Origin of the sequence: Rhodococcus sp. ACS1, from assembly GCF_002300155.1 — a bacterium.
Taxonomy (GTDB): Bacteria; Actinomycetota; Actinomycetes; order Mycobacteriales; family Mycobacteriaceae; genus Rhodococcus_F; species Rhodococcus_F koreensis.
In genome coordinates this window covers 1,089,097-1,550,469 of the sequence record NZ_NSDZ01000001.1, presented here as the reverse complement: position 1 = coordinate 1,550,469, position 461,373 = coordinate 1,089,097, and the positions used below count along the sequence as shown (strand labels likewise).

General features: G+C 68.4%; 413 protein-coding genes, 7 pseudogenes and 2 riboswitches (2 of these 422 cut by a window edge). Of the genes and pseudogenes, 271 read left to right on the top strand and 149 right to left on the bottom strand.

Annotated features, from left to right (window positions below; translation table 11 throughout):
- The 11 genes from CJ179_RS07310 to CJ179_RS07260 form a co-directional block, all read left to right on the top strand.
- Nucleotides 1-553: the 3' portion of an SMP-30/gluconolactonase/LRE family protein gene (locus tag CJ179_RS07310; RefSeq protein WP_095861085.1), read on the top strand. Its footprint begins 431 nt before the window's first position; the window shows 553 of its 984 coding nt (coding positions 432-984); the start codon falls outside the window, past its left edge; it ends in the stop codon at nucleotides 551-553.
- A gap of 41 nt (nucleotides 554-594) precedes the next feature.
- Nucleotides 595-1,668 carry a succinyl-diaminopimelate desuccinylase gene (gene dapE, locus CJ179_RS07305; protein ID WP_095860997.1) on the top strand — a complete coding sequence of 358 codons (1,074 nt, stop codon included), beginning with the start codon at nucleotides 595-597 and terminating at the stop codon, nucleotides 1,666-1,668.
- Nucleotides 1,669-1,710: 42 nt separating this feature from the next.
- On the top strand, nucleotides 1,711-2,508 hold the full coding sequence (locus CJ179_RS07300) for a TIGR00730 family Rossman fold protein (protein WP_072949640.1): 798 nt from the start codon (nucleotides 1,711-1,713) through the stop codon (nucleotides 2,506-2,508).
- Nucleotides 2,502-3,065: a TIGR00730 family Rossman fold protein gene (locus CJ179_RS07295; protein WP_072949638.1), complete on the top strand. Its 564-nt coding sequence runs from the start codon at nucleotides 2,502-2,504 to the stop codon at nucleotides 3,063-3,065. The genes CJ179_RS07300 and CJ179_RS07295 overlap by 7 nt, the downstream gene beginning before the upstream one ends.
- An 84-nt stretch (nucleotides 3,066-3,149) precedes the next feature.
- A complete protein-coding gene (locus CJ179_RS07290; protein ID WP_095860996.1) occupies nucleotides 3,150-4,925 on the top strand; it encodes a long-chain-acyl-CoA synthetase in 1,776 nt (591 codons plus the stop codon).
- A 94-nt stretch (nucleotides 4,926-5,019) separates the two neighbouring features.
- Nucleotides 5,020-5,919: a dihydropteroate synthase gene (gene folP, locus CJ179_RS07285; protein ID WP_072949633.1), complete on the top strand. Its 900-nt coding sequence runs from the start codon at nucleotides 5,020-5,022 to the stop codon at nucleotides 5,917-5,919.
- Nucleotides 5,916-6,875, top strand: coding sequence for a glucosyl-3-phosphoglycerate synthase (locus CJ179_RS07280; RefSeq protein ID WP_083395574.1), 960 nt, complete (start codon nucleotides 5,916-5,918; stop codon nucleotides 6,873-6,875). Before folP ends, CJ179_RS07280 begins: the two co-directional genes overlap by 4 nt.
- 52 nt (nucleotides 6,876-6,927) lie before the next feature.
- Nucleotides 6,928-7,239: a DivIVA domain-containing protein gene (locus tag CJ179_RS07275; RefSeq protein WP_072949631.1), complete on the top strand. Its 312-nt coding sequence runs from the start codon at nucleotides 6,928-6,930 to the stop codon at nucleotides 7,237-7,239.
- Complete coding sequence (locus CJ179_RS07270; RefSeq protein WP_072949628.1) at nucleotides 7,236-7,808, top strand: DNA-3-methyladenine glycosylase I; 573 nt, start codon at nucleotides 7,236-7,238, stop codon at nucleotides 7,806-7,808. Before CJ179_RS07275 ends, CJ179_RS07270 begins: the two co-directional genes overlap by 4 nt.
- A gap of 150 nt (nucleotides 7,809-7,958) precedes the next feature.
- Nucleotides 7,959-8,126 (top strand): DUF3117 domain-containing protein, encoded by a 168-nt coding sequence (locus tag CJ179_RS07265; protein WP_003936084.1) that lies wholly within the window; start codon nucleotides 7,959-7,961, stop codon nucleotides 8,124-8,126.
- Nucleotides 8,127-8,216: 90 nt separating this feature from the next.
- Nucleotides 8,217-9,059, top strand: a complete 843-nt coding sequence (locus CJ179_RS07260) for a putative RNA methyltransferase (RefSeq protein ID WP_095860995.1) — start codon at nucleotides 8,217-8,219, stop codon at nucleotides 9,057-9,059.
- Between the two features lie 3 nt (nucleotides 9,060-9,062).
- On the opposite strand, the gene glgA is transcribed toward CJ179_RS07260, so the two are convergent.
- A complete protein-coding gene (gene glgA, locus CJ179_RS07255) occupies nucleotides 9,063-10,232 on the bottom strand; it encodes a glycogen synthase (RefSeq protein WP_095860994.1) in 1,170 nt (389 codons plus the stop codon).
- A 121-nt stretch (nucleotides 10,233-10,353) separates the two neighbouring features.
- On the opposite strand from glgA, the gene glgC reads away from it, so the two are divergent.
- Nucleotides 10,354-11,568, top strand: a complete 1,215-nt coding sequence (glgC, locus tag CJ179_RS07250; protein WP_015889769.1) for a glucose-1-phosphate adenylyltransferase — start codon at nucleotides 10,354-10,356, stop codon at nucleotides 11,566-11,568.
- Nucleotides 11,569-11,629: 61 nt separating this feature from the next.
- Here the strand turns inward: glgC and CJ179_RS07245 are convergent, their stop codons facing one another.
- Entirely contained in the window at nucleotides 11,630-12,268 is a 639-nt protein-coding gene (locus CJ179_RS07245; RefSeq protein ID WP_072949622.1) for an O-methyltransferase, read from the bottom strand.
- A 284-nt stretch (nucleotides 12,269-12,552) separates the two neighbouring features.
- Here CJ179_RS07245 and sigE point away from each other — a divergent pair, with 284 nt between their 5' ends.
- The 4 genes from sigE (at nucleotide 12,553) to tatB (ending at nucleotide 15,680) form a co-directional block, all read left to right on the top strand.
- Nucleotides 12,553-13,185 carry an RNA polymerase sigma factor SigE gene (sigE, locus tag CJ179_RS07240; protein ID WP_005239257.1) on the top strand — a complete coding sequence of 211 codons (633 nt, stop codon included), beginning with the start codon at nucleotides 12,553-12,555 and terminating at the stop codon, nucleotides 13,183-13,185.
- Nucleotides 13,186-13,201: 16 nt separating this feature from the next.
- A complete protein-coding gene (locus CJ179_RS07235) occupies nucleotides 13,202-13,564 on the top strand; it encodes an RNA polymerase subunit sigma-70 (protein WP_072949620.1) in 363 nt (120 codons plus the stop codon).
- Nucleotides 13,565-13,658: 94 nt separating this feature from the next.
- The gene (locus CJ179_RS07230; protein WP_095860993.1) at nucleotides 13,659-15,179 is read left to right on the top strand and encodes a S1C family serine protease; all 1,521 of its coding nucleotides are present in this window, start codon (nucleotides 13,659-13,661) and stop codon (nucleotides 15,177-15,179) included.
- 69 nt (nucleotides 15,180-15,248) lie between these two features.
- Entirely contained in the window at nucleotides 15,249-15,680 is a 432-nt protein-coding gene (gene tatB / locus CJ179_RS07225; RefSeq protein ID WP_072949615.1) for a Sec-independent protein translocase protein TatB, read from the top strand.
- A 66-nt stretch (nucleotides 15,681-15,746) separates the two neighbouring features.
- Here tatB and CJ179_RS07220 read toward each other — a convergent pair whose 3' ends face one another.
- From CJ179_RS07220 to CJ179_RS07200, 5 genes are all read right to left on the bottom strand, one after another.
- Nucleotides 15,747-16,883: an Mrp/NBP35 family ATP-binding protein gene (locus CJ179_RS07220; RefSeq protein WP_095860992.1), complete on the bottom strand. Its 1,137-nt coding sequence runs from the start codon at nucleotides 16,881-16,883 to the stop codon at nucleotides 15,747-15,749.
- Nucleotides 16,884-16,906: 23 nt separating this feature from the next.
- Nucleotides 16,907-17,785 carry a lytic transglycosylase domain-containing protein gene (locus CJ179_RS07215; RefSeq protein ID WP_095860991.1) on the bottom strand — a complete coding sequence of 293 codons (879 nt, stop codon included), beginning with the start codon at nucleotides 17,783-17,785 and terminating at the stop codon, nucleotides 16,907-16,909.
- Between the two features lie 293 nt (nucleotides 17,786-18,078).
- Nucleotides 18,079-19,269 (bottom strand): lytic transglycosylase domain-containing protein, encoded by a 1,191-nt coding sequence (locus tag CJ179_RS07210; RefSeq protein WP_095860990.1) that lies wholly within the window; start codon nucleotides 19,267-19,269, stop codon nucleotides 18,079-18,081.
- A gap of 115 nt (nucleotides 19,270-19,384) precedes the next feature.
- Entirely contained in the window at nucleotides 19,385-19,906 is a 522-nt protein-coding gene (locus CJ179_RS07205; RefSeq protein WP_072949607.1) for a DUF1003 domain-containing protein, read from the bottom strand.
- A complete protein-coding gene (locus CJ179_RS07200) occupies nucleotides 19,903-21,174 on the bottom strand; it encodes a magnesium transporter MgtE N-terminal domain-containing protein (RefSeq protein WP_072949604.1) in 1,272 nt (423 codons plus the stop codon). Before CJ179_RS07200 ends, CJ179_RS07205 begins: the two co-directional genes overlap by 4 nt.
- Before the next feature lie 71 nt (nucleotides 21,175-21,245).
- On the opposite strand from CJ179_RS07200, the gene CJ179_RS07195 reads away from it, so the two are divergent.
- The 6 genes from CJ179_RS07195 to CJ179_RS07170 all read left to right on the top strand — a co-directional run bounded on the left by CJ179_RS07195 (nucleotide 21,246) and on the right by CJ179_RS07170 (nucleotide 27,338).
- Entirely contained in the window at nucleotides 21,246-22,208 is a 963-nt protein-coding gene (locus tag CJ179_RS07195; RefSeq protein WP_072949602.1) for a CoA ester lyase, read from the top strand.
- Between the two features lie 67 nt (nucleotides 22,209-22,275).
- Nucleotides 22,276-22,767, top strand: coding sequence for a general stress protein (locus tag CJ179_RS07190; protein WP_015889781.1), 492 nt, complete (start codon nucleotides 22,276-22,278; stop codon nucleotides 22,765-22,767).
- A 249-nt stretch (nucleotides 22,768-23,016) separates the two neighbouring features.
- Nucleotides 23,017-24,381 (top strand): ABC transporter substrate-binding protein, encoded by a 1,365-nt coding sequence (locus CJ179_RS07185; protein ID WP_179377530.1) that lies wholly within the window; start codon nucleotides 23,017-23,019, stop codon nucleotides 24,379-24,381.
- Nucleotides 24,378-25,325, top strand: coding sequence for a carbohydrate ABC transporter permease (locus CJ179_RS07180; RefSeq protein WP_072949600.1), 948 nt, complete (start codon nucleotides 24,378-24,380; stop codon nucleotides 25,323-25,325). The genes CJ179_RS07185 and CJ179_RS07180 overlap by 4 nt, the downstream gene beginning before the upstream one ends.
- Before the next feature lie 2 nt (nucleotides 25,326-25,327).
- Nucleotides 25,328-26,164: a carbohydrate ABC transporter permease gene (locus CJ179_RS07175; protein ID WP_072949597.1), complete on the top strand. Its 837-nt coding sequence runs from the start codon at nucleotides 25,328-25,330 to the stop codon at nucleotides 26,162-26,164.
- Nucleotides 26,165-26,168: 4 nt separating this feature from the next.
- The gene (locus tag CJ179_RS07170) at nucleotides 26,169-27,338 is read left to right on the top strand and encodes an ABC transporter ATP-binding protein (protein WP_072949595.1); all 1,170 of its coding nucleotides are present in this window, start codon (nucleotides 26,169-26,171) and stop codon (nucleotides 27,336-27,338) included.
- Here CJ179_RS07170 and CJ179_RS07165 read toward each other — a convergent pair.
- On the bottom strand, nucleotides 27,328-28,848 hold the full coding sequence (locus CJ179_RS07165; RefSeq protein WP_095860989.1) for an MFS transporter: 1,521 nt from the start codon (nucleotides 28,846-28,848) through the stop codon (nucleotides 27,328-27,330). The genes CJ179_RS07170 and CJ179_RS07165 overlap by 11 nt on opposite strands.
- A gap of 91 nt (nucleotides 28,849-28,939) precedes the next feature.
- Here CJ179_RS07165 and CJ179_RS07160 point away from each other — a divergent pair, with 91 nt between their 5' ends.
- Complete coding sequence (locus CJ179_RS07160; protein ID WP_257015358.1) at nucleotides 28,940-30,097, top strand: winged helix DNA-binding domain-containing protein; 1,158 nt, start codon at nucleotides 28,940-28,942, stop codon at nucleotides 30,095-30,097.
- On the opposite strand, the pseudogene tnpA reads toward CJ179_RS07160, so the two are convergent.
- Nucleotides 30,033-30,421 (bottom strand): annotated as a pseudogene (gene tnpA / locus CJ179_RS07155) (IS200/IS605 family transposase); the annotation flags it as partial. The gene CJ179_RS07160 and the pseudogene tnpA overlap by 65 nt on opposite strands.
- Nucleotides 30,422-30,444: 23 nt before the next feature.
- Between tnpA and CJ179_RS07150 the strand changes: the two are divergent.
- The gene (locus CJ179_RS07150; RefSeq protein ID WP_095861083.1) at nucleotides 30,445-31,683 is read left to right on the top strand and encodes an RNA-guided endonuclease TnpB family protein; all 1,239 of its coding nucleotides are present in this window, start codon (nucleotides 30,445-30,447) and stop codon (nucleotides 31,681-31,683) included.
- Here CJ179_RS07150 and CJ179_RS07145 read toward each other — a convergent pair.
- On the bottom strand, nucleotides 31,670-32,551 hold the full coding sequence (locus CJ179_RS07145) for a chromosome partitioning protein ParB (RefSeq protein ID WP_072948291.1): 882 nt from the start codon (nucleotides 32,549-32,551) through the stop codon (nucleotides 31,670-31,672). The genes CJ179_RS07150 and CJ179_RS07145 overlap by 14 nt on opposite strands.
- A complete protein-coding gene (locus CJ179_RS07140) occupies nucleotides 32,541-33,236 on the bottom strand; it encodes a metallophosphoesterase (protein ID WP_015889788.1) in 696 nt (231 codons plus the stop codon). The genes CJ179_RS07145 and CJ179_RS07140 overlap by 11 nt, the downstream gene beginning before the upstream one ends.
- Before the next feature lie 65 nt (nucleotides 33,237-33,301).
- On the opposite strand from CJ179_RS07140, the gene CJ179_RS07135 reads away from it, so the two are divergent.
- Nucleotides 33,302-33,889 (top strand): suppressor of fused domain protein, encoded by a 588-nt coding sequence (locus CJ179_RS07135; protein WP_174705563.1) that lies wholly within the window; start codon nucleotides 33,302-33,304, stop codon nucleotides 33,887-33,889.
- On the opposite strand, the gene corA is transcribed toward CJ179_RS07135, so the two are convergent.
- Nucleotides 33,886-34,977, bottom strand: a complete 1,092-nt coding sequence (corA, locus tag CJ179_RS07130) for a magnesium/cobalt transporter CorA (RefSeq protein WP_072948399.1) — start codon at nucleotides 34,975-34,977, stop codon at nucleotides 33,886-33,888. The genes CJ179_RS07135 and corA overlap by 4 nt on opposite strands.
- Before the next feature lie 146 nt (nucleotides 34,978-35,123).
- Here corA and CJ179_RS07125 point away from each other — a divergent pair, with 146 nt between their 5' ends.
- The 3 genes from CJ179_RS07125 to CJ179_RS07115 all read left to right on the top strand — a co-directional run bounded on the left by CJ179_RS07125 (nucleotide 35,124) and on the right by CJ179_RS07115 (nucleotide 37,907).
- Complete coding sequence (locus CJ179_RS07125) at nucleotides 35,124-35,978, top strand: PHP domain-containing protein (protein ID WP_072948295.1); 855 nt, start codon at nucleotides 35,124-35,126, stop codon at nucleotides 35,976-35,978.
- Nucleotides 35,975-36,334 carry a hypothetical protein gene (locus tag CJ179_RS07120; RefSeq protein ID WP_095860988.1) on the top strand — a complete coding sequence of 120 codons (360 nt, stop codon included), beginning with the start codon at nucleotides 35,975-35,977 and terminating at the stop codon, nucleotides 36,332-36,334. Before CJ179_RS07125 ends, CJ179_RS07120 begins: the two co-directional genes overlap by 4 nt.
- A gap of 379 nt (nucleotides 36,335-36,713) precedes the next feature.
- Nucleotides 36,714-37,907 carry an NADP-dependent malic enzyme gene (locus tag CJ179_RS07115; protein WP_095860987.1) on the top strand — a complete coding sequence of 398 codons (1,194 nt, stop codon included), beginning with the start codon at nucleotides 36,714-36,716 and terminating at the stop codon, nucleotides 37,905-37,907.
- A gap of 81 nt (nucleotides 37,908-37,988) precedes the next feature.
- Here the strand turns inward: CJ179_RS07115 and CJ179_RS07110 are convergent, their stop codons facing one another.
- Genes CJ179_RS07110 through CJ179_RS07095 form a run of 4 tightly spaced genes read right to left on the bottom strand, consistent with a single transcriptional unit; the run spans nucleotide 37,989 to nucleotide 41,535 of the window.
- The gene (locus CJ179_RS07110; protein WP_072948302.1) at nucleotides 37,989-38,693 is read right to left on the bottom strand and encodes an ABC transporter permease; all 705 of its coding nucleotides are present in this window, start codon (nucleotides 38,691-38,693) and stop codon (nucleotides 37,989-37,991) included.
- A complete protein-coding gene (locus CJ179_RS07105) occupies nucleotides 38,690-39,388 on the bottom strand; it encodes an ABC transporter permease (RefSeq protein WP_072948304.1) in 699 nt (232 codons plus the stop codon). Before CJ179_RS07105 ends, CJ179_RS07110 begins: the two co-directional genes overlap by 4 nt.
- Before the next feature lie 4 nt (nucleotides 39,389-39,392).
- Nucleotides 39,393-40,550: an ABC transporter ATP-binding protein gene (locus CJ179_RS07100; protein ID WP_072948307.1), complete on the bottom strand. Its 1,158-nt coding sequence runs from the start codon at nucleotides 40,548-40,550 to the stop codon at nucleotides 39,393-39,395.
- A 10-nt stretch (nucleotides 40,551-40,560) separates the two neighbouring features.
- Nucleotides 40,561-41,535 (bottom strand): ABC transporter substrate-binding protein, encoded by a 975-nt coding sequence (locus tag CJ179_RS07095; protein ID WP_095860986.1) that lies wholly within the window; start codon nucleotides 41,533-41,535, stop codon nucleotides 40,561-40,563.
- Nucleotides 41,536-41,679: 144 nt separating this feature from the next.
- Between CJ179_RS07095 and CJ179_RS07090 the strand changes: the two genes are divergently transcribed.
- Complete coding sequence (locus tag CJ179_RS07090; RefSeq protein WP_095860985.1) at nucleotides 41,680-42,618, top strand: ABC transporter substrate-binding protein; 939 nt, start codon at nucleotides 41,680-41,682, stop codon at nucleotides 42,616-42,618.
- On the opposite strand, the gene CJ179_RS07085 is transcribed toward CJ179_RS07090, so the two are convergent.
- From CJ179_RS07085 to CJ179_RS07075, 3 genes are read right to left on the bottom strand one after another with little or no spacing between them, the layout of a single operon-like run.
- Entirely contained in the window at nucleotides 42,577-43,497 is a 921-nt protein-coding gene (locus tag CJ179_RS07085; RefSeq protein ID WP_095860984.1) for an alpha/beta hydrolase, read from the bottom strand. The two genes, CJ179_RS07090 and CJ179_RS07085, sit on opposite strands and share 42 nt — an antisense overlap.
- Before the next feature lie 7 nt (nucleotides 43,498-43,504).
- Entirely contained in the window at nucleotides 43,505-44,335 is an 831-nt protein-coding gene (locus CJ179_RS07080; protein WP_072948315.1) for an SDR family oxidoreductase, read from the bottom strand.
- On the bottom strand, nucleotides 44,332-45,933 hold the full coding sequence (locus CJ179_RS07075; RefSeq protein ID WP_095860983.1) for an NAD(P)/FAD-dependent oxidoreductase: 1,602 nt from the start codon (nucleotides 45,931-45,933) through the stop codon (nucleotides 44,332-44,334). Before CJ179_RS07075 ends, CJ179_RS07080 begins: the two co-directional genes overlap by 4 nt.
- Before the next feature lie 70 nt (nucleotides 45,934-46,003).
- On the opposite strand from CJ179_RS07075, the gene CJ179_RS07070 reads away from it, so the two are divergent.
- Entirely contained in the window at nucleotides 46,004-46,642 is a 639-nt protein-coding gene (locus CJ179_RS07070; RefSeq protein WP_095860982.1) for a TetR/AcrR family transcriptional regulator, read from the top strand.
- A gap of 125 nt (nucleotides 46,643-46,767) precedes the next feature.
- Here CJ179_RS07070 and CJ179_RS07065 read toward each other — a convergent pair whose 3' ends face one another.
- The 5 genes from CJ179_RS07065 to CJ179_RS07045 form a co-directional block, all read right to left on the bottom strand.
- Nucleotides 46,768-47,217 (bottom strand): AAA family ATPase, encoded by a 450-nt coding sequence (locus CJ179_RS07065; protein WP_143548871.1) that lies wholly within the window; start codon nucleotides 47,215-47,217, stop codon nucleotides 46,768-46,770.
- A 52-nt stretch (nucleotides 47,218-47,269) separates the two neighbouring features.
- Nucleotides 47,270-51,049 carry a multifunctional oxoglutarate decarboxylase/oxoglutarate dehydrogenase thiamine pyrophosphate-binding subunit/dihydrolipoyllysine-residue succinyltransferase subunit gene (locus CJ179_RS07060; RefSeq protein ID WP_072948322.1) on the bottom strand — a complete coding sequence of 1,260 codons (3,780 nt, stop codon included), beginning with the start codon at nucleotides 51,047-51,049 and terminating at the stop codon, nucleotides 47,270-47,272.
- A gap of 111 nt (nucleotides 51,050-51,160) precedes the next feature.
- Complete coding sequence (locus CJ179_RS07055; RefSeq protein ID WP_095860981.1) at nucleotides 51,161-55,039, bottom strand: ABC transporter ATP-binding protein; 3,879 nt, start codon at nucleotides 55,037-55,039, stop codon at nucleotides 51,161-51,163.
- A gap of 50 nt (nucleotides 55,040-55,089) precedes the next feature.
- Nucleotides 55,090-55,869 (bottom strand): ABC transporter permease, encoded by a 780-nt coding sequence (locus tag CJ179_RS07050; protein ID WP_072948324.1) that lies wholly within the window; start codon nucleotides 55,867-55,869, stop codon nucleotides 55,090-55,092.
- Complete coding sequence (locus CJ179_RS07045; RefSeq protein ID WP_095861082.1) at nucleotides 55,866-57,014, bottom strand: ABC transporter ATP-binding protein; 1,149 nt, start codon at nucleotides 57,012-57,014, stop codon at nucleotides 55,866-55,868. The genes CJ179_RS07050 and CJ179_RS07045 overlap by 4 nt, the downstream gene beginning before the upstream one ends.
- A 125-nt stretch (nucleotides 57,015-57,139) precedes the next feature.
- Between CJ179_RS07045 and CJ179_RS07040 the strand changes: the two genes are divergently transcribed.
- Nucleotides 57,140-58,525: a glutamate decarboxylase gene (locus CJ179_RS07040; RefSeq protein WP_072948326.1), complete on the top strand. Its 1,386-nt coding sequence runs from the start codon at nucleotides 57,140-57,142 to the stop codon at nucleotides 58,523-58,525.
- 1 nt (nucleotide 58,526) lies between these two features.
- Here CJ179_RS07040 and CJ179_RS07035 read toward each other — a convergent pair whose 3' ends face one another.
- Nucleotides 58,527-59,213 (bottom strand): hypothetical protein, encoded by a 687-nt coding sequence (locus CJ179_RS07035; protein ID WP_072948328.1) that lies wholly within the window; start codon nucleotides 59,211-59,213, stop codon nucleotides 58,527-58,529.
- A 99-nt stretch (nucleotides 59,214-59,312) separates the two neighbouring features.
- Here CJ179_RS07035 and CJ179_RS07030 point away from each other — a divergent pair, with 99 nt between their 5' ends.
- Both CJ179_RS07030 and CJ179_RS07025 read left to right on the top strand, forming a co-directional pair.
- Nucleotides 59,313-60,167 carry a helix-turn-helix domain-containing protein gene (locus tag CJ179_RS07030; RefSeq protein WP_095860980.1) on the top strand — a complete coding sequence of 285 codons (855 nt, stop codon included), beginning with the start codon at nucleotides 59,313-59,315 and terminating at the stop codon, nucleotides 60,165-60,167.
- A 4-nt stretch (nucleotides 60,168-60,171) separates the two neighbouring features.
- Entirely contained in the window at nucleotides 60,172-60,567 is a 396-nt protein-coding gene (locus CJ179_RS07025; RefSeq protein WP_072948330.1) for a VOC family protein, read from the top strand.
- A gap of 10 nt (nucleotides 60,568-60,577) precedes the next feature.
- Here CJ179_RS07025 and CJ179_RS07020 read toward each other — a convergent pair whose 3' ends face one another.
- Complete coding sequence (locus CJ179_RS07020; RefSeq protein WP_095860979.1) at nucleotides 60,578-61,615, bottom strand: glutathione S-transferase family protein; 1,038 nt, start codon at nucleotides 61,613-61,615, stop codon at nucleotides 60,578-60,580.
- Between the two features lie 32 nt (nucleotides 61,616-61,647).
- The gene (locus CJ179_RS07015; RefSeq protein WP_072948332.1) at nucleotides 61,648-62,370 is read right to left on the bottom strand and encodes a GNAT family N-acetyltransferase; all 723 of its coding nucleotides are present in this window, start codon (nucleotides 62,368-62,370) and stop codon (nucleotides 61,648-61,650) included.
- Nucleotides 62,371-62,442: 72 nt separating this feature from the next.
- On the opposite strand from CJ179_RS07015, the gene CJ179_RS07010 reads away from it, so the two are divergent.
- Nucleotides 62,443-63,066, top strand: coding sequence for a PadR family transcriptional regulator (locus CJ179_RS07010; RefSeq protein ID WP_257015356.1), 624 nt, complete (start codon nucleotides 62,443-62,445; stop codon nucleotides 63,064-63,066).
- Between the two features lie 2 nt (nucleotides 63,067-63,068).
- Entirely contained in the window at nucleotides 63,069-64,568 is a 1,500-nt protein-coding gene (locus tag CJ179_RS07005) for an MFS transporter (protein ID WP_095860978.1), read from the top strand.
- Here CJ179_RS07005 and CJ179_RS07000 read toward each other — a convergent pair.
- On the bottom strand, nucleotides 64,522-65,886 hold the full coding sequence (locus CJ179_RS07000) for an FAD-binding oxidoreductase (RefSeq protein ID WP_095860977.1): 1,365 nt from the start codon (nucleotides 65,884-65,886) through the stop codon (nucleotides 64,522-64,524). The genes CJ179_RS07005 and CJ179_RS07000 overlap by 47 nt on opposite strands.
- A 40-nt stretch (nucleotides 65,887-65,926) precedes the next feature.
- Here CJ179_RS07000 and CJ179_RS06995 point away from each other — a divergent pair, with 40 nt between their 5' ends.
- The 3 genes from CJ179_RS06995 (at nucleotide 65,927) to CJ179_RS06985 (ending at nucleotide 69,000) form a co-directional block, all read left to right on the top strand.
- Nucleotides 65,927-66,730, top strand: coding sequence for an enoyl-CoA hydratase/isomerase family protein (locus tag CJ179_RS06995; RefSeq protein ID WP_072948336.1), 804 nt, complete (start codon nucleotides 65,927-65,929; stop codon nucleotides 66,728-66,730).
- An 81-nt stretch (nucleotides 66,731-66,811) separates the two neighbouring features.
- Complete coding sequence (locus tag CJ179_RS06990; protein ID WP_072948337.1) at nucleotides 66,812-68,008, top strand: class I adenylate-forming enzyme family protein; 1,197 nt, start codon at nucleotides 66,812-66,814, stop codon at nucleotides 68,006-68,008.
- Nucleotides 68,009-68,034: 26 nt separating this feature from the next.
- Entirely contained in the window at nucleotides 68,035-69,000 is a 966-nt protein-coding gene (locus tag CJ179_RS06985; protein ID WP_072948338.1) for an adenosine deaminase, read from the top strand.
- 11 nt (nucleotides 69,001-69,011) lie between these two features.
- Here CJ179_RS06985 and CJ179_RS06980 read toward each other — a convergent pair whose 3' ends face one another.
- Nucleotides 69,012-70,376 (bottom strand): amidase family protein, encoded by a 1,365-nt coding sequence (locus CJ179_RS06980; RefSeq protein WP_095860976.1) that lies wholly within the window; start codon nucleotides 70,374-70,376, stop codon nucleotides 69,012-69,014.
- A 10-nt stretch (nucleotides 70,377-70,386) separates the two neighbouring features.
- The gene (locus CJ179_RS06975; RefSeq protein WP_095860975.1) at nucleotides 70,387-71,703 is read right to left on the bottom strand and encodes a D-arabinono-1,4-lactone oxidase; all 1,317 of its coding nucleotides are present in this window, start codon (nucleotides 71,701-71,703) and stop codon (nucleotides 70,387-70,389) included.
- A gap of 101 nt (nucleotides 71,704-71,804) precedes the next feature.
- Here CJ179_RS06975 and CJ179_RS06970 point away from each other — a divergent pair, with 101 nt between their 5' ends.
- Nucleotides 71,805-72,449, top strand: a complete 645-nt coding sequence (locus CJ179_RS06970) for a TetR/AcrR family transcriptional regulator (protein WP_072948343.1) — start codon at nucleotides 71,805-71,807, stop codon at nucleotides 72,447-72,449.
- Nucleotides 72,450-72,530: 81 nt separating this feature from the next.
- Nucleotides 72,531-73,709 carry an amino acid deaminase/aldolase gene (locus tag CJ179_RS06965; protein WP_095860974.1) on the top strand — a complete coding sequence of 393 codons (1,179 nt, stop codon included), beginning with the start codon at nucleotides 72,531-72,533 and terminating at the stop codon, nucleotides 73,707-73,709.
- Here the strand turns inward: CJ179_RS06965 and CJ179_RS06960 are convergent.
- Nucleotides 73,694-77,161: a bifunctional RecB family nuclease/DEAD/DEAH box helicase gene (locus tag CJ179_RS06960; RefSeq protein WP_095860973.1), complete on the bottom strand. Its 3,468-nt coding sequence runs from the start codon at nucleotides 77,159-77,161 to the stop codon at nucleotides 73,694-73,696. The genes CJ179_RS06965 and CJ179_RS06960 overlap by 16 nt on opposite strands.
- A gap of 78 nt (nucleotides 77,162-77,239) precedes the next feature.
- Between CJ179_RS06960 and CJ179_RS06955 the strand changes: the two genes are divergently transcribed.
- Nucleotides 77,240-77,863, top strand: coding sequence for an alpha/beta hydrolase (locus tag CJ179_RS06955; protein WP_095861080.1), 624 nt, complete (start codon nucleotides 77,240-77,242; stop codon nucleotides 77,861-77,863).
- Between the two features lie 51 nt (nucleotides 77,864-77,914).
- On the opposite strand, the gene CJ179_RS06950 is transcribed toward CJ179_RS06955, so the two are convergent.
- The 4 genes from CJ179_RS06950 to CJ179_RS06935 form a co-directional block, all read right to left on the bottom strand.
- A complete protein-coding gene (locus CJ179_RS06950; RefSeq protein ID WP_095860972.1) occupies nucleotides 77,915-79,705 on the bottom strand; it encodes a long-chain fatty acid--CoA ligase in 1,791 nt (596 codons plus the stop codon).
- Between the two features lie 139 nt (nucleotides 79,706-79,844).
- Nucleotides 79,845-80,549, bottom strand: coding sequence for a heme peroxidase (locus CJ179_RS06945; protein WP_095861079.1), 705 nt, complete (start codon nucleotides 80,547-80,549; stop codon nucleotides 79,845-79,847).
- A 99-nt stretch (nucleotides 80,550-80,648) separates the two neighbouring features.
- Nucleotides 80,649-81,278 (bottom strand): phosphoribosyltransferase, encoded by a 630-nt coding sequence (locus CJ179_RS06940; protein WP_095860971.1) that lies wholly within the window; start codon nucleotides 81,276-81,278, stop codon nucleotides 80,649-80,651.
- Between the two features lie 59 nt (nucleotides 81,279-81,337).
- Nucleotides 81,338-82,135 carry a carbon-nitrogen hydrolase family protein gene (locus CJ179_RS06935; protein WP_095860970.1) on the bottom strand — a complete coding sequence of 266 codons (798 nt, stop codon included), beginning with the start codon at nucleotides 82,133-82,135 and terminating at the stop codon, nucleotides 81,338-81,340.
- Between the two features lie 109 nt (nucleotides 82,136-82,244).
- Between CJ179_RS06935 and CJ179_RS06930 the strand changes: the two genes are divergently transcribed.
- A complete protein-coding gene (locus CJ179_RS06930; RefSeq protein WP_095860969.1) occupies nucleotides 82,245-84,017 on the top strand; it encodes a DEAD/DEAH box helicase in 1,773 nt (590 codons plus the stop codon).
- 33 nt (nucleotides 84,018-84,050) lie between these two features.
- Here the strand turns inward: CJ179_RS06930 and CJ179_RS06925 are convergent, their stop codons facing one another.
- Both CJ179_RS06925 and CJ179_RS06920 read right to left on the bottom strand, forming a co-directional pair.
- The gene (locus CJ179_RS06925; RefSeq protein WP_072948357.1) at nucleotides 84,051-84,680 is read right to left on the bottom strand and encodes a hypothetical protein; all 630 of its coding nucleotides are present in this window, start codon (nucleotides 84,678-84,680) and stop codon (nucleotides 84,051-84,053) included.
- Between the two features lie 87 nt (nucleotides 84,681-84,767).
- Entirely contained in the window at nucleotides 84,768-85,319 is a 552-nt protein-coding gene (locus CJ179_RS06920; protein ID WP_072948359.1) for a DinB family protein, read from the bottom strand.
- A gap of 152 nt (nucleotides 85,320-85,471) precedes the next feature.
- Here CJ179_RS06920 and treS point away from each other — a divergent pair, with 152 nt between their 5' ends.
- Nucleotides 85,472-87,328, top strand: a complete 1,857-nt coding sequence (treS, locus tag CJ179_RS06915) for a maltose alpha-D-glucosyltransferase (protein ID WP_095861078.1) — start codon at nucleotides 85,472-85,474, stop codon at nucleotides 87,326-87,328.
- Complete coding sequence (locus CJ179_RS06910) at nucleotides 87,325-88,728, top strand: phosphotransferase (protein ID WP_072948361.1); 1,404 nt, start codon at nucleotides 87,325-87,327, stop codon at nucleotides 88,726-88,728. The genes treS and CJ179_RS06910 overlap by 4 nt, the downstream gene beginning before the upstream one ends.
- Here the strand turns inward: CJ179_RS06910 and CJ179_RS06905 are convergent.
- The 5 genes and pseudogenes from CJ179_RS06905 to CJ179_RS06885 form a co-directional block, all read right to left on the bottom strand.
- Nucleotides 88,709-90,607 carry an ABC transporter ATP-binding protein gene (locus CJ179_RS06905; RefSeq protein ID WP_095860968.1) on the bottom strand — a complete coding sequence of 633 codons (1,899 nt, stop codon included), beginning with the start codon at nucleotides 90,605-90,607 and terminating at the stop codon, nucleotides 88,709-88,711. The genes CJ179_RS06910 and CJ179_RS06905 overlap by 20 nt on opposite strands.
- A 102-nt stretch (nucleotides 90,608-90,709) precedes the next feature.
- On the bottom strand, nucleotides 90,710-91,312 hold the full coding sequence (locus CJ179_RS06900) for a lipase chaperone (RefSeq protein ID WP_095860967.1): 603 nt from the start codon (nucleotides 91,310-91,312) through the stop codon (nucleotides 90,710-90,712).
- A 24-nt stretch (nucleotides 91,313-91,336) separates the two neighbouring features.
- Entirely contained in the window at nucleotides 91,337-91,765 is a 429-nt protein-coding gene (locus CJ179_RS06895; protein ID WP_072948367.1) for a YchJ family protein, read from the bottom strand.
- A complete protein-coding gene (locus CJ179_RS06890; RefSeq protein WP_095860966.1) occupies nucleotides 91,762-93,324 on the bottom strand; it encodes a long-chain-fatty-acid--CoA ligase in 1,563 nt (520 codons plus the stop codon). The genes CJ179_RS06895 and CJ179_RS06890 overlap by 4 nt, the downstream gene beginning before the upstream one ends.
- Nucleotides 93,325-93,396: 72 nt before the next feature.
- A pseudogene (locus CJ179_RS06885) lies at nucleotides 93,397-94,315 on the bottom strand (hypothetical protein).
- A 143-nt stretch (nucleotides 94,316-94,458) separates the two neighbouring features.
- Between CJ179_RS06885 and CJ179_RS06880 the strand changes: the two are divergent.
- Genes CJ179_RS06880 through CJ179_RS06865 form a run of 4 tightly spaced genes read left to right on the top strand, consistent with a single transcriptional unit; the run spans nucleotide 94,459 to nucleotide 99,789 of the window.
- On the top strand, nucleotides 94,459-95,232 hold the full coding sequence (locus CJ179_RS06880; RefSeq protein WP_072948371.1) for an ABC transporter ATP-binding protein: 774 nt from the start codon (nucleotides 94,459-94,461) through the stop codon (nucleotides 95,230-95,232).
- 4 nt (nucleotides 95,233-95,236) lie between these two features.
- On the top strand, nucleotides 95,237-97,768 hold the full coding sequence (locus tag CJ179_RS06875) for an ABC transporter permease (protein WP_095860965.1): 2,532 nt from the start codon (nucleotides 95,237-95,239) through the stop codon (nucleotides 97,766-97,768).
- 33 nt (nucleotides 97,769-97,801) lie between these two features.
- On the top strand, nucleotides 97,802-98,983 hold the full coding sequence (locus CJ179_RS06870) for an NAD(P)/FAD-dependent oxidoreductase (RefSeq protein WP_257015353.1): 1,182 nt from the start codon (nucleotides 97,802-97,804) through the stop codon (nucleotides 98,981-98,983).
- Between the two features lie 32 nt (nucleotides 98,984-99,015).
- The gene (locus CJ179_RS06865) at nucleotides 99,016-99,789 is read left to right on the top strand and encodes a glutamate racemase (RefSeq protein ID WP_072948375.1); all 774 of its coding nucleotides are present in this window, start codon (nucleotides 99,016-99,018) and stop codon (nucleotides 99,787-99,789) included.
- Here CJ179_RS06865 and CJ179_RS06860 read toward each other — a convergent pair.
- Together CJ179_RS06860 and CJ179_RS06855 are read right to left on the bottom strand one after the other, a co-directional pair.
- Nucleotides 99,777-100,430, bottom strand: coding sequence for a TetR/AcrR family transcriptional regulator (locus tag CJ179_RS06860; protein ID WP_095860963.1), 654 nt, complete (start codon nucleotides 100,428-100,430; stop codon nucleotides 99,777-99,779). The genes CJ179_RS06865 and CJ179_RS06860 overlap by 13 nt on opposite strands.
- Nucleotides 100,431-100,516: 86 nt before the next feature.
- Nucleotides 100,517-100,882: an SPW repeat protein gene (locus CJ179_RS06855; protein ID WP_179377529.1), complete on the bottom strand. Its 366-nt coding sequence runs from the start codon at nucleotides 100,880-100,882 to the stop codon at nucleotides 100,517-100,519.
- Nucleotides 100,883-101,043: 161 nt separating this feature from the next.
- On the opposite strand from CJ179_RS06855, the gene CJ179_RS06850 reads away from it, so the two are divergent.
- Nucleotides 101,044-101,772 carry a DNA alkylation repair protein gene (locus CJ179_RS06850; protein ID WP_373560127.1) on the top strand — a complete coding sequence of 243 codons (729 nt, stop codon included), beginning with the start codon at nucleotides 101,044-101,046 and terminating at the stop codon, nucleotides 101,770-101,772.
- Nucleotides 101,773-101,797: 25 nt separating this feature from the next.
- The gene (locus CJ179_RS06845; RefSeq protein ID WP_072948382.1) at nucleotides 101,798-102,394 is read left to right on the top strand and encodes a CHAP domain-containing protein; all 597 of its coding nucleotides are present in this window, start codon (nucleotides 101,798-101,800) and stop codon (nucleotides 102,392-102,394) included.
- 7 nt (nucleotides 102,395-102,401) lie between these two features.
- On the opposite strand, the gene CJ179_RS06840 is transcribed toward CJ179_RS06845, so the two are convergent.
- Nucleotides 102,402-103,457, bottom strand: coding sequence for a ferredoxin--NADP reductase (locus CJ179_RS06840; protein WP_095860960.1), 1,056 nt, complete (start codon nucleotides 103,455-103,457; stop codon nucleotides 102,402-102,404).
- 321 nt (nucleotides 103,458-103,778) lie between these two features.
- Here CJ179_RS06840 and mdo point away from each other — a divergent pair, with 321 nt between their 5' ends.
- The 8 genes from mdo to CJ179_RS06800 all read left to right on the top strand — a co-directional run bounded on the left by mdo (nucleotide 103,779) and on the right by CJ179_RS06800 (nucleotide 113,817).
- Nucleotides 103,779-105,050 carry an NDMA-dependent methanol dehydrogenase gene (gene mdo, locus CJ179_RS06835; RefSeq protein WP_095860959.1) on the top strand — a complete coding sequence of 424 codons (1,272 nt, stop codon included), beginning with the start codon at nucleotides 103,779-103,781 and terminating at the stop codon, nucleotides 105,048-105,050.
- Between the two features lie 104 nt (nucleotides 105,051-105,154).
- The gene (locus CJ179_RS06830) at nucleotides 105,155-106,261 is read left to right on the top strand and encodes a MoxR family ATPase (RefSeq protein ID WP_072948388.1); all 1,107 of its coding nucleotides are present in this window, start codon (nucleotides 105,155-105,157) and stop codon (nucleotides 106,259-106,261) included.
- Between the two features lie 2 nt (nucleotides 106,262-106,263).
- On the top strand, nucleotides 106,264-107,802 hold the full coding sequence (locus CJ179_RS06825; protein WP_095860958.1) for a VWA domain-containing protein: 1,539 nt from the start codon (nucleotides 106,264-106,266) through the stop codon (nucleotides 107,800-107,802).
- A gap of 131 nt (nucleotides 107,803-107,933) precedes the next feature.
- The gene (locus CJ179_RS06820) at nucleotides 107,934-109,121 is read left to right on the top strand and encodes an iron-containing alcohol dehydrogenase (protein ID WP_072948410.1); all 1,188 of its coding nucleotides are present in this window, start codon (nucleotides 107,934-107,936) and stop codon (nucleotides 109,119-109,121) included.
- Nucleotides 109,122-109,125: 4 nt separating this feature from the next.
- A complete protein-coding gene (locus CJ179_RS06815; protein WP_072948392.1) occupies nucleotides 109,126-110,466 on the top strand; it encodes a GAF domain-containing sensor histidine kinase in 1,341 nt (446 codons plus the stop codon).
- Nucleotides 110,463-111,149 carry a response regulator transcription factor gene (locus CJ179_RS06810; protein ID WP_072948394.1) on the top strand — a complete coding sequence of 229 codons (687 nt, stop codon included), beginning with the start codon at nucleotides 110,463-110,465 and terminating at the stop codon, nucleotides 111,147-111,149. The genes CJ179_RS06815 and CJ179_RS06810 overlap by 4 nt, the downstream gene beginning before the upstream one ends.
- Before the next feature lie 71 nt (nucleotides 111,150-111,220).
- A complete protein-coding gene (locus tag CJ179_RS06805; protein WP_072948396.1) occupies nucleotides 111,221-112,156 on the top strand; it encodes an ABC transporter ATP-binding protein in 936 nt (311 codons plus the stop codon).
- Nucleotides 112,153-113,817 carry an ABC transporter permease gene (locus CJ179_RS06800; RefSeq protein ID WP_095860956.1) on the top strand — a complete coding sequence of 555 codons (1,665 nt, stop codon included), beginning with the start codon at nucleotides 112,153-112,155 and terminating at the stop codon, nucleotides 113,815-113,817. The genes CJ179_RS06805 and CJ179_RS06800 overlap by 4 nt, the downstream gene beginning before the upstream one ends.
- A 57-nt stretch (nucleotides 113,818-113,874) precedes the next feature.
- On the opposite strand, the gene CJ179_RS06795 is transcribed toward CJ179_RS06800, so the two are convergent.
- Nucleotides 113,875-114,192, bottom strand: a complete 318-nt coding sequence (locus CJ179_RS06795; protein ID WP_257015352.1) for a putative immunity protein — start codon at nucleotides 114,190-114,192, stop codon at nucleotides 113,875-113,877.
- A gap of 41 nt (nucleotides 114,193-114,233) precedes the next feature.
- Nucleotides 114,234-114,392 (bottom strand): annotated as a pseudogene (locus CJ179_RS52630) (antibiotic biosynthesis monooxygenase); the annotation flags it as partial.
- 50 nt (nucleotides 114,393-114,442) lie between these two features.
- Here CJ179_RS52630 and CJ179_RS53965 point away from each other — a divergent pair.
- Entirely contained in the window at nucleotides 114,443-115,237 is a 795-nt protein-coding gene (locus CJ179_RS53965; RefSeq protein WP_373560126.1) for a DUF6226 family protein, read from the top strand.
- Nucleotides 115,129-116,402 (top strand): annotated as a pseudogene (locus tag CJ179_RS06785) (HNH endonuclease). The gene CJ179_RS53965 and the pseudogene CJ179_RS06785 overlap by 109 nt, the downstream one beginning before the upstream one ends.
- A 5-nt stretch (nucleotides 116,403-116,407) precedes the next feature.
- On the opposite strand, the gene mftM reads toward CJ179_RS06785, so the two are convergent.
- Both mftM and mftR read right to left on the bottom strand, forming a co-directional pair.
- A complete protein-coding gene (gene mftM / locus CJ179_RS06780; protein ID WP_095860955.1) occupies nucleotides 116,408-117,232 on the bottom strand; it encodes a mycofactocin oligosaccharide methyltransferase MftM in 825 nt (274 codons plus the stop codon).
- A 38-nt stretch (nucleotides 117,233-117,270) separates the two neighbouring features.
- Nucleotides 117,271-117,894, bottom strand: a complete 624-nt coding sequence (mftR, locus tag CJ179_RS06775) for a mycofactocin system transcriptional regulator (protein ID WP_072945581.1) — start codon at nucleotides 117,892-117,894, stop codon at nucleotides 117,271-117,273.
- A 133-nt stretch (nucleotides 117,895-118,027) separates the two neighbouring features.
- On the opposite strand from mftR, the gene mftA reads away from it, so the two are divergent.
- The 19 genes from mftA (at nucleotide 118,028) to CJ179_RS06680 (ending at nucleotide 140,612) form a co-directional block, all read left to right on the top strand.
- Nucleotides 118,028-118,123, top strand: a complete 96-nt coding sequence (gene mftA, locus CJ179_RS06770; protein ID WP_005573048.1) for a mycofactocin precursor MftA — start codon at nucleotides 118,028-118,030, stop codon at nucleotides 118,121-118,123.
- A gap of 2 nt (nucleotides 118,124-118,125) precedes the next feature.
- The gene (gene mftB / locus CJ179_RS06765) at nucleotides 118,126-118,428 is read left to right on the top strand and encodes a mycofactocin biosynthesis chaperone MftB (protein WP_167372162.1); all 303 of its coding nucleotides are present in this window, start codon (nucleotides 118,126-118,128) and stop codon (nucleotides 118,426-118,428) included.
- Between the two features lie 36 nt (nucleotides 118,429-118,464).
- On the top strand, nucleotides 118,465-119,700 hold the full coding sequence (mftC, locus tag CJ179_RS06760; protein ID WP_072945585.1) for a mycofactocin radical SAM maturase: 1,236 nt from the start codon (nucleotides 118,465-118,467) through the stop codon (nucleotides 119,698-119,700).
- Between the two features lie 29 nt (nucleotides 119,701-119,729).
- Nucleotides 119,730-120,911 carry a pre-mycofactocin synthase MftD gene (gene mftD, locus CJ179_RS06755; RefSeq protein ID WP_072945587.1) on the top strand — a complete coding sequence of 394 codons (1,182 nt, stop codon included), beginning with the start codon at nucleotides 119,730-119,732 and terminating at the stop codon, nucleotides 120,909-120,911.
- A gap of 16 nt (nucleotides 120,912-120,927) precedes the next feature.
- The gene (locus tag CJ179_RS06750) at nucleotides 120,928-122,889 is read left to right on the top strand and encodes a mycofactocin system FadH/OYE family oxidoreductase 1 (RefSeq protein ID WP_072945589.1); all 1,962 of its coding nucleotides are present in this window, start codon (nucleotides 120,928-120,930) and stop codon (nucleotides 122,887-122,889) included.
- 8 nt (nucleotides 122,890-122,897) lie between these two features.
- Nucleotides 122,898-123,710, top strand: a complete 813-nt coding sequence (locus CJ179_RS06745; protein WP_095860954.1) for a mycofactocin-coupled SDR family oxidoreductase — start codon at nucleotides 122,898-122,900, stop codon at nucleotides 123,708-123,710.
- On the top strand, nucleotides 123,707-125,668 hold the full coding sequence (locus CJ179_RS06740; protein ID WP_095860953.1) for a mycofactocin system FadH/OYE family oxidoreductase 2: 1,962 nt from the start codon (nucleotides 123,707-123,709) through the stop codon (nucleotides 125,666-125,668). The genes CJ179_RS06745 and CJ179_RS06740 overlap by 4 nt, the downstream gene beginning before the upstream one ends.
- Nucleotides 125,669-125,718: 50 nt before the next feature.
- A complete protein-coding gene (gene mftE / locus CJ179_RS06735; RefSeq protein ID WP_095860952.1) occupies nucleotides 125,719-126,441 on the top strand; it encodes a mycofactocin biosynthesis peptidyl-dipeptidase MftE in 723 nt (240 codons plus the stop codon).
- A 106-nt stretch (nucleotides 126,442-126,547) separates the two neighbouring features.
- Entirely contained in the window at nucleotides 126,548-127,948 is a 1,401-nt protein-coding gene (gene mftF / locus CJ179_RS06730) for a mycofactocin biosynthesis glycosyltransferase MftF (RefSeq protein ID WP_072945600.1), read from the top strand.
- Nucleotides 127,948-129,420 (top strand): mycofactocin system GMC family oxidoreductase MftG, encoded by a 1,473-nt coding sequence (gene mftG / locus CJ179_RS06725; RefSeq protein ID WP_095860951.1) that lies wholly within the window; start codon nucleotides 127,948-127,950, stop codon nucleotides 129,418-129,420. The genes mftF and mftG overlap by 1 nt, the downstream gene beginning before the upstream one ends.
- 66 nt (nucleotides 129,421-129,486) lie before the next feature.
- Complete coding sequence (locus CJ179_RS06720) at nucleotides 129,487-130,803, top strand: helix-turn-helix domain-containing protein (protein WP_072945604.1); 1,317 nt, start codon at nucleotides 129,487-129,489, stop codon at nucleotides 130,801-130,803.
- Nucleotides 130,804-130,881: 78 nt separating this feature from the next.
- Nucleotides 130,882-132,405: an aldehyde dehydrogenase gene (adh, locus tag CJ179_RS06715; RefSeq protein WP_095860950.1), complete on the top strand. Its 1,524-nt coding sequence runs from the start codon at nucleotides 130,882-130,884 to the stop codon at nucleotides 132,403-132,405.
- Nucleotides 132,405-132,947 (top strand): DUF779 domain-containing protein, encoded by a 543-nt coding sequence (locus CJ179_RS06710; protein WP_072945608.1) that lies wholly within the window; start codon nucleotides 132,405-132,407, stop codon nucleotides 132,945-132,947. The genes adh and CJ179_RS06710 overlap by 1 nt, the downstream gene beginning before the upstream one ends.
- Nucleotides 132,948-133,100: 153 nt before the next feature.
- Nucleotides 133,101-134,555 (top strand): ethanolamine permease, encoded by a 1,455-nt coding sequence (eat, locus tag CJ179_RS06705; protein WP_072945610.1) that lies wholly within the window; start codon nucleotides 133,101-133,103, stop codon nucleotides 134,553-134,555.
- Entirely contained in the window at nucleotides 134,552-135,964 is a 1,413-nt protein-coding gene (locus tag CJ179_RS06700) for an ethanolamine ammonia-lyase subunit EutB (protein WP_095860949.1), read from the top strand. Before eat ends, CJ179_RS06700 begins: the two co-directional genes overlap by 4 nt.
- Nucleotides 135,961-136,728 (top strand): ethanolamine ammonia-lyase subunit EutC, encoded by a 768-nt coding sequence (gene eutC, locus CJ179_RS06695; RefSeq protein ID WP_095860948.1) that lies wholly within the window; start codon nucleotides 135,961-135,963, stop codon nucleotides 136,726-136,728. Before CJ179_RS06700 ends, eutC begins: the two co-directional genes overlap by 4 nt.
- A gap of 78 nt (nucleotides 136,729-136,806) precedes the next feature.
- Nucleotides 136,807-137,352: a hypothetical protein gene (locus CJ179_RS06690; RefSeq protein ID WP_072945617.1), complete on the top strand. Its 546-nt coding sequence runs from the start codon at nucleotides 136,807-136,809 to the stop codon at nucleotides 137,350-137,352.
- A gap of 120 nt (nucleotides 137,353-137,472) precedes the next feature.
- Nucleotides 137,473-138,813 carry an MFS transporter gene (locus CJ179_RS06685; RefSeq protein WP_373560125.1) on the top strand — a complete coding sequence of 447 codons (1,341 nt, stop codon included), beginning with the start codon at nucleotides 137,473-137,475 and terminating at the stop codon, nucleotides 138,811-138,813.
- A gap of 161 nt (nucleotides 138,814-138,974) precedes the next feature.
- The gene (locus CJ179_RS06680) at nucleotides 138,975-140,612 is read left to right on the top strand and encodes an AMP-binding protein (protein ID WP_072945619.1); all 1,638 of its coding nucleotides are present in this window, start codon (nucleotides 138,975-138,977) and stop codon (nucleotides 140,610-140,612) included.
- 11 nt (nucleotides 140,613-140,623) lie between these two features.
- On the opposite strand, the gene CJ179_RS06675 is transcribed toward CJ179_RS06680, so the two are convergent.
- Complete coding sequence (locus CJ179_RS06675) at nucleotides 140,624-141,121, bottom strand: ankyrin repeat domain-containing protein (RefSeq protein WP_095860947.1); 498 nt, start codon at nucleotides 141,119-141,121, stop codon at nucleotides 140,624-140,626.
- 12 nt (nucleotides 141,122-141,133) lie between these two features.
- Nucleotides 141,134-141,718: a heme-binding protein gene (locus CJ179_RS06670; protein WP_095860946.1), complete on the bottom strand. Its 585-nt coding sequence runs from the start codon at nucleotides 141,716-141,718 to the stop codon at nucleotides 141,134-141,136.
- Nucleotides 141,719-141,882: 164 nt separating this feature from the next.
- Between CJ179_RS06670 and CJ179_RS06665 the strand changes: the two genes are divergently transcribed.
- The 3 genes from CJ179_RS06665 to CJ179_RS06655 all read left to right on the top strand — a co-directional run bounded on the left by CJ179_RS06665 (nucleotide 141,883) and on the right by CJ179_RS06655 (nucleotide 144,125).
- Complete coding sequence (locus CJ179_RS06665; RefSeq protein WP_095860945.1) at nucleotides 141,883-143,085, top strand: sensor histidine kinase; 1,203 nt, start codon at nucleotides 141,883-141,885, stop codon at nucleotides 143,083-143,085.
- Complete coding sequence (locus CJ179_RS06660; protein WP_095860944.1) at nucleotides 143,082-143,708, top strand: response regulator transcription factor; 627 nt, start codon at nucleotides 143,082-143,084, stop codon at nucleotides 143,706-143,708. The genes CJ179_RS06665 and CJ179_RS06660 overlap by 4 nt, the downstream gene beginning before the upstream one ends.
- Before the next feature lie 147 nt (nucleotides 143,709-143,855).
- The gene (locus tag CJ179_RS06655) at nucleotides 143,856-144,125 is read left to right on the top strand and encodes a GlsB/YeaQ/YmgE family stress response membrane protein (RefSeq protein ID WP_072945630.1); all 270 of its coding nucleotides are present in this window, start codon (nucleotides 143,856-143,858) and stop codon (nucleotides 144,123-144,125) included.
- 49 nt (nucleotides 144,126-144,174) lie between these two features.
- Here the strand turns inward: CJ179_RS06655 and CJ179_RS06650 are convergent, their stop codons facing one another.
- Nucleotides 144,175-144,816 carry a TetR/AcrR family transcriptional regulator gene (locus CJ179_RS06650; protein ID WP_095860943.1) on the bottom strand — a complete coding sequence of 214 codons (642 nt, stop codon included), beginning with the start codon at nucleotides 144,814-144,816 and terminating at the stop codon, nucleotides 144,175-144,177.
- A gap of 115 nt (nucleotides 144,817-144,931) precedes the next feature.
- On the opposite strand from CJ179_RS06650, the gene CJ179_RS06645 reads away from it, so the two are divergent.
- The 7 genes from CJ179_RS06645 to CJ179_RS06610 all read left to right on the top strand — a co-directional run bounded on the left by CJ179_RS06645 (nucleotide 144,932) and on the right by CJ179_RS06610 (nucleotide 188,121).
- Nucleotides 144,932-146,521 (top strand): carboxyl transferase domain-containing protein, encoded by a 1,590-nt coding sequence (locus CJ179_RS06645; RefSeq protein WP_095860942.1) that lies wholly within the window; start codon nucleotides 144,932-144,934, stop codon nucleotides 146,519-146,521.
- A gap of 14 nt (nucleotides 146,522-146,535) precedes the next feature.
- A complete protein-coding gene (locus CJ179_RS06640) occupies nucleotides 146,536-148,545 on the top strand; it encodes an acetyl/propionyl/methylcrotonyl-CoA carboxylase subunit alpha (RefSeq protein ID WP_095860941.1) in 2,010 nt (669 codons plus the stop codon).
- Nucleotides 148,542-149,702, top strand: coding sequence for an acyl-CoA dehydrogenase family protein (locus CJ179_RS06635; RefSeq protein WP_072945639.1), 1,161 nt, complete (start codon nucleotides 148,542-148,544; stop codon nucleotides 149,700-149,702). Before CJ179_RS06640 ends, CJ179_RS06635 begins: the two co-directional genes overlap by 4 nt.
- The gene (locus CJ179_RS06630; RefSeq protein ID WP_072945641.1) at nucleotides 149,699-150,199 is read left to right on the top strand and encodes a MaoC family dehydratase; all 501 of its coding nucleotides are present in this window, start codon (nucleotides 149,699-149,701) and stop codon (nucleotides 150,197-150,199) included. Before CJ179_RS06635 ends, CJ179_RS06630 begins: the two co-directional genes overlap by 4 nt.
- On the top strand, nucleotides 150,196-151,029 hold the full coding sequence (locus CJ179_RS06625) for a CoA ester lyase (protein ID WP_072945643.1): 834 nt from the start codon (nucleotides 150,196-150,198) through the stop codon (nucleotides 151,027-151,029). Before CJ179_RS06630 ends, CJ179_RS06625 begins: the two co-directional genes overlap by 4 nt.
- 60 nt (nucleotides 151,030-151,089) lie before the next feature.
- Nucleotides 151,090-153,030, top strand: a complete 1,941-nt coding sequence (locus CJ179_RS06620) for an acetoacetate--CoA ligase (RefSeq protein ID WP_095861076.1) — start codon at nucleotides 151,090-151,092, stop codon at nucleotides 153,028-153,030.
- Between the two features lie 1,239 nt (nucleotides 153,031-154,269).
- A complete protein-coding gene (locus CJ179_RS06610) occupies nucleotides 154,270-188,121 on the top strand; it encodes a non-ribosomal peptide synthase/polyketide synthase (RefSeq protein WP_257015350.1) in 33,852 nt (11,283 codons plus the stop codon).
- Nucleotides 188,122-188,191: 70 nt separating this feature from the next.
- On the opposite strand, the gene CJ179_RS06605 is transcribed toward CJ179_RS06610, so the two are convergent.
- The 5 genes from CJ179_RS06605 to CJ179_RS06585 all read right to left on the bottom strand — a co-directional run bounded on the left by CJ179_RS06605 (nucleotide 188,192) and on the right by CJ179_RS06585 (nucleotide 193,635).
- Entirely contained in the window at nucleotides 188,192-189,127 is a 936-nt protein-coding gene (locus tag CJ179_RS06605; protein ID WP_072945650.1) for an RNA polymerase sigma-70 factor, read from the bottom strand.
- 113 nt (nucleotides 189,128-189,240) lie between these two features.
- The gene (locus tag CJ179_RS06600) at nucleotides 189,241-190,200 is read right to left on the bottom strand and encodes a diiron oxygenase (RefSeq protein WP_072945652.1); all 960 of its coding nucleotides are present in this window, start codon (nucleotides 190,198-190,200) and stop codon (nucleotides 189,241-189,243) included.
- Complete coding sequence (locus CJ179_RS06595; protein WP_095860939.1) at nucleotides 190,197-191,117, bottom strand: prephenate dehydrogenase/arogenate dehydrogenase family protein; 921 nt, start codon at nucleotides 191,115-191,117, stop codon at nucleotides 190,197-190,199. The genes CJ179_RS06600 and CJ179_RS06595 overlap by 4 nt, the downstream gene beginning before the upstream one ends.
- Complete coding sequence (gene pabB, locus CJ179_RS06590) at nucleotides 191,114-193,186, bottom strand: aminodeoxychorismate synthase component I (protein WP_072945658.1); 2,073 nt, start codon at nucleotides 193,184-193,186, stop codon at nucleotides 191,114-191,116. The genes CJ179_RS06595 and pabB overlap by 4 nt, the downstream gene beginning before the upstream one ends.
- The gene (locus CJ179_RS06585; RefSeq protein WP_095860938.1) at nucleotides 193,186-193,635 is read right to left on the bottom strand and encodes a chorismate mutase family protein; all 450 of its coding nucleotides are present in this window, start codon (nucleotides 193,633-193,635) and stop codon (nucleotides 193,186-193,188) included. The genes pabB and CJ179_RS06585 overlap by 1 nt, the downstream gene beginning before the upstream one ends.
- A gap of 231 nt (nucleotides 193,636-193,866) precedes the next feature.
- Between CJ179_RS06585 and CJ179_RS06580 the strand changes: the two genes are divergently transcribed.
- Nucleotides 193,867-194,802, top strand: a complete 936-nt coding sequence (locus tag CJ179_RS06580) for a triacylglycerol lipase (RefSeq protein ID WP_072945663.1) — start codon at nucleotides 193,867-193,869, stop codon at nucleotides 194,800-194,802.
- 27 nt (nucleotides 194,803-194,829) lie between these two features.
- Here CJ179_RS06580 and CJ179_RS06575 read toward each other — a convergent pair whose 3' ends face one another.
- Both CJ179_RS06575 and CJ179_RS06570 read right to left on the bottom strand, forming a co-directional pair.
- Nucleotides 194,830-195,525, bottom strand: coding sequence for a GntR family transcriptional regulator (locus CJ179_RS06575; RefSeq protein ID WP_072945665.1), 696 nt, complete (start codon nucleotides 195,523-195,525; stop codon nucleotides 194,830-194,832).
- A 47-nt stretch (nucleotides 195,526-195,572) separates the two neighbouring features.
- Nucleotides 195,573-196,715: an acyl-CoA dehydrogenase family protein gene (locus CJ179_RS06570; RefSeq protein ID WP_095860937.1), complete on the bottom strand. Its 1,143-nt coding sequence runs from the start codon at nucleotides 196,713-196,715 to the stop codon at nucleotides 195,573-195,575.
- A gap of 158 nt (nucleotides 196,716-196,873) precedes the next feature.
- On the opposite strand from CJ179_RS06570, the gene CJ179_RS06565 reads away from it, so the two are divergent.
- Nucleotides 196,874-198,415, top strand: a complete 1,542-nt coding sequence (locus tag CJ179_RS06565) for an aldehyde dehydrogenase family protein (RefSeq protein ID WP_095860936.1) — start codon at nucleotides 196,874-196,876, stop codon at nucleotides 198,413-198,415.
- Between the two features lie 18 nt (nucleotides 198,416-198,433).
- Complete coding sequence (locus CJ179_RS06560) at nucleotides 198,434-199,366, top strand: oxygenase MpaB family protein (RefSeq protein WP_095860935.1); 933 nt, start codon at nucleotides 198,434-198,436, stop codon at nucleotides 199,364-199,366.
- 38 nt (nucleotides 199,367-199,404) lie between these two features.
- Here the strand turns inward: CJ179_RS06560 and CJ179_RS06555 are convergent, their stop codons facing one another.
- Nucleotides 199,405-200,685 carry a TetR/AcrR family transcriptional regulator gene (locus CJ179_RS06555; RefSeq protein ID WP_257015349.1) on the bottom strand — a complete coding sequence of 427 codons (1,281 nt, stop codon included), beginning with the start codon at nucleotides 200,683-200,685 and terminating at the stop codon, nucleotides 199,405-199,407.
- A 233-nt stretch (nucleotides 200,686-200,918) separates the two neighbouring features.
- Between CJ179_RS06555 and CJ179_RS06550 the strand changes: the two are divergent.
- The 10 genes and pseudogenes from CJ179_RS06550 to CJ179_RS06505 all read left to right on the top strand — a co-directional run bounded on the left by CJ179_RS06550 (nucleotide 200,919) and on the right by CJ179_RS06505 (nucleotide 211,270).
- A pseudogene (locus CJ179_RS06550) lies at nucleotides 200,919-201,402 on the top strand (enoyl-CoA hydratase-related protein).
- A 116-nt stretch (nucleotides 201,403-201,518) separates the two neighbouring features.
- Nucleotides 201,519-203,111: a fatty-acid--CoA ligase FadD5 gene (fadD5, locus tag CJ179_RS06545; protein WP_095860934.1), complete on the top strand. Its 1,593-nt coding sequence runs from the start codon at nucleotides 201,519-201,521 to the stop codon at nucleotides 203,109-203,111.
- A gap of 66 nt (nucleotides 203,112-203,177) precedes the next feature.
- Entirely contained in the window at nucleotides 203,178-203,987 is an 810-nt protein-coding gene (locus CJ179_RS06540) for an ABC transporter permease (RefSeq protein WP_072945674.1), read from the top strand.
- Nucleotides 203,987-204,847 carry an ABC transporter permease gene (locus tag CJ179_RS06535; RefSeq protein WP_095860933.1) on the top strand — a complete coding sequence of 287 codons (861 nt, stop codon included), beginning with the start codon at nucleotides 203,987-203,989 and terminating at the stop codon, nucleotides 204,845-204,847. Before CJ179_RS06540 ends, CJ179_RS06535 begins: the two co-directional genes overlap by 1 nt.
- Complete coding sequence (locus tag CJ179_RS06530) at nucleotides 204,847-205,899, top strand: MCE family protein (protein ID WP_095860932.1); 1,053 nt, start codon at nucleotides 204,847-204,849, stop codon at nucleotides 205,897-205,899. The genes CJ179_RS06535 and CJ179_RS06530 overlap by 1 nt, the downstream gene beginning before the upstream one ends.
- Nucleotides 205,896-206,915, top strand: coding sequence for an MCE family protein (locus tag CJ179_RS06525; protein WP_095860931.1), 1,020 nt, complete (start codon nucleotides 205,896-205,898; stop codon nucleotides 206,913-206,915). Before CJ179_RS06530 ends, CJ179_RS06525 begins: the two co-directional genes overlap by 4 nt.
- A complete protein-coding gene (locus CJ179_RS06520) occupies nucleotides 206,912-207,952 on the top strand; it encodes an MCE family protein (protein WP_072945679.1) in 1,041 nt (346 codons plus the stop codon). The genes CJ179_RS06525 and CJ179_RS06520 overlap by 4 nt, the downstream gene beginning before the upstream one ends.
- The gene (locus CJ179_RS06515; RefSeq protein WP_095860930.1) at nucleotides 207,943-209,040 is read left to right on the top strand and encodes an MCE family protein; all 1,098 of its coding nucleotides are present in this window, start codon (nucleotides 207,943-207,945) and stop codon (nucleotides 209,038-209,040) included. Before CJ179_RS06520 ends, CJ179_RS06515 begins: the two co-directional genes overlap by 10 nt.
- Nucleotides 209,037-210,086 (top strand): MCE family protein, encoded by a 1,050-nt coding sequence (locus CJ179_RS06510; protein ID WP_095860929.1) that lies wholly within the window; start codon nucleotides 209,037-209,039, stop codon nucleotides 210,084-210,086. The genes CJ179_RS06515 and CJ179_RS06510 overlap by 4 nt, the downstream gene beginning before the upstream one ends.
- On the top strand, nucleotides 210,083-211,270 hold the full coding sequence (locus CJ179_RS06505; RefSeq protein ID WP_095860928.1) for an MlaD family protein: 1,188 nt from the start codon (nucleotides 210,083-210,085) through the stop codon (nucleotides 211,268-211,270). The genes CJ179_RS06510 and CJ179_RS06505 overlap by 4 nt, the downstream gene beginning before the upstream one ends.
- A gap of 9 nt (nucleotides 211,271-211,279) precedes the next feature.
- Here the strand turns inward: CJ179_RS06505 and CJ179_RS06500 are convergent, their stop codons facing one another.
- The 4 genes from CJ179_RS06500 to CJ179_RS06480 all read right to left on the bottom strand — a co-directional run bounded on the left by CJ179_RS06500 (nucleotide 211,280) and on the right by CJ179_RS06480 (nucleotide 214,740).
- Nucleotides 211,280-212,128, bottom strand: coding sequence for an ABC transporter permease (locus tag CJ179_RS06500; RefSeq protein ID WP_095860927.1), 849 nt, complete (start codon nucleotides 212,126-212,128; stop codon nucleotides 211,280-211,282).
- Nucleotides 212,125-212,940, bottom strand: coding sequence for an ABC transporter permease (locus CJ179_RS06495; RefSeq protein ID WP_095860926.1), 816 nt, complete (start codon nucleotides 212,938-212,940; stop codon nucleotides 212,125-212,127). The genes CJ179_RS06500 and CJ179_RS06495 overlap by 4 nt, the downstream gene beginning before the upstream one ends.
- Complete coding sequence (locus CJ179_RS06490; protein ID WP_095860925.1) at nucleotides 212,937-213,905, bottom strand: ATP-binding cassette domain-containing protein; 969 nt, start codon at nucleotides 213,903-213,905, stop codon at nucleotides 212,937-212,939. Before CJ179_RS06490 ends, CJ179_RS06495 begins: the two co-directional genes overlap by 4 nt.
- A gap of 358 nt (nucleotides 213,906-214,263) precedes the next feature.
- Entirely contained in the window at nucleotides 214,264-214,740 is a 477-nt protein-coding gene (locus tag CJ179_RS06480; RefSeq protein WP_072945697.1) for a hotdog fold domain-containing protein, read from the bottom strand.
- 465 nt (nucleotides 214,741-215,205) lie between these two features.
- On the opposite strand from CJ179_RS06480, the gene rpsJ reads away from it, so the two are divergent.
- From rpsJ to map, 24 genes are all read left to right on the top strand, one after another.
- Entirely contained in the window at nucleotides 215,206-215,511 is a 306-nt protein-coding gene (gene rpsJ / locus CJ179_RS06475) for a 30S ribosomal protein S10 (RefSeq protein ID WP_003938093.1), read from the top strand.
- Nucleotides 215,512-215,531: 20 nt separating this feature from the next.
- Nucleotides 215,532-216,188 carry a 50S ribosomal protein L3 gene (gene rplC / locus CJ179_RS06470; protein WP_009479366.1) on the top strand — a complete coding sequence of 219 codons (657 nt, stop codon included), beginning with the start codon at nucleotides 215,532-215,534 and terminating at the stop codon, nucleotides 216,186-216,188.
- A complete protein-coding gene (gene rplD, locus CJ179_RS06465) occupies nucleotides 216,185-216,874 on the top strand; it encodes a 50S ribosomal protein L4 (protein WP_095860923.1) in 690 nt (229 codons plus the stop codon). Before rplC ends, rplD begins: the two co-directional genes overlap by 4 nt.
- Nucleotides 216,871-217,176, top strand: coding sequence for a 50S ribosomal protein L23 (gene rplW, locus CJ179_RS06460; RefSeq protein WP_005239632.1), 306 nt, complete (start codon nucleotides 216,871-216,873; stop codon nucleotides 217,174-217,176). The genes rplD and rplW overlap by 4 nt, the downstream gene beginning before the upstream one ends.
- Before the next feature lie 39 nt (nucleotides 217,177-217,215).
- On the top strand, nucleotides 217,216-218,052 hold the full coding sequence (rplB, locus tag CJ179_RS06455) for a 50S ribosomal protein L2 (protein ID WP_015889918.1): 837 nt from the start codon (nucleotides 217,216-217,218) through the stop codon (nucleotides 218,050-218,052).
- A gap of 13 nt (nucleotides 218,053-218,065) precedes the next feature.
- Nucleotides 218,066-218,347, top strand: a complete 282-nt coding sequence (rpsS, locus tag CJ179_RS06450; protein WP_003940820.1) for a 30S ribosomal protein S19 — start codon at nucleotides 218,066-218,068, stop codon at nucleotides 218,345-218,347.
- Nucleotides 218,344-218,748: a 50S ribosomal protein L22 gene (gene rplV / locus CJ179_RS06445; protein ID WP_005239634.1), complete on the top strand. Its 405-nt coding sequence runs from the start codon at nucleotides 218,344-218,346 to the stop codon at nucleotides 218,746-218,748. Before rpsS ends, rplV begins: the two co-directional genes overlap by 4 nt.
- Nucleotides 218,748-219,554, top strand: coding sequence for a 30S ribosomal protein S3 (rpsC, locus tag CJ179_RS06440; protein WP_095860922.1), 807 nt, complete (start codon nucleotides 218,748-218,750; stop codon nucleotides 219,552-219,554). Before rplV ends, rpsC begins: the two co-directional genes overlap by 1 nt.
- Nucleotides 219,555-219,557: 3 nt before the next feature.
- Nucleotides 219,558-219,974 carry a 50S ribosomal protein L16 gene (rplP, locus tag CJ179_RS06435; RefSeq protein WP_005239636.1) on the top strand — a complete coding sequence of 139 codons (417 nt, stop codon included), beginning with the start codon at nucleotides 219,558-219,560 and terminating at the stop codon, nucleotides 219,972-219,974.
- A complete protein-coding gene (gene rpmC, locus CJ179_RS06430) occupies nucleotides 219,974-220,210 on the top strand; it encodes a 50S ribosomal protein L29 (protein ID WP_005239637.1) in 237 nt (78 codons plus the stop codon). The genes rplP and rpmC overlap by 1 nt, the downstream gene beginning before the upstream one ends.
- Nucleotides 220,207-220,488, top strand: a complete 282-nt coding sequence (rpsQ, locus tag CJ179_RS06425; protein WP_005239638.1) for a 30S ribosomal protein S17 — start codon at nucleotides 220,207-220,209, stop codon at nucleotides 220,486-220,488. The genes rpmC and rpsQ overlap by 4 nt, the downstream gene beginning before the upstream one ends.
- Before the next feature lie 170 nt (nucleotides 220,489-220,658).
- A complete protein-coding gene (rplN, locus tag CJ179_RS06420; protein WP_005239639.1) occupies nucleotides 220,659-221,027 on the top strand; it encodes a 50S ribosomal protein L14 in 369 nt (122 codons plus the stop codon).
- A complete protein-coding gene (gene rplX, locus CJ179_RS06415; protein WP_005239640.1) occupies nucleotides 221,027-221,344 on the top strand; it encodes a 50S ribosomal protein L24 in 318 nt (105 codons plus the stop codon). The genes rplN and rplX overlap by 1 nt, the downstream gene beginning before the upstream one ends.
- A 1-nt stretch (nucleotide 221,345) precedes the next feature.
- On the top strand, nucleotides 221,346-221,912 hold the full coding sequence (gene rplE, locus CJ179_RS06410) for a 50S ribosomal protein L5 (protein ID WP_005239642.1): 567 nt from the start codon (nucleotides 221,346-221,348) through the stop codon (nucleotides 221,910-221,912).
- Nucleotides 221,913-221,916: 4 nt separating this feature from the next.
- Nucleotides 221,917-222,102, top strand: a complete 186-nt coding sequence (locus tag CJ179_RS06405; RefSeq protein WP_005239644.1) for a type Z 30S ribosomal protein S14 — start codon at nucleotides 221,917-221,919, stop codon at nucleotides 222,100-222,102.
- A gap of 152 nt (nucleotides 222,103-222,254) precedes the next feature.
- Nucleotides 222,255-222,653 (top strand): 30S ribosomal protein S8, encoded by a 399-nt coding sequence (gene rpsH / locus CJ179_RS06400; protein WP_005239657.1) that lies wholly within the window; start codon nucleotides 222,255-222,257, stop codon nucleotides 222,651-222,653.
- A gap of 14 nt (nucleotides 222,654-222,667) precedes the next feature.
- Nucleotides 222,668-223,207, top strand: coding sequence for a 50S ribosomal protein L6 (gene rplF, locus CJ179_RS06395; protein ID WP_009479371.1), 540 nt, complete (start codon nucleotides 222,668-222,670; stop codon nucleotides 223,205-223,207).
- Between the two features lies 1 nt (nucleotide 223,208).
- Nucleotides 223,209-223,616: a 50S ribosomal protein L18 gene (gene rplR, locus CJ179_RS06390; RefSeq protein ID WP_095860921.1), complete on the top strand. Its 408-nt coding sequence runs from the start codon at nucleotides 223,209-223,211 to the stop codon at nucleotides 223,614-223,616.
- Between the two features lie 37 nt (nucleotides 223,617-223,653).
- Nucleotides 223,654-224,310: a 30S ribosomal protein S5 gene (gene rpsE / locus CJ179_RS06385; RefSeq protein WP_072945703.1), complete on the top strand. Its 657-nt coding sequence runs from the start codon at nucleotides 223,654-223,656 to the stop codon at nucleotides 224,308-224,310.
- Nucleotides 224,310-224,489, top strand: coding sequence for a 50S ribosomal protein L30 (gene rpmD / locus CJ179_RS06380; RefSeq protein ID WP_005253859.1), 180 nt, complete (start codon nucleotides 224,310-224,312; stop codon nucleotides 224,487-224,489). The genes rpsE and rpmD overlap by 1 nt, the downstream gene beginning before the upstream one ends.
- 2 nt (nucleotides 224,490-224,491) lie before the next feature.
- On the top strand, nucleotides 224,492-224,935 hold the full coding sequence (gene rplO, locus CJ179_RS06375) for a 50S ribosomal protein L15 (RefSeq protein WP_005239667.1): 444 nt from the start codon (nucleotides 224,492-224,494) through the stop codon (nucleotides 224,933-224,935).
- Nucleotides 224,936-225,125: 190 nt separating this feature from the next.
- Nucleotides 225,126-226,439, top strand: coding sequence for a preprotein translocase subunit SecY (gene secY / locus CJ179_RS06370; protein ID WP_072945705.1), 1,314 nt, complete (start codon nucleotides 225,126-225,128; stop codon nucleotides 226,437-226,439).
- Nucleotides 226,436-226,981, top strand: a complete 546-nt coding sequence (locus tag CJ179_RS06365; protein ID WP_072945707.1) for an adenylate kinase — start codon at nucleotides 226,436-226,438, stop codon at nucleotides 226,979-226,981. The genes secY and CJ179_RS06365 overlap by 4 nt, the downstream gene beginning before the upstream one ends.
- Entirely contained in the window at nucleotides 226,981-227,778 is a 798-nt protein-coding gene (map, locus tag CJ179_RS06360) for a type I methionyl aminopeptidase (protein WP_072945709.1), read from the top strand. The genes CJ179_RS06365 and map overlap by 1 nt, the downstream gene beginning before the upstream one ends.
- Before the next feature lie 21 nt (nucleotides 227,779-227,799).
- Here map and dtd read toward each other — a convergent pair whose 3' ends face one another.
- Nucleotides 227,800-228,237 (bottom strand): D-aminoacyl-tRNA deacylase, encoded by a 438-nt coding sequence (gene dtd / locus CJ179_RS06355; protein WP_095861073.1) that lies wholly within the window; start codon nucleotides 228,235-228,237, stop codon nucleotides 227,800-227,802.
- A 265-nt stretch (nucleotides 228,238-228,502) separates the two neighbouring features.
- Between dtd and infA the strand changes: the two genes are divergently transcribed.
- The 9 genes from infA to CJ179_RS06310 all read left to right on the top strand — a co-directional run bounded on the left by infA (nucleotide 228,503) and on the right by CJ179_RS06310 (nucleotide 233,851).
- Nucleotides 228,503-228,724 carry a translation initiation factor IF-1 gene (gene infA / locus CJ179_RS06350; protein WP_003418601.1) on the top strand — a complete coding sequence of 74 codons (222 nt, stop codon included), beginning with the start codon at nucleotides 228,503-228,505 and terminating at the stop codon, nucleotides 228,722-228,724.
- Nucleotides 228,725-228,811: 87 nt separating this feature from the next.
- Nucleotides 228,812-228,925, top strand: coding sequence for a 50S ribosomal protein L36 (gene rpmJ, locus CJ179_RS06345; RefSeq protein WP_003938068.1), 114 nt, complete (start codon nucleotides 228,812-228,814; stop codon nucleotides 228,923-228,925).
- Nucleotides 228,926-229,145: 220 nt separating this feature from the next.
- On the top strand, nucleotides 229,146-229,520 hold the full coding sequence (gene rpsM / locus CJ179_RS06340) for a 30S ribosomal protein S13 (RefSeq protein ID WP_005239677.1): 375 nt from the start codon (nucleotides 229,146-229,148) through the stop codon (nucleotides 229,518-229,520).
- Complete coding sequence (rpsK, locus tag CJ179_RS06335; protein ID WP_009479376.1) at nucleotides 229,520-229,933, top strand: 30S ribosomal protein S11; 414 nt, start codon at nucleotides 229,520-229,522, stop codon at nucleotides 229,931-229,933. The genes rpsM and rpsK overlap by 1 nt, the downstream gene beginning before the upstream one ends.
- Before the next feature lie 22 nt (nucleotides 229,934-229,955).
- Nucleotides 229,956-230,561: a 30S ribosomal protein S4 gene (gene rpsD, locus CJ179_RS06330; protein ID WP_005239683.1), complete on the top strand. Its 606-nt coding sequence runs from the start codon at nucleotides 229,956-229,958 to the stop codon at nucleotides 230,559-230,561.
- Between the two features lie 116 nt (nucleotides 230,562-230,677).
- Nucleotides 230,678-231,739, top strand: a complete 1,062-nt coding sequence (locus CJ179_RS06325; RefSeq protein ID WP_005239684.1) for a DNA-directed RNA polymerase subunit alpha — start codon at nucleotides 230,678-230,680, stop codon at nucleotides 231,737-231,739.
- Nucleotides 231,740-231,766: 27 nt separating this feature from the next.
- Complete coding sequence (gene rplQ, locus CJ179_RS06320; RefSeq protein ID WP_011598158.1) at nucleotides 231,767-232,336, top strand: 50S ribosomal protein L17; 570 nt, start codon at nucleotides 231,767-231,769, stop codon at nucleotides 232,334-232,336.
- A 5-nt stretch (nucleotides 232,337-232,341) separates the two neighbouring features.
- On the top strand, nucleotides 232,342-233,235 hold the full coding sequence (truA, locus tag CJ179_RS06315; protein ID WP_179377528.1) for a tRNA pseudouridine(38-40) synthase TruA: 894 nt from the start codon (nucleotides 232,342-232,344) through the stop codon (nucleotides 233,233-233,235).
- Nucleotides 233,236-233,284: 49 nt separating this feature from the next.
- On the top strand, nucleotides 233,285-233,851 hold the full coding sequence (locus CJ179_RS06310) for an NADPH-dependent FMN reductase (RefSeq protein WP_072945714.1): 567 nt from the start codon (nucleotides 233,285-233,287) through the stop codon (nucleotides 233,849-233,851).
- On the opposite strand, the gene eccE is transcribed toward CJ179_RS06310, so the two are convergent.
- Nucleotides 233,848-235,497, bottom strand: coding sequence for a type VII secretion protein EccE (eccE, locus tag CJ179_RS06305; protein ID WP_095860919.1), 1,650 nt, complete (start codon nucleotides 235,495-235,497; stop codon nucleotides 233,848-233,850). The two genes, CJ179_RS06310 and eccE, sit on opposite strands and share 4 nt — an antisense overlap.
- 112 nt (nucleotides 235,498-235,609) lie before the next feature.
- Here eccE and eccB point away from each other — a divergent pair, with 112 nt between their 5' ends.
- Nucleotides 235,610-237,100 (top strand): type VII secretion protein EccB, encoded by a 1,491-nt coding sequence (eccB, locus tag CJ179_RS06300; protein WP_095860918.1) that lies wholly within the window; start codon nucleotides 235,610-235,612, stop codon nucleotides 237,098-237,100.
- A gap of 62 nt (nucleotides 237,101-237,162) precedes the next feature.
- Here eccB and mycP read toward each other — a convergent pair whose 3' ends face one another.
- Nucleotides 237,163-238,554 (bottom strand): type VII secretion-associated serine protease mycosin, encoded by a 1,392-nt coding sequence (gene mycP / locus CJ179_RS06295; protein WP_095860917.1) that lies wholly within the window; start codon nucleotides 238,552-238,554, stop codon nucleotides 237,163-237,165.
- Nucleotides 238,551-240,023 (bottom strand): type VII secretion integral membrane protein EccD, encoded by a 1,473-nt coding sequence (gene eccD / locus CJ179_RS06290; RefSeq protein ID WP_095860916.1) that lies wholly within the window; start codon nucleotides 240,021-240,023, stop codon nucleotides 238,551-238,553. The genes mycP and eccD overlap by 4 nt, the downstream gene beginning before the upstream one ends.
- 282 nt (nucleotides 240,024-240,305) lie before the next feature.
- Between eccD and eccCa the strand changes: the two genes are divergently transcribed.
- From eccCa to CJ179_RS06270, 4 genes are all read left to right on the top strand, one after another.
- Nucleotides 240,306-244,307, top strand: a complete 4,002-nt coding sequence (gene eccCa / locus CJ179_RS06285; protein ID WP_095860915.1) for a type VII secretion protein EccCa — start codon at nucleotides 240,306-240,308, stop codon at nucleotides 244,305-244,307.
- Nucleotides 244,289-245,692, top strand: a complete 1,404-nt coding sequence (locus CJ179_RS06280; protein WP_257015345.1) for a type VII secretion-associated protein — start codon at nucleotides 244,289-244,291, stop codon at nucleotides 245,690-245,692. The genes eccCa and CJ179_RS06280 overlap by 19 nt, the downstream gene beginning before the upstream one ends.
- A 132-nt stretch (nucleotides 245,693-245,824) precedes the next feature.
- Nucleotides 245,825-246,142 (top strand): WXG100 family type VII secretion target, encoded by a 318-nt coding sequence (locus CJ179_RS06275; RefSeq protein WP_015889935.1) that lies wholly within the window; start codon nucleotides 245,825-245,827, stop codon nucleotides 246,140-246,142.
- A 43-nt stretch (nucleotides 246,143-246,185) separates the two neighbouring features.
- Nucleotides 246,186-246,467 (top strand): WXG100 family type VII secretion target, encoded by a 282-nt coding sequence (locus CJ179_RS06270; protein ID WP_072945730.1) that lies wholly within the window; start codon nucleotides 246,186-246,188, stop codon nucleotides 246,465-246,467.
- Between the two features lie 77 nt (nucleotides 246,468-246,544).
- Here the strand turns inward: CJ179_RS06270 and CJ179_RS06265 are convergent, their stop codons facing one another.
- Complete coding sequence (locus CJ179_RS06265; RefSeq protein ID WP_072945733.1) at nucleotides 246,545-246,997, bottom strand: Lrp/AsnC family transcriptional regulator; 453 nt, start codon at nucleotides 246,995-246,997, stop codon at nucleotides 246,545-246,547.
- 81 nt (nucleotides 246,998-247,078) lie between these two features.
- Here CJ179_RS06265 and ddaH point away from each other — a divergent pair, with 81 nt between their 5' ends.
- The 8 genes from ddaH (at nucleotide 247,079) to CJ179_RS06225 (ending at nucleotide 254,615) form a co-directional block, all read left to right on the top strand.
- The gene (gene ddaH, locus CJ179_RS52625; protein WP_095861072.1) at nucleotides 247,079-247,984 is read left to right on the top strand and encodes a dimethylargininase; all 906 of its coding nucleotides are present in this window, start codon (nucleotides 247,079-247,081) and stop codon (nucleotides 247,982-247,984) included.
- Nucleotides 247,985-247,990: 6 nt separating this feature from the next.
- Nucleotides 247,991-249,217 (top strand): ornithine--oxo-acid transaminase, encoded by a 1,227-nt coding sequence (rocD, locus tag CJ179_RS52620; RefSeq protein ID WP_072945735.1) that lies wholly within the window; start codon nucleotides 247,991-247,993, stop codon nucleotides 249,215-249,217.
- A gap of 168 nt (nucleotides 249,218-249,385) precedes the next feature.
- Complete coding sequence (rplM, locus tag CJ179_RS06250) at nucleotides 249,386-249,829, top strand: 50S ribosomal protein L13 (protein ID WP_005239728.1); 444 nt, start codon at nucleotides 249,386-249,388, stop codon at nucleotides 249,827-249,829.
- On the top strand, nucleotides 249,826-250,362 hold the full coding sequence (rpsI, locus tag CJ179_RS06245; protein WP_043825651.1) for a 30S ribosomal protein S9: 537 nt from the start codon (nucleotides 249,826-249,828) through the stop codon (nucleotides 250,360-250,362). Before rplM ends, rpsI begins: the two co-directional genes overlap by 4 nt.
- A 137-nt stretch (nucleotides 250,363-250,499) precedes the next feature.
- Nucleotides 250,500-251,837 carry a phosphoglucosamine mutase gene (gene glmM, locus CJ179_RS06240; RefSeq protein WP_072945738.1) on the top strand — a complete coding sequence of 446 codons (1,338 nt, stop codon included), beginning with the start codon at nucleotides 250,500-250,502 and terminating at the stop codon, nucleotides 251,835-251,837.
- Between the two features lie 89 nt (nucleotides 251,838-251,926).
- Nucleotides 251,927-252,235, top strand: coding sequence for a type VII secretion target (locus tag CJ179_RS06235; protein WP_072945740.1), 309 nt, complete (start codon nucleotides 251,927-251,929; stop codon nucleotides 252,233-252,235).
- Entirely contained in the window at nucleotides 252,232-254,397 is a 2,166-nt protein-coding gene (locus CJ179_RS06230) for a hypothetical protein (RefSeq protein WP_257015344.1), read from the top strand. The genes CJ179_RS06235 and CJ179_RS06230 overlap by 4 nt, the downstream gene beginning before the upstream one ends.
- A complete protein-coding gene (locus CJ179_RS06225) occupies nucleotides 254,394-254,615 on the top strand; it encodes a hypothetical protein (RefSeq protein WP_257015343.1) in 222 nt (73 codons plus the stop codon). Before CJ179_RS06230 ends, CJ179_RS06225 begins: the two co-directional genes overlap by 4 nt.
- A 7-nt stretch (nucleotides 254,616-254,622) precedes the next feature.
- On the opposite strand, the gene CJ179_RS06220 is transcribed toward CJ179_RS06225, so the two are convergent.
- The gene (locus tag CJ179_RS06220; RefSeq protein ID WP_072945747.1) at nucleotides 254,623-255,459 is read right to left on the bottom strand and encodes a dienelactone hydrolase family protein; all 837 of its coding nucleotides are present in this window, start codon (nucleotides 255,457-255,459) and stop codon (nucleotides 254,623-254,625) included.
- Between the two features lie 97 nt (nucleotides 255,460-255,556).
- Here CJ179_RS06220 and glmS point away from each other — a divergent pair, with 97 nt between their 5' ends.
- Entirely contained in the window at nucleotides 255,557-257,419 is a 1,863-nt protein-coding gene (gene glmS / locus CJ179_RS06215; RefSeq protein WP_072945749.1) for a glutamine--fructose-6-phosphate transaminase (isomerizing), read from the top strand.
- A 33-nt stretch (nucleotides 257,420-257,452) separates the two neighbouring features.
- Here the strand turns inward: glmS and CJ179_RS06210 are convergent, their stop codons facing one another.
- Nucleotides 257,453-257,827 carry a cupredoxin domain-containing protein gene (locus CJ179_RS06210; RefSeq protein WP_095860911.1) on the bottom strand — a complete coding sequence of 125 codons (375 nt, stop codon included), beginning with the start codon at nucleotides 257,825-257,827 and terminating at the stop codon, nucleotides 257,453-257,455.
- Between the two features lie 81 nt (nucleotides 257,828-257,908).
- Between CJ179_RS06210 and CJ179_RS06205 the strand changes: the two genes are divergently transcribed.
- From CJ179_RS06205 to tsaD, 7 genes are read left to right on the top strand one after another with little or no spacing between them, the layout of a single operon-like run.
- Nucleotides 257,909-259,390 carry an NAD(P)H-hydrate dehydratase gene (locus CJ179_RS06205; protein ID WP_095860910.1) on the top strand — a complete coding sequence of 494 codons (1,482 nt, stop codon included), beginning with the start codon at nucleotides 257,909-257,911 and terminating at the stop codon, nucleotides 259,388-259,390.
- Between the two features lie 17 nt (nucleotides 259,391-259,407).
- A complete protein-coding gene (gene alr / locus CJ179_RS06200; RefSeq protein ID WP_072945756.1) occupies nucleotides 259,408-260,613 on the top strand; it encodes an alanine racemase in 1,206 nt (401 codons plus the stop codon).
- A 2-nt stretch (nucleotides 260,614-260,615) separates the two neighbouring features.
- On the top strand, nucleotides 260,616-261,680 hold the full coding sequence (locus tag CJ179_RS06195) for an alpha/beta fold hydrolase (RefSeq protein WP_095860909.1): 1,065 nt from the start codon (nucleotides 260,616-260,618) through the stop codon (nucleotides 261,678-261,680).
- Nucleotides 261,670-262,158 carry a tRNA (adenosine(37)-N6)-threonylcarbamoyltransferase complex ATPase subunit type 1 TsaE gene (tsaE, locus tag CJ179_RS06190; protein ID WP_072945759.1) on the top strand — a complete coding sequence of 163 codons (489 nt, stop codon included), beginning with the start codon at nucleotides 261,670-261,672 and terminating at the stop codon, nucleotides 262,156-262,158. The genes CJ179_RS06195 and tsaE overlap by 11 nt, the downstream gene beginning before the upstream one ends.
- A gap of 49 nt (nucleotides 262,159-262,207) precedes the next feature.
- Nucleotides 262,208-262,867, top strand: a complete 660-nt coding sequence (gene tsaB / locus CJ179_RS06185) for a tRNA (adenosine(37)-N6)-threonylcarbamoyltransferase complex dimerization subunit type 1 TsaB (RefSeq protein ID WP_095860908.1) — start codon at nucleotides 262,208-262,210, stop codon at nucleotides 262,865-262,867.
- On the top strand, nucleotides 262,864-263,343 hold the full coding sequence (gene rimI, locus CJ179_RS06180) for a ribosomal protein S18-alanine N-acetyltransferase (protein WP_072945762.1): 480 nt from the start codon (nucleotides 262,864-262,866) through the stop codon (nucleotides 263,341-263,343). Before tsaB ends, rimI begins: the two co-directional genes overlap by 4 nt.
- A complete protein-coding gene (tsaD, locus tag CJ179_RS06175; protein ID WP_072945764.1) occupies nucleotides 263,340-264,377 on the top strand; it encodes a tRNA (adenosine(37)-N6)-threonylcarbamoyltransferase complex transferase subunit TsaD in 1,038 nt (345 codons plus the stop codon). Before rimI ends, tsaD begins: the two co-directional genes overlap by 4 nt.
- Here the strand turns inward: tsaD and CJ179_RS06170 are convergent.
- Entirely contained in the window at nucleotides 264,370-266,019 is a 1,650-nt protein-coding gene (locus CJ179_RS06170; RefSeq protein WP_095860907.1) for an Hsp70 family protein, read from the bottom strand. The two genes, tsaD and CJ179_RS06170, sit on opposite strands and share 8 nt — an antisense overlap.
- 205 nt (nucleotides 266,020-266,224) lie before the next feature.
- Here CJ179_RS06170 and CJ179_RS06165 point away from each other — a divergent pair, with 205 nt between their 5' ends.
- Nucleotides 266,225-266,761, top strand: a complete 537-nt coding sequence (locus CJ179_RS06165) for a potassium channel family protein (protein ID WP_072945769.1) — start codon at nucleotides 266,225-266,227, stop codon at nucleotides 266,759-266,761.
- Here the strand turns inward: CJ179_RS06165 and CJ179_RS06160 are convergent.
- Nucleotides 266,758-268,476: a TIGR03767 family metallophosphoesterase gene (locus CJ179_RS06160; RefSeq protein ID WP_095860906.1), complete on the bottom strand. Its 1,719-nt coding sequence runs from the start codon at nucleotides 268,474-268,476 to the stop codon at nucleotides 266,758-266,760. The genes CJ179_RS06165 and CJ179_RS06160 overlap by 4 nt on opposite strands.
- A gap of 230 nt (nucleotides 268,477-268,706) precedes the next feature.
- Between CJ179_RS06160 and groES the strand changes: the two genes are divergently transcribed.
- Together groES and groL are read left to right on the top strand one after the other, a co-directional pair.
- Nucleotides 268,707-269,006, top strand: coding sequence for a co-chaperone GroES (gene groES, locus CJ179_RS06155; protein ID WP_003940763.1), 300 nt, complete (start codon nucleotides 268,707-268,709; stop codon nucleotides 269,004-269,006).
- Nucleotides 269,007-269,098: 92 nt separating this feature from the next.
- Nucleotides 269,099-270,712, top strand: a complete 1,614-nt coding sequence (gene groL, locus CJ179_RS06150) for a chaperonin GroEL (protein ID WP_095860905.1) — start codon at nucleotides 269,099-269,101, stop codon at nucleotides 270,710-270,712.
- A 98-nt stretch (nucleotides 270,713-270,810) separates the two neighbouring features.
- Here the strand turns inward: groL and CJ179_RS06145 are convergent, their stop codons facing one another.
- The 3 genes from CJ179_RS06145 to CJ179_RS06135 form a co-directional block, all read right to left on the bottom strand.
- Nucleotides 270,811-271,530: an anti-sigma factor domain-containing protein gene (locus CJ179_RS06145; protein ID WP_095860904.1), complete on the bottom strand. Its 720-nt coding sequence runs from the start codon at nucleotides 271,528-271,530 to the stop codon at nucleotides 270,811-270,813.
- Between the two features lies 1 nt (nucleotide 271,531).
- Nucleotides 271,532-272,200 carry a sigma-70 family RNA polymerase sigma factor gene (locus CJ179_RS06140; RefSeq protein ID WP_095860903.1) on the bottom strand — a complete coding sequence of 223 codons (669 nt, stop codon included), beginning with the start codon at nucleotides 272,198-272,200 and terminating at the stop codon, nucleotides 271,532-271,534.
- A gap of 130 nt (nucleotides 272,201-272,330) precedes the next feature.
- A complete protein-coding gene (locus CJ179_RS06135; RefSeq protein WP_005239766.1) occupies nucleotides 272,331-272,624 on the bottom strand; it encodes a WhiB family transcriptional regulator in 294 nt (97 codons plus the stop codon).
- Between the two features lie 306 nt (nucleotides 272,625-272,930).
- Between CJ179_RS06135 and CJ179_RS06130 the strand changes: the two genes are divergently transcribed.
- The 4 genes from CJ179_RS06130 to CJ179_RS06115 all read left to right on the top strand — a co-directional run bounded on the left by CJ179_RS06130 (nucleotide 272,931) and on the right by CJ179_RS06115 (nucleotide 276,518).
- Nucleotides 272,931-273,884 (top strand): MerR family transcriptional regulator, encoded by a 954-nt coding sequence (locus CJ179_RS06130; protein WP_244163587.1) that lies wholly within the window; start codon nucleotides 272,931-272,933, stop codon nucleotides 273,882-273,884.
- A 34-nt stretch (nucleotides 273,885-273,918) separates the two neighbouring features.
- The gene (locus tag CJ179_RS06125; RefSeq protein WP_072945827.1) at nucleotides 273,919-274,752 is read left to right on the top strand and encodes a hypothetical protein; all 834 of its coding nucleotides are present in this window, start codon (nucleotides 273,919-273,921) and stop codon (nucleotides 274,750-274,752) included.
- Between the two features lie 160 nt (nucleotides 274,753-274,912).
- Nucleotides 274,913-275,491, top strand: a complete 579-nt coding sequence (locus tag CJ179_RS06120; protein WP_072945778.1) for a sigma-70 family RNA polymerase sigma factor — start codon at nucleotides 274,913-274,915, stop codon at nucleotides 275,489-275,491.
- Nucleotides 275,475-276,518 carry an anti-sigma-D factor RsdA gene (locus tag CJ179_RS06115; RefSeq protein ID WP_095860902.1) on the top strand — a complete coding sequence of 348 codons (1,044 nt, stop codon included), beginning with the start codon at nucleotides 275,475-275,477 and terminating at the stop codon, nucleotides 276,516-276,518. Before CJ179_RS06120 ends, CJ179_RS06115 begins: the two co-directional genes overlap by 17 nt.
- Nucleotides 276,519-276,618: 100 nt before the next feature.
- Here the strand turns inward: CJ179_RS06115 and CJ179_RS06110 are convergent, their stop codons facing one another.
- Complete coding sequence (locus CJ179_RS06110; RefSeq protein ID WP_005239778.1) at nucleotides 276,619-277,023, bottom strand: DUF5319 domain-containing protein; 405 nt, start codon at nucleotides 277,021-277,023, stop codon at nucleotides 276,619-276,621.
- Between the two features lie 242 nt (nucleotides 277,024-277,265).
- Here CJ179_RS06110 and guaB point away from each other — a divergent pair, with 242 nt between their 5' ends.
- From guaB to guaA, 4 genes are all read left to right on the top strand, one after another.
- Entirely contained in the window at nucleotides 277,266-278,789 is a 1,524-nt protein-coding gene (gene guaB, locus CJ179_RS06105; protein WP_005239781.1) for an IMP dehydrogenase, read from the top strand.
- Between the two features lie 33 nt (nucleotides 278,790-278,822).
- Entirely contained in the window at nucleotides 278,823-279,962 is a 1,140-nt protein-coding gene (locus CJ179_RS06100; protein ID WP_072945780.1) for a GuaB3 family IMP dehydrogenase-related protein, read from the top strand.
- Between the two features lie 210 nt (nucleotides 279,963-280,172).
- Nucleotides 280,173-281,915: a GMC family oxidoreductase N-terminal domain-containing protein gene (locus CJ179_RS06095; protein WP_072945781.1), complete on the top strand. Its 1,743-nt coding sequence runs from the start codon at nucleotides 280,173-280,175 to the stop codon at nucleotides 281,913-281,915.
- A gap of 64 nt (nucleotides 281,916-281,979) precedes the next feature.
- Nucleotides 281,980-283,551 carry a glutamine-hydrolyzing GMP synthase gene (gene guaA, locus CJ179_RS06090; RefSeq protein WP_015889967.1) on the top strand — a complete coding sequence of 524 codons (1,572 nt, stop codon included), beginning with the start codon at nucleotides 281,980-281,982 and terminating at the stop codon, nucleotides 283,549-283,551.
- 61 nt (nucleotides 283,552-283,612) lie between these two features.
- Here guaA and CJ179_RS06085 read toward each other — a convergent pair whose 3' ends face one another.
- The gene (locus tag CJ179_RS06085; protein ID WP_072945785.1) at nucleotides 283,613-283,840 is read right to left on the bottom strand and encodes a hypothetical protein; all 228 of its coding nucleotides are present in this window, start codon (nucleotides 283,838-283,840) and stop codon (nucleotides 283,613-283,615) included.
- Nucleotides 283,833-285,299, bottom strand: a complete 1,467-nt coding sequence (locus CJ179_RS06080; protein ID WP_095860901.1) for a PspC domain-containing protein — start codon at nucleotides 285,297-285,299, stop codon at nucleotides 283,833-283,835. Before CJ179_RS06080 ends, CJ179_RS06085 begins: the two co-directional genes overlap by 8 nt.
- Before the next feature lie 68 nt (nucleotides 285,300-285,367).
- Between CJ179_RS06080 and CJ179_RS06075 the strand changes: the two genes are divergently transcribed.
- The 6 genes and pseudogenes from CJ179_RS06075 to CJ179_RS06050 all read left to right on the top strand — a co-directional run bounded on the left by CJ179_RS06075 (nucleotide 285,368) and on the right by CJ179_RS06050 (nucleotide 290,390).
- Nucleotides 285,368-286,744 (top strand): ATP-binding protein, encoded by a 1,377-nt coding sequence (locus CJ179_RS06075; protein ID WP_095860900.1) that lies wholly within the window; start codon nucleotides 285,368-285,370, stop codon nucleotides 286,742-286,744.
- A 373-nt stretch (nucleotides 286,745-287,117) separates the two neighbouring features.
- On the top strand, nucleotides 287,118-288,197 hold the full coding sequence (locus CJ179_RS06070; RefSeq protein ID WP_257015341.1) for an IS110 family transposase: 1,080 nt from the start codon (nucleotides 287,118-287,120) through the stop codon (nucleotides 288,195-288,197).
- Nucleotides 288,198-288,649: 452 nt separating this feature from the next.
- Nucleotides 288,650-288,742: pseudogene (locus CJ179_RS53755) on the top strand (hypothetical protein); the annotation flags it as partial.
- 208 nt (nucleotides 288,743-288,950) lie between these two features.
- Nucleotides 288,951-289,265, top strand: coding sequence for a WXG100 family type VII secretion target (locus tag CJ179_RS06060; protein ID WP_095860898.1), 315 nt, complete (start codon nucleotides 288,951-288,953; stop codon nucleotides 289,263-289,265).
- A 39-nt stretch (nucleotides 289,266-289,304) separates the two neighbouring features.
- A complete protein-coding gene (locus CJ179_RS52120; RefSeq protein ID WP_206015204.1) occupies nucleotides 289,305-289,445 on the top strand; it encodes a hypothetical protein in 141 nt (46 codons plus the stop codon).
- Nucleotides 289,446-289,730: 285 nt separating this feature from the next.
- Entirely contained in the window at nucleotides 289,731-290,390 is a 660-nt protein-coding gene (locus CJ179_RS06050) for a response regulator transcription factor (protein ID WP_015889975.1), read from the top strand.
- Between the two features lie 12 nt (nucleotides 290,391-290,402).
- Here the strand turns inward: CJ179_RS06050 and CJ179_RS06045 are convergent, their stop codons facing one another.
- Nucleotides 290,403-291,614, bottom strand: coding sequence for a serine/threonine-protein kinase (locus CJ179_RS06045; RefSeq protein WP_072945797.1), 1,212 nt, complete (start codon nucleotides 291,612-291,614; stop codon nucleotides 290,403-290,405).
- A 211-nt stretch (nucleotides 291,615-291,825) separates the two neighbouring features.
- On the opposite strand from CJ179_RS06045, the gene CJ179_RS06040 reads away from it, so the two are divergent.
- From CJ179_RS06040 to CJ179_RS06005, 8 genes are all read left to right on the top strand, one after another.
- On the top strand, nucleotides 291,826-292,665 hold the full coding sequence (locus CJ179_RS06040) for a hypothetical protein (RefSeq protein ID WP_095860897.1): 840 nt from the start codon (nucleotides 291,826-291,828) through the stop codon (nucleotides 292,663-292,665).
- Nucleotides 292,662-294,215, top strand: a complete 1,554-nt coding sequence (locus CJ179_RS06035; RefSeq protein ID WP_095860896.1) for a DNA polymerase Y family protein — start codon at nucleotides 292,662-292,664, stop codon at nucleotides 294,213-294,215. Before CJ179_RS06040 ends, CJ179_RS06035 begins: the two co-directional genes overlap by 4 nt.
- Nucleotides 294,216-294,379: 164 nt before the next feature.
- A complete protein-coding gene (locus tag CJ179_RS06030; protein WP_015889979.1) occupies nucleotides 294,380-294,763 on the top strand; it encodes a VOC family protein in 384 nt (127 codons plus the stop codon).
- A gap of 40 nt (nucleotides 294,764-294,803) precedes the next feature.
- Nucleotides 294,804-295,589: an alpha/beta fold hydrolase gene (locus CJ179_RS06025; RefSeq protein WP_095860895.1), complete on the top strand. Its 786-nt coding sequence runs from the start codon at nucleotides 294,804-294,806 to the stop codon at nucleotides 295,587-295,589.
- A gap of 92 nt (nucleotides 295,590-295,681) precedes the next feature.
- Entirely contained in the window at nucleotides 295,682-296,656 is a 975-nt protein-coding gene (locus tag CJ179_RS06020; RefSeq protein WP_072945806.1) for a R2-like ligand-binding oxidase, read from the top strand.
- Nucleotides 296,657-296,691: 35 nt separating this feature from the next.
- A complete protein-coding gene (locus CJ179_RS06015; protein WP_095860894.1) occupies nucleotides 296,692-297,204 on the top strand; it encodes a hypothetical protein in 513 nt (170 codons plus the stop codon).
- 10 nt (nucleotides 297,205-297,214) lie between these two features.
- A complete protein-coding gene (locus CJ179_RS06010; RefSeq protein ID WP_095860893.1) occupies nucleotides 297,215-297,793 on the top strand; it encodes a YdeI family protein in 579 nt (192 codons plus the stop codon).
- Nucleotides 297,794-297,822: 29 nt separating this feature from the next.
- Nucleotides 297,823-298,701, top strand: coding sequence for a sucrase ferredoxin (locus tag CJ179_RS06005; protein ID WP_095860892.1), 879 nt, complete (start codon nucleotides 297,823-297,825; stop codon nucleotides 298,699-298,701).
- 5 nt (nucleotides 298,702-298,706) lie between these two features.
- On the opposite strand, the gene CJ179_RS06000 is transcribed toward CJ179_RS06005, so the two are convergent.
- Nucleotides 298,707-300,701, bottom strand: a complete 1,995-nt coding sequence (locus tag CJ179_RS06000) for an SDR family oxidoreductase (protein WP_095860891.1) — start codon at nucleotides 300,699-300,701, stop codon at nucleotides 298,707-298,709.
- Nucleotides 300,702-300,733: 32 nt separating this feature from the next.
- A complete protein-coding gene (locus CJ179_RS05995; RefSeq protein ID WP_095860890.1) occupies nucleotides 300,734-302,854 on the bottom strand; it encodes an MMPL family transporter in 2,121 nt (706 codons plus the stop codon).
- Nucleotides 302,855-302,946: 92 nt separating this feature from the next.
- A riboswitch (cobalamin riboswitch) is annotated at nucleotides 302,947-303,089 on the top strand.
- 98 nt (nucleotides 303,090-303,187) lie between these two features.
- Here CJ179_RS05995 and CJ179_RS05990 point away from each other — a divergent pair.
- From CJ179_RS05990 to CJ179_RS05960, 7 genes are all read left to right on the top strand, one after another.
- Complete coding sequence (locus CJ179_RS05990) at nucleotides 303,188-304,183, top strand: ABC transporter substrate-binding protein (RefSeq protein WP_095861071.1); 996 nt, start codon at nucleotides 303,188-303,190, stop codon at nucleotides 304,181-304,183.
- Complete coding sequence (locus CJ179_RS05985; protein WP_095860889.1) at nucleotides 304,180-305,265, top strand: iron ABC transporter permease; 1,086 nt, start codon at nucleotides 304,180-304,182, stop codon at nucleotides 305,263-305,265. The genes CJ179_RS05990 and CJ179_RS05985 overlap by 4 nt, the downstream gene beginning before the upstream one ends.
- Entirely contained in the window at nucleotides 305,262-306,038 is a 777-nt protein-coding gene (locus tag CJ179_RS05980; RefSeq protein WP_095860888.1) for an ABC transporter ATP-binding protein, read from the top strand. The genes CJ179_RS05985 and CJ179_RS05980 overlap by 4 nt, the downstream gene beginning before the upstream one ends.
- Nucleotides 306,031-306,774, top strand: coding sequence for a (2Fe-2S)-binding protein (locus CJ179_RS05975; protein WP_095860887.1), 744 nt, complete (start codon nucleotides 306,031-306,033; stop codon nucleotides 306,772-306,774). Before CJ179_RS05980 ends, CJ179_RS05975 begins: the two co-directional genes overlap by 8 nt.
- A gap of 133 nt (nucleotides 306,775-306,907) precedes the next feature.
- Nucleotides 306,908-310,162, top strand: a complete 3,255-nt coding sequence (locus tag CJ179_RS05970; protein WP_095860886.1) for an error-prone DNA polymerase — start codon at nucleotides 306,908-306,910, stop codon at nucleotides 310,160-310,162.
- Between the two features lie 24 nt (nucleotides 310,163-310,186).
- Nucleotides 310,187-311,080, top strand: a complete 894-nt coding sequence (locus tag CJ179_RS05965; RefSeq protein ID WP_095860885.1) for a DUF4349 domain-containing protein — start codon at nucleotides 310,187-310,189, stop codon at nucleotides 311,078-311,080.
- Nucleotides 311,077-311,385, top strand: coding sequence for a rhodanese-like domain-containing protein (locus CJ179_RS05960; RefSeq protein ID WP_072948971.1), 309 nt, complete (start codon nucleotides 311,077-311,079; stop codon nucleotides 311,383-311,385). Before CJ179_RS05965 ends, CJ179_RS05960 begins: the two co-directional genes overlap by 4 nt.
- 21 nt (nucleotides 311,386-311,406) lie before the next feature.
- Here the strand turns inward: CJ179_RS05960 and CJ179_RS05955 are convergent, their stop codons facing one another.
- Nucleotides 311,407-312,456: a TDT family transporter gene (locus tag CJ179_RS05955; protein WP_095860884.1), complete on the bottom strand. Its 1,050-nt coding sequence runs from the start codon at nucleotides 312,454-312,456 to the stop codon at nucleotides 311,407-311,409.
- Nucleotides 312,457-312,545: 89 nt separating this feature from the next.
- Between CJ179_RS05955 and CJ179_RS05950 the strand changes: the two genes are divergently transcribed.
- Nucleotides 312,546-313,490 (top strand): LysR family transcriptional regulator, encoded by a 945-nt coding sequence (locus tag CJ179_RS05950; RefSeq protein ID WP_072948974.1) that lies wholly within the window; start codon nucleotides 312,546-312,548, stop codon nucleotides 313,488-313,490.
- Here the strand turns inward: CJ179_RS05950 and CJ179_RS05945 are convergent.
- Nucleotides 313,471-313,938 carry a tRNA (cytidine(34)-2'-O)-methyltransferase gene (locus CJ179_RS05945; protein WP_095861070.1) on the bottom strand — a complete coding sequence of 156 codons (468 nt, stop codon included), beginning with the start codon at nucleotides 313,936-313,938 and terminating at the stop codon, nucleotides 313,471-313,473. The two genes, CJ179_RS05950 and CJ179_RS05945, sit on opposite strands and share 20 nt — an antisense overlap.
- 43 nt (nucleotides 313,939-313,981) lie before the next feature.
- Here CJ179_RS05945 and CJ179_RS05940 point away from each other — a divergent pair, with 43 nt between their 5' ends.
- From CJ179_RS05940 to CJ179_RS05930, 3 genes are read left to right on the top strand one after another with little or no spacing between them, the layout of a single operon-like run.
- Nucleotides 313,982-314,587, top strand: a complete 606-nt coding sequence (locus CJ179_RS05940) for a pentapeptide repeat-containing protein (RefSeq protein WP_095860883.1) — start codon at nucleotides 313,982-313,984, stop codon at nucleotides 314,585-314,587.
- Nucleotides 314,588-314,644: 57 nt separating this feature from the next.
- A complete protein-coding gene (locus CJ179_RS05935) occupies nucleotides 314,645-315,505 on the top strand; it encodes a bifunctional methylenetetrahydrofolate dehydrogenase/methenyltetrahydrofolate cyclohydrolase (protein WP_174705571.1) in 861 nt (286 codons plus the stop codon).
- A gap of 1 nt (nucleotide 315,506) precedes the next feature.
- Nucleotides 315,507-315,791 (top strand): DUF3017 domain-containing protein, encoded by a 285-nt coding sequence (locus CJ179_RS05930; protein ID WP_072948979.1) that lies wholly within the window; start codon nucleotides 315,507-315,509, stop codon nucleotides 315,789-315,791.
- A 30-nt stretch (nucleotides 315,792-315,821) separates the two neighbouring features.
- Here CJ179_RS05930 and CJ179_RS05925 read toward each other — a convergent pair whose 3' ends face one another.
- Both CJ179_RS05925 and CJ179_RS05920 read right to left on the bottom strand, forming a co-directional pair.
- Nucleotides 315,822-316,946 (bottom strand): homoserine O-acetyltransferase, encoded by a 1,125-nt coding sequence (locus CJ179_RS05925; protein ID WP_072948981.1) that lies wholly within the window; start codon nucleotides 316,944-316,946, stop codon nucleotides 315,822-315,824.
- Complete coding sequence (locus CJ179_RS05920; protein WP_072948983.1) at nucleotides 316,943-318,226, bottom strand: bifunctional o-acetylhomoserine/o-acetylserine sulfhydrylase; 1,284 nt, start codon at nucleotides 318,224-318,226, stop codon at nucleotides 316,943-316,945. Before CJ179_RS05920 ends, CJ179_RS05925 begins: the two co-directional genes overlap by 4 nt.
- Before the next feature lie 116 nt (nucleotides 318,227-318,342).
- Nucleotides 318,343-318,463: riboswitch (SAM riboswitch) on the bottom strand.
- Between the two features lie 275 nt (nucleotides 318,464-318,738).
- Between CJ179_RS05920 and CJ179_RS05915 the strand changes: the two genes are divergently transcribed.
- The 5 genes from CJ179_RS05915 to yhjD all read left to right on the top strand — a co-directional run bounded on the left by CJ179_RS05915 (nucleotide 318,739) and on the right by yhjD (nucleotide 324,344).
- Nucleotides 318,739-319,962 carry an NADP-dependent isocitrate dehydrogenase gene (locus CJ179_RS05915; RefSeq protein ID WP_072948985.1) on the top strand — a complete coding sequence of 408 codons (1,224 nt, stop codon included), beginning with the start codon at nucleotides 318,739-318,741 and terminating at the stop codon, nucleotides 319,960-319,962.
- A 202-nt stretch (nucleotides 319,963-320,164) separates the two neighbouring features.
- Nucleotides 320,165-321,388, top strand: coding sequence for an MFS transporter (locus tag CJ179_RS05910; RefSeq protein ID WP_083395565.1), 1,224 nt, complete (start codon nucleotides 320,165-320,167; stop codon nucleotides 321,386-321,388).
- A gap of 35 nt (nucleotides 321,389-321,423) precedes the next feature.
- Nucleotides 321,424-322,230, top strand: coding sequence for an exodeoxyribonuclease III (locus tag CJ179_RS05905; RefSeq protein WP_095861069.1), 807 nt, complete (start codon nucleotides 321,424-321,426; stop codon nucleotides 322,228-322,230).
- Between the two features lie 52 nt (nucleotides 322,231-322,282).
- Nucleotides 322,283-323,317 (top strand): tryptophan--tRNA ligase, encoded by a 1,035-nt coding sequence (gene trpS, locus CJ179_RS05900; RefSeq protein WP_095860882.1) that lies wholly within the window; start codon nucleotides 322,283-322,285, stop codon nucleotides 323,315-323,317.
- 4 nt (nucleotides 323,318-323,321) lie between these two features.
- Nucleotides 323,322-324,344, top strand: coding sequence for an inner membrane protein YhjD (yhjD, locus tag CJ179_RS05895; protein ID WP_095860881.1), 1,023 nt, complete (start codon nucleotides 323,322-323,324; stop codon nucleotides 324,342-324,344).
- Between the two features lie 10 nt (nucleotides 324,345-324,354).
- Here the strand turns inward: yhjD and CJ179_RS05890 are convergent, their stop codons facing one another.
- From CJ179_RS05890 to sdhC, 6 genes are all read right to left on the bottom strand, one after another.
- On the bottom strand, nucleotides 324,355-325,635 hold the full coding sequence (locus CJ179_RS05890) for a D-alanyl-D-alanine carboxypeptidase family protein (RefSeq protein ID WP_072948996.1): 1,281 nt from the start codon (nucleotides 325,633-325,635) through the stop codon (nucleotides 324,355-324,357).
- 118 nt (nucleotides 325,636-325,753) lie between these two features.
- Complete coding sequence (locus CJ179_RS05885; protein WP_095860880.1) at nucleotides 325,754-326,749, bottom strand: malate dehydrogenase; 996 nt, start codon at nucleotides 326,747-326,749, stop codon at nucleotides 325,754-325,756.
- Between the two features lie 155 nt (nucleotides 326,750-326,904).
- Nucleotides 326,905-327,684, bottom strand: coding sequence for a succinate dehydrogenase iron-sulfur subunit (locus tag CJ179_RS05880; RefSeq protein ID WP_005256985.1), 780 nt, complete (start codon nucleotides 327,682-327,684; stop codon nucleotides 326,905-326,907).
- Nucleotides 327,684-329,435, bottom strand: coding sequence for a succinate dehydrogenase flavoprotein subunit (gene sdhA / locus CJ179_RS05875; RefSeq protein ID WP_095860879.1), 1,752 nt, complete (start codon nucleotides 329,433-329,435; stop codon nucleotides 327,684-327,686). Before sdhA ends, CJ179_RS05880 begins: the two co-directional genes overlap by 1 nt.
- A 15-nt stretch (nucleotides 329,436-329,450) precedes the next feature.
- Entirely contained in the window at nucleotides 329,451-329,894 is a 444-nt protein-coding gene (locus CJ179_RS05870; RefSeq protein WP_005239887.1) for a succinate dehydrogenase hydrophobic membrane anchor subunit, read from the bottom strand.
- A 1-nt stretch (nucleotide 329,895) separates the two neighbouring features.
- Complete coding sequence (sdhC, locus tag CJ179_RS05865; RefSeq protein ID WP_005239889.1) at nucleotides 329,896-330,300, bottom strand: succinate dehydrogenase, cytochrome b556 subunit; 405 nt, start codon at nucleotides 330,298-330,300, stop codon at nucleotides 329,896-329,898.
- A gap of 255 nt (nucleotides 330,301-330,555) precedes the next feature.
- Between sdhC and CJ179_RS05860 the strand changes: the two genes are divergently transcribed.
- Genes CJ179_RS05860 through CJ179_RS05850 form a run of 3 tightly spaced genes read left to right on the top strand, consistent with a single transcriptional unit; the run spans nucleotide 330,556 to nucleotide 333,343 of the window.
- Nucleotides 330,556-330,960 (top strand): cytidine deaminase, encoded by a 405-nt coding sequence (locus tag CJ179_RS05860; protein ID WP_095860878.1) that lies wholly within the window; start codon nucleotides 330,556-330,558, stop codon nucleotides 330,958-330,960.
- On the top strand, nucleotides 330,953-332,248 hold the full coding sequence (locus tag CJ179_RS05855; RefSeq protein ID WP_072949004.1) for a thymidine phosphorylase: 1,296 nt from the start codon (nucleotides 330,953-330,955) through the stop codon (nucleotides 332,246-332,248). The genes CJ179_RS05860 and CJ179_RS05855 overlap by 8 nt, the downstream gene beginning before the upstream one ends.
- A 9-nt stretch (nucleotides 332,249-332,257) precedes the next feature.
- Nucleotides 332,258-333,343: an adenosine deaminase gene (locus CJ179_RS05850; protein ID WP_095860877.1), complete on the top strand. Its 1,086-nt coding sequence runs from the start codon at nucleotides 332,258-332,260 to the stop codon at nucleotides 333,341-333,343.
- Between the two features lie 19 nt (nucleotides 333,344-333,362).
- On the opposite strand, the gene CJ179_RS05845 is transcribed toward CJ179_RS05850, so the two are convergent.
- From CJ179_RS05845 to CJ179_RS53955, 5 genes are all read right to left on the bottom strand, one after another.
- Nucleotides 333,363-334,610, bottom strand: a complete 1,248-nt coding sequence (locus CJ179_RS05845; RefSeq protein ID WP_095860876.1) for a primosomal protein — start codon at nucleotides 334,608-334,610, stop codon at nucleotides 333,363-333,365.
- Nucleotides 334,611-334,777: 167 nt separating this feature from the next.
- Complete coding sequence (locus tag CJ179_RS05840; RefSeq protein ID WP_095860875.1) at nucleotides 334,778-335,083, bottom strand: YbaB/EbfC family nucleoid-associated protein; 306 nt, start codon at nucleotides 335,081-335,083, stop codon at nucleotides 334,778-334,780.
- Nucleotides 335,080-335,424, bottom strand: coding sequence for a hypothetical protein (locus CJ179_RS05835; protein WP_095861068.1), 345 nt, complete (start codon nucleotides 335,422-335,424; stop codon nucleotides 335,080-335,082). The genes CJ179_RS05840 and CJ179_RS05835 overlap by 4 nt, the downstream gene beginning before the upstream one ends.
- An 8-nt stretch (nucleotides 335,425-335,432) precedes the next feature.
- Nucleotides 335,433-335,990 (bottom strand): C40 family peptidase, encoded by a 558-nt coding sequence (locus CJ179_RS53960; protein ID WP_373560124.1) that lies wholly within the window; start codon nucleotides 335,988-335,990, stop codon nucleotides 335,433-335,435.
- Nucleotides 335,987-336,616: a hypothetical protein gene (locus CJ179_RS53955; protein ID WP_241031544.1), complete on the bottom strand. Its 630-nt coding sequence runs from the start codon at nucleotides 336,614-336,616 to the stop codon at nucleotides 335,987-335,989. Before CJ179_RS53955 ends, CJ179_RS53960 begins: the two co-directional genes overlap by 4 nt.
- Before the next feature lie 438 nt (nucleotides 336,617-337,054).
- Here CJ179_RS53955 and CJ179_RS53750 point away from each other — a divergent pair.
- Nucleotides 337,055-338,192: pseudogene (locus CJ179_RS53750) on the top strand (RNA-guided endonuclease InsQ/TnpB family protein).
- A 199-nt stretch (nucleotides 338,193-338,391) separates the two neighbouring features.
- Nucleotides 338,392-339,015, top strand: a complete 624-nt coding sequence (upp, locus tag CJ179_RS05810) for a uracil phosphoribosyltransferase (RefSeq protein WP_072949014.1) — start codon at nucleotides 338,392-338,394, stop codon at nucleotides 339,013-339,015.
- 8 nt (nucleotides 339,016-339,023) lie between these two features.
- On the opposite strand, the gene CJ179_RS05805 is transcribed toward upp, so the two are convergent.
- Both CJ179_RS05805 and CJ179_RS05800 read right to left on the bottom strand, forming a co-directional pair.
- Nucleotides 339,024-340,613, bottom strand: coding sequence for a phospho-sugar mutase (locus CJ179_RS05805; protein WP_095860874.1), 1,590 nt, complete (start codon nucleotides 340,611-340,613; stop codon nucleotides 339,024-339,026).
- Complete coding sequence (locus tag CJ179_RS05800; RefSeq protein WP_072949057.1) at nucleotides 340,610-341,392, bottom strand: purine-nucleoside phosphorylase; 783 nt, start codon at nucleotides 341,390-341,392, stop codon at nucleotides 340,610-340,612. The genes CJ179_RS05805 and CJ179_RS05800 overlap by 4 nt, the downstream gene beginning before the upstream one ends.
- Nucleotides 341,393-341,412: 20 nt before the next feature.
- Between CJ179_RS05800 and CJ179_RS05795 the strand changes: the two genes are divergently transcribed.
- The 3 genes from CJ179_RS05795 to CJ179_RS05785 are packed head-to-tail and all read left to right on the top strand — an operon-like array spanning nucleotide 341,413 to nucleotide 344,432.
- The gene (locus tag CJ179_RS05795) at nucleotides 341,413-342,111 is read left to right on the top strand and encodes an enoyl-CoA hydratase/isomerase family protein (RefSeq protein WP_095860873.1); all 699 of its coding nucleotides are present in this window, start codon (nucleotides 341,413-341,415) and stop codon (nucleotides 342,109-342,111) included.
- A gap of 12 nt (nucleotides 342,112-342,123) precedes the next feature.
- Nucleotides 342,124-343,284, top strand: coding sequence for a M20 family metallopeptidase (locus tag CJ179_RS05790; RefSeq protein ID WP_072949019.1), 1,161 nt, complete (start codon nucleotides 342,124-342,126; stop codon nucleotides 343,282-343,284).
- Entirely contained in the window at nucleotides 343,281-344,432 is a 1,152-nt protein-coding gene (locus tag CJ179_RS05785) for a M20 family metallopeptidase (protein WP_072949020.1), read from the top strand. Before CJ179_RS05790 ends, CJ179_RS05785 begins: the two co-directional genes overlap by 4 nt.
- A 32-nt stretch (nucleotides 344,433-344,464) precedes the next feature.
- On the opposite strand, the gene CJ179_RS05780 is transcribed toward CJ179_RS05785, so the two are convergent.
- Nucleotides 344,465-344,926 carry a gamma-glutamylcyclotransferase gene (locus tag CJ179_RS05780; RefSeq protein WP_015890025.1) on the bottom strand — a complete coding sequence of 154 codons (462 nt, stop codon included), beginning with the start codon at nucleotides 344,924-344,926 and terminating at the stop codon, nucleotides 344,465-344,467.
- A 116-nt stretch (nucleotides 344,927-345,042) separates the two neighbouring features.
- Between CJ179_RS05780 and CJ179_RS05775 the strand changes: the two genes are divergently transcribed.
- Both CJ179_RS05775 and CJ179_RS05770 read left to right on the top strand, forming a co-directional pair.
- Complete coding sequence (locus CJ179_RS05775) at nucleotides 345,043-346,446, top strand: NAD(P)H-quinone dehydrogenase (protein ID WP_072949022.1); 1,404 nt, start codon at nucleotides 345,043-345,045, stop codon at nucleotides 346,444-346,446.
- Between the two features lie 168 nt (nucleotides 346,447-346,614).
- Nucleotides 346,615-347,799: a PLP-dependent aminotransferase family protein gene (locus tag CJ179_RS05770; RefSeq protein WP_072949024.1), complete on the top strand. Its 1,185-nt coding sequence runs from the start codon at nucleotides 346,615-346,617 to the stop codon at nucleotides 347,797-347,799.
- Here the strand turns inward: CJ179_RS05770 and glpK are convergent.
- Nucleotides 347,784-349,277, bottom strand: coding sequence for a glycerol kinase GlpK (gene glpK, locus CJ179_RS05765; protein WP_072949026.1), 1,494 nt, complete (start codon nucleotides 349,275-349,277; stop codon nucleotides 347,784-347,786). The two genes, CJ179_RS05770 and glpK, sit on opposite strands and share 16 nt — an antisense overlap.
- 50 nt (nucleotides 349,278-349,327) lie before the next feature.
- On the opposite strand from glpK, the gene glpD reads away from it, so the two are divergent.
- Nucleotides 349,328-351,070, top strand: coding sequence for a glycerol-3-phosphate dehydrogenase (gene glpD, locus CJ179_RS05760; RefSeq protein ID WP_072949028.1), 1,743 nt, complete (start codon nucleotides 349,328-349,330; stop codon nucleotides 351,068-351,070).
- Here glpD and CJ179_RS05755 read toward each other — a convergent pair.
- Nucleotides 351,048-351,584, bottom strand: a complete 537-nt coding sequence (locus CJ179_RS05755; RefSeq protein WP_095860872.1) for a hypothetical protein — start codon at nucleotides 351,582-351,584, stop codon at nucleotides 351,048-351,050. The two genes, glpD and CJ179_RS05755, sit on opposite strands and share 23 nt — an antisense overlap.
- Before the next feature lie 184 nt (nucleotides 351,585-351,768).
- Nucleotides 351,769-352,728, bottom strand: coding sequence for an oxygenase MpaB family protein (locus tag CJ179_RS05750; RefSeq protein WP_072949032.1), 960 nt, complete (start codon nucleotides 352,726-352,728; stop codon nucleotides 351,769-351,771).
- Nucleotides 352,729-352,781: 53 nt separating this feature from the next.
- Between CJ179_RS05750 and CJ179_RS05745 the strand changes: the two genes are divergently transcribed.
- The gene (locus CJ179_RS05745; RefSeq protein WP_072949034.1) at nucleotides 352,782-353,360 is read left to right on the top strand and encodes a TetR/AcrR family transcriptional regulator; all 579 of its coding nucleotides are present in this window, start codon (nucleotides 352,782-352,784) and stop codon (nucleotides 353,358-353,360) included.
- A 7-nt stretch (nucleotides 353,361-353,367) separates the two neighbouring features.
- The gene (locus CJ179_RS05740; RefSeq protein WP_072949036.1) at nucleotides 353,368-354,099 is read left to right on the top strand and encodes a DUF1353 domain-containing protein; all 732 of its coding nucleotides are present in this window, start codon (nucleotides 353,368-353,370) and stop codon (nucleotides 354,097-354,099) included.
- Here the strand turns inward: CJ179_RS05740 and CJ179_RS05735 are convergent.
- Entirely contained in the window at nucleotides 354,096-354,845 is a 750-nt protein-coding gene (locus CJ179_RS05735; protein WP_095860871.1) for a DNA-formamidopyrimidine glycosylase family protein, read from the bottom strand. The two genes, CJ179_RS05740 and CJ179_RS05735, sit on opposite strands and share 4 nt — an antisense overlap.
- 1 nt (nucleotide 354,846) lies before the next feature.
- Entirely contained in the window at nucleotides 354,847-359,355 is a 4,509-nt protein-coding gene (locus CJ179_RS05730; protein WP_206015215.1) for an ATP-dependent helicase, read from the bottom strand.
- A gap of 130 nt (nucleotides 359,356-359,485) precedes the next feature.
- On the opposite strand from CJ179_RS05730, the gene CJ179_RS05725 reads away from it, so the two are divergent.
- Nucleotides 359,486-360,751: a DUF222 domain-containing protein gene (locus tag CJ179_RS05725; RefSeq protein WP_206015216.1), complete on the top strand. Its 1,266-nt coding sequence runs from the start codon at nucleotides 359,486-359,488 to the stop codon at nucleotides 360,749-360,751.
- A gap of 13 nt (nucleotides 360,752-360,764) precedes the next feature.
- Here CJ179_RS05725 and CJ179_RS51290 read toward each other — a convergent pair whose 3' ends face one another.
- The 5 genes from CJ179_RS51290 to CJ179_RS05705 all read right to left on the bottom strand — a co-directional run bounded on the left by CJ179_RS51290 (nucleotide 360,765) and on the right by CJ179_RS05705 (nucleotide 365,158).
- Entirely contained in the window at nucleotides 360,765-360,905 is a 141-nt protein-coding gene (locus CJ179_RS51290; RefSeq protein WP_167372161.1) for a hypothetical protein, read from the bottom strand.
- Nucleotides 360,906-361,055: 150 nt separating this feature from the next.
- Nucleotides 361,056-361,436 (bottom strand): VOC family protein, encoded by a 381-nt coding sequence (locus tag CJ179_RS05720; RefSeq protein WP_072949041.1) that lies wholly within the window; start codon nucleotides 361,434-361,436, stop codon nucleotides 361,056-361,058.
- 51 nt (nucleotides 361,437-361,487) lie between these two features.
- Nucleotides 361,488-362,492, bottom strand: coding sequence for an acyl-CoA dehydrogenase family protein (locus CJ179_RS05715; RefSeq protein WP_083395564.1), 1,005 nt, complete (start codon nucleotides 362,490-362,492; stop codon nucleotides 361,488-361,490).
- Nucleotides 362,493-362,522: 30 nt separating this feature from the next.
- Nucleotides 362,523-364,040: an aldehyde dehydrogenase family protein gene (locus tag CJ179_RS05710; RefSeq protein ID WP_072949043.1), complete on the bottom strand. Its 1,518-nt coding sequence runs from the start codon at nucleotides 364,038-364,040 to the stop codon at nucleotides 362,523-362,525.
- Nucleotides 364,037-365,158 (bottom strand): 2-oxoadipate dioxygenase/decarboxylase family protein, encoded by a 1,122-nt coding sequence (locus CJ179_RS05705; protein WP_095860869.1) that lies wholly within the window; start codon nucleotides 365,156-365,158, stop codon nucleotides 364,037-364,039. Before CJ179_RS05705 ends, CJ179_RS05710 begins: the two co-directional genes overlap by 4 nt.
- Nucleotides 365,159-365,188: 30 nt before the next feature.
- On the opposite strand from CJ179_RS05705, the gene CJ179_RS05700 reads away from it, so the two are divergent.
- The 3 genes from CJ179_RS05700 (at nucleotide 365,189) to CJ179_RS05690 (ending at nucleotide 367,847) form a co-directional block, all read left to right on the top strand.
- The gene (locus CJ179_RS05700; RefSeq protein ID WP_072949047.1) at nucleotides 365,189-365,653 is read left to right on the top strand and encodes an Lrp/AsnC family transcriptional regulator; all 465 of its coding nucleotides are present in this window, start codon (nucleotides 365,189-365,191) and stop codon (nucleotides 365,651-365,653) included.
- A 65-nt stretch (nucleotides 365,654-365,718) separates the two neighbouring features.
- Entirely contained in the window at nucleotides 365,719-367,062 is a 1,344-nt protein-coding gene (gene lat, locus CJ179_RS05695) for an L-lysine 6-transaminase (protein ID WP_072949049.1), read from the top strand.
- Complete coding sequence (locus CJ179_RS05690; RefSeq protein ID WP_072949051.1) at nucleotides 367,059-367,847, top strand: tyrosine-protein phosphatase; 789 nt, start codon at nucleotides 367,059-367,061, stop codon at nucleotides 367,845-367,847. Before lat ends, CJ179_RS05690 begins: the two co-directional genes overlap by 4 nt.
- Here the strand turns inward: CJ179_RS05690 and CJ179_RS05685 are convergent.
- The 7 genes from CJ179_RS05685 to CJ179_RS05655 form a co-directional block, all read right to left on the bottom strand.
- The gene (locus CJ179_RS05685) at nucleotides 367,811-368,143 is read right to left on the bottom strand and encodes a VanZ family protein (protein ID WP_072949060.1); all 333 of its coding nucleotides are present in this window, start codon (nucleotides 368,141-368,143) and stop codon (nucleotides 367,811-367,813) included. The two genes, CJ179_RS05690 and CJ179_RS05685, sit on opposite strands and share 37 nt — an antisense overlap.
- A gap of 2 nt (nucleotides 368,144-368,145) precedes the next feature.
- Nucleotides 368,146-368,484 carry a hypothetical protein gene (locus tag CJ179_RS05680; protein ID WP_072949053.1) on the bottom strand — a complete coding sequence of 113 codons (339 nt, stop codon included), beginning with the start codon at nucleotides 368,482-368,484 and terminating at the stop codon, nucleotides 368,146-368,148.
- Between the two features lies 1 nt (nucleotide 368,485).
- Complete coding sequence (locus CJ179_RS05675) at nucleotides 368,486-368,905, bottom strand: DUF1707 domain-containing protein (RefSeq protein WP_072949054.1); 420 nt, start codon at nucleotides 368,903-368,905, stop codon at nucleotides 368,486-368,488.
- A 67-nt stretch (nucleotides 368,906-368,972) separates the two neighbouring features.
- Nucleotides 368,973-370,766, bottom strand: a complete 1,794-nt coding sequence (locus tag CJ179_RS05670; RefSeq protein WP_095860868.1) for an acetyl/propionyl/methylcrotonyl-CoA carboxylase subunit alpha — start codon at nucleotides 370,764-370,766, stop codon at nucleotides 368,973-368,975.
- A 132-nt stretch (nucleotides 370,767-370,898) separates the two neighbouring features.
- Nucleotides 370,899-372,275 carry a condensation domain-containing protein gene (locus CJ179_RS05665; protein WP_095860867.1) on the bottom strand — a complete coding sequence of 459 codons (1,377 nt, stop codon included), beginning with the start codon at nucleotides 372,273-372,275 and terminating at the stop codon, nucleotides 370,899-370,901.
- A 21-nt stretch (nucleotides 372,276-372,296) separates the two neighbouring features.
- Nucleotides 372,297-372,713, bottom strand: a complete 417-nt coding sequence (locus tag CJ179_RS05660; RefSeq protein WP_095860866.1) for a SufE family protein — start codon at nucleotides 372,711-372,713, stop codon at nucleotides 372,297-372,299.
- On the bottom strand, nucleotides 372,710-373,609 hold the full coding sequence (locus tag CJ179_RS05655) for a sulfurtransferase (RefSeq protein ID WP_072951493.1): 900 nt from the start codon (nucleotides 373,607-373,609) through the stop codon (nucleotides 372,710-372,712). The genes CJ179_RS05660 and CJ179_RS05655 overlap by 4 nt, the downstream gene beginning before the upstream one ends.
- A gap of 146 nt (nucleotides 373,610-373,755) precedes the next feature.
- On the opposite strand from CJ179_RS05655, the gene CJ179_RS05650 reads away from it, so the two are divergent.
- Nucleotides 373,756-374,166 carry a group III truncated hemoglobin gene (locus tag CJ179_RS05650; protein ID WP_095860865.1) on the top strand — a complete coding sequence of 137 codons (411 nt, stop codon included), beginning with the start codon at nucleotides 373,756-373,758 and terminating at the stop codon, nucleotides 374,164-374,166.
- Here CJ179_RS05650 and CJ179_RS05645 read toward each other — a convergent pair.
- Together CJ179_RS05645 and CJ179_RS05640 are read right to left on the bottom strand one after the other, a co-directional pair.
- Nucleotides 374,133-375,575, bottom strand: coding sequence for a condensation domain-containing protein (locus tag CJ179_RS05645; protein ID WP_095860864.1), 1,443 nt, complete (start codon nucleotides 375,573-375,575; stop codon nucleotides 374,133-374,135). The two genes, CJ179_RS05650 and CJ179_RS05645, sit on opposite strands and share 34 nt — an antisense overlap.
- Nucleotides 375,575-377,092: a condensation domain-containing protein gene (locus tag CJ179_RS05640; RefSeq protein ID WP_095860863.1), complete on the bottom strand. Its 1,518-nt coding sequence runs from the start codon at nucleotides 377,090-377,092 to the stop codon at nucleotides 375,575-375,577. Before CJ179_RS05640 ends, CJ179_RS05645 begins: the two co-directional genes overlap by 1 nt.
- 249 nt (nucleotides 377,093-377,341) lie before the next feature.
- On the opposite strand from CJ179_RS05640, the gene CJ179_RS05635 reads away from it, so the two are divergent.
- Nucleotides 377,342-379,060, top strand: a complete 1,719-nt coding sequence (locus CJ179_RS05635; protein WP_095860862.1) for an MFS transporter — start codon at nucleotides 377,342-377,344, stop codon at nucleotides 379,058-379,060.
- Here CJ179_RS05635 and CJ179_RS05630 read toward each other — a convergent pair.
- The 3 genes from CJ179_RS05630 to CJ179_RS05620 are packed head-to-tail and all read right to left on the bottom strand — an operon-like array spanning nucleotide 379,043 to nucleotide 381,718.
- Nucleotides 379,043-379,687, bottom strand: a complete 645-nt coding sequence (locus tag CJ179_RS05630; RefSeq protein ID WP_072951507.1) for a nucleoside triphosphate pyrophosphatase — start codon at nucleotides 379,685-379,687, stop codon at nucleotides 379,043-379,045. The two genes, CJ179_RS05635 and CJ179_RS05630, sit on opposite strands and share 18 nt — an antisense overlap.
- A gap of 10 nt (nucleotides 379,688-379,697) precedes the next feature.
- Nucleotides 379,698-380,054, bottom strand: coding sequence for an acyl-CoA carboxylase subunit epsilon (locus CJ179_RS05625; protein ID WP_095861067.1), 357 nt, complete (start codon nucleotides 380,052-380,054; stop codon nucleotides 379,698-379,700).
- A 23-nt stretch (nucleotides 380,055-380,077) separates the two neighbouring features.
- Complete coding sequence (locus CJ179_RS05620; protein WP_074933736.1) at nucleotides 380,078-381,718, bottom strand: acyl-CoA carboxylase subunit beta; 1,641 nt, start codon at nucleotides 381,716-381,718, stop codon at nucleotides 380,078-380,080.
- Between the two features lie 116 nt (nucleotides 381,719-381,834).
- Here CJ179_RS05620 and CJ179_RS05615 point away from each other — a divergent pair, with 116 nt between their 5' ends.
- From CJ179_RS05615 to CJ179_RS05595, 5 genes are read left to right on the top strand one after another with little or no spacing between them, the layout of a single operon-like run.
- A complete protein-coding gene (locus CJ179_RS05615) occupies nucleotides 381,835-382,683 on the top strand; it encodes a biotin--[acetyl-CoA-carboxylase] ligase (RefSeq protein ID WP_095861066.1) in 849 nt (282 codons plus the stop codon).
- 16 nt (nucleotides 382,684-382,699) lie between these two features.
- Nucleotides 382,700-383,257 (top strand): HdeD family acid-resistance protein, encoded by a 558-nt coding sequence (locus tag CJ179_RS05610; protein ID WP_072951218.1) that lies wholly within the window; start codon nucleotides 382,700-382,702, stop codon nucleotides 383,255-383,257.
- A gap of 15 nt (nucleotides 383,258-383,272) precedes the next feature.
- Nucleotides 383,273-383,830 carry a PH domain-containing protein gene (locus CJ179_RS05605; RefSeq protein WP_072951216.1) on the top strand — a complete coding sequence of 186 codons (558 nt, stop codon included), beginning with the start codon at nucleotides 383,273-383,275 and terminating at the stop codon, nucleotides 383,828-383,830.
- Between the two features lie 39 nt (nucleotides 383,831-383,869).
- Complete coding sequence (locus CJ179_RS05600) at nucleotides 383,870-384,550, top strand: response regulator transcription factor (protein ID WP_025432276.1); 681 nt, start codon at nucleotides 383,870-383,872, stop codon at nucleotides 384,548-384,550.
- A gap of 8 nt (nucleotides 384,551-384,558) precedes the next feature.
- On the top strand, nucleotides 384,559-385,893 hold the full coding sequence (locus CJ179_RS05595; protein WP_072951214.1) for a HAMP domain-containing sensor histidine kinase: 1,335 nt from the start codon (nucleotides 384,559-384,561) through the stop codon (nucleotides 385,891-385,893).
- 3 nt (nucleotides 385,894-385,896) lie between these two features.
- Here the strand turns inward: CJ179_RS05595 and CJ179_RS05590 are convergent, their stop codons facing one another.
- Complete coding sequence (locus CJ179_RS05590; protein WP_072951212.1) at nucleotides 385,897-386,442, bottom strand: GtrA family protein; 546 nt, start codon at nucleotides 386,440-386,442, stop codon at nucleotides 385,897-385,899.
- 131 nt (nucleotides 386,443-386,573) lie between these two features.
- Between CJ179_RS05590 and CJ179_RS05585 the strand changes: the two genes are divergently transcribed.
- On the top strand, nucleotides 386,574-387,833 hold the full coding sequence (locus tag CJ179_RS05585; RefSeq protein ID WP_072951210.1) for a 5-(carboxyamino)imidazole ribonucleotide synthase: 1,260 nt from the start codon (nucleotides 386,574-386,576) through the stop codon (nucleotides 387,831-387,833).
- On the top strand, nucleotides 387,817-388,344 hold the full coding sequence (gene purE, locus CJ179_RS05580; RefSeq protein WP_072951207.1) for a 5-(carboxyamino)imidazole ribonucleotide mutase: 528 nt from the start codon (nucleotides 387,817-387,819) through the stop codon (nucleotides 388,342-388,344). Before CJ179_RS05585 ends, purE begins: the two co-directional genes overlap by 17 nt.
- A 75-nt stretch (nucleotides 388,345-388,419) precedes the next feature.
- Here the strand turns inward: purE and CJ179_RS52605 are convergent, their stop codons facing one another.
- Nucleotides 388,420-388,665 (bottom strand): endonuclease domain-containing protein, encoded by a 246-nt coding sequence (locus CJ179_RS52605; RefSeq protein WP_257015375.1) that lies wholly within the window; start codon nucleotides 388,663-388,665, stop codon nucleotides 388,420-388,422.
- 532 nt (nucleotides 388,666-389,197) lie between these two features.
- Here CJ179_RS52605 and CJ179_RS05570 point away from each other — a divergent pair.
- Nucleotides 389,198-389,578, top strand: coding sequence for a hypothetical protein (locus CJ179_RS05570; protein WP_179377527.1), 381 nt, complete (start codon nucleotides 389,198-389,200; stop codon nucleotides 389,576-389,578).
- Here the strand turns inward: CJ179_RS05570 and CJ179_RS05565 are convergent.
- Both CJ179_RS05565 and CJ179_RS05560 read right to left on the bottom strand, forming a co-directional pair.
- On the bottom strand, nucleotides 389,563-390,282 hold the full coding sequence (locus CJ179_RS05565) for a TIGR03089 family protein (protein WP_095860860.1): 720 nt from the start codon (nucleotides 390,280-390,282) through the stop codon (nucleotides 389,563-389,565). The genes CJ179_RS05570 and CJ179_RS05565 overlap by 16 nt on opposite strands.
- A 23-nt stretch (nucleotides 390,283-390,305) precedes the next feature.
- A complete protein-coding gene (locus CJ179_RS05560; protein WP_095861065.1) occupies nucleotides 390,306-391,784 on the bottom strand; it encodes an LCP family protein in 1,479 nt (492 codons plus the stop codon).
- 122 nt (nucleotides 391,785-391,906) lie between these two features.
- Between CJ179_RS05560 and rfbD the strand changes: the two genes are divergently transcribed.
- The 3 genes from rfbD to CJ179_RS05545 are packed head-to-tail and all read left to right on the top strand — an operon-like array spanning nucleotide 391,907 to nucleotide 394,758.
- Nucleotides 391,907-392,755 carry a dTDP-4-dehydrorhamnose reductase gene (gene rfbD / locus CJ179_RS05555; protein ID WP_095861064.1) on the top strand — a complete coding sequence of 283 codons (849 nt, stop codon included), beginning with the start codon at nucleotides 391,907-391,909 and terminating at the stop codon, nucleotides 392,753-392,755.
- A 34-nt stretch (nucleotides 392,756-392,789) separates the two neighbouring features.
- Nucleotides 392,790-393,689, top strand: a complete 900-nt coding sequence (locus CJ179_RS05550; protein WP_095860859.1) for a glycosyltransferase family 2 protein — start codon at nucleotides 392,790-392,792, stop codon at nucleotides 393,687-393,689.
- Nucleotides 393,679-394,758 (top strand): sugar phosphate nucleotidyltransferase, encoded by a 1,080-nt coding sequence (locus tag CJ179_RS05545; RefSeq protein WP_072951197.1) that lies wholly within the window; start codon nucleotides 393,679-393,681, stop codon nucleotides 394,756-394,758. Before CJ179_RS05550 ends, CJ179_RS05545 begins: the two co-directional genes overlap by 11 nt.
- Before the next feature lie 14 nt (nucleotides 394,759-394,772).
- Here CJ179_RS05545 and CJ179_RS05540 read toward each other — a convergent pair whose 3' ends face one another.
- The 3 genes from CJ179_RS05540 to cofD are packed head-to-tail and all read right to left on the bottom strand — an operon-like array spanning nucleotide 394,773 to nucleotide 397,676.
- Complete coding sequence (locus tag CJ179_RS05540) at nucleotides 394,773-395,321, bottom strand: NUDIX hydrolase (RefSeq protein WP_072951194.1); 549 nt, start codon at nucleotides 395,319-395,321, stop codon at nucleotides 394,773-394,775.
- A gap of 10 nt (nucleotides 395,322-395,331) precedes the next feature.
- A complete protein-coding gene (locus CJ179_RS05535; RefSeq protein WP_095860858.1) occupies nucleotides 395,332-396,696 on the bottom strand; it encodes a coenzyme F420-0:L-glutamate ligase in 1,365 nt (454 codons plus the stop codon).
- The gene (cofD, locus tag CJ179_RS05530) at nucleotides 396,693-397,676 is read right to left on the bottom strand and encodes a 2-phospho-L-lactate transferase (RefSeq protein ID WP_095860857.1); all 984 of its coding nucleotides are present in this window, start codon (nucleotides 397,674-397,676) and stop codon (nucleotides 396,693-396,695) included. The genes CJ179_RS05535 and cofD overlap by 4 nt, the downstream gene beginning before the upstream one ends.
- 498 nt (nucleotides 397,677-398,174) lie before the next feature.
- Between cofD and CJ179_RS05525 the strand changes: the two genes are divergently transcribed.
- Complete coding sequence (locus CJ179_RS05525) at nucleotides 398,175-398,435, top strand: WhiB family transcriptional regulator (protein ID WP_167372239.1); 261 nt, start codon at nucleotides 398,175-398,177, stop codon at nucleotides 398,433-398,435.
- Here the strand turns inward: CJ179_RS05525 and CJ179_RS05520 are convergent, their stop codons facing one another.
- Nucleotides 398,436-398,927, bottom strand: coding sequence for a metallopeptidase family protein (locus CJ179_RS05520; protein WP_072937618.1), 492 nt, complete (start codon nucleotides 398,925-398,927; stop codon nucleotides 398,436-398,438). It abuts the gene before it with no gap.
- 80 nt (nucleotides 398,928-399,007) lie between these two features.
- Between CJ179_RS05520 and CJ179_RS05515 the strand changes: the two genes are divergently transcribed.
- From CJ179_RS05515 to secA, 15 genes are all read left to right on the top strand, one after another.
- Nucleotides 399,008-399,403 (top strand): DUF3499 domain-containing protein, encoded by a 396-nt coding sequence (locus CJ179_RS05515; protein WP_072937619.1) that lies wholly within the window; start codon nucleotides 399,008-399,010, stop codon nucleotides 399,401-399,403.
- Between the two features lie 104 nt (nucleotides 399,404-399,507).
- Nucleotides 399,508-400,875: a phosphomannomutase/phosphoglucomutase gene (locus CJ179_RS05510; RefSeq protein ID WP_095860856.1), complete on the top strand. Its 1,368-nt coding sequence runs from the start codon at nucleotides 399,508-399,510 to the stop codon at nucleotides 400,873-400,875.
- Nucleotides 400,876-400,968: 93 nt separating this feature from the next.
- Nucleotides 400,969-402,048, top strand: coding sequence for a tobH protein (locus CJ179_RS05505; RefSeq protein WP_072937621.1), 1,080 nt, complete (start codon nucleotides 400,969-400,971; stop codon nucleotides 402,046-402,048).
- Nucleotides 402,048-403,289 carry a mannose-6-phosphate isomerase, class I gene (gene manA, locus CJ179_RS05500; protein WP_095860855.1) on the top strand — a complete coding sequence of 414 codons (1,242 nt, stop codon included), beginning with the start codon at nucleotides 402,048-402,050 and terminating at the stop codon, nucleotides 403,287-403,289. The genes CJ179_RS05505 and manA overlap by 1 nt, the downstream gene beginning before the upstream one ends.
- Nucleotides 403,290-403,363: 74 nt before the next feature.
- The gene (locus tag CJ179_RS05495; protein ID WP_095860854.1) at nucleotides 403,364-404,290 is read left to right on the top strand and encodes a cation diffusion facilitator family transporter; all 927 of its coding nucleotides are present in this window, start codon (nucleotides 403,364-403,366) and stop codon (nucleotides 404,288-404,290) included.
- 28 nt (nucleotides 404,291-404,318) lie between these two features.
- Entirely contained in the window at nucleotides 404,319-405,827 is a 1,509-nt protein-coding gene (locus tag CJ179_RS05490) for an amino acid permease (protein ID WP_072937624.1), read from the top strand.
- A 144-nt stretch (nucleotides 405,828-405,971) separates the two neighbouring features.
- The gene (locus CJ179_RS05485; RefSeq protein WP_072937625.1) at nucleotides 405,972-406,592 is read left to right on the top strand and encodes a TetR/AcrR family transcriptional regulator; all 621 of its coding nucleotides are present in this window, start codon (nucleotides 405,972-405,974) and stop codon (nucleotides 406,590-406,592) included.
- A 90-nt stretch (nucleotides 406,593-406,682) separates the two neighbouring features.
- Complete coding sequence (ahcY, locus tag CJ179_RS05480) at nucleotides 406,683-408,167, top strand: adenosylhomocysteinase (protein WP_095860853.1); 1,485 nt, start codon at nucleotides 406,683-406,685, stop codon at nucleotides 408,165-408,167.
- 56 nt (nucleotides 408,168-408,223) lie between these two features.
- A complete protein-coding gene (locus CJ179_RS05475) occupies nucleotides 408,224-408,907 on the top strand; it encodes a dTMP kinase (protein WP_095860852.1) in 684 nt (227 codons plus the stop codon).
- A gap of 45 nt (nucleotides 408,908-408,952) precedes the next feature.
- Entirely contained in the window at nucleotides 408,953-409,630 is a 678-nt protein-coding gene (gene mtrA, locus CJ179_RS05470; protein WP_005240059.1) for an MtrAB system response regulator MtrA, read from the top strand.
- Complete coding sequence (gene mtrB / locus CJ179_RS05465; RefSeq protein ID WP_095860851.1) at nucleotides 409,627-411,399, top strand: MtrAB system histidine kinase MtrB; 1,773 nt, start codon at nucleotides 409,627-409,629, stop codon at nucleotides 411,397-411,399. Before mtrA ends, mtrB begins: the two co-directional genes overlap by 4 nt.
- Complete coding sequence (gene lpqB / locus CJ179_RS05460) at nucleotides 411,396-413,189, top strand: MtrAB system accessory lipoprotein LpqB (RefSeq protein WP_072937629.1); 1,794 nt, start codon at nucleotides 411,396-411,398, stop codon at nucleotides 413,187-413,189. Before mtrB ends, lpqB begins: the two co-directional genes overlap by 4 nt.
- Nucleotides 413,190-413,237: 48 nt before the next feature.
- Nucleotides 413,238-413,936: a ComF family protein gene (locus CJ179_RS05455; protein WP_095860850.1), complete on the top strand. Its 699-nt coding sequence runs from the start codon at nucleotides 413,238-413,240 to the stop codon at nucleotides 413,934-413,936.
- Between the two features lie 171 nt (nucleotides 413,937-414,107).
- A complete protein-coding gene (hpf, locus tag CJ179_RS05450) occupies nucleotides 414,108-414,785 on the top strand; it encodes a ribosome hibernation-promoting factor, HPF/YfiA family (protein WP_072937631.1) in 678 nt (225 codons plus the stop codon).
- Nucleotides 414,786-414,936: 151 nt separating this feature from the next.
- Nucleotides 414,937-417,804, top strand: a complete 2,868-nt coding sequence (gene secA, locus CJ179_RS05445; RefSeq protein ID WP_072937632.1) for a preprotein translocase subunit SecA — start codon at nucleotides 414,937-414,939, stop codon at nucleotides 417,802-417,804.
- Between the two features lie 15 nt (nucleotides 417,805-417,819).
- On the opposite strand, the gene CJ179_RS05440 is transcribed toward secA, so the two are convergent.
- Nucleotides 417,820-418,344: an Rv3235 family protein gene (locus CJ179_RS05440; protein WP_072937633.1), complete on the bottom strand. Its 525-nt coding sequence runs from the start codon at nucleotides 418,342-418,344 to the stop codon at nucleotides 417,820-417,822.
- 105 nt (nucleotides 418,345-418,449) lie between these two features.
- On the opposite strand from CJ179_RS05440, the gene CJ179_RS05435 reads away from it, so the two are divergent.
- The 6 genes from CJ179_RS05435 (at nucleotide 418,450) to CJ179_RS05410 (ending at nucleotide 424,725) form a co-directional block, all read left to right on the top strand.
- Nucleotides 418,450-418,887, top strand: a complete 438-nt coding sequence (locus CJ179_RS05435; RefSeq protein ID WP_095860849.1) for an HAD-IA family hydrolase — start codon at nucleotides 418,450-418,452, stop codon at nucleotides 418,885-418,887.
- The gene (locus tag CJ179_RS05430; protein WP_095860848.1) at nucleotides 418,881-420,305 is read left to right on the top strand and encodes a wax ester/triacylglycerol synthase family O-acyltransferase; all 1,425 of its coding nucleotides are present in this window, start codon (nucleotides 418,881-418,883) and stop codon (nucleotides 420,303-420,305) included. The genes CJ179_RS05435 and CJ179_RS05430 overlap by 7 nt, the downstream gene beginning before the upstream one ends.
- A 30-nt stretch (nucleotides 420,306-420,335) precedes the next feature.
- On the top strand, nucleotides 420,336-420,848 hold the full coding sequence (locus tag CJ179_RS05425) for a hypothetical protein (RefSeq protein ID WP_072937636.1): 513 nt from the start codon (nucleotides 420,336-420,338) through the stop codon (nucleotides 420,846-420,848).
- A gap of 91 nt (nucleotides 420,849-420,939) precedes the next feature.
- Nucleotides 420,940-422,055, top strand: a complete 1,116-nt coding sequence (locus CJ179_RS05420) for a ferredoxin reductase (RefSeq protein WP_072937637.1) — start codon at nucleotides 420,940-420,942, stop codon at nucleotides 422,053-422,055.
- A gap of 62 nt (nucleotides 422,056-422,117) precedes the next feature.
- Complete coding sequence (locus CJ179_RS05415) at nucleotides 422,118-423,374, top strand: acyl-CoA desaturase (RefSeq protein WP_072937638.1); 1,257 nt, start codon at nucleotides 422,118-422,120, stop codon at nucleotides 423,372-423,374.
- A gap of 112 nt (nucleotides 423,375-423,486) precedes the next feature.
- Complete coding sequence (locus tag CJ179_RS05410; protein ID WP_095860847.1) at nucleotides 423,487-424,725, top strand: acyl-CoA desaturase; 1,239 nt, start codon at nucleotides 423,487-423,489, stop codon at nucleotides 424,723-424,725.
- Nucleotides 424,726-424,753: 28 nt separating this feature from the next.
- Here CJ179_RS05410 and rsgA read toward each other — a convergent pair whose 3' ends face one another.
- On the bottom strand, nucleotides 424,754-425,794 hold the full coding sequence (gene rsgA, locus CJ179_RS05405) for a ribosome small subunit-dependent GTPase A (RefSeq protein ID WP_083395563.1): 1,041 nt from the start codon (nucleotides 425,792-425,794) through the stop codon (nucleotides 424,754-424,756).
- Nucleotides 425,740-427,056, bottom strand: a complete 1,317-nt coding sequence (aroA, locus tag CJ179_RS05400) for a 3-phosphoshikimate 1-carboxyvinyltransferase (protein WP_095860846.1) — start codon at nucleotides 427,054-427,056, stop codon at nucleotides 425,740-425,742. The genes rsgA and aroA overlap by 55 nt, the downstream gene beginning before the upstream one ends.
- 78 nt (nucleotides 427,057-427,134) lie before the next feature.
- Between aroA and CJ179_RS05395 the strand changes: the two genes are divergently transcribed.
- Nucleotides 427,135-427,893 (top strand): SOS response-associated peptidase, encoded by a 759-nt coding sequence (locus tag CJ179_RS05395; protein WP_072937641.1) that lies wholly within the window; start codon nucleotides 427,135-427,137, stop codon nucleotides 427,891-427,893.
- Here the strand turns inward: CJ179_RS05395 and ybaK are convergent.
- Complete coding sequence (gene ybaK, locus CJ179_RS05390; RefSeq protein WP_072937787.1) at nucleotides 427,880-428,374, bottom strand: Cys-tRNA(Pro) deacylase; 495 nt, start codon at nucleotides 428,372-428,374, stop codon at nucleotides 427,880-427,882. The genes CJ179_RS05395 and ybaK overlap by 14 nt on opposite strands.
- A gap of 99 nt (nucleotides 428,375-428,473) precedes the next feature.
- On the opposite strand from ybaK, the gene CJ179_RS05385 reads away from it, so the two are divergent.
- Both CJ179_RS05385 and rsrA read left to right on the top strand, forming a co-directional pair.
- Nucleotides 428,474-429,211: a sigma-70 family RNA polymerase sigma factor gene (locus tag CJ179_RS05385; protein WP_072937788.1), complete on the top strand. Its 738-nt coding sequence runs from the start codon at nucleotides 428,474-428,476 to the stop codon at nucleotides 429,209-429,211.
- Nucleotides 429,208-429,489, top strand: coding sequence for a mycothiol system anti-sigma-R factor (rsrA, locus tag CJ179_RS05380; protein ID WP_072937642.1), 282 nt, complete (start codon nucleotides 429,208-429,210; stop codon nucleotides 429,487-429,489). Before CJ179_RS05385 ends, rsrA begins: the two co-directional genes overlap by 4 nt.
- A 70-nt stretch (nucleotides 429,490-429,559) precedes the next feature.
- Here rsrA and CJ179_RS53950 read toward each other — a convergent pair whose 3' ends face one another.
- A complete protein-coding gene (locus CJ179_RS53950) occupies nucleotides 429,560-429,634 on the bottom strand; it encodes a 50S ribosomal protein bL37 (protein ID WP_022597109.1) in 75 nt (24 codons plus the stop codon).
- A 94-nt stretch (nucleotides 429,635-429,728) separates the two neighbouring features.
- On the opposite strand from CJ179_RS53950, the gene CJ179_RS05375 reads away from it, so the two are divergent.
- Together CJ179_RS05375 and CJ179_RS05370 are read left to right on the top strand one after the other, a co-directional pair.
- Entirely contained in the window at nucleotides 429,729-429,944 is a 216-nt protein-coding gene (locus CJ179_RS05375; protein ID WP_005240095.1) for a biotin/lipoyl-binding carrier protein, read from the top strand.
- A gap of 20 nt (nucleotides 429,945-429,964) precedes the next feature.
- On the top strand, nucleotides 429,965-431,467 hold the full coding sequence (locus tag CJ179_RS05370; RefSeq protein ID WP_072937643.1) for a sensor histidine kinase: 1,503 nt from the start codon (nucleotides 429,965-429,967) through the stop codon (nucleotides 431,465-431,467).
- Between the two features lie 60 nt (nucleotides 431,468-431,527).
- Here the strand turns inward: CJ179_RS05370 and CJ179_RS05365 are convergent, their stop codons facing one another.
- Entirely contained in the window at nucleotides 431,528-431,782 is a 255-nt protein-coding gene (locus CJ179_RS05365; RefSeq protein WP_005240099.1) for a WhiB family transcriptional regulator, read from the bottom strand.
- 239 nt (nucleotides 431,783-432,021) lie between these two features.
- On the bottom strand, nucleotides 432,022-432,978 hold the full coding sequence (locus CJ179_RS05360; RefSeq protein WP_095860845.1) for a diacylglycerol kinase family protein: 957 nt from the start codon (nucleotides 432,976-432,978) through the stop codon (nucleotides 432,022-432,024).
- A gap of 76 nt (nucleotides 432,979-433,054) precedes the next feature.
- On the opposite strand from CJ179_RS05360, the gene CJ179_RS05355 reads away from it, so the two are divergent.
- On the top strand, nucleotides 433,055-433,492 hold the full coding sequence (locus CJ179_RS05355; RefSeq protein WP_095860844.1) for a hypothetical protein: 438 nt from the start codon (nucleotides 433,055-433,057) through the stop codon (nucleotides 433,490-433,492).
- Here the strand turns inward: CJ179_RS05355 and CJ179_RS05350 are convergent.
- Nucleotides 433,489-433,968, bottom strand: coding sequence for a GNAT family N-acetyltransferase (locus CJ179_RS05350; RefSeq protein ID WP_072937646.1), 480 nt, complete (start codon nucleotides 433,966-433,968; stop codon nucleotides 433,489-433,491). The two genes, CJ179_RS05355 and CJ179_RS05350, sit on opposite strands and share 4 nt — an antisense overlap.
- Nucleotides 433,965-434,576 (bottom strand): acid phosphatase, encoded by a 612-nt coding sequence (locus CJ179_RS05345; RefSeq protein WP_072937647.1) that lies wholly within the window; start codon nucleotides 434,574-434,576, stop codon nucleotides 433,965-433,967. The genes CJ179_RS05350 and CJ179_RS05345 overlap by 4 nt, the downstream gene beginning before the upstream one ends.
- A gap of 69 nt (nucleotides 434,577-434,645) precedes the next feature.
- Between CJ179_RS05345 and CJ179_RS05340 the strand changes: the two genes are divergently transcribed.
- Complete coding sequence (locus CJ179_RS05340; RefSeq protein WP_072937648.1) at nucleotides 434,646-435,443, top strand: ParA family protein; 798 nt, start codon at nucleotides 434,646-434,648, stop codon at nucleotides 435,441-435,443.
- Here CJ179_RS05340 and CJ179_RS05335 read toward each other — a convergent pair.
- Together CJ179_RS05335 and CJ179_RS05330 are read right to left on the bottom strand one after the other, a co-directional pair.
- On the bottom strand, nucleotides 435,415-436,245 hold the full coding sequence (locus tag CJ179_RS05335) for an SDR family oxidoreductase (RefSeq protein ID WP_095860843.1): 831 nt from the start codon (nucleotides 436,243-436,245) through the stop codon (nucleotides 435,415-435,417). The genes CJ179_RS05340 and CJ179_RS05335 overlap by 29 nt on opposite strands.
- 18 nt (nucleotides 436,246-436,263) lie before the next feature.
- Nucleotides 436,264-437,085, bottom strand: coding sequence for an NAD(P)H-dependent oxidoreductase (locus CJ179_RS05330; protein ID WP_143548870.1), 822 nt, complete (start codon nucleotides 437,083-437,085; stop codon nucleotides 436,264-436,266).
- 100 nt (nucleotides 437,086-437,185) lie between these two features.
- Here CJ179_RS05330 and CJ179_RS05325 point away from each other — a divergent pair, with 100 nt between their 5' ends.
- Together CJ179_RS05325 and CJ179_RS05320 are read left to right on the top strand one after the other, a co-directional pair.
- Complete coding sequence (locus CJ179_RS05325) at nucleotides 437,186-438,172, top strand: GlxA family transcriptional regulator (RefSeq protein WP_072937651.1); 987 nt, start codon at nucleotides 437,186-437,188, stop codon at nucleotides 438,170-438,172.
- A gap of 62 nt (nucleotides 438,173-438,234) precedes the next feature.
- Nucleotides 438,235-438,648 carry a VOC family protein gene (locus CJ179_RS05320; RefSeq protein ID WP_072937652.1) on the top strand — a complete coding sequence of 138 codons (414 nt, stop codon included), beginning with the start codon at nucleotides 438,235-438,237 and terminating at the stop codon, nucleotides 438,646-438,648.
- A 9-nt stretch (nucleotides 438,649-438,657) separates the two neighbouring features.
- Here CJ179_RS05320 and CJ179_RS05315 read toward each other — a convergent pair whose 3' ends face one another.
- The gene (locus CJ179_RS05315; protein WP_095860842.1) at nucleotides 438,658-439,869 is read right to left on the bottom strand and encodes a hypothetical protein; all 1,212 of its coding nucleotides are present in this window, start codon (nucleotides 439,867-439,869) and stop codon (nucleotides 438,658-438,660) included.
- 9 nt (nucleotides 439,870-439,878) lie between these two features.
- A complete protein-coding gene (locus tag CJ179_RS05310) occupies nucleotides 439,879-441,507 on the bottom strand; it encodes a DEAD/DEAH box helicase (protein WP_095860841.1) in 1,629 nt (542 codons plus the stop codon).
- Between the two features lie 322 nt (nucleotides 441,508-441,829).
- Between CJ179_RS05310 and CJ179_RS05305 the strand changes: the two genes are divergently transcribed.
- Complete coding sequence (locus CJ179_RS05305; protein WP_015890118.1) at nucleotides 441,830-442,510, top strand: ferritin-like fold-containing protein; 681 nt, start codon at nucleotides 441,830-441,832, stop codon at nucleotides 442,508-442,510.
- 132 nt (nucleotides 442,511-442,642) lie between these two features.
- Complete coding sequence (locus CJ179_RS05300) at nucleotides 442,643-442,873, top strand: DUF3107 domain-containing protein (RefSeq protein ID WP_015890119.1); 231 nt, start codon at nucleotides 442,643-442,645, stop codon at nucleotides 442,871-442,873.
- An 84-nt stretch (nucleotides 442,874-442,957) separates the two neighbouring features.
- On the opposite strand, the gene CJ179_RS05295 is transcribed toward CJ179_RS05300, so the two are convergent.
- The gene (locus CJ179_RS05295; protein ID WP_015890120.1) at nucleotides 442,958-443,629 is read right to left on the bottom strand and encodes a TetR/AcrR family transcriptional regulator; all 672 of its coding nucleotides are present in this window, start codon (nucleotides 443,627-443,629) and stop codon (nucleotides 442,958-442,960) included.
- A 224-nt stretch (nucleotides 443,630-443,853) separates the two neighbouring features.
- Here CJ179_RS05295 and CJ179_RS05290 point away from each other — a divergent pair, with 224 nt between their 5' ends.
- From CJ179_RS05290 to CJ179_RS05280, 3 genes are all read left to right on the top strand, one after another.
- Nucleotides 443,854-444,990: a DUF3152 domain-containing protein gene (locus CJ179_RS05290; protein ID WP_095860840.1), complete on the top strand. Its 1,137-nt coding sequence runs from the start codon at nucleotides 443,854-443,856 to the stop codon at nucleotides 444,988-444,990.
- 135 nt (nucleotides 444,991-445,125) lie between these two features.
- A complete protein-coding gene (gene moeZ, locus CJ179_RS05285) occupies nucleotides 445,126-446,310 on the top strand; it encodes an adenylyltransferase/sulfurtransferase MoeZ (protein ID WP_072937655.1) in 1,185 nt (394 codons plus the stop codon).
- 98 nt (nucleotides 446,311-446,408) lie between these two features.
- Complete coding sequence (locus tag CJ179_RS05280; protein WP_072937656.1) at nucleotides 446,409-447,263, top strand: TIGR02569 family protein; 855 nt, start codon at nucleotides 446,409-446,411, stop codon at nucleotides 447,261-447,263.
- On the opposite strand, the gene CJ179_RS05275 is transcribed toward CJ179_RS05280, so the two are convergent.
- The gene (locus CJ179_RS05275; protein ID WP_095860839.1) at nucleotides 447,260-447,928 is read right to left on the bottom strand and encodes a FadR/GntR family transcriptional regulator; all 669 of its coding nucleotides are present in this window, start codon (nucleotides 447,926-447,928) and stop codon (nucleotides 447,260-447,262) included. The genes CJ179_RS05280 and CJ179_RS05275 overlap by 4 nt on opposite strands.
- An 11-nt stretch (nucleotides 447,929-447,939) precedes the next feature.
- Here CJ179_RS05275 and CJ179_RS05270 point away from each other — a divergent pair, with 11 nt between their 5' ends.
- The 6 genes from CJ179_RS05270 to CJ179_RS05245 all read left to right on the top strand — a co-directional run bounded on the left by CJ179_RS05270 (nucleotide 447,940) and on the right by CJ179_RS05245 (nucleotide 455,635).
- A complete protein-coding gene (locus tag CJ179_RS05270) occupies nucleotides 447,940-449,190 on the top strand; it encodes an MFS transporter (RefSeq protein ID WP_095860838.1) in 1,251 nt (416 codons plus the stop codon).
- Between the two features lie 131 nt (nucleotides 449,191-449,321).
- Entirely contained in the window at nucleotides 449,322-450,734 is a 1,413-nt protein-coding gene (locus CJ179_RS05265; protein WP_095860837.1) for an MFS transporter, read from the top strand.
- A gap of 52 nt (nucleotides 450,735-450,786) precedes the next feature.
- Nucleotides 450,787-453,297 carry a nitrite reductase large subunit NirB gene (nirB, locus tag CJ179_RS05260; RefSeq protein ID WP_095860836.1) on the top strand — a complete coding sequence of 837 codons (2,511 nt, stop codon included), beginning with the start codon at nucleotides 450,787-450,789 and terminating at the stop codon, nucleotides 453,295-453,297.
- Nucleotides 453,298-453,378: 81 nt separating this feature from the next.
- Nucleotides 453,379-453,780 (top strand): nitrite reductase small subunit NirD, encoded by a 402-nt coding sequence (gene nirD / locus CJ179_RS05255; protein WP_043825757.1) that lies wholly within the window; start codon nucleotides 453,379-453,381, stop codon nucleotides 453,778-453,780.
- Nucleotides 453,777-454,934 carry a uroporphyrinogen-III synthase gene (locus tag CJ179_RS05250; protein ID WP_072937661.1) on the top strand — a complete coding sequence of 386 codons (1,158 nt, stop codon included), beginning with the start codon at nucleotides 453,777-453,779 and terminating at the stop codon, nucleotides 454,932-454,934. Before nirD ends, CJ179_RS05250 begins: the two co-directional genes overlap by 4 nt.
- Entirely contained in the window at nucleotides 454,931-455,635 is a 705-nt protein-coding gene (locus CJ179_RS05245; RefSeq protein WP_072937662.1) for a sirohydrochlorin chelatase, read from the top strand. Before CJ179_RS05250 ends, CJ179_RS05245 begins: the two co-directional genes overlap by 4 nt.
- 9 nt (nucleotides 455,636-455,644) lie before the next feature.
- Here the strand turns inward: CJ179_RS05245 and CJ179_RS05240 are convergent, their stop codons facing one another.
- Together CJ179_RS05240 and CJ179_RS52600 are read right to left on the bottom strand one after the other, a co-directional pair.
- On the bottom strand, nucleotides 455,645-457,393 hold the full coding sequence (locus CJ179_RS05240; RefSeq protein WP_095860835.1) for an NTP transferase domain-containing protein: 1,749 nt from the start codon (nucleotides 457,391-457,393) through the stop codon (nucleotides 455,645-455,647).
- 22 nt (nucleotides 457,394-457,415) lie between these two features.
- Nucleotides 457,416-457,541: a hypothetical protein gene (locus CJ179_RS52600; RefSeq protein WP_255314956.1), complete on the bottom strand. Its 126-nt coding sequence runs from the start codon at nucleotides 457,539-457,541 to the stop codon at nucleotides 457,416-457,418.
- Between the two features lie 61 nt (nucleotides 457,542-457,602).
- Between CJ179_RS52600 and CJ179_RS05235 the strand changes: the two genes are divergently transcribed.
- The gene (locus CJ179_RS05235) at nucleotides 457,603-459,048 is read left to right on the top strand and encodes a PLP-dependent aminotransferase family protein (protein ID WP_095860834.1); all 1,446 of its coding nucleotides are present in this window, start codon (nucleotides 457,603-457,605) and stop codon (nucleotides 459,046-459,048) included.
- A 140-nt stretch (nucleotides 459,049-459,188) separates the two neighbouring features.
- A complete protein-coding gene (locus CJ179_RS05230; protein ID WP_095860833.1) occupies nucleotides 459,189-460,454 on the top strand; it encodes a lipase family protein in 1,266 nt (421 codons plus the stop codon).
- A 13-nt stretch (nucleotides 460,455-460,467) separates the two neighbouring features.
- On the opposite strand, the gene CJ179_RS05225 is transcribed toward CJ179_RS05230, so the two are convergent.
- Both CJ179_RS05225 and CJ179_RS05220 read right to left on the bottom strand, forming a co-directional pair.
- A complete protein-coding gene (locus CJ179_RS05225; protein WP_095860832.1) occupies nucleotides 460,468-460,776 on the bottom strand; it encodes an MGMT family protein in 309 nt (102 codons plus the stop codon).
- Nucleotides 460,776-461,373: the 3' portion of an alpha/beta fold hydrolase gene (locus tag CJ179_RS05220; protein WP_072937667.1), read on the bottom strand. 188 nt of this gene lie beyond the right edge of the window; 598 of the gene's 786 nt are visible here — the last part of the coding sequence; its start codon lies beyond the right edge, outside the window; the stop codon is at nucleotides 460,776-460,778. The genes CJ179_RS05225 and CJ179_RS05220 overlap by 1 nt, the downstream gene beginning before the upstream one ends.

The window sequence follows — 461,373 nt, the reverse complement described above, 5'->3', positions numbered from 1 at the left end:
GAAGCTGAACACCGCCACCGGCACACTCACCCCCTTCGTGTCGGGCCTGAGCGCGGCGGACGGACTCGACGTCGACGCCGCCGGGACCGCATACGCCACCAACGACTTCGGAACGCAGATCGGGCGGGTGTTCCCCGACGGCCGGGTCGAACCGAACTGGGCGACGCTGCCCAGCGCGAACGGTGCGGTGCTCGGTGTGGACGACCGGTACCTCTACGTGTCGCGGACGTTCGTGAATCCGGGCGTGAGCCGGATCCCGATCGCGAACCCGGGCGCCCTCGAAAGCATCCTCGACCTGTCCGGCCTCGACACATTCGCGGCACCGGACGGCCTGACCCTGGATTCGCGGGGCCGCCCGGTGGTCCCGGCCAACGTGCGCGGCGAGATCTGGCGCGTCGACGCGCCGGGGCAGTACTGCGTGCTGGCGTCGGGACTGCCGACGTCGAGCATGGTCGTCTACGGGCAGGGGTCCGGCGGCTTCTCCGCAGGACGGTTGTTCCGCATCGGATTCGACGGCGCGATCTACGAGATCCCGGGTGGCTTCGACGGGTAGCAACGCCGCAGCAGGAAGACGGGTCGGCCTAGGGTGGACGGGTGAGCACACTCGACCTCCACGCCGATCCCATCGACCTCACCGCCGCGCTGGTGGACATCCCCAGCGTCTCGCACGACGAGTCGGTTATCGCCGCCGTCGTCGAGTCGGCGCTGCGGGAGCAGACCACCGGTTTCGAGATCATCCGTAACGGCAACGCGGTGCTCGCCCGCACCGATCGGGGACTCCCGAGCCGGGTGATGCTCGCCGGGCACCTCGACACCGTGCCGATCGCGGACAACGTGCCCTCCCGGCGTGAGGGCGACCTGCTGCACGGGTGTGGAACGGTCGACATGAAGTCGGGCGACGCGGTGTTCCTGCATCTGGCCGCCACCGTGGAGAACCTCGCGCACGACCTGACGCTGGTGTTCTACGACTGCGAGGAGATCGCGGCCGTCCACAACGGGCTCGGACGGATCGAACGTGAGATCCCGGAGTGGTTGCGCGCGGACGTCGCGATCCTGGGCGAGCCGACGGGTGGGCTCATCGAGGCGGGCTGCCAGGGCACGCTGCGGGTGACGCTGACCACCCGCGGCACCCGCGCGCACTCCGCGAGATCGTGGCTCGGCGACAACGCGATCCACCGGTTCGCCCCGGTCCTGCAGCGTCTGTCGGACTACACCGCGCGGTCGGTGGACATCGACGGCTGCGTGTACCGGGAGGGCCTGTCCGCCGTGCGGATCGCAGGCGGTGTCGCGGGCAACGTGGTTCCGGACGCCGCGGAGATGGACGTGAACTTCCGCTTCGCGCCCGACCGCAGCGCCGAGCAGGCGATCGACCACGTGCGGGATGTCTTCGACGGCCTCGGGCTGGGTTTCGAGGTCACGGACCTGTCGCCGGGCGCGCTCCCCGGGCTGACGGATCCGGCGGCCGCGGCCCTCATCGAGGCGGCAGGCGGCGAGTTCCGCGCCAAGTACGGGTGGACGGACGTGTCCCGGTTCTCCGCGCTCGGCATCCCGGCCGTCAACTACGGTCCGGGCGATCCGAACCTCGCGCACAAGCGGGACGAGCACGTCCCCGTCCAGCAGATCACCGACGTGGCGACCGTGATCCGCGCCTATCTGAGCACCCCGTGACTGCCCGGTGCCCCGAACGGGCGACCCGTTAGCCTGGGGCGCATGGCACCCGAGAAGAACAATTACGGGCGGAAGTCCTCGTCCGTGAAGCACCGGGGTCCGGTGCAGTTGAGGCGCGCCCGCAAGGACGAGACCACCACCGACGAGCAATTGCTCGACGAGCGGGGTCAGACCGACTGGGTGCACACCGACCCGTGGCGGGTCCTGCGGATCCAGAGCGAGTTCGTCGAAGGGTTCGGAGCCCTGGCCGAGGTGCCGCGTGCGGTCACCGTGTTCGGGTCGGCCCGCACCGAGCCCGGTCACCCCGAGTACGAGGCGGGCAGGGCGCTGGGTGCGCGCCTGGCCGAGTCCGGATACGCCGTCATCACCGGCGGCGGCCCCGGTGTCATGGAGGCCGCCAACCGCGGCGCCAGCGAATCGGGTGGGTACTCCATCGGCCTCGGCATCGAGTTGCCGTTCGAGCAGGGCCTGAACGAGTGGGTCGACCTGGGTATCAACTTCCGGTACTTCTTCGCCCGCAAGACGATGTTCGTGAAGTACTCGCAGGCGTTCATCTGCCTGCCTGGCGGCTTCGGGACGCTCGACGAACTGTTCGAGGCGCTGACGCTGGTGCAGACGCGCAAGGTCACCCGGTTCCCGATCATCCTGTTCGGCACCGAGTACTGGTCCGGGCTCGTGGACTGGATCCGCGGAACCCTCGAACGCAGCGGCAAGATCTCGGAAGGCGATGTCAACCTGCTGCACGTCACGGACAGTGTCGAGGAGGCGGTGCGGATCGTCGTCAAGTCGCAGCAGGGAGTCGACGAGGCCGAACTGCTCGGAACGGAGGAGCAATGGTGAACCGGGAAACTGTTCCACCGCAGCCGTTCTCGGTGTGCGTCTACTGCGCTTCGGGGCCGGTGGACGATCACTTCCTGGAACTGGCGGCCCAGGTGGGCACCGAAATCGGAAAGCGTGGTTGGCAACTGGTGTCCGGCGGTGGCAACGTCTCGATGATGGGTGCGGTGGCCGAGGCTGCCCGCGCCGCCGGGGCGATCACCGTCGGGGTCATCCCGAAAGCCCTGGTGCACAGGGAAGTCGCCGACGTCGACGCGGACGAACTCGTCGTCACCGACACCATGCGCCAGCGCAAGCAGGTCATGGAGGACCGCGCCGACGCCTTCATCACGCTGCCCGGCGGTATCGGCACGCTCGAGGAGCTGTTCGAAACCTGGACCGCGGGCTACCTCGGCATGCACGAGAAGCCGGTCGTCCTGCTCGATCCGCACGGCCACTACACGGGCCTGCTGGACTGGATCGACGGTCTGCGGGGCGGCGGCTTCGTGGCGCAGCGCGCCCTCGACAGGCTGCTCGTCCGGACCGACGTCGGGGAGGCGCTGGACGCCTGCCTCTCCTGAGGCGGCGTCCGATCGCCGTCGTGGCGCACGTTGTTACCGTGCAGTAAGGTGACCTGATTCATACTGCAGGCCTGAGGGGATGTCATGCGTTCTGAAGCACGTTCGACGATCGGTGTGGTCGATCTGGCCAGGCGGTTGCCTGCCCTGATCCCGGAGCTGCCGACCATGGCGAAGGGAGTCCTCGGCCTCATCCGGACCCCCGACGCGAAGGAGTCGATCGGCCTGGTCTTCCAGCGCGCCGCCGCGGCGCACCCGCGCCGCACGTTCCTGCGGTTCGAGGGCGACTCGCTGAGCTACCGGAACGCCAACATCCGCGTGAACCGCTACGCCCACGTGCTCACCGACCTCGGAGTGTCGCGCGGGGACGTCGTCGGGATCCTGGGAAAGAACGCCCCCGAGACGCTGCTCATCGCACTCGCCGCCGTCAAGCTCGGCGCCACTGCGGGGATGCTCAACCACAATCAGCGCGGAGACGTGCTCGCGCACAGCATCTCGCTGCTCGACAGCCGCGTCCTCGTGGTGTCCGAGGCGTGCGGCGAGGCGATGGACTCGCTCGACGAACCGCCCGCCGTGGCCTCGGTGGTGTACGTCGGCGACCTCGACCGGCTCGCCGAGAACGCCGGCGACGGCAACCCCGAGGTGTGTGAGCAGATCCAGGCCCGGGAGAAGGCCTTCTACATCTTCACCTCCGGCACCACCGGACTGCCGAAGGCCAGCCTGATGAGTCACTTCCGCTGGCTCAAGAGCATGTCCGGACTCGGCAACATGGGAGTCCGGCTGCGCGGCAGCGACGTCCTCTACTGCTGCCTTCCGCTCTACCACAACAACGCGCTGACGGTGTCGCTGTCTTCGGTGCTGGGGTCGGGGGCGACACTCGCGCTGGGCAAGCAGTTCTCGGCGTCCAAGTTCTGGGACGACGTCGCACTGAACCGGGCCACCGCGTTCACCTACATCGGTGAACTGTGCCGGTACCTGCTGAACCAGCCCGAGAAGCCGGGCGACCGCGACAACGCCGTCCGGCTGATGGTCGGCAACGGGCTCCGTCCGGAGATCTGGTCCGAGTTCACCACCCGGTTCGGCATTTCCCGGGTGGCCGAGTTCTACGGCGCCAGCGAGTGCAACATCGCGTTCGTCAACGCCCTCAACGTAGACCGGACCGCAGGCATCTGCCCGCTCCCGCACGCCGTGGTCGAGTACGACGAGGACAACGGTGCGCCGCGGCGGCACTCCGACGGCACACTGCGGAAGGTGGCCACCGGCGAGGTCGGCCTACTCCTGTCGAAGGTGACGGACCGGGCGCCGTTCGACGGCTACACCGACGAGGAAGCCACGAACAAGAAACTCGTCCGCGACGCCTTCGACGACGGCGACTGCTGGTTCGACACCGGCGACCTGGTGCGCCGTCAGGGCTGGTCGCACGTCGCGTTCGTCGACCGGCTCGGCGACACGTTCCGCTGGAAGGGGGAGAACGTCGCGACCACCGAGGTCGAGGGCGCGCTTCTCGCGCATCCCGCGGTCGAGCATGCCGTCGTCTACGGCGTCGAGATCCCCGGGACCGACGGTCGCGCCGGAATGGCCGCGGTGACGCTGCACGAGAACGAGGACTTCGACGGCTCCGACGTGGCGGAGTTGCTGTTCCAGCGGCTGCCGTCGTACGCGGTGCCGCTGTTCGTCCGCGTCGTCGACTCCCTCGAACAGACGTCGACGTTCAAGAGTCGCAAGGTGGAACTCCGCAAGGAGGGCTACGACGTCGAGGACACCGACACGCTGCACGTGCTGTCCGGCCGCAGCGGCGGCTACAAGCGCGCATACGACGGGTACGTCGAGGAAGTGGCGAAGGGGTCGCTGCCCAAGGGGTGATGCGGCTCCGCCGCCCGTGAGTACTTGTCAACCGCCCGCCGTTAACAAGTACTCACGGGTGGTTTCGATTTCGCTGCGTGCCAATATTGGTGACATGGCCGAGAGAGACGTACCGCCCGCGCCCGACCGTCCGTCGCCCACGCTGTGCGGGCGGCCCGTGGCGGTCGACCGTGCGCTGGTGATGGCCATCGTGAACCGGACACCCGATTCGTTCTACGACCGCGGCGCCACGTTCACCGACTCCGCGGCGATGTCGGCGGTCGAGCGGGCCGTCGACGAGGGCGCCGACCTCGTCGACATCGGCGGCGTGAAGGCCGGGCCCGGCGACGTCGTCGACTCGGTGGAGGAGATCCGGCGGGTGGTGCCGTTCGTCGCCGCGATCCGCGGACGCTATCCGGAGTTGCTCATCAGCATCGACACCTGGCGCAGCGACGTGGCCCGGCTGGCCGTCGCCGAGGGCGCCGACCTGATCAACGACACGTGGGCGGGCGCCGACCCGGCGCTCGTCGAGGTGGCCGCGGAGACGGGTGCCGGCATCGTGTGTTCGCACACCGGGGGAGCGGTCCCACGGACCCGGCCGTTCCGCGTCCGCTACGCCGACGTCGTGGCGGACGTCCTCGACGAAGTGGTGTCGGCCGCCGAGAACGCGGCCCGGCTGGGTGTGCCCGCCGACTCGATCCTCATCGATCCGACCCACGATTTCGGGAAAAACACCTATCACGGGCTCGAGTTGTTGCGGCGAGTGGAAGATCTTGTAAATACGGGATGGCCAGTGCTCATGGCGCTGAGCAACAAGGACTTCGTCGGGGAGACTCTAGGGGTAGATCTCGTCGAGCGGTTGGAGGGAACATTGGCAGCGACAGCTATGGCCGCCGCAGGAGGCGCCCGAGTCTTCCGTGTCCACGAAGTTGCCCCCACGCGCCGAGTGGTGGACATGGTGGCCGCGATTCAGGGCCGACGCGCCCCGTCCCGCACCGTGCGGGGGCTGGCATGAGTGCCGTGGGGGCCCGGGCGGCCCACACGATGTTGGCGGAGGACCGCGCCCCGCGTTCCTGGGCCGAGGCGAACAGCTGGGACCAGCCGTCGTGGAGCATCGCCGAACTCGAACGGGCCAAGGCGGGGCGCACCGTGTCGGTGGTCCTGCCCGCGCTCAACGAGGAGGAGACGGTCGCCGCGGTGGTGGACACGATCCACCCGCTGCTCGGCGGGCTGGTGGACGAGTTGATCGTGCTCGATTCCGGGTCGACGGATCTGACGGCGGAACGCGCACGCGCGGCGGGCGCCACGGTGATCAGCCGGGAGGAGGCGGTGCCCGCCTTCCCACCCGTCGCGGGCAAGGGGGAGGTGCTGTGGCGTTCCGTCGCCGCGAGCACCGGCGACCTCATCGCGTTCGTCGACTCGGATCTCATCAACCCGGATCCGGCGTTCGTCCCGAAGCTGCTCGGACCGTTGCTGACGGCCGACGGCATCCACCTCGTGAAGGGTTACTACCGGCGTCCGCTCCGGCTGAGCGGGACGGAGGACGCCAACGGCGGCGGCCGGGTGACCGAACTCGTGGCGCGCCCGATGCTGGCGTCGCTCCGGCCGGAGCTGACGTGCGTGCTGCAGCCGCTGGGCGGCGAGTACGCCGGTACCCGGGAGTTGTTGTCGGCAGTTCCGTTCGCCCCCGGCTACGGCGTCGAGATCGGGCTGCTGCTCGACACGTACGACCGTCTCGGCCTCGGTGCGATCGGCCAGGTCAATCTGGGGGTGCGCAAGCACCGGAACCGTCCGCTGTCCGAACTCGGGGTGATGAGCAGGCAGATCATCGGCACGATGATGCGGCGCTGCGGGGTGCCCGACTCCGGGGCGGGCCTGACCCAGTTCCTGGTGGACGGCGACTCCTTCGTGCCGACGACGACGAACGTCGCGCTGGCCGATCGTCCGCCGATGAACACGGTGTGCCCCTGACCGGGCGCCCCTGACGCGGGAGGCTGTCGGACGTCCGTGACAGGATCGGGGCATGGTGACAGCCCTGCTCTATCTGCTCGTCATGGCGTTCGTCGGCGCGATGCTGTTCCTCGCCGCCAGTGCGGTGTTCGGCCGCTCCGAGGAACTCGCGCCCCTGCCGCCCGGCACCACACTCACGGCCCTGCCCGCCGACGGTGTGACGGGCGCCGACGTGGAGGCGTTGCGATTCCAGCAGACGCTGCGGGGGTACAAGGCGAGCGAGGTCGACTGGGCGCTGGCCCGGCTGGGTCGCGAAATCGATTCGCTGCGTGAACAGTTGGCAACGGTCGAAGCCACGGCCGACGATCCGGGTGACGCCCGGTGAGCGCCGAGGACAGGGTGCGGTGCGCGTGGGCCGTCGACTCGGACGGGTCCAGCCTGTACCGCGACTACCACGACCTCGAGTGGGGTCGTCCACTCCACGGCCGCGACGAATTGTACGAACGGCTGTGCCTCGAAGCGTTCCAGTCCGGACTGTCGTGGATCACGATTCTCCGCAAGCGCGAGGCCTTCCGGGCCGCGTTCGCCGGCTTCGATCCGGAGGCGGTCGCACGGTACACGGAACGGGACGTGGAGCGGCTGCTCGGGGACGCGTCGATCGTCCGGAACCGGGCCAAGATCGAGGCGTCGGTGAGCAACGCGCGGGCCCTGCTGGAGTTGTCGGACACCGACCTGGACGCGCTGCTGTGGTCGTTCGCCCCGCCGCCGCGCCCGAGTCGGCCGGCCACCGTGAACGACGTCCCTGCCGTCACGCCCGAGTCCACCGCGATGGCGAAGGAATTGAAGCGCCGGGGGTTCAAGTTTGTGGGTCCTACCACCGCTTATGCACTCATGCAGGCCACCGGGATGGTGGACGACCACGTCGTCGGCTGCTGGGTCCCGATCACTGCCTGAATTGCCGGTGAACCTGCGTATTCGTGACTCAGGTTCCCGGTACTCGTGTCCATAGGGAAGAATGGATGTCACAAGCCTCGCCGAGTGTTGGCGGGGTGCCAAAATTTGTCGAGGCGCAAGCAGGCAGCGCAGATCTGGAGGGAGCAGAGGATGGCGGCCATGAAGCCCCGGACCGGGGACGGTCCCCTCGAAGCAACCAAAGAGGGACGAGGAATCGTCATGCGGGTTCCGCTCGAGGGTGGTGGACGTCTGGTTGTCGAGCTCACCCCGGAGGAAGCTGCCGCACTCGGTGAAGAGCTCAAGGGCGTCACCAGTTAGTCGAGTGCGGAGAGAACCTCACAGGGCAGGCCCCGTCGCCGTTCTCGGTGCGGGGCCTGTTCCGTGTCCGGAACAGGGAGGCGAACGTTCGTGCTGGCCGATGTGACCGACCTGCTGGCCTGCCCGCAGTGCCGATCGCCGGTGGAACTCGACGATGGCGCGATCCTGTGTGATGCAGGGCACGCCTTCGACGTGGCGCGTCAGGGCTACGTCACCCTGATGACGGGGGCCGGCGGCAAGTTCGACGGCGACAGCCCCGAAATGATCGCCGCACGTGCGGACTTCCTCGGCGGAGGCAGCTTCGACCCGCTGATGGATGCCGTCGCCGACGCGGTGGTGGCGGGCGCCGGGGCCGGCGACGATCCCCGGATCCTCGAGATCGGCGCGGGCACAGGCCACTACCTGGCGCGCGTCCTCGACGCCACCCCGACCGGCCGGGGGATCGGGCTGGACGTGTCCAAGTACGCGGCGCGTCGCATCGCCAGGGCACACCCGCGTGCGGGGGCGGTGGTTGCGGACGTGTGGCAACACCTTCCGGTGCGTGACCACGTCCTCAGCCACGTCCTGTGCGTGTTCGCGCCCCGCAACGCCGACGAGGCGCACCGGGTGCTGGCCGAGCACGGCTCCCTGGTGGTCCTCACGCCCACGGAGCGGCACCTGGGGGAACTCGTGGACCTGCTCGGCATGGTCCGGGTGGACGACCGCAAGGTCGAGCGGCTCGGGGCCGCGATGTCCGGGCGGTTCGAGCGCACCGGCCACGTGGCGGTGGAGTACCCGATGTCGTTGTCGCACCTCGACGTGACCCGCCTGGTGGGGATGGGGCCGTCGGCGCGGCACCTGACATCCGAGCGGCTCGCGTCCTCGATCGCGGCGCTGCCGCAGGAATATCCGGTGACGGCGTCGGTGACGGTGTCCACCTACACCCGGCTCTGAGCGTCAGCGGCGCGACAGCGCGTCCTGGTAGACGTCGAGGGTCTGCTGCGCGATGGCTGCCCAGGAGAACTCGGCTATGGCCCGCGCCCGCCCGGCCTTGCCCATGGCCTCGGCGGTGCCGACGTCGGAGACGATCGCGTTGACCGACTCGGCCAGCGCCTGCTCGAACGCCTCCGGCTCGTACGAGTTGTAGTGCACCAGACGGCCGGTGACCCCGTCCTCGACCACCTCCGGGATGCCGCCGACGTCGGACGCCACGACTGCGGTCTCGCAGGCCATGGCCTCGAGGTTCACGATCCCCAGCGGCTCGTACACGGACGGGCACACGAAGACGGTTGCGGCCGACAGGATTTCCCGCACCTGTTCGGTGGGGAGCATTTCGCGCACCCAGAACACGTTGCCACGGTGCGCCGCGAGCGCGGCGACGGCCTGCTCGGTCTCGGCGGCGATCTCCGGGGTGTCGGGGGCGCCCGCGCACAGCACCAGCTGGATCTCGGGCGCGAAGTGGTGTGCTGCGGCGATCAGATGACCGACGCCCTTCTGCCGCGTGATGCGGCCGACGAACGCCACCATCGGCTGGTCCGGGTCGACGCCGATCTTCGCGAGGGCGGAGTCTCTCGGACCTGCGGGTCCCGCGTGCCAGACCGACGTGTCGATCCCGTTGCGCACCACGTGGACCCGGTGCGGGTCGACGAACGGGTACGCGTCGAGGACGTCGAGTCGCATCCCGGCGCTCACGGCGATCACCGCATCGGCGTGCTCGACGGCGTTGCGCTCGGACCACGAGGAGATGCGGTAGCCGCCGCCCAGTTGCTCCGCCTTCCACGGCCTCCGCGGCTCGAGGGAGTGGGCGGTGAGGATGTGGGGCACGTCGTACAGCGCGGACGCCAGATGGCCGGCGAGGCCGGTGTACCAGGTGTGCGAGTGCACGACGTCGGCGCCCGTCGCGGCGTCCGCCATCCGCAATTCGGCGGACAGCGTCGCGAGCGCCGGATTGGCCCCGGCCAGCGCGGGATCGGGGGTGTGCACGATCGCCCCGACGCGCGGAGCACCCATACAATGCACGTCCACCTCGCACAGCTGCTTCAACTGAGCAACCAGTTCGGTGACGTGTACACCCGCACCGCCATAGATCTCCGGTGGGTATTCCTTCGTCATCATCGCCACCCGCACCGGCCTAACGTAACCGTCCGGGCGGCTTCGGGCCACCGCTCTCGGACACATTCGGGTATCGGAGAAATTGTGAGTCGGCGCTTCGCTGGCGGGGGGAGTGGCCGCCCGATAGGTTGACAGGGTGAGGAGCCAGCCACATGTGCTTGGAATCGTGCTCGCCGGCGGCGAGGGCAAACGTCTCTATCCGCTCACCGCGGATCGGGCGAAGCCTGCTGTGCCTTTCGGAGGCGCCTACCGGTTGATCGATTTCGTGCTCAGCAATTTGGTCAATGCGGGATACCTCCGCCTGTGTGTTCTGACGCAGTACAAGTCGCACTCGTTGGACCGCCACATCTCTCAGACGTGGCGACTGTCCGGGTTCGCGGGTGAATACATCACTCCCGTTCCCGCGCAGCAGCGTCTGGGTCCGCGCTGGTATACCGGCAGTGCGGACGCGATCCTGCAGTCGCTGAACCTCGTCTACGACGAGGATCCCGAGTACATCGTCGTGTTCGGCGCCGACCACGTGTACCGGATGGACCCGGAGCAGATGGTGCAGCACCACATCGAGTCGGGCGCCGGAGTGACGGTGGCCGGGATCCGGGTGCCGCGCAGCGAGGCGTTCGCGTTCGGCTGTATCGACAGCGACGAGTCGGGCCGCATCGTGCAGTTCCTCGAAAAGCCGGCACATCCGCCGGGGACCCCGGACGACCCCAACATGACGTTCGCGTCGATGGGTAACTACGTGTTCACCACCAAGGTGCTCGTCGACGCCATCCGGGCCGACTCCGAGAACTCCGACTCCGATCACGACATGGGCGGCGACATCATCCCCGCGCTCGTCGAGGCGGGCGAGGCGTCCGTGTACGACTTCAAGGACAACGTCGTCCCCGGCGCCACCGACCGCGACCGGGGCTACTGGCGGGACGTGGGAACGCTCGACGCGTTCTACGACGCCCATATGGATCTCGTGTCGGTCCACCCGATCTTCAACCTCTACAACCGGCGCTGGCCGATCCGCGGCGAGACGGAGAACCTGGCGCCCGCCAAGTTCGTGCAGGGCGGCCTCGCGCAGGAGTCCGTGGTCGGGGCCGGGTGCATCCTGTCGGCGGCGACGGTGCGCAACTCCGTGCTCAGCTCCAATGTGATGGTCGACAGTGGTGCGACCGTGGAGGGCAGCGTCCTGATGCCGGGTGTGCGCATCGGCAAGGGCGCCGTCGTGCGCCGCGCGATCCTCGACAAGAACGTGGTCGTCGGCGACGGGGAGATCATCGGCGTCGACCTCGAGCGCGACAAGCAGCGCTTCGCCGTCAGCAACGGCGGAGTCGTGGCCATCGGCAAGGGCGTCTGGATCTAGCGGGAGGGCCCCGGAAACGGGGCTCTCGGAGTGGGGACGGTTTCTGAGCCGGGGACGCCGCTCAGAGCTTGGACGCGCAGAGCAGGCCGTCGCCGATCGGCAGCAACACCCGGATCAGCTTGTCGTCCTCGGCGAGTGCCTTGGCGGCCTCGCGGACGGCGACGGTCGCGGCGTCCCGCTGGCTCGGGTCGACGACCCGGCCCCCGTGCAGCGCGTTGTGCAGCACGATCGCGCCGCCCGGGCGCAGCAGCCGAACTCCTTCGCGGACGTAGTGCGGGTGGTCGACCGGTGCACTGTCGACGAACACCAGGTCGTACGCCCCGTCGGCGAGTCGCGGCAGGACGTCGAGTGCCCGGCCGTTGATCAGCCTCGTCCGGGCGGGTGCGATGTCGTTGGTCCGGAACGACAGCTTGGCGGCCCGCTGGTGCTCGGGTTCACTGTCGATGGTGGTGAGGACGCCGTCCTCGCGCATGCCCCGGAGCAGCCACAGGCTGCTCACACCCGCGCCGGTGCCGACCTCGACGACAGTCTTGGCGTCCAGCATGCGGGCAAACAGGGCGAGCGCAGCACCGACCGCGGGAGGTACCGGTTCGGCACCGAGGTCGTCCGCCCGCTCCCTGGCCGCACCGAGGGCCTCGTCTTCACGGACAGCCCCTTCTGCGTGGGTGAGTATCCGTTCGGCGTTTGTCTGCACGCACATGAGGTTATCGGGGTCTCGTCATCGCCGCTGCGAGGCGCGCTCGACAACAATGCCGTGACCCGGCGCGGCGCGATTCTCAGGAATACCTCAGCTTGCTCACACCGCACACATATCGGGGTGGGAAAGAGTAAGCCCAACGCCAGATCCGAAGACCGCCCGGCGGGGAGATCACGACGACGGAGGAAAAGTCCGAGAGCCCGGGAACAAATCCCGGCTCCCGGGAGTTGACGCCTATACCACGTCCAGTGATCTGCGGTCCTGAGTAGGAGGATCCACTTAACTCGATGAGCAACCACACGATGGCTCCAGACGAGAGAAACACCGACGAGCAGCTGTCGGACGCCGAGCTGACGGGCACCGCTGTGTTCGATGCCACAGGCGAGAAATCCGCCATGCCGTCGTGGGACGAACTCGTCCGCGAGCACGGCGACCGAGTCTACCGGCTGGCCTACCGGCTGTCGGGCGACGCGCAGGACGCCGAGGATCTCACCCAGGACACATTCATCCGGGTGTTCCGATCCCTGTCCGACTACCAGCCCGGCACGTTCGAGGGCTGGTTGCACCGCATCACCACCAACCTCTTCCTCGACATGGTCCGCCGCCGGAACCGCATCCGCATGGAAGCGCTCCCCGAGGACTACGATCGGGTCCCGGCCGACGGGCCGAACCCCGAGGAGATTTACCACGACGCCCGCCTGGACGCCGATCTGCAGGCAGCGCTCGATTCGCTGGCCCCGGAGTTCCGCGCCGCGGTCGTGCTGTGTGACATCGAAGGACTGTCCTACGAGGAGATCGGTGCCACACTGGGTGTGAAGCTCGGAACCGTGCGTAGCCGCATCCACCGCGGCAGGCAGGCTCTGCGTGAGCATCTGGCTGTGAACGGAAAGGTTGACTCCGATCAGATCGGCGTCGGGTAGTTACCAGGAGGGACGAATGACGCAGGGGCGTGTACCTCGTCAGTTTGGCTCCACCGAACACTTGGCGAGTGAGGCGATCGCCGCCTTCGTCGACGGTGAACTCCGCATGTCCGCTTATCTGCGCGCCGCCCACCACCTGTCGATCTGCGCCGAGTGTGCGTTCGAGGTCGACTCCCAGCAGCAGGCGCGGCGTGCTCTGCGTCGCAGCGGTGACGTCGCGATGCCCTCGGGTCTGCTGGGTCTGCTGAGTCAGATCCCCAGCTGCAACCAGGGCGAGCCCTCCGACAAGTCCCCGTTCGACTCCCACACCCCGGATTCGCCGGTCACGAGCGAGTACTCGATCACCAGCCGGATCTGGTCCCGGCGTTGGCGCCGTTGAGCGCAGCCGGACCGACGACGGCGGTGTCCGCGCCCGGCGGGGCATCGGTGATACTGGGGCGCGTGACTGACGCACACGAGGGGGACACGACAGCGTGACGGCGGATTACAAGACTCCGGGTTCCGACGCGACGGTGCCCGACGGTCCCGTGGCGGACGAGTCGGGCACGCTGCGTCCGGCGGACGCCCCACGGCTCGATCCGAGGCCCGTCTACCGGCCGCGGATCGATGCGGCGTCCAGCCGCGCATTCGGCCGACCGGGTGGCGTCACCGGTTCCTTTGCTCCGTCGGATACCCGGCGTGAGAGCGAACCCTCGATGAAGGTCGGTGCACCCGACCCCGTGCTGGCGGAGGCGTTCGGCCGTCCGGACGGCGAGGTCGACACCATTCAGCGCGATCCCCACCGCAAGACCGCCGCCCCGGCAATCGAGGCCCCGCCCGCGGACCCGTGGCGCGACCCCGCAGCGGGTGTCGAACTCGGCTCCCCGGCGTTGCACGCCACGGAACACTCGCGACCGCCCGCCCCCGCCCTCAGCGCCCGAGAGGTCCTGTTCGGCGGCAAGGTGGCGCCGAAAGCGCTCGCCGCGCTGGGCGGAATCGCGCTCGCGATCGGTCTGGTCGGTGGCCTGCTCGCCGCAGTGATCACCGCCGATCGCAGCTCGCTGACCAGTGACAGCGTCACCCTCGTCCAGGGCGGCGACGAGGACCTCGGCCAGTCGCCCGTCGCGCAGGTCGCGGACGCCGTCCTGCCCTCCGTCGTGTCCATCCAGGTGGCGGTCGGTGACCAGGGCAGTACCGGTTCGGGTGTCGTCATCGACGGCGCCGGTTACATCGTCACCAACAATCACGTCATCTCCGCCGCCGCCACCGCCCCCGACGGCGGCAAGATCCAGGTGATCTTCTCCGACGGAACCAAGGCCGACGCCCAGATCGTCGGTCGCGACATCAAGACCGACCTGGCCGTGCTCAAGGTCTCCGCCGACAATCTGACGGTCGCAGAACTCGGCAGGTCCGGGGACGTGCAGGTCGGTGAGGACGTCGTCGCCGTCGGTTCGCCCCTCGGACTCAGCAAGACCGTCACCCGAGGCATCGTCAGTGCCCTGCACCGCCCGATGCGGCTGTCCGGCGAGGGCTCCGACACGAATGCCGTCATCGACGCCGTCCAGACGGACGCCGCCATCAACCACGGCAACTCGGGCGGCGCGCTCGTCGACGACACCGGCCGGGTGATCGGCATCAACACCGCCATGCTCAGCGAATCCGGTGGCTCGGTGGGTCTCGGCTTCGCGATTCCCATCGACGACGTCACCACGGTCGCTCAGACCCTCATCCGGGACGGGCAGATGCATCACCCGGACATCGGCGTCAACGCCCGCACCGTCGTCAACGACAACACCAGCGGAGCTCAGGTGGCCAACGTCCGCTCGGACAGCCCGGCCGCGCGGGCGGGCATCGTCGAGAACGACGTCATCGTCAAGGTCGGCGACCGCACGGTCACGAGCGCCGACGAGTTGGTCGTCGCCGTCAACCTGCAGAAAATCGGCGAGCCCGTCCGGGTTCAGCTGATTCGCGAGGGCCGGCTCGTCGATGTCGACGTGACCCCGGCCTCCGACTGACTCGAGAGGTTGCTGTGAAATCGCTCCGCCACCTGGGCATGCACCCACACCGCACAGTAGGCTGACCACGTGTTCGGCAACATTGGTTGGGGCGAGTTCATGGTCCTCCTCGTCGCGGCTCTGGTCATCTTGGGACCCGAGCGGCTTCCGGGTGCGATCAGCTGGGTTACGAAGTCATTGAGGCAGGTCCGTGAGTATGCGAGCGGCGCCAGCCAGCAACTCAAGGACGAACTCGGCCCGGAGTTCGAGGATCTCCGCAAACCGCTGGCGGATCTCAATCAGCTCCGCGGAATGACGCCGCGTGCGGTCATCACCAAACACCTTCTCGACGGTGACGATTCGATTCTCACCGGAAACTTCGACAAGCCGAGTTCGGTGTCGTTCGACAAGTCGAATCCGGGAACGAAGGCCGTCAGCGCCGATCCGTCGACGCCCACTGCTCCGCAGAACAAGCCGCTCGTGGCGGGCGAGCGCCCCCCGATCGACCTCGACGCCACGTAGGCCCCTCGGGCTCGTGCGCCTTTGTGGTCGCTGGAGCAACCGGAAAGGCGCACGAGCACGGAGTGCCTAGAGGTGCCGGGTGGTGTCGATCCCCAGCGACATTCCGGCGAGCCCGCGCTTGCGGACGGCCAACTTGTCCGCGATGTCGCGGAGTGCCGTCGCGGCCGGCGAATCCGGCTGGCCGAGGACGATGGGGACGCCGCCGTCGCCGCCCTCCCGGACAGCCTGCTCGAGCGGGATCTGTCCGAGCAGCGGCACCTTCGCGCCCACCGCCTTCGTGAGGCGGTCGGCGACGGCTTGACCGCCGCCGGAACCGAAGATGTCCATCCGGCTGCCGTCGGGCATATCCATCCACGACATGTTCTCGACGACGCCGACGATGCGCTGACGGGTCTGCAGGGCGATGGCACCGGCGCGCTCGGCCACCTCGGCAGCGGCCTGCTGCGGGGTGGTGACGACGAGGATCTCCGCGCCGGGGATCAGTTGCGCGACGGAGATGGCGACGTCGCCGGTTCCCGGCGGCAGATCGAGCAGCAGAACGTCGAGATCGCCCCAGAAGACGTCGGCGAGGAATTGCTGCAGCGCGCGGTGCAGCATCGGTCCACGCCACACGACCGGGGTGTTGCCCTGAGTGAACTGGGCGATGGAGATCATCTTCACGTCGTGCGCGACGGGCGGCATGATCATGCGTTCGACCTGCGTGGGCTTGGCGTCGGTGCCGAGCATGCGGGGAACGGAATGTCCGTAGATGTCGGCGTCGAGCACACCCACCGACAGTCCGCGGGCGGCCAGTGCGGCGGCCAGGTTGACGGTGACACTGGACTTGCCGACGCCGCCCTTGCCGGACGCGACCGCGTAGACGCGGGTGAGGGAACCGGGCTGGGCGAACGGGATGACGGGCTCGGCCGAGTCTCCGCGCAACGACTTGCGGAGTTCGGTGCGCTGCTCGTCGCTCATCACGTCGAGTTCGACGCGGATCGCACCGACGCCGGGGACGTCCGCCACGGCCTTGGTGACACGGTCGCTGATCTCGGTCCGCATCGGGCAGCCCGCGGTGGTCAGGTAGATCGCGATGTCGACGCTGTCGTCGGGCGCGATGTCGATGCTCTTGACCATCCCGAGTTCGGTGATCGGTTTCCGGATCTCGGGATCCTGGACGCGCGCCAGGGCGCTACGTACAGCGGACTCGCTCAGGACTGGCATGACTCAATGGTAAGGATGTGCGCTCAGTGGATGCGCGGCAGGTCCGCAGCCGCCGGGATGATCCCGCTGGAGTAGCCGGCGGACCATGCGAGCACGTTGGCCACGTAGGCGGCGGAGTTGTTGTACCGGTGCACGGCCTTCGCCGCCTGAATCGGATCCTTGACGTTCAATCCGCCGTCGCACAGGTACTTTCCGGTGGTCAGCGCGGAGTCGAAGACGTTCTGCGGGTCGGCGACGCCGTCGCCGTTGCCGTCGCCCGCGTATCGGTTCCAGGTCTCGGGCAGGAACTGGGTGGGGCCGACGGCGCGGTCGTAGTTGCTGTCGCCGTCCAGCTTGCCGCCGTCGGTGTCGCGGATGATGGCGTTGCCGCCGAGGCTGCCGTCGAGGACCGGGCCGAGGACGGGGTTGAGCATGTTGCCCTTGTCGTCGGTCTTGCCGTCGTAGGCGTGGGTGGACTCGACGCGGCCGATCCCGGCGATGAGCGTCCAGTACATGCCGCAACCCGGCTGCTCGACCGCGAGAATGCGTTCGGCGTTCTGGTAGGCCGCGACGTTGACGGCGGGGATGCCGAGTGCGCCCTGCGCGATGCTCGTCGGGAGCGGCGGCGTGGCCTGGACGGGTGCGAGTGCCGGCGGCGCGGGCGCTGCCTCGACCGCGGGTGCGGACTCGGCGGCGGTCTCCGCGACGGGGGTGACGGCTTCTGCGGCCTCGGGTGCGGTGTCGGTCGCCTCCTGGGCGACGTCGGCGACCTCCGACGAGGAACTCGTGGACAGGAACGGGACCTTGGGTGCGGCGCCGGCCGTGTTGGCTGCGGTGATCAGTCCGATGGGGACGAGTCCGGTAAGCGCGATGACCGAATTGCGGCGGATATGGGAATCCGTCTTCTTGTTGTGCCGACCCACTCGATTGCCTCCTGCGACCCCCGTCTTGGGGTGTTCCGTTCAACTGACCGGATCGAGGCTACCTGATTCGATATCTTTCCGTTATTCAAACGTGATCAAACGGACTTGTATCGGAGGGTTCCGTTACTCGGAGCGCACGTGAGCGAGGGTAACGAACACGGCAAGGTCACGCCAGGACGCAGCGTGGTCGGCCGATGAAGAGTGAGCGGGTCGACGGCACACGAACCCGGTGACCCACACGCGTCGCCGCGCGCCCTGCGAGATGGCAGGGCGCGCGGCGGACGCGGGGGTGATTACCGGGGAGCGGTGACAGCCGGAGCGGTGGCCGGGGGCGCGACCGGAGCGGGGGCGCCCGGGTCGGGCACGGCGGCCGCGGGAGCCGACGGATCGGCGGGCGGGCAGAAGAACAGACAGGGCAGTTGTGGCAGCGGCGGGAGCCCGGGAATCGGCGGTGCCGGAGCGGGCGTCGTGGGGGCAGCGGCACCGCCCGTCGACGGCTGCGGGGTGGTCGCGAGATCGCGGGGGAGGTCCGATGCCGCAGCGGCAGCGGCAGCGTCGGCGACCCGTCCAGGCGACGGCGAGGCCGACTCCGCCAGCTGGCCCGGCGTCGGAGTTCCCCCGTTCCTGTACGCGTTCGACCAGGTGATGACGTTGGCGGCGTATGCGGCCGAGTTGTTGTAGCGCAGGACCGCGCGGGTCTCCTGGAGCGGATCGCGGAGGTCGAGACCGCCCGAGCAGAGGTACCGGGCCGCCGCCAGCGTCGCGTCGAACACGTTGTTGGGATCGGCCACGCCGTCCGCGTTGCCGTCCGACGCGTACTTGGCCCACGTGGACGGAATGAACTGCATCGGTCCGACGGCGCGATCGTGCGCGGGGTCGCCGTCCGTGGCGCCGCGGTCGGTGTCACGGATGATCTCGTTGCCCGCCAGCCTGCCGTCGAGAACCGGACCCAGGATCGGGGTGATCGTGGTGCCCACCGAGTCGGTCCGGCCGCCGCCGGCGTGCCCCGATTCGATGCGGCCGATGCCGGCCAGCAGATGCCACGGCAGACCGCACTTGGGGGACTCCGCCATCATCTCGAGTTCCGCGGACCGGTACGCGTTGAGCACGATCTCGGGGATGCCCAGAGCGCTCAAAATCACCGGTGCGGCGATGAGACCGGTGCCGGACGGCGACGTAGAAGATAGGGGAGATGTGGGATTTGTCACGGCGGGTGCCGGGGCGGGCGGCGGGGGCGCGGCCCGCTGCGATCGCGCGACCCGCGCTGTGGGAGCCACGATTCCCGCGGGCGGGAGGTACGAGGCGGGGGGAGTGCTTCCCGGCGTGACCGACGACGCTGCGAGGGCGGTCGCCGCACCGGTGGACGAGTAGGCGGTGGCGCTCACGGATGCGCCGCTGATCGCGGAACCGCCGGTCGAGGACCCGAGGGTGGCAACTGCGCCCACGGTCAGGGCAGTCACCGTCAACAGTCCACGTATCCGCACTCGATCACCCCCTGCGGTGCTCTTCGTCTGTGCACACCGCATACATCCGAGAAGATGTGACTGACGTTACATATCCGTGATTGGCCGTGCCGGAGTTTGGGGGGATTCGCCGGCGTCACTTCCGCCGGGTGCGCGTGTCTTCCTCGTCGGCCAGCAGCGTCCTGATCTCGTCGAGTTCGCGCCGCAGGTAATCGCGGGTGGCCACCTCGCCGATCGCGATGCGCAGCGCGGCCAGTTCCCGGGCGAGGAATTCGGTGTCCGCTTTCGTCTGCTCGGCGCGGGAGCGGTCCTCCTCGAGGGAGACGCGGTCGCGGTTCTCCTGGCGGTTCTGTGCCAGCAGGATGAGCGGCGCCGCGTAGGCGGCCTGGGTGGAGAATGCCAGGTTGAGGAGGATGAACGGGTAGGGATCCCACTGCAGGCGGACGGCGAAGACATTGATGATGATCCAGACGATCACGATCACCGTCTGGATCATCAGGTAGCGGCCCGTGCCGAGGAACCGGGCGAAGTTCTCGCTGGCCCGGCCGACGGCCTCCACGTCATACGTGACCCGGAAGCGGCGGGTGCCGCGCGGGGTGTCGAGTCGCTGCCGGTCGGACAGGCTCCGGGCGGCTGCGCTGGGCGACTTCTCGCTCATCCGTCGATCTCCTCTTCACGCCAGTCCTCGGGGAGGAGGTGGTCCAGGACGTCGTCGACGGTGACCGCGCCGATCAGATGGTCCTCGTCGTCGACGACGGGCCCGCACACCAGGTTGTACGTCGCGAAGTAGCGCGTCACCGACGTCAGGGAGTCCTCGGGTGCCAGCCGCGGCATGTCGGTGTCGAGTAGTCCGCCGACCAGGCTCGCGGGCGGCTCGCGCAGCAGTTTCTGCAGGTGGACGCATCCCAGGTAGCGGCCGGTCGGTGTCGCAGTCGGTGGGCGGACGACGAACACCATGCTCGCGAGGGCGGGGGTGACGTCCGAGATCCGGGCCCGGGCCAGTGCCTCGGCGACCGTCGTCGACGCGGTGAGGACCACCGGCTCGGGAGTCATCAGTCCGCCCGCGGTGTCGGGCGAGTGCTCGAGCAGGCGGCGGACCGGCTCGGAGTCCTGCGGATCCATCAGCTGCAGCAGCGATTCGGCCTCGGTTTCGGGAAGCTCACCGAGGAGGTCGGCGGCGTCGTCGGGGTCCATGGCCTCGAGGACGTCGGCGGCCCGCTCCACCTCGAGGTGCATGAGCAGATCCGTCTGGTCATCGGCGGGCAGTTCCTGGACGACGTCGGCGAGGCGCTCGTCGTCGAGTGCGAGGGCGAGTTCGTGGCGGCGTTTCTCCGGCAGGAGACGCATCGCGTTCGCGACGTCGGCGGCGCGCATCCCCTCGAACTGCGTGAGCAGGGCCGAGACGCCCTGGCCGGGCATCGCCAGGTCGGTCTGCGTGAGGCCCTGGACGTGCTGCCACCCGACGACGTGCATGGCGGCCCGACGGCCGAGCCTGCCGCGGTGCCCGCGCACCGCCACCTTCGACACCACCCAGTCCCGGGTGCGGGTCTGCTCGATACCCAGGTCGACGACGATGATGTCGGCGTCCCGCAGTTCCTCGAGTTCCGGGTCGTCCACGCGCACGTGGGAATCCGCAACCTGAGCGAGGGCCAGGACCTCGCCGGGCCGTTGCTGGAATCGGCGGAGACTGACGTTGCCCGTCGTGAGGGTCACCGAGCTGGGTTCGATCGCGGTGACGCGGAGCATCGGGACGAAGATGCGTTTGCGCGTGAACAATTCGATGACCAGCCCGAGCACGCGCGGCTGCTGCCTGCCGACGCGGGCGGTGATCACCACGTCCCGGACGCGGCCGATCGACTCCCCGTCGGGGCCGAGTACCACCAGGCCGGCCAGCCTGGCTGCAAAAACCTTGTTCGCAGCTGCCATGATTGCCAGGCTAGATCGTTGTACAGAGATACAGGGAATCGAACACCTGCGAAAGTGGAGGATCGTCCGTCATGAGTTCCGTCTACAGGCCACGGCGATCTGTTCTCGCCGTTCCGGGCAGCAGCCGCAAGATGATCGACAAGGCGAAGGGGCTGCCCGCCGACGAGATCTTCCTCGATCTCGAGGACGCGGTGGCACCGCTCGCCAAGCAGGAAGCCCGCGGCACCATCGGCGACGCGCTCGCCGAGGACGGGTGGGGTGAGCAGATCAAGGTGGTCCGGGTCAACGACTGGACCACCGAGTGGACGTACGCCGACGTCGTCGAGGTCGTGGGGCGGGCGGGTGCCCACCTCGACGCGATCCTGCTGCCGAAAGTGCCGGACGCCAGCCATGTTCAGGCCCTGGACCTGCTGCTGACCCAGGTGGAGAAGGCCAACGGGCTCGAGGTGGGCCGGATCGGCATCGAACCGCAGATCGAGAACGCGATCGGGCTCACCAACATCAACGCGATCGCGACGGCGAGCCCGCGCGTGCAGACACTGGTGTTCGGTCCCGCCGACTTCATGGCGAGCATCAACATGCGCACGCTGGTCGTCGGGGAGCAGCCGGACGGCTACGACCGCGGCGACGCCTACCACCACATTCTGATGACCATCCTGATGGCGGCCCGCGCGCACGGGGTCCAGGCCATCGACGGCCCCTACCTCCAGATCCGCGACGTGGAGGCGTTCCGGCGGTCGGCGCAGCGCACGGCCGCGCTCGGCTTCGACGGCAAGTGGGTGCTGCATCCCACCCAGATCGAGGCGGCGAACGACGTGTTCAGTCCCCGCCAGGACGATTACGACCGGGCCGAACTGATCCTGGACGCCTACGAGTTCCACACGTCCGCGGCGGGCGGCGGTCGCGGTGCCGTGATGCTCGGCGACGAAATGATCGACGAGGCGAGTCGCAAGATGGCGCTCGTGATCTCCGCCAAGGGGCGCGCCGCGGGTATGAAACGGACCACCGAGTTCGTGCGACCCGACGCGAACTAGTCTCGGCAGGCAGAATGGTTCTCACAGGACAGATCCTGCGGTAACCACACGAGGAGACCAGCTGACGATGACGAATCCACTCGGACAGTCCAACGGGGCGCGGCGTGGGGCTCTGCCGGAACCCCCCACGGGCTGGCCCATCGGTTCGTATCCCACCTACGCGGAGGCGCAGCGCGCCGTCGACTACCTCTCCGATCAGGAGTTCTCGGTGGAGGACGTCACCATCGTGGGGGTCAACCTCATGCAGGTGGAGCGGGTGCTGGGCCGCCTCACCTGGGCGAAAGTGATTGGCGGGGGCATCGTTTCGGGCGCGTGGCTCGGTGTGTTCTTCGGTCTGCTGCTGGGCATCGTCACGGGCGGTTTCCTGGCGCCGCTCGTCGTCGGCATCGTCGGCGGCATCATCTTCGGGCTGATCTCCACGACGATCCCGTACGCGGCGACGCGGGGCACCCGGGATTTCGCGTCGACCATGCAGCTGGTCGCCGGGCGGTACGACGTGCTGTGCGAGCCGAAGTCGGCGGAGACGGCCAGGGACATGCTGGCCAAGCTGGCGCTCTGATCGGCGAGACCACGTCGATCGGCGGGTTGCGGTCGGGTCACGGATTGCGTCCTATTCGCGACGTTCGCCGTGATTTCACCCGGTTCGCCGGTGATGTCGGATAGGTTTACGGCGCAATGCGTGGGCCCCGGCCCTCGCCGAAACCGTGACCTGTCGGTGGAGCGCGTGTTCCGGCAGGAACCAATGTGCGGGCCCGCGTGCCCAGCCGTACCGCGACTGGATCCGTGAGGGCCGCTCGAGGAGGCGGCTGTGCTGCATCGCACCAAGCCCGGACGCTCGCTGAAGTGGGGACTGATCGGTGCGGCCACCGTCCTCACCGTTCCCCTGCTGGCCGCGTGCGGGTCGTCCGAAGACGGCATCGTCCTCAGTTTCTACACCGCCGCCGACGGTGCCGAACAGTACGCGGAGGCCGCGGCCAACTGCACGGCCGCAGCGGGCGGCCGGTACACCATCGAGCAACGCACGCTGCCGAAGGGCGCGGACGATCAACGCCTCCAGCTGGCCCGCCGGCTCACCGGCAACGACACGTCACTCGACATCATGACGCTCGACGTGGTGTGGACTGCCGAGTTCGCCGAGGCGGGCTGGGCGCTGCCGCTCCCACCCGGCATCGCGGCCGAGGTCACCGAGGGCACGCTCGAAGGCCCGCTCGAATCGGCCAAGTGGCAGGACCAGCTGTACGCCGCACCGCTGAACACCAACACCCAGTTGCTCTGGTACCGCAAGGACCTCATGCCGGACGGGCAGCCGCCGCAGACGTGGAATCAGATGATCGACATCGCGGAGGGGCTCGCCGCGGAGGGCCGCCCCAGCTGGATCGGGGTGCAGGGCAAGCAGTACGAGGGCCTGATGGTGTGGTTCAACACCCTGCTCGCGAGTGCGGGCGGGTCCGTCGTCGCCGACGACGGGACCACCGTGACGGTCGCGGACGGTGACGCCGCCCTGCAGGCGCTCGAGGTCATGAAGCGGGTCGCCACCGCGAAGGGTGCCGACCCGTCGGTTTCCCAGGGCGACGAGGCGTCGTCCCGGCTCGGGATGGAGAGCGGAAAGGCCGCGTTCGAGGTCAATTGGCCGTTCGTGTTGCCGGGCATGATCGAAAACGCCGAGAAGGGCGACCTCCCGTTCATCGACGACAAGGGCAACCCGACGTCCGTGGACACCGGCAACACGGTGCTCACGGTCGACGGTCAGCAGAACTTCCTGCCTGCGCCGTACCCGTCGGTGATCCCCGGCCGGCCCGCCGAGGTGACGATCGGCGGATTCAACGTCGCGGTCGCGAAGACGAGCCAGCACCCGGACCTGGCGTTCGAGGCGGTGTCCTGCCTGCGGAACGAGGAGAACCAGCGCAACAACGCCGTCAACGGCGGTGTGCCGCCGACGCTGGCGAGCCTGTACGACGACCCGGCGTTCCAGGAGGCGTACCCCGCGTGGCGTGAGGTGCGGGAGAGCCTCGACACCGCGTCCGTCCGCCCGGTGTCTCCGGCGTACCAGAGCATTTCGACCCTGATCACCGCCACGTTGAATCCGGTCGGTGACATCGACCCGCCGCGGACCGTCGACGAACTCGCCGAACAGGTCCGCAAGGCGGTCAACTCGGAAGGGCTGATCCCGTGACGACCGAAACCGTGCAGGCGGACCGGGGCGAGGAGCCGAAAGTCGCCTCCAAGGGCCAGATCTCGGAGGGGAAGCGGGCCGAACGCCGGCTGGGGTTGTGGTTGGTGGCCCCCGCCGCGATCCTCATGATCGCGGTGACGGCCTATCCCGTCGTGTACGCGGTGTGGCTGAGCCTGCAGCGCTACGACCTCCGTTTCCCCGACGAACGCAAGTTCGTCGGACTCGCCAACTACGTGTCGGTGCTGACGGACGGGTACTGGTGGCAGGCGTTCTGGGTGACGGTGGGCATCACCGTCGTGTCGGTGGTGATCGAGTTCGTCCTGGGCCTGATCCTGGCGCTCGTGATGCACCGGACGCTGGTGGGGAAGGGCCTCGTCCGGACGGTGGTGCTGATTCCGTACGGCATCGTCACCGTCGCCGCCGCGTACAGCTGGTACTACGCGTGGACGCCGGGAACCGGGTATCTCGCGAACCTGCTGCCCGACGGCAGCGCCCCGTTGACCGAGCAGATCCCGTCGCTCGCGATCATCGTGCTCGCCGAGGTGTGGAAGACGACGCCGTTCATGGCGCTGCTGCTGCTCGCCGGGCTCGCCCTCGTTCCCGACGACCTCCTCAAGGCCGCGCAGGTCGACGGCGCCGGGGCGTGGACGCGGCTGGTGCGGATCATCCTGCCTCTGATGAAACCCGCGATCCTCGTGGCGCTGCTGTTCCGCACGCTCGACGCGTTCCGGATCTTCGACAACATCTACGTTCTCACCAAGGGCGCCAACGACACCGGGTCGCTGTCGATCCTCGGTTACGACAACCTGTTCAAGGCGTTCAACCTCGGTATCGGCTCGGCGATCAGCGTCCTCATCTTCCTGTGCGTCGCGCTGCTCGCGTTCGTGTTCATCAAGCTCTTCGGCGCGTCGGCTCCCGGGGCCGACACGGAAGGAAACCGATAACCATGGCCGTCGTCGACACTCCTCGCCGCAAGATCAGCTGGTCCGTGGTCAACCTGCTGGTCCTGCTGTACGCGCTGGTCCCGGTGCTGTGGATCGCCAGCCTGTCGTTCAAACCCGCGGGAACGATCAAGGACGGCAAGTTCATTCCGCAGAAGTGGACCCTCGACAACTACCGCGGCATCTTCGAGACCAACGCGTTCACCAGCGCGCTGATCAACTCCATCGGCATCGGTCTCATCTCCACGGTGATCGCCGTCGTCATCGGCACCATGGCCGCCTACGCCATTGCCCGCCTCGACTTCCCGGGAAAGAAACTGCTGGTCGGGGTGGCGCTGCTGATCGCGATGTTCCCGCAGATCTCCCTCGTGAGCCCGCTGTTCGACATCGAGCGCAGGCTCGGGCTGTTCGACACCTGGGCGGGGCTGATCCTGCCGTACATCACGTTCGCGCTTCCGCTGGCCATCTACACGCTGTCCGCCTTCTTCAAGGAGATCCCGTGGGAGCTGGAGAAGGCGGCCAAGATGGACGGCGCCACCCCGGCGCAGGCATTCCGGAAGGTGGTGGCACCACTGGCGGCGCCGGGCATCGTGACCGCCGCGATCCTGGTCTTCATCTTCTGCTGGAACGATCTGCTGTTCGCGATCTCGCTGACCTCGACGGAACGGTCCATCACCGCGCCTGCCGCGATCGCGAACTTCACCGGCGCCTCCCAGTTCGAGGAGCCGACGGGCTCGATCGCCGCGGCCGCGATGGTGATCACGATCCCGATCATCATCTTCGTGCTGTTCTTCCAACGACGCATCGTGGCCGGCCTGACCTCCGGCGCAGTGAAGGGATAATTTTGTGGCCGAAATCGTGCTCGACAAGGTGACGAAGCTGTACCCGGACGGCGCCAAGGCGGTGAGCGACGTCGACATCACGATCGCCGACGGCGAATTCATCATCCTGGTCGGGCCGTCCGGTTGCGGAAAGTCGACCACTCTCAACATGATCGCCGGGTTGGAGGACATCTCGTCCGGTGAGCTGCGGATCGCGGGGGAGCGGGTCAACGAGAAGGCGCCGAAGGACCGCGACATCGCCATGGTGTTCCAGTCGTACGCGCTGTACCCGCACATGACGGTGCGGCAGAACATCGCGTTCCCGCTCACCCTGGCGAAGATGTCGAAGTCGGACATCGCGGCGAAGGTGGACGACGCCGCCAAGATCCTCGACCTCACCCAGCACCTCGACCGCAAACCCGCCAATCTGTCGGGCGGTCAGCGGCAGCGGGTCGCGATGGGCCGGGCCATCGTCCGCAGCCCCAAGGCGTTCCTGATGGACGAGCCGCTGTCGAACCTCGACGCCAAACTCCGCGTCCAGATGCGCACCGAGATCGCCCGGCTGCAACAGCGACTCGGCACCACCACGGTCTACGTCACGCACGATCAGACCGAGGCGATGACGCTCGGCGACCGGGTGGTGGTGCTGCGCGGCGGCGTGGTTCAGCAGATCGGGGCGCCGCAGGATCTGTACGACCACCCGAACAACCTGTTCGTCGCGGGTTTCATCGGCTCGCCGTCGATGAACTTCTTCCCGGGACAGCTCACCGCCGACGGGGTGTCGACGCCGCTCGGCGAGTTCGGGCTGCCCCCGGAGACGCGCGACAAGATCGGGTCGTCGAACACGGCGAAGGACGTCGTCGTCGGGATCCGTCCCGAGCACTTCGAGGACGTGGCGCTCGTCGACGAGGGACAGCGGGCGGCCGGTGCCACGTTCACGGCCAACGTCGAGGTGCTCGAGTCGATGGGTTCGGACAAGTACGCCTATTTCACGGCCGAGGGTCCGCAGGTGACGTCCCGGGAACTCGAGGAACTCGCCGCCGACTCGGGTACCGCGGTCGCGGGCGGCGGGCAGCTGGTCGCCCGGTTGTCGACCGAATCGTCCGCGGCGCACGGCAGGCCGGTGGAACTGTGGTTCGACCGGGCGAAGATCGCCCTGTTCGATCAGGACTCGGGGGCGAACCTCACCCTCTGACCGGGGCGTGGCGCTCACCCGAACCGCGGGTGTTCGCCCCGCCGAGGCCGCCGACCGTGCCCCACTCGGCCGCGAGGGCGGTCGCGTGGACCTCGTCCTCCTCCTCATCGGACGGGGTGCGGGTGGTGCGGGTGATCCCGAAGAACGGCAGCAGTCCGGCGAGGGCGGCGGCGGTCGCACCGACGACGAACGCGATCACGTACGCCGATTCGGTCGGGACGTCGGTCCCGGGGAGGGTGATCCCGGCGAGCAGGGTCGCGAGCAGCGCGCTGGCGACCGAGCTGCCCACGGACCGGGCGATCGAGTTGATGCTGTTCGCGACGCCGGTCTCGTCCTGCCGGACCTCGGCCACGAGCAGCGACGGCAGCGACGCGTAGGCGAGGCTGATGTACGTGTTGATCAGCACGATCGCCGCAATGACTTCCCACGTGCGGTCGTGGGCGAAGACGAACACGACGAAACCGCTCACCCCGACGACGCTCGCGGCGATCAGGACGGCGCGGGAACCGAAGCGGTGGATCAGTCTTCCGCTCAGGATCGACGCGAGGACGCCGCTGATCGCGCCCGGCAGCAGATATACGGTGCTGGCCTCGAGGACGGTGGCCCCGAAGCCGTACCCGGCGACCGCGCGCGGCGTCTGGACGAAGTACGAGCTGCCCAGGAACATCACGAACATCGACATGCCCACCACCAGGGCGGACAGATGGGTGACCAGAACGGGTGGGTTGGTCAGCAGCCGAGGCGCGACGAGTGGATCGGTGATCCGGCGTTCGAAGAGGAACCAGCCGATCAGAACCAGGATCCCGGCGACTCCGCTGGCGATTGTGACGGGCGACGTCCAGCCCCAGGTGCCGCCCTCGGCGAGCGGGAGCAGGACGAGGACCAGGCCGGCGGCGAGACCGACAGCGCCGACCCAGTCGATGGAACCCGTGCCTGCGCGGGGGCGGCGGGGGATGGCGATCCAGGCGAGGACGAGTCCCGCCGCGGTGATGGCCGAGGACAGCCAGAAGACGCGGTGGAAGTCGGCGCCGTCGGAGACCAGCACACCGGTGAGGACGATGCCGAAACATCCGCCGAAACCGAGAGTGCCGGAGAAGATCCCCATCGCCCCGGTCAGCCTCTCGGCCGGAAGTTCGTCGCGCAGCACCGCGATGCCGATGGGGAACAGCGCGAACGACACACCCTGGAGCACACGGGCGAAGATCAGCACCCCCACGGACGTCGACACCGCACCGATCAGGGAGCCGAGCAGCACGACCATGAGCACCCCGAGCAGGACGGGTCGTTTGCCGCGGAGGTCGGCGAGGCGGCCGAGGACGGGTGTCGCGGTGGCGGCTGCGAGGAGGTTCGCGGTGAGGAGCCAGCCGACGGCGGTGGGGCCGACGTCGAGTTGCGCGCCGATGGTCCCGACGATCGGTACCACCAGTGTCTGCAGAACGGCGACAATCATCACGACGAAGCACATGACGGGCAGGAGAGCCCTGGCGGCGGTTGTCGGTCCGGCGGCCATGGGGGTCCTCCTGCAGGGGTCGGTGAACGGGCGTACACCAATACGGTACTGGGGCTAACTAACGAAGGGGTGCACGGTGGGGTCTGAACGCATGTCGAATCGAGCGCTGGGCCGGGCGACGCTGGCCAGGCAATCGCTGCTGAGCCGTTCGGAACTGTCCCCGCTCGACATGATCGAGCACCTCTGCGGACTGCAGGCGCAGGCGCCGGCCTCGCCGTACTTCGCGCTGTGGGCGCGGCTCAGGCGGTTTCGCGCCGAGTCGCTGTCGGATCTCGTCGAGAACCGCGCGGTGGTGCGGATCGTCGCGATGCGCGGGACGGTGTTCGCGTTGTCCGCGCCCGACGCCCTCTCGTTCCGTCCGCTGGCGCAACCGCTGCTCGACCGGGACCTCCACACGAACACGCAGCACCGGTCGAGTCTCGACGGAATCGACCTCGACGCGCTCGCGGCCGCGGGACGCGAACTGGTGCGCGAGAAACCCCGCACCCAGTCGCAGATGCGGTCGCTGCTCGAGCAGCGGTTCCCCGGGCGTGACGGTGCCGCGCTCGCCCACGGGGTGCGGGGACTGGTCCCGATGGTCCAGGTGCCGCCGCGCGGGCTGTGGGGCAGGTCGGGGCAGCCGGCGCTGGCGACGCTGGAGTCGTGGGTGGGCCGCCCGCTCTCCGCCGCGCCGTCCATCGACACGATGCTCCTTCGCTACCTCGCCGCGTTCGGCCCGGCGAGCGCGCGGGACGCCCAGGCCTGGTCGGGGCTGACCCGGCTCGGCGAGGTCCTGGACCGGCTGCGGCCCGGGCTCCGGGTGTTCGCGGGGGAGTCGGGGCCGGAACTGTTCGACCTTCCCGACGCGCCCCGGCCGGACCCGAACACCCCTGCGTCTGTCCGCATCCTCGCGCCGTTCGACAACGTGCTGCTCTCGCACGCGGACCGCGGGCGCCTCGTCGACGACGACGTGCGGAAGAAGATCTTCACGCAGAACGGCATCGTCAAACCGGCCGTGCTCGTGAACGGCAGGGTCGCGGCGTTCACCACGACGGTGGTCGAGAAGTCCCGTGCGGTACTCGACGTGGAGCCGCTGGCGACGATCGCGAAGACGCACCGCACCGCGATCGAGGCGGAGGGCAGGCGACTGCTGAAGTTCGCTCACCCCGAGGCGACCGAACGCGCCGTGCGGTTCACCGGATTAATCAGAGGAAGCGTGGCCCTTCAGGGCCGGGAGGAAGCTGATTCTGTACTGCGCGATCGCGCGTAGCGGGGTCGCTTTCTTTCGTGGGTTCGGGTCGTTGTTGGTTGGTGATGTACTCGGCGACGATGGCGAGTGGGGCTCCGCCTGCGGAGGCGGCGAAATAGGACGGTGACCAGAAGTGATTGCCCCACAGGTATTTCCGGATGTGGTCGGGGAACTCTTGGCGCAGGTATCGAGCGGAGACGCCCTTGAGGCTGTTGACCAGGGTGGAGAGTTGCACGGTAGGTGGGTAGTGGATCAATAGGTGGACGTGGTCGGTGTCTCCGGTGAACTCGGTCAACGTGCGCCGAACTTGTCACACACCTCTGCCATGATCTGCTCGCATCGGGTCGGTGAACGGAAAGGCGCAGGGTGTGAAGCGGATCGTTGTCGTGAAGCTGGCTCCCACCCCGGAGCAGTATGTGGCGCTGAAATCGACACTGGAGTTGTGCAATGCGGGGGCGAACATGGTTGCGCAGCTCGCGCACACCGCCGCTGATCGGCGCCCGTTCGCGCTGCAAAAGCGGGTCTATGCCCAGCTCAAGGCGTGCGGGTTGTCGGCGCAACCGGCGATCCGGGTCATCAAGAAGGTGGCGGATGCGTACGCGACCCGGACAGCGAACCTGCTTAACGGGAATTACGGCACGCCGGGATCGACACGGTATGCGAAGGTGGCGGGTAAGGCGGTCGTGTTCCGTCAGGACGCGGGCCAACCGTTCGACGATCGGTGCTTGTCGTGGCAGATCGATCGATCGACGGTGTCGATCTGGACGAGCGCGGGCCGGATGCGCAACGTCGGATTCGTGTGCGCGCCGTGGCAGCTGACAATGCTCGCCGACCGCACAGGCGAGTCGGATCTGATTTTCCGGGACGGATGTTTCTACCTGCATGCAATCGTCGACACCGGCGCACCGCAGCAGCTGGTCCCCGCCGACGACCCCGCCGGGTGGCTGGGTGTGGACTTGGGGATCGTGAACCTGGCTGTGACCACCGCAGACGACCCGGCCGAACTCGACGTCCGGTGGTCCGGTGGTGCGGTCACCGCCCGCCGGAAAAAGAACGGAACCATCCGGTCCGCGCTGCAGAAGGTGGGGACCAGGTCCGCGAAGCGGAAACTGAAGAAACGGCGGAGGAAGGAGACTCGGTACGCCACCGACATCAATCATCAACTCTCGAAAAGGATTGTTGCCCAGGCGCAACGCACCGGTCAAGGAATCGCGGTAGAAGACCTGTCGGGAATCCGGGACCGGGTACGGCTCGCACGCAGACAACGGCAACAATTGCACTCCTGGGCATACGCGCAACTGCGCGACCAGATCACCGATGAGGCGCACGCGGCAGGGGTGCCGGTGCAGGTGATCAACCCTCGCAATACCAGTAAGACGTGCCACCTCTGCGGGCACTGCGACACCGCGAACAGGCACAGTCAAGCACTGTTCCGGTGCCGCGGCTGCGGATGGACCGGTCACGCGGACCATAACGCCGCCGCCAACATTGCCGCACTCGGGCACGACAACTACCGGGCCGCCCAATCAACCGTGCCTAAAGCAGCCACCCCTCTCACAGCCAGTGAGAACGTGAGCAGCAAACCCGCGTCCTTCAGGACCGGGTAGTTGATGAGCTAGCCGGTTTGTGCCTCCGCGGTGCGAGGTGGCTGAGCTCGGCGATGATCTCGTCGTTCCAGACATGCCGGCGCACGAGGCGGTACCGCTCGCGTGCCACCCACAGGTAGGCCTCGGCGTCGGTGTGGTCGGGCAGCATCCCGGCCGCCCGCAGCATCCGCACCACCGGCAGGTACTCCTCACCGAACCAGCGCCGGGCCACGGTCTCACGGCTGAGGAATTCACCCATCTCCTGCATGAGCCGGAACCCCCAGGCCTCGACGCTCTGGCTGATCTCGGCGTACTCCCACGGATCGGTGACGACCACGGCCGCCCGCTGTGGCCCGCTCAACGGCACCCGCGTGAGGAACAGCCGGCGGTGGTCCTTGATGACCAGGTCGCCGCGCTGCGCGATTCCGTCCGGGGAGATCTTCGTCTGGATCTCGGTGACGTAGGCGTCGATCGTGCTCCAATGCATCGCGTACGCGATGGAGACGCGGTGGTGGCCGTCGCTGACGAAGTGCATCGACCCGATCCGGTACACCTGGATCGGTGGCACCGATTCGCCCCGGCGCTGCGCGGCCGCCAGCCGCTGCCAGCGCTCGCGCACCCGGGTGGACGTGGGCCGGAAGAACCGGTCGAAGTCGCGCGTGCGGTCGACGCTGCCGACGATGGAGTTGACGGGGATCACCTGCAGGCCGAGCGACCGTTCCCCGACCCGGCCGACGGCCGCGACCACCTCGTCGAACGGCAGGATCTCGTTGACGTCGTCCGGTTCGCGGCGCAGCCAGCTGACCAGGCGCGACAATTCGGCGCGACGACGCTGGCGGGTGAAGTCGTTCTCGGCGTCGGCGGCGGGGAACCCGGTGTCACGTGCCATGCCGGCGCCTGACGATGCTCGGTTCGGCGCCCGGCGACAACTCCATCAGGGTGAATCCCACCGTGTTGATGACCGTCGTCGCACCGAGCGTGCGGTCCTCGGCCGCCCGGCCATACGGGTGGACGTGCCCGTGGATCATGACGCGGGCCTGCAACCTGCCCGCCAGGTTCTCGAAGCATTCGAAACCCCGGTGCGGCGGATCCTCCTGGTCGCCGACTCCCCGCGGTGGGCTGTGCGTGAGCAGCACGTCGACGCCGGACACCCCGGAGCGGCGCGCGTGCCACGCGCTCGTCAGCGCCAGGTTGCGCGCCCGCCGCCGCTGCTGCCGCTCGGTCCACTGATTGGGGCCGTCGTTGTAGCGGATGGATCCGCCGAGGCCGGCGATGCGCAGGCCCGCGATCCGCACGATCCGGCCGTCCGCGTTGACCGCACCGCACGGGCCCGGCCACGCCGAGGGCAGTCCCGCCCGCATCCACCCGACCCGTCCCGCGGAATAGCCGGACAGGTCGGCGTCGTGGTTGCCCGGCACGAAGACACACGGCGCGTCGAGGGCGTCGATCAGGTATTCCAGATAGTCGAACGGGAGGTCGCCCGCACCGAGGATCAGGTCGACGTCCATGGCGCGCACCTGCGAACTCCACAGCGACTCGATCGTCTCGTCGGACACTGCGAGTACCGAGACCATGCTCCGACGCTACCGGCTCGAGAGGCCGGAGGACGGGTGAGCGGGTTCGGTGGTTTGATGGCGGGGTGACTGACAGCGTTGTGGCCTCCGTTCGCGCGCACCTGCTGGGGCAGATCGGGGGACCGGAGCCGACTGCGGCATCGGTGACGTTCCTGGGCGTCGAACCGCTGGACGTGCTGCGGTTCGCACCCGACGACGAGGATCTGGTCCGTTACGTGACCCTGGGATGCTCCCGGCACCCGATGAGTGACCCCGGCGAACTGGTGGCCGACGCTCTCCGCGGCCCCCGCGCCGAACTGATCCTCACCCTGCGCGGCGGCGCCGGGGTGGCGTCGGGAGTCGCGCGCACCCTGGCGGTGCTGGCGGCGGCGCCGTCGGTGGAAGGTGTCGTTCTCGTGGAGGACGCGCTGCTCGACCTGGGAGAGCCGCTGTGGAAGGACGCGCCGTTCACCGCCGTGCTGCTCGGTGAGTCGACGATCCCCGACCTGCCGCTGCCCGAACCCGCGGAGGCCGTGCGGTTCCTCGCGGTCGTTCCGCTCACCGGCACCGAGGCGGCGTGGGTCCGGTTGCGCGGCGCCGGCGCCCTGCGTGAGGCGTGGGCGGAGGCGGGCATCGACGTGCGCGATCCGCACCGCGGCGCCGCGTCGCTCTAGAGCCAGTTGTTCCGGCGGAACGTGACGAACAGGCCCACCGCCACCGACGCGATCACGAACACCACGCCGTGATAGCCGTACTGCCAGTGGAGTTCGGGCATGTTGTCGAAGTTCATGCCGTAGATGCCCGCGATCATCGTCGGCACGGCCGCGATCGCCACCCACGCCGAGATCTTGCGCATGTCGGTGTTCTGCTGCACGGCGACCTTCGCCAGGGCGGCATCGACGAGTGAGCTGAGCACCTCGTCGTATTCGGCGATCCGCTCGGCGACGGTGGTGTGGTGGTCGAGGACGTCGCGGAAGTAGCGGCGGATCTCCTTCGGCACCGGATTGCCCGGTGACCGCGTCAGCCGGAGCAACGGATTCGACAGCGGGTTCACCGACTTGCGGAGTTCGACGATCTCACGCTTGAGCAGGTAGATGTGTTCGACCGCAACGCTGCTGCGCGGACTGAACACCGCCTCCTCCATGCTGTCGACGTCTTCCTCGATGGCCTGGGTGACCTCGAGGTACGTGTCCACCACGTGGTCCGCGACCGCGTGCAGCACCGCGTACGGGCCGAGAGCGAGCCGCTCCCCGTTCGCCTCCAGCGCGTGCCGGACGTTCGACAGCGGGGAATGGTCACCGTGCCGCACGGTGATGACGAAGTCGGCTCCTACGAAGACCATGATCTCGCCGGTCTCGACGATCTCACTGGCAGTGGCCACCGACTCGTGCGGCACATAGTTGACCGTCCGCAGCACCAGGAACAGCACGTCGTCGTAGCGTTCGAGCTTCGGCCGCTGGTGGGCGTGGACGGCGTCCTCGACCATCAGCTCGTGCAGCCCGAACGTCTCGGACACGCTCTCCATCTGGCCCTCGTCGGGAGCGAGCAGCCCGAGCCACACGAACCCCTGACCCCGCTTGCGGACCTCGGCCATCGCAGCCTGATGCGTGTACTTACCGGGAAGCCTCGTGCCGTCGACGTACACCCCGCAGTCCACGATGGCCCGCGCGGTCGGGATGCGGATCCTGGAACCCGGGTCCTTCTCGCCGTCGCGCTGATCCTTGTCGCTGCCGCGCCGGGGGAGCGAGGGCACAGACGGCACGGGGCCCTCCTTCACCGTCGAGTCGGAAACGCTGCCGGTGAATCGTACGTCAGCACCGGGTCCGGGCCGGGCGGCGTCGCACGACACGCCAGGCTTCCGGGCCGCACGCTCGGACCCCGTGCGGCGACACCTGACAGACTGGTCTGGTGCTCATCGATCTCCACACCCATTCGACGGCCTCCGACGGAACCGACAGCCCGGCGGACCTGGTGCGCGCCGCGGGGGCGGCGGGACTCGACATCGTGGCGATCACCGATCACGACACGACCGCGGGGTGGGCCGAAGCGGTCGCGGCGCTGCCTGCGGGGCTCGGGCTGGTGCGGGGCATGGAGATGTCCTGCGAGGGGCGGGGTGAGGACGGACGCCCGGTCGCCGTGCACCTCCTCGCCTACCTGTTCGATCCCGCGCACGCGGCGTTCGCGCGGGAACGAGAACGCCTGCGGAACGAGCGGATCGTCCGGATCCGCGCCATGGCCGAGCTGATGATGGAGGACGGTCTCCCCATCGACGCCGACGAGGTGCTCGCGGAAGCGGGACCGGCGGCCGGGCGCCCGCACCTGGCGAGGGCTCTGATGCGTGCCGGCGTGGTCGGCAGCGTCGGTGAGGCGTTCGTGGACCTGCTGGCCCCGCGCGGCCGGTACTTCGTCGACAAATCGGACACCCCGCTCGACGAGGCCGTGCAACTGGTGGCGGAGGCCGGGGGAGTGAGCGTCCTCGCCCACGGAAGGGCCCGCACGAGGGGGCGGCTGCTGTCGCTCGATCACGTCCGTGACCTGGCGGGAGCCGGTCTGCACGGGCTCGAGGTGCATCACCCCGACCATTCGCCGGAAGACGCGCGGGTGCTGCAGGCCCTCGCCGACGAGCTCGGTCTGGTCGTCACCGGCTCCTCCGACTACCACGGGACGAACAAAGCCATTCGGCTCGGCGAGTTCACAACGGACGCCGACGAGTTCGACACCCTCGTGTCGAAAGCATCCGGGGTGCAGGTGGTCTCGGCATGAACACGCACGAGTCCGAGCGATACGACCCGTACGCTCCCGCCGTCCCGAGGACGGTGGCGGCCACCGAACCGCGACGCAACCCGCTTCCGGTCCGCGCGCTGCGCGCCCTCAGCGGCGCCGTCGCCGCCGGTGTGGTGATCCTCTGTCTCGTCGTGATCGGCTCCGCCTACGTCGGCGGGGGCCGGGGCTTCCCGGGCCCCGGGGCGGTCTCGATCACCGCGCACGTGGTCGCGTCCGTGTTCGTGATCGTCGCGCAGCGGATTGCGGACCGCCGCGACGGGTTCGCCGCCGTGGTCGCGTCCGTGGCCGTCCTCGCCGCGGCGGCACTTCTGCTGGCCACCCAGTGGTGGGGTTGAGGAACGCTCGGCCCGATATCTGAAACCGGCCCTCACAGTGACCCGCCGGTAACTTATTCTCACAGGTAGAGGCCCGAAAACGTGAGACATCTGACTGTCGTGGCAATTTGATTGTGCATCGATATTCGTGCCAGACTTAGCACCACTCCGACGTCGGCGCCACCGCCCTTCGGCGGGGGTTTTTATGGCAGCGTTGCCAGGGGCTCACCCGCCCAGTGCCATGACGCTTCGGACGTTCTGCGGCCATCGTGATCGCGCACCCCGGAAGCTTCACCCCAGTTGTCGTTCGTGGAGTAACTGTGAGGATCAGCGCCGATCCCTACGGTTACTTCTCAGTAACCCGGCCCCGAGTGAGCCTGGACTTATCAGGAGTGTCATCGTGTCCATCGTGTCCGAACCCACCACACCGCAGAAGGTCGAACTGACCGACGAGGAGATCTTCGCCGGCCATCTCGGCGGCAAGCTCTCGGTCGAGACCACCGCTCCCCTCGACTCCCAGCGCGCCCTGTCCATCGCTTACACGCCCGGTGTCGCGCAGGTCTCCCGCGCCATCCACGCCGACGAGACCCTCGCCGACCGCTACACCTGGACCAACCGCCTCGTGGTCGTCGTCTCCGACGGCTCCGCGGTCCTCGGCCTCGGGGACATCGGCCCGCGCGCCTCCCTTCCCGTGATGGAAGGCAAGTCCGCGCTGTTCAAGAACTTCGCGGGCCTGAACTCGATCCCGCTGGTCCTCGACACCAAGGACCCCGACGAGATCGTCGAGACCCTGATCCGGCTGCGCCCGAGCTTCGGTGCCGTCAACCTCGAGGACATCTCCGCGCCCCGCTGCTTCGAAATCGAACAGCGCGTCATCGAGGCCCTGGACTGCCCGGTCATGCACGACGACCAGCACGGCACCGCCATCGTCGTCCTCGCCGCCCTCAAGGGCGCGGTCAAGGTCCAGGACCGCGACCTCCACGACCTCCGGGTCGTCATCTCCGGTGCCGGCGCCGCCGGCGTCGCCTGCGCGAACATCCTGCTCGCCGCCGGCATCGCGGACGTGACGGTCCTGGACTCGAAGGGCATCGTCTCGGCCGACCGCACCGACCTCAACGAGATCAAGGTCGACCTGGCCGCCCGCACCAACCCGGCCGCCCGCCGCGGCGGCGTCGTCGAAGCCCTCGACGGCGCGGACGTGTTCCTCGGTGTCTCCGCGGGCACCGTCCCGGAAGAGCTCATCGCGACCATGGCGGAGAACTCCATCGTCTTCGCACTGTCGAACCCGGACCCGGAGATCCACCCCGACGTCGCCCGCAAGCACGCGGCGATCGTCGCCACCGGACGCTCGGATTTCCCGAACCAGATCAACAATGTGCTCGCCTTCCCCGGTGTGTTCAAGGGTGCGCTCGACGCCGGCGCCCGGCGCATCACCGAAGGCATGAAACTCGCCGCCGCCGAGGCAATCCTCTCGGTCGTCGGTGACGAGCTGGCTGTAGACAAGATCGTTCCCAGCCCGCTCGATCCTCGCGTCGCCCCCGCTGTCGCGGAGGCAGTCGCCGCCGCTGCTCGCGCAGAAGGCGTCACCGGCTAGCGAGAATCCGTCGAGCACCCCGATCCGGAACCCGCACCCACGGTTCCGGTGTCGGGGTGTTTGCCGTTGTGGGAGAACTCGTTACGACGCGCGCTCGGCGATCTGTTCGGCGCTCGGATTCCGTCGCAGGCGGCCGGTTCCCGGAACGGACGCCCACACCGCCAGCGCGAGCAACCCGTCCACGACGAGAGCCAGAATCGTCACCAGCAGCGCGCCGACGAGCACCCGGTCGTACTGGCGCAGGGCCAGTCCGTCGAAGATGTAGCGGCCCAGGCCGCCGAGGTTGACGTACGCGGCCACCGTTGCGGTCGCGATGATCTGCAGGGTGGCGTTGCGCAGCCCGCCGAGCATGAGCGGCAGCGCATTCGGGGCCTCGACCCTCGTGAGGACCTGCCATTCGGTCATCCCCATCGCGCGGGCGGCGTCCACGACCGTCCGGTCGACATTCGCGACACCCGCATACGTGCCCGCGAGGACCGGCGGGATCCCGAGGATCACCAGGGCCAGGATCGGTGGGATCAGACCCAGCCCGAGCAGGAGCACCAGGAACGTCAGCAGGCCCAGCGTCGGCAGCGACCGAAGTGCGTTGACGAGACCGACCACGACCACGTCACCCTTGCGCAGATGTCCGATGATCAGACCGATCGGCACCGCCACCACCGCGGACAGTGTGACCGCCAGAAAGCTGTACCAGAGGTGTTCGAGGATGCGGGCGCCGATTCCGGTGCTGCCCGACCAGTTACCCGGGTCGACGATGTACTCCCACGCGCCGCCGAAGATGTTCACGAAGCCTCCTCCGGCGCGGGGGCCGTCGACTGTCCCGCGACCAGCGGTGCGCGCCGGACCCTCTGCTGCCGGGTCCACGGTGTCAGTGCCCGGCCGACGAGGAACAGCAGCAGGTCGAACGCGAGGGCCAGCACGACGATCGAGATGATCCCCGCCAGGATCTGATCGGGGTAGTCCCGCTGGTAGCCCTGCGTGAACAGGGTGCCGAGGCCGCCGATCCCGATCAGCGAACCCACCGACACCAGCGAGATGTTGGTCACCGCCACCACTCGGACGTTCGCAATGAGAACGGGCAGTGCGAGCGGCAATTCGACGGTCAGCGCCCGGCGGAGGCGCGTGAAACCCATCGCGGTGGCGGAGTCGACGACGTCCGCGGGAACGGAGTCGAGAGCCTCGGGAACGGCGCGGATGAGCAGTGCCGTGGAGTAGATCGTCAGCGCGATCACCACATTGAGCGGGTCCAGGATCTGCAGTCCGAAGACGGAGGGGATCGTCACGAACAGTGCCAGCGACGGGATCGTGAACGCGATGCCCGCCACGATCAGCGTGATCTTTCGCAGCCAGGAAGCACCCCGGATCGCCGTGCCCACCGGAACCGCGATGAGCAACCCGATCAGCAGCGGAACCAGTGCGAGATAGAGATGGGTCTTCGTCAGGTCGACGACGACCGAGAAGTTGTCGATGAGCCAGCGCACGCGATCACGGCCCGTCCGGGGTCGCCTGCTGGGCGGTGAAATAGTGCTCACCCCGCGCGCGGTCCTCCGCCGCCCGCTGCTCGGCCAGCTTCGCGATCACTTCGGAGCCGAGGATGCCGCCCGAGACCGCACCGTCCGCGTCGATGGCCACCCCGATGCCCGACGGCGAGGAGATCGCCGCGTCCAGTGCCTGCCGCAGGTCGGCACCGGGGGTGAAGAGCGATCCGCCCGCCGCAGTGCATTCGGAGACGGGCCGACCGGCCCGCGCCCCCTCGACGCCGGTGACGTCGATCCACCCCCGCGGCACGCCCGCGTCGGTGACGACGAGGACCCATTCACCCTGTTCGAGGCGCAGCCCGGGCAATTCGTTCTCGGTCGCCGTCCGCAGGGTGTGCAGCGGAACCTGATCTGCCGTCCGGAACGACAGCCCCCGGTACCCGCGGTCACGACCCACGAACGAGGCGACGAAATCGGTGGCGGGCGCCGACAGCACCGTGTCGGGTGCGTCGTACTGCTGCAACCGGCCGCCCGGCCCGAAGACCGCCACCCGGTCACCGAGTTTGACGGCCTCGTCGATGTCGTGGGTGACGAACACGATCGTCTTGCGCATGTCGGCCTGCAGCCGCTGCATCTCGGCCTGCAGATCTTCGCGGACAACGGGATCGACGGCGCTGAACGGTTCGTCCATCAGCAGGATCGGCGGATCGGCGGCCAGCGCCCGGGCGACCCCGACGCGTTGTTGCTGGCCGCCGGAGAGCTGGCCGGGATAGCGGGAGGCCAGCGCCGGGTCGAGTCCGACGCGTTCGAGCACCGCCAACGCGGCCTTGCGGGCGTTGCGCCTCGAGTCGCCGCGCAGCACCGGCACGGTCGCGACGTTGTCGACCACCGTGCGGTGCGGCAACAGTCCCGCGCTCTGGATCACGTAGCCGATGCCGAGGCGAAGCTTCACCGCGTCGGTCCGGGCTATGTCGCGGCCGTCGACCGTGATGGTCCCAGTGGTTGGGGTGATCATCCGGTTGATCATCCGCATCGACGTGGTCTTGCCGCAGCCGGACGGCCCCACGAAGACCGTGAACGATTCGGCCTCGATCTGCAGGTCGAGGCCGTCGACCGCCGTCGTGCCGTCCGGGTACTGCTTGGTGACTCCCGAGAATGTGATCACGGCAGCCTCCTCACGAGACCGGCTTGTCGAGCCCCTGGTCCGTCACCCACTGCTTCGCGGCCGCCGCCGGCTCGGTCTTCGCATCACCCGAGACGGAATTGTTGAGCGCGACAAGCTCTTCGGTGGTCAGCTTCGCGGACAGAGCGTCGAGGGCGCGGGTCAGCTTGTCGGAGGACTTGGTGGTGCGCAACACCGGGACGACGTTCTGCGCCGCGAAGTTGTTCAGTGGGTCCGCGAGCACCACGAAACCGTTCTCTGCGATCGCCGGAGACGTGGTGAAGATGTCGGCGGCCGTGATCTGTCCCGACGCGAGAGCGTCCACCGTGGCCGGACCGCCGCCGTCGGCGATCGGGACGAAGTTGTCGGGCGTGATGTCGAGGCCGTACTTGGCCTTCAGGCCGGGCAGGCCACCGGGACGTTCCTGGAATTCGGCCGGTGCGCCGAACTTCACCTCGTTCGAGTGTGCCGCCAGATCCGCGATGGAGGTGAGGTTCCAGCGCTGCGCCGTCTCCTTCGTGACGACGACGGCGTCCTTGTCCTCCGCGGGGGCCGGGGTGGTGATCGTCAGTTCCGAGCCCAGCGCGGCAGGCAGCGCCGCGTCGACGTCGGCGGCGCTCGTGGCGGTGGAATCCGGGTCGAGATACTGCAGGAGGTTGCCCGTGTAATCGGGGATGACGTCGATCGACCCGTCCTTCAGTGCGGGAATGTAGGCCTCACGGGAGCCGATGTTGAACTTCGTCGTCACGTCGAACCCGTTGGCGCGGAGCACCTCGGTGTAGATGTTCGCCACCGTCTCGGATTCGGGGAAGTTCGCCGATCCCACGATGATCGCGTTCGGGTCGTCACCGGAGCCTTCGCCGCCGCCGGACAGGGGGTCCGATCCGCCGCCACCGCACGCCGCGAGCGACACGACGGCGACCGTCGCGAGAGCGATACTGCCCACGGAGCGGCGGGTGAAGCCCGACAGAATTCGTGAGGTGCGCATGAGCGTCCTTCCCGTTGTCACCGGCGCCGGACCTGCCGACGGAAAGCCGGTGGACGCGTGTCCGCGCCATCGGTTGGCCAGTGTAACGATAGGGGCGGACAGAGCACGGTTTTCGGCCGGCTCGAGGTAAACGAAAGGCGCGACGTGGCACACACACGCACAGACGAATCGGCCGGGCGCCCGGCGGCGTGGTCCCGGGCACTGATCGCCGCGTCCGCGCTGCTACTGGTCGCGGGGGCAGCGTCCGGGTGCGCCGGTGGCGACAGAACCCTCGACGAGTCCGCGGGACAGGGGCAGGGCCAGATCGTGGTGGGTGCGGGTGACGGTGCGGAGAGCCGCATCCTTGCCGAAATCTATGCGGGTGCCCTGCGTTCGACGGGCGCGCCGGTCACCACCGACGACGGCCTCGGTGACCGGACCGCCTATCTCGGGCAACTCGATGCCGGAAGCGTCACGCTGGTGCCGGAGTTCACGGGCCGGCTGCTGCGCTATTACGACCCCGAGTCGACGGAAACCGAACAGAACGACGTGTTCGAGGCGTTGAGTAAGGCTCTGCCGCAGGGGCTTTCGATCTCCGACTTCGCCGCCGCCGAGGACAGGTCGGCGCTGGCGGTGACTCCGCAGATATCCGAACAGCTCGGTCTCACCACGCTGGACGACCTCGTTCCCTCGTGCGGAAAGAGCACCGCCGTCCTCGCCCCGGCGTTCGAGGCCGATGCTCTCGCCGGCCTCACCGGGTGCACGTTCGCGCAGACGACGAGGGTGGCCGACGACGCCGCCGCGCTCGGTGAACTCGCCGTCCCCGCACCGGCGGGCGGAGCCGTGGTGGCCGGTGTGACCACGTCGTCGCCCGACGTCGCGGACACGGATCTGGTGCTGCTGTCCGACGACGAACACGTGTTCACCGCGCAGAACGTGGTGCCGCTGTTCCGGATCGGGACCCTGAGCGAAGCCCAGCTGAAGGCGCTGAACGTCGTGGCGGGTGAACTGACGACCGCGGACCTGGCCGACATGATCGGCCAGGTCCGCGGTGGTGCCGATTCAGCCGACGTGGCGCGGGTGTGGCTGGACTCCCATCTGTGAACCCAGGAACGCCCCGAGTTCCGCGACCGCGTCCGCGGCCTCGCGGACCAGGGACGCCTGCAGATGGGCGACGTGCCACAGCCGGGCGTACTCGGTGAGCGTGACGTCCACCTTCGACTCGTTCAGCTTGTCGACGAACTCCATTATCTGCGGGTAAAGCACCTCGTCCACCCCGACGTGTATCAACGTCGGCGGCAGTCCCGCCAGATTTCCCTGCAACGGTGCGTAACCCGGATCCCGCGCGTCTCCGTTGCCCAGGTACTTCTCGGCGGCGTCGAACGACCACGCGGTGTTGACGACGAGATCACGGTCCCGGGACGTGTCGCGCCTGCCGGGATCGACCCACGGGGAGATCAACGCCAACGCCGCGGGAGTCACGCCGTGCCGATCGATCAGGCGTCGTGCGGTGGCGACGGTCAGGCCACCACCCGCCGAATCGCCCGCGATGGCGAGTTGCTCTGTCTCGTAACCGTGTTCGGTGTTCAGCTCCATGTACGCGGCGACGGCGTCCTCGAGCCCGGCCGGAAACGGATGCTCCGGAGCCAGCCGGTAGTCGAGGGTGTAGACGACGCAACCGGATTCCCGGGCGATGTGGGCGGCCAGCGATCGGTGGGTGGCGAGCGAACCGATCGTGTACGCACCGCCGTGCAGGTAGAGGACAGCGGTCCGGCGTTCGGTGGCTCCCACCGTGATCCGCTCCGCGGGCCTCCCGGCCAGGACGGTCGGGCGGACGACGGCACCGGCGGGCACCTGCTGCAGTGGAGCACCCACGTCGAGAAGGGTCCGCTGCACCGAGTACGGAAGCCGTGCGTTGAGGCTGAGGCGGTAGAACGGCCGGAGGGCCGTCGCGACGACCGGCAGCGGCAGGTGGAAGCTCATCGGTACCTCAGTTCGACTTGGGGAGGACGCGTCCGGCGACGAGGGCAACCACCCGCTGGTAGCTCGGTCCGACGAGCCGCACCCAGGCGTCGAGGAACTTGGCGTCGGCGCCGATCAGCACGCGCGCCTTGCCCTTACGGACGCCGGTCACGATGGTCTCCGCCGCCGCTTCCGGAGTGGTGCGTGCCAGCTTCTGGTCGAAGAACTTTGCGAACGTGTCGAGATCCTCGCCCGGTCCCGCGGTGGCGTTGCGGGCGATGGCCGTCTTGATGCCGCCGGGATGCACACACGTCACCTTCACGGGATGCTTGGCGATCAGCATCTCCTGGCGCAGCGACTCGGTGAAACCGCGCACGGCGAACTTCGCCGAGTTGTACGCGCTCTGGCCGGGCATGGACAGCAGTCCGAACAGGCTCGAGACGTTCACGACGTGACCGTCGCCCGACGCGATGAGATGCGGCAGGAACGCCTTGGTGCCGTTGACGACTCCCCAGAAGTCCACGTCCATGATCTTCTCGATGTCCTTGAACTCGGACTTCTCGAACTCACCGTGGTAGGCGATGCCGGCGTTGTTGTACACCTGGTTGATCTTGCCGAAGTGGGCCCGCACCTCGTCGGCGTACGCGAGCACCGCCTCGCGCTGGGTGACGTCCAGGTGATCGGACTTGACCTCGGCGCCCAGCGCCTCCGCCTGGCGTGCGGTCTCGGCGAGTCCGACCGTGTCCATGTCCGAGATCGCCAGCCGGGCGCCCCGGCGCGCCAGATCGAGGGCGAGCGCCCTGCCGATGCCGGAGCCGGCCCCGGTGATCACGACTACCTTGCCTGCGAACTCGCTCACTGTGCTGTCACCTTGTCGTCGTCGAGGTCGATCTGCGCCGGGATGGCGGCGGATCCGGGGGTCTTTCCGTTCACGTGCACGGGCGCAGGCAGATCGGCGGTGGCCACGCTGTCGTACGCGGTGAGATCGAAGCGCCTGGTCTCGTTCCGGAACTGGAACGTGAAGCCCGGCCACAGGGTGGTGTTGTTGCCGTGCTTGTCGAGGTACCAGCTCGCGCACCCGCCGTTGTTCCAGACGCTGTGTGACAGCTTCTCCTGGAGGTCGGCGTTGTACCGGTCCTGGGCGTCCTGACGGACCTCGATCTTGCCGATACCGTACTTGTCGATCGTCTGCAGGGCGTCGACGAGGTAGTTGAGCTGCGACTCGATCATGAAGACCATCGAGGTGTGGCCCAGGCCCGTGTTCGGGCCGACCAGGAAGAACATGTTGGGGAAGTTCGCGATCGCGGCGCCCTTGTAACCCTGCTGCCCGCCCTCGTCGAAGACCGCGGCGAGCGAGCGGCCGTCCTTGCCGAAGATGCCCTCGAACGTGGGGGAGTCGGTGACGTGGAAGCCGGTGGCGACGACGATGGCGTCGACCTCGCGGACGGTGCCGTCCTTCGAGATCACCGAGTTCGCCGTGACCTCGGCGATGCCGTCGGTCACCAGGTCGACGTTGTCCTGCGCGAGGGTGGGGTAGTAGTTGTTCGAGATGAGCATGCGTTTGCAGCCGATCTGGAAGTTCGGCGTCACCTTCTTGCGCAGAGCCTTGTCCTTGATCTGACGGCGCAGGTGGCGCTCGGCCGCGAGCTGCAGCGGCTTCATGAAGACGGGGGCCTTCGCGAGTCCGACGACCTGGCTCTCGCGCATCCAGTAGATGCCGGTGCGGCACAGCTTCTGGAAGCCGGGGAGGTATTTGAACGCGGTGTGCTCGAGCGTCGTGTACTCGCGGTCCGCCCGGGGGAGGATCCACGGCGCCGTGCGCTGGTACACGTCGAGGTGCGACACCTTCTTGCCGATGGCGGGCACGATCTGGATGGCCGAGGCGCCGGTGCCGATGACGGCGACGCGCTTGCCCGTCAGATCGGCGTCGTGGTTCCAGCGGGCGGAGTGGAAGATCTCGCCCTCGAAGCCTTCGATGCCCTTGATGTCGGGGAGGGACGGCTCGCACAGTGCGCCGACCGCGGAGACGACCACCTTCGCGACGAAGTTCCCCTTGGTGGTGCTGACCTCCCAGCGAGTGGTCGACTCGTTCCAGTGGGCGGACTGCACGTCACAGCCGAAGAGGTGCTTGTCGCGCACCTTGTACTTGTCCGCCACCGACTGGATGTACTTCTGGATCTCGGGCTGCGTCGAGAACGACCGGGTCCACTCCGGGTTCAGCGCGAACGAGTAGGAGTACAGATGTGAGGGAACATCGCACGCCGCACCCGGATACGTGTTGTCTCGCCAGGTACCACCGACCTCGTTGCCGCGTTCGAGCACGAGGAAGTCGGTCTTGCCTGCCTGGGTCAGCTTGATCGCCGCGCCGAGGCCGGCGAACCCGCTGCCGATGATCAGTGTGTCGACGTGGCGGACACCTGCGGTGGGGGCGTAAGTATCTGTGACGGGGAGACTCATGTAAGAAACCATAGGGCGCTATTGAGGGGCAGTCAATAGCCTATTGACCTTCATTCAGTAGTCTTGTCCCATGGACGTTGTGAAGCGGACCCGTCTCAGCCCCGAACAACGGCGCGCCCAACTGATCGACCTCGGCGCCAAGATGCTGGCGGAGCGCCCGCTCGAGCAGATCTCCGTCGAGGACATCGCAGATCAGGCCGGTGTTTCCCGCGGCCTGCTGTTCCACTACTTCGCGTCGAAGCACGACTTCCACCTCGAGATCGTGCGGCACACCAGTAGCGAGATGCTCGCCCGCACCGCCCCCGACCCGTACGTCGAGGAGGCGCGCGATCCGATGCAGATCCTGCGCTCGGTGCTCGCGTCGTACGTCGATTACGTCACCGAGAACCGTGGCACGTACGTCTCGCTCCTGCGGGGAACGGCGAGCGGGGACCCGGACATGCGGTCCGTCTTCGAGCAGACCCGCGCCGTGATGTCCGAGCGGACCCTCGAACAACTGCCCGCGATCGGCATCGAGCCCACCCGGGCGGTCGAACTCGCCGTCCGGGGCTGGATCGCCTACGTCGAGGAAGTCACGATTTCCTGGTTGCGCGACCCGCACCTGACCCGCGAAGAACTGATCGAACTCAATGTTCAGGCCCTTCCCGCGCTGGCCATTGCCGCCGCGCCCGAGATCGCCGCCGCGCTCGTGTCGGCCACGACGACCTGACACCCCTACTACCCCGACGCCGAAGCGGACGCACTCGTTGTGGGTAGCCGCTCCCGTTTTCGGGCGCGAAAAGTTGCGCGTGTGCAGAGAAGTGGTGCGTGCGGCCGGGCCCCGGCGTGACCGGGCTACAGATGCCGCAGGAAGGAGAGTTCCCAGATCTCCGCGCCCGGCGCCGCGGCGAGCAGGGGAGAGTGCGTCGCCATGATCACTTGCGAACCCTCCTCGGCCAGATCCGCGAGGACGCCGAGCAACGCCACGCACGACTGCAACGACAGCGCGGCCTCGGGCTCGTCCAGGATCCACAATCCCACGCCGATCGGAGGGTCGGCGACGTACCGCAGGAACGACTGGTTGTGCGAGAGCGCGTTGAACGATTGATCGCCTTCGCGGGGACGTGACTCGTCGGCCGCCCCGAACAGCGCATGCATCGACTCGGCCCGCAGGAAACACCCGCCGTACGGCCGCGGCCGGGCGCCGATACATGTGAGGTGGCGACCGAGGTCCAGGCACCACGAAGCCGGGTCGAGTCCACTCCGTGGAGTGAACTCGACCCGGCTCAATGGCAGATCAGTCAATCAGACGGTCAGCTGAACGCTTCAGCCGAAGGCTTCAGCCGTTTCACGCTCTTCAGCCGAAGGCTTCATCGATGATCTCTTGCTGTTCCACAGCGTGCACCTTGCTCGAACCCGAGGACGGTGCCGACATCGAACGACGCGAGATGCGCTTGATTCCGGACAGCTTGTCGGGCAGCAACTCGGGCAGAGCCAGACCGAAGAACGGCCACGCACCCTGGTTCGCCGGCTCCTCCTGAACCCACCGGAATTCGGTGGCGTTCGGGTAGCGGTCCAGCGTCTCGCGGAGACGACGGCTCGGAACCGGGTACAGCTGCTCGATGCGGACGATCGCGATGTCCTCGCGGTTGTCCTTCTGCTTCTTCGCCAGCAGCTCCCAGTACAGCTTGCCGCTGACGAGGAGGACCCGGCGAACCTTGTCGCGTTCGGCGTTGCCCGTCTCGTACGTGGGCTCCTCGAACACCGAGCGGAACTTGCCGGTGGTGAAGTCCTCGACGTCGGAGACCGCGGCCTTGTTGCGCAGCATCGACTTCGGTGTGAAGACGACCAGCGGGCGGCGGATTCCGTCGAGCGAGTGGCGACGCAGCAGGTGGAAGTAGCTGGCCGGGGTGGACGGCACGGCCACGGTCATCGAACCCTCGGCGCACAACTGCAGGAAGCGCTCGATACGACCGGACGTGTGGTCGGGACCCTGACCCTCGTGACCGTGCGGCAGCAGCAGCACGACGTCGGACAGCTGGCCCCACTTGGCCTCACCGGACGAGATGAACTCGTCGATGATCGGCTGTGCACCGTTGACGAAGTCACCGAACTGCGCCTCCCACAGCACGAGCGCGTCCGGGTTGCCCACGGAGTAGCCGTACTCGAAGCCGACGGCCGCGAACTCGCTGAGCGCGGAGTCGTAGACCAGGAACTTGCCGGGGTTCTCGCTGCCCAGGTTCTGCAGCGGGATGTACTCGGCGCCCGTCTTGCGGTCGATGAGGACCGAGTGACGCTGCGTGAACGTGCCGCGCTTGGAATCCTGGCCGGACAGGCGAACCATCTTGCCCTGGTCGACCAGCGAACCGAACGCCAGCAGCTCGGCGAAGGCCCAGTCGATCTTGCCCTCGCGCGACATTTCGCGGCGCTTCTCGATGACCGGCTTGACGCGCGGGTGGACGGTGAAGCCCTCGGGCAGGTTGACGAACGCGTCGCCGATCCGCTCGAGCACCGACTCGTCGACCGACGTCTTCAGCTTCGTGGGCAGCACCTGGTCGAGCTCGACCGACTCACTGGGCTCCGGCGTGTACTTCTCGAGTTCGCGAACCTCGTTGAACACCCGCTCCAGCTGACCCTGGTAGTCGCGCAGGGCGTCTTCGGCTTCCTTCAGCGAGATGTCGCCACGGCCGATCAGGGATTCGGTGTAGCTCTTGCGGACGCTGCGCTTGGTGTCGATCACGTCGTACATCGCCGGCTGCGTCATCGAGGGGTCGTCGCCCTCGTTGTGACCGCGACGGCGGTAGCAGATCATGTCGATGACGACGTCCTTCTGGAACTTCTCCCGGAAGTCGACAGCGAGCTGGGCGACCCAGACACACGCCTCGGGGTCGTCGCCGTTCACGTGGAAGATCGGCGCGCCGATCATCTTCGCGACGTCGGTGCAGTATTCCGACGAACGGGAGTGCTCCGGGGCAGTGGTGAAACCGACCTGGTTGTTGACCACGATGTGCACGGTGCCGCCGGTGCGGTACCCGCGCAGCAGCGCCAGGTTCAACGTCTCGGCCACGACACCCTGACCGGCGAACGCGGCGTCGCCGTGCAGCATCAGCGGCAGGACGGTGAAGCCGTCCTCACCCTTGTCGAGGATGTCCTGCTTCGCGCGGACCAGGCCCTCGAGGACCGGGTCGACAGCCTCGAGGTGCGACGGGTTGGCCGTCAGCGACACGGTGATGTCGTTGTCACCGAACATCTGGATGTACGTGCCCTCGGCACCGAGGTGGTACTTCACGTCGCCGGAGCCGTGAGCGGCCGCCGGGTTCATGTTGCCCTCGAACTCCGTGAAGATCTTCGAGTACGGCTTACCGACGATGTTCGCGAGAACGTTGAGGCGACCGCGGTGCGGCATGCCGATGACGACCTCGTCGAGCTGGTGCTCGGCGGCCTGGTCGATGACGGCGTCCATCATCGGGATGACGGACTCGGCGCCCTCGAGCGAGAAGCGCTTCTGGCCGACGTACTTGGTCTGCAGGAACGTCTCGAACGCCTCGGCGGCGTTGAGCTTGCTCAGGATGTACTTCTGCTGAGCGACCGTGGGCTTGACGTGGTGCGCCTCGACCCGGTCCTGCAGCCACTGCTGCTGCTCCGGCTCCAGGATGTGCGTGTACTCGACACCGACGTGGCGGCAGTACGCGTCGCGCAGCACGCTGAGCACGTCGCGCAGCTTCATCTTCTCCTGGGCGTGGAATCCGCCGACCTTGAACTCGCGGTCGAGGTCCCACAGCGTCAGGTCGTGCGTCGTGACGTCCAGGTCGGGGTGGCTCTTGAACTTGTCCTTGACGAACTGCAACGGGTCCGTGTCGGCCATCAGGTGGCCGCGGTTGCGGTACGCCGCGATCAGTTCGAGGACGCGGGTGTTCTTGTCGACCGCGCCTTCGGAGACGTCCTGGCGCCAGCGGACCGGCTCGTACGGAATGTGCAGCGAGTGGAAGATCTCGTCGTAGAACTCGTCGCTGATCAGCAGCTTGTGGATGGTCCGAAGGAAGTCGCCGGACTCCGCGCCCTGGATGATGCGGTGGTCGTACGTCGAGGTCAGCGTCATGAGCTTGCCGACGCCCATCTCGGCGATCTTCTCGTCGCTCGAACCCTGGAACTCCGCCGGGTACTCCATGGCGCCGGCACCGATGATGGCGCCCTGGCCGTTCATCAGGCGCGGCACGGAGTGCACGGTGCCGATGCCGCCGGGGTTGGTGAGCGAGATCGTGACACCCGAGAAGTCCTCGGCGGTGAGCTTGCCGTCACGCGCGCGCCGGACGATGTCCTCGTACGCGCTGTAGAACTGCGTGAAGTTGTGGGTATCGGTGTTCTTGATCGCGGCGACGACGAGGGATCTGTTGCCGTCCTTGCCCGGCAGGTCGATGGCCAGGCCGAGGTTGGTGTGTGCGGGGGTGACCGCGTTGGGCTTGCCGTCGATCTCGGCGAAGTGCCGGTTCATGTTCGGGAACGCCTTGACCGCCTGCACGATCGCGTAACCCAGCAGGTGCGTGAACGAGATCTTGCCGCCGCGGGTACGGGCGAGGTGGTTGTTGATGACGATCCGGTTGTCGAACATCAGCTTCGCAGGGATGGCGCGAACACTGGTGGCGGTCGGAATGGCCAGCGATGCCGACATGTTCTTCGCGACGGCAGCAGCTGCGCCGCGGAGAACCTTCGACTCGTCGGCGGCAGGCGCGGGGGCGGACGCCTTCGCGTCCTTCGCCGGGGCGTCCTTTGCGGGTGCGGCCTTCTTGGGGGCCTCGGTCTTCGGGGCGGCAGCCTTCGGAGCTGCACCGTTGGGTGCAGTCTTGGCTGCGGCACCGTTGGCCGGCTTGGTCTGAGGCTGGGGTGCGGTCGCGGACTCGGAAACAGGGGGAGTCGAAGCCTTGGCGGAGGGAGCGGCAGCAGGTGCGGCGGTGGTGGTGCCGTTCGTGCCGCGTCCGTTGGCTGCGCCTGCCTTGGCGGCGGCTGCGTCGGGAGAATAATCCGTCAGGAATTCGTGCCAACTCGCGTCCACGGACGACGGATCGTCCTGGAAACGCTGGTACATTTCGTCAACCAGCCACTGGTTCTGTCCGAACTGGGATGTAGAGCTGCTGCTCACGGCAGGTGTTCGCCTCGTTTCTATTTCGGTACCCGATCAGAGCGCCTATATACATGAGACTAGCCCTCGCGTGTGACGTGTAGATCGCCAGGCCTGCACGTGTGAGCTGTCTCACGGCCAACCGATGGGGTCACCATCGATGACGGTTCTCGCCCCGCGATTATTCCCCGCCCCGGTCTCCGCCGCATCCCACAGTCCCGAATAGTGGCCACCGGCATAGCGCAGGGTGGCGTGCGATCCCGTTTCCACCACCCGGCCCTTGTCGATGACGAGGATCACATCTGCCCGGGCCGCGGTGGCCAGCCGGTGGGCCACCACCACCGACGTGCGGGTGCGTGTCACACGGCTGCTCGCCTCGAGAACTACCTGCTCGGTGGCCGGATCGAGCGTCGCGGTCGCCTCGTCGAGCAGCAGCAGATCGGGGTCGACCAGCTCGGCTCGGGCGAGCGCGATCAGCTGGCGCTGGCCCGCCGACAAACCCTGCCCGCGCTCGCCGATGGGGTGATGCATCCCACCCCGCAATTCGGCGATCGTGCCCAGTGCTCCGACCGCGCGGGCCGCGTTCTCGATCTCTTCCCGGCTCGCATCCGGGCGGCCGTACGCGATGTTGGTGGCGACGGTCCCGGTGAAGAGGTGGGCTTCCTGGGGGACGACGCCGAGCCGTCCGCGGTACTCGCCGAGTGGGTACCGGCGGAGGTCCACGTCGTCGACGAGCACCGCCCCGGACGTCGGGTCGTAGAAGCGGGCGAGCAGCTTCACGATGGTCGACTTGCCCGCACCGGTCCGGCCGACGAGTGCGACGGTGGTGCCGGCGGGGATGTGCAGTTCGATGTCGGTGAGGGCGTCGCTGTCCGCGCCCTGATAGCGGAACCCGACGTCGCGCAGGCACAGCTCGCCGCGCAGATGCCCGTGGATCGGCTGGAGATCGTCACGGGAGGTCGCCCGCTCGATGGAGCTGGGTGTGCGGAGCAGGTCTCCGATCCGGAGCAGGCCCACACTGGCCTGCTGATACCCGTCGAACACCTGCGACAGCTGCTGGATGGGCCCGAACAGCAGCCCGAGGTACAGCACGAAGGCGACGAGGGTCCCTGTGGACGTGTGACCGCCCGCGACCTGGTGTGCACCGACGAACACCACGGTGGCCAGGGCGAGGTCCGACAGGAACGCGATGAACGGGAAGTACAGCGAGATCGCCCGCTGCGACCGCATCCGGCTGCGACGGTAGCTGTCGGCCCGCTCGGCGAACCGGCGGGCGGCGAACTCCTCGCGGCGGTATGCCTGGGCGGCGCGGAGCCCGGCGACGTTCTCCTGGAAGTCGGCGTTGACGAGGGAGATCCGCTCCCGCGAGACCGTGTACGCCACCGAGGAGATCCGGCGGAAGATCAGCGTCGCGACGAGGAGCGGCGGGATGACGGCGAGGGCCACCAGCGCGAGCGTGACGTTCGTGACGACGAGGGCGACCGAGATGCCGAGGACGGTCAGCACGCTCACCACAGCGGTGGACATCCCCGTCTGGATGAACGAGGACAGCGCGTCGACGTCGGTGGTCATCCGCGTCATGATGCGGCCGGACAGTTCGCGCTCGTAGTAGTCGAGCCCGAGCCGCTGCAGGTGGGCGTAGCTGCGCACCCGCAACCCGAACAGCACCCGTTCTCCCGCTCGCGCGGTGAGCACCGTCATCAGGGCGACGACGAGCCAGCCGGCGACGACGAGCGCGACGCCCACCCCCGCGGCAGTCCAGAGCGTCGCGGCGTCCTGCGGGACGACACCGTGGTCGATCGCGTACCGGACGATGGACGGGAACGCGATCCCCGCCAGCGCGTCGAGCGCGAGGCAGACGACGACGGCCACGAGGAGGCCGCGGACCGGCCGCAGGATCCGCGACAGCCGGAAGTCGGGTTCGGGGAGGCGCAGGTTCCGCGTCTCGATGCCTGGGCTCTCGACGGCCGGCGGCAGCGCATTCACGGCGTCCCGGAGTTCGGGGGTGGCGGCCACGCTGCCCAGCGCTCCCGCCATCGGTCCGCCGCCGGCACGGCCGCCGGGGCCCGCGCCGGGGGCCGGGGTGCGGCCGGACGAGGCGGCCGCGACGGGTCCGTCCCATTCCTCGGCGTCCTCCGGCCACAACTCGGACTCGGACGGCACGCGCCGATACGGCATGGGGTCGCTCGGTGCGGGGACGCTGACGTCGATGGGGCCCGCGTTCTCGGCGGAGGCGAACAGTGCGCGGAAGAGCGGACACCGTTCGTCGAGTTCGGAGACCGTGCCGGAATCGACGATCCGTCCGCCGTCGAGAACGGCGACGCGGTCCGCGAGCGACAGCGTGGAGCGGCGATGCGCCAGTATCAGTGCCGTCCGGCCGTGGTTGGCGCGCAGTGCCTCGAAGATCGACGCCTCGGTGGTGGCGTCGACAGCGGACGTGGCGTCGTCGAGGATCAGCACCCGCGGGTCGGTGAGGAGTGCGCGTGCCAGCGCGATCCGCTGCCGCTGTCCGCCCGACAACGTGAGTCCACGTTCGCCGACGACGGTGTCGTAGCCCTCCGGCAACGCGGAGACGAATTCGTCGGCGGCGGCCATGGCGGCGGCGGCGCGGATCTCCTCGGCGCTGGCGTCGGGCCTGCCGAGCGCGATGTTGGCCGCGATGGTGTCGGAGAAGAGGAAGGGTTCGTCGAACACGAGTCCGACCGCCTCACGCAACTGCTCGGCGCTCAGGGTGGACACGTCGAACGATTCGCCGCCGGACGTGAGGGACACCGAACCCGAGGACGGCGCGTAGAAGCGGGGGAGCAGCAGCGACAGTGCGGTCTTGCCGGAGCCGGCCATGCCGACCACCGCGACCGTCTCGCCGGGTGCGATCCGCAGGTCGAGCCCGCGATGGACGTGGCGCTCCGATTCGAACCCGAACGTCACCGAGCGCAGATCCACACCGAGCGGTCCGCCGGGCAGCGCGGTGGGGTGCGGTGGGTCCGCGACCTCCGGTTCGGCGTCGATCACCTCGTACACGCGCTCGACGGCGGCCCTGGACAGCTGGGCCATGATCACGACCGACGACAGGGTGCGGGTGACGCCGGTCATCGTGGCGACGTAGGTGGCGAAGGCGAGGAACGTGCCGATCGTGATGGTCCCGTGCAGTGCGAGGTAGCCGCCGATCGCGATGACGCCGACGAGGCCGAGTTGGGGCAGCGCCGCCATGGTCGGGGCGAAGCGCGCGTTGATCCGGGCGGCCCGCAGGCGTTCGGCGTACAGCGCCCGGCTGTGGTCCTCGAGTTGGTCGACGGCCCGGCGTTCCTGGCCGAAGCCCTTGACCACGCGGACACCGGTGACGGTTTCCTCGACGTGCTGCGCGAGGTCGGCCGCCCGCTGCTGCGCCGACCAGGTGGCCGCGAACAGCTTCGGTCGCATCGTGTACACGACGAGGCAGACCGCGGGAACGATCACCAGCGCGACGACGGTCAGCAACGGCGAGAGCCACGCCATGATCGCGAGGGCGAGGACGAATTGGAGCAGCGCTCCCGCCGACAGCGGGACCATTGCGAGCAGGCCCTGCACCAGCTGGAGGTCGGTGATGGACCGGGACACCACCTGGCCGGTGCGGATCTGATCCTGCCCCCGCCCGTCGAGCCGTTGCAGCGCGCCGAGCAGGCCCAGCCGCAGGTCGTGCTGGACGTCCAGGGACAGCTTGCCCGCGAGCATCCGGCGGCCGTACTGGCAGCCGAACCGCACGCACGCGAGCAGTGCGATGAGCAGTGCGGCGGTGCCGATCACCTGGGTGGCGCTACCGGAGCCCGCTGCGTCGACCGCGTACTTGGTGAGGAGGGGAAACGAGATATCGATGCCGGCGGCGATCACCGTCACGGTCAGGGCGCCGAGTGCGACGCGACGGTGCGCCCAGCACTCACCGCTCAGCCGTCGAATCCAGCCCGGCCGTGCCTGATCCCGCTCCAGCGTCTGTTCCCGTTCGATCACCGAACCGGACGCACTCTCACCTACCACTGGGTCCACGTTAGCGCCGGGTGCCGACAGGGCCGGTATCCGGCGCGGCGTCAGGTGATGTCGCGCTGCCGGGTGAGCGCCCAACCGCCTGCGACGAAGACCGCCGTCCACCCGAGCAGGGCGAGGGGTGCGGCAGGCCAGAGCGTCAGCCAGTCGATCTCGTTGCCTGCGGCCGCGTTGGCGACCGTCCCGAGGGTGGCGGACACGGGGAGGATGCCGCCGACGGAGCCGATGCCGATTCCGCTGAGGATCGAGCGGAGGATCATCTCGCCGAGGGTGTACCAGACGACGAGGGCGATGCAGCTTCCGACGGACGAGCCGGTGAGCATCGACACGCCGCCGCCGATGAGCGCCCAGAGTGTCGCGCAGATCAGGGCCGCCCCGAGCATCGCGAACAGGGATCCGCGCAGTTCGAAGGTGTCACCGCCGAACGTCAGCAGCAGGGCGACGCTGACCACCTCCACCACGAGGCAGTAGAAGAAGCCGAACGCCGCGGTGACGGCGAGCTTGGCGCCGATCACCCCGTCCCGGCCGCGGGCGGTGAGGAACGTGGTGGTGAGCGTCTTGTACCGGAATTCCGTGCCCACGTTGACCGCCCCGAACAGTGCGGCGAACAGGACGACGAGGGCGACGGCGACGGCCAGCCCGAACAGGGTGGCGGCGAGGTTGGCCTCGTTCGGATCGGCCTCGAACGCGTCGGTGAAGGCGCGCATCACCGGAAGGGTGATCGCGCTCGAGAACATTCCGACGATCAGCGGTGCCAGACCGAGCATCCACCAGAAACGCAATGTGGTGACCTTGCGGAATTCCGCGGTGAGCAGTGTTGTCATCGCGGACCTCCGGACATCGGACCCTGCTGGAGGTGTGCGGGTGGTGGGCCGTAGCCCGGTGGCGGGGCGTATCCCGGTTGCGCGGGGTAGCCGGGCGGCGGCCCGTAGCCGGGTTGCGGGGCGTAACCCGGTTGTGCGGGGTAGCCGGGCGGCGCGTACCCGGGCTGGGGAGCGTACGTCTGCGGCGGGCCGTACCCCGAGGGCGCGGCGGGGCTCGCCCCGGCGACGTACTGGCCCGCGGTCATCGACAGGAAGAGCTGCTCGAGGTCGATGTGATCGCCGACGGCCCCGAAGATCGTCACCCCGGCTCCCGCGGCGACGGACTCGACGAGTTCGAGGGACGCACCGACGACGGCGAGGCGCCCATCGGCGAGCGAGCGGGCGTCGACGATGCCCTTCGCGGCCAGGGCGGTCGCCAGCGCGGCCGGGCTCGACGACGCGACCAGCAACCGGCTCTGCTGCGACTTGCGCAACTCCTCCATGCGTCCCTGGTAGACGAGGGAGCCGCGGCTGACGATCACCAGATTGTCGACGGTCTGCTCCACCTCGCGGAGGATGTGGCTCGAAATCAGCACGGTGCGGCCGGATGCGGCGAAGCCCTTCAGGAATTCGCGCAGCCAGGCGATGCCCTCGGGGTCGAGCCCGTTGGCCGGTTCGTCGAGGATCAGGATCCGCGGATCACCGAGCAGCGCCGTCGCCAGCGACAGCCGCTGACGCATGCCGAGGGAGAAACCGCCCGCCTTGCGACCGGCGACGTCCTCGAGCCCGACGAGTGCGAGCACCTGGCGTGCGCGTGCGTCCGGAACGCGGATCGCGGACGCGTACACCTTCAGGTGGTCGAGTGCCGTCCGGTTGGGGTGCAGGCTCTGCGAGTCGAGGACGGCGCCGACCGTGCGCGCGGGGTCGACGAGGGAGCGGATCGGGACGCCGGCGACCGTGGAGGTGCCGGACGTCGGCTTCACGAGACCGAGGATCATCCGCAGCGTCGTGGTCTTGCCCGAGCCGTTGGGCCCGAGGAATCCGGTGATCGATCCCTGCGGCACGGTGAAGCCGAGGTCCGTGACCGCGTCGACGTTCTTGAAGCGTTTCGACAGCCCCCGCACCTCGATCGGCGCCGCGAAACTTCCCGGGATTACTGTGGTCAACCCGTCCTCCCCTGCCACAATCGAATGGAACTGTTCCGACCCTACTGGGCTGCCGTGCCGAGATTCACCAACTGCGTACAGGCGTCGCGACGGCGCTTGCTGACACCAATCGATTGGGGACGCACATGAGCAAGCACCACCATCATCACCAACGCGACGTCATCTCTCCCGCGTACACCGGGCGCCTCTCGGTCGACCCGTTTCCGGCGTTGCGGATGCCGGACGACGAAACCGATCCCGAGGCCACGTACCGGTTCATCCACGACGAGTTGATGCTCGACGGCAGTTCCCGGTTGAACCTGGCCACGTTCGTCACCACGTGGATGGATCCCGAGGCCGACAAATTGATGGCCGAGACGTTCGACAAGAACATGATCGACAAGGACGAGTACCCCGCGACGGCGGCGATCGAGGCCCGCTGCGTGTCGATGGTGGCCGATCTGTTCCACGCCCCCGACCTGTCGACCACCGACCCGGCCAGCGCCACCGGCGTCTCGACGATCGGTTCCAGCGAGGCGGTCATGCTCGGTGGGCTTGCGCTCAAGTGGCGGTGGCGGGCGAAGCAGGAAGCGGCCGGGAAGGACACTGCCCGGCCGAATCTGGTGCTCGGCAGCAACGTCCAGGTGGTGTGGGAGAAGTTCTGCCGGTACTTCGACGTCGAGCCCAAGTACCTGCCGATGGAGAAGGGCCGCTACGTCATCACGCCCGAGCAGGTGCGGGACGCGGTCGACGAAAACACCATCGGTGCGATCGTGATCGTGGGCACCACCTATACCGGGGAACTCGAGCCGGTGGCCGAGATCGCGGCAGCGCTCGACGCGCTCGCCGCGTCCGGCGGCCCGGACGTCCCGATCCACGTGGACGCGGCGAGCGGTGGCTTCGTCGTCCCGTTCCTGCAACCGGAGTTGTTGTGGGACTTCCGGGTTCCGCGCGTCGCCTCGATCAACGTGAGTGGTCACAAGTACGGGTTGACGTATCCGGGGATCGGGTTCGTGGTGTGGCGTGAGCGTGAGTACCTTCCCGAGGGGCTGGTGTTCCGGGTCAACTACCTGGGCGGCGACATGCCGACGTTCACCCTCAACTTCTCGCGGCCCGGTAATCAGGTGGTGGGCCAGTACTACAACTTCCTGCGGCTCGGCCGGAAAGGCTACCGGTCGATCATGGAGACGCTGCGCGACACCGCGGTCCGGGTCGGCAAGCGCATCGCCGAGCTCGAATACTTCACCCTCATCACGGACGGGACCGACATACCGGTGCTGTCGTTCGAACTGGTCGGCGACCCCGGGTTCACGGTCTTCGACGTGTCACACGAGATGCGGGCGCGGGGCTGGCAGGTGCCCGCCTACACGATGCCCGCCGACGCGGAGGACGTGGCGGTTCTGCGCATCGTCGTCCGCGAGGGCTTCAGCGCCGACCTGGGGACCCTCGTCGCCGAGGCGATCGAGGAAGTGTGCGCCGAACTCTGCGAGAAGGGCGGCGGGCGTTCGACGGAACAGCACTTCGCCCACTAGGTCACGCTTCGATCGCGCGGAGCTCGTCCGGCCAGCGGGCAGGCGCGGGACCGAATGCCTCCCGCGAGTTCTTGATGACGCCCTTGCCGATGGCCCGGTTGCCGGCGCCGCCGATGGCGGCGCCGATGCCGGCGGGCACGAGTTTGCCGAGTATCAGCGCGCTGCGGCGGGCGGCGTACTTGGTGATGAACTTGCGCACCAGCGTGCTGTTCATGCCCTTCATCGTGGGGCCGGGGATGCGGCTGGTGATGGCGCTGGCCCAGTTCTTCGCCGTCACACCGGTCGCCTTCTGGACGATCTCCATGCCCGATTCGCCGAGGGCCACCGAGAGGACCAGTGCGCGCCGCTGCTGATGGTCGGCGGCGGAGATGCCGTGCACCGACGCGACGGCGAGGGTGAGCAGCGCCGCCGCTTCCAGGAAGAACGCCGATTCGGCGCCCACCGCCGCGATGGAGGCGACAGTGCCGACCCCGGGAATGGCGGCGGTGGCGCCGACGGCGCTGCCGCTGCCCGTCACCGCCAGCAGGAACATCTTCTCCATGCGCTCGACGATCTGCGCGGGCGACTCACCGGGGTGCGAGCGCCGGACCCATTCGACGTACTTGGCCACCGCGGGCGCCTGGAGCCGGCTTCCGTTGTCGAGGACCGAGACCAGTACCTTCTCCACCGGTCCACCATTGCCAGCCATCGGGGCTCCCGTCTCGCCTAGTGCTTCGAGTGTGCTGGCACCGACTGTAGGTGAGCGAACGCCGTGGCCGCTGTCGGCGCCGTTGCCTAGGCTGGTGTCGTGAGCGTCGCCGACAGCGATACCGCGGTGTCGTCCGGGGCCTTCCGGCGCCCGGCCGCACCCCTGCGCGCCCTGGTCACGGGGTACGACGGCTACCGGCTCGCCGGGTTCGAGCCCGGCATCCATCTCGGTCTGCCCTCGCCCTGCCTGACGGTGATCGTGACGATCGACGAGCCCCTCGACATCGCAGCCCAGGCGGCGCCCGAGCAGGCGCCCGGTCGATACGACACGCTGGCCAGCGGCATCGCGACGGCACCGGTGACGATCCGGCACGACGGCAACCAGCACGGCGTCCAGCTGGCACTCAGCCCGCTCGGCGCCCGGGCGCTGCTGGGCGTGCCCACCGCCGCCCTGGGTGCGTGGGTCGTCGGCCTCGAGGACCTGCTCGGTTCCGAGGCGGGGGAGTTGACGGAACGGCTGTCCCTCGAACCCGGCTGGGACGGGCGGTTCGCGATCCTCGACGAGATCCTCACGCGCCGCGCCGCGCCTGCGGAGATCGACCCGCATCTCACCCGCGCCTGGCACCTGCTCGTCGCCGGCGGCGGTGTCCGGGTCGGCGACGTCGCGCACGAGGTCGGCTGGAGCAGAAGGCATCTGGTGAACAGGTTCGTCGCGGAGTACGGCGTGACGCCCAAGGACGTGGTGCGGTTGTCCCGCTTCGATCGTGCGCACCGGATGCTCAAGGGGGCCGCCGGGGCGACACTCGCCGACGTGTCCGCGGTGTGCGGCTACTACGACCAGGCCCACATGGCGCGGGACTGGCGCGATCTCGCGGGAGTCCCGCCGTCGCGGTGGCGGGAGATCGACCCCTTCTCATTCGTCCAAGACCCCGACCCCGACGACGGTGCACGGTGATGTCATGACTACTTCGACGCAAACCACATGTGTGTGGCCCACGCTCGTCTACCGCGACGCGCGGGGCGCGATCCGCTTCCTCGTCGAGGCCTTCGGGTTCGCCGAGAAGGCGGTGTACGGCGAGGGCGACCGGGTCGATCACGCCGAACTCGGCTGGCCGAAGGGCGGCGGCATCATGCTCGGCTCACCCCGCGACGACTCGGTCATCAGCGACCTGCCGCCGGGGACGGGGTCGGTGTACCTCGTCGTCGACGACCCCGACGCACTCCACGCGCGCGCCGTGGCCGCCGGCGCCACGATCGTCGCCGGACTGAAGGACGAGGACTACGGCTCGCGCGGATTCACCTGCCGCGACCCCGAGGGCGTGTTCTGGAGTTTCGGCACCTACGCCGGCGCCTAGATCCGCCCGATCACACGCCGTGCCCGGCCGGGACCTCCTCGCCGGGCTTCGGCGGAGGCGGCGGGGTGCCGTCCCCGAACGGCCTGCCGCCCAACCCTTCACGGCCGTGCGGCGTGAGCCAGCCGGACAGGTCGGGGCCCTTCGGCACGATCTGCGTGGGATTGATGTCGGTGTGCACGATGTAGTAGTGCTGCTTGATCTGGGTGAAGTCGATGGTGTCGCCGAACCCGGGCGTCTGGAAGAGGTCGCGCGCATAGCTCCACAGGACGGGCATCTCGTCGAGTTTGTTCCGGTTGCACTTGAAGTGCCCGTGATAGACCGCGTCGAACCGTGCCAGGGTGGTGAACAGCCGCACGTCGGCCTCGGTGATGGTGTCCCCGACGAGGTACCGGCGGTCGGTCAGCCGCTCCTCGAGCCAGTCGAGGCGGGCGAACAGGCGGTCGTAGGCGGACTCGTACGCCTCCTGGGATCCGGCGAATCCGCACCGGTACACACCGTTGTTCACGTCGCGGAACACGAGGTCGGCGACCTCGTCGATCTCGTCGCGCAGCGGCCCGGGGTAGAGGTCGGGCGCGCCGTCGCGGTGGTACCGCGTCCATTCCGACGACAGGTCCAGGGTGATCCGGGGGTAGTCGTTGGTGACCACCTGCCCGGTGGGGACGTCGACGATCGCCGGTACGGTGATGCCCCGCGGGTAGTCGGGGAAGCGCGCGAAGTACGCGTCCTGCAAGCGCGGGATCTTCAGCACGGGGTCGAGTCCGCCCGGGTCGAGATCGAAGGTCCAGCTGCGCTTGTCGTGGGTGGGGCCGCACAGCCCCATCGACAACACGTCTTCGAGCCCGAGCAGCCGCCGGACGATGATGGCGCGGTTGGCCCACGGGCAGGCGCGGGCGGCCACGAGTCGGTAGCGGTCGGGCTCGACGGGATAGCCGTCGCGGCCGTCGGCCGTGATGCGGGTGGGGATGTAGTGCGTGTCGCGCGTGAACTCGGCGCCGGATTCGACGTACGCGCCTTCCGTGCCGTGCGGTTCTGACGTTCGGTCTGTCATGGTCGACTCGTTCCCCGTCTTTCGATGTCGTCTCAGAGCGTACTTCGCGAGATCGTGACCTCGGCGTACGTTCCCAGTTCCCGGTACCCGGCGCGGGCGGCGAGCGCGCGCGAGGCCGGATTGCCGCGGGGCGAACGGCATTGGGCGATCAGGCCGGCGTCGAGTGCGTCGTCGGTGGCGATCCCGGCGACCGTGGCGCCCAGTCCCCGACGCCGGAACTCCGGTGCCGTGAGCACCCCGACATCGGCGAGGAATCCCTGGAACTCGGTGTAACCGGCACACCCGACCGGTTGCTGCGCGTCGTCGAGGATCGTGAACCACCGCTCGCGGTCTGCCACCCGGGCCTCGGCGACGTCATCCGGGGGACATGCCGCCTCGACCTGCCGGACGTGGTCGCGTTCGTGGGAGACGAGGGGTGGCGGGCCGGTCACCGGATCCTGGTAGTCGGTGCCGTACGCGAGCGCCACCGGGCCGGCGCACCGTCCGGACCGATCCTGGGTGAGGGCGAGCAGCGTCGCGGATTCCGTCAGTTCCTCCGCCGTGTGCCCGTCGGCGCGCTCGATCGCCCACCGCGGTCCGACGAGCGCGGACGTCTCGCCGAGGCGCAGGAATCGGATCGTGTCGGTGTCGTCGTCCACCCGGACCGCGCGGTCGTCGGCGTCCGGCCGGGCGGCCAGTGCGTCGTCGGGCAATCCCAGTTCGCGTGACCAGGCGAGTCGAATGATGTCGAGGTGATGGGAGTCCACGGGGCCCACGGTAGCCGCTTGTTCGCGCCGACCCCGGACGGTATATTCCACGTGGAGTATTCGACTCGGAGTAGTGGAAAGGTGGTGACCGTGGCACTCACGCCGCTCGGCGTCACCATCCTCGGCCTGCTGTGTGAGCGCACGATGCACCCGTACGAGATGTATCAACTCGCGGACACCCGCCGTGGACGCGTGGTGAAGATCCGGCCGGGGTCGCTGTACCACACCGTGAGCAGGCTCGAAGGTGAAGGACTGGTGCGCACCACCGGCACCGACCGGGCGGGAAACCGGCCCGAACGCACCATGTACGAGGTCACCGACGCGGGCCGGGAAGCGCTCGTCCACCGGGTGAGCGACATGCTCGCCACCCCGGTGCCCGAGTACCCGCAGTTCCCGCTCGCACTGGCCGAGGCGCACAACGTCGACGCACCCACCGTGGTGGAACTGCTCCGGGAACGGCTCGATCACCTCACCCGCGAGATCGACGAACTCGACACGGCCGCCGCGCTCGCCTGCTCCACCGAGATCCCCAGGATCTTCCTCCTCGGCAACGAATTCCTCGTCACCGTCGCCCGCGCGGAGCACGAATGGCTCCGCGCCCTGGTGGCCGACATCGACTCCGGCGCCCTGCCGTGGCTCTCGCCGGAACTCGTCGAACGACTGACACACTCACGCCGGATCCCGTCCGGTTCAGCAAAGGATTGATGATGGACACCGAGCGCACCGCACCACCCGAGCACCGAAATCCCTGGCCCGCGCTGTGGGCCCTCGTCATCGGCTTCTTCATGATCCTCGTCGACAGCACCATCGTCGCGGTGGCCAATCCGGCGATCATGAACGACCTGCACACCGACATCAACAAGGTCGTCTGGGTCACCAGTGCCTACCTGCTGGCGTACGCGGTGCCGCTGCTGGTCACCGGTCGACTCGGTGACCGCTTCGGTCCCAAGAACATCTACCTGATCGGGCTCGTCCTGTTCACCGGGGCGTCGCTGTGGTGCGGACTGTCCGGCACCATCACGATGCTCATCGTCGCGCGGGTGTTCCAGGGACTCGGCGCCGCACTGATGACGCCGCAGACGATGGCCGTCATCACCCGCACGTTCCCGCCGGACCGCCGCGGCACCGCGATGGGTCTGTGGGGTGCCGTCGCCGGTGTCGCCACCCTGGTGGGACCGCTCGCCGGCGGCGTGCTCGTGGACAACCTCGGCTGGCAGTGGATCTTCATCGTCAACGTCCCCGTCGGCGTGATCGCATTCGTGCTCGCCTGGCGACTCGTGCCTTCTCTCCAGACCCACGCGCACAAGTTCGACATCCCCGGGGTCGTGCTCAGCGCGCTCGGCATGTTCTTCCTCGTGTTCGGAATCCAGGAGGGCAGTTCCTACGACTGGTCGGCGACCGTGCTTGCCTCGATCGGCGCAGGCCTCGTCCTGCTCGGCGTCTTCGTCTGGTACCAGTCCTGGAACAAGAACGAGCCGCTGCTGCCGCTGGGCTTGTTCACGGACCGCAACTTCTCGCTCGCCAACGTGGCGATCACCTCGATGGGATTCGCGATCACCGCGATGGTCCTGCCGCTGATGTTCTACACGCAGGCGGTGCGCGGTCTGTCGCCCACCCGGTCGGCCCTGCTGCTCGTGCCCATGGCCGTCCTCACCGGTGTGTTCGCCCCGTTCATCGGCAAACTCGTCGACCGCACCCACCCGCGGTACATCGCGGGCGCCGGGTTCCTGCTGTTCTCGATCGCGCTCGGCTGGCTGTCCATGGTGATGTCGCCCGACGTGGCGATCTGGGAACTGCTGCTGCCGATCGGGCTGATCGGTCTGGCCAACGCGTGTATCTGGTCGCCGCTTGCGGCCACGGCCACCCACAACCTTCCGCCCCATCAGGCGGGCGCCGGGGCGGGCGTCTACAACACGACCCGCCAGGTCGGCGCGGTCCTCGGCAGCGCCGCGATCGGCGCGCTCATCACGGCCCGCCTGTCCGCGCAGGGGCTGAACGCCGACAGCCAGGAGGCCGGAGTCGGGGAGATGCCCGAGTTCGTGAAGGAACCGTTCGCCACGGCGATGTCGCAGTCGATCTGGCTGCCCGCCGCCGTCCTGCTGGTCGGTTTCGTCGCCTCCGTCTGTTTCGCCCGACCGTTGCGGGAGAAGAAGCCCGGGGTCAGTGCGGACGACGCAGCCAGTCGGGAAACATCACTGCGGGGTTGAGGTAGTCGTCGGGGTCGAACGCCCGCTTGATCGTCCACATCGCGCCGATGTCCTCGCGGCTGAGCGCGAGGTCCAGGTAGTTGCGTTTGTGTGCGCCGACGCCGTGTTCGGAGGCGATGTTGCCGCCGTGGTCGCGGATCAGTTCCGTCACCGGCCGGTACAGCACGGACTCGTCGGGGCAGCGCAGCACGTTGAGGTGGACGTTGCCGTCGGCGACGTGCCCGAACAGTATCGGGACCGCGTCGGGTGCCCGGCTCGCCACCAGCGCGACGGCGTCGGCGACGAACGCGGCGAGTGCGTCCAGCGGGAGGGCGGCGTCGAATTTCAGCGGTGGCCCGAACAGCCCGACCACGTCCGCGAACGCGTCGCGCGCCGCCCACACCCGGGCGCGGCCTGCGGGATCGATCCCGACGGCGGGTTCGTCGTCGGGATCGCACCGTTCCAGCGCGTCGGCGAGTTCGCCGGTGAGGTCGCGGTGGCCGGCCAGTTCCACCAGGAGATACCACGGCAGTCCCGTGGGAACCGCGAAACCGAGCCGCGCCGAGGCCAGGTCGAGCCCGCGGCCGTCGAGCATCTCCACGGCGTCGACGCCCCCCAGCCGCCGGACGACGTGCGCCGCGTCGATCAGCCCGGACAGGTGCGCGAACCCGGCGAGGGCGGTCACACGGAATTCCGGAACCGGGTGCAGCGCCAGATCGACGGCCGTGACCACACCGAGGGTGCCCTCGCTGCCCACCCACAGCGCGGGCAGGTCGTATCCGCAGTTCTCGGCGCCCACCCGCATGCTGCGCCGCACGATCGCCCCGTCGGGGAGCACGACTTCCAGGCCCAGCACCTGCGCGGACATGTGGCCGTACCGCACGGTGTGCAGCCCGCCGGCGTTGGTCGACACCATGCCGCCGATCGTCGCGGAGTCGCGGGAGGCGAGGTCGACGCCGAACAACAGTCCGGCGTCGGACGCGACACGGCGTACCGCCGCGAGGGTGACCCCGGCGCCGACGGTGACGCGCAGATTCTCGCGGTCGGCGGCGCCCACCGCGGTCAGCCGTTCCGTCGACAGCAGCACGTCGTCGTGCTCGGGAACCGTGCCCGCCTCGAGTCCGGTGCGGCCGCCCTGCACCGTGACCTTCATACCGGCCCGGCGGCAGATGCCCAGCACGGCCGAGACTTCCGCGGCGTCCGCGGGCCGGACCAGTCCGCTCGCCTGCCCGCTGTAGCGCCCCGTGTGGTCGGTCGCGCGGGCGGCGAGCACGTCCGCGTCCACGGTCACGAACCGTTCCCCGACGACCTCGGCCAGCGCCGCACGCAGCGAGTCCACACCCCGATCGTAGGCGGAACAGGTGTGGCAGTCTGGCCGCATGACTGAGCCTGCCGCCGCGCATCCCACCCGACTCGAGCGTGTCCGCACCGACGCCGGCGCCGAGATCGCGATCCTGACGTTCGCCCACGGCCCACTGAACCTCTTCGATCAGGCGATGTTCGACGCCGTGCAGGCCGACGTCGCGGCACTCGCCGAGGATCCGCCCCGGGCGGTGCTGCTGCGCGCCGAGGGCAAGGTGGTCTCGGCGGGGGTGGACGTCCACGTGTTCGACGGGCTCACCGCGGAGCAGGGCGCGGACCTGTGGCAGGAGTTGTTCGCCGAGATCTGCCATCCGCTGGAGGCGCTGCCGTGCCCCGTCGTGTACGCGGCGCACGGACTGACGCTGACCGCCGCCTTCGAGATCGCCCTCGCCTGCGACATCATCCTCGCCGCGCCCAAGGCGAAGTTCGGACTGGTCGAGACGGTCGTGGGGCTGACCCCGTCGATGGGCGGTCCGCAGCGGCTGGCCGAGCGGGCAGGCTCCGGCCGCGCCCGGGAACTGGTGATGACCGGCGACCTGTACGACGCCGCGACGCTGCATGCGTGGGGTGTGGTCAACGCCGTCCACGAGGACGTCGACGCGCAGGCCCGCGCGCTCGCCGCACGCCTGGCGGACGGGCCGACGCGCGCACACGACGCCACGAAGCAGATCATCTCCGCGTGGCGATCGGGTGGAGTCGCCCACGCCGACTCGATCACGCCCGACGTGTCGGGTGCGCTGTTCGAGACCGAGGACCTCCGGGGTGCGGTACGCAGCTTCCTCGACGTGGGACCGGGCAAGGCGACGTACCGCGGGCGGTAGGCGTCGGCGATCCGCTCCCCGCAACTGTGACGGGCGTCATATAGTCGTGGCAAACGTCCCGGTCGCGCAGCGGAGGTGCAGATGTCGTCGTCCCTCGTCGAGTACCCGAGTAGGGGTCCGTTCTTCCGCGACGATCGCGTGGTCCGCGGTCGTGACGGCCTGCTCCGGTACGGCGGCCTCAACCCGTCGCTCACCGAACTGCTCGACATTTCCGTGCACCGCTACGCGGGCCGGGTCGCCGTCGAGGAGGACGGCGGCCGGTCACTCACGTTCTCGCAACTGTGGACGTCCGCGGCCCGGGTGGCGGGCGGGCTGAAGTCGAAGGGTGTCGAGATCGGCGACCGCGTCGCGGTCCGGCAGCCCATGGGGGTCCGCTGGGTGGAGGCGTTCCTCGGGGTGCTGCTCGCCGGCGGCGTGCCGGTCGGGGTGAGCCCGGCGCTCGACGACGCGCGGACCGGTCAGGTGCTCGCCGACAGCCAGTCGGTGCTGACCCTCGACGGCGAACTGCCGGAAGGTATCTCGTTCATCGACGACGGTGCGAGCCCGGACGAGCTGGTGCTGCTGTCGTACACGCCGGGCCCGTCGGAGTCCCCGAAGGGTGTGGAGCTGAGCAATGAGAACGTGCTCTCGACCATCGAATCCGTGCTCCACGCACGCGGGTTCAGCTCCGACGGACTGCGGAATCTCCTCGTCGAACCCGAACTGCACACCGTGGGATCGCTCGTCGAACTGCTCTCGACGCTGGTGGTGGGCGGAACGGTCCTGCTGACGGGGAGTACCGACGCGGCGTCGTGGCGAGGCACCGGAGCCGACGTGCTCACCGCGGCGCCCGCAGTTCTCCTGCGCGCCGTGGAGAGTTCGCGGGTGACGAGTTTCGGCCGGCGCGCGGTGCGCTGGATCGACTACAGCGGCTCGGGTCTGTCCCTCGACCAGTCGCAACTCCTCCGGCAAACATTTCCCGAGGCCAGACATTTCCTCGGGTGGGGCATGACCGAGACCTGCGGGGCCGGGCTGGCGTTGCCCGACGAGTGCGCTCTGACACACGCGGGCAGCGTCGGCGTCGCGTTCGGCGGGATGGAGGTGGCGCTCCTCGGGCCCGACGCCGGCCGCGGTGTCGGCGAATTGCTGTGTCGCGGTCCGGGAGTCAGCCGCGGCTACTGGAACCGCCCCGAGGTCACCGCGAAGACGTTCACCGGTGGCTGGTTTCACACCGGCGACACCGCGAATATCGACGGCGACGGCTTCGTCCGTATCGTCGACCGCGACACCGCTGCCTAGGTGGTGCGAAAGGCAGGTATCCACCCGTGAGCTCTCCCGTCGCCGAGCTGCACATGCACATCGAGGGTTCCCTCGAACCCGAGCTGATCTTCGCGCTGGCCGAACGGAATTCCGTGCAGCTGCCGTACGCGGACCTCGACGATCTCCGCTCGCGGTACCAGTTCACCGATCTGCAGTCGTTCCTCGACCTGTACTTCGCCAACATGCAGGTGCTGCGGACAGCCCAGGACTTCGCGGACCTTACCCGCGCCTACTTCGCGCGGGCGTCCGCGGGCGGCGTCGCGCACGTGGAGTTCTTCTTCAACCCGCAGGCCCACGTCAATCGTGGTGTCCCGCTGCACGACGTGCTCGACGGGATCATGGACGCGGTGAGCACCAGCGAGCGGGAGTTCGGTCTCAGCAGTGCCGCCATCGCCGCGATCCTGCGCGACCGTCCCGTGCACGAGGCGGAGGAAGTGTTCTCCGAGATCATCCGGTTGCAGACGCCGATCGTCGGGCTCGGACTGGACTCGGCCGAGGTGGGCAACCCGCCGTCGCTGTTCGAGGACGTCTTCGCCCGCGCCCGGTCGGAGGGGCTGCACGTGGTCGCCCACGCGGGCGAGGAGGGGCCGCCGGAGTACATCTGGCAGGCGCTCGATCTCCTCGGCGCCGAGCGAATCGACCACGGGGTGCGGGCGCTCGAGGATCCGGCTCTCGTGGCGCGCCTGGTGGACGAGGAAGTGCCGCTGACCGTGTGCCCGCTGTCGAACGTGCGGCTGTGCGTCGTCGACTCGCTGTCCGAGCACCCACTGCGGACCATGCTCGAGGCCGGCCTGCTCGTCACCGTCAATTCCGACGACCCCGCCTACTTCGGCGGGTACGTCGACGACAACTTCGCGCAACTGCGGGACCAGCTCGGCCTCACCGACGCCGAGCGGGACACCCTGGCCCGCAACTCGATCAAGGCGTCGTTCGCGAGCGACGCACGCAAGGCGCAACTGCTCCGCGGCTGACGGCCCGGTCGTCAGTCCGTCAGCCCCGTGTCGCCGAGACTCGCGACGACGGCCAGGACGTCGCGGTCGCGGCCGTACGGCCCGACCAGGCACAGGCCCACGGGAACCCCGTCGTCGGTGCGCAACGGCACGGTCGCGTTGGGTAACCCCGAGATGCTCGCGAGGCACGTGAGCATGCCGGTGGCGCGCATCGTGTTCCGGAACCGTCCGCCGCTGGGGTCGCTCGCCCGCTCGGGGGCGACGGACGACGTGGCGGGCAGTAGGAGCAGGCGGTCACCCACATACGCGGTGATCGTCTGCGACGCCTCGGCGAGCATGGTCAGCTTCCGCCCGTACGTCGTCTCCCAGATGCGGCTGGCGTCGGCGAAATTGCGGCCGGGTTCGTCGCCGAGCGACGACATCGCCTGGCTCACCCACTCGCCGTGCAGCCGCCACGCCTCGTAGCCCTGCACGTCGACGACGGCGTCGTACCAGTCGGGCAGCCGCCCGATGTCCGTGTCGGTCCACGTCAGCCGCGGAAGGGAACTCTTCTCCCACGCGGTGAGGGCGCGCCGCACCGCGCCGAGCGCCCCCGCCTCGGCGACGGCGTTGATGCCGTCCGAGGTGAGCGCGCCGCGGAACGGGGTCTCCGCGGTGAGGGGGAGAACGGCGCCGGACACCGCGACGAGGGTGTCGACGTCGCTGCACACCCACGCCGGGGTGTCGAACGTGGGGGACAGCGGGAACAGTCCGTCGGTGGAGACGGCGCCCCGGGACGGCGCGAAACCGTACAGGCCCTGATACGACGCCGGGATGCGGACGGAACCGGTGGTGTCGACGCCCAGTCCGATGTCGGCGGCGCCCTGCGCGACCGCACTCGCGGCCCCCGACGTCGCGCCGCCGGGCAGGCGGTCCTCGGTGCGGGGGTTGGGCGGCGTCCCGAACTGCTGGTTGACGCCGGAATGTCCGTAACCGAGGTCGTCGGTCTGCGTCAGACCGACGACGCGGGCGCCCTGCCCGAGGAGGCGTGCCACCACCGCGGCGGTACCGGTTTCGACGGGCGCCTCGGCGAGTCTTCGCCCGCTGCCCGCGCCGATCTGCTGTCCCGCAACGGCATACAGGTCCGTCACGGCCAGTCGCATACCGGCGAGGGGCCCGTCGCCGGTCGGGGCGACCAGCGGATCCCCCTGCACGCGCCACGTCGCCTTGTCGACGGGCGTGAACTCGGACACCGCTCCGCCACTCGGAACGGACAGGCCGTCGGGCAGCGGCGGAACCTTCGGATCGTGCAGGCGTTCCCCGCAGGCACCGAGCATCGCGGCACCGAACGCCGCCGCCCCGGAGGCACCTGCGACGCGAAGGAAGTTGCGACGGTCGAAAGATCGACTGGGGGCCACCTAGTCCACGTTAGCGACCGAGGACGGTCCGGAGGTACGCGTTGTCGAACATTCGCTCGGGATCGTACTTGTCGCGCACGGCGAGGAACTCGTCGAAGTTCGGGTATACGGGCCGCAGGTCCTCGGCGGTGCGGCCGTGCATCTTGCCCCAGTGCGGCCGCCCGTCCGCCTCCCGGGCGATGGCCTCGACGGCGGAGAAGTACGGTTCGTGGTCGCGGCGGTGATACTGGTGCACCGCGATGTACGCCGTGTCCCGCCCGTTCGCCGTCGACAGCCACACGTCGTCACCCGCGGCGAAGCGCACCTCGACGGGGAACGCGACCGTGAAAGCGGACTTCTCCACCCACGCGTCGATCGCCGCGAGAGTGTCCGGAAGTGCCTCGGTGGGTACCGCGTACTCCATCTCCCGAAACTTCACCCGGCGCTCCGACGCGAAGACCCGGTAGCTGCGGTCCGTGAACTCGCGCGCGCTCAGCATGCGGGACGAGAGCCGGTTGATCTTCGGAATCGTCGACGGCGCAAGGCTCGCCACCCTGTTGATGCCCTCGAACAGGACGTTGGAGAGCAGTTCGTCGTCGATGTAGGCGCGGACCTGGTGGAGAGGAGACGTCGGGGTGTCGCCGGGTAGCCGGGTGTTGCGCTTCGTCAGGACGCGGCGCGTGTGCGGGAACCAGTAGAACTCGAAATGGTCGATCGTGGCGCGGTCGTGGTCGAGACGGTCGAGGGTGGCATCGAGCGACTCCGGCTTCTCGACGGCGTGCATCACGTAGTTCGGCACGCACTGGATCGTGACCTTCGAGATAATGCCGACCGCGCCGAGGCCCAGGCGTGCCGCCTCGAACAGTTCGGGATTCTCGGTGGGGGAGCAGTCGGCCACCGAGCCGTCCGCCAGCACCACCTGCAGGGCGCGGACCTGGGTCGCGAGACCTCCGAAACGCGCTCCGGTGCCGTGTGTTCCGGTGGACAGCGCACCCGCGACGGACTGCACGTCGATGTCGCCCAGGTTGATCATGGCCAGACCGCGGTGCCAGAGTTGCTCGCTCAGATCGTGCAGTCGCGTCCCGGCGAGGACGGTGACGAGGGCACCCGCCGGTTCGTCGAGGGTGACGGATTCGATGCCGGTGAGGGCGTCGAGGCTGACGAGGATGCCGTCGGTGACGGCGACCCCGGTGAAGGAGTGGCCCGACCCCACAGCCTTGACCCGCTGTCCCTGCCGCGCGGCACCGCAGACGAGTGCGCGGAGGTCCGCCACCGAGCGTGGGGTCGCGAAGCGCAGCGGGTTCGCCGTCTCGGTGCCCGCCCAGTTGCGCCATGTGTCCTGTGCCATTCGCCCATCATGAACCTGGACGCTCGTCCAGGCAAATGCCGGGTTGGTCGGGCGTCCGTGTTGGTCGCGGGGGAGGCCCCCTCAGGTTCTACGATCAGAGGATGCTGAACAGGCTTCCTGCGGATGAACGTCGTGCCCAACTCGTCGAGTCGGCGCTGGCCATCGCGGAGCAGCGCGGCGTCGCGTCGGTCACGGTGCGTGCCGTGGCGGAGGAGGCGGGTGTCTCTCTCGGTGTGGTGCACTACTGCTTCGAGAGCAAGGAGGAGCTCCTCGCCGCAATGGGCGAGAGCCTGGTTCTGCAGCTCAGCGCGTCGATGCGGCTGGCGTTCGGTCAGGTGCGGCACGCGCCGGACCTGCGCGGGATCGACGGTCTGCGAGAACTGCTCCACATCGGGATCAGCGGGATGTGGCCGATCATCGAGGCCACCCCGGACCGTCAGTTGCTGACGTACGAGATCACCGCGCAGGCGTTGCGGCACCGGGCGTCCGGGAGCGAGCGGGCAGGCGATATTGCCGGTCAGCAGTACCGGACGATGGACGAGGAGGCGATCGAGTTCCTCGCCGAGTGTGCCCGGATCGCCGGCGTCGGCTGGGGCACTCCGGTCGAGTCGATCGCGCGGTTCGGGCTGGCCATGCTGGACGGGCTCGTGCTGCGGTGGCTCGTCGACCGGGACAGCGAGGCGATGATCGCGGCGCTGGACGAGATGGTGCAGGTGATCACGGCCAAGGCGGTCGAGCAGGCCTGATCCGGTCCACGCGATCTGGACAATCGTCCAACTCAATGGTTGACTGGCGTCGCAGATCGATGCCCAACGATTGGACGAACTGTGACGCCCACGCTCGACCGTCTCATCGCCTCGACCACCGAGATCGACCCGCCGTTGGCCGCGCTCGACCTGCCCACCCTGCGTGCCAACGCCGCCGACCTGGTCCGGCGCGCCGCCGGCACCCCGGTCCGGGTCGCCAGCAAATCCGTCCGCTGCCGTGCGGTACTCCAGGTCGCGCTCGGTGAGAATCTCACCGCGGCCGGCGGCTTCCGCGGGATCATGGCGTACTCCCTTCGCGAGGCGATCTGGCTCGCCCGGCACGGCGCACAGGACATCCTCATGGGCTACCCGACCGCCGACCGCGGGGCCCTCGCCGAACTGGCGGCCGAACCCGAACTGCTGAACCGGATCACCCTCATGGTCGACGGCGACGACCACCTCGACTTCGTGTCCGCTGCCGCCGGCGCCACGTCCCTCCGGGCCCGGCTGTGCATCGACGTGGACGCGTCGCTGCGACTCGGACCCGTCCACATCGGGGTCCGCCGCTCCCCGCTCCGCGAGCCGTCCGCCGTCGCCGCGTTCGCGAAACGCGCCGCCGCGCGCGGGTTTGCGGTTGTCGGAGTCATGTTCTACGAAGCGCAGATCGCGGGACTGCCCGACTCCAGCCCGCCGATCGGCTGGATGAAGCGGGCGTCCGCCAGGGAACTCGCGACCCGTCGCGGCTCCGTGGTGAACGCCGTGCAGTCGGAAGTCGGGGTACTCGAGATCGTCAACAGCGGCGGCACCGGCTCGCTCGAGGTGAGTTCCGCCGACCCGGTCGTGACGGAGGTGACCGCCGGTTCCGGTCTGTACGTGCCCACGCTCTTCGACCGGTACCGCTCGTTCCGCCCGCACCCGTCTCTGTACTTCGCCCTCTCGACGGTCCGGCGGCCTGCACCCGGCATCGCGACGCTGTTCGGCGGCGGCTACATCGCCTCCGGACCCGCCGGGCGCAGCCGTGTGCCCGCACCGATGTGGCCGACGGGCCTGAAGCTACTGCGCAACGAGGGCGCCGGCGAGGTGCAGACCCCCGTGACCGGAAGAGCGGCAGTCGATCTCGGCATCGGCGACCGGGTGTGGTTCCGGCACGCAAAGGCCGGCGAGCTGTGCGAGCGGTTCACCGAGGTGCACCTCGTCGAGTCGGACGGATCCCGCACCGCCGTGCCCACCTACCGCGGCGAGGGTCAGTGCTTCGGCTGATCGGTGAGCCGCATGAAGGCACCCAGTTCGGTCAGTCCTTCCGGGGTGCTCGGCATGTACTGGGTCAGCGATTCCGATCGGACGATGATCGCCGCCCACTTGCCGCGTGAGACGGCCACGTTCATCCGGTTCCGCGACAGCAGGAACGACATGCCGCGCGGCACGTCCTCGATCGCGGACGCGGTCATCGACACGATGGCGACGGCCGCCTCCCGCCCCTGGAACTTGTCGACCGTGCCCACCTCGACCTTGTCGAGGCCGACGGCGGCCAGATCGCGTTCGATCAACCCGACCTGCGCGTTGTACGGCGCCACCACCAGGATGTCGGACTCGTCGAGTGGGCGGGTGCCCTCGAATTCGCTGGGGTCGGTCCAGCCGGATCCGAGCAGCTTCGTGATCCGATTGACCACTTCCCGCGATTCCTCGGGGGATTGGGTGGCGTTGCCCTGGTGGTCGACGAAGACGGTGTGCACCCCGGCGTCCATACCGTCGAGCCGCCGTGCGGCACTGGCCGATTCCTGCGAACGCAGCTTGCCGTCGTACGACAACGTCGAGACGGGAGCACACAGCTGCGGGTGCATCCGCCACGTGCGTTCGAGGAAGTAGCCCCGGCTCGCGGGCAGCGCCCCGTGACCCTCGGCGAGCCACCCGAGAGCCGACGCGTCCACCGGTTCCGGATGGGTGCCCTGGCTGACCTGGGGAAGCTGCTGGGGATCGCCGAGTAGCAGAAGATTGCGGGCCGCACCGCCCACCGCGATGGTGTTGGCGAGAGCGAACTGCCCGGCCTCGTCGATGACCAGCAGGTCGAGGCTGCCGGGCGGAACCCGGTCGGTGTTGGCGAAGTCCCAGGCGGTCCCGCCGATCACGCAGCCCGTGCCCTCCGCCTGGTCGATGAAGCCCGGATAGTCGTTGGAACTGATGTCGGTCCACGTCGCGGCGCGATGCCGCCCGTCCTTCTTCGCGACGAGTTCGGCGGGGAGCCCGGCCTTCACGACGCCGCCGAGCATGTTCTCGATCACCGAATGCGATTGCGCGACCACACCGATCCGCCAGTGGTGCTGCTCGACGAGTGCCTTGATCACCCGGGCGCCGGTGTACGTCTTGCCGGTGCCGGGCGGACCCTGCACCGCGACGTACGAGTCCTCGAGGTCGAGCAGAGCCGCGGTGATCGCGCCCGCGTAGTCCGTGCCGTCGACGGGCGGGAGCGGATTCCCGCTCCGGGTGCGCGGATCGGACCGCCGCAGGATGTCCACGGACGCGCACAGCGGAAGCTCCGGCAGCGGTGAGCACATGCCGTCCGCGGCCACCGCGATCGCCGATTCGATGCGGTCGGTCGTGATCGGTGGCCCGGGGGTGATCGCCGTCGGAAGTTGTCCGTACTCCTCGCCGTTCAGGAGTTCCTCGACGATCACCACGTCGCGGCGGCGGCCGTCCTTCCCGACCTCGAGCACGTTTACGGTGCACGTACCCCGCTGCTGCGGGTTGTCGCCGGCGACCGCCTCCGGTGCGGGAGTGTCGTACAGCGCGTACATCGTGGTCTTGGTACCCACCGTGCTCCCGGTGCCGAACCGGCCGGTGAGCTCGAGACGCCGGCGCAGCTTGCGTTGCCGGGGGCTGCTCTTGTGCCAGTTCTCCTCGACGACCGCGGACGACACCACCAGGACGTCCCGGATGTCCGACAGTTCGTCGTGCGGCACGACCAGCCGATCGAAGTGCGCCCACCAGAACGGTTTCCGCTCACGCCGGTGATAGCCGACCGCCGCCGCCATGAGGGCGGCGGCCTGCTGGTCGTGGCCCCGGTGCTCGCTCGGACCGTGCCCGGCGAATTCGCGCAACGCCGCCTCTGCGGACGTGTATTCCTCGGTCACCGGGGTGGGCCCGTCGCCCGGCGGCCGGAGGCCCACGCCGTGCGTCCGCGCCTGCCCGATCAGCCAGTCGCGCAGCCGCAACGTGGAATCGCAGTCGTACTGGTTGTAGTCGGCGATGCCCTGCAGCAGTGCACCGGCCTCCTCGTCGCGGCCGTTGTCCCGGTGATCGCAGTAGTCGGCGTACGCGACCACCGACGCGGCGGCATTGGTGACGTCGCCGTCGCGCGGCTGCTCCGGCATGTACAGCGGTTCGAGTTTCTTGATGCTGTAGGACCGTTCGCCGATCCGCAGGCACCCGCGCACCACCGGGTACAGGTCGACGAGGACGTTGTCGCGCAGCAGGGTGTCGACGGTCTCCTCGCCGACGCCGTGCCGCCCCGCCAGCCGCAGCAGCGCCGACTTCTCGTACGCGGCGTAGTGGTAGACGTGCATGTTCGGGTACCGCTGACGACGCGCCGTCACGTAGTCGAGGAAGTCGACGAGCGCCTGCCGCTCCTCCGCGCGGTCGTGCGCCCAGAACGGCCGGAACACGGCGGCGCCGGCGGGACCCTCGACCACGCCGAAGAGGTATTCGAGACCCCAGTCGGTGGAACCGTTCTCGGCCCACAGCGGGTCTCCCTCGAAGTCGAAGAAGATGTCGCCGTCGTCCGGTTCCGGCAGCCCACCCAGGGCCTGCGGGGCGTACAGCTGGAACTCGGGGGTGCCCGAGGACTCCTGTCGCAACTGCAGGGCAGCCTGGGCGCGCAACGATTCGAGGGTGCGCTCGGGCAGCCACTCGACGCTGCCCGAATACGCGGCGAGCGCGTCGAGAGTGCCGATCCCGGCCGCGATCAGCCTGCTCCGCTGCGTCGAGCGCATTCCGGCCACCAGCAGGAGGTCGCGATGCTGCTCGACCTCCGGAGTGCACGTGTCGCAGCGGCCGCAGGCCGTGTACCGGGGGTCGCCCCACTCCGCGACCGACTGCTCGTCGCGGTGCTCGTCGAGAATCCGTTCGAGCGAGGAGCGTCGCGCGGAGTACACCGGGACGATGTCGCCGAGCGGGTGCGCGGAGTCGCTGTCGTCGCCGAGCAGCAGGTGGACGTCCGGGGACGTCGGAATGCCGTTGCCGGCGAGGGCTTCCGCGTAGGCGGCGAGCTGGAGGAGAGCCGGCACCTTCGCGTGCCGCGACAGCTTGGTGTCGTAGACGGCGTACGTGTCGCCGTCGCGGACGAGGAAGTCGCAGAAACCCAGGAAGCGGCCGTCGAAGAACGTGCCCTGGTACACGACGTCGGCGCCGCCGCGGATCGCCTCCACGGTGGCCAGGTTCGCGTCGAACAGGCGCACGGTGGTGTACTCGGGCCGGTCCATCGTGACCACCCCGTCGCCGTACTCGGTGCGGAACCGCTCGAGCCGGCGATGTTCGTGGGCGTCGCCCAGGCTCGACGTCCGTCGCAGCATCGGATCGTCGTCGACGGACGTGGAGGTGGTGCCGGCGCCGCCGAGCCCGAGCGTGGCATCCAATCGACGCAGCAACGCGAACTCGCAGGTGGCGGCCGCGGCGAGGTCGCTGGCGCTGTAGACGATGGTGTCGTCGAGGAGGAACACAGCTACGTCCCCAGTTCTGCCGGTGAGTTCACCCGGCCGATTGTGCCATCGGGGTGCGACACGTCCAGAATGGCAGCCATGCCCTTCTTCGACGGCCACTCCGGACGAGTCCACTACCGGCACTGGAGCGCGGTGGGAGGACCCGTCGTCCAGCTGGTGTTTCTGCACGGGATGGGGCAGCACACGGGGCATTACCACCGGTTCGCGCGCGGGCTGACGCCGGCGGGAATCGGGGTGTGGGGAATCGACCAGGCAGGTCACGGCCTGTCCGAGGGCGACCACCCCGGCACCGTCGCGGAGCTGGCGGAGGACGCCGCGCTCGTCACCCGCCTCGCGGAGCAGCACGCGCCGGACGTCCCGCGCGTGCTGATGGGGCACTCCCTCGGGGCCGCCGTCTCGATGGAACTTCTCCTGCGCGGCGACTCCGGATTCCGGCGCGCGATTCTCTGCGGGACCCCGAAGACCGCCGCCGTGCAGCAGACGGCGGACGCGCTGGGTTCGCTGGAAATCCCGTTGCTCGCGGTGCACGGCGTGGACGACCGCATGGCCCCGATCGATCCCGTCCGGGACTGGGCGGCGGGCATCGCGGGCCTCGAACTACGGGAGTTCGACGACGCCGGACACGACCTGCTGCACGAGAAGGTCCACGCCGCCGTCACCGCGGTGGTCCGCGATTTCGTGCTGGGCGCTGCGCGCCCGTGAGCGGCTGAGGAGTGCAGGGACTCCGTAACCACTCACGGGCGGCGGAGCCGCTTACGCGTAGATGGCCTCGATGGCCGCGCCGTGCTCCTTGTGGATGACGTTGCGCTTGAGCTTCAGCGTGGGCGTGAGCTCACCGGTCTCCTGCGTGAAGTCGACCTCGAGGATGCGGTACTTCTTGATCCGCTCCGGGTTGGACACCTTCTTGTTGCCCTCGGCGACGGCCTCGTCGATCTCGGCGACCAGGTCGGGGTTCTTCACCAGTTCGGACACCGGGGTGTCGGCGGCCAGCCCGTGGCGTTCCTTCCAGCCCGGGAGGGTCTCGGAGTCGAGGGTGATGAGCGCGCCGATGAACGGCTTGCCGTCGCCGACCACGAGGCACTGGCTGATCAGCGGGTGCGCGCGGAGGGCGTCCTCGAGGACCGCGGGCGCGACGTTCTTGCCGCCCGCGGTGACGATGATTTCCTTCTTGCGGCCGGTGATCGAGATGTAGCCCTCTTCGTCGATCGAGCCGAGGTCGCCGGTGTGGAACCAGCCGTCCCGGATCGAATCCGCCGTGGCCTGATCGTTGTGCCAGTACCCGCCGAACACGACGGGACCCTTCAGGAGCAGTTCGCCGTCCTCGCCGATCTTGGCGGCGTGGCCGTCGATCGGCTTGCCGACGGTGCCGACCTTCTGTGCGCGGGTGGTGTTCACCGAGATGGCGGCGCTGGTCTCGGTGAGACCGTAGCCCTCGTACACCGGGACGCCGATGCCGCGGAAGAAGTGACCGAGGCGTGCACCGAGCGCGGCGCCGCCGGAGACGGCGCGGTCGCACTCGCCGCCGAGCGCGGTGCGCAGCTTCGAGTAGACGAGCTTGTCGAACAGGGCGTGCTTGAGCTTGAGGCCCAGCCCGGCGCCGCCGGTGTCCTGCGCCTCGCTGTACGCGATCGCCGTGGCCGACGCCTTCTCGAAGATACTGCCCTTGCCGCCGTCGTACGCCTTCTGCTTGGCGGAGTTGTAGACCTTTTCGAACACGCGCGGCACCGACAGGATGAAGTGCGGCTTGAACGCGGCGAACTGGTCGAGCAGCGTCGTGAGGTCGGCGGTGTGCGCGACCGTGACCTTGGCGTCGAACGCCCCGAACGAGATGGCGCGGGCGAAGACGTGCGCGAGGGGCAGGAACATCAGGGTGCGCCTGCCCGCGTACATCGCGTCGCTGAGCGCCAGCTTCACGGCCGCGGACTCCGCGTAGAAGTTGGAGTGCGTCAACTGCACGCCCTTGGGGCGGCCCGTGGTGCCCGACGTGTAGATCAGGGTCGCGGGGGACGACGCGCGCACCTGGTGGCGACGCTCGTGCAGCTGCTCGTCGGTGACGCTCTCGCCGCGCTTCGACAGTTCCTCGATCGCGCCCGCGCCCTCGATCTGCAGGACCTCGCGCAGGTCGGGGGCGCCGTCGGTGACGACCTTCAGCGCGTCGGCCTGCTTCGCGTTCTCGACGACCAGCAGCGACGTGCCGGAGTCCTCGAGGATCCACTTGGCCTGATCGGGTGCGGACGTTTCGTAGATGGCGACGGTGCACCCGCCCGCCGTCCAGATCGCGTAGTCGATGACGACCCACTCGTACCGGGTCGCGGAGAGGATCGCGACGCGGTCACCGAGTTCGACGCCCGAAGCGATGAGGCCCTTCGCGACGGCGGAGACCTGCTGCGCGAACTCGGCTGCGGTGATGTCTACCCACCCACCGTTGCCCGGGCGCTTGAACGGAACGAACTTCGGATCTTCCTCGGCATGACGGAAGACCGTGTCCGCCATGGAGGCGTCCTCCGGAATTGAGAACGACTGCGGTACCGAGAATTCACGCACTATGACCCCTCCACTGAAACGACATGACGGATGTGCATTCGATCACATTTGTCCTAGTTTCGCACCAGGACCGATGTCCGTTATGTGTATTTCTGTTCTGACCAGCGGAGATTAGTGTAACTCGGCGTAAACTGATAACTCAGGCGGCCTCTTCGAGGCGGCGCGAGTTGGCGGACAGCCAGCGCCGGATCGCGTAGTTCAACTGGTCCGGATCGACGCCGAGCTCCGTCGCGGTCGCCTCGAGAATCTCCTCGGCCAGGCCGTCGTCGGTGGCTTCCGAAACTCCGAGCGCGCCGCTGATGAACACGTCCGCCACCCGGTTCGGCCGGACCCCGGGGATCCCGGCGAGCATCAGGAAGTGCGCCCACGTGACGTCGCTGCTCTCCCCGCACACCTCGATCCACGCGTCGTGGATCTGCTCCAGGGCGGCTTCGTCCCGGGCGGCCTCGAGAAGGTCGTCGATGCTGTTGATCCGGAGCTGGTGGAGGCGCTCCGCCGCCAGCTGGATGTGGCGCGCCTCGATCGGCACACCGGTCGCCGTGTACCGCCGCTTGTACGAGCCGACCTTGCCCGCCCACTGATCCGAGCTGCCTGCCTCCTCGAACGTGCGGAGCAGGTCGCGGGCGCCGTCGGTGAGGGGCTGATCGGGGTGTGCCCGCCGGTACGCCAGGTAGCGGTCGACGACGGCGACCTCGCTGTGCCCGGCGCTCGACTGCACCGATTCGATGATGCAGAGCGCGAGGCTGTGCCGGTAGGCATCGGAGGTGACCCAGCCGGACGGGTCGCCCAATCGGTCGCGGCACGCGGAAACGACGGTTTCGACGGTATCGGCAGAGACGGTCACGAGATCCTCCAAAGGCAGTCTGTTCTGTGCTCTGTCCGGTGTATCGACAGGGCCTCCGGGAACGTTGCACTGGAGCTGAAGATTCCTCGAGAACGACCGTCAGCGGGGCGTCAAAAGGTCTGTGACCTCGCTGTCCGAGAGTTGATGGAAATCGGCGTACGCGTTGCCGACGCCGCCGAGATCGGCTGGGGTGTAGGGGCAGACCACCTCGTCGGCGGTGACGCGCAGCCGGCCGACGGCCTCGGGAGCGGCCACCGGGACCGCGACAATCACCTTCGCCGCGCCCAGCTTCTTCACCGACTGGCAGGCCACCGCTGCGGTCGCGCCCGTGGCCATGCCGTCGTCGACGAGAACGGCGATGCGGCCCCTCAGCGACGCCCGCGGCCTGCCGCCGCGCAGCACCCGTGCCCGCCGCTCGAGTTCGTGGCGCTCCTTCGCCTCCACCATGGCGAGCGACGTCTTGCTGACCCGGGCGATGCGGAGAACGTCGTCGTTGATCACCCGGGACTCGCCCTCGCCGATCGCGCCCATCGCGAGTTCCGGCTGCCACGGGACGCCCAGTTTGCGGACGAGCACGACGTCGAGGGGTGCCGACAGGGCCGCGGCGATCTCGAATGCGACGGGGACGCCGCCGCGCGGCAGTCCGAGCACCACCAGGTCGGTTCCGCGCAGGTGGTCCAGTGCGGCGGCCAGTCGGCGACCGGCGTCGGCGCGACTGGTGTACAACATCGAACGCTCCGTGATCGTGGAGAACGGCTCGTCTCCGACGCTACTCCCGATCGGGGCGCTCAGATCTCGCTGACGGTGAATCGGCGCAGGGCGAGGGCGGGATTCTTCTCCCGCACCTCGGTGATCCGCTCCGCATCGACCGCCGCGACCGCGGTTCCCACCCGCTCACCGAGCGACACGAGGGTCACACCCATCGGGTCGACGATCATGCTGTTCCCGGCCCCGGTGCGCGCGCTCTGATCGGCGGCCGCCACGTACACGGTGTTCTCGATCGCGCGCGCCCGGATCAGGGTCGACCAGTGATCCTCCTTGAGCGGCCCGGGCACCCACTGCGCCGGCAGCAGCAGCACGTCGGCGCCCGCGTCGACGATCCGCCGGGTGACCTCGGGGAACCGGAGGTCGTAGCAGGTCTGCATTCCGAACGTGAGGCCGTCGACGGCGAACGTCTCCGGGGCGCCGATCTCCCCGGCGCGGATGACGTCGGATTCCTTGTAGCCGAATGCGTCGTACAGGTGGAGTTTGCGGTACGTGGCGACGATGTCGCCGCCGGGCCCGAGCGCGACGAGGGTGTTGGAGATGCGGTCGTCCCCGGGCAGCGCCTCGTTGACTCCCGCCACCAGATGGACGTCGAGTTCCTTTACGGTCGAGGCCAGCCCGCCGACGAACTCGCCGTCCAGGGCCTCTGCCGATTCGACGATCCGCTCGTCCGTTCTGGGCGCCGTGAACATCGCGTACTCCGGCGCCACCACCACCTTCGCGCCGCGGCCCGCGGCCTCGGCGGCGAGCGTGCGGACCGTGCGCAGGTTCGCCTGCTTGTCCTGACCGGGAGCGAACTGAATGACAGCGACATCGACCATGCCGTCCACGCTAGGCGACGACCGCGCGGCGGGTGTCTCCCGTCCCGGTCGCCGCCGATTTCCGCGGCGTGGCGTTGCAGTGTGGACTCGTGCACTAAACTGCTGGTCAATGAGTGATATCGAGCGTGACCCCGAACCCCCCACTTTTGCCGACCTCGACATCGACGATCGGGTCTTGAAGGCACTGTCCGATGTGGGCTACGAGTCGCCCTCGCCGATCCAGGCCGCCACCATTCCGCCGCTCCTCGCAGGCAACGACGTCGTCGGCCTCGCGCAGACCGGCACCGGCAAGACCGCTGCGTTCGCGGTACCGATCCTCTCGAAGATCGACCTGACGCAGAAGTCGCCGCAGGCGTTGGTCCTCGCGCCGACCCGCGAACTGGCCCTGCAGGTCGCGGAGGCGTTCGGCAAGTACTCCGCCCACATCCCGGGCCTGCACGTCCTGCCGATCTACGGTGGCCAGAGCTACGGCGTCCAGCTGTCGGGTCTCCGGCGCGGGGCGCACGTCGTGGTGGGCACGCCCGGCCGGGTGATCGACCACCTGGAGAAGGGCACCCTCGACCTGTCCAAGCTCTCCTACCTCGTCCTGGACGAGGCCGACGAGATGCTGAAGATGGGGTTCCAGGAGGACGTCGAGCGCATCCTCTCCGACACCCCCGAATACAAGCAGGTCGCGCTGTTCTCGGCCACCATGCCGGGCGCCATCCGCAAGATCTCGAAGCAGTACCTGCACGATCCGGTCGAGATCACGGTGAAGTCGAAGACGTCGACGGCGTCCAACATCTCGCAGCGGTACGTCCAGGTGGCGCACCAGCGCAAACTCGACGCCCTGACGCGTGTCCTCGAGGTCGAGGACTTCGAGGCCATGATCATCTTCGTGCGCACCAAGCAGGCCACCGAGGACCTCGCGGAACGACTGCGTTCGCGCGGCTTCTCCGCCGCGGCCATCAACGGTGACATCGTGCAGGCCCAGCGTGAGCGGACCATCGGCCAGCTCAAGAGCGGCGCCCTCGACATCCTCGTGGCCACCGACGTGGCCGCGCGTGGCCTCGACGTCGACCGCATCTCCCACGTCGTCAACTACGACATCCCGCATGACACGGAGTCGTACGTCCACCGGATCGGCCGCACCGGTCGCGCCGGGCGCGCGGGCGAGGCGCTGCTGTTCGTGGCGCCGCGCGAACGGCACCTGCTCAAGGCCATCGAGAAGGCGACCCGTCAGCCGCTCGCCGAGATGCAGCTGCCCAGCGTCGACGACGTCAACGCGCAGCGTGTGTCCAAGTTCGGCGACTCGATCACCGAGAGCCTGACCTCCGACAACCTGGCGTTGTTCCGCAAGATGATCGAGGACTACGAGCAGGAGCACGACGTTCCGCTCGCCGATATCGCTGCCGCGCTCGCGGTGCAGTCGCGTGACGGTGAGGCGTTCCTCATGGCGCCCGAACCGCCGCCCGCGCCCGCGCCCCGCCGTGAACGTGAACCCCGTGAACCCCGCCCGCCGCGCCGTTTCGACGACGGCCCTCCGACCCGCTCGCGCGGACCGGAAGGCCAGGAGCTCGCGACGTACCGCATCGCGGTCGGCAAGCGTCACCGGGTGGTGCCGGGTGCGATCGTCGGTGCCATCGCGAACGAGGGCGGGCTACGGCGCAGCGACTTCGGGCACATCAGCATCCGCCCGGACCACAGCCTGGTGGAATTGCCCGCCGACCTGTCCAGCGAAACCCTCGAGGCTTTGCGCCGCACCCGGATCTCCGGTGTGCTGATCCAGCTGCAGCCCGACTCGGGGCCGCCGTCGGGTCGTCCGGGCCGTGGTGGCCGCGACGACCGAGCCGGCGGAAAGTTCCAGCGCGACCGGGACGACAGGAAAAGGCCGCGCGAGTAGTCCTCGCGCGGCCCTGACCGGGGTCCCCGGCGGTTACGCCGGGGGAGCGGGAGCCGGGGCGGGCTGCGCAGCCTCGGCAGGCAGCGGGCCCTCCTCGGGAACGAAGAACGAACCGACGGTCGGCAGCACGTAGCAGGTCGCGCTGGTGTAGTCGACGGTGCCGAAGATCGATGCCACGACGGTGCCCGCGCCCGTTGCCACCACCTTGTTCAGCGCGGGGTAGCCATCTTCCGTGAGCCCGTCGAGGGGCAGGATGCCGCTGCCGCCGGTGCTCGTGTTGATCCAGGCGACGTTCAGTCCCGACGACTTCACGACACCGGGATAGGCGGAGAGGGCCTGGAAGCTGATCTCGTGCGCCTTCACCTCGGCGGTGGGCCCGGTGGTGCCCGACGCCAGCGTCAGCGTGACCGGTGCGAGGGTGCCGCATCCCACGGTCGGTGCGGTGTAGAAGAACGGTGTGTTCTCACCCGCGACGTCACGCAGCACGGTCGACGTGGCCAGCGCCTCGACCGCGGCCTTCTCCTCGGGCTTGTCGGCCTGGGTGCGGAGTTCGGCGAGTCCGGGGACGTCGGGGGTGGCCGGGTCCGCCGCTGCCGTGCCCGCGAGGCCGAAAGCCGCGATACCGACCGTTGCCGTCGCGATCGTGCGTCGCATCACGCTCATACCGTCCACCTGAACTCCTCATTGTCTCGTTCGGGCAGCTCTGCAGCGCCGCCCGAGCGGAGAATTTACCCGAGAGCGGGGAAACAGTCAGGACCAGCTGCCGCCGCCGGCCAGCGTATCGGCCCGCGCGCCGTCGAGAGACTGCCGAATGACGTCGGCGTGACCGGCGTGCCGGGCGAGTTCCTCGATCTGGTGCAGCAGCATGTAACGCACTGTGAACACGACTCCCGACGTCATCCACTGCGCCACGTCGGCGGGCAGGTCGACGTCGCGGTCCAGGTCGGTTTCGGCGGCGACCGCGGCCTCGGTGGCGCGCTGCGCGGCGTCGAAGCGGGCGAGAAGGACGTCGACGGTCTCGTCCTCGGCGACGTTCCATGCCGCCATCCACGCAGCCACCGGATCGTCGCCGGCACCGCGCGGGGTGCCGGTGATGCGGGCGGTCATCGCCTCCTCGCCGTCGATCACGTGTTTGAGGACGGACGCCAGGCTCATCTCGCTCGCGCTGGGCACGCTGCGGACCTGCTCCTCCGTCAGGCCGGACACCGCATTGCGGAACGCGGTGCGCTGGTTGTCCAGCATGAGGAGAAGGAGTCCGCGCTCGTCGGAAATGGGGGCTGGGGTGCTGGGTGTCTCGTTCATGCATTCAGTGTTGCGCGGATAGCGGACACCTACTGTCCTCGATTGGAAGTCTGCGCGCGTTCCCAGCGGTCCTGGCAGGACCGACCTACGATCGAGGCACGTGTCCGGGGAACATCCCTGTTCCTGTGATCGAGTCGCGAACCGAGGTGCTTATGCCCCTGGAAGATTCGTCGTCGGCCTTCGCCGACCCGTCCCGGGAGGGCGCGGCCCCACCGGAGCACGACCTCGAAGGCCACATCATCGAGGCCCGTTCCGAGGACTTCTTCCACGCCAGGGAACTGCAGGTCGACAACGAGTGGTTCAAGACCGCGGTGTTCTACGAGGTTCTGGTCCGCGCGTTCTTCGATTCCTCGGGAGACGGAACGGGCGATCTCCGGGGGCTGACGTCCAAACTCGACTACCTGTCCTGGCTCGGCGTCGACTGTCTGTGGCTGCCACCGTTCTACGACTCACCGCTGCGCGACGGCGGATACGACATCCGCGACTTCCGTGCCGTGCTGCCGGAATTCGGGACGGTCGAGGATTTCGTGCAGCTCTTCGATCAGGCGCACCGCCGCGGGATCAGGGTCATCACGGACCTGGTCATGAACCACACGTCCGACACCCACGCCTGGTTCCAGGAGTCGCGCAACGACCCCGACGGCCCGTACGGCGACTTCTACGTCTGGTCCGACCGCGACGCAGGGTATCCGGAGGCGCGGATCATCTTCGTCGACACGGAGACCTCCAACTGGACGTGGGATCCGGTGCGCAAGCAGTACTACTGGCACCGCTTCTTCTCCCACCAGCCGGACCTGAACTACGACAATCCCGACGTCCAGGACGCGATGATCGACGTGCTGCGGTTCTGGCTGGACCTCGGAATCGACGGCTTCCGGCTGGACGCGGTGCCCTACCTGTTCGAGCGGGAGGGCACCAACTGCGAGAACCTGCCCGAGACCCACGCGTTCCTCAAGAAGTGCAGAGCCGTCATGGACGCCGAGTACCCGGGGCGGGCGCTGCTCGCCGAAGCCAACCAGTGGCCGTCGGACGTCGTGGAGTACTTCGGGGAGCCCAATGTCGGCGACGAGTGCCACATGGCGTTCCACTTCCCGCTGATGCCGCGCATCTTCATGGCGGTGCGGCGGCAGAACCGTTTTCCGATCTCCGAGATCCTCGCGCAGACCCCGCCGATTCCGAGTTCGTGCCAATGGGGAATCTTCCTCCGGAACCACGACGAGTTGACGCTCGAAATGGTGTCGGACGAGGAGCGTGACTACATGTATTCCGAGTACGCGCAGGACCCGCGGATGAAGGCGAACATCGGCATCCGGCGGCGCCTCGCGCCGCTGCTCGAGAACGACCGCAACCAGCTCGAGCTGTTCACCGCGCTGCTGCTGAGCCTGCCGGGTTCGCCCGTCCTCTACTACGGTGACGAGATCGGCATGGGCGACAACATCTGGCTCGGCGACCGGGACTCGGTGCGGACGCCGATGCAGTGGACGCCCGACCGCAACGCCGGATTCTCCCGCGCCGACCCGGCGCGAATGTATCTGCCGGTCATCATGGACCCCACGTACGGCTATCAGTCGGTGAACGTCGAGTCGCAGATGAACTCGACCAACTCGTTGCTGCACTGGACCCGCCGGCTGATCCAGGTTCGCAAGCAGCACCCGGCGTTCGGAACGGCCTCGTTCACAGAACTCGGCAGTGCGAACCCGGCCGTGTTGTCGTATGTGCGGGAGACCCCGCCGAGCGAGGACCGCGCGTACAGCGACGTCATCCTGTGCGTCAACAACCTGTCCCGGTTCCCGCAGGCGGTGATCCTGGACCTCACCCAGTTCACCGGCCGAATCCCCGTGGAGCTCACCGGCTCCGTTCCCTTTCCCACGATCGGGGACGACGGGTACATGATCACGCTGCCCGGTCACGGCTTCTTCTGGTTCGCGCTGCAACCGGATCCCAAATCCGACGGCGCGGTGAGCGGACACCCGGTCAGCAGCGAAGCGGAACAGGCGGTGCAGCAGTGAACGAACCCACCAGCGGACGCATTCCCGACGAGACCCTCGAACGGCAACTCGTCCGATGGTTGCCGGACCGGAGGTGGTTCGCCGCGAAGGGCAACACCATCTCGGCGGTACGGATCCTGCTCCGCCACGAGCTGACGTCGGTCTTCGGGTTCTCCGCCGAGCACCTGCTGGTGTCGGTGGAATTCGAGGCGGGCCCGGCGCAGGTGTACCAGGTGCCGCTGGGGTTCCGCAGTCATCTGCCCGAGGACCTCGAACCGTGGGCGTTGCCGGACGGCGACGGCAACGGCATGATCGCGTACGACGGACTGCACGACGCCGAGGTCATCACCCTGTACGCGGACCTGCTGGCCGAGGCGCAGGGTTCCGGACCGGTGCAGTTGAAGACCGTGCCGGGCACGGTGATCGAACCGGGGCTGCGTGGGCGAACCCTCGGCGCGGAGCAGTCGAACACGTCGGTGGTGCTGGGGGAGAAGTTGCTCATGAAGATCTTCCGCCTGGTCACCCCCGGGGTGAATCCCGACGTGGAACTCCATCTGGCGCTCGCCGGCGCGGGCAGTGAATACGTGGCCACGCTGCGGGCGTGGATGGAGACGGATGTCGCCGGGATTCTCACCACGCTTGCGATGGTGCAGGACTTCGAGGCCAATTCGGCGGACGGGTGGAGCATGGCGCTGGGCAGCGTCCGCGACCTCCTCATCGAGGCGGATCTCCACGCCGCGGAGTTGGGGACGGACTTCGCCGGTGAGTCCCATCGCATGGGCGCTGCCGTCGCCGAGGTGCACTCGACGCTGGCGCGTGCGCTGGGTGCGGAGGAGCGGCAGGTGGCGTCGACGACGGTGGAGGCGATGAACCGCAGGCTGGACGCCGCCACCGCAATCGTTCCCGAACTGGGGGAGGTGGCCGCCGCGGTGCGGGACAAGTTCGCCGAGGCGGAAGCGCTGGGCGCCACCGCCGTCCAGCGGATTCACGGGGACCTGCACCTCGGTCAGGTGCTGCGGACACCGGAGCGGTGGCTGCTCATCGACTTCGAAGGCGAGCCAGCCAAGACGCTCGACGAGCGCCGGGAACGGGACAGTCCGTTGCGGGACGTCGCGGGAATGCTGCGGTCCTTCGACTACGCCGCCCACCACCTGCTGGCCGATTCGGTGCCGATGGGGGCGATGGGAGCGGCGTCGCAACGGGACTTCCGCGCGAGGGAATGGGCCCAGCGCAACGCCGACGCCTTCTGCGAGGGCTATGCCTCGGTGTCGGGCACCGATCCGCGAGAGGCGGCGGCGTTGCTCCGGGCCTACGAACTCGACAAGGCGGTGTACGAGACGGTGTACGAGGCGAGGAACCGCCCGCAGTGGATCGGCTTGCCCCTCTCCGCCATTCGCAGACTCACCGCAGCACCTCGGTGAGGGCTGGGGACGAGACCGTGCCCGTATCGAACTGGGTGCGGTACAGCTCTTCGTACCGGCCGCCCGCGGCGAGCAGTTCGGAGTGGGTGCCGCGTTCGACGATGCGCCCGGACTCGACCACGAGGATCAGATCCGCCGCGCGGACGGTCGACAACCGGTGCGCGATCACCACGGCGGTGCGGCCGGCGAGGGCCTCGCCCAGCGCTTCCTGGACGGCGGCCTCGGACGTGGAGTCGAGGTGCGCCGTCGCCTCGTCGAGGATGACCACCCGAGGATGCGCGAGCAGCAGGCGCGCGATGGTCAGCCGCTGGCGTTCGCCGCCGGACAGTCGGTAGCCGCGTTCGCCGACCACCGTGTCGAGGCCGTCGGGAAGGGCGGCGACGAGGTCGGTGAGCCGGGCGCGTTCCAGGACCTCCGCGAGTTCGGCCGGCGTGGCGCCGGGGCGGGCGAGCAAGAGGTTGGCTCGAACGGTGTCGTGGAAGAGATGCCCGTCCTGGGTCACCATTCCGACGGTGGCCCGCACCGAGTCGGCGGTCAGGTCCCGCACGTCGACCCCGCCGAGTTTCACCGAGCCCGCGTCCGCGTCGTAGAGCCGGGGAACCAGTTGGGCGATGGTGGACTTGCCGGCCCCGGACGATCCCACCAGGGCGACCATCTGCCCGGGTTCGGCGCGGAACGACAGTCGGTGCAGCACGTCGACGCCGCCGCGGGTGTCGAGGGTCGCGACCTCTTCGAGCGACGCCAGCGACACCTTGTCGGCCGAGGGATACGCGAACTCCACCGAGTCGAACTCCACCGACACGGGGCCCTCGGGCACCGCGACCGCGTCGGGCTTCTCGGCGATCAGCGGCGTCAGGTCGAGGACCTCGAAGACGCGCTCGAAGCTCACCAGCGCGCTCATCACGTCCATGCGTGCGCTGGCCAGCGCGGTAAGGGGCGAGTAGAGGCGGGTGAGCAGCATCGCCATCGCGACCACCGCTCCCGCGTCGAGTTGTCCGCGCAGTGCGTAGAACCCGCCCAGTCCGTAGACGAGGGCCAGCGCGAGCGCCGAGACGAGGGTGAGCGCGGTGACGAACACCGACTGCAGCATGGCCGTGCGGACGCCGATGTTCCGGACTCGCCGCGCGCGGACCGCGAATTCGGCGGATTCCTCGGACGGACGGCCGAACAGTTTGACGAGGGTGGCGCCCGGCGCCGAGAACCGTTCCGTCATCTGGGTGCTCATCACCGAGTTGTGGTTGGCCGCCTCACGATTGAGTTGCGCGAGCCGTGCGCCCATCGTGCGGGCGGGCAGGACGAAGATCGGCAGCAGCAGCAGTGCGCACAGCGTGATCTGCCAGGAGATCCCGATCATCACGATCAGCGTGATGCCCAGCGTGACCAGGTTGGACACCACACCCGACAAGGTGTCGCTGAATGCGCGCTGCGCACCGATCACGTCGTTGTTGAGGCGGCTGACCAGCGCGCCGGTGCGGGTGCGGGTGAAGAAGGCGATCGGCATCCGCTGCACGTGGTCGAACACGGCGGTGCGCAGGTCGAGGATCAGGTCCTCGCCGATGCTCGCCGACAACCACCGCGTCCACAGCGCGAGTGCGGATTCGAGGACGGCGATGACCGCGATGAGCGCCGCGAGACGCACGATCACGGACACCGCGTCGCCGCCGACGATGGCGTTCACGACGCGGCCCGCCAGCACCGGGGTGGCCACGGCCAGCGCGGCCGTGACGACGCTGAGCAGCAGGTACCACGCGAGGTTGCGGCGGTGCGGCCGGGCGAAACGGGCGATCCGCCGCAACGTCGTCCGGGAGAAGGGGCGTCGATCTTCCTGGGCGTGCATCGCGTTGTACATCGCGTTCCACGCCGTGACTTCCATGCTCATGCCGGCGGCCTCCTGTCGCTGTCCCCCCACGGTAGAGCCGGGGTATGACATGACCGTAGAACCTCAACTTAACTCGAGGTCAAGCAGCGGGCGCGGGAAGCGTCACTTCGCGACGTCGACGACCACCCGCGTCGGATCGGACAGGTTGGACACCGTGAACGGACGGCCGGGCGCGCTCACGCCGATGAACGACTGGGTGACGCCTTCGAACACGAGCGCACCGTTGACCTCGGTCACCGTGCCGCCGGGAACACCGGGCACCGGATTGGGGCCCGAGTAGCCCTCCACGTCGCTGTCGAACGGGTACGCCGAGCCGTCGATCTGCACCTGCAGGATGCCGTTGCCCGACACCGGGATCGTCTTGCCGCTGCCGTCCTGCACGGCCTGGTCCACGTATTCGACCCGCCAGCCCGGGGCGCCCTTGCCGCCGAGTTCGTACACCACGCGGTCGAATCCCTCGTGCCCGCCGACGCGGACGTCGGTGACGGTGAGCTTCGCGGACTCGGACGCCGCGGACGACTTCGGCGACGCGTCGGTCGGGATCGGCGCCGACTCGGATTCGAGTGCGCTGCCGGTGGTGGCCGCGGCGGCAGGCGACGTCGCCGCCACACTGCTGGCGGAGTTCGACTCCGAGCATCCGGTGAGTGTCAGGGCCAGCGCGCAGGCAGCGAACGCGGCGAAGGGACCGATCCGGTGGTTGATCATGATCCGATCGTAAGCCGGGGCCGATCAGAGACGCGGGAGCCCCGGGCGTGGCGTCGCGATCGCGTCCAGGTACAGCCAGTTGCCGTCCTCACGGACGAATCGGCTGTTCTCGTGCAGCGATTCGCGGTGGCCGTCCAGCACGAAGTGCGCACGGAACTCGACGGTGCCGGTGGTGTCGAGCAGACCGCCGCCGGTCGTGCCCAGGATGTCGAGGCGGGTCCAGCGCTGCGCCGGATCGAGGTCCAGGCCCGCGGGCCGCGTGCTCGGATGCCACGTCGCGAGGAGATAATCGGCGTCCAGCACCGCGAACGCGCTGAACCGGGATCGCATCAGGCGCTCGGCCGTGGGCGCCTTCGCCTCGCCGCGGTGATACCTCCCGCAGCACTCGTCATACGGTTCACCGAGCAGGCAGGGGCATCGAACGGTCACGGTCCCAGTATGGACGGCGGTCACACGAGCTTGTGAGTGCGGTCCTTCCAGTACGGCGCGCGCAGTTCCCGCTTCAGGATCTTGCCGGTGGGGTTGCGCGGCAGCAGGTCGACGACGTCGACCGTCGTCGGGCACTTGAACTTCGCCAGGCGCTGACGGGTGTAGTGGATCAGTTCGTCCGGTTCGATGCTGCTTCCGGTCACCGGCACCACGACGGCCTTGACCGTCTCACCCCAGTGGTCGTCGGGAACGCCGATCACCGCGACCTCCGCCACCGCCGGGTGTTCGACGAGGACCCGTTCGATCTCGGGGGAGTACACGTTCTCGCCGCCGGTGATGATCATGTCCTTCAGCCGATCCTCGATGAACACGAAACCGTCGGCGTCCGCGCGGCCCATGTCGCCGCTGCGCAACCACCCGTCCGCGGTGATCGCCTCCGCCGTCGCCTCGGGTTTGCCGAGATAGCCGGGCGTGCGCTGGTCCGATCGCCACCACAACTCCCCGGTCTCACCGGTGGCGACGTCCTCGGCGGTGGCCGGGTCCACGATGCGCATCTCCACACCGGGAATGGGCTGTCCCGCCGACGCCATCCTCGCCTCCTGCGACTCGTCGCGATGCACGTCCGGCAGGAGTGCGGTGACCACACCCGCGCATTCGGTCATTCCGTACACCTGGACGAACTCCGCCTCCGGCCAGGCGGCGAGCGCGCTGCGCAGCAACGGCAGCGGCATCGGGGCGGCGCCGTACGTGATGCGGTGCAGCGCGCCGAACGCGGCCACGGCCTGCTCGCCCCCGGCGAGCACCCCGGCGATCACCGGCGGAACGAGGAACGCGATGTTCGCACCGGCCACGAGCGCACCGAACAGCGACGGCGCGTCGGCCTCCCTCGTGAAATGGCAGCGGGCGCCGGCGTGCACACCCATGATCGCGTAGCAACTCCCACCGACGTGGAACAGCGGCATGGCGACGAGCAGACAGTCGTCGTGCCGTGCGGGCAGGATGTCGAGCACCGCAATGCTGTGCGCGATCAGGTTGCGGTGCGTCAGCTGAACGCCCTTGGGCCTGCCCGTGGTTCCCGAGCTGTAGAGGATCAGCGCGGTGGCCTCCGCGGCCACGTCCGGCCTCGACGACAGGACGGACGCCTCGGCGAGCCACGGCTCGAACTCGTCGTGCTCCCCGCCGACGGTGATGATCTGCTCGATGCCGGTCAGCCGGTCCCGCAAGGCCATGACTTGCTGGAGAAACTCGTTGCCCACGAACAGGATTCGCGCCTTGCAGTCGTTGATCACGTAGTCGAGTTCCTCGCCGGCCAGTCGCCAGTTGGGCACTGCGGCCGCCGCGCCGAGGAGGGAGGCGGCGTAGGTGACCTCGAGGCAGGACAGGTGGTTCTTGTCGACGAACGCGACCGTGTCGCCTGCCCCGATTCCGCCTTCTGCCAAGGCTCCCGCGACGTGCAGGATCCGGTCGTGCCACCCGGACCACGTGTAGTCGGCGCCCTGGAACTGCACGGCGACGTCGTCCGGTCGAACCTGCGCCCAGTGCGCGAGTCGGTCGAAGATGATCTCGTTCTCGGCGTCCGACATGCGCCCACCTTTCGTCTGTGACGTCAGTCACATCAGGCTAGTAGCCGGTGCTCCGATCAGTGACGTTTTGCCTCATGCGGTCGAACTGCTTCGGCTCTGCGTGCCCGCGCGTCGCAACGCGGCGCTGCCGAGGGCGCCCACCACGATCAGGGTGATGCCCAGCCAGTCGGGGTCGTTGTCGGTGACGAGCATCGCGATCCCCACGCCGATCACGTACGGCGGGAGGAAGTCGAACAGCTTGACGAGCGGCGGCGCCACCTCTTCCGGTTCCCCGGGTTCCCGCGGCGCCTGCGCGCTCGCCACGTCCGGATACCACTCGGTGAAGGACAGCGCGAACAGCAACGCCCCGATCGGAATGATCCACCCCGTCCAGAAATTGTCCGGCTGGTCGAGGACGAGGTCGCCGTACAGTCCGGATGCCGCCGACACTGTGAAGGACAGCGCCCACACCAGGGTGATGAGCTGATTCACCTTCAGGAACAGCGGCGAGGTCCAATACTCCTCGGGTGTAGTCTCTTTCGCGTACGGCAGGGTGAACGGATTGCGCAGCAACAGCGAGCCGAACGCGAACGCGACGAGCGCCAGACTCGACATCTCGCCCGACCACTTCTCCAGCCAGGTGATCAGGCTGTCGGAGGCGAACAGTCCGATCACGGCGAGGCAGCCGAAATAGACGATGTCGAACACTTCCATGGGTTTGAGGCTTCCGCCGCGGCGGTGGCTGAGGAACAGGAACAGGATCGACAACCCGAGAGCGGTGGCGACGGATTCCTCGAACCGCCCGGGGCCGGACAGCAGCGACATCACGATCCACGGCGCCAGGCCGGCGAACGGTGATTGGAGGAACGCGTCGAGGAAACGCGATCCCGTCCGGGGTGTGGGGGGTTCGATGGCCATGAGGGCTCTCCTTCGCACCGGCGATACCGAAATTCTCCCAGGTCGGCACATCCGTTGTGGGCGTTTCCGGCCGGGTCGCCGTGTCAGGGATCACGTCCCGACTTACCGAAGATCAGGGTGGTCCCTGATGGCGGGCCGCCGCGGGTGTCGACAAGATGGAGGAGTGCGCCGCGCGTGCACCGTCCCGGCCCGTCACCACGGGGCCGGACCGCCACAAGAGAATGACGAAAGGCGATCATGAGCACGCATGCCCCCGCTGTCGCTGCCCGTGCTGTCGAGCTGTCCAAGACGTACGGCACCGGCGACACCCAGGTCCACGCGCTCAGCGCGGTATCCGCGGAGTTCGCCCGTGGTGAGTTCACCGCGATCATGGGACCGTCCGGTTCCGGCAAGTCGACGCTGATGCACTGCCTGGCCGGCCTCGACGCCGCCAGTTCGGGTTCCGTCCTCATCGGCGACACCGAGTTGACGACGCTGACCGACAAGCAGATGACCCAGCTGCGACGCGACCGCATCGGCTTCGTGTTCCAGGCGTTCAACCTGGTGCCGACGCTGACGGCGCTGGAGAATATCACCCTTCCGCTGGACATCGCGGGCCGCAAGCCGGACGCCGCGTGGCTCGAGAACGTGCTCACCAAACTCGGGCTGCAGGATCGTCTCGAGCACCGCCCGGGGGAGTTGTCCGGAGGTCAGCAGCAGCGGGTCGCGTGTGCCCGGGCCCTGGCAGGGCAGCCGGAGATCATCTTCGGCGACGAGCCCACCGGCAACCTCGACTCGAAGTCCTCGGGCGAGGTGCTGTCGATCCTGCGGGCCGCGGTGGACGAATTCCACCAGACCGTGGTCATCGTCACCCACGACCCCCGCGCGGCCGCCTACGCCGACCGGGTGGTGTTCCTCGCCGACGGCAAGATCGTCGACGAACTGCGTGAGCCGACGGCCGATTCGGTCCTCGACACGATGAAGCGACTCGACGAGCCCGCTCACGCCCTCACGTCCGACGCGGCGGTCTGACCGCATGGCGTCCACATCCGGTGCGCCGATGCGCAAGGTGTCGCTGCGCAACCTGGCGGCACACAAGGTCCGGCTGGCACTGACGGTGCTGTCCGTGGTGCTCGGCACCGCGTTCGTCGCCGGTTCCTTCGTCTTCACCGACACCCTCCAGAAGACGTTCGATTCGATCTTCGAGAACACCGCGCAAGGGGTCGACGTCCGGGTGTCGAGCGAGGAGCGCAACTCCAGTGGAGTGCCCCTCGCCGACCTCGACACCATCACCGCGCTGGACGGGGTGCGCGCGGTCGCACCTGCCGTCAGCGGGCAGATCGTCCTCATCGATTCCGACGGCGCCGCCGTCCAGACCGGTGGTGCGCCGAGCATCGGCGAGTCCTACCTGCCGCCGGGCCAGGCGCTCGGCGAACCCGACGAGTACGTCCAGGGCACGCCGCCGGCCCAGGTCGGCCAGATGGCCGTCAACGCCAGTGCCGCCGAACGCGCGAAACTCGCCGTCGGCGACACGACGAAGGTTCTCGTGCCCGCTCGCGGCATGGTCGACGTCACCGTCTCCGGCATCTACGACACCGGCAACGAGACCGGTGGATTCATCGGCGCGACGTTCGTCGACTCGCAGGCCCGCGAACTGTTCACCGACGGCAAGCACGTCGAGTACATCGACGTCGCCGGGACCGGTCTGTCCCAGACCGAACTGCGCGACGAGATCGCCGCCGCCCTTCCCGACGCAAAGGTCCAGACCGGCGACGAGGTCCGCGAGGAAACCAAGGCGCAGGTGACGGAGGCGCTGAGCTTCATCAACTACTTCCTCCTCGCATTCGGTGCGATCGCTCTGCTCGTCGGCACGTTCATCATCTACAACACGTTCTCGATGATCGTGGCCCAGCGGTTGCGCGAACTGGCGCTGCTCCGCGCGATCGGTGCCAGCCGCACGCAGGTGGGCCGGTCCGTGGTCTTCGAGGCCCTCGTGGTCGGCGTGATCGGCAGTGCGATCGGGATCGCCGCCGGCGTCGGCCTGGCCTACGGATTGCGCGCACTGCTGAACGCGTTCGACGTCGGTCTGCCCGAAGGTCCCCTGCAGGTGGGGCCGCGCACGATTCTCATCGCCCTCGTGGTCGGGGTGCTCGTGACGACGGTCAGCGCGTACGCACCCGCCCGGCGCGCCTCCAAGGTGCCGCCCGTCGCGGCGATGCGCGAGGAATTCGCGTCCACCGGTGACTCACTGCACGTGCGCACCATCGCCGGTGCGGTCCTCGGTGTCCTCGGCGTCGTGGGACTCGTGATCGGTTCGCGGGGTACCGGTGGCGGTGCGGCGGCGGTCGTCGGCGCAGGCGCGCTCGGTCTGATCCTGGCCGTGCTGTTCGCCGCCCCCGCGTTGTCCCGGCCGATCGTCGGGGCGCTCGGAGCGGTGCTGGCCAAGCCGTTCGGCCCGGTCGGGCGCCTGGCCCGCACCAACGCCGTGCGCAATCCCCGCCGCACCGCCGCCACCGCGTTCGCGCTGACACTCGGACTGATGCTCGTATCCGTCATCGGGGTGTTCGGCGCATCCGCGAAGGCCAGCGTCAACCAGCTGGTCGACTCGGGGGTGTCCGCCGACTACGTGCTCACCGGACCCAATCAGATCGGTGTGCCCAGCGGCGCGGCGAGAGCCGTGCGGAACCTCGACGACGTCCAGAGCGCCGCCGCCCTGCACCCGGTGTCCGTGACGGTCGACGACGAGCGGCAACAGGGCGCGTCGCTGGACGGCCCACTCGAGGGCGTCCTCGACTACAAGCTCGTCGAGGGCGGCGCCGACCTGACGGGCAACCACCTCATCGTGTCCCAGACGACAGCGGCGCAGAAGGGCTGGACGCTGGGCACGACCGTCCCGATGACGAGCGCCGACGGGAAAGTCGTCGACGCCGAGGTCACCGGTGTCTTCGAAGACAACCAGCTGGTCGGCGACTGGCTCGTCTCGGACGACGTCTACCGGCAGGTCATGCCCGCCGCGACCATCCCCGATCTGGCGGTGCTCATCGACGCGAAGCCGGGTGCGGACCTGACGCAGCTGCGCGCCGACCTCGAATCCGCGACCAAGCAGTTCGTCGTGGTGCAGGTGCAGGACCGCGAACAGTTCAAGGGAACGCAGGGCCAGCAGATCGACACGCTCCTCGCGATCCTCTACGGGTTGCTCGCACTCGCCGTCGTGATCGCGATCCTCGGCATCATCAACACGCTCGCGCTCTCGGTGGTCGAGCGCAGGCGGGAGATCGGCATGCTCCGCGCGGTCGGGATGCAGAGGTCCCAGATGCGCCGCACGATCTACCTGGAGTCGATGCTGATCGCGGTGTTCGGTGCGGCCGTCGGCGTGCTGCTCGGCATCGCGTTCGGCTGGGGCTTCGTGAGCACCCTGAAGGACCAGGGGCTCGGCCAGGTGACGGTGCCGTGGGGGCAGGTGGTCGCGATGCTCCTCGGATCCGGTGTGGTCGGTGTGTTCGCGGCACTGTGGCCGGCGAGCCGCGCCGCCCGCACCCGCCCGCTGGAGGCCATCGCCGACCTCTGACCCTCACGGGCGCAAAGCGCCTAATGTGTTGGCGTGCAGAAAATTGTGATCGTCGGGGCGGGCTTGTCGGGCCTGCGCACCGCGGAGGAACTTCGGCGGGCCGGATACGAGGGTGATCTGATTCTTCTCGGAGGTGAACCGCACCTTCCCTACGACCGCCCACCGCTGTCGAAGGAAGTGATGCGCGGGGAGAAGAGCGACACCACGCTCAAGCCGCGTGAGTTCTTCGACGAGAAGAACATCGAACTGCGGCTGGGGGTCGAGGCCGCCTCGGTGGACACCGGATCCCGCATCCTGAGACTCGCTGACGGCAGCGAACTCAGCTACGACGAACTCGTGATCGCCACCGGTCTCGTGCCGCGGCGGATCCCGGGACTTCCGGACCTCGCGGGCGTCCACGTTCTCCGTTCCATCGACGAGAGCCTGGCGTTGCGCGCGGACCTCGCCGAGGGCAGGCGCGCGCTGATCGTCGGGGCGGGATTCATCGGCTGCGAGCTGGCGGCGAGCATGCGGGCCGGCGGGCTCGACGTGGTGCTGGTCGAGCCGCAGTCGACGCCGCTCGCGTCCGTGCTCGGCGAGAAGGTCGGGGGACTCGTCGCCCGGCTGCACACCGCCGAGGGGGTCGATCTGCGGGCCGGTGTCGGGCTCACGTCGCTGGTGGGCACCGACCGGGTCACCGGAGCCGTCCTCGGCGACGGAAGCGAGGTCGACGTCGACGTCGTGGCGATCGGGGTCGGCTCGGTGCCGGTCACCGCGTGGCTCGACGGCTCTGGTGTCGAACTGGACAACGGGGTGGTGTGCGACGGCGTCGGACGCACGGCGGTCCCGCACGTGTGGGCGGTCGGCGACGTGGCCGCGTGGCAGCTGCAGGTGGGTGGCCGCAAGCGCGTCGAGCACTGGAGCAACGCCGGGGAGCAGGCGAAGATCCTCGCCGCGGCGTTGACCGGCACCGGCGACGAGAACACCGCAGCTCAGGTGCCGTACTTCTGGAGCGACCAGTACGACATCAAGATCCAGGCCCTGGGCACGGTGGCGGCCACCGACGAGGTGCACGTGATCAAGGACGACGGCCGCAAGTTCCTCGCCTACTACGAACGGGACGGCATCCTGGCCGGTGTCGTCGGCGGCGGGATGGCGGGTGGTGTCATGAAGATGCGGGCGAAGATCGCGGCGGGAACTCCGATCGGTGAGGTCCTCGAGGCCGCGTCGGCGTAAGAGCCGGGACGGGGGCGCGATAGATTCTCCGGGTGATTGTTGCGCTCATCGACTCGGGTCTCGGCATGCTGCCGACGGCGGCGTGGTTGCGGAAGTTGCGACCCGAACTGGATCTGATTCTCGCGCTGGATCCGGACGGGGCCCCGTGGGGTCCCAAACCGGAGCAGTGGGTGATCGATCGTGTTCTCGCGACCGCGCAGCGCAGCCTCGACCGCGGCGCCGAGGTGATCGTGCTGCCGTGCAACACGGCGAGCGTCACCGCGCTCGACCACGTCCGGGAGCTCGTCGGACCGCAGGTTCCGGTCGTCGGGACGGTGCCGGCGATCAAACCGGCCGCCGCCGCGTTCGGGTCCGTCGCGGTCTGGGCGACCGCCGCGACGACGGCGAGCCGGTATCAGGCCGATCTGATCGAGAAGTTCGGGAACGGCAGTTCGGTGGTGGGGGTCGCTTGCCATGGTCTCGCGGAGGCCATCGACCGGGGGGAGCGGGACGCTGCGATCGCCGCCATCGCGTCCGCCGCAGAGCGGACGCCCGGCGACGTCGGCGGGGTGGTGCTGGGCTGCACCCACTACCCGTTGATGGCCGACGAGATCGCGGCGCAGCTGCCGGCCGGGGTGCGGTTGTTCGACAGCGCCGAGGCGGTGGCGGCGCAGACCCTGCGCCGCATCGACGCGCTGAACCGGCCGAGCGCGGGGGAGGGCACCGTGGAGGTGTTCCTCAGCGGCAGGCCCGGGCGGCTGCCCGCGAGCGCGGAGGCGTTCCCCGCCGGTCAGCTGCTGGCCGCGGGAACATCTCAGCCCAGCTGAACCATCCCGGCCGCCACCACCCGTGCGACGTTGCCGAGTTCCTCGCCGTGTTGTCGCGGCAGGTCGTCGAGGTCGTGCAAGCGGTCGTTGCCCGCGACGGAGAACATCGCGGCCACCCACGCCGTCGCGCAGGCCCGGAGTGTCCCGGGCTGCACGGGGTACGGCGAACTGGCCTGCAGCAGTCGCTCGGTGATGTCGCTGAGGTAGTCGCGGAACCGCCTCAGGTGGGCGCGGACGTCCGGGTGGGTCTCGGCCTCGCGCCAGATGATCACCCGCATCACCGACGAGTGGTGGTCGTGCAGATTCAGTGCGGTGTCGAGGTTGACGAGGCTGGCGGCGGGGTCACCCGGAGTCACCAGGGGGCCCACGTCGCCGAAGGGTTCGGTCGGCAGTCTCTCGGACAGCAGGGCCAGGAGGATGTCGGTCTTGGAGGGGAAGTAGTAGAACACCAGTCCTTTCGGGACGTGCGCGGCAGAGGCGATCGATGCGGTGGGCGTGGCATCGAATCCGTGTACGGCGATGAGGGATTCGGCGGCGTCGAGGATCAGTTCCCGCGCGTCGCCGTCGATCTTCGCGCTGCGCCGCCGCCGGCCTTTCCGCGGTTGGGAGTTACCGGGCTTTCCGAGATGGGGTGCTGGCATGGGCCTTTCCCGACGTGAACGGCGGGGCGCAGGCCGTAAGCCTGCGCCCCGCCCCAATCGATGTTCTCGGTGCTGTGGTTCACAGATCAGTGATGCGTCGCCAGCCCTCCGTGTCCGTGCATCCGGGAACTCATCATCGGCAACCCCGTGACAGCCACGACGACTGCCAGGACACCGACGACCCATGCGGTCCACGCCGCGCCCGTGAATGCGTCGAAGTTCATCACCCACGGGGCGAGGAACAACAGCACTCCGAAGACGGCCATCGCGTACTCGGCCGCAGTCATCTCCGGGCGGCTCATATGGACGAGACCGGAGAGGGCCACGAGTACACCGAGGACGATGAGTGACCACATCGCGGCGTTGTTGGTGTCGAGCCACAACGGCGAGAGCGCCGCGAAGACTCCGATCACGATCGCCACCACATCTTGCATACGACTCCACGATCTCATGTCCGGCCTCCTCGAAATGGATTGTGTCCACTTCGAGTACACGCCTGATTGACCGCCCGATCAATACCTGATCCGTTGCATTCGGATAACACGAACCGCAGGTCGGAGCATGTTTTGTGATCTTCGCTCGCGGTGTCGGTGACGTGTGGGACAGTGCCTTCGTGACTTCCACCGCAGACGACGTGAAGCGTGCTCTCGCCGACGTGTCGGACGAGGCCGACGCCGTCAATCTGGCACGGTTCTTCAAGACCGGTCCGGGTGAATACGGGGAGGGTGACGTCTTCATCGGCGTGCGGGTTCCCGGGACGCGCAGCGTGGTTCGCGCTCACGCCGATCTGGACCTGCCGGAGGTGACCGTGCTGCTCGACAGTCCGGTGCACGAGCACCGACTGGCGGGGCTGCTGGTACTCGTTACGCAGTTCGACCGGGCGGCGAAGGCGGGCGACGACGCCTTGCGCGAGAAGATCGTGTCCTTTTACTTCGACCTGGTGATGCGGGGACGGGTGAACAACTGGGATCTGGTGGACTCGTCCGCCGACCGGATCCTGGGCACGTGGCTGTTCGACCGGCCGCGGGACCCGGTCTTCGAGCTGGCCGCGGACGACGACCTCTGGCGGCGTCGCGTCGCGCTGCTCAGTACGTTCGGGTTCATCCGCCGGGGTGACGCGTCGACGACGCTCGAGGTCGCGGAGTCCGTCCTCGGTGATCGCCGCGACCTCACGCAGAAGGCGACGGGATGGATGCTGCGCGAGGTCGGCAAGCGGGTCGACCGCGCCCTGCTGACCGGCTTCCTCGACCGGAACGCCGCCGCGATGGGGCGCACGGCCCTGACATACGCGTGTGAGCACCTCACCGCCGAGGAGCGTGCGGGCTACCGCGCGATGCGCTGACCGGATTCCCGCTACATTCGGTGGCATGACTGCTCCCGCGCCCACTCGCCGCCGCCGACGTGCCGGGCTGATCCTCGGCGCGGTCGTCGCGGTGATGGCCGTCGTGGCGGGCGGGGTGCTGTGGCTGGCCCCGGACCGCTACCTGCCGTGGGACACCGCCGAATTCCCGGCCGTCGACACGACCGCGCTGTCGCCGCAGCAGGCGCGGATCGTCGGGCTACTGGAGGCCGAGCACGGCACGCAGCGGCCGGGGACGTTCTACTCCGAAGGGGTCGAGGAGCCCTGGTGCGCGGACTTCGTCAGCTGGATCATGCGGGAAGCGGGCCTGCCGCTGTCGAATCCGAATTCCGGGCACTGGCGGATCCCGGGTGTCTACACATTGCAGGAGTACTACCAGTCGCAGTCGCGGTTCCAGGAGGTCGGCGACGGGTACCGCCCGGCCGTCGGGGACGTGGTGCTCTACGACAACAGCAGCTGGGTCGGCCAGCACACCAACATCGTCGTCGCCGTCGACGGTGACACCGCTACGACGGTCGGCGGCAACGAGTTCGGCCGGATCCGCGTGCACACGGTGGACTGGGCGAGCGACTCCGCCGTCGTCGGTTTCGGCCGGCTCGGGTGAGCGGCCTTCAGAATTCGATCTTGAGGTGGTCGGTGACCGGCCGGGCCTGGCAGCCCAGGATGTAGCCGCTCTCGATGTCCTCGGGGTCGAGAATTTCGCTGTTCTCCATCTCGACCTTGCCTTCGAGCACGGTGCACGCGCACGACCCGCACTCGCCCTCCTGGCAGGAGTAGGGCACGTCGATTCCCTTGGCCAGCATGATGTCGACGAGGGTCTGCTTGCGGGGCCAGCTCAGGGTGTGGATCTCGCCGTCGAGTTCCACCTCCACGGTGGCGGCGTCGGCGGCCTCGTCCTCGGTGACCTCGACGACGTCGGAGTCACGGAACGGGTCGCCGGCCAGCGAGTTGAACACTTCGGCGTGCACCTGGGTGCGCGGCATGCCGGTATCGGCGAGGGCCTTGTGGATGGTGTCCATGAACGGCGCCGGTCCGCACATGAATGCCTCGTGCCCGAGGTAGGGAGCGACGGCGGAGGCGAGCTGGTCGACGCCGGGCAGCCCTTGGACCGTCTCCAGCCAGTGGATGGACACGAGCCGTGACGGGTACCGGCTCGCGAGGGTGCGCAGTTCCTCCGCGAAGATGACCGACTTCTCGTCGCGGTTCGCGTAGAAGAGGACGACCTTGCCGGACCCCTCGGTGAGGGCGGACTTGAGGATCGAGATCACCGGCGTGATGCCGCTGCCCGCCGCGAACAGCAGGAAGTCGTGGTCCAGCGACTTGGGGGTGAACACTCCCGACGGGGGAAGGACTTCGAGGGTGTCGCCGACGGCGACGTTGTCGCAGAGCCAGTTGGACCCGTACCCGTCGGCCGTCCGCTTGACGGTCACCTTGGGTGCGTCGTCGGTGAACGGCGAGCTGGCCAGCGAGTAGCACCGGGCGACCGATCCCGTGCGGTCGCTGGGGATGCGCAGGGTGAGGAACTGGCCCGGCTTGTAGGCGAACTTGCCTGCGAGGTCGGCCGGGACGTCGAAGACCAGTGACCGGGAATCGGCGGTTTCCTCGACCACGCCCGACACGGTGAGCACCACCGATCGTGAGCTGTGCGGCACCTCGACAGTCGTCATCGTGTGTGCAGTCCTTCCGTACTTCGCAGCGCCGGAACGCTCGCTTACCTGTCCCAAGAATAGAACAGGTTCTAGTTTTTGCCTAGCTGTCCACTCCGTGCGGAGTGGACAGCCTACCGAGTGCCCACCTCTCCGGCTCGGCCCGGCCGCACCTGCCCGATCGGGCAGTTTGTCCGCCGCGGTCGGACGGTTCGGGCTCGCAGGTCTGTAACCGGGGCCCGAACTAGGTCACAGTGGATTCCAGGTGAGACGCCGATCACATCTACTGCGTCCCCTTCCCCAACGCTTCAGATCCGACATCGACTAATCGAGGAGACGGCCATGGCCATCGAGCTCAACCAGATCTGGGACTTCCCCATCAAGGAATTCCACCCGTTCCCGCGGGCACTGATGGGAGTGGGCGCCCACGACATCATCGGCGTCGAGGCGAAGAACCTCGGTTTCAAGAGGGCCCTGCTCATGACGACCGGCCTGCGCGGCTCGGGCATCATCGAGGAACTGGTCGGCAAGATCGAGTACCAGGGCGTCGAGGTCGTGCTCTACGACAAGGTCGAGTCCAACCCCAAGGACTACAACGTCATGGAGGCGGCCGCGCTCTACCAGAAGGAGAAGTGCGACTCGATCATCTCCGTCGGCGGCGGCTCGAGTCACGACGCCGCCAAGGGCGCCCGTGTCGTGGTCGCGCACGACGGCCGCAACATCAACGAGTTCGAGGGATTCGCGAAGTCCACCAACAAGGAGAACCCGCCCCACATCGCCGTATCCACCACGGCCGGTACGGGTTCGGAGACCTCGTGGGCGTACGTCATCACCGACACGTCGGACATGAACAACCCGCACAAGTGGGTGGGATTCGACGAGGCGACCATCGTGACCCTCGCGATCGACGACCCGCTGCTGTACTACACCTGCCCCCAGCACTTCACCGCGTACTGCGGATTCGACGTCCTCGCGCACGGCAGTGAGCCGTACGTGTCGCGTCTCGACTTTGCGCCTTCGCTCGGGAATGCGCTGTACTCGGTGGAACTCGTCGCGAAGAACCTGCGGGAGGCCGTGTTCGAGCCGCGCAACCTGAAGGCCCGTGAGGGAATGATGAACGCGCAGTACATCGCCGGGCAGGCGTTCAACTCCGGCGGCCTCGGCATCGTGCACTCCATCTCGCACGCGGTCAGCGCGTTCTTCGACAGCCACCACGGACTGAACAACGCGATCGCCCTGCCTCGCGTCTGGGAGTACAACCTGCCGTCGCGGTACGAGCGCTACGCCCAGCTGGCCGGCGCGCTGGGGGTCGACACCCGCAACCTCACCACGGTGCAGGCCGCGGACGCGGCGGTCGAGGCCGCCATCCGCCTGGCGAAGGACGTCGGCATTCCCGACAACTTCGGTCAGGTGCGCACCGACTCGTACGAGAAGAACCAGATGAACACGAAGAAGTACGAGGGTCGCGGCGACACCATCCGCGGTGACGAGAAGACCGTTCGCGCCATCTCCGAGCACATTCAGGGCGACTGGTGCACACCGGGCAACCCGCGCGAGGTGACGGTCGAGTCGATGATCCCCGTGGTCGATCACGCGATCAACAGCGCGTACTGACCGACCTGAAAACTCGCGTCCGGGGCGGGCGCCACACCCCAGCCCGGCCCCGCCCCGGATGCGTTCCCACCACCACCTGCTGACGAAGGACGGATGCCCCGATCATGACTGCACCGCACACAGCCCCGGAACCGGAGGACGTCCGCTTCGCCGACGGCGCGGAACTGAAGGAGGCGTTGCGCGAGGTCGACTACATCGCCGACGACGAGTTCGCGGTGGTCGTCCACCTGGCGACCGCGCTCGAACGCCCGCTGTTGCTGGAGGGGCCTGCCGGTGTAGGCAAGACGGAGCTGGCGAAGTCGCTGGCCGAGGCGGCGGGGCGCAAACTCGTCCGGCTGCAGTGCTACGAAGGTCTCGACGACAACCGGGCGCTGTACGAGTGGGACTACGCGAAACAGCTTCTGCACGTGCAGATGCTGCGTGACCGCATCGGGGAGAAGCTGGCCGCGTTCGACGACATCGCCGACGCGTCGAAGTTCCTGGCAGCCCAGGATTTCGGGCTGTACTCGGAGCACTTCCTGTCGGTGCGCCCCCTGCTCGAGGCGATCCTGTCGCCGGAACCGGTGGTGCTGCTCGTCGACGAGGTGGACCGCACCGAAGAGTCGATGGAGGCGTTGCTCCTCGAGGTTCTTGCGGAGGGGCAGATCACGATTCCCGAAGTGGGGACGTTCGCCGCCCGGTCGGCGCCGTGGGTGATCCTGACGTCCAACGACACTCGTGAACTGTCGCCCGCGCTGAAGCGTCGCTGCCTGCACTACCACCTCGGCTATCCGACGCCGCAGCGCGAGCGGGACATCGTGACGGCCAGGGCGCCCGAGGTCGAGGACGCCGTGGCGGCGGACGTGGTGGATCTGGCGCGCACGCTGCGGGAGTTGCCGCTCCGCAAGAGTCCGTCTATCGCGGAAGTCATCGACGCGGCCCGTGCGGCGGTGGTCCTGAAGTCGACGGGGGTGGCCGTGAGTGCGCAGGCCGCGGTCCGGGACATCCTGCTCACCGCCCTGCTCAAGTACACCAGCGACGTCGAACTGGCCCGCACTCGGCTGTCCGGCGAACAGCCGCTCTCCTCGGACGACGAGGACACCACTCCGGCCGGGCCCGCGGAGCGGGTGACGGTCGCATCGCGGCCGGCCAACACGACCACCGCCGTGTTCCGCGGACGCGGTGGCCGGGACCGCGGCGGCATCGGCGCGGGCCGCCAGGGCAGGCGCTGACGATGCTCCACCCGGCCCCCGATCCGTCCCCGTCCCTTCCCTCGCAACTCCTCGACGTGCTGGCGGCGTCGTTCGGAAAGATGTTGCGCCGCTACGGCGTCGCCGCGTCCCCCGCCGAGGTCATCGAGGTTCGCCGGGTCTTCGGGCTGGTCGAGGGCCGGGACACGGCCACCCTGCGGGCGTCGCTGCGCGCGGTGTGCGCGAAGTACACGTACGAACAGCAGGGTTTCGACCGTGCCTTCGACGTGTTCTTCGGGTCGGTCGCCGACGCTGCCTCCGGCGGCGCGCGGCCGCCGTCCCGGGCCGAGTTCGCGGAGGGCCTGCCGTCCGCGCTGGAGGTGGCGGACAACGCGGAGACCGCCCGGTACGCGGAGTACAACGAGCGCGCCGCCGAGGTCGGCGACCACTTCGACACCCCCGAGGCGCAGAAGGGGTTCAACCCCCACAAGGACGACGACGACGTCAGCATGACGTCGAGCGACGCAGATTTGTCCGTCGATTCGGAAGCCGAGTCCGGACGCCGCGGCGTCACGTACACGGTCGAGGTCGAGCGGGCGGCGAGTACCGCCGTCGGTGACCTGGCGTCGTCGACGAGCGGCGCCGTCGTCGGATCGCTGTCCTGGGACGATCCGGAGTCGATTCTCGCGTGGCTCGACGCCTACGACCCGAGCAAGGTCTACGCCGATTCCGGCGGGGCGGAACCCCTCACCGCGGCCCAGCTGAACCGGCTGGCGGAGGCGGTGGAGGCGTTCGTCGGTGCGCTGGCGGACGCCCGGGACCTGACCGCCGGGCCCGCAGACGCACCGGGGACCGCGAGCGGTCCGGTGGCGGCCACGTCGCGAGCCGAGGTGAATCAGGCGTGCTACGAGGTGCTTCGGCGGATGCGCGGGCCGTCACGTCCCCGCCCGCGCGAACTGGCCCGGGGCCGCCTCGACATGCGCCGCACCGTGCGCGCCAGCCTGCGGACCGAAGGCGTCCCGTTCCACCTCATGGTGAAGGCGCGGCGTCCGGACCGGGTGCGGGTGCTGATCCTCGCGGACGTGTCGCTGTCGGTACGCCCCGTCACCGCCTTCACTCTCCGGCTGGCACAGGCGATGCACCGCCGGGCGAGCCGCTGTCAGGTCCTGGCGTTCGTCGACCGGCCCGTCGACGTCACGGACACCCTCCTCGCCGGGACCGACGACGACGCGCTGGCCTCGGTGCTCGCCGACCCACGCATCGATCTGGAGGCGAGCAGCGACTACGGCCGGGTCTTCTCCGACGTGCTGACAGAGTTCGGCACCGAAGTGAACACCCGCACCTCGGTGATCGTCGTCGGCGACGGGCGGTGCAACGGCCTGCCGCCGGGCGTCGACGAGTTCGCCGAACTGCGACGCAAGGTGCACCGGCTGGCCTGGATCACGCCGGAACCCGAGCGGTACTGGAACCAGGCGTCGTGCGCGATGCCGGAGTACGCGGACATCTGCGACCGTGTCGTGGTCGCCCGGGATGCCGCGCAGCTGATGTCCCGCGCCGCCGAGCTGGGACACGCGCTGCGGTGAGTACCTACCCGATCGGGTAGGTGCCGTGCCTGTCCTTCGGTGGGTGTGAAGCCCTCTCCCGGGCCGTAGGGTCGAGGCCAAGGTCTTGTAATCTGGATCACATGTACGCAGGTGTCGGGAGGAGTGTCGACTTGTCCGTGTCCTATCCGTCCACCCGCACCACCGCCCCCGGCAGGCTGGTGAAATTCCACGCACCCGAGATCGTGTTCGGTATCGGGTCGATGGTCGAGGCCGCGCATGCGGTCCTCCGCCTCGGCGGGGCGCGGCCGATGCTGGTCACCGATCCGGGTCTGATCGAAGCAGGCTGGGCGTCGGAACTCGAGGATCAGCTCCGCGAACAGGGCCTCACCCCCGTCGTGTGGAGTGCGTTGACACCCAACCCCAAGGACCACGAGATCGCGGCCGGACACGACGCGTACCGCGAGGGCGAATGCGACGTTCTCATCGCCCTGGGCGGCGGCTCGGTCATCGACGCGACGAAGGGCATCGCGGTGCTCGCCGCGAACGGGGGCAACATCCTCGACTACGAGGGAGTGGACCAGGCGACCAGTCCGATCCCGCCGCTGGTGATGGTGCCGTCCACGTCGGGCACCGGAGCCGACGTGTCGCAGTTCTGCATCGTGACCGACACGAGGCGGGGCACCAAGATCACCATCATCGGCCGCGCGCTCGTCCCGGACGTGACCGTGATCGACCCCCGGCTGCTCACCACCATGCCGGAATGGCTCAACGCCGCGACCGGACTCGACGCCCTCACCCACGGCATCGAGGCGTTCGTGTCGCTGGCCCACAACCCGCTCACCGACCACCATGCGCTCCGCGCGGTCGGGCTGGTCACCGACACTCTCGTCCGCACCATCGAGGAGCCGATGGAGATGGAGTCCCGGGCCGTCATGGCGCAGGCGAGCCTCGAGGCCGGCCTCGCGTTCACCAACGCCATCCTCGGTGCCGCGCACGCGATGAGCCATCAGGTCGGGGGCCTGCTCGACCTGCCGCACGGAGTCATCAACGGCATCCTTCTCCCGCACGTCATCCGGTTCAACGCCACCGACGACGCCACCCCGTTCGTCGCCATCGCCGCTGCTCTCGGTCTCGAGGAGCGCCGGGGAACACCCGAGGAGGCCGCTCTCGCCGTCGCGGACCGGGTGGATCGCCTCGCCCGCGAGGTGGGAGTGCCGAAAGGTCTGGGGCAGTTGGGAGTTCGCGAAGCCGATCTGTCACGCCTGGCCGAGTTCGCGCTCCGCGACGCCTGCATGTCCACCAATCCGCGCACGGCCACCCACGAGCAGATGGTGGCGCTGTTCCGGACTGCGCTGTGAGCGCATGAACGCCCCGGACCTGTCGACGCTTACCGGACTGCGGTCCGGCAAGCCGACGTTCTACCCCCAATATCGCGGCGCCGCGGAACGTCTCGAACGTGTCGTCCACGCACTGGAACTCATCTCGCGTGCCCTCGTCCGCACGGTGGAGGGCCCCGAGACGCTCATCTGCGCGGTCGCCGAGGCGGCCCGGGCGCACCTGGACGCGCAATGGGTCGCGTTTGCCCTCGCCGACGGCATGCTGCCCGACGCAGGCCCGCGCCGGCTGGTACTGGGGCCGGACGCGACGCCGTTCCTCGTCGACAACGTCGAGGGCCCACCGCTGCCGGACGAGGTGGTGACGTGTCTGGCCGACATCCGGTCCGCGCGCACCGGGGGCGCTCCCGTCATCGACACGCACCACGCGTTCGTGCCGATCGTCCTCGAAGGTGGCGTCGTGGGAGCCTTCGCGGCCTGGACGGCCGAGCACCGCACGCTCGACACCACCGATGGTGCGGTCCTCAGCATCCTGGCGAGTCAGACCGCCGTGGCACTGCAGAATTCGGCGCTGTACCAACGCGGCCAGCTGCTGCTCGAACGGGCCGAGCACGCGTACTCGGAGGCGCGTCGAAACGCGTCCGATCTCGCGGTGCGCAACGCCGAACTCGAATCCACCCAGCGTCAACTCGGAGCGGCCCACCGGCACCAGGTGCTCGACGAGGAACGGCACCGGATCGCCCGCGAACTCCACGACAGCGTCACCCAGGCGGTGCTGTCGGCGGGCATGCAGATCGAGGTGTGCCGGAGCGGTGTCCCGGACGAGGAGCGCAGCGAGAGGCTCGATCTCGCAAAGGAATTGACGCGCCGCGCGGTGGAGCAGTTGCGTTCGGCCATCTACGCGCTCAACCACTCCGGCGGTTCCGACCGGACGTCCCTGCCCGAGATGCTCGAGCAGCTCGGGGTGGTGCACATGCCCGACGAACTCGCGGTCACCGTCCGCGTCGGCGGCACACCCGCGGAGCTGTCCAGCGAACGGGAACACGCGCTGCTGCGGATCGCCGGCGAGGCGCTGTTCAACGCGGCGGTCCACGCCAACGCGACGCGCGCCGTCCTGCGGCTCACGTATTCGGCCGACTCGGTGCTGCTCTCCGTGGCCGACGACGGGAACGGAGACCCGAAGCGGATGCGCCTGATGCTGCGGATGGCGGCGAACAACGACCTCGACGGGCACCACCGCGGGTTGGCGAACATGCAGGCCCGGGCAGCGGAGCTGGGCGGCACTCTCGAGGTGGCGCGGGCCAGGATCGGCGGAGTCCGGGTGGCTGCCCGCATTCCGTTACATTCCGACAGTGAGGTGGACCGATGACCATACGAACCTCGGTGCGTGACCAGACCGGGTCCGCCCGCCCCACGTCGGTGGTGAAGCTCGTGCTCGTCGACGACCACGCGATACTCCGGCAGGGTTTGCGCTCCGTCCTCGAACGGGAACCGGATCTCGAGGTCGTCGGCGAGGCATCGTCCAGTCAGGAGGCGCTGGCCGTCGTCGGTGACGTCGCCCCCGACGTCGTGCTGATGGACCTGAAACTGTCGGCGGCCTCCGACTACGAGGGGCTGGCACTGTGCGCCCAACTGTCCGCCGCGGACGGCACGATGGGGTTGCTCGTGCTCACGACGTTTCTCGACGAACAACTCGTCGTTCGCGCCATCCACGCCGGCGCCCGCGGATACGTCGTCAAGGACGTCGACACCACCGAACTGGTGCGCGCCATCCGTGCCGTGTCCCGCGGCGAGAGCGCCTTCGACTCCCGCAGCGCCTCCGCGGTGATCCGCTCGCTCAACGGTCAGACGACCCCACGTGAAGGGCTCACCGAGCGCGAACTCGAGGTCCTGCAACTCCTCGCCAAGGGGTTGTCGAACGCGAAAATCGGGGAGCGGCTGTTCATCTCGGCCACGACGGTGAAATTCCACGTCAGCAACATCATGCGCAAACTCGACGTCGGCCGGCGCGCCGAGGCCGTCTACGAGGCGGGCAAGCTCGGCCTGATCTGATCCGGCACCGCCGCGGCCGCGACCGCGGAAACCCGTCGTGACCACCCGCGAACCGGCGTAGCGTCCCCACCATGGCTGCGATCTCGGTGGAGAATCTCGTCAAGACGTTCGGTCCGACCCGCGCACTCGACGGCCTCGACCTCGAGGTGGGAACGGGGGAGGTGCACGGATTCCTCGGGCCCAACGGGTCCGGCAAGTCGACGACCATCCGGGTACTGCTCGGCCTGCTGCGTGCGGACTCGGGGACCGCCACCCTCCTGGGCGGCGACCCGTGGCACGACTCGGTGTCCCTGCACAGACGGCTCGCCTACGTACCCGGTGACGTGAACCTGTGGCCCAACCTCACCGGCGGCGAGGCCATCGACCTCCTGGCCGGATTGCGCGGTGGGCTCGACGAGCCCCGGCGCGCGGAACTGCTCGAGCGGTTCGAACTCGATCCGACGAAGAAGGCGCGCACGTACTCGAAGGGTAACCGGCAGAAGGTCGCACTGGTGGCCGCGTTCGCGTCGGACGTCGAACTGTACGTGCTCGACGAACCGACGTCGGGGCTGGATCCGTTGATGGAGTCGGTGTTCCAGGATTGCGTCGAGGAGATGTCGGACGCGGGGAAGACCGTCCTGTTGTCGAGTCACATCCTCGCGGAGGTCGAGGCGCTGTGCGACCGGGTGAGCATCATCCGCGAGGGCCGCACCGTGGAGACCGGCACGCTCGCGGAACTGCGGCACCTCACGCGCACGTCGATCACCGTCGAGACACAGCAGCCGGTGACCGGACTGGACGCCGTCGAGGGCGTGCACGACGTGCGGGTCGACGGCCTGCACACCCGATGCGAGGTGGACACCAGTGCGATCGAGGGCGTGCTGCGCCACCTGCTGTCGTTCGGGGTTGCGTCGCTGACGTCGACGCCACCGACACTGGAGGAGTTGTTCCTGCGGCACTACGGCGACGAACTGGCCCGGGAGGGTGAGAACCACCGGCGCGCCGAATCCGGGACACGGACGCGATGAGCACGGTGACGACGCCGGAGACCACCGGGCGCGGCCAGTACGCGGGAACCCCACGGCTCGTGCGGCTCGCCCTGCGCCGCGACCGCATCCAACTGCCGGTATGGTTGCTCGCTCTCGCCGCACTGCAAGCATTCTCGGCGTCCAGTGTGCTCGGCCTGTATCCCACGGAACCCGACCTGCGCAGTTTCGCGATGGCTACCGCGGCGTCGCCGGTCGCGCTCGCCACCAACGGTCTCGTGTCGGGGTACAGCGCCGGCGCCGTGCTCGCCTGCCAGATCGTCATGCCGATGTCGCTGGCCGCCGGCCTGATGACCACCCTGCTGGTCGTGCGGCACACCCGTCAGAACGAGGAGACCGGCCGCGCCGAACTCGTCGAGGCGGCCGTCGTGGGCCGGAAAGCACTGCTCACCGCGGCCCTGGTGGTCGCGGTCGGTGCCAACCTGACTCTCGGACTGCTCAACGTCGTCGTGCTGGTCGCGGCGGGTCTGCCACTGGACGGGTCGGTGGCTCTCGGCGCGGCCGTCGCCGGTGTCGGCATCGCGTTCGCGGCGATCGCCGCGGTGACCGCCCAGGTGACGGACAGTGCCCGCACCGCCAACGGACTGGCCGGGGCCGCCCTGGGCATCGCATTCCTGTTGCGCGCCGTCGGCGACATGACGGGCACGGTGACGGAAGACGGCACCCGGGTCGTCAGTGGCTGGCTGACGTGGCTGTCGCCGATCGGCTGGGCCGAACAGGTCCGCCCCTACGACGACAACGCGTGGTGGGTGCTGGCGTTCCCCGCCGTTTTCGCGCTGGTCGTCGGTTCCGTCGGCTTCGCACTCACCGAACGCAGGGACGTCGGCTCCGGCCTCGTGCCGACCCGCCCCGGCCCTGCCCGCGCGTCCCGTTCACTGCCGACGGCCGTCGGATCGGCGTGGCGGATACAACGGACGATCCTGTTCTGGTGGGCATTCGGGATCGCCGTCCTCGCCGTGGTGTACGGCGCGATCGCAGACCAGATCGACGACTTCCTCGGGGAGGGTCAGCAGGTCGCCGACATGATGGAACAACTCGGTGGCGGCACCACCGACATGGTCGACGCCTACTTCGCCGCCATCTTCGGCATGATGGCGATCGCGGTGGCCGGCTACGCGGTGCAGGCGCTGCTCCGAATGCGCGGTGAGGAGGCGGCGGGGCGACTCGAACCCGTTCTGGCGACGGCGGTCTCGCGTCCGCGGTGGATGCTGGCGCACGTCGGCCTGGTCACGGTGGGCATCGTCGTCCTGCAGGCACTGACCGGGGCGGCGACCGGCCTCGCGTACGGTCTCGTGACCGAAGACGTGCCGGGAAAGGTCGTGAGCCTCACGGGGGCCGCCCTCGTCTTCGTGCCGGCGATCGGGGTGGTCGCGGCATTGGCGGTGCTGGCGTTCGGCGGCGTGCCCGCCTGGTCGGCCGGGCTGTCCTGGGGCGTGCTCGCGATCTGCCTGATCTTCGGATTCCTCGGATCGCTGCTCGGGCTTCCGCAGACGGTCCGCGACCTGTCGCCGTTCACACACGTCCCCGCCCTTCCCGCCGCGGAAGTGACGGCCGCTCCGCTCGTCTGGCTCGCGGTGATCGCCGCCGTGGTGGGTGCGGCCGGAGTGGTGCTGTTCCGCCGGCGAGACCTCACGAATTCTTAGCGGAACCGGGAGGCTGGGTCGACGGTCGGCGACGAAGGTCGGTGTCCAGCATGCGGATCAACTCACCGACCCGTCCACCGCCCCCGGTGCTAGATAGGCGGCGCCTGCCGCTGCCCACGCTGCCTCCCGAGCCGCCCCAGTGTTCGTGCCCTTGGCAGCCGCGAGCGCCGTCCACGCGGTGTCGCGCAGAGAATTCCCACGCTCATCACCCAGCGCGAACTCCCACGCAGCAGTGATCGCGTCTCGGGGCCGCGAGTCGTGCGGCTGATCGGCCTCGAATATCTCGAGCACCACCTCCGCGCACCCCGCAGCAAACATGGTCACCTCAGGAAGATCCTGCTTGCTCAGAACGATCTCGCTCGCTTCCCCTGCCATGATTCCATTTTCGACCATCGGGGCTGTTCCGTACCGCGCGTTCAGGCTGTGCCTTCCCCGAACAGGGGTCGCACGTCGGCGACGTCGTACTCGGCTACCGACGCCGAGAGGATGTCCGCGCCTTGTTCGTCGCTGAGGCCGCTGCCTCGGAAAGTGTTGACCGCCGCTTGCGGCTCCCAGCGTTCGAAGACGTTGATGCGCGCGCCCGCGCCGCCGTCGGGGTCGCGGACGGTGGCGACTCTGGCAATTGGTGACGATCACTCCGGCTCAGCGGGATCAGGCTCCACTGGCGATCACCTTCACCTTATTTCCCGGTCTGTACCTGCGTGCGGGAGCGTGGCACGACTTCGCGCTCCCGGCGTGTGGCTGCGACGCGTGCGACGAGGACGCGGAGTACGTTCTTCGCGAGCTGGCGGAGAATACGGAGGCGCTCACCGCCGGGCGGCTGTCCGAACGGATCACCGGCCGGCCCCGCGCTGTTCTCGAGTTCTCCTGGGAGGGCGACGATTGGAGCAGGCGCGGAATGAGGAGGCTGTCGGTGGCGGATGTGAACCAATTGCGCGCCCGGCCAGTCCAACCGCCGGCCGATGGCAACTGGCGTCCGCGACGGCGTGCGCCAGCCCAGTCGCGGTCAGCCTCTGGCCGCCGGCCATTGCGGCCCGGCCGGTGGCTGAGGACGAACAGCGGTGCTGCAGGGTGCGGGGTCCCGTCGTCGCCGAACCGGTCGGAATTCTCATTCGGTTGCGGCCGGCGATGTCGACGACCTTCCCGGGCCCGGCGCTGCCGCGTGATCAACACGTGGTTCCGGTCGAAGGGAGATAAGTCGAACGCGCACCTATTTGACCGGAACGTCGGAACCCATTGCTCGGGTCGCGTTTGGTTGCTAAAATCGAACAAAGTTTCGAATGACTTTGGGGGAGGTCGGTTGTGGGGGCAATGCTTCTCGAGGAATTACGCGCATTCACGGCGCGGTTGCAATGTGCCGAGGCGGCGAGTGGCGACGCGGGATTGGGCATCGATCTGCTCGATGCGATCGAGACGTTGAAGTCGGTCGGGTGTGCGGTGCAGGCGGTGATCACCGACGATGTCGCGACGAGTATCCGTGCCGACCGTAGGGCTCGGCGACTTCCGCAGTCCGAGTGGGGTCGGGGTATTGCGTCGCAGATTGCGTTGGCGCGCAGGGAGTCCCCGAACCGTGGCGGTAGGCATCTGGGTTTCGCGCAGGCTCTGGTGCACGAAATGCCGCACACCCTTGCCATGTTGCAGACCGGCCGGCTGAATGAATGGCGTGCGACGTTGTTGGTGCGGGAGACGGCATGCTTGTCGGCGGCCGATCGGGCGATCGTGGATCGCCAGTTATGTTCGAACCCAGCTACTCTCGACGGCGTCGGCGACCGCGGTCTGATCGCGCGGGCCAAAGCCCTTGCGGTGGAACTCGACGCCGCCTCGGTCGTGGCCCGGCACCGCAAGGCCGTGTCCGAACGACGGGTTACGACACGTCCGGCCCCGGATTCGATGGCCTATCTGAGTGTACTGATGCCGGTCGAACAAGCCGTGTGCCTGCAGGCCACGCTGGGTCGGGATGCGGACAGCCTGATCGCGACCGGGAAGGGTGGTGGGCGCACCCGCAATCAAGTGATGGTGGACTTGTTGTTCACGCGTGGCACCGGAGCCGACGTGGCGTCGGGTGTTCCGGTGGCTGTGAACCTTGTGCTCTCGGACGAAACACTCCTCGCCGGCGGTCACGAGGCTGCGCAGCTGTATGGGTTCGGGCCGGTGCCGGCGGGGATCGCTCGGCAGCTGGTGGCCGATGCGGTGGATTCGGACACCGAGGTGTCGTTGCGGCGAGTGTTGCGTGCCCGCAGTCGGGGGCGCTGACGGCGATGGAATCCCAATCCCGCATGTTCCCGAAGAGTCTGAGAAAGCTGATCGACCTGCGGGATCAAACGTGCCGCACGCCCTGGTGTGATGCCCCGATCCGCCATCACGATCACATCCGCTCACACGGCAAGTCGGGTGCCACCAGCGCGGACAACGGGTCCGGACTGTGCGAGGCCTGCAACTACGCGAAGGAAGGCGACGCCTGGACCGCCCGCCCGGTACGCAACCCCGGCCGCACCCACCTCATTGACCTCGGCACCCCGACCGGGCACCACTACCGCTCGGCAGCGCCACGGCTGCCGGCGCCCGCGCACCTCCGAGCGTCATGAGGAGGTCAGCAGTCGATGACGAGCCAGCCGCCGTGGTGCTCGAACACCTCGAATGGGCGTCCCGTCGATTCGCCGAGTTCGGTGAGCGACGTGGTGTCGAAGGTGCGGATGTGTCCGTGGCAGGCCGTTGCCTCGTCCTCGTAGGGGACGGCGACGACAACCCGTTCGCGGGCAACGCGGAGGGCCTCGGATATCACTGCGGCACCGATGTTTTCGCCGACGTGCTCGAGGAGGTGGATGGCGGTGACGGTGTCTGCGCTGTCGTCGGGGACCGGCACGTGCGCGGCGTCGCACACGAGGGTGCGCAGATCGAGTCCGAGTTCCGGTGCCACGGCGTCGAGGAGGGTCATGGTGCCGGGGAGGATGTCGGTTGCCGTGACGGACCGCCCGGCGCGGGCGAGTCGCAACGGGAGGAAGCCGAAGCACGACCCGAGGTCGAGGACGGAACCGCGGACCAGTTGTTCCGCCTTCTCGTGGATCGGTGCGAAGTCGGCGGTGCCGTCGAGCAGCTCGCCGAGAGAGTTGCGGTAGTAGACGGTCCACGCGTCGAGTGCGCCGTCGACGGTGGAGCGCACCAGTCCGACCATGGTCGATTCGAACTCGCCCTGACCGAAGTCGGCGTCCTCGATGGACGCGGTGACCGAGGCGACGAGTCGCTCGCTCAGATCCTCGGGTGTGAGGGCGTGCGTGACCCGCAACCGGTCGCCGTCGCGGGTGAGGGTGAGCGGCCCGTCCGTGACCCGCTCGACCGTGACGTGACCGTGTGACCACAGTCCGGGTTCGCACGGAGCGAGAGAGTCGAACGCGGGCGTGTCGAGAGTGGAAGTCATTCGAAGCAACCTTGCCGAGAGGTGATGGCGGGCGTGGGTCAGGTCCGGGTGTCGGGCTCGCCGAGGGAACTCAGCCCATCGTAGAGCGATTGCATGCCGCTGGCGAGTAGTTCGTTCAGTTCGAGCGAATCGTCGTCGAGCCACTGCTCGTACGCCGACATCGCAACGCCGAGTAGAAGATAGCCGACGGTCCGTGGAACGTGGTCGGTCGGTGAGACTCCGAGCCGGCTCGCGACGTACTCTGCGATTACGTTGCGCCACCCTTCGTACATCACCACCGAATACGCCTGCAGCGCGGGCACGCGCAGGATCAGCCCCATGCGTTTGCGGTGGTTGACTTCCTCGCTCTCGGGAAACGCGTTGAACTGCAGGAGTGCTGCGGTGAGTCCGTCGACGATCGGGATGTCGCCGGGTTGCGCGGCGAGTTGGGCGCGCATTTCGGCGAGGTGGGCGTCGAAGTCGCCCCACGGGATCGCGTTCTTGGACGGGAAGTAGCGGAACAGGGTGCGGCGGGCGATGCCGGACGCTTCGGCGACTTCGTCGACGCTGGTGGCGTCGAAGCCCTGTTCCGTGAACAACTCGATCCCGACGGTGCTGATCCGATCCTGCGTCGTGGACGGGCGTCGCCCTATCCGACTGGATGGTTTTCGACGACTTCTCAACTTTCGTACCCTCCCGAGCTGTCATTCTGCACTCGATGCCATTACAGTGGTGAGGCGAGTCACAGGAATGGTCACCTATGACGGGGAACATCCCTCCGGCTCGCGCCGTATCACCGAACAGTAGGAGGAAATCATGTCGGATCGCGACAACAACGTGCTGGAAAACGACTTGGTCGAGGAATCCCTGGTGGAAGAGGTCTCGATCGACGGCATGTGCGGCGTGTACTGATCATGTCCGCTCCAGCATCTGCTTCAGTGACCGGCAACGCCGGTATCGATCTCGATGTGGGCTGGAAGCTTCATCCGCAGGTGGCGCTGCGTCCCGAACCTTTCGGGGCGCTGCTCTACCACTTCGGGACGCGCAAACTGTCGTTCCTGAAGAACCGCACGATCGTCGCGGTGGTCGAATCGCTTCCCTCACACGCCGACGCCCGGTCCGCACTGCGGGCGCAGGGTATCGGGGACGACGCGGCCGCGCAGTACGCGCGAGCGCTCGGCACGTTGGCCGAGTCGCACATGATCGTCCCCGCCTGACCAGCTCTCTTCACCCCGTACCAGAGGACACAGCCCATGACCTCCATGCTCGAAAGGCCTTCCGCGGTGACAGCCCCCGTCGCTCCGGTCGGCCGCCTCGTCGACCAGTTCGAACTCGGTCTCGACGCCCCGATCTGCCTGACCTGGGAGTTGACCTACGCGTGCAACCTGTCGTGCGTGCACTGTCTGTCCTCGTCGGGCCGGCGTGACCCGCGGGAGCTGAGCACCGAGCAGTGCAAGTCGATCATCGACGAACTGCAGCGCATGCAGGTGTTCTACGTGAACATCGGTGGCGGTGAGCCGACGGTTCGTTCGGACTTCTGGGAGCTGGTCGACTACGCGACCGCCCACCAGGTCGGGGTGAAGTTCTCCACGAACGGGGTGAAGATCGACAAGAAGGTCGCCGCCCGGCTCGCCGCCAGCGACTACGTCGACGTGCAGATCTCCCTCGACGGTGCGACGGCCGAGGTCAACGACGCCGTCCGTGGTCCGGGTTCGTTCGCGATGGCGGTGCGGGCGCTCGAGAATCTCTCCGAGGCCGGGTTCAAGGACGCCAAGATCTCCGTGGTGGTCACCCGGCACAACGTGTCCCAGCTCGACGACTTCAAGGCGCTGGCCGACAAGTACGGCGCCACCCTGCGCATCACCCGGCTGCGACCGTCGGGGCGCGGCGCGGACGTGTGGGACGAACTGCATCCGACGCAGGCGCAGCAGCGCGAGCTGTACAACTGGCTGGTCGCCAACGGCGAGGGCGTGCTCACCGGTGACTCCTTCTTCCACCTGTCCGCCTACGGCGACGCGTTGCCCGGCCTGAACTTGTGTGGTGCCGGCCGGGTGGTGTGCCTGATCGACCCGATCGGCGACGTCTACGCGTGCCCGTTCGCGATCCACGACCAGTTCCTCGCCGGAAACATCGTGGCGGACGGCGGTTTCCAGCAGGTGTGGCAGACGTCGGAGCTGTTCCAGGAGCTGCGGTCCCCGCAGACCGGCGGCGCGTGCAGTAAGTGCAACCACTACGACTCCTGCCGCGGCGGATGCATGGCCGCGAAATTCTTCACCGGGCTGCCGATGGATGGCCCGGACCCCGAATGTGTGATCGGCAACGGCGAACTGGCGTTGGCTGCCGCGGGGGAGATCCCGAAATCCAGTGTCGACCACTCCCGCACCGGCCAGCGCCGGACTCCGCGGGCGCCGGTTCCGTTGACGCTGATGGTGCGTCCGCCGGCCAAGATTTGTGACGAGAACCCGCTTGCGGGCATGGACCAGACGTAAGTCGTCTGCCAGGTACGAGAGGTATTGCCATGGGTAAGAATCCGTTCTTCGAAACGGTGGCCGAGGCTCAGCGTCGCGCGAAGAAGCGCCTGCCGAAGTCGGTGTACGCGGCGCTGATCGCCGGTTCCGAGCGGGGCGTGACGGTCGACGACAACATCGCGGCGTTCGGTGAACTGGGGTTTGCTCCGCACGTCGTGGGGCTGTCCGACAAGCGTGAGCTGTCCACGACCGTGATGGGGCAGTCGATTTCGCTGCCCGTCATCATCTCCCCGACCGGTGTGCAGGCGGTGCATCCCGACGGCGAGGTCGCTGTCGCGCGTGCGGCGGCGGCACGCGGCACGGCGATCGGTCTGAGTTCGTTCGCGAGCAAGTCGGTCGAGGAAGTCACGGCCGCCAACCCTCAGACGTTCTTCCAGATGTACTGGGTCGGCAGCCGGGAGGTGCTGATCCAGCGGATGGAACGCGCCCGCGCCGCCGGGGCGACCGGACTGATCATCACCACCGACTGGTCGTTCTCGTACGGTCGTGACTGGGGTAGCCCGGCCATCCCCGAGAAGATGGACCTGAAGGCGATGCTGCAGTTCGCGCCGGAGGGAATCACCCGGCCGAAGTGGTTGTACGAGTTCGCGAAGACCCGCAAGATCCCGGATCTGACCACCCCGAACCTGGCGCAGCCCGGTCAGGAACCGCCGACGTTCTTCGGCGCCTACGGCGAGTGGATGCAGACGCCGCTGCCGACGTGGGACGACATCGCATGGCTGCGTGAGCAGTGGGGCGGGCCGTTCATGCTCAAGGGCGTCATGCGGGTCGACGACGCCAAGCGGGCCGTCGATGCCGGCGTCACCGCGATCTCCGTGTCGAATCACGGTGGCAACAACCTCGACGGCACCCCGGCGCCGATCCGCGCGCTGCCCGCCATCGCGGAGGCCGTGGGCGATCAGGTCGAGGTGCTCCTCGACGGCGGTATCCGCCGCGGTAGCGACGTCGTGAAGGCCGTCGCGCTCGGCGCGCGGGCGGTGATGATCGGCCGCGCGTACCTGTGGGGTCTCTCGGCGAACGGTCAGGCCGGCGTCGAAAACGTCCTCGACGTCCTGCGCGGCGGTATCGATTCGGCGCTGCTCGGGCTGGGCCACTCGAACATCCACGACCTCACCCCGTCCGACATCGTGATCCCGCCCGGATTCGCTCGCGTACTCGGCGCCGAATCCTGAACCACGAACGGCGTAGATGTCTGCGCAACTGACAGACCCGATCACCCTGGCCGGACGCCACGCCCGGTCCAGGGTGCTTCTGGGTCCGCACCCCACCAATCTCGGTGCGGGAAGGACGCTGTCGCCGCGTCATGTCGCGTACTACGAGCGCCGGGCGCGGGGCGGTGCGGGGATCGTCGTCACCGAGGTGGCGTCGGTCCATGCCTCCGACTGGCCGTACGAACGGGCTCCGCTGGCGTCCGACTGCGTCGCCGGGTGGCGGGACATTGTCGCGGCCTGCCGCCCGCACGGCACACTGGTGCTGGCCGGGTTGGGGCACGCCGGACTGCAGGGGTCGAGCGCCTACTCGCAGTCGGTGCTGTGGGGACCGTCGGGGGTCGCCGACGTGATCTCCCGCGAGATGCCGATGCAGATGGAGCAGGCGGAGATCGACAGCCTCGTCGAGGGCTTCCGGGCCGGGGCCGCCGCGGCAGTCGCGGCGGACGCGGACGGCGTCGAGCTCGACGCCGGGCCGAGAGCGCTCCTGCGGCAGTTCCTTTCGAACCTCACCAACGTACGCGAAGACGAGTACGGCACCGACCCGCTGCGGCTCGTCCGCGAGGTCCTCGCCGCCGTCCGCAAAGAGCTGGGCCCCGGCCGGATATTGTCCCTGCGCCTGAGCTGCGACGAGGAGACGTCCTGGGCGGGGATCACACCGTCGATCGCCGCCGGACACGGACGGGCCCTGGCCGACGCACTCGATCTGCTCGTGGTGGTCCGGGGCGGGCCGCTGTCGCCGAACGCCTACCGCCCCGACTTCCACCGGCCACCCGCGTTCAACACCGAACTCTGCCGCGGCATCCGCACGGCGGTCGCCGGCGCGGTCCCGGTCGTTCTCCAGGGCAGCGTCGTCGATCCGGCCGATGCCCGGTGGGCGCTCGACGACGGAGTCGCCGACGTCGTCGAGATGACGCGTGCCCAGATCGCCGATCCCGATCTCGTCGTCAAGATCCGGCGCGGTGCGGTGCCGCGGCCGTGCGTCCTGTGCAACCAGACGTGCCAGGTGCTCGACCCCCGCAACCCGGTCGTCACATGCGTCGGCAATCCCACTGCCGGGCACGAGACCGTCGATCCCACCGAGGACGCCGCTGTGGTCGCAGGCACGGCACTGGTGGTCGGTGGTGGCCCGGCCGGTCTCGAGGCGGCGCGGGTGCTTGCGCTGCGGGGTCACCGGGTCGCCGTGGCGGAGGCATCGGCTCGGCTCGGCGGGATGGTGCGGGCCGCGGCCGGGGCGCCGCACCTCAGGGCGCTGACCGACTGGCTGGAGAACGAATGCCGCTGTCTCGGAGTCGAATTCCGTCTCGGCGCCACGGTCTCCGAAGCCGAACTCGACGCCGCGGAACGAGACGGTGTGACGGTGATCCTCGCGACCGGCAGCACGCCCCGGCCGCTTCCGTTCCCCGTCGGGGGAAGTGTCCGGTGTCTCGGCGCCGCGGATCTGCGGGACGGTGACGTGCCTGCGGAGGGGCCCCACATCGTCTTCGACCCGGTCGGCGGACCGGTCGGCGTGGCGGTCGCCGAATGGCTCGCGGCGCGGGGCCGCGACGTGAGCATCGTGACCCAGGACTCCGTGGCCGGCTCGCGACTCGGCATGACCGGCGACCTCGCCGACGCCAACACCCGCCTGCAACGGGCCGGGGTGACGCGTCACCTCGACAGCCGCATCGTGTCGATCGACGGCGACGGAATGCGGTTGCGCAACCGGTACACCGCCGAAGAGTCGGTGGTGCCGTGCACCGTGTTGATCGACTGCTCGCATCGTCTCCCCGAGGACACGCTCGGCTCGACCCGCCCGGACACGGTGCGGGCCGGCGACTGCGTGGCCCCCCGCACACTGCTCGAGGCGGTCCGCGAGGGCCGCACCGAGGCGCTGACCGCGACCGCCCACCGGCGGTCCGAGTTCGATCACCATCCGTTCACCCTCGTCACCGAGAGATAGGACATTTCATGGGACAGTTCGACGACAAGGTCGCGTTCATCACCGGGGCTGCCCGTGGGCAGGGGCGAACGCATGCGGTGCGGTTGGCGCGCGAAGGTGCGGCGATCATCGCCGTCGACATCTGCGGGCCGGTGTCGGAGTACAACAGCTACGAACCGGCGACGGCGGACGACCTCGCCGAGACGGTGCGGCTCGTGGAATCCGAGGGCGGCAAGATCCTCGCCGAACAGGCGGACGTGCGGGACAGCGCGCAACTGAAGGCTGTCGTGGACCGGGGAGTCGAACAGTTCGGCCGTCTCGACATCGTGATCGCGAACGCCGGGATCTGCAACTGGAACCGCTTCTGGGAGATGCCCGACGAGCAGTGGGAGACTCTGATCGACGTCAATCTCACCGGCGCCTGGAAGACGCTGAAGGCTGCGGTCCCGGCACTGATCGAGGGTGGCCGCGGGGGATCGATCATCGTGATCAGCTCCGTCGCCGGGATCAAGCCGCTCCCGGGGCAGGCCAATTACGCCGCCTCCAAGTTCGGGCTCGTGGGACTCACCCAGACCGCGGCCAAGGAACTGGGCGAGTACGACATCCGGGTCAATTCGATCCACCCCTACGGAGTGAAGACCCCGATGGGCACCGACCCGGGCAGCCTCGTGATTCTCGAGAAGCACCCGCACTACCTGTCGAGCTTCGGCACCATCCTCACCGAACACCCGCTGGCCGACACCGACGACATCACCGACGCCGTGCTGTGGCTGGCCGGTGACGGTTCGCGGCGGGTCACGGGCAGTCAGGTCGCCGTCGACATGGGCAACACCAAGGTGTGAGCACCTCCGCGTACCGCCACCTGTTCACCCCGTTGCGCCTGGGACCGCTGACGCTGCGCAATCGGGTGGTCTTCTCGGCGCACCTCACGGGGTACGCCGTCGACGGTCTCCCCACCGCCCAGCACGCCGCCTACTATGCGGCGCGCGCGAAGGGCGGTGCGGGCCTGATCATCTCCGAAGAGCACGCCACCCATCCGGGTGACTGGCCGTACGAGAAGGTGATCGCCGGCTACCGGCCGGAGGTCGTCCCGGGATACCGGCGGATCACCGACGCGGTCCACGCACACGGAGTTCCGATCCTCGCTCAGGTCAACCACAACGGCGGCCAGGGATCGAGCATGTATTCGCGGCGGCCACTGTGGGCGCCGAGCGCCGTCCCCGACCCACTGTTCCGCGAAGTTCCCAAGGCGGTCGATCAGCGCGAGATCCGGGCCCTCGTCGACGGTTACGCGCGCGTCGCCGAGCACTGTGTCCGAGGCGGATTCGACGGCATCGAACTGCAGTGCTCGCACTCGTCGCTGGTGCGCAGTTTCCTCGCCCCCGCCACGAACCAGCGCACGGACCGGTACGGAGGGTCGTTGGAGAACCGTGCCCGGTTCCTCCTCGAGGTCGTCGAAGCCGTGCGAACGGCGATCGGCCCGGACCGCGCACTCGGGGTGAGGCTCGCGGGGGAGGACCTGTTCGACGGTGGCGTACACCTCGACGAGGCGGTGGAGGTGGCCGCCCTGCTGGAGGCGGACGGGCGGGTCGACTACCTCAACACGTCCATCGGGATGGCCACCGAGACGCTGCACATGATCGAGGCGTCCATGGCCGTCCCCCGCGGGTATGCGCTGTTCGTCCCCAATGCGATCCGGCGGCGGGTCGGACTTCCGGTGGTCGGTGTCGGCCGGTTCTCGGATCCGCATCAGGCCGACCGGGCTCTCGACGAGGGGCACTGCGACCTGATCGGGGTGGTGCGCGGCCAGATCGCGGACCCGGACTTCGCGGCCAAGGCACTCGCCGGTGAAGAGGACGCCATCCGATCGTGCCTGGCGTGCAATCAGGAATGCATCGGACGCATGGGGCTGGGCCGGTGGCTCGGCTGCGTCGTGAACCCGCGCGCGGGCAGGGAATCGATTCTGCTGCCCGAACCCACCGTCCGCGGCAGGCGGGTCGTGGTGGTCGGCGGCGGACCTGCCGGGCTGAAGGCCGCCGCCACCGTCGCGCAGCGGGGGCACCACGTGACGCTGTTCGAACGCAACACCGTCCTCGGTGGTCAGCTCCGGACGGCCGCCGTCGTCCCTGGGCGCCGCGAGGTCCTCGGCCTCGTCGTCGACCTGGAAGCGGAATGCGTTCGGCGCGGCGTGGACGTGCGGACCGGCACCGAGGCGACCGCCGAGGCGCTCGCGCAGGGACGTCCCGACGTGGTCGTGCTCGCCACCGGAGCGCGTCCGAGCCGTCCGCGCTGGGCGGGTGCGTCGGATCGGGTGGTGGATGTGCGGGACGTGCTGGAGGGCCGCGCGGATCCGTCCGGGACGGTGCTGGTGGTCGACGAACTGGGATTCCATCAGGGCACGTCCGTCGCCGAATTCGTCGCCGACGCCGGGTGTGCCGTCACGATCTGCACGCCGGGGATGATCGTCGGCCAGGATCTCGGGATCACACTGGACCTCGAGGGATGGAATCGGCGGGCGCACGGCAAGGGCATCACCCAGGTGACGGACGTGGTGCCGACCGGGTGCGACGACGCCGGCGGGGGCCGGATCGCGGTCACGCTCCTGCACCACCCGACCGGCGCGTCCCGCCGGCTCACCGTCGACTGGGTGGTGTCGTCCGCGCACCAGCAACCGGAGGACGAGCTCTGGAAACTACTGGCCGACAGCGGCATCGAGGTCCATCGCATCGGCGACGCCCTGGCTCCGCGCCGCGCGCATTCCGCCGTCATCGAGGGGGAGCGGATCGCGCTCGCGCTCTGACGCAGGCAGTCACGGCCCGGGTCGAATCCGCGGTCGCCTAGCATCGGAGGATGCCCCATTCCGGACACCTCGACGACGCGGTGTGGCCCGACCTCGTGTCCCACGTCTCGACGGTCGTGGTCCCGGTCGGCTCCCTCGAGCAGCACGGACCGCATCTGCCGCTCGACACCGACACCACCATCGCCGACGCCGTGTCCCGCGCGCTGCCGCACGTGCTCGTCGCACCCCCGATCGCGTACGGCGCGAGCGGTGAGCACGAGGGGTTTCCCGGGACCGTCTCGCTGGGGGCGGAGGCCCTCGAGACCGTGCTGGTCGAATACGGCAGGTCCGCGTGCCGGTGGGCGGACCGCGTGCTGTTCGTCAACGGGCACGGAGGAAACGGACCCGCATTGGTCAAGGCTGTCGCCTTGCTTCGATACGAGGCCCGTGACGTGGCCTGGGTGCCGTGCGCGGTCCCCGGCGCCGACGCCCATGCCGGACGTACGGAAACGTCCTTGTTGCTACACCTTTCACCTGGTCGAGTGAGGTTGTCCAGGGCCGAGCCCGGTAATACGGAACCTATCGCGAGGTTGATGCCAAGACTGCGAGAAGGCGGTATGGTCGCCGTGTCGGCCAATGGGGTGCTCGGTGACCCGACGGGCGCAACGGCCGCGGAGGGGGCGCAGATCTTCGGCGTGCTCGTCCACACAGTCACCAAGGCACTGGCCCGGTGGGAACCGGGCCCCGATGGACGGCTCCGGTGCGAACCGGGCGCCGATGGGAGGCTCCAATGACCCGCACGGGCGCCCTCGAGTTGCCGAGGGCGGATTTTCGGCACATCCTTGCGGCTGATTTCCGGCATGCCCTGCCGGCGCTGTCCGATCCGCATACGATCGACTGATGCGCCAAGCTCGACTTCCCGATGGATTCGGGATCCGAATCGACCCCAAGGTTCGCGCATATTCCGGAGGCCGAGTGCTCATCGGCGGTTCGCCGACCCGGATGCTGAAGCTGGCGCCCACCGCGGCGGCCATGATCGGAGACGGCTACCTCGAGGTCGTCGATCCGCAGTCCGCCGTCGTCGCACGCCGCCTCCTCGACTCGGGGGTCGCCAACCCGCGCCCCATGAGCACACCGTCCCCGCAGGACGTCACCGTCGTCATTCCGGTGAAGAACAACGCGCCCGGGCTGCACCGCGTGCTGGCCGCGCTCCGCGGACTCGAGGTGGTCGTCGTCGACGACGGCTCCGACGTCCCGATCGTCGCCCCCGCGCTGCAGAACGGGTGCGGCGGCCGCGTCACCGTGCTGCGCCACGAGACGGCAAAGGGGCCCGCCGCGGCCCGCAACACCGGTCTGCGTTACGCCGCAACTCCGTTCGTGGCGTTCCTCGACTCCGACGTCCTGCCGCGCACCGGGTGGATCGAGGTCATGCTCGGCCACTTCAGCGACCCCGCGGTCGCGCTGGTCGCCCCGAGGATCGTCGCGCTCGAACCCGAGGCGAGCACGCTCGCGCGGTACGAGCACGCCCGATCCTCCCTCGACCTCGGACGGAAGGAATCCGCGGTCCAGTCCGGCGGCCCGGTGTCGTACGTCCCGAGCGCCGCGATGATCGCCCGGCGTGAGGTGCTCGACGAGTTCGGCGGCTTCGACGAGTCCATGCACGTGGCGGAGGACGTCGACCTGTGCTGGCGACTCCAGGAGTCCGGCTGGCGACTGCGGTACGAGCCCGTGGCCCACGTCGCGCACGACCATCGCGTGACGTTCGGAAAGTGGTTCGACCGCAAGCTGTTCTACGGCACCGGTGCGGCGCCCCTGGCGGCGAGGCATTCGGGCATGGTCCCACCGCTGTCGATGTCGCCGTGGACGTTCTTCGCGTGCATCGCCGCGGCCACCTGCACCCGGCTGGGTCTGCTCGGCGCCGTCGCCACGCTCGCGATGATGCTGGTGCGCCTGCGCCGCATGTTCACGGGACTCGATCAGCCGACCCGCATCGCCGCCATCCTCGCCGCCCAGGGCTTCGCCGGTGGCGCCTGGCAGCTGGCGTCCGCGATGTGCCGCCACTATTGGCCCGTCACGCTGCTGGCGGTAGTGCTCTCGAAACGGATTCGCCGGATCGCGCTCGCGATCGCCGTCGCCGAGGGGGTCGCCGACTGGGTCACCCACCGGGAGCCCGGAGGGCTGGGACCGGTGCGGCACACGGTGTTCAAGCGGCTCGACGACATCGCGTACGGTGCCGGGCTCTGGAAGGGCGCCGTCGCCGCCCGCGACTTCGACGCATTGAAGCCCCGGTTGAAGTCGTAGTGACCGATCCGATTCGCGCCGCCGACGTCGTGGTCGTCGGCGGCGGTTCGAGTGGATGCGTGGTGGCCACGCGGCTCAGCGAGGATCCGGGACGATCGGTCCTCCTCCTCGAGTCCGGACCCGGTTACCGGTCGGCCCTCGACTGTCCCGTCCTCGATTACCGGACGCTGCCGGTCGGCCCGGGCAGCGCATACGCGCAGACGTACGGCGTGGAGTTGGCGCCGAGCGTGCCCTCGGCCATGGTGCGCGGCCGCGTTCTCGGCGGGTCGGGCGCCGTCAACGGCGCCTACTTCGTCCGCGGGACGGAAGCGGACTTTCGGCACTGGCCCGCGTCGTGGTCGTACGAGAACGTGCTGCCCGCCTTCCGGGCACTCGAGCGTGACGCCGACTTCGACGACTCCCGGCACGGCACCGCCGGCCCGATGCCCGTGCGCAGGCAGCCCGCGGAACAGCTGAGCGAGATCAGCGCGGCGTTCCGCGCCGCGGCCCTCGGCGCGGGACATTCCGAGGAACCCGACAAGAACGGAGCAGGCGGCGGCGGGATCGGCCCGGTGCCGCTCAACGTCGACGGTGGCCGCCGGGTCAGCACCGCCGTCGCGTATCTGCTGCCGGCGTCGGAGCGGCCCAACCTGACGGTCGAGGCGAACTCCGACGTCGTGCGAATTCTGTTCTCCGGTAACGAGACGGTGGGGGTCGAGGTCGAGTCGGGCGGCACCCGCCGCAGGGTCCGCACCGGCCGGGTCGTACTGGCGGCGGGACCCGTCGAAACCCCGGTGCTGCTGATGCTTTCGGGAATCGGACCGGCAGAACATCTGAGGGGCAACGACATCGACGTCGTCCTCGACGTGCCCGGTGTCGGCACCGATTTCAGTGATCACCCCGAAGTGGCTCTGCCGTACCGTGTCCGGGACACACTCCGCCGCAGTGACACGAGTCCGGTCGTCGAAACGGTACTGAACGTCGACGACCTCGAGATCCGTCCGTACACGGCGCCGTTCGACGTGCTCGTCCCCGGATCCGGGCAACCCGACCCGGTCCTCGGAATCGGGCTCATGGTGGCGGAGAGCCGGGGCGACATCCGGCTCACGTCGGGACACCGCAGGGACCGTCCCCGGATCGAGTACCGGTACGCGCAATCGGCCGCCGACCGCCGGGCGCTGCGCGAGGGACAGGCCATCGCGCTGGACCTGCTGCGCTCGCCGGAGCTCGGCCCATTGGTCCGGCCGCTGTCCGAGGAGGTGTCCGACCGCTCGGTGCTCGCGCACCTGGGGACGTCTCTGCACCTGTGCGGCAGTTGCCGGATGGGCGGACACACAGACGTGGGTGCGGTGGTGGACGAGCGGTGCAACGTCCGCGGAATACAGGGTCTGACCATAGCGGACACCTCGGTGTTCCCGGTGGTCCCGAGCCGTGGGCCGCACGCCACCGCGGTCATGGTCGCCGAGCGGGTCAGTACCTTCCTGAGGGAGTGACGGAGGGCGGAACCCGGCCCCGTGTGACCCGGGTTACAGTAGGCAGAGACGCCGTGGAGGAGTTCGATGCAAAGTCAACCGCCCACAGGGGGCAATCCGTGGGTCGCCGTGCGCCCGGGAGACGACGTCGCGATGCTGGCGCGCAGGGTGTCGTCGGCGCATCAGTTGTTCGTCGAGCGTCACGCCCCCGCAGGCCGAGACCAGGCAGGCGACGGAAATTCGGTGCGGTCCGTCATCCTCGATTCGTGGATGCGCAGCACGAGCAAGGGCGTGAGCCCGGACGGGTCCGCCCGCGCGGTCGATCTGGCGGCCGCGGATCTCGCCGCGTACCGGGCGTCGCACCCGATGTCGATCATCCGGCCCGTGGTCCGCAAACTCCTCGTCGAGGATGCCGCCGACACCGGACTGCTCGTGGCCATCACGGACGAGAAGGGCCAGTTGCTGTGGGTCGAGGGCGATTCGTCCGCCAAGGACCGCGCACTGGAGATGAACTTCGTCGAGGGCGCCGACTGGAGCGAGGACACCGTCGGCACCAACGCCCCGGGCACCGCGCTGGCGCTCGACCACTGCGTGCAGATCTTCGGAGCGGAGCACTTCAGCAGGTCGGTGCACGACTGGAGTTGTTCGGCGGCGCCCGTCCACGACCCGGCGACGGGGCTGATCGTCGGCGCCATCGACATCACCGGTGGCCCACGGGTCGCGGTACCCGAGGTGCTGTCGCTGATCCGGGCCACCGTCGCGGCCGCCGAGGCGGAACTGCGCCTGCACCTGCTGCGCTCGCCGCAGCCGCTGGTCGAGACGGTGCTGCGGTTGGAGGTGCTGGGGTCGGGACGACCGACTCTGGTGCGCGGGGCCGAACGCATCCCGCTCTCGCAGCGACACGCGGAAATCCTGCTGCTCCTGGCGGAGCATCCGGAGGGCCTGAGCTCCGACCGGCTCGCGGTGCTACTCGACGAGAACGAACTCGACGCCGTCACCATTCGTGCCGAGATGTCGCGCCTGCGCAAGGTTTTCGGTCCCGCGAACCTCGGTTCGCGGCCGTACCGGCTGCTCACCGAATTGACGTCGGACGTCCGGCAGGTGCGTGGGGCCCTGGACCGCGGAGAGCTGGCCGCCGCCCTCGACGTCTACTCGGGTCCGGTGCTACCCGGGTCGGAGGCGCCCGGCGTCGAGGACCTGCGCGGCGAACTGCGTGCCCGCGTCCAGGCGGCATTGCTGCGGGAGGGCGATCAGCGGTTGCTCGCCAAGTGGACCACGTCCGTCCACGGCCGTGAGGACGTCGCCGCGTGGGAGGCGTACCTCGCGGGCCTCGATCCGCGTTCCCCGTTGTATTCCCAGGTCAAGTCGAGGATCGATCTGTTCGATCAGCAGTACGCAACGTAGTTGCAACGGTACGGTCCCTAGTGTTGTGAGTCACACCGAGAAAGTTCCACCGAGTTTCACGACACCAGGGAGTTATCGATGACCGTGTATGCCCGCCCGGGTTCGCCCGACGCCGTCATGTCCTTCCAATCGCGTTACGACAACTGGATCGGCGGCCAGTGGGTTGCGCCCGTCAAGGGCCAGTACTTCGAGAATCCGACCCCCGTCACCGGGCAGCCGTTCTGTGAGGTCGCGCGGTCGACGTCCGAGGACATCGAACTCGCCCTCGACGCCGCACACGCCGCGGCTCCGGCCTGGGGCAAGACGTCGGTGGCCGAGCGCGCCATCATCCTGAACAAGATCGCGGAGCGCATCGAGGAGAATCTCGAGTCCATCGCGCTCGCCGAGTCCTGGGACAACGGCAAGCCGATCCGTGAGACCCTGAACGCCGACATTCCGTTGGCCATCGACCACTTCCGTTACTTCGCCGGTGCGATCCGCGCGCAGGAAGGCGCCTTGTCGGAGATCGACTCCGACACCGTCGCCTACCACTTCCACGAGCCGCTCGGCGTCGTCGGCCAGATCATCCCGTGGAACTTCCCGATCCTCATGGCCGTGTGGAAGCTCGCTCCCGCACTCGCCGCGGGAAACGCGGTCGTCCTCAAGCCCGCCGAGCAGACTCCGGCGTCGATCCTGCACCTGATCTCCGTCATCGGCGACCTGCTGCCCGCCGGTGTGATCAACATCGTCAACGGCTTCGGTGTCGAGGCGGGCAAGCCGCTCGCCTCGAGCCCGCGGATCCGGAAGATCGCGTTCACCGGTGAGACCACCACCGGCCGGCTCATCATGCAGTACGCGTCCCAGAACCTGATCCCCGTCACCCTCGAACTCGGCGGCAAGAGCCCCAACATCTTCTTCTCCGACGTGCTGTCGTCCAACGACGACTACCAGGACAAGGCGCTCGAGGGCTTCACGATGTTCGCCCTCAACCAGGGTGAGGTGTGCACCTGCCCGTCGCGGTCGCTGATCCAGGAGGACATCTTCGACGAGTTCCTCGCGATGGCGGCCATCCGCACCAAGGCCGTCCGCCAGGGCGACCCGCTCGACACCGACACGATGATCGGCGCGCAGGCCTCCAACGATCAGCTCGAGAAGATCCTGTCGTACATCGAGATCGGCAAGGGCGAGGGTGCGAAGGTGATCACCGGTGGTGAGCGCGCCGAACTCGGCGGCGACCTGTCCGGCGGCTACTATGTGCAGCCGACCATCTTCACCGGTCAGAACAAGATGCGGATCTTCCAGGAGGAGATCTTCGGTCCCGTCGTGTCGGTCACGTCATTCAAGGATTACGACCAGGCCATCGAGATCGCGAACGACACGCTGTACGGCCTCGGCGCCGGCGTGTGGTCCCGCGACGGCGGCGTCGCCTACCGGGCGGGCCGCGACATCCAGGCCGGCCGCGTGTGGACCAACACGTACCACCAGTACCCGGCGCACGCCGCGTTCGGTGGCTACAAGCAGTCCGGCATCGGCCGCGAGAACCACCTGATGATGCTCGAGCACTACCAGCAGACGAAGAACCTGCTGGTCAGCTACGCCCAGAAGGCTCAGGGCTTCTTCTGATGGACGCAGCCCGGGCGCCTCAGCGCCTGAAGGCAACCGCCGGGGCGGTGGAGCTTCTCCGCCGCCTCGGCGGTACCCACGGGGCGCTGATGATGCATCAATCCGGCGGATGCTGCGACGGGTCCGCGCCGATGTGTTACCCCGACGGCGAATTCATCGTCGGCGACCGCGACGTGCTGCTCGGTGTCCTCGACCTGCGTCTCGGGGTGGGGGAGACCCCGTCCACCCGGCCCGAGGGTGCCGATGCCCTGCCCGTGTGGATCTCCGGTTCGCAGTTCGAGGCGTGGAAGCACACCCAGCTGGTGCTCGACGTGGTGCCCGGTCGCGGTTCGGGCTTCAGCCTCGAAAGCCCGGAAGGCATGCGCTTCCTCAGCCGTGCGCGTGCCTTCACCCCGGAGGAGAACACCAGCCTCGCCGCGGAGGACGTCATCGTGGGCGAGCGGTGGGAGCAGGGCTGGAGACCCGCACCCTCACCCGAACCGCAAGTGGTCGCCGAAGCCGTCGACGCATGTCCCGTGCCCGCTCGCCGCCCGGGCCCCTAGCGCCCGAAGTTCACTGCGACCGCGGTTTTTACGTCGTGGTCACGTTTTGCTGACACGACGTGTACACAGCTCATTCACCATTGGCCTCGGCCGTTCGGCACCGCTCTCGCGCGGCGCCGGCGAGGCAACATTCGGATCGACGTAGGGGACGGAATGTCACTCGTAGAACCATCCAAGAATTCCGGAACCGGTAAACACCACGATGCTGCCGACTTCCACTCCGAAGACAACAGCTATCTGGAAAAACGCACGCTCCGAAAGGGTTCGGCGGGCTGGGTGCTGCTCGCAGGCCTCGGCGTCAGCTACGTGATCTCCGGCGACTACGCCGGATGGAACAACGGGCTGGCCGAGGGCGGATTCGGCGGACTGCTGATCGCCGGCGTCGTCATCGCGGGCATGTACCTGGCCATGGTGCTGGGGATGGCCGAGATGTCCTCCGCCCTGCCCGCCGCGGGCGGCGGTTACACGTTCGCCCGCCGGGCGCTCGGACCGTGGGGCGGATTCGCCACCGGCACCGCCATTCTCATCGAATACGCGATCGCGCCCGCCGCCATCGCGACGTTCATCGGCAGCTACGTCGAATCACTGAACCTGTTCGGCATCACCGACGGGTGGTGGGTGTACCTGGCGGTCTACGCGATCTTCATCGGAATCCACCTGACCGGCGCCGGCGAGGCGCTCAAAGCCATGTTCGTCATCACGGCGATCGCACTCGTCGGGCTCGTGATCTTCGCGGTCTCCGCGATCGGGCTGTTCGACGCGGGCAACCTCACCGACATCGCCCCGACCGATGCAGCGGGGGCATCGAGTTTCCTGCCGTTCGGCGCTTTCGGCATCTGGGCGGCCGTCCCGTTCGCCATCTGGTTCTTCCTCGCCGTCGAAGGCGTGCCGCTGGCCGCCGAAGAGGCACGCGAGCCGGAGAAGAACGTACCGCGCGGAATCATCATCAGCATGCTCATCCTCATCGTCACGGGGGCCACGGTCCTGTTCCTCGCGACGGGAGCACTGGGTGCCGAGAGCCTGTCGACGTCCGGGAATCCGCTGGTCGAGGCGCTCGGTGACGGAACCGCGGCGAAGGTCGTCAACTACATCGGCCTGGCCGGCCTCGTCGCCAGCTTCTTCTCGATCATGTACGCCTACTCGCGGCAGACGTTCGCGCTGTCCCGCGCCGGTTACCTGCCGACGAACCTGTCGGTCACCAACTCGCGGAAAGCGCCCACGCTCGCACTCATCGTCCCGGGTGTCATCGGGTTCGCACTCTCGCTCACCGGTGAAGGCGCGATGCTGCTGAACATGGCCGTGTTCGGCGCGGCCGTCAGCTACGTGCTGATGATGGTCAGCCACATCGTCCTCCGCAGGCGCGAGCCGGAGATGAAGCGGCCGTACCGCACACCCGGCGGCATCGTCACCACATCGTTCGCGCTGGTCATCGCGGCCGCCGCGGTGATCGCCACGTTCCTCGTCGATCCGGTCGCCGCACTGTGGACGCTGATCGCGTTCGCGGCCTTCATGGCGTACTTCGGCCTGTACAGCCGCCATCACCTCGTTGCCAATTCGCCCGACGAGGAGTTTGCTGTTCTTGCAAAGGCGGAGGAAGAACTCGAATGACCACCTACAGTCACGGAGTCGCAGGAACCGGGTACACGTTCGACGGTCTCGTCGACCTCATGGCCAAGGCGACACCGCTGCGCAGCGGGGACGAACTCGCCGGGTGCGCGGCGTCGTCCGACGCCGAACGCGCCGCCGCGCAGTGGGCGCTGGCCGATGTCCCGCTCGGCACGTTCCTGAACGAACTCGTGGTGCCTTACGAGGACGACGAGGTCACGAGGCTCATCATCGACTCGCACGACCGGGTCGCGTTCGGCGAGATCTCCCACCTCACCGTCGGCGGCCTGCGCGACTGGTTGCTGGACGTCGCGGCGCGGGACGGCGCGGCCGAGACGTTCCGCCGCGTCGCCCCGGGGCTGACACCGGAGATGGTCGCGGCAGTCAGCAAGATCATGCGCAACCAGGACCTCATCGCGGTCGCACGGGCCGTCACCGTCACCGCGGGGTTCCGCACGACGCTCGGCGTACCCGGGCACCTGGGAACCCGGTTGCAGCCCAACCATCCCACCGACGACCCCCGCGGGATCGCGGCCGCCACGCTCGACGGGCTGCTGCTCGGCTGCGGTGACGCCGTCATCGGCATCAACCCGGCCACCGATTCGCCGCACGCCACCGCGGAACTGCTGCACCTGCTCGACGACATCCGTCAGCGCTTCGACATTCCGGCGCAGTCGTGCGTGCTGTCGCATGTGACCACCACGATGGGCCTGATCGAGGACGGCGTACCCGTCGACCTGGTGTTCCAGTCGATCGCCGGAACACAGGGCGCCAATTCCAGTTTCGGCGTCGACATCTCGCTGCTGCGGCAGGCGAACGAGGCAGGCCGGTCGCTGAAACGCGGCACCGTCGGCGACAACGTGATGTATCTGGAAACGGGGCAGGGGTCGGCCCTGAGCGCCGGGGCGCACCTCGGCACGGGTGGCAGGCCCGTCGACCAGCAGACCCTGGAGACCAGGGCGTATGCGGTGGCCCGCGACCTCGAACCGCTGCTGATCAACACGGTGGTCGGGTTCATCGGACCCGAGTACCTGTACGACGGCAAGCAGATCATCAGGGCCGGACTCGAGGACCATTTCTGCGGGAAACTACTGGGCCTGCCGATGGGTGTCGACGTCTGTTACACCAACCACGCCGAGGCCGACCAGGACGACATGGACACGCTGCTCACCCTGCTCGGTGTGGCGGGCGCGGCCTTCGTCATCGCGGTGCCGGGCGCGGACGACGTCATGCTCGGCTATCAGAGTCTGTCGTTCCACGACGCGCTGTACGCGCGCCAAGTGCTCGGACTCAGGCCCGCACCGGAATTCGAGGACTGGATGCGCCATCTCGGCATGGTCGACGACGCCGGTCGTGTGCTGCCGGTCGACGCCGCGGCGTCGCCGCTTCGAGCGCTGACGGGGGCACGATGACCGATCCTGTCGCACAAGACTTCTGGGCGGAACTGCGAGCCACGACGCAGGCGCGTATCGGCCTCGGCCGCACCGGAGACGCGCTGCCGACGCAGCGCGTCCTCGAGTTCCGGTCGGCGCACGCCGCGGCCCGCGACGCCGTCCACCAGCCGCTCGACGCGCAGGCACTGGCCGAACAGGTCGAGGCCGTGGGCCTGGGAAGACCGGTGATCGTCACGAGCAAAGCGTCGGACCGGAGCGAATACCTGCGCCGGCCCGACCTGGGTCGCACGCCGGCAGATCTGTCCGGTGTCCCCGCGGGAACGGCCGAGGTGGGATTCGTCCTCGCCGACGGGTTGTCGCCCCGCGCGCTCACCGATCACGGGGTGTCCCTGCTGTCCGCGCTGGTCGACGAGTTCGGCGGCACGTACTCGCTGGCGCCGCCGGTGATCGCGACCCAGGCCCGGGTGGCGCTCGGCGACCACATCGCGCAGGCCCTGGGTGTGCAGACGCTCGTCCTGCTGATCGGCGAGCGGCCGGGACTGTCGGTGGCCGACAGCGTCGGCGTCTACCTCACGCACCTCCCGCGCCCCGGACGCACCGACGCCGACCGGAACTGCGTGTCCAACATCCACCCACCCGAGGGGCTCGGCTACGAACTCGCCGCTCGCGTCGTGGCGGGCCTGGTGTCCGGCGCCCGGAAACTGGGCCGGTCCGGAGTGGAGCTGAAGGACACTTCCCGCGCGGATGCGCTGGCAGCCCCCTCGGAGATCCTCGAACTGTAGTCGTGTTATCTAAAGGGCGGCAGGTCCGACCGGGCCTGCGGAGAACCGCCCTGGACGGGGTGTGACGAGGAGAGATCTATGGCCTTCGCTGGCAATGTGGACGAATTGGCCCTGCTGCAGGCGGTCCGGTTGAAAGAGCAGGTCAGCGCGGCGGTACTCGCCGAACATCTCGGTGTGAGCGCCGCGTCCGCGCAGGCCGCGTACGACGCGCTGCTGACCCAGGGCAAGGCGCAGGAGGCCTCGGACGGCCGGATCGCGCTCACCGGCGCCGGGCTGTCGGAGCTCGAGGACCAGCTCGACGCCGAGCGGGTGTCCATCGACGAGGATTCCATCGCCGAGGTGTACGAGAGCTTCGTGCCGTTCCACGAGGAGTTCGTCGGACTCATCGACACGGCCGACGCCGATCAGCTGGCGGACCTGGACCGTCGCGCGTCGGTCGTGTTCGACGACCTGTCGGCGTTCGTGCCCCGGTTGTCCCGCTACCAGGACCTGTTCGCCGATGCTCTCGCGAAAGTTGCTGCGGGGGAGACGAAGTGGATCTCGGAGCCCGTGATCGACTCCTACGCCACCGTGTGGACCGAGCTGCGCAGGGAGCTGATCGGCGCGTCCGGCGCCACCGAGTGACGTGAGCCGCGTCACCACCCCCCCATTCGGGGGTGGTGACGCAGTGAGCCGGATCACTACTTTTCCTCTCATCCGGGATACGCCCACCAGGGTGTTCCCCACGGACCACGGAGGAATCGAGTGACCACAGTCTCCAACTCGGGTGCGGGCGCCCCCCACGCCCCCACGCCGGTGCGACAGGGCGGTACCAGCGTCCGCAAGGTGGCCATTGCCAGTGGCATCGGCACGACCATCGAGTTCTACGACTTCTTCATCTACGGCACCGCCGCAGCACTGGTGTTCCCCACGGTGTTCTTTCCCGCACTCGGCTCCACCGCAGGCACCGTCGCCTCCTTCGCGACCTTCGCCGTGGCCTTCGTCGCCAGGCCGGTGGGTGCGATGCTGTTCGGCCATTACGGTGACCGGATCGGGCGGAAGAAGACCCTGATCTCCACGCTCATCCTGATGGGCGTCTCGACCTTCCTCATCGGCCTGCTGCCCGGCGCCGCGACGATCGGCGTCGCGGCCCCGATTCTGTTGGTGCTGCTGCGTTTCGGGCAGGGATTCGCCGTCGGCGGCGAGTGGGCGGGCGCCACGCTGCTGACGGCGGAGTACGCACCGCCGGGCAAACGCGGCCTCTACGCGATGTTCCCGCAACTCGGGCCCGCGGTGGCCTTCATCCTCTCCAGCGCCACGTTCCTCGTCACCGGCAGCCTGCTGGGCGACACCAACGAGGTCTTCCTCGACTACGGGTGGCGGATTCCGTTCCTGTTCAGTGCCGTCCTGGTCGGCATCGGTCTCTACATGCGCCTGGCGATCGAGGAGACGCCGGTGTTCCGCGCCGCTCAGCAGGCAGACCGTGCGGATGCGGCCCCGCGGACCCTCCCGCTGATGGACGCCTGGCGGTTCCAGACCAAGGAGATCCTCCTCTCGGCCGGCGCGCTGGCCACCCTGTTCGCGTTCTTCTACATGGGGACGGCGTTTCTCACCAGCTACGGCACCAAGACCCTCGGGTTCAGCCGCCCGTTCGTGCTGACGGTCGGGATCGCCTCGGCGGTGGTCTTCGGATTCACCATCGTCGTCTCGGCGCTGTACTCGGACCGGATCGGACGTCGACGGGTCATCATGATCTCCTGCGGCCTGGCCGTCGTGTGGGCGCTCGCGCTGTTCCCGCTGCTGGACACCGGTTCGCCCGTCGCGTTCACGATCGGCGTGATGGTCACGCTCGCCATCTTCGGGATCGCCTACGGTCCCTGCGGCGCCCTGCTTCCGGAAATGTTCCAGACGCGGTACCGCTACACCGGCGCGGGCCTCGGCTACAACCTCGCCGGCGTGCTCGGCGGCGCGGTGCCGCCGCTGATCGCCGCGCCCCTGGCGTCCGCGTACGGCAGTGCCGCGATCGGCGTGTTGCTCGCCGTCCTCGGTGTGGTGAGCCTGCTGTGCACGAAGGCCCTGGTGGAAACGAAAGACGACGCGCTCTGACCCCGCAGGCGAGGGGTGTCCGGACTTCGCACAGTTACCGGCACCCCTCGCCGTGCAGTATGCCCTGGATCACAACAACCAAGAGTAAGTTCGACCGCGGAAGGGCCTTCCGGTCTGCCCGTCCCGTAGGCGCCCGAACGGGTTCCTGGAGAGGAAGAGTGATGACAACCCCGCTTCCCAGCTACACCCACGGCGTGTGGGACGCCCCGATGCTCGGCGACACCATCGGAGACAACTTCGACCGGACCGTGGCGGCCCACGCCGATCGTGACGCCCTGGTCGACCGGCCGTCGGGGCGGCGGTGGACGTACGCCGAACTGAAGCGGGACGTCGACGCCGTGGCGGCGGGGTTGCTGAAGCGGGGCATCGCGAAGGGCGACCGGGTCGGGATCTGGGCGCCGAACTGCCCGGAATGGACGCTGATCCAGTACGCGACCGCGAAGATCGGCGCGATCCTCGTCAACATCAACCCCGCCTACCGGGCGCACGAATTGAAGTACGTGCTCGACCAGGCTGGTGTCCGGCTGCTCGTGTCGGCTCCGCAGTTCAAGTCATCGGACTACGCGGCGATGATCGAGGAGGTCCGGCCCGAGTGCGGCGATCTCGAGGTGGTCGTGCTGCTCGGGAGTGCCGAGTGGAGCAGGCTGGCGTCGGACGGCATGGCCGCGCATGCCGCGGATCCGGCCCGGCTGCGCGCGGCGCAGGCCGCGCTGTCGCCCGACGACCCGATCAACATCCAATACACCTCGGGGACAACCGGGTTCCCGAAGGGGGCGACGCTCAGCCACCACAACATCCTCAACAACGGGTACTTCGTCGGCGAGCTGTGCCACTACACCGAGAACGACCGCGTCTGCATCCCGGTGCCGTTCTACCACTGCTTCGGCATGGTCATGGGAAACCTCGCGTGCACGAGTCACGGCGCGACCATGGTGATTCCGGGTCCCTCGTTCGATCCGAAGGCGACGCTGCAGGCCGTCGAGGCGGAGAAGTGCACGTCGCTGTACGGGGTGCCGACGATGTTCATCGCCGAACTCGCCGAGCACGACTTCGAGTCCTTCGACCTGTCCAGTCTGCGGACCGGAATCATGGCCGGATCGCCCTGCCCGGTCGAGGTGATGAAGCACGTCATCGAACTGATGGGGATGGCCGAGGTCTCCATCTGCTACGGGATGACCGAGACGTCGCCGGTGTCGCTGCAGACGCGGTCGGACGACACCATCGACCAGAAGGTCTCCACCGTCGGCCGGGTCGGCCCACATCTCGAGGTCAAGATCGTCGATCCGGCAACAGGATTGACCGTTCCGCGGGGCGAGCCGGGGGAGCTGTGCACTCGCGGGTACTCGGTGATGCTCGGGTACTGGAACAACCCGGAGAAGACTGCGGAAGCGATCGACGCCGGACGGTGGATGCACACCGGCGACATCGGTGTGATGGACTCCGACGGGTACGTCGCGATCACCGGGCGGATCAAGGACATGGTGATCCGCGGCGGCGAGAACGTCTACCCCCGGGAGATCGAGGAGTTCCTGTACACCCACCCCGACATCCTCGACGCGCAGGTGATCGGCGTGCCGGACGCCAAGTACGGCGAGGAACTGATGGTGTGGGTGCGGATGAAGGAAGACACCGAACCTCTGGACGCGGCGAAGGTGCGCGAATTCTGCACCGGCAAGCTTGCCCACTACAAGATCCCGAAGTACGTGCACGTCGTCGACGAGTTTCCGATGACCGTGACGGGCAAGGTGCGCAAGGTCGAGATGCGTGAGCAGTCCCTCGACCTGATCGGGCACACCTGACCCGCCCCCGGTCACCCGGTCCGCAGCAGCGCCGCGACGGCATCCTGCCCGCGTCGCTCCGCGTGCTGCAGTGCCGTCCGGCCGTCGGCATCCTCGATGGCCGGATCGGCGCCCGCGTCGAGGAGCAGTCGGACGACGTCCTGGTAGCGGGCGGAGCCGTCGCCGTAGACCACGGCCTCGAGCAGTGCCGTCCAGCCCGGATCGTTGACATGGTTCACCGGAACACCCGCGTCGATCAGCATCCGCACGGTCTCGACGTGGCCGTGCTCGGCCGCCGGGATCAGCGCGGTTCCGCCGAACCGGTTAATGCTGGTCACGTCGGCGCCGTGGTCGAGGGTGAGCGCGAGAATCTCGTTCAGCCCCTCCGCGCCCGCGTACAGGAACGCCGAGTCCTCGCGGGCGTTCTTCGCGTTCACGTCGGCTCCGGCGTCGAGCAGCGCGCGCACCGCCGACGCGTCGTCACGGGCGACGGCGTCGAACAGTGCGTGCTCGAGTTCGGGAGTCGACACGGGAGCGGCTCTTCAACCCAGGGCGCCGGCGATCGCGTCGAGACCGGCCGCCGCGCAGGCCTGATCCCGCATTCCGTCGGGGGCGCCGCCGACGCCGATACCCGCGATCGACCCGCTCGCCGATTTCACACTCACGCCGCCCGCCAGGAACAACGTGCCGGGAAGGTCGGCGACCGTCGCGCCGTCGCCCTTGGCGCGTTCGCTCAGGTCGCTGGTGTTCGCGCCGAACGCGGCGGCGGTGTACGCCTTCTGCCGGGCCGCCTCCACGGTGTGCTGCGCGGCGTTGTCCCCCCGCAGCATGGCCTGCACGTTGCCGTTGCGGTCGACCACCGACACGGTGACGAAGCCCAGTCCGTCGGCCTGGCACTTCGCGAGCGCCGCCTGCGCGGCGGTCTGCGCCGCCCCGACACCGAGACGGTTCTGGCTGACCAGGCCGTCCGCGCCGTCGACCGGGGCGGGTGCGGCGGCCGTCGCGACCGGAGTGGACGCCGCCGTCGCCTCGTCCGTCGTGGAAGCGCCGCACGCGGCGGTTGCGACGATCGCGGCCAGCGGGACGGTGATCGCCAGAATGCGGGGCAGTCGGTGGAAGGTGCGCATCGGAAGGCCTTTCAAGGGAGTGACGAGCTGACGTGACCAGCCTGGCCCGCAAGCGCCGGTGACCGCATCGGGCCGACGGCGCTCCCGGGCTCATCCGTCCGGCGGGGGTAGATCATCCGAACGGTGGATCCACGACCTGCCGCACGTCCGTAGGATCCACAGACGTGACTGGACCCGTGGACGGAGTGGACAGGTCGGCCGGCGAGAGTCTGCGCGGCCCACTCGGTACGGCCATCCATGTCTCCTTCTACGTTCTCCTCGCGACGTCGACGGCGCGGTACCTCACGTACCACGGTGTCAGCGGGCAGTTCGTCGTCGTGGTCGCGTTGATCGCGGCGCTCGCCGCGCTGTACACGTCGACCGTGGTGGTGGCGCGGCGGGGCGGCGCGTGGGAACCGTGGGTGTGGCCGGTGCTGACGACGTGGGCGGTACTCGTCTGGCTCGCGCCGAGTTTCGCGTGGTGCGCGTTTCCCATGTTCTTCCTCTGCACGAGGGCCTACCCGAGCCGTATCGCGTATCCCGTCGTCGGTGTTCTCGCCGTCCTCACGTCGCTGGCGTTCTTCACGTTCTCCGGGCGCACCGAGTGGGCGGTGCTGGTGGGACCGCTGTGCACCGGCGCGCTGATCGTCATGGCGTACAGCCAGATCGAGCGGGATGGCCGGGAACGGGTGCGGCTGCTCCGTCAGGTGGCGGAGACACGGTCCCGGCTCGCGGAGACCGAGCGGGAGGCGGGGGTCCTCGCCGAACGCGAACGACTGGCCCGCGAGATCCACGACACCGTGACGCAAGGACTGACGAGCAGTCTCCTCCGGCTCGAGGCCGCCGAGCAGATCTGGGCGCAGGCAGATCCGCGGGCGGAGGCGCGGGCCCGCGAGGACGTCCGTGTGGCGACCGGAACGCTGCGCGAGAACCTGGCGGAAACCCGCAGTCTCGTGCACCATCTCGCAGCGCCCAACCTGGAATCCCAGCCGCTCGACGCGGCACTGCTCGCCGCCGCGCGTACCCACCACCCCCGGGCGGAACTCCGGATCGTGGGCACTCCGATCGCGATTCCTGCGGAGGTGGCGCACGCGCTGCTGCGGATCACCCAGAGCGCCGTCTCCAACATCACCCGGCACGCACGGGCCGACACCGTCGGTGTCACCCTGACGTACCTTCCGGACGCCGTCGCACTCGACATCTACGACGACGGCGCCGGTTTCGACCCCGCACCCAGCGGACCTCCCTCGGACCGCGGCGGATACGGCCTGCGTGCGATGCGCAGCCGCGTCGAGCAACTGGGCGGCACGTTCACCGTCGAGAGCGCACCGGGCGAGGGCACCGTGGTGGCCGCACAGATACCGTGTGCGAGAGGAACCTCGGCATGACGACCGTGACCGTGCTGCTGGTCGACGATCACGCGGTCGTGCGCGCCGGACTGCGGGCGCTGCTCGACTCCCAGCCCGACATCGAGGTGATCGCCGAGGCGGGCACGGGCGAGGAGGCGGTCGACGCCGTGACCACCCACCGGCCGCGGCTCGTGACGATGGATCTGGCCCTCGGATCCGGCATCGACGGGGTGGAGGCCATCCGCCGGATCCGGCAGGTCGACCGGGACCTGCCGGTGCTGGTGTTCACGACATACGACACGGACGCCGACGTCGTCCGCGCCGTCGACGCCGGTGCCATCGGGTACCTCCTGAAGGATTCGACGCCCCAGGAGATCTTCGCCGCCGTCCGCGGCGCGGCGGCCGGCCAGAGTGTGCTGTCGCCGCCCGTCGCGTCGCGCCTGCTGCAGCAGATGCAGCGCCCCGAGGAGGCTCTCACGCCGCGGGAGGCCGAATTGCTGACCCTGCTGGCCAAGGGGATGACCAACAAGGAACTCGGCAAAGCCCTGTTCATCAGCGAGGCGACGGTCAAGACGCACCTCGCGCACATCTACTCGAAGCTCGGTGTCGACACCCGGGCCGCGGCCGTGTCCGTGGCGCTGCGACGGCAGGGCATCCGCTGAACCGGGGGATTCGCGGTGGTACACCGCGTGAACCTTTTGGCAACGATTTGCCGAAGCCCTGTCGAACAGCTGTCCAGGTGGTTATGTTCGAAATGAGCGGTGACCTTCCGCTCGCACCATGAATTGCGTGTTGAGAGGACAAGGGCCATGGTCGGCAACATCATCGGCACCATCATCTTCGGTGCGGTCATCGGCGTTCTGGCGCGTCTCGTGATTCCGGGAAAGCAGGCGATGGGGTGGGTCATCACCGTCGTCCTCGGCATCATCGGTGCGCTGATCGGGTACTGGGTGTGGGAGGGGCTCCTCGGCAAGGGGAACACCGGAGGGATCGACTGGATCCGGTGGATCATCAGCATTGCCGCAGCGGCCGTGCTGTCGCTCGGATACACCGCGATGACGAGCAAGAACAGGGTGTAACCACCCGACAGTGCCTTGCGGCCCGTGAGTACTTCTCAACCGCCTGCGGTTAAGAAGTACTCACGGGCCGCAGGCATGAGAACGTCATGTCGCGCAGCACTTTCCGGGTGCGCGACGGGGTGGCGGGGTCGGCGCTGTGCGGGGTCGAGTTGATGAGCCCGAACGTGGCGTGCGCCTTGGTGCGGGCATCTGTCTCGTCCAGCGACGAATCCACCTGCAGAAGCACCTTCACCCAGATCTCCACGTAACGCCGCTGCGTCAGCCGGACCTCCCGGCGCGCGTCGGCGGGCAGGCTCTCCAGGTCTCGGTCCTGGATGCGAATGAGGTCGGGTTCCCCGAGTGCGAAGTCGAGATGGAAATCGATCAGACCTTCCAGCGCCGCGTCCGGGGATGTTGCCTCCGCGGCGACGAGCGACCCGCCTTCGAACAGCCGGGTGCTGATTCCGACGAGCAGTTCGACGAGGACGGCGTCCTTGTTGGGGAAGTGCCGGTACACGGCGGGGCCGCTGATTCCCGCCGCGGAGCCGAGGTCCTCGAGGCGGACTCCGAGGAAGCCCCGTTCGGCGATGAGGCGGGCGGCGGCGTCGAGCAGCTGGCGGCGGCGATCCGCCTTCATCTGCTCGCGGCGCGTGATCGGGGCACCGTCGATGGTCGGGGTCGTCGCTTCGGTGCCGTCGACGTCTGCAGTCATCGCCTTGCTCTTTCCGGGGTGCGGTCTGGACAACTCAGTTAATCACAGTTATCTTAGTTTCAGTTATCGAGCATTAACTCACTCGGCACGGGCGTCAAGAAAAGAAGGCGGCAGGATGGCACTGGGCGGAATCACTGCACGGGAGGGCTACCGGGCAGAGCACACGAAATTGGTCGACGAGCTGAAGTCGCGGCTGGCCGTGGCCGCGCTCGGCGGCAGCGAGAAGTCGCGCGAGCGGCACGTGAGCCGAGGCAAGCTGCTGCCCCGCGATCGGGTGGACACGCTGCTCGATCCCGGCAGCCCGTTCCTGGAGATCTCGCCGCTGGCGGCGAACGGCCTGTACGACGACGAGTGCCCCGGTGCGGGCGTCATCGCCGGCATCGGCCGGGTGTCCGGCCGGGAATGCGTGATCGTCGCCAACGACGCGACCGTCAAGGGCGGCACCTACTACCCGATGACGGTGAAGAAGCACCTGCGGGCGCAGGAGATCGCGCTGCAGAACCAGCTTCCCTGCATCTACCTCGTCGACTCCGGCGGAGCGTTCCTGCCCAGGCAGGACGAGGTGTTCCCCGACCGCGAGCACTTCGGGCGCATCTTCTACAACCAGGCCACGATGAGCGCGCAGGGAATCCCGCAGATCGCGGCGGTCCTCGGCTCCTGCACCGCGGGCGGCGCCTACGTGCCAGCGATGAGCGACGAGGCGGTCATCGTCCGCAACCAGGGCACCATCTTCCTGGGCGGCCCGCCGCTGGTGAAGGCGGCGACCGGTGAGGTCGTGACGGCCGAGGAACTCGGCGGCGGCGACCTGCACTCGAAGGTTTCCGGTGTCACCGACCACCTCGCGGAGGACGACCAGGACGCGTTGCGGATCGTGCGGAACATCGTCGCGACCCTCGGCCCGCGCGCCGAGCGTCCGTGGGACGTGATCAGCGCCGTCCCCGCGACGGCGCCGCAGACCGACCTGTACGACGTGGTCCCCACCGACCCGCGCACCCCCTACGACGTCCACGAGGTCATCGACCGCATCGTCGACGGCAGCCAATTCCAGGAGTTCAAGGCCGAGTACGGCAAGACCCTGGTCACCGGATTCGCGCACATCGAGGGCCACCCGGTCGGCATTATCGCCAACAACGGTGTGCTGTTCGCCGAGTCCGCGATGAAGGGTGCGCATTTCATCGAGCTGTGCGACAAGCGCAAGATTCCGCTGCTGTTCCTGCAGAACATCGCCGGTTTCATGGTCGGTCGCGACTACGAGGCCGGCGGCATCGCCAAGCACGGCGCGAAGATGGTGACCGCGGTGGCGTGTGCGCGGGTGCCGAAACTGACCGTCGTGATCGGCGGCTCCTACGGGGCGGGCAACTACTCGATGTGCGGGCGGGCGTACTCGCCGCGGTTCCTGTGGATGTGGCCGAACGCCCGGATCTCCGTGATGGGCGGGGAGCAGGCGGCGTCGGTGCTCTCGACGGTGCGCAGCGAACAACTCGACAGCGCGGGCAACCCCTGGTCGGCCGAGGACGAGGAGGCGTTCAAGGCGCCGATCCGCGAGCAGTACGAGGCGCAGGGCAACCCGTACTACTCGACCGCCCGGCTGTGGGACGACGGCATCATCGACCCCGCCGATACCAGAACTGTTCTCGGACTGGCGCTCTCGGTGTGTGCGAACGCACCGGTCGAGCCGGTCTCCTACGGCGTTTTCCGGATGTGAGTGGAATGACTGAAATGACTCGGATCGATACCGTCCTGGTGGCCAACCGCGGCGAGATCGCGGTGCGCGTGATCCGCACGCTGCGGGCCATGGGCATCCGTTCCGTCGCCGTCTTCAGCGAGGCGGACCGGGACGCGCGGCACGTCCGCGAGGCCGACACCGCGGTGCTGCTCGGCCCGGCCGCGGCGCGGGAGAGTTACCTCGTCATCGAGAAGGTGATCGAGGCTGCCCGCGCCACCGGCGCGCAGGGCATCCATCCCGGGTACGGGTTCCTGTCGGAGAACTCCAAGTTCGCCGGCGCGTGCGCGGATGCGGGGATCGCGTTCCTCGGCCCGTCCGCTCACGCCATCGAGGTGATGGGCGACAAGATCACCGCCAAGAACGCGGTGGCGACGTTCGACGTGCCGGTCGTCCCCGGCATCGCCCGGCCCGGCCTGTCCGACGACGAACTGATCGCGGCCGCAGGCGACATCGGATACCCGGTGCTCGTCAAGCCCTCGGCGGGCGGCGGCGGCAAGGGCATGCGCCTGGTGGAGGAGCCGGGCGCGCTGGCCGAGGCGCTGCGCAGCGCGCGGCGTGAGGCGGCGTCGGCGTTCGGCGACGACACCCTCTTCCTCGAGCGATTCGTTCTGCGCCCCCGGCACATCGAGGTGCAGATCCTCGCGGACGGGCACGGCAACGTCGTCCACCTCGGGGAGCGCGAATGCAGTCTGCAGCGCAGGCACCAGAAGGTCATCGAGGAGGCGCCGTCGCCGCTGCTGGACGAGGCGACCCGCGCCCGGATCGGCGAGGCCGCCTGCAACACCGCGCGCAGCGTCGACTACTCCGGAGCGGGAACGGTCGAGTTCATCGTCTCCGCCGACAAGCCCGACGAGTTCTTCTTCATGGAGATGAACACCCGGTTGCAGGTCGAGCACCCGGTCACCGAACTCGTGACCGGTCTCGACCTCGTCGAGTGGCAGGTGCGGGTCGCCGCCGGTGAGCCGCTCGGGTTCACCCAGGACGACATCACCCTCACCGGCCACGCCATCGAAGCCCGCGTCTACGCCGAGGACCCGAGCCGCGGCTTCCTCCCCACCGGCGGACTCGTCGCCGACGTGGTCGAACCCGCCGGCCCCGGTGTCCGCGTCGATTCCGGGTTGCAGCCCGGCACGGTGGTGGGCAGCGATTACGACCCGATGCTGGCGAAGGTCATCGCCCACGCCGACGACCGCGCCGCCGCGCTGCGGAAACTGGACCGCGCCCTGGCCGGCACGGGTGTGCTGGGCGTGGTCACCAACATCGAGTTCGCGCGCTTCCTGCTCGCCGACCCGGACGTGGTGGCGGGCGATCTCGACACCGGTCTGCTCGATCGGCGGCTCGAGGACTTCGTCGCCGCGGAGGCCACCGACGGCGCCCTGATCGCCGCCGCGGCGTTCCGGTGGTTGCAGCGCTGGCCCGTGGGGGCGCAGGCCGACCCGTGGGACGTTCCGAGCGGCTGGCGGGTCGGGACGCCCGCACCCACCAGCATCCGGTTGTCCTCGCCCACCCGCACCGACCACGTGCGGATCACAGGCAGCCCGTCCGAGGCCACCGCACAGGTCGAGGACGGCGACACCCTGTCGCTGACCGCGGCGCTCGACGGGTCCACGCTCTCGGTGGTGATCGACGGCAGGCGCGAGACCTACCGGGTCGCCCAGACCGACGGGCACATCTGGCTCGCCGGGTCCGACGGCACGACGATGCTGCGTGAGGTCCGCGAACTCAGTGTCCGCACCGGCGACGTCCACGCAGGCGAGGCGGAGATCACCAGCCCCATGCCCGGATCCGTCATTGCCGTCGGCGCCGAAGCGGGCGCCCACGTCACCGCCGGCCAGAGCCTCGTCGTGGTCGAGGCGATGAAGATGGAACATTCGCTCACCGCCCCCGTCGACGGCGTCGTCGACATCCTCGTCGCGCCCGGTGACCAGGTGATGGTCGACCAACTGCTCGCCCGAGTCACCCCGCACACCGACACCACCGACACGAAAGAAGACGCGTCATGACCGAATTCCTTGCCACCGGCCAGCTTCCGGACGAGTACCAGCAGTTGGCGAAGACCGTCGCCGACTTCGCCAAGAACGTGGTGGCACCGGTCGCGGCGGAACACGACGCCAACCACACCTTCCCGTACGAGGTGGTGTCGGGGATGGCCGACATGGGCCTGTTCGGCCTGCCCTTCCCCGAGGAGTACGGCGGAATGGGCGGCGACTACTTCGCCCTGTGCCTGGCGCTCGAAGAACTCGGCAAGGTCGACCAGAGTGTCGCGATCACCCTGGAAGCCGGTGTGTCGCTGGGTGCGATGCCGATCTACCGGTTCGGCAACGAGGAGCAGAAGCAGGAATGGCTGCCGCAGCTGACGAGCGGCAAGAGCCTGGCCGCGTTCGGGCTCACCGAGCCGGGTGCCGGAAGCGACGCCGGCGGCACGAAGACCACCGCGAAGTTCGACAGCGGTGAATGGATCATCAACGGCAACAAGCAGTTCATCACCAACTCCGGAACCGACATCACCAAGCTCGTCACCGTCACCGCAGTGACCGGGACGAAGGACGGCAAGAAGGAGATCTCCACCATCCTCGTGCCGACGTCGACACCCGGCTTCACCGCCGAACCGGCGTACAACAAGGTCGGCTGGAACGCCTCCGACACCCACCCGCTCACGTTCGCGGACGTGCGCGTCCCGGAGGAGAACCTGCTCGGCGAGCGTGGCCGCGGGTACGCGAACTTCCTGCGGATCCTCGACGAGGGGCGCATCGCCATCGCCGCGCTCAGCGTCGGCGCCGCCCAGGGATGCGTCGACGAGTCGGTCAAGTACGCCAAGGAACGGGAGGCGTTCGGGCGGCCGATCGGGCACAACCAGGCCATTGCGTTCAAGATCGCCCGCATGGAGGCGCGCGCCCACACCGCGCGCACGGCGTACTACGACGCCGCCGCCCGGATGCTGTCCGGCAAGCCGTTCAAGAAGCAGGCCGCCATCGCCAAGCTCGTCGCCTCCGAGGCCGCGATGGACAACGCCAGGGACGCCACCCAGATCCACGGCGGCTACGGGTTCATGAACGAGTACACGGTGGCGCGGCACTACCGGGACAGCAAGATCCTGGAGATCGGCGAGGGCACCACCGAGGTCCAGCTGATGCTGATCGCGCGGGAGGCGGGACTGTGACCTCCGCGGAGAGCACCACGGACACCGAACCGAGGCGAATCGTCCAGCGGGGCCTGTGGTTCGAGGAGTTCGAGCTGGGCGCGGTGTACGAGCACCGCCCCGGCCGGACCGTCACCGAGGCCGACAACGTCCTGTTCACGACGCAGACGATGAACACCCAGGCCCTGCACCTGGATGCGGCGTACAGCGAGGGCACCCAGTTCGGCGAGCGCCTCGTCAACTCGATGTTCACCCTCTCGACGCTGGTCGGACTGTCGGTGGCGCAGCTGACGCAGGGGACCATCGTCGCGAACCTGGGGTTCTCGGAGATCAGTTTCCCGAAGCCGCTGTTCCACGGGGACACGCTGTACGCGGAGACGAAGATCGCGGACAAACGCGAATCGAAGAGCCGTCCCGGCGAGGGCATCGTCACGCTCGAGCACACCGGCCGCAACCAGAACGGCGACGTGGTGGCGATCGCGGTCCGCAAGACCCTCGTCCAGAAGAAGCCGTCGTGAGCTGGGAACTGCCCGGTCCCGCCTGGTTGTTCTGCCCGGCGGACCGGCCCGAACGGTACGCGAAGGCGGCCGCGGCGGCCGACGTCGTGATCCTCGACCTCGAGGACGGGGTGGCGGCCGGCGACAAGGAGGCGGCCCGGGTCGCCCTCATCGACACCCCGCTCGATCCCGATCGCACCGTCGTGCGGGTCAACCCGGTCGGCACCGAAGACCACGAACGCGACCTGCTGGCGCTCGACGGCACCCGCTACACCCGGCTCATGCTGGCCAAGTGCGAGTCGGCCGACCAGGTGCTGTCGCTGGCTCCGCGCGAGGTGATCGCCCTGGTCGAGTCGCCGCTCGGTGCGCTCGCGGTCACCGAGATCGCGTTGGCGGCCAGCACCATCGGTGTGATGTGGGGGGCCGAAGACCTCGTCGCCGCGATGGGCGGCAACTCCAGCCGCCGCGACGACGGCAGCTACCGCGACGTCGCCACCCAGGTGCGGTCGTCGACGCTGCTGGCGGCCAAGGGTTATCACCGGCTCGCGCTGGACTCCGTCTATCTCGACATCAAGGACCTGGGTGGGCTCCGCGCCGAAGCACTCGATGCCGTCGCCGTCGGATTCGACGTCAAGGTCGCCATCCACCCGAGTCAGGTCGCGGTGATCCGCGAGGCGTATGCGCCGTCCGAAGAGGACGTCGACTGGGCGACGCGGGTTCTCGCCGCCGTCGCCGATCAGCGCGGGGTGTTCGCGTTCGAGGGAAAGATGGTGGACGCGCCGGTCCTGCGTCACGCCGAGGCGATCCTGCGCCGCTCACAGGTCGGTTCGGCGCGGGACACGCCGGCCTGAGGTCGGCAGTAGGCGGCGAAAGAGCGCGGAACGGCCGCGCTCTCGGGGAAGATGGTGCCCATGGCTGCCGATCCGCAATGGGTTCCCACCGAAGCCGACGTGCGCGACGCGGTGATCACCGATTTCGCCGCGTTCGTCGCGCGGCGCCACAGTGTCACGGTCGACGACTACCGGTCGCTGTGGCGCTGGTCGGTGGCGGCGCCGGGGGAGTTCTGGCAGGACGTGTGGGACTACTTCGAGTTCCGGTCCGCCACCGACCCCGGGCCCGCCCTCGCCGACGCCGCGATGCCGGGCGCCGTCTGGTTTTCGGGGGCCACGCTCAACTATGTCGACCACGTCTTCCGGAATGCCCGCCCCGGCGGTCCGGCGATCCTGTACGCGGGTGAGGGCTGCGCCGACGTCTCGATCGGGTGGGACGAGTTGCGTTCCGCGGTGGCGGGACTCGCCGCGACGCTTCGCGAGCACGGGGTCGGGGTCGGGGATCGCGTGGTCGGCTACCTTCCGAACATCCCCGAGGCCGTGGTCGCATTCCTCGCCACGGCGTCGCTCGGCGCCGTGTGGGCGGCGTGCGGGCAGGACTACTCCGCGCCGGCCGCGCTCGATCGGCTGGGTCAACTGGAGCCGGCAGCGCTGATCACCGCGGACGGGTACCGGTTCGGGGGCAAGGAGCACGACCGTCTGGGGGCGGTGGCCGAGCTGCGCGCCGGGTTGTCGCCGGCCCTCACCGTGGTGGTGCCCCACCTCGATGCGGACGCCGCCGTCGACGGCGGCGTCACCTGGGCGGAGGCCACCGCCGGGGGCCGCGCACTCGAGCCCGTTCCCGTCCCGTTCGACCACCCGTTGTGGGTGGTGTTCTCCTCGGGGACCACCGGCCTGCCGAAGGGCATCGTGCACGGTCACGGAGGTGTTCTCCTCGAACACGTGAAGTCGCTGGCGCTCCAGCTCGACATCGGCCGCGAGGACAAATTTTTCTGGTACACCAGTCCCAGTTGGATGATGTGGAACTTCCAGACGGCGGGCCTGCTGGTGGGAGCCACGATCGTCTGTTACGACGGAAGCCCGTCGCATCCGACTCCGGATGCGTTGTGGGCCTTGGTGTCACGACTGGGTGTCACGGTGGCCGGCACCAGTCCCGGCTACGTTCTCGCGTGCGACAAGGCGGGGGTGATCCCCGTCCGCGACCACGATTTGAGCGCGCTGCGCACGGTGGGAGTCACCGGATCGACGCTGCCTGCGGCGTCGTCGCTGTGGCTGTCGGAGAACGTCGGTCGCCGCGTTCCCGTCGTGTCGATCACCGGTGGGACCGACGTGGTGTCGGCGTTCATCGGGGGAGCGCGCACCGTCCCGGTCTGGCCTGGCGAGCTGTCCGCCCCCTGCCTCGGGGTCGCCGTCGAGGCGTTCGACGAGTCGGGCCGGCCGGTGCGAGACGAGGTGGGCGAACTCGTCGTCACCGCGCCGATGCCGTCCATGCCGGTGTCGTTCTGGAACGATCCGGACGGAAAGCGTTACCGCGAAGCTTATTTCGAAGTGTTCCCCGGAGTGTGGCGGCACGGTGACTGGATCACGATCACCGATCGCGGGACCGTCCTCATGCACGGAAGGTCCGATTCCACGTTGAACCGCAATGGAATCCGGATGGGTAGCGCCGACATCTACCAGGTGGTGGAGAAGCTCCCGGAGGTTGCCGAGGCGCTCGTCGTCGGGGTCGACCAGGCGGACGGCGGATACTGGATGCCGCTGTTCGTGGTCCTCTCGGAGGGTGCGGAACTCGACGACGCGCTGAAGCAGCGGATCCGCGGAGCTATCCGGGAGCAGGCATCGCCGCGGCACGTGCCCGACGACATCATCGAGGCGCCGGGCATCCCGCACACCCGCACCGGCAAGAAACTCGAGGTGCCGCTCAAGCGAATCTTCCAGGGTGCGGACGCGGGGCGGACGGTGGACCGCAGTGCCGTCGACGACCCCGGCCTGCTCGACTGGTTCGCGCGGCACGGACGCTGAGCAGCGACTCCGCCGATCTCAGTGTCGTTGGGCGCCAACGATTAGGTTAGTCTTACCTTTGTTACTGGCTGCGAGAGATCGACCTGCCGACGGCCGGGTATCCGCGAATGTGAGATATCTCCCGCCCGCCTCCGATTGGTCGCGCCGCAGAAAATGCGACTAATCGGACACCGGGGGTGCAGAGTTTCGGGAGCGCGTTCCAGATGCTGGGATGCGGCCGCGATCTCGCTGGTTCGCCCGTCCTCGCCGCGGTAGTGCCTGCGCTTCTCCGTGGCAGGTCAGCGGGCGATCTGCCCCGACCTGGATGCGCACAGCGCAGTGGTCGGGCGTCCAGTATTCCGCTCGATATGGACGGGCGACGGACCTGGTCGGTTATTCCCCGCGCGCAACCTCGGGTGCTCGTCGTTTTGAGACCTGCTCGGGGCTTTGGTAGACACGGTGGTTGGCAAAAACTGCGGTCACGGGGGGCAGTGGGTGTTCAACGCCGCGGTCGATCACCTGATCGGCTGCACCGTGCATGGAGGACAGTCGGGAGGCGGAACATGAAACTGGATACGACAGTTGTACACCTAGCGAAATTCCGACTCTCGGTACGGTATCCGCGTTCCGGTTGGACACGGCGCCCGGAATGTGGTTCTGCCTGTTGAATATGAGCGCGTCGAAGATCGAATTCAGGCCTGGTTCTGGAAGTATCGAGGGTTGGGTACGTCACAGCAGCGCCGGTAACGGTACTGGATCTGACACCGATGTAATTCCCGGCGTTGCCGCGGAACCGTACGAACCGAAAATGTCACCACCGAGCGAGAGGAGGCCGAAGCGATGATCGCGACGATGTTTCGTTCCTTCACCAGGGCCGTAGACTCGGCTCTCGACTCGGAGGATGACGAGCACCGATTGGGTGGCCGCTTGTTGGATCGATGAGAGAACGGAGCCACGTATGAACCCGCTCACCGCAAGTAGGTCGGGATGTAAGGGCCTTGGAGTGTTCGGCGTCGCAGGCAATCGGGTTTCGGACGATCGTCTGACATCGACTCCGAGTGTGGTGGAACTCTTCGATCAGTGCAGGTCGTCCCGCGCTCGGCACGTCCCTGTTCCGCGGGAAGCTTCGAACCGGCGAGGCCCGTTCATGTGATGGCGTTCATCGGAAGACCGTCCCGCGGCGCAGTACGTGGGACCGAGAGCTACGAATCACCAAAGACACAGGCGGCAGTCGCCACGCGTTCGAGAACGGAGTAACCCTTGGGGTCGGGACATGCAGCGGGTAGTAGCGGTGCTCCGGAAGGAGCGTTTCCGCTGTCGGCCGCGCAGCGTGGCATCTGGTTCGCGCAACACGCGATGGGCGACGTTCCCCTCACTATCGCCCAGTACATCGAGCTTCGCGGCGACATCGACCTCGACCTCCTGACCGAGGCCAGCAAGCGCACCGGCCGGGAGTTCGGCTCCGGCTTCCTCCGCCTCGTCGAGATTGAGGGCGTTCCGTACCAGTACGTCGACAAGGCGCTCGACGACGCAATCACGTATGTCGATTTCCGGGGCGAGGACGATTCGGCAGACGCGGCCGAGAATTGGATGCGAAGCAACTACAGCGCTCCCGTCGACCTCCTCGAGGACCGCCTCGTCGTCGTATATCTCCTTCACATCGGAGAAAACCACTACTTCTGGTATTGCCGTATCCATCACATCGCGCTCGACGGATTCGGCGCGATGGCCCTCGTCGCTCGAATCGCCGAAATCTACACGGCGCTGTACGAAGGCGCCGAGCCGCCGGCGTGCCGTGCCGAGGATCTGGTCCGGATCGTCGAGGACGAGCAGCGCTATCGCAGCTCCGAGCGGTTCGACAAGGATCGCGAGTACTGGGCGGAGCGCACTGCTCACCTTCCCGAAGCGCCGAGTCTGGCCGGTCGGGCCGCCCACGTGGGTAGCTTCGCGCGGATCGCATCGGACGCGCTACCCGAATCGACGGCCGACCTGCTGGAGGAGGTGTCCGGCGGACGCGCAGGATCCGCGCCGATCGTCGTCGCCGCCTTCGCGGCGTATCTCGCGCACATGACCGACCGAAACGACGTGGTGCTGAGCCTGCCGGTGTCCGCGCGGACCACAGCCACCCTCCGGCGGAGCGGCGGCATGGTGTCGAACATCGTGCCGCTTCGGCTGCAGATCGGTGCGGAAATGACCGTCGCCGAGCTGGTCAAGAGCGTGCAACTCGAGCTGACGGGTGCATTGCGCCGTCAGCGCTACCGGCATGAGGACATCCGGCGCGACGCCGGGTCCGCACAAGGTCAGCGCGGTTTCTTCGGTCCGTCTGTCAACATCATGATGTTCCACAGCGAGATCAAGTTGGGGGCGGTTACCGGCCGCCAGAACGTTCTGACGACCGGACCGGTCGAGGACTTGTCGCTGAACATCTACCAGGGAGTGGCCGGAAGCAAGATCCACATCGACTTCGAGGCGAATCCGAATCTCTATTCGGCTGACGATCTCGACCGCCACCATCGTCGCTTCTTCGAGTTCTTCGAGCGATTCCTGGCCTCGGGTGACGAGTCCCTGATCACTTCGCTCACGAGCATGAGCGAGGCCGAGTACAGGCAAGTGGTCGACGGGTGGAACGGAGACATTGTGTTCCCGTCCGCTCGAACTGTGGCAGATCAGCTGACGTACCAAATCGCGGACACTCCTGACGCGACGGCTTTGATCGCTGGATCGGTGCGGTTGACTTACGCAGAATTCGGCGCTCGCGTGAATCGTTTGGCCCGACACTTGATCTCGATCGGGGTCGGCCCCGACGTCGTCGTGGGCGTTGTCATGCGCCGATCGCTGGACATGGTGGTCAGCGTGCATGCGGTTCTCGCAGCCGGCGGGGCTTACGTGCCCATCGATCCCGACCATCCCGCCGAACGAATTTCCTACGTACTCTCCAGCGCCGCTCCCGCTTGCGTCCTGAGCACCACGGACGCGGGTCGAGTAGCTGTTGACGTCCCGGTCGTGTCGGTCGATACCCTCGACGTGTCGCAGTACGCGGCGGGCGCGATCGCGGACCGTGAACGTGCGAGTGCTGTCAACCCACAAAATCTCGCCTACACGTTGTACACGTCGGGTTCCACCGGCCGACCCAAGGGTGTGCAGATATCGCACTCTGCCCTCACGAGCCAGCTTGCGTGGATGCGTCACGATTACGGCATAGTCCCGACTGACGTCGTACTTCAGAAAACCCCATTCACATTCGACGCGTCGGTGTGGGAACTCTTCTTGCCGTTCACGCTCGGCGCGACCGTCGTTGTGGCGGGCCCCGAAGGGCATCGTGACCCCTCGGGTTTGGCTCGGCTCGTCGAATCCGAAGCGGTCACGGTGGTTCAGTTCGTGCCGACCGTGCTGTCGATGTTCCTCGACGCTCTGGGCAGCGAGGGTTGCGGCACGCTGCGGCTGATCTTTGCCGGTGGTGAGCCTCTTCCTCAGTCGATGTACGACCGGGTTGCAGACCTGGGAAGCGCTCAGCTCGTAAACTTGTACGGCCCAACTGAGGCGACGGTCAACACCGTCACGCATGCGGTCAGCCGGCCCTCTCATCAGGCCGTGGCCTCGATCGGCACGCCGGTGTGGAACACGAGGGCATACGTACTCGACGGACATCTGCATCCGTCGCCTGTGGGGGTGCCGGGTGAGCTGTACCTCGAGGGCGTGCAGTTGGCGCGTGGCTATGCCGGCAGTCCGGGTCTCACCGCTGATCGTTTCGTCGCCTCGCCGTTCGGCCCGTCAGGCGAACGCATGTATCGCACAGGTGATCTCGTCCGATGGAGCGAAGAGGGCGTGCTCGAGTTCATCGGCCGGACCGACTTCCAGGTCAAGGTGCGTGGGCTGAGAATCGAGCTCGGAGAAATTGAGGAGGTAATGACCTCCGATCCTGCCCTCGCCCGGGCAGTTGTCGTGGTGCATGACAGTCCCCTGGGTCAGCGTCTCGTCGGATACATCGTGCCTGGGGTCGGACAGACCGTTGACCTGGACGCGTTGCGAGCGAACGTCTCTCGTGCAGTGCCCGCGTACATGGTTCCGGACGTCTTCATGGTGATCGACTCCGTACCGGTCGGCGCGAGCGGAAAGCTCGATCGGAAGGCGTTGCCGGAGCCTGTTTTCGCAACAGAAGCATCGGAGTACATCGCGCCGCGCACCCCGATGGAGGAGTTGATCGCCGGCCTGTTCGCCGAGGTGCTCGGCGTGTCCGAGGTCAGCGTCGGTGATTCGTTCTTCGCTCTCGGCGGCGACAGTATCGTCTCCATCCAGCTCGTATCACGGGCGAAGGAGTCGGGAGTGCTGTTCAAAGCCCGAGACGTATTCGAGCGCAAGACCGTTGCATCGCTTGCGGAGATCGCTGTCTTCGCCTCCGAGTCAGCGCATGTGCATGTTCTCGAGGAGTTGCCGGGCGCAGGCATCGGATCGATGCCGCTGACGCCCGCTGCGCATTGGATGACGGAACTCGGCGGTGAGTTCCGGCAATTCTCGCAATCGATTCTGCTGACCTTGCCGGAATCCGTGGACGAGACCTCTCTCATTCGCGCGCTTGCCGCTGTGATCGATCGACACGACGTACTTCGAACCACATTCCGGAATGATGCGGACGCAGGCCGGTGGATTCTCGAGGTCGCTCCGATCGGATCAGTCGGCGTCACCGACCAATTCGAACGCATCGAGTATTCCTGCGGCGAAAGCGAATTGGCGGGGTTGGTGCCCGACATCTTGGCGCGGACGACCGAACAGCTCGATCCGGCAGCAGGAATCGTGGCTCGTTTCGTCTGGCTCGATCCCCGTGACACCGCTCCCGGCAACGCGACCGATCCCGAGGGCTCCTCCGATCGCGACAGCGCCACGTCAAGAGGACGCTTGCTCGTGGTTCTGCACCATCTCGCAGTGGATGGTGTCTCGTGGCGCATCCTCGTCCCCGACCTCGCGTCTGCGTGGGCGCAGGCTGCGAATGGGGGAGACCCCATGCTGCCGCAGGTCGGTACGTCGATGCGCAGGTGGGCGCATGGCCTCGCGGACAACGCCAGAAGTGCGGCGCGGAGTTCCGAGCTTCCGTTCTGGGAGAGCGTCCTTCACTCCGAGGACCCGATGATCGGTTCCCGTCGGCTCGACGAGCGCGACACCGTCTCGACTGTCAGTCGAGTGGAAGTGTGCGTATCGGCCGATGTGACCGAGCGCTTGTTGACCCGAATCCCCGCAGTTTTCCGGGGAGGAGCGAACGACGGACTACTGGCAGGGCTGACACTCGCGGTAGCACGATGGCATCGGTCCCGCGGCGCGCAAGCATCGTCCGTACTGGTCAACCTCGAGGGCCACGGTCGTGAGGAAACGGCACTTCCGGGTGCTGACCTCGGGCGTACGGTCGGATGGTTTACAAGCATGTTTCCCGTGCGGCTGTCTGTCCCCGACGTAGGCCTCGATGAAGCTGTCGCGGGAGGCCCCGCGGCGGGTGCCGTACTCAAGGCGGTTAAGGAACAGTTGGCCGCGATTCCGGAGAATGGAATCGGATTCGGTCTCCTTCGCTATCTGAATCCGGATACGAGGTCGATCCTCGAGGCTCTGCCCGCTCCGCAAATAAGCTTCAACTACCTCGGTCGTGTCTCGACAGGTGAGATCCCCTCGTCCTTACGTGCCGCTGGATGGCTCCCGGACACCGACACCATGGATCTCACGGGAACACGTGACGCCTCGATGCAAGTGCGTTTCGCCATCGACATCAACGCCGTCGTCTCCGAGGTCGATGGTGAGCAACGTTTGTCTGCAACCTTCGATTATCCCGCAGGGGTGTTCGAAGCCGTGCACGTGGAGCAGCTTGCGGACATGTGGGTCGACGCGCTGGAGGGTCTCACTCGTCATGCGTCGAGCCCAGACGCCGGCGGGGCGACGCCCTCGGACTTCGACCTCGTTTCTCTCACGCAGGCGCAGATCGATTCTCTCGAGTTGCGCTATTCTTCGCTGTCCGATGTGTGGTCGTTGGCGCCCTTGCAGTCGGGCTTGCTCTTCCACGCGGCGCTCGCCGAGCAATCGGTCGATGTCTACACGTCCCAATTGGTGATGGAGTTCGGCGGCATTGTCGATCCCGCCCGACTCCGGCGTGCGGCCCAGTCGCTCGTAGCCCGGCACCCCAACCTTCGTGCTGCTTTCGTCATCGACGACACCGGCGTCGGCATGCAGGTTGTTCTCGGTGAGGTAGAGGTTCCCTGGACAGAGGTCGATCTCTCGCGGTTCGACGAAGACTCGCGGGACGTGGAACTCGCGCGTGTGATCGACGCGAACCGTACCGACGCATTCGACATGGCCGACGCGCCCTTGATCCGGTTCCTGCTCATTCGGATTGCCGAGGGGCACTACAAGTTCGCTATAACCAATCACCACATCCTGCTCGACGGATGGTCGCTGCCGATCCTCATCCAGGATTTGCTGGGCCTGTACGCGGCGTCTGGTGAGATCAGGGCATTGCCGCAGCCACGCCCGTACCGCGATTTCTTGACATGGTTGGCGGCGCAGGACGGGCGGGACTCCGTCGTGGCGTGGAACCGCGCTCTCGGCGGGATAGGCGAACCGACGTTGCTGGCAGGGGCGCGCGCCGCGACAGATTCCAGGAATCCTCGAGAAGTAACGATCGATCTTCCGGATGACTTGCTGTCGGCGATGACGGATCGTGCCCGAGGCCTCGGCGTCACGATGAACACGATCGTTCAGGTGGCGTGGGGAATCGTGCTGGGTCGCCTCACCGGCCGGGGCGACGTGGTGTTCGGAACGACCGTGTCCGGGCGCCCACCGCAGGTCGCCGGTGTCGAGTCGATTCTCGGAATCTTCATCAACACGATCCCCGTCCGGATCGGATACGACGTCGCGGACACCGTCGGTTCGCTTCTCGAGCGGGTTCAGTCGGAGCAGATGGCCCTGCTCGACCATCACTACATCGGACTTACGGAAATTCAGCAGGGTATCGGGATCGGTTCCCTGTTCGACACTCTCATGGTGTTCGAGTCCTATCCACTCGACCGCGCGGCATTGACGAAGAGTACCGACATCGAAGGGCTTCGAGTCCTCGACGTACGGGCCAACGACGCGACCCACTATCCGCTGGCGATCGTCGCGATGACCGACCCGCGGCTGCACCTGACCGCCAAGTTCCTTCCCGAGCTGTTCGAGGCCGCCGATGTCGAGGAGATCATGGCGCGGGTCGTCCGCGTGCTCGGGGCGTTGTCCGGGGACGTCGACACGCGCATCGCGGACATCGACATCCTCGCTCCCGACGAGCGCGCGTCGCTGCTCGCGGCGCACGGCACCGACGCCGCCGCACCGCTGTCGCTGCCGGAGATCCTCGCTGCGGCCGCGGCGGAGAACGGCGAGCGCATCGCGCTCGTCGCGGACGGAGAGTCGATGACCTACGCGGAACTGGACGCGCGCTCGAGCCGTCTCGCTCGCGTGCTCATCGACCGCGGAGTCGGACCGGAAACGTCTGTGGCGCTCGGGATGACGCGCTCGCAGCACTCGGTGATCGGCACGTGGGCCGTAGCCAAGGCCGGCGGCACGTTCGTGCCCGTCGACCCCCGCTACCCGTCCGAGCGCATCGCGCACATGGTCGCCGACTCCGGCGCGATCCTCGGCCTCACCGTGTCCGCTCAGCGGGACGACCTTCCGTCGGGTGTCGACTGGCTCGCGCTGGACTCGTCCGAGTGCGAGTCGCTGTGCGCCCCGAAGTCGCCGGAGCCGGTGACGGATTCCGAGCGGACCGTGCCGGTCCGGCTCGAGGACGCGGCCTACATGATCTACACGTCCGGCACCACAGGTCTGCCCAAGGGCGTCGTCGTCACCCACACGGGTCTGGCCAACTTCTCCGCCGAACAGCGCACCCATTACGGGGTGAGCCCCTCGGCGCGGACCCTGCACTTCGCGTCCCCGAGTTTCGACGCGTCCGTCCTCGAACTGCTGCTCGCGTTCGGTTGCGGCGCGACGATGGTCGTGGCCCCCGCCGACCTGTACGGCGGCGAGGAACTGCGACACTTCCTCGCGGACAACGACGTCACCCACGCCTTCGTCACGCCCGCCGCGCTCGCGTCGGTGGAGCCGGCCGGACTCGATCGGCTCGAGGTCGTCGTCGTCGGCGGCGAGGCGTGCCCGCCGGAACTGGTGGAACGCTGGGCGCCGGGCCGCCGGATGTACAACGGCTACGGTCCCACCGAGGCCACGGTCATGAGCAACGTCAGCAACATGCTGGTGCCCGGGAACCGGATCGAGATCGGCGGTCCCGTCTGTGCCGTCACCGTCTACGTCCTCGACGCACTCCTGCGCCCGGTACCCGTCGGCGTGGCAGGGGAGCTGTACATCGCGGGCCCCGGTCTCGCCCGCGGATACCACGACCGTCTCGGCCTCACCTCCGAACGATTCGTCGCCAACCCGTTCGGTGAGAACGGCAGCCGGATGTACCGCACGGGCGACATCGTCCGGTTCGTCGCCGACCCCGGGCACCGCGCCGGTTACGGGGTGGAGTACGTGGGCCGCAGCGACTTCCAGGTGAAGGTCCGCGGCTTCCGCATCGAACTCGGCGAGATCGACGCGGCGCTGGTGGCGCACCCGAACCTCGAATTCGCGGCCACCCTCGGCACGTCGCTGCCGTCGGGATCGACGGCCCTCGTGTCGTACGTGCTGCCGACCGCGGGTGCCACGGTCGACGTCGCCGAGGTGACGCACTTCGTCGGCGACACACTGCCGGCGCACATGGTGCCGAGCGCGATCGTCGTCCTCGACGAAATCCCGCTCACCACGGCAGGCAAACTCGACCGGAAGGCTCTGCCCGAGCCCGATTTCGACGCCCTGCAGGGCGAGATGGTCGAACCGCGCACACCCACCGAGGAACTGGTCGCCGGTGTCCTCGCGGACGTGCTCGGGCTTCCGAAGATCAGCGTCGCCGAGTCGTTCTTCGACCTCGGCGGCAACTCGCTCGTCGCGACGAAGGCAGTTGCGCGGCTCAACGCCGCCGCAGGCACCCGACTGGGCGTGCGCGAGTTGTTCGAGGCGCCGACCGTGGAGCGGCTCGCCGCCAAGGTCGCCGAGCAGGCAGGCACCGGCTCGGACCGCCCGGCGCTCGTCGCGCGGCCGCGCCCCGAGCGCGTTCCGCTGTCGATGGCGCAGCAGAGCATGTGGCTGATGAACCGGTTCGACACGGCGTCCTCGGCGTACAACATCCCGCTCGCCGTTCGGCTGTCCGGTGCACTCGACATCGACGCGATGTCGTCGGCCGTCTCCGACGTACTCGCGCGGCACGAGTCGCTGCGGACGGTGTTCCCGGACTCCGCCGACGGGCCGTACCAGCAGGTCGTCGACGTCACCCAGGTTCCGTTCGACCTCACGCCCGTGCGGGTGCCCGAGGCCGGGCTCCACACGGCCCTCACCGAATTCGCCACCGAGGGATTCGACGTCACGGTCGCGCCCCCGCTGCGGATCCGGCTGTTCGCCACGAGCGAGAGCGAATTCCTGCTCGTCCTCGTGGTGCACCACATCTGCGCCGACGGCGCGTCGATGGCGCCGCTCGCGCGGGACGTCATGGTCGCCTACAGCGCGCGCACCGCGGGCGCGGCCCCGCTGTGGCAGCCGCTGCCGGTGCAGTACCCCGACTTCGCGCTGTGGCAGCGCGAGGTCCTCGGCGACCCCGCCGACACGCAGTCGCTCGCTGCGAAGCAAATCGCGTACTGGTCGGAGACGCTGTCGGGCACGCCGGAGCTGCTCGAACTCCCGACCGATCGCCCGCGGCCCGCTCGGCAGTCGATGCGGGGAGACTTCGTCGACTTCGGAATCGAGTCACAGGTCTACGACGGGCTCGAACGACTTGCGAAGGCGCGGGGCGCCTCGCTGTTCATGGTCGCGCACACCGCTCTCGCGGCGCTTCTCTCGCGGCTCAGCGGCACCGACGACATCGCGATCGGCACCCCGACGGCGGCGCGCCGGGACCAGTCTCTGGACGACCTGGTGGGAATGTTCGTCAACACACTGGTCCTGCGTACCGAGGTGCACGCGGGCGAGGGGTTCGGCGATCTGCTGGCGCGGGTTCGAGAGCTGGACCTGAACGTCTTCGAGAACTCCGACGTGCCGTTCGAAAGCCTGGTGGAGACTCTCCGTGTCCGGCGTTCGACCGCGTACTCGCCGCTGTTCCAGGTCATGCTCTCGTTCCAGAACAACCGTATCGGTGCCCTCGAGCTGCCTGGCCTGTCGGTGCGGATGCTCGAGGACCTTGGCGAGGGTGCGAAGTACGACCTGACCCTCACCCTGACCGAGCGAGTCGACGACACCGGAAAGCCTGTTGGACTCGCCGGCCGGTTCACGTACGCCACCGACCTGTTCGAACGGGCGAGCGTGGAGCGGATCGCGGAACGATTCGTCCGCATTCTCGACGCCGTCGTCGCCGATCCCGATGTCGCCGTGGGTGACATCGACATTCTCACCGAACGTGAAAGAGCAAAGTTGACCCCAGTCAGGGCCGCCCACACGATCACTGTTCGCGAGCTGCCGCAGCTCTTGGCCGCCGCTGTCGAGGTCGCCCCCGACTCAGTCGCAGTTGCGCACGACGGCATGCAGGTGACGTACCGCGAGTTCGATGAGCGACTGCGCTTGATGTCGGGACCGCTGGCGGAACGTGGCATGGGACCGGACGCGATCGTGTCCGTTGTCCTGTCCGGTCTGGTGCCGACGATCATGATGGCCCCGCCGTCCGCGGACGGCAAGGACGGCTTCGGGGCGATCCTGGACACGGTGATCGCCGATGCGCACGCGCTAGTCGGAGACATCGACCTCGACAAGTACACGGCCGCACCGATCGTCTCGGAACAGGCGGCTACCGCCGATGCGGCCGCGGCCCGGCCGGAGTCGCCCCTCGCTGCATGGAACGAGCACGTTCAGCGCGACCCCGACGCCGTCGTGGTGGTCGGCGCGGGAGTCGCGACGACGCGCGCCGAGCTGAACTGCCGCGCCAACCAGGTTGCCCGCGAACTCGCGAATCGGGGTGTCGGGGCCGACGACGTCGTCGCGTTGATCGTCCCGCGTTCGCTCGACTGGGTCGTCGGGATGCTCGCCGCGTGGAAGGTCGGTGCCGCGTACTCGCCGCTCGACCAGGCGTGGCCTCTCGAGCGTATCGCCGGACTGGTGAAGACAAGCGGAGCGCGCGTGGCGATCACCACGTCGTCGTGGCGAGAACTGGGCTCGACGCCGTTGGGCGACGCCGTTCTCGACAACGCTGTCGTCCTCGACACTCCTGAGACTGTCGCGGCGCTGGCCGAGTACGACGCGAGCGACCTCGCGTTCGACCCGTGGACGGACGACGAGGCGGGGGCTTGTCTCGCATACGTCATCTCGACCTCGGGCTCGACGGGCCGGCCGAAGCCGACAATGGTGCCCATGGCTGGTGTGATGAACACCTACCGGTGGTACCGCGACGAAATTCGCATCGGCGAGGGCACGGGTGTCCTCGTCGCGAGTTCCCCGCTGTTCGACCTCACACAGAAGAACGTGTGGGTTCCGCTGATCTCCGGTGGCGTGCTCCACCTCGCGGCCGAGGGCTTCGACCCGGCGGACATACTCCGTCATCTCGCCATGGGTGACGTCCGCGTCGTCAACATGGCGCCCAGCGCGTTCGAACTGCTGGCTGAACTCGACGTCGACGACCGCCTGACGTCGCTGGACTGCGTCATCCTCGGTGGGGAGCAGATCCGGCCGGCCGCGTACGCGAAGCTGATCGGCCGGGGTGTCCGCCTGGTCAACTCCTACGGCCCGACAGAAGCGTCGGACGTGAGCGCGACCTACGAGCTGGACCTGACTGCACCCGGCGCCGAGGCCACCCCGATCCCGATCGGGTCCGCGCTGCCCGGTGCCGACTACTACGTGCTCGACAAGCGGCTGCGGCCAGTGCCAGCCGGCGTGACGGGCGAACTGTACATCGGCGGCGTCGTAGTGGGCCGCGGTTACGGCGGGATGTGTGATACTACCGCCGCGCGTTTCGTCGCCAACCCCGTCGGCGATGCCGGCTCCCGCATTTACCGAACCGGCGACCTCGTGCGCGAGCGCGCCGACGGTGAGCTGATCTTCCTCGGGCGCAGCGACTTCCAGGTCAAGATCCGCGGTCTGCGGGTCGAGCTCGGTGAGATCGAGTCGGCCCTGACCGCGATGGACGAGGTCAAACAGTCGATCGTCGTCGTCCACGAGCGTGACGGTCTGCAGCGGCTCGTCGGGTATGTCACCGCCGTGGCCGGCGCGACCGTGGGGACACGCGACGTCACCGCGCACCTGCGCTCTGTGCTTCCGTCGCACATGGTTCCGGATGCATTGGTCGTCGTCGACGAGATGCCGCTCAACTCCAGCGGCAAGATCGACCGCAAGGCCCTCCCGGAGCCTGAATTCGACTCGGACAGTGCCGAGTTCGTCGCTCCGGGCACGCCCCTCGAAGAAGTCATCGGCGCTATCTTCGGCGACGTGCTCGGTGTCGATCGCGTGAGTGTCAACGCGTCGTTCTTCGATCTCGGCGGTAATTCGCTCAGCGCCACCCGGGTCGCGGCACGCCTGTCGTCGTCGACGGGTGCGATCGTAGGCATGCGGGATCTCTTCGAGGCTCCCACCGTCGCCGAACTGGCCGCCTTCGTCGAGCAGCAGGGTGGCGACGGAACACCGCGCCCCGCTCTCGTCGCGCAGGCCCGGCCACAGGAACTCCCGCTGTCGCTTGCACAGCAGCGCATGTGGTTCCTCAACCGTTTCGATCCGTCGTCGCCGGCGTATAACGTGCCGCTGACGGTCCGGCTCCGTGGCGACCTCGACGTCGCGGCGATGTCTTCTGCGCTTTCCGACGTCGTGACGCGCCACGAAATCCTGCGGACGGTGTTCCCCGACTCGGATTCCGGTGCGCACCAGGTCATTCTTCCTGCGTCGAACGTCGACCTGGGGCTCGAATCGGTCGAGGTGGTCGAGGCGGATCTGACGGCGCGGCTGTTCGAATTCGCGTCCCAGGGATTTGACGTCACCGATACCCTCCCGGTCCGCGCACGCTTGTTCCGGATCAGTGCGGGCGACCATGTACTGGTTCTGGTGATGCACCACATCGCCTCCGACGGCGCGTCGACCCTTCCGCTGGCACGCGACATCATGGCGGCCTACACTGCGCGTCTCGAGGAGAGCGAGCCACAGTGGCCGGAACTCCCGGTCCAGTACGCCGACTACGCGATTTGGCAGCGCGCTCTCCTCGGATCCGAAGACGACCCGGAATCTGTTGCCACGCAGCAGATCGATTTCTGGTCGAAGACTCTCGCGGGTGTGCCTGACGTGCTCGAGCTGCCGACCGATCGGCCCCGCCCCGGTGTGCGGTCGATGGCAGGTGGCTCGGTCGGCTTCACCATCCGTGCCGACCTGCACCGTCGGCTGGGGGAGACCGCACGGGAGCACAATGTCTCCCTCTTCATGGTTCTGCACGCGTCGCTGTCCGTGCTGCTGGCGCGGCTGAGCTCGAGCACCGACATCGCCATCGGTACGGCGATCTCAGGCCGCGGCGACGAGGCTCTCGACAACCTTGTCGGCATGTTCGTCAACACGCTGGTACTGCGTACGGAGGTCGAACCCGGTGCGTCGTTCACGGCTCTCCTCGAACAGGTCCGCGAACAAGATTTGAAGGCGTTCAGCCACCAGGACGTTCCTTTCGAGCAGTTGGTCGACGCGTTGAAGCCGACGCGATCCACGGCGTACACGCCGCTGTTCCAGGTAGTCCTGACGCACCAAGTCAACGGAATTCCGGCGCTGGAATTCGCGGGGCTCGAAGCAACCCCCGGCGCGGTCGATGTCGAGTTCAGCAAGTTCGACCTCACCCTCGACCTGCAGGAGCAGTGGTCCGACGAGGGAGTTCCCACCGGCATCAGTGGGTCGCTCGGCTACGCGACGGAGATCTTCGATGCAGGCACGGTCGAGGGATTCGCGGATCGTTTCGTGCGGATCCTCGAGGCTGTGGCGACGAACGCAGACATCGCGGTAGGTGACATCCCCATCCTCGACACCGAGGAGACCGAGGAACTGACACCGGTCCGCGGTATCGAGGGCACGGCGCCCACGACGCTCGTCGAACTGCTCTCCGCCGCGGTCGCCGCGAATCCGGACGGGGACGCGATCGTCGCAGGTGGTGACAGCATTACCTATCGCGAGCTGGACGGGTGGTCCAACCGCGTCGCACGCATCCTGATCGAGCGCGGAGTCGGCGCAGAGACGTTCGTCGGGCTCGCGATCTCCCGCTCGATCGAGTCCATCGTCGGCATCTGGGCCGTTGTCAAGAGTGGCGGCGCCTACGTCCCGATCGACCCGCGTTACCCCGACGAGCGCATCGCGCACATGGTCGCCGATTCCGGTGTGTCGCTCGGGCTTTCGGTCAGCTCCGAGGTCTGCCGGCTTCCGGTGGACGTCGACTGGCTCGTCCTCGACACCGAAGACTTCGAGAACGTCGCCGCGCAATACTCCACGGCGCCCATTGAGGACGCGGAGCGTCGCACGGCGGTGGCACCGGCCAACAGCGCCTACGTGATCTACACGTCCGGCACCACCGGGCAGCCCAAGGGTGTCGTGGTTACGCACCGTGGCCTTGCGGACTTCGCGGCAGAACAGCGCGAACGGTACGGAATCAACACCACCTCCCGCACTCTGCACTTCGCGTCGCCGAGCTTCGACGCATCAGTGCTCGAGTTGCTGATGGCCACCCCGGCAGGGGCGACCATGGTGATCGCGCCTGCAGACATCTACGGTGGAGAGGAGCTGAAGAAGCTCATCTCCACCGAGCAGGTAACCCACGCCTTCGCGACTCCTGCCGTGCTGGCATCGCTGGATCCGACAGGATTGCAGTCGCTCGAGGTGGTCGTGACGGGTGGCGAAGCATGCCCTCGTGAGCTGGCAGACCGTTGGTCGTCCTGCGTGCAGATGTTCAATGCGTACGGACCCACCGAAGCTACGGTCATGACCAGCCTCGACGGGCCGATGACCCTCGGCGAGCGCGTGACGATCGGTGGTCCCGTCCGTGGGTCTGCGGCGCTGGTGCTTGATGCGCGCCTGCGACCGACACCGCTTGGGGTTTCGGGTGAACTCTATGTTTCCGGTGCGGCGCTGGCCCGTGGATATCACGCACGAGCGGGTCTCAGTGCCAGCCGCTTCGTTGCGAATCCGTTCGGTGATTCAGGTTCGCTGATGTACCGGACTGGCGACGTCGTTCGGTGGCTTCAATGTGAGAGCGGAGTTCTGACCCTCGATTACGTTGGGCGATCCGACCTTCAAGTGAAGGTGCGGGGCTTTCGCATCGAACTCGGCGAGATTGATGCTGTTCTTGGTAAGCACCCGAGCATCGACTTCGCGACGACGTCTGTGGTGCCCGGCCCGACCGGTGATCCCACACTCGTGTCCCATGTGCTCCTCACACGCGGGGCGGACCTCGACGAGACTGCAGTTCTCGACTTCGTCGGAACATTCGTTCCTGGATACATGGTGCCGACGGCAATCGTCGCAATTGAGGCAGTACCCCTGACTCCGGCCGGCAAGATCAATCGTCAGGCACTGCCGCAGCCCAACTACCACGACCACGCGCGTGCGTTTCGGACGCCTGTCACCCACGTCGAAACGATCCTGGCATCGATTTTCGCAGAGGTGCTGGGTATCGAACAGAACATCGGTCTCGATGACGACTTCTTCATGCTCGGTGGAAACTCGATCGCGGGAACGCGGCTGGTGTCGCGGCTTAACGCGGCGCTGAGCACCGATCTCGGTGTGCGAGAACTGTTCGAGGTCCCGACCGTCGCCGGCCTTGCCCGGCGCGTGGCGGAACACGGGGCCGGGGCGATAACCCGCCCAGCGCTCGTTCCGCGTCCGCGCCCCGACCGCATCCCGCTGTCTCTCGCACAGCAGCGGATGTGGTTCGCCAACCGGTACGACCCGGCTTCAGCCGCGTACAACATCCCGCTCGCCCTACGGCTCACGGGATCGCTCGACGTCGCGGCGTTGCAGACCGCGTTGCGGGACGTCGTGGTACGGCACGAATCGCTGCGGACGTTGTTCCCCTCCTCTCCGGAGGGGCCCTACCAGGTCGTGCGCACCCCCGACGAGGTAGGGCTCGATCTCGCGGCGGTCACGCCTGTCGCTGACGACACCGATTTGCACCGGCAGGTGTTCGCCCTCGCAACGACCGGTTTCGACGTCGCGAAGGCCGTCCCGGTTCGCGCCGCGCTCTACCAGGTAGGTGGCGAGAGCAGTACCGAACACGTGCTCGTTGTCGTGATCCACCACATTTCCGCGGACGGCGGCTCCATGGCGCCGCTCGCGCGCGACCTGCTCGTCGCGTACAGCGCCCGGGCACAGGGCGACGCTCCCGCATGGGCGCCACTGCCGGTACAGTTCGCCGACTTCGCACTGTGGCAGCGGGACGTGCTCGGGTCCGAAGTCGATCCGCAGTCGGAGTCCGCGCGTCAGCTGGCGTACTGGAAGGACACCCTCGCCGGTGTCCCCGACCTGCTAGATCTGCCTCTCGACCGGCCCCGCACACCCAACCGGTCTGCGACGGGGGCCCGGGTCGAGTTCGAGATCGACGCCGACCTGAGGGCGGCACTCGCCGAACTCGCCGGACGTCACTCGGCCACCCCGTTCATGGTGGTCCACACCGCGTTCGCAGTGCTGTTGTCCCGCATGAGCGGATCGGACGATGTCGTCGTGGGCACGCCGGTCGCCGGTCGCGGTGATGCCGCGCTCGACGACCTGGTCGGTATGTTCGTCAATACCCTCGCGCTGCGTACCGGTGTCTCCCAGTCGGCGACGTTCGCCGAGGTGCTCGAGGGCACCCGGGAAACCGATTTGGGTGCGTTCGGGAACACCGACACACCGTTCGAACGCCTCGTGGAGGTGCTTGTCCCGGGCCGGGGCGCCGGCTACGCCCCACTGGTGCAGGTGATGCTGACCTTCCAGAACAACGAGACCGCGCGGCTCGAACTGCCCGGTCTCACCGTGACTACCCTCGACACCGAGACGACGCTCGCGAAGTTCGACCTCACACTCGGTATCGACGACCAGGGCTCGGACGCGAACGGCGCCACCCGTGCAGCGTTCGACTACGCCGCCGACATCTTCGACGAGGCGACGATCGCGGGGTACCGGGATCGGTTCCTGCGGATCCTCCGTGCCGTGACGGCCGATAGCGCGGTGATTGTGGGCGACATCGACATCCTATCGGCCGACGAGCACGCCGATCTGGTGGACAGCGCCGACGACGGTGCCGTCCAGTCGCTCGGATCGCACGCGGTGGCGGAGGAACTCGCCACCCGTCCGCTACCGGAGCTCCTCGACGCAGCGGCGTCGATCAACCCCGACGGAATCGCACTGTCGCACAACGGTACCGACGTTACCTACGGTCAGTGGCACGAGAAGTCCGGTGAACTCGCCCGCACCCTGGCGAGTGTGGGCGTCGGGCCCGAGGCCGCAGTGACCGTTGCACTCTCCACATTGTTGCCGGGGATCCTTGACGGTGCTTCCGGCGAAGGGTTCGCGGATCGATTCGCGGGCATGCTCGCCGGGGTCATCGCAGAGACGACTACCGCCTCCGACCGATCGGCTCCGCTCGCGGGCGCCCTCGAGTCCTGGGCGGGGCACGTTCAGGCCGACCCCGACGCGTTCGCGCTGGACGCAGACGGTGTCCGCCTTTCCCGCGGGGAGCTGAACCGCCGGGCGAACCAGCTCGCGCGGGAACTCGAGTCCCGGGGCGTCGGTGCGGACGACGTGGTCGCCCTCGTCGTGCCGCGGTCCGTCGAGTGGGTCGTCGGCATGCTCGCCGCATGGAAGGTCGGGGCCGCGTACGCCCCCGTCGACCCGGCCTACCCGGTCGAACGCATCACGGCGATGATCGAGGACAGCCGGGCGCGGGCCGTGGTCGCCACGACCGCATCGCCCGTTGCCGGCGCCGTCGCCGCCGAGGCCCTCGTCCTCGACGACCCCGGCGTGGCACGGGCACTCGCCGCGCGCGACGACTCCGATCCGGCAGACCGCTGGGCGGAGCCCGGAGCCGGCGACCGGCTGGCGTACGTGATCTCGACGTCCGGGTCCACCGGGCGGCCGAAACCGACACTCGTCCCGATGGCCGGCTTCGTGAACATGCTGGACTGGTACCGGCGCGAGACGGGCCTGTCATCAGGTGACGGCGTGCTCGTCACCGCCGCGCCCGGCTTCGACCTCACCCAGAAGAACGTGTGGGGAGCATTGTCGTCCGGCGCCGGTGTGTACCTCGCAGTGGACGGCTTCGAGCCGCAGTCGATCCTGCGCACGATCGCCGACAACGACGTCCATGTCGTGAACATGGCCCCGAGCGCGTTCGAGGTGCTCGTCGACCTCGACGACGACAACGCGCTGTCGTCGCTGCGGATGATCATCCTCGGCGGTGAATCCGTCAACATCGCGCCGCTGAAGCCGCTGCTCGCGGAGGGCGTCCGTATCGTCAACAGCTACGGTCCGACCGAGGCCTCGGACGTGGTGGCCCGCTATGAGATCACGGCGAACGGCGCCGCGGCCGGACAACTCCGCGTGCCCACGGGCACTGCGCTCGCGAACGTCTCCCTGCATGTCCTCGACGCGCGGTTGCGGCGAGTACCGGACGGTGTCACGGGTGAGCTGTACGTCGGCGGGATCGCGGTCGGCCGCGGATACGGTGGCCTGCGGGGCCTGACCTCGTCGCGGTTCGTCGCCGATCCGTTCGGCGCACCCGGGACGCGCCTGTACCGCACCGGCGATCTCGTCCGCCGCCGCCCGGACAAGAACCTGGAGTTCCTGGGCCGCACCGACTTCCAGGTGAAGATCCGCGGTCTTCGCATCGAGCTCGGCGAGATCGAGTCGGTGCTGCGCGCACAGCCCTCGGTTTACCAGACGGTCGTCGTCGTGCACGACAGCGATCAGGGGCAGCGGCTCGTCGGTTACCTCGTCCCGTCGGCAGAATCGAGAGAGGCGCTGGACTCGGCAGCCGTTCTCGCGGCTGTCGGTGAGAACCTGGCGCAACACATGGTGCCTGACACGCTGGTGGTACTCGATGAGATGCCGCTGAACAACAACGGCAAGGTCGATCGCAAGCGGTTGCCCGAGCCCGACTTCGAGGTGCATGCAAGCGAGTTCGTCGCCCCGCGCACCGCGATGGAGGAAGTCGTTGCCGGAGCGTTCGCCGAGGTCCTCGGTGCGGAGCACGTCGGTGCGACGGATTCGTTCTTCGATCTCGGAGGCAACTCGCTGAGCGCGACTCGGGTCGTCGCGCGGCTCGACATGGCCCTCGGTGCCGAGCTGACGGTGCGTGAGGTGTTCGAGAATCCGACGGTCGAGGGCGTGAGCGCGCTCCTCGAACGCCTCGGCTCGTCCAGTCGCGAGCGCACCCCGCTCGTGCCCGCGGACCGGCCCGCCCGCGTCCCGTTGTCGCTGGCGCAATCGCGCATGTGGTTCGTCAACCAGTTCGACACGACGTCGCCGGCGTACAACCTTCCGCTGGCGGTTCGCATGAGCGGAGCCGTGAATCTGGACGCCCTGGCGCGTGCGTGGTCGGATGTCCTCGCACGCCATGAGTCGTTGCGCACGTTGTTCCCCGTCGATGGCGACACCCCGCACCAGGTGGTGCGACCGCCTGCAGACGTTGTCTCCGACTTGACGGTCACACCGGTCGCCGACGAACAGGATCTGTACGCCCGGATGGCCGATCTCGGCGCCACAGGGTTCGACGTTACCGAGACGGTGCCGGTCCGCGTCGCATGCTTCGAGGTCGGCGAGACCGATCACGTCCTGATGGTTGTGATCCACCACATCTCGGCCGACGGTGCGTCGCTGGCTCCACTGTTCGCGGACGTGATGACCGCCTACGCCGCGCGGGCAGCTGGTAGCACCCCGGGGTGGGAGCCCTTGCCTGTCCAGTACGCCGACTTCGCGCTCTGGCAGCGCGACGTCCTCGGCGACGAGTCCGACCCGGAGTCGGTCATGGGCAGGCAACTCGAGTACTGGCACACGGCGCTCGCCGGATTGCCCGAGGTGCTCGAGCTCCCGACCGACCGTCCCCGCCCCGCGATGCAGTCGTTGCGTGGCGCGGCGGCGCAGTTTTCGATCGACGAGAAGACGCACCGAGCGTTGCTTTCCGTGGCTCGGGCGTCGAACTCGACCCTCTTCATGGTCGTCCACGCCGCATTGGCGGTGCTGCTCGAGCGCCTGTCTGCGCAGACGGACGTTGCGATTGGCACGCCGGTCGCCGGCCGCGGCGATGCCGCGCTGGACCGGCTCGTGGGCATGTTCGTCAACACCCTCGTGTTGCGGGCGGTGGTCAACCCCGACGACACGTTTGCCGGGCTGCTCGCCCAGGTTCGCGGAACCGACTTGAACGCGCTGGGGCACAGTGACGTTCCGTTCGAACGTCTCGTTGATTTGCTCGACGTTCCGCGATCGACGGCGCACCAGCCGTTGTTCCAGGTGGCCTTGTCCTTCGATAACAACGAGTCCGTGCACATGGAGTTCCCGGATCTCGACATCGCAGCCCTCGATGCACCGTTCGCGGTATCGAAGTTCGATCTCCAGCTGAGCTTGGGGGAGCGGTTCGGCACCGACGCCGAGCCTGCGGGCATCGCGGCCCAGTTCGATTACGCAACAGACATCTTCGACGAGGACACAGTCCGCAGCTTCGCGGACAGGTTCCAGCGGATCCTTGCTGCCGTTGCGGCGGATGCCTACGTAGTCCTCGGCGACATCGAGATTCTCGACGCCGCGGAGAAGGCCGCGATCGCCCCGGTCCGCGGGCCGCAGTCGGTCGAGCCGAGCACGCTGCCGGAAGTGCTGCGTTCGGGCGTCGAGATCTCGCCGGAGTCGGTCGCGGTGTCCTTCGAGGGTCGTGAGCTCACGTACCGCGAACTCGACGAGCAGTCGAACCGGCTGGCGCGCGTCCTGATCGATCGGGGTGTGGGGCCGGAGGACTATGTCGCGCTGGCGATCACGCGCTCCGTCGAATCCATCCTTGGGATCTGGTCGATCGCCAAGGCCGGCGGCGCCTACCTGCCCGTCGATCCGAAGCTTCCGTTCGAGCGGATCGGCGAGATGCTGTCCGATTCGGGAGCGGTCCTCGGACTGACGGTCGCCTGCCATCACACCGACCTGCCCGGCACGGTGCCGTGGATCGTCCTCGACGAGACGGCAGCCGCCGAGGAGATCACTGCCCGCAGTGCGGCCGCGGTGGTGGACGCCGATCTGCGCCGCGCGCTGACGGTCGATCACCCCGCGTACCTCATCTACACCTCGGGTTCGACGGGCAAGCCGAAGGGCGTGGTGGTCACCCACCGCGGTCTGGCCAACCTCACCCGCGAGGTGCGCGAGCACTACGTCGTGTCGCCGGAGTCCCGGTTCCTGCACGTGGCGTCGCCGAGCTTCGACACGTCGGTCGGGGAGATGCTCGCCGCGTTCAGTGCGGGCGCCACCCTGGTGATCTCGCCCGCGGACGTCTACGGCGGCGACGAACTCGCCGACCTGATCCGCCGCGAACAGGTCACCAACGTGGTCATGACGCCGACCGCGCTGATGACGGTCGATCCCGACGGCCTCGACTCCGTCACGTCCGTCGTGGTCGGCGGCGACACCTGCACGCCGGAACTCGTGGCGCGGTGGGCTCCCGGCCGCGAGATGCGCAATGCGTACGGTCCCACCGAGACCACGGTCATCGTCACCATCACCGAACCGATGGTGGCCGGTGAACGCGTCACGATCGGTTCGCCGCTGCGTGGCGTCGAATCGCTCATCCTCGATTCGCGGTTGCGTCCGGTGCCGGAGGGCGTGCCCGGGGAGCTGTACATCTGCGGTCCGTCGGTGACCCGCGGCTACCACAACCGTCCGTCCGTCACGGCGGAACGGTTCGTGGCCAACCCGTTCGGCGAGCCCGGCGCCCGCATGTACCGCACCGGCGACGTCGTGCGCTGGGCGGACGGACATCGGGTGGAGTACGTCGGCCGGTCCGACTTCCAGGTGAAGGTCCGCGGGTTCCGCGTCGAACTCGGTGAGATCGACGCCGCCCTGACCTCGCAGCCCGACATCGAGTTCGCGGTGACCGTGGGACGCGAGAACCCCGCCGGACTGACGACCCTCGTGTCGTACGTCCTGCCCGCCGACGGCGCGACCGTCGATCCGGAATCGCTGAAGTCGGTTGTCGGCGACACACTTCCGCCGTACATGGTGCCGTCCGTCGTGATCCTCCTCGACGAGATCCCGCTGACCGGCATCGGCAAGCTGGACCGGGCGCGGCTGCCCGAGCCCGAGTTCGTGTCCGCGGGTGCGGAGTTCCGTGCCCCGACGACACCCGTCGAAGAGACGATCGCGGGCATCTTCGCGGACGTGCTCGGACTCGAGCAGGTCAGCGTCGACGACAGCTTCTTCGACCTCGGCGGAAACTCGCTGAGCGCCACCCGGGTCGTGTCGCGTGCCGGACAGGTCTTCGGACTCCGCATCGGCGTGCGGGAACTGTTCGAGGCCCCGACGGTCGCGGGCCTGGCCGCCCGCATCGCCACCCCGGACGAGAACGTCCGGCCACGGCCCGTCCTTGCACCACGGGAGAGGTCTGCCTTCGTCCCGTTGTCGCTGGCGCAGTCCCGGATGTGGTTCATCAACCGCTTCGACCCGGACTCGCCCGCCTACAACATCCCGCTCGCGGTCCGGTTGACCGGCGCGCTGGACGTCGACGCACTGCAGTCCGCGGTGTTCGACGTGCTGGGACGGCACGAGTCGCTGCGCACGATCTACCCGGATTCGGCCGACGGCCCGCACCAGGTGATCCTCCCGGCCGCGCAGGTGCCGATCGATGTCGCACCCGTTCCGGTCACCGAGACCGAACTGCGTGAGCAGTTGGTGGAGATGGTGTCCACCGGATTCGACGTCACCGCCGATGTGCCGCCGATCCGGGTGCGACTGTTCGAGGCCGGTCCGAAGGACTACGTGCTGGCACTCGTCGTGCACCACGTGTCGACCGACGGCGAATCCACCGCCCCGTTCGTGCGTGACGTCATGGTGGCGTACGCATCCCGGGCGGCGGGCCACGAACCCGGCTTCGCGCCGCTTCCGGTGCAGTACGCGGACTACGCGATCTGGCAGCGGGAACTCCTCGGCAGCGAGGACGACCCGGACAGCCTGATCGCCGCCCAGCTGGGCTTCTGGACGAAGACCCTCGCGGGCGTGCCCGACCTCCTCGAGCTGCCCGTGGACCGGCCGCGTCCGCCCGTGCAGTCGCTGCGCGGGTCGCGGATCGATTTCACCGTCGACGCCGAGGTGCACCGCGGACTGGCCGCACTGGCCCGCAGGCACAACGCCAGCGTCTTCATGGCCGTGCACGCCGCGTTCGCGGTGCTGCTCAGCCGGCTGTCCGGCACCGAGGACATCGCCGTCGGCACCCCGATCGCCGGCCGCGGCGAGCGCGAACTCGACGGCGTCGTCGGCATGTTCGTCAACACGCTCGCGCTGCGGGTGCAGGTCGACAGGCGGCAGACGTTCGACGAGATCCTCGATCGCGCCCGGGAGGCCGACCTCGAGGCGTTCTCGCATGCCGACGTCCCGTTCGAGCGCCTCGTCGAGGTCCTGAACCCGGCACGCTCGATGGCCCACCACCCGATCTTCCAGGTGGGCTACTCGTTCCAGAACACGACGAAGGCCGAGCTGGAACTGCCCGACCTCACCGTCGCGCCGCTCGACGTCGAGGGCGACACCGCGCAGTTCGATCTGCATCTGATCCTCGGGGACAGCCCCGAGGGTGAGCAGATGTCGGGTGTGTTCACGTTCGCCACCGACCTGTTCGACGCCGCCACCGTCCAGCGCTTCGCGGACATGTTCCGCCGTGTGCTGGCCGCCGCGGTGGATTCGCCGCGGACAGCGGTCGGCGACCTGCCGCTCACCGGCAGCGACGAGCGCGCACTCGTGGTGTCCGGATGGAACGACACCGCGCAGGCACTGCCCGCGACGACGCTCGCGGACATGTTCGCGGCCGCCGCCGCGGAGAACCCGGACGTCACCGCCCTCGTGTTCGACGGCGAATCGCTCACGTACGCCGAGTTCTCGGCGCGGGTGAACCGGTTGGCCCGGCATCTCGTGGGCCGCGGCGTCGGCCCCGAAACCGTGGTGGGCCTGGCGATTCCGCGTTCGGTGGAACTGCTGGTCGGCATGTACGCGATCGCCGCGGCAGGCGGCGCGTACCTGCCGATCGACCCGGACCATCCGGCCGAGCGCACCGCGTACGTGCTGGAGAGCGCGCAACCCGTCTGCGTCCTGGCGTCCCGCGACGTCGTCGCGGGACTGCCCGGTGGTGTCGACTATCTCCTGCTCGACGAACTGGATCTCGGCGATATCGACCCGGCTCCGCTGACCGACTCGGAGCGGACCGCACCGCTGCGGCCGGAGAACGCCGCGTACGTGATCTACACGTCCGGCTCGACCGGACGGCCGAAGGGCGTGGCGATCGCGCACGGTGCGATCGCGAACCAGCTGCGGTGGAAGCAGTCGAAATACCCGCTCACCGCCGAGGATTCGGTGCTGCTCAAGACGGCGGCCACGTTCGACCTGTCGGTGTGGGAGTTCTGGTGGGCGCTGACCGCGGGCGCACGGCTCGTCGTCGCCGCACCCGACGGCCACCGCGACCCGTCCTACCTGGCCGCACTCGTCGCCGAGCAGCAGGTGTCGACGATGCACTTCGTGCCTTCGCTGCTGTCCGCGTTCGTCGCGGTGGCGGAACCCGCGCAACTGGCGTCGCTGCGCCGGGTGCTGTGCATCGGTGAGGCCCTGCCCGCCGACACGGTGCTCCGGTTCCGGGACGTCTGCGACGCGGACATCTTCAACCTGTACGGTCCCACCGAGGCCGCCGTCAGCGTCACCCACTACCGGTGCGGCGACGAGCGCGACGGTTCGGTCCCGATCGGCAGGCCCGAATGGAACACGCAGACCTACGTTCTCGATTCGCGTCTGCACCCCGTTCCCGCCGGCGTCACAGGTGAGCTCTATCTCGCGGGCGAGCAGTTGGCGCGCGGGTACTTCGGCCGCCACGACCTCACCGCGGAACGATTCGTCGCCGGACCGTTCGGCGAGGCCGGTGCGCGGATGTACCGCACCGGCGACCTCGTGCGGTGGAATCGCGACGGCAACCTCGACTACGTCGGGCGCAGCGACTTCCAGGTGAAGGTCCGCGGTTTCCGCATCGAACTCGGCGAGATCGAGCGTGCCCTCGTGGCGCACCCGGCGATCGCGCAGGCCGTCGTCGTGGTGCACAGCGACCGGCACACCGGCGACCGCCTCGTCGGTTACGTCGTGCCGGAGGCACGCGGTCACTCCGTGCCGGAGCCGGGCGGCGCCGTCGACGACGCCGACGTGCTCGCGTTCGCGGGTAGGTCGGTACCCGGCTACATGGTGCCGTCCGCGCTGATCGTGCTCGACGAGCTGCCGCTGAACATCAACGGCAAGCTCGACCGCAAGGCGCTTCCCGAACCCGAGTTCGGCGGTGCCGCGGACCATTACCGGGCTCCGCGGACCCCGGTCGAGGAAATCGTCGCGGGGGTCTTCGCGGACGTTCTCGGCCACGAGCGGGTCAGCGCCGACACGAGCTTCTTCGACCTCGGCGGCAACTCGCTGGTCGCGACCCGTGTGGTCGCCCGGCTCAACGCAGCCCTCGACACGTCGATCGGTGTGCGCGAGTTGTTCGAGGCGCCGACGGTGATCGCGCTGTCGGCTCGCGCCGAGCAGTCCGATTCGGCGGGTGCGAACCGGCCGGCTCTGGTGCCGCAGTCGCGTCCCGCCCGGATTCCGCTGTCCCCGGCGCAGTCCCGCATGTGGTTCATCAACCAGTTCGACACCGCGTCGGCGGCGTACAACATTCCGCTGGCGATCAGGCTGACCGGCCACCTCGACGTCGCCGCGCTCGAGCAGGCGCTCGGCGACGTCGTCGAGCGGCACGAGACGCTGCGCACCACCTACCCCGACACAGGTGACGGACCGGGCCAGGTCGTGCTGCCGCGGGCCCGGAGTTTCACGGCCCTGGACGTCGAGGACGTCGCCGACGAGACTGTGCTGCGCGAACGCGTGATCTCTCTCGTCACCGCCGGATTCGACGTCGCGACGGCGGTTCCGGTCCGCGCCCGGCTCCTTCGGATCGACGCCGACCAGCATGTGCTGGTCATCGTCGTCCACCACATCTCGTCCGACGGCGCCTCGACGGCACCGCTGGCACGCGACGTGGTGATCGCCTACAGCGCCCGCGCCGCCGGTTCGGAACCCGCCTGGGCTCCGCTCGACGTCCAGTACGCGGACTTCTCGCTGTGGCAGCACGAGTTGCTCGGTGACGAGAACGCTCCGGATTCGCTGGCCACCCAGCAGATCGACTACTGGCGGACCACGCTGAGCGGTCTGCCGGACGTGCTGCCGTTGCCGACGGACCGGCCGCGGCCGCCCGCACAGTCGATGCGCGGCGCCAACTTCGACTTCGAGATCGACGCGGCACTGCGCGACCGGCTCGGGGCACTGGCCCGCGAACACAACGCGTCGCTGTTCATGGTCGCGCACGCGGCGCTGTCGGTGCTGCTCGCGCGGCTCAGCGCCACGGACGACATCGCGGTGGGTACCGCGATCGAGGGCCGCGGCGAGGCCGCACTCGACGACCTGGTCGGCATGTTCGTCAACACGCTGGTGCTGCGCGCGCAGGTCGACGTCGACGCGACGTTCGCCGACCTCCTCGCGCAGGTGCGTCAGCACGACCTCGGCGCGTTCACGCACACCGACGTGCCGTTCGAGCGGCTGGTCGAGATCCTGCAGCCGGAACGCTCGACCGCATTCTCGCCGCTGTTCCAGGTCGCTCTCGCGTTCCAGAACATCGAGCAGGCGCACCTCGAACTGCCCGGCCTGACGGTCGAGGGACTCGACGGTGGGATCAACGCCGCCAAGTTCGATCTGCAGCTCACGCTCGCCGACGCGGCAGGCGCGGACGGGGACGCGCCGATGCGCGGCGTGTTCACCTACGCGACGGATCTGTTCGACGAGCGCACCATCGCGTCGTTCGCGTTCCGCTTCCAGCGCATCCTCGAGGCGATCACCGCCGACGCGTCCGTGCTGATCGGCGACATCGACGTCCTCAGCGAGAACGAGCACGCCGTGCTGGCTCCGGTGCGCGGCGCGGACACCGCCGCACCCGAGCTGCTGGCGGGCATCCTCGCCGCTGCCGCGGCGGTGAACCCGGACGCCGTCGCCGTCGTGTGCGGCGACGACCAGGTCACCTACCGCGAACTCGACGAGCGCTCGAACCGTCTCGCCCGCGTTCTCATCGGCAGGGGCATCGGCGCCGACGACTTCGTGGCGCTGGCACTGACACGCTCCGTCGAATCGATCCTCTCCATCTGGGCGGTCGCGAAGACCGGGGCGGCGTTCGTCCCGGTCGATCCGAGCTACCCGTTCGACCGGATCCTGCACATGGTCACGGACTCCCGCGTGGAGATCGGTCTCACCACCGGCGCCCACGTCGCCGAACTCCCGGACACCGTGCGCTGGCTCGTGCTCGGCGCGGACGAGATGGACGAACTGTGCGCGTCCGTGTCGGACGAGGCCGTCACCGACGCGGACCGCATCCGTCCGACCCGGGTCGACGACGCGGCGTACGTGATCTACACGTCGGGATCGACGGGTCTGCCCAAGGGCGTCGTCGTCACCCACACGGGCCTGGCGAACGTCACGACCGAGCAGGTCGAGCGGCTCCGGCTCACCCCGCAGTCGCGGGTGCTGCACTTCGCCTCGCCCAGCTTCGACGCCTCCGTCTTCGAGTTGCTGCACGCCGTGGCCGCCGCGTCGACGATGGTCATCGCGTCCGGTGTCGTGTACGGCGGAGACGAACTCGCCCGGTTGCTGAAGAAGCAGAAGGTCACGCACGCCTTCATCACACCCGCCGCGCTCACCACGGTGGACCCGGCCGGGTTGGAAGGCATCGAGGTGCTGTCGGTGGCCGGTGAGGCCTGCCCGCCGGAGCTCATGCAGAAGTGGGCACCGGGCAGGCGCATGTTCAACCTGTACGGCCCGTCCGAGGCGACGATCTGGAGCACGTCGAGCAACCCGATGACGGCGGATCGGCCCGTCACCATCGGCGGTCCCACCCGGGGCGTCGACGTGGTCGTTCTCGATTCCCGGCTCACGCCCGTCCCGGTGGGTGTCGCGGGTGAGCTGTACGTCGCGGGTCCGAGTGTGGCCCGCGGCTACCACAACCGGTTCGCCCTGACGGCAGAGCGATTCGTCGCCAACCCGTTCGGCGGTCCCGGTGAGCGGCTCTACCGCACCGGCGACGTCGTCCGCTGGGTGCACGACGACGAGACGGGCGACCTCGTCCTCGACTACGTCGGCCGTTCCGACTTCCAGGTGAAGGTCCGCGGATTCCGCATCGAACTCGGAGAGATCGACGCCGAACTCGGCAGGCACCCGAGTGTCGACTTCGCGGTCACGCTCGGCCACCACCGCGAGCAGACCGGGCAGACCGTGCTCGTGTCGTACGTCATGCCTGCATCGGGCGCGTCGATCGACGTCGCCGAGCTGTCGGCGTTCGTCTCCGAGACCCTGCCCGGGTACATGGTGCCGTCGTCGATCATGGCCATCGACTCGGTTCCGCTGACACCCGCGGGCAAGCTCGACCGCAAGTCGCTTCCCGAGCCGCAGTTCGTGTCGGTCGGCAGTGAATACACCGCGCCGTCGACGCCGATGGAGAAGGCCATCGCCGACGTCTTCGCGCAGGTCCTCGGTGTCGACCGGGTCAGCGTCGACGATTCGTTCTTCGCTCTCGGCGGCGACAGCATCGTGTCCATCCAGCTGACAACCCGGGCGAAGAACGCCGGGGTGCTGTTCACCGCGCGCGACGTCTTCGAACGCAAGACCGTGGCGGCGCTGGCCGAGGTGGCCGCCTGGGCCACCGAGGTCGACTCGGTGAAGCTCGAGGAATTGCCGGGCGGCGGCGTCGGACCGATGCCGCTCACCCCGATCGCGCACTGGCTCGTGGAGACTGCAGGAACCTTCGAGAAGTTCTCGCAGGCCGTCCTGCTGACCACCCCGCCCGCCGTCACGCGAGATCAGCTGGCGGACACGGTGGACGCGATCCTGGCGCGCCACGACATTCTCCGCTCCCGGCTCACGCGGGTCGGGGACGACTGGTCGTTCGAGTCGCTGTCCGTTCGACGCGCGTTCGACGCGGACGAGCTGATCGAGCAGATCGAGTTCACCGACAAGCCGGGCACCGACGAGTTCGAGCGGCTGGCCCGCGCGGCTCTCAGTCGTGCCGCAGACCGCCTCGATCCGGCGGCGGGCCGGATGACGCAGTTCGTGTGGTTCGCCCCGGCGGAGTCGTTGCCGGGTCAGAGCGGACGCCTGCTGGTGCTCGCGCACCACCTCGTCGTCGACGGGGTGTCCTGGCGAGTGCTGTTGCCGGACTTCGCGACCGCGGGTTCGCAGATCATGGCGGGAGCGCCCGCGCAGCTCGAACCGGTCGGATCCTCCGTCCGGGCGTGGGCGCACGGACTCGCCGAGGAGGCGAAGTCTCCGCACCGCGTGGCCGAACTCGACTTCTGGCGCGGCATGCTCGCGGGAACCGATCCGCTGATCGGACGGCGCGCGTTCGATCCGGAACGCGACGTGATCGCCCGGACCGACCGCCTGAGCATGACGTTCTCGACGCAGGTGACGCAGGCGCTGCTGACCACGATCCCGCAGTCCGTGAACGGCGGCGTCAACGACGGCCTGCTCGCGGCGCTCGCCCTCGCGGTGTCGCGCTGGCGTGAACTCCGCGGCGGCACCACGGATCGTTCGGTGCTGATCAACCTGGAGGGACACGGCCGCGAAGAGTCGACCGTTCCCGGTGCCGACCTCGCCCGCACGGTGGGCTGGTTCACCAGCCTGTACCCGGTGCGGCTGGACGTGTCGCGGGCCGATCTCGCCGACGCGTTCGACGGCGGCATCTCGGCGGGTTCTGCGTTGAAGGCCGTCAAGGAACAGTTGCTGGCCGTGCCCGACAAGGGCATCGGCTACGGCCTCCTGCGCTACCTCAACGACGAGACCGCTCCGGCGCTGGCGTCGCTGCCGACTCCGCAGATCGGGTTCAACTACCTCGGCCGGGCGGGTTCGGTGGATCTGCCCGCCGAGATCCGGGATCTCGGCTGGATTCCGGACAGCGACTCGGGTGAGTTCGGCGGCGCCATGGACGACGAGATGGTGGCGCCTGCGGTGCTCAGCATCAACGCCGTGACGTCGGAGACGGCGTCCGGCCCGCAGATCGAGGCCAAGATCGCTTTCGCCACCGAGATTCTCGACGAGGCGGACGTGTGGGAGTTCGCGGAGCTGTGGCACGCCGCGGCGACCGCGCTCGCCGAGCACGCGTCCGGGCCGGAGAGCGGCGGTCTCACGCCGTCCGACGTCCCGCTCGTGACCGTGACGCAGGACGACCTCGAGGCGCTCGAAAGGCGCTACCCCGCCGCGACCGACGTGTGGCCGCTCGCTCCGCTGCAGTCGGGAATGTTCTTCCATTCCGTTCTCGCCGAGGACACGGTGGACGTCTACACCGCTCAGGTGGTGCTCGATTTCCGGGGCGTCGTCGACACCGGCCGCCTCCGCGGCGCGGCGGAAGCGTTGATCGCGCGGCACGCGAACCTGCGCACCGCCTTCGTCCCCGACGATTCGGGGACCGCGGTCCAGGTGGTCGTCGACCACGTTGCGCTGCCGTGGGAAGAACTCGACCTGTCGGCGCTGTCCGAGGCCGACCGCGAGGAGCGGATCGGTTCCGTTCTGAGCGAACACCGTTCGGCGCGGTTCGACATGGGCCGTCCGCCCCTGATGCGGTTCCTGCTGATCCGCACGGGGGAGAGCAGCTACCGGTTCTCCATCAGCAATCACCACATCCTGCTCGATGGATGGTCGATGCCGTTGCTGATGAAGGATCTGCTGGTGCTGTACGCGACCCGCGGAGACGGCTCGGTGCTGCCGCGAGTCCGCGGCTACCGTGACTTCCTCACCTGGCTGTCCGAACGCGACGCCAACGCCTCGCGCAGCGCCTGGGCGCACGCACTGGCCGGGCTGGACGGGCCGACCGTCCTGGCCCCGGCACCTGCCGGCGAGGACCGTCCCGAGCCCGCCGAGATCGCACTGCATCTCGGTGAGGTGGTGAGCGAGAACCTGGCGCGCATCGCGCGGGATCGCGGCCTGACGATGAACACGATCGTCCAGGCGGCGTGGGGTCTGCTGCTGGCCCGGATGACCGCGTCCGACGACGTCGTCTTCGGCGCCACCGTGTCGGGCCGCCCACCGGAGGTCGCGGGCATCGAGTCGATGGTGGGTCTGTTCATCAACACCATCCCGATCCGGGTGCGCGTCGATCCCCGCGAGTCGATCCTCGGACTGCTCGAGCGGCTGCAGGCGGAACAGTCCGCTCTGTTCGACCACCACCACATCGGTCTCCCCGAGATCCAGCAGATCGCCGGAATCGGCGGGCTGTTCGACACGTTGACGGTGTTCGAGTCGTACCCCGTGGACCGGGCCGGACTCACCGAGGACAGCGACATCGACGGCCTGCGGGTCGCCGGGGTGCAGATCAGCGACGCCTCGCACTACCCGCTGAGCCTGCTGGCGCAGTCGGACAGCGAACTGCAGTTGGTCCTGAAGTACCTTCCGGATGTGTTCGGCGCCGACACCGTCGAGCGCCTCGGTGCCCGGCTGAACCGGATCCTGCAGACCATCGCGGCCGGAAGTTCCACTCTGGTGGGCGATCTGGACCTGCTCGCGCAGGACGAGCGCGACCTCGTCCTATCCGGATGGAACGATTCCCGCCGCGATGTCGCGGAAGAATCCGTGGTGTCGATGTTCGGTGCCCAGGTTGCGCGCACACCCGATCGGACCGCCGTGGTGGCGGACCACGTGCGGCTCACCTACGCCGAGTTCGACGCGCGGGTCAACCGCCTGGCGCGGCACCTGATGGCGATCGGGGTGGGACCGGACACGGTGGTGGGCATCGCGATGCGGCGCTCGCTCGACATGCTGACCAGCCTCTACGCCGTCCACGCGGCGGGCGGCGCGTACGTGCCGATCGACCCCGAGCATCCCGCCGACCGGACGTCGTACGTGGTGGACAGCGCCACGCCGGCCTGCGTGCTGAGTTCGGCCGACGACATCGCGAACCTCGACGTGGAGGTCCCGGTGTACCTGGTCGAGGACTTCGACCTGTCCGGGTACGGCGACGGTCCGATCGAGGACACCGAACGGCTCGCCGACCTGCGCCCGGACAACCTGGCGTACGCGCTGTACACGTCGGGTTCGACGGGACGTCCGAAGGGTGTGGCGATTCCGCACTCGGCGCTGGCCAATCAGCTGGCGTGGATGCGCGATGTCTACGGCATCGACGCGCAGGACGTGGTGCTGCAGAAGACGCCGTTCACGTTCGACGCCTCCGTGTGGGAGCTGTTCCTGCCGTTGGTGGTCGGCGGAACCCTCGTGATCGCGTCACCGGACGGTCATCGCGATCCCGAGTACATGGCCGCGACGGTCGACACGGAATCGGTGACGGTGATCCAGTTCGTCCCGTCCGTGCTCACCATGTTCCTCGACGCCGCGACCGCCGACGGGTGCGGTTCGTTGCGGCTCGTGTTCGCGGGTGGTGAGCCGCTGCCGCAGTCGGCCGCCGAGCGGGTTGCAGCACTCGGCTCCGCGGAGCTGGTGAACCTGTACGGCCCGACCGAGGTGACCATCAACTCGACGGCCCACGTGGTGGACAGGTCGGGGACGGCGACGATTGCACCGATCGGTTCGCCGGCCTGGAACACGCGGGCCTACGTGCTCGACGCCCACCTGAACCCGGCGCCGATCGGTGTTCCCGGCGAGCTGTACCTCGACGGCGCGCAACTCGCGCGCGGCTACGTCAACAGCGCTGCGCTGAGTGCGGAACGGTTCGTCGCCGACCCGTTCGGTGATCCGGGTGTGCGGATGTACCGCACCGGTGACCTCGTCCGGTGGAACGAGAGCGGTGCCCTCGAGTTCGTGGGCCGCACCGACTTCCAGGTGAAGGTGCGCGGACTGCGCATCGAGCTCGGCGAGGTCGAGGAGGCCTTCGTCCGGCACGGCGACGTGGCGCAGGCAGCCGTGATCGTGCACACCAGTGAGGTGGGCGCGCGGCTCGTCGCCTATCTCGTGCCGAGGCCCGACGCGGCCATCGACCAGGCGGCGCTGAATGCGTTCGTCGCGGAATCGTTGCCCGAGTACATGATCCCGGATTCCGTGATGGTTCTCGCGGAGCTTCCGCTGGGCACCAGCGGCAAGCTCGACCGGCGCGCGCTGCCGGTGCCGGACTTCGCGTCGGCGGCCGAGTTCCGCGCGCCGCGCACCGACACCGAACGGGCACTCGCCACCGTGTTCGGGGAGCTGCTCGGCCGGGAGCGCGTCGGCATCGACGACTCGTTCTTCGAACTCGGCGGCGACAGCATCGTGTCCATCCAGTTGGTGGCGCGGGCGCGTTCGGCCGGTATCCACTTCACGGCGCGCGATGTGTTCGAGCGGCGCACCGTTGCCGAGCTGGCAGCAGTGGCCGATTCGGGCGAGTCCGCGGCGGCGGTACTGGCCGAGTACGAGGAGGGCGGCGTCGGAACGGTGCCGCTGACCCCGGTCGCCCGCAAGATGGTCGAGCGCGGCGGCGACTTCGACCGATTCGTCATGCCGTTGTTGCTGACACTGCCCGCCGGGATCGAACGCGAGCAGGTGATCGCGACGATCACCGCGGTGGTCGACCGGCACGACGTGCTGCGGTCGACACTGGTCACGGACGGTGCCGGGGACGCGCTCGAGATCGCACCCGCGGGCAGCGTCGACCTCGACGCCACCGTGCAGCGGGTGGAGATCGCGGCCGGTGCCGAGCCGGGTTCGCCGGAGTTCGACGCGGTGGCGGGTGCGGCATTCGATGCGGCGCTGGATCGTCTCGATCCGCGCACTGGGTCGATGCTCCAGTTCGTCTGGTTCGACCCCGCCGAGGCGGATCGGCGCGGACGGCTCCTCGTTGTGCCGCATCACCTCGTCATCGACTCCGTGTCGTGGCGGATCCTGGTGCCGGACTTCGCGACCGCAGGCGCCCAGATCGCAGCAGGCACGACGCCGTCGCTGGAGCCGGTCGGAACGTCGCTGCGGCGGTGGACCGACGGTCTGCTCGAGGCGGCGGCGACACCGGAGCGGGTGGCCGAACTCGCGGTGTGGGAACGGATGCTGACCGCTCCGGATCCGCTGCTCGGATCGCGTGAGCTGGACCTGCGCACCGATCTGGTCAGCACGCTGGAACGGACCCGGGTGGACGTGCCCGCACCGGTCACCGAGGCGTTGCTGGGCGGCACGCCGGGTGCGCTCGACGGTGAGATCGGCGACGTCCTCGCGGCGGCCCTCGCGTTGGCGGTGGCCGCGTGGCGGCGCGACCGCGGAGTCGAGGCCTCGTCGACGGTGGTCACGCTCGAGGGTCACGGACGTGAAGAGTCCGCGGTGCCGGGTGCGGATCTGTCGCGGACGGTCGGCTGGTTCACCACGATGTACCCGGCACGGCTCGATCTCGCCGGGGTCGACATCGCCGACGCCCTGCGGGGCGGTGCGGGCGCCGCGGATGCGGTGCGCGCGGTGCGGGATCAGCTGCGTGCGATCCCGGACCGGGGAATCGGATACGGACTGCTGCGGTACCTCAACCCCGACACGACGTCGGTGATGAGGAACTGGCCGGAACCGCAGATCGTGTTCAACTACATCGGACGCGTCAGCGCCGCCGAGGTTCCCGAGGCGGTCCGCGGACTCGACTGGCTGCCCGACTTCGAGACGCCCGTCGCGGGCGGATTCGAGAACAGTGCGATGCCCGCCCAGGCCGTTCTCGACATCCAGTCGGTGATCTCGGAAACTGCTGAGGGCCTGCAGTTGTCGGCGTTCATGTCGTTCCCGCCCGGCATCCTTTCGGCGCCGGACGTGGACCGGTTCGGGCAGTTCTGGGTGGCGGCGCTCACCGCGCTCGTGGCTCAGGCCGAGGAGCGGTCCGGGAACTGATCTCCGAGCGCCCGTGGTGGGAAGGCTCCGCGCCTTCCCACCACGGGCATCGTCAGTTCACGGGTCCGCCTCAGCGGCTCACCGCGGTTTCCCGTTCGACCCGCGACAGTTTCTCGGGGTTGCGCACGATGTAGAGCCCGGTGATCTTGCCGTCGTCCATCCGCACGGCCACGACGTCGTCGATCTCCCCGTCGAGCCGGACGATCAGCGCGGGGGAGCCGTTCATCTGCACGGGTTCGACCGATACCTCGCCGCCGATCCGGGGAAGGCCTGCCGCCAGCAGGCGGCCCACCTTGTCGGCCCCGACGATGGGTCGCAGCACGGCCTGCTTGACTCCGCCGCCGTCACCGAGGAGGACGACGTCCGGTGCGAGCTGGTCGAGCAGGCTCTGCAGGTCGCCCGTCTCGAGCGCCCGTTTGAACGCATCGAGCGCATCCCGGGACTCGGCCGGGGAGACGACGCCCCGCGGCCGGCGCGCCGCGACGTGGGTCCGCGCCCGGTGCGCGATCTGACGGACGGCGTCCGTGCTCTTGTCGACGGCGGCGGCGATCTCCCCGTACTCCAGAGCGAACACCTCACGCAGCACGAACACCGCCCGCTCGGTGGGTGCGAGCGTCTCCAGCACCAGCATCATCGCCATCGACACGCTGTCGGCCAACTCGACGTCCTCGGCCACGTCGGGCGCGGTCAACAGCGGCTCCGGTAGCCAGGGGCCGACGTAGGACTCCCTGCGCCTGCCGACCGTGCGCAGCCGGACCAGCGCCTGGCGGGTGGTGATCCGCACCAGGTACGCCCGCTGATTCCGCACCGTGCCCAGATCGACGCCCGCCCACCGCAGCCACGTCTCCTGCAGGATGTCCTCCGCGTCGGCGGCCGAGCCGAGCATCTCGTAGGCGACGGTGAACAGCAGATTGCGGTGGGCGACGAACGCCTCGGTGGCGGGATCGGAACGAGCATCCGTGCTCCCGCCGCGATCGTCAGGTGTGGTCTGCGACGTGCCGGCCATGGCTGGCTCCTCTTCGTTCTCGACGGTGTCACACACCAGACACCGGGCCCCGCCGTTCTGTGACAACCGGACGGGAGCGGCTGTCACGGAAATCGGGCGGCTTCCCCGCGACGTCAGGCCCACTCGTAGGACATCTCGCCCGCGACCCCGAGGTGCTTGCACAGTTTGTGGATGCCACCGAAATCCTGGACCAGCGCGGATCGCCGGGTGTCGTGTTCGGCGTCGTCGATCATCGCCTGACCGCCCTCGAGGTCCAGAATGTCGACGATGGTGTGCCAGGTCGAGTAGTCGTTGCTGCTGAAGGCGGTCATCGCGTCGACCAGCCGGTCGAGGAAGAGCCGCCGGTCGCCGGGGTTCAGGGTGTCGTAGACGACGCCCGCGATGTCGTCGGCGATCGAGGCGTGACAGTACTCGTCGCGATTGTGCAGCCGGACCGTCGCCCGGTTGACCGGCTGGATGACGTCGTTCTCGGAGATCAGGTCGAGGTAGGAGCTGATCGAGATCTCCGCCACGGTCATGAAGGCGAACGTCGTGATCGCCCGCTGCCTCGGGTCGGCGGCCTCGGTCGTCGCCGCGCGCTGGCGGCGCAACGTCAGGACGTCGGGCAGGGCGTTATTGGGCATCGCCCAACCGCGTTGACGGCGCGTGACCGCGCTCGCGTTCAGGTGCATGAGGGTGTGGTACTGCTCGTCCACCATCGCCTGGTGGACGGCCACGGCGAACGTGTCTCCGAGCCCGGTGTCGAGGGCGTCGTGCGCGACGAGGTCGAACCCGGGATTGACCACGTACTGCTCGATGTCCATGACGTTCTTGTTGAACGCGATCCAGGCCCACGCCCGCAGCTGGTTCCGTTGCTCGCCGCCCATGCGGAGGAACCGGTCGTGATCGGCGAACGGCAGCAACTCGTTCGGGTAGTCCTGCTTGCCGAGGTCGAACAGCGCGTCGAGGTCCGGTTCCGGCTTCTTCACGGTCGCCCGCTGCCCCCAGTTGCGGGCGAGCCGCGTCACGACGGCACTCTCCACCGGATCGGACGGGTCGTACTCCGGGAGCGAGGGAAAGTTCCGGGTCGTCATGACGTATCTCCGTTCCGCGGCTGTCGGTGAACGAGATCGGTGAAGAGGTCGGCGCACAGCCGGGCGAGGGGTTCGTTCCGGTCGCCGAGGGGGGACGTCGCGCGGGACATGAGCGCGGCGAAATCGTCTTCCGAACCCTGCTCGACGGTGTCGGTGAGCGTGGCGAGCGCGGCGGCGAGCGCGCGGCGGGCGTCGCCGGCGAAGGGATTGCCGGCCTGGATGTCGTGGTAGACCTCCGGGACGCCGCCGCCGACCCGTGCGAGGAGCGCGAGCGAGACGAGATGCGGAGGGGTGCCCACCGCGGTGAGTTCGGCGCCGTCGACACCGAGTTCCGCGAGAGCGAGGCCGAAAGCGAGGACGCCGGCGTGTGTCAGTGCCTGGGTCGCTGCCGTGAGCCGGTCGTGGTGTTCGGCGTCCAGGCGGACCACCGAGGATCCCCAGCCGGACAGTGCGGACAGGAACCATTCGACCCCGGCGCCGTCCCGGTAGGTCACGGCCGCGACGGGGCGGCCCTCCGGTCCGAGGGACGGCGCGAACATCGGGTTGATGCCCACCGCGCCGCCCCGCAGTGCGCTCTCCCGCAGGGCCGCATCGAATCGAGATTTCACGGACAGCGTGTCGACCAGCAGGGCCTGCTCGCGCAACTCCGCGACGACGAACGGAATCGACTCCAGCGCGACGCTTTCGGGTATCGCGAGGATCACCGCATCGGCGTTCTGCACCACCGCCCGCATTTCCGGCGTCGGGTCGGTGACGTCGCCCTTCATCTGATCCGAGTCGGACCGGTCGGTGAACCGGATATCAATGGTGCGCACCGTGTTTCCGTCGGTGCGGAGCCGGGTTGCGAGCATCCGGCCGACATCGCCCGAACCGCCGATCAGTGCGACGGTCCTGGCGGATGCGGCCGGGGCGTTCACTGCCCGATCTCGTTCGGCCGGTCTGCCGTCACGGACAGCGCCCGCAACATGGTGGCGGCCTTGACCATTGCCTCGTCGAACTCTTCCTCCGGGTCCGACAGCGCAGTGATCGCACCGCCGATGCCGAATGTCACCTCGGTGTCCGTGGCAACGATCGTCCGGATGACGATGGACAGGTCGGCCGTCCCCGTCAGCGAGAAGTAGCCGATCGAACCGGAATACACACCGCGCGGCCCGGACTCGAGCCGGTCGATGATCTCCATCGTCCGGATCTTCGGGGCGCCCGTCATCGATCCGCCGGGGAAGGCGGCCCGGACACACTCGACGACGGAGGCGTCGGCGCTGAGGGTTCCGCGCACGGTCGACACGAGTTGATGCACGGCCGCGTACGTTTCGACGTCGAACAGCTTCGGAACGTGCACCGAGCCGGGAACGCACACCCGGGCCAGATCGTTCCGCGTCAGATCGACGATCATCAGGTTCTCGGCGCGATCCTTCTCGCTGTCGAGCAGATCCTGCCGCAGCGCCGCGTCCTTGGCGGGGGTGGCACCGCGCGGACGGGTCCCCTTGATGGGTTTGGACTCCACCACCCGGTCCGCGCCGATCCGCAGGAACCGTTCGGGGGAGGCGCTGAGAACGGACAGTCCGGCGAACTGGAGGTACGCGCTGTACGGAGTGGGGCTGATGGAGCGCAGCAGTTCGAACGTGTGCAGGGGATCGATCGACTGGTCCACCGTCGCCATGTTGGTCAGGCACACCTCGTAGGACTCGCCGGTCCGGATCTCGCCGAGCGACGTCGCGATGTGGTCGAGGTACTTGTCGTGGTCGTGCCGCAGGGCGAGTTCGGCGGATTCCGGTTTCCGGATCGGCGGCACCGCGGTCGGCGGCTGGTCCGGCTCGGCCAGCCGGTGCAGCGCCGCCTCCATCTCGTCGAGCCAGCGGCGCAACTCCGGATCGTCCTGGTGATCGCTCAGGCACAGCGCGTACGTGCGCTCGTTCGAATGGTCGATGACCACGGCGCGGTCCGCGAACACCAGCGCGGCGTCCGGGGTGGGCGACTTGTGTGCCGCCGTTCCGCCGGTCTCGGCCTTCAACTCGTAGCCGAGGTATCCCACGTAGCCGAGGCCGAACGGCACACCCGGGAGTCCGGGCACCGACCGTGCCTGCAGTTGCCGTTCGAGGTAGTCGAAGAACGGTGCGTGCACCTGTTCGACCGGTAACCCCTCGCGCGTGATCCGGACGATCGCTTCGCTGACGTCGTACGTGATGTATTCGGCGCGCGGACCGGAACAGTTGCCCATGATCGTGAAACGCGAAGTCGGTTCCGACGCCGACGTCCCGTCGAGCCAGAACGCGTTGGGTCCGGACGCGAACAGATCCTCGAACGTGGTGCGGGGGTCGACTTCGTGGTCGACCCGCACCTGCTGGACCACGTACGGCGCGTGGGGGATCGGGATTCTGAGCAGGGAACCGTGCGTGGGTGTCCCGGAATGCGTCTGCGTGAGGTCGCGGAAGTTCGCGAGCAGTTCGTGGCCGAAGGCGGTGCTGATCGACTCGGGATGGAACTGGACTCCCCACAGCGGGCGGGTGCGGTGCCGCACGCCCATCAGGAGTCCGTCGGCCGTCCAGGCGGTGGCCTCGAGGTCGCCGGGGAGATCCTCGACGATCAGCGAGTGGTAGCGAACCGTCGGGAACGGCGACGGAATGCCGGCGAAGAGTTCGGAACCGTCGTGGTCGACGAGGGACACGCGGCCGTGCATCGGTTCGGGCGCGAGCACCACCTTGCCCCCGAACAGCTGGCACAGCCCCTGGTGGCCGAGGCACACGCCGAGCACGGGGAGTTCGGTTTCCCTGATGATGCGGGCACTGATCCCGAAGTCGCGTTTCCGGTCCGGCCGGCCGGGGCCGGGGGAGATGACGATGTTGTCGAAGTCGGACCAGGGGATCGAACCCCACTCCACGTCGTTGTGCACGACCGTCGGCGGTTCCCCGTTCACCTCGGCCAGCAGGGTGAACAGGTTGTAGGTGAAGGAGTCGTAATTGTCGACCAGCAGCGTCCGGGTACTCATCACGACTCGACATTCGCAGACGGCACGGAACTGTGGCGAACCTGGTGGTTGCCGGCGTGGCTGTGGCTGCCGTTGTGGTTGCCATTGTGGCGGGGAGCCTCGTCGACGGTCTCCGCGTTGATCACGAGGTCCTCGAGCCGGCACGTCTCGGCGATGAGGAGGTCGTAGAGCGAATCGAAGAACTCCGGGGAGAGGGAGTGGCTGTCGGCGTACTGGCGCGCCCGTTCGTGGACGATGTGGATCCGTCCCGGCTGCATCATGGCGATGTGCTCGCGGCGCTTCAGTTCGCCGATCCGCAGGCACACTTCCAACCGCTGCCGGACCGCCTCGAGCAGGGTCGCGTCGACGGCGTCGAGTTCCGCGCGCAGACTCTCGAGTGCGTGCTGCGCCGAGGCGTCAGAATGCTCTCCGGAATCGTCGCCGTTCCGCTGTTCTACGGAGAAGTACATAATCGCCCCACTCACTCGATCGGCAGTAGCTCTCTCATCCCGACTATCGTGTGTCGTTGGTGGTTCGTTTCCATGAGCCTTCCGGATGGCCGGGAGTGCCGTGGTCGATCGGCCGAAAACGAACCTGGTGGGTTATCACCCCCGGGAGTCTCGATCTCAGGTTGAGACTTTGATGGACGGTTGGCTAACGTAACCTGAAGTCTATTTCCGCACACTCAGGATACGAGGAATATGCGTATATCGTCGGCCACTAGGGCTCTGTTGTGCGTGCTGGCAGGCATCGTGATGCTGGGCAGTGCGGCACCGGCGGCAGCGGATCCCGTGGAAGCGGAACCCGCGCCCGTGGTCGATCCGTCCGCGCTTCCCGGGGCCAACGACTGGAGCTGTAAGCCGTCCGCGGCACACCCCCGTCCCGTCGTGCTGGTGCACGGCACCTGGACCGGCATGGTGGGGACGTGGAAGGACCTCGCTCCGGAGCTCAGCGCGGACGGCTACTGCGTCTTCGCCCTCAACTACGGACAGGCGGCCGGTCTGACCAAGGGCAACATGATGCGCATGTTCGGCGGCGCCGACATCGAGGAGTCCGCTCGGCAGCTCGCCGGGTTCGTCGAGCTGGTCCGCACCGCCACCGGTGCTCCGCAGGTCGACATGATCGGGCATTCGCTCGGCGGCACGGTGTCCCGTCAGTACCTGCGGTTCGAAGGCGGTGCCGACCGGGCGAACCCCGCGCTGAACAAGGTGCACTCGCTCGTCACGCTCGGCGCCACCAACCACGGCACCAGCTTCGGGGACGTCCAGTCGCTCGGTGCGATCGCGCAGGCACTGGGTGTGCCGGTCACAACGCTCGCCGGTGTCGCGGTCGGGCCGTCCTACATCCAGCAGATGGTGGGCTCGCCCTTCCTACAGCTCCTCAACGCGGCGGGCGACACCGACCCGGGCATCGACTACACGGTGGTCGCCAGTCGCAGCGACACCGTGTCCACCCCTCCCGAGAACACGTTCCTGACAGCCGGTCCCGGGGCCGCCGTGCACAACATCTGGCTCCAGGACGGCTGCGACACGAACACCGCGGACCACGGCCAGCTGACCACCGATCCGCGGGCCGTGTACATCATCCAGCGGGCACTGGACCCCGGTTACGGAGACCGCAACCCCGCACCGTGCTGACCCGGCACGGGTGATCGGCGGCGCCGGTCAGTCCCAGATGCCGACCTCGTCGAGATGTGCGACCAGTCGCTGGGCGCCGTCGATGAAGTGGGCCTTGTTCTCGGCGCCGACCACGTCGGCCTTCCCGTCGGCGAGCGCGGCGATGAGGCGCCGGTGGCTCTCGACCGCCGACTCGCCCCAGGCCGGATCGGACGAATAGAACTGCACCGGCGTGTACCGGGTGGCGCTGAGCAGGAACCACGACAGCTTGCTCGCGTCGGCGAGATGGTTGATGACACGGTGGAAGGAGAACTCGAGATCCTCGATGCGGTCGGCCTCGCCGTCCTCGACGGCCCGCCGCAGCTTCTCATTGATCGCGGTCAGCTCCTCGACGACCTCCGGGGTGACGGACCGCGTCGCGCGGACCGCGAGTTCCTCGGCGATCTGGCCCTGTAGCCAGAAGAGGTCGTGAATGTCGTCCCGGCTGAGCGGGGCGACCACGTAGCCGCGGTGGGGAACCAGTTCGACGAGTCCCTCGCCGCGCAGGGTCAGGAGCGCCTCGCGGACGGGTGTGACGCTGACACCCAGGTCCGCCGCCGTCTCGTCGAGGCGGATGAAGTCACCCGGGCGAACGCCCCCGGACATGATCAGGTTGCGGACGTGCACGGCGACGTCGTCCGACAACTGGGGTCGGCGGCGCAGGGTGCGGCCCGCTGGGGATCGTGACACGGAGGGCGATGCCATGGAGAACTCCTTCGATGCGGCAAACCAGCATAAACCGCAGTGGATGTTTACAAGCCGTAGGTCTTGCCGATGATGTCGCGCTGAATCTCGTTGGTACCGCCGTAGATGCTCGAGACGATGGTGGCGCGGACGTGCTTCTCCATGTCGAACTCGGTGGCGTAGCCGTACCCGCCCATCATCTGCATGCCCTCGAGCGCGACCTTCTTCGCCGTCTCCGTGACCTTCAGCTTGGCCATCGACGCTTCGCGGGCCAGCATCTTGTCGGGGTTCGCGTCGACGTCCTTGGCGACGCTGTACACGAGCAGTTTGCAGCACTCGATCTCCGTCGCGAGATCGGCGATGCGGTGGCGTAGCGCCTGGAACGATCCGACGGGACGCCCGAACTGCTTGCGCTGGGTGACGAAATCGAGGGTGTCCGCGAACGCGCGCTGCGCGGTGCCGAGCATCATGGCGGCGAGGATCAGGCGTTCGAAGTTCAGTCCGGTCATCAGCTGGCGCCAGCCGTTGCCGACCTCGCCCACCACCGCGTCCTCGGGGAGGACGCAGTCGGTGAAGTAGAGGTCGTTGACCTCCTTGCCGCCCATCGTGTCGATGCCACTGATCTTCAGTCCCGCGGTATCCGCGGGGACGTGGAACATCGTGAGGCCTTCGTGTTTGCCGTCGCCGCGCCCGGTGCGGGCCACGAGCAGGATGTTGTCGGCGAAGTGCGCATTGGAGCACCACGTCTTCTGGCCGTTGATCACCCAGCCGTCGGCGGTCTTCTCCGCGCGGGTGCTGAGGTTGCCGACGTCGGAACCGGCCTCCGGCTCGGACATCGAGATGGACTGCGACCGGCCTGCCACGATGCCGCGCAGCACGACGTCCTTCTGTGCGTCGGTTCCGAACTTCGCGTACGCGCCGCCGGTGATCAGGGTGGGCCCGATTCCGCCGATGGGCGCCATGCCCTTGGCGGCTTCCTCGAGCAGGATGCACATGTCGACGTGGCTCGCGGCCGAGCCGTCGTACTCCTCGGGGATGGTGATGCCCAGCCAGCCCAGCTTCGCCATCTTCTCGTAGAGGTCCTGATTGTGGTTGTGCTCGCCGTGATTCGTCAGCCTGTCGCGTTGCTCGCGGGTGCCGCTCTCCCGCTTGCAGAAATCGGCGATCGCCGCCGCGAAGTCCTTCTGTTCACTGGTGAATTCGACGCTCATGTCCGGGGAGCTCCTCGTGGGTGATGCGGGCGGCGAACAGGCCGGCCGGGGGTGACTGTGTGGGGCTTGCCGCGATGGGGTTACCCGCATACTGTGATGTCCACTACATTACATCACATCACATATATTTGATGTGATCTCGAGGGAGGATATCGACCATGCCACAGCAGGCGGAGACGACCGAGACGACGGCAGGCGCTCAGCCCACGGCTCCGACGGGGCCGGCGGAGTCGGCGCCGAAGACGTTCGCGTCCCTGGACCCGCGCGACGGCACCGTCCTGGCCGAGTACCCGATCGAGGGGGAGCGGGAGGTGCGCGCCGCCGTCGACGCGGCCCGGTCGGCCGCGCAGTGGTGGAACGCCCTCGGCTTCGACGGCCGCAAACAATGGCTCCTGGACTGGAAGAAGTCGATGGCACGGGACGGCGAGCAACTCGCCGCACTCGTCGCCGCCGAGACCGGCAAGCCCTACGACGACGCGCTGCTCGAGGTGATGCTCGCCATCGAGCATCTCGACTGGGCGGCGAAGAACGCGGGCAAGGTCCTGAAGCGGCGCAAGGTGCCCTCCGGTCTGGTCAGCGCGAACCAGGCCAGCAGCGTCGGGTACGAGCCGATGGGTGTGGTCGGTGTGATCGGGCCGTGGAACTACCCCGTCTACACGCCGATGGGCTCCATCTCCTACGCGCTGGCAGCGGGCAACACCGTCGTCTTCAAACCCAGTGAACTGACCCCCGGGGTCGCGGTGTGGCTCGCCGACAAGTGGAAGGCACTCATTCCCAATCAGCCTGTCCTGCAGGTGGTCACCGGCGACGGGTCGACAGGTTCCGCCCTCGTCTCCGCCGGCGTCGACAAGATCGCCTTCACCGGGTCCGCCGCCACCGGCAAGCGCGTCATGGCTGCCTGCGCCGAAACGCTCACGCCGCTGGTCGTCGAGGCGGGAGGCAAGGACGCCATGCTCGTCGACGCCGACGCGAACCTGGACGAGGCGGCCGGGTTCGCCGTGTTCGGGGCGATGGGCAACGCCGGACAGACGTGCGCGGGCGTCGAGCGCATCTACGTCGTCGACTCCGTCTACGACGAGTTCGTCCGGCTGGTCGCCGAGAAATCGAAGGTCCTGCGCCCGGGGCCACGGGACGCGGCGTACGGCCCCATGACGATGACCAGCCAGTCCGACGTGGTTCGCAGCCACGTCCAGGACGCACTCGACAAGGGTGGATCCGCGGTGGTCGGCGGACTCGACTCCATCGCGGACGGGTACGTCGGGCCCATCGTGCTGACCGGCGTTCCCGAGGACAGCACCGCGATCCGCGAGGAGACGTTCGGCCCCACGGTGGTCGTCAACAAGGTCGCCAGCCTCGACGAGGCGGTCGCGTTGGCCAACGGCACCACGTTCGGTCTCGGCGCATCCATCTTCACCAAGGACGCGACGAAGGCGATGCAGGCTGCGGAAAAGCTCAGGGCCGGTGTCGTGACGATCGGTTCGGTGCTCGGGTTCGCCGGCGTGGCGGCGCTGCCGTTCGGCGGTGTCGGAGATTCGGGCTTCGGCCGCATCCACGGCGCGGACGGTCTGCGTGAATTCAGCCGGGTCAAATCCATCGCCCGGCAGAAGTTCGCGGCTCCGCTGAACCTGCTCACCATGCAGCGCAAGTCGCGGGACATGAAGATTTCCGCCTGGATGTTGAAGAACCGACACGGACGCTGATCGCGGGAGGGCATCCACATGCTGACGAAGACCATGCGCACCGGCACCGGTGCGCCGGGCGGGGTTCCACGGGGCAGGCACGGCTGGCAGCGCCGGATCGAGGAACTCGACCCGGTCAGGGACCACGAGGAGATCCACCGCATCACTGCCGGCTACGAGTTTCCGTGGGACTACCAGCGGTCCCTCGAGTTCGCACTGTTCCGAACGTATTGCGTCCCCACGATTTCGGAACTGCTGCAGCGCACCGGCGAGTTCGAGAAGCGGCCGCAGAAGCGATACGACGACACCGCGTTGCTGATGGCCGAACTCGTCGAACACGGCTACGACTCCGAACGCGGCGTCGAATCACTGCGCGTCGTGAACCGCATGCACGGCAAGTACGACATCGACAACGACGACATGCTGTACGTGCTGACCACCTTCATCTACGAGCCGATCGACTGGATCGACCGGTTCGGGTGGCGGCGGCTCACCCCGAACGAGCGTCTTGCGTGCTTCCACTTCTACCGTCAGGTGGGGGTTCGCATGGGGATCAGGAACATCCCCGAGACCTTCGAGGACTTCTACCGGTTCAAGGCCGAGTACGAGCGGACACACTTCCGGTACACCGACGATAACCATCGGGTCGGCACGTACACGCTGACGCTGTTCTGCTCCTGGTTTCCGGCGGCACTCCGGCCGCTCGTCGCAATGGGGGTCTACGCGCTCCTCGACCCGATGATGCTGGCGGCGTTCGGATTTCCCGCAGCCCCGCGCTGGCTGCAGAACGCGTCCCGACGTGCGCTGCGGATCCGGGCGCGGTTCGTGCGCCTCCTGCCACCGCGCCGCGAATCGAAGGCCGCACGCGATCCGCGCAACCGGACCTACCCCGGATACCCGGTGGGCTACCGCCCCCGTGACCTCGGCGCGGACAACGACAGGCAACGAGGGGCCCGCCGGCGGGCCGCATGAGAACTGTGTCCCTGGGTGATTCGCCCAGGGGCACGGGCTCAGTGCCCCAGCAGCACGGCGGTCATCAGGGTGTGGAGCCGGGCACGCGACTCCTCGCGGGTGTCGAAGTGGACCAGTCGGCCGATGTCGAGAACCAGCCCCAGCGCCGCGTGCACCAGAAACCGTGCCTCCGGCGCCGAGAGTTCGGACCGCACGGCGGTCACCAGGTGGACCCATTCCTCGACGTGGAGGCGCTGCACGTTACGGAGATTGGTGCGCTCGTTCTTCGGGAGGTTCCCGATCTCCGCGAAGTAGACCGACAGCACTTCCGGGTTCCCGAACGACAGTTCCAGGTACGACTCGGCGAGCTTGCGGAGGGCGTCCTCGGGGTCGGTGGCCGTGGACAGCGCCGCCGACGTGGCCACGGCCAGCCGGTCGGACGCGCGGTAGAACACTGCCGCCAGAAGGTCTGCCTTGCTGGGGAAGTGGCGGTAGACGCTCGACGCGTTGATGCCGGCGGCGGCGCCGATCTCCTCGATGCTCGAGTCGTGGTAGCCGTGCCGGTCGAAGATCTTGACGGCCTCGTTGATCAGCAATTCACGCTTGGACGTCACGGCGAGTCCCCGCACCGCGCCGGCGGCGGCGCCCCTGCCCGCGTTCGGGACGGCGGGCGGGAGTGTCGCGTTCAGGATCGACCCGCATGCCGACTTCAGGAGCGTGTCGAGTCTGCGGGTGGCGAGGGTGGTCCGGTGTGCGCTGATGCTGCCTATCACGCTCAGCGTCGACGCTCCCAGCGTCGTCGCGTCCACGGCGGTGAGTTCGGGGCGAATCTCGCGCAGCGGCGCGGCCACGCACTGCGTGACGTGCACGAAGACGGCACGAATCCGCTTACGGTCCTCGGCCTCGAGGTACCGGCCCTCCCAGCGGTAGAGCCCGGCGACCTTGCGGTTTTCGATGCTGTTGGCGACGAGGGCGGCGATCAGGCGTTCGAGGCGGTCGCCGGCTTCGCGTTCGGCGACGCCGTCGAGTGCGCTGTCCGCGGTTGCCTGGAGTGCGTCGGCCGTCGTCCTCGCCGCGTGGACGAACAGGGCGTACTTGTTGGGATAGTGCCGGTACAGGGCGGGACCGGAAATGCCGATGGTGGCGGCGATCTCGTCGACACCGACCGCATGGTAGCCGCGCTCGCTGAAGGCTTCGGCTGCGACGTTCGCGATCTGGGCCTTGCGATTCTTGGGGCGGCGGCGGATCGGCCGGTCGGTGGCGGCACCGGCCGCCGTGCTGGTCCGGGCCACGGTCACCTCCAGTAGTGGGCAGTCGTCTGCCAGTTCCTCTGCGGTCATCTTAACCGAGACTCCCGCGCCGACGAGCTTCGGATGGTCACCCTGCGCTGGAGTGTTCGCCCGGCGTCTCGATGAATCGCCAGTAAGACAGTACGAAATGTGTTCCGAGAGGTATTGACACGTACCGAACGACCCTAATAAGTTAACAGCAATTCGCGTGCGACGATGCCTTCTTCCGTCGCCCCGCCTTTCCTCGGCCTCGCAGGTCGATTCCCTCGGAGGTAGCTGGCTTCATGAGTGCACCACGGCAACCGTCGACCGTCTCCGCCGTCGCAGCCGGCGGTCTCCGGGTGGTCGTGGACGGCGGGATCCTCCGGATCACGATCGATCGGCCCGACCGGATGAATGCACTCGATCTGGCACACATGACCGCACTCGGCGACGTGCTCGAAGGCGCGGCGGCGGATCCTGCCGTCCGCGTCGTCGTCCTCTCGGGTGCGGGCGCGGCATTCTGCACCGGCGCGGATCTCACGGCGGCGGCCGCAGCGGGCGGCCGGGAGGCGCCGCCGGAGCGCGCTGATCGCCGCCTCGATCGGCAGGGCCAGGGCCAGGGCCATCGCGCTGACCAAGCAGGCTCTCACGGCGACCACGCTGACGGAACTGGACCCGGCGCTGGGCCGCGAGAAGGCCGGCCAGACCGAATTGCTCCAGTCGCCAGACTTCGCCGAGGGGGTCACGGCCATGCTCACGAAACGTACTCCGAACTTCGGCAGCTGATGCGAATTGTGGTTAACAAGACCGTTCCGATAGACGTCGACATCTGTAATACTCGTCACAGCCTCCGTGTGGGGCCCGAGGGGCGAACTCGAGTACAGCGAAGGGACCACCATCACATGTCATCACGTAGCGAGACGCTCACGCAGCCACTGCAATCCCGCCGCAACCACTGGAACAACTGGGTTGCCACCCACGCCCGGACGAAGCCCGGCCATCCCGCGTTCCGCCATCTCGGGCAGAGCACGTCGTGGAGCGAACTGCACGAGCGCTCGCAGGCCCTCGCGGCGGCGCTGTCCCGGCGCGGGGTGAACTTCGGCGACCGCGTCCTGCTGCTCACGCTCAACCGCACCGAATTCTTCGAGGCGGTGCTCGCGATCAACGCGCTGGGCGCGATCGCGGTCCCGGTCAACTTCCGGCTGACACCGCCCGAGGTCGCGTTCATCGCACGGGACTCGGGCGCACGAGCCGTCGTCACCGAGCCCGCGCTCGCGCCTCTCGTTTCCGCTGTGCGGCAAGATGTTCCCGATCTCGGCCTCGCGATCGTCATGGGCGCGGAGACCGAGGGCGACGTTCTCGGTTACGAGGACCTCGTCGCGGAAGACGGTCCCGCCTTCGCCCCCGTCGACCTGCCGGAGGACACGCCGTCGCTCATCCTCTACACCTCCGGCACGACCGGAACACCCAAGGGTGCGGTGCTGTCGCACTCGAACATGGTCGGGCAGTCCATCACCTGCATCCGGGCGATGCGCTACGACAGGGGCGACGACGTCGGGTTCCTCGCGTCCCCGGTGTTCCACGTCGCCGCCCTCGGTTCGGTGGCCCCGATGCTGATGCTCGGCGCGACGACCGTGATCCACCCCCTCAAGGCGTTCGACCCTGCCGAGATGCTCGACGTGTGGGAGCGCGAGCGCATCACCACGGTGTTCCTCGTTCCGGTGCAGTGGCAGGCCGTTTGCGCCGACCCCACTGCCGCGGGCCGCGACCTCGCCCTCCGCGTCATCAGCTGGGGTGCCGCACCCGCATCGGACACCGTCCTGCGCGCCATGGCGGAGACTTTCCCGAAGGCTCTCGTCGTGGCGGTGTTCGGGCAGACCGAGATGTCCCCGATCACGTGCGTGCTCGACGGCGACGACGCGATCCGCAAGCTGGGCTCGGTGGGCAAGCCCGTCCCGACCATCCAGACGCGGATCGTCGACGACGAGATGAACGACGTCGCCCCCGGCACCGTGGGCGAGATCGTGTACCGCGGCCCGACCATGATGCAGGGCTACTGGCAGAACCCGGCCGCGACGGCGGACGCGTTCGCCGGCGGGTGGTTCCACTCGGGCGACCTGGTGCGGCAGGACGAGGAAGGCTTCGTCTACGTGGTGGATCGCAAGAAGGACATGATTATCTCCGGCGGCGAGAACATCTACTGCGCCGAGGTGGAGAACGTCCTGTTCGGGCATCCGAGGATCCGGGAGGCCGCCGTGGTCGGCCGGCCCCACCCCAAGTGGACCGAGGTGCCCGTGGCGATCGTGGCGCTCGACGACGACGGCGACGATCTGACGGTCGACGAACTCGCCGCGTGGCTCGAAGACAAACTGGCCCGTTACAAGCATCCGAAAGACGTCGTCGTCGTCGACGCCCTCCCCCGGAATGCCAGCGGCAAGGTCGTCAAGGGTGAGCTTCGAAAAGCCCACGGCGCCCACGACGTCGCGGTCGTCTGACCCCGATTCCCATACTGCTCGACGCCGGTCACCGATCGCAGGTGACCGGCACCGGGGGAGGACCGCGTGACATTCCAGCTGCCACCCGCCAAAGGGCCCGTCAGCCATTTCGCCAACGAAGTCGGTGCGCTCATCGGGTTCTCGATCGCGACCACGGTGGCCGCCGTCCGAGTTCTGGTGCGGCGCAAACTGGCCTGGCGGGAACTGCTGGACCAGGCCTGGCGGATCGCCTCGGTTACGTCGGCGCCGGCCCTGCTGCTGATGATCCCCATCGGAGTCCTCATCGCCGTCACGATCGGCAGCCTCGCCGGTCAGCTCGGCGCCGAGGGGTACACGGGGGCGGTCGTCGGGTTCGTGATCGTCGGGCAGGCGTCCGCGCTGGTCTGTGCGCTGATGCTGGCCGGGGTGGGCGGGTCCGCGATCTGCGCGGACCTCGGCTCGCGCACGATCCGCGAAGAGGTCGAGGCCATGGAGGTCCTCGGACTCGATGTGATCGAGCGGCTCGTGGTTCCACGGGTGCTCGCCGCGGTGCTGGTCGGCGTCGCACTCTGCGCCATGGTCACCGCCGTCGGAGTGTCGGCGTGCTTCCTTTTCCAGGTGGTCGTCCAGAACAGTTCGGCGGGAAGTTTTCTCGCGGCACTGTCCCAGTACACGCGGCTGTCGGATTTCGTGGTCGCCCTCGTCAAGTCGATGGCGTTCGCGGTGACGTCGGCGCTCGTCGCCAGCTTCAAAGGGCTGCACGCCAAAGGCGGACCCAGCGGTGTCGCCGACGCCGTGAACGAGGCCGTCGTGCTCGCCTTCATCCTCGTGTTCATCGTCAACACCGTGCTCAGTCAGCTCTATTCCGTTCTCGTCGTCCCCGTAGGTGGTTACTGATGGTCGTGAGTACCCGATGGCCCGCAGCACACTGGGTGCGGTCCAGGGTCCGGCAGCCCCTCGAACTGATGACGGGACTGGGCCGGGAATTCACGTTCTACGGCAGCGTGATCGCAGGCGTCCCCCTCGCGGTCGTAAAGTACTGGCGGCACATCATGCGGCAGATCGGCGACATCAGTTTCGGTGGTGCGACCCTGCTCGCCGGCGGCGGAGCGATCGGAGTCGTCTTCGCGATGTCCGCGGTCGCGGCGACGCAGGTGGGCATCGAGGGGTTGCGCGGACTGGACCTGCTCGGAATGGGGTCGCTGTCCGGGCTCCTGTCCGCGATCCTCAACACCCGCGAACTCGCGCCCGTCATCGCCAGCATCGCGCTCGCCGCGAAGGTCGGGACGGGGTTCACCGCACAGCTCGGCGCGATGCGCATCTCGGAGGAGATCAGCGCGCTGGACGCGATGGCGATCCCGTCGCTGCCGTTCCTCGCGAGCACCAGGCTGGTCTCGTGCCTGGTCTGTGTGGTGCCGCTGTACGTCGTCGGGCTGCTGTCGTCCTATTTGGCTTCGCGACTGGTGATCGTCACGTTCAGCGGGCAGTCGGCCGGAACCTATGACTACTACTTCCACCTCATGCTCACGCCCACCGACGTCGCGTACTCGTTCGTGAAGGCGATCGTGTTCGCGACGATCATCGCGCTCGTGCACTGCTCGTACGGGTATCACGCCTACGGCGGGCCCGAGGGCGTCGGCCGGGCGGCCGGGCGCGCGCTGCGTACCAGCATCCTCGCCATCGGCATCGTCGACCTGCTGCTGACGCTCACCCTGTGGGGTCTCGTCCCCTCCGCCCCGGCTCTGGGGTTGCCGTGATGCGCGGCCGCCCGGGAGGTCCGGGCAACGGTGCCCTCGCGGTGCGGGGTGTGATCGGAGTGGCGGTCCTGGCCGTCGGATCGGCGCTGCTGGTCGGTTTCGGCACCGGTGCGATCGTCACCGACCCCGTGGTGACGGCGACGCTTCCGGCGGACGCCGGTGCGGTGAAGGCGCACACCACGGTGTCCTACAAGGGCGCAACCGTCGGCACCGTGTCGAGCGTCGACCCCGGACAGGACGAGACGGGCATGGACATCAGTCTCCGCCCCGAACAGATGCAGCACATCCCGGCGTCCGTCCAGGTGCGGGTGGTGCCCCGCACGTTGTTCGGCGACCAGACCGTCGAGCTGGTGTCCACCGCGGGAACCGGCGGTGCGCGGCTCGAGGCCGGTGCCCGGCTGCAACCCGACACGTCGGCCGAGACCGTCCAGATGTACGACCTGTACTCGAAGGTCTACGACCTGGTGTCCCGGGTGAAGCCCGAGCAGATGCAGGCCGCGCTCAGCGCCGTCGCCGACGCATTGCGCGGGCGCGGCGAACAATTGGGGCACACCATCGACAGCCTCCACACGGTGGCGCAGTCGACCGCGCCTCTCGTCGACTCCCTCGCGGAGCGCGCGCCGCAGATCGCACGGATCAGCGAACAGCTGGCGACGGCCGCACCCGACGTCCTCGCAAGCATGGACGCGGCGGTGTCGCTGTCGAACACCCTCGTCGAGAACACCGGCAGCTTCACCGGTTTCCTCGCCGCCTCCCTCGTCGTGACGAGGAACTCCGGCGACGTCCTGGAGCGGAACGCGGACAACATGATCGCGGTGGCACTGAATGTCTCGCCGACCCTGGGCACCCTGGCCGGCAAGTCCGACCTGCTGCGGGCGACGCTGGACGAGGCGGGTCCGTTCGGTGACGCCGGCGCCGCCGTCTTCTCCACCGGTAAGTTCGCGGTGCGGGTCGCCGCCGACCTGTCGAACCCGCGGCCCTACAGCTCGTCCGACTGCCCGCGGTACCCCGGCCTGAACGGACCGAACTGCGGGGGCGGTGGCGGAGGATGAGCGTCCGGAACTCGGCAATCAAACTGGCGGTCTTCGCCGTCTTCGGAATTCTCTCCGCGGTCCTCGTGGTGAACACACTGCGGGTGCCGGTGGAGGGACCGACCGTCGCGTACAAGGCGTTGTTCACCGACGCCCAGGGGGTGACTGCCGGCAGCGACGTCACCATCGCCGGTGTGCGGGTGGGACGGGTGGCTTCGGTCGACATCGTCGACGGCGACGCCGGAAGCGCCACCGCCCTGGTGAATTTCGAGGTGCAGCGCGATCAGACTCTGCCCGCCGCCACGACAGTCGCGATCCGATACGGTGACCTGCTCGGGATCCGGTATCTCGATCTCGCGGCAGGTTCGTCGGGCGAGGAGGGCACCCTCGCGGAGGGCGACACGATTCCGCTCGACCGGACGTCGCCCGCACTCGATCTCACGAGTCTCTTCAACGGATTCAAGCCGCTGTTCGACGCGATCGACCCGAAGCAGGTCAACGAACTCGCCACCGAAGTCGTCGCCGTGTTCGACGGCCGGAAGACGAGCATGGAAACGCTGCTGCGCCGGGTCGCGGACGTCACCGGCACCCTCGCGAATCACGATCAGCTGATCGCTGATCTCATCGCGAACCTCGAGGTGGTGGTGGGAACGGCGGCGGCCCGCGGTCCGGAACTGTCCCACCTCGTCGACAGCCTCACCCAGTTCAGCGGGATGCTCGCCGAGAACAACGAGGTTCTCATGGACACCCTCGATCAGAGTGCGGCGGTGAGCCGCTCGGCGCTGCAGATCGTCGACGGGCGGGTTCCGGAACTCGGCCGCACGGTGAACCGACTCGAATCGCTGACGGGGGCGATGGTCGGTGCCGACCCGGAATTCGATCACCTGATGGTGGCCATGCCGCAATTCTTTGCTTCCGTCGACCGCTCGGGCTCCTATGGTTCCTGGCTCAACATCTACCTGTGCACGTTCATCGTCAACGTCGACGGTCGCGAAGGCGCCCTCGGTCCCGACCTGCATTCGAGGTACTGCCAATGAGTGTCACCGACACGGTGCGCGACGTCTGGGACGCGCTGGCCGGAAACCAGCGGGTGCGGCCCGTCAACCCGTTGATCGTCGGAATCGTGGGAATCATCGCCGCGACGCTGGCGCTGGCCCTGGTTCTCGTGATCCCGCGGGTGAGCTTCAGTGTGCGAACCGACGGTTACACCGCCGAACTCGCGAACGCCGCAGGCCTGACCGATTCCGACTACGTGTACGTGGCCGGGGTGCCCGCCGGCCGGGTGACCGCGGTGGACCTGGCGGGCGATCACGTGGTCGTCCACTTCCGGCTCGACGGCGCGCGTCACCTCGGGTCGACGACGTCCGCGGGCGTCAAACTGTCGACCATCCTCGGCAAGCGGTATCTTGACGTGTCACCGTCGGGGCCCGGCGACCTGGGCGACGACGGAGTGATTCCCCTGAGCCGCACCAGCGTTCCGTACTCGCTCGACGACATCGGCTCGTCCGCGCTCGAGACGGCGGACGACCTCGACCTCGGCGGACTGCAGAAGATGCTCACCGTCGTGACGGACACGGTGCCGCAGGACGCGACCCTCAACCGGGAGGCACTGTCCGGGGTGAGTGCGGCGTCCGCGATCCTGGCGAAGAACGCGGATCAGGTCACGCAACTGCTCGACAGCTCGCGAACCCTCACCGACGTGCTGGTCGGTCAGCAGGATCAGCTGACCACCCTGCTCGGCAACGCCGACGTCGTGATGAACACGCTCGCCACCCGGCGCGAGGCGATCCGCCGGATGGTCGACGATCTCCAGGCCCTGATCGCGCAGGCGTCCCAGTTCCTGGGGGAGAACACCGCCGAACTCGACTCACTGCTCGCGAACGCGCGGCAGGTGACGGAGCGACTCGACGCGAACCTCGCCAACCTCGACGCACTGCTCACCACGGGTGCACCGGCGGCGAGGGCGCTCGTCAACGCGACCGGAAACGGTGACTGGGCCGACGTGTCGGCGCCGTCGGCCGTGATCGCCGACAACCTGCTCTGCGTCGTCGGACTGATCACGGGATGCTCGTGAACGCGGGAACCGCACGCCGGGTCGTCGGGATCGGCGGCGTGCTCGTCCTCGTGGTGGCGATCGTCGTGGCCGGGTGGCTGCTGATCTTCCGCACCTCCTCGACCGTGATTCATTCCGAATTCGCCTACGTCAACGGCGTGTTCCCCGGCACCGAGGTGACCGTGCTCGGCGTGCCCGTCGGCACCGTCGGGTCCGTCGAACCGCGGGGCGGGGTGGTGACGGTCACGATGTCGATCGCGTCCGACGTCGTGGTGCCCGCCGACGCGCACGCGTACGTGCTGGTGTCCTCCGCGATCGGGGAGCGTTTCGTCGAACTCGGTCCCGCGTACACCGGCGGTCCGGTGCTGGAGAGCGGGCAGACCATTCCCCCCGAACGCAGTCATTCGCCCATCACCTGGGACCAGCTGATGGACAGCGTCGACACCGTCGTCAAGACCCTCGGCCCCGACGGCGGCGACGCCGGCGCCGCGATCTCGGCAGCCGCGGCGTCCACGGACGGGCTCGGTCCCGCGATGAACGACGCCATCCGCACACTGTCGCAGGCGAGCTCGGTGATCGCGGGCAACAGCGCGGACGTCGGAGCGCTCGTCGACAACCTCGAGATACTCGTCCACGCGATCTCGGCGCGTCAGGCGCAGGTCGACTCCCTCTCCGGGTCGCTCACCGCCATCGGAGACGAATTCGCCGGGCAGCAGTTCGCGATCGGCGACACGGTGAATCAGCTGTCCGCCTTGCTGAATCAGATCGACCACCTCGTGTCCGCCCGGGGTGGCGACATCGCCGCCGGCATCGACGATCTGGCGGGGGTGAGCGAGATGCTGCAGCGACACGACACCGACCTCGCCGAGATCATGGACCTGGTGCCGTTGCTGATCGACAACATCCAGCGCGCGGTCACTCCCGACCAGCGTGCCCGCATCCGGTTGAACATCTCCACCAACCTGGCGCAGGCCGAGCCGACGTCCCCACTCTGCGCGGTGGTGGATCCGATCCTCTGCCGGGGAGCCGGAATCACCAACCCGATTCAGTTTCCGCCCAGCATGTCCGACCCGTTCGGGCTGCGCGAACTCATGGTCGGAGGACGATGACGATCCGCACGAGAACGACGTCGCTGACGGCGGCGCTGATCGTCGGCGCGACGCTGCCCGCCGCCGGTTGTTCGCTGAGCCTCCAGGAACTGTCGGTCGGCCGCTCACCGGACGGTCCGTCCTACGAAATCACCGCGCAGTTCGACGGCGTCGATCGCGTCGTGCCCGGCGCCGAGGTCCGGGTGGGACAGGAAGTGGTGGGCCGTGTCTCGGACGTGTCGACCCGGGATTTCACCGCAGAGGTCGAGATGCGGATCCGCGATGACGTCCCGATTCCGCGGGACGCGACGGCACGCATCGAATTGCCCACGGCCCTCGGCAATCCCTTCATCCGACTCGATGTCGCGGATGCGGCCGGCGCACCGATGAGCGAGGGCGACGTGCTCCCGCCGGCGCAGACGTCGCGCGGCCCCGACATCGAAAGCGGGCTGGCCGCCCTGGCCACGGTGCTCAACGGCAGCGGCATCGACCAGATACACGCCATCATGAACGAATTGACCGCCGCCTTCACCGGCCGCTCCGACAAGATCCGGGAACTGGTGGACATGCTGAACGATACGCTGGGCGTCGTCGACGACCACCGGGACGAACTCGATCGGGCGATGGTGGCGTCCCATGCGTTCGCAGCGGAACTCGCCGCCGGGCAACCGGTCCTCGACCGGGCGATGACCGACCTGGCGCCGATGGTGGATCTCCTGGTGTCGCAACGAGATCAGATCACCGCTCTGATGGGGGAGGCGTCCCGGCTCAGCCGCGAGGCGGAACGTGTCCTCGGCAGCTCCGGATCCGCACTGTCGACCGAGATCAGCGACGCCGGGACCGTGCTAGCCGCCCTCGACGGCTTCGAGTCGGAACTCGCCCCCACCCTGGACTCGGTGGCGACGTTCCTCGGCGGATTCGCCGCGGCCACACCCGGTGATTACACGACATTCGACGGAACATTCGACGTCACGGCCGTCATCGCGAAGCTGCTCACCGGCTCGGCTCCGCTCGAGGTGCCCGAAGCCCGCACGCTGCCCGAGGTACTCGGCGGAGGCGTCCGATGATGACACGCCACGTCGTGGCGCAACTGGTGCTGTTCCTCGTCATCTCGGTCGCCGCCATCCTGTTCGGGCTGCGGTACGTCACCGGCCCGGACACGTTCGGAGACCCCATTCACCTGACCGCCCGGCTCGACCACGCCGCCGGTCTCGCGCAGGGGGCATCCGTCAACTACCGCGGAGTCGGCGTGGGAAAGATCAGCTCCGTCGACGTGAACGAGGAGGGGACGGGCATCGTCCTCGGCATCGAACTGCACCCCGGCACACAGGTGTCCGCCGGTTCGACCGCGAAGATCACCACCGAGAACGCGATAGGCATCCAGGCGCTCGACATCATGCCCGACAGCGCGGATCCGCCGTACCTCGCGGACGGGGACCTCATCGACGTCCCGCAGGAGGGAGTTCCGCGATCGCTCGACGCGACCCTCGTCCAGACGACGGACCTCGTGAACTCGATGGACGTCACCGCCCTGTCCTCGCTCGCGGACACGTTCGGCACCGCCTTCGGAGGCACCGGACCCGACCTGCAGAACATGCTCGACGGTTCCGCCGAGATCGCGCGGACCCTCGAAACCCGCACCGACGCACTGTCGACCATCGTCAACAAGGGGATGCCGCTCCTGGACACGGTGGACGGCTTCACCGCGGCCCTCCCCGAATCGGCGAGCACCGCCCGCAGCGTGCTCGAGCAGTTGCGGGCCCACGACTCCGCGCTCGTCGACCTGCTCGGACGCTCGCCGCAGACGATGGCGAGCCTGGACGCACTGCTGTCGGGCAACCGCGACTCCCTGGGCACCCTGATGGCGAATCTGGTTCTCCCCACCGAGATCGTCGGCGACCGGACCCCCTCCCTCGAATACGGCCTGACCATCATGCCCGGCGCACTACCGAAGATCGCGTCGATCGAGAAGGGCGGCCTCGCCGACCTTCTCCTCGTCGGAACGCAGGGGCCGATGTGCGTGTACGACGCCCCACGCCGTCTGGTGACCGAGGCGGAACCGAGCACGCCCGCGCTGGACTGGACCTGCCAGTCGCAGCAGTATCTCGAGCAGCGCGGCGCCATGAACGTCCCTCGACCCGACGACCTCGGTCAGGAGAACGCGACCAGGAACGGCGGTGTCTACGGCCCACCCACCGCGGACGATCCGCTGGTCATCGAACCCCCGCTGACGGGCGTCACCCCACGCTAGGCGCGGTTGCTACGCCGGGGTGCCCGCGGCCCGGCGGTAACCGCGCACCGCGGGGTAGGTGAAGATCAGCAGGCCGCCGACCGACCACGCGATCGTCTTCAGCAGAGGTTCCGCGACGGGACCGCCCATCGACAGTCCCTTCATCGCGTCGATCGCGCAGGACATCGGCTGGTTCTCCACGAACGGCTGAAGCCAAGTGGGGTAGGCGCCGGTGGGCACGAATCCCGAGTTGAAGAACAGCAGCAGAGTGCACAGCAGGGAGAGAATTTCGACGAGTGGCGCCTTCGCAGCGTTGACGGCGAGGGCCGTCACCATCGTCGCGAAACTCAATCCGAACAGCAGGGGCAGGAGCATCAGCGCGATGCCGGCGAGGATGCCCTGGTCGAACCGGAACCCGAGGGCGAAACCGACGGCGATGATCAGCACGGTGGTGAGGGCGATTCGGACGGCCTCGGCCATGAGACGGCTGAGCAGTCCGGAGGCCCGGTGGACGGGCAGCACCCAGAACCGGCTCAGGAGCCCGTCGGCCCATTCCTTCTTCAGCGACAGACCGCCGGCGATGGACCCGAACATGGCGCCGACGAGCGTGATCATCGGAACGGTCCCATACACGCTGTTGACGCCGGTGGCCTTGGTGATCGAGATGCCGAGGACAGCCCAGAACATGAACAACATCAGCGCCGGATACACGATCGCCTGAATGATCGTGTACGGGTCGCGGGCCCAGCGCAGCAGAAGTCGTTTCGTCTGTAACAGACTGTGCGAGAAGAGAGCGGCGAGAGAGTTCTCCGGGTGGGGTTCGACGACTTCGGGGAAGGTCACCGTCACAGGCGAGTCGGATCGGTATTCGGTGGTCATCCGCGCCTCACATTCGACCAGATCGACAGTGGAAGAAAGACGATCGCAAACCCCGCGCACCACAGCAACGTCGGCGTCAGTAGCTGGAACGTGATCGTCCCATCGGTCATCGCGCGCATGGCCGTCGAGAACTGTGAGATCGGCTGATTCCGCACGAAGCCCTGTGCCCACTCGGGGAATTGCGTCACTGGCACGAAACCGGAGGAGAACATGCCGAGGATCAGCTGGGGGAGTGTCAGGGCCTGGCTGGTCACTTCAGGGCTTCGGGTGAGGGTGCCGAGCGCATCGGCACCAGTCGTGAGTGTGAACCCGATGGCCATGGCCAGTGCGCAGAACGCAACAGTCTGTCCCACACCGCCGGAGAATCGGAATCCGATGAGCAACCCGTAGCAGATCGAGGCCACGAGCGAAATCGAAGACTGTACGAGGCTGGCGGTCATCCGTGCCGCCAACGGAATTGCCGCGCCGATCGGCATGGTCTGGAACCGGGAGTTCATCCCGTTCGACGCCTCGGTGGCCGCGCGGTGCGCTGCCGAAATCGCGGTGAACGCCATCGCCTGCAGGACGATGATCGGCATGACGAACTGTGCATAGTCGATGCCCTGGAACTTCATGACCAGGCGTAGCGGAAGGTAGAAGCCGATGGTGAAGATCAACGGCGCCAGCACTGCGATGAAGAACTGGCCGAAGACCCACATCGTGTGCAGGTTGCGTGCGGACAACGCAATCCACTGCTGGATGCTCGAAGGACGCGGTCGCCGGTGCCTGCTGCCGAGGGTGCTCTCGAATCCGAGCTGGGCGGGCGCCGTCACGACGGCAGGCTCTCGTCGACGTGGACGTGCCCGGTGAGTGAGAGGAACACGTCGTCGAGGGACGGGCGCCGCAGAGCGATGTCGGCGAGCTTTACCTCGGCGAGGTCCAGGCGGCGCAGCACCTCGGCGAGAGTCTGGGCGCCGTGTTCGGCGGGAATCGACAACCGGTCGGTGCTTTCCTCGATGGCCCTGCCGGGTGGGCACAGGCTCGTGAGGATCTCCCGGACCCGCGGCAGGTCGTCGAGGCTCACCGGGACGACCTCGCAGTAGCTTCCGCCGGTTCGCGCCTTCAGTTCGTCGGCCGTTCCCTCGGCGATCACGGTGCCCTTGTCGATGACGACGATGTTGTCGCTCAGTAGATCGGCCTCTTCGAGGTACTGCGTGGTCAGCAGGATGGTGATGCCCTGCTCCTTGAGTGCGGAGACGAGGGACCACACGCCCTGGCGGCTGCGGGGGTCGAGGCCGGTAGTCGGTTCGTCGAGGAACACCACCTCGGGCCGGATCACCAGGCCGCAGGCGATGTCGACGCGCCGGCGCATACCGCCGGAATACCCGGACACCTTCCGGTCGCCCGCGTCCAGCAGATCGAACTGGGTCAGCAGATCCTGCGCCCGCGCCTTCGCCGCCGTCTTGGGCAGGCCCATCAGGCGGCCGAACAGCACGAGATTCTCGCGGCCGGTCAACGACTCGTCGAGAGCGGCGTACTGGCCCGTCATCATGATGCTGCGACGGACGTCGGCCGCCTCCTCGACCACGTCGTGCCCGGCGACGAATGCGCGGCCCGCATCGGGGCGCAGCAACGTCGACAGCACGTTGACGGTGGTGGTCTTCCCTGCGCCGTTGGGGCCCAGGATGCCCAGCACCGTGCCGCGGGGCACCTCGAAGCTGACACCCCGCAACGCTGCTACGTCACCGAAGGATTTCTCGATTCCCTCGACAAGAACGGCGGTGTCAGGTGCAGGCATGTCCCCGAGTATGTCACGCGAAGAAGGTGATCAACGCAGACCGGCGTACACCTTCGCGCCCGCCGAACGGGAAGCGGAAACTTTTGTAACGCGTCGAGACACGCACACGATAATTGCCGGACGTCTGTACCACTTCGTCCCCTGCTGCCGCGGCGTTCACCGGGTCGATCGGCCGGAATGTCGTGACGTGCCGCAACGTTCTGGTTCGGGACAAGCGCCACAGGGCAATTCGGGTCGCCCCCGCGACCGCCGGACCGAATGTGAGCTTCGACATGCGCCTTTCGCGTCCCCGTCGGGTGCGCGCCGACCCGTAGCCGGTCGCTCCTGCTGCTTCTGTCCCTGTCTACTTCTGTCCTTACTACTCAGGGGTGACCCACGTCGTGATGTCGGCGTGGACCACCTCGGCTCCCCGGCGGTCGAGGATGCGCACGGGCACGACCACGTCGGTGCCCGCGGTGATCGCGCCGAAGTCCGGCAGTTCTGTCAGTTCCGCGACGGCGCGCAGCGGGCCGTTCGCCTTGGCGAGGTAGTCGACGGTCATCGACTTCGGGATCCACCGGTGGGTCGACGGCACGGTCGCCTCGGACAGCATGCCCATGGCGGCCTCGGCGAGGTTGCACGCGGCGATCGCATGGAACGTGCCCAGGTGGTTGCGGACGCCCCACCACTTGGGCGCCCGCACCTCGCAACGGCCCGGCCGCATCTCGACGACGCGGGGGAGCACCGAACCGAAGTAGGGGACGCGGATGCACATGCCGACGGAGAACAACGCGTGTCCGAGCGCGTTGTCGGGGAGCTTCTGCCAGGCGGCGTAAGTGGGGCTCGAGGGTGTCATGCCCAGATATTACTTGAAAGTAAGTTTCAGGCCCGGCGAGAGTGATCGAGCCCGGTTTGATCTCTTCTGCCCGGTACGGCATACTGGTCGGGTTGCCTTGTCTGGGACGCGATCGTTTGCGGCCCGAAACAGGTGGGGTGAAACGTCGCGGTGTAGATCGAATGACCTGCTCGCGGCCACATGCAAGACGGAAGCAGTACCTACTGGCACTCGAAACGAGTGCATCCGGTACGCGTTCCCGGCCCGAAGAGCTGAAAAGTTGCGGGTCGGAGAATGAGTGGGAGGGCGACACGCCCGACCGCGTGTACCGGAGAACCATGACAGATGAACAGCGGCAGCGGATCGGGTGTGTCCCGGTCGCCTAGCGTTCGGACAGTTGCGGCCCAGGTAAGGGACTGTGCAGACGAGGTAGTTCGGCCCGACTCGGGTGGGACTACGAAACGCGGCAAGAAAAGGACACTAAGCGTGGCGGGACAGAAGATCCGCATCAGGCTCAAGGCCTACGACCATGAGGCGATCGACGCGTCAGCGCGCAAGATCGTCGAGACGGTGACCCGTACCGGGGCCCGCGTCGTTGGACCCGTGCCGTTGCCGACCGAAAAGAACGTGTACTGCGTCATCCGCTCGCCGCACAAGTACAAGGACTCGCGCGAGCACTTCGAGATGCGTACTCACAAGCGGCTTATCGACATCCTCGACCCGACGCCCAAGACGGTTGACGCGCTCATGCGCATCGACCTTCCGGCCAGCGTCGACGTCAACATTCAGTGAGCGCGGCGGAGACAAAAACAATGACTGATACCAAGATCAAGGGAATCCTGGGCACCAAGCTCGGCATGACCCAGGTCTTCGACGAGAACAACCGGGTCGTTCCGGTCACCGTCGTGAAGGCCGGACCGAACGTCGTGACCCAGATTCGTACCGAAGAGCGTGACGGCTACAGCGCCGTGCAGCTCGCGTTCGGCGCCATCGACCCGCGCAAGGTGAACAAGCCGACTTCCGGCCAGTTCGCCAAGGCCGGCGTCACCCCGCGCCGCCACGTTGTGGAGCTCCGCGTTGCCGACACCTCGGAGTACGAGGTCGGCCAGGAACTTACCGCCGAGGTCTTCGAGGACGGCGCCTACGTCGACGTCACCGGAACCAGCAAGGGTAAGGGCTTCGCCGGAACCATGAAGCGCCACGGCTTCGCCGGTCAGGGTGCATCGCACGGTGCACAGGCCGTTCACCGTCGCCCCGGTTCCATCGGTGGTTGCGCCACTCCGGGCCGCGTGTTCAAGGGCATGCGCATGTCCGGCCGCATGGGTAGCGACCGCATCACGACGCAGAACCTCTCCGTTCACAAGGTGGACGCCGAGAACGGCCTGCTGCTGATCAAGGGTGCGATCCCCGGCCGCAAGGGTGGCCTCGTGATCGTCAAGAGTGCAGTGAAGGGTGGTGCACGAGCATGACCAGCACCGAGACATCGACGACCAAGCTGACGCTGGACGTCAAGGTCGCCGGCGGCAAGACCAACGGCACCGTCGATCTCCCCGCGGAGGTCTTCGACGCGCCTGCCAACATCGCGCTTCTTCACCAGGTTGTCGTCGCGCAGCTCGCCGCTGCACGTCAGGGCACCCACTCCACCAAGACCCGCGGCGAGGTTCGCGGCGGTGGCAAGAAGCCGTACCGCCAGAAGGGCACCGGCCGCGCTCGTCAGGGCTCGACCCGTGCACCGCAGTTCGCCGGTGGTGGCACCGTCCACGGCCCGCAGCCGCGCGACTACAGCCAGCGGACCCCCAAGAAGATGAAGGCCGCCGCCCTGCGCGGAGCCCTCTCCGACCGGGCCCGCAACGAGCGCATCCACGTGATCACCGAACTGGTCGCCGGTCAGACTCCGTCCACGAAGTCCGCCCGCACCTTCCTCGGCGAGATCTCGGATCGCAAGAAGGTCCTGCTCGTCGTCGGACGCGCGGACATCGCGGCCTGGAAGAGCGTCCAGAATCTGGACGGCGTGCACCCCATCGCACCCGACCAGCTCAACACCTACGACGTGCTCAACAGCGATGACGTCGTGTTCAGCGTCGAGGCGCTCAACGCGTTCATCCACGGGCCCGCCGAGACCGCCCAGGAAGAGAACAAGGAGGAGGGCAAGTGAGCACCATCGCCGATCCCCGCGACATCCTGCTCGCCCCGGTCATCTCCGAGAAGTCCTACGGACTGATCGAGGAAGGCACCTACACCTTCCTGGTGCACCCGGACTCGAACAAGACGCAGATCAAGATTGCCGTCGAGAAGATCTTCGGCGTCACCGTGACCAGCGTCAACACCGCCAACCGTCAGGGCAAGCGCAAGCGGACCCGGTTCGGTTACGGCAAGCGCAAGGACACCAAGCGCGCGCTCGTGACCCTCTCGGCCGACAGCAAGCCCATCGAGATCTTCGGAGGACCGGTCGCGTAAGCGCCGGGACTTGACGAGACATAGAGGACGAGAAGACTCATGGCAATCCGTAAGTACAAGCCGACTACCCCGGGCCGTCGTGGCTCGAGCGTCTCGGACTTCGCCGAGATCACTCGGTCGACCCCCGAGAAGTCGCTGGTTCGCCCGCTCCACGGACGCGGTGGACGTAACGCACACGGTCGTATCACCACCCGGCACAAGGGTGGCGGACACAAGCGCGCCTACCGGCTGATCGATTTCCGTCGCAACGACAAGGACGGCGTGCCGGCCAAGGTCGCTCACATCGAGTACGACCCCAACCGCACCGCGCGTATCGCCCTGCTGCACTACGCGGACGGCGAGAAGCGCTACATCATCGCCCCCAAGGGCCTGTTCCAGGGTGCACCGGTCGAGTCCGGTGCCGGCGCCGACATCAAGCCCGGCAACAACCTGCCCCTGCGCAACATCCCGACGGGTACGACCATCCACGCGGTGGAACTCCGCCCGGGTGGCGGCGCGAAGATGGCCCGCTCGGCCGGATCCAGCATCCAGCTGCTCGGTAAGGAAGGCACCTACGCCACGCTGCGTATGCCGTCCGGCGAAATCCGTCGAGTCGACGTTCGCTGCCGCGCCTCGATCGGTGAGGTCGGCAACGCCGAACAGTCGAACATCAACTGGGGCAAGGCCGGCCGTATGCGCTGGAAGGGCAAGCGCCCGACCGTCCGTGGTGTCGTGATGAACCCGGTCGACCACCCGCACGGTGGTGGTGAGGGTAAGACCTCCGGTGGTCGCCACCCGGTCAGCCCGTGGGGCAAGCCCGAGGGCCGCACCCGCAAGAACAAGGCGAGCGACAAGCTCATTGTCCGTCGTCGCCGTACCGGCAAGAACAAGCGCTAGGAGGGAGTGAAGGATGCCACGCAGCCTCAAGAAGGGCCCGTTCGTCGATGACCACCTCCTCGCGAAGGTGGACGTGCAGAACGAAAAGGGAACCAAGCAGGTCATCAAGACCTGGTCCCGTCGTTCCACGATCATCCCGGACTTCATCGGCCACACGTTTGCGGTTCACGACGGCCGCAAGCACGTCCCCGTGTTCGTTTCCGACTCGATGGTCGGACACAAGCTCGGAGAGTTTGCACCGACCCGCACGTTCAAGGGTCACATCAAGGATGATCGGAAGGCGAAGAGGCGATGAGCAACACCGAAACCGCCAACCCGACCGCCAAGGCAGTAGCGCGCCACGTGCGCGTCACGCCGATGAAGGCGCGTCGCGTTGTGGACCTGGTCCGCGGGCGTTCGGTTGAAGACGCCCTGAACATCCTGAAGTTCGCGCCGCAGGCAGCGAGCGAGCCGGTCGCCAAGGTGATCGCCTCCGCAGCGGCCAACGCCGAGAACAACCTCGACCTCGACCCGAGCACGCTTGTCGTCGCCACGGCGTTCGTGGACGAGGGCGCGACCCTCAAGCGGTTCCAGCCGCGTGCACAGGGACGTGCGTTCCGTATCCGCAAGCGCACCAGTCACATCACCGTGATCGTGGAGAGCCTGCCGAAGACCGGAACATCGACCCGTAATCGCCGGAAGGGAAGTGCTCAGTAGTGGGCCAGAAAATCAACCCGCACGGCTTCCGCCTCGGCATCACCACCGACTGGAAGTCTCGCTGGTACGCAGACAAGCAGTACGCGGAGTACGTCAAGGAAGACGTCGCGATCCGTAAGCTCCTCGCCACCGGCATGGAGCGCGCGGGCATCGCGAAGGTCGAGATCGAGCGCACGCGTGACCGTGTTCGTGTCGACATCCACACCGCCCGCCCGGGCATCGTCATCGGCCGCCGCGGCGCCGAAGCCGATCGCATCCGTTCCGAGCTCGAGAAGCTGACCGGCAAGCAGGTCCAGCTGAACATCCTCGAGGTCAAGAACGCCGAGGCCGAGGCTCAGCTCGTCGCACAGGGTGTGGCCGAGCAGCTCTCGAACCGTGTCGCCTTCCGTCGCGCGATGCGCAAGGCCATCCAGTCGGCCATGCGTCAGCCCAACGTCAAGGGAATCCGCGTTCAGTGCTCCGGTCGTCTCGGCGGCGCCGAGATGTCCCGGTCGGAGTTCTACCGCGAAGGCCGTGTGCCGCTGCACACGCTTCGCGCGGACATCGACTACGGCCTCTACGAGGCCAAGACCACCTTCGGCCGCATCGGCGTGAAGGTCTGGATCTACAAGGGCGACATCGTCGGTGGCAAGCGTGAGCTCGCCGCCAACGTGGCTGCTCCCGCAGGCGACCGCCCGCGGCGTGAGCGTCCGAGCCGTCCCCGTCGCTCCGGTGCCACCGGCACCACCGCGACCAGCACCGATGCCGGCCGCGCAGCGACCGCCACCGCCGATGCACCCGCTACGACTGAACAGAAGGAGGGCTGACGCATGTTGATCCCACGGCGGGTCAAGCACCGCAAGCAGCACCATCCGAGCCGTTCGGGTGCCGCCAAGGGTGGAACCCAGGTGACCTTCGGTGACTACGGCATCCAGGCTCTCGAGCCCGCCTACATCACCAACCGGCAGATCGAGTCCGCTCGTATCGCCATGACCCGGCACATCAAGCGTGGCGGCAAGATCTGGATCAACATCTTCCCGGATCGCCCCCTCACCAAGAAGCCGGCCGAAACCCGCATGGGTTCCGGTAAGGGTTCGCCCGAGTGGTGGATCGCGAACGTCAAGCCCGGTCGCGTGATGTTCGAAATGAGCTACCCCAATGAGGAGATCGCTCGTGAGGCCCTGCGTCGCGCGATGCACAAGCTCCCGTGCAAGTGCCGGATCGTGACAAGGGAGGAGCAGTTCTGATGGCTACTGGAACCCCAGCCGCAGAGCTCCGCGAGCTCACCGAAGAAGAGCTGGTCACCCGGCTTCGTGAGTCGAAGGAAGAGCTGTTCAACCTTCGTTTCCAGATGGCCACGGGTCAGATGGACAACAACCGTCGACTGCGTACCGTCCGTCACGAGATCGCGCGCATCTACACCGTTCTGCGTGAGCGTGAGCTCGGGCTGGCCGTCGGTCCGGACGCAGGTGACGCGGCATGAGTGAGGAAAAAGCAGTGAGCACTGAAGAGCGCGGCAGCCGTAAGGTCCGCACCGGATACGTCGTCTCCGACAAGATGGAGAAGACGATCGTGGTCGAGCTCGAGGACCGGGTCAAGCACCCGCTCTACGGCAAGATCATCCGGCGCACCAGCAAGGTGAAGGCGCACGACGAGAACGGCGTCGCAGGCATCGGTGACCGCGTGCAGCTGATGGAGACCCGTCCGCTGTCCGCGACCAAGCACTGGCGTCTCGTCGAGGTCCTCGAGAAGGCCAAGTAAGAAACCGAATAATGCATCCAGTACGATGGTGGGGTTGCCTTGCGGCAGACGCACGGCAACCCCACCGTTGTGCCGCCCACCCGGGCGGCCCCTCTCGCAGGGCACGGGTGCAGACCGCGCACGTCGGGTCGGAAATCTGCCGTGCAACAGTCCAGGTCAAGGAGAAGTAAGTGATTCAGCAGGAGTCGCGGCTGCGCGTCGCCGACAACACGGGTGCCAAGGAGATTCTCTGCATCCGCGTTCTCGGTGGTTCGTCTCGCCGCTACGCCGGGATCGGTGACATCATCGTCGCCACCGTCAAGGACGCCATCCCGGGTGGAAACATCAAGAAGGGCGAGGTCGTCAAGGCCGTCATCGTCCGCACCACCAAGGAACGCCGCCGTCCGGACGGGTCGTACATCAAGTTCGACGAGAACGCCGCCGTCCTCATCAAGCCGGACAACGATCCCCGTGGCACCCGCATCTTCGGCCCCGTCGGCCGTGAGCTGCGTGAGAAGAAGTTCATGAAGATCGTCTCGCTCGCCCCGGAGGTGCTGTGATGAAGGTGCACAAGGGTGACACCGTGCTGGTCATCGCCGGCAAGGACAAGGGCGCGAAGGGCAAGGTCATCCAGGCCTACCCCGCGACCAACAAGGTCCTCGTCGAAGGCGTGAACCGCATCAAGAAGCACACCGCGGTTTCCGCGAACGAGCGCGGAGCTTCCTCCGGCGGCATCGTCACGCAGGAAGCCCCGATCCACGTTTCCAACGTCGCGGTCGTCGACTCGGACGGCAACCCCACTCGCGTGGGCTACCGGACCGACGAAGAGTCCGGCAAGCGCGTTCGGATTTCCCGGAAGAACGGGAAGGACATCTGACATGACCTCCACTGAGAACAAGATCCAGCCGCGCCTGAAGACTCGCTACCGCGAGGAGATCAAGGCTGCGCTGAACACCGAGTTCGACTACGCCAACGTGATGCAGATCCCCGGCGTCGTCAAGGTCGTCGTCAACATGGGTGTCGGTGACGCCGCGCGCGACGCCAAGCTGATCAACGGTGCCGTCAACGATCTCGCTCTGATCACCGGTCAGAAGCCCGAGATCCGCAAGGCACGCAAGTCCATCGCGCAGTTCAAGCTCCGCGAGGGAATGCCGATCGGTGCCCGCGTCACGCTGCGTGGCGACCGCATGTGGGAGTTCCTGGACCGTCTCGTGTCCGTCGCGCTTCCCCGCATCAGGGACTTCCGCGGCCTGTCGGGCAACCAGTTCGACGGCAACGGCAACTACACGTTCGGCCTGAACGAGCAGTCGATGTTCCACGAGATCGACGTGGACAAGATCGACCGCCCGCGCGGCATGGACATCACCGTGGTGACCACCGCGACCAACAACGAAGAAGGCCGTGCCCTGCTGAAGCACCTCGGCTTCCCGTTCAAGGAGAACTGAGCTAATGGCTAAGAAGGCATTGGTCAACAAGGCCAACAAGAAGCCCAAGTTCGCGGTGCGCGCCTACACCCGCTGCCAGCGCTGCGGCCGTCCGCACTCGGTGTTCCGCAAGTTCGGCCTGTGCCGAATCTGCGTCCGTGAGATGGCGCACGCCGGCGAGCTGCCCGGCGTTCACAAGAGCTCCTGGTGAGCCGGTGACGCCGTCGCCGCAACGGCGACGGCGTCACCCCCACAGACTTCCGGTTCGTAACCTCGGACCGGGAAACGTAAGACCTACTTCGCGATAGGCCTGCGCCGGAAACGGCAGAGGGAACCGTTGTGAGAAAGGTAGAGGTCAACCTCATGACCATGACCGACCCCATCGCAGACTTCTTGACACGTCTGCGCAACGCCAACACGGCGTACCACGATGAGGTGAAGTTGCCCCACTCGAAGATCAAGGCGAACATCGCCGAGATCCTCAAGCGCGAGGGTTACATCGCCGACTACCGCACCGAAGACGCCGAGGTGGGCAAGACCCTCATCGTCGACCTGAAGTACGGCCCGAGCCGTGAGCGCAGCCTTGCCGGCGTGCGCCGCGTCTCCAAGCCCGGTCTGCGTGTGTACGCGAAGTCCACCAACCTGCCCAAGGTTCTGGGCGGCCTCGGCGTGGCGATCATTTCCACGTCCACCGGCCTGCTCACCGATCGCCAGGCGGCCAATCAAGGAGTGGGCGGGGAAGTCCTCGCCTACGTCTGGTAAGGGAGGCCACCACAATGTCGCGTATTGGAAAGATTCCCGTCACCGTCCCCGGCGGCGTCGACGTCTCGATCGACGGCCAGGACGTCACGGTCAAGGGTCCCAAGGGCTCGCTGGCCCTCACGATCTCCGAGCCGATTGCCATTGCGAAGAACGACGACGGCACGCTCAGCGTGACCCGTCCGGACGACGAGCGTCGCAGCCGCGCGCTGCACGGTCTGTCTCGCACCCTGGTGCAGAACCTCATCACCGGTGTCACCGACGGTTACACCACCAAGATGGAGATTCACGGCGTCGGTTACCGCGTTGCTCTGAAGGGCAAGGACCTCGAGTTCGCACTCGGCTACAGCCACCCGGTCCCGATCGAGGCTCCGGAAGGCATCACCTTCGCGGTCGAGTCGCCCACCAAGTTCTCGGTGTCGGGCATCGACAAGCAGAAGGTCGGGCAGATCTCGGCCAACATCCGTCGTCTCCGTCGTCCGGACCCGTACAAGGGCAAGGGCGTGCGTTACGAGGGTGAGCAGATCCGCCGCAAGGTCGGAAAGACGGGTAAGTGATATGAGCCAGACTGCAAACCAGAAAGCCAAGCGGGTTCCGCTCGGCAAGGATGCGTCCACGAAGCGTCGCCTGTCGAAGGTGCGTCGTCACTTCCGTCTCCGCAAGAAGGTCTCCGGCACGCCCGAGCGTCCCCGCTTGGTCGTCAACCGGTCCTCGCGCCACATCCACGTCCAGCTCGTGGACGACCTCGCAGGCCACACCCTGGCCGCGGCGTCGACCACCGAGGCCGACGTGCGTGCAGCGGACGGCGACAAGAAGGCCCTCAGTGCGAAGGTCGGTCAGCTGATCGCCGAGCGCGCGAAGGCAGCCGGTGTCGAGGCCGTCGTGTTCGACCACGGCGGACACGGCTACCACGGTCGCATCGCGGCCCTTGCGGACGCAGCTCGCGAAGGCGGGTTGAAGTTCTGATGACCAAGACCGAGTACATGAACGGAAGGACAGCCTGATGCCGGGACGTCAGAGGCGTGACGGCGGAAGCGGACCCGCCGGACAGAATGGCCCCAACACCGGGGACAACCGCGGCGGCGGCGACCGTCGTGGTGGCGGTCGCGACGATCGTCGCGGCGGACAGTCGGCCGAGAAGTCGAACCACATCGAGCGCGTCGTCACGATCAACCGCGTGTCGAAGGTCGTCAAGGGTGGTCGTCGCTTCAGCTTCACCGCTCTGGTGATCGTGGGCGACGGCAACGGACTGGTCGGCGTCGGCTACGGCAAGGCCAAGGAAGTTCCTGCGGCCATCCAGAAGGGCGTCGAGGAGGCTCGCAAGAGCTTCTTCCGTGTTCCGATGATCGGCAGCACCATCACGCACCCGATTCAGGGTGAGGCCGCAGCGGGCGTCGTCATGCTGCGTCCGGCAAGCCCCGGTACCGGTGTCATCGCCGGTGGCGCGGTGCGTGCCGTGCTGGAATGCGCCGGCATCCACGACATTCTGTCGAAGTCGCTCGGTAGCGACAACGCCATCAATGTTGTGCATGCGACCGTCGCTGCGCTCAAGGGCCTGCAGCGCCCCGAGGAAGTTGCCGCTCGCCGCGGTCTCGCCCTCGAGGACGTTGCCCCCGCCGGCATGCTGCGTGCGCGCGCACAGGCTGGGAGCGTGAAGTAATGGCCGAACTCAAGGTCACTCAGATCAAGAGCACCATCGGTACCAAGCAGAACCAGCGGAACTCGCTGCGCACCCTCGGCTTGAAGGGCATCCGTCAGACGGTTGTCCGCGAGGACAATGCCCAGAACCGCGGTCTGATCAACGTGGTGCGCCACCTCGTCACAGTTGAGGAGGTCTAACCATGACCATCAAACTGCATCACCTGCGCCCCGCGCCGGGAGCCAAGTCGGACAAGATTCGCGTCGGTCGTGGTGAAGGCGGCAAGCGCGGCAAGACCGCAGGTCGCGGCACGAAGGGCACCAAGGCCCGCAAGAACGTGCCCGCCGCCTTCGAGGGTGGACAGATGCCGCTGCACATGCGTCTGCCCAAGCTCAAGGGTTTCACCAACCCGTTCCGCACCGAGTACCAGGTCGTCAACGTCGGCGACATCGCCCGTCTGTTCCCCGAAGGTGGACAGGTCACGGTCGAGGACCTCGTTGCCAAGGGTGCCGTTCGCAAGAACCAGCTCGTCAAGGTTCTCGGCGACGGCGACCTGACTGTCGCCGTCCAGGTGACGGTCGACAAGTTCACCGGCTCCGCCAAGGAGAAGATCGCTGCTGCCGGTGGTACCGCCACCGAGCTGTGAGCTATCACCGCTAGCCAGTAGATGGCCGCAGTACAGCCTCGCGCTGTACTGCGGCCATTTGCGGCTGTACGGGAAGCACTGCCGCAGGTCTCCCAACTGTGCGTTCAGTTGCCACTGTTAGAGTTCTAGAGTTCATTCACGGACAAGTCGGTTACGACTTCGTCTCCCCACCGTCGTGCCAGGAGGATCTTTGCTTTCCGCCTTCGTCTCGGCCCTCAGGACCCCGGACCTGAGGCGGAAGATCCTCATCGCGCTCGGTCTCGTTGCGCTGTATCGCATCGGCGCGGTGATCCCGTCGCCGGGTGTCGACTACGGCAACGTCCGATCGTGCGTCGATCAGCTGTCGGGCGGCGACTCCGCGGGCATCTACTCGCTGATCAACCTGTTCTCCGGCGGTGCACTGCTGCAGCTGTCCATCTTCGCGATCGGCATCATGCCGTACATCACGGCCAGCATCATCGTCCAGCTGTTGACGGTCGTCATTCCGAAGTTCGAGGAACTCCGGAAGGAAGGCCAGTCCGGCCAGGCGAAGATGACGCAGTACACGCGCTATCTGTCGATCGCCCTGGCGATCCTGCAGGCCACCGGCATCGTGGCGCTCGCGTCGCGCGGCCAGCTGCTGCAGGGATGCCAGGAAGAGATCATCGCCGACAAGAGCATCTTCGGCCTCGTGATCATCGTGCTGGTCATGACCGCGGGCGCTGCCCTCGTCATGTGGTTCGGCGAGGTCATCACCGAGCGCGGCGTCGGCAACGGCATGTCGCTGCTGATCTTCTCGGGTATCGCGTCCCGCCTGCCGTCCGAGGGCAAGGCCATCCTGGACAGCCGCGGGGGACTGATCTTCGCGATCATCTGCGTCGCGGCGCTCGCCATCATCGCCGGCGTGGTCTTCGTCGAGCAGGGCCAGCGGCGCATCCCGGTGCAGTACGCCAAGCGCATGGTCGGCCGCAAGATGTACGGCGGTTCGTCGACGTACCTGCCGCTGAAGGTCAACCAGGCCGGCATCATCCCGGTCATCTTCGCGTCCTCGCTGCTGTACCTGCCGAACCTCATCGCGCAGCTCACCGGTGCCACGTCGTCCGCCGACCCCAGCTGGTGGCAGCGGATCATCAACGAGTACCTGGTGAATCCGAACAACCCGGTGTACATCGTGATCTACTTCGCGCTGATCGTGTTCTTCGTGTTCTTCTACGTCGCGATCACGTTCAATCCGGAAGAGCGCGCGGACGAGATGAAGAAGTTCGGCGGCTTCATCCCCGGTATCCGCCCGGGTCGCCCCACCGCGGACTACCTGAATTACGTGCTCAACCGCATCACCGTTCCCGGCTCGATCTACCTCGGCCTGATCGCGGTGCTGCCCCACTTCTTCCTGTCCGGAAGCCAGACCTCCAGCAGCATCTTCGGTGGTGCGGCCGTGCTGATTCTCGTCAGCGTCGCCCTGGACACGGTCAAGCAGATCGAAAGTCAATTGATGCAACGTAACTACGAAGGGTTCCTCAAGTGAGACTTGTCCTCCTTGGTCCTCCCGGTGCAGGCAAGGGCACCCAGGCCGCGATTCTGTCCGAGAAGCTCGGCGTCCCGCACATCTCCACGGGCGACCTGTTCCGCGCGAACATCGGCCAGGCCACCCCTCTCGGCCTCGAGGCGAAGAAGTACCTGGACGCCGGGGACCTGGTTCCCAGCGAGATCACCAACAACATGGTGAAGGCCCGCGTCGGCGAGCCCGATGCGGCCAACGGTTTCCTGCTGGACGGCTTCCCCCGGACCGTCGACCAGGCCCAGGCGCTCGAGGCGATCCTGGCCGAGCTGAACACCAAGCTCGACGCAGTGCTGTCGTTCATCGTCGACGAAGACGTCGTGGTCGAGCGGATGCTGGCCCGTGGCCGCGCCGACGACAAGGAGGACGTCATCCGCAACCGGCTCCGGGTGTACCGCGAGGAGACCGCGCCGCTGCTCGATTACTACAAGGAGCAGCTGGTGACCGTCGACGCCCTCGGTGAGGTCGACGAGGTCAACGCTCGCGCACTGGCAGCGCTGGGCAAGTAATGGGCTTCGGGCGTAAACGCAAGGTCGTTCCGTTCCGGACCGCGGGCGAGCTGGACGCGATGGCGGCCGCCGGTGCCATCGTCGGTGCGGCTCTCGTCGCGGTCCGCGAAGCGGCGAAGCCGGGTGTGAGCACGCTCGAACTCGACGAGGTGGCCGAGTCGGTCATCCGCGGCGCAGGCGCCGTGCCGTCGTTCAAGGGCTACCACGGGTTCAGCGGGTCGATCTGTTCGTCCGTGAACGATCGCGTGGTGCACGGGATTCCCTCGGCAGAAGACATTCTCGCCGAGGGAGACCTCGTCTCCATCGATTGCGGCGCCATTCTCGACGGCTGGCACGGCGATTCTGCGTGGACCTTCGGTGTCGGCGACATCATCGAAGCGGACCAGCAACTCAGCGAGGCCACCCGGCTGTCGATGGAGGCGGGCATCGCGGCCATGCTGGCCGGCAACCGGCTCACCGACATCTCGCATGCCATCGAACTCGGTACCCGCGCCGCCGAGGTCGCGCACGACCGCAAGTACGGCATCGTCGACGGCTACGGCGGTCACGGCATCGGCCGCGAAATGCACATGGAGCCGTTCCTCGCCAACGAGGGAGCCCCGGGCAAGGGACCCCAGCTGGTGGTCGGATCCGTTCTCGCGATCGAACCGATGCTGACCCTCGGGACCACGGATACCGTTGTCCTCGAGGATGATTGGACTGTCGTCACCACGGACGGCACTCGTGCCGCGCATTGGGAGCACACCGTCGCTGTCACCGAGGACGGACCGCGCATCCTCACCCTGCGTCCGGAGTAGCGAGCGCCCGCGGGCGCGGGCCTACACGTCGATCAGCAGCGTCACCGGACCGTCGTTGACGAGGCTGATCTCCATGTGTTCGCCGAACACACCCGTCTCGACGGTGGCGCCCAGCTCGCGCAGGGCGCCGGTGAATTCGTCCACCAGTGGTTCCGCCACGGGCCTCGGCGCCGCGGCGGACCAGGACGGGCGCCTGCCCCGGCGGGTGTCCGCCATCAGCGTGAACTGACTGGCGACGAGCACCGGGGCGTCGAGGTCGGCGGCGGACTGCTCGTTCTCCAGGATGCGCATGGTCCACACCTTCTTCGCGAGCAGAGCCGCCTTCGCCGCGTCGTCCGTGTGGGTGACGCCGATCAGGACGAGCAGCCCGTGGCCGCCGGCCGGGGGAGTGATCCGTCCCACCTCGTCGCCGTCGACCCGGACCGACGCGGACGTCACTCGCTGTACCAGGGCGCGCACGCACACCATCCTTCGAGTCGTGACCGGTGGGGTTCGGAAGCGGAATTCTCGCCGGGCGGGCGGGTCCGCCGGGGACCGCATTTGGCCTGGTGAGCAATTTCCCGTAACATGGATCAACGGTGCGCTATGCGTGCCGGTTGTCTGCGTGCCCAGTGCCGGATTCGATCCGGATTGTTCATGTTTCGGCCGGTGAAGATCCCATTGGGCGCCACGGTAACGGAAACAGATGCAATAAGCACGCCAAACCACATGGATCGCGGAGGATATGGCTAAGAAAGACGGGGCCATCGAGGTCGAGGGACGAGTAGTCGAGCCGCTGCCCAATGCGATGTTCCGCATTGAGCTCGAGAACGGCCACAAGGTTCTCGCCCACATCAGCGGAAAGATGCGTCAGCACTACATTCGCATCCTCCCGGAAGATCGCGTTGTCGTGGAGCTGTCGCCCTACGACTTGTCGCGCGGACGCATCGTTTACCGGTACAAGTAGAAGCTTCCCCGCCCGACCAGGTCGGGGAGAAGTACGTCCGCTGCGGATCTGCGTAGTGGGCTGCCACAAAACAGGAGATCAGAAGACGTGAAGGTTCAGCCGAGCGTCAAGAAGATCTGCGAAAAGTGCAAGGTGATCCGTCGTAACGGCCGGGTCATGGTGATCTGCGAGAACCTGCGCCACAAGCAGCGTCAGGGCTAGATCTCCGCTTTTCGAGGATCTGCTTGGCAACAAGCAAAGATGACCTCCCAGCACCAGCCAGTACCCACGGCTCTCGAGCAGGTACTGGTTCACCCCCGGCACGGAGGCCGGGGCCCCACTGAGTTAGTTGAAGCATCGCCGGTCGCGAGACCGCCGACGTTTGAAGAGGCACAGGGGATGGACTGGGAGCAGACCTCCGCACACCGATAGGAATGCCGACATGGCACGTCTCGCAGGTGTCGATCTTCCCCGTGAAAAGCGGATGGAGATCGCACTTACTTACATCTACGGCATCGGCCGTACCCGCTCCAAGGAGATCCTGGACGCCACCGGCGTCAGCCCGGATCTGCGGAGCAAGGATCTCTCGGACGAGGATCTGGCCAAGCTCCGCGAGTACATCGAGGAGTCGCTGAAGGTCGAGGGTGACCTTCGCCGCGAGGTCCAGGCCGACATCCGACGCAAGATCGAGATCGGCTGCTACCAGGGCTTGCGCCACCGTCGTGGTCTGCCCGTGCGTGGTCAGCGCACCAAGACCAACGCCCGCACCCGTAAGGGTCCGAAGCGCACCATTGCAGGCAAGAAGAAGGCGAAGTAATGCCCCCCAAGTCACGTGGCACCGGTCCGAAGAAGACCCAGAAGGCGCGTCGCAGGGACAAGAAGAACGTCCCGCACGGCGCCGCTCACATCAAGAGCACGTTCAACAACACCATCGTGTCCATCACGGACCCCGCCGGAAACGTGATTTCCTGGGCGTCCTCGGGACACGTCGGCTTCAAGGGTTCGCGTAAGTCGACCCCGTTCGCCGCCCAGCTGGCCGCAGAGAACGCAGCCCGCAAGGCGCAGGAGCACGGCGTCAAGAAGGTCGACGTCTTCGTCAAGGGCCCCGGCTCCGGCCGTGAGACCGCGATCCGCTCGCTTCAGGCCGCAGGCCTCGAGGTCGGCACCATCTCCGATGTCACCCCCCAGCCGCACAACGGCTGCCGTCCGCCCAAGCGGCGTCGGGTCTAGCGGGAAGGATAGGTAGAAAAAAATGGCACGTTATACCGGACCCATCACCCGCAAGTCGCGTCGTCTGCGCGTCGACCTCGTTGGAGGCGACCAGGCGTTCGAGCGTCGTCCCTACCCGCCGGGCCAGCACGGCCGCGCGCGGATCAAGGAGAGCGAGTACCTGCTCCAGCTGCAGGAGAAGCAGAAGGCTCGCTTCACCTACGGCGTCATGGAGAAGCAGTTCCGCCTGTACTACAAGGAGGCGAACAACCGCCCCGGTAAGACCGGTGAGAACCTGCTCCGCATCCTGGAGTCGCGTCTCGACAACGTCGTGTACCGCGCCGGACTGGCTCGCACCCGCCGCCAGGCCCGTCAGCTGGTCACGCACGGTCACCTTCTCGTGAACAACAAGAAGGTCGACATCCCCAGCTACCGCGTCTCGCAGTACGACATCATCGATGTCAAGGACAAGTCGCTGTCGACGCTTCCCTTCCAGGTTGCGCGCGAGACCCAGGGCGATCGCCCGATCCCGGGTTGGCTGCAGGTTGTCGGTGGACGTCTCCGGGTTCTGGTTCACCAGCTTCCCGAGCGTGCGCAGATCGACGTTCCTCTGCAGGAACAGCTCATCGTCGAGTACTACTCGAAGTAGGCCTGACGGCTCGTGCGCCTTTCCGGTAGTTCCGACTACCGGAAAGGCGCACGGGCACGAAGTGCCTTTCCCATCGTGGGCGTCAAATAGCGGACGCCCGTACAGGAGGAAATCCAATGCTCATTTCTCAGCGACCCACGCTGACCGAAGAGGTCATCGCTGACAACCGCTCGAAGTTCGTCATCGAGCCCCTCGAGCCAGGCTTCGGGTACACACTCGGCAATTCGCTCCGCCGTACGCTGCTCTCGTCGATTCCCGGCGCTGCTGTCACCAGCATCCGCATCGACGGCGTTCTGCACGAGTTCACCACAGTTCCCGGTGTGAAGGAAGATGTCACCGACATCATCCTGAACCTCAAGGGTCTCGTCGTGAGCTCCGAAGAGGACGAGCCGGTCACCATGTACGTCCGCAAGCAGGGCCCCGGCGCTGTGACCGCAGGCGACATCGTGCCCCCGGCCGGCGTCACCGTGAACAACCCGGATCTGCACATCGCCACCCTGAACGACAAGGGAAAGCTGGAGATCGAGCTCGTCGTCGAGCGCGGTCGCGGCTACGTCCCCGCCGTCCAGAACAAGGCGTCCGGCGCCGAGATCGGCCGTATCCCGGTCGACTCGATCTACTCGCCGGTGCTCAAGGTCACCTACAAGGTGGAGGCCACCCGCGTCGAGCAGCGCACCGACTTCGATCGGCTCGTGCTCGATGTGGAAACCAAGAACTCCATCACCGCTCGGGACGCGCTCGCTTCGGCGGGCAAGACCCTGGTTGAGCTCTTCGGCCTGGCCCGTGAGCTGAACGTCGAAGCAGAAGGCATCGAGATCGGACCCTCGCCCGCCGAGGCCGATCACATCGCTTCGTTCGGACTGCCCATCGAGGACCTGGACCTGACGGTCCGTTCCTACAACTGCCTCAAGCGCGAAGGTGTTCACACCGTCGGTGAGCTTGTCGGCCGTACCGAGTCCGATCTGCTCGACATCCGCAACTTCGGACAGAAGTCCATCGACGAGGTGAAGGTCAAGCTGCATTCGCTCGGCCTGGCCCTCAAGGACAGCCCCGCGTCCTTCGATCCCACCACCGTTGCCGGCTACGACGCCGCCACCGGAACGTGGAGCGACACGGACGCCGGTTCCTTCGGTGATGCCGAGGGCACCGAGGACTACGCCGAGACCGAACAGCTGTAGCTCACGGTCCTTTACTAGGAGATCATCATGCCCAAGCCCAAGAAGGGTGCTCGCTTCGGCGGGTCGGCTTCGCACCAGAAGGCGATCTTCGCCAATCTGGCTACCGCGCTCTTCGAGCACGGCCGCATCACCACCACGGAGTCCAAGGCCAAGGCCCTGCGCCCGTACGCCGAGAAGCTCGTCACGCACGCCAAGGCCGGAACCCTGGCTCACCGTCGCGAGGTTCTGAAGGTCATCCGCAACAAGGATGTCGTGCACACCCTGTTCGCGGAGATCGGCCCGTTCTACGCCGATCGTGACGGCGGCTACACCCGCATCATCAAGACGGTCCCCCGCAAGGGTGACAACGCGCCGATGGCGATCATCGAGCTCGTCAAGGAGAAGACCGTCACCTCCGAGGCCGACCGTGCTCGTCGCGTGAAGGCATCGCAGGATGCGCCGGCTGCTGCTCCCGCCGAGGAGAACGTCGTCGAGGCCGTCGAGGCCGAGGCAACCGACGCCGAGGTCGAGAACGCTGACGCCGTCGTCGAGGCCATCGAGGACGAGACCGCCACCGCGGCCGACGCTCCCGAGGCCGAAGAGGCCAAGAAGGACTAGTCCACTTGGTTTCGGCACACGCTGAATCGAACGAGCCCGTCGTCCCCCCGGGGGACGGCGGGCCCGTTTCGTATGAGACCCGTCGCTTGCGCCTGGACATCGCGTACGACGGAACCGATTTCTCCGGGTGGGCCCGCCAGAACGGCCTGCGCACGGTGTGCGGGGAGATCGAGGAGAAGCTCGGCGCCGTCCTGCGCACGCCGTTGCAGCTCACGGTGGCGGGGCGGACCGACGCCGGCGTCCACGCCACCGGTCAGGTCGCGCACGTCGACCTTCCGGTCGACGCCCTGCCGGAAGACCCGTCCCGGCTGGTCCGCAGGCTCGCGCGCTTTCTGCCGAAGGATGTGCGGATCAAGCGGATCTCCTTCGCGCCCGAACACTTCGATGCACGGTTCTCCGCGATGCGGAGGCACTACGAGTACCGCCTGACATCGGCGGTCTACGGTGCCGACCCGCTCCGAGCGAGGGACACCGTGTCGTATCCGAAGGTCCTGGACCTCGAACTCATGCGCTCGGCGTCCGCGATGCTGCTGGGACTGCACGACTTTGCGGCGTTCTGCAAACGCCGGGAAGGGGCCACCACGGTCCGCGATCTCCAGCGTTTCGATTGGGAACGCGACGGCGACGTGTTCACCGCCTTCGTCAGCGCCGACGCGTTCTGCTGGTCGATGGTGCGCAGTCTCGTCGGTGCGGTTCTCGCCGTGGGGGAGGGCAGGCGCGATCTCGGCTGGATCGAGGGTCTCCTCCGCGAGAAGTCGCGGTCGAGTTCGATTCTGGTGGCCCCCGCGCACGGACTGTCCCTGGTGCGGGTCGACTACCCCGAAGACGCGGATCTGGCGGCACGCAACCAGATCACCCGGGACGTTCGGACCGTGCCCGGTGGCTGCTGCGGCGACTGAAGCCGGATCGTCGACCTCCAGGATTGCCCCGGAAAGAAGGAGTGTGTTCATGACCGCAGTCGAGCCCGTCCGACTCGAGATCATCATCGGGTCCGTCAGAGTGGGCCGGATCGCTCCCGTCGTCGCCGGCTGGTTCGCCGAACGTGCGCGCGCCTACCCGGGACTGGACGTGGGGGTCATCGACCTCGCCGACACGCCGTTGCCGCAGGATCTCGGCGATTCCCCGGTGACGGACGAATTCCGCGAGCGGGTGGGCCGAGCCGACGGATTCGTGGCCGTCACCTCCGAATACAACCACGGCTACCCTGCGGCGCTGAAGACCGCGTTCGACAGTCTCAAACACGAATGGCGTTCGAAGCCCATCGGTTTCGTGTCGTACGGTGGGCTGGCCGGCGGGCTCCGGGCCACCGAACAGCTACGCCAGGTGGTGGCGGAACTGCACATGGTGTCGGTCCGGCAGAGTGTGAGCTTCCACCGGGTGCGCAAGAGATTCGACGACCAGGGGCAGACCACCGACGGCGCCGCCATCGACTCGGCGGACCGCATGCTGGCCCAGTTGGTGTGGTGGGCCGACGCGGTCCGGGTTCAGCGCGAGACCGCGCCGTACCCCGGCTAGTACTGGTAGGCGGGCGGGTACTCCTCCACCGCGCGCGGGCGGCCGATGAACGCAGTCTCGGACGAGATCGTGACCAGCATCAGTTCGATGCTCGTCCCTCCCGTCGACAGAAGAATCCGGTCGCCGAGAGCATTCGGCTGGACGATGGACAGGTCCGGTTCGGCGCCGGGCCACTGACTCGGCTCCCCGTACAGGTAGATCGCTGTGACCCCGGCGCGGGGCGGCAGCGCGTTGACGCCGTCGAACACCACCGTGTTGAACCTATTGTCGGACTGCGGGTTGTGACCCGCGATGCGCAACCGGTCAGGCGTGGCGATGGAGTCGATCAACGACGACCACGCGTCGGGCCGATCGGTGTGGATGAGCACCCGGGCACCTGTTGCAACGGCGCGGAACACCAGTTGCTGGGCGAGGTACAGCTCGCCCGCCACATAGACCATGCCGACGCCGGGACCTGCGATGCGGGCGGTGATTCCGTGGCCGTAGTCGTCGGAACCGATGAGCTGGCCGCACCCCGCCGGTGGCAACTGCAAGGCGCGCAGTTCCTCGACGGACATGTCGGTCAACGGCATCACGTCGTCGAGGTCCGACATCGCGAGGGGGAGATTGGACAGCAGCCCGTCCTTGTGCCTGCCCTGCATCGAGACGAGCCCGGGAATCGCGAGCGGCGCGGGCATCGTCCGGGTGGTCACCCGGCAGGCCGCACCGATCTTCACCTGGCCGTCGTACCCGCCGGGGCGGAGACGGATCGTCACCGTCGTGCCGAGGCTCGACGGAACCCACAGCTTCGCGAGCAGATCTCTCGTCAGGTACCGCGGGTCGACGCCGTAGCCGGTGTTGCACACTCCGGGCAGCGGCGCCTGCTTCCACGTCTGCGTGAAGGTTTTCGGGTCGACGCCGCGACTGATCTGCAGCGCGGCGGAGTCGATCTCGGGGGCGGTGAGAATCCGCGCGCGGCAGCCGGAATCGGCGAGGGCGCGCACGACCCGGCCGGCCGCGATCGTGATCGCGCGGGAAGCGCCTTCCTCGCCGCCGCCTCGCCGGGCCACAGTCGCGACGCTCTCGGTGGCGTCGAATCGCAGGGCGAGCCAGACCATCCGGGTCGCCGTCGCCGGGAGCGGTCCGACCAGTCTGTCGTACACATCGGTCGCGGGTGTGCCTGCCGCGGCGCGATAGCCGTGGCTGACGATGTCGATTCCGGTCAGCGAGATGTCGTGCTGCACGAGGCACGCGGCGAGCGCGTCGGTGGGGAGTTCGTGCGTCGTCTGGAAGCCGTCACGGGTGATCTGGGTGAGACTGCCCGCGGGAGGAAGGACCTCGACGACGGCGACCACGTTCCCCCCGTCCCAGCGGAGCCCGACGGACTGGCCGGTCGGCGCCTGGAAACCGACGGTGCGGGACTCCGTCCGGCCGGGTTCGGTGCAGTACCGCCAGTACGTCCGGGCCCAGTCCAGGCTCGACCAGCCGCCTACCCGGACGAGCGCGGCGACGACGAGAAGGACGGCAAGTGCGACGGCGCCCCACCAGACCAGCCCGCACAGCGAGGCCACGACGCCGCCGGTCACCCCCAGAAGTTGTGCGATGATCACCTCGGTCGCCGAGAACCGAAGAGACGACGGCCGACGTGTGACGCGTGAGCGGTCCATGGTTCCTCCCCCGAATACCTGAACCCAGCAGACCCGTACCCGTCCGCCGTGAAGATTGTCGATGGAACTGTACTGTGTCACCCCGAGCGCTGTGCAGCACGGGGGAGGAACAATGGCTGTAACACCCACCACCCGGTGGCAGGTCAACGGGTATCGCTTTCTGATCAGAAGGATGGAGCACGCCCTGGTGCGTCGCGACGTCCGAATGTTGCACGACCCCATGCGGTCGCAGTCACGCGCACTCGCGGTGGGGGTTGTGATCGCGTCACTCGGCCTCGCCGGGTGCGCAGCGCTGGCGCTGTTCCGTCCGCAGGACAAGATCGGTGACGCGTCGATCGTCGTCGGCAAGGACTCGGGCGCAATGTTCGTCGTCATGGGCGACACTCTCCGTCCCGTTTTGAATCTCGCGTCCGCCCGGCTCATCGTCGGAAAGTCCGAGAATCCGGTGATCGTCAAGGAATCTGAACTCGACACCCGCGCGCGCGGTGCCCTCGTCGGGATCCCCGGCGCGCCGTCGGCGCTGCCTGCCGGAGACCCCGCGGCGAAGACCCCGTGGACCGTGTGCGATTCGATCGCGGCCGACGGAAATCATTCCGTCACAACATCGGTCATCGTCGGGAAGACGGAGGGTTCCGACGGCGGCGGGTCCCTCACGGGAGATCAGGCACTGCTTGCGTCGACCTCCGACGCGTCGTACCTGATCTACGGCGGCAAGCGGGCCAGGGTCGACCTGGACGACCCTGCTGTCACCCGTGCGCTGGGCCTCGAAGGCGCCCGGCCGCGTCCGGTGAGCAAGGGCCTCGTCAACGCCATCCCCGAGGTGCCGCCACTCGCGGCTCCCGTCATTCCGGGGGCCGGAAGCAGCCCTCGGTATCCGTTGCAGGACAAGGTCGTGGGATCGGTGTTCACGGCGCTGATCGGCTCCGAGGCCACCCACTACGTGGTCCTTCGCGACGGAATCCAGAAGATCAGCTCGGCCGTCGCGAACCTGATCTTCCTGTCGGACTCGCACGGCGACACCGAGATGTCGAGCGTCCCGCCGGACGCCACCAAGCGAATCCCCTCCGTGGAACAGATTGAGGTGGACAGCTTTCCCGAGTCGGCGCCCACGATCGTCGATGCCTCCGACAGTCCCGTGAGCTGCCTGACGTGGAAGCCTCTCCGTGCACCGGACGAGACCGGCTCGAGTGGTCCGGCGGCCGAACTGTCGCTGGTCGCGGGCCGCGCCCTCCCGATCCCGGGCGACGCCCGCGCGGTCGAACTGGCCCAGGCGGACGGCGCGGGCGACAACGCCGACACGGTCTATGTACAACCGGGAACCAGCGGTTTCGTGCAGTCCACCGGCATCGAGCCCACGAGCACGCGACGTGACAGCTGGTTCTTCGTCGCGGACACGGGAGTTCGGTTCGGTATCCCGGACAGGGACGCGGACAAAGACTCTGCCAAGGCATTGGGGCTCGACGGCGCCCAGCCTCTCGCGCCCTGGCAGATACTCGCCCTCCTGGCGCAGGGCCCCTCGCTCGGAAAGTCGTCGGCGCTCGTTGCACACGACGGTGTCGCACCGGACCTCGACCCTGCCGCTGTCGCGTCAGGATCCAGATAGGAGTTCGCGGGGGAGGACGCGGTCTCGTTCAGGCGTCCGCATCCTCCCCGTCGGGCGGAGGGTCAGTTCCGGTCGGTCGCCGAGCGGAACCGGCGGCGGAGCGGGAACGACGCCAGGACGCCGAGCACGAGCAGTGCGCTCAGCGTTCCGGTGGCCGCCACTGCGACGTTGCGCGGCCGATGGTCCGGGGGAACAGCGGCCGGAAGCTCCTCGATCGCGACGGAATTCGACTGATCGACGATGGCATCGTCGAGGGGAACGTCGGCGGTGACTGCCGCCAGCGGATCGATGATCCCGTGCCCGACCGACGGATTCCACCCCTCTGCCGGAGCATGCGCCGTGGCCTCGATGCGGGCCATGACCTGTTGTGCGGACAGTTGCGGGAACCGCGAACGAACCAGGGCGACGGTCGCCGAGACGTACGGGGCGGCGAAACTCGTTCCCTGCACCGGCTCTGCGTTGCCCTCTGGGGCGTACACCGTGTTCGTCAGGTCGCCGGTGGTCGGGTGCAGTGACGTGAGACCGGTTCCCGGGGCTGCGACGTCGACCCACGGACCGGCCAGGCTGAAGTCGCTCGCCGAACCGTTTGGCTCGACGGAGCCGACGGTGAGCACGTAGTCGTCGTACCAGGCGGGACTCGCGATGGTGCTGACGGAGTCCCACAGATCGGCGCCGGGCCGGAGGGGGTCGACCGGTGGATTCTGAATCTTGCAGTCTCCTGAACCGAAGTTGCCTGCTGCCGCGACCACCACGGCGTTGTGCACGGTGACGGCGTACTTCACGGCAGCTCCCACGTACCGGTCGCCGCTGCCGATCCCCTCCGCAGCGGTCTTGCACGCGACCTCGGAGATGTTGATGACGGTCGCACCCTGGTCGGCCGCACGCCGGATCGCCGTCGCCATCGTCACAACGTTTCCGTATCCGCCGACCGAGTTGCCGGCGTTGTCGACCTCGTCGGCCTGGCCGGCGGGGTTGTACGCATTGCTCGACTGCCGGATCGACAGGATCCGCGAATCCGGTGCGCCACCGGAGAAACCGGAACCGGGCACCTGCGAGGCGCCGATCAACCCGGCGACGAGAGTGCCGTGCGCGTCGCAGTCGACCGTTCCGGTCTGCGTCCCCACGAGGTCGCCGCCGTCCACGAGTCCGGGGAGACGGGGGTGCCGCGAGACGCCGGTGTCGATCACCGCGACGATCTGACCGGCGCCCCTCGTGATCGGCCAGACCGACTGGAAGTCGAGATCGCGCTGGGCCGCCGGGACGTCGGGGCCGTCGGGCACGCGCACGGCATCTTTGCAATTGCGGCGTAGCTCGGCCTTCTGGCGGTCCGTCGGTGGAACAAGTCCGACGTCCACGGGAGCGGGCGCCACAGCCGAGGCGCCGCCCTGACCCACGGCGGCGGTGACCGCCACGATCGCGGTGGCCAGGACGACGCGGGTGAGCCGGCGCCTCACAGTCCACGCATCAGCGAGTAGAGACCGGTCACCCAGCACACCAGCGGGACGATCGACGCGATCACCGCCAGATCGATGAGCTCGGCCACCCGCCGCATCACGGGCGAGAACGTCCGGCGGGGGGCGAGGATTCCCAGCACCAGCCCGCCGACGGCGAACAGGATCGCGACCGCGAACGACACGATCGCGAAGTCGGGCACGGCGACAGCCGCGGCGGTGAGCAGCAGAACCAGTATCGTCACCCCGCCCGCGATCAGCGGAACGGCCTGCTCGGCGCTGCTGTATGTGCGTCCCCGGAACATCAGGACGGTGGCGGTGGCGACGGCGAGAGCGAGTCCGGGCCAGAAGATTCCGTCGTGCACGCCCGGGTGCGCCGCGACGAGGGCGCCGGTCACGGCGAGTGCCGTCATCGCGCCGACCAGGCCCGTGAGGTACTTGCGGGCACGTGCCGCTCGCTGTGCGAGGGAGTCGAACGAGGGCATCGTCACCTCGTCGTCCGGGTCGTCCTCGGACGGATCGACCGACGTGCCCGGAGCGGGGACCGGGGGCAGCGGAAGCTTCGCCAGCAGTATCGACACCCGGGCCGAGAAGGCGAGTCCGACCAGCGCCGCCGCCACGACGCCCGCGCCGACCGCGGCGGTCGGGTTGCCGAACAGCGTGGCCACGAGCGCGGCGATCGATCCGAACAGGGACGTCACCGACAATGCCGTGAACAGTCGCAGCCCGACCCCGCCCAGTCGTAACGCCAGAACGGCGGTGGTACCGGCCAGCGCGAGCCCGAGGAGCAGGTGCGCAGCGCCGAGATCGCCCGGCACGAACAGAATTCCCGCGGCGAACGAGAGGGGAACGGCGCATCCGCTGAGGACCACGGAACTGGGCGCGTCGCCGTAGACGCGGCCGGTGACCGCGCCGGCGATCAGGAACAGCAGGGCCGTCGCGACGGCACAACCCGCCCCCAGGAATCCTTCCGTCCCCGCCCCGGACCACAACAGTGCGAACGAACCGACGACGGTGCCGAGCACGGCGGCGACGGAGCCCACGACCCGTGCGGAACCCCGGGTCCACTCGCGGTCGCCCTCGGCGTCGGCGATCGCCACGTTGTACATGATGTCGTCGAACAGCGGCGGCGGTGCGCCGGCGTGCACACTCTGCAGCACGAGGAGATCCCCGTCGCGGATTCCGTGCTCGTGCAACGTCAACGTGGTCGAGAGCGGCGAGTGCCCGATCTTCGCGAGAACCCACTCGCTCGGTTCGTACTGTTCGAGGGAGTCGTCGAAATCGTTGGTACTGCGATGGGTGCGAATGGTGTCGACGATCCCCGGAACGAGGATGGCGAGCGGCACACCGAACGGCACGGCCATGTCGACCTGCGAATGCGTCGACAGGACGGTGATGCGGCACAGATCGGCCGCGGCACCGGGACGGGTGGACGAAGCGGATCCCCGCGATTCGTCATGGGTGACGGACACTGCGATTCCCCCAACTCTTCCGACGCACAACCCCATCTGCGCCGTTACGACACCGATCGACGACAGATCACGGATCGTCGTCCGGTTTGATCACGGGTGACCTTACGACACTGCGGGCGGTGCCTCCAGTGTCTACAGGGCACGACCTCCTATATGCCCGATCGCCCTCCATGGGTTAGTGTCTGACTTCGCGGATCGAGCCCAGGGGGGCGGACCCGGAGTTTCGGGATCGGATCGGCTGCACGGTTTTTTCTGGGCGGTTGTAGTCATGGGGGGCGAGTAGTGAGCACTATTCGATTCGTGCGCAAAGCGCGACGGGAAGTACCACGCATTCCGGGCGGCGAAGTGAGCTTGCAGGCTCCGCCCGAGATTCCACGTCTGGTTCCCGGAAACCTTCTGACCAAGCTCCTTCCCGTGGTCATGGTCGTCGCCATGGTCGGGATGATGGCCCTGATGTTCTCGTCGGGCATGGCCCGCAATCCGATGTCGATGCTCTTTCCCGTCATGATGATGGTGTCGATGCTCGGCATGCTGGCAGGCGGCGGCCGTGGTGGCCCGAAAGCGGCGGAGGCCAACGAGGACCGCAAGGACTACCTGCGCTACCTCGATCAGCTGCGGCGCGACGTCAACGAGACCGGCGGGCAGCAGCGAAAAGCGCTCGACTGGAGTCACCCCGAACCCGGTCTGCTGTGGACCCTCGCAGGCACGGCTCGCATGTGGGAGCGCCGTATCACCGACCCCGACTACTGCCACGTGCGCGTCGGCCGGGGAAGCCAGCGCCTCGCGACCCGCCTGATCGCGCCGGAGACCGGACCGGTGGAGGATCTGGAACCGGTTGCAGCGGTGTCGCTTCGTCGCTTCGTCCGCGCGCACTCCGTAGTTCAGGACCTGCCCACCGCGGTGTCGCTGCGCGGCTTTGCGGCCATCTCCGTCGAAGGGGACCGCGGTACCGCACGGTCCCTGGTGCGGTCGATGCTCATGCAGTTGTGCGCATTCCACGGCCCGGACAATCTCCTGGTCGCCGTCGTGTGCGGTCCCGACACGGAGCACGAGTGGGACTGGGCGAAGTGGCTGCCGCACGCGCAGCATCCGGACTCGTCCGACGGTGTCGGTTCGTCCCGCATGATCTACGGCTCGATCCTCGAACTCGAATCCGCGCTCGGCCCCCAGCTGTCGATGCGAAACCGGTTCTCGCGCAACGCGCCCGCCGCACCCGGTGTTCCGCAATTCGTCATCGTCGTCGACGGAGGGATTCTCGAGGGCGAATCGGGGATGATCACCGACGGCGGCGTCGACTCGGTCTCCGTTCTCGACATCAGCGGTTTCTGCCCGCGACTGACGGCCACGCGTGGCCTCCAACTCGTCGCGCAGGACGGATCCCTCGGCGCCCGCAGCGGAGTCGGAGTGGAGATGTTCGCGACAGCGGACCTCGTCAGCGCTCACCAGGCGGAAACACTGGCCCGGCGACTCGCGCCGTATCGGACGGCGTCGCATACGGCAGTGGACGCCGGCGACGACGATCAGCCGGTCCAGACGTGGAGCCAGATGCTGGGAATCGGCGACGTCGGCCGTCTCAACCCGGATCACGCGTGGCTGCCCCGCCAGGGCCGCGACCGGCTGCGGGTCCCGATCGGTGTGGGAGTGGACGGTCACCCGGTCGAGATCGACCTGAAGGAGTCGGCCGAGAACGGAATGGGGCCCCACGGACTGTGCATCGGAGCCACCGGTTCCGGTAAATCGGAGTTTCTGCGGACGTTGGTGCTCGGGCTGATCTCGACGCATTCGCCCGAGGCGCTCAACCTCGTCCTCGTCGACTTCAAGGGCGGCGCCACGTTCCTCGGCCTCGAGGACGCGCCGCACGTCGCCGCGGTGATCACCAACCTCGCCGAGGAACTCGCGATGGTCGACCGGATGCGGGACGCCCTCGCCGGTGAGATGAACCGACGCCAGGAACTTCTGCGCTCCTCCGGGAACTTCGCGAACGTCACCGAATACGAGAAGGCCCGCCAGGCCGGCGCCGACCTCGACCCGCTGCCCGCGCTGTTCATCGTCGTCGACGAATTCTCCGAACTGCTCAGCCAGCAGCCCGAGTTCGCGGACCTCTTCGTCGCCATCGGCCGACTCGGCCGGTCGCTGCACATCCACCTGCTCCTGGCGAGTCAGCGGCTGGAAGAGGGCAAACTGCGAGGCCTCGACAGCCACCTGTCGTACCGGATCGGCCTCAAGACGTTCTCGGCCAACGAATCGCGCACCGTGCTCGGTGTACCGGACGCCTACCACCTGCCCGCGACCCCGGGCGCCGGATACCTCAAATGCGATTCCGCGGAGATCGTCCGCTTCCAGGCCTCGTACGTGTCCGGCACCTACGAGGGCGGTCGCGTCGACAACGTGCGGCGCCCCGGTGAGGCGGCGGTCGACCTGCGGCCGAAGATCTTCACGGCCGCACCCGTCGCCGTCGACGTCGTCGAGATCCACGACGAACCACAGTCACTCCACCTGACCGAGGAGGCGGCGGAAACCCGCACCACCATCGACGTCGTGGTCGAACGGATCAAGGACCGCGGACCGCGCGCCCACGAGGTGTGGCTGCGGCCCCTCGACGCCGCGCCGACCCTCGACCAGATGCTGCCGAGGTCCGTTCTCACCGAACCGGTTCCCGCGCTGAGTTCGCTGCGTGCACCGATCGGGATCATCGACAGACCCTACGACCAGCGGCGCGACCCGCTCGTCGTGGATCTGTCCGGGTCCACCGGCAACATGGCCGTGGTGGGTGGACCACAGTCGGGCAAGTCCACTGCGATCCGCACGCTCATCACGTCGCTGGCCGCCACCCATTCCGCGGAGCAGGTGCAGTTCTACTGCCTCGACTTCGGTGGCGGCACGCTCGCCGGACTGTCGGGACTACCGCACGTCGGATCGGTCGCCAACCGCCTCGACGTGGACCGGGTGCGGCGCACCGTCGCCGAGATGAACACCATCGTGCGTCAACGCGAGGATCGTTTCCGCGAACTCGGGGTCGAGTCGATGGCGGAGTTCCGCCGTCTACGTGCCTCCGACCCCGGCAGCGGCGGCCCGGCTGCGGGGGTCGCGCAGGACCCGTTCGGCGACGTGTTCCTGGTGATCGACGGGTTCGGCAGCATCCGTCAGGATTTCGAGGCTCTCGAACAGCAGATCACCAACCTTGCGTCCCAGGGGTTGTCGTACGGCGTGCACGTGGTCCTCACGGCGTCACGGTGGGGCGAGGTCCGGCCCGCGCTCAAGGATCAGCTCGGCACGCGCATCGAGCTGCGGCTCGGTGACCCGTCGGACTCGGACCTCGGTCGCAAGACCGCGGCACTCGTTCCCGAAGGCAGGCCCGGACGCGGCATGACCCGCGACAGCCTGCATCTGCTCATCGGGTTGCCGAGGTTCGACGGGAGCTCGGATCCGACCGACCTGGCAACCGGGGTGGCGCACGCGGTGTCCGCCGTCGCCGCCGCGACCCACGGCAGGCCCGCTCCGGCGGTGCGAATGCTGCCGGCACAGATCGCCCGCGAAGACCTGCTCCACGCTGCCGGGGGGTGGCCGTCCTACCTGGACCCTGCGCAGGCATGTCTGCAGATTCCGATCGGCCTCGACGAGGCCGAGTTGGTCCCGACGTTCCTGAACTTCGCCGAGCAGCCCCACTTCCTGGTGTTCGGCGACACCGAATGCGGTAAGACGACGCTCCTGCGGAACATCTGCGAGGGCATCATGGCGTCGAACACGAGCAAACAGGCGAAGATCATTCTCGGCGACTATCGGCGCACGATGCTCGGTGTCGTCGAAACGGAGCACCTCGCCTCGTACGCACCGTCCGAGGACGTGCTGGGGACGAACATGAGGGATCTCGCGTTCCTGCTGAAGGAGCGCATGCCGGGTCCCGGTTTCAGCCGCCAGCAGCAGCGCGACCGGTCCTGGTGGTCGGGCCCCGAAATCTTCGTCGTCATCGACGACTACGACCTCGTCGTGACCTCGAGCGGGAACCCCGTCTCCGCGATCGTCGAATTCCTGCCGCACGCCCGCGACATCGGATTCCACCTGATCATCGCGCGACGCTCCGGCGGTGCGGCACGGGCGATGTACGAGCCGGTCATCGCACGCCTGCGTGATCTGCAATCCACGGGCCTCGTGATGAGCGGCAACCGGGAGGAGGGCAACCTCATCGGCACCGTCCGTCCGAGCGCGATGCCTCCCGGGCGCGGAACGCTGGTCAACCGTGCGGGTACCGGCCTGATCCAGCTCGCGTGGATGCCCCCGCTGTGATGTCGTCGGTCGCGATTCACCTCACTGAATCCGGCATGTGGTCCTGCGTGCAGGGCGTGACGAGGGCGGTACGCGAGACGACGCCGCTGTGCTTCGTCGACGACGAGTACGTCGACGTCGACGGTGGTGTTCTCGCGGTGTCCGACGCACTGACCGCGGTGTTCCGGTCTGTGATCGGCGGTGCGGGGGAGGCGTCGCCGATCGCGACGGCGGTACTGTCGCACCCGACGGAGTGGGGTTCCGCGCGGCAGAATGTGCTCGCCGCCGCGGGTTCACGGGTTGCCGCCGACACCGTGCTGGTTCCGGTCGCGGTGGCGGCGGCCGAGGGTGCTGTTTCTTCCGGCGGTCGATGGCTGGTGCTCGAAAGCCGGACGATGGGCGCGACGGCCAGTTACGTGGTCGGTGAGGTCGGCGGATACCGGGTCGTCGCATGCGAGCACGACCCGTCGCTCTGCGCGGACGAGGGGATCGACGAGTGGGCTGCGGCGATCGCGGAACTCGGTGCGCGGGCCCGCGGTGATCGCCCGGTCGACGGAATCCTCCTGACGGGGGCCGGAGATTCGCAGGAGCGCGCATCGATGCGGGACGCCGTGGTCGCGGTCGCGCCCGCGAACACCGATGTCCGGATCGTCACCGGAGAAGAGATTGCCCGGGCACTCGTCGCCGGCGTGGTCGACGCCGACGAAGCGCCGACGACGATGGCTGTCCCGCAGTCGAACTGGCTCGAACCGGCACTGCAGGGGTCGGATCGCGGGGGCCGGCGGAACGTGCGGCCCACTTTTCTCGCGGTGGCTGCGGTGCTGGCAGTGGTCGTCGGGGCCGTTCTCGTCTTCACACTTCGCGACCCCGACCCCGGCACCGAAACGGTCCGCGCACTCGACGCGAGTGCGGCACCGGCGGCCCCGGCCCCGACGCTCACGCGGTCCGCGGTGCCGACGACCACCACGACCGACGCCAGCCTCGAGGTGGGCGGCATTCGTGTAACGCTGCCGAGCGGATGGAAGGAGCGGGCACCCGCGTCGAACTCCGCCGTGCCCCGGCTGGAATTGGTGCCGGCAGGTGGGGCCGACAGGCGAATCATCATCACGCAGAACGCGGTTCGAGAGGGTTCCGGATACGACGAGGTGGCGGCGACGCTCGCGTCGAAGATCGCGCAGCGCGGCCGGCCCGAACTGTTCGGCGAACTCGAGCGCGACGTCGTGTTCGGAGGCAGACCCGGCATCGCGTACAGCGAGTTCCCCGACGAGAGTTCCGCGGTGCGATGGCACGTACTCGTCGAACGCGACCTCCAGGTGAGCGTCGGCTGCCAGTTCCTGGCCGAGGAGTGGGAGTCGATCGAGAGCGTGTGCGAGGACGTCGTGCGGTCGCTGGTGATCGTCCGGTGATCCCGTTCTCTTCGCCGAGAAATCTTCCACGGAGGTGGAACCGATTGGGCGGATGACGCGTCCAATCTTGTGTAGGGGTGAATTCGGGCAGTCCAGTGGGGGCCGCCGCACCGAGAGCAGAAGGAGTCACACATGGCGGGAGTTGTTACCGATGTCGGCCAGATGGAGGTCGCGGCCAATCACGTGCAGACGGTGAACAGCCAGCTGCAGGGCACGATCAACAGCCTCAAGGGTCGTTGCGAGGAGTCGTCTTCGGCGTGGCAGGGTGGAGCGCAGACGGCGTTCATGAACCTGATGGCACGGTACGGAGATGCCTCGCGCCGTATGCAGGAGTCGCTGGACGAGATTGCGGTGAAGATCCGCGAGAACGGCAAGGGTTACGACGCCGCCGAGCAGGCCAACCAGGATGCGATCCATTCGGCTGGAGCCTCGGGATCGCTCGACATCTAGCGCCGGCACCGAGAACAGTTACGAAGCTCGAGGGGAGCACCGAATGTTGAAGTACGGATTTGCCGAGTTGCAGGCGCTGGCGGCCGACATCAAGTCGAACGAAGCGAAGCTGCGCGAGACGCACGACGAGCTCAAGGGCTACGTCAACGGCCTCGTGGCGCAGTGGGAGAGCGGTGCGCGGGACAACTACCAGGCTGTGCAGGCCAAGTGGGACAGCTCTCACGAGGATCTGCTCCAGGTCCTGCAGACGATCTCGAAGGTCGTCCAGGACGGCGCCATCGACATGCAGTCCGCGGAAGACCGGAACGCCACGGCCTGGCTCTGATCTTCGCGTGACACACCCGAGTGCCCCAGCAATCCACGGTTGCTGGGGCACTGTCGTCGCCGTGTACGACGAGGGGATCAGTCGGCGGGCGGTATCAGTCGGCTGAGGACGACGCTGCTCTTGGTCTGGAGGACGGCCGGCTCCGACCGCAGGTTCTCCAGCGTTCGTTCGAGGTGTGCGGTGTCGGTGGTGCGGACGCGGAGCAGGGCGTTGGCGTCGCCGGTGACCGTGTACGCCTCCTGAACCTCGGTGTGGCGGGACACGATCCGCGCGATCTCCACGGCCGACGTGCGACCGCTGCAGTACAACTCGACGAACACCTCGACGCCCGGGCCGAGGGCGCGGGGATCGAGCGCCGCATGGAATCCGGTGATCGCTCCGGACTCGACCAGTCGATCGACCCGGCGCTTCACGGCCGGTGCGGACAGCCCGACCTCGGCGCCGATGGTGGCGAAGCTGGACCGTGCATTGCGCTCCAGTCGCGCAACGATCCGCCGATCGAGCCCGTCCAGACGCAACGAATCATCCATGTGATGGAACGCTAGCGCATTGATCAGGCCTTTTGGTGGGTGGATACTGATGTCACCGACACCGATCGAGGGGGAGTGGAGATGGCGCCCACTGCTGGTATCGAGTCCGAGAGCCCCTACGAGGAGCCGGCGGTCGCGCCGGGCGACGCCGTCCGCCACGCCCACCCGCGGACCTACCTGATGTGCCCGCCCACGTATTTCGACGTCGTCTACGCCATCAACGACTGGATGCGCCCCGGTGAACCCGTGGACCGGGACCGTGCGATGTCGCAGTGGTCCGCGCTCGCGGACACCTACCGGCGGCTCGGCCACGAGGTGCTGACGATCGACCCCGTCGAGGGGCTCCCGGACATGGTGTTCGTCACCGACAGCGGACTCGTCGTCGACGGCGTCGCTCTCGGCGCCCGGTACCGGACCGCCGAGCGACGCGCCGAGGCCGAACACGTGTTCCGGTGGTTTCGGGACAACGGGCTGATCAGGCCCACCCTGCCGCGGTACGTCAACGAGGGGGAGGGCGACTTCCTCGTCGTCGGCGACGTGATCCTCGCTGGAACCGGGTTCCGGTCCGACCCACGGTCGCACGCCGAGGCGTCGGCGCACCTCGGTCGTCCGGTGATCACCCTGAACCTGGTGAACCCGCGCTACTACCACCTCAACACCGCGCTGGGCGTGCTCGACGACAGCACCATCGCGTACCTGCCCTCCGCGTTTTCGCCCGACAGTCGCGACGTGCTGGGGCGAATGTTCCCCGATGCGGTGATCGCCGCCGAGACGGACACCGACTGGCTCGGACTCAACCTGGTCAGCGACGGCGCCAATGTGGTGTTGCCCGTGCAGGCTTCACACCTCGCCGACCAGCTGTCGGACCGCGGGTACGAACCCGTTCCGGTCGACTACTCGGAATTCCTCAAATCCGGTGGCGGAATCAAGTGCAGCACTTTGGAGCTCCGCGGCTTCCGCGGGATCCGGGACGAAAGTCAGGGGTGACCAGCAATGTCGGACGGTGTCGTTTCCGTGTCGGATGCCACGCGTGAGCAGCTGAAGAGGGCCGAGGAGCACAGCGCCCACAACTACTCCCCGCTGCCGGTCGTGATCGAATCGGGTGCCGGCGCATGGGTGAAGGGAATCGACGGCGTCGACTACCTGGACGTGCTCGCCGGTTACTCGGCACTCAACTTCGGCCACGCACACCCCGCGCTCGTCCGGGTGGCGCGCGAACAACTCGGCCGGCTCACCCTGACCAGCCGCGCGTTCCAGCACGACCGTTTCGCTACCTTCTGCGAGGACCTGAGCCGGCTGTGCCGGAAGGACGCGGTGCTGCCCATGAACACGGGCGCCGAGGCCGTCGAGACCGCGCTGAAACTGGCCCGTAAGTGGGGGTACGACGTCAAGGGTGTGCCGCCGGGGCGCGCCGAGGTGATCACGTGCGCCGGGAACTTCCACGGCCGCACCATCACGATCGTCGGGTTCTCGTCCGATCCGGACGCGTACGCCGGGTTCGGTCCGTACCCGGCAGGGTTCTCGTCCGTCGAATACGGGAACGCGGCGGCGCTCGAGGCCGCGATCACCGAGAACACGGTGGCCGTGCTCCTCGAACCGATCCAGGGTGAGGCCGGAGTCCTGGTGCCGCCCCCGGGCTACCTCGCGGCGGTCCGGGACATCTGTACCCGGCGCGGAATCCTGATGATCGCCGACGAGATCCAGAGCGGGCTCGGACGGACCGGCGACACGTTCGCGTGCGACCACGAGAACGTGACCCCCGACGTGTACGTGCTGGGCAAGGCGCTCGGCGGCGGCCTGATGCCGGTCTCCGCCGTCGTCGCCGACTGGCCGGTGATGGCGGTGATAGGCCCCGGGCAGCACGGCAGCACGTTCGGGGGTAACCCGCTCGCCTGCGCGGTGGGCAGTGCGGTGGTGGACCTGCTCGAGACCGGCGAATATCAGGAGCGAAGCCGTGAACTGGGCGCCTACCTGCACGACATGCTGTCGCAGTTGCCTCCCGAACACGTGTCGGAGGTGCGCGGGCGCGGACTGTGGGCCGGTGTGCAGCTCGCCGACGGTATGCCGGCCGCCCGGACGATCTGTGAAAGACTCCTGGCGCGCCGGGTCCTCGCGAAGGACGCGCACGAGGGCACGATCCGCATCGCCCCGCCGCTGGTGATCGAACGCGACGAGCTGACGTGGGCCGTCGAACAGCTCGCCGATGCGCTCGCCGAGTGAGTTTTGACCCTGGGGCGCCCTGACCGGTATTGTTCTCCGTTGGCGTGCCGTGCGCCGCTGCGTCTCCGTGTCGCAGTGGCTGGCGGTTCTCGGGTCTCAACTGGCCGCCGGGAATCGCTCGACGATACGCAATGGCCAGCAGCGGATTGAACAAGACGAGGAAGTTCTGTGTCTACGTACACCCCGAAGGCCGGAGATGTGACCCGCACGTGGCACGTCATCGACGCCACTGACGTGGTGCTCGGCCGCCTTGCCGTCCAGGCAGCCAACTTGCTGCGCGGCAAGCACAAGCCCACCTTTGCACCGCACGTTGACGGCGGCGACTTCGTCGTCATCATCAACGCCGAGAAGGTCGCGATCAGCGGCAACAAGCGCGAGGGCAAGTTCCTCTACCACCACTCCGGACACCCCGGTGGTCTGAAGTCCCGCTCCGTCGGTGAGGTTCTCGACAAGAACCCCGACCGCCTCGTGGAGAAGGCCATCGTCGGCATGCTCCCCAAGAACAAGCTGGGTCGCGCCATCAGCAGCAAGCTGAAGGTCTACGCGGGCCCGAACCACCCCCACGCCGCGCAGCAGCCGGTGCCATTCGAGATCAAGCAGGTGGCCCAGTGACGGCGCCGGAGGAGCAGAACGTGTCCAACCCCGAAGAGATCACCGAGGTTGTCGAGGTCGCGGCGGACGAGTACGTGTCCGTCGAGGAGCCCGAGGTCGCCGAGGACATCGAGGCCGCTGCTGCGCCGCAGGCCCCGATCGTGATCGATCGCCCCATCCAGACCGTCGGTCGTCGTAAGGAAGCGGTTGTCCGCGTCCGTCTGACCCCCGGTTCGGGCGACTTCAAGCTCAACGGCCGCACCATCGAGGACTACTTCCCGAACAAGGTGCACCAGCAGCTGATCAAGGCTCCGCTGGTCACGGTCGAGCGTGCCGAGTCCTTCGACATCGTGGCGCTGCTGCACGGTGGCGGACCGTCCGGACAGGCCGGCGCCCTGCGTCTCGCCATCGCCCGCGCGCTCATCGAGGTCACCCCCGAGGACCGTCCGGCTCTCAAGAGCGCCGGCTTCCTCACGCGTGACGCCCGCGCCGTCGAGCGCAAGAAGTACGGCCTGAAGAAGGCCCGCAAGGCATCTCAGTACTCGAAGCGCTGATGTGTCGCCGAAGCCGCCCTCCGGGGTCGGCTTCGGCACCTGTTCTTCCCGAGAGCAGGCGTCCATCGTTACCGGACGCCTGCTCTCGTGCTTTATCCGAGATGTAATGGGTTTTCTAGGTGCGAGGGGTCTGGTCTATGGGTCGATTGTTCGGGACGGATGGGGTTCGTGGTCTCGCGAATACCGAGCTGACCGCCGAGCTGGCGTTGCAGGTGGCCTCCGCCGCAGCGACGGTGCTGGCGTCGCCGGGTTCGGGCGGACGCAAGACGGCCGTGGTCGGCCGTGACCCGAGAGCCAGCGGCGAAATGCTCGAGGCGGCGGTCGTCGCGGGCCTGACGTCTGCCGGCGTCGACGTCCTGAACGTCGGGGTGCTGCCGACGCCCGCGGTGGCGTTCCTGACCGCGGAACTGGACGCGGCTCTCGGTGTCATGATCTCCGCCTCGCACAATCCGATGCCAGACAACGGCATCAAGATCTTCGCGGCAGGCGGACACAAACTCGACGACGAGGTGGAAGACCGGATCGAGTCCGTCGCCACCGGCACCGCGACACGGCGGGCGCCGACCGGGGCCGGGATCGGACGTGTCCGCACGGTGCCGGACGCCGCGGACCGGTACCTGCAGCACCTGACCACCGCACTCCCGAACAGCCTCGACGGACTGACCGTGGTGGTCGACTGCGCGCACGGCGCGGCCTCGGATGTCGCCCCCGCCGCCTACCGGGCCGCCGGCGCCACGGTCGTCGCGATCAACGCCGAACCCGACGGACTCAACATCAACGAGAACTGCGGATCGACGCACCTCGAGGGTCTGCAGAAGGCCGTCGTCCGGCACGGCGCCGACCTCGGGCTCGCGCACGACGGGGATGCGGATCGATGCCTCGCCGTCGACGCAGCCGGTTCCCTCATCGACGGCGACGCCATCATGACCGTGCTCGCCCTCGGCATGCGTGATGCGGGCGAACTGGTGGACGACACCCTCGTCGCGACCGTCATGAGCAATCTCGGTCTGCACATCGCCATGCGCGAGGCCGGAATCTCGCTGGTCACCACGGCGGTCGGTGATCGCTACGTCCTCGAGGGACTCCGATCCGGCGGGTTCAGCCTGGGCGGCGAACAGTCCGGTCACGTCGTGTTCCCCGCCTTCGGCACCACCGGTGACGGAGTGCTGACGGGACTGCGGCTGATGGGCCGGATGGCGGAAACCGGGCAGCCGATCGCGGAACTGGCGTCGGCGATGACGACGCTCCCGCAGGTCCTGATCAACGTGAAGGTCGCCGACAAGCGTGCCGTCGCCGCGTCCCCGGTCGTGCTCGACGCAGTGCTGGCCGCGGAGCGCAGCCTCGGTGAGAACGGGCGGGTGCTCCTGCGGCCGTCCGGCACCGAGCAACTCGTGCGGGTGATGGTCGAGGCTTCCGATCTCGAAGTGGCTCGTAAGCTCGCCGACGAACTGGCGGGTACCGTCGCCTCCGTGTGATGCGAGCGGACACAGCGCACCGATCGGCCGGGAACCGATCGGTGCGCTGTCGCGTCTAATGCAGTAGGTCGCGAAGAGAGGGTGGGGCAATGGGCGAGGGACTCGAGGTGGACGTCGCGGTGGTGACGGACGCGGGCACCAGGCTGCTGCGGTCGGCGGAGGTTCTGAGACAGCGGGCCGCCGAGACCGCCCGGCTGGAATTCGCCGGAGCGCAGGCGGGCCGCGACTACACCGCGAAGGGCGACGCGGTGCGGGACGCCCTCGGCGTCGTCGGGGGCGCGCTCGAGCAGTGGGCCGCGGACGCGGAATCGTTCGGTCACGCGTTCCGGGAGGCCGCGGCGCGCTACTCCGGAACGGACGCGAGCGTGGCCGCCGACGTGGACGGGGTGCAGTGGTGACCACGGATCCCAGAACGCTGATCGAAGACCCGAACCTGAGCCGCGAGTTCAAGGAGCAACTCCTCCAGGCGTGGGCCGCCTCCCGAGAGGAGGACGAGTCGTCGTGGCAGCCGTACTTCGACGAGTACGGACTCGGCAAACGTGACCGGACGCCGTCCGCCGACCAGCGGTACGCGGCACTGCTCGAGCACGGCAGCGACGCCCAGACCGCCAACACATCCCGCATCGCGCTGGGAGAGCACCTGCACCCGGATGCCCTCAACGATCCCGAGGACATGCTCGATCTCGGCGCTCGCGGGCTCGAATTCTTCGAGTTGTTCCTCCCCGCCGCGAAAAAGCTGGGATACGAATCCCTCGAACTCACCGACTACTACGCTCGGTTCGACGCCGAACGGGGGATGCGCCTGCACGCGCTCGCCCGCGACGTCGACACCCTCGGACGCAGCGTCGACACGGCCCGCACGGAACTCGACGACAACGAGAAATGCGTCACCGCGGTGCGAACCGGGTGGAGCGGAATCGCGGCCGCGGCAGCGATCGACGCCGCCGACCGCCGGAACGCTCAGGTCGCCGTCACCGTCGATCGGCTCGGCGACCTCGCCGAGGTGCTGTTCGAAGCGAACCTCACCCTGAGCGCGGCCGTGACGAACAAGGCGTACAAGGTGGTGTCGCTGCACCAGCCGACGGTCGGGGGATACAGCGCCGCGCAGATCGACGTCCTCGCGCAGATCTACTCCGAGGGCAAGGACGGCGACAATTCCGTCGCGAAGGATTGCATGGAAGACGCGTCCTACTGGTTCCCCGAACTCGCCGACGACGACTACCGGCACGTGAACGGCCTGTACAAGGACGGGGGCGCCGGTGCGCTCCGTCGCCTCGACCGCGACGACGTGGTGCGGCGGGCCGCCGGAATCGCCAAGGACTGGCTCGACGCGAACTTCCGGCGCGTGTTCGAGGAGAAGCAGCAGGAGTTCACCGCTGCCTGTGCGGACTGCGCCGATGCGGTGCACGCCGCCTACGACGCCGTCGTCGCCGAGGCGCGGTCGATCGAGGTACAGCCCGGGTTCCGTCCCGAGGACACCCCCGAACCGGCGCCCGCGCCGAGTGCACCCGAGGTCCACAACGCCGGCACCGTCCCGGCTGCGGCACTGGGACCTGCTCCCGCACCTGCTGCGCCGGCCGGACCGGCCGCGGCACCCGCGAACGACGGCCCCGCGTACGTCCCGCCTCGATCCGGTGGCGGCGACGCGACCACCGGTCCGGCGGCCGCCGCGCCCCCGATCGCTGCGGCTTCTCCGATCGGGGCTGCACAGCCGGCGCCCGTGGCCCCTCCGACGGCCACGGCGCCCATGACGACTGCCCCGGTCGCACCGGTCCCGCCCGCAATGCCCGGGCTTGCCGGGATTCCCGGGTCACTCGTGCCGGCACCGGGCGCCGTCCAGAGCACGGGAAACGTCCCCGGCCTGGGCGATCTGGTGCGGCAGGGCCTTTCGGGCGGTCTGGTCGATCTCGGTTCCATCCTGCGCCCGTTGATCGAGGACACCCTCTCGGGCCTCACCGACAGGGCCGACGAGGACGGGAACCCCGACGACCTCCGTGAAGAACTCGACGATCCGCCTGCGGACGAAGGCGAGCCGGCTCACGGCAAGAGTCTCGAACTGGACCTCGACGGACAGTCGTGGACGCTCGCCGTCGCTGCGGACGGTCAGGGGATTCATCTCGAGATGAGCGACGGACAGGGCGGGACGGCCAGATTCGGAGTCGAGATCGGCCCGGACGGTCTGCCGCAGATCCTCGCCGAAACCGCTGCCGCCGACGGAGACCCCGACGGTGCCGACTGCGCACCCGCCGAGCCCGACCCGGAATCGCGGGTCGACGCTGGAGCAGACGCGCCGCCGACGACGGCTGAAGACGGGCCGCCGCCGGACGGAGATGCCGGGGACGACGTGCCGGACCAGGAGGACGCACCGGCACCCGTGCCTGCCGGGGACGCCTCAACCGTCCCGCCACCGCAGGTGGTGACGATGCAGGAGGAGCCCGCCCCCGCGGCGCCCGACGCACCGGCCCCGCCGCAGGAACCGCGGTCTGCACCCGAACTCGCGACCGGTCCGGTCGCCGGACTCGACAGCGGCGCCGAGCTGGCCGAGGCCGGTCCACTGTGAGCCACCGAGCCGCCCAGTTGCGGGCACAACGGGCACAGATGCGCGCCGACCTGGAACTGTTCCGGGAGCGGATCGACGAAGCCAGAGCCAGAGACGAGGCAGCCGCAGCGAACCGCGGCCGTGCCGAGCCCGCGGCCGCAGTGTCACCGGTGTTGCCGCCGCGACAGGGAACACTCGACGACGACGAGTTCTATCGTCCGCGCAGCTGGCTGGTGTGACCGGACCTCAGATGTGCGGGAGCACACCCTTGAAGCCCGCATCGGTGTGCTCCTCGTGCGGATCGACGAGGGTGGTGTGGGGAAGTTCGGCGTCCGCCTTCGCGAACACCTCATATTTCTTGTCCTCGGTGAGGTGATAGAGCAGGAAGCCGGTCAGCAGCGCGCGGGTGATCTGCTGGGTCTTGCGTTCCGAACCGCCGATGCCGAGTGCGCCCAGCAGGCGGCGACCTTCGGTGAGCCCGGACTCCGAGGCGCCGTTGACGGCGCGCAGGACATACTCCCCGCCCCACGCCTCGGCCAGCGCCTTGGCGTTGCTGTTCATGGTGTCGATGTCGGCCCCGGCCACGATGAGCCCCGGCGCTGTGATCTTGGACGCATACCTCTCGGCCTTCGGCGCGGTCGGCGCCGGGAACAACGCGGCCACCGCCGCCACGTCCCGCTGGGCGGCGGCGAGCACGGCCGCCCCTGCACCCATCCCGTGACCTGCGAAAGCGACGCGGTCGGGCCGCACGCTGATCTGCCCCGGACCGAGACGCACACCCACACAGATGTCGAGGGTGGCCCGCAGGTCGGTGGCGAGGCCGAGGTGGGAGGGCACGGGACCACGTTCGCTGTTGGGGGCGGCCACGACGATTCCCCACGACGCCAGATGCTCGAGTGTCTTCCGATAGTGGTCCACACCTGCCATCCAGCTGTGCGCGAACGCGACGGCGGGCAGGTTGAAGCCTGATTCGGGCGTGTACACGACGCCCGGCTGTCCGGCGAGGGCGAGGTCACCGCGCAGCACGCGGTGCGGTCCCCGCTTGGACAGTTCACGGGCCAGGGTCTTCGGTTTCGGCGCCACGGGGAGAACGTTATCCGATTCGCGGGCCGGCGAGAGAGCCGATGCGGCCCACACTCCGACTTCGCGGCGTCGCCCGGTCCAAGTACCCTGATGAACCATGTGCGGAATCGTGGGATACGTCGGCCACCGGCAGGCTCTGACTGTTGTGGTGGAGGCTTTGCGGCGAATGGAATACCGCGGATACGACTCTGCCGGCATCGCCGTGCTCGACGGGCAGGGTGGGATGGCGGTCGAGCGGAAGGCGGGGCGCCTCGCGAATCTGGAGGCCGAACTCGACGAGGTCGGGGCCGAGCACTTCACCGGGAGCACGGGGATCGGTCACACCCGGTGGGCCACGCACGGCAGGCCCACCGACCGCAACGCGCACCCGCACCGCGACGCGGGCAACACGGTCGCCGTCGTCCACAACGGCATCATCGAGAACTTCGCCCCGTTGCGGGCCGAACTCGAGCACGACGGAATCGACTTCGCCAGCGACACCGACACCGAGGTCGCGGTGCACCTCGTCGCGCGGGCGTACGCCTCCGGTGAGACGGCAGGCGACTTCGTCGCGAGCGCGCTGAGCGTGCTGCGCCGGCTGGAGGGTGCGTTCACCCTCGTCTTCACGCACTCCGACCACCCGGACACCATCGTCGCGGCGCGTCGCTCGACGCCCCTCGTCATCGGTGTCGGCGAGGGCGAGACGTTCCTCGGGTCCGATGTCGCGGCGTTCATCGAGCACACCCGCGACGCGGTCGAGCTGGGGCAGGACCAGGTCGTGGTGATCACCGCGGACGGGTACTCGATTCTGAACTTCGACGGGTCCGAGGCGCAGGGCCGCCCGTTCCGCATCGACTGGGACCTCGCCGCCGCCGAGAAGGGCGGCCACGACTACTTCATGCTCAAGGAGATCGAGGAGCAGCCGGCCGCGGTCGCGGACACCCTGCTCGGTCACTTCGCGGACGGGAAGATCGTTCTCGACGAGCAGCGACTGTCGGATCAGGAGCTGCGCGACGTCGACAAGGTCTTCGTCGTCGCCTGCGGCAGTGCCTACCACTCGGGGCTCCTCGCGAAGTACGCCATCGAGCACTGGACCCGGTTGCCCGTCGAGGTCGAGCTGGCCAGTGAGTTCCGCTACCGCGACCCGGTCCTGGACCGGTCGACGCTGGTGGTCGCCATCTCGCAGTCCGGTGAGACGGCCGACACCCTCGAGGCGGTGCGCCACGCCAAGGATCAGAAGGCGCGGGTGCTCGCGGTCTGCAACACGAACGGTGCCCAGATTCCCCGCGAGGCCGACGCCGTCCTCTACACCCGGGCCGGTCCGGAGATCGGTGTCGCGTCGACCAAGGCGTTCCTCGCGCAGGTCACGGCGAACTACCTGGTCGGCCTGGCTCTCGCGCAGGCCCGCGGCACCAAGTACCCGGACGAGGTGGCACGCGAGTACGCCGATCTCGAGGCCATGCCCGATCTGGTGAGCCGGGTGCTCGAGACGGTGGAACCGGTGCGGGCGCTGGCACGGGAACTGGCGTCGTCGTCGACGGTGCTGTTCCTGGGCCGCCACGTGGGCTACCCCGTGGCGCTCGAGGGTGCGCTCAAGCTCAAGGAGCTGGCGTACATGCACGCCGAGGGCTTCGCGGCCGGCGAACTCAAGCACGGGCCGATCGCGTTGATCGAGGACGGGTTGCCGGTGATCGTGGTGATGCCGTCGCCGAAGGGGCGCGCGGTGCTGCACTCCAAGCTGCTCAGCAACATCCGCGAGATCCAGGCCCGCGGTGCGCGGACCGTCGTGATCGCGGAGGAAGGCGACGAGGCCGTGCGGCCGTTCGCCGACCACCTGATCGAGATCCCGTCGGCGCCGACGCTGCTGCAGCCGCTGCTGTCGACGGTGCCGTTGCAGGTCTTCGCGGCGGAGGTCGCGCAGACACGGGGCTACGACGTCGACAAGCCGCGTAACCTCGCCAAGTCCGTCACTGTCGAATAGGCGCGACGTCGGGGGCGCGGCCGGGCCGCGCCCCTACGGAGTGACGACGACGGTGCCCGTCATGTCCGGATGCAGCGAACACGTGTACTCGTAGGTGCCCGGTTCGGTGAACGTGTACGTGAACGTGCCGGTCTGCATCAGCCGGCTCCGCAGCACGCTCTTCGCGGCCCCGACACCCACCACGTCGTGGGTGACGCCCCGGTCGTCGAAATTCCAGGTGACGGTGTCTCCGGCCCGGACGGTCATCGTCGAGGGCTCATACGCCATGTTCGCGACCTGCACGACGGGTCCGGTCGTCGCCTCGGGTGCCTCCTCGGCGGGCGAACTGCACCCGGAGACGACGGCTGTCATCGAAATGCTCGCGGCGAGAGCCACTCCGGCGATCCACGACGTTCCACGTACACGCATGGCGTCGAGCGTAGTCTGACCCGGTACCGACCCTTCACTGCACAGCGGCCGGCCGTGGGGCCGGCTCGACGAGGAGTTCCCATGCGGGGCTACTACACCGCTGACGAGGTTCGAGCCGCGGAGGCGCCGTTGCTGGCGTCCCTTCCGGGCGGCGCACTGATGCGACGCGCCGCACACGGACTGGCCACGGTGGTGGCGGCGGAACTGCGGGCGCGGACCGGGGGTGTCGCCGGCCGCACGATCACGGTGCTGGTGGGGTCCGGCGACAACGGCGGGGACGCGCTGTGGGCGGGGTCGATGCTGCGCAGGCGCGGTGTCGCCGCCACAGCGGTCCTGCTGAAACCGGAGAAGGCGCACGCGGCCGGGCTGGCGGCGTTCACCGCGGCCGGCGGGCGGGTGGCCGCCCCGTCCGACGACTTGGGCCTGCCCGACCTGGTGATCGACGGGATCGTCGGAATCTCCGGCCGCGGACCGCTACGACCCGATGCTGCTGCGCTGGTCGAACGGATCGAGGCGCCGATCGTGTCGGCGGACCTGCCGAGTGGGGTGGACCCGGACACTGGCGCCGTCGACGGGCCCGCCGTGCGCGCCGCGGTCACCGTGGCGTTTGGCGCCCTCAAACCGGTTCACGCGCTGGGCGCGGCGCAGTGTGGCCGAGTCGAACTCGTGGACATCGGACTGTCGCTCGGCGATGCCGAAATCACCGCTCTGGACGCCGCCGACGTGGGCGCGGCGTGGCCGGTGCCGGGGGCGGACGACGACAAGTACTCGCAGGGCGTGGTGGGGGTCGTCGCGGGCAGCGACGGTTACCCCGGAGCCGGGGTCCTGTGCACGGGAGCGGCGGTCACCGCCACGTCGGGGCTCGTCCGCTATGCCGGGCCGTGCACGGGCGAGGTGCTCGCGCATGCGCCGGAGGTGATCGCGACCACCGATCTCGCGAAGGCCGGACGCGTCCAGTCGTGGGTGGTCGGGCCGGGCATGGGCACCGACGACGCCGCCCGCCGGACGTTGCGGACGGTGCTCGACGCGGATGTGCCCGTACTGGTCGACGCGGACGGACTGACCCTGCTCGCCGAGGACCCGGACCTGGTGCGCTCGCGGACGGCTGCGACGCTGCTGACACCGCATGCCGGGGAGTTTGCCCGGCTGACGGGAAAGGGACCGGGCCCGGACCGGGTGGCGTCGGTGCGAGCGCTCGCGGCCGACTGGAACGCGCACGTGCTGCTCAAGGGGCGGGCCACGGTGATCGCCGAGCCCGGCGGCCGGGTGTTCGTCAACGAGGCGGGCGGTTCGTGGTCCGCCACGGCGGGGGCGGGCGACGTGCTCGCCGGGATCATCGGCGCACTCATGGCCGCCGGTCTCGCCCCGGACCGGGCCGCCGCGGTGGGTGCGCGCGCTCACTCGCTGGCCGCGAACCTGGCGGCCCGAGGCGGCGGCGCCGACCTTTCCGCGGGGCGCGGAACAGCACCGATCTCCGCGGGAACGCTGCTCGCGCACCTCAGGGAGTCGATCAGAGTTCTCCGTGCGGGGGTGTCACCCGACGAAATGCCGGCCACCGCGTGAATGGCAGGATCGAACATATGACGCTTGCTGAAGCAGTACCGGCCGACGACCACGGACACAGCGAACCCGCAGCGCCCGCGCAGGCGGCGCCGGCACCGCAGGCCGAGGCAGTGGTGGATCTGGACGCGATCGCGCACAACGTCCGGATCCTGCGCGACAGCGCTCGGGGCGCGGCGATGATGGCCGTCGTGAAGGCGGACGGCTACAACCACGGCGCGGTAGCCGTGGCCCGCGCGGCGCTGGCTGCGGGAGCGTCGGAACTGGGTGTGACGACCGTGTCGGAGGCCCTGACGCTGCGTCGTGCCGGGATCGACGCACCCGTCCTCGCGTGGCTGCACACCGTCGACGCCGATTTCGCCCCCGCGATCGCGGCCGGTGTCGAACTCGGCGTCTCCTCACCCCGCCACCTCGCCTCGGTTGTAGCTGCGGCGCGGACCGTCGGCACCACGGCGATCGTCACTCTGAAGGTCGACACCGGCTTGAACCGCAACGGGGTGGCACCCGACGAACTGGAGCAGACCCTCGTCGACCTGGCCCGCGCGCAGGCCGAGGGTTCGGTGCGGCTGCGCGGCGTCTTCTCGCATCTGGCCCATGCCGACGAGCCGCACCACGCCTGGATCGATTCCCAGCGGGATCGACTGGTCGCTGCGATCGCGGATGCCAAGCGTCACGGACTGGTCCCCGAAGTGGTGCACCTGTCCAATTCCGCGGCCACCCTGACCCGCCCCGATCTGCGGTTTGACATGGTTCGCCCGGGAATCGCGATATACGGGTTGTCGCCCGTTCCCGAACTCGGTCAGTTCGGGTTGCGCCCGGCGATGACACTGCGATCGAGGGTGGCTCTGGTGAAGAAGGTGGCGGCAGGTGAAGGCGTGTCCTACGGGCACCAGTGGGTGGCCCCGAGGGACACGACAGTGGCGTTGCTGCCGTTCGGGTACGCCGACGGGCTCCCGCGTTCGCTGAGCGGCCGATTCGAGGTCCAACTGGGTGCGGAGCGACGTCCGGGGATCGGACGTGTCTGCATGGACCAGGTGGTCGTCGATCTCGGACCGGACGGCGGGGGAGTCCGGGAGGGAGACACCGCGGTGTTCTTCGGCAACGGGGACCTCGGCGAGCCGATCGCACAGGAGTGGGCCGACAAACTCGACACCATCCACTACGAGGTCGTGACGGGGGTGCGCGGACGCACGGTGCGCAGCTACGTCGGTGGGACGGGCACCTAGGCATGGGTGTGTCGAAGCGGATGGGACTCGTCGGCGGTGTGCTCAGCGCGCTGGCGCTCGGCTCGGTGGCCGGAGTCAACGCAGTGCGCAGCGCGACCCGGCCCGGCCGCGAGATCTACGGCGACGAGGACTTCACCCTGATGACGCGGGACCGGCGCAGCGTGGTGGTCGCCGAGGACGGCGTGGCGCTCGCCGTCCGCGAGGTGGGCCCGGAGAACGCCCCGGTGACGGCGGTGTTCGTGCACGGGTACTGCCTGGACATGACGTCGTGGCACTTCCAGCGCCGTCAGCTCGCCGAGCGGTGGGGCGACGACGTGCGGATGGTGTTCTACGACCAACGCGGGCACGGCGATTCGGGTGTGCCGTCCGCGGCGAGCTGCACCATCGCTCAGCTGGGCGCCGATCTCGCGACCGTGGTCGAGGCGAAGGCCCCCACCGGACCGATTGTGCTGGTGGGGCATTCGATGGGTGGGATGACGGTGCTCGCCTTCGCCGGGCAGCGGCCCGAGCTGGTTACGGAGCGGGTGATCGGTGCGGGCCTGGTGGCCACGGCCGCGGCCGGGCTCAGCGAGACCGGATTGACGCGGAACCTGCAGAACCCGGTCATCGACGGCTTCCGGCTCGCGGTCCGGACCTCGCCCGAACTCGTCCAGCACGCGCGCGGCGCGGCCCGCGTCCTGATCACCCCCATCCTGCGGGCGGCGTCGTACGGCACGGACGTGAGTCCGCGGCTGCACAAGTTCTCCGACTCCATGCTGGACCGGACGTCGGTGGTCACCATCGTGAACTTCCTGCGCACGCTCGAACTGCACGACGAGTCCGCGTCACTCGCGGCGCTCGGACACACCCCGTCCGTCGTGGTGTGCGGCGACAGCGACATGACCATCCCGTTCGGCAGTTCCCGGAAACTGGCGGCGGACCTACCGGAGTCCGAACTGGTGCGGGTGCGCGGCGCCGGTCACCTGGTGCAGCTCGAGTTCCCGTCCGTGGTGTCGGACGCGGTCGACCGGTTGTTGCATCGTGGCCTGGCCACATTCCAATCGGGTGAGCAGTCCGATGTCGGCTGAGGAAGGAGTACTGCCCGTGAGCGGGACCGTGGTGCTGGCGACGGCGGAAGACACGGAGGAGTTCGGGCGGAACCTTGCCCGGGGACTCGTCGCCGGTGATCTCGTGGTGCTCGACGGCCCTCTCGGTGCGGGGAAGACCGCACTGACGAAGGGAATCGGGGCCGGGCTCGGTGTCCAGGGGCGAGTGACTTCGCCCACATTCGTGATCGCGCGGGAGCACCGGGCGGGCACCCGGCCGGGTGGGGGTGCGCCGGTCGGAATGGTGCACGTGGACGCGTACCGACTGGGCGGCAGCGGCCCGCACGCGCTGGACGAACTCGACGCGCTCGATCTCGACACCGACCTGGCCGCAGCCGTTGTCGTCGTCGAATGGGGCGAGGGCATCGTCGAGCAGCTGGCCGATCGTCACCTGCGGGTACGCCTGCGCCGCGAACCGGAGTCGGATGTCCGCACGGCCCACTGGGAGTGGATTTCCTGACGGGTCGGGTGTCGGGAGCGTATCTGACGTGCGAGTACCCTCAGTTACCGTGCTTGTTCTCGCCATCGACACGTCCACGCCTGCCGTGACCGCCGGAGTCGTCCGGGTTTCGGCCGGCTCCGCATCGGTAGAGGCGGTCCACACGCTCGCGGTGCGGGTGACGGTCAACCCGCGCGCGCACGCGGAAGTGCTCACCCCGCACATCCTGGAGTGCCTCGCCGAGGCGCGGCACGTCCCCGCGGACCTCGATGCGGTGGTCGTCGGGGCCGGGCCGGGTCCGTTCACGGGACTGCGCGTGGGGATGGCCACCGCCGCCGCGTTCGCCGACGCCCTCGGCATCCCGGTTCACGGGGTGTGCAGCCTCGACGCCATCGCGGAGCAGGTGGACGGTGACCGGAATCTGCTCGTCGTCACGGACGCACGCCGGCGCGAGGTGTACTGGGCACGCTATTCGGCGGGAGTTCGGGTGGAGGGTCCCGCGGTGGTGAAGCCGCGCGAGCTCGAGCCCATGCCGTCCGAGGTGGTGGCGGGATCGCCGTCGCACGTCGACTTCTTCGATCTGCCGGTCGAACCGGTGGAAACCCCCTCGCCCGCAGGGCTGGTCGCGGTGGCCGCGGATGCGCTGTTCGGTAGTGCGGCCCCGGCGGCGCTCGTCCCGCTCTACCTGCGACGCCCGGACGCGGTGGAACTGGCGGACCGGAAGAAATGACTTTCCGCATCGAACCGATGGCGGTCGCCGACGCCGAACGGTGCGCGGAGCTCGAGACCCTCCTCTTCGCCGGTGACGGACCCTGGAGCGCACACGCGTTCAGGGCGGAACTCGCCGCTCCGCACGTGCACTACGCCGTGGCGCGGGACGACACCGGCCACGTCGTCGGGTACGCCGGAATCGCCCTGCTGGGCAACGGTTCGCACCCCGAATCCGAGATACACACGATCGGAACCGACCCGGCGTGCCAGCGGCGGGGGATCGGCGGGGCCCTCCTCGACGAGCTGCTGCGCGTGGCCGACACACGGGGCGGCCCCGTGTTTCTCGAGGTGCGCACCGACAACGACGCGGCGATCGCCCTGTACCGACGTGAAGGATTCGAGATCGTGGGAACCCGTAAGAAGTACTACCAACCGAGCGGTGCGGACGCGTTCACGATGCGTCGCCCCGGAACGGGTGAGGAGCCGGTGCAATGATCGTCATGGGGATCGAAAGCTCTTGTGACGAGACCGGAGTCGGCATCGTCCGGTGGAACGGCGACGGGACCTGCGAGTTGCTCGCGGACGAGGTCGCATCCAGCGTCGACCAGCACGCACGCTACGGCGGGGTGGTGCCGGAGGTAGCGTCCCGCGCACACCTCGAGGCGATCGTGCCGACGATGCGGCGGGCCCTCTCTGCCGCCGGGATCGTCAAACCGGACGCACTCGCCGTCACCATCGGCCCCGGTCTGGCCGGAGCCCTGCTCGTCGGCGTCGCGGCCGCGAAAGCCTATGCGGCGGCGTGGGACGTCCCGTTCTACGCGGTGAACCACCTCGGCGGGCACGTGTCGGTGGACACCCTCGAGCACGGACCGATGCCGCCCTGCGTGGCGCTGCTCGTGTCCGGTGGGCACACCCACCTCCTGCACGTCGAGGACCTCGCGAAGCCCATCGTCGAACTGGGCACGACCGTGGACGACGCCGCAGGCGAAGCGTTCGACAAGGTGGCCCGCCTCCTCGGACTCGGATTCCCCGGTGGCCCCGCCCTCGACGCCGCGGCGCAGGACGGCGACCGGAACGCGATTGCCTTCCCGCGCGGCATGACCGGACCGCGGGACGCACGGCACGACTTCTCGTTCTCCGGACTGAAGACGGCCGTCGCGCGGTACGTGGAATCGAAGGAACGGGCCGACGAGTCGTACTCGGTGCCCGACATCGCCGCGAGCTTCCAGGAGGCCGTGGCCGACGTGCTGACGATGAAAGCGGTACGCGCGGCTCGTGACGCCGGCGTGGACACTCTGGTGCTCGGTGGCGGCGCGACGGCCAACTCGCGTATCCGCGCGCTCGCCGAGGAACGCTGCGCCGAAGCCGGTCTGACCCTGCGAGTCCCGAAACCTCGCCTGTGCACCGACAACGGAGTGATGATCGCCTCGCTCGGCGCGCATCTGATCGCCGGCGGCGCCGCGCCCTCCCTGCTCACCGTGGCCAGCGACCCCGGGCTGTCGGTGGCGACCAGTCAGGTGTTCAGCTGACCGGAATGGTGACGGTCTGCGTGGCCGGGGGAGTCAGCGCCTCACCGGGTTGAGAGCCGCTCGGCTGCGCCCCGGCGGGAGCGCTCGGAGCGACCGTGCCCGGCGCCGGGACCATCGGGAAGAGCCCTTCGGGTGCGGCGGGCACCGATTCCGCGGGCGCAGTCGGTGCCGCGGGCGCCGCAGGCGCGGTGGATTCGGCGGGTGCACCGGGTGCACCGGTGGGCGGAGGTGCCACTTCGGGACCACCGGGTGCGGGCGCGACGGGGCGCGGTTCGTTCGGCGTCGATTCGCCGGGAACCTGCGGCCACAGCGGCGGAATCGCGGGCCACTCGATGTGCGGCCACGAGGGCTGCGGCGGCTCCGTTCCGGGCAGCGTCGGACGCGCAGGAGTCGTGGGGGTCGGCAGCGGGGTGGTGGTGCGCGGGGGCGTCGTCTCGGTCGTCGAATCGGGCGCCTGCGCAGGAATCTGGTCGGTGCGCGGTTCGGACGTGGGCGGGGCAACCTGATTCGGGTAGTACTCCGAGGTCGGCGTCGGATCGTACGACGGAATCCGCGTGGCGGGAGGCTCGTCGGTCGTCGTGGTCGCGACCTGCTCGGCGGTCTGGAAACTGTCGGTCCCCGCAGGGGAGACGTTGGGATCGGGTGCGGGCGCGAGTTCCTTCACGCCGTAACCGAGAACGAGGCCGCCGACCACCAGCGCGCCGACGAGAGCCCCCGACACCTTCGCGGCCGAACCGGGGCGGTTCGACTCGGTGGCCGGGTAGTCGCGGATGGCCGAGGACACGGCGAGCAGCGCCGCACCCTTCGCGGTCGCCGTGTCGGGTTCGGGCACCGCGATGACCCGGGCGGTGACGGCGTCGGTGACGGCGGCGGCGATCGCGGGAATGTTCGCGCCGCCGCCGACCAAGGCCAGGGCCTCGGGCCGGCGCGGAGAGTCGGCGATCGTGGCACGGATGAACTCCACCGCGACGCGGACGGTCGGTGCGACGATCTCGTCGAACCCGGTGCGGCTGATCTCGATCGGGCGGACGCCCTGCAGATCGATGTCGACGTGCGACTTCGGCTCCGAGGACAACTGCTCCTTGGCGACGCGGCACCGCGCCGAGAGCAGATCCCGGTCCAGGTGCCGCAGGGGATGCGGAGTGGTGAGGCTGCCGACGACGTGGTGGAAGATCAGGTCGTCGATACCGGTGCCGCTCACGTGGCTCGTGCGGTCGGCGTGCAGGACGGTGCCGTCCACCTGATCGACGACGGCGACGGACAACCCGGACTCACCGAAGTCGACGATCGCGACGGTGGCATGCTGTGCGACCTCGCCGGTGTGCCGCAGGTAGGTGAGGGTGGCCGCGGTCTCGGGCACGAGGTGCACACGATGGCGCTGCCTGCTGACGGCGCTGCGGATCGAGTGGGCCTGCTCCTGCGTCCGGTACGCGACGGCGAACGCGTCGGGGGTGGTGGGATCGGCGGGAACCTGGGTGGTCATCAGCGAGATCGACGAGCGGACCAGATCACCGAGGTCGGTGTGGGCCTGATCGGCGGACAGGTAACGGAACTCGACGTTCTGCGCGCCGTTGGAGGCGGTGGTGACGAGCGCGGAACTCACACCTGCCGCGCCGGTCGACATCCCCAGGGACATACCCATCACACACCCCCTCACGTTTTCGACGCGTGACCTGCTGTCTCTGCCGGAACGCCCTGTTCAGCGGGTATTCCCTGCCCGTTGAATCGGCGACTGTTATCTGAACGTTACAGAAAACAAACGGATTTCGCTCCCGACTTCCGGCCCCCGAAGACGAAGATGGCGCTCGATATCCGGTCTCACCTGCACAGTTGTCCAAAGGAATCTCATGGGACGCGCCAGCGATTTTCGCAACCTCACGAGACGCGAGCGCCGACGGCTTCTGGTGCGCGCATTCGTGCGCCCGCTGGGCACCGTCGTCCTGTGCGCGGTGGTCTACTTCGCCCTGCCGTGGACCTCGATCGGGAACATGTCCGCTCTGCTCTTCCTGGCGGGGGGCCTGCTGGTCGTCGGCTCGGCGGCGGTCTGGCAGATCCGCCGGATCTTCCGGTCCGACGTGCCTGCGCTCCAGGCCATCGAGGCACTCTCCCTGATCCTGCCGCTCTACCTGCTGGGGTTCGCGACAGGATATTGCCTGATGTCCGAAAGCGATCCGCGTTTCTTCACCGAACCGCTCACTCGGATGGGTGCGCTGTACTTCTCGCTCACCGTGTTCTCCACCGTCGGGTTCGGCGACATCGCCGCGACGACCGATGCGTCGCGAGCCGTCGTGAGTGTGCAGATCATCGGAAATCTGATCCTTCTCGGCGTCGGCATCCGCGCGGTCGTCGCGGCCGTCGACTGGGCCCGCAAGCGCCGGAACTAGCGACCCGACACCAGCACCAGTTCGACGTTCCGGTCGGCCGTCCCGCCGCCCAGGTCGGGGTCGGCGTGAATGTCGTTGAACGACAACTCCCGGTACAGCGACGCCAGCCCGAGCGGTGAGAGGTCGGTGTGGTCCACGGCGTACGGGCTGTCGGCCTCGAACAGCGTGGTGAGCAGCGACACGGTTCCGTCGACGTTGTCGACCACCTCGATGATCCGCCCGTGCTGGGGGAAGTCGATGTGCGAGGCCGTGTTGATCTCCCAGAACGACTGCTCCGGAGTGGATCCGGGCCATGGGGTGATCCGGTTCTCGTGGGTGTGTCCGTTGACCCAGGCGAGGACGTTCGGGAATCGGTGCAGCAGGTCCACCAGTCGCGAACCACGGATCCGGGGTTCCGCCGGGGCGGCGGGGTCGGGGACGACGTTGTCCATGCTGCCGCTGGTGTGGTGGCTGAACAGGACGAACCAGGTGTCGCTGCGTGCCTGCGACACAGGGTTGCCCGCGGTGTCGTAGTACCGGCTGCTGCCTGCCGCCAGGGTGTCCTCGATCCACCGGAACTGCGCGGCGCCGAGCGAGCCGTCGACGAACCCCGCCCGGTTGGTGGAATCCATGCTGATTCCGACGACACCGGGTGCGATCTCGAACGAGTAGTAGCCGATTCCGGTCTCGCCGGCGTCGGGTGCGAAGCCGTGACCGGCCGGTCCGGGGCCGGTGTTGGCCGGGTCCAGGTGTGCGGCGATGAACTGGCGGGGAGTGAACGGTGCCCGCGTGGGGTCGGGGGTGACGACCCGCGGGGGTGTGGTGAACGCGGACAGCGCAGTGGGAATGGCGCCGGGGTCGAACTTGGTGGCGATGTCGACGGCCTTCGCCTGCTCCGGCGACCCGGGGACCTCGAACTTCAGCGAACCGGTGTACATGGCTTCGAGCGGGGGGATGCCGCTCGGGACGGTGCCCTCCACCGAGTCGTCGTGGTTGCCGAAGACGCAGTACCAGGGGGTGTTCAGGCCGGGGCTGGTGACGGGGGCGATCGCCGCGCCGAGCAGGCCGGGGATCTCGGGGAACCCGGCCTTCTTGTACATGTCCTGGACGGAGGACTCCGGGTTCCAGTACAGGTCGGCCCCGGAGTTCTGCACGCCTTCGTAGCGGTCGGGGGCGCCCGTGTTGGGGACGATGGTGCCGCCGTTGAGCGCGGTGAGGAACCACCCGAGTTCGGCGAATTCCTTGTTGTCGGTGTTGTCGCCGGTACTCACGACCGCATCGAACGCGCGCTGGGTGTGCGGGCCGGACGCGAGCGCATTGACGCGGGCGACCAGTGCGACGAGACCCTGCGCGGTGAGCGTCTCGTGCGGGCGGAACGCGGAACCGGTGAAGGGGTGGACGTATTCGAAGCGCATCGGGGACTGGGCGTCGACCAGGTGGACGTCGGTGAGCTGGACGAGGGAGGCGAGTGCGGTGCGCCGGTCCTCGCGCCCGCTGCGGGCCTCGGCGAGTTCGGTGCGGACGATCGTCGGCCACCCCGGTCCCGCGCCGAGTCTGCGGTAGCCGGAGCTTCCGAGGGGGACGGCCACCGCTTCGAGGGTGGTGCCGGCCCCGGAGGTCGGGAGCGGGGCCGCGCCCGCGTACTGCAACCCCCACGGGCGTGCTCCGAACCCCACCGTCCCGATCGCCCCGAGCCCGGCAAACGTCAGGAATTTACGCCTATTGATGTCAGACACCAGAGGAACCTTAGGTGACGACCCCTGAGACAGGACGATATTCGGCGCGGCGCGATCTACCACCCCCTTCTCCTTGAGGGTTGGCACTCTCACGTATAGAGTGCCAAGTGGCGCCGATCGAGCTCCGGCACCCGCGACGACGGGGCTGTGTGAAGTGCCGTAAACGGAACACTCAAACAGGAGTCCGGAGAAGTCTCCGGATCCGCATACCCCAAAGTGGAGGGCTCATCGTGGCGAGCGTCAACATCAAGCCGCTCGAGGACAAGATCCTCGTCCAGGCCAACGAGGCTGAGACGACGACTGCCTCCGGCCTGGTCATTCCCGACACGGCCAAGGAGAAGCCCCAGGAGGGCACTGTCGTCGCAGTCGGCGAAGGCCGCGTCAACGAGCAGGGCAACCGCATCCCGGTCGACGTCAAGGAGGGTGACACGGTCATCTACTCCAAGTACGGCGGAACCGAGATCAAGTACGCCGGCCAGGAGTACCTGATCCTGTCGGCACGCGACGTGCTGGCTGTCGTCTCCAAGTAAGCCATACGTGATCCGCCCCGGAGTCCCCACAGGATCCCGGGGCGGAGTGCGTTCACGCGCGTAACCCTGAGATCCAGGAGAAGACAGAACACATGTCCAAGCAGATTGAGTTCAACGAGATCGCACGCCGGTCTCTCGAGCGTGGAGTCGACAAGCTTGCCGACGCGGTCAAGGTGACCTTGGGTCCGCGTGGCCGCCACGTAGTGCTGGCGAAGGCCTTCGGCGGCCCGACCGTCACCAACGACGGTGTCAGCATCGCCCGGGAAATCGAGCTCGAGGACCCGTTCGAGAACCTCGGAGCGCAGCTCGTCAAGAGCGTCGCCACCAAGACCAACGACGTCGCAGGCGACGGCACCACCACCGCGACCGTGCTGGCTCAGGCCATCGTGCGGGGCGGTCTGAAGAACATAGCCGCGGGTGCGAACCCGATGGCGCTCGGCATCGGCATCAACGCCGCGGCCGACAAGGTCGTCGAGGCACTGCTCGCCGCCGCGAGGCCGGTCGAGGGCAAGACGTCCATCGCCCAGGTCGCGACCGTGTCCTCGCGTGACGAGGAGATCGGCGAGATGGTCGGCGAGGCGCTCACCCGCGTCGGCACCGACGGCGTCGTGACGGTGGAGGAATCCTCGACCCTGGCGACCGAGCTCGTGATCACCGAGGGCGTCCAGTTCGACAAGGGCTACCTGTCGCCGTACTTCGTCACGGACCTCGACGCACAGAAGGCCGTGTACGAGGACGCACTCGTGCTGCTGTTCCGCGAGAAGATCACGTCCCTGCCCGACTTCCTGCCGCTGCTGGAGAAGGTTGCCGAGAGCGGCAAGCCCCTCCTCATCATCGCGGAGGACGTCGAGGGCGAGGTTCTCTCGACGCTCGTGGTCAACTCCATCCGGAAGACCATCAAGGCCGTCGCCGTCAAGGCGCCGTTCTTCGGTGACCGCCGGAAGGCGTTCCTTGACGACCTCGCCGTCGTCACCGGCGGCACGGTCATCAACTCCGACGTCGGCCTCACGTTGAAGGACGCCGGACTGGACCTGCTCGGCAGCGCCCGCCGCGTCGTGGTCAGCAAGGACGAGACCACGATCGTCGACGGTGCCGGAACCGACGACGACATCAAGGGCCGCGTCGCGCAGCTGCGCCGCGAGATCGAGAACACCGACTCCGACTGGGATCGCGAGAAGCTCGAAGAGCGTCTGGCGAAGCTGGCCGGTGGCGTCGCCGTCATCCGGGTCGGCGCGGCCACGGAGACGGACCTCAAGGAGCGCAAGTTCCGCGTCGAGGACGCCGTCAACGCCGCGAAGGCTGCAGTCGCCGAGGGCATCGTCCCCGGTGGTGGTTCCGCCCTCGTCCAGGCGAGCACCGAGCTGGCCGACAACCTCGGTCTGACCGGGGACGAGGCCACGGGCGTCAAGGTGGTGCGCGAAGCACTGCAGGCGCCGCTGTTCTGGATCGCCAGCAATGCCGGTCTCGACGGTGCCGTCGTCACCAGCAAGGTTGCCGAGCAGCCCAAGGGCCACGGTTTCAACGCCGCGACCCTCACCTACGGCGACCTGCTCGCCGACGGTGTCGTCGACCCCGTCAAGGTCACCCGCTCCGCGGTCGTCAACGCGGCCTCGGTCGCGCGGATGATCCTCACCACGGAGAGTGCCGTGGTCGAGAAGCCCGCGGAAGCGGAAGAGCAGCAGACCGGCCACGGGCACAGCCACTAGGCTCTGCCGTCGCGGCCGATCGGGCTCCGATCGTTCGAACGAGAAACCCCCGTGCGGATCACCGCGCGGGGGTTTCTCTGTGTCCGGCGGCGGCCGGATCAGCTCAGTTGCAGCACCGCGAACGGTTCAGACGTCGGCTGGGGTGACCCTCCGGGCGGTTCGACGGTGACGGCCAGCTTCGACATCGACCCCACGTCGTCGAGGACGATCGTCGTGGTCGGCTGCATGTCGCCGGCCGACATGGTTCCGGCGGGCACCGGGGCGTCCCCGGACTCGGGCATCAACCACAGCTGATACACGGTGTCCGCGCTGGGCGGGGCGACACCGTCCATCACGAACACCACGGCGTCCTGCGACTTCGAGTAGCTGGCGGTCGCGGACCCGCCTGCCGCGATCGGACTCGTCGACGAGTGCATGTCGGCGGCGTCGAGCACCTGTTCCGAGACTGTGGGCGCCGGGCCTTCCGTGAGCTGCCGGACGATCACCGTTCCGCCGGCGAGCACCCCGACGGCCGCGGCGGCGGCGACGGCGATCTGCCAGCGCCGCCTGCGGGAGCGACGCTCGGCGAGCGACGTCGGCGCGGGCGCGGGACGCCTGATCTCATCGAGGACCCGGATCCGCACCCGTGGCGGCGGTTCGACGGCGCCCACCGCGCTCACCACCGCGAACGCTTCGCGGATCCGCCGGACCTCGTCGGTGAACGTGGAGCGGGTGTCCCCGTCGGTGCCTGCGAGATCGGTGTCGAGTTCGCGGCGCTCGGTGTCGTCGAGTGCGTCGAGTGCGTACGGGTAGGCCATGCCCACGAGTTCGTCGTTCATGTCACAGACCTCCCAGGCAGCCGCGAAGACGCGTCAATCCGTCACGGATGCGCGTCTTCACCGTCGACAGCGCGACCCCCAGGTGGGAGGCGACCTCCCGGTAGGTGCGGCCGTCGTAATACGCCATCGCAACGGACTCACGCTGCATGTCCGTGAGCGAGTCGAGGCAGACGAGCACCGATTGATGCTCGAGCCGGCGAGTCACCTCCTCGGTGACGTGGTCGAACGGCCCCGCGATGTTGGTGGTCTCGTAGAGGGACTCGCGGTCGGTGCCTGCCTGCTCCGAGCGCACGCGGTCGACGGCCCGGCGGTGCGCGAGTGTCATCAGCCACGACATGACGGAACCCTTTGCCGGGTCGAAGTTCGACGCGGTGCGCCAGGCCTGGAGGAAGACTTCCTGCGTCGTCTCCTCCGCGTACCCGGGGTCGCGCAGCACCCGCAGGACCATGCCGTGGACTCGGGCGCTCGTCCGGTCGTAGAGTTCGGCGAATGCGTCGGCGTCCCCGTTCGCCACGCGGGCCATGGTGTCGTGGAGCTCCGCGGATTCGGTGGCCCGGGCGCTGTGTGCCCCGGCCGCGTCCGCCGAGCACACGTCGTCTGCCGGGGTTTTGCCCTCGTGGTTCGTCACCAGCGCTCGTCTCGCTTCATCGAGAACCACGGTAGCGTGCATGTCCGCTCATCTCCTCCAGCCGGTAGGCATTCGGAGACCGAGTCGCCGTGGATGGGTGGCGAGGGGATCGAAGTGACGCGAGGAACCCTCGCACGGCGGCGAGGGTCCCTCGATGAGTGTGGGCGAGCGGTCAAACGGCGATCCGGCCGCGTCTGTGCCGGGCGTGCATCTCGCGTTCCGTTTCGGACATTCCACCCCAGATCCCGTACGGCTCGGACACGCTCAGCGCGTGATTGCGGCACTGGGCGAGGACCGGGCAGCGTCTGCACATTTCCTTCGCACGGGTCTCCCGCTGTGCGCGGGCACGGCCGCGCTCCCCGTCGGGATGGAAGAACATCGAGGAGTCGACTCCGCGGCACAGTCCGTGCATCTGCCAATCCCAGATATCCGCGTTCGGGCCGGGAAGGTGGTTGGGTGCAGGCATGTGGACTCCTTAGCTGCAAGCTCGCCTCGGGCGGCGAGCGGACCGTGGGCTCGACGTTCAAGCCGCTGAATCATTCACGTTGCTAACCGTAGAGTCGGTTCGGAAATCGCGTCAATAGTTGTTCACAGTGGGGATTTACATATCCCACGAGCTGAAAGTTAACCTGGAAAATATTTACTTTCCCGCGTTTCCGTGTTTCCGTTTCGGGTTGAAAGACCTTGGGGTACGGGTAACGATGTGCGGGTGCCCCAGCCCGCGGAGCCTGAAACGCAGACCCCCTCCGGATCTCCGGACGAGGGACCCACGATGTCGGTATCCGCGCTGGCCAGAAGGCTCGGGGTGGCACCGTCGACGCTTCGCACGTGGGACCGCCGCTACGGCATCGGCCCCTCCGTCCACCCGCAGGGAAGTCACCGGCGATACACGTCGCGCGACGTCGCCCGGCTCGAATGCATGCAACAGGCTCTGGACGGTGGTGCAAACTCCGCGGAGGCCGCGAGATATGCGATTAACGCAATGGCTACATATTCGTCAGAAAGCGGCCGCCGGCCGGGCGGCGAAAATCTGGATGACAACTCGGTGAACGGGACGAAAACAGGCTCGTCGAACCTTTTGTCGTCCTTTTCCGGCCTCGCCGACGCGGAGGCCGCCGTCCGCAATTTGTCGGGTGCGTTGCTGGCGCGAGACGTCGTGACCATCCGCCGGATCGTCGTGCGGGCGGTCGCGGAGCGAGGATTCAGCTCCATGTGGACGACGGTGGTCGCTCCGGTGCTCGAATGGGCGGACGACGGCAGGAATTCCGACGCTGCCGCTGTGAGCGTCCGTGTCTTCGCCGAATGTGTCGCGGGGATTCTGTCCACGATGACCCTGGATGCACCGATCGGCGGCGGTGGCCGGGTCCTGCTCGTGCAGGTGCCCGCGGACCCGCCGGACGCGGTTCCCGCGGACCCGTACGGTCTCGAATTCCGGGCCCTGGGCGCCGCCCTGGCCACGGCGTCGGTGGACACGCGGATCGCGCTGCCACTGTGCCGGTCGGCGTTGCTCGCCGCCGTGACCAACGCCGAACCGGACGTGATCGTCCTCTGGTTGCCCGCCGCCGGATGCGACGTACCTTCCCTGCTGCGGGCGATCCGCCGCAGGCGCACCGGGCTGACGGTGCTGGCGGGCGGTCCCGGCTGCCGGACACAGTCGCTACCACGGACGATCACGGTGCTGGGAGCGCTGGATGCGGCCGTGGGCGCCGTCGCTGCGGTCACCTGACCGGTGCGAGGGCGGGCGATGCGATGATCTCGGCGTGCCCGACTCCTCTCTCCGTTCCGCAGTCACGAATCCACTGATCCGCGCGGCGTTCGGCGCCGATCCGGGCGTGAGCCCCCTGCCGGAGTCGGACGTTCCCGTCGAACGCTGGATGCGGGCGGTGGCCTGGGGTGCCCGCGGGTACTACAGCCGATCCCGCGCCGAACTGGACGCCCTGACGCGCGGCGGGGTTGCCGAACCCGCGGTCGTCTCGCTCGCCTGGAGCACGCAGGCGTCGCTGCTGAGACAGCTCGGCTGGCACGCCGTGTCGTCCGGATTCGACGGCCGGGCCCTGGCCGTCGTCGGGACGGGTCCCGGAGCGTCGGACGGTGTTCTCGCCGTGGAGGCGCGGTGCGACGCAATGACGGGACTCGCCGCCGACGCGCTGGGGTGCGGCCGGCTCGCACTGGGCAGGCGGCTGCTCGATCGGTGCGCCGAGCACCTGGACGTGCACGCCCACGGCGAACTGTGGCGGCAGCACGTCCGGAGGCACTGGGTGAGCGCGGAGTTGTTCCTCGCGGACGGGGACTTCACCGCGGCGCGCCGCCACGCCGAGGCCGCGGCAGAAATTTCGGAGGCCGCCGGATCAGTGCGGCACCACGTCAAATCGGACCTGCTGCGGAGTGCGTCGATGACGGGGGAGTCCGATTCCGGTCCGGCGGCGCGGCTCGCCGCGGATGTGCTCGACCGCTGCGATCGGTACGGCCTGATACCCCTGAAGTGGGCGGCTGCGATGTTGCTGAGTGGTGTGACGTCCGACTCACGTGCGGAGGCGGTGTCCGAGGAGTGCGAAGCGCTCATCAGGGCGCGAGGTGGGCGCTTCCGAATCTGACACCGCTGATCGGGCCCCGTGGGCCCGTGTTGTTCACGAATCGGTGCGAATCCGGGCGAATACCGTTCGGTCCGCACCGTTACTCTTGGAGTGTTCCGCTGAGAGCGGGAGCACACCCATCGGGGGAGGTGCCACTGTAACGCCAGGATATTCAGCAACGATGACTAACACGAGCGAGGAGTTGGACTCCGCCGTCGCCGCTGCAACGCAGGGTGACCGGGCCGCTTTAGCTCTGGTCCTGGAAAACATTCGGCCCTTGGTTGTGCGTTACTGCAGAGCCAGGGTCGGTGCTGCGGAGAGGGGACAACTCTCTGCGGACGACGTGGCACAAGAAGTGTGCCTCGCCGTGATGACGGCCCTACCTCGCTACGAGGATCAGGGCCGGCCGTTCATGGCATTCGTCTACGGGATCGCCGCGCACAAGGTCGCCGACGCGCATCGGAACTCCGCACGTAACAAGTCGGAGCCCGTCGCCGAAGTACCTGATGTCGTAGCCAACGATGACGGACCCGAACAGCGGGCGCTGGACTCGGAAGCGAGCAGGCAGATGAACGAACTGCTGAGCACGCTGCCGGAGAAGCACCGGGAGATCTTGATCCTCCGGCTCGTGGTCGGTATGTCAGCCGAGGAGACGGCCGCGGCCGTGGGTAGTACCGCGGGAGCTGTCCGCGTGGCTCAACACCGAGCCATCGCGAAACTGAAAAAAGAAGTGACAAAGGCAGGTGAGAGGTTTGGCTAGGGGCATGAAGCGCAACGGCAATCCCGATGCCGATCTCCCAGGAGACGACGCACCGGTGGACGTCGCGGCAGTGCGCCGCGACGACGCATTGATCGACGCGATCGCCGGTGGCGGTCCCGTCGCAACGGATTCGCCGGAGCAATACGAGCTCGCGCTTCTGCTGACCAATTGGCGTGCCGACATCGTGTCGACGCCGATGCCGACCGGGCCGCTGCTCGACGACGTGATCGCGGCGATCGACGCCTCGGACAACGCCCGTTCCGCACGCAGCGCCGCCCGCGGCAAGCTCCGGCTGTTGCGACCCATCGCAGGCGCTGCCGCCGCGATCGCGGTCGTCATGGGCGGCGCCACCATCTTCTCGTACAACGCCGAACCTGGCGATCCGCTGTGGAGCGTCAAGTCGGTCGTGTTCAGCCAGCAGGCCGATTCGACCGTCGCGCAGATCGACACCACGTCCCAGCTGCAGGAGGCCGAACGGCTGATCGCCGCGGGCGACGCGGAGTCGGCGAAGAACCTGCTCGACGGCGCCGCCGACCGTGCCGGCGGGGTACGCGACGCCGACATGCGCAACGAACTCGACGTGTGGCGGGCGAAGCTGGCCGCGGAGGTCGAGAGGATCGCCCCGACCACGCCGCCGGCGACGACGGCGCCGGGAACCACCACCACCGGCGCGCCGACGCAGGCCACCGAGTTGCCTGCCACCGTGCCGGGGACATCCGGTTCCACGACGGTGCCGGGAGTCGGGCAGTTGCCGGGAACCCTGCCGACGGATCTGCAGATTCCGGGACTGCCGCCCATTCCGCTGCCGCAGCTGCCCACCTTGCCGCCGCCGCCGCCGCAGCTTCCGCTTCCGCCTGAGACGATGCCGTCCACGAGCCCGGATCCGACAATCATGCAGTTGCCGATACTGCCGCCGGACAATCCGACCACGCAGCCGCCCACTCAGCAGCAGCCGTCTCAGCAGCCCTCGACGGTGCCGCTGCCCACCACGACGACCCCGGTCCCGGTGCTGCCGCCCACCAGCTAGCGGTTAGGCGGCCCACCCGCACAGACGACTGTGGCCCGACACTTCGCGTGTCGGGCCACAGTCGTCTGTCAGTACAGGGTTTGGATCGGGTTGTGCCGGATCAGGCGTCGAAGCCGTCTCCGTGCAAAGCGTCGTTCATCGAGGCGTCCGCGTAGCCGCGGCAGTAGTCCCATGTGACGTATGCCTCGGGTGTCGGGTCGTAGGCGGGCTCGTGCGGGCGCACGGTGCCGTCGACCAGGAGCTGGAGGAGGTTGGCACGGAGCATGTCCCAATCGTGGTAGTGATCTTGCTGGCAGTCTTCGCAGCAGACGACGAGACCGCGGATCCCACGATGCGCCAGCAGCGCCTCGTACACGGCGAGGTCGGCCAGATCTTCCTCCACGGCGAGACGCTCGTGGGGGTCGAGTGGCTGGCCCGGTTCGATCGCATCGAGAGCTGCGGACGGGTCGGCGGGGTCGCCGGCGAAGGGGTCCGGGGGCAGACCTGGAGGCAGTTGATCGCGCACAGCACCACGGTACGCAGGTCAGCCCGGTCTGCGCCAGCCGTTCGGCGTACGCCCAGCGTGGGTGGGCTCCGTGGCGATCGCGTCGAGCCGATATCATGGTGTGCGGAGCTGGGAATATCGATCGTCGCTCCGGCCTTTTCCCTGTATCCGTGTTCGCGCAAGTTTCACCAGATCGAAGATCTGAATGTCCGCAGACGGCGCCACCGGCGCTGCACCTATGTTCCATGGAGGGCCCGAACCGCATGACAAGTTCAGCAGGGCATGTACACACCGGCGGTGACGACCCGAACAAGGTCGCGATGCTGGGTCTCACGTACGACGACGTCCTGCTCTTGCCGGCGGCGTCGAATGTCATCCCCGGCCAGGTCGACACGTCCAGCCAGCTGACCAGGGACATCCGGCTGCGGGTGCCGCTCGTCAGCTCCGCGATGGACACCGTCACCGAGGCACGGATGGCCATCGCCATGGCCCGTGCAGGCGGCATGGGCGTGCTGCACCGCAACCTGTCCGTCGAGGCGCAGGCCGGGCAGGTGGAGACGGTCAAGCGGTCCGAGGCCGGAATGGTCACCGACCCGGTCACCTGCAAGCCGTCCGACACCCTCGCCGAGGTCGACGCCAAGTGCGCCCGGTTCCGGATCTCCGGACTCCCGGTCACCGACGCGGCCGGACAGCTCGTCGGCATCATCACCAACCGCGACATGCGTTTCGAGGTCGACCAGAACCGCGCCGTGTCCGAGGTCATGACGAAGGCGCCGCTGATCACCGCCCAGGAGGGTGTCACCGCCGAGGTGGCGCTGGGACTGCTGCGCCGCCACAAGATCGAGAAGCTGCCGATCGTGGACGGCCAGGGCAAGCTCACCGGGCTCATCACGGTCAAGGACTTCGTGAAGACCGAGCAGCACCCGGACGCCACCAAGGACCGCGACGGCCGGCTCCTGGTCGGTGCCGCCGTGGGTGTGGGCGACGAGGCGTGGAGCCGCGCAATGGCTCTCACCGACGCCGGTGTCGACGTGCTCGTCGTCGACAGCGCCCACGGTCATTCGGCCGGTGTGCTGGACATGATCTCCAAGCTCAAGGCCGAGGTCGACGAGCGCGTGCAGATCATCGGCGGCAACGTCGCCACCCGCAGTGGTGCGGCCGCCCTCATCGAGGCCGGTGTGGACGCGGTCAAGGTCGGTGTCGGCCCCGGCTCCATCTGCACCACCCGCGTCATCGCCGGTGTCGGCGCCCCGCAGATCACCGCGATCCTCGAAGCGGTCGCCGCGGCCAAGCCGCACGGTGTGCCGGTGATCGCCGACGGTGGGCTGCAGTTCTCCGGCGACATCGCGAAGGCCCTCGCGGCTGGCGCGTCGACGGCGATGCTCGGTTCGCTGCTCGCAGGCACCGCGGAGTCGCCCGGTGAGCTGATCCTGGTGAACGGCAAGCAGTACAAGAGCTACCGCGGCATGGGGTCGCTCGGCGCGATGCAGAGTCGTGGGGCCGCCAAGTCGTATTCGAAGGACCGCTACTTCCAGGACGACGTGCTGTCCGAGGACAAGCTGGTCCCGGAGGGCATCGAGGGCCGGGTCGCGTTCCGCGGTCCGCTGTCCCAGGTCACACATCAGCTCACCGGTGGTCTGCGGGCCGCCATGGGCTACACGGGAGCGTCGTCGATCGAGGAACTGCAGAACGCGCAGTTCGTGCAGATCACCGCTGCGGGTCTGAAGGAGAGCCACCCGCACGACATCACGATGACGGTCGAAGCTCCCAACTACACCGCTCGCTAGCAACCAGTCACGATTCACGAGAAAGGGGCGCGCGTGCGCGACCTCGTTGAGATCGGCATGGGCCGAACAGCCCGACGAACCTATGAGCTGGACGACATCGACATCGTCCCCTCCCGCCGGACCCGCTCCTCCAAGGAGGTGTCGACGTCCTGGCAGCTCGACGCGTACCGGTTCGACATCCCGGTGCTGGCGCATCCGACCGACGCGCTCGTGTCGCCGTCGTTCGCGATCGAACTCGGCAAGCGCGGTGGCCTCGGCGTCATCAACGGTGAGGGGCTGTGGGGCCGGCACGCGGACGTCGAGGCCAAGCTCGCGGAACTCGTCGCGCTGGCGGAGTCGGACGTCGACGTCGAGGCGCCGATCAAGAAGCTGCAGGAACTGCACGCGGCACCGTTGCAGCCGGGGCTCCTGGCCGCTGCCGTGGCGCAGGTCCGCGACGCGGGTGTCACGACCGCCGTGCGGGTGAGTCCGCAGAACGCGCGGGCGCTGACCCCGCAACTGCTGGAGGCGGGCATCGACCTGCTGGTCGTGCACGGCACGATCATCTCCGCCGAGCACGTCGCCCACGGCGACAGCGAACCGCTGAACCTGAAGACGTTCATCTCCGAACTGGACGTTCCCGTCGTGGCCGGTGGGGTGAGCGATCACCGCACCGCTCTGCACCTGATGCGCACGGGCGCGGCGGGGGTGATCGTCGGGTACGGCTCCACCGAGGGCGCCACGACCACCGGTGAGGTGCTCGGCATCGGTCTCCCGATGGCGACGGCCATCGCGGACGCCGCGGCCGCCCGCCGCGACTACCTCGACGAGACGGGTGGACGCTACGTCCACGTCATCGCGGACGGCGACATCACGTCTTCGGGCGACCTCGCGAAGGCGATCGCCTGTGGCGCGGACGCCGCGGTCCTGGGCGCACCGCTGGCGGTTGCCGCGGAGGCTCCCGGCGGCGGCTGGTACTGGCCGTCGGCCGCCGCGCACCCGTCGGTGCCGCGCGGCACGATGCTGCCGGTCTCGTTCGGTGACCGGCCGTCGCTGGACCGGGTCCTCACCGGCCCGTCGGACGACCCGTTCGGTTCCCTGAACCTGGTCGGTGGACTGCGCCGCTCGATGGCGAAGGCGGGGTACTCCGATCTGAAGGAATTCCAGAAAGTAGGCCTGACGGTCCGCGCCTGAGGCGTACGTCCGTCACTGCTTCTCTCGTCGCCCGATGTCGCATCGGTGCAGTTCAACTGCGCCGGTACGGCATCGGGCGACGTGCGTTTGCGGGTATCGCGACCGTTCCTGATACCTCTCGTTACAGTTAAGGTAACCCTTGTGGCAGCTGTCACAACTGCCGGGTGCATACTGGCGAGTAATAAACTCAGGTTCGTTGGAGGTCGAGTGATGAGCAAGCAGCGCACAACGGATTACGACGTCCTCATCGTCGGTTCCGGATTCGGTGGCAGTGTCACCGCGCTCCGGTTGGTCGAGAAGGGGTACAAGGTCGGCATCCTCGAGGCGGGCCGTCGCTACGCCGACGCGGACTTCGCGAAGACCAGCTGGGATCTCAGGAAGTTCCTCTGGGCGCCCGCCCTCGGGTTCTTCGGCATCCAGCGCGTCCACTTGCTCCGCGACTGCCTCATCCTCGCCGGCGCCGGCGTCGGCGGCGGGTCACTCAACTACGCGAACACCCTCTACAAGCCGCCTGCCTCCTTCTTCCAGGACAAGCAGTGGTCGCACATCACGGACTGGCACGACGAGCTCACGCCGCACTACGAGCAGGCCCGCAAGATGCTCGGCGTCGTCCAGAATCCGCACATGACCCCCGCGGACGAGATCATCAAGTCGGTCGCCGAGGACATGGGCGTAGGCGACACGTTCATCCAGACCCCGGTCGGCGTCTTCTTCGGAGAAGCGGGCAAGACCGTGCCGGACCCGTACTTCGGCGGCGTCGGCCCCGACCGCACCGGATGCATCGAATGCGGCGAATGCATGACCGGATGCCGGCACGGCGCCAAGAACACCCTGCTCAAGAACTACCTGGGCCTCGCGGAGAAGGCCGGCGCGGAGATCATCCCGATGACAACGGTCAAGGGGCTGCGCGAGGCGTCCGACGGCACCTGGGACGTGTTCACCCGGCGCAGCGGGCCGCGGAAGAACCGGAACCGCAAGACGTACACCGCGGCGAACGTCGTCCTGGCCGCCGGCACGTGGGGCACTCAGCATCTGCTGTTCGACCAGAAGGAGTCGGGCGCGCTGCCGAAGATCTCCGACCGGCTGGGTGTGCTCACCCGCACCAACTCGGAGTCGATCCTCGGCGCCGCCAAGAACAAGGTGGACCCCGCGCTCGAGCTCACGAAGGGCGTCGCGATCACGTCGTCGTTCCACCCGACGCCCGACACCCACGTGGAGCCGGTGCGCTACGGCAAGGGGTCGAACTCGATGGCGATGCTGCAGACGCTGCTGACCGACGGCGGCGGCAGGCGGTGGATGACGTTCCTCAGGGAACTCGCGAAGGATCCGACGGCACTGAAGGTCCTCACCCCGTACAAGTGGAGCGAGCGCACCATCATCGCGCTGGTGATGCAGAACCTCGACAACTCCATCACCACGTACACGAAGAAGGGCCTGTTCGGCCGGCGCAAGGTCACCAGCAAGCAGGGCCACGGTCAGCCGAACCCCAGCTGGATCCCGGCGGGCAACGAGGCGACCCGGCGGATCGCGGAGAAGATCGACGGTCGCGCAGGCGGCACCTGGGGCGACGTGTTCAACATCCCGCTCACCGCGCACTTCCTCGGCGGCTGCACGATCGCGTCGGAACCGTCGAACGGCGTCATCGACCCGTACCACCGGGTGTGGGGTTACCCGACGCTGAGCGTGGTCGACGGTTCGGCCGTGTCCGCGAACCTGGGCGTCAACCCGTCGCTGACGATCTCGGCGCAGGCCGAGCGTGCGGCGTCGCTGTGGCCGAACAAGGGTGAAGTGGATCTGCGTCCGGCGCAGGGGGAGGGATACCGGCGCCTGAACCCGGTCGCGCCGATCAAGCCGGTCGTCCCGGAAGGCGCGCCCGCCGCGCTGGTGCTGCCGATCGTCGAGATCCGAAACGGCTCGGTGCTGCCCGACACCCGGAAGCACGGCGTTGCATAGCGCCGGCGAGGGCCGGGTCGTGGGGTCGCGCAGACCACAGAGCTGCGCCGATTAGACTGATCCGGTGGCAGATATCGAGCAACAGAGACCGGTCCTCGTCGTCGACTTCGGCGCGCAGTACGCGCAGCTGATCGCCCGGCGGGTGCGTGAGGCCAAGGTCTATTCCGAGGTGGTCCCGCACACCGCGACCGTCGAGGAGATCGCGGCCAAGAATCCGCTCGCCGTGGTGCTGTCCGGCGGGCCGTCGAGCGTCTACGCCGACGGGGCGCCCCAGCTCGATCCGGCCCTGTTCGATCTGGACGTCCCGGTGTTCGGCATCTGCTACGGATTCCAGGCCATGGCCGGCGCACTCGGCGGGACGGTGGCACACACCGGCACCCGTGAGTACGGCCGCACCGACCTGAAGGTGCAGGGCGGTCTGCTGCACGAGGGGCTGCCGTCCAGTCAGCCCGTGTGGATGAGTCACGGCGACGCGGTCACCGAGGCCCCCGAAGGCTTCGAGGTGACGGCCACCAGCGAGGGCGCACCCGTCGCCGCATTCGAGGACCGGGCCCGCAGGCTCGCCGGCGTGCAGTATCACCCGGAGGTTCTGCACTCGCCGCACGGCCAGCAGGTGCTCAGCCGGTTCCTCCACGAGATCGCCGGCATTCCCCCCGCCTGGACGGCCGCGAACATCGCCGACGCCCTCGTCGAGCAGGTCCGCGAGCAGGTCGGCGACGGCAAGGCGATCTGCGGACTCTCGGGCGGTGTGGACTCCGCTGTCGCGGCGGCGCTCGTGCAGCGCGCGATCGGCGACAACCTGACGTGTGTGTTCGTCGACCACGGTCTGATGCGGGCCGGGGAGCGTGCGCAGGTCGAGCAGGATTTCGTCGCCGCCACCGGCGCCCGGCTCATCACGGTCGATGCGGCCGACACCTTCATCGGTGAACTGGCCGGGGTGTCCGATCCGGAGACCAAGCGCAAGATCATCGGCCGCGAGTTCATCCGCAGCTTCGAGGGTGCCGTCAGCGACGTGCTCGGTGAGAACGCCGCGCACGGCGACACGGTCGAATTCCTCGTGCAGGGCACGCTGTACCCCGACGTCGTGGAATCCGGCGGCGGCACCGGCACGGCCAACATCAAGAGCCACCACAACGTCGGCGGCCTGCCCGAAGACCTGCAGTTCACGCTCGTGGAACCGCTGCGCCTGCTGTTCAAGGACGAGGTCCGCGCGGTGGGGCGCGAGCTGGGCCTGCCGGAGGAGATCGTGGGACGCCAGCCGTTCCCCGGCCCCGGGCTCGGCATCCGCATCATCGGCGAGGTCACCCAGGAGCGGCTCGACCTGCTGCGTCACGCGGATTCCATTGCGCGCGAAGAGTTAACGGCCGCCGGGCTCGACGGCCAGATCTGGCAGTGCCCGGTGGTGCTGCTCGCCGACGTCCGCAGCGTCGGCGTCCAGGGCGACGGACGCACCTACGGGCACCCGATCGTGCTCCGCCCCGTGTCCAGCGAGGACGCGATGACCGCGGACTGGACGCGACTGCCATACGACGTTCTCGAGCGGATCTCCACCCGGATCACCAACGAGGTTCACGACGTCAACCGGGTCGTGCTGGACATCACGAGCAAGCCGCCGGGCACCATCGAGTGGGAGTGACGCACTGTGCGCGGTGGGCGAGTCGCCTGACTCGCTCACCGCGCACAGTGCGCGTCAGCGCCTATCGTCGCCGGTTGGGTGCGAACACGAGTACCACGCCGACCAGCACCGCGACCACCACGAACAGCCAGCGGAATTCGACGTTCGCGAGCGGCTCCAGCGAGAACGGCCCCGCGAGCGCCCATCCACTCACCAGGAGTGCTGCCACCCCCGCGAGGAGCAGGAGCGGTGACGGGCGCTTGCGCGTCCGGGTCTGCTCGCCGTCCTGAGTGTCGTCGACGTCATCCACGGCGCACCTCCATACTTCCGAACCGGACATCTGCATTGAGGGTCAGGACGTGACCGTCCGTTCCGTCGGCACCGCCGTCGAGACCGTCTGGGAGACACTGTGCGTCGCCGAACTGGGCGGTGCAGTGGTTCTCGACGTTCATGCCGGGCGGCAGGAGCACCACGACCTCACCGAACTGACCGCTGACGTCGACCGTCTTGTCGTCGGTGAGCGTGACGTTCCGGAGGTCGAGCGTGAAGCTACCGAACCCGCCGGAGTAGGCGGGTTCGATGTCGGCGGCCGTCAGGGGCACCCAGGTCCGGTCGCCCATGTTCTCGCTGTTCAGGTCGAGTGACCCGACGAGCGAGGCGAGGATCACGAAACCGATCAGCGGGCCTGCGACGACGAGAAGCCCGTAGCCCTTGCGCAGGAAGCCGCCGATCAGCAGCCCCACTCCGATGACGGCGAGCGCGACCGCGCCGATGCGACCGGGATTCAGCCAGTCGGATCCGGTGGCGACCGCCAGCGCCGTCGCTGCCGCGGCTGCGAGGATGGCCAGTCCGATCACCATGGTGGTCAGGCGGGAATGCGTGCGCTCCGGTTGCACTGCGGGAGTGCTGGTTCTGGCCGGCTCGGGCAGGTCCCACGCGAACGGAGCGACACCGAGCGGGTCCCATGCGGGGGGGCGCGGTTCGAGCGGCGCGAACGGCGCCGACGGTGCGTCGACCCGCGGACCGGCGGTCGGGGACTTCTCGAACGACACCGGATCGGTCTGGGCGGCAGCGGTTTCGGGTTTCAGTGCCTCGGTGGGGGCCTCGCCGGTCGCGTCCGCCGGCTGCCCCGTGGTGGGAGGCGTGCTCGGCGTGTAGGAGTCGGGAAGCTTCGTGTACGGACCGTACGCACCCGAACCGTACGTGCCCGGGCCGAACGGGTTGGCGCCGAACTGTCCGGGCGAGAAACTCGTCCCGGGATAGCCGGTGCCGACACCGGGGGCGACGGCTCCGACGGGCGACGGCGGGGGGATCGGCTGCCGCTGGTACAGCAGCCACAGGCCGCCGAGCATCAGCGCCATGCTGATCAGCCCGGAGCCGCCGAGGCCGACGCCGAAGGGGCCGACGGTGCTCACCGCGATCGCCAGTGCGACGAGAAGGACGATGGTTTTGGTGCCCGAGTCGGAGCTGTGACCGCGTCCCATCAACGACTCCGCGGGGGAGGCCGGGTCGCCCGACTTCGTGAGGGCGAGCCAGCACGCCAGGTAGAGGAGCACGCCGGCGCCGCCGAAAATGGTGGACACGACGAACGCGACTCGTATCAGTACGGGATCGACGCCGTAGCGGTAGCCGATTCCCGCACAGACACCGGCGACGTGGCCACGGCCGGGCAACCGCACCGGTCGGGTCCGCCACAGATCCTGTATCTGCTCTTGGAAGCTCCCATTGCTCATACCACCATCGTTCCGGTCGCCGCATCGCGCGTACATCGGGAAGTACCCTGATCTTTCCGGTCGGGGTGGGCCGGAACGCGGCCCCAAGTCAGGGTCGGACCCTGATGCCGCGGCCCGGGGATCGTGCCAGTATCGAAGGTGTGCAACCTGTGAACACGTCCGCGGGCGGCGCCCAGTACGCGGGCACCGTCACCGCGCCGGTACCGCCCGGCGGTCTCCCCATGCCGCGGCTCGAACGCCGGACCGGTGGCCGCATCGTCGGCGGCGTCGCAGGTGGTATCGCCGACCAGCTGGATGTCGACGTGATGAAGGTGCGGGTCGCGTTCGCCTGTCTCGCCGCGTTCGCCGGCGCGGGCATCGTCGGCTACGGGCTGTTGTGGATCTTCACGGCCGCGGGTGCGGACACGGAGAAGCCCAGTGCGTCCGAGCGGCGCAGAGCGTACGGGCTGATCGCGATCGGTCTGGCCGGTGCGTCCGCGTTGTCGTGGTTGTTCAGCGGCCGGGTCGGTTCGGTGATCGCACCGATCATCGTGGTGGCAGTCGGCGCGGCCCTGGTGTGGCGCGAATTCGATTCGGAGGGGCCGCGCACCGTCATCGGTCTGCCGCAGCGCCCCACCGTCCTCACCTGGGCGCGGGTCCTCGGTGGCGTGACGCTCATCGTGTCCGGTCTCGGTGTGGTGATCCTCGCGCAGGTCGACTTCGCCGCGCTGCGTTCGTCGTTGCTGGCCGTCGTGGTCACCCTGGTCGGCGCCGGACTGCTGACCGTGCCCCTGTGGTTGCGGCTGTGGCGGGCGCTGGGGGCGGAGCGCGCCGCGAGGATCCGCAACGACGAGCGTGAGGAGATCGCGTCACACCTGCACGACTCCGTCCTGCAGACCCTGGCGCTGATCCAGAAACAGGCCGACCATCCCCAGGAGGTCGCGCGGCTCGCCCGGGGGCAGGAACGGGAACTGCGCAAGTGGTTGTTCGGTGGAGGAGACGCCGACCATTCGAGCCTGGCGGAGGCGTTGCGCATCATCGCGGGCGAGGTGGAGGACCACCACGGCGTCACCGTGCAGCCGGTGACGGTCGGCGACGTGGCCCTCGACGTCGACGGCACCGGCGAGGGACTGTCTAAGGAGAGTTTCACGGCGGTGCTCGGCGCGACGCGGGAGGCTCTGGTCAACGCGGCCAAGCATTCCGGGGAGACCGACATCAATCTGTTCGCCGAGTCCGAGCGCGAGCAGGTCAGTGTGTTCGTCCGGGACCGCGGCGTCGGATTCGACGTCGACGAGGTGTCGCCGGACCGTCAGGGGCTGGCGAAGTCGATTCGCGGGCGGATCGAACGGCGAGGCGGGCACGTCGACGTGCGGTCCACGCCAGGCAAGGGCACCGAGGTGCGAATCCACATGCCGCGGAACGGCCGGACCCGTGCGGGAGCGGGGGCCGCCGACAGCGCGGACACCGGCGTCGAGGACGTGCCGTTCAGTCAGGGCGCGTGAGCACTACTTTCGTCGTGTCGGTTCCCCTCGTGCGCAGCGCCTGCTCGCTGCTGTCCTCGTGAGGGGTAGTGTTCGCCCGCGACGCGACTGTGGGGGTCGTGCGGTCACACCGTGCTGCGGCGGGGTGCGACGCGAGACGTCAAGGGGGGGATTCATGTTCGACCGTGAACGCCTGCGGGTGCGTGAGCAGGAACTGCAGGGTCAGATCGATTCGATGCTGGCCACGCTCGACCGGCAGACGCAGGATCTGCATGCCGCTCAGCATTAGACGATATGAGGGGCTGGGCTGGGACCTCACTCACATGTGAACGTGGGTTGCCGGCAGGAAACGGGTCCTGGCCGGTAGAGCCACAAGATGTGGGAGGCCCCAGCGATGAATCAGCGTACAAGTATCGGTTTGGATGTACACGCACGATCGGTGGTCGCCTGCGGCCTCGACGGGCAGACGTGTGAACTCTTCGAACGCCGACTGACACCCGATCAGGGCGAGATCCTCGAGTGGATCCGGATGCTGCCGGAACCGGTGGCGGTGACGTACGAGGCCGGGCCGACCGGATTCGGGCTCGCGCGGTGTCTGACAGCGGCGGGCATCGAGTGTCTGGTGGCGGCACCGTCGAAGCTGCAGCGCCCGCCCGGAGATCGGGTCAAGAACGACGCGCGCGATGCGCGGCATCTGGCTCGTCTGTTGCACCTCGGACAGATCGTCGAGGTGTCGGTGCCGAGTGTCGAGCAGGAGGCGGCCCGGGATCTGGTCCGCGCCCGCGAGGACTGTCGTGGCGATCTGATGTCGGCCCGCCATCGAGTGTCGAAACTGCTACTGCGGCAGGGGATTGTCTACTACGGCGGCCACGCGTGGACGAAGGTGCATGACACCTGGTTGCGCGCCCAGCACTTCGATGCGCCCGGTCTGCAGCTGGCGTACGAGACCGCCTATGACACCATGCTGGCGGCGGTGGACCGGCGGGATCGGCTGGATGTGGCGATCGCTGCGATGGCCACCGACAGCGACTACACCCCGGTGGTGACGCGGCTCGGTTGCCTGCGCGGCGTGTCCACGCTGACCGCGTTCGGGCTGGCCGTGGAGATCGGCGACTGGCAGCGCCTGACCGGACGCTCGATCGGCGCCTACCTCGGGCTGGTGCCCACCGAACACTCGTCCGGCGCGACACGCTCGCAGGGGTCGATCACCAAGACCGGCAACTGCCACGCCCGCCGGCTGCTGATCGAGGCCGCCTGGCACCACCGTCCCCCGTATCGCGCCGGAGTCGAGCTGCGGCGACGTTGGGACCATGCCAGTCCCGCCGCTCGGGCCCGCGGACAGCAAGCAAACCGGCGCCTGCACGCCCGCTGGGCCGGGTTCGACGTCCGCAACAAACGCCCGGCACTGGCGAATACCGCGATCGCCCGCGAACTCGCCGGCTGGTGCTGGTCGCTGGCCGTGCTGGACACCTGAAAACCCGGTCCCCGTCCCGCATCCCGGTTGCGAGTGTGGTCGTCGACTCGGTCGGGCGGCAAGGTCGGTTCTCCTCGCTGCGCTGCGGGGACTCCACCTTTGCCCCCTCGTCGCCGACGACCGGTGAGGCAAGGACCGGGGGAACGGGGACCCCACAGCGTCCGGGCGAATCATGCGGTGGTGACGGCAGCGCCAGGGAGTGATCCGCGAGCCACCTATTGAGCAATCCTTAACTGTACGTTGGGATCACGCTCGACATTAGACCAGCGATCCACTCCAGCCGAACAACCGTCCTGCGGTACCCAACCCGCGCATATCAGAGTTGACCACGCGTCGAAACAGACACGCTCGCCACCACCCCAGATCGACCGGACCCACAGAGGCGGCGCCCACGACGACGGTCCTGGACGCCGCCTCGCCCTGCGCCCTTGACAAACCGGTGTACATATCAGGTGGCACAGCTGCGCGTTACGGGTGAGTCCGCCGACGGGCTGGTGCAGGTGGTGGTGAACTCGGTCGGCCGGGTGGTCGAGGTGCACCTGGCACCGGACGCGTTCCGGCGCTCCACCCCCGAATCGCTGGGACGCGCGATGACCGACGCCGCCGCCGCGCCGGCGAGGCCGCGCACGCCGAGTCGATGCGCATCATGGGATCGATCGTGTCCGCGACCGAGACCCTGCCGGATCTGCCGGACCTCGTTCCCGACCCCGACGACGGGTCGTGGAATCGGCCGCTGCTGCGGGACGGCTGGCAGTGAGCGCGCAGCTGTGGGTGGACCCGGCGCATCTGCGCGGCGTCGCACCCCGATTCGATGCCCTGTCGCAGCGGATGGCCGAGGTCGCCGCCACCCTGACCGCGACCCTCGACGGCGAGGGCGAGTGCTGGGGCTCCGACGAGACCGGAACGACGTTCGCGAGCGGGTATCTGCCGTCCGCGGACGCGGCCGAACACTCGCTGGGGTTCGCCGTCGCGGCGCTGGCAGCGGTCGGGTCGAAGCTCCGGAGTACCGCCGACTCGTTCGACGACACCGACCACGGCACCGCGTCCAGCCTCGCCGGGCTGTTCTGATGGGCCATCGACGAGGCCGATGCCGCGATCCGGTCGGCGTTGTCCGGTGTCAGTGGTGACGTCGAGACCGCGATGGCGAAGGAGTGGATCGGCGCGGACGGTGCGTTGCGTGAGTTGTCGGGGTTGTTCCACGAACTCGGTGACACCCTGGACTGGTCGGCCGACGACCCAGTGCACTGAACGGCACTCAGCATGAACGGCATGCTCGGCTCCTACGTGCAGGAGGAGACCGTGGGCACACCGAGGTTCGGCGACGCCGTCGTCGAGTGCGGCCGGAGGACGGAACGTGGCCGAGCTTCGGATATCTGGTGAAGGCCTGGTTCCGAAGTATCGTTGCCATCGTCGAATCGGATATCGCCACGGACGGCGAAGACGGGATGCCCGCGGTGGTGCGGCGATCTGGTGAATCGTGCGACACACTCTACAGTGGGGTGACACTACCGCCCACGCCGAGGAACAGCCGCAGTGACTTTGCCTGAAACACCCCCGTACCGTGTCTTTCTCGTCGACGATCATGCCGTGTTCCGCTCCGGTGTCCGTGCCGAGCTCGGTAGGGAAGCGGACATGGAGGTGGTGGGCGAGGCGGGCGGTGTCGCGGAGGCGGTGTCCGGGATCAACGCCACCTCGCCGCACGTCGTCCTACTCGACGTCCACATGCCCGACGGCGGCGGTGTCGCGGTGCTGCGGGGCATCGAGTCGGGTCCGGTGTGCCTGGCGCTGAGTGTGTCCGACGCCGCCGAGGACGTGATCGCCGTGATTCGCGCGGGCGCCCGCGGGTACGTCACCAAGACGATCTCGGGGGCCGAGCTGGCCGACGGCGTCCGCAGGGTCGCCGGCGGTGACGCCGTGTTCAGTCCGCGGCTCGCGGGTTTCGTGCTGGACTCCTTCACCGGACGTTCCAATGCTCCTGAGCCGCAGCTGGATCCGGAGCTGGATTCGCTGACGCCGCGGGAGCTGGAAGTGCTGCGCCTCCTCGCTCGCGGTTACACGTACCGCGAGATCGCCGAGGAACTGGTGATCTCGGTGAAGACGGTCGAAACGCATGCGTCGAACGTGCTGCGGAAGACGCAGCAGTCCAACCGGAATGCGCTCACGAGGTGGGCGCACCGCAGGCGGATCGACTGACGTCCCCGGGGGTCAGGGCTGCGCGAGCAGGACGATCACGGCCACGAGCACGGCCAGGATCAGGATCGCGACCATGACACCCATGGCGATCGGCGCCCACGCGACCACCTGGTCGCGGACGGTGGGGGCCGGCGAACCCGGAGCGGGCTTCGCCGGGCGCGGAGGCCACTGCAACCGGCCGAGCGGACGCGGCACGTTCTTGAGCGGGGTGCTCTGATGCACGGCGGGCAGACCGGCCTGCGTGGAACCGACCAGTTTGCCGCGGCGCCGTGAGTCGGGCAACGGTGTCGAACGGTGAGCCCACGCCGGGATGGTGCCGTCCGCGGAATAGACGGGCGAGCCGACGAGGTGCGCGACGTTGCCGTCCCCGGCCATGGCCACCCGGGCCAGGGCGTCGCGGGCCTCGGCCATCGTCGGACGACGCGCCGGGTCGGGTTCGAGAAGATGCAGCAGCGTGTCGGTGAGGGGTCCGGCCTTGCTCGGTCGGTAGATCTCGGCCTTCGCGACCCGGTGCAGGAGTGCGATGGAATCGGAGTCGATCCCGAACGGCGGCTGCCCTTCGACGACGGTGTACAGCGTGGACCCGAGCGAGAAGACGTCGCTGGCCTCGGTGGGGTCCTGGCCGCGGGCGACCTCGGGGGAGAAGTACGCGGGCGTGCCGGTGATGACCCCGTTCGCGGTGTCCGCGGAGTCGCCCTTGGCCCGGGCGATACCGAAGTCGCTGATCTTGACGGTGCCGAGTTCCCGGCCGCGGTCGGCGACGAGGATGTTGCCCGGCTTGATGTCCCGGTGCACGATCCCGGCGGCGTGGGCGGCGGTGAGCGCGTCGGCCACCTGCGCGCCGATCTGGGCGACCTCGAGCGGGGGCAGGGTGTCGGCGATGTTCATCGCCTGGGCGAGGCTGCGGGACGGCAGGTATTCCATGACGAGCCAGGGCTCCCCGGCCTCGAGCGCCACGTCGTACATCGCGATGGAATGCCGGTGCGCGAGTTTGGCGGCGTTGCGGCCTTCCCGCATGGTGCGGTCGCGGACCCGGCGGGCCTCGTCGGGGTCGAGTCCGGCTGTCGTGGTGACCTGTTTGATGGCGACGTCGCGGTGCAGCAGGGTGTCCCGTGCGAGCCAGACCGCGCCCATTCCGCCACCGCCCAGTTTGGACCGCAGGCGGTACCTTCCGGCCACCAGGTATTCGGGTCCGATGCCCCTTTCGCTCTGCTCCTGCTCCATCACGCGTTCAGGTTAGAGGATTGTGCGGACACGGGACGCGCGGCCGTCCTGACCTGGTCGTTCGGGGTCCACTTGACGGGCCTGCACGGACCCGCTTTACTGAGAACGGGTTCGAAAATACGTTCGAACAAAGCGTTTGTTCGAGCCGCGTCTTCCCCGTGGTTGCCGACCGCTGTTGGTGCCGAGTGTCAGGGGTGTCGAGTTGGTTGAAGTGGCCGGCGAGCCGGGGTTGCCGGTGCCGGGGGCTCCCGAGTTGTCCGGGCTGTCCCGGCAGGAGCGTCTGGACTACCTCCGGCGACGGATGGCCACCGTTCCCGCACGCGGGGAATCGGTGGCGAGCCGGGCCCCGGTGGAGGGCGGATTTCCTGCGACGGGCACGTCCGCGGCTCCCGATTCCCACGCCGCCGGGGTGCTTCCGGTTCCGGCCGCGCTGGCAGGCCTCCTTCCCCGGGGCGGGCTGGTGCGCGGTTCGGTGGTGTCGGTGTCGGGTGCCACCTCGCTCCTGCTGGGGTTGGTTGCGTCCGTGACCGCGGGCGGCGGTCACGTCGCGGTGATCGGGCATCCCCGGCTCGGGGTGCTGGCCGCGGTCGAGATGGGCGCGCAACTGGAACGGCTGGCCCTGATCCCGGACCCGGGCGCCGATCCGGTGGAGATCGCCGCGGTGCTGCTGGACGGAATGGACCTGGTGGTGCTCGGGCTGGGAGGGGCGTCGGTGGCGCCGTCCCGGGCGCGTGCGGTGGTGGCCCGCGCCCGGAGCAAGGGGGCGACCCTGGTCGTCACGGACGGGCACTGGGACGGCGCGGAGATGCGTCTGGAGGCGCGGGTGCACGGTTATGCCGGGCTGGGCAACGGATCTCAGGACCGGGGCTGCGGGCGATTGCGGTCCCTCAGCCTGGCAGTGTGCGCCCGGGGGCGGTCGTTCCAGCCGCGCACCACCCGGCTGGACGTGCGGTCGGCGCAGGGCCGGGTGGAATGGGTGAGCACACCGGAACCGGTGGTGCCTCTCGGGAACGTCCCCTTTCCGGAGCCGGTGGAGGTGGTGGGCCTGTGAGCCGGGTGCTGGCGTTGTGGTGCCCCGACTGGCCCGCGGTCGCGGCGGCCGCCGCCGCGGATCTCCCGCCCACCCATCCGGTGGCGGTGACGTCGGGCAACCGGGTGATCGCCTGCTCGGCACCGGCCCGCGCGGACGGGGTGCGGCGAGGTCTGCGCCGCCGCGAGTCCCAGGCCCGGTGCCCCCGGTTGCATGTGGTGGCAGCCGATCCCGACCGCGACGCGCGACTGTTCGAGCCGGTCGCCTCGGCAGTCGACGCGGTGGCACCCGGCGTCGAGGTGTTGCGGCCCGGTCTCGTGGTGCTGTCCGCTCGCGGCGTCGCCCGGTATTTCGGCTCGGAGGAGGCCGCCGCGGAACGGCTGGTGGACCAGGTGTCGGCGGTGGGGGTGGAATGCCAGGTCGGTATAGCTGATCAGCTGTCCACGGCCGTGATCGCCGCGCGCAGAGCAACTCTCGTGCCACCCGGCGAGGGGGCGGCCTTCCTGGCGCCGCTCCCGATGCGGGAACTTGCCGCGGAGCCGAGCCTCGCGGCGCCGCATCGCGGGGAGCTGGTCGATCTGCTGCACCGGCTCGGGTTGCGCACAATCGGTAGTTTCGCCGCGCTGTCGGCGGGCGACGTGGCGTCGCGGTTCGGAACCGATGCGGTGCTGGCGCATCGGGCCGCGCGCGGTGAGCCGGAGCGTCCCCCGTCGGGGCGGTCGCTGCCTCCGGACCTGGATGTCGAGGAACGGTGCGATCCCGTCATCGAACGGGTCGACGCCGCCGCCTTCGCGGGACGGGCGTTGGCGGAGAAGCTTCATCGCACGCTGTCGGACGCCGCGGTGGCCTGCACCCGGCTGTCGATCTCGGCGAGCACCGGCAACGGTGAACAACTGTCCCGGATCTGGAGGTGCGCGGAACCGCTGACCCCCGAGGCGACGGCGGACCGGGTTCGGTGGCAGCTGGACGGGTGGCTGACCGGGCGCAGCGAGAAGCGGCCCACCGCCGGTATCGCCGTCCTGCGGCTCGAACCGGTGGAGGTGGTGGCGGCAGGCGCCCTGCAGTTGGGGCTGTGGGGTGGGGTCGGCGACCAGGACGAACGGGCCCGGCGGGCCCTGGTGCGGGTGCAGGGCCTGCTCGGCGGGGAAGCCGTGCAGGTGGGGGTCCTCAGCGGTGGGCGGGGACCGGCGGAGCGCATCACGTTGCTGCCGTTGGGCGACGAGTTGATTCCTCGCAACGATCCGTCGGAGCCGTGGCCGGGCACGTTGCCGGAACCGGCGCCCGCCGCGGTGCTGACCGCGTATCCGGAGGTGTGGATGTCGGACGAGCGGGGTATCGCTGTGACGGTCACGGAACGTGGTGTGTTCAGCGCGCCTCCCGCGCGGCTGCGGTGGGGGAGCAGAGAGTGGGCGGTGTGCGGATGGGCCGGACCGTGGCCGGTGGACGAGCGGTGGTGGGACCCTCCGGCGGCGCGGACGGCGGCCAGGGCGCAGGTGCTGCTGGAGGAGTCGCGGGCGCTGCTGGTGATCTGCACGGCAGGCCGCTGGTCGGTGGAGGGAATCTACGAGTGACACCTCCATGAGTGACACAGGACGCGCGCAGGCATCGCTTGCGGACCGGCCGTCCGAAATGCTTTGCTGTGCAGAGGGTCGCGTGCCGGTGGCGGACAGCGTCAGGCATGGAGGCCGGCCACAGTCGCGTCGTCGGCTCGTGGCATATCCCGAAAGGGTCGAATGTGACCATTTCCTTTAACCACACCATCGTCGCCGCCAAGGACAAGCAGGAGTCGGCGACCTTCTTCACCACGCTGTTCGGGCTGCCGGACGCCGTGCCCGCCGGACATTTCCTGGCGGTCGCCCTCGACAACGGGGTGTCTCTCGACTTCGCGGAACCACCGATCGAATTCCAGCCGCAGCACTACGCGTTCCTCGTCGGGGAGGACGACTTCGACCGGATCTACGGCCTGATCGTCGAGTGGGGTCTCGACCACTGGGCGGATCCGCGGCAGACGCTGCCGGGCACCATCAACACCAACGACGGCGGCCGGGGCGTCTACTTCCTCGACCCGTCCGGACACTACCTGGAGATCATCACCCGCCCGTACGGGTCGGGCCGGTAGTCCGCGGCCGGGTTGCCGGTGCTCGCTAGTCTGGACCCTCGTGGAGACGAGCAGGACTACCCCGACGCGCACCGGCATCGAGATCGCCTACCGGGACAGCGGTGAGCCGTCGGTGGCGGGGTCGGCGGACGTCCCTCCCGTGCCGGTGGTGCTGGTGCACGGGATGGGCGGTGACGGCGGCACCTGGCACAGATTCGCCCGCGCACTCGTCGCCCGCGGGCGACGCGTTCTCGTCCCGGATCTGCGGGGGCACGGTCGCAGTGCCCGCGCCGCGTCGTACCAGTTCGAGGAGTTCGGCGCCGACGTGGTGGAGGTGTGCGACAACCTGGGGCTGACGAGAGTGGATCTCGTGGGGCACTCGCTCGGCGGTCATGCCGCGTCGCTCGCGGCGCAGGCCCGACCCGGACTGGTCCGCCGGCTGGTGATCGAGGAAGCCCCGCTCCCGTTGCGTCCCGGTGACCCGGAACAGGTGTTCGCGAACCGGCTGCCGTCGCTGCCGGAACTCTGGCACGCGACGACGAGCGTAATCCGGCATCCGCGGGCCGTGTTCGCCTTCGACCGGTCGATGACGGGCTCCGCGATCGAACAGTTCCGCCGCCCGGATCCGTTGTGGTGGGACCGATTGCCGGGCATCGAGGCCGACACGCTCATCCTGCGCGGTGGACCGGGCGGGATGGTCGACCCGCGCAAGCTCGAGTCCGCGGTCGCGGCGATACCGAAGTGCCGGGTGGTGGTGTTTCCCGGCGGGCACAGCATTCACCGCGACCGGTACGGCGAGTTCGCGGCGCAGGTCCTGCCGTTTCTGATGCAGCCCCAGACGAGCTGACAAAAAGTCCGAAAATGTAAACCGCAGCGGCCTCGACAGGACTAGCGTGGAAACGGAAAGAGGGGGCTCGGAACGAGGAAGAAGGACCCACGATGTCGACACTCACGCCCGGACGTCCCTACGCGCCCGGCAGGCAAGGGTTCAGCTCGCTCCGCGACGGGGGACTCAACTGGGACGCGTTCCCGTTGCGGCTGTTCACGAAGGGCAACGCCAAGTTCTGGAACCCCACGGACCTCGACTTCAGCCGGGACGCGGAGGACTGGGAGGGGCTGAACTCGGAGCAGCAGCGCAACTCCACGTATCTGGTCGCGCAGTTCATCGCCGGTGAGGAAGCGGTCACCGAGGACATCCAGCCGTTCATGAAGGCGATGGCCGCCGAGGGGCGTTTCGGCGACGAGATGTATCTGACGCAGTTCTGTTTCGAGGAGGCCAAGCACACCCAGGTGTTCCGGTTGTGGATGGATGCGGTGGGCCTGACCCGGGACCTGCACCCCTTCGTCGCCGAGAACCCGTTTTACCGGCAGTTGTTCTACGAGGAGTTGCCGGGATCGCTGAAGGTCCTCGAGACCGATCCCAGCCCGGCCAATCAGGTGCGGGCCAGCGTCACCTACAACCACGTCATCGAGGGCAGCCTCGCGCTCACCGGGTACTACGCGTGGCAGAAGGTGTGCACGACGCGCGGAATCCTGCCGGGAATGCAGGAACTCGTCCGCAGGATCGGCGACGACGAACGACGCCACATGGCGTGGGGGACGTTCACCTGCCGCAGGCACGTCGCCGCCGACGACGGCAACTGGGGCGTGGTCCAGGAGCGGATGGCGGAGTTGATGCCGTTGGCGCTGGGCATGATCGACTGGGTCAACAAGCAATTCGAGGTCCAGCCGTACGGGCTCGACGAACAGGAGTTCATCGCGTATGCCGCGGACCGGGCGCAGCGCAGGCTGGGGGCGATCGAATCCGCGCGCGGACGCCCGGTCGAGGAGATCGACCTGGACTACTCGCCCGAGGCGCTCGAGGAGAAGTTCGGCGAGGAGGACGCCAAGGCGATGTCCGAGGCCGCCGGCTGAGACACACTGCGCGGTGGCAATGGCAGGATCTGCTCATGGCGCTCACCGCACTCGACCGCAGACTCCTCGGCTGGTCCGCAGCATTCGTGATCTCGCAGGCGAACATCATCCGCCTGCTCGGTCCCGTGGCACCCCGGCTCGCCGAGATCCAGACGGCCCGCTCCGCCCGGGACTACACGGCGATCCTCGACGGAATGACCGACTCCGACACGGCGCGCTACCGCAGCCACTACTACCCGGACTTCGTCCACCCGCTGATCTACGCCGTCGCGCTGCGCACGGGCGCCCGGCGGTTGGCGGAACTGACCCCGCTGTCGCCGAGAACGCGGAAGGTGCTGGCGGCGGTGCCGGTGATCTCGGCGGCGGGCGACTACGCCGAGAACGTCGTCGGGCTATACCTGCTGTCCCACCGTGAGCACATCACCGACGCGACCGTGCGGGCCACCACCGCGGTCAGCGTCACCAAATGGGTGCTGGCGCTCGGTGCGCTCGGGTACCTGTCCCAGGGATTCGTGAGGGTCTGGGCGGGAAAGCTGTTCTCCCGCTAGATTCAGGCGCATGGGTGCTGCCGAGTTGAGCGTCGAGTACTTCACCGGCCAGGCCGAGTTCCGGGAGTGGCTCGCCGCCCATCACGCCTCCTCGCCCGGTATCTGGCTGAAGATGGCCAAGAAGGGATCGGCGCAGTCGTCGATCGACTACGACCGGGCTCTGGAGGTCGCGCTGTGCTACGGCTGGATCGACAGCCAGGTGCGCCGTGTCGACGACGACTTCTTCGTGCAGCGGTTCACCCCGCGGTCGTCGCGGAGTCCGTGGTCCAAGCGGAACCGCGAGTTCGCGGAGAAACTCGCCGAGGCCGGTCTCCTCGAGCCCGCGGGCGTGGCCGAAGTCGAGCGGGCCAGGGCGGACGGCCGCTGGGACCGCGCGTACGCAGGACAGAAGGCGGCGGAGATGCCGCAGGACTTCCTGGACGCCCTCGCGCGGAATCCCGAGGCCGAGGCCTTCTACGCGACACTCGACAGCCACAACCGGTACGCCGTCTACTACCGCCTGCAGGACGCCAAACGCCCGGAGACGCGTGCCCGCCGCATCGAGAAGTTCGTCCAGCAGCTGGCGGAGCGCAGGAAGTTCCACGACTGACCGATTTCCGCTACTGACACAATGGCAGCGTGCCTGACACGATCACCGCCACCTGCTCCGCGCTGTCCGCGACCGACGAACCCCTCGCGGGCACCGCTGCGCACGTCAGGGGCTGGGTGTGCCTGGAATTCCCCGGAGCGTGGGGCCGGGACGTGCTCGACGGCGCGGCGCTCGGCACGGACCTGGCCCGCGAACTCGACGCCCGCGCCGACGCCGCCGGGGTGCGGATCATGTTCATCCGGAGGCCTGGCCGCGGCACCGCGTCACCGGATCGGCGAGCGGTGCTGCTGGCACAGTCGCACCCCACGCGGTCGTGGTGCGAGCGGCTCGAGATCGGCTACCCGGAGGACCTGCTCGACCTGGACCTCGGTCTGGTCGCGGGGCCCGCACCCGGTCTGGGCACGCCGGTGACGGACCCCGTCGCCCTGGTGTGCGCGCACGGGAAGAGAGATCAGTGCTGCGCCGTGCTCGGGCGGCCGGTCGCGGCCGGCCTGACCGCGGAGTTCGGCGACGCGGTGTGGGAGTGCTCGCACACGGGCGGGCATCGTTTCGCGCCGTCGCTGATCCTGCTGCCGACGGGCTACACGTACGGCCGGCTGTCGGTGCAGCAGAGCGTCGACGCGGTCCGCGCCGCCGCCCGGGGCGAGGTGTACCGGACCGGGCTGCGCGGCCGCAGTTGCTGGGACACCCAGGGGCAGGTGGCGGAACTCGCCGTCCGCGATCTGGTGGACGCCACCGCCGACGAGCTGACGGTGGACGCGAATTCGGTTGTCACCCATCGCGACGGGCGTCGCTGGGTCGTCGACCTCGAGGAGTGGGAACTGCCGCCGCGGCCGGCGAGTTGCGGGGCGGCGCCGAAGCCGGTACGGCCCGTCATTGCCACCGGAGTTCGCGCCCTCACCCCCTGAGGCGGTCACCAGTGGGTGCCGGGCACCAGCCTTCCGACCTTCCGGGCGGCGCGGCCGAGCACCGACGACGTGTGGTGCCGGGGTTCCGGCGTGCGCCGAGGGGCCGGCGTCGCGTCGTCCGTGCTCGTTCCCTTCGCGGCCGGTGAATCGGGGAACATGCGATACATCTGGTGCATCACGCGGTCCTTGACCGCCGGTGCGAAGACGTGGCCGAGTTCACCGAGCGTGCCGGTCGGGACGTCGATGCGTTTGGGGCGTTCGATCAGCGCACGGACGACCATGGCGGCCGCCTTCTCCGGGGACGTGATCGGCCCGATGTTGTACCGGCCGGTGGGCGCGATCATCGGCGTCTCGACCAGCGGCATGTGGATGGTGGTGAACGTGATTCCGTCCGAGAGGGTTTCGGATGCCGCGACGTCGGTGAATCCGTCGAGGGCCGATTTGCTGGCGACGTAGGCGGCGAACCGCGGGGTCGCGCCCTGGACCCCGGCGCTGCTGATGTTGACGATGTGGCCGAACCGCCGCTCGCGCATCTGCGGGAGGAAGGCGAGAACGAGTCGGACCGCGCCGAAGTAGTTGACGGCCATGGTCCGTTCGAAATCGTGGAACCGGTCCGTCGAGTGGTACAGCCCCCGGCGAATCGAACGACCCGCGTTGTTGACGAGCATGTCGACGTGATCATGTTCGGCGAGAACGGCTTTGACGGTGTGTTCGACCGACTCGTCGTCGGTGATGTCGCAGGGGTAGCCGTAGGCCTCGCCGCCCGCCGCGCGGATCTCCGCGACGACGGCGTCGAGTTCCGCGATGCGCCGGGCGAGCAGGATGACCTTCGCGCCCTTGCGGGCCGTCGCGATCGCGGAACTCCGGCCGATCCCGGACGACGCCCCGGTGATCACGACATGCCTGCCCACGAGCGGTCCGGCGGGGTGGGGCCTGCGCGCCCGGTCGGGGTCGAGGTTCTCGCGCCAGTACGACCACAGCCTGCCGGCGTACGAGGCGAAAGGCGGCACCTCGATGCCGGTGCCGCGCAGCGCCTCCCGGGTGTCGCGGTCGTCGAACACCGTGGGCAGGGTCAGGTTCTCGACGAGCGCCGGCGGGATGCCGAGTGCGCCGAGCACGGCCTTGCGGCCCGCGTCGAGGGCGGAGTCGGGGGTGGGGGTGAGGAACGGGCGGACGAGTTCGCCGGGCAGTCCGATCGCGGGGTGCGGTGCGCCTGCCGCCTCGGCGAGCGCGGCGTAGATCTCCCGGACCGGCTGGGGGCGCGGATTGACGAGGTGGAACGTCTGGCCGTCCCGTCCCGGCGCCGTCATCAGTTCCACGACGGCCGCAGCGATGTAGTCGACGGGCACGACGTTGGTCGCGCCGATCCGCGGGACGGCCACGGGCAGCGCGGCGGGGAGTTTCGCGAGCGCCGCGATGGCGGGGAAGAGGTAGTACGGGCCGTCGATCTTGTCCATCTCGCCGGTGACCGAACTGCCGACCACCGCGGCGGGGCGGTAGATGCGTGTGCGCAGGCCCTCGGCGTTGCGGACCAGTTTCTCGGCCTCGAACTTGGTGCGGTGATACGGGGTGGGGAAGCTCTGGCCGAGATCGAAATCGGTTTCCCTGAACGGCCCCTCGTGATCTCCCGCGACGGCGATGGAGGAGACGTGGTGGAGAGTCGCATCCAGTTCCCGGGCCAGCGCGATGACAGAACGGGTGCCGTCGACGTTCGTGGCGGCCTGCTCGTCGCCGGCCGTGAGGTCGTAGATCGCGCCGAGGTGCAGGACGTGGTCGGCCGTGGGCACGGACCCGAGTCCGAGGCCGGGCTCGGTCAGGTCACCGATCAGGGGATGCACGCGTTCGCCGCCGGGTATGCCGTCGACGAGTGCCTCCAGCCGCGCGACGGACGCGCGCCGGACGAGGACGTGGATCTCGGCTGATGCATCGCGGTCGAGGATCAGGGGCAGCACGTGCCGACCCAGGAATCCGGTACCGCCGGTGACGAGGTAGGTGGCCATGCCCCGAACTTACTCCAAAGTAAGATGATGTACTAGTGGCCGAGACCCACCTTGGCGTGCACCTTCTTCATCCAGGCCGGAGCCCACCAGTTGGCCTCGCCCATCAGCTTCACCAGGGACGGAACGAGGAGCATCCGGACCACCGTCGCGTCGACGAGCAGCGCGACGATCATGCCCACGCCGAGGAACCGCATGATCGACAGACCGGAGATCGTGAACGCCCCGGTCACCACCACGAGCAGCAGCGCGGCGGCCGTCACGATCCGGCCGGTGCGCTCGGTGCCGAAACGCACCGCTTCCTCCGTCGTCGCGCCCGCCTCGTGCGCCTCGACCATGCGCGACATCAGGAACACCTCGTAGTCGGTGGACAGGCCGAAGACGACGGCGAGAATGAGGACCACGAACGTCGCCTCGAGCGGTGCCGGACTGACCCCGAGCAGGCCCGCGCCGTGTCCCAGCTCGAAGATCCAGGTGAGCACCCCGAACGTGGCGGCGAGACTCAGCCCCGCCATCGCGACCGCTTTGATCGGCAGCACCACCGAGCCGAACGCCAGGAACAGCAGGACCAGCGTCGAACCCACCATGATCGCGATCATGACCGGCATCCAGTGCACGATCGCCGCGTTGCCGTCGTCGACGGTCGCCTGGCCGCCGCCGACGAGCAGTTCGGTTCCCTCGGGGACGGAGATGGCGCGGAGACCGTCCACCGCCGCGCTCTGGTCGTCGGTGGTCACTCCCTCGGAGTAGACGGCCTGCACCGCCACCAGTTCGCCGTTGGACGCGACGACGGTGGCGGCGCCGATGCCCGGCACCTGGCCGGCGGCCTGTGCCACCGCGGCTCCGTCGGCGGCGGTCGGCGCGGTGCCGTCGGTGCCGCGGAGGATCAGGGTGGCGCCGTTCCCGGTGGTGGGAAATTCGGTGGTGAGGGTGTCGGTGGCGATACGGGCGGGATCGTTCTCGGGCAGCGCCGTGTACGTGACCTCGCCGAGTGACGCGCTGAGCAGCGGCGCGGCCAGGACCATCAGACCCGCGACGATTCCGACCGCGATGGCGACCGGCCGACGCATCACCCAGGTGACGACGGAGCCCCAGAACTTGCGGGCGCGCACCTCACCGCGCTGCGCCGCGTCCTTGCGCCAGCTCAGCGCGTTGATGCGGTGACCGAGGATCGCGAGCAGCGCGGGCACCGCGGTGAGGGACAGCAGCGCCGCACTCGCGACCGCGGCCATCGCACCGAACCCGAGCGACTTGATCACGTCCTGCGGAAACACCAGCATCCCCGAGAACGCGCACACCAGAAGCAGACCGGAGAACAACACGGTGCGACCCGCGGTCAGGACGGTGCGCCGGGTCGCCTCGGCCACGTCGGCGCCGGACTCCAGTTCCTCGCGGAAACGGCCGACGATGAACAGGCCGTAGTCGATCGCGAGCCCCAGGCCGAGCAGGGACGCCACATTGATCGCGAACGAACTGACGTCGGTGAACAGGGTCAGCAAGCGCAGCGTCGCGAGGGCGCTGAAGATCGAGAGCAGCCCGACGAACACCGGAACGGCGGCGGCGACCAGTCCGCCGAAGATGAAGACCAGCAACACGAGAGTGATCGGCAGCGCGATCGCCTCGGCCAGCACCAGGTCCTGCTGCAGCCGGTTGTTGAACGCCACACCCACCACCGAGTTGCCCGCGAACTCGGTGTCGACGCCCTCCACCTCGAGCTTCGGCAGCAGATCGTTGAACGTGGCGGCGGTGATCCCGGCATCCGGGTCGACGGTGATCGCGGCCGACGCCTTGGTGCCGTCCTCCGACACCATCAGGTGCTTCCTCGTCGCGTCCGCCGTCCAGTACGACGTCACCGAATACGTCGGCACCTCGGCGGCGAACCGGTCGAGACTCGCGGTGACCTGGGGGCCGATGTCGTCGAGGGTCTTCCCGTCGGGTGCGGTGTAGATGGCGATGATGTCCGGCGTTTGCGGACCCAGATTGTCCTCGACGATTCGCGCCACCTCGGCGGATTCGCTACCGGGGTCGATGAATCCGCCGGAGCTGAGCTTCGCGAACACACCGGTGCCCCACACGCCGCTCACCACAACGGCGAACACGGCGAGGGTCAGGACCCACCATTTGCGTGAAACAACGGTCGAGGCCCAACGTGTCATGCGTCAACTCCGGGTGATCGGGGGCGGTCGGCTGCGACTGCCGACTGTAGTGCGGATCGAGGGATTGCCGGTGGGGGTGTGACGCTGGTCCCGGCAAATCGTGCATACTCGGCAGTGCACTTGCAGTCACACGCACGGGGGAAGCCGGTCCGAATCCGGCGCTGACCCGCAACGGTAGGCCACCAGAGCATTTCGGTGGCGAGCCCGATTACCCGGCGTGTGGTGTGCGACATCCTTTTCGTCGTGGTCTACGAAGCGGAGTCCCGCAGGCGCGCCTGCACGTGGGCGTCTGCCGGCTTCTCATTCGTGGCTCTGAGCCGCAATGAGGTTTACATGCACTGTCAGTTGTTCCGAAGTTCCGCTCTGGTCACGCTCGCCGTGGCCGCGCTGGGGGTCGCCGGATGTTCGCGCGGGGAGTCCGTGGGGCAGACCGCTTCCGCCGAATCCTTCGCCGAGCCGGTGTCCGTCACCAACTGCGCGCGAACGGAGACGTTCGACGCGCCGCCGCAGCGCATCGTCAGCATGAACGATCACGTCACCGAGGTGCTGATCGAGATGGGGGCCGGTGATCGCATCGTCGGCACGGGGTACGGCGACGCGACCCCGCTGCCGGAGTTCGCGGATGCCTTCGCGAAGATCCCGAAACTCGCGAAGGAATACCCGACCCGGGAACAGATCCTCGACCTCGACCCCGACCTGGTGGTCGGCGGCATGCGCAGCGCGTTCGACGAGAAGGAGGGACGATCGCGCGAATCCCTCGGTGAACAGGGCATCCCCACCTTCCTGTTCTCCGAGTACTGCGGGCAGGGTTTCCCCGACATCGGACTGCTGCGCAGCGATTACACGCAGCTCGGTGAGATCCTCGGCGTCCCGGACGAGGCAGTCGCCGTCAGCGACCGGGTGACGTCCGGGTTGCAGGCCGTGCGGGACGAGATCGCAGGCACCGCCCCGGTTCCGACGTTCTTCTACGATTCCGGCGAGGACGTTCCGCTGACGATCGGCGGTGTGGGTGTCGGCCAGCTCATCGCGGACCACGCGGGTGCGGCCAACCTCTTCGCGGAGGGGGAGAAGCCGTATTCGAAGTCCACGTGGGAGATCATCGGTGAACGCGCCCCGGAGGCGATCGTCGTCCTCGACTACGGCACGACGAGCGCGCAGGCGAAGATCGACTTCCTGAAGTCGCACCCGATCATGTCGACGACGCCCGCCGTGAAAGCCGGCCGTTTCGTGGTGGTGCCGCTCGACGACTTCTTCGAGAGCCCGCGCCTGGTGCGGTCGGTGGAGACGATCGCGCGGGCGCTGCATCCGGACGCCGTCGGCGCGCGATGACGGTCACCGCCGAACGTGCGGCGCCCCCCGCGTCGCCCACGCACCCGGCCCGGACGCGCGTCGGGTTCGGGGGCCTGATGATGCTGCTCGCCCTGACGACCCTGTTCGTCCTCGGCCTCGCGGTGTCGTTCGGTTCGGTGCGCATCCCCGTCGGCGACGTCTGGGCGATCGTCGCGCACCGGGTGGCCCCGGGTGCGTTCGAGCCCTGGTGGTCGCAGGCCCGGGAATCGATCGTGCTGGACTCCCGGTTGCCGCGGGCGCTGACCGCCGCGGTCGTCGGGGCGGCGCTCGCCCTGGCAGGAGCCGTGGCGCAGGCGGTGACACGTAATCCGCTGGCCGATCCGTATCTGCTCGGCGTGTCCTCGGGTGCGGGTTTCGGCGTGGTGGTGGTGACGGTGCTCGGGCTCGGAGTGGGAGCGCTCGGCGTGTTCACGATTCCCGCCGCGGCGTTCCTGGGCGCCATGGTGCCGCTGTTCCTGTCACTGGCGATCGGCGGCCGGTATCCGCAGCCGACCGCGGTCATCCTCGTCGGTGTCGCGTCGGCGCAGGTGTTCTCCGCCCTCATCACCTTCTCGATCCTGGTCGTCGCCGACGAGCACCAACTGAGTTCGGTGATGCACTGGCTGGCGGGCGGTTTCGGCGACTCACGCTGGTCGACGGTGATTTTCCCGGCTCTCGCACTCGCGACGGTGGGGGCGGCGATGATGCTGAGCGCGAGCCGTGTCGACCTGCTGCAGGCGGGAGACGACGGCGCCGCCGCCCTGGGGATGAACGTGCGGCGCTTCCGCGTCGTGCAGTTGCTCGGGGTGTCGATGCTGGCAGGGGCGGCCGTGTCCGTCGCCGGCGGCATCGGCTTCATCGGCCTGCTCGTGCCGCACCTGGCCGGGTACGTCGTGGGTGCCCGCGCGGTCAGGCTGCTGCCCGTCGCCGCGTTCCTCGGCGCGATCGCGATGGTCGCGGCGGACACGGCCGCGCGGTCGGTCGCGCGGAGCATCGAGGTCCCGGCGGGCGTCGTCACCTCCCTGGTGGGAGCACCGATCTTCGTGTGGATGCTGTACCGGCAGTACGGGAGGGCCGAGTGACCGCGCTGAGCCTGCACCGGGTCCGCGCCGAACTCGGATCGCGGGAAGTGCTGCACGGCGTCGACCTCGCCGTCCGTCCCGGTGAGGTGCTGGCGCTGGTCGGGCCCAACGGTTCCGGGAAGACCACGGCGCTGCGCTGCTGCTACCGCGCGCTCACCCCGACCGCGGGCGCCGTCGTCGTCGACGGAACGGACAGCGCCGATCTGGGCAGACGAGAACTCGCCCGCACGATCGGCGCGAGCACCCAGGAACCGCGGGTGTCCGCGGGACTGACCGTGCGCGAATCCGTGTCGCTCGGACGCGTCCCGCACCGGGGCTGGTTCGAACGGGCGAACGGGGTCGACGGCGAAATCGTGGAGACGTGTATACGGCAGGTGGGGCTGGCCGAACTCGCCGGCCGCGACGTGCAGGCGCTGTCCGGTGGGGAACGCCAGCGGGTGTCGATCGCCCGGGCTCTCGCGCAGCAGCCGCGGGTCCTGCTGCTCGACGAACCCACCAACCACCTCGACCTGCGGCATCAGCTGACGGTGATGAACCTGCTGCGCGACCTCGCGCGCGACGGTCTCGCGATCGTCGTGACCATGCACGACCTCCGGCTGGCCGTGGAGTACTGCGACACCCTGGCCGTGCTGCACGATGGAGGGGTGATCAGCACCGGTCCGCCCGCCGACGTCCTGGACGACACCGTGCTCGGCGGGGTGTTCGGCATCCGGGCCGTCGTGCGGTCGAGTCCGCGGCTGACGATGGAGATCCTGGGGCTGGCCGATGGATGAGCAACTGCGGCGCGCGTACGAGCTGACCGCACGCCGCGTCCCGATGATCGCCGACCAGATCGCACACCCCGGCGCAGCCTCGTTCCCGGCCGTGCGGCTGACCGATCCCGGCTGGCTCGCGGACCGGGTCGCGGACACGGCGAGGCGGTGGGGCAGCGACGATCCCCGGGTCAACGGGACGCTGTGGTGGTACTCGGCCAGTTCGACGCTGACCGGGATCCCGATCGCGACCGCGCTCGTCACGGGTGTCGCCGCCCACCCGGGGCTCGGCGACGCCGTGGCATTCCTCCGCGACGGCGGGTACCTCGGGGGCATCACCGCGTCGTCGGGGCTGCCGGTCACCGAGGGGCTGTCCGAACTCGCGGCCGAGATGGCCGCGGCACTGACGCCGATCGTCGATGCGCTCGCCGCGGTGTCCGGGGTGCGGCACGCCGCGATGTGGGCGATCACCACGGATTCGATCGCCAACCGGGCCCTCGACGCGGGAACGGCGTGCGGCGACCGCGCCCGCGGCAGCATCTTCGCCCGGGGTCTGGTGGACGCACTTCGCCGCGCCGGTGTCGTGCTGCCGGACCCGCGGTTCGTCGACGTCCGGGCCGGGACGCTGTCGCGCCGGTTCACGCAACGGGCGTCGTGCTGCCTGATCTACGAGACCCCCGGCTCGGGCAAGTGCGTGAGCTGCCCGCGAAGGCCTGCCGAGGACCGTCTGAGAGGTCTGGCCGCGCTCGTGACGTGACCTGCGTTGACCGTCCCGTGAGGGTGATGGCACACTGACAGTGTTCGAACTCCCGTTCGAATGATGCGCCTTCCCCAGCGGCATCTTCTGTGATCTCGGCACGCACGTGCGCGGGTAGAAGAGGTGTAATCAGATGGGTTGGGGAAACGGTCCGCCGACGTGGTCCGAGATGGAACGCGTCCTGTCGGGCAGGCCGGGGCGGGTCGACCCGGAGTCGATGTATCCGGGCGACGGCGGCGACAGTCCCGCATGGTCGCGTAAACGGGGGGAGTACCGGGCGGGCCGTCAGGAGCGTTCCGGTTCCACCGTGCCGTACGCCGAACTGCACGCGCACTCGGCGTTCAGCTTCCTCGACGGCGCCTCCCCGCCGGAAGAGCTGGTGGAGGAGGCCGTCCGGCTCGGTCTCGAGGCCATCGCGCTCACCGACCACGACGGGTTCTACGGTGTGGTCCGGTTCGCCGAGGCGGCGAAGGAACTGAACATGCGCACCGTGTTCGGGTCCGAACTGACGTTGGACGACGCGCACCTGCTGGTGCTGGCGCGAGGCCAGGAGGGGTACCGGCGGCTCTCCCGGGAGATCGCGGCGGCGCATCTCGCGGGAGGGGAGAAGGGCAGGCTGCGCTACGACCTCGACGGCCTCGCCGATGCCGCCGGCGGGCACTGGCAGATCCTGACCGGCTGCCGGAAGGGGCATGTGCGTCAGGCGCTGGCCGGTGGCGGCCCGGACGCCGCGGCCGTCCGGCTCCGGGACCTGATCGACCGATTCGGGGCCGACCGGGTCACGGTGGAGCTCACCCATCACGGCGTCGCGGAGGACGCTGAGCGCAACGCCTGCCTCGCCGAACTCGCACAGCAGCACGGACTTCGGGTGATCGCGTCCACGGCGGCACACTTCGCGGGACCGCCGCGAAGGAGACTGGCCATGGCGATGGCCGCCGTCCGGGCCCGGCAGAGTCTCGACGACGCGGCCGGGCACCTGGCGCCCGCCGGGGGAGCGCACCTTCGGTCCGGTGAGGAGATGGCGCACCTCTTCGCCGCGTACCCGGACGCCGTCCGCGGTGCCGCGGAACTCGGCCTGGAGTGCGCGTTCGACCTGCGGCTCATCGCGCCGCAACTGCCCCCGTTCGACGTTCCCGACGGACACACCGAGGCCGGCTGGCTGCGCAGGCTCACGATGGACGGGGCCCGTCGCCGCTACGGCGCGCCTGCGGACCGGCCGGAGGCCTACCGGCAGATCGAGCACGAACTGGACATCATCACCGGGCTGAACTTCCCGGGCTACTTCCTGGTGGTCCACGACATCGTGTCGTTCTGCAAGAACAACGACATCCTCTGCCAGGGAAGGGGTTCGGCGGCCAACTCCGCCGTCTGCTACGCCATCGGCATCACCAACGTGGATCCCGTCCGCAACAAATTGCTGTTCGAACGTTTCCTCTCACCCGAACGCGACGGCCCCCCGGACATCGACGTCGACATCGAATCCGACCGCCGCGAGGAGGCCATCCAGCACGTCTACACCAAGTACGGACGCCAGTACGCGGCGCAGGTGGCGAACGTCATCACATACCGCGGAAAGTCCTCGGTCCGGGACATGGCCCGGGCGCTGGGTTTCTCGCAGGGGCAGCAGGACGCGTGGAGCAAGCAGGTCAGCCGCTGGGGTGGGATCGGGAAGGAGGCCGGCACCGACATCCCGCCCGCCGTCCTCGAACTGGCCGCTCAGATCGAGGGGTTTCCGCGGCACCTCGGCATCCACTCGGGTGGCATGGTGATCTGCGACCGGCCGATCGCCGACGTGTGCCCGGTGGAGTGGGCGCGCATGGCGAACCGCAGTGTTCTGCAGTGGGACAAGGACGATTGCGCTGCGGTGGGTCTGGTGAAATTCGACATGCTGGGCCTCGGCATGCTCTCCGCGCTGCACTACATGATCGACCTCGTGGCCGAGCACAAGGGGATCGAGGTCGATCTGGCGCAGCTGGACCTCTCCGAGGAGGCCGTCTACGAGATGCTGCAGCGGGCAGACTCGGTGGGGGTGTTCCAGGTGGAGTCGCGGGCCCAGATGGCCACCCTGCCGAGGCTGAAACCGCGGAACTTCTACGACCTGGTGGTGGAGGTGGCGCTCATCCGCCCCGGCCCGATCCAGGGCGGATCGGTGCACCCGTACATCCGCCGCCGCAACAAGCTCGAACCGGTGACCTACGACCACCCGTCTCTGGAGAAGGCGCTGAAGCGGACGCTGGGTGTGCCGCTGTTCCAGGAACAGCTGATGCAGATGGCGGTCGACGTGGCGGGTTTCAGCCCGGCCGAGGCCGACCAGCTCCGCCGGGCCATGGGGTCCAAGCGGTCGCCCGAGAAGATGGAACGGCTGAGGGGGCGGCTCTACCAGGGCATGCGGGACCTGCACGGAATCGGCGAGGACGTCGCCGACCGGATCTACGAGAAGCTGTACGCTTTCGCGAATTTCGGTTTCCCCGAAAGTCATTCGCAGAGTTTCGCGGCCCTGGTGTTCTATTCGTCGTGGTTCAAGCTGCATCACCCGGCGGCGTTCTGCGCCGGTCTGCTGCGGGCGCAGCCGATGGGGTTCTACTCGCCGCAGTCGCTGGTGGCCGACGCCCGCAGGCACGGGGTGCGGGTGCACGGCGCGGACGTCAATGCGAGCCTCGCGCACGCCACCGTCGAGGCGGGCGGGACGGAGGTGCGGCTCGGGCTCGGGGAGGTGCGGCACATCGGGACCGCGCTGGCCGAGCGGATCGTCGAGTCCCGCGGCGACGGCGGGCCGTACACGTCCTTCCTCGACCTCACCGGCCGGGTGGAACTGAGCACGGCACAGGCCGAATCGCTGGCCACCGCAGGTGCTCTCGACAGTTTCGGGTTGTCCCGGCGGGAGGCGCTGTGGGCGGCGGGCGCCGCGGCGGGAGAGCGTCGCGACCGGCTGCCGGGGATCGGGGCGTCCACCCGCGCGCCGACCCTGCCGGGGATGAGCGATCTCGAACTGGCCGCGGCGGACGTGTGGGCCACCGGGGTGTCACCGGACACGTATCCCACCGAGTTCCTGCGCCCGCAACTCGATGCGCTCGGGGTGATCCCGGCGGCGCACCTGCTCGACGTTCCCGACGGCGACCGGGTTCTGGTGGGTGGGGCGGTGACGCACCGGCAGCGCCCGGCGACGGCGGCGGGGGTCACGTTCATCAACCTCGAGGACGAGACCGGCATGGTCAATGTCGTCTGTTCGGTGGGGTTGTGGGCGAAGTACCGCAAACTCGCCAACACGGCACCCGCACTGCTGGTCCGCGGCAAGGTGCAGAACGCCGAAGGCGCGGTGACGGTGGTGGCGGATCGGTTGCAGCTGATGGATTTGCGGGTGTCCGCCAAATCCAGGGACTTCCGATGAGCCCCGCACCGCTAGCATCTGGTCATGAGGAGATACGTGTTGTCGGCGATCGTCCTGGCTACGCTGACGCTCGCGGGGTGTGGTGAGACCGACAGCGACTCCTCCCAGCAGACACCCGCCCCGTCGCCCGGGGACTCGAGTCAGATGGAAATCGGCGGGGCAGTGCAGGCGCCCGCGAAAGACCAGGCCCCCACCGACCGCCAGGAGATCATCACCGGTCAGGTCGCGCTCACCGCGGACGACCCGGTGGCCGTCGGCAGGCAGATCGTGGACAAGGTCGACGATCTGGGCGGGCGCGTCGACCAGCTCACCGAACAGCCGGGCTCCGACGACCAGGACGCCAGCAGTTCCCTGACCATCCGGGTGCCCGCCGACTCGCTCACCCGGACGTTGGACGATCTGCGGGAACTGGGCAAGGTCACCAGCGTCAGCGTCACGAAGAGCGACGTGACGATGCAGTCGCAGGATCTCGACGCCCGGATCAACGCATTGACGGCGTCCGTCACCCGTCTGCAGGGGCTCATCACGTCGGCCGCGAACACCGCGGATCTGATCGAGGCCGAGAAAGCGTTGTCGGAGCGGCAGGGCGAACTGGACAGCCTCACCGCCCAGAAGCGGACGCTGAGCGACCAGGTGGCACTGGCCACACTCATGGTCGACGTCACCTCCACCGATGTCGAGCCGCCCAGTCCCGGTCCGGACAACTTCTGGGAAGGCGTCGTCGCGGGCTGGAACGCCCTGCTGTCGGCGATCGCGGCCGGCGCCGTGGTCGTCGGGGCGCTGATTCCCTGGTTCGGTTTCGTGGCCGTCATCGCACTGGTCGTGTACGGCGCGTACCGTCTGCGCCGGACGTACAACAGGCCGCCCGGACCCCCGTCGGGACCGGCGCCGGAACGAGAAGAGGCGAAGACGCAATGATCGAAGTCGACCTGAATGCCCTGGACGGCGCGTTGGCGTCGGGTGCCCCCGTCATCGACGTGCGCGAGGCCGACGAATACGCCCAGGCCCGGGTTCCGGGAGTGACACTGATTCCGCTCAGCGAGTTCGTCGCGCGCGTGGACGAGATCCCGGAGGCCGACGTCGTCTACGTGATCTGCGCGGTCGGCGGCCGGAGCCTGCAGGCGGCGGAGTACCTGAATGCGCGGGGGATCAACGCCGTGTCGGTGGCGGGCGGGACGTCCGCGTGGATGCAGTCCGGACGCCCCGTCGAGTCGGGCGCCTGACTCCCGAGTCACGGTTCGTGGTCAGCGCGCCGAGCTGAAGGCGTGGGCTGCGGAATCGTCCCGGGCGCCGCGCTCACCCAGTCGCCCGGCGGCGTGCCGCAGTGTGTGGACCGCGACGGTGCCCCAGATGACGACCAGCGCGCACCACAGGGTCACGCCTGCGCCGACGATCACGACGGAGTCCGTCGCCAGGCCGAGGGAGTTCGCTCCCAGCGCGCAGGTTCCGACGGGGAACGTGAAACTCCACCAGCTGGGGGTGAACGTCAACCCGCGGCGAAAGGCCCTGGCGGTCACGGTGACCACGGCCGCGAGGGCGAGGACGCCGAGCGCGCCGACGGTGGTCCCGTAGACGACGCCCACCGCGTGGAGCCAGGCGTGGCCGGACGCCGCGCCGAGCAGATTGATCGCCGCCACCGACTGCCCGATCACGCCGAGCGGAATCCAGAGCGTCGGCACGAGCGGGTTGGCGGGGAGCCCGTTGCTCAGCAGATGGCGGCCGACGACGACGGCGACGGTCACTGCGGCGCTCAGCGCCAGCGCGAACAGCGAGTAGCAGACCACCAGCATCGCGATCTGAGGTGCGCCCTCGGGAAGGTGTTTGACCAGTGCGGATCCGGAGGCGGCCGACACCATGGGCGGTACTACGGGCATGAGCCAGGACGGCACCGGTGTCACCTGGTGGGGCCGGGTCAGCCTGCGGGCCATGACGGCGTAGGTGACGAGCCCGATGCCGGTCCCGATCGCCCAGAGTGTGGCCGAGGCGGGGACGGCGACGTCGCCGAGAAGTGCGTGACCCGCGGATCCGGTGCCGGCGCCGACGGTCAGCACTGCCATCGACACGGCGCCGTAGAACGGGAACATCGTGTGGCTGCGCGCGTCGGCGAGTGCGTCGTCGCGGCGGCGGATCCAGTGCCGAACCAGTGCGGTCGTCAGCAGCACGAGCAGCGTCACGGCGATCAGCCAGAAGACCTCGGAGGCCGTCCGGACCACCGGAACGCCGGCCGGAAATGCGGCGGCGACGACTGCGAGGATGCCGGTGCCCATCACTGCTGCGAACCAATTCGGGGTCATACCCAGAGCTTGCCGTCGCATCGTCGTGGCCGGTAGAAGGCTTGTCGTTGAATGCCCACAAATCACGTTTGTGGGACTAGCCTTGGGTTGTGCCGCTGTCTCCCCGAGTACCCGAACTCAGTGCCCTCGACGTCCTGTTGTCCGTCGAGCGGCTCGGAAGCATGGGTGCGGCGGGGCGCGAGCACGGGCTCAGCCAGCAGGCCGTCAGCGCCCGGGTGCGGTCGGCCGAGCGCCAGTTCGGCATCAAGGTGTTCAGCCGCGGCGCCAGCGGGGTGCGGCCCACGTCGGAGGGTGCGCTCATCCTCGAATGGGCGAGTCACATCCTCGCCACGGCGGAGGAGCTGGCGTCGGGAGTCGCGGCGCTGCGAGGGGAACGGCAGGCCGGCCTGACGGTCGCGGCCAGCATGACGATCGCCGAGTATCTGGTTCCCGGGTGGACCGTCGCGATGCGGCGCAAGTACCCGAATGTGGTCACGAACGTCCGGCTGCTGAACTCGTCGGAGGTGACCGCCCGGGTGCTGTCGGGCGAGGCCGATCTCGGGTTCGTCGAGGGCCCGGACATTCCGGCGGGACTGCAGGTGCGGGAGATCGGCCGCGACCACCTGGTGGTCGTGGTGCCGCCGGGGCACGAATGGGTGCGCCGGTCGCCGATTCCGGTGTCCGAACTCGCGGCGACGCCGATGATCCAGCGGGAATCCGGGTCCGGAACACGCACCACCCTCGAGAATGCGGTCCCGCAGTGCGTCCCGCCGCTGCTGGAGCTGACGTCGTGCACGGCGGTGAAGGCGGCCGTCGTGGCGGGCAACGCTCCGGCGGTGCTGTCCTCGCTGGCGGTCGCCGCCGACCTGACGGACGGCCGGCTCGCCTCCGTTCAGGTGGAGGGGCTGACGCTGCCGCGGCGGTTGTCGGCCGTCTGGGACCCGGTGCGCGGGGTGCAGGGTGCGGCCCGCGACTTCCTCGACATCGCCCTCGGTGCGGGCGCCGCCGCGGGCGTCGGGGCCATGGCTGCCGGAGCTACAGCGCAGCCCCGCTGAATCCGTGCTGGCGCCACGCCTCGTACGTCACGAGGGCCGCGGCGTTGGACAGGTTCAGCGACCGACGGCCGGGCAGCATCGGGATGCGGAGCCGCTCCGTCACATGCGGATCGGCCAGCACCTCCGCCGACAGTCCGGTGGGCTCCGGACCGAACAGTAGGACGTCGCCTGGCCGGTAGGCGATGTCGGCGTACGACACGGTGGCGTGCGCGGTGAACGCGAACACCCGCGCCGGTTCCACCGCGGCCCAGGCCGCCTCCAGGTTCTCGTGCACGGTCACCGACGCCAGGTCGTGGTAGTCGAGCCCGGCCCGTTTGAGTTTCGGCTCGGACAGGTCGAACCCGAGTGGTCCCACGAGGTGCAGTTCGCAACCGGTGCCCGCCACCATGCGGATGGCGTTGCCGGTGTTGGGTGGGATTCGGGGTTCGTGGAACATCACTCGGAACACCCGCACAGCTTAGGGCCACACCGGGAGGCGGCATGATGGACGCATGGATCCGGTCGAAGAGGTGGTGGGTGAGGACTACGGCGACGCACGACTCCCCGCGCAGAACTGGCAGCGGCGGCACTACACGAAATGCAACTTCCGTGACGCCGACCTGAGCGAACTCCGCACCGAGTCGGTGATCTTCACCGAATGCGATTTCACGGGCGCCGACCTCGCCGAGTCGCACCACGTGGGGACGGCGTTCCGCTCGTGCGCGTTCACCAGAACGACGCTGTGGCACAGCGAGTTCCGCAATTGCAGCTTCCTCGGTTCGGAGTTCGACAACTGCCGGCTGCGCCCGATGGTCTTCGACGAGTGCGACTTCACGCTCGTGTCGCTGGGCGGTGCCGACCTGCGCGGACTCGATTTCACGGACTGCCGGTTCCGGGAAGCCAACCTCGTCCGCACGGACCTCCGCCGGGCCGTGCTCCGCTCGGCGGACCTGTTCGGGGCCCGCACGGGCGGCGCGAAATTCGACGGCGCGGACCTGCGCGGGGCGCACGTCGACGCGAACCTGTGGACGGCGGCCTCACTGGACAAGGCGCAGATCGAACTCACCCAGGCCATCGCGTACGCGACGGCCAACGGGCTCGTGGTGGAACCGACCTGACACTGGTTCGGCGAACCTGCCTGACACTGGTTCGGCGAACCTGAGAGAATGGGGCACGTGACTGCAACGATCCTCGATGGCAAGGCGACCCGCGACGAGATTTTCGAAGACCTGAAGGTGCGGGTGAGCGCCCTGAAGGACAAGGGCATCACGCCCGGTCTCGGCACCGTTCTGGTGGGGGACGACCCGGGGTCGGCCGCTTACGTGCGCGGCAAGCACAACGACTGCGCGAAGGTCGGGATCACCTCGATCCGCCGCGACCTGCCCGCGGACATCACGCAGGAGAAGCTCGACGCCACCATCGACGAGCTCAACGCCAACCCCGACTGCACCGGGTACATCGTGCAGCTCCCGGTGCCGAAGCAGCTCGACGAGAACGCCGCGCTCGAGCGCATCGACCCCGACAAGGACGCCGACGGCCTGCACCCGGTCAACCTCGGCCGCCTGGTGCTGGGCAAGGAAGCGCCGCTGCCGTGCACGCCGCGCGGAATCCTGCACCTGCTGCGCCGCTACGAGGTCCCGATCGAGGGGGCGCACGTCGTCGTCGTCGGTCGCGGTGTCACCGTGGGCCGCCCGATCGGCCTGCTGTTCACCCGGCGCAGCGAGAACGCCACCGTCACCCTCTGCCACACCCGCACGCGGGACCTCGGAGCGGAGGTCCGGCGCGCCGACATTGTCATCGCGGCGGCGGGTGTTCCCGGGCTGGTGACGGCCGACATGGTCAAGCCCGGCGCCGCGGTACTCGACGTGGGCGTGAGCCGCACCGAGGACGGGCTGCGCGGCGACGTGGCGGCGGACGTCGCCGAGGTCGCCGGTTTCCTGTCCCCGAACCCCGGCGGGGTCGGACCGCTGACCCGCGCGTTCCTGCTGACCAACGTCGTGGAGCGGGCTGAGCGTGTCGCAGCGTCTCTCGGCTGAGATGGCCGACTGGGGGCAGTTCGCGAAGAAGAACCTGCCGATGCTGGCAGTCCTCGTCGTCATCGTCGTGGCCGTGGTGTTCGTGCTCGCGGACCGGTGGCGGCGGGGAGCGTTCGTGTTCGGTATCGCCACCCTGCTCGCGGCAGCGTTCCGGTTGACGATGCCGTCGGAGCGCGTCGGACTGCTCGCGGTGCGCAGCAAGGCCTTCGACGTGGGCGCACTCGTGGCCGTCGGCGGCGCGATTGTCTGGCTGGCCGTGTCGATCGACCCGCTCGGAACCGACTGACGGTCCGAGCGGGCGTCGCCCGGCGCGGGATCAGCGCCCGGCGCGTGCCAGTTGCATCGTTTCGGACAGCAGTTTCGCGACGGCGGCAGCCTCGGTGAGGAACCCGTCGTGGCCGTCCCGCGAGTTGAGTACCCGCAGGCCGTCGCAGGTGGGGATGTCCTCGGCCAGATCCTCCTGCAGGCGGATCGGGTACAGGCGGTCGGAGTCGACGCCGCCCACGATGACGGGTGCGGTGATCGCCCCCAGCGCCGCCGAGATACCCCCGCGGCCGCGGCCCACGTCGTGCCGGTTCATGGCCTCGGACAGCAGCACGTACGTGCCCGGGTCGAACCTGCCGACCAGCTTGTCGGCCTGGTGCTGGAGGTAGCTCTCGACGGAGTACCGCCCGCCGCGCCAGGGGTCCTCGCCGTCCTGCGGCGAGTTCGCGAACCGAGAGTCGAGTTCGCTCTCGGTGCGGTACGTGAGGTGCGCGATCCTGCGGGCGATGCGCAGTCCGGTCCGGGGGGTCCGGCCGGTGCCGTGGTAGTCGCCGCCCAGCCAGTCGGGGTCGCTGGTGATGGCCTCGATCTGCGTGGTCTGCGTGCCGATCTGATCCGCGGTCGCACGGGCGCCGACCGCGAGAACGAGCGCCGACGCAACCTGGTCCGGGTACGTCACGGCCCACTCGAGCGCGCGCATGCCGCCCATCGAACCACCGACCACGGACGCCAGCTTGTCGATCCCCAGAAGGTCGGTGAACTTCTTCTCGGCCGCGATCTGGTCGCGGATGGTGATCTCCGGGAAGCGGCTGCCCCACGGGCGCCCGTCCTCCGCGACCGAACCGGGACCGGTGGTGCCGCGGCAGCCACCGAGGACGTTGGTCGCGACGACGCACCACTCGTCGGTGTCGATCGGCGCACCCGGACCGACCATTCCGCTCCACCATCCGGGGGAGGGGTGCTCGTCGGTGACGGGGCCGGTGACGTGGGAGTCGCCGGTGAGGGCGTGCTCGACGAGCACCACGTTGTCACGGTTCGGGGACAGTTCGCCCCACCGCTGCACGGCGAGAGTCACGGACGGGATCACCGCGCCGTTCTCGAGTTCGAGCGATCCGATGTCGACGGTGCCGAGACGTCCGTCGGCCACGGGGAGGTTCTGCACTGCGCTCACGGTCAAGATGCCGCCGCCGTAATTCCGGACTCGATATCGGCGATGATGTCGTCGATCCCTTCGATGCCGACCGCCAGGCGGACCAGTCCGGGGGTGACGCCGCTGGCGGCCTGCTCCTCCGGGGTCAGCTGGGAGTGTGTGGTGGACGCCGGGTGGATCACCAGCGAGCGGACGTCACCGATGTTCGCGACGTGGCTGTGGAGGGTGAGTGCGTTGACGAACTTCTTGCCCGCGTCGATGCCGCCGGCGAGTTCGAACGTCACGATGGCACCCGCACCCCTCGGCGCGATCTGCTTCGCCCGGTCGTACCACGGTGACGACGGGAGCCCGGCGTATCCGACGGACACGATCTCCGGCCGTGCCTCCAGGTACTGGGCGACGGCGGTCGCATTGGACACGTGCCGTTCCATCCGCAGGCTCAGCGTCTCGAGGCCCTGCGCGATGAGGAACGCGTTGAACGGGGAGATCGCGGAACCGAGGTCGCGGAGCAACTGCACGCGGGCTTTGAGGGCGAACGCGGGCGGTCCGAGTTCGGAGTAGACGACGCCGTGGTAACTCGGGTCCGGGGTGGTGAAGCTGCTGTGCCGGCCCTGGGTCCAGTCGAACGTGCCGCCGTCGACGATGACGCCCGCGATGGCCGTGCCGTGACCGCCGAGGTACTTGGTGGCCGAGTGCACCACGATGTCCGCGCCGTGCTCGAGCGGGCGGATCAGGTAGGGGGTGGCCACGGTGTTGTCGACGATCAGCGGGAGTCCGTGCTGGTGTGCGACGCCGGAGATGCCGGGCAGGTCGAGCACGTCGTTGCGGGGATTGGAGATGGTCTCGCCGTAGAACGCCCTCGTGTTGTCCCGGATCGCGTTCTTCCACTGCTCGAGGTCGTCGGGGTCTTCGACGAACGAGACCTCGATGCCGAGCTTGGGCAGCGTGTAGTGGAAGAGGTTGTAGGTGCCGCCGTACAGGCGCGGGCTGGAGACGATGTGGTCGCCCGCCTCGGCGAGGTTCAGGATCGCGAACGTCTCGGCGGCCTGCCCGGACGACAGCATGAGGGCGGCGACGCCGCCTTCGAGGGCGGCGATGCGCTGCTCGACGGCGTCCTGGGTGGGGTTCATGATGCGGGTGTAGATGTTGCCGGGCTCGGCCAGACCGAACAGCGCGGCAGCGTGATCGGTGCTGTCGAACGTGTACGAGGTGGTCTGGTAGATCGGCAGCGCCCGCGCCTTGGTGGTCGCGTCGGACGTCTGCCCGGCGTGGATCTGCTTGGTCTCGAACGACCAGTTCTCGGTCATGTGCTGTCTACTCCAGTGGTCTGACGAGGCGCGGACGAGGAACTGGTTCGTTCGCGCACAGGGCTGTCTGGGGTCTATCTACGACAACAACAACGCATCATGAACCTCCGATGTCGGACCCGCGCTTGTCACCCGACTGTTGTATGAATCAGGGAACCAGGTCATCACCCGGGGCACCCCACCGCGGCGGAGGGTTGCCGGCCAGCTAGCCGGGGCTCGTTGCTGGCACTCATGACCTCTGTTGAATCTTAGCGGCTGCGGCGAAGCGACCGGAAACGGCACCGATCAGGCCCGCTGGCAGCGAAAAGTTACCAGCTGGTAGGGAGGGGGATTTCGCACCCACATCTTGCGCGCCCCGGGCATAGCAGTACGCTTGTCTTGTTTAAGTGCGGTCTCTCCAGCGGCCGCATCGACCGTCTACGTTTGACAAGCGAACCGTTCGCGGACCCACTCACGAAGTGCGCCCGCAACCGTGTAACCAGGGAATCTTCCTAGGAGGACGCGAAGCACCCATGTCCAAAATCAAGGTTGAGGGCACCGTCGTCGAACTCGACGGCGACGAGATGACACGCATCATCTGGCAGTTCATCAAAGACAAGCTGATCCATCCCTACCTGGATGTGAACCTGGAGTACTACGACCTCGGTATCGAGTACCGGGACGAGACCGACGACCAGGTCACCGTCGACGCGGCCAACGCCATCAAGAAGCACGGCGTCGGCGTCAAGTGCGCGACGATCACCCCGGACGAGGCACGCGTCGAGGAGTTCGGCCTCAAGAAGATGTGGCGGTCGCCCAACGGCACCATCCGCAACATCCTCGGTGGCACGATCTTCCGCGCGCCGATCATCATCTCCAACGTCCCGCGACTGGTTCCGGGCTGGACGAAGCCGATCATCATCGGCCGTCACGCCTTCGGCGACCAGTACCGCGCCACCGACTTCAAGGTCCCCGGCCCCGGCAAGGTGATGATCACCTACACGCCCGAGGACGGCAGCGAGCCGATCGAGCACGAACTGGTGAACTTCCCCGACGGCGGCGGCGTCGTCCAGGGTCAGTACAACTTCACCAAGTCCATCGAGGACTTCGCGCGCGCCTCGCTCAACTACGGCCTGCAGCAGAATTACCCGGTGTACCTGTCGACCAAGAACACCATCCTCAAGGCGTACGACGGCGCGTTCAAGGACATCTTCCAGCACGTCTACGAGACCGAGTTCAAGCCGGAATTCGACGCGGCAGGACTCACCTACGAGCACCGCCTCATCGACGACATGGTCGCGTCGGCGCTCAAGTGGGAGGGCGGCTACGTCTGGGCCTGCAAGAACTACGACGGCGACGTCCAGTCCGACACCGTCGCGCAGGGCTTCGGATCGCTCGGCCTCATGACCTCCGTGCTGCTGACCCCGGACGGAAAGACGTGTGAGGCCGAGGCCGCACACGGCACCGTGACGCGTCACTTCCGTCAGCACCAGCAGGGCAAGCCGACGTCCACCAACCCCATCGCGTCGATCTTCGCGTGGACCCGTGGACTCGAGCACCGCGGCAAGCTGGACAGCACCCCCGACGTCATCGGCTTCGCGCAGAAGCTCGAAGACGTGGTCATCAAGACCGTCGAGGGTGGCCAGATGACCAAGGACCTCGCGATGCTGGTCGGCGGCGACCAGGGCTACCTGACCACCGAGGAATTCCTCGGTGCACTGGACATCAACCTCCAGAAGGCCATCGCCGAGCAGTAGGCACCGACGCCGCAGCAGTACGAAACGGGACGCCCCTCGCCGGGGTCGTCCCGTTTCGCGTCTCCGGGGCCGGGTGAGTCATCTCACGGCCGCTCGCGGCGCGAAACGCGGAATCCGGGGAAGAGAATTCCGGTGTGGGTCGTTGCGCTACGAGGCGCCGTGCGCCGCGTAGTCGTATTGCTGCCTAGTCGAAAGTCCTGCTGTGAGCACTTCCACCCCGGTCCGCCCCGAGCACCTCGGTGTCATCGCGCAACATCCGTCCGTCCGCAAGCTCGCCATGATCGCGCTCGCGCTCGGCGGCTTCGGGATCGGCACCACCGAGTTCGTGGCGATGGGACTGCTTCCCGAGATGGCGTCGAGCCTCGGGATCACCGAGCCGACGGCCGGGCACGTCATCTCGGCGTACGCCCTGGGCGTGGTCGTGGGCGCGCCGCTCATCGCCGCGCTCACCGCGCGGGTGCCCCGCAAGACGCTGCTGATCGCGTTGATGGCGGCGTTCACGATCGGCAACGCCGCCACCGTGTTCGCACCGAACTACGGGGTGCTGATGGCCGCGCGGTTCGTCGCGGGCCTCCCGCACGGCGCCTACTTCGGCGTCGCGGCCCTGGTGGCGGCGCACCTCGCCGAGCGCGGCCAGCGCGCCAGGGCGGTCGCGCTCGTCATGATGGGACTGTCGGTGGCCAACGTCGTCGGTGTTCCCGCCGCCTCGTGGCTGGGCCAGGCCTTCGGCTGGCGCAGCGCCTTCGCCCTCGTCGCACTGATCGGTGTCGTGACGCTGGGCGCGATCTGGTCCTGGGTTCCCGCGCTCGCCGCGATGCGGATGACGAATCCGCTCACCGAACTCGGTGCCCTGCGCCGTGCGCAGGTGTGGATGACGCTGATCATCGGCATGGTCGGGTTCGGTGGCATGTTCGCCGTCTACACCTACATCAGCACGACCCTCACCGACGTCGCCGGGCTGTCGCGGTCGCTGGTGCCGCTGGCCCTGATGATCTACGGGCTGGGCATGGTCGCGGGCAATCTGATCGGCGGCGCGCTCGCCGACAGGGCGCTGATTCCCGGTCTGTTCGCCGCGATGACGGCGCTCGGGGTGGTGCTCGGCATCTTCGTGATGGCCTCGCACAACCCGTACACGGCGCTGCTGCTGGTGTTCTTCGTCGGCGCCGCGGGCGCGTCGATGGTTCCCGGCCTGCAGACCCGGCTGATGGACGTCGCCGCCGACGCCCAGACCCTCGCCGCGTCGCTCAACCACGCGGCCCTCAACATCGCGAACGCGTTCGGGGCGTGGATCGGTGGCGTCGTCATCGCCGCCGGCTACGGCTACACGGCACCCGCCGCGGTGGGTGCGCTGCTCGCCGTCGCGGGCCTCGTGGTCCTCACCGTGGCCGTCGCGATGGAACGCCGCAGCGCCCGTTCGTCTCGGTAGCCGCGCTGTCGTACGCGTCCGCTACGGTGCTTGCCGTGCCACACATCATCACCACCGTCAATGTCAACGGAGTCCGCGCGGCCGCCCGCAAGGGGCTCACCGAGTGGATGGAGCGCACGGAGGCCGACGTCGTCTGCCTGCAGGAGACGCGGGCGTCGGACGAGCAGCTCGCGGAGACCCTCGCGCCCGCCCTGGAGGGCGGATGGAACCTGGCGTCCGCGGAACCGTCGTCGAAGGGGCGCAACGGCGTCGCGATCCTGTCCCGGAAGCCGGCCGACGCCGTCCGCGTCGGCCACGGTGACGAGGAGTTCGCGGCCGCGGGCCGCTACATCGAGGCGGACTTCGACGACCTCACGGTGGCGAGTCTGTACCTGCCTTCGGGGGAGGCCCAGACACCCCGGCAGGAGGAGAAGGAGCGGTTCATGGACTCCTTCGCCCGGTACCTCACCGCCACCGCCGAGGCCGCCGTCGCGGCAGGCAGGCACGTCGTGGTCTGCGGCGACTGGAACATCGCCCACACCGAACTCGACCTGAAGAACTGGAAGACGAACAAGAAGAACTCCGGGTTCCTGCCCCACGAGCGGGAATGGATGTCCGCGCTGTTCGCCGAGGACGCGCACTGGTCCGACGTCGTGCGCCTGCTCGAACCGGACGTCGCCGGACCGTACTCGTGGTGGTCGTACCGCGGGAAGGCGTTCGACAACGACTCCGGCTGGCGCATCGACTACCAGATCGCCACCCGCGAACTGGCGGAGCGCGCCAAGCAGGCCGTCGTCGAGCGCGCCGAAACCTACGACCAGCGGTGGTCCGATCACGCGCCGGTCACCGTCCAGTACCGGTGACGGGCGGTATCTGATTCGTGTCGTCACGGCACACGTGAAAAGATCAATACTCATGTCGACCCCTGCAGCTCAGAAACCCACCGCGAAACCGCGGGTGCTCTCCGGCATCCAGCCCACCGCCGACTCGTTCCACCTCGGCAATTTCCTGGGTGCTCTGCAGCAGTGGGTGCCTCTGCAGGACGACTTCGACGCGTTCTACTTCATCCCCGACCTGCACGCGATCACGGTGGCGCAGGACCCGAAGGAACTCCGCCGCCGCACGAAGATCGCGGCGGCACAGTTGCTGGCGCTGGGCATCGACCCCGACCGCGCCACGCTGTTCGTCCAGAGCCAGGTCCCCGAGCACGCGCAGCTGGCGTGGGTTCTCAACTGCATCACCGGTTTCGGTGAGGCCAGTCGCATGACGCAGTTCAAGGACAAGTCGTCGAAGCAGGGCAGTGAGAACGCCAGCGTCGGGCTGTTCACGTATCCGGTGCTGATGGCCGCCGACATCCTGCTGTACCGCCCACAGCGGGTCCCCGTCGGCGAGGACCAGCGTCAGCACCTCGAACTGGCCCGCGACCTCGCTCAGCGGTTCAACACCCGGTTCGGGAAGGCGTTCGTCATTCCCGAGGCCCAGATCATCAAGGGCACCGCCAAGATCTTCGACCTGCAGGATCCGACGTCGAAGATGAGCAAGTCCGGTCCGAGCCCGGCCGGTCTGATCAACCTGCTCGACGACCCCAAGGTGTCGGCGAAGAAGATCAAGTCCGCCGTCACCGACAACGAGCGGGAGATCCGGTACGACCCGCAGGCCAAGCCCGGTGTGAGCAACCTGCTCACCATCCAGTCGGCGTTGTCCGGCACCCCCGTGGAGACGTTGGTCGCCGGGTACGAGGGCAAGGGCTACGGCGACCTGAAAACCGATACGGCCGACGTTCTCGCCGAATTCGTGACACCGTTGAAAGCGAAAGTGGAGGGGTACCTCTCGGACGAGGCGGAACTCGATCGTGTCATCGCGGCCGGTGCCCACCGGGCCCGTGAAGTGTCGTCGCAGACGTTGGCGGCCGTGTACGAGAAGGTAGGGTTCCTGACACCGAAGGGATAGCACTGTGGCTGACGAACCGAGTTTTCTCGACAAGCAGCGGGCAGCGCGCCCCTGGTTCGACCATCTGATGCGGGCCGCTCAGCGGTACCAGAATCAGAAGGGTGACTACTACGCGGCGGGTATCACGTATTTCAGTGTGCTCGCACTGATTCCGATCCTGATGGTCGCGTTCGCCATCGCCGGTTTCGTGCTCGCCGGGCAGCCGGAGTTGCTGCAGGAACTGCAGGACGGCATCACGAAGAACGTGCCCGGAAGTCTCGGTGACACGCTCAACACCATCATCGATTCGGCCATCGCGTCCCGCGCCAGCGTGGGTGTCCTCGGTCTGCTCGGTGCCGCCTACGCCGGTCTGGGATGGATGGCGAACCTGCGCGACGCGCTCACGGCGATGTGGGAGAGCCAGCGCGAAACGAAGGGTTTCGTGCGCACCAAGCTCGGCGACGCGGGCGCTCTGCTCGGACTGGGCCTGGCGATGATCGTCTCGATCGGATCGTCCGCGCTGAGCAGCGGTCCGGTGGCCCGCACGGTCGTCGAGGTGCTCAACCTCGACGAGGTGACCGGCGTCGACGCCGGACTGCGCGCACTGTCGACCGTGCTCTCGCTGGTCGCGACGTGGGCGGTGTTCGCCTGGGTGATTGCCCGACTGCCCCGGGAGCCCGTGACGTTCCGCAGTGCGATCAAGGCGGCCCTGCTCGCGGCCGTGGTGTTCGAGATCTTCAAGCAGGTCGGTGCCATCTATCTCACTGCGGTCACCGCGGGTCCGGCAGGAGTGGCGTTCGGCCCGATCATCGGTCTGCTCGTGTTCATCTACCTGACCTGCCGGATGCTGCTCTTCTCGACGGCGTGGGCCGCGACCACCAGGGCCAGCATGGCGCTCGCGTTCGTGCCTCCGCCGGATCCGGCCGTCATCACGCCGCGGATCGAGGTCCACGAGGGTCCGGGTGTGCGTGGGGGACTCGCCCTGGTCGGTGTGGGGGCCCTTGCCGCGCTCGGGTTGTCCGGACTGTTCACCCGCAACAAGCGCTGATCCGGGAGCGTCAGCGCCTGCGGGACAGCCGGCGTGCGCAGAGCACCAGCACGAGGACGACGGCCGCCCCGACGATACCCACACCCGCCCGCAGGGCCAGCGTGTTGTCGGGATGGTCGGAACCCGAGGCGACGACGGAACTCGTGGCAGCGGCCGAATCCTGTTGCGGCGGTGCGGCGAGCACCGCGGACGAGCCGTCCTCGGCCGGGTACAGGTCCTCCAGCGAACCCACCCGGGCGTCGCGGTCGAGGGCGAAACCGTAGTCCAGCAGTCGCGCTGCCTGTTCCCACGGGCGGATCGGCTGCGCCTCGGCTCCCATCAGCGTCACCATCAGGCGGCGGCCGTCGTGGTCGGCGCCGCCGACGTACGTATGGCGCGCATCGTCGGTGAATCCGGTCTTGCCGCCCAGCGCGCCCGGGTAGTTGTAGAGCAGTTGATTGTCGTTGGCGAGCGCGAACGGCGGCCGGTCCTGGTCTTCCGGGATCGCGGGATCCTTCGGGAAGCCCGGGAACTGAACGGTTTCCGTGGAGATCAGCTCCGCGAACGTCGGGTTCTTCATCGCGTTGTGGAAGATCAGCGCGAGGTCGTACGGCGAACTGCTCATGCCGGGACCGTCGAGTCCGGACGGGGTCGCGGTCCTCGTGTCGTGAGCGCCGAGGGTGTCGGCGAGACGGTTCATCTTCTCGACCGTCGCGGCGTCGCCGCCGAGTTGCCGGGCGAGGAGGTGGGCGGCGTCGTTCCCCGACGCCATGACGAGGCCCTGCATCAGCTGCCGGTTCGTGTACTGACCGTTCTTGCCGATCCCGACCGCGCTGCCCTCCACCGCGGCGTCCTCGGCGGTGGCGGTCACGGTCTTGTCGAGGTCCAGTTCGCCCAGCGCCACGAGCGCGAGCAGCATCTTGATGGTGCTGGCCGGGCGGTACCGGCCGTGCGGGTCCTTCGCCGCGAGCACGTCGCCGCTGTCGATGTCGGCCAGCACCCAGCCGGACGCCACGATGTCGGCGGGCAGCGCGGGGGCGCCGTCGGGGAGCGTCACCCCGCATTCGGCGAGCTTCGGCCCGCCCACCGGCTGGTCGGGCACGGACACGGCGGTCGGTGCCGGATCACCGGGCTGCGGCACCTCGGACAGGTCGATCGCGGGGGCCGGGGCCGACCGGTGCGGGCAGTCGTCGGTGTTCGGGATGGTGAACGGCGCCGAGATGGGGGAGGAGGGGACCGGGGGCGGGATCGCCCCGGCAGCGCTCACCGAGAGTCCGGCCAGCAGGGTTCCGGACACAACCGCGGTACACACTCGACGCCACATCATCGAAGAGGCAGCGTATGCGACGACCGGTCGACTTCCGAAAACGGACACGTGTCGACACGCTTTCGTGACGTCGTTGCGACCGTTCCGGAAGAGTGACGCCGGATCAGAGGAAACCCATGCCCCGGACGGCGTCGCGTTCGGATTCGAGTTCGGCCACCGACGCGTCGATCCGTTTCCGCGAGAACTCGTCGATCTCCAGCCCCTCCACGACCTGCCAGGCCCCGTCGACCGACCGGACCGGGAACGAGCTGACGAGCCCCTCCGGCACCCCGTAGGCGCCGGTGGAGGGCAGCGCCACGGACGTCCAATCGCCGTCCGGGGTGCCGAGCACCCAGTCGTGCACGTGGTCGATCGCGGCGTTGGCGGCGGAGGCCGCGGACGATGCGCCGCGGGCCTCGATGATCGCGCTGCCCCGGTTCGCGACGGTGGGAATGAAGTCGCCGGTGAGCCATTCGCGGTCCGCGGCGAACTCGGCGCCGGACCGGTCCCCGACCCGCGCGTGGAAGATGTCGGGGTACTGGGTGCCGGAGTGGTTGCCCCAGATCGTGACGCGGCTGATGTCCTTCACCGCGGCGCCGGAGTGCCGTGCGAGCTGGGCGATCGCGCGGTTGTGGTCGAGCCGGGTCAGCGCCGTGAACCGCTCCGCGGGTACGTCGGGGGCGTTGTTCGCGGCGACGAGCGCGTTGGTGTTGGCCGGGTTGCCCACGACCAGCACCCGGACACCTTCCGCGGCAACCTGATTGATCGCGCGACCCTGCACGGTGAAGATCTGCCCGTTCGCGGCCAGCAGGTCGCCGCGCTCCATCCCCTTGGACCGGGGACGCGATCCGATGAGCAGGGCCACGTCGGTGCCGTCGAAACCCCGCTTCGGGTCGTCGTGCACCTCGACGTCGCGAAGGAGAGGGAAGGCGCTGTCGTCGAGCTCCATCGCGGTGCCTTCGGCCGCGGACACGGCGGACGGAATTTCCAAGAGCCGCAGTCGAATCGGAGTGTCGGGGCCGAGCATCGCGCCCGCGGCGATCCGGAACAGCGCCGCGTAACCGATACTTCCTGCCGCTCCGGTGACCGTGACCACTGCGGGAGTGGGCGACTGCGTCATGTGTGAACCTCGCTGTTCGTCGGGAGCATCCGTTCTCGACACTAGCGCGGGGATCTCACCGTGGGACGGCTCGGACAGTGAGCTTGGACACGACGCAGGGCGCCCCCGGCCGAAGTGGCCGGGGGCGCCCTGGAACGTGCTGAGAAGACCTCGGGTCAGCGTGCGAAGAGCAGCGCGCGCTTGACTTCCTGGATCGCCTTCGTCACCTGGATGCCGCGGGGGCACGCGTCGGTGCAGTTGAACGTGGTCCGGCACCGCCAGACGCCGTCCTTGTCGTTGAGGATGTCGAGACGCTCCGACGCACCCTCGTCACGGCTGTCGAAGATGAAGCGGTGCGCGTTGACGATGGCGGCGGGACCGAAGTAGCTGCCGTCGCTCCAGTACACCGGGCACGACGTGGTGCAGCAGGCACACAGGATGCACTTGGTGGTGTCGTCGAAACGGGCCCGGTCGTGCTGCGACTGGATGCGCTCACGGGTGGGCTCGTTGCCGGTGGTGATGAGGAACGGCTTCACGGCGCGGAACGCGTCGAAGAACGGCTCCATGTCGACGACGAGGTCCTTCTCCACCGGCAGGCCCTTGATGGGCTCGACGGTGATCGTCACCGGCTTGCCGTCCTTGGGCAGCATGTCCTTCATGAGGAGCTTGCAGGCCAGACGGTTGACGCCGTTGATCCGCATCGCGTCCGAACCGCACACGCCGTGGGCGCAGCTGCGGCGGAACGTCAGTGTGCCGTCGAGGTAGCCCTTCACGTACAGGAGCAGGTTCAGCATGCGGTCCGTCGGCAGCGCCGGAACCTGGAAGCTGTCCCAGTGCTGACCCTCGCCGGATTCCGGGTTCATCCGCGCGATCTTGAGGGTGACCATGACGGCGCCCTCGGGAACGGGAGGGAGATCCGACTTGTTCTCGCTCTTGTCGACTGCAGGTGCGCTCATCAGTACTTACGCTCCATCGGCTCGTAGCGGGTCTGGACTACCGGCTTGTAGTCGAGACGGATGTCGGAGAGCAGGCCGTCGCCCTCCTTGTATGCCATCGTGTGCTTCATGTACTCGGCGTCGTTGCGGTCCGGGAAGTCCTCGCGGGCGTGGCCGCCGCGCGATTCCTTGCGGTTCAGCGCGCCGACGACCGTGACCTCCGCCATTTCGAGGAGGAAGCCGAGCTCGACGGCCTCGAGCAGGTCGCTGTTGTAGCGCTTGCCCTTGTCCTGCACCGTGATGTGGTTGTAGCGCTCCTTCAGTGCACGCACGTCCTTGAGTGCCTGGGTGAGGCGCTCTTCCGTGCGGAACACCGAGGCGTTGTTGTCCATCGACTGCTGCAGCTCGGTGCGGATGTCCGCGACCCGCTCGTGACCGTGGTCCGACAGGATGGTGGCCATCCACTCGTCGACCATCTTCTCGGGCGTCTCCGGCAGGGCGACGAACTCGCTGTTGTTGGCGTGCTCGGCGGCGGCGATGCCGGCGCGGCGTCCGAAGACGTTGATGTCGAGCAGCGAGTTGGTGCCGAGACGGTTCGCGCCGTGGACGGACACGCAGGCGCACTCGCCGGCGGCGTACAGGCCCTGGACGATCTCGTCGTTGTTGCGGAGGACCTCACCGTTGATCCTGGTGGGGATGCCGCCCATGACGTAGTGGCAGGTGGGGTACACCGGCACGGGTTCCTTGACCGGATCCACACCGAGATACGTGCGGGAGAACTCCATGATGTCGGGGAGCTTCTCGTCGAGGACTTCCTCGGGGATGTGGGTCACGTCGATGTAGACGTAATCCTTGTTCGGTCCCGCGCCGCGTCCCTCGAGGACCTCGAGAACCATCGACCGCGCGACGATGTCACGGGGTGCGAGGTCCTTGATGGTGGGGGCGTAGCGCTCCATGAACCGCTCGCCGTCGGCGTTGCGGAGGATGCCGCCCTCACCGCGCACGGCCTCGGAGATGAGGATGCCGAGCCCGGCCAGGCCTGTCGGATGGAACTGGTGGAACTCCATGTCCTCCAGCGGGAGGCCCTTGCGGAAGATGATGCCCATGCCGTCACCGGTGAGGGTGTGCGCGTTGGACGTCGTCTTGTACATGCGTCCCGAGCCGCCGGTGGCGAACACGATGGACTTCGCGTGGAAGACGTGGATCTCGCCGGTGGCCAGCTCGTAGGCGATGACGCCGGTGGCGACCGGGCCGTTCTCCGTCTCGGTGATCGCGATGTCGAGGGCGTAGAACTCGTTGAAGAACTCGACGTCGTGCTTGACGCAGTTCTGGTAGAGCGTCTGCAGGATCATGTGACCGGTGCGGTCCGCGGCATAACATGCGCGGCGCACGGGGGCCTTACCGTGATCGCGGGTGTGACCACCGAAACGACGCTGGTCGATCTTGCCCTCGGGCGTGCGGTTGAACGGCAGACCCATCTTCTCGAGGTCGAGCACCGCGTCGATGGCCTCCTTGGCCATGATCTCGACGGCGTCCTGGTCGGCGAGGTAGTCGCCGCCCTTGACCGTGTCGAAGGTGTGCCACTCCCAGTTGTCTTCCTCAACGTTCGCCAGTGCGGCGCACATGCCGCCCTGGGCCGCGCCGGTGTGGCTGCGGGTGGGGTAGAGCTTGGTCAGTACCGCGGTGCGGGCGCGGGGACCGGCCTCGATCGCTGCGCGCATGCCGGCGCCGCCGGCACCGACGATGACCACGTCATAACGGTGTTCCTGCATGAAGTCTGTGCTCCCCTAGCTCGCCGAGATATTGGGGTCGAAGGTGAAGATGACGTACGTGCCGAGGCCCATGATCAGGATCATCGAGAGAACGAGGATCGTGGTCAGCCAGAAGCGCGTGGAGTCCTTGCGGGAGTAGTCCGCGATGACCGTGCGGAGTCCGTTTCCGCCGTGCAGCTGGGCAAGCCACAGCATGGTGAGGTCCCAGAACTGCCAGAACGGGCTGGACCAGCGGCCTGCGACGAACGCGAAGTTGATGCGGTGCACACCGTCGTCGAGCATCAGCATGATGAAGAGGTGGCCGAGCACGAGGAAGATCAGTGCGAGACCGGAGAACCGCATGAACAGCCAGGCGTACAGCTCGAAGTTGTTCTTCGAGGTCCGGCGCGGAGAGCGCGGGTTGTCCAGGCTGGCGGGACGGTCGTAGGTCTTGCCGAGACTCTTGGCTTCTGTCGTCATGTCAGTGCCCCGCAAACATGTTGTAGAAGATGCGGCCTGCGCCCGGGATCATCACCAGGAACCAGATCGCGAGGATTACCCAGAGCATCAGGCGCTGGTACTGCGGTCCCTTGGACCAGAAGTCCACCAGCATCACCCGGACACCGTTCAGTGCGTGGTACAGCACCGCGGCGACGAGAGCGAGCTCCATGAGCCCGACGATCGGGTTCTTGTAGGTCTCGATGACACTGTCGTACGTGTCGGGATTCACCCGCACGAGCGCGGTGTCCAGCACGTGCACGAATAGGAAGAAGAACGTCATTACGCCTGTGATCCGGTGCAAAACCCAGGACCACATTCCGGGGTCGCCCCGGTAAAGCGACCGTGTGCGCTCCTTGGCCGGAGCGGCTTCAGTCGTAGTACTCATCGAGTGCTGTGCCTCCAACGTCATTGGTGGACGTGTCGAGTCTGCGCAGCGTTGCGGACATACCACAACTGGGGACCCGACGTGATCCTGAACCGACTTCTCTGAACTCTAAACCCAACAGAAACGCGGGAACTAATTCGAGTCGGGGTTCGTACCGCCCCTGCAAATGAACTTAGGTTTGCCTCTCCAATACGGACCGGGCCGTCCCGGGCGATTCTCTGCATCCATTCAGCCCACGTGATTGGATGGGTAACCATGGTCGAGATCGATTGGAAACTGTTGCGCGCCAACGCGCATGAGGTGATGGGTAGGGCCTACGCGCCCTACTCCGGGTTCGCGGTGGGATCGGCGGCGCTGGTGGACGATGGACGAATCGTCGTCGGATGCAATGTGGAAAATGTCTCATACGGTTTGGGGCTCTGCGCCGAATGCGTACTGGTCGGTAACTTGTTTGCGAGCGGCGGAGGGCGATTAATCGCCTTCACCTGCTGTGACGCGAGTGGCGACATACTCATGCCGTGCGGACGCTGCCGGCAGATTCTCTTCGAGCACGGCGGCCCCGGACTGCTCGTCGACCACCGGGCCGGCGTGCGCCCATTGGAACAGCTGCTGCCGGACGCTTTCGGTCCGGAGGAGAAGGGGAGAATCACCCATGCATGACGCGTCGTCGATCATCGCCGCCAAACGCGACGGCCGAGAACTGTCCGGTGCAGAGATCGACTGGGTGGTGGAGGCATTCACCCGAGGTGTCGTGGCCGACGAGCAGATGTCGGCTCTGGCGATGGCGATCTTCTTCCGCGGGATGACGCGCGAGGAGGTGAGTCGCTGGACCACGGCGATGATCTCGTCCGGTCACCGCCTCGACTTCACTCACCTCGGCCGCCCCACCGTGGACAAGCACTCGACGGGTGGTGTGGGCGACAAGATCACGCTCCCGCTCGCACCACTGGTCGCCGCGTGCGGCGCCGCGGTGCCGCAGCTGTCGGGGCGGGGGCTGGGCCACACCGGCGGAACCCTCGACAAGCTCGAGTCGATCCCGGGCTGGCGCGCCGACCTCGACACGTCGGAGATGGCCGAGATCCTGTCCGACCCCGAGGTCGGCGCCGTCGTGTGCGCGGCAAGCTCGGACCTGGCGCCGGCGGACCGGCGGTTGTACGCACTGCGGGACGTCACCGGGACGGTCGAGTCGATTCCCCTGATCGCCAGCTCGATCATGAGCAAGAAGATCGCCGAGGGCACCGGCGCGCTGGTCCTCGACGTGAAGGTCGGTTCGGGCGCGTTCATGAAGAAGCTCGACGACGCACGCGAGCTGGCCCAGACGATGGTCGACCTCGGGAACGACGCCGGGGTGCGGACGATGGCATTGCTCACGGCGATGGACGCGCCCCTCGGTCACACCGCGGGCAATGCGCTGGAGGTGCGGGAATCGCTGGAGGTGCTCGCCGGGGGCGGCCCGTCCGACGTCGTGGAGCTGACCCTCGAGCTCGCCCGAGAAATGTTGAAGGCAGCCGGAATCGACGGCGTCGACCCGGCCGACAAGCTGCGGGACGGCTCCGCCATGGACCGCTGGCGGAGAATGATCGCCGCCCAGGGCGGCGACCCCTACGCCCCGCTGCCGACGGCCCGGCACACCGAGGTGCTGCTCTCCGAGTCCGACGGTGTGGTGTGCGGTCTCGACGCCATGGCCGTCGGGCTCGCCGCGTGGCGGCTCGGTGCGGGCCGCGCACGGCAGGGCGAGCCGGTGCAGGCCGGGGCCGGCATCGAACTGCACGCGAAGCCGGGGGAGACGGTGTCGGTCGGCACCCCGCTCGTCACGCTGCACACCGACACGCCCGAACGGTTCGCCGCGGCGAAAGCCGCACTTTCCGAAGCCTGGACCGTCGTGGCTGACGCGCCGCCGGTGACGACACCGCTCGTCATCGAGCGGATAGAGGATCCCTCACGCTAACGTCGTCCCATGACCGCACTGGATCTGTCGGCCCTGCGCCGAGCGCCGAAGGTGTTGCTGCACGACCATCTCGACGGAGGTCTCCGGCCCGAGACGGTTCTCGAACTCGCCCGCGACTGCGGCTACGACGCGCTGCCCGCCGACACCGCGCCCGCGCTCGCGAAGTGGTTCCGGGAGGCCGCGGACAGCGGTTCCCTCGAGCGGTACCTCGAGACGTTCGCCCACACCGTCGCCGTCATGCAGACACCTGCAGGGCTCGAACGCGTCGCCCGTGAATGCGCGGAGGACCTCGCCGCCGACGGCGTGGTCTACGCCGAGGTCCGGTTCGCCCCGGAGCAGCACCTCGAAGAGGGGCTGACCCTCGACGAGGTGGTGGAACAGGTCCTGCTCGGATTCGAGGCGGGGGAGTCCGCGGCGGAGGTGCGCGGCCAGAACATCCGGATCGGCGTCCTGCTCACCGCGATGCGGCACGCGGCGCGGTCCCGGGAGATCGCGGAACTGGCGATCCGGTTCCGGGACCGAGGCGTCGTCGGATTCGACATCGCAGGCGCCGAGGCCGGGAATCCGCCCAGTCGCCACCTCGACGCCTTCGAGTACATGCGGGGCAGCAATGCGCACTTCACCATTCACGCGGGTGAGGCGTTCGGCCTGCCGTCCATTCACGAGGCCATTGCGTTCTGCGGCACGGACCGCCTCGGCCACGGGGTCCGGATCACCGACGACATCACGATCGGCACCGACGGCGTCCCGGTGCTCGGCAAGCTCGCGAACTATGTGCGGGACAAGAGGATTCCCCTGGAGTTGTGTCCCAGCTCCAATGTCCAGACCGGGGCCGTGGACGCGCTAGAGAACCATCCGTTCGACCTGCTCGCCCGGCTGCGGTTCCGCGTGACGGTCAACACCGACAACCGGCTGATGAGCGACACCAGCATGAGCCAGGAGATGCTCCGCCTGGTCGAGACGTTCGGCTACGGCTGGACGGATCTCGAGCGCTACACCATCAACGCGATGAAGTCGGCGTTCATCCCGTTCGATCAGCGGCTGCAGCTGATCGACGAGGTGATCAAGCCGGGATTCGCCGTGCTGGTCGGCTGAGCGTCCCGTCGGCGGGCGCTCAGACCTTCCGCAGGCGGGCCTCGAACTCCCGCTCGAGCGTCCGCCACGCCTCGGCCTCCGCGTCGAAGGGCGCGCTCGGCGCCATCCGCGTCGGGTCCGGGTTGAGGACGAACGAGACGTACCAGCCCAGCGGGTCGGACGACACGAGCGCGGTTTCCACCGAGTCGTCGTCGGCGAAATCGGCTGCATCGGTGAACAATTCGACGGCGAGGTCCAGCTGGTCCGCGTCGACGGACTCCGGGCCTGCGGCCAGGTCGTCGGCGAGACCGGGCAGGACGTACACGTTCTCGTCGGTGACCTCGACCTCGAGCGACCCGTCGACCGCCGCCACCTGGATCTCCTCGTACGTGCTGACCTGAGCGAGGGCGTGCTCGTGGTTGTCGGCGAGGTACCGGGCCAGTGCCCGCTCGGACGTGAATACGAAGATCGCGCCGTCACGCCCGAGGAAGATCGCGTCGTCGTCGAGGTAGCACCGGAGCGTGAAGTACGTCTCCCCGGACGTGATGATCTTGACGGGGTCGACACCCACCGCACCCCAGAACGAGTCGTCTTCCTCCTCGTCGTCCTCGGTGTTCAGGTCGAGTGCGACGAACTCCTCGTCTTCCTCGGCCTCCTCGGCGACGTCGTCCACGTCGACGGTGTTCTCGTCGGCGGCCACCAGTTCGGCCTCGGCCACGGCTACCGCCTCGGCGTCCACCTCGGGGGTGGCGACGATGTTGTCGACGGCGTCGAGGACGTCATCCCAGCCCTTCGCGATCGCAGTCCCGATCTGCGCCCACAGCTCCTCGCCCTCGCGTCCCTCGAAAGCGCTGGCGCCTGCCGGGAGCGCACCGAGAATGGGATTCGCGCTGAAGAACTTGGTGACCGCGTCCAGTTCGCAGACCTCACCGATGTTGCGCACCATGTTGAGCGTGTCTTCGAGTTCGCTCACGACGACGGCGTCGGGGTCACTCGCCGCCAGTTCGGGCACACCGATCAGATCGAAGCAGAAGTTCTCGTCGGGCTCGAGTTCGGCGGCGGAGAGCCCGGACACCACGCCCCACGCGGGGTGCTCGACGAGGTCATTGTCGGTATTGGTGCGGATGAAGGCAGCGAGTTCTGCCACTGATTCGAACCCGTAGAGGTCTTCCTCGTGACCAAGGAATGCTTCCCACTCGTCGTCGCCTTCACGCCACCGTGGTGCCCACAGTGTCACGAGGTCGCCGTCGGTGAGACCGAGTTCGATCGGGACGATGTCTCCAGCCATGGCGCGAAGCCTATCGACCCCGCGGCCAAAGTTATACCCGGGCTGTGTGCGGACCGTTTCCGACGCCCGTCGCCGCCGTGCCGCAGCGGCCGCGACGCGGTCGGCGACGCTCCCCGGAACCTTCGACCCGGCACGCCACGGTCCGCGACTTCGCCGGACAGTGAGGGTCACACCCTCCCGAACCCGTCCTGCAGCGCCGCCATGACCCGGGTCCGCTGTTCGGTGGCGAGCCGGGCCGCCTCCTGGGTGGTACTCGTGATCATGGCCGCGAGGGTGCGGGCGTCGAGGCTCGAGATGGAGTCGTCCATCCACAGACCGGTCAACGTGCCGTTCCCGTCGACCTCGGCCGTCACCTGATCGGACTCGCTCGACGCCCGCGCCGCGATCGACTGCAGCCCGGCGAGGGCCTCCTCGAGCAGGTTCACCTGTTCGGTGGCCCGGCCGACGATCGCATCCATGTCGTGTTCGCTCACAGTGGTCGCATCCAGCTCGTCGGGGTGGGTTCTTCCTCGTCCTCGATCGCCTGCGCGGCGGCGACGTCGGCGCGTGTGGGCAGCCCGAGCTTGTCGAGGATCTCGGCGGGCATGCCGTCACGGGCGAGTTCGTCGCGGCGGCGCGCGCCGGCCTCCATCGCCGAGCGCCTGCAGAGCGTCAGGATCTCGTCCGCGAGCCGCTGGCCGCCGTAGCGGAGTTCGCGCGGATCGATGCGGAGTTCGAGCGGCAAACCCTGCTCGGTGGTCCGGACCGAGACGGTGCCGGAGCGATTGCTGACTGCGGCCGTGATGCCGGCCGGGGGCGGGGTGGGGGGAAACATGATTCCTGTCATTCCGTGGGTCGGTAGAAGCCGTAGAAGCCCATGCCGCTGTTGCTGGTTCGGATCGGACCGACCTGCACGGGATCACCGGCCTCGACGAGCTGGCCGTTGCCGATCACCATCGCCACGTGGCCGTCCCACACGGCGAGGTCGCCGGGCATCAGGTCGCCCGGGTCGACGGCGGTGCCGACGTTCTGCTCCTGCGCCAGGCGCGGAAGACCCACGCCCGCTTCGCCGTACGCCCACTGCGTCAGCCCGCTGCAGTCGAGGCCCTCGCCGGGCGACGTCCCGCCCCAGACGTACGGGACACCCTGCTGCGACAGCGCGTTGCGGACGGCGTCGGCCGCCTCCTTGCCTTGTTGGGGGCGACGGCGGTGCTGCCGTCGGGCAGGACCACCTCGACGCCCTCGCCGCCGTGGGCGGGATCCGAGGTGGACGGCGCCTGACCGGCTCCTCCCGATCTGCCCGTGAGGGAATCCGCCCGCCGCGCATCCGCCCGACGAGTGCGTGGCCGGGGCGGAGATGCTCGTCAGGCCCGACATCGGCGACGAACCCGAGGAACTCACGAACCCGGACGCCGCACGGCTGACCACGTCGGAGCCGCGGGTGCGACGGGGGCCGCGGAGGCGGGCGCCGTGCTCGCTGCGGTCGTGCTCGCGGGTGCGGTGGCGGCGGGCGCGGACGGGATGTCTTCGGCCGGTGTGAGGGTGACCATCTTACCGGTCTGCTCGGCGAGTTCGGCCCGCACCTTCGCGACGACCGCGGTGGCCCGGCCGAGGTGGTCGAGTGCCGCCGCGACGATCATCGCCTGACCGGGCGGGGTGACGAGGGCGGGTCCGGCCGCGACCGCGAGGGAGATGAACGACTGCAGGATCTCCTGCAACTGCAGCATTCCTGCCCGGACGATCTCGGAGGCCTCGGCGACGACGGCAGCCATGTCGTTGCCGCGATCGGAGACCGCGACCGTCGCACGCTGCGCCTCCTCGGTCTTCACGATCGCACCGGTGCCGCCCTTGCCCTGCCAGTCGCCGTAGATCGAGCTGATGCCTGTGCGCCCGGTGTCGTGCACCGCGTCGATGGCGATCGAGGACGCGCGCAGGGCGTCGGCGGGTCCGCCTGCGGGAAGGACTCCGCTGCCGAACGCGCCGAGCAGATCGAGGATCGGGCGGGTGAGGAGGTCGATGGGGATCACGGTCAGGCCTCCAGCCCGACCGCGTCCGCGGCGAGCGCGGCCGTGGTGGCCGCCTCGGTGCCCTCGTACGCGGCGGCATTCGCGAGCGCGGTCGCGCTGATTCCGCCGAGCACGCCGGACAGCTTCTCGATGGAGGCCAGGTGCGCGGCGTGCGCTGTCGCGAAGGCGGCGACGAAATCGCCGGCCGATCACCCCGAAGACCGGACCGAGCAGCAGCGGTCCCGCGGCGGCGGCCCCGAGACCCGCGGCCTGCATCTCCACGGACATGGTCGCGGCTATGGCGGCGAACTCGGCAATACTCGCGGTATCCGCCCTCAAGTCGTTCATCGTCATCCCCCCAGTCGGATTTGATCCGTGAGTCTTTCGGCGCAAACCCGGTCCTTCAGGTCCGGGATAGCCGATCTGGTTTTGTCGGACTGTGTGGCTAGTGTCTGGGTTATGGCGGGGAGGGTGGTGAAGCGGGCGTTCAAGTACCGTTTCTATCCGACTGCGGTGCAGGCCGAACAGCTTGCTCAGACGTTCGGGTGCACCCGGTATGTCTACAACCGGGCGTTGGCCGAGCGGACGCGTGCCTGGTCGCAGGAGCAGCGACGGGTCACCTACGCGGACACCTCGAAGATGCTCACCGGATGGAAGCGGGACCCCGAGACCGCGTGGTTGGCGGAGCCGTCGAAGGGGCCGCTGCAGGAATCGCTGCGGCAGTTGCAGGGCGCGTTCGAGAAGTTCTGGCGCAAGCAGACCCGCTACCCGCAATTCAAGAGGAAGGGCCAGTCGAAGGATTCGGCGACCTACTACTCGAACTGCTTCACCTACCGCGGCGGGCAGATCCGGTTGGCCAAGCAGTCCGAACCCCTGGACATTCGGTGGTCGAGGCCCTTACCTGAGGGGGCCGTGCCGTCGCAGGTGACGGTGTCGCGCAATGCCCGCGGTCAGTACCACATCTCGATCCTCGTCGAGGACACCATCAGCGAACTCGAGCCGACCGATCGGGTGGTCGGGCTCGATGCCGGGATCACCAGCCTCTACACACTCTCGACGGGGGAGAAGATCACCAACCCGCGCCATGAACGCACGGATCGTGAGCGGCTGGCGAAGGCATGTGCTGGCCAGGAAGCAGAAGGGGTCCCGGAACCGGGCCAAGGCCCGACTGAAGGTCGCGAAGATTCATGGCCGGATCGCCGATCGGCGCCGCGATTATCTGCACACACTCTCCACTCGACTGGTGCGCGAAAATCAAGTGATCGCCATCGACGATCTGAGTGTGCGGAACATGGTGAAGAATCGGTCGTTGTCTCGGGCGATCTCGGATGCGGGGTGGTCCGAGTTCCGGTCGATGCTCGAGTACAAGGCCGACTGGTACGGGCGCCGGGTGGTGGCGATCGACCGGTTCTGTCCGTCGTCGAAGACCTGCTCGGTGTGCGGGGCAATCGCCGGGGCGATGCCGCTGAACGTGCGGGAGTGGACGTGCCGCTGCGGCGCCGTCCACGACCGCGATGTGAACGCTGCGAAGAACATTTTGGCCGTCGGACTGACGGTGGCAGCCTGCGGAGACGGTGTGAGACCGCCCCGCACATAACGTGTGGGGCGGCGACTGTCGGTGAAACAGGAACCTCGAGACGTGAGTCCCGAGGGGAATCTCGGTCGTTCACGGCCGAGAGGACGTCAAACCGGTCACCATATTGGACGCGGGGGGACACCGATCCGGTTCCACCCCCCGATTCGCCGAGAATTGCGCTCCTGCGAAATCTCGACGCGCGCCCCCTTATTCTTCGAGCATGAACACGCACGTCGTCGACCACCCGCTCGCAGCAGTCCTCCTGACCACGATGCGCGATGCGCGCAGCGACAATGCCACATTTCGTGCCGCCTTGCGAAGGCTGACGCACATGCTGGTGTACGAGGCGATGCGCGAGGCTCCGGTCGACACGTTCGACGTGGTCACCCCCATCGCGACCACCGACGGGGTGCGGCTCAGCCATCCGCCGCTACTCGTTCCTGTCCTGCGCGCCGGGCTGGGCATGGTCGAGCAGGCCAGCAGCCTGATCCCGCAGGCGCGAGTCGGTTTCGTCGGCATGGCCCGCGACGAAGATACGCATCTGCCGGTGCCGTATCTCGAGTCGCTCCCCGCGGACCTGTCCGGCATCCCGGTGTACGTCCTCGACCCCATGCTGGCCACCGGCGGTTCGATGGTGCACACGATCGACCTGCTCGTCGCCCGCGGCGCCACGGACGTCACCGCCGTGTGCGTCGTCGCGGCGCCCGAAGGGGTTGCCGCCCTCACGGCGTCCGGCCATCCCGTGCGACTCGTCACCGCGGCAGTCGACGAGGGACTGAACGGGGACGCGTTCATCGTGCCCGGCCTCGGCGACGCCGGTGACCGCCAGTTCGGGCCGCGCTGACGCCTCGGCTACAGGGCTTCGGCGAACTCGCGCAACAGGTTCAACCGCGTCGCGGCCGTCTCGCGCGCCGTGGGTAGCGCCGACCGATCCGGCACCGGGACGACCACCTCCAGGTAGCACTTGAGCTTGGGTTCGGTCCCGGAGGGGCGCACGACCACCCGGACCGTCGACCCGGCGAGGACGACGGCGTCGGTCCGGGACTGCCCGCGCAGTTCCGCCAGATCGGTGGCCTCGACGGGCTCACCGGCCAGTTCGGCCGGCAGGTCCGCCCGCAGCCGGCGCATCATCGCGGTGATGTCGGCGAGGTCGGTGACGCGGCGCGACACCTGGTCTCCGGCGTGCAACCCGAATTCGAGCGCGTACTCGTCCAGCCGGTCGAGGAGTGTCGCCCCGTCCGCCCGCAGGGTGGCCGCGAGGTCGGCGGCCACCACCGCCGCGGAGATACCGTCCTTGTCGCGCACCGACTCCGGGTCGACGCAGTGACCGATCGCCTCCTCGTATGCGTACACGAGACCCTCGCCCGCCCGGACGAGCCACTTGAAGCCGGTGAGAGTCCGGGCGAAGCGGGCGCCGCGGGCCGCGGCGAGCTTCCCGAGGAGTGCCGACGAGACGATCGTCGTCGCGACGAGTGAATCCGCCGGGGCGGATGCGAGGACGTGGTCGCCGAGCAGGACCCCCGTCTCGTCTCCGCGGAGCATCCGCCAGCCGTCCGGCCCGCGTACACCGACCGCGCATCGGTCCGCGTCGGGGTCGAGGGCCAGCGCGAGGTCGGCGTCGACGTCTGCGGCGAGCGCGAGTACGGCGTCCGAAGCGCCCGGCTCCTCGGGATTGGGGAACTCGACGGTCGGGAAGTCCGGGTCGGGGTCGAACTGCGCGGCGACGGTGTGGACGTCGGTGAACCCGGCGGATTTCAGTGCGGCGAGCGCGGTCTCGCCGCCGACGCCGTGCATGGCGGTGAGCGCGATCCGCACGGATCGCGACCCGCCCCTCGGCAGGGACGCGACCCGGTCGACGTAACGGTCGAGGAGTTCCTCGGACGCCGGGGTCACCGGGATCCGGGGAACGAGATCCGCCCGCCCGATCCTTGTGATCGCCGCCTCGATCTCCCGGTCGGACGGCGAGATCAACTGGGCGCCGCCGTCGAGGTAGACCTTGTACCCGTTGTCGGCGGCGGGATTGTGGGAGGCGGTGATCTGCACGCCGGCGGCGGCCCGGAGGCGGCGGACCGCAAACGCGACGATCGGGGTGGGCAGGGGCCGGGGGAGGAGGACGACCGAGAATCCCGCGCCCGCCAGCACTTCCGCGGCGGCGACGGCGAACTTCTCCGATCCGTGCCGCGCGTCGCGCCCGACGACGACGGTGGAGCCGCCCAGGCAGCGATCTTTCAGCCATGCGCCCAGCCCGGCGGTCGTGCGAATCACGACGGCGAGGTTCATGCCGTTCGGGCCCGCCCGCACCGGCCCGCGCAGTCCTGCGGTCCCGAAACTCAGCGGCGCGGCGAAGCGGTCGGCGAGCTCGTCGGCGGACAGGTTCGCGAGTTCCGCCCGCGTGCCGGGGTCGGGGTCGGCGTCGATCCAGTCCGCGATCGGATCGTTCACAAGCGCTCCACCAGTTCTCGCAGGAGCCCGCCCATGCGATCGGCGGACGCCCGGCCGGCGGCGAGGACCTCCTCGTGGTTCAGGTGCTCGCCGGTGATGCCCGCCGCGAGGTTCGTCACCATCGAGATCCCGAGGACCCGGGCGCCGAGCGCCCGCGCTGCGATCGTCTCGTGGACCGTGGACATGCCGACGAGGTCGGCGCCGATCGTCCGCAGCATGCGGATCTCGGCCGGGGTCTCGTAGTGCGGGCCCGGCAGACCGGCGTAGACGCCTTCGCTGAGCGAACCGTCGATGTCGCGGGCGAGGGCCCGCAGTTCGGGGTCGTACGCGTCGACGAGGTCCACGAACTCGGCGCCCACGAGTGGTGACCGGGCCGTGAGGTTGAGGTGATCGCTGATCAGCACCGGCTGTCCGACGGTGAAGTCCTCGCGGATCCCGCCTGCGGCGTTCGTCAGGATGACGGTCGACGCCCCGGCGGCGATGGCCGTGCGCACCGGGTGGACGACGGACGACAGCGGATGGCCCTCGTAGGCGTGGGTGCGGCCGAGCAGGACGAGGATCCGTTTGCCGCCCACCTCCACGGAGCGGATCGTTCCGGCGTGTCCCGCGGCGGACGGCGGGGTGAACCCCGGGAGGTCGGCCATCGGGACGGTGCAGAGTGATTCGCCGAACCGGTCGGCGGCGGCATTCCACCCCGATCCGAGGACGACGGCGATCGAGTGTTCGGCGCAGTTCGTGTGCGCGGCGAGCGCGGCGGCCGCGGCGTCTGGCGTTCCCATGAGGCGATAGTCTTCCACTCATGCCCTATCTCGATCGCGACGGCGACGTATTCATCCTGTACCTCGGTACCGAGGGCGAGACGGACAACGAGAACCGCTTCCACCCGGATTGGATCGACGCCACCCACGCCGCGCTCGACGAGGTCGAAGCCCACGAGGGTCCCGCAGCGCTGGTGACGACCGCGACGGGCAAATTCTTCACGAACGGTCTGGACACCACGTGGATCTTTACCAACACGGACAAGCTCCCGGACTACCTCGACCGCGTGCACACGATCTACAGCCGCCTGCTCGCGTTCCCGATGGCCACCGTCGCCGCCGTCCAGGGGCACGCTTTCGGTGCCGGCGCAATGCTCGCCACGTCGCACGACTTCCGGGCGATGCGCGCCGACCGCGGCTTCTACTGCCTTCCCGAGGTGTCGCTGAACATGCCGTTCACCGTCGGGATGTCTGCGCTCCTGAACACGCGCCTGCCCAAGCAGACCGCGGTCGAGGCGATGACGACCGGTCGCCGCTACGGCGGTTCCGACGCGCTCGCCGCGGGCATCGTCGACCAGATCGAGGAGGGGGACGCCGTCCTCTCCGCCGCTGTGACACGGGCCGCCGCGCTCACCGCGACCCGCGGCGCCAACCTGGCCGGGATCAAGCGCGGAATCCATCACGACGCCCTCGCCGCGCTCGCCACGGCGACGGACAAGAGCAACTTCAGCTTCGGGTGAGAGAATGAGCACGTGAATGCGGATGTCGAGGCGGCGGTCAGGTCAATCGAGACCGATCTGATCGCGCTGTCCCATTCGATCCACAGCGAACCGGAACTCGCGTTCGAGGAGTTCCGGAGCGTCGCGAAGATCACCGAACTGCTCAAACGCAGCGGGTTCGACGTGCGCACGGGCATCGCGGACCTGCCGACGGCGTTCGACGCCACATTCGGCAGCGGCGACCTCGTCATCGGCATCTGCGCCGAATACGACGCGCTGCCGGAGATCGGGCACGCGTGCGGGCACAACATCATCGCGGCGTCCGCGGTCGGCGCCGGAGTCGCGCTCGCCACGGTGGCCGAACGGCTCGGGATCACGGTGCGGGTCATCGGGACGCCCGCGGAGGAGAGCGGCGGCGGGAAGATCGCCATGCTCGAGAAGGGTGTCTTCGACGGGGTCGCGGCCGCACTGATGGTGCATCCGGGTCCGATCGACATCACAGGAGCGACGTCGCTCGCGCTGGCCGACATCGCGGTCACGTTCAACGGCCGCGAAGCGCACGCCTCGGCGGCGCCGGAGTTCGGGCGCAACGCCGCCGACGCCGCGACCGTCGCCCAGGTCGGTATCGGCCTGCTGCGCCAACATCTCTCGCCGGGACAGCAGATCCACGGCATCGTCTCCGACGGCGGCACCGCGCCCAACATCGTTCCCGCCCGCTCCGAAATGCTGTACTACCTGCGCGCCGAGACGGCGTGGGCGCTGTCCGAGCTGACGGCCCGCGCGGAAGCGTGCTTCGCGGCCGGGGCACTCGCCACCGGGTGTACCCACGAGATCCGCACGGTGTCGCCCACGTACACGGAACTGACACCGGACCCCTGGCTGGTGGCGACGTACCGGGAGCAGATCCTCGACATGGGACGGACGCCGTTGCCGCTCGAATGGGAAGGTGTCCGCCCGCTGGGCAGCACCGACATGGGCAACGTCACCAACGTCCTGCCCGGAATTCACCCGATCATCGGCCTCGACTCGGGAGGTGCGGTGACGCATCAGCCGCAGTTCGCGGCGGCGTGCATCACCGAATCCGCCGACCTGGCCGTGATCGACGGAGCGATTGCCCTGGCTCGCACGGCGGTTCGCGCTGCGACGGACGACGAACAGCGGGTGCGGCTGTTGGAAGGAGTTGATCGCCGGTGAACGCGGCAGTCGACAAATGGATTCTCGCTCACACCGACGAACTGTCCCAGTGGCGGCGGCACATCCACGCCAATCCCGAACTCGCGCGACACGAGTACGCGACGACGGAATTCGTGGCGACCCGCCTGGCCGCGGCGGGACTGTCACCCGAACTGCTGCCCGGGGGAACGGGGCTCACGTGCGATCTCGGGCCGTCGGACGGTCCCCGCATCGCGTTGCGCGCCGACATGGACGCGCTCCCGCTCCAGGAACTCACCGGTGCCACGTACTCGTCGACGGTGCCGGGCGTGTCGCACGCGTGCGGGCACGACGCGCACACCACCATCCTGCTGGGAACCGGTCTCGCCCTCAGCGAGATCCCCGACCTGCCGGTGGGTGTCCGGCTCATCTTCCAGCCGGCCGAGGAGGTCATGCCGGGCGGTGCGCTGGAGGTCGTCGCGGCCGGACGGCTCGAGGGTGTGTCGCGGATCTTCGCCCTCCACTGCGATCCGCGGCTCGCGGCCGGGCGGGTCGGGGTGCGACTCGGCGCGATCACGTCCGCGGCCGACACGATCGAGGTCGTGCTCGACTCGCCGGGCGGCCACACGTCGCGTCCGCACCTGACCACCGACCTCGTGTTCGCACTGGGAACCGTCGTCACCGGACTGCCGGGCATGCTCAGCAGGCGGATCGACCCGCGGACCGGCACCGTCATGGTGTGGGGCGCCGTGAGCGCCGGCCGGGCCCCGAACGCCATCCCGCAGACCGGCATGATGACCGGCACCGTGCGGACCGGCGATCACGAGACGTGGGAGATGCTCGAGCCGCTGGTCCGGGAGATCGTCCACGGACTCCTGGCGCCCACCGGGGTGCGGTATCAGCTGAACTACCGCCGCGGCGTCCCGCCCGTCGTCAACGACGAGGTGTCGACGCGCATGTTCGAGGACGCGATCCGCACCGTCGGCCCGGACGCCCTCGCCGACACGCCGCAGTCGGGCGGCGGCGAGGACTTCTCCTGGTATCTCGAAGAGGTGCCCGGCGCGATGGCCCGGCTCGGCGTCTGGTCGGGCGTCGGCGAGCAACTCGACATCCACCAGCCCACGTTCGATCTGGACGAGCGGGCGCTCGGCGTCGGGGTGCGGGTGCTGTCGAGCCTGGTGCTGGGCTGAGGCGCAGCACCAGGCGGTTCTGACAGGCGGTGCTATTCGGTGCCCGGTCCGACGTTGCGGCTGTTGCGGGTACGCAGGTCGCGCACGTAGTCGGCGGGGGCCCCGGCGATCTCCGCGGCGTCGGCCATCACCCCGAGGTAGCGGGCCGACGGCAGGCCGCCCTCGTACGCGTCGAGCACGTACAACCAGGCGAGTTCCGGTTCGCCGACGGTGTCCACGCGGACGCGGATCTTGCGGTGGATGCCGAGTTCGGAGCCCTCCCATCGGTCGAGGCTGACCTCGTCCTCCTCGGGGACGTCGTACAGCACGACGAACACCTTGGAATCGGGGTCCTCGACCACGGTGGCGAGTGCGCCCTCCCAGCCGATGTCCCCGCCACTGAACGTCAGTCGCCAGCCGTGCAGCCAGCCCGTCCCCGCCATCGGCGAATGAGGGCAGCGCTGCAACATCTGCTCGGGATGCATGTTGGACCCGTAGGCGGCATAGATCGACACGGCGGCAAGCCTAAACGGTGGCTAGTAATCTGTTGCATGCAGTGCACGACACGACGCGCTGCGATCGTAGGAAAAGCTGGCCGGAGACCCCGGTCGACAGGTGAATTGGAGGACAGATGACCCGAATCGTGATCATTGGTGGCGGGCCTGCCGGATACGAGGCAGCGTTGGTGGCCGCACAGCACGGCGCCTCCGTCTCCTTGATCGATTCGGACGGGGTGGGCGGCGCCTGCGTTCTGTTCGACTGCGTGCCGTCCAAGACCTTCATCGCCTCCACCGGAGTGCGCACCGACATGCGGCGCGCCACCGACCTGGGGATTGCGCTCGATCCCGAGCAGGCCACGGTCGCCCTGCCGAAGATCCACGCCCGTGTGAAGAGCCTCGCCCAGGCGCAGTCCTCCGACATCCGCACGCGGCTGCAGACCGTGGGTGTCGAACTGCTGTCGGGCACCGCCGAGCTCACCGACCAGCGGCTCGGCATGGCGTCGCATCAGGTGTGTGCGACCCTTGAGAACGGCGAGAAGAAGACGCTCGACGCCGACGTCGTCCTCATTGCCACAGGCGCGAGCCCCCGGGTGATCCCCGGGGCGGAGCCGGACGGCGAGCGGATCCTGACGTGGCGCGACCTCTACGACCTCGACGAGCTGCCCACGCACCTCGTCGTCGTCGGTTCCGGTGTGACCGGTGCCGAGTTCGTGTCCGCCTACACCGAGATGGGTGTCAAGGTCACCCTGGTGTCCAGCCGCGACCGCGTCCTGCCCGGTGAGGACGCCGACGCCGCCCTCGTTCTCGAGGACGTCCTCGCCGAACGCGGCGTCACCCTCGTCAAGCACGCCAGGGCCGACGCCGTCAAGCGCACCGAGGACGGCATCGTCGTCGTCCTCGCGGACGGCCGCACCGTCGAGGGCAGCCACGCCCTGATGACCGTCGGTTCGGTGCCCAACACGCAGGGCCTCGGGCTGGAGAAGGTCGGCATCGAGCTCGACAAGGGCGGATACCTGCGCGTGGACCGGGTGTCGCGGACGCCGGTGTCCGGGATCTACGCCGCGGGTGACTGCACCGGCCTGCTGCCGCTGGCGTCGGTCGCCGCCATGCAGGGCCGCATCGCGATGTACCACGCGCTCGGTGAGGGCGTCAGCCCCATCAAGCTGAAGACGGTGGCGTCGGCCGTGTTCACCCGCCCCGAGATCGCCACCGTCGGCGTCAGCCAGGCCGCGATCGACGACGGCGAGGTCCCGGCCCGCACCGTCATGCTCCCGCTCAACACCAACCCGCGCGCGAAGATGTCCGGGCTGCGCCGCGGTTTCGTGAAGATCTTCTGCCGTCCGGCCACCGGTGTGGTGATCGGCGGCGTGGTGGTGGCCCCCAACGGGTCGGAGCTGATCCTGCCCATCGCGATCGCCGTCCAGAACAACCTCACCGTCAATGATCTCGCCGCGACGTTCTCGGTGTACCCGTCGCTGACGGGGTCGATCACCGAGGCGGCTCGCCAGCTGATGCGGCACGACGACCTGGACTGATCCCGAAATGTGAGAATCGCATTTCACATAGTGGCTCCCGCGGTGAGATAGTCGAGGCACGGTCCGAAATCATCGGCCGTGCCTCGGCGCTCTCCCGCCCCGCAGACCCAGGACGGACAGGGTGTTCCTCACCTGATCTCCGCTTTGACGTGCCTCCTGGGAGTCGACATGCCGCAATCACTTGCCCGCCGCATGGAGGGGCTGCACAGCTCCGCCATCCGTGACCTTCTCACCCTCACCGCCCGGCCCGACGTGGTCAGTCTCGCGGGCGGGCTGCCGGATCCCGAATTCATTCCGCGGGAACGGATCCGGAAGGAAGCCGAACTCGCGCTCGCGGATCCGGCGTCCGTCCAGTACGGCGAGACCACCGGGCTGCGCAAGCTCCGCGACGTGCTCGCCGCCCGCGAGGGCGCGAAGATCGGCCGGCCGCTCGACGCCGCAGACGTCGTCGTCACGCACGGCTCGCAGCAGGCGCTGAGCCTGCTCGCACAGGTGCTGCTCGACCCCGGCGACGTCGTGATCGTCGAGGAACCCGCATACACCGGAGCGCTGCAGGTGTTCCGTGCCGCGGAGGCCGACGTCCGGTCCGTCCCACTCGACGCCGACGGCATCGACACCGCCGCCCTGCAGGGCATGCTCGAGACCGGACTGCGGCCCACGGTCGTCCACACGGTGAGCAATTTCCACAACCCGCGCGGCGTCGTCCTGGCGGCCGGTCGCCGGGAACACCTCGCCGCACTGGCCGATCGCTTCGGCTTCTGGGTGATCGAGGACGACCCGTACGGCGAACTCTTCTTCGACGGGCCGCCGCCCGCGCCCGTCGCGGCGCTGTCGGACCGGGTGATCCGGTTGTCGAGCGCCTCGAAGATCCTGGCACCCGCGCTGCGGGTCGGATGGCTGCACGGCGACCGGCGGGTGTGCGAGGCCGTCGAACTGCTCAAGCAGGGTGCGGACCTCTGCGGTTCGTCACTGACCCACCAGATCGCCGCCGGACTGCTGTCGGACGAGTCGTGGCTGGACCTGCACCTGGAGATGCTGCGCGCCCGCTACGGATCCCGGGCCCGGGCACTCGCCGACGGTGTCGCCTCGACGTTCGGCGACCGCGCCGGCGTATCCTCGGCCGTGGGCGGAATGTTCTGCTGGACCGAGTTCACAAGCGCCGACGTCGACACGGCGGCGCTGCTGCAGACCGCCGTCGAGCACGGCGTGGCCTTCGTCCCCGGATCGGCGTTCGGCGTCGCCGCGGAGCACCGGAGCGCTCTGCGGCTGTGCTTCGCGACCTGTTCGGAAGACGTGCTGACGGGTGCGGCGGCGAGGCTCGGCGACGCGTACGCCGATCACGCCCAGTCGTAGGTCCGCTCGACCGCCTTGTTCCACTCGGCGTACAGCCGGGTGCACTCGGCCTCGTCCATCCCGGGCTCCCAGGTCTTGTCGACGGCCCAGTTCGCGCGGATGTCGTCCTCGCTCTCCCAGAAGCCGACGGCCAGGCCCGCGGCGTACGCGGCGCCCAGCGCCGTCGTCTCGTTGACGACGGGCCGGATGACGGGCACCGCGAGGATGTCGGACTGGAACTGCATGAGCGTCTCGTTGACGACCATGCCGCCATCCACCTTGAGCGAGGCGAGTTCGACGCCCGAATCGGCGCGCATTGCCTCGATCACCTCACGGGTCTGATACGCGGTGGCCTCGAGGGCGGCCCTGGCGAGGTGGCCCTTGTTCACGAACCGGGTGAGCCCGACGATCGCCCCGCGGGCGTCGGGCCGCCAGCGGGGGGCGAACAACCCGGAGAACGCGGGCACGAAGTAGGCGCCGCCGTTGTCGTCGACGGACTTCGCCAGATCCTCGATGTCCTTGGCCGAACTGATGATTCCCAGGTTGTCGCGCAGCCACTGCACCAGCGAACCGGTGACGGCCACGGACCCCTCGAGCGCGTAGACGGCAGGTGCGTCGCCGATCTTGTAGCAGACGGTGGTGAGAAGGCCGTGCTTGCTGTGCACGGGTGTGGTTCCCGTGTTGAGCAGCAGGAAGTTCCCGGTCCCGTACGTGTTCTTCGCTTCGCCTTCGGACAGGCAGGCCTGCCCGAACGTCGCGGCCTGCTGATCGCCGAGGATCCCCGCGACGGGCACTCCCGGCAGCGTTCCCCGTTCGCGTCCGACGCCGTAGATCTCTGACGAGCTGCGGATCTCCGGCAGCATCGACATCGGGATGCCGAAATCGGCGCAGATCTCCGGATCCCAGTCGAGGGTCTCGAGATTCATCAACAGAGTGCGGGACGCGTTGGTGACATCCGTCACGTGGGTGCCCTCGGTGATGTGCCACAGAATCCAGCTGTCGATCGTGCCGAAGCAGAGCTCACCCGCCTCCGCCCTCTCGCGGGCGCCGTCGACGTTGTCGAGAATCCAGCGGACCTTCGGCCCCGAGAAATACGTGGACAGCGGTAGACCGGTGCGCTTCTGGTAGCGGCCCGGGCCCTCGTCGCCGCCGAGCTGCGTGCACAGCTCGTCGGTGCGCGTGTCCTGCCAGACGATGGCGTTGTACACGGGTTCTCCGGTGTTCCGGTCCCACACGACCGCCGTCTCGCGCTGATTGGTGATGCCGATCGCGGCGATGTCGCGTTTGGTGAGGTCGGCCTTCGCGAGCGCGGACGCCACCACCTCGCGGGTGTTGATCCACAGCTGCTGCGGGTCGTGCTCCACCCAGCCTGCGCGCGGAAAGAACTGCTCGTGTTCCTTCTGGGCGACGCTCACCACGGCGCCGTCGTGATCGAAGATCATGCAGCGGCTGGAGGTGGTGCCCTGGTCTATCGCGGCGATGTACTGAATCACACGCATGAAGCTACTAGCCTGGGCATGAATCCGTCGTCATCTCACAGGAGCCCGAGTTGAGTAGTCAGCCTGGTGTGCAGTTCCTCGGTCCCCGGCAGCGCGATGCCGCCTGGGACGAGCTGCAGACCGAACAGTTCGACGTCGTCGTGATCGGCGGTGGTGTGGTCGGTGCCGGTGCGGCCCTGGACGCGGCCACCCGCGGGCTGAAGGTGGCGTTGGTGGAGGCGCGCGACTACGCGTCCGGAACGTCGAGTCGCTCGTCGAAGATGTTCCACGGCGGGCTGCGCTATCTCGAGCAGCTCGAGTTCGGACTGGTCCGGGAGGCGCTCCGGGAGCGTGAGCTGTCGCTGACCACCCTCGCGCCGCACCTGGTGAAGCCGCTCAAGTTCCTGTTCCCGATCACCCACAGGCTGTGGGAGCGGCCCTACATGGCGGCAGGCATCTTCCTCTACGACCGGATGGGCGGCGCCAAATCGGTTCCACCGCAGAAGCATCTGACCCGCGCGGGTGCGCTGCGGATGGCGCCCGGGCTCAAGCGCAACTCGCTGTCCGGCGGCATCCAGTACTACGACACCGTCGTCGACGACGCCCGGCACACCATGACCGTCGCCCGCACCGCCGCCCACTACGGTGCGGTCGTGCGGACGTCGACGCAGGTGGTCGGTTTCCTGCGGGAGGCGGACCGGGTGTCCGGGGTGCGCATCCGGGACTGCGAGGACGGGCGCACCGCCGACGTGAAGGCGCACGTCGTCATCAACGCGACCGGGGTGTGGACCGACGAGATCCAGGCGCTGTCGCGGCAACGCGGCCGGTTCCGCGTCCGCGCGTCCAAGGGCGTCCACATCGTGGTGCCCCGCGACCGGATCGTCAGCGACGCCGCGATCATCCTCCGCACCGAGAAGTCGGTGCTGTTCGTCATCCCGTGGGGCAGTCACTGGATCATCGGCACCACCGACACGGACTGGAACCTCGACCTCGCGCATCCGGCGGCCACCAAGGCCGACATCGACTACATCCTCGGTCACGTCAACAAGGTGCTGGTGACGTCGCTGACCCACGACGACATCGACGGTGTCTATGCCGGTCTGCGTCCGCTGCTCGCCGGGGAGAGCGACGAGACGTCGAAGCTGTCGCGCGAGCACGCCGTCGCGCGCGTGGCACCGGGCCTCGTCGCCATCGCGGGCGGCAAGTACACCACCTACCGTGTGATGGCCGAGGACGCCGTGGATCTCGCGGCCGAGGACATTCCGGCGCGGATGGCGCCGTCCATCACCGAGAAGGTGCCGCTCGTGGGTGCGGACGGGTACTTCGCGCTGGTCAACCAGACCGTGCACCTCGGCCAGCTGTACGGGCTGCACCCGTATCGGGTGAAGCACCTGCTGGACCGTTACGGCTCGCTGATCGGCGAGGTGCTCGACCTGGCGTCCGAGAAGCCGGAACTTCTCCAGCCCCTCACCGACGCGCCCGCCTACCTGCAGGTCGAGGTCGTGTACGCGGCGGCGGCGGAGGGTGCGCTGCATCTCGACGACATCCTCGCCCGGCGCACCCGCATCGCGATCGAGTACTCGCATCGGGGTGTGAACTGCGCCGAGCAGGTGGCGCAACTGGTGGCTCCGGTCCTCGGCTGGGACGCCGACGACATCGACCGCGAGGTGAAGACGTACCAGGCGCGGGTGGAGGCGGAGGTGCAGTCGCAGGCGCAGCCGGACGACCTGTCCGCCGACGCGTTGCGGGCGGCAGCACCGGAATCGCGGGTCGAACTGCTCGAACCGCCGGTCAGTGTGTCAGAAATACCTTGATCACCACGACGGCCGCTGCGACGGCGGCGAGGCCGATCGCCGCCCAGTGGGTGCCGGACGTGACCTTCTCGCGGCGGAGATGGCTGATCACGTAACTGATCGACGCGATCCGGGTGATCATCACCAGCTCGGCGATCAACTGCGCCGTCCTCGGCTCGAGCCAGCCGATCAGCGCGGTGCACAGGATGATGCTGGGGACGACGGCCGACGTGAGGATGGGCAGGCTGTCGCGGAGTTCGCCGCTGCGTTCGGCTCGGGTGAGGGTGCGGTCGAGACGCAGTGTCTGGCCGACGGACTCGGCGAATATGTGCGCGAGGAAGGTGGACAGAGCGGCTCCGACGACGATCGCGATGCCGACGGTTTCCTGCGCCTTGGTGACGGGGATCAGCGCCGCGAGGACGAGGATGTTGCCGTAGATGTAGGCGCTGATGCGCCGGGCGACACGCTCGGTGTCGATCGGGGCGTCGGTTAGCTGCGCGGGGCGGTTGAAGAGCTTCGGAAGGTCCCACTCCATGGCCCCGAGCATTCCACGCGCACGCGGTCAGCGAGTGTGGACGAGCGATTTCGGTGCGTGTGCGGCGACGACCCCGGAGAGCGCCATGACGACGAGGGCTGAAACAGCGATGAATTCCATGTGATTCAGCGTCGTCCCGGAACCCGTGAGCAGTGTGGGCGTTGTCTGTGAGCTCGCTGGGAACTCAGTCTTTCGGGCTGTAGTGCTGGGGGTCGTCGCGCCGGTCGACCGGGGGAAGATTGCGCCGCGGGGTGTGGACGAGCGGCGCGTGCGTGGGGGCGCGTCCGGTCTCGCGGTCCCAGCCGGCGCGGGCACGCGGGTGGTACCGGTACCGCCAGGGGACGAGGCGGAAGACGGCGCTCACGGCGCGGCCGACGAGAGTGTGCAGGCGCTCGTCGCGTGTGGTCCAGCGGTAGCCGAGGAGGTCGCGGACCGATGGGTCGTACATGCCGACCGTCAGCCACACGAAGCCTTTCGCCACCGGGATGCGGAGGATCGCCCACACCGGGCCGGGCAGCCACGACAGGAACGGGGGAGCGCCGAGCCCGGACAGGTCGAGGACGTCGCGGGTGGCCTTGTTGTCCTCGAGCACGTTGCGGCACATGTGATCCCAGTACTCACAAAACGCCTCCCACGTCTCCGGGACGGGGCGCATGCTCATCCCGTACAGGCGGTACCACTGAATGTGCTCGGTGAAGAGGCGGCGCTTCTGGTCTTCGGTGAGGCCACCCATGAAATTGTCGCCGGTGAGGATGGTGCCCATGAAGAACGTGGCGTGCGCCCAGTAGAACGTGTCGGGGTCGAGGGCGTGGTACCTGCGGCCGTGTTTGTCGATTCCCTTGATGTTGTCGTGGTATCCCCGGACCTGCTCCGCGGTCTGCTGGGCGCGGTCGCCGTCGAAGACGACGCCGCCGATCGGGTACAGCGACCGGTAGAGCCGCTCCCACCGCTCGTCGAAGAAGCGGGAGTGTTCCTCGACGCCGGCGCCGAGACCGGGGTGCATGTTCTGCATCGACCCGGCCCACACGCCCTGCAGCATTCCGCGCCAGTCGCCGAAATACTTCCAGGTCAGCGAATCGGGGCCGAGGGGAACGGGAGCGGAGGCCGGGACGGGCGTACCGTCCGCGTTCAAGTGACTACGCACGTTGTCAGACTAGGATCTGACAACACGTGTAGTCAAGGATTGGGGCGAGAAGAGTGACGCTGGAGGACCGGCGGGAAGCACGTCGGAATTCGCTGCTGCGGGCGGGCGTCGCCCTGCTCGGTGCGGCGGACGGGCCCGCCGTGAACGTGCGCGCCGTCTGCCGTGCGGCATCGCTGACCGAACGGTACTTCTACGAGTCGTTCCGGGACCGGGACGAATTCGTGCGCGCGGTCTACACCGCGGTGGGAGACGAGGCGCAGGCCGCGCTCGTGGCGGCGGTGGCGTCCACCGAGACCGCACGCGAGCGCGCCGAGGCGGCCGTGGACGCGTTCGTGAAGCTGATGGTCGACGATCCCGCCATGGGCCGCGTCCTGCTGCTGGCGCCCTTGTCCGAACCCGCGCTGAGCAGGCGGGGCATCGACCTGATGCCCGGCTTCGTCGGACTCGTGCACGACCAGCTCTCCGCCGTCGACGACGAGGTGACGAAGCAACTCGTCGCCGTCGGAGTGGTGGGCGCCCTCACGACCCTGTTCATCGGATATCTCGACGGAACTGTTGCCGCGTCGCGCGAGCAATTCGTCGCGCATTGCGTCACTCTGGTGGTGGAGGCAAACAAGGCCGGCCACGAGTGAGGTGCGCATGCCGTTCCAGGTGTCCGTGGACGATCCGACTCGCCCGCAACCCGAACTCCGGGTACTCGACCGCAAGTTCTTCCAACTCGTCGGCGAATTCGTCTACGTCCACGGCGACACGGTGGTGACGGTGCCCGGCTGCGCCCCGATGCCGTGCCTGCTCCGCACGGATCTCGCGTCGATCCCCGCGCCGCTGCAGGGTCTGCTCACGCCGTACGGCCGGCAACTGCTTCCCGCGATCATGCACGACGACCTCTGCAAACGTGCGAGCGCGCTGGGGCAGGAGGGAAACACGCTGCGACGCCACGCGGACGAACTGTTCCGGCTCGCCCTGCTCGACGAAGGCGTCGGACCGTTCCGCAGCCGCATCTTCTGGGTCGGCGTCGAGGTCGGCCGGTTCTGGACGTTCACCGACGTCGTCCGGTTCCTGCTGATCACCCACCAGGTGCTCGGGATGCTGTGCTGGGTGGTGGGCGTGCCGTGGGCCGTGGCGACCTCGCATTTAGGCCTGGCCGCCCTCCTGCTCGCGGTGCCGGTGCTGCTATCGCTGTTGTGGCGCAGAGACTTTCCCGTCGCCCTGCTGGGCTGCATCCTGCTGCCCCTGATCGCGCCCACGTATCTGCTGACGATCGGCACAGCCGCGGTGCTGTGGGTGCCGGACGGTGCCGCCTGGCTGCTCGGCCGCAGGCGCACGCGCCGACCCCCGCCGCTCGGGCCGCCGACGACGGTCCTCCGCTAAACCACTTTTGGCGGTTGGCAGTACGTGCAGAAGAAGATCTCCTGGCGGCCGAGGTCGTGGCCTTCGATCACCGTCCCGCAGCGGCGGCACCGTTGTCCGGCCCGCCCGTACACCCACGGCCGGTGACGGATCGAGTTGTTCTTGTCGGCGTGAATCATGCGATGCGCGAGCGTGACCATTGCGGGCAGGTCGGTCACCTCGGCCGCCGGAGTGTACGGGTGGACGCCGCGGAGGAAGCAGACTTCGTTGCGGTACACGTTGCCGAGACCGGCCAGATTGCGTTGATCGGTGAGGGCGAGACCGATGGGCTGCTCGCCGGCCGCCCGCAGATTGCGGACCGCCGTGCCTGCATCCCAGTCCGGCCCCAGCAGGTCGGGGCCGAGGTGGCCGACCGCGAACTCCTCGTCGTCACGCTGGAGGATCTCGGTGATGCCCAGCGAGAACCCGACCGCCACCCGGTCCTCGGTGGCCAGCACGATGCGCGCCTGGTGCGCCGGACGCCGCCACCTCGAGTCCGGCGCGTAGATGTGCCACGCACCCTCCATCTTCAGGTGCGTGTGGATGGAGTGGTCGCCGACCCGGATGAGGAGGTGCTTTCCCCGGCTGACCACCTCGTCGACGAGCTGGCCGGACAGGTCGACGGTGGCGTACCGCGGGACCCGCACGTCGCACCGGGTCAGCACCTTGCCTTCGAGGGCGTCGCGCAGCGAGTTGGCGGTGCGCCAGACGGTGTCGCCTTCGGGCATGTCAGGCTCGCAACCGGAAACCGCGTGGAGTGGGCGAGAACCCGGCCTCGGTCAGGATCGGTGCGAAGTCGCTGCCGTGGATGGTGTCGCCGTCCACCTTCTCGACCACGATCCTGTCGATCCCACCGCGCTTGACGACCCCGGCGAGCGTGACGGCCGCGGTGCGGAGCACACCCGGGTCGTCGGTGAACGTGAGGACGGTGCGTCCGCCGCGTTCGACGAACAGGGTCAGCTCGCCCTCCACCAGCACCACCAGTCCGCCGGCCTTGCGTCCGGGCCGGTGCGCGGGCGCGTCGTCGCCGCGCCGCGGCCACGGCAGGGCCGCACCGTACGGGTTGGCGGGATCGCTGGCGGCGAGCGTCACGGCAGGCAGTGTGGTGTGCCTGCCCTCGAGCGAATCGCCGTAGCTCCGGAGCCGGTCCACCACGGGGGGAGTGGAGAACTGGGCACCGCCGAGCGACTCGACGAAGTGTCCCCGCCGGCAGCGGCCGTTGTCCTCGAACGTGCCCAGCACCTTGTACATCAGCGCGAAGCCGCCCGGAACGTTCTCGGTCATCACGGACCCGCGGGTCACCACCCCGTACCGCTCCAGCAGCAGTTCGGCGGTGGCGCTGGCCCGCAGCGTGGCATCGGATTCGGCGGCGGGGAGAATCGACCACCGTCCCCCGGCCGTGGGCGGTGCGGTGCGCACCGGGACCGTCAGACTGCGATACGCCCGGGCGCGCGGGGGACGTCGTGGCGACCGGTGGCTCGTGGTGGTCCTGGACGTGTCCGACAGCAGGGCGCGCACCGGAGCAAGGGTGTCGTTGCCGATGTGGCCCAGCCACACCAGATCCCACAAAGCGGTGGCCAGCGTGCTGTCGTCGGACATCTCGAGGGTGTCCGCAAGTTGCCGGAAGAAGAACGCGCCGCCGCCGGACAGCGTGTCGAGCACCCGGCGCTGCACGTCGGACAGGTCCGATTCCGCGGGCGTGGTCAGCGTGAGCGGTGCGGCGTCGGCGGGGTGGAGGCACACCCACCCGTCCTTCCCGGAGATGCTGCCCGCCCCCGACCACAACACCTCACCGGTGGACGTGAGTTCGTCGAGCATGGCGGGGGAGTAGTCGGCCACCCGCGACGGCAGGATCAGTGATTCGAGTGCCGACGCGGGAACCGGAACGCCGGCAAGCTGTTCCACGACGGTCGCGACGCCGTCGATACCGCGCAGTGTGCCCCCGACGTGCTGCCAGGCCGGGAGGAAGCGGCCGAGCGTCGCCGTGCTGACCGGCTCGACCTCCTGACGCGCCGCAGCCAGCGAGCGCCTGCGCAGACGTCGCAGGACCTCGGCATCGCACCATTCGCTGCCCGTCGCGCCGGGGCGGAACTCGCCCTCGACCACCCGCTTGCCCTGTGCGAGCCGCTGCAGGACGTCGCGGGCCACCGCCGAACCGAGACCGAAACGGGCCGCGGCGTCGGTGATCGTGAACGGGCCGTGGGTGCGGGCGTACCGGCTGATCAGATCGGCGAGCGGATCGTCGACGGGTTCGATGAACGCGGCGGGAACCCCGATGGGCAGCGGCACCCCGAGCCCGTCGCGCAGACGTGCCGCATCCTCGATGGCCGTCCACCATTCGCGACCGGCGAAGGACACGCTGAGCGCCCGCTTCGCACGCACGAGTTCGTCGAGCCAGGGGGCCGGATCGGCGGTCGACCGTGCGGCGACCTCGTCGGAGGTCAGCGGCCCCAGGAGACGCAGCAGGTCGGCGACGCCCTCGAGGTCCTTCGCCTTGCGGTCGGGGAGCAGTCGCTGGAGTTCGAGTTCGGCGCGGGCGATGACGTCGGCGTCGAGCAGTTCGCGCAGTTCCACCCGGCCGAGCAGTTCCGCCAGCAGCGTCGAGTCCAGGGACAGCGCAGCGGCCCGGCGTTCGGCGAGCGGGCTGTCGCCCTCGTACATGAACTCGCCGACGTAGTTGAACAGCAGGGCGCCGGCGAACGGTGACGGCGACTGCGTCTCCACCTCGACGATCCGGATCTGGCGACGCGCCAGCCGGCGGAGCAGGTCCTTCAGGGCCGGTAGGTCGTACACGTCCTGCAGGCACTCGCGGACGGTCTCGAGCAGGATCGGGAACGTCGGATACCGGCGGGCCACATCGAGCAACTGGGCGGACCGCTGCCGCTGCTGCCACAGCGGTGCGCGCTTTCCCGGGGTTCGTCGGGGCAGCAGCAGCGCCCGGGCCGCGCACTCACGGAACCGGGACGCGAACAGCGCCGACCCGCCGACCTGTTCGGTGACGATGTCCTCGATCTCGTCGGTGTCGAAGACGAAGAGGTCGGCGCCGGGCGGGGTGTCCTCGGTGTCGGGAAGGCGCACGATGATGCCGTCGTCGGACGCCGTCGCGTTCGAGTCGAGGCCGTAACGCTCGCTCAGCCGGGCACTCACGGCCAGCGCCCACGGAGCGTGAACGCGCTGGCCGTACGGCGAATGCAGGATCAGCCGCCAGTCGCCGAGTTCGTCGCGGAACCGTTCGACCACCAGGGTGCGGTCGGTGGGGACCTGCCCGGTGGCTGTCTTCTGCTCGGTGACGAGTTGCACGAGATTGTTCGTGGCGTTCTCGTCGAGCCCACCGGTCCGGCAGCGCTCCTGCACCTCGGTCTCGTGCCCGAGCGAGATCTCCCGCAGGAACTGTCCCAGCGCCTCGCCCAGCTCCGCAGGCCTGCCCAGACCGTCGCCGTGCCAGAACGGCAGCCGACCCGGCTGGCCGTAGGCGGGACTGACCAGCACCCGGTCGAACGTGATCTCCTCGATCCGCCAACTGGTGGCACCGAGCGCGAAGACGTCACCGACCCGCGACTCGTACACCATCTCCTCGTCGAGTTCGCCGACCCGGGACGCCTTCTCACCGACCATGTAGACGGTGAACAGACCGCGGTCGGGGATGGCGCCGCCCGACGTGACCGCCAGCCGCTGCGCGCCGGGGCGTCCGGTGAGCGTGTTGGCCTCGCGGTCCCAGACGAGGCGGGGCCGGAGTTCGGCGAACTCGTCGGACGGGTAGAGGCCCGCGAGAAGGTCGAGGGTGGACTCGTACGCCGAGCGCGGCAGCGTCGCGAAGGAACCGCTGCGCCGTACCGTCTCGAACCAGTCGTCCACGTCGAGCGGTTCGAGCGCGGTGGCCGCCACTGTGTGCTGGGCGAGGATGTCGAGCGGGTTGGCGGGAACGGCGAGCGCCTCGATCTTGCCGGTGACCATCCGCTCGACGGTGACGGCGCAGTGCACGAGATCGGTGCGGTGCTTCGGGAACACCACACCCCGGGAGATCTCCCCGACCTGGTGTCCGGCGCGGCCGACGCGCTGCAGACCGTTCGCCACGGACGGGGGCGCCTCCACCTGGATCACCAGATCGACGGCGCCCATGTCGATTCCGAGTTCGAGGCTGCTCGTCGCGACCACGCACCGCAGCCGCCCCGACTTCAGGTCGTCCTCGATCAGGGCCCGCTGGTCCTTGCTGACCGACCCGTGGTGGGCGCGGGCGAGCAGCGGGTCCGCACCGAAGTTGACCTCGGACGGGGTGCCGATCTGCGAGGCCGGTTTCGGGTTCTTGTCGACCGCTGTCCCGGCGCGTTCGGCGTAGATCTCGTTGAGTCGTGCGGTCAGGCGCTCGGCGAGCCGCCGCGAGTTCGCGAACACGATGGACGACCGGTGCGCCAGGACGAGATCGACGATCTGTTCCTCCACGTGCGGCCAGATCGACCCCGCCTGCGGGGTCGCCGAGGCCGAACCTTCGGCGGGCTCGGCGAGACCGAGTTCGGTCATGTCTTCCACCGGAACCTGCACGGTGAGGTCGAACGTCTTCGGCGACGGCGGTGCCACGATACGGATGGGCGCCGAGCCGGACAGGAACCGGCCCACCTCCTCGTGTGGCCGCACCGTCGCCGACAGCCCGATGCGCTGCGCCGGGGTGTCGAGAAGCCGGTCGAGGCGTTCGAGCGACAACGCCAGGTGCGCGCCGCGCTTCGTGCCGGCCACCGCGTGCACCTCGTCGACGATGACCGTGTCGACCTGCGTCAGCGTCTCGCGCGCGGCGGACGTCAGCATGAGGAACAGCGACTCGGGGGTGGTGATGAGGATGTCAGGCGGATTCTTGATCAGCGCGCGCCGGTCGCCGGCCGGTGTGTCGCCGGAGCGGACACCCACCGAGATCTCCGGCGGCGTGAGACCGAGCCGCTTGGCCGTCTGCGTTATCCCGACGAGCGGGGCCCGCAGGTTGCGCTCGACGTCGACACCGAGCGCCTTGAGCGGGGAGATGTAGAGGACCTTGGTCTTGCGGTCCTTCCCGTCCGTTGCGGCGAGTTGGTCGAGGGACCACAGGAACGCGGACAGCGTCTTGCCCGAACCGGTCGGGGCGACGACCAGCGTGTGCGCTCGGCTGGCGATCGACTCCCACGCACCGAGCTGCGCGGCCGTCGGCGCGGGAAACGCGCCGCCGAACCACTCGCGGGTGGCAGCGGTGAACCTGCCCAGGACGTCGGTCACCGTTCCATACTGCACCGGGGGTCCGACAGGCGGCGGGCACATGCTGTGCGGTCTCCCTGCGGTCCGCTGAATGTGTCGGTGGGGCACAGTATGATTCGAACATGAGTTCGACCGGGGGGCGGCAGATCAGGTGACGGAACACCTGACTGCGCTGGCTGCTGCCGTCACGGGATTGCTCGACGTGGACCTCACGGGTGTGTCGGATTCCGACGTGATGCTGACGATGCAGCAACTCGAGACTTCCCTCCGCCGCGCAGGCGCGGTCTCGCAGCGGCTGATCGTCGAGAGTGTCGAACACTCGCTGCCCGCGACGCTCGGCTACAACTCACCGAACAAGCTGCTGGTCGACGTGCTGCGCGTGTCGGCGTCGGACGCGTCGGCCCGGGTGTCGGCTGCCCGCAACCTCGGCGCCTGGCACACGCTGTCGGGCGACGACCTGCCGGCGGCACTTCCGGAAACGGCGGTCGCGCAACGCGACGGTGCCATCGGCTCCGATCACGCCCGGGCAGTCTCGAAGATCATGCGCAAGATCCCGCACGCCGTGTCGAACGCGGACGTCGCCGCAGCCGAAGCGATCCTGGCCGGGTGCGCGCGTGGCGGCACCCCGGAAGACGTCGAGAGTGCCGGTCACCGACTGCTCGCCTACCTCGATCCCGACGGTCGTCTCACGGACGATCGCGATCGGGCGGGCCGACGCGGCATCTCCCTCGGTCGTCAGGACACCGAACTGATGTCGAAGATCTCCGGCGAACTCGACCCCACCGCGCGCGCCCTCCTCGACCCGATCCTCGCGAAGTGGGCCCGCCCCGGCATGAACAATCCGGACGACCCGGAGTCACCACGCGGCGACGCCGAGGATCCGCTCATCGATCGTGAAGCGCTGGTCGCGGCGGCGGCGCGGGACACGCGCACCGCGGCGCAGCGGAACCATGACGCCCTGAGTGCGATGTTCAGGGTCGTGCTCGAATCTCGGATCCTGGGTCCGCACCGGGGTCTGCCCGTCACGGCGATCATCATCATGACGCTCGATCAACTCGAGAAGGCTGCGGGCGGAATGGCGACCACGGCGACGGGAGGTCTCCTTCCCCTCGACGACGCGCTGAAACTTGCTGAAAACGCCCACCCGGTGCTCGTCCTGTTCGACCATGACGGCAGGCCCCTGCATCTCGGACGGCTCCGACGGGTGGCCAGCGCGGACCAACGCCTCGCTCTCATTGCCGCCGAAGGTGGATGCACACGAGCGGGCTACGCGGGACGCACCGAATGGATACCGCCACCGCACATCGACCCGGAGGGGAAACCGCGAATCAATCACCGGCACCACACCGGTGAGCAGATCGATCGTGCTCGCCGGAGGCTCCGTGACCGGGTGCGCGCCGAGGACCGAGGGCCCTAGCCCAGGCCTGTGTTCACACCGTCGCGAGATCCGCGGCGGGTACTGCTGCCGGCGCGAACGACGGCAATGGCACCTCGACCGTCGACGGCTCGTGCTCGGACAGCGCCACATACGCGCCGACGGCGAGTAGCGCCACCGCAACGACGCGGATCATCCTGAACACGTTGTCTCGCTTCGGTCGAAGGGCGGTGCGCCACGGGTGGAGCCGTCAGACAGTAGACGACGGCACCGACAGGCACGCACGCGAAGCTCCGGCGACCGCGAACACGATGCCCGTGCACGGGATCCCGCCCGGCCAGGACCGTCAGAGGGGAGCGAGGCGGGCCCGGAGCAGGCAGAATTCGTTGCCTTCGGGATCGGCGAGGACGTGCCAGGGCTCTTCCCCGGTCTGGCCGATGTCGGCGGGGCGGGCGCCGAGTTTCAGGAGGCGTTCGAGTTCGGCGTCCTGATCGCGGTCGGTGGCGTTGACGTCGATGTGCAGCCGGGGTTTCCCGGGCTCCGGTACGTCGCGGCGGCTGAGGATGATCGTCGGCTGCGGGCCGCCGAACCCTTCGCGTGGCCCGATCTCGATGCTTCCGTCGCCCTCGCGGTCGAGCACCACGAAGTCCAGGACCTCGCACCAGAACCGGGCCAGCACCTCGGGGTCGCGGCAACCGAGCACGAGTTCACTGATGCGGCATGCCATGGACGAAACCCACTTTCAGCTTGGATCTGTCGGGATACGCGGAGCCACGCGCTAGTCGCGGCCGAGGCGCTGCAGCAACGCGGACTTGATCGCCGGACGTCCCGCTGCGACGAGTGTGAAGGTGGCTTCACGCATCAGTCGTTCCGCCGTATTTCCCACGAGCAGTGCGGAACTGCCCTTCGCGGTGACGAGGGCGGTGGCGGTACGGATGGCGAGTTCCGAAGCACGGGCGCGCGCTTCGGCGATCTCCGCCCGGCCTTCGAGTGCCGCGTTCAGGTCGAGACGTGCCCGGGCAGCCTGCTCCTCGAACGGGTCCGCGTCGACGCCGAGGGCTTCCAGTTCGCTGATCGCCCGCCGGGTGATTCCCATCGCCATGCATCCGTTGATCCACGACCCGAACAGTTGGCTCTTCGCGAAGTCCTCGGGGGAGACGACGGCGCTCACCAGATCCCGCGGTACGGCGAGCCCGTCGAATTTCAGCCGGACCGTGTTCGACCCCCGCGCCGCGATCAGCGGGAGTTCCTCGGCGGTGAGTCCGCGCAAAGGTTGTGCGGGAATGATGACGTGCACGATGGAGTCGTCGAATTCGTCGCGCGCCGATACCTGGAGCAGATCGACGATGCCCCAGCCGGTGACGAACGGCGACACCCCGTCGAGCACGTAGCCGTCGTCGACGCTGCGCGCCCACAGGGTGGGCGGGACGGGAATCGCTCCGGCCAGAGCGACGCCGGCCCGCACCGTGCCGTCGACGAGTCCGTCGAGGTACCGATCCTGCAGGGTCGTGTTCGGTGAACCGGCGAGACCGGCGACGACGCCGTGATGCTGCATCCACGTGAACGCCGTCGCGAGGCAACCGCCGCACAACGTCTCCATCACGTCGACCAGCACCGACGGCGTCACTCCCTCTTCGCCGGGTGCCGCGAGTCCGTAGAAGCCGTCGGCGGCGAGAGTCTCGAAGTGACTGTCGGGAATCTCGCCGTCGGCATCGACGCTGTCGGCCACCGGGAACAGCACGTTCTCGGCGATCTCACGCGCCATCTCGGTCCAGTTGCTCACGCCCCGAGAGTAGCCGGTCGACGCTGCCGATCAGGTGAACTCCACCCCCTGCGCGAGCGGGAGTCGATCGGAGTAATTGACGGTGTTCGTCGCGCGGCGCATGTAGGCCTTCCACGCGTCGGATCCGGACTCGCGTCCGCCGCCCGTCTCCTTCTCGCCGCCGAACGCCCCGCCGATCTCCGCCCCCGACGTGCCGATGTTGACGTTCGCGATGCCGCAGTCGGAACCGTCTGCCGCCAGGAACCTCTCGGCCTCGCGCTGATCGGTGGTGAAGATCGACGACGAGAGTCCCTGGGGCACTTCGTTGTGCAACGCGATCGCCTGGTCGAAGTCTTCGTAGGTGAGCACGTAGAGGATCGGTGCGAACGTCTCCTCCTGCACCACCGACGTCTGCGCGGGCATCCGGACGAGGGCGGGCGAGACGTAGTAGGCGGAGTCGCTGCCACCGCTGCGTTCGCCACCGCAGACGACGGTCCCGCCGTCGGCGCGGGCCTTGTCCAACGCGGTCTGCATGGCGTCGAACGCGGAGCGGTTCACCAGCGGACCGACGAGGACGCCGTCGTCGAACGGGTTCCCGACCTTCAGCTGGCCGTACGCCGAAGAGATGCGCTCCACCAGTTCGTCGGCGACGGACGAGTGCACGATCAGCCGTCGCAGCGACGTGCAGCGTTGTCCCGCGGTGCCCGCGGCGGAGAACACGACGCCCCGCACGGTCAGATCGAGATCGGCGGACGGTGCCACCACCGCCGCATTGTTGCCGCCCAGTTCGAGCAGGCATTTACCGAAGCGCGCGGCGACGCGCGGTCCCACGGCGCGACCCATCCGCACCGAACCGGTGGCGCTGACCAACGCGACGCGTGCGTCGTCGACGAGCCGTTCGCCGACGTCCCCCGCACCCTGGATCAGGGCGTGGATCCCGGCGGGTGCACCGACGTCCCGGGCGGCGCGCGCCAGCAGGGCGTCGCACGCGATCGCCGTCAGCGGCGTCCGGTCCGACGGCTTCCACACCACCGTGTCACCGCAGACCAGCGCGACCGCGGTGTTCCACGACCACACGGCCACCGGGAAGTTGAACGCCGAGATCACCCCGACGACTCCCAGCGGATGCCACGTCTCCATCAGCCGATGTCCCGGACGTTCCGACGCCATCGTCTTGCCGTACAACTGGCGGGACAGTCCGACCGCGAATTCGCAGATGTCGATCATCTCCTGCACTTCGCCCTGCGCCTCGGACGGAATCTTGCCTGCCTCGAGGGTGACCAGTTCCGCCAGATCGGTCTTGTGTTCCGTCAGGAGCTGACCCAGACGGCGCACCACGGCGCCGCGCTGGGGGGCAGGGACGGAACGCCATTCGAGGAAGGCCTCGTGGGCCGCGGTGATCGCCCGGTCCACGTCCTCCGCGCTGCTCGCCGTCACCGTGCGCAGTTCGGTCCCGGTGATCGGTGTGCGCGCGACGAGCGGTCCCCCGCCGTCGGTGATCTCGGCACCGCACCTGATCAGTGCTTGCTCGGCGCGTCGGCACAACTCCTCGGGGGCGGGAAGGTTCACGATGCTGTCCTCTCTCGGGAATGGTCCTGCTGCTGTCGGTAGAGCATGAACGGGTCGTGCACGGCCCGGCCGAGTGTCTCGGAGAGCCACGGTAGGTGGTCGGGGCCGGAGCCGACCGGCATCGGCGGGAAGTCCTCATAGAGGATCGGCTCCGCGCCGGTGCGGCGGTGCGTGAAGTACGCCAGCCCGCCGGCCTCCAGTTCCGCTTCCGTCTGCGGAATTTCGTCGTCGCCGTGGGCGGCGTACAGTTCCTGTCCTTCGGGTGTCAGTGCCATGCCACGTGATTCCGCCACGAGGACGCCGCCCGGTGTGCCGGCGGCGCCGAACGACACCCGTCGCACCAGGACGTCCGGGCCGCCCCGTGCGGGCCGAGGGCCGGTGCCGTCGATCCTTCTCAGGCCGTGCCGCGCCGACCGACGGCACAGGTCGTCGATGTCGAAGACTCGCGGTGCGAGGTGCACGACCCGCACGCCCGTGCGCCCACCGAGGCCGGCGGCGACGGGTGCGACGCGTTCGAGCGCGGAGAGCCAGGATCGGTCGGCCGCGGTGTCCGACGGTGCGAACGCCGTGACCGCGAGCGCGACGAACCGTTCCGCCGTCGGCGCGGTCAGCCCGCCCTCCTCGGTCGCGAGTGCGGCCAGGTGCAACAGCTCCGTGGGAAACACGCTGCGGGCGGCGAGGACATTCTCGAGGCGGTGCTGCAGATCACCGTCGAAGAACCGGCGATCGGCCGTGGTGAGCATCGACGTGAACATCCCGAACGGGTTGCGGGCCAGTTCGATCGGGTCGACGGGACGGAACCCCGTCGAGACGACGGGCGCCGGCTCGGGTGCGTCGCGCCGGTCGTAGCAGCCGACGGGGTGCATCCCGAAGCCCGAGAACAGGATGGCGGCCTGATGAAGCTCCGTGGGTCCGCCCAAGCGGATCGCGCCGTGGCGCTCCACGGTGATCCGGGCAAGGCCACCCCGGCGTTCGGCGCCGGCCGGGTTTCTCGCTGCGAAGTCCGCGTTGACCTCTTCGGCCACCTCGACCAGCGTGTCGTAGGCGGGCACCGTCCGGCCGTACGCCGCGCCCAGTGCGCGGGCGAAGCGGGCGCGGAGCTCCCACGTTTCAACCATGATGCACCTCCGCTGGGCTAGCCTGCGCTGGTGGTGGAATCTTTCCGTAGCGACGCACCCCATACTCCTCTCGACGACATCGATCGGGTACTGATGCAGGAGCTGGTGGCCGACGGCCGGGCGACCCTGGCGACACTCGCCGAGAAGGCCGGGCTGTCGATCTCCGCGGTGCAGTCGAGGGTACGCAGGCTCGAGGCCCGCAAAGTGATCCGCGGGTACACCGCGAAGATCGATCCGGATGCGCTCGGGCACGGTCTGTCCGCATTCGTCGCGATCACCCCTCTCGATCCGTCGCAGCCCGACGACGCGCCCGCCCGATTGCGGAACCTCCCCGCGATCGAGGCGTGCCACTCGGTCGCGGGGGAGGAGAGCTACGTGCTGCTGGTGCGCGTCGCCTCGCCGCGGGAGCTGGAACACCTGCTGCAGGAGATCCGCGCCACCGCCAACGTGCATACGCGCAGCACCATCATCTTGCAAACATTTTACGACAAGTGAGCCCCGTACCGGATATGTTGCCGAATCGTCGCCGGCAGACAGGAATTTTGACGTAATCTCTCGGTATGAGCACAGCGATTCGTTTTACCGGAGATGGGGGCGAGCTGCCGGCGAGCCAGGTGCACGACGTGCTGCGCGAGCGCATTCTGGTCGACGGGTTCGACCTGGTGCTCGACCTGGACCGCTCACGCGGCACGCATCTCGTCGACCTGCGGGACGGCACCAGCTATCTGGACATGTTCGGATTCTTCGCGTCATCGGCCCTCGGGATGAACCACCCCGCACTGGCGGACGACGACGCGTTTCGCCGGGAACTGGCGGCGGCGGCGATCAACAAACCGAGCAACTCCGACATCTACACCGTCCCGATGGCACGGTTCGTCGAGACGTTCGCCCGGGTGCTGGGCGATCCCGCACTACCGCACCTCTTCTTCATCGACGGTGGCGCGCTCGCCGTCGAGAACGCGCTGAAGGCGGCGTTCGACTGGAAGAGCAGGCTCAACGAGAGCCGGGGCCTCGACCCGGCACTCGGCACGAAGGTGCTCCATCTGACCGAGGCCTTCCACGGGCGCAGCGGATACACCATGTCGCTCACCAACACCGAGCCCGGCAAGGTGGCGCGGTACCCGAAGTTCGACTGGCCGCGTATCGACTCCCCGTACCTCGCGGACGGGCGGGACGTCGAGGAAGCCGAACGGCACGCACTGGATCAGGCGCGTCGCGCGTTCGCCGAGAACCCCTCGGACGTGGCCTGTTTCATCGCCGAGCCGATCCAGGGTGAGGGTGGAGACCACCACTTCCGCCCGGAATTCTTCCAGGCGATGGAGGCACTCTGCCGCGAGAACGACGCCCTCTTCGTCTTCGACGAGGTGCAGACCGGCTGCGGTCTCACCGGAACCGCCTGGGCGTACCAGCAACTGGGGGTGCACCCCGACGTCGTCGCGTTCGGCAAGAAGACCCAGGTCTGCGGAATCATGGCCGGCGGCAGGGTGGACGAGATCCCCGACAACGTGTTCGCCGTCAGCTCGCGGATCAACTCGACCTGGGGCGGCAACCTTACCGACATGGTGCGGTCCCGCCGGATCCTCGAGATCGTCGAGGAGGACAGGCTCGTCGACCGGGCCCGGATGACGGGGGCGCACCTTCTCGGACGGCTCCGGGAACTCGCGCGGGCGAACGCCGACGTGACCGAGCCGCGGGGGCGGGGCCTGATGTGCGCGATCACGCTTCCCACCCCGCAGCGGCGGGACCGGGTCGTCGCGGACCTGAGGGACCGGGAGCGGGTGCTGATCCTGCCCACCGGCAAGTGCGGGATCAGGTTCCGTCCACCGCTGACGGTGACGACCGCGGAACTCGACGCCGCCGTGGATGCACTGGCACGGGTGCTGGGCGGTACCGTCGACGCATGACGCCGATTCCGCTCACGTCCGTGCCCAATCTGCGAGACGTCGGCGGATACCGAACCGGGGACGGCGCGAAGGTGCGCACCGGTGTGTTCTACCGTTCGACCGATCTCAGCCGGGTCGCGGACGCGGACATGCCGCTGCTCGACGGCCTCGGGATCCGGACGGTGTACGACCTGCGGACCGCCGACGAGCGTGACGCGGCCCCCGACATACTCCCGAACGGGGCCCGCGCAGTCGCGTTGGACGTGCTCGCCGACAAGGGGATCCGCTCGATCCCCGCGCAGATGCTGCAGGTGATCGCCGACCCGATGATCGCCGAACGCGAACTCGGCGGTGGACGCGCCATCGAGTATTTCGAGGGCAGCTACCGCGATTTCGTCGCGATGCCCAGTGCGGTGTCCTCGTACCGGGAACTGTTCGGCGGTCTGGCGTCGAACGGCAACACGCCGGCCCTCGTACACTGCACCACGGGGAAGGACCGGACGGGGTGGGCCACGGCGGCGCTGCTGCTGCTCCTCGGGGTCGCCGAGGACGACGTGTTCCACGACTACCTGCTGACCAACGAACTCCTGCTGCCGGCGTTCGCGGGCGTGTTCGAGAAATTCGTCGACGCGGGTGGAGATCCGGCGCTGCTCGAGCCCGTGCTCGGGGTCCGCGAGCAGTATCTGCAGGTGTCGCTGGCCGTCATGCGCGAGCGTTACGGGACGGTCGAGCGGTACTTCTCCGACGGACTCGGCCTCGACGCGGGAGTTCAGACTCTGCTGCGGGAGCGCATGATCGCGGACTGAGCGGACAACCCGATCGCCACACCCACCATGTCCGCGCAGAGATCCCAGACCGAACCGTGCCTGCCGATCGGCAGCACGCCCTGCAGTATCTCGGTGATCACCGCGAACGCCGCGAGCCAGAGCACCGTGATCCGTGGCGTCAGAAGGGCATACCGGGAGGCGGCCGCCAGCGCCGCGAACAGCAGCGTGTGCACCACCTTGTCGGCATGTTCGGGACCCGACGGTGTCGCGGACGCGGGAGACAACAACATCACCAGCGCCAGCACGGTGAGGGCCGCCACCGGAACGGAACGCATGATCACCGCTGGACCGTGAACCCCAGTGCGCCCTCCGCAAACCGTTGCACCGCATCCGATCCGCTCGCGAGCGCGTCCTCGTGACCGGCCCGCGCCCACCCGGTGAGGGTCGCGGATTCACCGGACGGAGTGAGCCCCACCTCGGCGAGCAGTTCGCCGGTGTTGGGCTGGCAGATCGCCCACGAATAGTGCTCGTCGCTCAGCCACTGCGCCGTGCGGCGGGCGATGTAGCCGGGTTCGGTAATTCCACCGTCCGCGAGCGCCGGACGGTCGTTGACGCGCTCGTCCTCGCGCAGTGCGCGCAGATACCAGCCGCCTGCATTGACCTCCACCGGTTCCATGTCAGCGGTCCCGGTCGCGGCGGCCGCGGCGACGATCTCGATCGTGCCGGTCGTCGCGGGTGCCGAACAGGATGGCGCCGGCGGCAGGGATCATCAGGAAGAACAGCCAGCTGTTGTCGACGGGGACGACGAAGAACAGCACGAGGGCGATGAGCGGGATCACCGACATCACGATGCGACGCCAGTTCTGGTCGTGGCCGGTGTCCGCTCCGTCGGCCTTGGCGGGCGCGGCGGCCGTGGTCGCGGGAAGGTCGGTGAACACTCGATCGAGTTCGCCGCGGGTGGTGGCATTCGTGACCGCGAGACTGCGCTCGTCGAACTCGGGGACCGTCAGACGGCCCGCGGCGAAGTGTTCGCTCAACGAGTTCAGGGCCTGCTCACGTTCGGCTGTGCCGATACGGATCTCGGGAACGTCAGACATGCGTACAGACTACTGTGAGTCCTTCTCGACCCCGGGGCCGAGAAGGACTCACGAGTGGTGCAGGCGCCTACTTGAGCTCGGCGAGGACGGTGCCCTGGGTGATGGCGGAGCCGGGTTCGACGGCGAGGCCGGTGACGGTGCCGGCCTTGTGGGCGTTGACGGGGTTTTCCATTTTCATGGCCTCGAGGACGGCGATGAGGTCGCCCTCTTCGACTTGCTGGCCTTCTTCGACGGCGACCTTGACGACGGTGCCCTGCATGGGGGCGGTGACGGCGTCACCGGAGGCGGCGCCGCCGTGGGCGCCGCCGCGGGTGCGGGCCTTGGGCTTCTTACGGACCGCACCGGCCGGGGCACCCGCGCCGCCGGTGCCGAGGGTGAACTGGCCGGGCAGCGACACCTCGACGCGGCGGCCGCCGACCTCGACGACGACGTTCTGCCGGGGCAGGGTGTCCTCGTCGTCGAGCGGGGCTGCGCCGGTGAAGGGTTCGATCTGGTTGTCCCATTCGGTTTCGATCCACTTGGTGTAGACGTCGAATGAGGTGCCGTCGCCGATGAAGGCGGGGTCGGAGACGATGGCCCGGTGGAACGGGATGACGGTGGCGAGGCCTTCGACCTGGAATTCGGCGAGGGCGCGGCGGGCCCGGGCGAGGGCTTCGTCGCGGGTGGCGCCGGTGACGATCAGTTTGGCGAGCATGGAGTCGAACTGGCCGCCGATCACGGATCCGGTTTCGACGCCGGAGTCCATCCGGACGCCGGGGCCGGTGGGGGGCACGAACTTGGTGACCGGTCCGGGGGCGGGCAGGAAGCCGCGGCCGGCGTCCTCACCGTTGATGCGGAATTCGAAGGCGTGGCCGCGGGGGGTGGGGTCCTCGAGGATGTCGAGGTGGTCGCCGTTGGCGATCTTGAACTGTTGCAGCACCAGGTCGATGCCGGCGGTTTCTTCGGTGACGGGGTGTTCGACCTGCAGGCGGGTGTTGACCTCGAGGAAGGAGACGGTGTCGCCCTGGACGAGGTATTCGACGGTGCCGGCGCCGTAGTAGCCGGCCTCTGTGCAGATGGCCTTGGCGGAGCTGTGGATGCGGTTGCGTTGGTCGTCGGTGAGGAACGGGGCGGGGGCCTCCTCGACGAGTTTCTGGAAGCGGCGCTGCAGGGAGCAGTCGCGGGTGCCGGCGACGATGACGTTGCCGTGCTGGTCGGCGATGACCTGCGCTTCGACGTGCCGGGCCTTGTCCAGATACTGTTCGACGAAGCATTCGCCGCGGCCGAACGCGGCGACGGCCTCGCGGGTGGCGGAGTCGAACAGTTCGGGGATTTCCTCGATGGTGTGCGCGACCTTCATGCCGCGGCCGCCGCCGCCGAAGGCGGCCTTGATGGCGACGGGGACGCCGTATTCCTTCGCGAAGGCGACGACCTCGTCGGCGTTGCGGACGGGGTCCTTGGTGCCGGCGGCCATCGGGGCCTTCGCCTTTTCGGCGATGTGGCGGGCGGTGACCTTGTCGCCGAGGTCGCGGATCGATTGCGGGGAGGGGCCGATCCAGATCAGGCCGGCGTCGAGGACGGCCTGGGCGAAGTCGGCGTTTTCGGAGAGGAAGCCGTAGCCGGGGTGGATGGCGTCGGCGCCGGACTTGTTGGCGGCGTCCAAAATTTTGTCGAACACCAGGTAGGACTCGGCGGAGGTCTGTCCGCCGAGGGCGAAGGCTTCGTCGGCCAGGTGCACGAACGGGGCGTCGGCGTCGGGTTCGGCGTAGACGGCGACGCTGCCGTACCCGGCGTCGGCGGCGGCCCGGATCACCCGCACTGCGATCTCACCGCGGTTCGCGACGAGCACCTTCGTGATGTGCGCGCTGGCATGACTGGGCACTGAGCCTCCTGTGGTTCGCATGGTCTGTCTCCGCGGTGGTCCCCGGGGGTGTTCACCGGCGGTGGGTTACGGCATCACTTCGGAGTCTAGGCACCGAACCGATCGGTGTTGCCACCGGACCGAATATTGCCGTCAGGCCTGTCCGACGCTCCGCAACCCTACCGAAGGGTAGCTGGTTGAAACCTGTTCCAGTTGCCGGCGGAGGCTCGCGACCCACGTGTGGACGCTCGCGGCGGCGATGTCGTTGCCCGGATATCGGACCGCCAGATTGACGCCGCGGGGGGTGCGATTGATCCAGGCGTACACGTCGTGGGTGTACTGCCGGCTCCGCAGCGCCCGGGCGTTGCGCTCGTGCCAGCGGCCCGCTTCGGGCACGAACCGGACGTCCATGTAGGAGACGACGAAGCGCGGCCGGATGGGGATGTCGAGTTCCTTCTCGATCTGGTCGAACGGGACCACCGAGATCGGTTTCGTCCGGGCCACGCTGTCGGCGGCCTCGCGGGCGACGGCGGCGAAGTCGTCCGAGGTCACCTCGAAGTCGATCGGGCTCAGACCCACGAACCAGCCCAGTGCGGACGCCCACTGCGGGGAGTGCCGGGTATGGACCGGGGTGACCGTCCGAAAGCGGTCATCGCCCGCCACTTCCGCGCCGGCCAGGCCGAGGCACGCGAGCAGGCCGGGGAAGAACCCCACATCCGCCTCGCGGCACGCCGAATTGAACGCCGCCGCCTGGTCGGCGTCGAGTATCCAGGCGGACAGGTTCTGCTGCGCATACGACGTGCGCGGGCCGACTTTCAGGGGGAACTCGGGGAGTCCCGGCCCCTCGAGTGCGGACCGCCACACGTCGAGCGCCTCACGCTTCACCTCGGCGTCGGTGGAGGTCTCACGCTCCTCGCGGCCGAAGTCGATGTAGCTGCCGACGGGGAACAGGTTGGCTGTGCGACCGGACAGCGCCTGCTCGTACAGGGCGGTCAACTCGTGGGCGACGAGCACGATGGAGAACCCGTCGATGATCGAGTGATCCGCCGCGAAGAACACCGTGAACCGGTCGCGTTGCACGGTTTCCAGCGTCGCGAAGACGTACGACGGCCAACTGTGCGGCGAGGCGTACTCGTCGAACAGTTGCTGCAGGTGCGCGAAGTTGTCGCCCCCGGCGGCGTCGTAACCGTGGCTGACGACCCCCACGTGCAGCCCGCCCTGCGGCACGGTCCGCCGGCACACCCGCTCGGTCTCCGTGTCGAACGTCGTGTGCGAGCGCAGCACCTCGTGACGATCGGTCCACTTCTCCAGTGCGGTCCGGAACGCGGTGACGTTCAGTGCGCCGTGGATCTCGAATGCGGTGCCCAGCCAGGATTCGCGACCCTCGGCATCGGCGCACCGGCGCAGATGCGCCTCGTGGATGTACGAAGCCGGACGGGGATCGTCCACCCACTCCGAGCGGGCGCACGGCAGCCATTCGGTGAGCGCACCCACCGGAACGGGGTAGTCGGCAAGTTCGGTGAATTCCATCGGTATGTGTTCAGACCCTGCCTAGCCGCGAAGATGCCGCTTGATTCGCGCGAGCATCGCCGACATGCCGCGCAGCCGCAGCGGACTGACGGCGTCGGCGAGCCCGAGCGCGGAGTAGAAATCGTCCGGAACGCCGAGGATGGTGACAGCACTGTGCCCATCCAGGCCCTGGTGGAGGATCGACGCGAAACCCCGCGTCGTCGGTGCCTCCGCGGGCGCGCTGAAGTGCAGTCGCACGTGCTCCGGATCGGAGTCGTCGACCGAAAGGAACAGCGGAGACTGGCACTCCGGCACCGGTTCCATCGCGTCCTGCTCGAGTTCGGCAGGCAGGGCCGCCAGTTCGCGGCTGAATTCCAGCAGCAACTGCAGCTTGTCCGAGCCGTCGACGGCGGCGAAGTCGTCGACGATCTCGGCAAGCGAATCGGGTAGTTCGGTCATGACGTTGCGCCGGGAACGTCTCCCGGCTCTTCACCCCTGACGATCGGAACGCGAACCATGTTGCCCCATTCCGTCCACGAACCGTCGTAGTTGCGGACATTGGGGTAACCGAGCAGGTGGGTGAGGACGAACCAGGTGTGACTGGAACGCTCACCGATCCGGCAGTACGCCACGATGTCGTCGTCGGCGGACACCCCGCCGTAGATCTCGTTCAGTTCACCGCGCGAACGGAAACGGCTGTCGGGTGCCGCGGCCTTGGCCCACGGAATGCTCTGCGCGCTCGGGATGTGGCCGCCGCGGAGGGCGCCCTCTTCCGGGTAGTCGGGCATGTGGGTGCGCTCGCCGGTGTACTCCTGCGGCGAACGGACGTCGATCAGCGGTCCCTTGCCGAGGTGATCGAGGACGTCGTCCTTGAACGCGCGGATCGGGGCGTCGTTGCGCTCGACCACCGGGTAGTCGGTGGGGGAGGTCTCGGGGACGTCGAACGCGGTGTCCCGGTTCTCGGCGATCCACGCGTCGCGGCCGCCGTCGAGGAGACGGACGTCCTCGTGTCCGAACAGCGTGAACACCCACAGGGCGTACGCCGCCCACCAGTTGCTCTTGTCGCCGTAGATCACGACGGTGTCGTCGCGGCTGATGCCCTTGCGGCTCATCAGCTCGGCGAACTGCTCCCCGTTGATGTAGTCACGCGTCACCGGATCGTTGAGATCGAGGTGCCAGTCGACCTTGACGGCGCCGGGGATGTGACCGACGTCGTAGAGGAGCACATCCTCGTCCGATTCCACGACCTTGAGGCCGGGTGTGCCCAGATTCGCGGACAGCCACTCCGTCGACACGAGCCGACCGGGATTGGCGTACTCGGCGAAGGACTGGGTGGGATCTGGCGCTACGGGCACGGGTGGGCTCCTGGGGCAGATGCGACGGGGACGGATCAATTCTAGGCGGACGCCGGAAGTTCTTCCGACCGGCGTTCACACTTACCTTCCGCACAGGGTGAGGACGTGAGGGCGGGCGCGTAGATTCGCACCCGAACGGAGGCCCCATGCCCGACATCGCGACGCGCGCCGACCTGGAACTGCTGCTCCGGCACTTCTACGGCCGGGCATTCGCCGACCCGGTCCTCGAACCGGTATTCGAGACGCTCATGGTGATCGGCCTGGACGACCACCTGCCCGTCATGTGCGACTTCTGGGAGACGATCCTGCTGCGCACCGGCATCTACCGCGGCAGCGTCGGTGCCGTGCACCGGGCGCTGCACGGCAGGCACGGATTCACCGACCGGCACTTCGACCGCTGGGTCGAGCTGTGGACGTCCAGCGTCGACGAGTTGTTCCTCGGCGACGTCGCGCAGCAGGCCAAAGTCGAGGCGGCCAGGATCGCAGTCGGGATGCGGCTACGGCTGTTCGAGCCCTCCGGTGGTCAGACGACCGGAGTGCCCTCCAGGCTCAGCTGACTGGTGAGCTCCGCGATGGGAGTGACACCGTTCTCGCAGACGTCGTGCATGATCTCCCGCAGCCGTACCAGGAACTCCGTGACCGCGCGCCGTGCCGTCGGCGTCTCGGGGAACCGCGACCGCAGCGCGAGACCCCGCTGGGTGCGTGAGATCCAGAACTGGGCATCGTCCGCGACCGTCACGTTGCTGATGTGATGGGCGTTCAGTTCGTCGTGGTCGTCGGTGCCCGGCAGCTTGCGGTAGTCGATGTAGGAGACCATGAACACATCGGTGCGGGTCCGGCGATATCCGTCACCGAGCGCCTCCCGCACCTGGGCCATCGTGACGCCCTTGAGCGTGAGCGCCGTGCGGAACGAGGCGTGGGTGTGCGCCAGCGAGGCTTGGAAGTCGCAGTCGGGCGTCAGTTCGACCGTCAGCGGCGCGCTCGTCGTGAGCCACCCGATCGCGTTGGCCCACTGCGGGTCCTGGCGGATGTGCAGCGGAAACTGCAACGGCATCCGGTCGGTGCCATCGATCGACTGCACGGCCAGGCCCATCGCGGTGAGCGTCCCCGTGAACAGGCTTCCCCCGGAGTCCAGGCAGATCTCCTCGAACCGGTCGGTGTCCGCGGCATCGAGGAGGGGACGCACGTCGGCGCCCTGCGGGGCGGGCCTACCGGCCTCGACACCCAGATCGAGCGGGAAACTGGGCGCGGTGCCGCCGCAGCGCTCGTAGAAGCGGGCCCATTCCCGCACCCGGGGGTCGCCGATCTCGGTGACCGGCGCCTCGGCCTCGAGTTCGCAGTACCGCAGGAAGCTCCCCGGATCACCGAGTTCCTCCGTCAGCTCCGCTTCGGTGAGTACACCCGAGCGGCCCAGCCCGATGATTCGCTGATAGATCTGCCGGAGTTCGCCCAGCGCGATGACGAGCGAATACCCGTCGACGAGCGTGTGATCGAACGCACTGACCACGGTGTAGTGCGAGTCGCGCTCGATGGTCGCGAACAAGTAGGCGGGGAACGTCAGCGGATCGCACGCCTCGGTGAACCGGTACCGCAGATGGTCGCGGAGCTCGTGCGGTGACGTCGTCACCGAGGACTCGGACGCGACGACGGTGATGTCGTCGGGGTCGAGATCCACCCGTGCCATCGCGTCCGGGCTCACGTCGAAGCCGGTCTGCAGCGTGTCGTGACGCCGGATGAAATGCACCAGCGCCTCCGCGAGCGCGTCCCGGTCGAGTCGGCCGGGGAGGTCGAAAGCCGCTGCCATCCAGACGCTTCGGCCGACACCGTGCGTGCGCGCGGTATCGAGATGGAACTGCTGGTTGTACGACGGCGGCACCGCCGAGGCCGACACTTCGCCCGGCGCGACGGACCATTCCGTCACCAGGCCGGGTTCGAGCATGTACCGGTCGATGGACGTGACGTGCACTACTCCGCCCCTGTGGCAGTCGCGGATTCCGCGGCCGCCGGCGCGAAGGGCGTCACCGTGTAATCGCCGTCGCGTGCCACGGTTTTCATGATGGTCGACAATCGTTCGGCATACGCCGTCACCGATCGGTGCGCCTCCTCGGTGTCCGGATGCGAGACGGCCATCCACGTGCCCTCGAAGACGCGATTGATCCAGATCGACGCGATCTGGGTGGCCTTGCCACCTACGATGCCGGTCGCGCGGGTCGACGTGAAATTCTCGGTCTGCGGCAACCGCCGGCCGTCGATGTACGACACGATCGGCGGCGGTGCGAGCGTGGTGTGCTGCGACGTCGCCTCGGGGCCGGCCTGAGCGAGCACGGTGTCGATCACCTGCTGCACGGACACCTCACCGAGAGCCTTGCCCGAACGGTAGGCGTCCTGCGCGCGCTGAGCGAGTCCCGTGAACGTCGTGGCATCCTCCAGGGCGAACCCGACCGGAATGAGGTTGATGAACCACCCCTGGGACCAGTAGAACTGCGGATCGTTGCGGGTGGTGAGGGGGGACAGCGCCATGTAGCGGTCGCGCCCGACCAACTCGTGTTCGGTGATGGCAAGGGCCGCGAACACGCCGCCGATGAAGTTGGAACCGTGGGCCTTGCACACGGCACCGAACCGCTCGCACTCGTCGGCGTCGGCGAGGTCGAACCGGCTGCCGATGGCCGGTTTGGGTTCGTCGGAGGCGCCGAGGTCGAGGGGAAAGCTCGGGAAGGTTCCGCCGTTGCGGGTGAGGTGGCCGATCCAGCCGTGGACCTCGGGGGAGGCGAGGGTCAGCGTCGCCGCCTTCTCCCGTTCCCGCCGGCTGTACTCCACGTAGCTTCCCGGGTCCGGCAGTTCGGGCTCCGCGCCGTCGAGTTCGGCCCGATAGAGGATCCGGGTCTCGGCAAACGTGAGGATCATCGACTGCATGTCGGTGTGCGCGTGATCGACGGCGTGGAACAGGGTGAAGCTGTCCTCGCTCCCGGGAACCCCGGTGTCGTAGTGCTCCACCACCCCGAACACGAATGCAGGCCAGGCCAACGCGCTCGTATCGTTCGCGAAGCGCGCGGCGATGTGGTCGCGGACCTGTTCAGGGGTGGTGAGGGTCTCGCCCTCGTGTGCCGTGAGCGCGATGGAGTCGGCAGGCACGACGTGCCGTCGGACGGCGTTGGCGGTGTCCGTGGGGTCGGCGTCCGCGTTCTCGAACGAGAACCAGCTGTGCAGCGTGTCGTGCCGTAGGACGTAACGCTCCAGGGTGCGGGTCATCGCGGCGGTGTCGAGGCGGCCCGGAAAGTCGAAGGCGATGCCGATCCACGGGGACTGGGTCTCGCCGTTGTTCGCCGCCAGCCGGGCCCGCCGCAGATGCCGTTCCTGCATGGTGGTCGGCAGTGCCGGATCGACCGGCGCCTCGGCAGCCGCACGTGCACTCGCGTCCGTGACTTTCCACTCGACGACCCGCCCAGGCTCTGGCTTCCAGTGGGTGATCAAGTTCAAGTCCATCGAGCGGCTCCTGGTGTCGAATTCGAGTTGCGAGGTCGATCGGGTGTGGCACGGACTTCTCGCAACAGGATGCGGCACCGAGTGCCTTACCGCGAGAGGTAACGAAGTATGAGACTGATTACAGGTCGGTCCCGGTCCAGTCAAGTGTCGGGCAAAAGGGTTCCACGCTGCAAGTTCTTCGCGTAGCATCCAGCAATCTTTGAACAACCTCACAGCTTTCTGTGAGGTTCGAGCCGCTAACCTGTCCGGATGCCTGTGACTCAGCGTGACGCACTCTACCGAGGCGAACTCGGTCGGTGGGTCCCGTGGCTGGGTCTGGCCACCAGTCTCGCCGCCGTCTTCATGCAACTCCTGGACGCGACCATCGTCAACGTCGCGCTTCCGAGCATCGCAGTCGATCTGGGCGCCTCGGTGTCGGCGCAGCTGCTGATGGTGAGCGTCTACACGCTGTCTTTCGCATGTTCCCTGATCACGGCGGCGCGACTGGGGGATCTGCTCGGCAGGCGACGGGTCTTCCTCACCGCGCTGGCCGTCTTCATCGTGGCCTCACTGCTCTGTGGACTGGCCCAGTCGCCGACCGCGCTCGTCGTGTCGCGGGCGTTGCAGGGCCTCGCGGCGGGGTCGATGTCGGCTCAGACGTTCGCCATCATCTCGGGGCTCTTCCCGAAACGCGCCCATCCGCGGGTGTTCGGGATCTACGGCGCGACCATCGGACTCGCCACGATCTGCGGCCCGCTCGTCGGCGGACTTCTCATCCAGTGGGACCTCTTCGGCTGGGGCTGGCGGCTCATCTTCTTCGTCAACCTCCCGCTCGGTCTCGCCGCCCTGGTCCTCGGCTACTTCTACCTCGTCGACGCGAAGCCGGACGGTGTTCGCCAACTCGACCTGGGCGGCGCCGTGCTGTCGGCAGTCGGGCTGTTCCTCCTTATCTTTCCGCTCGCGGAAGGAGATGAACGCGGCTGGCCGACGTCGATCGTGGTGATGCTGCTGTGCTCGGTGCCGGTGCTGATCGCCTTCGTCGTCTACGAATGGCGGCTCGGGCGCCGCGGCGGCGACCCGGTCCTGCGCCTGGAGTTGTTCACCGACCGCGCGTTCTCGCTGGGCGCCGCCATCGCGTTCGTATTCTTCGGCACGCTCACGTCGCTGATCTTCACCATCTCTCTCACCCTGCAGTTCGGGTTCGGGTTCTCCCCGCTGCGGGCCGGGATGATGACGCTGCCGTGGGCGCTCGGCACCGGTCTCGCCGCGCTGGCCTCCGCCGCCGTCTACCGGCGCATCGGCAACCTCGTCCTGCCGTCGGGGATGGCGCTGTTCGCAGGCTCCCTCGTCGTGCTGGCAGCGCAACTGCAGCACGAGGGCACCGATCCGAGGTGGTCGGCGCTGGCCGGGCCCCTGTTCATCGGGGGAGCCGGGCTCGGATTGTTCGTAGCGCCGCTCCAGACGGCGATCCTCGCGACCGTGCGACCGCAGAACGCGGGCTCGGTGTCCGGGCTGCTGCCGACGGTCCAGCAGGTGGGCAGTTCGATCGGGCTCGCGGTGATCGGCGTGGTGTTCTTCAACCTCGTCGCGACGCAGTCGGCGGACGCGGTGCAGGCCGAGCGGCCGGCGCTGACCGCTCAGCTCGCCGAGGTCGGGGTGCCGCCGGGGCTGATCCCGCGCGCGGAGGAGACGTTCGTGCGGTGCGCGTCGGAACAGCTCGGGTCCACGTCCCCGATGAAGGTGCCCGACGAGTGCCGCTCACCGGTATCGGGAGGAACCCCGCTCGGTGCTGCCCAGCAGCAGATCGCCGACTCCGCGGTGGTCGCGGCGCGGGAATCGACCCGCAATGCGGCAGGCGAGGCGTTTCTGCAGGCGGAACGCCGCATCCTCTGGATCATCGCGGCGGTCGCCGCTGCCATCGGGGTGGCGTCGCTGACCCTGCCGCGCCGGAACCAGCCGGTCGACGACGGGTCAGTCGCCGCGGCCTGACGTCGCCCACAACTCGGCGACGCCGACCCCGACGTCCGCGAGCAACCTCCGGACGAGTGGCAGACCGATCCCGATCACGCTGGACGGGTCGCCCTCGATGCGGTCCACGAACCATCCGCCGAGGCTGTCGAGGGTGAACGCACCCGCGACCTGGAGTGGTTCCCCGGTCGCGAGGTAGGCCTCCAGATCGGCGTCCGGTGGGCTCGCGAAATGGACCACGGTGGCGCTGTGGTCGTGTGCGTCACCCACCACGGTGCCCTCGGTGATCCGCAGGACGCTGTGCCCGGTGAGCAGGGTCGCGCTACGGCCGGCCATCGACGACCAGCGCTCGCGCGCGACGTCGACGGTCCCGGGCTTGCCCTGCAGGGCGCCGTCGATCAGCAGCATGGAGTCGCATCCGACGATCACGGCATCCGAGATCCCGTCCCGTGCGAGAACGGGGAGGACGTCCTTTGCCTTGGCGCGGGCCAATTCGGTGACGACGTGCTCAGGGGCGGCGTCGGCACCGAGTGCCGCGATGAGGGCGTCCTCGTCGACCCCGGAGACTCGCACCACCGGTTCCACCCCGGCGCTGCGCAGCACGGCCAGCCGCGCCGGGGACGCCGAGGCGAGAACGAACGACGTCACGAGGCCCGGATCAACGCCGGTACGCCGACACGTTCGGGAACGCGTACGGCGAGAACGGGGCGACGCTCCGGTGCATCCGGGTGGGAGCACCCCAGGACTCGGGCGGGACACCCGAATCCGGATCACCGCTGCCTGCGGCGGCGGCCGCGGACAGCACCGCGACGAGCGCCGCGATCTCCTCGTCGGAGGGAGAACCCTTGACCACCTTCAGGAACGGCTCACGGGCCGCGTCGGCCGCTGCACTGTCGGCGGGGAGGTCGGTGACCGCGCCCTCCTCGAGCGTGGTGCCCCCGGCGGAACCGTTGACTGGCGACGTCGCGTCCGGGCTGGTCTCGGTGCGCACGTCGTCCTCGGTGATAGCAGTCACTCTGTCCAATGATTCGCCGACGCTCATAGCGGGATGTTCCCATGCTTCTTGGGCGGGAGGGTGACCATTTTGCGTTCGAGCAGGCGCAGGGCGGCCACGATCTGTCCGCGGGTGTGGGACGGGGGGATGACGGCGTCGACGTAGCCGCGTTCGGCGGCGACGTACGGGTTGACGAGGGTGTCCTCGTACTCCTGTTGCAGTTGCAGGCGCAGCGCGTCGACGTCGTCACCGTTCTTGGCGGCCTCGAGCAGGCGTTTGCGGTAGACGAACCCGACGGCGCCGGAGGCGCCCATCACGGCGATCTGGGCGGTGGGCCAGGCCAGGTTGACGTCGGCGCCCATGTGCTTGGAGCCCATCACGTCGTAGGCGCCGCCGTAGGCCTTGCGGGTGATGACGGTGATCTTGCCGACGGTGGCCTCGCCGTAGGCGTAGAGCAGTTTCGCGCCGCGGCGGATGATGCCGTTGTATTCCTGGTCGGTGCCGGGCAGGAAGCCGGGGACGTCGACGAGGGTGATGATCGGGACGTTGAACGCGTCGCAGGTGCGCACGAAGCGGGCGGCTTTTTCGGAGGCGTCGATGTCGAGGCAGCCGGCGAAGACGGTGGGCTGGTTGGCGACGATGCCGACGGAGCGGCCGTCGACGCGGCCGAAGCCGACGACGATGTTGCCGGCGCGTTCGGCCTGGACCTCGAGGAATTCGTCGTCGTCGAGGATGCGGCGGATGACCTCGTGCATGTCGTAGGGCTGGTTCGCCGAGTCCGGGATCAGGGTGTCGAGTTCGAGGTCCTCGGCGGTGAGGGAGTCCTCGATGGCTCCGGTGATCGGGTCGGTGGGCAGCATTCGGGGGGCGGCGGCCTGATTGTTGCTGGGCAGGTAGGAGAGGAGGTCCTTGACGTAGTCGAGGGCGTCCTGTTCGCCGGAGGCGACGTAGTGGGCGACGCCGGACTTGACCATGTGGGTGTGCGCGCCACCGAGGTCTTCCATGGTGACGTCTTCGCCGGTGACGGTCTTGATGACGTCGGGGCCGGTGACGAACATCTGGGAGGTCTGGTCGACCATGACGACGAAGTCGGTCAGGGCGGGGGAGTAGACGTGGCCGCCGGCGGCGGGGCCCATGATCAGGGAGATCTGGGGGATGACGCCGGAGGCCTGGACGTTGCGGTGGAAGATTTCGCCGTAGAGGCCGAGGGAGACGACGCCTTCCTGGATGCGGGCGCCGGCGCCTTCGTTGATGCCGATCAGGGGGCGCCCGGTTTTGAGGGCGAGGTCCATGACCTTGACGATTTTTTCGCCGTAGATTTCGCCGAGGGAGCCGCCGAAGACGGTGGCGTCCTGGGAGAACACGCAGACGTCGCGGCCGTCGACGGTGCCGTAGCCGGTGACGACGCCGTCGCCGACGGGGCGGTTGTCGGCGAGGCCGAAGTTCACCGAGCGGTGGCGGGCGAGGGCGTCGAGTTCGACGAAGGAGCCCTCGTCCAACAACGCGGTGATGCGTTCGCGGGCGGTGAGCTTGCCCTTGGCGTGGACCTTGTCGACCGCGGCTTCACCGCTCGGGTGCTGCGCCTCGGCCTGACGATTACGCAGGTCGGCGAGCTTTCCCGCCGTCGTGTGAATATCGGGCGTACTCGCCGACTCCGCCGCGCTCGGCTCCTGAACAGTGGTCATGACAGGTCAGCTTAACGAGCGCCGGCGCGCTTCTGCCAAGGGAGGTGGTCAGGCGGCGGGTTGCCCGGACCCGGCTACTGACCAGTACCTTTTCCTGCTGGTCCTAGGCTGTGGTGATGTGGACCGACCTGAACCGACCCCCTCTCAACGCCGACAATCTGCGGGCGGCACTCGTCCGCGGTGACGACGACAGCGACACCCGCAAGTTCTGGTCTCGGCTCGACGTGGTGCAGGAGACCGGGTCCACCAATGCCGACCTTCTCGCGCGCGCCGCGACGTCGGACTGCGACCGGCACGTGCTGCTCGCCGAATTCCAGGGCAGCGGCCGGGGCCGCCACTCCCGCGCCTGGGTGAGCCCGCCGCAGGCGCAGATCGCCGTCTCGGCGTTGCTGACGATGCCGGGGATGAGCCTCCAGGACATGGGGTGGCTGCCGCTGCTGACCGGCGTCGCCGTCGTGGACGCTCTGCGCGCCACCGCCAAGGTGCCCGCGGAACTGAAGTGGCCCAACGATGTGCTGATCGACGGACGCAAGGTCGCCGGGATCCTCGCCGAGGTGTCCGCCACGGCACCGGATCCCGCGGTCGTCGTGGGGATCGGACTCAACGTGAGCCTCACGAGAGACGAACTGCCCGTCGAGCACGCCACGTCGCTCGTCCTCGAGGGCGCCGAGGTCAGTGACCGCGACACCCTGGTGCGGGCGGTGCTGCGCGCTATCGCCGATCGCTGGCGGCAGTGGCACGACTCGAACTGGGACGTCACGGAACTCGCCGCGGCCTACCGTGAGCGCTGCGGCACGCTCGGCCAACGGGTGCGCGCCGAACTGCCCGGCGGGCGTGAACTGATCGGCATCGCAACGGACGTCGACGCGGAGGGCCGGGTCGTGATCGCCCCCGACGGACAGCCCGGCACGGTCGCCGTCGCCGCAGGTGACATCACACATTTACGCCCGGTGCGCACCGAGTAGTGCCACACTGTGGTACATGAGTACCTCAATTCCGGAGTCCTCCGTCACCGCAGCCCGGCGCACGTTGACCGGCCTCACGGTGGTGCTCGGTCTGCTCACCCTGGGCCTGGGCATCGCCGTGCTCGTGTGGCCGCACGTGACACTCACGGTGCTGGCCGTCCTGATCGCCATCCAGTTCTTCGGATTCGGGATCGTCCAGATCATCCGGGCGTTCGCCGACGTCGAGGCCAGTGGAGGCGCGCGCACCCTCGTGGGCGTATCCGGCGCCCTGGCAATACTTCTCGCGTTCCTCGTGCTGAGGAGCCCGCTCCAGACCGTCGTCATCATCGCGCTCGTCGTCGGTGCGTGGTGGGTGTTCCGGGGTGTCCTCGAAATCGTCGAGGGTGCCTCCGGGTCGGTCGCGAATCGCGGTCTGACCATCGTGCTCGGAGTGATCAGCGTGGTCGCCGGGGCCTTCGTGCTCCTGCAGCCCGAACTGTCGCTCGAGGTGTTCGTGATCGTGGTCGGAGTGTGGATGGTGCTGTACGGCATCATCATCGTGATCACCCCGATCGTGCTCAGCCGCATGCGGTAGAGGCACACTCGTCGCATGGGATATCCGGAGGACGCGCTCGCCGAGGACGAGGAACTACTGCTTCACCGCCATCCGCACTGGAAGATGTTGCTGCTCCCCGCCGTCACCTTTCTGCTGGCGACGGCGGTCGCGGGATTCGCGTCGGGCTTCGCCGAGAACAAGCTGGACGGCTCCGCACTGACCGTCGTGCTCGTCGTCGTCCTCGTGCTGTGGCTGGGACTCGTCGGATGGCGCTGCGTCGCGCCGTTTCTCAGCTGGAAGTTCACCCACTTCATCGTCACCGACCGACGCGTCCTCATCCGCCAGGGTGTGATGACGCACACGGGGATCGACATTCCGATGGGGCGCATCAGCAACGTGCAGTTCCGGCACGGCCTCCTCGACCGGATGCTCCGCACCGGAACGCTGGTCATCGTGTCGTCCTCCGACGACCCGCTGGAATTCGACGACATCCCCGACGTTCAGCGCGTCCACTCGCTGCTCTACCACCAGGTGTTCGACGCGATGGATCTCCACCGCGAACAGGAGCGGGAAGACCCGCGCGGTGACGCCGACACCGGCAAAGGCTGGTAACCGGTCACGGCCGTCTCCGCACCTCCGTACGCTGTGGAGGTGACTGCTGTATTGCTTGCCGAAGATGACGAAGCCATCGCCGCCCCGCTGTCGCGGGCACTGGGCCGGGAAGGGTACGACGTCACCATCGAGCAGACCGGCCCGGCAGCGCTGGAACAGGCGCTCGACGGGGCCTACGACCTGCTGATCCTGGACCTCGGACTCCCGGGGATGGACGGGCTCGAGGTGTGCAGGCAAGTGCGTGCCCACAGTTCGGAACTGGCGGTGCTCATGCTCACCGCGCGCACCGACGAAGTCGACTTCGTCGTCGGACTCGACGCCGGAGCCGACGACTACGTAGGGAAGCCGTTCCGGTTGGCGGAGTTGATGGCCCGGGTGCGTGCGCTGCTGCGCCGTCGCGGCGGCGGCGAGGATTCGGTCGTCGAAGTCGGGGGCATCCGGCTCGAGCCGGCGGCCCGCCGGGTGCTCGTGAACGGAACCGAGATCGCCCTCGCCAACAAGGAGTACGAGCTTCTGCGGGTGCTGCTCGAACACGCGGGACAGGTGGTGTCGCGCGACACGATCCTCGCGGAAGTGTGGGGCGACGTGGAACTGCGCGGCTCGAAGACCCTCGACATGCACATGTCGTGGCTTCGCCGGAAGATCGGTGACGAGGGCCCCGCCGCCGAACGTCGCATCGCGACGGTCCGCGGCGTCGGTTTCCGCATCAACACCGACTAGGCGGGCCAGTGCGCCGCAGAATTCTCCAGTCGATCCTCGCAGTCGTGATCCTGACGGCGCTGCTGCTCGGTGTGCCGCTGATCTACACGGCCTGGTTGTGGGTCGAGGACTTCAATCGGAGCGACCTGCAGGTCCGGCTGGATCGGATGGCGACGGAGATCATCACCCAGGAGGGCATCAACGGCGTCGTCGAGGGCGACCTCGACACGAACTCTCTGCGACTGCTGACGCCCGCCGGGGGCCGACTCGTCGTGGTGTACCCGACCACCGACGACGGCGCCGCGCGCGTCGACATCGGCGAATCGTCCGTGCCGTCGCCCCTGGTGGAGTCTCTCGCGATGGGCACGTCCGGTTCGCTCCGCCTCGAGGTGCCGTCCGACGAGATGCGCACCCAGCAACGCCAGGCCGTCGGTGCCGTCGCGCTGCTGGTACTCGTGTCCATCGCCGCAGGCACCGTCGTGGCCTACGTCACGGCGAAGCGGCTCGCCGATCCGCTACGGGACGTCGCGAACCGGGCGGCCCGGCTCGCGGAGGGCGACTTCCGGCCGGACGTGCGACGACACGGCATCCCCGAACTCGACCGCGTCTCCGACGTTCTCGACTCGGCGACCGTCGAGATCGCGGGACGGTTGCAGCGCGAACACGCACTCGTCGCCGACGTCTCCCACCAGCTCCGCAGCCGACTCACGGCCGTCCGCCTCCGGCTCGACGAGCTGTCCGTGCACCCGGATCCGGCCGTCGTCGTCGAGGCCGACGAGGCCATGGCGCAGGTGGACCGGCTGACCGTCGCGATCGACGAACTGGTCCGTTCCTCCCGCAGCAGCGGCACGGAGACCCAGGTGTCGGTCATCCGGGAACTCAGTGTGGTCATCGCGGACTGGAAACGGCCGTTCGAGGACGCCGACCGCGAGTTGCTGCTGCGCGGAGACACGAACGTGATGGCGTCGACCACCGGTTCCCGGCTCCGTGAGGCCGTGGCGGTCCTCGTCGACAACGCGCTCATGCACGGGTCGGGGACGTGCACCGTCTCGGTGCGGCTGATCCAGGGACAGAATCAGAGGGCGCCGGGCAAGGAACTGTCGCCGCGCGAGGCGATGGTGTGTGTGGAGGTGTCGGACGAGGGTGTCGGCGTCAGCAACGACCTCGCGCCGCACATCTTCGACCGCGGTTTCTCGGGGGCCGGTTCGACCGGTGTGGGCCTGGCGCTGGCCCGTGCGCTCATCGAAGCGGACGGCGGCCGGCTGGAACTTCAGCGGCGCCGGCCGGCCCTGTTCGCGATCTTCGTTCCCATCGCCCGGGAACACGTGCCGACGCGGGTCACCGGGACCCGGGAACCGCGCTGAAGCTCAGGGTTGGCCGATTTCTTCCTCGGCGGTCTCGTCGAGGAGGTCCGGATCGATGAGATGCACGTTCTCGTCGGGGAAGGCGAACCGGCGGAGGGCCCAGAAGCGGAACACCATCTGCAACAGGTTTCCGATGATGTAGTTGAGCACGAAGTCGACGATCACCAACGTGGTCAGGTTGTCCTGCGTCTCGCGGATATCGAACACGTTGTTGGCGATCCACAGGGGCGCGGCGGCGAGGAGGACGCCGATTCCGCTGATCGTGAAGAACAGCAGGGCCTCGTGGTGACGTTCCCGTCCGCCGCGGTTCTTGAACGACCATTCGCGGTTGAGAATGTAACTCAGGACCGTCGCGAGAATTCCGGACAGAACCTTGGCGACTACCGGCTTCTCTTCGAGGATCGTGAGGCTCAGCGAATAGAAGATCGCGAGGTCGAAGATCATGGTGGTGCCGCCCACAATCGCGAACTTGATCAGTTCGTGATGGCGCAACGCGAGAGCCCGGAAAGGCTGGGGAACGCGTGCAAGGACGCCGTCGACAAATGACACAACGGATGAGTTTACGAAAGCCGGACCGGATACCACCAATTGGCGGCGAGATCATCAGGAGAATCACAGAAACTGCCGACCGGCCACCTCGGCGGCGGAACCCGGCACAGGACGTGACAAACTAGTGACCCGTGACCGGCAACTCTGACTCCACACCGCGTCCCACGACACCCCGCGATCTGACCGCCGGGCAACCCGTCGTGACGATGATCGGTGGCGGCCAACTCGCGCGGATGACCCACCAGGCTGCAATCGCGCTCGGCCAGACACTGCGGGTGCTCTCCGGCACCGCCGACGAACCCGCAGCGCAGGTGAGCCCCGACGTCGTCCTCGGGAGCCACACCGACCTCGACGCGCTCCGCAGGGCCGCGGTCGGGTCGCACGCGCTGACCTTCGACCACGAGCACGTGCCCACCGAGCACCTCGACGTCCTGGTCGCCGAGGGTGTCAACGTGCAGCCGCCGCCGACGGCGCTGATCTACGCGCAGGACAAACTCGCGATGCGCCGCAAGCTCGGCGAACTCGGCGCCCCGGTCCCGGCGTTCGCCGAGGTGACCTGGGCCGAGGATGTCGTGAAGTTCGGCGCCGAACACGGCTGGCCCGTCGTCATCAAAGCCGTCCGCGGCGGATACGACGGTCGCGGCGTGTGGATCACCGGCGATTCCGACGAGGCCGAGCGCATCGTCACCCAGCAACTCGACAAGGGTGTCTCCCTCCTGGTCGAGGAGAAGGTCGAGATGCGGCGTGAACTGTCCGCGATGGTGGCGCGGTCACCGTTCGGCCAGGGCGCCACGTGGCCGGTCGTGGAGACCGTGCAACGCCACGGACAGTGCGCCGTGGTCCTCGCCCCCGCCCCCGCGCTGCCCGACGCGGTCGCCGAGGCCGCCGAGGAACTGGCGCTCCGTATCGCGTCCGAACTCGGTGTCGTCGGCGCCATGGCCGTCGAACTGTTCGAGACCACCGACGGCACGCTCGTCGTCAACGAACTCGCGATGCGCCCGCACAACTCCGGCCACTGGACCATGGACGGCGCCCGCACCTCACAGTTCGAGCAGCACCTGCGCGCCGTCCTCGACTACCCGCTCGGCGACACCGCACCCCTCGCACCGATCACGGTGATGGCGAACGTGCTCGGCGCGCCGACCGCGCCCGAGATGAGCATGGACGAACGCGTCCACCACCTCTTCGCCCGGATGCCCGACGCGAAGATCCACCTGTACGGCAAGGGTGAACGTGAGGACCGGAAGATCGGGCACGTGAACATCGTCGGCGGACCCGGCTCGATCGACGACCCCGAGTACGTGGCACGGGTCCGCGAGCGCGCCGAACGCGCCGCGCACTGGCTCTCGCACGCTGAATGGACCGACGGATGGGATGAACACGGTGAGTGACACGGCAGCACGGCAGGGCGCACAGGTCGGGCTCATCATGGGCAGCGACTCCGACTGGCCCACGATGGAGGCCGCCGCCGAGGCGCTCGCCGAATTCGGGGTGCGCTTCGAGGTCGGTGTCGTCTCCGCACACCGCACACCGCAGCGCATGCTCGACTACGCGAAGGACGCCGCCGGCCGCGGCATCCAGGTGATCATCGCCGGCGCCGGTGGCGCCGCCCACCTGCCCGGCATGGTCGCGTCGGCCACCCCGCTGCCCGTCATCGGTGTGCCCGTCCCGCTGAAGTACCTCGACGGCATGGACTCGCTGCTCTCGATCGTGCAGATGCCGGCAGGCGTCCCCGTCGCGACGGTGTCCATCGGCGGCGCACGCAACGCCGGCCTGCTCGCCGTCCGCATCCTCGGTGCCGCCGACCCCGCCCTGCAGCAGCAGATGGTCGCATTCCAGGACGGGCTCGAGAAGATGGTCCTGGGCAAGGATCAGGCCCTCCGCGACAAGCTGCTGGGCTGACGTCGTACTCAGCCGCCACTGTTCGCTCTTTCAGGGCCGAAACAGCCCTCGTCGGGCAACGAGTGGCGGCTGAGTTCACTTCCGGCGCCGACTGCGACGCCGTCTACGCACGGCGGCGATGATCTCGTCGGCGATCGCATCGGGATGGGCCAGCACGTCGTAGGCCGCGAAGCGGAGCACCATCCACCCCTCCCGGACGAGCCAATTCTGACGCCGACGGTCGCCTCTGAACACGTCGGGCTCACTGTGGAATTCGCGGCCGTCGACCTCGACGACGATCCGCGCACGTTCGTCCACGAAATCACCCACGTACGGACCGATCGGCAGGTTGGGTGCGGGTGCGAATCCGCGAAGGCTGAGCTCGCGGCCGAGTACGCGCTCGGGTTCCGACGCCGCGCGGAGGGAAGCGTGTCAGGAGTCGCTGCGCCGCGGGCGTCCCATGCCGACCGCGGTGGGTGAGGCAGAGGTCACGGAACTCGTCGGGATCGACGCTTCGATTCAGCTCGGCGTCGACGAGTGATGCGACATCTCGCTCGGGCATGACGACGGCGCAGTCGAAGAGCGCCTGGGCGGGGGACACCGTCGGAAGCAGAGTGGCCGTCGACATCGAACGCGGTGCGAGGTCGCGGCGGTAGAGCCGTAGCCAGCGGCCGCTCCGACACCGGGAGGCGATGGTGCTACGCGGGATTCCCGCGTCGGTCAGTTCTTTCAGGGTTCGTATGTGTGCACTCATGATCGACAGCATGGGGTGGCGCATGTCACCTCTCCGGCGCGCGAACTGGGACTTCGGGTTCGCCTGTGGATGGGCACGAGGTTGTGGATGAACGCTGCCGCGAGCGCTTATCCTGCGCACATGAAACGTAGCCGCGGGGTGCCGATGATCCGGGCTTCGCGGGGGAATCCTCAGTCGGCGGCGATCACTCGGCTGGCGTTGGCGTATGCCCGGCTGTGGGGTGCGCGCATCACGTTCGACGCCGAGTTCGGCCTCTTCGTGTGCAGCGGCATGCGCGGTGGGTACGCGCGGGGCGGGACGACGATAGGCGGTGCGTTTCTCACCGGCCGGGAACCGGCGAGATCGCTCCTGCGACACGAAGCGGTCCACGCCGACCAGTGGGCGACGTACGGGTGGGCCTTCGCGCTGCGGTACCTGTTCGAGGAGTCGAGGCGCCGCGGCGCCTCGAACAGGTTCGAGATCGCCGCGGGCCTCGCGGACGGCGGCTACCGGGACAGCTGACGGGTGATCTTCTCGGTGTCCACGCGCCGCGCCTGAGCCGCGGTGTCGGCGTTGGCGACCTGCACCAGTGACGCGCCGGCCGCGAACACCGCCACCAGACCGTCGATCAGGGCGTCGGGGGAGTCCCACGCCTCGACGGACAGCACCCGGTCGGTGCCGGTGATCCCGTGCGACTCGGCGGACGCCAGGGCTGCGGCGAGAACGTCGTCGACGCTCTTGCCCGCCAGTGCGGGTCCGGCGACCGTCGGCCGGAACTGGTCGCCGTGAACGCGCACCGAGGTGGCGTAGTCGGTGATGCCGACGGGAAGGTCGGGAACGGGGCGGCCGAACGCGTCCAGCGACAGCGCCGCGACCTCCGGAACGTCCTCGACGTCGCCCAGGTGCTCAGCGGAGACGAGTGCGATCTCGGCGTCCGCATCGGGTTCGAGGACGACGTCGGCGCCGGCCCACCAGGCGCCGAGGAGGACCGCGGCGGTCTGCCAGTGCGCAGGCAGGAGCACTGCGACGCGGGCGCCGGGTTCGACGGCGAATTCGTCGCGCAGCAGGTTGGCGGTCTTGGCCGCCCAGTTGGCGAGGGTGAGGGCCGAGAGTTCGACCCGTTCGCCCGTCGCGTCGTCGTAGAACGTGACGCGCGGTCCGGCCGGGTCGTTCTTCAGGATGGGGTCGAGCAGGGCGTCGGTCAGCGTGCGGGACGCATGGTTCATGGACACAGTCCGTCTCTCGTTTTCTAGTTCACACAACGCGGGCCCGACGAGCCGGCATCGATGGGCGGGCCGGGCGGTGCAGGGGTGGGTGTCGTTCCTGCCGTGGAGACGGGTTCGAGGCTCGTCTCCGAGGACTCGGACGACGAGGTGGTGCTGATGGTCTCCGCGGACGTCGGCCCCTGGTAGTCACCGGCCAGCACCACCCGGACCGAGCCTTTCGGCAGGGTCGAATCGGTATCGGTGGGGAGCCCGCCGAGCGCGGCCGCGACCGCCTTGGCGCTGTCGTCGTCCGCGGAATGCGCGAAGACGGTGGTCTTGCTCACCGCTTTGCCCGTGTAGTTGCCGATCTCACCCTGTCCGTAGCCGAGTGATGTCAGGGCGTCGGCCACACCGTTCGCGAGGCCACCGACGTCGCTCGCGTTCGCGACGTCGACGGTGACGGTCGACGCGTCGATGTCGGGTGTCTCGGACTTGGTGGTGGTGTCCTCCGAGTCGGTGGGCTCCTCGCCGACGAGACCGGCCACGTACTTCTTCACGTCCTTCGGCTTGACCTCGACGATGGACTCGCCGTAGTCGGTCATGCCGTTGAGATCTGCGACCGGAATGGTCTCGAACTGCACCTTGCCGCCGGCGAGGTCCTGCAGCTGGGTGGCGAATTCGATGATGTCCCAGTCGTCGTCGAGCACGACCGAGCGCTGCACCGCGCCGCTGAGTTCGTTCAGCTTGCCCGGGTCGCTGAGAGTCTTCGCGGACAGCACCTTGCCGACGAGCGAGGCCATGAACACCTGCTGGCGCACGATGCGGTCGAGGTCGCCGCGGGGGAGGTCGTGGCGCTGGCGGACGAAGCTCAGTGCGTCCGCGCCCTTCAGCGTCTGCTCCCCGGCGGGGAAGTGGGCGCCGGACATGTCCTCGTCCACCGGTTCGTTGAGGCAGACGTCGACACCGCCGACCGCGTTGGTGAGGAGGACGAATCCGAGCAGCCCGACCTCGGCGTAGTGGTCGACGGTGATGCCGGTGAGGTCTGCCACCGAGTGGATGAGCGCCTCGCGGCCTGCCTTCGTCGACTCCTCCTCGGCCTCCTTGTCGGTGGCTCCGTCCTCGACGAGTTTCAGCCGCTCGGTTTCCTTGGTGGCGCCGTAGGCGGCGTTGATCTTCGACATGCCGATCCCCGGCACGTCGACGTACGAGTCGCGGGGGATCGAGATGGCGGTGGCGGAACTGCCGTCGTTCGGCACGCGGATGAGGACGATGGTGTCGGTGTTGGACGCCACCTCCTCGCCGGCCCGCAGCGAGTCGAGTTCCTCCTGGGACAGCGGGTTGCCGTGGGCGTCGGTGCGGCTGTCGGTGCCGACCATGAGGATGTCGACGGCGCCGTCGGCGCTTCCGCCGAGTCCGAGACCGCCCGCGGTTGCCAGATTGTTGCGCAGCGAGTCGATGCTCCGCCACGCGAATCCCGTGACGACGAGTGCGAGCACCGACAGCACCGCGACAGCGATGTGAATCGGCCGCCGAGCGGTGCTCGGGGGTGCGTCTGGTGCGGGTTGCTCGTGTGACACGGAAACCAGGCTACTGGTCGACGCGGCTGGAGCAGGGAGGCGTGGATCGGCGTGCCAGACTGGGCGCCGTGACGAACATCCTTGTGACCGGCGCCCGGGGACAGCTGGGTGGGCACCTTCTCCGACGAGCCGAGGCCTCCGGGATTCCGGCCCGGGGACTGGGCTCGGACGAGTTCGACATCACCGACCGCGACGCGGTGCTTGCGCAGATCGAAGCCGGTTCGGTGGTGATCAACTGCGCCGCGTACACCGCGGTGGACGCCGCGGAGTCGGACGAGGACACTGCGCGGGCGGTGAACGAGGACGGTCCTGCGAACCTGGCGGCGGCGTGCGCCCGGGTGGGTGCCCGGCTGATCCACGTCTCCACTGACTACGTGTTCGCCGGGGACGGCGACACGCCGTACGAGGTGGACGCCCCGACCGGTCCCGCGACGGTGTACGGACGCACCAAACTCGCCGGCGAGCGTGCCGTCCACGCTGCCCTTCCGTCCGCGCACGTCGTGCGCACCGCCTGGGTGTACAGCGGGGTGGGTTCCGACTTCGTCTCCACCATGCGCCGCCTCGAGCGTGAACGTGACACGGTCGACGTCGTGGACGATCAGGTGGGCTCGCCCACATTCGCCGGCGACCTGGCCGATGCGCTGCTCGAACTGGCCGGTCGCAGCGACGTCGACGCGCCGGTACTCCACGCCACCAACTCGGGCCGGGCAAGTTGGTTCGCCCTCGCGCGCGCCGTGTTCGAGGAAGCAGGCGCGGACCCGCAGCGTGTGCGGCCGTGCACGAGCGCGCAGTTCGTGCGCCCCGCCCCGCGACCGGCGTTCTCGGTGCTGTCCGGGCGCGCGTGGGCCGACGCCGGGCTGACCCCGTTGCGGCCGTGGCGGGACGGGTTGCGCGCCGCTCTGCATGCCGCGGTGTGAGGGGGACCCCCTTTCAACGGCTACGCTTGCCCGCGTGAGTTCGAAGCTGGCCGTGGTGACGGTGACCTATTCGCCAGGTGAGCATCTGGAGCAATTCCTGGGCACTCTCGCCGAGGCAACGAAAGAAGATCCGCAGGTCGTGATGGCCGACAACGGATCGACGGACGGCGCCCCCGAGGCCGCGGACGCGGCGCACGAGCACGTGCGCCTGCTGCACACCGGCGGGAACATCGGCTACGGCGGTGCCATCAACAGGGCTGTGGCGGAGATCGACGAGGACATCGAGTTCGTCGTCATCGCCAATCCGGATGTTCGCTGGGCGCCCGGATCGATCGACGTTCTCCTCGCGGCCGCCGAGCGCTGGCCGCGTGCGGGGGCGCTCGGACCCCTCGTTCTGGAACCCGACGGAAGCATCTACCCGTCGGCGCGCCAGGTGCCCGACCTCGTGTCGGGAGCCGGGCACGCGGTGCTGGGCACGGTATGGCCGTCCAACCCGTGGACTGCCGGCTACCGCCAGGAGAACGAGACGGTCAGCGAGCGGTCCGTCGGCTGGTTGTCCGGTTCGTGCCTGCTGATGCGTCGCGTCGCCTTCGACTCGATCAACGGCTTCGATTCCCGCTACTTCATGTACATGGAGGACGTCGACCTCGGCGACCGCCTGGGCAAGGCCGGGTGGCTCAACGTGTACGTGCCCTCCGCCGAGGTCACCCACGCGAAGGGGCACGCCGCGGGCAAGCATCCGGAACTGATGCTGCCCGCTCACCACCAGAGCGCGTACCGGTTCCAGGCCGATCGTCATCCCCACTGGTGGCAGGCGCCGCTGCGGTGGGCACTTCGGGGAGGATTGGCAGTGCGGTCGAAGATCGCCGTGGCTGCCGCAGTCCGGGAACGACGCAGAAACCAGAACGAGGGGGGAACGACTCATGGCAATTGAGAAGACGACCGATGCAGTGGTGCTGGTCGGCGGTCAGGGAACGAGGCTTCGCCCGCTGACCCTGTCGGCGCCCAAGCCCATGCTGCCGACGGCGGGTCTGCCGTTCCTCCAGCATCTGCTGGCGCGGATCGGGGCGGCCGGGATCACGCACGTGGTGCTCGGCACGTCCTTCAAGGCGGAGGTCTTCGAGGAGTACTTCGGCGACGGCTCCAAGCTCGGTCTCGAGATCGACTACGTCACAGAGACCGAACCGCTCGGCACCGGTGGCGGCATCCGCAACGTTCTGCCGAAGCTGCGCGGCGACCACGCCATGGTCTTCAACGGCGACGTCCTCGGCGGCACCGATCTGGGGGCGATCCTCGACACCCACCGCAACCGGGACGCGGACGTCACCCTGCACCTCGTGCGGGTGGGGGATCCGCGGGCGTTCGGCTGCGTGCCCACCGACGCCGACGGCCGGGTCACCGCGTTCCTCGAGAAGACGCAGGACCCGCCGACCGACCAGATCAACGCCGGCTGCTACGTCTTCAAGCGCGAGATCATCGAACGGATCCCCGAGGGCCGTCCGGTGTCGGTGGAGCGTGAGGTGTTCCCGTCGCTGCTGGCCGAGGACGCCCGCGTCTACGGGCACGTCGACTCGTCGTACTGGCGCGACATGGGCACTCCCGAGGACTTCGTGCGCGGGTCCGCGGACCTGGTGCGCGGCATCGCTCCGTCGCCTGCGCTCGACGGGCCGCGCGGCGAATCGCTCGTCCACCCCGGGGCGGGTGTCGCGCCGGGCGCGCTGCTGATCGGCGGAACCGTCGTCGGCCGCGGCGCCGAGGTGGGTGCGGGCGCACGACTCGACGGCGCAGTGCTGTTCGACGGCGCCGTCGTCGAGGCCGGAGCGACCGTCGAACGGTCCATCATCGGTTTCGGCGCGCGCATCGGTCCGCGGGCCCTCGTGCGGGACGCGGTGATCGGTGACGGCGCAGACATCGGCGCCCGGTGCGAACTGCTGCGCGGGGCCCGGGTGTGGCCGGGCGTGACGCTGCCCGACGGCGGGGTGCGGTTCAGCACGGACGTGTGAGAGATGAAGCGCCCCTAGCGCAATCCGGCGAGGTGCACGAGGTGGTCGATCGTGGACTTCTCCGCGTTCGGCGGCAGTGCGTCCACCGGCCACCAGCGCAGATCCGTCGATTCGGAGCTTCGCACGATGTGGGCGCCTGCACGCGAGCGGACGAGGAACCGGAGATCCAGGTGCCGGGTGGGTTGTCCGAGTGAGCACGTGATCGGGTGGGTGTGCGCCGACAGCAGTTCGGGGTCGATCCGCAGGTCGGGAATCCCCGATTCCTCGCACGCCTCCCGCAGTGCGGCGTCGACGACGGTGTCGTCGGAAGGCTCACAGTGCCCACCCAATTGGATCCACCGGCCGACCCGGGGATGCAGGGTGAGCAGCACATGACACCCTCCCTCGTCCAGGACGAGGGAGGAGGCCGTGATGTGTCCGGGCGCGTACTCACGCAGGCACCCGAGCGGCGCGGAGGCGAGGAACGCAAGCATGGTGTGCCGCAACGATTCGTCGTTCTCGTCGAGCGTCTTCCAGCCCTCGAGCGCGGCGGTCGCGGTGCGGTGCAGTGATTCGGCGCTCATGGTGTGTGGGTCATTTCTCGATGAGGGCGTCGCCGGGGTCGGTGGGCCGGCGGGGTGCGAGTGGTTCGAGGGGGTAGCCGACGGCGATCGCGCCGAGCGGCTGCCAGTCGTCGGGCAGGTCGAGGACACCGCGCACCGTGTCCGGGGCGAAGATCGTCGAACCGATCCAGCAGCTGCCGATCCCCTTGGTCGCCAGCGACACCAGCAGCCCCTGCACGGCCGCACCGACCGCGACGGTGAACATCGTCGCCTCCGCCGCCCGCCGACGCGGATCCGGGTAGGCGTGCGCACCGTCGGGCACGCAGAACGGGACGATCACCTCCGGCGCGTCGAACAGGATGTTCCCCCGCGCCACCCGCGCCGCCACCGCCGCCCCGTCCATACCGTCCGCGGTCAGGTCGGTGCGCCACCGCTCCCGCATCGCGGTCAGCAACTCCTCGCGCACCGTGCGGGTGCGGACCCACACGAACCGCACCGGCCGGGTGTGATGCGGCGCCGGGGCGGTCAACGCCTCTCCGATCGCCGCCCGCACCGCACCCGGATCGACCGGATCGTCGGCGAACTCCCGGACCGAGCGGCGCAGCAGCACCGCCTCCGCCCGCCCCCGCTCCACCGACTCGGCGGTACCGAGCCAGAACAGGTCCTCCTCACCGGCCCGGATCAGATCCCGCGCCCGCGACCCGTCGTCGGCCAAACCCAGACCCCGGACCACCGCGACCGGCACCCCACCGAGCTTGCCCTTCACCAGATCCCCGGCCGCGGCGATCTCGTCGGCCACCGCGACCTCCGTCACCATGAGTTCGTTGCCCTGCGAGTCCCGGGCCCCGGCGTACCCGTGCAGCACCGGCACCCCGGCCGCACCGATCGCGGCGTCGATCTGGCCGTTGCGCCACGCCCGCCCCATCGTGTCGGTGACCACCACCGCCACCGTGACACCGAGCGCCCCGGCGATCGCCTCCCGCAGCCCGCGGGCGCTGCCGTCCGGATCCTCCGGCAGCAACGCCAGTTCCGTACCCTCCACATTCGAGCCGTCGATACCGGACGCGGCCTGCACGATCCCCAACCGGTTCTCGGTGATCAACGTCCGGCCCCTGCGGGCGACCACCCGGACCGCTTCCTGCTCCACCAGCCGCCGGCGGGCCGCGTCCCGCTCCTCCGGATCGGCCGGGGACGGCACGATCCGGCCCTCCACCTTCGAGAACACCTTGCTCGTCACCACCAGCACGTCACCACCGCGCAGCCACGGCGCCGCCGCGACGATCGCGGCGGCCAGGTCGTCGCCGGGCCGGAACTCCGGCAACCCGGTCACCGGCAGGATCTCGATCGCCCCGCCCGGCGCGTGATCCACCCGGGATGCACCGGTCGGTGCGGTCACAGGGTCACCCCGGCCACGTCCAGCGCCGCCCGCACCATCGCGGCGGTGGCGTCCGGGTCGGACATCAGCAACGGCACACTGGCCACGGCCACCCCGGGGACGTCGGCGGTGTCGGTGTCGTGGACCAGCCACGCGTCGAGGATCCCCGTGCCACTGCGCGCCCCGTACCAGCGCCCGATCGCCTCCGCGGAGGTTTCCACCCCGATCACGTCCAAACATTCGTCGGCCATGCCGCGCAACGGTTTCCCGCCGACGATCGGCGACACCCCGACCACCCGCGCGGTGGTGGTGCGCAGCGCCCCCCGGATCCCCGGCACCGCCAGGATCGCCCCGACGCTGACCACCGGATTCGACGGCGCCAGCAACACGATGTCGGCGCCCTCGATCGCCTCCAGCACCCCCGGCGCCGGGGACGCCTGCTCGGCGCCGATGTGCGCGAAGCTGTGCGTCGGGACCTGCGCGCGGTGCCGAACCCACCACTCCTGGAAGTGGATCGCCCGCTGCTCCCCGTCCTCCGGGTCGGTGATCACCACGTGAGTCTCACTCCGATCGTCGGTGACCGGCAGTAACGTCACACCCGGCCGCCACCGGTTGCACAACGCCTCGGTGACCGCCGACAACGGATACCCCGTCCGCAGCATCTGGGAGCGGATCAGATGCGTCGCGATGTCCCGGTCGCCGAGCCCGAACCACTCCGGCTTCGCCCCGTACGCGGCGAGTTCCTCCTTCGCGTTCCAGGTTTCACCCGCATGCCCCCACCCCCGCACCGGGTCGATACCCCCGCCGAGGGTGTACATGCAGGTGTCCAGATCCGGGCAGATCCGCAACCCGTGCATCCACACATCGTCACCGACATTGACCACCGCCGTGATCCGATGCGACGAACCCCCACCATCCGGCGCATCAACACCGAGAAGCCGCCGCACCCCTTGCAGGAACCGGGCCCCACCGACCCCGCCAACCAATACAGTCACGTTCACGGTGCAAGCCTAGGCGGTGGCCGTCGGCGTCCGGTGGGCTGCTTCCCCAGGGCGATTGGAGAGCGCGAAATAGTAATCGACTTTTTGCCGTTAGCTTGACCGCGACACGCTGGGCGTGTCTAATCACAAATATGTCATTCCAACGTTGCGGACGTGGAATCACTTGCAGCGGGGATCAATTCGAACGGTTGTTCGAACGGGGTGGCAGGGGTGTTCGGTTCGGGGTACATGATCGATCAAAATTTTCTGCGCTATCACAGGTGAGGAGGCGGAACGATGCCCAATGAGCAGCTCGAGTCGGAGACTCGCTGGAGCACAGTAAGCGACGAACCGCAGACCAATTCCGAAGCAGGCGCAGCGGACGGCGTCTGTGTTCAAGAAGTCTGTGTGCAAGAAGACGGTGTGCAACAAATAAGTGTGCAAGAAAGCAGTGTGAAAGAAATTCCTGTGCCGGAACTCGTCGCGCAGGAAGTCGAGACGGCGGGCCCCCGCCCGGTATTGAGTCTGGTGACCGGTTTCGACGAATTGTTCGACACCATCGAGGATCAGTGGCAGGAACGTGCACTTTGCGCGCAGACCGACCCTGAGGCCTTCTTCCCCGAAAAGGGGGGCTCCACCCGAGAAGCGAAGCGCATCTGCCTCGGCTGCGAGGTGCGGGACGAATGCCTCGACTACGCACTGGCCAATGACGAGCGGTTCGGTATCTGGGGTGGTCTGTCGGAGCGTGAGCGCCGGCGGCTGAAGCGGGGGATCGTTTAGTCAGTCATCATCGCCCGGCAGATCCGGGTCGATGACCTCGGGTTCGACTCCGAGGTAGGTACTCACCTGCTGTACGAGCACGTCGTGCACCAGGTCGGTGAGATCGTCCGGATCCTTGGCGCGCTGTTCCAGCGGTCGCCGGAACAGGACGACTCGCGCCCGCGTCGTGGATCCGTGCCGGTCGATGCCTGCCGGGATCAACCGGGACAGCGGCACGGGCCCGTCCGCCACGACCTCGGCGGGCCAGTTGACCGAATCCGGGTCGAGCGCATGAATCTTCGGGACTTCGTCGACAGCGATGTCCAACTTCGTGAGGCGTTCACGCCAGCGTGAGTCGATCGGCGCGAACGCCTCCAGAACCACCAGATCGAATTTCTCCGCGCGGCTGCGTCGCGCCGGCGCGTCCGGGGGGAACACGGACCCGCGGATCCCACGTCCCCGTCGGTCGACGGATCGGGTGGTGACGGGACGCCTGCGTCGTGCTCTGGACATGGAGTGGACATTACGACAGCCGGACACTGTCGGTGTGTCCGAGTAGGTGTCGGGCCTTCGTGGGGCTAGGCTTCTTAGCTGTGAGATCTCTGCGTCGATGCTGCCGCCCCGGGTGCAAGAACCCCGCTGTCGCGACGCTCACGTACGTCTACTCGGACTCCACCGCCGTCGTCGGCCCGCTCGCAACTGTCGACGAGCCGCACTCGTGGGATCTGTGCGAAACGCACGCGTCGAGGATCACCGCACCCAAGGGTTGGGAACTGGTTCGGTACGAGGGCGGATTTTCGTCGAGCACCCCGGACGAGGACGATCTGACCGCGCTGGCGGAGGCCGTGCGGGAGGCGGGCCTCGGCGATCGCGGAAGGTCCGAGCGGACCGTGTCCACCGAGGAGCGCGCCGAAACCGGCACCCAGCCCGGCCCGGCTCGTACCGGCCGGCGTGGCCACCTGCGGGTTCTTCCCGACCCTGCCAACTGACGTCCCAGCTCGTCCCGGGCCTGCGGTCCGCGGCGTGCCGTGCCCGCGACGGGCAGGCATTAGGCTTTGCGCCAGCACTGGTGCTCGAAAAGGAGAAAACAGAAGTGGCGCGATCAGCCGAGTCCGTACATGCCGTGATCAAGGCTTACGACGTGCGGGGTGTCGTCGGTGAACAAATCGATGTCGCGTTCGTGCAGGACGTGGGTGGCGCGTTCGCACGACTCGTCCGCGCGGAGAGTGCCACGAAGGTCGTGATCGGTTACGACATGCGTGCGTCGTCCCCGGAACTCGCCCGCGCGTTCGCCGACGGTGTCACCGCCCAGGGTCTGGACGTCGTGCTCATCGGACTCGCGTCCACCGATCAGCTGTATTTCGCGTCGGGACTGTTCGACTGCCCGGGTGCGATGTTCACCGCGAGCCACAACCCGGCGAAGTACAACGGCATCAAGCTGTGCCGCGCGGGCGCGAAGCCGGTGGGGCAGGAGACGGGCCTCGCCGCGATCGCCGCGGAGGTCGTCGACGGGGTGCCCGCGTACGACGGCGCCGCGGGTGAGGTGTCCGAGGAGGACGTGCTCGAGCAGTACGCGAGTTTCGTCCGCGGGCTGGTGAACCTGTCCGGCCTCCGGCCGCTGACGGTGGCCGTGGACGCGGGCAACGGCATGGGCGGGCACACCGTCCCCGCAGTGTTCGAGCCGATGCCGGTGAAGCTGCAGCCACTGTACTTCGAACTCGACGGCACGTTCCCGAACCACGAGGCGAATCCGCTCGACCCGGCCAACCTGGTGGATCTGCAGCGGTACGTCCGGGAGACCGGTGCCGACATCGGTCTGGCTTTCGACGGTGACGCCGACCGCTGCTTCGTGGTCGACGAGCTCGGCAACCCGGTGTCGCCGTCCGCAGTGACGGCCCTGGTGGCCGAGCGTGAGCTGGCCAAGGAGCCGGGCGCAACCGTCATCCACAACCTCATCACCTCCCGCGCCGTGCCGGAACTGGTCACCGAACTGGGTGGACACCCGGTGCGCACCCGGGTCGGGCATTCGTTCATCAAGCAGCAGATGGCCGAGACGGGGGCGATCTTCGGTGGCGAGCACTCCGCTCACTACTACTTCCGCGATTTCTGGGGCGCCGACTCCGGCATGCTCGCCGGGTTGCACGTCCTCGCGGCACTGGGGGAGCAGGACCGTCCGCTGTCCGAACTGATGGCCAAGTACGAGCGGTACGCGGCGTCCGGAGAGATCAATTCGACGGTGTCGGACGCCGCCGAGCGGACCGACGCGGTGGTGGCGGCGTTCGCCGATCGCACCTCGGGTGTAGACCGGCTCGATGGTGTCACGGTCGAATTGCAGGGCGACGCGTGGTTCAACCTGCGCGCCTCCAACACCGAACCGCTGCTGCGACTCAACGTCGAAGCGCCCACGACGGCAGACGTAGATGCACTCGTTACCGAGATATTGGGCATCGTCCGAGCCTGACTGCCATAGTTGGAATAACAAGGTTCTGCTCGTGCTGCGAATGTGGCTTGCACTGATGAGGCTTGCACTGACGAAGAAAGGGGGTGCGGTGTCATGACAGCGCCGACGCCCCTGCTCGATCTGGACGACGGGGACGCACTGGTTTCCGCGGACACCGAGGGCGTACTCCGTTCCGCCGCAATGGGGGGTGCCCAGATCCGGGCCACCCGGTCCGCGGTCGAGGAAGGGGCTCTCGAACGACTTCAGGGGCTGCGTCCGCGCAGCGTGGTGGTGGTCACCGGCGCGGGACGGGCCAGCCGCGGTGCCGGGATCCTGACGGCGGTCCTCGCCGAACGGATCGGATTCCCGCTGGTGCGCGCCACCCGGACCCCCGTCTGGGTGGGTCCGCTCGATGTGGTCGTGGTGGCCGGCGACGACGCAGGCGACCCCCGTCTCGTGCAGGCCGTCGACGCGGCGGTCCGGCGCGGCGCCGAAGTGGTGGTCGCAGCACCGGACGAGGGACCCTTGCAGGCGGCAGCGGCCGGACGCGTCGTCATGTTCGCGCCGCGGGTCCGGGCACTGACCCGGCACGGTCTGCTCCGGTACTTCGCGGTTCTGCTGGCCGTCCTGCGGGTGGTCGGTTCGGAACGCTGGGGCGACGAGGTCCCCGACCTCGAGCAACTCGCCGACGCGGTCGACGGTGAGGCGCTGCGCGACCGGCCGAACAGCGAGGTGTTCCACAACCCCGCGAAGTCTCTGGCCTCCCGCATGCAGGGACGCCGCATCGTGCTGACCGGTGATACGGAGAGCACGGTGGAGTTGGCCCGGCACGGCGCCGAGGCGCTGCTGCACGCTGGCCGCGTGGCGACGGCGTCGGAGCTTCCGGACGTGCTGAGCGCGGCGGGCACGTTCCGCGTCGACCAGGCGCTCTCCGCGCACGACTCGATCTTCCACGATCCCGAACTGGACGGTCCGCCGCCGGCGAGCCCGGTGCGCACGTTCGTGCTGTCGGCCGATGCCGACCGGATGCTCGTCGAACGCAGGATCGCGGTCCTGGGCGACGTCGACCTCGTCGTCGCGTCGTCCGACGAGGGGCAGGTTCCCTCGCAGCGCCCCGAATTGGAACAGGCGGCGGTCCTGGTCGGCAGGCTCGACATGACTGCCGCGTATCTACAGTTGATCGGCGGTATCTAGTGCACCGACTCGAAGGTGCGCTCCGGTCCTACGCGTGGGGATCGCGCACCGCCATCGCACAGCTGCGCGGACTTCCGGTTCCCACGGCCCATCCGGAGGCGGAACTGTGGCTGGGCGCGCACCCCGGTGATCCCGCCCGCGTCATCACCGACGAGGGGCCCCGGTCTCTTCTGGACCTGGTGCACGCGGAGCCCGAACGTCAGCTCGGGAAGCGCAGTGTCGAGACGTTCGGCGAGCGCCTCCCGTTCCTCCTGAAGTTGCTCGCGTCGGAGGAGCCGTTGTCGTTGCAGGCGCACCCGAGCGCCGAGCAGGCGTGGGAGGGCTTCGCCCGGGAGAACGAGGTGGGAATCCCCCTCGAGTCCTCCGTGCGCAACTACAAGGACGCCAGCCACAAACCCGAACTCGTCGTGGCCCTCAGCAGGTTCCACGCGCTCGCCGGCTTCCGGGACCCTCAGCGCACGGTCAAGCTGCTCGAGGCGATCGCCGTTCCGGAACTGCAGCCCTACGTGGGCCTGATCGCCGGCCAACCCGACTCGGACGGTCTCCGCGCGCTGTTCACCACGTGGATCACGTTGCCGCAGCCCGTGCTCGGTGCGCTGATGCCGAGGGTGCTCGACGGATGCGTCGACTATCTGTCGAACACCAAGGACGGTGAATTCGCGGCGGAGGTCCGCACTGCCCTCGAACTGAGCGAGGTGTACCCGGGGGATGCGGGTGTGCTCGCCGCGCTCCTGCTGAACCGGGTCACCCTCGAACCGGGGCAGGGTCTGTACCTCGACGCCGGCAACCTCCACGCCTACCTGCACGGGATGGCGGTCGAGATCATGGCCAACTCCGACAACGTGCTGCGCGGGGGACTGACGCCGAAGCACGTGGACGTACCGGAGTTGCTGCGTGTCCTCGATTTCGACACCGTCGACATTCCGATCCTGGAGGCTCGGGAGCGGCCAGGCGGGGGCGAATTCGTGTATTCGACGCCGGCGCCGGAATTCGTCCTCGCGCGGATCGATCTGTCACCGGCCGGCCCGGCGGAGCACCGGCTCGACTCGGATGGGCCGCACATTCTGTTGTGCACCTCGGGTTCGGTGGAGCTGCGGTGCGGAACCGACGGCCTCGAACTCTCCCAGGGAAACGCCGTCTGGATCGCGGCCGAGGACCCCGAAGTGGTGGTGACGGCGGGCACCGAGTGTGCCCAGTTGTTCAGTGCGAGGGTTGGCTCCCCGATCGCGCGTAGCCTGTGAGCCGCCCTGCGATCCGGGAAGGCCTCCGCGGCCCGTCGTCGTGAGGGTCGTGTGCGACCGAGAGGAGGAGTCAGTTGTCGGCTCATGGGGGAAAGAAGGCGATTCTCGCCGCGCTCGGTGCCAATGCAGGTATCGCGGTTGCCAAGTTCGCCGGCTTCCTGATCACCGGCTCGTCGTCCATGCTGGCGGAATCCGTGCACTCGGTGGCCGATACCTCCAATCAGGGCCTGCTCCTGCTCGGCCAGAGGAAGGCCGAACGCGCCGCCGACGATCTGCACCAGTTCGGCTACGGGCGCAGCCGCTACTTCTATTCGTTCGTCGTCGCGCTCGTGTTGTTCAGCCTCGGTTCGCTGTTCGCGATGTACGAGGGCATCCACAAGATCCAGCATCCCGAGGAACTGTCGTCGCCACTCGTGGCGGTGGTCATCCTGGTGATCGCCATCGCGCTCGAGGGGTTCAGCTTCCTCACCGCCATGCGGGAGTCGCGTCCGCTCAAGGGGCAGGCGAGCTGGTGGGGATTCATCCGCACGTCGCGCAGCCCGGAGCTACCCGTCGTGCTTCTCGAGGACACCGGCGCACTGGTCGGTCTCGTGCTCGCGCTCGGCGGTGTCGGGCTGACGATGCTCACCGGCGATCCGGTGTGGGACGGGGTCGGCACCCTCTGCATCGGCGCCTTGCTCGGCGTCATCGCGATCATCCTCATCGTCGAGATGCAGAGCCTGCTGATCGGTGAGGGCGCCACCGCCGACGAGGAGGCGAAGATCCTCGCCGCCCTCGCCGACGGCGAGAAGATCGAGCGCGTCATCCACTGCAAGACGCAGTACCTCGGGCCCGAGGAAATCCTCGTGGCGGCGAAAGTGGCGATGGCCCCCGGTTCGGACATCGGCACGATCGCCGAGGCCATCGACGAGGCCGAGGCGCGGGTGCGGGGCGCCGTCCCGGCGGCTCGCCGCATCTACATCGAACCCGACCTGTTCCGGGCAACCGAAGGCATAGGCTGAACGGCAACTTTCGATTGAGGAGGCTGATGTGGCCATCCAGGACAAAGGCAGCGGAGGACCGGATATCGGCGGCAGGCCGACCGGATTGTTCCGCACCAAGTCGATCGAGCAGTCGATCCGCGACACCGACGAACCGGAGACCAAACTCCGCAAGGATCTGACGGCGTGGGACCTGACTGTCTTCGGTGTCGCAGTCGTCATCGGTGCCGGCATCTTCACGCTCACCGCGCGCACCGCAGGCAACGTCGCGGGTCCCTCGGTGTCGGCGGCGTTCGTCATCGCCGCCATCGCGTGCGGCCTCGCCGCGCTCTGCTACGCGGAGTTCGCCTCGACCGTTCCGGTCGCGGGCAGCGCGTACACGTTCTCCTATGCGACGTTCGGTGAACTGGTCGCGTGGATCATCGGCTGGGACCTCATCCTCGAATTCGCGCTCGCCGCGTCGGTCGTGGCGAAGGGCTGGTCGCTCTATCTCGGTGAGGTGATCGGCAACCATTCGCCGATCGCGCAGATCGGCTCGGTCAAATTCGACTGGGGCGCGGTACTCATCGTCGCGATCATCACCGTCGTGCTGGCGACGGGCACCAAGCTGTCGTCGCGCGTCTCACTCGTGATCACCTCGATCAAGGTGGCCGTCGTCCTGGTCGTCGTGGTCGTCGGCGCGTTCTACATCGACCCCGACAACTACTCGCCGTACATTCCGCCGTCCGAGGCGGGCAGCACGGGCGAGGGTATCCATCAGTCCCTGTTCTCGTACGCCACGGGCGCGGGCGGCAGCACGTTCGGCTGGTACGGGCTGCTCGCGGCGGCCAGCCTCGTATTCTTCGCGTTCATCGGGTTCGACATCGTCGCCACCACCGCCGAGGAGACGAAGAATCCGCAGAAGGCGCTGCCCCGCGGAATCCTGGGCTCCCTGCTGATCGTGACGATCCTGTACGTGGCGGTGACGCTGGTGCTCACCGGCATGGTCGACTACCACGAATTGGCCGGGGACAGTTCCAATCTGGCCACCGCCTTCGGCATTCACGGGATCACGTGGGCGAAGAACCTGATCTCGTTCGGTGCACTGGCCGGCCTGACCACCGTGGTGATGGTCCTCATGCTCGGGCAGACCCGCGTGCTGTTCGCCATGTCCCGGGACGGGCTGATGCCGAGGCGGCTGGCGCCGACCGGCAAGCACGGCACCCCCGTTCGGATCACCGTGCTCGTCGGTGTCGTGGTGGCCGTGCTGGCGGGCGTCTTCCCGATCGGCACCCTCGAGGAGATGGTGAACATCGGAACGCTGTTCGCGTTCGTCCTCGTGTCGATCGGCGTGATCGTGCTGCGCCGCACCCGCCCGGACCTGCCCCGCGGATTCCGGGTCCCGTTCGTGCCGGTGGTGCCCATCCTCGCGGTTCTCGCCTGCGTGTGGCTGATGGTCAACCTGTCCGTCGAGACGTGGATCCGGTTCATCGTGTGGATGGTGCTCGGTGTGATCATCTATTTCGCCTACAGTCGCCGTCACTCGATGATGGAGCGGCGGAGCCGCGGCGAGGTCTGACACGCCGGAGGGTGTCCTGCTGGGGCGCAGGGGGTTTCGGTGCCTCGCGGTGGTGTGCCGCCGTAATTCGTTGGGACGACTCCCCGGACGAGCGGAGCCGACCGGATTACGGTGCGGCGAAAGCGGGGCACTAAGGTCGTCGCCATGACTTCGTCGCGTGTCCGGGTGCCCTATCAGGAGGCTGCGCGGCTGCTGCTGCGTCAGTCGGTGCTGGACGCGATGCGGGATCTCCTGTTCGAGAAGGACTGGTCCGACATCACGATGTCGGATGTCGCGGCCGGTGCCGGGGTGAGCAGGCAGACGCTCTACAACGAGTTCAAGTCCAGGCAGGGGCTGGCGGAGGCGTACGCCCTCCGGCTCGCCGACGAACTGGTCGACGCGGTCGACGAGGCGCTGGTGACGAACGTCGGGCAGGGCCGCGCCGCGCTGCTCGCCGGTTTCACCGCGTTCTTCGCGGCCAGCCTGTCCGACCCTCTGGTGCAGTCACTTCTGCGCGGCGAGACCAAGCCCGACCTGCTGCGGCTGATCACGACCGAGAGCGCCCCGATCATCGAGCGGGCGTCGACGCGGCTCGCCGAGGTGTTCCAGCGGGGCTGGGTGCGGGCGAACCCGTCGGACGCGGGGATCCTCAGCCGCGCCATCGTGCGTCTCGCTATGAGTTACATCTCGATGCCACCCGAATCCGAGGCCAACGTCGCCGAGGATCTGGGTGCTCTTCTGGGTCCTTTCGTGGACGAGGCGGTCGGCGGAGCCGATCGGGAGTGATCGCCCGGCCGCGCAGCGTCACGTGAGTGTGACCCCCGGGCCGCAGTACCGATAGCCTTGACCGAAACAGCAGTCAACCAGGAGAGGCAGATGACGACCTCAGTTTCAACCACGCCCGTGGCCGAGAGCCGTAACGGGATCGATTTCAAGGTGGCGGACCTTTCGCTCGCCGAGTTCGGCCGCAAGGAGATCCGGCTCGCCGAGCACGAGATGCCGGGACTGATGGCCCTCCGTCGCGAGTACGCAGAGGTGCTGCCGCTCAAGGGTGCTCGCATCTCCGGTTCGCTGCACATGACCATCCAGACGGCCGTGCTCATCGAGACGCTCACCGCGCTGGGCGCCGAGGTCCGCTGGGCCTCGTGCAACATCTTCTCGACGCAGGATCACGCCGCCGCCGCGATCGTCGTCGGCCCCCACGGCACACCGGAGGAGCCGCAGGGCACCCCGGTCTTCGCGTGGAAGGGCGAGACGCTCGAGGAGTACTGGTGGGCCGCCGAGCGGATGCTCACCTGGCCGGACGCCGACAAGCCGGCGAACATGATCCTCGACGACGGCGGCGACGCCACGATGCTCGTCCTCAAGGGCGCGCAGTTCGAGAAGGCGGGCGTCGTGCCGCCCACCGACGACGACCAGGATTCCGACGAGTACAAGGTGTTCCTCGCCCTGCTGCGTCAGTCCCTCGAAGCAGACAAGACCAAGTGGACGAAGGTTGCGGAGTCGGTCCAGGGCGTCACCGAGGAGACCACGACCGGTGTCCTGCGTCTGTACCAGGTCGCTGCTGCCGGTGAACTCGTCTTCCCGGCCATCAACGTCAACGACTCGGTCACCAAGAGCAAGTTCGACAACAAGTACGGCACCCGCCACTCGCTGCTCGACGGCATCAACCGCGGCACCGACGTGCTGATCGGCGGCAAGGCCGCGCTCGTCTGCGGTTACGGCGACGTCGGCAAGGGTTGCGCAGAGGCGCTGCGCGGGCAGGGTGCCCGCGTCGCGGTCACCGAGGTCGACCCCATCAACGCCCTCCAGGCACTGATGGACGGCTTCGAGGTGAAGACGGTCGAGCAGGCCATCGGCTGGGCCGACATCATCATCACGTCCACGGGCAACAAGGACATCATCACGTTCGATCACATGAAGCAGATGAAGCACCAGGCCATCCTGGGCAACATCGGTCACTTCGACAACGAGATCGACATGGCCGGCCTCGAGCGTTCCGGTGAGATCACCCGCATCAACATCAAGCCGCAGGTGGACGAGTTCCGGTTCAAGGACGGCCACTCGATCATCGTGCTGTCCGAGGGGCGCCTGCTGAACCTCGGCAACGCGACCGGCCACCCCTCGTTCGTGATGAGCAACAGCTTCTCCAACCAGGTGATCGCCCAGATCGAGCTGTGGACGAAGCCGGAAGAGTACGACAACGAGGTGTACCGCCTTCCGAAGCACCTCGACGAGAAGGTCGCGAAGATCCACGTCGAGGCCCTCGGTGGCACCCTCACCAAGCTCACCAAGGAGCAGGCGGAGTACATCGGCGTCGACGTCGAGGGCCCGTTCAAGCCCGAGCACTACCGGTACTAGAGGCCGCGGCGTCCCCCGGTCCGTCGCGTGCGGGCCGGGGGATAGCCTTTCTCCCCGTGGGAACACTGATTGCGCTGGAAGGCCTGGACGGCGCGGGCAAGCGAACACTCGTCGGAGCGGTCGTGGCCCGCCTCGCCGAACGGGGTCTGACGGTCGGCACCCTCGACTTTCCGCGGTACGGCCGGTCCGTGCACGCCGATCTGGCATCCGAGGCGCTCAAGGGCGCGCACGGGGACCTCGCCGACTCCGTGCACGCGATGGCCGTCATGTTCGCGCTGGACCGGTCCGGTGCCGTCGGCGAGCTGTCCGCGCTGCTCGCCGGCCACGACCTGGTGATCCTCGACCGCTATGTGGCGTCCAACGCCGCGTACGGCGCGGCCCGGTTGCACCAGGCGGCGGACGGGGAGTTCGTCGGCTGGGTGGCGAACCTCGAATTCGAGCGGCTGGGGCTGCCCCGACCCGACCTGCAGCTGTACCTGGATGTTCCCGTGGCGCTCGCCGCGCAACGCGCCCGTGGCCGCGAATCGGCGGATTCCAGCCGGTCGCTCGACGCCTACGAACGCGACCGTGGGCTGCAGGAACGCACCGGTGAGGTGTACCGCGAGCTGGCCGTGAAGGACTGGATTTCGCCGTGGTGGGTGCTCACCCCGGACACCGATCCGGTCACGCTCGCCGAAAACCTGGCACTCTTGAGTGACGACACGGCACGCCGTGACGAGAAAGAACACGGCACGCCGTAACGGCGAACGGGCTGTTACGGCCTCCGAAGATGCAACGATAGGGACATGAAGCCAAGGATTCTGGTTGTCGACGACGACACTGCGCTCGCGGAGATGCTCACGATCGTGCTCCGCGGCGAAGGATTCGATCCGTATGTGGTGGGGGACGGGACCCAGGCGCTCACCGCGGTCCGGGAGACACGCCCCGACCTGGTGCTGCTCGACCTGATGCTGCCCGGCATGAACGGCATCGACGTGTGCCGTGTCCTGCGGGCCGATTCCGGTGTTCCCATCGTGATGCTGACCGCGAAGACGGACACCGTCGACGTGGTCCTCGGATTGGAATCCGGCGCGGACGACTACATCATGAAGCCGTTCAAGCCCAAGGAGCTGGTGGCTCGGGTCCGCGCTCGGCTTCGCCGGACCGAGGACGAGCCGGCCGAGCTGCTCAGCATCGCCGACATCGTCATCGACGTCCCCGCCCACAAGGTGAGCCGGGGCGAAGAACTGATCTCCCTCACCCCCCTCGAGTTCGACCTGCTGGTGGCTCTGGCGCGCAAGCCGCGACAGGTGTTCACCCGTGAGGTGCTGCTCGAGCAGGTGTGGGGTTACCGACATGCGGCCGACACCCGACTGGTCAACGTGCACGTGCAGCGCCTGCGCGCCAAGGTCGAGACTGATCCCGAGAATCCCGAAGTGGTTTTGACGGTCAGGGGGGTCGGCTACAAGGCCGGACCGCCGTGACAGGTGTTTCCCGATGGCGGCGTCGTGTCAACCGACGCGTTTCGCCGATCCTTCGGTGGGGTCACTCACTGAGCAATACCCTCGCGCACACGTGGCGTCGTTCGCTGCAGCTGAGGGTCGTCGTCTCGACGTTGACGTTGTCGCTCATCGTCATCGTCGTGCTCGGCGTCGTGCTGACGAGTCAGATCACCGACCGTCTGCTCGAGACGAAGATCAACGCGGCCACCGAGGAGATGGACCGTGCCCGGAGCACGGTGGAGGGGCAGCTGGCAGGCGCGGACGACAGTAGTTCGCCCACCACGCAGCTCGACGGCGCCAGGGCCGCCCTGACGAACCGTGAACCCGACGCCGGGCAGGCGTCGGGTTCGGCGGGGACGTTCGACCCGGTGCTGATCGTGCCCGGTGACGGCCCCCGTGCGCCGACGTCGAGTGGTCCGGCGGACCAGATCCCGGAGTCGCTGCGGGCGTTCGTCCAGGCCGGTCAGGTGGCGTACCAGTTCGCCACCGTGAACGATCCGGAAGGCTATTCGGGGCCGGCGCTGATCGTCGGGAGCCCGACCGCGTCGGCGATCTCCACACTCGAGCTGTACCTCGTGTTCCCGCTGGCCAGTGAGGACCGCAGCCTGTCGCTGGTCCGCGGCACGCTGCTGGTGGGTGGCGCCGTGCTCGCCGTGCTGCTCGCGGCCATCGCGCTCCTCGTCGCCCGGCAGGTGGTCCTGCCCATCCGGTCGGCGTCACGGATCGCGGTGCGTTTCGCGGACGGCCGGTTGAAGGAACGGATGCCCGTGCGCGGCGAGGACGACATGGCCCGGCTGGCGATGTCGTTCAACGAGATGGCGGAGAGTCTGTCCAAGCAGATCACCCAGCTCGAGGAGTTCGGAAATCTCCAGAAGCGATTCACCTCCGACGTGAGCCACGAACTACGGACGCCGCTGACGACCGTGCGCATGGCGGCCGACCTCATTCACGACGGCAGCGACGATCTCGACCCCGTGCTGCGGCGGTCCTCGGAGTTGCTGGTCGCGGAACTGGACCGATTCGAGGGGCTGCTGGCCGACCTCCTCGAGATCAGCAGGCACGACGCCGGCGTCGCGGAACTGGCCGCCGAGCAACTCGACGTCCGGATGTGTGCGCGTGCGGCGATCTCGACCGTCCGCCACCTCGCGCGCGAGAGCGGGACCGAACTGATCGTGGACCTGCCCGATCAGGCGGTGATGGCCGAGGTGGATCCGCGTCGGGTGGAGCGCATCCTGCGGAACCTGCTGGCGAACGCGATCGATCACGGAGAAGGCAAGCCGGTGCTGCTGCGCGTGCGCGCCGACGACAGCGCTGCGGCGTTCATCGTGCGCGACCAGGGCGTGGGCCTGCGGCCGGGCGAGGAGAAGCTGGTGTTCAACAGGTTCTGGCGGTCCGATCCGTCGCGCGTGCGGCGGTCGGGCGGTACCGGCCTCGGACTCGCGATCAGCGTGGAGGACGCGAATCTCCACGACGGCAGGCTCGAGGCGTGGGGTGAACCCGGCCAGGGCGCCTGCTTCCGGTTGACGCTGCCCCGGGTGCGGGGACGCAAGGTCGTGTCGAGCCCGCTGCCGCTGAAACCAGGAACCGTGAAATACGTTCAAGGACAGCCGGTTCCGGGCGACGACACGTTGCCGGTGCGCAACGAGGCCCCGGAGGCGGCGGCCGACGAGTCCCGCACGATTCCCAAGCAACGTGAGCGTGCGCACGTCGGTGACCGGGACGGTGCGCACGTGCCGGAGTCGGACCTGTGACGCCCGGCCGGCGATCCGCCCTGCAGTCGCGGTCGGTGTGCGGTGCGATCGCCCTCGCGGTGCTCGTGACCGTCAGCGGGTGCGCGAGCCTCCCGGATTCGTCCACCCCGCAGGCGATCGGCACGATCAACCGTGACTCGCCGGGCTCGAGTGTCGCGGCCCCGGCGCCGGGACGCGAACCAGACCTGCTGCTGCGCGACTTCTTCAAGGCCAGCACCGATCCGACCGACCGGCACCTCGCGGCCCGCCAGTTCCTCACCCCCGGTGTGTCCGGCAGGTGGGACGACGCGGCCAGCGCCACGATCGTCGACAAGGTCGACGTGCTCCCGGAGACCCGGTCGGCCGACCAGGCGACGTACACGATCCGCGCCAACAAGGTGGGTCAGCTCGAGCCCGGTGGGCTGTACGTTGCGGAGGAGGGCAGTTTCGAGACGAAGATCAGTCTCGAGCTGCAGGGCGGCGAATGGCGGATCTCCGAACTCCCCGCAGGCGTGATCCTCGATCGGGCGCAGTTCCTGAACACGTACCAGCGCAAGTCGCTGTACTTCCTCGACCCGGCCGGGACGACGGTCGTGCCGGACCCGCGCTGGGTGTCGGGCGCCCAGGACCAGATGGCGTCGCAGCTGATCGGCCTGCTGATCGACGGGCCCAAGGCCGCGCTCGCCCCGGCCGTCCGCAACGAGCTCGGTGACGGGGTCTCGGTGCGCGGCCCGATCACGAAGGCCGACGGCCGCACCGCGCAGGTCGGGGTGGGGCTCGGCGGGATCCGGATCGACTTCGCCGGCGTGCCGCCGATGGACGCGCAGCAGAAGCAGCTGTTCGCGGCGCAGGTGATCTGGACGCTGGCCAACGCGGAGATCTCGGGCCCCTACGTGCTGCTCGCCGACGGCGAGCCGTTCGACGAACGGTTCCCGAACGGGTGGACCACCGCCGACGTCGCGTCCATGAACCCGTTCGCGACGTCCAGCGCCACCGTCGGCCTGCACGCGCTGCGCGAGGGGTCGATGGTGAGCGTCACCGAGACCGGTGTCACCCCGGTGCCCGGGTACTTCGGTTCGGCCCGCAACATGCGGTCGCTCGCGCTGTCGCAGGACGGGAAACTGGTCGCCGCGGTCGCGGACACCGGGCGTCCCGCGCCGGAACCCGCGAGTTCGCTGATGGTCGGGGCGTACGAGGACGGTGCCGCATCGGTGCTCGAGGGTGGCGCGATCACCCGACCCACGTGGGCGCCCGACAACTCGGCGATCTGGGCAGCGGTCAACGGCAACACGGTCATTCGGGTGTTGCGCGAGCCCGGCACCGGCCGGACGTCGGTGGTCAACGTCGACGCAGGCGCCGTCACCGCACTGGGCGCCACGATCACCGAGTTGCGCCTGTCCCGCGACGGGGTGCGTGCGGCACTGATCGTCGACGGCAAGGTCTATCTCGCCATCGTCACCCAGACGCCGGGTGGTCAGTACGCGTTGACGAATCCCCGTGCGGTCGCGATCGGGCTGGGCAGCCCGGCGCTGTCCCTGGACTGGAGCACGAGCGACACGATCGTCGTCGCGCGTGCGGCGTCGGACATCCCGGTGGTGCAGGTGGCCGTCGACGGTTCGCGGATGGACGCGCTGCCGAGTCGCAACCTGACCGCGCCGGTGGTGGCCGTGGACGCGTCGACGACCACGGAGTTCGTCGCCGACTCCCGGGCGGTGTTCCAGTTGAACAACAACGATCCGGCCGGCGACCGGTACTGGCGGGAGGTTCCCGGGTTGACGGGTGTGAAGGCGATCCCGGTCCTGCCGGGCTGAGGCCGCCGCTGCGGGCCGGCTGTCGGTGCGAACGCGGATACTGCCCGCATGCGCGCCCTGCCCGGTCTCCGCACCCTGCTCGACCTGATCCTGCCCGCCGAGTGCGGCGGGTGCGGGGTGCCGGGCACCCAGTGGTGTGCCCGCTGCGCCACGGAGTTGGCCGACGATCCCGTGCTGCTCCGGCCGCGGGTGGACCCCGGCGTCGGGGTGTGGGCGCTCGGGCCGTACTCGGGTGCCCGCCGCCGGGCCGTCATCGCCGCGAAGGAGCGTGGGCGGCGCGATCTCGCTGCGCCGCTCGGATCCGCCGTAGCGGGCGCTCTGAGCCGTCTGCAACAGTGGGGTGAACTCGACCCGCCGGACGTCGCCCCGGTGGTCCTCGTGCCGGCTCCGACGCGTCCGCGGGCGGCCCGTGCACGCGGCGGTGACCCCGTCACGCGGATCGCCGTCGCCGCGGTAGGGGACAGGCGCGTGTGTCCCGCGCTCGTGATGCGGCGCGCCGTGCGTGATTCGGTCGGACTGAACGCAGATCAACGTCGAGTAAACCTAGAGGGTGGCGTTCGGTTGACGCGCAGCGGCGCAGCATTCGCGCGACATCTCGAGTCGGAATCGCCGTCATTGCACAGGGTTTCGGTGGTTCTTCTGGACGACGTGTCGACCACCGGCGCGACCGCGACCGAGTCGGTTCGGGTGTTGTCGAGAGTGGGTATCCGGATCAGCGCGGTGGTCGTGGTGGCGGGTGTTGGATGAAATTCTGCCGAACAGTGGCACTCGCGCGCGTTACGTACTAGCGTCGCGGACACACCCGAAAACACAGGTAGGAGGTGGAACTTCGAACCTGGTGCCGGGCGGACCCCCTTCCGGCATTGCTCAAACTCGCCGCCGCCCATCAAGGGGCGGGGCCGTAATCGGGAGGTACGAGTGACGACCCCTTCGCAAGCCTCGGTTTTCGTCGACGACCGCACCACGGAAGCACAAGAGAAGACGGATACCCCCACCGCCGAGATCGTCGTCAAGGGACGCAACGTCGAGGTACCCGACCACTTCCGCGTGTACGTCTCCGAGAAGCTGTCGCGCCTCGAGCGCTTCGATCCCTCCATATTCCTGTTCGATGTCGAACTTCACCACGAACCCAATCGGCGCCAGAGGAAGAACTGCCAGCGCGTCGAGATCACTGCCCGAGGCAAGGGGCCGGTAGCCCGAGCCGAGGCATGCGCCGACAGTTTCTATGCAGCATTCGAGTCGGTGACCGCCAAGCTCGAGAGCAGGCTCCGCCGCACGAAGGATCGCAAGAAGGTCCATTACGGGGAAAAGACCCCGGTGTCGGTGGCGGAGGCCACCGCCGCACTCGCCGAGGACGACAGTCTCGGCATCAGTCCCGACATCTCCCTGGACGGTCAGGTGTCGGACGAGCACACACCGGGTCATGTCGTGCGTACCAAGGAACACAAGGCCACGCCGATGACCGTCGACGACGCTTTGTACGAGATGGAGCTGGTAGGACACGATTTCTTCCTGTTCCACGACAAGGAGTCGGACAAGGCGACCGTCGTCTACCGGCGGCACGCGTTCGACTACGGATTGATCCGTCTGGCGTGATGTACTCCCGTTCCGCCTGACGATCCGAGCGGTCGGTCTACTCGTCCGATCGCGGAAGCGCCTACCATGGAATCCGGCCGGGGTTCTCGGACCTCCGGCCGGATTTTGTGTGTCACCCATCCACTGCCGAAGATTGAGGACGAACAAGACTGTGCCGTCGCTGTCGCTATCGAAGCTGCTCCGTGTTGGTGAAGGTCGCATGGTCAAGCGGCTCAAGCACATCGCCGACCACGTTTCCTCGCTGTCGCCCGAGGTCGAAGACCTGACCGACGAGCAACTCCGCGCGAAGACCGAGGAGTTCCGCGCCCGCTACCGTGACGGCGAGACGCTCGACGAGCTGCTGCCCGAGGCGTTCGCGGTCGCCCGCGAGGCGTCCTGGCGGGTCATCGACCAGCGGCACTTCCACGTGCAGATCATGGGCGGCGCCGCCCTCCACTTCGGCAACATCGCCGAGATGAAGACGGGTGAGGGCAAGACCCTGACCTGCGTGTTGCCCGCATACCTCAACGCGATCGCCGGGGACGGCGTGCACGTGGTCACGGTCAACGACTACCTCGCCAAGCGCGACTCCGAATGGATGGGCCGCGTCCACCGCTTCCTCGGACTCGACACCAGCGTGATCCTGTCCGGCATGTCGCCCGCCGAGCGTCGCGCGGCCTATGCGGCGGACATCACGTACGGCACCAACAACGAGTTCGGGTTCGACTACCTGCGCGACAACATGACGCACTCCCTGGACGATCTCGTCCAGCGCGGTCACAGCTTCGCCGTGGTCGACGAGGTCGACTCTATCCTCATCGACGAGGCCCGGACCCCGCTCATCATCTCCGGCCCCGCCGATGCGTCGAGCAAGTGGTACGCGGAGTTCGCCCGCATCGCGCCGCTGCTCAAGCGTGACGTGCATTACGAGGTCGACATCCGCAAGCGCACCATCGGCGTCCACGAGGCCGGCGTCGAGCTCGTCGAGGACCAGCTCGGCATCGACAACCTGTACGAGGCCGCCAACTCGCCGCTCGTGAGCTACCTGAACAACGCCATCAAGGCCAAGGAACTGTACACGAAGGACAAGGACTACATCGTCCGCGACGGCGAAGTGATCATCGTCGACGAGTTCACCGGCCGCGTCCTCGTCGGCCGCCGGTACAACGAGGGCATGCACCAGGCGATCGAGGCCAAGGAGAAGGTCGAGATCAAGGCCGAGAACCAGACCCTCGCCACGATCACGCTGCAGAACTACTTCCGCCTGTACGACAAGCTGTCGGGCATGACGGGTACGGCCGAGACCGAGGCCGCAGAGCTGCACCAGATCTACAACCTCGGCGTCATCCCGATCCCCACCAACCGGCCGATGGTCCGCGTCGACAACGGCGACCTGATCTACAAGACGGAGGAAGCCAAGTTCGACGCCGTCGTCGACGACGTGGTGGAGCGGCACGAGAAGGGCCAGCCGGTCCTCATCGGCACCACCAGCGTCGAGCGGTCCGAGTACCTGTCGAAGCAGTTCACCAAGCGCGGGGTGGCACACAACGTCCTGAACGCGAAGTTCCACGAGCAGGAAGCCCAGATCATCGCCGAGGCCGGCCGGTCGGGCGCGGTCACGGTGGCCACCAACATGGCCGGTCGTGGTACCGACGTCGTGCTCGGCGGCAACCCCGACATCATCGCGGACATCGCGCTGCGCAAGCAGGGCCTCGACCCCGTCCACACCCCCGACGACTACGAGGCGGCGTGGGACGACGTCCTCGACCAGGTCAAGGCCGAGGTGAAGGCCGACGCCGACAAGGTCCGCGAGGCCGGCGGGCTGTACGTCCTCGGCACCGAGCGGCACGAGTCCCGGCGCATCGACAACCAGTTGCGCGGCCGGTCGGGTCGTCAGGGCGATCCGGGTGAGTCGCGGTTCTACCTGTCACTCGGCGACGAGTTGATGCGACGGTTCAACGGTGCGGCGCTCGAGTCGATCATGACCCGGCTCAATCTGCCCGACGACGTCCCGATCGAGGCGAAGATGGTCTCGAAGGCCATCAAGAGCGCTCAGACGCAGGTCGAGCAGCAGAACTTCGAGATCCGCAAGAACGTCCTCAAGTACGACGAGGTGATGAATCAGCAGCGCACGGTCATCTACAACGAGCGCCGTCAGATCCTCGAAGGCAAGGACATGGAGGGCCAGGTCGAGAAGATGATCACCGACGTGGTCACCGCCTACGTCGACGGCGCCACCGCGGAGGGCTATGTCGAGGACTGGGATCTCGAACAACTGTGGACGGCGCTCAAGACGCTGTACCCGATCGGTGTCGACTACAAGGAACTGGTCGGCGACGGCGACGACGAGACGAAGGACATCACCGCCGACGAGCTGCGCGAGACCCTGCTGAAGGACGCGCACGAGGCCTACGCACGGCGTGAGGCCGAGATCGACGGCGTCGCCGGTGAGGGATCGATGCGCGAACTCGAGCGCCGGGTCCTGCTGAGCGTCCTCGACCGGAAGTGGCGTGAGCACCTCTACGAGATGGACTACCTGAAGGAGGGCATCGGCCTGCGGGCGATGGCCCAGCGTGATCCGCTCGTCGAGTACCAGCGCGAAGGTTTCGACATGTTCGGTGGGATGCTCGAGGGCCTGAAGGAGGAGTCGGTCGGATTCCTGTTCAACCTCCAGGTCGAGGCGGCCGCCCCGCAGGCGGCGCAGGCCCCGGGTGTCAGCGTCACCGCGGCTTCCGCCGCGGCGACGGCGTCGGCTGCACCCGCTCCGGCGGCACCGCGACCGCTGCCCACCCAGGAGGCAGCGCAGCAGGCGCAGGGCACGGCGGCACCGTCGGCCCTCCGCGCGAAGGGACTGGACGACGGTGAGCCCCGCGGGCTCACGTATTCCGGGCCCGCCGAAGACGGCAACGCCCAGCTCAGCCGCCGCGGAGCGGCCGAATCGGACGATTCCGCCGACGCCGGAACCCGTCGCCAGCGGCGCGAGGCCGCGCGGTCGCAGTCGAAGGGTAAGAAGGCCCCGCGTACCAAGCGCAAGCGCTGACCGCAGCGGGGACGATCAGCCGATCACCAGCGAGGTGACGGTCCAGCCCGTGTCGGACTGTTGTTCGACACGGGCAGCGATCACGAAGATCCGTGGCCCCCGGCCGTACGTGCCGAAGGCCTCGAAGACGCAGGGCTCCACCGCGCGCAGATGCACGCGGACGAGCGCCGCCACACCGAGTCGCCGGGCAGGCGACTCCGCGAGCGCGAACGTGCGCACCACGTCGACGAGCGACGGCGCCACCAGCGGCCGCAGTTGCCGGACGTTGCGCCGCCGATCCAGCACTTCGAGAACGAGCCGGAACGCCTGCTCCGTGAACCGCTGAACGTCCGGCGACGGAATCGGCAGTGTTCCCGGGTGCCTCGCGGCGGTGCGCGGCGACGCCCCCGAGTGCGGCGACGACCGGTGTCTGCCGTGCCCGAGCGGGTGCCGCGCACCCGACTGCGCCGCCGAACCTCCCGGCAGGATCGGCGCGGCGTCGTCGCCGGCCGCCGGCTCGAAGCGCGGCACCCGTGACAGGAACGTGTAGGACTCACTCATTTCTTACCCCCCGGTTTCGGCATGAGACAGCCGTCGTAGCGGTCATAATCGCACGGATCCCGGCGTCGTGTCGCCGAACCGTGGAGCGGACCCTAGGGTGGGGACGTGCGGGGATTGATATTGGACTTCGGCGGAGTTCTCGCGGGTCCCGGTTCGGACATGGACGGCCTGTCGTCCGTCCTCGCCGGTGCCCGGACCCGTGGTGTGCGGACCGCGATCCTCAGCAACGATCCCGGCGGTCCCGGCGCGCAGTGGTTGCGGGAACTCGGCGACGGCCGGCTGGTCGATCAGGTCGTGCTGTCCGGGGATGTCGGTGTCGCCAAACCTGATCCGCGGATCTACCGGCTGACGGCCGGCGCGCTCGGTCTGGAGCCGGGCGACTGTATCTTCGTCGACGACCTGCCGGCCAACGTCCGGGGCGCAGTGGCTGTCGGGATGGTGGGCATCCACCACGTCGACGGCGCGGCCACGGCGGACGAGATAGCGATACTTCTCGAGGTGGATCGAGACGGGATGCAAGGGGGACAGGCGCCGACATGGTGACGAGACTGACTACGCAGGATGCATCGTTCTACTTCCTCGAGGCGAGCAGTACGCCGATGCACGTGGGATCGCTGGCGATCTTCCGGAAGCCGCGAAACGGGTTGTCCTACGAGGAATTACTGAACCTGGTCGAGGAGCGGTTGAGCCTGGTGCCGCGCTACCGGCAAAAGGTGCGGGAGGTGGCGCTGGGACTGTCGCGGCCGGTGTGGGTGGACGACCAGGACTTCGACATCGAGTACCACGTCCGGCGGTCGGCGCTGCCGAAGCCCGGATCGGACGCCCAGTTGCACGACCTGGTCGCACGGCTCACGTCCCGGCCCCTCGACAACACGCGTCCCCTGTGGGAGATGTATCTGGTGGAGGGGTTGTCGAACAACCGCTTCGCGATCTTCACGAAGTCTCATTCCTCGCTGGTCGACGGCGAGACGGCGCTCGAGATCGGTCAGGTGATCCTGGACCCGGCGAAGACCCGGCGGCCGATGGCCGAGGAACTGTGGATGCCGAGCCCCGCCCCCAGTGAGTCCACTCTCATCGCGGGGGCGCTGGCGGAGATGGTGTCGAGGCCGGGCGAGGGTCTGGCCGCGCTGCGGATGACGTTGGGTGACATGGCGTCTGCGCTCGGCGAGACCGTGCGCACCGTCGGTAAGCTCGCCGCCGTGGTCCGCACCGCGACGCAGGTGGCGCCGTCGAGTCCGCTCAATGCGACGATCTCCCGCAATCGGCGCTTCGCGGTGGTCAAGACCGAACTGGGCGACTACCGGAAGATCCGCGCGCAGTACGGGTGCGAGGTCAACGACGTCATCCTCGCCGTCGTGTCGGGTGCGATGCGGTACTGGCTGCTGTCCCGCGGTGAACCGGTGGCCGAGTCGACCACGGTCCGGGCCATGGTCCCGATGTCCGTGTACGCGACGGATCCCGAGGCCGACGACGAGGCGTCCCGCCGCGGCGAGTGGGCGGACCCGCGGAGCATGGTGTCGTCCTTCCTCATCGACCTGCCGGTCGGGGAACCGAACGCGGTGGTGCGGCTGTCGCACGTGGCGCACGCCATGGAGGCGCACGCGAAGCAGAGTCAGCGGGTCACCGCGGAGACCCTGGTGCGGTTGTCGGGGTTCGCGCCCGCCACGCTGCACGCGATGAGTGCCCGTGTCGCGAGCAGCTTCTCGCAGCGCATGTTCAATCTGATGATCACCAATGCTCCGGGTCCGCAGATGCCGTTGTACGTCGGGGGAGCGCGGATGCTCGAGATGTACCCGGTGTCGCCCCTGCTGAAAAACCAGACTTTGAGCATCGGCCTCACGTCCTACGACGGCAACGTCTACTACGGTTTGAATGCAGACCGTGACGCCATGGCCGACGTGGACGTGGTGGCGGCGCTGCTGTACGAATCTCTCGAGGAGTTGTTGGATGCCAGCCGGTGAGAAGTCTGCGGTGCGAATGACGGGTGACGCATGACGAGGGTGTACGTTCCCGCGACGATCGAGATCCTGCAGCGGCTCGTCGCCGACCAGGAGTTCGATCCGATGAGCCGTACCGCCTTCGCCGTCACCGCCACGCTCCGCGAGGCGTACTCGTCGGGCGACGACGACGAACTGGCCGAGGTCGCGATGGCCGAGGCCGCCCGGGCGTCGCTGCGTCTGATCGCGGGCCGGGTGGGGGAGAGCGGGAGCGACGGGGTCCGCTTCCGCCGCGCCGTGGTCGCCGCGGACATCGACGACGTGACACCCCGTCCGGACCTCGACGACGCCGTCGTCCGGTTGCCCGGTCCGGTGACTATCGGCCGGGTCGCGTCGGTGCACGTGGACCTCGCGGAGGCCGAGCGCGACATCGAACGGGCCGTGTCGGCGATCGACGAGGCGGATCTCGGGGATCCGGACGCCGAGTTCGTTCTCGGTGACGCCGAGGATCACGTTCTGGCGTGGTACGCCACCCAGGAGCTTCCGTTCCTGCTCGAACTGCTCTGACCGGTGCGTCCTCTTACCTTGGGGTAACCTACGGTACCGTAACTTGAAAACCTACGGTAGCGTAGGTCGTGACGGAAAAGGTGGAGGTCGGATGGGTCTGAAGGATTGGATCGAGGCGCCCGCAGCAGCGGTCGTGCCCGCCAAGCGGTCCAAGCTCAATTGGTTGCGCGGTGCGGCGGCACGTCTGACGACGCCGTTGCTACCCGACGACTACCTGCACCTGGCCAACCCGCTGTGGTCCGCCCGCGAGCTGCGTGGACAGATCGTGGACGTGCGCGCGGAGACGGCGGACTCCGCCACGATCGTCATCAAGCCGGGCTGGGGATTCGACTTCGACTACGAGCCCGGCCAGTACATCGGCATCGGCCTGCACATCGACGGACGCTGGCACTGGCGTTCGTACTCCCTCACCTCGCCGCCGAACTGGGACGACAAGCGCATCTCCATCGCAGTCAAGGCGATGCCTGAGGGATTCCTGTCGAGTCACCTCGTCAACGGTGTGCCGTCCGGGACGATCGTCCGGCTCGCGACGCCCACGGGCAACTTCGCGTTGCCCGACCCGCCGCCGCAGCGCATCCTGTTCCTCACCGCGGGCAGTGGCATCACTCCCGTCATGGCGATGCTGCGCACGATGAACCGGCGCGGCCAGCTCCCGGACGTCTTCCACGTCCACTCGGCGCCCACCGACGCCGACGTGATGTTCGCCGACGAACTCACCCAGCTCCACGAGGAGCACGACGACTTCCGGTGCAAGATCCAGCTCACCCGCAGCCAGGGCAAGTTCGCGTTGTCCTCGCTCGACGAGGTGTGCCCGGACTGGCGCGAACGGCAGACGTGGGCCTGCGGGCCGCTGCCGATGCTCGACGAGATCGAGACGCTGTGGCGCGACGAGAACATCGAGGGCAAGCTGCACCTCGAGCGTTTCGCCGTCTCCCGCGCGGACACGTCCGGCGAGGGCGGAACGGTGACGTTCGCCAAGGCCGACAAGACCGTCACGATCGACGGTGCCACCACTCTCCTCGAGGCCGGTGAGCAGGTCGGGGCGCTCATGCCGTTCGGCTGCCGGATGGGGATCTGCCAGACCTGTGTCGTGCCGATCCTCGCCGGGCACGCTATCGACCTGAGGTCCGGCAAGCAGCATGCCGAAGGTGACCGAGTCCAGACTTGTATCTCGGCGGCGGCAGGGGACTGCACGCTCGACGCGTGAGCGTGAGCGTGTTGTTCACCTGACTCCGCTATTCTCGGACTCTCACCAGACGGAGGAGCACGGTGGCGATCACCGACATCAAAGAGTTCGCGCATCTGACCGAAGCGGACATCGAATCGCTCGGGCGTGAGTTGGATGCGATCCGGCTCGACGTGGAGGATTCGCGCGGCGTCCGCGACGCCCGATACATCCGCCGGGCCATCAGGGCGCAACGACTGCTGGAGCTCGGTGGCCGGCTCGCACTGTTCGGGAGCCGGTACCGGCCGGCCTGGCTGGCGGGCACCGCGATGCTCTCCCTCTCGAAGATCATCGAGAACATGGAACTCGGCCACAACGTGATGCACGGCCAGTGGGACTGGATGAACGATCCGGAGATCCACTCGATGTCGTGGGAGTGGGACCAGACCGGCCCGTCCGAGCACTGGAAGCGGGCCCACAACTACTCCCATCACACGTTCACCAACATCGTGGGAATGGATTCCGACGTCGGTTTCGGCATCCTCCGGATGACCCGCGACGAGGAGTGGCGGCCGATCAACCTGCTGCAGCCGTTCGCCAACATCGTCCTGGCCGCCACGTTCGAGTGGGGGATCGCGCTCCACGACCTCACGTTCGCGGCCGAGTTGGAGGGCGCGGAGAAGGGGCAGCTCAACTCGCAGGCCAACAAGGATTTCGCCCGCAAGATCTTCCGTCAGGTCGGCAAGGACTTCCTCCTGTTCCCGGTGCTCGCGGGACCGGCGTGGAAGTCGACGCTGACGGCGAACACCACCGCCAATCTCGTGCGGAACCTGTGGGCGTATGTGGTGATCTTCTGTGGGCACTTCCCGGACGGTGCCGAGAAGTTCACCGTGGACGAATACGAGAACGAGACCCGGCACGAGTGGTACCTCCGGCAGATGCTCGGCAGCGCCAACTTCGACTCCGGCAAGATCATGGGTTTCATGAGCGGGAATCTCAGCTACCAGATCGAGCATCATCTGTTCCCCGATCTGCCGAGCAACCGGTACCCGGAGATCGCCGTGAAAGTGCGGGCGCTGTGCGAGAAGTACGACCTCCCCTACACCACGGGGTCGCTCGCCAAGCAGTACCTGCTGGCCCTGCGCACGATCCACAAACTCGCCCTGCCCGACCGCTTCCTGCGCGCGACGGCGGACGACGCCCCCGAGACGTCCTCGGAACGGAAGTTCCGCGATGCTCGCGACGCGGGTGCCGCGATGGTCGAGACGCTGCGCACGGATCCCGTGACCGGACAGCGCCGGGGTCTGCTGTCGGCGCTGCGCGCCCACGCGGAGGCCAAGATCTCGCGCCGTCGTCGGTGATTTCACTCACACCTACACTCAAGTAACCTACGGTGTCGTAACTTACGGTACGGTAGGTCATGTCAGCGCCTATCCGGTGTGAACTGTCGACCCAGCCAGGAGGAGGTCCCCCATGGCGATTGCAGATGTCAAGGAATACGCACATCTCACCGAAGCCGATGTCGAGGCGCTCGGGCGCGAGTTGGATGCGATCCGCCGCGATATCGAAGAATCTCGCGGGGAGCGCGACGCGCGCTACGTGCGGAACACCATCAGGTTGCAGCGTGGACTCGAGATCGGCGGCCGCGCAGTGCTGTTCGCGAGCAAGCGGCGCCCTGCCTGGCTGGCGGGCACGGCCTTGCTCTCCCTCTCGAAGATCATCGAGAACATGGAACTCGGCCACAACGTCATGCACGGCCAGTGGGACTGGATGAACGATCCGGAGATCCACTCCACCTCGTGGGAGTGGGACGTGACGGGACCGTCCGCTCACTGGAAGCAGACGCACAACTACATCCACCACAAGTACACCAACGTCCTCGGCATGGACGACGACGTCGGATACGGACTGCTGCGCGTCACACGTGACCAGCGGTGGAAGCCGTTCAATACCGGCAATCTCCTCTACAACACCCTGCTGGCGCTGTTCTTCGAGTACGGCATCGCGGCGCAGCACCTCGAACTCGGCAAGGTCGCCAAGGGGCGCGTACCGAGCGAGGAAACCCAGCGCAAGCTTCGCGAGGTCGGCGAGAAGATCGGCAAGCAGATCCTCAAGGACTACGTGATCCACCCCGCGGTCACCGGTCCCGCGTGGAAGAGCACGCTCACTGCCAATATCGCCGCGAACATGATCCGCAACGTGTGGACCAACGCGATCATCTTCTGCGGGCACTTCCCGGACGGCGCCGAGAAGTTCACGAAGGCCGACATCGACAGCGAGACGCAGCCCGAGTGGTACCTGCGCCAGATGCTCGGTAGCGCGAACATCGACGGCGGCAGGCTGATGGACTTCATGTCCGGCAACCTGAGCTACCAGATCGAGCACCACCTGTTCCCCGACCTGCCGAGCAACCGCTACGCGGAGATCGCCGTCCGGGTGCGGGAGTTGTGCGAGAAGTACGACTTGCCGTACACCTCCGGCCCGTTCCTGGTGCAGTACGCGAAGTCGTGGCGCACCATCGCCAAGCTGTCGTTGCCGAACAAGTACCTCAAGGCGACCACGGACGACGCGCCGGAGACGGCGTCGGAGCGCAAGTTCGGTGGAAACACCACGGCGACAATCGATCCCGTGACCGGCCGCCGTCAGGGGTTGAGTTCCGCGATCAAGCGCACCCGCAAGCGTCGCGGTCTGCGCGCGCTGCTTTCCCGCTAGACAGTTCCGCCACGGCGCGGTTCGTCCCTCACCAGGCCTCGTTGGACGCGATGGCCGTGAGGAGGTGACGGACCGCGTCGACGCGTTTGGCGGCCTTGCCCTCGAGGTGGTCGAGCGCGCATTCGGGGTCCGCGGGCGGGCCGAGGTGGGTACACCCTCGCGGGCAGTCCTCGATGGCCGCGGCCAGATCGGAGAACGCGGCCACCACGTTCTCCGGGGAGATGTGGGCCAGTCCGAACGACCGGATGCCCGGGGTGTCGATCACCCAGCCGCCCGACGGGAGCGGCAGCGCGACCGATTGCGTGGACGTGTGCCGGCCCTTGCCCACGCCGGACACCACGCCGACGGCCCGGTCGGCGTCGGGCACGAGACGGTTGACGAGAGTTGACTTCCCGACCCCCGAATGCCCGATCAGCGCGGTGAGCCTGCCGGACAGCATGGACAGGACCTCGTCGACCGGATCGTCGCGGCCTGCCACGACCACGGGGACGTCGAGGTCGGCGAACGCGCTCGCGAACTCCTCGGGCGGCTCGAGGTCGCTCTTCGTCAGGCACACGATGGGGCTCAGCCCGCCCGCGTACGCGGCGACGAGCGCGCGTTCGACGAATCCCGTCCGCGGCGGCGGGTCGGCGAGCGCCACGACGATCAGCAACTGCTGCGCGTTGGCCACCACGATCCGCTCGTACGGGTCGGTGTCGTCGGCGGTGCGCCGCAGCACCGTGGCGCGCTCGGCCACCCGCACGATCCGCGCCAGGGTGTCGGGTTTGCCGGACAGATCGCCGACGACGCTCACCTCGTCGCCCACCACGATGGGGGTGCGGCCCAGTTCGCGGGCGCGCATGGTGACAAGGGGACGCTCGGGGTCGCCGCCCAGAACGCAACCCCACCGGCCGCGGTCGACGGCGACGACCATCGCCGACTCGGCGGCGAGGTGCTCCGGCCGGGTTTTCGTGCGCGGGCGCGTTCCTCGGCCCGGGCGCACCCGGACGTCGGACTCGTCGTACTGCCTGCGACTCAGAAGCTCGCCTTCCGACCGGTGCCCGCAGCCGCGGACAGCATTGTGGCCCACAGGTTCTCGAAACCGGGCAGCGTCTTCGCCGTGGTGCCGATGTCCTCGATCTCGATGCCGTCGACCCGCAGCCCGACGATGGCTCCGGCCGTCGCCATCCGGTGGTCGGCGTAGGAACGCCACCTCCCGCCGTGCAGGTCGGCGGGCACGATCGTGAGGCCGTCCTCGGTCTCGGTGACGTTTCCGCCGAGCGAGTTGATCTCGTGCGCGAGCGCGGCCAGCCGGTCGGTCTCGTGTCCGCGCAGATGCGCGATGCCGCGCAGGCGGGACGGGCCGTCCGCGAGTGCCGCGAGCGCCGCGACGGTCGGGGTGAGTTCGCCGACGTCGTGCAGGTCGATGTCGATGCCGGTCAGCTGCTGGGGGCCGCGGACGGTGAGGTTCGCCCCGTCCCGCCGGACGTCGGCGCCCATCGCCAGCAGGATCTCGCGGATCGCGTCGCCGGGCTGCGTCGTCTCGGCAGGCCACAGCGGAACGGTCACCTCACCGCCGGTGACGGCGGCGGCGGCGAGGAAGGCGGTGGCATTCGACAGGTCGGGCTCGATCACCCGGTCGACGGCCCGCACCGGACCGGGGCTCACCCGCCACGTGTCGGCCTCCCCGCCCGTCGCCGGGGTGGAGACCTCGACACCCGACTCGCGCAGCATCTCGACCGTCATGTCGATGTGCGGCATCGACGGGACCGTCTTGCCGTCGTGATGAACCGTGACGCCCTCGTCGAACGCGGCGGCCGACAGCAGCAGCCCGGACACGAACTGCGAAGAACCGGACGCGTCGATCGTGACCCGGCCACCGCGCAGGGAGCCCGCGCCGCGGACGGTGAACGGCAGGGAGTCGCCGTCGATGTCCGCGCCGAGACCGCGCAGCGCGTTCAGGATCGTGTCGAGCGGGCGGGTACGCGCCTGCTCGTCGCCGTCGAATTCGACCGTTCCCTCGGCGAGCGCGGCGACCGGCGGAAGGAACCGCATGACGGTGCCCGCCAGGCCGCAGTCGACCGCACCGCCCCGGAGGCGTCCGGGAGTGACCCGCAGCGTCGTGTCGGCGCCGGCCGTCTCGATGCCGATCCCCAGCGTCCGGAGTGCGTCGATCATGAGGTCGGTGTCCCGGCTGCGCAGTGCCCCGGTGAGGGTGGACGGAGCGTCCGCGAGTGCGGCGAGGATCAGCGCGCGATTGGTGATCGACTTCGATCCGGGGAGGGCGACCGTCGCGACGACGGGCGCTTCGGCACGGGGGGCGTTCCACAGGCTCAGGCTCACGGTCTCCATCTTCGCCCATCGGGCGGGTCGCCGGGCGGGGTGGGCGGCGTGTCGCGGGTGTCGGTGGTTCGTGCCACTCTGGTGGGCATGTGCGGCAGGTATGCGACCACTGCGAATCCGGCGACACTCGCGGCCGACCTCGACGCGATCAACGAGGCCGGCGAGGACGAGAGTCCGCCCGACTTCAACGTGGCGCCCACCACGCAGGTCCTCACGGTGGTCGACCGGCACGACGCCCGTCGGATCCGGCGGATGCGGTGGGGTCTCGTGCCGTCGTGGACGAAGGAGCTCGGCAAGGGCCCGGTGCTGTTCAACGCCCGGGCGGATTCGGTCGACAACAAGCCCGCCTTCCGGACCTCGTTCAAGTACAAGCGCTGCCTCGTGCCGATGGACGGCTGGTACGAGTGGCAGACCGAGACCGAGCCGGCGGCCGCCGGGAAGAAGGCGGGCAAGGCGAAGAAGATTCCGTACTACATGTCGCCGGAGGACGGCTCGCGCCTGTACATGGCCGGGCTGTGGTCGGTCTGGCACGATCCCGCGGTCGAGGAGTCGCCGCCCGTCCTGAGCTGCAGCATCATCACGGTCGACTCCGCCGCCCAGCTCGAGAACGTGCACGACCGGATGCCGCTCGTGATGCCCCGCGACCGCTGGGCCGCGTGGCTCGATCCCGAGCACCCCGCGTCCACGGACCTGCTCGAGGTGTCACCCGACGCCATCGCCGACATCACGGTCCGGCGGGTGTCCACACTGGTGAACAGCGTGAAGAACAACGGTCCGGAACTCCTCGACCCCGACGCGGCCGGTCGCGACGACGCGCAGGTGGGGGAGCAGATCAGCCTGCTGTGACCGCCGCGGTGACAGCTCCGCTGAGCCGCACCAGATCGGCGGGTGCGAGTTCGATCTCGAGTCCGCGCCTGCCCGCGCTGCACAGCACCCGGTCCCAGTCGAGCGCCGACGCGTCGACGACCGTCGGAAGTGTTTTCCGCTGTCCGAGCGGGGAGATGCCGCCGAACACGTAACCGGTGGAGCGCTCGGCCTCGGTGCGGTCCGCCATCACGGCCTTGCCTGCGCCCAGCGCCGCGGCCGCCGCCTTCAGGGACAGTTTCTCCGGCACCGGCAGGACCGCCACCGCCAGCTTGCCCGTGTCGAGTTTGATCACGAGCGTCTTGAACACCTGGTGGGCGGTGACGCCGACCGTCTCGCCCAGCGCGTCGACGGCCTCCGAACCGTACGACTCCGCCCGCTCGTCGTGCGCGTAGCTGTGCACGGTGTGGTCGATGCGCTGTGTGACGAGCAACTTCGTCGCGGGAGTGGCAGTTCCGGCCATGGACGAACACTCTGCCACGCGGTGCGGGAACACCGCGGGCGGGAGTCGTGTTGGTACCTGCAGAAGACCCGTGCATCGAAGGGAGTGGTCCGTATCGTGATGTCCTCGGTAATCGAGCCCACGTCGCGTCTGCAGTTGGCGGTAACGTTGACGCCCACGGCGACCGAAGGGATCAGCGTGCAGGAACATGACCGTCCGACGGCAGAGAAGGCCGAGCCACAGGACGAGTTGATCGCGCGTTTCGAAAGGGATGCGCTCCCACTTCTGGATCAGCTGTACGGCGCTGCTCTGAGGATGACCCGGAACCCGGCGGACGCCGAGGACCTCGTGCAGGAAACGTACGTGAAGGCCTACACGGCGTTCCGGTCGTTCCGCGAGGGCACCAACCTCAAGGCGTGGCTGTACCGGATTCTCACGAACACGTACATCAACTCGTACCGCAAGAAGCAGCGGCAGCCCGCGCAGTACCCGACCGACGAGATCACCGACTGGCAGCTGGCGGCGACGGCGGAGCATTCGTCGACCGGGCTGCGGTCCGCCGAGGTCGAGGCACTGGACGCGCTCCCCGACGACGACATCAAGGAAGCCCTTCAGGCCCTGCCCGAGGAGTTCCGGATGGCCGTCTACTACGCCGATGTCGAGGGCTTTCCCTACAAGGAGATCGCCGAGATCATGGGCACCCCGATCGGGACCGTGATGTCGCGACTGCACCGCGGGCGCAAGCAGCTCCGGGGTCTGCTCGCCGACGTCGCACGCGAACGAGGATTCAACCGTGGCGGCACCGACGAGGTGGCCGGCGACAGTGTAGTGAGTGCGGAGCAGGAGGTTTCTCGGTGAGCGAGCAGGACGAATTCGAGCAGCTCGACTGCTCCGCCGTCATCGCGGACGTCTGGCTGATGCTGGACAGTGAATGCGACGAGGCCTCGCGGGCGCGGCTGCAGCGGCATCTCGACGAGTGCGGGTCGTGCCTCGAGGCGTACGGCATCGAGGAGAAGGTCAAGAGCCTCGTGAACCGCAAGTGCGGCGGTGAGCACGCACCCGAGAGCCTGCGTCAGAGGCTCTCCATCGAGTTGCGGCGGACGATCCTCATCACGAATACCGAACCCGAGTCGTAACCCGTCAGAACAGCAATCAGGGGCCGGAAAGCATCGCTGCTTTCCGGCCCCTGGTGCGTTCTACGGCGCGTCAGGCGTTGGGACGCTTGCCGTGGTTTGCGGCGTTGCCCTTGCGACTGCGCTTCTTGCGACCACGCTTACCCATGAGTAGATCTCCCTTCTTTTCACCACAGTCTTCCACGTGTGGTTGGGTGTCCTTGCAACAGGGCTTTCTCGACACCCGGGAGTGAAGGATCACAATGGCAGAAGACGTGCGCGCCGAAATGGTTTCGACGGTGTATCAGGTTGTGGTGAGCGCGGGTGACGAGGTGAAGGAAGGCGACACCCTCGTCATCCTCGAGTCGATGAAGATGGAGATCCCCGTCATCGCCGAAGAACCCGGCACGGTCACCTCCGTGGACGTCAAGGTCGGCGACGTGATCCAGCAGGGCGACCTGATCGCGGTCATCTCCTGAGCTGACTGACACACCCCACGATGTCGACCCTGAGCGATCTGCTCGCCGAACACACCGACCTGCCCGGCGAGGCCGTCGACCACCTCCAGCGCGTCGTCGGCGAATGGCAGTTGCTCGCCGACCTCTCCTTCGCGGACGTTCTGCTGTGGGTCGGAGCGGACTCCGCGGCCACCAACCCGACCGGCACCGTGATCTGCGTCGCGCACTGCAGGCCCACCACCGCGTCGACCGCGTTCCCGGAGGACGTCGTCGGGACCGTCGTGTCGGAGTCGGAACACCCGCAGGTGCTGCAGGCGCTGCTGGAGGGCAACGTCGTGCGCCCCGAGGACGGCGGCGGGCACGCGGGTCTGCCGCCGCGCGGCGACGCGGTCCCGGTGCGGTGGAACGGCGAGGTGATCGCCGTCCTGAGCCGCGACACCAACCTGTCGCACCAGCGGGCGCAGAGTCCGCTCGAGGTGGCGTATCTCGACTGCGCGGAGGACCTGTGCCAGATGATCAGCGACGGCACGTTCCCGATCCGTGAGGCCCGCTCGGACACCAACTCGAGCCCCCGCGCCGGCGACGGCTTCATCCGCCTGGACACCGACGGCAGCGTGGTCTACGCGAGTCCGAACGCGCTGTCGGCGTACCACCGGATGGGTCTGAGCTCGGACCTGATCGGCCAGAACCTCGCCGCCACCACACGATCACTCGTGACGGATCCGTTCGAGTCGCAGGAGGTCGCCGGATACATCCGCGACACGATCGCCGACAAGCCGGGCCGCCGCATGGAGATCGAGGCCCGGGGAGCGACCGTCCTGCTGCGGGCCCTGGTACTCAAACCCGGCGGCAAGCGGGTCGGCGCCGCCGTCGTCGTGCGGGACGTCACGGAGGTGAAGAGGCGGGATCGTGCCCTGCTCAGCAAGGATGCGACGATCCGCGAGATCCATCACCGGGTGAAGAACAATCTGCAGACCGTGGCGGCGTTGCTGCGGTTGCAGGCCCGCCGCACCAACAACGAGGAGGCCCGTCAGGCGCTCAGCGAATCGGTGCGCCGCGTCACGTCGATCGCCCTCGTGCACGACACGCTGTCGATGTCGGTGGACGAGGAGGTGAACCTCGACGAGGTCGTCGACCGGCTCGTGCCGATCCTGTCCGATGTGGCGACGGTGAGCACCCCGATCAAGGTCCGCCGGGAGGGCAGCTTCGGGGTGTTCTCCGCGGAGCGGGCCACACCGCTGGTGATGGTGCTGACCGAACTCGTGCAGAACGCGATCGAGCACGCCTTCGAACCGGGCGCCGCGGGCACCGTCACGATGAGGGCGGAACGGTCGGCGCGCTGGCTGGACGTCGTGATTCACGACAACGGCAGGGGACTGCCGCCCGGTTTCAGCCTCGAGCGGTCCGACCGGCTCGGTCTGCAGATCGTCCGGACCCTGGTGGCCGCCGAACTGAACGGTTCGCTGGGTCTGCACCCGGGGGCGGAGGGTGGAACGGATGCCGTGTTACGCGTACCGCTGGGCCGTCGTGGACCGCGGTACTGACCGGCGGGCAAGCAAAAGGCCCGGCACCATGTGGTGCCGGGCCCGTCTCCTTCTGAAGTATCAGACGGTGGTGCGTGCACGCGTCCGAGCGTTCCGGCGCTTGAGTGCGCGACGCTCGTCTTCGCTCATGCCGCCCCACACACCGGCGTCCTGGCCCGACTCGAGTGCCCACGAGAGGCATTCGGCGGTCACCGGGCAGCGGTTGCAGACAACCTTGGCATCAGCAATCTGCGCGAGAGCCGGACCGCTGTTGCCCACGGGGAAGAACAACTCGGGGTCTTCGTCGCGACAGATTGCCTTGTGGCGCCAGTCCATCCTTCTGCTCCTTAACTGGGTGCGTCGTGCACCGTTTCGTCTTCATGAGTTCATGTGTGCGTAGAGAATGTTTCCGCACTGTTGCTTGTGAATGCTTTCACGAACTGGCGGGATGTCAATAGAAAACCGCCGCACCGTGGGGGAGCTCACGTAGTTAGGCTGCCCTTCGAGGCGCGCCGTCCTTTTTACCTCGCGCCGGCGCTTCCCGCTAGGTGAAAACGGGGATTCTCGAGAATTGCTCAGGGTCGCGGCGGCGCGACGACATCCAGCGCGTCGGGCACCGACACGAACTCCACCACGTTGCGAAGTCCGATGTAGTCGCCGTCCATCTGCAGTCCGATCGGCTCCGACGCGGAGATCCGCACGCACGGGACGTCGTCGACCCGGACGAGTTTCTTCGCTTTCGGCCGGGTGCCGGGGGTCAGCAGCTGGCGGGCCACCCGCAGAGTGGTGAGGATCGCGGTGGATCGCATCGCGAACACCCCGAGGCCGGTGTCATAGGTGGTGTCGGGATTGGTGTGGACTTCCCGCTTGTTCAGATACGTCCAGGGACTCGCGTTCGACACGAAGGCGTAATGAACGCCCTCGACCGGATCGCGATCGGGAACCTCGACGGTGAGGGTCGGCTCCGCGTACTTCGACCGGAAGAACACGCGCACCGCCGCGCGGACGTATTGCGCCGGTGTGGCGGGGCGCCCGTTCTTGCGGTGCATGTCGACCGCCTCACACACCTGGGCGTCCCAGCCGACGCCCGCGTTGAACGTGAACCAGCGGTGGTCACAGTGGGCGAGCCCGATCCTGCGCCGCTGCCGGTGGGAGAGGAGATCGATGAGCTGGTTGGTGGCGTCCACCGGGTCGGGAGCGATGCCGAGCGAGCGGGCGAACACGTTCGCCGATCCGCCGGGGACGACGGCGATCGGGGGTATCGGCCCCACCGTTACCGCGCTCATCGACTTCGGGCCCGGGGTGCCGAGCAGCCCGTTGACCACCTCGTTCACGGTGCCGTCGCCGCCGTGGACGATGATCAGGCCCATCCCGTCGACGCAGGCCTGCTGCGCCAATTCGGCGGCGTGGCCACGGTGCGTCGTGTGCGCGACCGTCAACCGCACCCGGCTCGACAGCGCGTGCGCGAGCAGGTCCCGCCCGGCCGGGGTCGTCGATGTGGCATTGGGGTTGACGATCAGCAGCGCGCGCACGGGGCCCAAGCCTAGCCGGGGCGGCACGTGTCACCGTCCGAGGCCGCCGGCGGCGGGGTGTTCTAGGCTGGCCGACGTGCCGAAGCCGTCTCTCAGCAAGTCCACGCCCACCACGGTCCGCGCGGCGGGCGCCCTGGTGTCGCTCGAGGGCGCGGTGGCGGTCGGTGTCGCCGTGGTGCTGGTGGTCCGGGGGCTGCTCGGGCACGACCAGAGCGTCAGCAGCGGATACGGCACCGCCGCCTGGTTCGCCATTCTCGGTGGCGCCGTGCTCGCGGCCGGGCTCGCCCTGATCTTCGGCAGGCGCTGGGGGCGGGCGATCGCGATCGTCGCCCAACTGCTGCTGCTTCCGGTGGCGTGGTCGCTGCTCACCGATTCCCACCAGCCGTTCTTCGGCGTGCTGCTCGGCGTCGTCGTGGTGGGAGCCCTCGGGTGCCTGTTCAGCAGCCCGACGTCGAAATGGATGGCCGCCGAGTACGGCCAGGAAGCCGACGCCGACAACCCGTCCGAGCGCTAACTCACCTCGGACGCGAGGCGGCCGAGCGGATCCCCGGTGAGCCGGTACGTCGTCCACTCGTCCTGCGGTCGCGCGTCGAGGGACTCGTAGAACGCGATCGACGGCTTGTTCCAGTTGACCACCGACCACGACAGCCGCGTGTAGCCGTTGTCGACGCACTCCTTCGCGAGCGTGGCGAGCAGGGCCTTGCCGTGACCGGAACCGCGTTCGGACGGGCTGACGAACAGGTCCTCGAGATAGATGCCGTGCGTTCCGTCCCATGTGGAGAAGTTCCGGAACCACACCGCGATCCCGACGACCCGGTCGTCGTCGTTCGTCGCGACGTGGGCGAACGTGGACGGCTGCGGACCGAACAGGGCGTCGTCTATCTGGTCGGCGGTGACGGTGCACTCGTCCCGGGCCTTCTGGTATTCGGCCAGTTCGTAGATCATCGCGGTGATCGCGGAGACGTCCTCGGGTACTGCGCGTCTGATCATCGGGCACCTTCCGTCGTCACGTTGTGGCTGATCACCTGTTGCGCCCCGTGCTCGAAGCCGAGGACGGAGTACGCGCCCGGCGACATCGCGAACCGGCGCCCCTCGCTGACGGGAAGCTCCGCCCAGCGCGCGATGAGCGCGCGGGAGAAGTGGCCGTGCCCGACGAGGATCACGTCACGGTCGACCAGTTGGGAGTGCGCGACGGACAGGACGAGGTCGCAGCGGGTGTGCACCTGCTCGGCCTGTTCGCCGCGCGGGCACGGGTGCGTCCACACTGTCCAGTCCGGCACCTGCTGCCGGATCTCGGGCGTCGTCATGCCCTCGTAGATCCCGTAGTCCCATTCGGCGAGCGCGTCCCAGGTGCGCTGGATCTTCAAACCCGCCAGTTCCGCCGTCTCCTGGGCGCGTTGCCGCGGGCTGACGATGACGAGGGGGTCGCGTAGCGCGAGGGCGTCCATCGCCGGGCCCACCTGCCGTGCCTGGGATTCACCCAGTTCGGTGAGGTGGACGTCGGTCCGGCCGGTGTGTTTACCCCAACGGGCCCATTCCGTTTCGCCGTGCCGGAGGAGGACGATCCGACGGCCGCGCGGCGAATCACTGGGTGGCATCCATCCATCATGTCAGTCAATCTGCGTGTATGGCTCGCCTCCGGCGACGAAGTAGGTAAGGATCGAGCCGTGACAACGGTTCTTGCAGTGGCAAATCAGAAGGGTGGGGTCGCGAAGACCACCACGGTCGCCTCACTCGGCGCAGCTCTCGTCGGGCTGGGCCAGAAGGTTCTGGTGGTGGATCTCGACCCGCAGGGGTGCCTGACCTTCTCCCTGGGGCACAACCCGGACCGCCTGGACGCCTCCGTCCACGAGGTGCTGACGGGTGACCTGGGGGCGCGCGAAGCGGTGATCGACACCGAGGACGGTGTCGCGCTCCTGCCCGCGACGATCGACCTCGCGGGCGCGGAAGCGTTGCTGCTCATGCGTCCGGGTCGTGAGTTCGCCCTCAAGCGCGCTCTGGCGCCGCTGCTGGACGACTACGACACGGTCATCATCGACTGTCCGCCGTCGCTCGGTGTGCTCACGCTCAACGGGCTCACGGCGGCGCAGTCGGTACTGGTTCCGCTGCAGTGCGAGACGCTCGCGCACCGCGGTGTGGGGCAGTTGCTGCGGACGGTCACCGAGGTGCAGCAGATCACCAACCCCGACCTGGTGCTGCTCGGTGCGCTGCCGACGCTGTACGACGCGCGCACCACCCACAGCCGGGACGTGCTGTCCGACGTGTCCGACCGCTACAACCTGCCGGTCCTCGCGCCGCCGATCCCGCGGACGGTGCGGTTCGCGGAGGCGACGGCGTCGGGTGCGACGGTCCTGGCGGGGCGCAAGAACAAGGGCGCCCAGGCGTACCGGGACCTGGCCGAGAACCTCGCCAAGCACTGGGCGGGATCCGAGCTCGCTACGTTCTCGCCTGGAAGTGGCGAGTAAGTTCCTCCGGCGTGGGATTCCACGCGGCGGGCCAATCCTGTTGGCGTAGCTGGGCATCCGTGCCCCCGTCGGCGAAGACGACGCTTCCGCAGAACAGTGTCGACCCCGGTCCGAGCAGGAATTCGACGAGCGCCGCGATCTCGTCCGGGCGTCCGCGCCTGCCGAGCGGCACCGGATAGAAGTCCAGGGCCTTGGCCAGTTCGGGGTCGAGGTCGTCCCCGCTGGTCATCGGCGTGTCGATCATGCCCGGGGCGATCGCGTTGAGCCGAATTCCGCTGCCGATCCATTCGGGCCGCACCGCTTCTCGCCGAACCCACCAGGCCAGCGCGAGCTTGGACGCCGGATACGCGGGAACGGCGGTCACCTCGTCGCCGATGCGCACCGCCTCCGCCTCGTCGCCTCGCAGGCACGCCGTCACCAGATTTTCGGGAACTCCGGGCTGGGTGGTGGTGCTGCTCGACGAGATCACCACCACCGAAGCGCCGTCCGCGCGCTCGAGGGCGGGCTTCAGGGCCGTCACGAGTTCCACGGCCCCGAAATAGTTGACGGCGATCAGCTTGCCGCCCGGGACGTGGGACAGCGATCCGAGTCCGGCGCAGCAGACGAGGCCGTCCACGACGCCGCCGCTCCTTTCGGTCACTGCGGCCGCCGCCGCGGCCCGGCCGCCGGGGGTCGACAGGTCGGCTGTCACGTCGGTGTGGCCGAGGTCGACGCCGATGACGGTGTGGCCGCCGGCCTCGAGGGTGTGGCGGCTCGCCGCCCCGATGCCCGAGGCCGCGCCGGTGATCACGTAGGTTGCCATGCCGTGAATTAGAACACGTTACACCGCGCAGCGGGTGGGGACTTCGGCCTCCGGTCCGTGCGCCGCGGAATCCGCGTCGGCGTAGTGGGCGCGCAGTCCCGTGACGCCGGGTGCCCGGTCCTCGCGCAGCACGAACCGTTCGTCGTAGTCGCCGCCGTTCTGTGAGCGGAAGGGCAACGGCGCGTCGGTGAACAGGCCGGACACGCGATCGATCACGCGGGCCGCGACGCCGGGGTAGTGCTCGGCGCTCAACCGGTCCGCGCTGTCGATCAGGACCGGGGGCAGCACGGACATCCCCGTGTACCAGAAGATTCCGTGGTGGATGGGGAACAGGACCTCGTCCATCTGGCCGTTGATTCCGCGCGGGCCTGCGCTGTCGGCGCTGCCGCCGAAACTGACGACGGTCATCGCCCGCTTGCCGGCGAGGGTCCCCTCGCCGTACCGCCGGGTGGAGCCGTCCTCGCGGCGCACCCCGTATCCGTAACCCTCGACGAACACCCGGTCGAACCAGCCCTTGAGGATCGCGGGCATGCCGTACCACCACAGCGGGAACTGCACGATCACCGCGTCGGCCCACCCGAGTTTGCGCTGTTCGGCGAGGATGTCGGGGGCCAGGGTGCCCTCGGTCAGCGCCTGCCCGGACCGCGCTCCCACCAGGAGGCGGCCGCTCGGATCGTGCGCGAAGTCGTCCGCGGTCACCACCGGATTCCATCGCATCTCGTACAGGTCGGAGGCCCGGATCTCGTGGCCGGCGCCGCGCAGTGCCGCGAGGGCATCACTGCGCAGTGCCGCGTTCAGGGACTTCGGCTCGGGATGTGCCGACACCCAGAGGATCTTCATGGTCCACCTTTCGCTCTGTCGCCGTCGACCCTTCCGATCATGGATCGGCGTACGTCGCCGCACCAGTGGCCGGTGAGACACTATGTGAAATAATCAGGCCATGTCCGAATCGAGCGGCGAACGGCCCGCGCGCCGCCACCGCGTCGTCGTGTTCGTGCGCGACGGCCTGCTTCCCATTGAATTCGGAATCGTCCACCGACTGTTCGGCGAAGCGCGATCGCGGGACGGCGAACCGCTGTACGAGGTCCTCACGTGCGCCCTCGAGCCCGGCATCGTCCGGACCGACACCGACGTGACGCTGTCGGTCGAGCACGGCCCGGCGCTGCTCGGCACCGCCGACACGGTCGTGGTCCCGGCGTCCGATCAGGATTACGAGCCGCCGGAGGACGGCGGACTGCCCCGCCACCTGGCGGACGCCTTCGCGCACATCCGGCCGGGCACCCGGGTGGCCTCGATCTGCACGGGATCGTTCGTTCTCGCCGCCGCCGGCCTGCTGGAGAACCGGCGAGCCACGACGCACTGGAAGTCGGCGGACGCGTTCCGGAGGCTCTACCCGGACGTGCACCTCGACCCCGGCGTGCTCTACACCCACGACGGCACCGTGCTCACCGCCGCCGGTGTCGCATCCGGAATCGATTTGTGCCTGTACATGATTCGTGTCGACCACGGTGCGTCGGTGGCCAACGAGGTGGCGCGGGGAACGGTCGTGCCGCCTCATCGCAGCGGCGGTCAGGCGCAGTTCGTCACCGCGCCCGTCCCGGAGGCCGACGGTGCGTCGACGTCGGGCGCGCGGGCACGGGCGCTGGCCCGCCTCGATCAGCCGCTGTCGCTGCGGGAACTGGCTGCGGGAGAGTCGATGAGCGTGCGCACGTTCACCCGTCGATTCCGCGCCGAGACGGGGATGTCGCCGACGCAGTGGATTCTCGAGCAGCGGATCACCCGCGCCCGTGAACTGCTGGAGAACACCGACCTGCCGGTCGACGACGTGGCCGGGGCCGCGGGATTCGGCACCGCGACCTCCTTGCGGCAACACCTCGCGCGCACCGTCGGCGTCTCACCCTCCGCATACCGCGCCACCTTCCGCTGACGGGCGCACGGTGTGCCCATTCGTCCAAGAGCGGGGGAGCGTCCGGCGCTAACGTTCGGCGCATGACGGTCTCGGACACACCTCGCAACAACACGCTGACGATGCGGGCTCAGCCGCTCCTCGCCGTCGACGACGTAGAACGGGCAGGCGAGTGGTACCGGAAGGTCCTGAACGCACGCAGCGGTCACGGTGGGCAGGACTACGAGCAACTCCTCGTCGACGGGCACATGATCCTGCAACTGCACCGACTCGACGAAGGCCACCACCACGGCCCCCTCGGCGATCCGTCACTCGCGCGCGGAAACGGGGTGGCGATCTGGTTCGAGACGACCGACTTCGACGGCACCGTCGCGCGGGCGCGGGAGGCGGGAGTCGACGTGGTCACGGACGTGCACGTCAATCCCAATGCGGGACATCGCGAGATCTGGCTCCGCGATCTCGACGGCTACCTCGTGGTGTTCGCCGAACCCGCCTGAGCGGCGACCTCAGCGCAGCGCCACCACACCGTCACCGCGCTGTTCGAGCACGACGTCGCCGGCCACCGTCGTGGTGATCGGCCCGGTCGTGGTGTCCCGCGCGACCGGGATCGTGCGCAGCAACGCGCCGTTCGACAGATCGAGCACGGCGATCCCGGATTCCACCGGAACCAGCAGGTTTCCGGCCATCACGGCGCCGGGGCCGAGAGCGCCCGGGAAGGTCCAGCGGGGAACGAGATCGGACGCGCCGAACGAGACGACATCCGAACCGGTCCACCAGGTGACCACCGAACTGCTCGCGGACGTGACCGGATCCGGTCCGATCTTCAGGGCGAGCGCGTATTCGGACACGGCGTTGCCGGTGCCGTCGAACAGGCCGATCCGCGGTCCGGTCGTCCTGCCCGCGGGCAGGTAGACGGCCGTGGTCTCGCCCGACACCCCGAGGATGCGCGCACCCTCGACGCCGGCGTCGACACCCGCCAGGACGCTCGACCCGTACTCCTCGGGTTCCTGATTGTCCTTGGGCGAGGGGTTCATGACCGTCAGACGATCGGCCACCTCGCCGGGGCAGCGCTCGAGCACGGACAGCCTGCTGCTGCTCGAACCGGCGTCGATCAGCGTGCATCCGCTGCGGGGTTGCTTCTTGGGGTTCACCGGCGCGTCCACCCGCCCGTACTCGACGGTGCGCACGAGGTCGGAGCGCCACAGTTCGAGACGGCGGTCGCCGCGGGACGCGACATAGGTTCCGTCGGCCGTCAGCGTCACCGCGGGATCGGCGTCGCTGTTCCGCTGCGCCAGACGCTCACCGGTGCCGCCGTCGAGTTCGGTGACCTGAGAGCATCCGCGGTCGTCGCGGTACGCGGCCACCACCTTCTCCCACGACGCCGTCACACCGCACAGGTCGAGATCACGCTCGTACCGCCACAGCTCGGCGCCCGACATCCGGTCCCGGCCCACGACGTCGCCGCCCTCGGCGGTGACGACAGCACCACCGACGACGAGGGGCGCTGTGGCGGAACTGACGGAGTCCCAGATCGGGCTCAGTGTTTCCGGGACCGTCAGGGCCGTGACGAGCGCAGGCGGCGGCTCGGCGGCGGTGACCGAGGTGGTGCCCCGGGCATCGCTGCGGAACCACACGACGGTGAGGGCGACCACGACCGCGACGGCGATTCCGGCGGCGACGACGAGATCGGCGCGTGAGCGCCGCTCAGGTGCGAGCACGGTGGTTGGTTACTCCGCGTTCGTCGCGGCGGCGCCGACCTTCGTGGTCCGGCGGCGACGGCGGCGGCGGGGCTTGGAATTCTCGCCGTCGGCGTCCGTGCTCGCAGCTGCCGATTCGGGTGCGGTCGGCTCCGGCGACTTGGGGCCCACCGAGTCCGCGGGACGGCCACCACGGGTGCGGCGACGGGTGCGGGTGCGTGCCGGACGCTCCGTGCGCTCGGCCTTCTCACCGTTGTCGGTGTCGGTGTTCTCGCGCCGCTCGGTGTCGGTGTTCTCGCTCTGTGCGGGCGCAGCCTTCTCGACCCGGGGGCGCTTGATCGTGCCGGTCGCCTCGGCCGGGATCGACAGTTCCTCGTACAGGTGAGGGGAGCTCGAGTACGTCTCGACCGGATCCGGGATACCGAGGCCCAGAGCCTTGTCGATGAGCTGCCAGCGGGGGATGTCGTCCCAGTCCACGAGCGTCACGGCGATGCCGGTACGCCCCGCGCGGCCGGTGCGGCCGATCCGGTGGACGTACGTCTTCTCGTCCTCCGGGCACTGGTAGTTGATGACGTGCGTGACGTCGTCGATGTCGATACCGCGGGCCGCGACGTCCGTCGCGACGAGCACGTCGATCTTGCCCGAGCGGAACGCCTTGAGTGCCTTCTCGCGGGCAATCTGGTTGAGGTCGCCGTGCACGGAACCGACGGCGAAACCGCGCTCGGCGAGTTCGTCGGACACCTTCTGCGCGGTCCGCTTGGTGCGGGTGAAGATCATCGTCGCGCCGCGGCCGTCGGCCTGCAGCACGCGGGCCACCATCTCCGCCTTGTCGAGCGCGTGAGCCCGGTAGATGTGCTGGCTCGTGCGGTCGTGGACCGCCGAGTCGTCGGCCTGCTCGGCGCGGATGTGCGTCGGCTGGGTGAGGAACGTGCGGGCGAGAGTGATGATCGGGCCCGGCATGGTCGCCGAGAACAGCATCGTCTGGCGCTTGTCCGGCACCATGTTCAGGATGCGCTCGATGTCGGGCAGGAAGCCGAGGTCGAGCATTTCGTCGGCCTCGTCGAGAACGAGCACCTCCACCTTGCCGAGGATCAGATGGCCCTGGTTGGCGAGGTCGAGCAGACGGCCGGGGGTGCCCACGACGACGTCGGCGCCCTTCTGGAGCGTCGCGATCTGGGTCTCGTACGGGCGGCCGCCGTAGATGGCGAGGACCTCGAGGGGCTTGTTCTTCTCGCCCTTCAGGTACTTCGCGGCGCCCTCGAGGTCCTTGGTGACCTGGATGCACAGCTCGCGGGTGGGGACGATGACCAGCGCGCGGGGAGTGCCGTCGAGCGCGGCCGTCCCGGTGGTGCCGGAGGAGATGCGGTGAAGCAGCGGGACGCCGAAACCGAACGTCTTGCCCATGCCCGTGCGGGCCTGACCGATCAGGTCGTCGCCGGCGAGGGCGAGGGGGAGCGTCAGCTCCTGGATGGCGAACGTGCGCTCGATGCCGATCTCGTCGAGAGCGCGGACGATCTCGTCACGCACTCCGAGTTCGGCGAAAGTGGGGGCGACGTGTGTGGAGTCGAGTTGCGCCGACAGCGTGGTCTCGGTGGCGTCGTCTTCATGGTCGACAGTGATCTTGCTCAGGGGTCTGGCCTTCCTCGTAGCTGCACGCACGCACGAGGTAAGGGCCAGGCCGCTGGTCGGCCCGATTTCCCAGTCGACGCTCGTCGATGTCCTCTTCCGAGTCGATCCTGCCTCTGCCTCAGCGCAGAAATCGAAGATTTCGGCGAGGCGCGGCTGGGACCGTCGATCAGGTGCGCGCACATTATCGGTGGGAACCGCCGATCGGATCGTGATCGATCATCACTCGAACCGCGTTCTCTGCGGAGACGAACGTGGTGACGAGCGGTTGCCCACCATCATTGTAGCCGGAGAACGCTCCACAACTGGTTACGCATGGCAAACATCACTGCTCGACGCATTAGGCTGTGGCGCCATGGAGCCCAACACCCCTGCATCCACTGATTCCACGATTCCCGCTGATCACCCCGGCGTCGGTGAACTCTTCGCGGTCCTCGCATACGGCGAGATCTCCGCGTTCTACCGGCTGTCCGAGGACGCGCAGATGGCGCGGACCCTGCAGGGCAAGGTGGCGCTCGCGAGCATGGCGGCCGCCGAGATGGGCCACTTCGAGATGCTCGAGAAGGCGCTGACCGCGCGCGGCTTCGACATCTTCGAGGCAATGGATCCGTTCGTCCGCGCCCTCGACAACTACCACGCGTCCACCACCCCCTCGACGTGGCTCGAGGCGCTGGTGAAGGCATACGTCGGTGACGGGATCGCCGCGGACTTCTACCGCGAGATCGGGCACTCGCTGCCCGCCGAGGTGTCGCGCACCGTCGAGGAGGTGCTCTCGCAGACCGGCCACTCCGAGTTCGTCGTCCACGAGGTGCAGCAGGCGATCAAGGCCAGCAACCGCGACAAGGACCGCCTCATGCTGTGGGGCAGGCGACTGCTCGGCGAGGCCATTACCCAGGCGCAGTTCGTCCTGGCGCAGCGGGAGGCCCTGACCGAACTCGTCATCTCCGCATCCGGTGACCTCAACGGCGTCGTCGCACTGTTCGACCGCATGCAGGAGATGCACGCCGAACGCATGGCCGTGCTGGGCCTGGTCTAGGCGGCACCGTCGTCGGGGCAGGTCCGTCGGTGTGTTCGCTCAGGGCACAGCCCACAGACGCGCACCGGCGGCGGCCACTGCATTAGCCTGGCCAGGACAGCTGATGTTTCTCGGAGAGTTCGGAGGTTGACCGTGGAGGTCAAGATCGGTGTAATCGACAGCCCGCGTGAGCTCATCGTCAGCAGCGAGCAGACCCCGGACGAGGTCGAGACATTGGTCTCGGGCGCCCTCACCGGTGGCGACGGGATCTTGTCCCTGGAGGACGACAAGGGGCGTAAGTACCTCATTCAGTCCAGCAAGATCGCCTACGTGGAGATCGGCCCGTCCGATATCCGCAAGGTCGGATTCGCACCGACGAAGTGAACGCAGTCGGATTCGCTCCGACCACGTGAACACACGAGAAAGGGCCCGCAGTCGAATCGACTGTCGGGCCCTTTCTCGTGGGTGTCAGCGCTGTTCGGGATGCAGCGGCACGCGGGACAGACCGCCCCACGCGAGCGTGACCGTCGTGTCGACCGCTTCTTCCTTCGGGATCGGGCGCGCCGCCTCGAGCCAGTACCGCGCGGTGAACTGGCTGGCGCCGACGAGGCCGACGGCGAGGATGCGGGCCCGGTAGGGGTCGAGACCGGAGTCGTGGCTGACGAGGTCGAACACGGCGTCGACGCACGCCTCGGTGGCCTGCTCGACGCGGCTCTGCACCTGCGGCTCACCCATGAGGTCGGACTCGAACACGAGCCGGAAGCCCTGCGAGTCGTTGTCGACGAAGTCGAAGAACGCCTGCACCGCGGCGCGGACACGCTGCTTGTTGTCGGTGGTCGAGCGCAGCGCCTGCCGGACACCCGAGATCAGGCTGTCGACATAGCTCTGCAGCACGGCCACGTACAGCTCGAGCTTGCCGGGGAAGTGCTGGTAGAGGACGGGCTTGCTCACACCGGCGCACTCGGCGATCTCGTCCATACCGGCAGCGTGGTATCCGCGTGTGACGAAGACCTCGCTGGCTGCGGCGAGTAGCTGCAGTCGCCGGGCATCGCGGGGGAGTCGCGTGCTGCGACGGGCCCCGGTGCCCTTTCCGGTGTTGGCATCGCGATCGGAGTTCGTCCGATCCGCGAGTTCAGTCATAGCGCTTCCAATCTGCACAAGTATTCCGCGTCACATTCTGTGTAACTGTGTGAACGATACCCGCGCGTAGTGAACCGTTCATGGTGGACTCGCAGGACTCGCCCGGTCAAGGATATTGCCTGTCCGGTAACTGGGGTACCGCAGGGGTTCGGGACACCTGGTGACCTGGGTAGCCGCGACGTTGCGGGCCGCATCCAGGTGACACGCCGAATGACCTGCGGACGATGCACTGGGACGAGGCGGTGCCGGACTGTGAGATTCTGGGCTGCGTGACTGACCGAGGAGGACCGCGTGTTCGCGGCCGGGCTCCCCAGAGTTCCGAGGACGGGGAGCGACGATCGCGAAGCATCGACCAGCGTGACGTCGGTCCCCGCGCCTCGCAGTCGGCACCGCAGTCGCAGTCGCATCAACCGCTCCGCGCGCAATGGGACCCGACGAGCCGCGACGTGGGCCGTCCCCGCAACCCACGCCCCGAGCGGCAGGCCCGGAAGCAGAGCCGCATCGGCCGGTTCGTCTCCACCTACGGCTGGCGGGCGTACGCGATCCCGATCCTCCTGGTGGTCACCGTGCTCGTCGTGGTCGACGCGGTCCGGGACACCGGCGGCGGCGAGACGACGGCGGAGACCGATTCCCCCGGATTCGGCACTCTGTCCCGCGACACCGACGGTTCCAGCGTCATCGGGGTCCCGCCGGAGGCTGACGGAAACTTCGCCGCCGAACTTCCCTCGGGCGCGTTGCCCGAGGGTGGTCCGTTCACGGCGGTGGGCGCCGGCACCTGGCACGTGGTTCCCGGCAACGGGGCCAAGGTCGGGCAGGGCACCGAACGTGAATTCACGTACAGCGTCGAGATCGAGGACGGCGTCGACACGTCCGGATTCGGCGGCGACGAGTCGTTCGGCCGGATGGTCGACCAGACGCTGTCGAATCCGAAGAGCTGGACGAAGGACCCGCGGTTCGCCTTTCGCCGCGTCGACCAGGGGGATCCCGACTTCCGGGTGTCGCTGACGTCGCAGATGACCATTCGCGAGGCGTGTGGCTACGACATCCAGTTGGAAGTGTCCTGTTACAACCCGGGCATCGACCGCGTCGTCCTCAACGAGCCGCGCTGGGTGCGCGGCGCCATCGCGTTCCAGGGCGACATCGGGTCGTACCGGCAGTACCAGATCAACCACGAGGTCGGGCACGCCATCGGCTACCAGGACCACCAGCCGTGCGAGACCGAAGGCGGCCTCGCGCCGGTGATGATGCAGCAGACGTTCGGGACGGCCAACAACGACATCGCCCAGCTCGACCCCGAGGGCATCGTGCCGATGAACGGGCTGACCTGCCATTTCAATCCCTGGCCCTTCCCGCGGGCATGAGTCTGGACCGGTCCCGCGCGACTGCGGGCAGGAGGGGAAGAATGGACCCTGTCGGGGCGTTGAAGTCAATGCTGTCCGACACATCGGAAGCCGTCGCGCAATCGTCAGGAGTGGGCCGTGTCGCTTGACCGTTCTGTGAAGACCACCGAGGCGCTGCCGCCGCTGGTGGAACCGGACGCCGAACTTTCCCGCGACGAGGTGGCGCGGTACAGCAGGCACCTGATCATCCCCGACGTCGGCATGGCCGGCCAGAAGCGCCTGAAGAACGCGAAGGTCCTCGTCATCGGGGCGGGTGGCCTCGGCTCACCGGCCCTGCTGTACCTCGCGGCCGCGGGGGTCGGGACCCTCGGCATCGTCGAGTTCGACGAGGTCGACATGTCGAACCTGCAACGCCAGGTGATCCACGGACGCTCCGACGTGGGCCGTCCGAAGGGCGAGAGCGCGCGCGACTCGATCCGCGAGATCAACGACAACGTCGACGTCCGGTTGCACGAGTTCCGGCTCGAGCCCGACAACGCCGTCGAACTGTTCGAGCAGTACGACCTGATCCTCGACGGCACCGACAACTTCGCCACCCGGTACCTCGTCAACGACGCCGCCGTCCTCGCGCACAAGCCGTACGTGTGGGGCTCGATCTACCGCTTCGAAGGCCAGGCGTCCGTGTTCTGGGAGGACGCGCCGAACGGCCGCGGACTCAACTACCGCGACCTGTACCCGGAGGCGCCGCCGCCGGGCATGGTGCCGTCCTGCGCCGAGGGCGGCGTGCTCGGTGTGCTCTGCGCGTCGATCGGCTCGATCATGGCCACCGAGGCGGTCAAGCTGATCACCGGCATCGGCGAATCGCTGCTCGGACGGCTGATGGTCTACGACGCGCTCGACATGACATACCGCACCATCGCGTTGCGCCGGGATCCGGCGCGGACTCCGGTCACCGAACTGATCGACTACGACGCGTTCTGCGGGGTGGTGTCCGACGAGGGGCAGGCCGCGGCGGCCGGTTCGACGATCACGGCCACGGAGCTGCGCGACCTCCTCGACTCCGGCAAGGAGATCGAACTCGTCGACGTGCGCGAGCCCGTCGAATGGGACATCGTCCACCTGCCCGGTGCGGTGCTGATCCCCAAGGACCGCATCCTGTCGGGGGAGGCGCTGTCGGAGCTTCCGCAGAACAAGCCGATCGTGCTGCACTGCAAGACCGGCGTCCGGTCGGCGGAGGCGCTGGCAGCGCTGAAGAAGGCCGGCTTCTCCGACGCCACCCATCTGCAGGGCGGCGTGATCGCGTGGGCGAAGCAGGTGGACACGAGCCTGCCCGTCTACTGACCACTGCCTGTCTGCCGGCCCGGTCGCGGCGTGATTGACGTCTTCGGGCCAGCGCGCCTTGCGCTGTCACCGGCCCACCCGGCGGTAGCGTTGAGTACGTGAGCACCGGCCAACCCCCTCAGCACGTGTGCTCCACGTTCGGCCTCCGGGAAGTCGAGCCCATCCCACTCGGTGCGGACTGGGACGGCGGGTGGCTCTGTGGAGACGTAGTCCTGTCAGCCGTCGCCGACCACGCGCGCGCCGCGTGGTCCGCCAAGGTCCGCGAGACGCTCGAGGTGGAAGGCGTTCGGCTCGCCCGTCCCGTGCGATCCACCGACGGCAGGTACGTGGTGTCCGGGTGGCGCGCCGACACGTTCATCGAGGGCACACCCGAACCGCGTCACGACGAGGTCGTGTCGATGTCGGGGCGACTGCACGCCGCCACCTCGCAACTCGACCGTCCCCGGTTCCTGGTGCAGCCCCCGGTCGCGCCGTGGGCGGAGGTCGACGTGTTCGTCGCGGCGGACCGGGCGGCCTGGGAGAAGATCCCGTTGCGCAGCGCGAAGGGCGCCGAACAGCTCGAGACCCCGTCGCCGGACGGTCGCAAGAGTCTCGAGCTGATCACCGGGCTGGCGACATTGCGCAAACCCGTCACGTGCCCGGATCAGCTCGTCCACGGCGACCTGTTCGGCACCGTCCTGTTCGCCGGTGCGCTCGCGCCGGGGATCACCGACATCACGCCGTACTGGCGCCCCGCGTCTTGGGCGGCGGCCGTGGCGGTGGTGGACGCCATCTCCTGGGGCGGGGCCGACGAGGCCCTCATCGGGCGGTGGGAAGACCTGCCCGAGTGGCCGCAGATGCTGCTGCGGGCGGTGCTGTTCCGGCTCGCCGTCCACGTGCTGCACCCGCGGTCGACCGCGGAGGCGTTCCCCGGACTCGCCCGTACCGCCGACGTGGTGCGCCTCCTGCTCTAGGTGGTGAGCAGCTCGGCGAACAGGTCGCGGGCGGCGGTGGTCGCCGCGGTCTCGTCGCCGTCGACGATCGCCCGGATCAGGTGCCGGTGCTCGTCGTGGAATCCCGCCCCCGTCGCGTGCACGTGCCGGTCGACGGTCTGGGCGATCGACGGCAGCAGCGAGTCGTAGAACTCGAGGTACACGGCGTTGTGGCTCGCCTCGACGATCGCGCGGTGCAGGGTGACGTCGGCCTCGACGGCGGCCTCGGTGTCGGACTCGGCCCAGCATCGGAACCGCTCGTCGAGCAGGCTCTGCAGTCGTGTGATGTCGTCCGGGGTGCGTCGCCGGGCGGCGAGCGCGGCGGCGGTGACGTCGAGCGCCTGCCGCAGTTCCGTGACGTCGCGCTCGTGCGCGCCTGCGAAGTATTTGCCGAGTGTGCCGCCGACATCCGAGGTGGCGACGACGTACGTGCCCGATCCCTGCCGCCGTTCCAGCAGTCCGGTGTGGACGAGGGCCTGCACTGCCTCACGGACGGTGTTGCGTCCCGTTCCGGTGAGTTCGGACAGCGCGGTCTCGGTGGGGATCTTCGCGCCCACCGCCCACCGGCCACTGCAGATCTCGTCGCGTAGCTGCTCGGTCACCTGTGAGATGAGACTCGAGCGGCGTACGGGTTTTCCAAAGGTCATCCTGTCATCCTATGATTTCTCTCGTGACTCTTCTACGCGGCCGCCTCCTCGTCTTCTGCGCGATCGCCATGTCGGCTCTCGTCCTGAGGCTCGCGGTCACCTCGTTCACCCCGCTGGCCTCTCAGATCCGGGAGGACATCGGATTCTCGCCCACCGTGGTCGGAGTGTTCGGGATGGTGCCGACGGCGATGTTCGCGCTGTTCGGCTTGGGAACGCCGCTCATCGCCAAGCGGTGGGGCCTGGAACGGACCGCGCTCGCGGCGATGCTGATGGCCGGAGTCGGCATGCTCACGAGAGCCCTGATGAGCGACACCTGGTCGTTGCTGGCGCTGTCGGCGCTCGCGCTGGCCGGCATGGGAATCGGCAACGTAGTGATTCCGCCGCTGGTCAAGCGCTACTTCTCCGACCGGTTGGCCGTGATGAGTTCGGTGTACATCGTCGGGGTGCAGATCGGCACCATCGTGCCCGCCTTCGTGGCCGTCCCGCTCGCCGAGGCGTTCGGCTGGCGGTTCTCGATCGGAGTCTGGGCGCTCCTCGGCTTCGCCGCGGCGCTCCCGTGGATCCTCCTGCTCACCCGCGAACGACGTCGCACCGTGGTCGTCGCGGCGGAACCGCCCGCGGGTGTGCAGGCCGAACGCCCGCACGGGAAGGCCTGGCGTTCGCCCGTCGGCTGGGGGATGGCCGGCATGTTCGGAATGACGTCGATGATCACGTACTCGATGTTCACCTGGATTCCCGACATCCTGTCCGACGCCGGGGCGAGCGAAGCGTTCGGCGGTGCCATGGTGGGACTGTTCTCGTTCATGGGTCTCGTCGCCGCGTTCGGCGCCCCCACGCTGTGCGCCCGCATGCGCAATCCGTTCCCGATCGTGATCGGATGCGCGGTCTGCTACCTGGTGGCCTTCAGTGGACTGCTGTTCGCTCCGATGAGCGCACCGATCCTGTGGATCGTGCTGCTGGGGCTCGGGCCGAGCACGTTCCCCATGTCGCTGACGCTCATCAATCTGCGCACGCGCAGCCACCTCGGCTCGGCGACGCTGTCCGGTTTCACCCAGGGTGTGGGCTACGCCGTCGCGTGCCTCGGACCGCTGCTGTTCGGGGTGTTCCACGACGCCTCCGGCGGATGGACCGTGTCGTTCGGATTCCTGACGTTCGGCGTGGTGATCCTCCTCATAGCGGCGTTCCAGGCGTGCAAGCCGCGCATGCTCGAGGACAGCTGGCACGTCGAAAATGAGCCTGAGAACGCTCTTCGACACGTCTAGGAAACATGCAGGAAACCTCACATCGCCCCAGTTGAAAAGTGAGGATCAGTTGACGTTGCGGTCACCGACCGCAGCACCGCCGCAACACCGGTTTTCTACCTTTGGGTCTCCCACACAACGAGGAGGCCCGGGTGAAGAAGCACTACATCGAGCACTGGGACGCGGAAGACGTCGACGCCTGGGAGGCGGGCGGCAAGGACATCGCCAAGCGGAACCTGATCTGGTCGGTAGTCGCTGAGCACGTCGGCTTCTCCGTCTGGTCGATCTGGTCCGTCATGGTGCTGTTCATGCCGACCGACATCTACGGGATCGACGCGGCGGGCAAGTTCTTCCTCGTCGCCGTCCCCACTCTCGTCGGCTCGATCCTGCGGATCCCGTACACGGTCGCGACGGCCCGCTTCGGTGGCCGCAACTGGACCGTCTTCAGCGCCCTCGTCCTGTTCGTCCCCACACTGTTCACCCTCTACCTGATGATGAACCCGGGGGCGTCGTACACGACGTTCATCCTCGTCGCGGCACTCGCCGGCGTCGGCGGTGGAAACTTCGCGTCGTCGATGACCAACATCAACGCGTTCTACCCACAGCGGCTCAAGGGCTGGGCACTCGGTCTCAACGCGGGCGGCGGCAACATCGGTGTCCCGGTGATCCAGGTCGTCGGTCTGCTCGTGATCGCCACCGTGGGCAACACGGACCCCTGGATCGTGTGCGCCGTCTACCTGGTCTTCATCGCCGTCGCCGCGGTCGGCGCGGCCCTGTTCATGGACAACCTCGGCAACCAGAAGTCCGATCTCCGGGCGATGGCCAAGGCGCTGAAGTTCTCCGACTCGTGGGTCATCAGCTTCCTCTACATCGGCACGTTCGGATCGTTCATCGGATTCAGCTTCGCGTTCGGCCAGGTGCTGCAGATCAACTTCCTCGCCGGTGGCGCCACCCCCGCGGCGGCCGCCCTGCACGCCGCGCAGATCGCCTTCATCGGACCGCTGCTCGGCTCCATCGCCCGGCCGATGGGCGGCAAGCTCGCCGACCGCATCGGCGGCGGCAAGATCACGCTGTACACCTTCGTCGCCATGGCGCTCGCCGCCGCGGTGCTGGTGACCGCGGGCACCGTCGACGACGGCACGCCCGGCGCGGCCACGGCCGGAGTGCTGGTGGCGTTCGTGGTCGGCTTCATCACCCTGATCCTGCTGGCAGGCATCGGCAACGGCTCGGTCTACAAGATGATCCCGTCGATCTTCGAGGCCAAGGCGCAGGGGCTCGAAGGACTGAGCCGCGACGCCAAGGCGGCGTGGTCGCGGGCGATGTCCGGGGCCCTCATCGGCTTCGCCGGCGCCATCGGCGGCCTCGGCGGCGTCGGAATCAACCTGGTGCTCCGCGCGTCCTACGGCGGCACCGCGAAGTCGGCGACCATGGCGTTCTGGGTGTTCCTCGCCTTCTACCTCGCCTGCATCCTCGTCACCTGGTTCGTCTTCCTGCGCCGCCCGTCCGTCACTCGTGCGCTCACCGTCACCGACGGCGACGACGACAAGGTGTCGGTCTCGGCGTGACCTCCCGCAGTACCGCATGAACTCGAGTAATTCAGCTAGAAGGAGCGACGGCATGAGCCGCAAGTCAGCAGTGGTCATCGGACACGGAATGGTCGGACATCGATTCGTCGAGGCGTTGCGTGCACGCGACGAGTCGGACGACTGGTCGGTGACGGTGCTCTGCGAGGAGCCCCTCCCCGCGTACGACCGGGTGGGACTGTCCTCCTACGTGGGGGCGTGGGACCCCAAGGAGCTTGCGCTCGCGGGTAACGACTACCCGGACGACGCGCTCGTCGACCTCCGGATCGGCCGCCGGGCCGCGACCATCGATCGGGAGGCCCGCAAGGTCACCACCGATTCGGGTGAGGTCGTCGGGTACGACGCTCTCGTGATGGCCACCGGTTCGTATCCGTTCGTGCCGCCGATCCCCGGCCACGACCGGCCGGAGTGCTTCGTCTACCGCACGCTCGCCGACCTGGACGGCATCCGGAAGCGTGCCGACGCGGCCGGGCCCGGCGCCGTCGGTGTCGTGGTCGGCGGTGGTCTGCTCGGACTCGAGGCCGCGAACGCCCTCAAATTGATGGGCATGACCCCGCACGTGGTCGAGTTCGCTCCCCGGCTGATGCCGCTGCAGGTCGACGAGGGCGGCGGCGCGCTGCTCGCCAACCTCGTCACCGACCTGGGTCTCACCGTCCACGCGGGTGTCGGCACCGCAGGCATCACCGAGGGCCCGGACGGGATCACCGTCGAACTGTCCGACGGCTCGGTGATCGAGGCCGCGCTGCTGGTGTTCTCCGCGGGTGTGCGGCCGCAGGACCAGCTGGCCCGCGACGCGGGACTCGAGGTCGGTGAGCGCGGTGGGATCATCACCGACCTCGGGTGCCGCACGTCGGACGAGAACATCTACGCGGTCGGCGAGTGCGCCGCGGTGGAGGGCAGGTGCTACGGCCTCGTCGCTCCCGGGTACACCACCGCGGAGATCGTCGCGGACCGGTTGCTCGGCGGGGCGGCGGAGTTCCCCGGCGCCGACCTGTCCACCAAGCTCAAGCTGATGGGTGTGGACGTCGCCAGCTTCGGCGACGCCCACGCTCAGACCCCCGGCGCGCTGGAGGTGGTTCTCAGCGACGCCGCCAAGGGCACCTACGCCAAGCTCGTCGTGTCCGACGACGCGAAGACGCTGCTCGGCGGCATCCTCGTCGGTGACGCCTCCGCGTACGCGTCGCTGCGTCCCCTCGTCGGCCGCGAACTGCCCGGCGATCCGGCCTCGCTCATCTCGCCCGCGGGGGAGAAGCCCGGCGCCGGATCCCTGCCCGACGACGCCGAGGTGTGCTCCTGCAACGGTGTCACCAAGGGCGCGATCTGCGGGGCCATCGCCGACGGCGCCTGCGACATCGCGCAGGTCAAGAGCTGCACCAACGCCGGCACCACGTGCGGTGGCTGCCTGCCGACCATCAAGCAGCTGCTCGCGTCGTCCGGAGTGGTGATGTCGAAGGCGCTGTGCGAGCACTTCGAGCAGTCCCGTGCCGAGCTGTTCGAGATCGTGCAGGCCACCGACACGCGCACGTTCTCCGCGCTGATCTCGAAGTACGGAACGGGCTCGGGCTGCGACATCTGCAAGCCCGTCGTCGCGTCGATCCTGGCGTCCACCGACTCGGACCACATTCTGCACCGCAACCAGGCGGGACTGCAGGACACGAACGACCACTTCCTGGCCAACATCCAGAAGAACGGCACCTACTCGGTGGTGCCGCGGATGCCCGGCGGCGAATGCACGCCCGAACAGCTCATCGTCATCGGCGAGGTGGCCCGCGACTTCGGCCTCTACACGAAGGTCACCGGCGGTCAGCGCATCGACCTGTTCGGCGCCCGCGTCGAGCAGCTGCCCGCGATCTGGAAGCGCCTCGTCGACGCCGGCATGGAGTCGGGCCAGGCGTACGGCAAGTCGCTGCGCACCGTGAAGAGCTGCGTCGGATCCACCTGGTGCCGGTACGGCGTGCAGGACTCCGTGGGTATGGCGGTCGACCTGGAGAACCGGTATCGCGGCCTGCGGTCCCCGCACAAGATCAAGTTCGGTGTGTCGGGCTGTGCCCGTGAATGCGCCGAGGCGCGCGGCAAGGACGTCGGCGTCATCGCCACCGAGAACGGCTGGAACCTGTACGTCGGCGGCAACGGTGGCCAGTCCCCGAAGCACGCCCAGCTGCTCGCAGGCGGGCTCGACGACGAGACCCTGATCCGGTATATCGACCGGTACCTGATGTTCTACATCCGCACCGCGGACCGGCTCCAGCGCACCGCGCCGTGGGTCGAGTCCCTCGAAGGCGGGCTCGACCACCTCAAGGCCGTGGTGTGCGAGGACAGCCTGGGCATCGCCGCCGATCTCGAGGCGGCCATGGCCAAGCACGTTCTGGGATACAAGGACGAGTGGGCGGGTGTGCTCGAGGACCCGGAGAAGCTGTCGCGGTTCGTCTCGTTCGTCAACGCGCCCGACGAGGCCGATCCGACCGTCGCGTTCGACGACACGGGTGTCCGGAAGGTTCCGGTGTTGATGGGAATGCCGAAATTCGCAGCTTCTACATCGGAGTAATCCCCGCTTAACGCTGCGGAAACACCCACCACGAACTATGTATCCAAGCACGGATACACACCAGCCCGAAGGAGGACTGTGATGACCGTCGTCGACATGAACGTCCACAGTGCCAGTGGAACCAGGTTCGAAAGCGTCAAGTCAGGCCGTCTGGAATGGACGTCCGCGTGTCCGCTCAGCCAGCTGATCCCCGGTCTCGGGGTGGCGGTGCTGCTGCGGGGCGGAGAGCAGGTGGCACTGTTCCTTCTCGAGGACGGATCCCTGCACGCCGTCGGCAACATCGACCCGTTCGGGCGCGCGGCCGTGATGTCCCGCGGCCTCGTGGGTGACCGGGCAGGGGAGCCCACCGTGGCGTCGCCCCTGCTCAAGCAGGTGTTCTCGCTGGTCGACGGCCGCTGCCTCGACGACGAGTCGGTGCGGCTGCCCGTGTACGACGTGCGGGTGTGGGCCGGCGTCGTCCAGGTCCACAGCACGCACGCGTGAACGACGCGGCGCCGCTGTGCGGGTTCACGATCGGGATCACGGCGTCCCGGCGTGCGGAAGAGTTCGCCACGCTGCTGACGCGGCGCGGTGCCACCGTGGTGCACGCTCCGGCCATCCGCATCATCCCGTTGGCCGACGACACGGAACTCGAGCGCGTCACGCGCCAGATCATCGACAACCCGCCGGAGATCGTCGTCGCGACCACCGGGATCGGTTTCCGCGGCTGGATGGAGGCGGCGGACGGCTGGGGTGAAGCGGAGGAGCTGGGCCGGGCCCTGGCCGCGAGCCGCCTGTTGGCCCGCGGACCCAAGGCGAAGGGCGCGATCCGGGCGGCGGACCTGCGGGAGGAGTGGTCGCCCGCGTCGGAGTCGTCGGCCGAAGTGCTCGATCACCTGCTCGGCGAGGGCGTCGAAGGTAAGCGCATCGCGGTCCAGTTGCACGGCGCCACCACGGAATGGGAGCCGGTCGCGGACTTCTGCGAGGTGCTGCGCTGCGCGGGCGCCGACGTGATCGCCGTCCCCGTCTACCGGTGGACGCCGCTCGAGGACCAGGCCCCGATGGACCGGATGATCGAACTGATCGCCTCCGGCGGTCTCGACGCGGTCAGCTTCACCAGCGCACCGGCGGTGGCCTCGCTGCTGACCCGCGCCAAGGAGACCGGAATGATCGAGATGGTGCTGCACTCGTTCCGGCACCGGGTTCTCGCGGCCTGCGTCGGACCGGTCACCGCCGGACCGCTCCGCGAACTCGAGGTCCCCACGACGATGCCGGCACGCTCACGACTGGGTGCGCTCGCCCGGCACATCGCCGACGAGCTGCCGCGGCGGGCGAACAAGATCCACACCGCCGGACACGAGTTGAGCATCCGCGGCGGATGCGTCGTCGTCGACGGCGAGGTACGCCAGCTGCCGCCCGCCGCGATGTCGCTGATGCGCACGCTCGGCGCCCGGCCCGGCCGGGTCGTCCCCCGGGACGAACTGCTCGCGGCACTGCCCGGCGGCGGCGGCGACACCCACGCCGTGGAGACGGCGGTGGCCAGACTGCGCGCGTCCCTTGGCGCACCGAAGGCAGTCCAGACGGTGGTCAAGCGCGGATACCGCCTCGCGCTCGATCCCGTCGACTGCGCCGATTCACGTGAGGAGGGACAGCAATGAACGAGACAGCACTGGTACTGGTGGCACACGGAACGCGGAGTCCCCGAGGCGTGGAAATGATCGCCGCGCTCGCCGACGCCGTCGCCGAGCAGGTCGGACCGACCCGGGTGTCCTTCGTGGACGTACTCGGGCCGTCACCCGCCGAGGTGCTCCGCGACATCACCGGGCCCGCTGTCGTGGTGCCGGCGTTCCTCGCGTCGGGCTACCACGTCCACACCGACGTTCCGCGGGAGGTCGCCGACAGCGGCCATCCCTCCGTGGCCGTGACCCGGGCGCTGGGACCGGACCCCGTTCTCGCGGACGTCCTGCTGCGGCGTCTCGTCGACGCGGGCTGGCGGCCCGGCGACGCGGTCGTGCTCGCCGCGGCAGGCTCGTCCGACCCCCGGGCGCTGCGCGACGTCCGGCGCGCCGCGGCGATGCTGTCGGAACTCGTCGCGTCGCGGGTCCGGATCGGCTACGTCGCGACCGCGCAGCCGCGCGTCCCGGACGTGGTCGAAGGATTGCGGGCCGGCGGCGAGAAGCGGGTGTTCGTCGCGTCGTACCTCCTGGCCCACGGACTGTTCCACGCCCGCCTCGCCGATGCCGGTGCGGACGGGGTGGCCGAGCCGCTCGGCGTCGATCCGGCGATCGTCGATCTCGTCGCGGACCGCTACCGCAGCGGAATCCCGGCCGCGGTCCGCGCGCTGTCGTACCAGCGCTGAACCGTCCGGTCAGCGCGGTAGGGGCACCAGTTCGGCGAGATCGCCGTCGGCGGCCCCCGCCGGGACCAGCGCCAGCGCTTCGCGGTCGATCAGGCCCGCGAGATGCGCCGTCCGGATTCCGGGGTCCACGCGCCACGTGCCGTCCGGTTGCGGGACGGCGGGCAGGATGCGGGTGGCGTCGCTGCTGACCTCGGACGCATTCGCGATGCGCCCCAGCTGAATCGGTGCCGGGGTGCGACCGGTGAGCGCGGCTGCGATGTACGGAACCGTGGTCAGCAGTGTCACGACCGCGGCGTACGGGTTGCCGGGCAGCCCGAGGACCACCCGGCCGTCGGGCAGCAGGGCGGTCACCTGCGAACCGCCCGGGCGGCACCGCACCCTGCCCACCACGATCCGGGCGTCCGCACGGTCGAGCGCCGCACGCAGCTGGTCGGCCGCGCCGCCGCCGGTGGCCCCCACGATCACGATCAGGTCGGGCCGGCGGACTTCCCGGAACAGCTCGTCGAAGCTGTCGGACGTGTCCCGCAGGTGCGTGTCGGCGACCGTGTGGATGCCGCACCACGAGAGGAACTGGGGGAGAACGGGTCCCAGTGCATCCCGGGTCTGCCCGTGGCGCAGCGGGCCGTCGCGCCGGATCTCGTCGCCCGTGACCACGACGTGCGCGCGGACCGGTCCGCGGACCCCGGCGGTGGTCACCTCCGCGCTCGCGGCCGCGGAGACGAGCGCGGGCGTGACGGCCGTTCCCTCCGCCGCGAGCCGGTACCCCTCGTGCCAGTCCTCACCGCGACGCCGCGCGTCGTCGCGCACGGGTACGCCGTCCCTGCGGGACAGTCGCGGCCCCTCGGAAGTGTCTGTCGTCACGGCGAATTCGTCCCGCACGACGGTGGAGGCGCCGCTGGGCAGATGCGCACCGGTCGCGATCCGCGCCGCCTCGCCCTCTGCCAGTTCGAGTTCCTCGTCGCTGCCGGCGTACCGGATGGCGTCGCGCAGCACCCACGGACCGTCGCCCGCGACGGCGTACCCGTCCATGGCGGACACCGCGATGCGCGGCAGGGCGTCGGCGGCGAGCAGCGGCTCGGCGAGCGTGGCGCCGAGCGACGTGCCGAGCGCCGCGGCGCGCGGTGGCAGTGGGGGGACCGCGGCCAGGATCGCGGTGCGGGCCTCGGCGATGGTGACCGGCGCCGCCGCGGACGTGTTCCGGGCCCGCTCGACGTCCTCCGGTGTGTCGCAGTCGGTGACGCCGCGGAAGAGCACCGTTCCGAACGATTCCGGAACGAGGGCCTTCATGGGCTGGTTCACGGCGGAGCCGAGCGCGCGGAGCCGGTCGGTGAGCGCGCCGACGCGCCACGCGGACAACAGGAACTGCAGGCGTCCCGACTCGTCGACCGCGAACACGGTGTCGGCGTCCTGCACGGCGGCGGCGAGGGCCTCGGCCATCGCCGGTTCCGCGAACGGCAGGTCCGACGCGAGCAGGATCACCCGGTCGGCCGGGTCGGCGTCGAGCACGGCCAGCCCGGCGGCCACCCCCGCGACCGGGCCTGCGCCCGGCGGCGTCTCCTGCGTCTGGAGCACCGTCGAATCGAGGTCGGCGCGGCGAGGTCCCACGACGACGATGCGCTCACAGTCGTCGACGGCGTCGAGGGCGGTGTCGAGCATCCGGCGTCCGCCGACCACGACGGCCGGTTTGTCGACGCCGCCCATCCGAGTGGCTCGTCCACCGGCGAGGACTATCGCGTGAACGGGCGCGGCAGAGTTCATTCCCTCATGCTGCCGCACTCCCTCAGTCGCTGTGCAGGTGGCTGCGCGGAGGGCCGGCCGGCCCGGACCGTCCGCCCTGCGCCGTGCTGACGCAGAGCCAGGCCACCGACGCCAGACTGAGGGCCGAGAGGATTCCAATTACCAACATGAATCGATTGTCGGCCCGAAGTGGACCGCGATTTCCAGTCCTCTGTGGAAAAGTGGCCTGTATGAGTAGCGAACCGGTCCGAACCGTCTCCGCGGCCGAGTTGGCGGTGCTGCTCGGTGCGGCGCCCGCAGGCGGGCAGCCCCTGTACCGCGGGCTCGCCGACGCCCTGCGCGAGAGGGTCGCCGACGGGTCCATGGCCGTCGGAGTCCGGCTGCCCGCCGAACGGGCCCTCGCGGAGGAACTCCGGCTCAGCCGGGTGACCGTCAGCGCCGCCTATCGCGAACTGCGAGAGGCCGGTTGGGCGTCGGCGCGGCACGGATCGGGGACATTCGTGGCGATGCCGTCGGGTCCGCCCGCCTGGGGAACCATGGTCGGGGCGCCGGTCGACGGCGTGATCGACCTCGTCAACGCCGCACCGGCGGCCGCTCCCGAACTCAGGGAGGCGTACCTCGACGCCGTCGACGAGTTGCCCCGCTTCATGCCCCAGCACGGCTACCACCCCGGCGGACTGACCACACTCCGGGCGGCGATAGCAGACCGCTACACGCGCCGCGGTCGCCCGACCATCGCGGACCAGATCCTCGTCACCGGGGGCGCGGGTGACGCCACCGAGGTGGTGTTCGAGGCACTGGTCGAGGCGGGCGACCGTGTCCTGATCGAGCACCCGACCTACCCCGGCGCGGTCGAATCCGTGCAGGCGGCCGGGGGCAGACCCGTTCCGGTGCCGATCGACGCGACCGACCCGGACGCGTTCGTCGCCGACGCGGACCGGGCCGCCCGGCAGAGTGCCCCCACGGTGGCGTATGTGATGCCGGACTTCTCCAATCCCTCGGGAGCCAGGGCAACTCCCGAGGGCAGACGGCGGCTGGCCGCGACCCTCGCCCGCCACGGAGTGGTGACTGTCGTGGACGAAGTGGCGGCGGACATCGTGCTGGACGGTCCGGACGACCTGGAGCCGTTCGGTGTCCCGGTCCCGGAATCGGCGACCGTGGCGATCGGCAGCCTCAGCAAGACCGTGTGGGGAGGTATCCGCATCGGCTGGGTGCGTGCGGAGGCTGCCCGCACCGCGCAGCTGGCCAAGATCATGGCCCGAAGGCAGCTGTCGGTCTCCGTGCTGGATCAGCTTGCGGCCGTGCGCCTGTTCGCCTGGCACGATCGACTGGTCGCGCAGCGCCGCCGCGACCTCCGGGTGCAGCGGGACGCGCTCGCGGCGGCGGTCGACGAGCGGTTGCCCGGGTGGAGTTACGTGCTGCCCGCCGGGGGACTGTCCCTGTGGTGCAGGCTGCCTGCCGATACGAGTTCGACGGACCTCGTCGCGGCCGCGCGGTCGCGGGGGCTGCTGCTGGCGCCGGGGCCGCGGTTCGGCACCGGCCATCTGTTCGACGACCATCAGCGGATGCCGTTCACACGGCCGGTGTCCGAACTGACCGCCGCCGTGAATGTCCTTGCCACGCTGGTCGTGTCCGCCGACGCCTCGATGTCCGTGACGCCGACGCTCGTCGTGTGACGCGCGGGTGTGTCACGGAAAAATATCTGTGAATCGAAGTATCGGTCAGAGACCTGTTCGGTACCGGGAAAGGGGCGGATCTTTATCGACGCTCTGGCATAGTGATGCCGTCGACCCGTCGCTGAAATGTGGGGTATGTCATGGGCTCGTTGTTCCGCAGATCCTTCGGCACCGCCGTAGTCGGCCCGGTCCTCGCCCTGACTGCCGCCCTCGTCGGCGCAGGAATTTCCGCGGCACAACCGCTGGTGCCGTTGCCGCCCTTGCCGACCCCGCCCGCTGCCGACGTGATCTTCCCGGTCGCCGACCCGGACCCCTTCTACATCCAGCCCACGGACATCGCCGACCACGCCCCGGGTGACGTGCTGAAGATCCGCCAGCTGCCGCCGTCGTACTACTTCCCCGGTAGTGCGATGTGGGAGTTGCTGTTCCGGACCACCGACTCCGAGGGCAGACCGATCGCGGCGAACACCACGTATGTGCTGCCCCCGAACCACGTCCCGGACGGCCCGCTGGTGTCGTACCAGCACATCATCAATTCACTGGGCAACAAGTGCAAGATCGTCACCGAGCTGTACACCACCGACCCCCTGCACCAGATCCGGGAGGCGGCAGGCCTCAACATCGCTCTCGCGCGCGGGTGGGCGGTGGCGCTGCCCGACCATCTGGGACCGCGGATGGCGTACGGCGCAGCCAAACTCGGCGGCCAGATCACGCTCGACGGCATCCGTGCCGTCCAGCGGGTCCCCGAACTGCAGGTACAGAACAGCAAGGTCGGACTGGGCGGGTACTCCGGTGGCGGCATGGCGACGGCATGGGCGGCGGCGCTGGCGCCGAGCTACGCCCCCGAACTGAACCTCGTCGGCGCCGCCGAGGGTGGAACCCCGATGAACCTGGTGAAGATGGCGGAGGCGCTGGGCACCAATCCGCACCCCGCGTTCGGTCTCGCGATGGCCGCCGCACTGGGTCTCGAACGCGAATACCCGGATCGCGTCGACGTCAGCGGCCAACTCAACGACGAGGGCCGCCGGATGAAGCAGATGATCGGCAACGGATGCACGAACGAGATCATGCTGTTCGGAATCGGGCACAGCGCTTCGGAAATGACCGACAACCAGCACTTCATGGACGACCCGGAAGCGTGGAAGGTGATGGAGGAGAACAGCCTGGAGCTGTACCCGGGCGTGCCCACCGTACCGATCTTCGAATGGCACAGTCCGACGGACGCGCTGATCCCTGTCGATTCGATCGACACCACCCTGCGGCGGTACTGCGACGCGGGCACCCCGGTGCAGACGCTGCTCACGCCGACACCCGACCATCTGTCGGCGGCGGCGCTGGGACTGCCCCAGGGGCTGGACTGGATGGACGCCCGGTTCCGCGGCGACCCCGCGCCGAGCACCTGCTGAGGTGGGTGGACCGTCAGCCGGGCGGATCGAACCGGTACCGCGCCGCCGCGAGATCCACGCGGCCGTCCCGGATGGGCACGCCCTCGAGTTCGAGCTTCGCGATCTGCTTGTGCGCGAGGTGCGGCGCCGGCCGCCCCGAGGCGCCCAGCACGCGGTGCCAGGGGAGGTCGGCGGAGTCGGTGCGCATGATCCAGCCCACCGTCCGCGCACTGGACAGCCCGGCCGCCGCGGCGATGTCGCCGTAGGTGGCCACCCGGCCGGGCGGAATCGACGCGACCAGCGCGCGCACCGCCTCGACCTGTTTCTCCGTCGTCGCGACCATCAGAGAAGTGTGCGGATGAGCTCGGCCACCTCGTCGGGCCGGGCCTGCGGCACCATGTGATCGCAGTCGAGGTCGACGGCGGTGAGGTTGCCGCCCAGGTGGTCGACGAGGGCCTTGCGGAACGCGGGTGTGACGTACGGCGGCTGCACCTTCGACGCCTGCACGAGCACGGTCGGCAGATGCGCGGGCGGCAGGACCGCCTCGCGGGCCAGTTCGCCCCACGCCGTGACGACGGCGGGGGTGGACAGTCGCCAGTTGACCCGGCCGTTCTCGAGGGGCACCAGGTGTTCGGCGATCTCGTCCTCGAGGACGTCGCGGGCCACCTCGCCCCACGAGCCGTGCAGCTTGTCGGACCGGGCCTCCTCGACGTCGGTGTAGTCGGGGGAGGAGATGGTGAGATCGGCCACCGACTGCATCTGCGCGGGGTCGAGCCCGATCGCCGGGTCGAGCAGCACGAGGCCGCGGATCCGGTCGGGGACCGCGCGTGCCAGGTGCAGCGCCAGGGCGCAACCGAACGAGTGGCCCACCACCAGGACCGGTCCCCGGGCGTGCGCGTCGAGGGTGTCGACGAGGCTCGCGACGTGGGCCTCGAGGTTC

Coding starts and splice junctions, on each gene's coding strand:
- CJ179_RS07035 (WP_072948328.1), bottom strand. CDS start 59,213: ATGGCTGGCAATGGTGGACCGGTGGAGAAGGTACTGGTCTCGGTCCTC.
- CJ179_RS05615 (WP_095861066.1), top strand. CDS start 381,835: ATGTGGACCGACCTGAACCGACCCCCTCTCAACGCCGACAATCTGCGG.
- CJ179_RS06210 (WP_095860911.1), bottom strand. CDS start 257,827: ATGCGTGTACGTGGAACGTCGTGGATCGCCGGAGTGGCTCTCGCCGCG.
- CJ179_RS07075 (WP_095860983.1), bottom strand. CDS start 45,933: ATGAGTCTCCCCGTCACAGATACTTACGCCCCCACCGCAGGTGTCCGC.
- CJ179_RS05440 (WP_072937633.1), bottom strand. CDS start 418,344: ATGAGTGAGTCCTACACGTTCCTGTCACGGGTGCCGCGCTTCGAGCCG.
- CJ179_RS06880 (WP_072948371.1), top strand. CDS start 94,459: ATGAGCACGCATGCCCCCGCTGTCGCTGCCCGTGCTGTCGAGCTGTCC.
- CJ179_RS06905 (WP_095860968.1), bottom strand. CDS start 90,607: ATGAGCATGGAAGTCACGGCGTGGAACGCGATGTACAACGCGATGCAC.
- mtrA (WP_005240059.1), top strand. CDS start 408,953: ATGAAGCCAAGGATTCTGGTTGTCGACGACGACACTGCGCTCGCGGAG.
- CJ179_RS05295 (WP_015890120.1), bottom strand. CDS start 443,629: ATGACTGAACTCGCGGATCGGACGAACTCCGATCGCGATGCCAACACC.
- rplV (WP_005239634.1), top strand. CDS start 218,344: ATGAGCAACACCGAAACCGCCAACCCGACCGCCAAGGCAGTAGCGCGC.
- CJ179_RS06275 (WP_015889935.1), top strand. CDS start 245,825: ATGGCGGGAGTTGTTACCGATGTCGGCCAGATGGAGGTCGCGGCCAAT.
- CJ179_RS06080 (WP_095860901.1), bottom strand. CDS start 285,299: ATGTACGCGCGATGCGGCGACCGGAACGATGGTGGTATGAGCAATGGG.
- sigE (WP_005239257.1), top strand. CDS start 12,553: ATGAGCAACCACACGATGGCTCCAGACGAGAGAAACACCGACGAGCAG.
- sdhC (WP_005239889.1), bottom strand. CDS start 330,300: ATGAGTACTACGACTGAAGCCGCTCCGGCCAAGGAGCGCACACGGTCG.
- CJ179_RS06745 (WP_095860954.1), top strand. CDS start 122,898: ATGGGACAGTTCGACGACAAGGTCGCGTTCATCACCGGGGCTGCCCGT.
- CJ179_RS06505 (WP_095860928.1), top strand. CDS start 210,083: ATGATGACACGCCACGTCGTGGCGCAACTGGTGCTGTTCCTCGTCATC.
- nirB (WP_095860836.1), top strand. CDS start 450,787: ATGAGCCGCAAGTCAGCAGTGGTCATCGGACACGGAATGGTCGGACAT.
- CJ179_RS06645 (WP_095860942.1), top strand. CDS start 144,932: ATGGCACTGGGCGGAATCACTGCACGGGAGGGCTACCGGGCAGAGCAC.
- CJ179_RS06270 (WP_072945730.1), top strand. CDS start 246,186: ATGTTGAAGTACGGATTTGCCGAGTTGCAGGCGCTGGCGGCCGACATC.
- CJ179_RS07165 (WP_095860989.1), bottom strand. CDS start 28,848: ATGGCCGCCGGACCGACAACCGCCGCCAGGGCTCTCCTGCCCGTCATG.
- CJ179_RS06855 (WP_179377529.1), bottom strand. CDS start 100,882: ATGAGATCGTGGAGTCGTATGCAAGATGTGGTGGCGATCGTGATCGGA.
- CJ179_RS06515 (WP_095860930.1), top strand. CDS start 207,943: ATGCTCGTGAACGCGGGAACCGCACGCCGGGTCGTCGGGATCGGCGGC.
- CJ179_RS05570 (WP_179377527.1), top strand. CDS start 389,198: ATGAAACGTAGCCGCGGGGTGCCGATGATCCGGGCTTCGCGGGGGAAT.
- mftB (WP_167372162.1), top strand. CDS start 118,126: ATGTCCGCTCCAGCATCTGCTTCAGTGACCGGCAACGCCGGTATCGAT.
- CJ179_RS07275 (WP_072949631.1), top strand. CDS start 6,928: ATGGTGACAGCCCTGCTCTATCTGCTCGTCATGGCGTTCGTCGGCGCG.
- CJ179_RS05410 (WP_095860847.1), top strand. CDS start 423,487: ATGGCGATTGCAGATGTCAAGGAATACGCACATCTCACCGAAGCCGAT.
- CJ179_RS06670 (WP_095860946.1), bottom strand. CDS start 141,718: ATGCGCACCTTCCACCGACTGCCCCGCATTCTGGCGATCACCGTCCCG.
- CJ179_RS05305 (WP_015890118.1), top strand. CDS start 441,830: ATGGAGCCCAACACCCCTGCATCCACTGATTCCACGATTCCCGCTGAT.
- CJ179_RS05835 (WP_095861068.1), bottom strand. CDS start 335,424: ATGTTTCCCCCCACCCCGCCCCCGGCCGGCATCACGGCCGCAGTCAGC.
- CJ179_RS05675 (WP_072949054.1), bottom strand. CDS start 368,905: ATGTCTGACGTTCCCGAGATCCGTATCGGCACAGCCGAACGTGAGCAG.
- CJ179_RS06095 (WP_072945781.1), top strand. CDS start 280,173: ATGAGCAAGCAGCGCACAACGGATTACGACGTCCTCATCGTCGGTTCC.
- CJ179_RS05620 (WP_074933736.1), bottom strand. CDS start 381,718: ATGACCACTGTTCAGGAGCCGAGCGCGGCGGAGTCGGCGAGTACGCCC.
- CJ179_RS05970 (WP_095860886.1), top strand. CDS start 306,908: ATGGGTTGGGGAAACGGTCCGCCGACGTGGTCCGAGATGGAACGCGTC.
- CJ179_RS05420 (WP_072937637.1), top strand. CDS start 420,940: ATGGGTCTGAAGGATTGGATCGAGGCGCCCGCAGCAGCGGTCGTGCCC.
- purE (WP_072951207.1), top strand. CDS start 387,817: ATGAACACGGTGAGTGACACGGCAGCACGGCAGGGCGCACAGGTCGGG.
- CJ179_RS06700 (WP_095860949.1), top strand. CDS start 134,552: ATGACCACCTACAGTCACGGAGTCGCAGGAACCGGGTACACGTTCGAC.
- map (WP_072945709.1), top strand. CDS start 226,981: ATGGGCTTCGGGCGTAAACGCAAGGTCGTTCCGTTCCGGACCGCGGGC.
- CJ179_RS06195 (WP_095860909.1), top strand. CDS start 260,616: ATGGGTGTGTCGAAGCGGATGGGACTCGTCGGCGGTGTGCTCAGCGCG.
- CJ179_RS07025 (WP_072948330.1), top strand. CDS start 60,172: ATGACTACTTCGACGCAAACCACATGTGTGTGGCCCACGCTCGTCTAC.
- CJ179_RS07200 (WP_072949604.1), bottom strand. CDS start 21,174: ATGGCAGCTGCGAACAAGGTTTTTGCAGCCAGGCTGGCCGGCCTGGTG.
- CJ179_RS05870 (WP_005239887.1), bottom strand. CDS start 329,894: ATGACGACAGAAGCCAAGAGTCTCGGCAAGACCTACGACCGTCCCGCC.
- CJ179_RS05375 (WP_005240095.1), top strand. CDS start 429,729: ATGGCAGAAGACGTGCGCGCCGAAATGGTTTCGACGGTGTATCAGGTT.
- CJ179_RS05915 (WP_072948985.1), top strand. CDS start 318,739: ATGTCCAAAATCAAGGTTGAGGGCACCGTCGTCGAACTCGACGGCGAC.
- CJ179_RS06140 (WP_095860903.1), bottom strand. CDS start 272,200: ATGCACGCTACCGTGGTTCTCGATGAAGCGAGACGAGCGCTGGTGACG.
- CJ179_RS06620 (WP_095861076.1), top strand. CDS start 151,090: ATGGCTGCCGATCCGCAATGGGTTCCCACCGAAGCCGACGTGCGCGAC.
- CJ179_RS05850 (WP_095860877.1), top strand. CDS start 332,258: ATGACCGCACTGGATCTGTCGGCCCTGCGCCGAGCGCCGAAGGTGTTG.
- rplD (WP_095860923.1), top strand. CDS start 216,185: ATGACCAGCACCGAGACATCGACGACCAAGCTGACGCTGGACGTCAAG.
- CJ179_RS06935 (WP_095860970.1), bottom strand. CDS start 82,135: ATGGTCGATGTCGCTGTCATTCAGTTCGCTCCCGGTCAGGACAAGCAG.
- upp (WP_072949014.1), top strand. CDS start 338,392: ATGAACACGCACGTCGTCGACCACCCGCTCGCAGCAGTCCTCCTGACC.
- CJ179_RS07295 (WP_072949638.1), top strand. CDS start 2,502: ATGGTGAACCGGGAAACTGTTCCACCGCAGCCGTTCTCGGTGTGCGTC.
- rplC (WP_009479366.1), top strand. CDS start 215,532: ATGACTGATACCAAGATCAAGGGAATCCTGGGCACCAAGCTCGGCATG.
- mftF (WP_072945600.1), top strand. CDS start 126,548: ATGCGCCAAGCTCGACTTCCCGATGGATTCGGGATCCGAATCGACCCC.
- CJ179_RS06975 (WP_095860975.1), bottom strand. CDS start 71,703: ATGGCACAGGACACATGGCGCAACTGGGCGGGCACCGAGACGGCGAAC.
- CJ179_RS05365 (WP_005240099.1), bottom strand. CDS start 431,782: ATGGACTGGCGCCACAAGGCAATCTGTCGCGACGAAGACCCCGAGTTG.
- CJ179_RS05795 (WP_095860873.1), top strand. CDS start 341,413: ATGCCCTATCTCGATCGCGACGGCGACGTATTCATCCTGTACCTCGGT.
- CJ179_RS07145 (WP_072948291.1), bottom strand. CDS start 32,551: ATGGCACGTGACACCGGGTTCCCCGCCGCCGACGCCGAGAACGACTTC.
- CJ179_RS07085 (WP_095860984.1), bottom strand. CDS start 43,497: ATGAGCTTCCACCTGCCGCTGCCGGTCGTCGCGACGGCCCTCCGGCCG.
- CJ179_RS07265 (WP_003936084.1), top strand. CDS start 7,959: ATGGCGGCCATGAAGCCCCGGACCGGGGACGGTCCCCTCGAAGCAACC.
- CJ179_RS06000 (WP_095860891.1), bottom strand. CDS start 300,701: ATGGCCACCTACCTCGTCACCGGCGGTACCGGATTCCTGGGTCGGCAC.
- CJ179_RS05425 (WP_072937636.1), top strand. CDS start 420,336: ATGACGAGGGTGTACGTTCCCGCGACGATCGAGATCCTGCAGCGGCTC.
- folP (WP_072949633.1), top strand. CDS start 5,020: ATGGCCGAGAGAGACGTACCGCCCGCGCCCGACCGTCCGTCGCCCACG.
- CJ179_RS06205 (WP_095860910.1), top strand. CDS start 257,909: ATGCGGGGCTACTACACCGCTGACGAGGTTCGAGCCGCGGAGGCGCCG.
- CJ179_RS05940 (WP_095860883.1), top strand. CDS start 313,982: ATGGATCCGGTCGAAGAGGTGGTGGGTGAGGACTACGGCGACGCACGA.
- CJ179_RS05860 (WP_095860878.1), top strand. CDS start 330,556: ATGGTCGAGATCGATTGGAAACTGTTGCGCGCCAACGCGCATGAGGTG.
- rpsM (WP_005239677.1), top strand. CDS start 229,146: ATGGCACGTCTCGCAGGTGTCGATCTTCCCCGTGAAAAGCGGATGGAG.
- CJ179_RS07020 (WP_095860979.1), bottom strand. CDS start 61,615: ATGACAGACCGAACGTCAGAACCGCACGGCACGGAAGGCGCGTACGTC.
- CJ179_RS05320 (WP_072937652.1), top strand. CDS start 438,235: ATGACGGTCTCGGACACACCTCGCAACAACACGCTGACGATGCGGGCT.
- ahcY (WP_095860853.1), top strand. CDS start 406,683: ATGACGACCTCAGTTTCAACCACGCCCGTGGCCGAGAGCCGTAACGGG.
- CJ179_RS05610 (WP_072951218.1), top strand. CDS start 382,700: ATGAGTACCTCAATTCCGGAGTCCTCCGTCACCGCAGCCCGGCGCACG.
- CJ179_RS07175 (WP_072949597.1), top strand. CDS start 25,328: ATGGCCGTCGTCGACACTCCTCGCCGCAAGATCAGCTGGTCCGTGGTC.
- CJ179_RS05755 (WP_095860872.1), bottom strand. CDS start 351,584: ATGGAGTGGGACCTTCCGAAGCTCTTCAACCGCCCCGCGCAGCTAACC.
- CJ179_RS06710 (WP_072945608.1), top strand. CDS start 132,405: ATGGACGCAGCCCGGGCGCCTCAGCGCCTGAAGGCAACCGCCGGGGCG.
- rplR (WP_095860921.1), top strand. CDS start 223,209: ATGAGCCAGACTGCAAACCAGAAAGCCAAGCGGGTTCCGCTCGGCAAG.
- CJ179_RS06605 (WP_072945650.1), bottom strand. CDS start 189,127: ATGGCCGGCACGTCGCAGACCACACCTGACGATCGCGGCGGGAGCACG.
- eutC (WP_095860948.1), top strand. CDS start 135,961: ATGACCGATCCTGTCGCACAAGACTTCTGGGCGGAACTGCGAGCCACG.
- CJ179_RS05245 (WP_072937662.1), top strand. CDS start 454,931: ATGAACGAGACAGCACTGGTACTGGTGGCACACGGAACGCGGAGTCCC.
- CJ179_RS07005 (WP_095860978.1), top strand. CDS start 63,069: ATGGACACCGAGCGCACCGCACCACCCGAGCACCGAAATCCCTGGCCC.
- CJ179_RS05485 (WP_072937625.1), top strand. CDS start 405,972: ATGACTTCGTCGCGTGTCCGGGTGCCCTATCAGGAGGCTGCGCGGCTG.
- lat (WP_072949049.1), top strand. CDS start 365,719: ATGAGCACAGCGATTCGTTTTACCGGAGATGGGGGCGAGCTGCCGGCG.
- eat (WP_072945610.1), top strand. CDS start 133,101: ATGTCACTCGTAGAACCATCCAAGAATTCCGGAACCGGTAAACACCAC.
- CJ179_RS06500 (WP_095860927.1), bottom strand. CDS start 212,128: ATGACCACCGAATACCGATCCGACTCGCCTGTGACGGTGACCTTCCCC.
- CJ179_RS06650 (WP_095860943.1), bottom strand. CDS start 144,816: ATGACTGCAGACGTCGACGGCACCGAAGCGACGACCCCGACCATCGAC.
- CJ179_RS06890 (WP_095860966.1), bottom strand. CDS start 93,324: ATGTCGGACGCCGAGAACGAGATCATCTTCGACCGACTCGCGCACTGG.
- CJ179_RS06970 (WP_072948343.1), top strand. CDS start 71,805: ATGCTGAACAGGCTTCCTGCGGATGAACGTCGTGCCCAACTCGTCGAG.
- CJ179_RS05740 (WP_072949036.1), top strand. CDS start 353,368: ATGCCGTTCCAGGTGTCCGTGGACGATCCGACTCGCCCGCAACCCGAA.
- CJ179_RS05985 (WP_095860889.1), top strand. CDS start 304,180: ATGACGGTCACCGCCGAACGTGCGGCGCCCCCCGCGTCGCCCACGCAC.
- CJ179_RS06020 (WP_072945806.1), top strand. CDS start 295,682: ATGTCGACACTCACGCCCGGACGTCCCTACGCGCCCGGCAGGCAAGGG.
- rpsK (WP_009479376.1), top strand. CDS start 229,520: ATGCCCCCCAAGTCACGTGGCACCGGTCCGAAGAAGACCCAGAAGGCG.
- CJ179_RS07070 (WP_095860982.1), top strand. CDS start 46,004: ATGGACGTTGTGAAGCGGACCCGTCTCAGCCCCGAACAACGGCGCGCC.
- CJ179_RS05635 (WP_095860862.1), top strand. CDS start 377,342: ATGCCTGTGACTCAGCGTGACGCACTCTACCGAGGCGAACTCGGTCGG.
- CJ179_RS07290 (WP_095860996.1), top strand. CDS start 3,150: ATGCGTTCTGAAGCACGTTCGACGATCGGTGTGGTCGATCTGGCCAGG.
- eccE (WP_095860919.1), bottom strand. CDS start 235,497: ATGGACCGCTCACGCGTCACACGTCGGCCGTCGTCTCTTCGGTTCTCG.
- CJ179_RS06535 (WP_095860933.1), top strand. CDS start 203,987: ATGGTCGTGAGTACCCGATGGCCCGCAGCACACTGGGTGCGGTCCAGG.
- CJ179_RS05240 (WP_095860835.1), bottom strand. CDS start 457,393: ATGAACTCTGCCGCGCCCGTTCACGCGATAGTCCTCGCCGGTGGACGA.
- CJ179_RS06800 (WP_095860956.1), top strand. CDS start 112,153: ATGAGCACGGTGACGACGCCGGAGACCACCGGGCGCGGCCAGTACGCG.
- rplP (WP_005239636.1), top strand. CDS start 219,558: ATGTTGATCCCACGGCGGGTCAAGCACCGCAAGCAGCACCATCCGAGC.
- CJ179_RS06830 (WP_072948388.1), top strand. CDS start 105,155: ATGACTGCACCGCACACAGCCCCGGAACCGGAGGACGTCCGCTTCGCC.
- CJ179_RS06130 (WP_244163587.1), top strand. CDS start 272,931: ATGTCGGTATCCGCGCTGGCCAGAAGGCTCGGGGTGGCACCGTCGACG.
- CJ179_RS07040 (WP_072948326.1), top strand. CDS start 57,140: ATGAGCAAGCACCACCATCATCACCAACGCGACGTCATCTCTCCCGCG.
- CJ179_RS05540 (WP_072951194.1), bottom strand. CDS start 395,321: ATGAGCGCCGAATCACTGCACCGCACCGCGACCGCCGCGCTCGAGGGC.
- CJ179_RS05335 (WP_095860843.1), bottom strand. CDS start 436,245: ATGGCAACCTACGTGATCACCGGCGCGGCCTCGGGCATCGGGGCGGCG.
- rplE (WP_005239642.1), top strand. CDS start 221,346: ATGACCTCCACTGAGAACAAGATCCAGCCGCGCCTGAAGACTCGCTAC.
- CJ179_RS06600 (WP_072945652.1), bottom strand. CDS start 190,200: ATGACGACCCGGAACTTTCCCTCGCTCCCGGAGTACGACCCGTCCGAT.
- rpmD (WP_005253859.1), top strand. CDS start 224,310: ATGGCCGAACTCAAGGTCACTCAGATCAAGAGCACCATCGGTACCAAG.
- CJ179_RS06875 (WP_095860965.1), top strand. CDS start 95,237: ATGGCGTCCACATCCGGTGCGCCGATGCGCAAGGTGTCGCTGCGCAAC.
- CJ179_RS05735 (WP_095860871.1), bottom strand. CDS start 354,845: ATGCCCGAAGGCGACACCGTCTGGCGCACCGCCAACTCGCTGCGCGAC.
- CJ179_RS05770 (WP_072949024.1), top strand. CDS start 346,615: ATGCCGCAATCACTTGCCCGCCGCATGGAGGGGCTGCACAGCTCCGCC.
- tsaD (WP_072945764.1), top strand. CDS start 263,340: ATGATCGTCATGGGGATCGAAAGCTCTTGTGACGAGACCGGAGTCGGC.
- rpsQ (WP_005239638.1), top strand. CDS start 220,207: ATGAGTGAGGAAAAAGCAGTGAGCACTGAAGAGCGCGGCAGCCGTAAG.
- CJ179_RS06655 (WP_072945630.1), top strand. CDS start 143,856: ATGGTCGGCAACATCATCGGCACCATCATCTTCGGTGCGGTCATCGGC.
- CJ179_RS05325 (WP_072937651.1), top strand. CDS start 437,186: ATGTCCGAATCGAGCGGCGAACGGCCCGCGCGCCGCCACCGCGTCGTC.
- CJ179_RS05290 (WP_095860840.1), top strand. CDS start 443,854: ATGCACTGGGACGAGGCGGTGCCGGACTGTGAGATTCTGGGCTGCGTG.
- CJ179_RS05350 (WP_072937646.1), bottom strand. CDS start 433,968: ATGATCAGACGCGCAGTACCCGAGGACGTCTCCGCGATCACCGCGATG.
- trpS (WP_095860882.1), top strand. CDS start 322,283: ATGTCGACCCCTGCAGCTCAGAAACCCACCGCGAAACCGCGGGTGCTC.
- CJ179_RS07050 (WP_072948324.1), bottom strand. CDS start 55,869: ATGACAACACTGCTCACCGCGGAATTCCGCAAGGTCACCACATTGCGT.
- CJ179_RS05225 (WP_095860832.1), bottom strand. CDS start 460,776: ATGGTCGCGACGACGGAGAAACAGGTCGAGGCGGTGCGCGCGCTGGTC.
- CJ179_RS06510 (WP_095860929.1), top strand. CDS start 209,037: ATGACGATCCGCACGAGAACGACGTCGCTGACGGCGGCGCTGATCGTC.
- CJ179_RS06120 (WP_072945778.1), top strand. CDS start 274,913: ATGACTAACACGAGCGAGGAGTTGGACTCCGCCGTCGCCGCTGCAACG.
- CJ179_RS06010 (WP_095860893.1), top strand. CDS start 297,215: ATGGGTGCTGCCGAGTTGAGCGTCGAGTACTTCACCGGCCAGGCCGAG.
- CJ179_RS06560 (WP_095860935.1), top strand. CDS start 198,434: ATGCTGACGAAGACCATGCGCACCGGCACCGGTGCGCCGGGCGGGGTT.
- mftC (WP_072945585.1), top strand. CDS start 118,465: ATGACCTCCATGCTCGAAAGGCCTTCCGCGGTGACAGCCCCCGTCGCT.
- CJ179_RS06530 (WP_095860932.1), top strand. CDS start 204,847: ATGCGCGGCCGCCCGGGAGGTCCGGGCAACGGTGCCCTCGCGGTGCGG.
- CJ179_RS06860 (WP_095860963.1), bottom strand. CDS start 100,430: ATGCCAGCACCCCATCTCGGAAAGCCCGGTAACTCCCAACCGCGGAAA.
- CJ179_RS05395 (WP_072937641.1), top strand. CDS start 427,135: ATGTGCGGCAGGTATGCGACCACTGCGAATCCGGCGACACTCGCGGCC.
- CJ179_RS06925 (WP_072948357.1), bottom strand. CDS start 84,680: ATGAGCGTGATGCGACGCACGATCGCGACGGCAACGGTCGGTATCGCG.
- CJ179_RS05990 (WP_095861071.1), top strand. CDS start 303,188: ATGCACTGTCAGTTGTTCCGAAGTTCCGCTCTGGTCACGCTCGCCGTG.
- sdhA (WP_095860879.1), bottom strand. CDS start 329,435: ATGCAGGAACACCGTTATGACGTGGTCATCGTCGGTGCCGGCGGCGCC.
- pabB (WP_072945658.1), bottom strand. CDS start 193,186: ATGAGTACCCGGACGCTGCTGGTCGACAATTACGACTCCTTCACCTAC.
- CJ179_RS05855 (WP_072949004.1), top strand. CDS start 330,953: ATGCATGACGCGTCGTCGATCATCGCCGCCAAACGCGACGGCCGAGAA.
- CJ179_RS07195 (WP_072949602.1), top strand. CDS start 21,246: ATGAGTTCCGTCTACAGGCCACGGCGATCTGTTCTCGCCGTTCCGGGC.
- CJ179_RS05665 (WP_095860867.1), bottom strand. CDS start 372,275: ATGGAATTCACCGAACTTGCCGACTACCCCGTTCCGGTGGGTGCGCTC.
- CJ179_RS06580 (WP_072945663.1), top strand. CDS start 193,867: ATGCGTATATCGTCGGCCACTAGGGCTCTGTTGTGCGTGCTGGCAGGC.
- CJ179_RS06490 (WP_095860925.1), bottom strand. CDS start 213,905: ATGCCTGCACCTGACACCGCCGTTCTTGTCGAGGGAATCGAGAAATCC.
- CJ179_RS06525 (WP_095860931.1), top strand. CDS start 205,896: ATGAGCGTCCGGAACTCGGCAATCAAACTGGCGGTCTTCGCCGTCTTC.
- CJ179_RS06940 (WP_095860971.1), bottom strand. CDS start 81,278: ATGTTGTACACCAGTCGCGCCGACGCCGGTCGCCGACTGGCCGCCGCA.
- CJ179_RS05685 (WP_072949060.1), bottom strand. CDS start 368,143: ATGCGTTCCGTTCCGGTGGCGGCCCTCACCGTGCTGGCGCTGGTGATG.
- CJ179_RS06995 (WP_072948336.1), top strand. CDS start 65,927: ATGACTGAGCCTGCCGCCGCGCATCCCACCCGACTCGAGCGTGTCCGC.
- CJ179_RS05545 (WP_072951197.1), top strand. CDS start 393,679: ATGGCAATTGAGAAGACGACCGATGCAGTGGTGCTGGTCGGCGGTCAG.
- CJ179_RS05705 (WP_095860869.1), bottom strand. CDS start 365,158: ATGGTTGAAACGTGGGAGCTCCGCGCCCGCTTCGCCCGCGCACTGGGC.
- CJ179_RS05880 (WP_005256985.1), bottom strand. CDS start 327,684: ATGAGCGCACCTGCAGTCGACAAGAGCGAGAACAAGTCGGATCTCCCT.
- CJ179_RS06015 (WP_095860894.1), top strand. CDS start 296,692: ATGGCGCTCACCGCACTCGACCGCAGACTCCTCGGCTGGTCCGCAGCA.
- CJ179_RS06145 (WP_095860904.1), bottom strand. CDS start 271,530: ATGAACGACGAACTCGTGGGCATGGCCTACCCGTACGCACTCGACGCA.
- CJ179_RS06815 (WP_072948392.1), top strand. CDS start 109,126: ATGAACGCCCCGGACCTGTCGACGCTTACCGGACTGCGGTCCGGCAAG.
- CJ179_RS06575 (WP_072945665.1), bottom strand. CDS start 195,525: ATGGCATCGCCCTCCGTGTCACGATCCCCAGCGGGCCGCACCCTGCGC.
- CJ179_RS06405 (WP_005239644.1), top strand. CDS start 221,917: ATGGCTAAGAAGGCATTGGTCAACAAGGCCAACAAGAAGCCCAAGTTC.
- treS (WP_095861078.1), top strand. CDS start 85,472: ATGCCCCTGGAAGATTCGTCGTCGGCCTTCGCCGACCCGTCCCGGGAG.
- CJ179_RS06265 (WP_072945733.1), bottom strand. CDS start 246,997: ATGGATGATTCGTTGCGTCTGGACGGGCTCGATCGGCGGATCGTTGCG.
- tsaE (WP_072945759.1), top strand. CDS start 261,670: ATGTCGGCTGAGGAAGGAGTACTGCCCGTGAGCGGGACCGTGGTGCTG.
- CJ179_RS05885 (WP_095860880.1), bottom strand. CDS start 326,749: ATGACGCAGTCGCCCACTCCCGCAGTGGTCACGGTCACCGGAGCGGCA.
- CJ179_RS06930 (WP_095860969.1), top strand. CDS start 82,245: ATGAGTGATATCGAGCGTGACCCCGAACCCCCCACTTTTGCCGACCTC.
- CJ179_RS06325 (WP_005239684.1), top strand. CDS start 230,678: ATGCTCATTTCTCAGCGACCCACGCTGACCGAAGAGGTCATCGCTGAC.
- CJ179_RS05370 (WP_072937643.1), top strand. CDS start 429,965: ATGTCGACCCTGAGCGATCTGCTCGCCGAACACACCGACCTGCCCGGC.
- CJ179_RS06075 (WP_095860900.1), top strand. CDS start 285,368: ATGCCGCGGCCCGGGGATCGTGCCAGTATCGAAGGTGTGCAACCTGTG.
- rocD (WP_072945735.1), top strand. CDS start 247,991: ATGTCGGACGGTGTCGTTTCCGTGTCGGATGCCACGCGTGAGCAGCTG.
- CJ179_RS52600 (WP_255314956.1), bottom strand. CDS start 457,541: ATGTTGGTAATTGGAATCCTCTCGGCCCTCAGTCTGGCGTCGGTGGCC.
- CJ179_RS06805 (WP_072948396.1), top strand. CDS start 111,221: ATGGCTGCGATCTCGGTGGAGAATCTCGTCAAGACGTTCGGTCCGACC.
- CJ179_RS07160 (WP_257015358.1), top strand. CDS start 28,940: ATGTCGAATCGAGCGCTGGGCCGGGCGACGCTGGCCAGGCAATCGCTG.
- rplF (WP_009479371.1), top strand. CDS start 222,668: ATGTCGCGTATTGGAAAGATTCCCGTCACCGTCCCCGGCGGCGTCGAC.
- rplX (WP_005239640.1), top strand. CDS start 221,027: ATGAAGGTGCACAAGGGTGACACCGTGCTGGTCATCGCCGGCAAGGAC.
- CJ179_RS05505 (WP_072937621.1), top strand. CDS start 400,969: ATGACAGCGCCGACGCCCCTGCTCGATCTGGACGACGGGGACGCACTG.
- CJ179_RS06640 (WP_095860941.1), top strand. CDS start 146,536: ATGACTCGGATCGATACCGTCCTGGTGGCCAACCGCGGCGAGATCGCG.
- nirD (WP_043825757.1), top strand. CDS start 453,379: ATGACCGTCGTCGACATGAACGTCCACAGTGCCAGTGGAACCAGGTTC.
- CJ179_RS05775 (WP_072949022.1), top strand. CDS start 345,043: ATGACCCGAATCGTGATCATTGGTGGCGGGCCTGCCGGATACGAGGCA.
- CJ179_RS06680 (WP_072945619.1), top strand. CDS start 138,975: ATGACAACCCCGCTTCCCAGCTACACCCACGGCGTGTGGGACGCCCCG.
- CJ179_RS06635 (WP_072945639.1), top strand. CDS start 148,542: ATGACCGAATTCCTTGCCACCGGCCAGCTTCCGGACGAGTACCAGCAG.
- CJ179_RS05270 (WP_095860838.1), top strand. CDS start 447,940: ATGATTTCTCTCGTGACTCTTCTACGCGGCCGCCTCCTCGTCTTCTGC.
- CJ179_RS06920 (WP_072948359.1), bottom strand. CDS start 85,319: ATGAACGAGACACCCAGCACCCCAGCCCCCATTTCCGACGAGCGCGGA.
- CJ179_RS07220 (WP_095860992.1), bottom strand. CDS start 16,883: ATGCCAGTCCTGAGCGAGTCCGCTGTACGTAGCGCCCTGGCGCGCGTC.
- CJ179_RS05605 (WP_072951216.1), top strand. CDS start 383,273: ATGGGATATCCGGAGGACGCGCTCGCCGAGGACGAGGAACTACTGCTT.
- CJ179_RS05930 (WP_072948979.1), top strand. CDS start 315,507: ATGGCCGACTGGGGGCAGTTCGCGAAGAAGAACCTGCCGATGCTGGCA.
- CJ179_RS05690 (WP_072949051.1), top strand. CDS start 367,059: ATGACGCCGATTCCGCTCACGTCCGTGCCCAATCTGCGAGACGTCGGC.
- CJ179_RS06720 (WP_072945604.1), top strand. CDS start 129,487: ATGCAAAGTCAACCGCCCACAGGGGGCAATCCGTGGGTCGCCGTGCGC.
- CJ179_RS06235 (WP_072945740.1), top strand. CDS start 251,927: ATGGGCGAGGGACTCGAGGTGGACGTCGCGGTGGTGACGGACGCGGGC.
- rpsH (WP_005239657.1), top strand. CDS start 222,255: ATGACCATGACCGACCCCATCGCAGACTTCTTGACACGTCTGCGCAAC.
- rplQ (WP_011598158.1), top strand. CDS start 231,767: ATGCCCAAGCCCAAGAAGGGTGCTCGCTTCGGCGGGTCGGCTTCGCAC.
- CJ179_RS07205 (WP_072949607.1), bottom strand. CDS start 19,906: ATGAGCGAGAAGTCGCCCAGCGCAGCCGCCCGGAGCCTGTCCGACCGG.
- CJ179_RS06565 (WP_095860936.1), top strand. CDS start 196,874: ATGCCACAGCAGGCGGAGACGACCGAGACGACGGCAGGCGCTCAGCCC.
- CJ179_RS06750 (WP_072945589.1), top strand. CDS start 120,928: ATGTCTGCGCAACTGACAGACCCGATCACCCTGGCCGGACGCCACGCC.
- CJ179_RS05230 (WP_095860833.1), top strand. CDS start 459,189: ATGGGCTCGTTGTTCCGCAGATCCTTCGGCACCGCCGTAGTCGGCCCG.
- CJ179_RS05995 (WP_095860890.1), bottom strand. CDS start 302,854: ATGACACGTTGGGCCTCGACCGTTGTTTCACGCAAATGGTGGGTCCTG.
- CJ179_RS06070 (WP_257015341.1), top strand. CDS start 287,118: ATGAATCAGCGTACAAGTATCGGTTTGGATGTACACGCACGATCGGTG.
- CJ179_RS06170 (WP_095860907.1), bottom strand. CDS start 266,019: ATGGGTATGTCCCTGGGGATGTCGACCGGCGCGGCAGGTGTGAGTTCC.
- CJ179_RS06825 (WP_095860958.1), top strand. CDS start 106,264: ATGCTCCACCCGGCCCCCGATCCGTCCCCGTCCCTTCCCTCGCAACTC.
- alr (WP_072945756.1), top strand. CDS start 259,408: ATGACGCTTGCTGAAGCAGTACCGGCCGACGACCACGGACACAGCGAA.
- infA (WP_003418601.1), top strand. CDS start 228,503: ATGGCTAAGAAAGACGGGGCCATCGAGGTCGAGGGACGAGTAGTCGAG.
- CJ179_RS06990 (WP_072948337.1), top strand. CDS start 66,812: ATGTCGTCGTCCCTCGTCGAGTACCCGAGTAGGGGTCCGTTCTTCCGC.
- aroA (WP_095860846.1), bottom strand. CDS start 427,056: ATGGAGACCGTGAGCCTGAGCCTGTGGAACGCCCCCCGTGCCGAAGCG.
- CJ179_RS06570 (WP_095860937.1), bottom strand. CDS start 196,715: ATGAGCGTCGAATTCACCAGTGAACAGAAGGACTTCGCGGCGGCGATC.
- CJ179_RS06810 (WP_072948394.1), top strand. CDS start 110,463: ATGACCATACGAACCTCGGTGCGTGACCAGACCGGGTCCGCCCGCCCC.
- eccB (WP_095860918.1), top strand. CDS start 235,610: ATGGCTGTAACACCCACCACCCGGTGGCAGGTCAACGGGTATCGCTTT.
- CJ179_RS05385 (WP_072937788.1), top strand. CDS start 428,474: ATGTCCTCGGTAATCGAGCCCACGTCGCGTCTGCAGTTGGCGGTAACG.
- CJ179_RS06840 (WP_095860960.1), bottom strand. CDS start 103,457: ATGACGACTGTCGAGGTGCCGCACAGCTCACGATCGGTGGTGCTCACC.
- CJ179_RS05680 (WP_072949053.1), bottom strand. CDS start 368,484: ATGGAACCGGTGGAGGTCAATGCAGGCGGCTGGTATCTGCGCGCACTG.
- groL (WP_095860905.1), top strand. CDS start 269,099: ATGTCCAAGCAGATTGAGTTCAACGAGATCGCACGCCGGTCTCTCGAG.
- CJ179_RS05845 (WP_095860876.1), bottom strand. CDS start 334,610: ATGGCTGGAGACATCGTCCCGATCGAACTCGGTCTCACCGACGGCGAC.
- CJ179_RS06165 (WP_072945769.1), top strand. CDS start 266,225: ATGGGACGCGCCAGCGATTTTCGCAACCTCACGAGACGCGAGCGCCGA.
- glmS (WP_072945749.1), top strand. CDS start 255,557: ATGTGCGGAATCGTGGGATACGTCGGCCACCGGCAGGCTCTGACTGTT.
- CJ179_RS05720 (WP_072949041.1), bottom strand. CDS start 361,436: ATGGCATGCCGCATCAGTGAACTCGTGCTCGGTTGCCGCGACCCCGAG.
- CJ179_RS06135 (WP_005239766.1), bottom strand. CDS start 272,624: ATGCCTGCACCCAACCACCTTCCCGGCCCGAACGCGGATATCTGGGAT.
- CJ179_RS07190 (WP_015889781.1), top strand. CDS start 22,276: ATGACGAATCCACTCGGACAGTCCAACGGGGCGCGGCGTGGGGCTCTG.
- rplO (WP_005239667.1), top strand. CDS start 224,492: ATGACCATCAAACTGCATCACCTGCGCCCCGCGCCGGGAGCCAAGTCG.
- CJ179_RS07120 (WP_095860988.1), top strand. CDS start 35,975: ATGAACACGCACGAGTCCGAGCGATACGACCCGTACGCTCCCGCCGTC.
- mftA (WP_005573048.1), top strand. CDS start 118,028: ATGTCGGATCGCGACAACAACGTGCTGGAAAACGACTTGGTCGAGGAA.
- CJ179_RS05430 (WP_095860848.1), top strand. CDS start 418,881: ATGGTGACGAGACTGACTACGCAGGATGCATCGTTCTACTTCCTCGAG.
- CJ179_RS05275 (WP_095860839.1), bottom strand. CDS start 447,928: ATGACCTTTGGAAAACCCGTACGCCGCTCGAGTCTCATCTCACAGGTG.
- CJ179_RS05520 (WP_072937618.1), bottom strand. CDS start 398,927: ATGTCCAGAGCACGACGCAGGCGTCCCGTCACCACCCGATCCGTCGAC.
- CJ179_RS05920 (WP_072948983.1), bottom strand. CDS start 318,226: ATGACCGAGAACTGGTCGTTCGAGACCAAGCAGATCCACGCCGGGCAG.
- glpK (WP_072949026.1), bottom strand. CDS start 349,277: ATGCGTGTGATTCAGTACATCGCCGCGATAGACCAGGGCACCACCTCC.
- CJ179_RS06310 (WP_072945714.1), top strand. CDS start 233,285: ATGACCGCAGTCGAGCCCGTCCGACTCGAGATCATCATCGGGTCCGTC.
- mdo (WP_095860959.1), top strand. CDS start 103,779: ATGGCCATCGAGCTCAACCAGATCTGGGACTTCCCCATCAAGGAATTC.
- CJ179_RS07300 (WP_072949640.1), top strand. CDS start 1,711: ATGGCACCCGAGAAGAACAATTACGGGCGGAAGTCCTCGTCCGTGAAG.
- glmM (WP_072945738.1), top strand. CDS start 250,500: ATGGGTCGATTGTTCGGGACGGATGGGGTTCGTGGTCTCGCGAATACC.
- rpsE (WP_072945703.1), top strand. CDS start 223,654: ATGCCGGGACGTCAGAGGCGTGACGGCGGAAGCGGACCCGCCGGACAG.
- CJ179_RS06795 (WP_257015352.1), bottom strand. CDS start 114,192: ATGGCAGGGGAAGCGAGCGAGATCGTTCTGAGCAAGCAGGATCTTCCT.
- CJ179_RS05330 (WP_143548870.1), bottom strand. CDS start 437,085: ATGAAGATCCTCTGGGTGTCGGCACATCCCGAGCCGAAGTCCCTGAAC.
- CJ179_RS06900 (WP_095860967.1), bottom strand. CDS start 91,312: ATGATCAACCACCGGATCGGTCCCTTCGCCGCGTTCGCTGCCTGCGCG.
- rpsS (WP_003940820.1), top strand. CDS start 218,066: ATGCCACGCAGCCTCAAGAAGGGCCCGTTCGTCGATGACCACCTCCTC.
- rpmC (WP_005239637.1), top strand. CDS start 219,974: ATGGCTACTGGAACCCCAGCCGCAGAGCTCCGCGAGCTCACCGAAGAA.
- mftE (WP_095860952.1), top strand. CDS start 125,719: ATGCCCCATTCCGGACACCTCGACGACGCGGTGTGGCCCGACCTCGTG.
- CJ179_RS06555 (WP_257015349.1), bottom strand. CDS start 200,685: ATGACCGCAGAGGAACTGGCAGACGACTGCCCACTACTGGAGGTGACC.
- adh (WP_095860950.1), top strand. CDS start 130,882: ATGACCGTGTATGCCCGCCCGGGTTCGCCCGACGCCGTCATGTCCTTC.
- CJ179_RS06660 (WP_095860944.1), top strand. CDS start 143,082: ATGACGACCGTGACCGTGCTGCTGGTCGACGATCACGCGGTCGTGCGC.
- CJ179_RS06845 (WP_072948382.1), top strand. CDS start 101,798: ATGACTGCTCCCGCGCCCACTCGCCGCCGCCGACGTGCCGGGCTGATC.
- CJ179_RS05235 (WP_095860834.1), top strand. CDS start 457,603: ATGAGTAGCGAACCGGTCCGAACCGTCTCCGCGGCCGAGTTGGCGGTG.
- CJ179_RS06690 (WP_072945617.1), top strand. CDS start 136,807: ATGGCCTTCGCTGGCAATGTGGACGAATTGGCCCTGCTGCAGGCGGTC.
- CJ179_RS05965 (WP_095860885.1), top strand. CDS start 310,187: ATGAGGAGATACGTGTTGTCGGCGATCGTCCTGGCTACGCTGACGCTC.
- CJ179_RS07235 (WP_072949620.1), top strand. CDS start 13,202: ATGACGCAGGGGCGTGTACCTCGTCAGTTTGGCTCCACCGAACACTTG.
- ybaK (WP_072937787.1), bottom strand. CDS start 428,374: ATGGCCGGAACTGCCACTCCCGCGACGAAGTTGCTCGTCACACAGCGC.
- mftM (WP_095860955.1), bottom strand. CDS start 117,232: ATGACTTCCACTCTCGACACGCCCGCGTTCGACTCTCTCGCTCCGTGC.
- CJ179_RS51290 (WP_167372161.1), bottom strand. CDS start 360,905: ATGATCCGCGTCGTTGCGGTGGCGCTACTCGCCGTCGGCGCGTATGTG.
- CJ179_RS05800 (WP_072949057.1), bottom strand. CDS start 341,392: ATGGGAACGCCAGACGCCGCGGCCGCCGCGCTCGCCGCGCACACGAAC.
- rpsD (WP_005239683.1), top strand. CDS start 229,956: ATGGCACGTTATACCGGACCCATCACCCGCAAGTCGCGTCGTCTGCGC.
- rimI (WP_072945762.1), top strand. CDS start 262,864: ATGACTTTCCGCATCGAACCGATGGCGGTCGCCGACGCCGAACGGTGC.
- ddaH (WP_095861072.1), top strand. CDS start 247,079: ATGGCGCCCACTGCTGGTATCGAGTCCGAGAGCCCCTACGAGGAGCCG.
- CJ179_RS05650 (WP_095860865.1), top strand. CDS start 373,756: ATGCCCGACATCGCGACGCGCGCCGACCTGGAACTGCTGCTCCGGCAC.
- CJ179_RS05345 (WP_072937647.1), bottom strand. CDS start 434,576: ATGCCACCCAGTGATTCGCCGCGCGGCCGTCGGATCGTCCTCCTCCGG.
- CJ179_RS05565 (WP_095860860.1), bottom strand. CDS start 390,282: ATGAACCATGCGTCCCGCACGCTGACCGACGCCCTGCTCGACCCCATC.
- CJ179_RS05455 (WP_095860850.1), top strand. CDS start 413,238: ATGCGCGCCCTGCCCGGTCTCCGCACCCTGCTCGACCTGATCCTGCCC.
- CJ179_RS06955 (WP_095861080.1), top strand. CDS start 77,240: ATGCCCTTCTTCGACGGCCACTCCGGACGAGTCCACTACCGGCACTGG.
- CJ179_RS06045 (WP_072945797.1), bottom strand. CDS start 291,614: ATGGAGCAGGAGCAGAGCGAAAGGGGCATCGGACCCGAATACCTGGTG.
- CJ179_RS05975 (WP_095860887.1), top strand. CDS start 306,031: ATGGATGAGCAACTGCGGCGCGCGTACGAGCTGACCGCACGCCGCGTC.
- CJ179_RS07280 (WP_083395574.1), top strand. CDS start 5,916: ATGAGTGCCGTGGGGGCCCGGGCGGCCCACACGATGTTGGCGGAGGAC.
- CJ179_RS05660 (WP_095860866.1), bottom strand. CDS start 372,713: ATGACCGAACTACCCGATTCGCTTGCCGAGATCGTCGACGACTTCGCC.
- CJ179_RS06480 (WP_072945697.1), bottom strand. CDS start 214,740: ATGACACCCTCGAGCCCCACTTACGCCGCCTGGCAGAAGCTCCCCGAC.
- CJ179_RS07095 (WP_095860986.1), bottom strand. CDS start 41,535: ATGCGCACCTCACGAATTCTGTCGGGCTTCACCCGCCGCTCCGTGGGC.
- CJ179_RS06585 (WP_095860938.1), bottom strand. CDS start 193,635: ATGTACTTCTCCGTAGAACAGCGGAACGGCGACGATTCCGGAGAGCAT.
- CJ179_RS05955 (WP_095860884.1), bottom strand. CDS start 312,456: ATGACCCCGAATTGGTTCGCAGCAGTGATGGGCACCGGCATCCTCGCA.
- guaB (WP_005239781.1), top strand. CDS start 277,266: ATGACAAGTTCAGCAGGGCATGTACACACCGGCGGTGACGACCCGAAC.
- CJ179_RS06520 (WP_072945679.1), top strand. CDS start 206,912: ATGAGTGTCACCGACACGGTGCGCGACGTCTGGGACGCGCTGGCCGGA.
- rplB (WP_015889918.1), top strand. CDS start 217,216: ATGGCAATCCGTAAGTACAAGCCGACTACCCCGGGCCGTCGTGGCTCG.
- CJ179_RS05640 (WP_095860863.1), bottom strand. CDS start 377,092: ATGGACTTGAACTTGATCACCCACTGGAAGCCAGAGCCTGGGCGGGTC.
- CJ179_RS07245 (WP_072949622.1), bottom strand. CDS start 12,268: ATGTGCGTGCAGACAAACGCCGAACGGATACTCACCCACGCAGAAGGG.
- CJ179_RS05960 (WP_072948971.1), top strand. CDS start 311,077: ATGATCGAAGTCGACCTGAATGCCCTGGACGGCGCGTTGGCGTCGGGT.
- mftD (WP_072945587.1), top strand. CDS start 119,730: ATGGGTAAGAATCCGTTCTTCGAAACGGTGGCCGAGGCTCAGCGTCGC.
- fadD5 (WP_095860934.1), top strand. CDS start 201,519: ATGTCATCACGTAGCGAGACGCTCACGCAGCCACTGCAATCCCGCCGC.
- CJ179_RS07140 (WP_015889788.1), bottom strand. CDS start 33,236: ATGGTCTCGGTACTCGCAGTGTCCGACGAGACGATCGAGTCGCTGTGG.